The sequence below is a fragment of the Enterobacter sp. UCD-UG_FMILLET genome (assembly GCF_000762975.1).
GTDB lineage: Bacteria > Pseudomonadota > Gammaproteobacteria > Enterobacterales > Enterobacteriaceae > Enterobacter > Enterobacter dykesii.
On sequence record NZ_JRJC01000008.1, the window covers coordinates 115,344 to 478,788 of the forward strand.

Annotated in this window: 337 protein-coding genes, 13 tRNA genes, 1 other RNA gene, 8 pseudogenes, 1 riboswitch and 1 other annotated feature (1 of these 361 running past the window's edge); of the genes and pseudogenes, 184 read left to right on the top strand and 175 right to left on the bottom strand. The window is 56.5% G+C overall.

From position 1 onward, the window contains the following. A protein-coding gene (locus LA04_RS03110; RefSeq protein ID WP_023310568.1) for a lipoprotein crosses the window boundary here: on the bottom strand, window positions 1-179 show its 5' portion. 400 nt of this gene lie to the left of the window's left edge; the window shows 179 of its 579 coding nt (coding positions 1-179); it begins with the start codon at window positions 177-179; its stop codon lies off the left edge, out of view. A gap of 305 nt (window positions 180-484) precedes the next feature. Between LA04_RS03110 and bolA the strand changes: the two genes are divergently transcribed. From bolA to LA04_RS03155, 9 genes are all read left to right on the top strand, one after another. Next, entirely contained in the window at window positions 485-802 is a 318-nt protein-coding gene (gene bolA / locus LA04_RS03115; protein ID WP_021241655.1) for a transcriptional regulator BolA, read from the top strand. A gap of 330 nt (window positions 803-1,132) precedes the next feature. Then, on the top strand, window positions 1,133-2,431 hold the full coding sequence (tig, locus tag LA04_RS03120; protein ID WP_023310569.1) for a trigger factor: 1,299 nt from the start codon (window positions 1,133-1,135) through the stop codon (window positions 2,429-2,431). Window positions 2,432-2,691: 260 nt separating this feature from the next. Beyond that, window positions 2,692-3,315, top strand: coding sequence for an ATP-dependent Clp endopeptidase proteolytic subunit ClpP (clpP, locus tag LA04_RS03125; RefSeq protein WP_010428105.1), 624 nt, complete (start codon window positions 2,692-2,694; stop codon window positions 3,313-3,315). A 126-nt stretch (window positions 3,316-3,441) separates the two neighbouring features. Next, window positions 3,442-4,716, top strand: a complete 1,275-nt coding sequence (gene clpX / locus LA04_RS03130; RefSeq protein ID WP_023310570.1) for an ATP-dependent protease ATP-binding subunit ClpX — start codon at window positions 3,442-3,444, stop codon at window positions 4,714-4,716. A 182-nt stretch (window positions 4,717-4,898) separates the two neighbouring features. Then, on the top strand, window positions 4,899-7,253 hold the full coding sequence (gene lon, locus LA04_RS03135) for an endopeptidase La (RefSeq protein ID WP_047650432.1): 2,355 nt from the start codon (window positions 4,899-4,901) through the stop codon (window positions 7,251-7,253). 210 nt (window positions 7,254-7,463) lie between these two features. Beyond that, window positions 7,464-7,736 (top strand): nucleoid-associated protein HU-beta, encoded by a 273-nt coding sequence (gene hupB / locus LA04_RS03140; RefSeq protein ID WP_002444653.1) that lies wholly within the window; start codon window positions 7,464-7,466, stop codon window positions 7,734-7,736. Window positions 7,737-7,948: 212 nt separating this feature from the next. After that, entirely contained in the window at window positions 7,949-9,820 is a 1,872-nt protein-coding gene (gene ppiD, locus LA04_RS03145; protein WP_047650433.1) for a peptidylprolyl isomerase, read from the top strand. A gap of 147 nt (window positions 9,821-9,967) precedes the next feature. Next, on the top strand, window positions 9,968-10,348 hold the full coding sequence (locus LA04_RS03150; RefSeq protein WP_047650434.1) for a helix-hairpin-helix domain-containing protein: 381 nt from the start codon (window positions 9,968-9,970) through the stop codon (window positions 10,346-10,348). 99 nt (window positions 10,349-10,447) lie between these two features. Next, on the top strand, window positions 10,448-10,846 hold the full coding sequence (locus LA04_RS03155) for a YbgC/FadM family acyl-CoA thioesterase (RefSeq protein ID WP_047650435.1): 399 nt from the start codon (window positions 10,448-10,450) through the stop codon (window positions 10,844-10,846). A gap of 60 nt (window positions 10,847-10,906) precedes the next feature. Here the strand turns inward: LA04_RS03155 and queC are convergent, their stop codons facing one another. Together queC and LA04_RS03165 are read right to left on the bottom strand one after the other, a co-directional pair. Then, window positions 10,907-11,602 (bottom strand): 7-cyano-7-deazaguanine synthase QueC, encoded by a 696-nt coding sequence (gene queC, locus LA04_RS03160; RefSeq protein WP_047650436.1) that lies wholly within the window; start codon window positions 11,600-11,602, stop codon window positions 10,907-10,909. A gap of 66 nt (window positions 11,603-11,668) precedes the next feature. Next, window positions 11,669-13,369, bottom strand: coding sequence for an SgrR family transcriptional regulator (locus LA04_RS03165; RefSeq protein ID WP_047650437.1), 1,701 nt, complete (start codon window positions 13,367-13,369; stop codon window positions 11,669-11,671). Window positions 13,370-13,470: 101 nt separating this feature from the next. On the opposite strand from LA04_RS03165, the gene cof reads away from it, so the two are divergent. Further along, window positions 13,471-14,289 carry an HMP-PP phosphatase gene (cof, locus tag LA04_RS03170; RefSeq protein WP_047650438.1) on the top strand — a complete coding sequence of 273 codons (819 nt, stop codon included), beginning with the start codon at window positions 13,471-13,473 and terminating at the stop codon, window positions 14,287-14,289. A 40-nt stretch (window positions 14,290-14,329) separates the two neighbouring features. On the opposite strand, the gene LA04_RS03175 is transcribed toward cof, so the two are convergent. Then, window positions 14,330-15,379: a PLP-dependent cysteine synthase family protein gene (locus LA04_RS03175; RefSeq protein ID WP_235211312.1), complete on the bottom strand. Its 1,050-nt coding sequence runs from the start codon at window positions 15,377-15,379 to the stop codon at window positions 14,330-14,332. 112 nt (window positions 15,380-15,491) lie between these two features. Between LA04_RS03175 and LA04_RS03180 the strand changes: the two genes are divergently transcribed. The 5 genes from LA04_RS03180 to amtB all read left to right on the top strand — a co-directional run bounded on the left by LA04_RS03180 (window position 15,492) and on the right by amtB (window position 21,411). Further along, window positions 15,492-15,950: an Lrp/AsnC family transcriptional regulator gene (locus LA04_RS03180; RefSeq protein WP_023310581.1), complete on the top strand. Its 459-nt coding sequence runs from the start codon at window positions 15,492-15,494 to the stop codon at window positions 15,948-15,950. A 30-nt stretch (window positions 15,951-15,980) separates the two neighbouring features. Next, on the top strand, window positions 15,981-17,753 hold the full coding sequence (locus LA04_RS03185) for a SmdA family multidrug ABC transporter permease/ATP-binding protein (protein ID WP_047650440.1): 1,773 nt from the start codon (window positions 15,981-15,983) through the stop codon (window positions 17,751-17,753). Further along, entirely contained in the window at window positions 17,746-19,527 is a 1,782-nt protein-coding gene (locus tag LA04_RS03190; RefSeq protein WP_047650441.1) for a SmdB family multidrug efflux ABC transporter permease/ATP-binding protein, read from the top strand. Before LA04_RS03185 ends, LA04_RS03190 begins: the two co-directional genes overlap by 8 nt. Window positions 19,528-19,747: 220 nt before the next feature. Next, entirely contained in the window at window positions 19,748-20,086 is a 339-nt protein-coding gene (glnK, locus tag LA04_RS03195; protein WP_008503304.1) for a P-II family nitrogen regulator, read from the top strand. A 35-nt stretch (window positions 20,087-20,121) separates the two neighbouring features. Further along, window positions 20,122-21,411 carry an ammonium transporter AmtB gene (gene amtB, locus LA04_RS03200; protein ID WP_047650442.1) on the top strand — a complete coding sequence of 430 codons (1,290 nt, stop codon included), beginning with the start codon at window positions 20,122-20,124 and terminating at the stop codon, window positions 21,409-21,411. A gap of 95 nt (window positions 21,412-21,506) precedes the next feature. On the opposite strand, the gene tesB is transcribed toward amtB, so the two are convergent. Beyond that, a complete protein-coding gene (tesB, locus tag LA04_RS03205) occupies window positions 21,507-22,367 on the bottom strand; it encodes an acyl-CoA thioesterase II (RefSeq protein ID WP_023334719.1) in 861 nt (286 codons plus the stop codon). 200 nt (window positions 22,368-22,567) lie between these two features. Between tesB and LA04_RS03210 the strand changes: the two genes are divergently transcribed. After that, window positions 22,568-23,095 carry a YbaY family lipoprotein gene (locus LA04_RS03210; protein WP_047650443.1) on the top strand — a complete coding sequence of 176 codons (528 nt, stop codon included), beginning with the start codon at window positions 22,568-22,570 and terminating at the stop codon, window positions 23,093-23,095. Window positions 23,096-23,128: 33 nt separating this feature from the next. Here the strand turns inward: LA04_RS03210 and LA04_RS03215 are convergent, their stop codons facing one another. Further along, window positions 23,129-23,440, bottom strand: coding sequence for an MGMT family protein (locus tag LA04_RS03215; RefSeq protein ID WP_047650444.1), 312 nt, complete (start codon window positions 23,438-23,440; stop codon window positions 23,129-23,131). 170 nt (window positions 23,441-23,610) lie between these two features. Here LA04_RS03215 and ffs point away from each other — a divergent pair. The 3 genes from ffs to LA04_RS03225 all read left to right on the top strand — a co-directional run bounded on the left by ffs (window position 23,611) and on the right by LA04_RS03225 (window position 24,431). Next, an RNA gene (ffs, locus tag LA04_RS23300) (signal recognition particle sRNA small type) lies at window positions 23,611-23,707 on the top strand. 260 nt (window positions 23,708-23,967) lie between these two features. Beyond that, entirely contained in the window at window positions 23,968-24,219 is a 252-nt protein-coding gene (locus LA04_RS03220) for a hypothetical protein (RefSeq protein WP_047650445.1), read from the top strand. Beyond that, window positions 24,216-24,431 (top strand): hypothetical protein, encoded by a 216-nt coding sequence (locus LA04_RS03225; RefSeq protein WP_023310588.1) that lies wholly within the window; start codon window positions 24,216-24,218, stop codon window positions 24,429-24,431. Before LA04_RS03220 ends, LA04_RS03225 begins: the two co-directional genes overlap by 4 nt. A gap of 81 nt (window positions 24,432-24,512) precedes the next feature. Here the strand turns inward: LA04_RS03225 and yczR are convergent, their stop codons facing one another. Further along, window positions 24,513-25,934: a MocR-like transcription factor YczR gene (gene yczR / locus LA04_RS03230; RefSeq protein WP_047650446.1), complete on the bottom strand. Its 1,422-nt coding sequence runs from the start codon at window positions 25,932-25,934 to the stop codon at window positions 24,513-24,515. Between the two features lie 86 nt (window positions 25,935-26,020). On the opposite strand from yczR, the gene yczE reads away from it, so the two are divergent. The 3 genes from yczE to LA04_RS03245 all read left to right on the top strand — a co-directional run bounded on the left by yczE (window position 26,021) and on the right by LA04_RS03245 (window position 30,972). Beyond that, window positions 26,021-26,632 carry a membrane protein YczE gene (yczE, locus tag LA04_RS03235; RefSeq protein ID WP_023310590.1) on the top strand — a complete coding sequence of 204 codons (612 nt, stop codon included), beginning with the start codon at window positions 26,021-26,023 and terminating at the stop codon, window positions 26,630-26,632. Between the two features lie 77 nt (window positions 26,633-26,709). Then, complete coding sequence (locus LA04_RS03240) at window positions 26,710-27,780, top strand: LacI family DNA-binding transcriptional regulator (RefSeq protein ID WP_047650662.1); 1,071 nt, start codon at window positions 26,710-26,712, stop codon at window positions 27,778-27,780. A 102-nt stretch (window positions 27,781-27,882) separates the two neighbouring features. Continuing rightward, window positions 27,883-30,972 carry a beta-galactosidase gene (locus LA04_RS03245; RefSeq protein WP_047650447.1) on the top strand — a complete coding sequence of 1,030 codons (3,090 nt, stop codon included), beginning with the start codon at window positions 27,883-27,885 and terminating at the stop codon, window positions 30,970-30,972. Between the two features lie 39 nt (window positions 30,973-31,011). On the opposite strand, the gene LA04_RS03250 is transcribed toward LA04_RS03245, so the two are convergent. Further along, on the bottom strand, window positions 31,012-31,815 hold the full coding sequence (locus tag LA04_RS03250; protein ID WP_047650448.1) for a nickel/cobalt efflux protein RcnA: 804 nt from the start codon (window positions 31,813-31,815) through the stop codon (window positions 31,012-31,014). Window positions 31,816-31,949: 134 nt separating this feature from the next. Between LA04_RS03250 and LA04_RS03255 the strand changes: the two genes are divergently transcribed. After that, the gene (locus tag LA04_RS03255) at window positions 31,950-32,222 is read left to right on the top strand and encodes a metal-sensing transcriptional repressor (RefSeq protein WP_023310594.1); all 273 of its coding nucleotides are present in this window, start codon (window positions 31,950-31,952) and stop codon (window positions 32,220-32,222) included. Here the strand turns inward: LA04_RS03255 and LA04_RS03260 are convergent. After that, entirely contained in the window at window positions 32,215-33,780 is a 1,566-nt protein-coding gene (locus tag LA04_RS03260; protein ID WP_047650449.1) for an EAL domain-containing protein, read from the bottom strand. The two genes, LA04_RS03255 and LA04_RS03260, sit on opposite strands and share 8 nt — an antisense overlap. 220 nt (window positions 33,781-34,000) lie before the next feature. On the opposite strand from LA04_RS03260, the gene LA04_RS03265 reads away from it, so the two are divergent. Then, on the top strand, window positions 34,001-34,261 hold the full coding sequence (locus LA04_RS03265; RefSeq protein WP_006176933.1) for a type B 50S ribosomal protein L31: 261 nt from the start codon (window positions 34,001-34,003) through the stop codon (window positions 34,259-34,261). Window positions 34,262-34,263: 2 nt separating this feature from the next. Continuing rightward, complete coding sequence (ykgO, locus tag LA04_RS03270) at window positions 34,264-34,404, top strand: type B 50S ribosomal protein L36 (protein WP_003859006.1); 141 nt, start codon at window positions 34,264-34,266, stop codon at window positions 34,402-34,404. Here the strand turns inward: ykgO and LA04_RS03275 are convergent. Beyond that, window positions 34,401-35,111, bottom strand: a complete 711-nt coding sequence (locus LA04_RS03275) for a GNAT family N-acetyltransferase (protein WP_047650450.1) — start codon at window positions 35,109-35,111, stop codon at window positions 34,401-34,403. The genes ykgO and LA04_RS03275 overlap by 4 nt on opposite strands. 101 nt (window positions 35,112-35,212) lie before the next feature. Here LA04_RS03275 and pdxR point away from each other — a divergent pair, with 101 nt between their 5' ends. Further along, entirely contained in the window at window positions 35,213-36,673 is a 1,461-nt protein-coding gene (gene pdxR / locus LA04_RS03280; protein ID WP_047650451.1) for a MocR-like pyridoxine biosynthesis transcription factor PdxR, read from the top strand. On the opposite strand, the gene LA04_RS03285 is transcribed toward pdxR, so the two are convergent. The 6 genes and pseudogenes from LA04_RS03285 to acrA form a co-directional block, all read right to left on the bottom strand. Continuing rightward, window positions 36,645-37,112 (bottom strand): YlaC family protein, encoded by a 468-nt coding sequence (locus tag LA04_RS03285; protein ID WP_023310598.1) that lies wholly within the window; start codon window positions 37,110-37,112, stop codon window positions 36,645-36,647. The genes pdxR and LA04_RS03285 overlap by 29 nt on opposite strands. Before the next feature lie 117 nt (window positions 37,113-37,229). Next, a pseudogene (maa, locus tag LA04_RS03290) lies at window positions 37,230-37,782 on the bottom strand (maltose O-acetyltransferase). Window positions 37,783-37,987: 205 nt separating this feature from the next. Beyond that, window positions 37,988-38,206 carry an HHA domain-containing protein gene (locus tag LA04_RS03295; RefSeq protein WP_008499287.1) on the bottom strand — a complete coding sequence of 73 codons (219 nt, stop codon included), beginning with the start codon at window positions 38,204-38,206 and terminating at the stop codon, window positions 37,988-37,990. 27 nt (window positions 38,207-38,233) lie between these two features. Then, the gene (gene tomB, locus LA04_RS03300) at window positions 38,234-38,608 is read right to left on the bottom strand and encodes an Hha toxicity modulator TomB (protein ID WP_008499288.1); all 375 of its coding nucleotides are present in this window, start codon (window positions 38,606-38,608) and stop codon (window positions 38,234-38,236) included. A 511-nt stretch (window positions 38,609-39,119) separates the two neighbouring features. Further along, window positions 39,120-42,266, bottom strand: coding sequence for a multidrug efflux RND transporter permease subunit AcrB (gene acrB / locus LA04_RS03305; RefSeq protein ID WP_047650452.1), 3,147 nt, complete (start codon window positions 42,264-42,266; stop codon window positions 39,120-39,122). Window positions 42,267-42,288: 22 nt separating this feature from the next. Continuing rightward, on the bottom strand, window positions 42,289-43,482 hold the full coding sequence (gene acrA, locus LA04_RS03310) for a multidrug efflux RND transporter periplasmic adaptor subunit AcrA (RefSeq protein ID WP_029741963.1): 1,194 nt from the start codon (window positions 43,480-43,482) through the stop codon (window positions 42,289-42,291). Between the two features lie 141 nt (window positions 43,483-43,623). On the opposite strand from acrA, the gene acrR reads away from it, so the two are divergent. Beyond that, window positions 43,624-44,277, top strand: a complete 654-nt coding sequence (gene acrR, locus LA04_RS03315) for a multidrug efflux transporter transcriptional repressor AcrR (RefSeq protein ID WP_023310602.1) — start codon at window positions 43,624-43,626, stop codon at window positions 44,275-44,277. A 113-nt stretch (window positions 44,278-44,390) separates the two neighbouring features. Further along, entirely contained in the window at window positions 44,391-47,738 is a 3,348-nt protein-coding gene (mscK, locus tag LA04_RS03320; protein ID WP_047650453.1) for a mechanosensitive channel MscK, read from the top strand. Window position 47,739: 1 nt separating this feature from the next. On the opposite strand, the gene rsmS is transcribed toward mscK, so the two are convergent. Next, window positions 47,740-47,928 carry a pleiotropic regulatory protein RsmS gene (rsmS, locus tag LA04_RS03325; RefSeq protein WP_047650454.1) on the bottom strand — a complete coding sequence of 63 codons (189 nt, stop codon included), beginning with the start codon at window positions 47,926-47,928 and terminating at the stop codon, window positions 47,740-47,742. A gap of 14 nt (window positions 47,929-47,942) precedes the next feature. Then, a complete protein-coding gene (gene priC / locus LA04_RS03330; protein WP_047650455.1) occupies window positions 47,943-48,470 on the bottom strand; it encodes a primosomal replication protein N'' in 528 nt (175 codons plus the stop codon). A 50-nt stretch (window positions 48,471-48,520) separates the two neighbouring features. On the opposite strand from priC, the gene LA04_RS03335 reads away from it, so the two are divergent. From LA04_RS03335 to LA04_RS03375, 9 genes are all read left to right on the top strand, one after another. After that, the gene (locus tag LA04_RS03335; protein ID WP_047650456.1) at window positions 48,521-48,898 is read left to right on the top strand and encodes a DUF454 family protein; all 378 of its coding nucleotides are present in this window, start codon (window positions 48,521-48,523) and stop codon (window positions 48,896-48,898) included. A 150-nt stretch (window positions 48,899-49,048) separates the two neighbouring features. Next, a complete protein-coding gene (apt, locus tag LA04_RS03340) occupies window positions 49,049-49,600 on the top strand; it encodes an adenine phosphoribosyltransferase (RefSeq protein WP_047650457.1) in 552 nt (183 codons plus the stop codon). Between the two features lie 88 nt (window positions 49,601-49,688). Further along, window positions 49,689-51,617 carry a DNA polymerase III subunit gamma/tau gene (gene dnaX, locus LA04_RS03345; RefSeq protein ID WP_047650458.1) on the top strand — a complete coding sequence of 643 codons (1,929 nt, stop codon included), beginning with the start codon at window positions 49,689-49,691 and terminating at the stop codon, window positions 51,615-51,617. Further along, window positions 50,947-51,011 (top strand) — a sequence feature (DnaX frameshifting element). (Overlaps the previous gene by 65 nt.) 54 nt (window positions 51,618-51,671) lie before the next feature. Continuing rightward, window positions 51,672-52,004 (top strand): YbaB/EbfC family nucleoid-associated protein, encoded by a 333-nt coding sequence (locus LA04_RS03350; protein ID WP_003858972.1) that lies wholly within the window; start codon window positions 51,672-51,674, stop codon window positions 52,002-52,004. Beyond that, a complete protein-coding gene (recR, locus tag LA04_RS03355) occupies window positions 52,004-52,609 on the top strand; it encodes a recombination mediator RecR (protein ID WP_021241628.1) in 606 nt (201 codons plus the stop codon). Before LA04_RS03350 ends, recR begins: the two co-directional genes overlap by 1 nt. Window positions 52,610-52,719: 110 nt before the next feature. Then, the gene (gene htpG / locus LA04_RS03360; protein ID WP_047650459.1) at window positions 52,720-54,594 is read left to right on the top strand and encodes a molecular chaperone HtpG; all 1,875 of its coding nucleotides are present in this window, start codon (window positions 52,720-52,722) and stop codon (window positions 54,592-54,594) included. A gap of 194 nt (window positions 54,595-54,788) precedes the next feature. Further along, on the top strand, window positions 54,789-55,433 hold the full coding sequence (gene adk / locus LA04_RS03365; RefSeq protein WP_006809841.1) for an adenylate kinase: 645 nt from the start codon (window positions 54,789-54,791) through the stop codon (window positions 55,431-55,433). A 124-nt stretch (window positions 55,434-55,557) separates the two neighbouring features. Then, window positions 55,558-56,520 carry a ferrochelatase gene (gene hemH / locus LA04_RS03370; protein ID WP_047650460.1) on the top strand — a complete coding sequence of 321 codons (963 nt, stop codon included), beginning with the start codon at window positions 55,558-55,560 and terminating at the stop codon, window positions 56,518-56,520. 62 nt (window positions 56,521-56,582) lie between these two features. Further along, window positions 56,583-57,887 (top strand): inosine/guanosine kinase, encoded by a 1,305-nt coding sequence (locus tag LA04_RS03375; RefSeq protein ID WP_029741032.1) that lies wholly within the window; start codon window positions 56,583-56,585, stop codon window positions 57,885-57,887. Window positions 57,888-57,980: 93 nt separating this feature from the next. On the opposite strand, the gene ybaL is transcribed toward LA04_RS03375, so the two are convergent. Beyond that, on the bottom strand, window positions 57,981-59,657 hold the full coding sequence (gene ybaL / locus LA04_RS03380; RefSeq protein WP_047650461.1) for a YbaL family putative K(+) efflux transporter: 1,677 nt from the start codon (window positions 59,655-59,657) through the stop codon (window positions 57,981-57,983). 228 nt (window positions 59,658-59,885) lie between these two features. Next, window positions 59,886-61,094 carry an MFS transporter gene (locus LA04_RS03385; RefSeq protein WP_047650462.1) on the bottom strand — a complete coding sequence of 403 codons (1,209 nt, stop codon included), beginning with the start codon at window positions 61,092-61,094 and terminating at the stop codon, window positions 59,886-59,888. A 169-nt stretch (window positions 61,095-61,263) separates the two neighbouring features. On the opposite strand from LA04_RS03385, the gene ushA reads away from it, so the two are divergent. After that, window positions 61,264-62,916, top strand: a complete 1,653-nt coding sequence (gene ushA, locus LA04_RS03390; RefSeq protein ID WP_047650463.1) for a bifunctional UDP-sugar hydrolase/5'-nucleotidase UshA — start codon at window positions 61,264-61,266, stop codon at window positions 62,914-62,916. A 45-nt stretch (window positions 62,917-62,961) separates the two neighbouring features. On the opposite strand, the gene ybaK is transcribed toward ushA, so the two are convergent. From ybaK to copA, 3 genes are all read right to left on the bottom strand, one after another. After that, window positions 62,962-63,441 carry a Cys-tRNA(Pro)/Cys-tRNA(Cys) deacylase YbaK gene (ybaK, locus tag LA04_RS03395; protein ID WP_023310615.1) on the bottom strand — a complete coding sequence of 160 codons (480 nt, stop codon included), beginning with the start codon at window positions 63,439-63,441 and terminating at the stop codon, window positions 62,962-62,964. A 199-nt stretch (window positions 63,442-63,640) separates the two neighbouring features. Beyond that, a complete protein-coding gene (locus LA04_RS03400) occupies window positions 63,641-64,435 on the bottom strand; it encodes a TraB/GumN family protein (RefSeq protein WP_047650464.1) in 795 nt (264 codons plus the stop codon). A gap of 50 nt (window positions 64,436-64,485) precedes the next feature. Beyond that, window positions 64,486-66,984 (bottom strand): copper-exporting P-type ATPase CopA, encoded by a 2,499-nt coding sequence (gene copA / locus LA04_RS03405; protein WP_047650465.1) that lies wholly within the window; start codon window positions 66,982-66,984, stop codon window positions 64,486-64,488. Window positions 66,985-67,092: 108 nt separating this feature from the next. Here copA and cueR point away from each other — a divergent pair, with 108 nt between their 5' ends. Beyond that, window positions 67,093-67,503: a Cu(I)-responsive transcriptional regulator gene (cueR, locus tag LA04_RS03410; protein WP_047650466.1), complete on the top strand. Its 411-nt coding sequence runs from the start codon at window positions 67,093-67,095 to the stop codon at window positions 67,501-67,503. Here the strand turns inward: cueR and LA04_RS03415 are convergent. The 3 genes from LA04_RS03415 to LA04_RS03425 are packed head-to-tail and all read right to left on the bottom strand — an operon-like array spanning window position 67,500 to window position 69,759. Continuing rightward, window positions 67,500-67,952: an NfeD family protein gene (locus LA04_RS03415; RefSeq protein WP_047650467.1), complete on the bottom strand. Its 453-nt coding sequence runs from the start codon at window positions 67,950-67,952 to the stop codon at window positions 67,500-67,502. The two genes, cueR and LA04_RS03415, sit on opposite strands and share 4 nt — an antisense overlap. Continuing rightward, on the bottom strand, window positions 67,949-68,863 hold the full coding sequence (locus tag LA04_RS03420) for an SPFH domain-containing protein (RefSeq protein WP_032661456.1): 915 nt from the start codon (window positions 68,861-68,863) through the stop codon (window positions 67,949-67,951). Before LA04_RS03420 ends, LA04_RS03415 begins: the two co-directional genes overlap by 4 nt. Before the next feature lie 44 nt (window positions 68,864-68,907). Continuing rightward, window positions 68,908-69,759, bottom strand: coding sequence for a hypothetical protein (locus tag LA04_RS03425; RefSeq protein WP_047650468.1), 852 nt, complete (start codon window positions 69,757-69,759; stop codon window positions 68,908-68,910). Window positions 69,760-69,902: 143 nt separating this feature from the next. On the opposite strand from LA04_RS03425, the gene fetA reads away from it, so the two are divergent. Both fetA and fetB read left to right on the top strand, forming a co-directional pair. Continuing rightward, window positions 69,903-70,574 carry an iron efflux ABC transporter ATP-binding subunit FetA gene (gene fetA / locus LA04_RS03430; protein WP_047650469.1) on the top strand — a complete coding sequence of 224 codons (672 nt, stop codon included), beginning with the start codon at window positions 69,903-69,905 and terminating at the stop codon, window positions 70,572-70,574. After that, window positions 70,516-71,349: an iron efflux ABC transporter permease subunit FetB gene (fetB, locus tag LA04_RS03435; RefSeq protein ID WP_244997241.1), complete on the top strand. Its 834-nt coding sequence runs from the start codon at window positions 70,516-70,518 to the stop codon at window positions 71,347-71,349. Before fetA ends, fetB begins: the two co-directional genes overlap by 59 nt. A 51-nt stretch (window positions 71,350-71,400) precedes the next feature. On the opposite strand, the gene LA04_RS03440 is transcribed toward fetB, so the two are convergent. The 3 genes from LA04_RS03440 to tesA are packed head-to-tail and all read right to left on the bottom strand — an operon-like array spanning window position 71,401 to window position 73,736. After that, window positions 71,401-72,255: a co-chaperone YbbN gene (locus LA04_RS03440; RefSeq protein WP_047650471.1), complete on the bottom strand. Its 855-nt coding sequence runs from the start codon at window positions 72,253-72,255 to the stop codon at window positions 71,401-71,403. A 58-nt stretch (window positions 72,256-72,313) separates the two neighbouring features. Further along, window positions 72,314-73,084 (bottom strand): SDR family oxidoreductase, encoded by a 771-nt coding sequence (locus LA04_RS03445; protein ID WP_014882827.1) that lies wholly within the window; start codon window positions 73,082-73,084, stop codon window positions 72,314-72,316. 28 nt (window positions 73,085-73,112) lie between these two features. Further along, window positions 73,113-73,736 carry a multifunctional acyl-CoA thioesterase I/protease I/lysophospholipase L1 gene (tesA, locus tag LA04_RS03450; protein WP_047650472.1) on the bottom strand — a complete coding sequence of 208 codons (624 nt, stop codon included), beginning with the start codon at window positions 73,734-73,736 and terminating at the stop codon, window positions 73,113-73,115. On the opposite strand from tesA, the gene ybbA reads away from it, so the two are divergent. From ybbA to LA04_RS03465, 3 genes are all read left to right on the top strand, one after another. Next, window positions 73,707-74,393 (top strand): putative ABC transporter ATP-binding protein YbbA, encoded by a 687-nt coding sequence (gene ybbA, locus LA04_RS03455; protein ID WP_047650473.1) that lies wholly within the window; start codon window positions 73,707-73,709, stop codon window positions 74,391-74,393. The genes tesA and ybbA overlap by 30 nt on opposite strands. Continuing rightward, window positions 74,390-76,804 carry a putative ABC transporter permease subunit YbbP gene (gene ybbP, locus LA04_RS03460; protein ID WP_047650474.1) on the top strand — a complete coding sequence of 805 codons (2,415 nt, stop codon included), beginning with the start codon at window positions 74,390-74,392 and terminating at the stop codon, window positions 76,802-76,804. Before ybbA ends, ybbP begins: the two co-directional genes overlap by 4 nt. A gap of 183 nt (window positions 76,805-76,987) precedes the next feature. Further along, the gene (locus LA04_RS03465; RefSeq protein ID WP_047650475.1) at window positions 76,988-78,133 is read left to right on the top strand and encodes a porin; all 1,146 of its coding nucleotides are present in this window, start codon (window positions 76,988-76,990) and stop codon (window positions 78,131-78,133) included. Window positions 78,134-78,215: 82 nt separating this feature from the next. Here the strand turns inward: LA04_RS03465 and mnmH are convergent, their stop codons facing one another. From mnmH to ppiB, 6 genes are all read right to left on the bottom strand, one after another. Continuing rightward, the gene (gene mnmH / locus LA04_RS03470) at window positions 78,216-79,286 is read right to left on the bottom strand and encodes a tRNA 2-selenouridine(34) synthase MnmH (protein WP_047650476.1); all 1,071 of its coding nucleotides are present in this window, start codon (window positions 79,284-79,286) and stop codon (window positions 78,216-78,218) included. A gap of 84 nt (window positions 79,287-79,370) precedes the next feature. Then, on the bottom strand, window positions 79,371-80,438 hold the full coding sequence (gene purK / locus LA04_RS03475; protein WP_047650477.1) for a 5-(carboxyamino)imidazole ribonucleotide synthase: 1,068 nt from the start codon (window positions 80,436-80,438) through the stop codon (window positions 79,371-79,373). Then, window positions 80,435-80,944 carry a 5-(carboxyamino)imidazole ribonucleotide mutase gene (purE, locus tag LA04_RS03480; RefSeq protein ID WP_014882834.1) on the bottom strand — a complete coding sequence of 170 codons (510 nt, stop codon included), beginning with the start codon at window positions 80,942-80,944 and terminating at the stop codon, window positions 80,435-80,437. Before purE ends, purK begins: the two co-directional genes overlap by 4 nt. 171 nt (window positions 80,945-81,115) lie before the next feature. Further along, the gene (locus tag LA04_RS03485) at window positions 81,116-81,325 is read right to left on the bottom strand and encodes a YdgH/BhsA/McbA-like domain containing protein (RefSeq protein WP_008499325.1); all 210 of its coding nucleotides are present in this window, start codon (window positions 81,323-81,325) and stop codon (window positions 81,116-81,118) included. A 137-nt stretch (window positions 81,326-81,462) separates the two neighbouring features. Beyond that, on the bottom strand, window positions 81,463-82,185 hold the full coding sequence (lpxH, locus tag LA04_RS03490) for a UDP-2,3-diacylglucosamine diphosphatase (RefSeq protein WP_047650478.1): 723 nt from the start codon (window positions 82,183-82,185) through the stop codon (window positions 81,463-81,465). 3 nt (window positions 82,186-82,188) lie between these two features. Further along, the gene (gene ppiB, locus LA04_RS03495) at window positions 82,189-82,683 is read right to left on the bottom strand and encodes a peptidylprolyl isomerase B (protein ID WP_010428247.1); all 495 of its coding nucleotides are present in this window, start codon (window positions 82,681-82,683) and stop codon (window positions 82,189-82,191) included. A gap of 174 nt (window positions 82,684-82,857) precedes the next feature. On the opposite strand from ppiB, the gene cysS reads away from it, so the two are divergent. Then, window positions 82,858-84,243: a cysteine--tRNA ligase gene (gene cysS / locus LA04_RS03500; protein ID WP_047650479.1), complete on the top strand. Its 1,386-nt coding sequence runs from the start codon at window positions 82,858-82,860 to the stop codon at window positions 84,241-84,243. A gap of 90 nt (window positions 84,244-84,333) precedes the next feature. Here cysS and LA04_RS03505 read toward each other — a convergent pair whose 3' ends face one another. The 3 genes from LA04_RS03505 to LA04_RS03515 all read right to left on the bottom strand — a co-directional run bounded on the left by LA04_RS03505 (window position 84,334) and on the right by LA04_RS03515 (window position 87,532). Then, a complete protein-coding gene (locus LA04_RS03505; RefSeq protein WP_047650480.1) occupies window positions 84,334-84,855 on the bottom strand; it encodes a metal-dependent hydrolase in 522 nt (173 codons plus the stop codon). A gap of 74 nt (window positions 84,856-84,929) precedes the next feature. Next, window positions 84,930-85,946: a Mal regulon transcriptional regulator MalI gene (gene malI / locus LA04_RS03510; protein WP_047650481.1), complete on the bottom strand. Its 1,017-nt coding sequence runs from the start codon at window positions 85,944-85,946 to the stop codon at window positions 84,930-84,932. An 86-nt stretch (window positions 85,947-86,032) separates the two neighbouring features. Next, window positions 86,033-87,532: a PTS transporter subunit EIIC gene (locus LA04_RS03515; RefSeq protein ID WP_047650482.1), complete on the bottom strand. Its 1,500-nt coding sequence runs from the start codon at window positions 87,530-87,532 to the stop codon at window positions 86,033-86,035. 831 nt (window positions 87,533-88,363) lie between these two features. Here LA04_RS03515 and LA04_RS24285 point away from each other — a divergent pair. Both LA04_RS24285 and LA04_RS03520 read left to right on the top strand, forming a co-directional pair. Next, window positions 88,364-88,846: a hypothetical protein gene (locus LA04_RS24285; RefSeq protein WP_152594344.1), complete on the top strand. Its 483-nt coding sequence runs from the start codon at window positions 88,364-88,366 to the stop codon at window positions 88,844-88,846. Next, window positions 88,843-90,471 (top strand): FKBP-type peptidyl-prolyl cis-trans isomerase, encoded by a 1,629-nt coding sequence (locus LA04_RS03520; protein WP_047650483.1) that lies wholly within the window; start codon window positions 88,843-88,845, stop codon window positions 90,469-90,471. The genes LA04_RS24285 and LA04_RS03520 overlap by 4 nt, the downstream gene beginning before the upstream one ends. A 62-nt stretch (window positions 90,472-90,533) precedes the next feature. On the opposite strand, the gene ybcJ is transcribed toward LA04_RS03520, so the two are convergent. Beyond that, a complete protein-coding gene (ybcJ, locus tag LA04_RS03525; protein ID WP_047650484.1) occupies window positions 90,534-90,746 on the bottom strand; it encodes a ribosome-associated protein YbcJ in 213 nt (70 codons plus the stop codon). A 1-nt stretch (window position 90,747) separates the two neighbouring features. After that, a complete protein-coding gene (folD, locus tag LA04_RS03530; RefSeq protein ID WP_028012225.1) occupies window positions 90,748-91,614 on the bottom strand; it encodes a bifunctional methylenetetrahydrofolate dehydrogenase/methenyltetrahydrofolate cyclohydrolase FolD in 867 nt (288 codons plus the stop codon). Between the two features lie 310 nt (window positions 91,615-91,924). Here folD and fimA point away from each other — a divergent pair, with 310 nt between their 5' ends. The 6 genes from fimA (at window position 91,925) to sfmF (ending at window position 97,936) form a co-directional block, all read left to right on the top strand. After that, on the top strand, window positions 91,925-92,488 hold the full coding sequence (fimA, locus tag LA04_RS03535) for a type 1 fimbrial major subunit FimA (RefSeq protein WP_047650485.1): 564 nt from the start codon (window positions 91,925-91,927) through the stop codon (window positions 92,486-92,488). A gap of 68 nt (window positions 92,489-92,556) precedes the next feature. After that, window positions 92,557-93,102 carry a type 1 fimbrial protein subunit FimI gene (fimI, locus tag LA04_RS03540; protein WP_047650486.1) on the top strand — a complete coding sequence of 182 codons (546 nt, stop codon included), beginning with the start codon at window positions 92,557-92,559 and terminating at the stop codon, window positions 93,100-93,102. A gap of 34 nt (window positions 93,103-93,136) precedes the next feature. Continuing rightward, window positions 93,137-93,829, top strand: coding sequence for a type 1 fimbria chaperone FimC (gene fimC, locus LA04_RS03545; protein ID WP_047650487.1), 693 nt, complete (start codon window positions 93,137-93,139; stop codon window positions 93,827-93,829). Between the two features lie 14 nt (window positions 93,830-93,843). Next, window positions 93,844-96,405 (top strand): fimbrial biogenesis usher protein, encoded by a 2,562-nt coding sequence (locus LA04_RS03550; protein WP_047650488.1) that lies wholly within the window; start codon window positions 93,844-93,846, stop codon window positions 96,403-96,405. Beyond that, window positions 96,398-97,405: a type 1 fimbria D-mannose specific adhesin FimH gene (gene fimH, locus LA04_RS03555; protein WP_047650489.1), complete on the top strand. Its 1,008-nt coding sequence runs from the start codon at window positions 96,398-96,400 to the stop codon at window positions 97,403-97,405. Before LA04_RS03550 ends, fimH begins: the two co-directional genes overlap by 8 nt. A gap of 9 nt (window positions 97,406-97,414) precedes the next feature. After that, window positions 97,415-97,936, top strand: a complete 522-nt coding sequence (gene sfmF / locus LA04_RS03560; RefSeq protein ID WP_047650490.1) for a fimbria assembly protein — start codon at window positions 97,415-97,417, stop codon at window positions 97,934-97,936. Window positions 97,937-97,987: 51 nt separating this feature from the next. Here the strand turns inward: sfmF and fimZ are convergent, their stop codons facing one another. The 3 genes from fimZ to LA04_RS03575 all read right to left on the bottom strand — a co-directional run bounded on the left by fimZ (window position 97,988) and on the right by LA04_RS03575 (window position 100,872). After that, window positions 97,988-98,620 carry a fimbria biosynthesis transcriptional regulator FimZ gene (fimZ, locus tag LA04_RS03565; RefSeq protein WP_033144828.1) on the bottom strand — a complete coding sequence of 211 codons (633 nt, stop codon included), beginning with the start codon at window positions 98,618-98,620 and terminating at the stop codon, window positions 97,988-97,990. Between the two features lie 800 nt (window positions 98,621-99,420). Next, window positions 99,421-100,149 (bottom strand): helix-turn-helix transcriptional regulator, encoded by a 729-nt coding sequence (locus LA04_RS03570; protein WP_047650491.1) that lies wholly within the window; start codon window positions 100,147-100,149, stop codon window positions 99,421-99,423. Between the two features lie 24 nt (window positions 100,150-100,173). Continuing rightward, window positions 100,174-100,872, bottom strand: coding sequence for an EAL domain-containing protein (locus LA04_RS03575; RefSeq protein WP_047650492.1), 699 nt, complete (start codon window positions 100,870-100,872; stop codon window positions 100,174-100,176). 278 nt (window positions 100,873-101,150) lie between these two features. Between LA04_RS03575 and LA04_RS03580 the strand changes: the two genes are divergently transcribed. The 7 genes from LA04_RS03580 to pheP all read left to right on the top strand — a co-directional run bounded on the left by LA04_RS03580 (window position 101,151) and on the right by pheP (window position 110,006). Beyond that, window positions 101,151-101,227, top strand: a tRNA-Arg gene (locus LA04_RS03580). Between the two features lie 102 nt (window positions 101,228-101,329). Continuing rightward, window positions 101,330-102,160 (top strand): CPBP family intramembrane glutamic endopeptidase, encoded by an 831-nt coding sequence (locus LA04_RS03585; protein WP_047650663.1) that lies wholly within the window; start codon window positions 101,330-101,332, stop codon window positions 102,158-102,160. Between the two features lie 355 nt (window positions 102,161-102,515). Further along, window positions 102,516-103,532, top strand: a complete 1,017-nt coding sequence (locus LA04_RS03590) for an iron ABC transporter substrate-binding protein (RefSeq protein ID WP_047650493.1) — start codon at window positions 102,516-102,518, stop codon at window positions 103,530-103,532. A gap of 24 nt (window positions 103,533-103,556) precedes the next feature. Next, the gene (locus LA04_RS03595; protein ID WP_047650494.1) at window positions 103,557-105,131 is read left to right on the top strand and encodes an ABC transporter permease; all 1,575 of its coding nucleotides are present in this window, start codon (window positions 103,557-103,559) and stop codon (window positions 105,129-105,131) included. A gap of 1 nt (window position 105,132) precedes the next feature. Continuing rightward, a complete protein-coding gene (locus LA04_RS03600) occupies window positions 105,133-106,152 on the top strand; it encodes an ABC transporter ATP-binding protein (protein ID WP_047650495.1) in 1,020 nt (339 codons plus the stop codon). Window positions 106,153-106,330: 178 nt separating this feature from the next. Beyond that, the gene (locus tag LA04_RS03605) at window positions 106,331-108,514 is read left to right on the top strand and encodes a TonB-dependent receptor (protein WP_047650496.1); all 2,184 of its coding nucleotides are present in this window, start codon (window positions 106,331-106,333) and stop codon (window positions 108,512-108,514) included. A 103-nt stretch (window positions 108,515-108,617) separates the two neighbouring features. Then, on the top strand, window positions 108,618-110,006 hold the full coding sequence (gene pheP / locus LA04_RS03610; protein WP_047650497.1) for a phenylalanine transporter: 1,389 nt from the start codon (window positions 108,618-108,620) through the stop codon (window positions 110,004-110,006). An 86-nt stretch (window positions 110,007-110,092) separates the two neighbouring features. Here pheP and LA04_RS03615 read toward each other — a convergent pair whose 3' ends face one another. Both LA04_RS03615 and LA04_RS03620 read right to left on the bottom strand, forming a co-directional pair. Next, complete coding sequence (locus LA04_RS03615; RefSeq protein ID WP_047650498.1) at window positions 110,093-111,337, bottom strand: mechanosensitive ion channel family protein; 1,245 nt, start codon at window positions 111,335-111,337, stop codon at window positions 110,093-110,095. Window positions 111,338-111,402: 65 nt separating this feature from the next. Next, a complete protein-coding gene (locus LA04_RS03620) occupies window positions 111,403-112,839 on the bottom strand; it encodes an MFS transporter (protein WP_047650499.1) in 1,437 nt (478 codons plus the stop codon). A 107-nt stretch (window positions 112,840-112,946) separates the two neighbouring features. Between LA04_RS03620 and LA04_RS03625 the strand changes: the two genes are divergently transcribed. Further along, the gene (locus LA04_RS03625; RefSeq protein WP_047650500.1) at window positions 112,947-113,816 is read left to right on the top strand and encodes a helix-turn-helix transcriptional regulator; all 870 of its coding nucleotides are present in this window, start codon (window positions 112,947-112,949) and stop codon (window positions 113,814-113,816) included. A 152-nt stretch (window positions 113,817-113,968) separates the two neighbouring features. Beyond that, on the top strand, window positions 113,969-114,571 hold the full coding sequence (locus tag LA04_RS03630) for a hypothetical protein (RefSeq protein WP_023310660.1): 603 nt from the start codon (window positions 113,969-113,971) through the stop codon (window positions 114,569-114,571). A 27-nt stretch (window positions 114,572-114,598) separates the two neighbouring features. On the opposite strand, the gene nfsB is transcribed toward LA04_RS03630, so the two are convergent. The 3 genes from nfsB to LA04_RS03645 all read right to left on the bottom strand — a co-directional run bounded on the left by nfsB (window position 114,599) and on the right by LA04_RS03645 (window position 116,321). Next, window positions 114,599-115,252 carry an oxygen-insensitive NAD(P)H nitroreductase gene (gene nfsB / locus LA04_RS03635; protein ID WP_024906901.1) on the bottom strand — a complete coding sequence of 218 codons (654 nt, stop codon included), beginning with the start codon at window positions 115,250-115,252 and terminating at the stop codon, window positions 114,599-114,601. A 120-nt stretch (window positions 115,253-115,372) separates the two neighbouring features. Further along, window positions 115,373-115,741: an MmcQ/YjbR family DNA-binding protein gene (locus LA04_RS03640; RefSeq protein ID WP_023310662.1), complete on the bottom strand. Its 369-nt coding sequence runs from the start codon at window positions 115,739-115,741 to the stop codon at window positions 115,373-115,375. Continuing rightward, the gene (locus LA04_RS03645; protein WP_047650501.1) at window positions 115,731-116,321 is read right to left on the bottom strand and encodes a TetR/AcrR family transcriptional regulator; all 591 of its coding nucleotides are present in this window, start codon (window positions 116,319-116,321) and stop codon (window positions 115,731-115,733) included. The genes LA04_RS03640 and LA04_RS03645 overlap by 11 nt, the downstream gene beginning before the upstream one ends. A 189-nt stretch (window positions 116,322-116,510) precedes the next feature. Here LA04_RS03645 and LA04_RS03650 point away from each other — a divergent pair, with 189 nt between their 5' ends. After that, window positions 116,511-117,614, top strand: coding sequence for an MBL fold metallo-hydrolase (locus LA04_RS03650; protein WP_047650502.1), 1,104 nt, complete (start codon window positions 116,511-116,513; stop codon window positions 117,612-117,614). 32 nt (window positions 117,615-117,646) lie between these two features. Beyond that, window positions 117,647-117,988: a RamA family antibiotic efflux transcriptional regulator gene (locus tag LA04_RS03655; RefSeq protein ID WP_047650664.1), complete on the top strand. Its 342-nt coding sequence runs from the start codon at window positions 117,647-117,649 to the stop codon at window positions 117,986-117,988. 56 nt (window positions 117,989-118,044) lie between these two features. Here LA04_RS03655 and LA04_RS03660 read toward each other — a convergent pair whose 3' ends face one another. Further along, window positions 118,045-118,293 carry a DUF1158 domain-containing protein gene (locus LA04_RS03660; protein WP_013097677.1) on the bottom strand — a complete coding sequence of 83 codons (249 nt, stop codon included), beginning with the start codon at window positions 118,291-118,293 and terminating at the stop codon, window positions 118,045-118,047. Window positions 118,294-118,781: 488 nt separating this feature from the next. Between LA04_RS03660 and LA04_RS03665 the strand changes: the two genes are divergently transcribed. From LA04_RS03665 to LA04_RS03675, 3 genes are all read left to right on the top strand, one after another. Then, window positions 118,782-121,490 carry a cation-transporting P-type ATPase gene (locus LA04_RS03665; protein ID WP_047650503.1) on the top strand — a complete coding sequence of 903 codons (2,709 nt, stop codon included), beginning with the start codon at window positions 118,782-118,784 and terminating at the stop codon, window positions 121,488-121,490. 105 nt (window positions 121,491-121,595) lie between these two features. Then, complete coding sequence (locus LA04_RS03670; protein WP_047650504.1) at window positions 121,596-122,660, top strand: efflux RND transporter periplasmic adaptor subunit; 1,065 nt, start codon at window positions 121,596-121,598, stop codon at window positions 122,658-122,660. Between the two features lie 9 nt (window positions 122,661-122,669). Beyond that, on the top strand, window positions 122,670-125,804 hold the full coding sequence (locus LA04_RS03675) for an efflux RND transporter permease subunit (RefSeq protein ID WP_047650505.1): 3,135 nt from the start codon (window positions 122,670-122,672) through the stop codon (window positions 125,802-125,804). Here LA04_RS03675 and LA04_RS03680 read toward each other — a convergent pair. After that, on the bottom strand, window positions 125,755-126,876 hold the full coding sequence (locus LA04_RS03680; RefSeq protein WP_047650506.1) for a YbdK family carboxylate-amine ligase: 1,122 nt from the start codon (window positions 126,874-126,876) through the stop codon (window positions 125,755-125,757). The genes LA04_RS03675 and LA04_RS03680 overlap by 50 nt on opposite strands. 105 nt (window positions 126,877-126,981) lie before the next feature. Between LA04_RS03680 and LA04_RS03685 the strand changes: the two genes are divergently transcribed. After that, window positions 126,982-127,872 carry an oxidoreductase gene (locus tag LA04_RS03685; protein ID WP_047650507.1) on the top strand — a complete coding sequence of 297 codons (891 nt, stop codon included), beginning with the start codon at window positions 126,982-126,984 and terminating at the stop codon, window positions 127,870-127,872. Here LA04_RS03685 and LA04_RS03690 read toward each other — a convergent pair. Beyond that, the gene (locus LA04_RS03690) at window positions 127,869-128,663 is read right to left on the bottom strand and encodes an AraC family transcriptional regulator (RefSeq protein ID WP_047650508.1); all 795 of its coding nucleotides are present in this window, start codon (window positions 128,661-128,663) and stop codon (window positions 127,869-127,871) included. The two genes, LA04_RS03685 and LA04_RS03690, sit on opposite strands and share 4 nt — an antisense overlap. A 76-nt stretch (window positions 128,664-128,739) precedes the next feature. Between LA04_RS03690 and LA04_RS03695 the strand changes: the two genes are divergently transcribed. The 3 genes and pseudogenes from LA04_RS03695 (at window position 128,740) to LA04_RS03705 (ending at window position 131,590) form a co-directional block, all read left to right on the top strand. Continuing rightward, entirely contained in the window at window positions 128,740-130,722 is a 1,983-nt protein-coding gene (locus LA04_RS03695; RefSeq protein WP_052119514.1) for an FUSC family protein, read from the top strand. Then, complete coding sequence (locus LA04_RS03700) at window positions 130,715-130,930, top strand: DUF1656 domain-containing protein (RefSeq protein WP_047650509.1); 216 nt, start codon at window positions 130,715-130,717, stop codon at window positions 130,928-130,930. The genes LA04_RS03695 and LA04_RS03700 overlap by 8 nt, the downstream gene beginning before the upstream one ends. Beyond that, window positions 130,927-131,590 (top strand): annotated as a pseudogene (locus LA04_RS03705) (HlyD family secretion protein). Before LA04_RS03700 ends, LA04_RS03705 begins: the two are co-directional and overlap by 4 nt. Window positions 131,591-131,606: 16 nt before the next feature. On the opposite strand, the gene LA04_RS03710 reads toward LA04_RS03705, so the two are convergent. The 5 genes from LA04_RS03710 to LA04_RS03730 form a co-directional block, all read right to left on the bottom strand. Further along, on the bottom strand, window positions 131,607-132,032 hold the full coding sequence (locus LA04_RS03710) for a VOC family protein (RefSeq protein ID WP_047650510.1): 426 nt from the start codon (window positions 132,030-132,032) through the stop codon (window positions 131,607-131,609). A 1-nt stretch (window position 132,033) separates the two neighbouring features. Further along, window positions 132,034-132,627, bottom strand: a complete 594-nt coding sequence (locus LA04_RS03715; protein ID WP_047650511.1) for a hypothetical protein — start codon at window positions 132,625-132,627, stop codon at window positions 132,034-132,036. Window positions 132,628-132,756: 129 nt separating this feature from the next. Continuing rightward, window positions 132,757-133,149: an Imm63 family immunity protein gene (locus tag LA04_RS03720; RefSeq protein WP_047650666.1), complete on the bottom strand. Its 393-nt coding sequence runs from the start codon at window positions 133,147-133,149 to the stop codon at window positions 132,757-132,759. A 69-nt stretch (window positions 133,150-133,218) separates the two neighbouring features. Further along, the gene (locus LA04_RS03725; RefSeq protein WP_047650512.1) at window positions 133,219-133,638 is read right to left on the bottom strand and encodes a helix-turn-helix domain-containing protein; all 420 of its coding nucleotides are present in this window, start codon (window positions 133,636-133,638) and stop codon (window positions 133,219-133,221) included. Next, window positions 133,635-133,946: a type II toxin-antitoxin system HigB family toxin gene (locus LA04_RS03730; RefSeq protein WP_047650513.1), complete on the bottom strand. Its 312-nt coding sequence runs from the start codon at window positions 133,944-133,946 to the stop codon at window positions 133,635-133,637. The genes LA04_RS03725 and LA04_RS03730 overlap by 4 nt, the downstream gene beginning before the upstream one ends. Window positions 133,947-134,215: 269 nt before the next feature. Between LA04_RS03730 and leuE the strand changes: the two genes are divergently transcribed. Beyond that, window positions 134,216-134,860, top strand: coding sequence for a leucine efflux protein LeuE (gene leuE, locus LA04_RS03735; protein ID WP_047650514.1), 645 nt, complete (start codon window positions 134,216-134,218; stop codon window positions 134,858-134,860). Between the two features lie 164 nt (window positions 134,861-135,024). Here the strand turns inward: leuE and LA04_RS03740 are convergent, their stop codons facing one another. Together LA04_RS03740 and LA04_RS03745 are read right to left on the bottom strand one after the other, a co-directional pair. Further along, on the bottom strand, window positions 135,025-135,480 hold the full coding sequence (locus LA04_RS03740; RefSeq protein ID WP_047650515.1) for a hypothetical protein: 456 nt from the start codon (window positions 135,478-135,480) through the stop codon (window positions 135,025-135,027). Window positions 135,481-135,771: 291 nt separating this feature from the next. Continuing rightward, entirely contained in the window at window positions 135,772-136,656 is an 885-nt protein-coding gene (locus LA04_RS03745) for a LysR family transcriptional regulator (protein WP_047650516.1), read from the bottom strand. 109 nt (window positions 136,657-136,765) lie between these two features. On the opposite strand from LA04_RS03745, the gene gstA reads away from it, so the two are divergent. Further along, complete coding sequence (gstA, locus tag LA04_RS03750) at window positions 136,766-137,371, top strand: glutathione transferase GstA (RefSeq protein WP_047650517.1); 606 nt, start codon at window positions 136,766-136,768, stop codon at window positions 137,369-137,371. 81 nt (window positions 137,372-137,452) lie between these two features. Here the strand turns inward: gstA and LA04_RS23315 are convergent, their stop codons facing one another. Next, the gene (locus LA04_RS23315) at window positions 137,453-137,719 is read right to left on the bottom strand and encodes a hypothetical protein (protein ID WP_072015502.1); all 267 of its coding nucleotides are present in this window, start codon (window positions 137,717-137,719) and stop codon (window positions 137,453-137,455) included. A gap of 253 nt (window positions 137,720-137,972) precedes the next feature. Then, window positions 137,973-138,854: a LysR family transcriptional regulator gene (locus LA04_RS03755; protein ID WP_038417608.1), complete on the bottom strand. Its 882-nt coding sequence runs from the start codon at window positions 138,852-138,854 to the stop codon at window positions 137,973-137,975. Between the two features lie 105 nt (window positions 138,855-138,959). On the opposite strand from LA04_RS03755, the gene budA reads away from it, so the two are divergent. From budA to LA04_RS03780, 5 genes are all read left to right on the top strand, one after another. Further along, complete coding sequence (gene budA, locus LA04_RS03760; protein WP_047650518.1) at window positions 138,960-139,739, top strand: acetolactate decarboxylase; 780 nt, start codon at window positions 138,960-138,962, stop codon at window positions 139,737-139,739. Continuing rightward, the gene (gene alsS / locus LA04_RS03765; RefSeq protein ID WP_438286736.1) at window positions 139,711-141,432 is read left to right on the top strand and encodes an acetolactate synthase AlsS; all 1,722 of its coding nucleotides are present in this window, start codon (window positions 139,711-139,713) and stop codon (window positions 141,430-141,432) included. The genes budA and alsS overlap by 29 nt, the downstream gene beginning before the upstream one ends. 20 nt (window positions 141,433-141,452) lie before the next feature. Then, window positions 141,453-142,223 (top strand): (S)-acetoin forming diacetyl reductase, encoded by a 771-nt coding sequence (locus LA04_RS03770; protein ID WP_024906954.1) that lies wholly within the window; start codon window positions 141,453-141,455, stop codon window positions 142,221-142,223. Between the two features lie 131 nt (window positions 142,224-142,354). Further along, window positions 142,355-142,828, top strand: coding sequence for a cold-shock protein (locus tag LA04_RS03775; RefSeq protein WP_047650520.1), 474 nt, complete (start codon window positions 142,355-142,357; stop codon window positions 142,826-142,828). A gap of 108 nt (window positions 142,829-142,936) precedes the next feature. Continuing rightward, a complete protein-coding gene (locus tag LA04_RS03780) occupies window positions 142,937-143,635 on the top strand; it encodes a GNAT family N-acetyltransferase (RefSeq protein WP_047650667.1) in 699 nt (232 codons plus the stop codon). Window positions 143,636-143,668: 33 nt separating this feature from the next. Here LA04_RS03780 and LA04_RS03785 read toward each other — a convergent pair whose 3' ends face one another. The 5 genes from LA04_RS03785 to LA04_RS03805 all read right to left on the bottom strand — a co-directional run bounded on the left by LA04_RS03785 (window position 143,669) and on the right by LA04_RS03805 (window position 148,271). Beyond that, a complete protein-coding gene (locus LA04_RS03785) occupies window positions 143,669-145,363 on the bottom strand; it encodes a thiamine pyrophosphate-binding protein (protein WP_047650521.1) in 1,695 nt (564 codons plus the stop codon). 33 nt (window positions 145,364-145,396) lie between these two features. After that, window positions 145,397-146,137 carry an SDR family oxidoreductase gene (locus LA04_RS03790; RefSeq protein WP_047650522.1) on the bottom strand — a complete coding sequence of 247 codons (741 nt, stop codon included), beginning with the start codon at window positions 146,135-146,137 and terminating at the stop codon, window positions 145,397-145,399. Between the two features lie 328 nt (window positions 146,138-146,465). After that, entirely contained in the window at window positions 146,466-147,113 is a 648-nt protein-coding gene (locus LA04_RS03795; protein ID WP_047650523.1) for an anti-sigma factor, read from the bottom strand. Beyond that, the gene (locus tag LA04_RS03800) at window positions 147,110-147,664 is read right to left on the bottom strand and encodes an RNA polymerase sigma factor (RefSeq protein WP_047650524.1); all 555 of its coding nucleotides are present in this window, start codon (window positions 147,662-147,664) and stop codon (window positions 147,110-147,112) included. The genes LA04_RS03795 and LA04_RS03800 overlap by 4 nt, the downstream gene beginning before the upstream one ends. Before the next feature lie 43 nt (window positions 147,665-147,707). Continuing rightward, window positions 147,708-148,271: a fasciclin domain-containing protein gene (locus LA04_RS03805; RefSeq protein WP_047650525.1), complete on the bottom strand. Its 564-nt coding sequence runs from the start codon at window positions 148,269-148,271 to the stop codon at window positions 147,708-147,710. On the opposite strand from LA04_RS03805, the gene LA04_RS24680 reads away from it, so the two are divergent. The 4 genes from LA04_RS24680 to LA04_RS03815 all read left to right on the top strand — a co-directional run bounded on the left by LA04_RS24680 (window position 148,201) and on the right by LA04_RS03815 (window position 151,124). After that, window positions 148,201-148,398 (top strand): hypothetical protein, encoded by a 198-nt coding sequence (locus LA04_RS24680; RefSeq protein ID WP_200882516.1) that lies wholly within the window; start codon window positions 148,201-148,203, stop codon window positions 148,396-148,398. The genes LA04_RS03805 and LA04_RS24680 overlap by 71 nt on opposite strands. A gap of 73 nt (window positions 148,399-148,471) precedes the next feature. After that, window positions 148,472-148,846 (top strand): hypothetical protein, encoded by a 375-nt coding sequence (locus tag LA04_RS24035; protein ID WP_052119515.1) that lies wholly within the window; start codon window positions 148,472-148,474, stop codon window positions 148,844-148,846. Next, entirely contained in the window at window positions 148,843-150,000 is a 1,158-nt protein-coding gene (locus LA04_RS03810; RefSeq protein WP_052119516.1) for a lipase family alpha/beta hydrolase, read from the top strand. Before LA04_RS24035 ends, LA04_RS03810 begins: the two co-directional genes overlap by 4 nt. Further along, a complete protein-coding gene (locus tag LA04_RS03815) occupies window positions 149,997-151,124 on the top strand; it encodes a T6SS immunity protein Tli4 family protein (RefSeq protein ID WP_052119517.1) in 1,128 nt (375 codons plus the stop codon). The genes LA04_RS03810 and LA04_RS03815 overlap by 4 nt, the downstream gene beginning before the upstream one ends. Window positions 151,125-151,212: 88 nt before the next feature. On the opposite strand, the gene betA is transcribed toward LA04_RS03815, so the two are convergent. The 3 genes and pseudogenes from betA to betI form a co-directional block, all read right to left on the bottom strand. Next, window positions 151,213-152,877 carry a choline dehydrogenase gene (gene betA, locus LA04_RS03820; RefSeq protein WP_047650526.1) on the bottom strand — a complete coding sequence of 555 codons (1,665 nt, stop codon included), beginning with the start codon at window positions 152,875-152,877 and terminating at the stop codon, window positions 151,213-151,215. Window positions 152,878-152,890: 13 nt separating this feature from the next. Further along, window positions 152,891-154,193 (bottom strand): annotated as a pseudogene (gene betB, locus LA04_RS03825) (betaine-aldehyde dehydrogenase). 13 nt (window positions 154,194-154,206) lie between these two features. After that, complete coding sequence (gene betI, locus LA04_RS03830; protein ID WP_024906969.1) at window positions 154,207-154,794, bottom strand: transcriptional regulator BetI; 588 nt, start codon at window positions 154,792-154,794, stop codon at window positions 154,207-154,209. A gap of 128 nt (window positions 154,795-154,922) precedes the next feature. Here betI and betT point away from each other — a divergent pair, with 128 nt between their 5' ends. The 7 genes from betT to LA04_RS03865 all read left to right on the top strand — a co-directional run bounded on the left by betT (window position 154,923) and on the right by LA04_RS03865 (window position 163,623). Continuing rightward, on the top strand, window positions 154,923-156,956 hold the full coding sequence (gene betT / locus LA04_RS03835) for a choline BCCT transporter BetT (protein WP_047650527.1): 2,034 nt from the start codon (window positions 154,923-154,925) through the stop codon (window positions 156,954-156,956). A gap of 666 nt (window positions 156,957-157,622) precedes the next feature. Beyond that, complete coding sequence (locus tag LA04_RS03840) at window positions 157,623-158,003, top strand: hypothetical protein (protein WP_047650528.1); 381 nt, start codon at window positions 157,623-157,625, stop codon at window positions 158,001-158,003. Between the two features lie 33 nt (window positions 158,004-158,036). Continuing rightward, on the top strand, window positions 158,037-158,633 hold the full coding sequence (locus LA04_RS03845) for a hypothetical protein (RefSeq protein WP_235211313.1): 597 nt from the start codon (window positions 158,037-158,039) through the stop codon (window positions 158,631-158,633). A gap of 103 nt (window positions 158,634-158,736) precedes the next feature. Further along, on the top strand, window positions 158,737-159,291 hold the full coding sequence (locus LA04_RS03850; protein WP_047650529.1) for a fimbrial protein: 555 nt from the start codon (window positions 158,737-158,739) through the stop codon (window positions 159,289-159,291). A gap of 57 nt (window positions 159,292-159,348) precedes the next feature. Next, window positions 159,349-160,029 (top strand): fimbrial biogenesis chaperone, encoded by a 681-nt coding sequence (locus LA04_RS03855; protein ID WP_047650530.1) that lies wholly within the window; start codon window positions 159,349-159,351, stop codon window positions 160,027-160,029. Window positions 160,030-160,201: 172 nt separating this feature from the next. Further along, window positions 160,202-162,565 carry a fimbria/pilus outer membrane usher protein gene (locus LA04_RS03860; protein ID WP_047650531.1) on the top strand — a complete coding sequence of 788 codons (2,364 nt, stop codon included), beginning with the start codon at window positions 160,202-160,204 and terminating at the stop codon, window positions 162,563-162,565. Between the two features lie 77 nt (window positions 162,566-162,642). Beyond that, window positions 162,643-163,623, top strand: a complete 981-nt coding sequence (locus tag LA04_RS03865; RefSeq protein ID WP_235211314.1) for a fimbrial protein — start codon at window positions 162,643-162,645, stop codon at window positions 163,621-163,623. A 162-nt stretch (window positions 163,624-163,785) separates the two neighbouring features. Here the strand turns inward: LA04_RS03865 and entD are convergent, their stop codons facing one another. Both entD and LA04_RS03875 read right to left on the bottom strand, forming a co-directional pair. After that, window positions 163,786-164,436 carry an enterobactin synthase subunit EntD gene (gene entD, locus LA04_RS03870; RefSeq protein WP_047650533.1) on the bottom strand — a complete coding sequence of 217 codons (651 nt, stop codon included), beginning with the start codon at window positions 164,434-164,436 and terminating at the stop codon, window positions 163,786-163,788. An 80-nt stretch (window positions 164,437-164,516) separates the two neighbouring features. Further along, entirely contained in the window at window positions 164,517-166,757 is a 2,241-nt protein-coding gene (locus LA04_RS03875; RefSeq protein WP_047650534.1) for a TonB-dependent siderophore receptor, read from the bottom strand. Between the two features lie 146 nt (window positions 166,758-166,903). Here LA04_RS03875 and fes point away from each other — a divergent pair, with 146 nt between their 5' ends. The 3 genes from fes to entF are packed head-to-tail and all read left to right on the top strand — an operon-like array spanning window position 166,904 to window position 172,180. Further along, window positions 166,904-168,103: an enterochelin esterase gene (gene fes / locus LA04_RS03880; RefSeq protein ID WP_047650535.1), complete on the top strand. Its 1,200-nt coding sequence runs from the start codon at window positions 166,904-166,906 to the stop codon at window positions 168,101-168,103. A gap of 10 nt (window positions 168,104-168,113) precedes the next feature. Next, window positions 168,114-168,326, top strand: a complete 213-nt coding sequence (locus tag LA04_RS03885) for an MbtH family protein (RefSeq protein WP_047650536.1) — start codon at window positions 168,114-168,116, stop codon at window positions 168,324-168,326. Beyond that, window positions 168,323-172,180 (top strand): enterobactin non-ribosomal peptide synthetase EntF, encoded by a 3,858-nt coding sequence (gene entF / locus LA04_RS03890; protein WP_047650537.1) that lies wholly within the window; start codon window positions 168,323-168,325, stop codon window positions 172,178-172,180. Before LA04_RS03885 ends, entF begins: the two co-directional genes overlap by 4 nt. 108 nt (window positions 172,181-172,288) lie before the next feature. On the opposite strand, the gene fepC is transcribed toward entF, so the two are convergent. Genes fepC through fepD form a run of 3 tightly spaced genes read right to left on the bottom strand, consistent with a single transcriptional unit; the run spans window position 172,289 to window position 175,076 of the window. Beyond that, window positions 172,289-173,089 (bottom strand): iron-enterobactin ABC transporter ATP-binding protein, encoded by an 801-nt coding sequence (gene fepC, locus LA04_RS03895; RefSeq protein WP_047650538.1) that lies wholly within the window; start codon window positions 173,087-173,089, stop codon window positions 172,289-172,291. Beyond that, window positions 173,086-174,075, bottom strand: a complete 990-nt coding sequence (gene fepG, locus LA04_RS03900; RefSeq protein WP_047650539.1) for an iron-enterobactin ABC transporter permease — start codon at window positions 174,073-174,075, stop codon at window positions 173,086-173,088. Before fepG ends, fepC begins: the two co-directional genes overlap by 4 nt. Continuing rightward, on the bottom strand, window positions 174,072-175,076 hold the full coding sequence (fepD, locus tag LA04_RS03905; RefSeq protein ID WP_047650540.1) for a Fe(3+)-siderophore ABC transporter permease: 1,005 nt from the start codon (window positions 175,074-175,076) through the stop codon (window positions 174,072-174,074). The genes fepG and fepD overlap by 4 nt, the downstream gene beginning before the upstream one ends. A gap of 108 nt (window positions 175,077-175,184) precedes the next feature. On the opposite strand from fepD, the gene entS reads away from it, so the two are divergent. After that, window positions 175,185-176,432 (top strand): enterobactin transporter EntS, encoded by a 1,248-nt coding sequence (gene entS, locus LA04_RS03910; RefSeq protein WP_047650541.1) that lies wholly within the window; start codon window positions 175,185-175,187, stop codon window positions 176,430-176,432. Window positions 176,433-176,477: 45 nt separating this feature from the next. On the opposite strand, the gene fepB is transcribed toward entS, so the two are convergent. Then, window positions 176,478-177,437 (bottom strand): Fe2+-enterobactin ABC transporter substrate-binding protein, encoded by a 960-nt coding sequence (gene fepB, locus LA04_RS03915; RefSeq protein WP_047650542.1) that lies wholly within the window; start codon window positions 177,435-177,437, stop codon window positions 176,478-176,480. A 188-nt stretch (window positions 177,438-177,625) separates the two neighbouring features. On the opposite strand from fepB, the gene entC reads away from it, so the two are divergent. The 7 genes from entC (at window position 177,626) to LA04_RS03950 (ending at window position 185,002) form a co-directional block, all read left to right on the top strand. After that, the gene (gene entC, locus LA04_RS03920; RefSeq protein WP_047650543.1) at window positions 177,626-178,801 is read left to right on the top strand and encodes an isochorismate synthase EntC; all 1,176 of its coding nucleotides are present in this window, start codon (window positions 177,626-177,628) and stop codon (window positions 178,799-178,801) included. Window positions 178,802-178,810: 9 nt separating this feature from the next. After that, entirely contained in the window at window positions 178,811-180,421 is a 1,611-nt protein-coding gene (gene entE, locus LA04_RS03925) for a (2,3-dihydroxybenzoyl)adenylate synthase EntE (protein WP_047650544.1), read from the top strand. A 10-nt stretch (window positions 180,422-180,431) separates the two neighbouring features. Next, a complete protein-coding gene (locus LA04_RS03930) occupies window positions 180,432-181,286 on the top strand; it encodes an isochorismatase (protein ID WP_047650545.1) in 855 nt (284 codons plus the stop codon). Next, entirely contained in the window at window positions 181,283-182,038 is a 756-nt protein-coding gene (gene entA / locus LA04_RS03935) for a 2,3-dihydro-2,3-dihydroxybenzoate dehydrogenase EntA (RefSeq protein ID WP_152594345.1), read from the top strand. Before LA04_RS03930 ends, entA begins: the two co-directional genes overlap by 4 nt. A gap of 1 nt (window position 182,039) precedes the next feature. Continuing rightward, a complete protein-coding gene (gene entH, locus LA04_RS03940) occupies window positions 182,040-182,453 on the top strand; it encodes a proofreading thioesterase EntH (RefSeq protein ID WP_047650547.1) in 414 nt (137 codons plus the stop codon). A gap of 149 nt (window positions 182,454-182,602) precedes the next feature. Continuing rightward, entirely contained in the window at window positions 182,603-184,708 is a 2,106-nt protein-coding gene (gene cstA, locus LA04_RS03945; RefSeq protein ID WP_023310711.1) for a pyruvate/proton symporter CstA, read from the top strand. Between the two features lie 96 nt (window positions 184,709-184,804). Continuing rightward, window positions 184,805-185,002: a YbdD/YjiX family protein gene (locus tag LA04_RS03950; protein WP_006809671.1), complete on the top strand. Its 198-nt coding sequence runs from the start codon at window positions 184,805-184,807 to the stop codon at window positions 185,000-185,002. On the opposite strand, the gene LA04_RS03955 is transcribed toward LA04_RS03950, so the two are convergent. From LA04_RS03955 to LA04_RS03970, 4 genes are all read right to left on the bottom strand, one after another. Further along, a complete protein-coding gene (locus LA04_RS03955; RefSeq protein WP_047650548.1) occupies window positions 184,999-185,403 on the bottom strand; it encodes a helix-turn-helix domain-containing protein in 405 nt (134 codons plus the stop codon). The two genes, LA04_RS03950 and LA04_RS03955, sit on opposite strands and share 4 nt — an antisense overlap. Then, a complete protein-coding gene (locus tag LA04_RS03960) occupies window positions 185,375-185,680 on the bottom strand; it encodes a type II toxin-antitoxin system RelE family toxin (protein ID WP_047650549.1) in 306 nt (101 codons plus the stop codon). Before LA04_RS03960 ends, LA04_RS03955 begins: the two co-directional genes overlap by 29 nt. A 183-nt stretch (window positions 185,681-185,863) precedes the next feature. After that, the gene (locus LA04_RS03965; RefSeq protein ID WP_047650550.1) at window positions 185,864-186,607 is read right to left on the bottom strand and encodes an SDR family NAD(P)-dependent oxidoreductase; all 744 of its coding nucleotides are present in this window, start codon (window positions 186,605-186,607) and stop codon (window positions 185,864-185,866) included. A 57-nt stretch (window positions 186,608-186,664) separates the two neighbouring features. Beyond that, window positions 186,665-187,753 (bottom strand): oxidoreductase, encoded by a 1,089-nt coding sequence (locus LA04_RS03970; RefSeq protein ID WP_047650551.1) that lies wholly within the window; start codon window positions 187,751-187,753, stop codon window positions 186,665-186,667. Window positions 187,754-187,912: 159 nt separating this feature from the next. Here LA04_RS03970 and LA04_RS03975 point away from each other — a divergent pair, with 159 nt between their 5' ends. Genes LA04_RS03975 through LA04_RS03990 form a run of 4 tightly spaced genes read left to right on the top strand, consistent with a single transcriptional unit; the run spans window position 187,913 to window position 192,729 of the window. Further along, window positions 187,913-189,415 carry a sugar ABC transporter ATP-binding protein gene (locus tag LA04_RS03975; protein WP_047650552.1) on the top strand — a complete coding sequence of 501 codons (1,503 nt, stop codon included), beginning with the start codon at window positions 187,913-187,915 and terminating at the stop codon, window positions 189,413-189,415. Then, on the top strand, window positions 189,412-190,407 hold the full coding sequence (locus tag LA04_RS03980; protein WP_023334863.1) for an ABC transporter permease: 996 nt from the start codon (window positions 189,412-189,414) through the stop codon (window positions 190,405-190,407). Before LA04_RS03975 ends, LA04_RS03980 begins: the two co-directional genes overlap by 4 nt. 19 nt (window positions 190,408-190,426) lie before the next feature. Beyond that, window positions 190,427-191,491, top strand: coding sequence for a sugar ABC transporter substrate-binding protein (locus tag LA04_RS03985; RefSeq protein ID WP_047650553.1), 1,065 nt, complete (start codon window positions 190,427-190,429; stop codon window positions 191,489-191,491). Beyond that, the gene (locus LA04_RS03990) at window positions 191,488-192,729 is read left to right on the top strand and encodes an LVIVD repeat-containing protein (protein WP_047650554.1); all 1,242 of its coding nucleotides are present in this window, start codon (window positions 191,488-191,490) and stop codon (window positions 192,727-192,729) included. Before LA04_RS03985 ends, LA04_RS03990 begins: the two co-directional genes overlap by 4 nt. A 49-nt stretch (window positions 192,730-192,778) precedes the next feature. On the opposite strand, the gene mtnK is transcribed toward LA04_RS03990, so the two are convergent. Further along, window positions 192,779-193,978: an S-methyl-5-thioribose kinase gene (mtnK, locus tag LA04_RS03995; protein ID WP_047650555.1), complete on the bottom strand. Its 1,200-nt coding sequence runs from the start codon at window positions 193,976-193,978 to the stop codon at window positions 192,779-192,781. 104 nt (window positions 193,979-194,082) lie between these two features. Here mtnK and mtnA point away from each other — a divergent pair, with 104 nt between their 5' ends. Next, on the top strand, window positions 194,083-195,099 hold the full coding sequence (mtnA, locus tag LA04_RS04000; protein WP_047650556.1) for an S-methyl-5-thioribose-1-phosphate isomerase: 1,017 nt from the start codon (window positions 194,083-194,085) through the stop codon (window positions 195,097-195,099). 42 nt (window positions 195,100-195,141) lie between these two features. Then, a complete protein-coding gene (locus LA04_RS04005; protein WP_047650557.1) occupies window positions 195,142-195,612 on the top strand; it encodes an SRPBCC family protein in 471 nt (156 codons plus the stop codon). Between the two features lie 53 nt (window positions 195,613-195,665). Here the strand turns inward: LA04_RS04005 and LA04_RS04010 are convergent, their stop codons facing one another. The 3 genes from LA04_RS04010 to LA04_RS04020 are packed head-to-tail and all read right to left on the bottom strand — an operon-like array spanning window position 195,666 to window position 197,505. Then, a complete protein-coding gene (locus LA04_RS04010) occupies window positions 195,666-196,208 on the bottom strand; it encodes a 1,2-dihydroxy-3-keto-5-methylthiopentene dioxygenase (protein WP_047650558.1) in 543 nt (180 codons plus the stop codon). Beyond that, the gene (gene mtnC, locus LA04_RS04015) at window positions 196,205-196,894 is read right to left on the bottom strand and encodes an acireductone synthase (RefSeq protein WP_023334872.1); all 690 of its coding nucleotides are present in this window, start codon (window positions 196,892-196,894) and stop codon (window positions 196,205-196,207) included. Before mtnC ends, LA04_RS04010 begins: the two co-directional genes overlap by 4 nt. Beyond that, window positions 196,891-197,505, bottom strand: coding sequence for a methylthioribulose 1-phosphate dehydratase (locus LA04_RS04020; protein ID WP_047650559.1), 615 nt, complete (start codon window positions 197,503-197,505; stop codon window positions 196,891-196,893). Before LA04_RS04020 ends, mtnC begins: the two co-directional genes overlap by 4 nt. A gap of 122 nt (window positions 197,506-197,627) precedes the next feature. On the opposite strand from LA04_RS04020, the gene LA04_RS04025 reads away from it, so the two are divergent. After that, a complete protein-coding gene (locus LA04_RS04025) occupies window positions 197,628-198,788 on the top strand; it encodes a pyridoxal phosphate-dependent aminotransferase (protein WP_047650560.1) in 1,161 nt (386 codons plus the stop codon). Here the strand turns inward: LA04_RS04025 and LA04_RS04030 are convergent, their stop codons facing one another. From LA04_RS04030 to citR, 3 genes are all read right to left on the bottom strand, one after another. Next, complete coding sequence (locus LA04_RS04030) at window positions 198,789-199,415, bottom strand: IbrB-like domain-containing protein (RefSeq protein WP_047650561.1); 627 nt, start codon at window positions 199,413-199,415, stop codon at window positions 198,789-198,791. Next, on the bottom strand, window positions 199,400-200,623 hold the full coding sequence (locus LA04_RS04035; protein WP_047650562.1) for a phosphoadenosine phosphosulfate reductase: 1,224 nt from the start codon (window positions 200,621-200,623) through the stop codon (window positions 199,400-199,402). The genes LA04_RS04030 and LA04_RS04035 overlap by 16 nt, the downstream gene beginning before the upstream one ends. A 172-nt stretch (window positions 200,624-200,795) precedes the next feature. Beyond that, complete coding sequence (gene citR, locus LA04_RS04040; protein ID WP_047650563.1) at window positions 200,796-201,695, bottom strand: DNA-binding transcriptional repressor CitR; 900 nt, start codon at window positions 201,693-201,695, stop codon at window positions 200,796-200,798. Window positions 201,696-202,319: 624 nt separating this feature from the next. Here citR and ahpC point away from each other — a divergent pair. Beyond that, window positions 202,320-202,883 carry an alkyl hydroperoxide reductase subunit C gene (gene ahpC / locus LA04_RS04045; protein ID WP_008501015.1) on the top strand — a complete coding sequence of 188 codons (564 nt, stop codon included), beginning with the start codon at window positions 202,320-202,322 and terminating at the stop codon, window positions 202,881-202,883. 127 nt (window positions 202,884-203,010) lie between these two features. Then, window positions 203,011-204,576, top strand: coding sequence for an alkyl hydroperoxide reductase subunit F (gene ahpF / locus LA04_RS04050; protein WP_047650564.1), 1,566 nt, complete (start codon window positions 203,011-203,013; stop codon window positions 204,574-204,576). Between the two features lie 60 nt (window positions 204,577-204,636). On the opposite strand, the gene uspG is transcribed toward ahpF, so the two are convergent. Beyond that, on the bottom strand, window positions 204,637-205,065 hold the full coding sequence (uspG, locus tag LA04_RS04055; RefSeq protein ID WP_023310731.1) for a universal stress protein UspG: 429 nt from the start codon (window positions 205,063-205,065) through the stop codon (window positions 204,637-204,639). A gap of 180 nt (window positions 205,066-205,245) precedes the next feature. Here uspG and LA04_RS04060 point away from each other — a divergent pair, with 180 nt between their 5' ends. Then, on the top strand, window positions 205,246-206,484 hold the full coding sequence (locus LA04_RS04060; protein WP_047650565.1) for a zinc-dependent alcohol dehydrogenase: 1,239 nt from the start codon (window positions 205,246-205,248) through the stop codon (window positions 206,482-206,484). 8 nt (window positions 206,485-206,492) lie between these two features. On the opposite strand, the gene yldA is transcribed toward LA04_RS04060, so the two are convergent. Both yldA and rnk read right to left on the bottom strand, forming a co-directional pair. Next, window positions 206,493-206,582: a small membrane protein YldA gene (gene yldA, locus LA04_RS25135; RefSeq protein WP_274518173.1), complete on the bottom strand. Its 90-nt coding sequence runs from the start codon at window positions 206,580-206,582 to the stop codon at window positions 206,493-206,495. Between the two features lie 139 nt (window positions 206,583-206,721). Further along, a complete protein-coding gene (rnk, locus tag LA04_RS04065; protein WP_023310734.1) occupies window positions 206,722-207,132 on the bottom strand; it encodes a nucleoside diphosphate kinase regulator in 411 nt (136 codons plus the stop codon). Between the two features lie 245 nt (window positions 207,133-207,377). Here rnk and LA04_RS04070 point away from each other — a divergent pair, with 245 nt between their 5' ends. Further along, window positions 207,378-207,995, top strand: coding sequence for a flavin reductase family protein (locus tag LA04_RS04070; protein ID WP_047650566.1), 618 nt, complete (start codon window positions 207,378-207,380; stop codon window positions 207,993-207,995). Here the strand turns inward: LA04_RS04070 and rna are convergent. Both rna and dcuC read right to left on the bottom strand, forming a co-directional pair. Next, the gene (gene rna, locus LA04_RS04075) at window positions 207,989-208,762 is read right to left on the bottom strand and encodes a ribonuclease I (RefSeq protein WP_431606065.1); all 774 of its coding nucleotides are present in this window, start codon (window positions 208,760-208,762) and stop codon (window positions 207,989-207,991) included. The genes LA04_RS04070 and rna overlap by 7 nt on opposite strands. 130 nt (window positions 208,763-208,892) lie before the next feature. After that, entirely contained in the window at window positions 208,893-210,260 is a 1,368-nt protein-coding gene (dcuC, locus tag LA04_RS04080) for an anaerobic C4-dicarboxylate transporter DcuC (RefSeq protein ID WP_023310737.1), read from the bottom strand. Between the two features lie 436 nt (window positions 210,261-210,696). Between dcuC and pagP the strand changes: the two genes are divergently transcribed. Together pagP and LA04_RS04090 are read left to right on the top strand one after the other, a co-directional pair. Continuing rightward, window positions 210,697-211,272: a lipid IV(A) palmitoyltransferase PagP gene (gene pagP, locus LA04_RS04085; RefSeq protein WP_047650568.1), complete on the top strand. Its 576-nt coding sequence runs from the start codon at window positions 210,697-210,699 to the stop codon at window positions 211,270-211,272. Window positions 211,273-211,462: 190 nt separating this feature from the next. Then, window positions 211,463-211,615, top strand: a pseudogene (locus tag LA04_RS04090) (cold shock domain-containing protein); the annotation flags it as partial. Between the two features lie 196 nt (window positions 211,616-211,811). Here LA04_RS04090 and crcB read toward each other — a convergent pair. Next, window positions 211,812-212,195 (bottom strand): fluoride efflux transporter CrcB, encoded by a 384-nt coding sequence (gene crcB / locus LA04_RS04095; protein ID WP_047650569.1) that lies wholly within the window; start codon window positions 212,193-212,195, stop codon window positions 211,812-211,814. 67 nt (window positions 212,196-212,262) lie between these two features. Here crcB and LA04_RS04100 point away from each other — a divergent pair, with 67 nt between their 5' ends. Both LA04_RS04100 and tatE read left to right on the top strand, forming a co-directional pair. Then, a complete protein-coding gene (locus LA04_RS04100) occupies window positions 212,263-213,051 on the top strand; it encodes a deaminated glutathione amidase (protein WP_047650570.1) in 789 nt (262 codons plus the stop codon). 125 nt (window positions 213,052-213,176) lie between these two features. Continuing rightward, window positions 213,177-213,380, top strand: coding sequence for a twin-arginine translocase subunit TatE (tatE, locus tag LA04_RS04105; protein WP_023310742.1), 204 nt, complete (start codon window positions 213,177-213,179; stop codon window positions 213,378-213,380). Window positions 213,381-213,461: 81 nt separating this feature from the next. Here tatE and lipA read toward each other — a convergent pair whose 3' ends face one another. From lipA to leuS, 14 genes and pseudogenes are all read right to left on the bottom strand, one after another. Continuing rightward, window positions 213,462-214,427: a lipoyl synthase gene (gene lipA / locus LA04_RS04110; protein WP_023334887.1), complete on the bottom strand. Its 966-nt coding sequence runs from the start codon at window positions 214,425-214,427 to the stop codon at window positions 213,462-213,464. Window positions 214,428-214,634: 207 nt separating this feature from the next. Further along, the gene (locus LA04_RS04115) at window positions 214,635-215,588 is read right to left on the bottom strand and encodes a YbeF family transcriptional regulator (protein ID WP_047650571.1); all 954 of its coding nucleotides are present in this window, start codon (window positions 215,586-215,588) and stop codon (window positions 214,635-214,637) included. Between the two features lie 291 nt (window positions 215,589-215,879). Continuing rightward, a complete protein-coding gene (gene lipB / locus LA04_RS04120) occupies window positions 215,880-216,521 on the bottom strand; it encodes a lipoyl(octanoyl) transferase LipB (RefSeq protein ID WP_047650572.1) in 642 nt (213 codons plus the stop codon). Between the two features lie 95 nt (window positions 216,522-216,616). After that, complete coding sequence (gene ybeD, locus LA04_RS04125; protein ID WP_006177135.1) at window positions 216,617-216,880, bottom strand: DUF493 family protein YbeD; 264 nt, start codon at window positions 216,878-216,880, stop codon at window positions 216,617-216,619. A 106-nt stretch (window positions 216,881-216,986) separates the two neighbouring features. After that, window positions 216,987-218,199: pseudogene (gene dacA / locus LA04_RS04130) on the bottom strand (D-alanyl-D-alanine carboxypeptidase DacA). 139 nt (window positions 218,200-218,338) lie between these two features. Then, complete coding sequence (gene rlpA, locus LA04_RS04135; RefSeq protein ID WP_047650573.1) at window positions 218,339-219,451, bottom strand: endolytic peptidoglycan transglycosylase RlpA; 1,113 nt, start codon at window positions 219,449-219,451, stop codon at window positions 218,339-218,341. A gap of 16 nt (window positions 219,452-219,467) precedes the next feature. Next, window positions 219,468-220,580 (bottom strand): peptidoglycan glycosyltransferase MrdB, encoded by a 1,113-nt coding sequence (gene mrdB, locus LA04_RS04140; RefSeq protein WP_047650574.1) that lies wholly within the window; start codon window positions 220,578-220,580, stop codon window positions 219,468-219,470. A 2-nt stretch (window positions 220,581-220,582) separates the two neighbouring features. Then, window positions 220,583-222,484 (bottom strand): peptidoglycan DD-transpeptidase MrdA, encoded by a 1,902-nt coding sequence (mrdA, locus tag LA04_RS04145; RefSeq protein WP_023310747.1) that lies wholly within the window; start codon window positions 222,482-222,484, stop codon window positions 220,583-220,585. Between the two features lie 28 nt (window positions 222,485-222,512). After that, window positions 222,513-222,980 (bottom strand): 23S rRNA (pseudouridine(1915)-N(3))-methyltransferase RlmH, encoded by a 468-nt coding sequence (gene rlmH, locus LA04_RS04150; protein ID WP_023310748.1) that lies wholly within the window; start codon window positions 222,978-222,980, stop codon window positions 222,513-222,515. Between the two features lie 3 nt (window positions 222,981-222,983). Further along, on the bottom strand, window positions 222,984-223,301 hold the full coding sequence (gene rsfS, locus LA04_RS04155; protein ID WP_023334893.1) for a ribosome silencing factor: 318 nt from the start codon (window positions 223,299-223,301) through the stop codon (window positions 222,984-222,986). A 269-nt stretch (window positions 223,302-223,570) separates the two neighbouring features. Then, window positions 223,571-224,236 carry a nicotinate-nucleotide adenylyltransferase gene (gene nadD / locus LA04_RS04160; protein WP_047650575.1) on the bottom strand — a complete coding sequence of 222 codons (666 nt, stop codon included), beginning with the start codon at window positions 224,234-224,236 and terminating at the stop codon, window positions 223,571-223,573. Next, a complete protein-coding gene (gene holA, locus LA04_RS04165; protein WP_047650576.1) occupies window positions 224,229-225,260 on the bottom strand; it encodes a DNA polymerase III subunit delta in 1,032 nt (343 codons plus the stop codon). Before holA ends, nadD begins: the two co-directional genes overlap by 8 nt. After that, complete coding sequence (lptE, locus tag LA04_RS04170) at window positions 225,260-225,829, bottom strand: LPS assembly lipoprotein LptE (RefSeq protein ID WP_047650577.1); 570 nt, start codon at window positions 225,827-225,829, stop codon at window positions 225,260-225,262. The genes holA and lptE overlap by 1 nt, the downstream gene beginning before the upstream one ends. Before the next feature lie 14 nt (window positions 225,830-225,843). Continuing rightward, a complete protein-coding gene (gene leuS / locus LA04_RS04175; protein ID WP_047650578.1) occupies window positions 225,844-228,426 on the bottom strand; it encodes a leucine--tRNA ligase in 2,583 nt (860 codons plus the stop codon). 214 nt (window positions 228,427-228,640) lie between these two features. Between leuS and LA04_RS04180 the strand changes: the two genes are divergently transcribed. After that, window positions 228,641-229,123 carry a zinc ribbon-containing protein gene (locus LA04_RS04180; protein WP_047650671.1) on the top strand — a complete coding sequence of 161 codons (483 nt, stop codon included), beginning with the start codon at window positions 228,641-228,643 and terminating at the stop codon, window positions 229,121-229,123. A gap of 53 nt (window positions 229,124-229,176) precedes the next feature. On the opposite strand, the gene rihA is transcribed toward LA04_RS04180, so the two are convergent. The 10 genes from rihA to miaB form a co-directional block, all read right to left on the bottom strand. Beyond that, on the bottom strand, window positions 229,177-230,118 hold the full coding sequence (rihA, locus tag LA04_RS04185; protein WP_047650579.1) for a pyrimidine-specific ribonucleoside hydrolase RihA: 942 nt from the start codon (window positions 230,116-230,118) through the stop codon (window positions 229,177-229,179). Between the two features lie 120 nt (window positions 230,119-230,238). Continuing rightward, window positions 230,239-230,964, bottom strand: a complete 726-nt coding sequence (locus LA04_RS04190; protein WP_047650580.1) for an amino acid ABC transporter ATP-binding protein — start codon at window positions 230,962-230,964, stop codon at window positions 230,239-230,241. Then, window positions 230,964-231,638 carry a glutamate/aspartate ABC transporter permease GltK gene (gene gltK, locus LA04_RS04195; protein WP_032638859.1) on the bottom strand — a complete coding sequence of 225 codons (675 nt, stop codon included), beginning with the start codon at window positions 231,636-231,638 and terminating at the stop codon, window positions 230,964-230,966. The genes LA04_RS04190 and gltK overlap by 1 nt, the downstream gene beginning before the upstream one ends. Beyond that, on the bottom strand, window positions 231,638-232,378 hold the full coding sequence (gene gltJ, locus LA04_RS04200) for a glutamate/aspartate ABC transporter permease GltJ (RefSeq protein WP_028019467.1): 741 nt from the start codon (window positions 232,376-232,378) through the stop codon (window positions 231,638-231,640). The genes gltK and gltJ overlap by 1 nt, the downstream gene beginning before the upstream one ends. 155 nt (window positions 232,379-232,533) lie before the next feature. Next, window positions 232,534-233,439, bottom strand: coding sequence for an amino acid ABC transporter substrate-binding protein (locus LA04_RS04205; protein ID WP_008501049.1), 906 nt, complete (start codon window positions 233,437-233,439; stop codon window positions 232,534-232,536). 352 nt (window positions 233,440-233,791) lie between these two features. Further along, window positions 233,792-235,330, bottom strand: coding sequence for an apolipoprotein N-acyltransferase (lnt, locus tag LA04_RS04210; RefSeq protein ID WP_047650581.1), 1,539 nt, complete (start codon window positions 235,328-235,330; stop codon window positions 233,792-233,794). 5 nt (window positions 235,331-235,335) lie between these two features. Further along, window positions 235,336-236,214 (bottom strand): CNNM family magnesium/cobalt transport protein CorC, encoded by an 879-nt coding sequence (gene corC / locus LA04_RS04215; protein WP_021242574.1) that lies wholly within the window; start codon window positions 236,212-236,214, stop codon window positions 235,336-235,338. 89 nt (window positions 236,215-236,303) lie between these two features. Beyond that, window positions 236,304-236,771: an rRNA maturation RNase YbeY gene (ybeY, locus tag LA04_RS04220; RefSeq protein WP_008501052.1), complete on the bottom strand. Its 468-nt coding sequence runs from the start codon at window positions 236,769-236,771 to the stop codon at window positions 236,304-236,306. Beyond that, entirely contained in the window at window positions 236,768-237,814 is a 1,047-nt protein-coding gene (locus tag LA04_RS04225) for a PhoH family protein (RefSeq protein WP_047650582.1), read from the bottom strand. The genes ybeY and LA04_RS04225 overlap by 4 nt, the downstream gene beginning before the upstream one ends. Before the next feature lie 163 nt (window positions 237,815-237,977). Next, complete coding sequence (miaB, locus tag LA04_RS04230; protein WP_047650583.1) at window positions 237,978-239,402, bottom strand: tRNA (N6-isopentenyl adenosine(37)-C2)-methylthiotransferase MiaB; 1,425 nt, start codon at window positions 239,400-239,402, stop codon at window positions 237,978-237,980. 135 nt (window positions 239,403-239,537) lie between these two features. Here miaB and ubiF point away from each other — a divergent pair, with 135 nt between their 5' ends. Beyond that, window positions 239,538-240,713 carry a 3-demethoxyubiquinol 3-hydroxylase gene (gene ubiF / locus LA04_RS04235; protein ID WP_047650584.1) on the top strand — a complete coding sequence of 392 codons (1,176 nt, stop codon included), beginning with the start codon at window positions 239,538-239,540 and terminating at the stop codon, window positions 240,711-240,713. Window positions 240,714-240,817: 104 nt separating this feature from the next. Here ubiF and LA04_RS04240 read toward each other — a convergent pair. The 12 genes from LA04_RS04240 to nagB form a co-directional block, all read right to left on the bottom strand. Continuing rightward, window positions 240,818-240,892: transfer RNA gene (locus tag LA04_RS04240), tRNA-Gln, on the bottom strand. 36 nt (window positions 240,893-240,928) lie between these two features. After that, a tRNA-Gln gene (locus tag LA04_RS04245) sits at window positions 240,929-241,003 on the bottom strand. Between the two features lie 40 nt (window positions 241,004-241,043). Continuing rightward, window positions 241,044-241,120, bottom strand: a tRNA-Met gene (locus tag LA04_RS04250). 17 nt (window positions 241,121-241,137) lie between these two features. Then, window positions 241,138-241,212 (bottom strand) — tRNA-Gln (locus tag LA04_RS04255). Between the two features lie 32 nt (window positions 241,213-241,244). After that, a tRNA-Gln gene (locus LA04_RS04260) sits at window positions 241,245-241,319 on the bottom strand. A gap of 23 nt (window positions 241,320-241,342) precedes the next feature. Then, a tRNA-Leu gene (locus LA04_RS04265) sits at window positions 241,343-241,427 on the bottom strand. Window positions 241,428-241,435: 8 nt separating this feature from the next. Further along, window positions 241,436-241,512 (bottom strand) — tRNA-Met (locus LA04_RS04270). Between the two features lie 226 nt (window positions 241,513-241,738). Continuing rightward, entirely contained in the window at window positions 241,739-243,403 is a 1,665-nt protein-coding gene (asnB, locus tag LA04_RS04275; protein ID WP_023310762.1) for an asparagine synthase B, read from the bottom strand. 249 nt (window positions 243,404-243,652) lie between these two features. Further along, on the bottom strand, window positions 243,653-244,405 hold the full coding sequence (gene nagD, locus LA04_RS04280) for a ribonucleotide monophosphatase NagD (RefSeq protein ID WP_023310763.1): 753 nt from the start codon (window positions 244,403-244,405) through the stop codon (window positions 243,653-243,655). A 45-nt stretch (window positions 244,406-244,450) separates the two neighbouring features. Beyond that, window positions 244,451-245,671 (bottom strand): DNA-binding transcriptional regulator NagC, encoded by a 1,221-nt coding sequence (gene nagC, locus LA04_RS04285; RefSeq protein WP_047650585.1) that lies wholly within the window; start codon window positions 245,669-245,671, stop codon window positions 244,451-244,453. An 8-nt stretch (window positions 245,672-245,679) separates the two neighbouring features. Beyond that, on the bottom strand, window positions 245,680-246,828 hold the full coding sequence (gene nagA / locus LA04_RS04290; protein WP_047650586.1) for an N-acetylglucosamine-6-phosphate deacetylase: 1,149 nt from the start codon (window positions 246,826-246,828) through the stop codon (window positions 245,680-245,682). A gap of 55 nt (window positions 246,829-246,883) precedes the next feature. Continuing rightward, window positions 246,884-247,684: a glucosamine-6-phosphate deaminase gene (gene nagB, locus LA04_RS04295; RefSeq protein WP_023310765.1), complete on the bottom strand. Its 801-nt coding sequence runs from the start codon at window positions 247,682-247,684 to the stop codon at window positions 246,884-246,886. A 328-nt stretch (window positions 247,685-248,012) separates the two neighbouring features. Between nagB and nagE the strand changes: the two genes are divergently transcribed. The 4 genes from nagE to chiQ all read left to right on the top strand — a co-directional run bounded on the left by nagE (window position 248,013) and on the right by chiQ (window position 254,092). Next, the gene (nagE, locus tag LA04_RS04300; RefSeq protein WP_047650587.1) at window positions 248,013-250,034 is read left to right on the top strand and encodes an N-acetylglucosamine-specific PTS transporter subunit IIBC; all 2,022 of its coding nucleotides are present in this window, start codon (window positions 248,013-248,015) and stop codon (window positions 250,032-250,034) included. A 169-nt stretch (window positions 250,035-250,203) separates the two neighbouring features. Then, window positions 250,204-251,871, top strand: a complete 1,668-nt coding sequence (gene glnS / locus LA04_RS04305; protein ID WP_032649541.1) for a glutamine--tRNA ligase — start codon at window positions 250,204-250,206, stop codon at window positions 251,869-251,871. A gap of 446 nt (window positions 251,872-252,317) precedes the next feature. Beyond that, window positions 252,318-253,715, top strand: a complete 1,398-nt coding sequence (gene chiP, locus LA04_RS04310) for a chitoporin ChiP (protein WP_047650588.1) — start codon at window positions 252,318-252,320, stop codon at window positions 253,713-253,715. 47 nt (window positions 253,716-253,762) lie between these two features. Further along, window positions 253,763-254,092: a ChiQ/YbfN family lipoprotein gene (gene chiQ, locus LA04_RS04315; RefSeq protein ID WP_047650672.1), complete on the top strand. Its 330-nt coding sequence runs from the start codon at window positions 253,763-253,765 to the stop codon at window positions 254,090-254,092. Window positions 254,093-254,186: 94 nt separating this feature from the next. Here chiQ and fur read toward each other — a convergent pair whose 3' ends face one another. The 4 genes from fur to ybfF form a co-directional block, all read right to left on the bottom strand. Then, the gene (fur, locus tag LA04_RS04320) at window positions 254,187-254,633 is read right to left on the bottom strand and encodes a ferric iron uptake transcriptional regulator (RefSeq protein WP_014169146.1); all 447 of its coding nucleotides are present in this window, start codon (window positions 254,631-254,633) and stop codon (window positions 254,187-254,189) included. Between the two features lie 290 nt (window positions 254,634-254,923). Beyond that, a complete protein-coding gene (gene fldA / locus LA04_RS04325; protein WP_008501067.1) occupies window positions 254,924-255,454 on the bottom strand; it encodes a flavodoxin FldA in 531 nt (176 codons plus the stop codon). Window positions 255,455-255,609: 155 nt separating this feature from the next. Beyond that, window positions 255,610-255,897: a LexA regulated protein gene (gene ybfE / locus LA04_RS04330; RefSeq protein ID WP_028019455.1), complete on the bottom strand. Its 288-nt coding sequence runs from the start codon at window positions 255,895-255,897 to the stop codon at window positions 255,610-255,612. Between the two features lie 128 nt (window positions 255,898-256,025). After that, window positions 256,026-256,799: an esterase gene (ybfF, locus tag LA04_RS04335; RefSeq protein ID WP_047650589.1), complete on the bottom strand. Its 774-nt coding sequence runs from the start codon at window positions 256,797-256,799 to the stop codon at window positions 256,026-256,028. Between the two features lie 183 nt (window positions 256,800-256,982). Here ybfF and seqA point away from each other — a divergent pair, with 183 nt between their 5' ends. Together seqA and pgm are read left to right on the top strand one after the other, a co-directional pair. Further along, a complete protein-coding gene (gene seqA, locus LA04_RS04340) occupies window positions 256,983-257,531 on the top strand; it encodes a replication initiation negative regulator SeqA (protein WP_008501070.1) in 549 nt (182 codons plus the stop codon). 24 nt (window positions 257,532-257,555) lie between these two features. Next, complete coding sequence (gene pgm, locus LA04_RS04345) at window positions 257,556-259,196, top strand: phosphoglucomutase (alpha-D-glucose-1,6-bisphosphate-dependent) (protein WP_047650590.1); 1,641 nt, start codon at window positions 257,556-257,558, stop codon at window positions 259,194-259,196. Between the two features lie 34 nt (window positions 259,197-259,230). Here pgm and potE read toward each other — a convergent pair whose 3' ends face one another. From potE to kdpF, 10 genes are all read right to left on the bottom strand, one after another. Continuing rightward, window positions 259,231-260,544, bottom strand: a complete 1,314-nt coding sequence (gene potE, locus LA04_RS04350; RefSeq protein WP_014831099.1) for a putrescine-ornithine antiporter — start codon at window positions 260,542-260,544, stop codon at window positions 259,231-259,233. Continuing rightward, window positions 260,541-262,496 (bottom strand): ornithine decarboxylase, encoded by a 1,956-nt coding sequence (locus LA04_RS04355; protein WP_235211315.1) that lies wholly within the window; start codon window positions 262,494-262,496, stop codon window positions 260,541-260,543. The genes potE and LA04_RS04355 overlap by 4 nt, the downstream gene beginning before the upstream one ends. Then, a complete protein-coding gene (locus LA04_RS24915; protein ID WP_235211316.1) occupies window positions 262,429-262,740 on the bottom strand; it encodes an Orn/Lys/Arg decarboxylase N-terminal domain-containing protein in 312 nt (103 codons plus the stop codon). Before LA04_RS24915 ends, LA04_RS04355 begins: the two co-directional genes overlap by 68 nt. A 254-nt stretch (window positions 262,741-262,994) precedes the next feature. Further along, complete coding sequence (gene speFL / locus LA04_RS24040) at window positions 262,995-263,099, bottom strand: leader peptide SpeFL (protein ID WP_003858645.1); 105 nt, start codon at window positions 263,097-263,099, stop codon at window positions 262,995-262,997. Between the two features lie 278 nt (window positions 263,100-263,377). After that, window positions 263,378-264,055, bottom strand: coding sequence for a two-component system response regulator KdpE (kdpE, locus tag LA04_RS04360; RefSeq protein ID WP_047073924.1), 678 nt, complete (start codon window positions 264,053-264,055; stop codon window positions 263,378-263,380). Beyond that, window positions 264,052-266,739 (bottom strand): two-component system sensor histidine kinase KdpD, encoded by a 2,688-nt coding sequence (gene kdpD, locus LA04_RS04365; RefSeq protein WP_047650591.1) that lies wholly within the window; start codon window positions 266,737-266,739, stop codon window positions 264,052-264,054. The genes kdpE and kdpD overlap by 4 nt, the downstream gene beginning before the upstream one ends. Beyond that, complete coding sequence (gene kdpC / locus LA04_RS04370) at window positions 266,740-267,315, bottom strand: potassium-transporting ATPase subunit KdpC (protein WP_047650592.1); 576 nt, start codon at window positions 267,313-267,315, stop codon at window positions 266,740-266,742. Window positions 267,316-267,327: 12 nt separating this feature from the next. Further along, entirely contained in the window at window positions 267,328-269,376 is a 2,049-nt protein-coding gene (gene kdpB / locus LA04_RS04375) for a potassium-transporting ATPase subunit KdpB (RefSeq protein WP_047650593.1), read from the bottom strand. Between the two features lie 18 nt (window positions 269,377-269,394). Further along, a complete protein-coding gene (gene kdpA, locus LA04_RS04380) occupies window positions 269,395-271,074 on the bottom strand; it encodes a potassium-transporting ATPase subunit KdpA (protein WP_047650594.1) in 1,680 nt (559 codons plus the stop codon). Then, window positions 271,074-271,163, bottom strand: coding sequence for a K(+)-transporting ATPase subunit F (kdpF, locus tag LA04_RS23330; protein WP_014069365.1), 90 nt, complete (start codon window positions 271,161-271,163; stop codon window positions 271,074-271,076). Before kdpF ends, kdpA begins: the two co-directional genes overlap by 1 nt. A 309-nt stretch (window positions 271,164-271,472) precedes the next feature. Here kdpF and LA04_RS04390 point away from each other — a divergent pair, with 309 nt between their 5' ends. From LA04_RS04390 to nei, 7 genes are all read left to right on the top strand, one after another. Then, complete coding sequence (locus LA04_RS04390; RefSeq protein ID WP_023310781.1) at window positions 271,473-271,679, top strand: YbfA family protein; 207 nt, start codon at window positions 271,473-271,475, stop codon at window positions 271,677-271,679. A 599-nt stretch (window positions 271,680-272,278) separates the two neighbouring features. Beyond that, the gene (phrB, locus tag LA04_RS04395) at window positions 272,279-273,691 is read left to right on the top strand and encodes a deoxyribodipyrimidine photo-lyase (protein WP_047650595.1); all 1,413 of its coding nucleotides are present in this window, start codon (window positions 272,279-272,281) and stop codon (window positions 273,689-273,691) included. 10 nt (window positions 273,692-273,701) lie between these two features. After that, window positions 273,702-274,445 carry a type 2 GTP cyclohydrolase I gene (locus LA04_RS04400; protein WP_023310783.1) on the top strand — a complete coding sequence of 248 codons (744 nt, stop codon included), beginning with the start codon at window positions 273,702-273,704 and terminating at the stop codon, window positions 274,443-274,445. Between the two features lie 14 nt (window positions 274,446-274,459). Beyond that, complete coding sequence (gene pxpB, locus LA04_RS04405) at window positions 274,460-275,116, top strand: 5-oxoprolinase subunit PxpB (RefSeq protein ID WP_047650596.1); 657 nt, start codon at window positions 274,460-274,462, stop codon at window positions 275,114-275,116. Then, window positions 275,110-276,042: a 5-oxoprolinase subunit PxpC gene (gene pxpC / locus LA04_RS04410; protein ID WP_047650597.1), complete on the top strand. Its 933-nt coding sequence runs from the start codon at window positions 275,110-275,112 to the stop codon at window positions 276,040-276,042. Before pxpB ends, pxpC begins: the two co-directional genes overlap by 7 nt. Further along, window positions 276,029-276,769, top strand: coding sequence for a 5-oxoprolinase subunit PxpA (gene pxpA, locus LA04_RS04415; protein WP_047650598.1), 741 nt, complete (start codon window positions 276,029-276,031; stop codon window positions 276,767-276,769). Before pxpC ends, pxpA begins: the two co-directional genes overlap by 14 nt. 18 nt (window positions 276,770-276,787) lie before the next feature. After that, window positions 276,788-277,579 carry an endonuclease VIII gene (gene nei / locus LA04_RS04420; protein WP_047650599.1) on the top strand — a complete coding sequence of 264 codons (792 nt, stop codon included), beginning with the start codon at window positions 276,788-276,790 and terminating at the stop codon, window positions 277,577-277,579. 97 nt (window positions 277,580-277,676) lie between these two features. Here the strand turns inward: nei and LA04_RS04425 are convergent, their stop codons facing one another. Beyond that, window positions 277,677-278,933, bottom strand: coding sequence for a citrate synthase (locus LA04_RS04425; RefSeq protein WP_047650600.1), 1,257 nt, complete (start codon window positions 278,931-278,933; stop codon window positions 277,677-277,679). Between the two features lie 639 nt (window positions 278,934-279,572). Here LA04_RS04425 and sdhC point away from each other — a divergent pair. The 26 genes and pseudogenes from sdhC (at window position 279,573) to pnuC (ending at window position 301,455) form a co-directional block, all read left to right on the top strand. Next, window positions 279,573-279,977, top strand: a complete 405-nt coding sequence (gene sdhC, locus LA04_RS04430; RefSeq protein WP_020684965.1) for a succinate dehydrogenase cytochrome b556 subunit — start codon at window positions 279,573-279,575, stop codon at window positions 279,975-279,977. Beyond that, window positions 279,971-280,318, top strand: coding sequence for a succinate dehydrogenase membrane anchor subunit (gene sdhD / locus LA04_RS04435; RefSeq protein ID WP_008501088.1), 348 nt, complete (start codon window positions 279,971-279,973; stop codon window positions 280,316-280,318). Before sdhC ends, sdhD begins: the two co-directional genes overlap by 7 nt. Further along, window positions 280,318-282,084: a succinate dehydrogenase flavoprotein subunit gene (sdhA, locus tag LA04_RS04440; RefSeq protein WP_023310789.1), complete on the top strand. Its 1,767-nt coding sequence runs from the start codon at window positions 280,318-280,320 to the stop codon at window positions 282,082-282,084. The genes sdhD and sdhA overlap by 1 nt, the downstream gene beginning before the upstream one ends. Window positions 282,085-282,099: 15 nt before the next feature. Continuing rightward, window positions 282,100-282,816 carry a succinate dehydrogenase iron-sulfur subunit SdhB gene (sdhB, locus tag LA04_RS04445; RefSeq protein WP_008501090.1) on the top strand — a complete coding sequence of 239 codons (717 nt, stop codon included), beginning with the start codon at window positions 282,100-282,102 and terminating at the stop codon, window positions 282,814-282,816. 223 nt (window positions 282,817-283,039) lie between these two features. Next, window positions 283,040-285,847: a 2-oxoglutarate dehydrogenase E1 component gene (gene sucA, locus LA04_RS04450; RefSeq protein ID WP_047650601.1), complete on the top strand. Its 2,808-nt coding sequence runs from the start codon at window positions 283,040-283,042 to the stop codon at window positions 285,845-285,847. Window positions 285,848-285,861: 14 nt separating this feature from the next. Further along, window positions 285,862-287,082 carry a 2-oxoglutarate dehydrogenase complex dihydrolipoyllysine-residue succinyltransferase gene (gene odhB / locus LA04_RS04455; protein ID WP_008501093.1) on the top strand — a complete coding sequence of 407 codons (1,221 nt, stop codon included), beginning with the start codon at window positions 285,862-285,864 and terminating at the stop codon, window positions 287,080-287,082. A gap of 83 nt (window positions 287,083-287,165) precedes the next feature. Next, window positions 287,166-288,332: an ADP-forming succinate--CoA ligase subunit beta gene (gene sucC, locus LA04_RS04460; protein ID WP_023310791.1), complete on the top strand. Its 1,167-nt coding sequence runs from the start codon at window positions 287,166-287,168 to the stop codon at window positions 288,330-288,332. Continuing rightward, window positions 288,332-289,201 (top strand): succinate--CoA ligase subunit alpha, encoded by an 870-nt coding sequence (sucD, locus tag LA04_RS04465; protein ID WP_008501094.1) that lies wholly within the window; start codon window positions 288,332-288,334, stop codon window positions 289,199-289,201. The genes sucC and sucD overlap by 1 nt, the downstream gene beginning before the upstream one ends. Before the next feature lie 732 nt (window positions 289,202-289,933). After that, window positions 289,934-291,502 carry a cytochrome ubiquinol oxidase subunit I gene (gene cydA, locus LA04_RS04470; RefSeq protein ID WP_023310795.1) on the top strand — a complete coding sequence of 523 codons (1,569 nt, stop codon included), beginning with the start codon at window positions 289,934-289,936 and terminating at the stop codon, window positions 291,500-291,502. A gap of 15 nt (window positions 291,503-291,517) precedes the next feature. Further along, window positions 291,518-292,657 carry a cytochrome d ubiquinol oxidase subunit II gene (gene cydB, locus LA04_RS04475; protein ID WP_047061368.1) on the top strand — a complete coding sequence of 380 codons (1,140 nt, stop codon included), beginning with the start codon at window positions 291,518-291,520 and terminating at the stop codon, window positions 292,655-292,657. Window positions 292,658-292,671: 14 nt separating this feature from the next. Beyond that, on the top strand, window positions 292,672-292,785 hold the full coding sequence (gene cydX, locus LA04_RS04480) for a cytochrome bd-I oxidase subunit CydX (RefSeq protein ID WP_003858598.1): 114 nt from the start codon (window positions 292,672-292,674) through the stop codon (window positions 292,783-292,785). Further along, window positions 292,785-293,075, top strand: coding sequence for a cyd operon protein YbgE (gene ybgE, locus LA04_RS04485; protein ID WP_010428735.1), 291 nt, complete (start codon window positions 292,785-292,787; stop codon window positions 293,073-293,075). The genes cydX and ybgE overlap by 1 nt, the downstream gene beginning before the upstream one ends. A 148-nt stretch (window positions 293,076-293,223) precedes the next feature. Next, window positions 293,224-293,628: a tol-pal system-associated acyl-CoA thioesterase gene (ybgC, locus tag LA04_RS04490; protein WP_003858593.1), complete on the top strand. Its 405-nt coding sequence runs from the start codon at window positions 293,224-293,226 to the stop codon at window positions 293,626-293,628. After that, entirely contained in the window at window positions 293,625-294,317 is a 693-nt protein-coding gene (tolQ, locus tag LA04_RS04495) for a Tol-Pal system protein TolQ (RefSeq protein WP_008501101.1), read from the top strand. Before ybgC ends, tolQ begins: the two co-directional genes overlap by 4 nt. 3 nt (window positions 294,318-294,320) lie before the next feature. Further along, on the top strand, window positions 294,321-294,749 hold the full coding sequence (gene tolR / locus LA04_RS04500) for a colicin uptake protein TolR (protein ID WP_003858589.1): 429 nt from the start codon (window positions 294,321-294,323) through the stop codon (window positions 294,747-294,749). Window positions 294,750-294,777: 28 nt separating this feature from the next. Continuing rightward, entirely contained in the window at window positions 294,778-296,046 is a 1,269-nt protein-coding gene (tolA, locus tag LA04_RS04505) for a cell envelope integrity protein TolA (RefSeq protein ID WP_047650602.1), read from the top strand. Between the two features lie 134 nt (window positions 296,047-296,180). Continuing rightward, window positions 296,181-297,475: pseudogene (gene tolB, locus LA04_RS04510) on the top strand (Tol-Pal system beta propeller repeat protein TolB). A gap of 35 nt (window positions 297,476-297,510) precedes the next feature. Next, complete coding sequence (gene pal / locus LA04_RS04515; RefSeq protein WP_003858578.1) at window positions 297,511-298,032, top strand: peptidoglycan-associated lipoprotein Pal; 522 nt, start codon at window positions 297,511-297,513, stop codon at window positions 298,030-298,032. A 9-nt stretch (window positions 298,033-298,041) separates the two neighbouring features. Continuing rightward, a complete protein-coding gene (gene cpoB / locus LA04_RS04520) occupies window positions 298,042-298,836 on the top strand; it encodes a cell division protein CpoB (RefSeq protein WP_047650603.1) in 795 nt (264 codons plus the stop codon). A gap of 161 nt (window positions 298,837-298,997) precedes the next feature. Then, window positions 298,998-299,073 (top strand) — tRNA-Lys (locus LA04_RS04525). Window positions 299,074-299,099: 26 nt separating this feature from the next. Further along, window positions 299,100-299,175 (top strand) — tRNA-Val (locus LA04_RS04530). Between the two features lie 3 nt (window positions 299,176-299,178). Further along, window positions 299,179-299,254: transfer RNA gene (locus tag LA04_RS04535), tRNA-Lys, on the top strand. Window positions 299,255-299,295: 41 nt separating this feature from the next. Then, window positions 299,296-299,371, top strand: a tRNA-Lys gene (locus LA04_RS04540). 31 nt (window positions 299,372-299,402) lie between these two features. Beyond that, window positions 299,403-299,478 (top strand) — tRNA-Lys (locus LA04_RS04545). A gap of 191 nt (window positions 299,479-299,669) precedes the next feature. Then, window positions 299,670-300,713, top strand: coding sequence for a quinolinate synthase NadA (gene nadA, locus LA04_RS04550; RefSeq protein WP_047650604.1), 1,044 nt, complete (start codon window positions 299,670-299,672; stop codon window positions 300,711-300,713). Window positions 300,714-300,735: 22 nt separating this feature from the next. Continuing rightward, window positions 300,736-301,455, top strand: coding sequence for a nicotinamide riboside transporter PnuC (gene pnuC, locus LA04_RS04555; protein ID WP_047650605.1), 720 nt, complete (start codon window positions 300,736-300,738; stop codon window positions 301,453-301,455). Here pnuC and zitB read toward each other — a convergent pair. Together zitB and LA04_RS04565 are read right to left on the bottom strand one after the other, a co-directional pair. Beyond that, a complete protein-coding gene (gene zitB / locus LA04_RS04560) occupies window positions 301,452-302,390 on the bottom strand; it encodes a CDF family zinc transporter ZitB (protein WP_047650606.1) in 939 nt (312 codons plus the stop codon). The two genes, pnuC and zitB, sit on opposite strands and share 4 nt — an antisense overlap. A 105-nt stretch (window positions 302,391-302,495) precedes the next feature. Then, window positions 302,496-302,876, bottom strand: coding sequence for a protein YbgS (locus tag LA04_RS04565; RefSeq protein WP_047650607.1), 381 nt, complete (start codon window positions 302,874-302,876; stop codon window positions 302,496-302,498). A 304-nt stretch (window positions 302,877-303,180) separates the two neighbouring features. Here LA04_RS04565 and aroG point away from each other — a divergent pair, with 304 nt between their 5' ends. Further along, window positions 303,181-304,233: a 3-deoxy-7-phosphoheptulonate synthase AroG gene (aroG, locus tag LA04_RS04570; RefSeq protein ID WP_047650608.1), complete on the top strand. Its 1,053-nt coding sequence runs from the start codon at window positions 303,181-303,183 to the stop codon at window positions 304,231-304,233. A gap of 61 nt (window positions 304,234-304,294) precedes the next feature. Here aroG and gpmA read toward each other — a convergent pair whose 3' ends face one another. The 7 genes from gpmA to modE form a co-directional block, all read right to left on the bottom strand. Continuing rightward, on the bottom strand, window positions 304,295-305,047 hold the full coding sequence (gene gpmA, locus LA04_RS04575) for a 2,3-diphosphoglycerate-dependent phosphoglycerate mutase (protein ID WP_023310804.1): 753 nt from the start codon (window positions 305,045-305,047) through the stop codon (window positions 304,295-304,297). 206 nt (window positions 305,048-305,253) lie between these two features. Then, window positions 305,254-306,294: a galactose-1-epimerase gene (gene galM / locus LA04_RS04580; RefSeq protein WP_047650609.1), complete on the bottom strand. Its 1,041-nt coding sequence runs from the start codon at window positions 306,292-306,294 to the stop codon at window positions 305,254-305,256. Continuing rightward, window positions 306,288-307,436, bottom strand: coding sequence for a galactokinase (gene galK, locus LA04_RS04585; protein WP_047650610.1), 1,149 nt, complete (start codon window positions 307,434-307,436; stop codon window positions 306,288-306,290). Before galK ends, galM begins: the two co-directional genes overlap by 7 nt. Window positions 307,437-307,439: 3 nt before the next feature. Beyond that, entirely contained in the window at window positions 307,440-308,486 is a 1,047-nt protein-coding gene (gene galT, locus LA04_RS04590; protein ID WP_047650611.1) for a galactose-1-phosphate uridylyltransferase, read from the bottom strand. A gap of 9 nt (window positions 308,487-308,495) precedes the next feature. Continuing rightward, on the bottom strand, window positions 308,496-309,512 hold the full coding sequence (galE, locus tag LA04_RS04595) for a UDP-glucose 4-epimerase GalE (protein WP_047650612.1): 1,017 nt from the start codon (window positions 309,510-309,512) through the stop codon (window positions 308,496-308,498). A gap of 200 nt (window positions 309,513-309,712) precedes the next feature. Then, window positions 309,713-311,185, bottom strand: a complete 1,473-nt coding sequence (gene modF, locus LA04_RS04600) for a molybdate ABC transporter ATP-binding protein ModF (RefSeq protein ID WP_047650613.1) — start codon at window positions 311,183-311,185, stop codon at window positions 309,713-309,715. A 67-nt stretch (window positions 311,186-311,252) separates the two neighbouring features. After that, complete coding sequence (modE, locus tag LA04_RS04605) at window positions 311,253-312,041, bottom strand: molybdenum-dependent transcriptional regulator (RefSeq protein WP_047650614.1); 789 nt, start codon at window positions 312,039-312,041, stop codon at window positions 311,253-311,255. 127 nt (window positions 312,042-312,168) lie between these two features. On the opposite strand from modE, the gene LA04_RS04610 reads away from it, so the two are divergent. From LA04_RS04610 to modC, 4 genes and pseudogenes are all read left to right on the top strand, one after another. Continuing rightward, entirely contained in the window at window positions 312,169-312,318 is a 150-nt protein-coding gene (locus tag LA04_RS04610; RefSeq protein ID WP_023310811.1) for an AcrZ family multidrug efflux pump-associated protein, read from the top strand. Window positions 312,319-312,484: 166 nt separating this feature from the next. Continuing rightward, a complete protein-coding gene (gene modA, locus LA04_RS04615; RefSeq protein WP_047650615.1) occupies window positions 312,485-313,258 on the top strand; it encodes a molybdate ABC transporter substrate-binding protein in 774 nt (257 codons plus the stop codon). Then, a pseudogene (gene modB / locus LA04_RS04620) lies at window positions 313,258-313,940 on the top strand (molybdate ABC transporter permease subunit). Before modA ends, modB begins: the two are co-directional and overlap by 1 nt. A 2-nt stretch (window positions 313,941-313,942) precedes the next feature. Further along, on the top strand, window positions 313,943-315,001 hold the full coding sequence (modC, locus tag LA04_RS04625) for a molybdenum ABC transporter ATP-binding protein ModC (protein WP_047650616.1): 1,059 nt from the start codon (window positions 313,943-313,945) through the stop codon (window positions 314,999-315,001). Here the strand turns inward: modC and LA04_RS04630 are convergent, their stop codons facing one another. Further along, window positions 315,002-315,820 carry a pyridoxal phosphatase gene (locus LA04_RS04630; RefSeq protein WP_047650617.1) on the bottom strand — a complete coding sequence of 273 codons (819 nt, stop codon included), beginning with the start codon at window positions 315,818-315,820 and terminating at the stop codon, window positions 315,002-315,004. A gap of 140 nt (window positions 315,821-315,960) precedes the next feature. Between LA04_RS04630 and pgl the strand changes: the two genes are divergently transcribed. Then, entirely contained in the window at window positions 315,961-316,956 is a 996-nt protein-coding gene (pgl, locus tag LA04_RS04635; protein ID WP_023310837.1) for a 6-phosphogluconolactonase, read from the top strand. Window positions 316,957-317,033: 77 nt separating this feature from the next. Here the strand turns inward: pgl and LA04_RS04640 are convergent, their stop codons facing one another. Next, window positions 317,034-318,317, bottom strand: coding sequence for a putative acyl-CoA thioester hydrolase (locus LA04_RS04640; RefSeq protein WP_033144970.1), 1,284 nt, complete (start codon window positions 318,315-318,317; stop codon window positions 317,034-317,036). Between the two features lie 225 nt (window positions 318,318-318,542). Here LA04_RS04640 and hutI point away from each other — a divergent pair, with 225 nt between their 5' ends. The 5 genes from hutI to hutH all read left to right on the top strand — a co-directional run bounded on the left by hutI (window position 318,543) and on the right by hutH (window position 324,788). Further along, window positions 318,543-319,766, top strand: coding sequence for an imidazolonepropionase (hutI, locus tag LA04_RS04645; RefSeq protein ID WP_047650618.1), 1,224 nt, complete (start codon window positions 318,543-318,545; stop codon window positions 319,764-319,766). After that, a complete protein-coding gene (gene hutG, locus LA04_RS04650; protein WP_047650619.1) occupies window positions 319,763-320,701 on the top strand; it encodes a formimidoylglutamase in 939 nt (312 codons plus the stop codon). Before hutI ends, hutG begins: the two co-directional genes overlap by 4 nt. Window positions 320,702-320,720: 19 nt before the next feature. After that, a complete protein-coding gene (locus LA04_RS04655; RefSeq protein WP_047650620.1) occupies window positions 320,721-321,455 on the top strand; it encodes a histidine utilization repressor in 735 nt (244 codons plus the stop codon). A gap of 127 nt (window positions 321,456-321,582) precedes the next feature. After that, the gene (gene hutU / locus LA04_RS04660) at window positions 321,583-323,268 is read left to right on the top strand and encodes a urocanate hydratase (RefSeq protein WP_047650621.1); all 1,686 of its coding nucleotides are present in this window, start codon (window positions 321,583-321,585) and stop codon (window positions 323,266-323,268) included. Next, window positions 323,268-324,788 (top strand): histidine ammonia-lyase, encoded by a 1,521-nt coding sequence (gene hutH, locus LA04_RS04665; protein WP_047650622.1) that lies wholly within the window; start codon window positions 323,268-323,270, stop codon window positions 324,786-324,788. The genes hutU and hutH overlap by 1 nt, the downstream gene beginning before the upstream one ends. A 50-nt stretch (window positions 324,789-324,838) precedes the next feature. Here the strand turns inward: hutH and LA04_RS04670 are convergent, their stop codons facing one another. Both LA04_RS04670 and bioA read right to left on the bottom strand, forming a co-directional pair. Next, on the bottom strand, window positions 324,839-325,315 hold the full coding sequence (locus tag LA04_RS04670; protein ID WP_024908770.1) for a kinase inhibitor: 477 nt from the start codon (window positions 325,313-325,315) through the stop codon (window positions 324,839-324,841). Window positions 325,316-325,363: 48 nt separating this feature from the next. Next, window positions 325,364-326,653: an adenosylmethionine--8-amino-7-oxononanoate transaminase gene (gene bioA / locus LA04_RS04675; protein ID WP_047650623.1), complete on the bottom strand. Its 1,290-nt coding sequence runs from the start codon at window positions 326,651-326,653 to the stop codon at window positions 325,364-325,366. 86 nt (window positions 326,654-326,739) lie between these two features. On the opposite strand from bioA, the gene bioB reads away from it, so the two are divergent. Genes bioB through bioD form a run of 4 tightly spaced genes read left to right on the top strand, consistent with a single transcriptional unit; the run spans window position 326,740 to window position 330,367 of the window. After that, complete coding sequence (gene bioB, locus LA04_RS04680; protein WP_047650624.1) at window positions 326,740-327,780, top strand: biotin synthase BioB; 1,041 nt, start codon at window positions 326,740-326,742, stop codon at window positions 327,778-327,780. Continuing rightward, entirely contained in the window at window positions 327,777-328,934 is a 1,158-nt protein-coding gene (bioF, locus tag LA04_RS04685; RefSeq protein WP_047650625.1) for an 8-amino-7-oxononanoate synthase, read from the top strand. The genes bioB and bioF overlap by 4 nt, the downstream gene beginning before the upstream one ends. Further along, entirely contained in the window at window positions 328,918-329,673 is a 756-nt protein-coding gene (bioC, locus tag LA04_RS04690) for a malonyl-ACP O-methyltransferase BioC (RefSeq protein WP_047650626.1), read from the top strand. Before bioF ends, bioC begins: the two co-directional genes overlap by 17 nt. Then, window positions 329,666-330,367 (top strand): dethiobiotin synthase, encoded by a 702-nt coding sequence (bioD, locus tag LA04_RS04695; RefSeq protein ID WP_200882514.1) that lies wholly within the window; start codon window positions 329,666-329,668, stop codon window positions 330,365-330,367. Before bioC ends, bioD begins: the two co-directional genes overlap by 8 nt. On the opposite strand, the gene LA04_RS04700 is transcribed toward bioD, so the two are convergent. After that, window positions 330,330-331,052: an ABC transporter ATP-binding protein gene (locus tag LA04_RS04700; protein WP_047061409.1), complete on the bottom strand. Its 723-nt coding sequence runs from the start codon at window positions 331,050-331,052 to the stop codon at window positions 330,330-330,332. The two genes, bioD and LA04_RS04700, sit on opposite strands and share 38 nt — an antisense overlap. 39 nt (window positions 331,053-331,091) lie before the next feature. Between LA04_RS04700 and LA04_RS24300 the strand changes: the two genes are divergently transcribed. Continuing rightward, complete coding sequence (locus LA04_RS24300; protein WP_152594346.1) at window positions 331,092-331,280, top strand: hypothetical protein; 189 nt, start codon at window positions 331,092-331,094, stop codon at window positions 331,278-331,280. Between the two features lie 524 nt (window positions 331,281-331,804). After that, complete coding sequence (uvrB, locus tag LA04_RS04705; protein WP_047650628.1) at window positions 331,805-333,820, top strand: excinuclease ABC subunit UvrB; 2,016 nt, start codon at window positions 331,805-331,807, stop codon at window positions 333,818-333,820. Window positions 333,821-333,880: 60 nt separating this feature from the next. Here uvrB and yvcK read toward each other — a convergent pair whose 3' ends face one another. Then, window positions 333,881-334,789, bottom strand: a complete 909-nt coding sequence (gene yvcK, locus LA04_RS04710) for a uridine diphosphate-N-acetylglucosamine-binding protein YvcK (RefSeq protein WP_047650629.1) — start codon at window positions 334,787-334,789, stop codon at window positions 333,881-333,883. Between the two features lie 225 nt (window positions 334,790-335,014). Further along, window positions 335,015-335,148: riboswitch (molybdenum cofactor riboswitch) on the top strand. Between yvcK and moaA the strand changes: the two genes are divergently transcribed. The 6 genes from moaA to LA04_RS04740 all read left to right on the top strand — a co-directional run bounded on the left by moaA (window position 335,136) and on the right by LA04_RS04740 (window position 338,615). Continuing rightward, window positions 335,136-336,125 carry a GTP 3',8-cyclase MoaA gene (gene moaA, locus LA04_RS04715; protein WP_047650630.1) on the top strand — a complete coding sequence of 330 codons (990 nt, stop codon included), beginning with the start codon at window positions 335,136-335,138 and terminating at the stop codon, window positions 336,123-336,125. (Overlaps the previous riboswitch by 13 nt.) Window positions 336,126-336,149: 24 nt before the next feature. Further along, a complete protein-coding gene (gene moaB / locus LA04_RS04720; protein WP_047648328.1) occupies window positions 336,150-336,662 on the top strand; it encodes a molybdenum cofactor biosynthesis protein B in 513 nt (170 codons plus the stop codon). A gap of 3 nt (window positions 336,663-336,665) precedes the next feature. After that, complete coding sequence (gene moaC / locus LA04_RS04725; protein ID WP_047650631.1) at window positions 336,666-337,151, top strand: cyclic pyranopterin monophosphate synthase MoaC; 486 nt, start codon at window positions 336,666-336,668, stop codon at window positions 337,149-337,151. Then, on the top strand, window positions 337,144-337,389 hold the full coding sequence (moaD, locus tag LA04_RS04730; protein WP_047650632.1) for a molybdopterin synthase sulfur carrier subunit: 246 nt from the start codon (window positions 337,144-337,146) through the stop codon (window positions 337,387-337,389). Before moaC ends, moaD begins: the two co-directional genes overlap by 8 nt. A gap of 1 nt (window position 337,390) precedes the next feature. Beyond that, window positions 337,391-337,843, top strand: a complete 453-nt coding sequence (gene moaE / locus LA04_RS04735; RefSeq protein WP_047650633.1) for a molybdopterin synthase catalytic subunit MoaE — start codon at window positions 337,391-337,393, stop codon at window positions 337,841-337,843. 64 nt (window positions 337,844-337,907) lie between these two features. Further along, window positions 337,908-338,615 carry a Bax inhibitor-1/YccA family protein gene (locus LA04_RS04740; RefSeq protein ID WP_024908758.1) on the top strand — a complete coding sequence of 236 codons (708 nt, stop codon included), beginning with the start codon at window positions 337,908-337,910 and terminating at the stop codon, window positions 338,613-338,615. A gap of 104 nt (window positions 338,616-338,719) precedes the next feature. Here LA04_RS04740 and LA04_RS04745 read toward each other — a convergent pair whose 3' ends face one another. The 3 genes from LA04_RS04745 to LA04_RS04755 are packed head-to-tail and all read right to left on the bottom strand — an operon-like array spanning window position 338,720 to window position 341,678. Beyond that, complete coding sequence (locus tag LA04_RS04745) at window positions 338,720-339,682, bottom strand: lysylphosphatidylglycerol synthase domain-containing protein (protein WP_023310857.1); 963 nt, start codon at window positions 339,680-339,682, stop codon at window positions 338,720-338,722. Continuing rightward, on the bottom strand, window positions 339,682-340,920 hold the full coding sequence (gene clsB, locus LA04_RS04750) for a cardiolipin synthase ClsB (RefSeq protein WP_047650634.1): 1,239 nt from the start codon (window positions 340,918-340,920) through the stop codon (window positions 339,682-339,684). The genes LA04_RS04745 and clsB overlap by 1 nt, the downstream gene beginning before the upstream one ends. Beyond that, the gene (locus LA04_RS04755; RefSeq protein WP_047650635.1) at window positions 340,917-341,678 is read right to left on the bottom strand and encodes an endonuclease/exonuclease/phosphatase family protein; all 762 of its coding nucleotides are present in this window, start codon (window positions 341,676-341,678) and stop codon (window positions 340,917-340,919) included. The genes clsB and LA04_RS04755 overlap by 4 nt, the downstream gene beginning before the upstream one ends. Window positions 341,679-341,811: 133 nt before the next feature. Between LA04_RS04755 and LA04_RS04760 the strand changes: the two genes are divergently transcribed. Further along, entirely contained in the window at window positions 341,812-342,222 is a 411-nt protein-coding gene (locus tag LA04_RS04760) for a YbhQ family protein (RefSeq protein WP_014883088.1), read from the top strand. Here LA04_RS04760 and LA04_RS04765 read toward each other — a convergent pair. From LA04_RS04765 to cecR, 5 genes are read right to left on the bottom strand one after another with little or no spacing between them, the layout of a single operon-like run. Then, window positions 342,184-343,290, bottom strand: coding sequence for an ABC transporter permease (locus tag LA04_RS04765; RefSeq protein WP_023310860.1), 1,107 nt, complete (start codon window positions 343,288-343,290; stop codon window positions 342,184-342,186). The genes LA04_RS04760 and LA04_RS04765 overlap by 39 nt on opposite strands. 9 nt (window positions 343,291-343,299) lie before the next feature. Further along, entirely contained in the window at window positions 343,300-344,433 is a 1,134-nt protein-coding gene (locus tag LA04_RS04770) for an ABC transporter permease (protein ID WP_047650636.1), read from the bottom strand. Continuing rightward, window positions 344,423-346,162 (bottom strand): ATP-binding cassette domain-containing protein, encoded by a 1,740-nt coding sequence (locus LA04_RS04775; RefSeq protein WP_047650637.1) that lies wholly within the window; start codon window positions 346,160-346,162, stop codon window positions 344,423-344,425. Before LA04_RS04775 ends, LA04_RS04770 begins: the two co-directional genes overlap by 11 nt. After that, window positions 346,155-347,150 carry a secretion protein HlyD gene (hlyD, locus tag LA04_RS04780; protein WP_047650638.1) on the bottom strand — a complete coding sequence of 332 codons (996 nt, stop codon included), beginning with the start codon at window positions 347,148-347,150 and terminating at the stop codon, window positions 346,155-346,157. The genes LA04_RS04775 and hlyD overlap by 8 nt, the downstream gene beginning before the upstream one ends. Next, complete coding sequence (gene cecR, locus LA04_RS04785; protein WP_047650639.1) at window positions 347,147-347,824, bottom strand: transcriptional regulator CecR; 678 nt, start codon at window positions 347,822-347,824, stop codon at window positions 347,147-347,149. Before cecR ends, hlyD begins: the two co-directional genes overlap by 4 nt. A 207-nt stretch (window positions 347,825-348,031) precedes the next feature. Here cecR and rhlE point away from each other — a divergent pair, with 207 nt between their 5' ends. After that, complete coding sequence (rhlE, locus tag LA04_RS04790; RefSeq protein ID WP_047650640.1) at window positions 348,032-349,411, top strand: ATP-dependent RNA helicase RhlE; 1,380 nt, start codon at window positions 348,032-348,034, stop codon at window positions 349,409-349,411. 97 nt (window positions 349,412-349,508) lie between these two features. Then, a complete protein-coding gene (gene dinG / locus LA04_RS04795) occupies window positions 349,509-351,686 on the top strand; it encodes an ATP-dependent DNA helicase DinG (protein WP_047650641.1) in 2,178 nt (725 codons plus the stop codon). Here dinG and LA04_RS04800 read toward each other — a convergent pair. The 5 genes from LA04_RS04800 to LA04_RS04820 all read right to left on the bottom strand — a co-directional run bounded on the left by LA04_RS04800 (window position 351,673) and on the right by LA04_RS04820 (window position 357,034). Beyond that, window positions 351,673-352,176, bottom strand: a complete 504-nt coding sequence (locus LA04_RS04800; protein ID WP_047650642.1) for a fimbrial protein — start codon at window positions 352,174-352,176, stop codon at window positions 351,673-351,675. The genes dinG and LA04_RS04800 overlap by 14 nt on opposite strands. Then, window positions 352,173-353,165, bottom strand: a complete 993-nt coding sequence (locus LA04_RS04805) for a fimbrial protein (RefSeq protein ID WP_047650673.1) — start codon at window positions 353,163-353,165, stop codon at window positions 352,173-352,175. Before LA04_RS04805 ends, LA04_RS04800 begins: the two co-directional genes overlap by 4 nt. A gap of 20 nt (window positions 353,166-353,185) precedes the next feature. Beyond that, complete coding sequence (locus tag LA04_RS04810) at window positions 353,186-355,729, bottom strand: fimbria/pilus outer membrane usher protein (RefSeq protein ID WP_081957647.1); 2,544 nt, start codon at window positions 355,727-355,729, stop codon at window positions 353,186-353,188. Between the two features lie 25 nt (window positions 355,730-355,754). Further along, on the bottom strand, window positions 355,755-356,429 hold the full coding sequence (locus tag LA04_RS04815) for a fimbrial biogenesis chaperone (RefSeq protein WP_047650643.1): 675 nt from the start codon (window positions 356,427-356,429) through the stop codon (window positions 355,755-355,757). 68 nt (window positions 356,430-356,497) lie between these two features. Continuing rightward, entirely contained in the window at window positions 356,498-357,034 is a 537-nt protein-coding gene (locus LA04_RS04820) for a fimbrial protein (RefSeq protein ID WP_047650644.1), read from the bottom strand. A 269-nt stretch (window positions 357,035-357,303) separates the two neighbouring features. Here LA04_RS04820 and ybiB point away from each other — a divergent pair. Next, window positions 357,304-358,267, top strand: a pseudogene (gene ybiB / locus LA04_RS04825) (DNA-binding protein YbiB). A gap of 118 nt (window positions 358,268-358,385) precedes the next feature. On the opposite strand, the gene ybiJ reads toward ybiB, so the two are convergent. The 3 genes from ybiJ to mcbA all read right to left on the bottom strand — a co-directional run bounded on the left by ybiJ (window position 358,386) and on the right by mcbA (window position 359,592). Then, window positions 358,386-358,646 (bottom strand): DUF1471 family protein YbiJ, encoded by a 261-nt coding sequence (gene ybiJ, locus LA04_RS04830; RefSeq protein WP_023310874.1) that lies wholly within the window; start codon window positions 358,644-358,646, stop codon window positions 358,386-358,388. 285 nt (window positions 358,647-358,931) lie between these two features. Continuing rightward, window positions 358,932-359,198 (bottom strand): DksA/TraR family C4-type zinc finger protein, encoded by a 267-nt coding sequence (locus tag LA04_RS04835; protein ID WP_047650645.1) that lies wholly within the window; start codon window positions 359,196-359,198, stop codon window positions 358,932-358,934. Window positions 359,199-359,325: 127 nt separating this feature from the next. Beyond that, the gene (gene mcbA, locus LA04_RS04840; RefSeq protein ID WP_047650646.1) at window positions 359,326-359,592 is read right to left on the bottom strand and encodes a DUF1471 family periplasmic protein McbA; all 267 of its coding nucleotides are present in this window, start codon (window positions 359,590-359,592) and stop codon (window positions 359,326-359,328) included. 243 nt (window positions 359,593-359,835) lie between these two features. Between mcbA and rlmF the strand changes: the two genes are divergently transcribed. Then, the gene (gene rlmF, locus LA04_RS04850) at window positions 359,836-360,747 is read left to right on the top strand and encodes a 23S rRNA (adenine(1618)-N(6))-methyltransferase RlmF (RefSeq protein WP_047650648.1); all 912 of its coding nucleotides are present in this window, start codon (window positions 359,836-359,838) and stop codon (window positions 360,745-360,747) included. 45 nt (window positions 360,748-360,792) lie between these two features. Here the strand turns inward: rlmF and ybiO are convergent, their stop codons facing one another. Continuing rightward, a complete protein-coding gene (gene ybiO / locus LA04_RS04855; RefSeq protein ID WP_047650649.1) occupies window positions 360,793-363,006 on the bottom strand; it encodes a mechanosensitive channel protein in 2,214 nt (737 codons plus the stop codon). Window positions 363,007-363,130: 124 nt separating this feature from the next. Beyond that, a partial coding sequence (locus LA04_RS04860) for an ATP-binding cassette domain-containing protein (protein ID WP_047650650.1) occupies window positions 363,131-363,445 on the bottom strand: 315 nt, incomplete at its 5' end.

Genomic DNA, 363,445 nt, shown 5'->3' on the forward strand with positions numbered 1-363,445 from the left:
TTTGCCAGCGCCTGGTCCTGACGCTGATCGGCACCGTTAATGCTCACGGTGACGCCCATCAGGCTTGGGTCCTGCTGAGGCAGGGTGATTTTTGGTGAGACATCAATGGTGGTAGGCGGAGTAGCACAGCCTGCCAGCATAAAAAGGGCTACCAACGGAAAGAAGAGTTTTTTTAACATTTTCGGGTTCTCAACGAATCGTAAGCATATAAAGAGAAAAATTGCCGCCATCATAACATCGCCAACGGCGAGGGGAAGTGGTCAACGCATGTAAATTCATCGCCTTGTCCGAAAACTGACCAGTTCACCGTTTTTCCCAATCCGTGTATGACAAAACGTATGAGTCTCACAGTGAACTTCATTCGTTTGAATGAGAAAATCAGACGAAAGCTAAATATTTGTTGTCAAGGTGTAATGGAAACGGTAAAAGCGGCTAACATTTAAAGGGATGGGTGACATCCTGGCGTTGTCGGAGGAGTAATTTCATGATGATACGTGAGCATATAGAAGATAAATTAAGGGCAGCGTTCAACCCTGTGTTCCTCGAAGTCGTCGACGAAAGCTATCGTCATAACGTGCCGGCAGGTTCTGAAAGCCACTTTAAAGTGGTTCTGGTTAGCGATCGCTTCACGGGAGAACGTTTCCTGAATCGACACCGCTTGATCTACAGCACCTTGACGGAAGAACTCTCCACGACCGTGCATGCGCTGGCACTGCATACCTACACCATTAAGGAATGGGAAGGCCTGCAGGATACGGTCTTCGCATCGCCGCCCTGTCGCGGTGCAGGCACTATCGCCTGATAAATCGGATTTGCAACGGCTGGAGATTTTCCAGTATGTTGCTTACAGATTTCCTCAAAACGGCCTCCGGGCCGTTTTGTTTTGTTTGAGTTTTGAGCGGATGGTGCGATTTTAAGGCTAAAAATAGCCTTAAAGTGTGAAAAAAGCCGCAGCAACATGCCCCAACCGTTCTCGACTCACCTAAGTGATGCCGCTATAATGCCGCGTCTTATTGAATGTCTTCGGGATGATTCTGGCGACAGGGAATGTGAATCTGCACTAAGAGAGCATCCCGGTATAACAGACAGATTCAGAGTTGACCGAGCACTGTGATTTTTTTGAGGTAACAAGATGCAAGTTTCAGTTGAAACCACTCAAGGCCTTGGCCGCCGTGTAACGATTACTATCGCTGCTGACAGCATCGAAACTGCTGTGAAAAGCGAGCTGGTCAACGTAGCAAAAAAAGTACGTATTGACGGCTTCCGCAAGGGCAAAGTACCAATGAATGTTGTTGCTCAGCGTTATGGCGCTTCCGTGCGTCAGGATGTGCTGGGTGAACTGATGAGCCGCAACTTTATCGATGCGATCATCAAAGAAAAAATCAATCCAGCCGGCGCGCCGAACTATGTTCCAGGCGAATACAAACTGGGCGAAGACTTCACCTACTCCGTAGAGTTCGAAGTGTACCCGGAAGTTGAGCTGAAAGGTCTGGAATCTATCGAAGTTGAAAAACCAGTTGTTTCCGTGACTGACGAAGACGTTGACGGCATGCTGGATACCCTGCGCAAGCAGCAGGCGAACTGGAAAGAGAAAGAAGGCGCTGTTGACGCTGAAGACCGTGTCACCATCGACTTCACCGGTTCTGTAGACGGCGAAGAGTTCGAAGGCGGTAAAGCGTCTGACTTCGTACTGGCGATGGGCCAGGGTCGTATGATCCCAGGCTTCGAAGACGGTATCAAAGGCCACAAGGCTGGCGAAGAGTTCACCATCGACGTGACCTTCCCGGAAGAATATCACGCTGAAAACCTGAAAGGGAAAGCAGCGAAGTTCGCTATCAACCTGAAGAAAGTTGAAGAGCGCGAACTGCCAGAACTGACTGAAGAATTCATCAAGCGTTTCGGCGTGGAAGATGGTTCCGTAGCGGGTCTGCGCACCGAAGTGCGTAAGAACATGGAACGTGAACTGAACGGCGCGGTGCGTAACCGTGTGAAATCTCAGGCGATCGAAGGTCTGGTGAAAGCCAACGAAATCGACGTTCCAGCTGCCCTGATCGACAGCGAAATCGACGTTCTGCGCCGTCAGGCTGCACAGCGTTTCGGTGGCAACCAGCAGCAAGCGATGGAACTGCCACGCGAGCTGTTCGAAGAGCAAGCGAAACGCCGCGTTGTTGTTGGCCTGCTGCTGGGCGAAGTGATTCGTACCCACGAGCTGAAAGCTGACGAAGAGCGTGTGAAGGGCCTGATCGAAGAGATGGCTTCTGCATACGAAGATCCATCAGAAGTGATCGAGTTCTACGGTAAGAACAAAGAGCTGATGGACAACATGCGCAACGTTGCCCTGGAAGAGCAGGCTGTTGAAGCGGTACTGGCGAAAGCGAAAGTGACCGAAAAAGCGACCTCTTTCAACGAACTGATGAACCAGCAGGCGTAATTTCGCCCCAACGGTTTAAAGTTTGAACAGAAAACCCGTTGCCTTGCGGCAGCGGGTTTTTTTTATCGCAGCGATAGCCCAGGAAGAGTGCTAAAACGCCCTTTCGGTGTTAGCGTAACAACAAAAGGTTGTTATGCTTGAAATAGGGCACTGTGAACCCCATAAGTACGTAATCATGATGAATGAGACTGGCTGATAATCCGTCCGTAAGGTTACAATCAGTACAGCAGGTGTTTTCAATTTTGATCCAGGAGACGGAAATGTCATACAGTGGCGAACGAGATAACTTTGCACCCCATATGGCTCTGGTGCCAATGGTTATTGAACAGACCTCACGTGGTGAGCGTTCTTTTGATATCTATTCCCGTCTGCTCAAGGAACGCGTTATCTTTCTGACCGGCCAGGTGGAAGACCACATGGCTAACCTGATCGTGGCGCAGATGCTGTTTCTGGAAGCGGAAAACCCGGAAAAAGACATTTACCTGTACATTAACTCCCCGGGTGGCGTGATTACAGCAGGTATGTCCATTTATGACACCATGCAATTCATCAAGCCTGATGTAAGCACTATCTGTATGGGTCAGGCTGCATCTATGGGCGCGTTCCTGTTAACAGCAGGGGCGAAAGGTAAGCGTTTCTGCTTGCCAAATTCCCGCGTGATGATTCACCAGCCGCTGGGCGGTTACCAGGGGCAGGCGACGGATATCGAAATCCACGCCCGCGAAATTCTGAAAGTAAAAGCGCGCATGAATGAACTTATGGCGCAGCATACGGGTCAACCACTCGAGCAGATCGAGCGCGATACCGAGCGCGATCGCTTCCTCTCTGCTCCAGAGGCAGTTGAGTACGGCTTAGTCGACTCCGTGTTGACCCATCGTAATTGATGCCCGTGACGCGAGTGTGCCGCTATACTAAGGTAGGGCGGCACGCTGCTGATTGCAGCTTGCGTCTTAGAATGGCATTTGCGTCGTCATGTGCGGCACAAAGAACTTAAAAAGAGGTTTGGACTCATGACAGATAAACGCAAAGATGGTTCGGGCAAACTGCTGTACTGCTCTTTTTGCGGCAAAAGCCAGCATGAAGTGCGTAAACTGATTGCCGGGCCGTCCGTGTATATCTGCGACGAATGTGTCGATTTATGTAACGACATCATTCGCGAAGAGATTAAAGAAGTCGCACCGCACCGTGAGCGCAGCGCGCTGCCAACGCCGCATGAAATTCGTCATCACCTTGACGACTACGTCATCGGACAGGAGCAGGCCAAGAAAGTGCTGGCGGTAGCGGTCTATAACCACTACAAACGTCTGCGTAACGGTGACACCAGCAATGGCGTAGAACTGGGTAAAAGTAACATTCTGCTGATCGGCCCAACCGGTTCCGGTAAAACGCTGCTGGCTGAAACCCTGGCGCGTCTGCTTGATGTTCCGTTCACGATGGCGGATGCCACCACCCTGACCGAGGCCGGCTATGTGGGTGAGGACGTCGAAAACATCATTCAGAAACTGCTGCAGAAGTGCGATTACGACGTACAGAAAGCGCAGCGCGGGATTGTGTACATCGATGAGATCGACAAGATCTCCCGAAAATCAGACAACCCGTCCATTACCCGTGACGTATCGGGTGAAGGCGTACAGCAGGCACTGCTGAAACTGATTGAAGGTACGGTTGCCGCCGTTCCGCCACAGGGTGGTCGTAAACATCCGCAGCAGGAGTTCCTGCAGGTTGATACCTCCAAGATCCTGTTCATCTGTGGCGGTGCGTTTGCTGGTCTGGACAAAGTCATCTCCCACCGTGTTGAAACCGGCTCCGGCATTGGTTTTGGCGCAACGGTGAAATCGACGTCCGAAAAACCAAACGAAGGCGAACTGCTGTCTCAGGTTGAACCGGAAGATCTGATCAAATTCGGTCTGATCCCTGAATTTATCGGCCGTCTGCCGGTTGTCGCAACGCTGAATGAGCTGAGCGAAGACGCGCTGATCCAGATCCTGAAAGAGCCGAAAAATGCGCTGACCAAGCAGTACCAGGCGCTGTTCAATCTGGAAGGCGTTGATCTGGAATTCCGCGACGAAGCGCTGGATGCGATTGCCAAGAAAGCGATGGTTCGTAAAACCGGTGCCCGTGGTCTGCGTTCAATTGTTGAAGCGGCACTGCTCGACACCATGTACGATCTTCCGTCGATGGAAGACGTTGAGAAAGTGGTGATTGACGAGTCCGTCATTAGCGGTCAAACCAAGCCGCTGCTGATTTACGGCAAACCGGAAGCGCAGCAGGCATCTGGCGAATAATTAACCAAATCATACAAGCAGTTAATCAAAAAGGGGGGATTTTATCTCCCCTTTACTTTTTCCGTATTCATAGCGTTGAATGTGTGGGAAACATCCCCATATACTGGATACATGTTAATGGTTATGTGAAGCACAGTGACATGACCAGCTTACCTGGCGGACACTAACTAAGAGAGAGCTCTATGAATCCTGAGCGTTCTGAACGCATTGAAATCCCCGTATTGCCGTTGCGCGATGTGGTGGTTTATCCGCACATGGTCATACCCTTATTTGTAGGGCGGGAAAAATCTATCCGTTGCCTCGAAGCCGCCATGGATCATGATAAAAAAATCATGCTGGTGGCGCAGAAAGAAGCATCAACGGATGAGCCGGGTGTAAACGATCTTTTCACCGTCGGGACCGTGGCCTCTATTCTGCAGATGCTGAAGCTGCCTGACGGCACCGTGAAGGTGCTGGTAGAAGGCCTGCAGCGTGCGCGTATTACCACTCTGTCAGACGACGGCGAACACTTCTCTGCAAAGGCAGAGTACCTTGATTCGCCTGAGCTTGATGAGCGCGAGCAGGAAGTGCTGGTGCGCACCGCGATTAGCCAGTTTGAAGGCTATATCAAGCTGAACAAGAAAATTCCACCAGAAGTGCTGACGTCGCTGAACAGCATCGACGATCCTGCGCGTCTGGCGGACACCATCGCTGCACATATGCCGCTGAAGCTGGCTGACAAACAGTCCGTGCTGGAAATGTCCGACGTTAACGAACGTCTGGAATACCTGATGGCGATGATGGAGTCTGAAATCGATCTGCTGCAGGTTGAGAAGCGCATTCGCAACCGCGTCAAAAAGCAGATGGAGAAATCTCAGCGTGAGTACTATCTGAATGAGCAAATGAAGGCCATTCAGAAAGAACTGGGCGAGATGGACGACGCGCCGGACGAAAACGAAGCGCTAAAGCGTAAGATCGACGCGGCGAAGATGCCGAAAGAGGCGAAAGAGAAGGCCGAAGCAGAACTGCAGAAGCTGAAAATGATGTCTCCAATGTCGGCTGAAGCGACCGTTGTTCGCGGCTACATTGAGTGGATGGTACAGGTTCCGTGGAACGCCCGCAGCAAGGTCAAAAAAGACTTGCGTCAGGCGCAGGAAATCCTGGATACCGATCACTACGGCCTGGAACGCGTGAAAGACCGCATTCTTGAGTACCTCGCGGTACAAAGCCGTGTAAACAAAATCAAGGGCCCAATTCTGTGCCTGGTAGGACCGCCGGGGGTAGGTAAAACCTCTCTGGGCCAGTCCATCGCCAAAGCGACCGGACGTAAGTATATCCGTATGGCGCTGGGTGGCGTACGCGATGAAGCGGAAATCCGCGGTCACCGCCGTACCTACATCGGTTCTATGCCGGGTAAACTGATCCAGAAGATGGCGAAAGTGGGGGTTAAAAACCCGCTGTTCCTGCTCGATGAGATCGACAAGATGTCGTCGGACATGCGTGGCGACCCTGCGTCTGCGCTGCTGGAAGTGCTTGATCCAGAACAGAACGTGGCGTTCAGCGATCACTACCTGGAAGTGGACTACGACCTGAGCGACGTGATGTTCGTGGCGACCTCCAACTCCATGAACATTCCGGCCCCGCTGCTGGACCGTATGGAAGTGATCCGTCTCTCCGGCTATACCGAAGATGAGAAGCTGAACATCGCTAAGCAGCACCTGCTGCCGAAACAGATTGAGCGTAACGCGCTGAAAGCCAACGAGTTGACCGTCGAGGACAGCGCGATTATTGGCATCATCCGCTACTACACCCGTGAAGCGGGCGTGCGTAGCCTTGAGCGTGAAATCTCTAAACTGTGTCGTAAAGCGGTGAAACAGCTGCTGCTGGATAAGAGCCTGAAACACATTGTGATTAACGGCGACAATCTGCATGCCTATCTCGGCGTCCAGCGCTTCGACTACGGTCGTGCGGACAACGAAAACCGCGTTGGTCAGGTGACCGGCCTCGCATGGACGGAAGTGGGCGGCGATCTGCTGACCATCGAAACCGCCTGTGTGCCGGGCAAAGGCAAGCTGACCTACACCGGCTCGCTGGGAGAAGTGATGCAGGAATCCATCCAGGCGGCGCTGACCGTGGTGCGCGCGCGCGCGGAGAAACTGGGTATCAACTCTGATTTCTACGAAAAACGCGACATCCATGTGCACGTTCCGGAAGGGGCGACGCCGAAAGATGGTCCAAGCGCGGGTATTGCCATGTGTACCGCTCTGGTTTCCTGCCTGACAGGTAACCCGGTGCGTGCCGATGTGGCAATGACCGGTGAAATTACGCTGCGTGGTCAGGTTCTGCCGATTGGGGGTTTAAAAGAAAAACTGCTGGCGGCACACCGCGGTGGGATCAAAACCGTATTGATCCCTTACGAAAACAAACGCGATCTGGAAGAGATTCCGGACAATGTGATTGCCGACCTGCAGATCCATCCTGTGAAGCGAATTGAGGAAGTTCTCAGTCTCGCACTGCAGAATGAACCCTCCGGAATGCAGGTTGTAACCGCAAAATAGTGACCTCGCGCAAAGAGCGTCAATAAAAACAAGGCTGGTAAGTCATTTCGCACTTGCCAGCCTTTTTTTGTATAGCTAATTTAGATTGCTGATTAGGTCCGTCATCAACAACGGGTGTTGTAAGGTCATGGCAGGCCTGATATAACTGCTGCGCGGTCGCGTTGTGAAGGATTCAGGCGCGATATAAATTATAAAGAGAGGAAGAGAACAGTGAATAAATCTCAACTGATTGACAAAATTGCTGCGGGTGCTGATATTTCTAAAGCTGCAGCTGGACGTGCGTTAGATGCCTTAATTGCTTCTGTTACTGAATCTCTGCAGGCTGGGGACGACGTTGCACTGGTAGGTTTCGGTACTTTTGCTGTTAAAGAGCGTGCTGCCCGTACTGGCCGCAACCCTCAGACCGGTAAAGAGATCACCATTGCTGCTGCTAAAGTGCCGGGTTTCCGTGCAGGTAAAGCGCTGAAAGACGCAGTAAACTGATTGCTTTCCCGTTTCAGGGAAGCCGGAAAGTACAAGGGCGCATCATTTGATGTGCCTTTTTTGTTTGTCCAGACCTGATTTGTGCGAGTTTATGCGAGTTGTGGGCTGACAATCGCCCCGTTTTCTTGTCACAATACGCCTTCACGCGCGACGGGCAGGATTTTCCGTCAGCGTCAGGTAACCAGTCACCTACAGCGGAGTGTTGTTACACCATGATGGACAGCTTACGCACGGCTGCTAACAGTCTCGTGCTCAAGATTATTTTCGGTATCATTATCGTGTCGTTCATATTGACCGGCGTGAGCAGTTACCTTATTGGCGGTGGCGCAAACTACGCCGCAAAAGTGAATGGCCAGGAAATCAGCCGTGGTCAGTTCGAGAATGCTTTTGCCGGCGAACGTAACCGTATGCAGCAACAGCTGGGCGACCAATTCTCTGAACTGGCGGCGAACGAAGGGTACATGAAGACCCTGCGCCAACAGACACTGAACCGTCTTATCGACGAAGCGCTGCTCGATCAGTATGCCAAAAAACTGGGCCTTGGCATCAGCGATGAGCAGGTGAAAAAAGCCATCTTCTCCACGCAAGCCTTCCAGTCTAACGGTAAATTCGACAACGCGCGTTACAACAGCATCGTCAATCAGATGGGGATGACGGCCGATCAGTACGCTCAGGCGCTGCGTAACCAGCTGACCACCCAGCAACTCATCAATGCCGTCGTGGGCACCGATTTCATGCTCAAAGGTGAAACGGACGAACTGGCCGCGCTGGTGGCGCAGCAGCGTGTTGTTCGCGAAGCAACCATTGATGTGAACGCCCTGGCGGCGAAACAGCAGGTAAGCGATGCTGACGTTAACGCTTACTACGAGCAGAACAAGAATTCCTTTGTTTCTCCAGAGCAGTTCCGCGTGAGCTACATTAAGCTGGATGCGGCCGCGCTGCAGGAAACCGCGTCTGATGCTGAAATCCAGTCTTACTACGATCAGCATCAGGATCAGTTCACTCAGCCGCAGCGTAACCGCTACAGCGTGATTCAGACGAAAACCGAGGCTGATGCAAAAGCGGCGCTGGATGAGCTGAATAAAGGCGCTGATTTCGCGACCGTTGCGAAAGCGAAATCCACCGACATTATCTCTGCGAAAAACGGCGGTGATATGGGCTGGCTGGAAGATGCGACCACGCCTGACGAGCTGAAAAATGCCGGTCTGAAAGAGAAAGGTCAGCTTTCAGGCGTCATTAAGTCTTCCGTTGGTTTCCTGGTCGTGCGTCTGGACGATATAACCGCGGCGAAAACCAAGCCGCTGGCTGACGTTCGCGATGATATCGCGGCGAAAGTGAAACAGGAAAAAGCGCTGGATGCCTACTACGCGCTGCAGCAGAAGGTGAGCGATGCCGCCAGCAACGACAACGAATCTCTGGCAGGTGCAGAGCAGGCGGCCGGCGTGAAGGCGGTTGAGACGGGCTGGTTTGGTCGCGACAACCTGCCGGAAGAGCTGAACTTCAAACCGGTTTCCGATGCCATCTTCAACGGTGGTCTGGTGGGCGAGAACGGCACGCCGGGCAGTAACTCTGACATCATTACCGTCGACGGCGATCGTGCGTTTGTGCTGCGCGTCAGCGAACACAAGCCAGAAGCGGTCAAACCGCTGGCGGAAGTGAAGGATCAGGTTGTCGCTCAGGTTAAGCACAACAAAGCGGAACAGCAGGCGAAACTAGATGCTGAGAAGATTCTGTCCGATCTGAAAGCGGGTAAAGAAGACGCGCTGAAAGCGGCTGGCCTGAGCTTCGGTGAAGCGAAAACGCTGAGCCGTACCGGCCAGGACCCAATCAGCCAGGCCGCGTTTGGTCTGACGCTGCCTGCGAAGGACAAGCCAAGCTTCGGCACTACCACCGATGCTCAGGGTAACGTCGTTCTGCTGGCGCTGGATGAAGTAAAAGCCGGCACCCTGCCAGAAGCGCAGAAGAAAGCGATGGTTCAGGGAATTACCCAGAACAATGCCCAGATTGCCTTCGAAGCCATGATGAGTAACCTGCGTAAAGAAGCCAAAATCAAGCTGGGTGATGTCATGACTCAGCAGCAGTAATTACGTGTCTGCTCGCAGATTTTCGTAACGCTCTGCAAAAACTAAAGGCCGCTTTCGCGGCCTTTTCCATTTCTGCAATCTGCTGTTTGTGCCGGTTTTATCTGGTGGCTATTGTGACCTGGCTGTCAACAAACAAGGAGATACAGCATGAAATGTGGAATCAAAGCACTATTAATTACGCTGGCTATTGCCACCACCGGGATGAGTGCGGGTGCGATGGCCTCGGCCCCCGCCACCAAAACACAAGCTACCCAGAGCAAGTCCGACGCGGCAGCGCCGGCGCAAGGGCAAACCAAAGCGACAGACGCCGGTAAAAATGCGGATGATGACGGTACGCGGGTCAGTATCAATTCGGCCTCAGCGGAAGATCTCGCCCGCGCGATGAATGGCGTGGGCCTGAAAAAAGCACAGGCCATCGTTAGTTACCGCGAAGAGTATGGTCCTTTCAAAACGGTCGACGATCTCAAGCAGGTGCCGGGCATGGGCAGCGCGCTGGTTGAGCGCAACCTCTCACACCTGACGTTGTAATTACGCAATTTCTTGCACTGCGGCAAAATTTTGCCAGGATAGAGAGGTCATACCAGTTATGACCTCTCTTCCTACAATAACAGTAAAGGCTATTGCGCTATGCAGACAAAAATCAAAGTACGCGGTTTTCATCTCGACGTTTATCAGCATGTGAACAATGCTCGCTATCTTGAGTTTCTTGAAGAAGCGCGCTGGGACGGGCTGGAAAATAGCGAAAGCTTTCAGTGGCTGACCGCGCACAACATCGCGTTTGTGGTCGTAAATATCAATATCAACTACCGCCGTCCGGCCGTGCTGGGTGATGTGCTCACGGTCACCAGCCAGGTGCAACAGATCAATGGCAAAAGTGGGGTCTTAAGCCAGGTGGTGACGCTCGATCCAGAAGGGCAGGTGATCGCAGATGCGTTGATCACGTTCGTCTGTATCGATCTGAAAACGCAGAAAGCGCTGCCACTGGAAGGGGAATTGCGGGAAAAGCTGGAGTTGATGATCGCGTAAGACATGTTAAGGCGTACTCGTGCTGTCGATACCTGTTTGCGACAGCACGGTCAAGTAGCCCTATTTAAGTCCGGTTTTTTTCTGCATCACGGCCATCACGCCGGATTTATCGGCAAGATAGTGGTTTAGCCCGTTAGCGCGCAGATTACAGGCCGCACACTGGCCGCAACCGTCGCCTTTGATACCGTTATAGCAGGTGAGCGTTTCGCTGCGAACCAGGTCCAGCTTGCCCCAGTAGTCCGCCAGCGCCCAGGTTTCGGCTTTATCCAGCCACATGAGCGGAGTTTCAAAGCGCGTCTCTTTCGCCATCCCCAGATTGACGGCGTGGTTTAACGCTTTTACGAACTCATCACGACAGTCCGGGTAGCCGGAGAAGTCGGTCTCGCACACGCCCGTGATCACCGCTTCGGCTTTTACCTGGTAGGCGTAGATCGCCGTCAGGGTCAGGAAGAGGATATTACGGCCCGGCACGAAGGTATTAGGAATGCCGCTGGCATCGGGTTCGTAGTCTGGTACAGGAATACTGTCGCGGGTGAGGCTGCTCACGGCCAGTTCATTTAACAGCGTAACGTCCAGCACCTTGTGCGCGCGTGCGCCCAGTTTCAGGGCTAATTCACGAGCAACGTCGATTTCAGCGCGATGACGCTGACCATAATCGAAAGTGACACAGTGAACTTCATCGTACTGATGAAGGGCCTGGACCAGGCAGGTAGTAGAGTCTTGTCCTCCGCTGAACACGACGACGGCACGTTTCATAAATCATCTCGACTGTTACGGTAAAAACGTTATGTTACCGTCTGACCACGACGGCGACCAGCTTCTTCACGATTTGGGCGCGGGCAGCCAGGCTTCGGTAAAGTCAAACCAGCCGCGGGTGTTGAGACGTATACCATTCACGCCAGGCGGAGCACTGATTTGGTATTGATAATTAAAGAGTGGCGTCAGCACCGCACTCTCCATTAGCCGGTTAAAGATGGCTTGCAGTCCCGCGTGTCTATCCCGAGCCTGGGCCTGAGTCTGTACCGCATCCAGCGTCGCTTGCAGATGAGCGTAAGCCGGAGCGCTGAGAACGTGCGGCCAGAGGGCATCGCAGCGCAGCCACTGTTCAAGCGTATATTCTGGCGCTTCGCCAATCAGCCTGTCCCCCATCATGATGTCTGCATCGGCAAGCTCCAGGCATCCGTCCCACGTCTTGGCGTCGTGAAAGATGACGGTCAGTTCACACCCCTGCAGCGCCAGGTATGCCTTCAACTGGCTGGCCATGGTGTGAAGCTCAACAGGGAGATGGTAAACCAGCGTCAACGCTTCAGGGAGGGTGACGTCCGATAAATCAGGCCATTCGGGGATGGTCCACCCGGGAAGCAGTTCCTGGGTGGGCGTGATAAGCCCTTCGTTTAGCGGAAGTGTGTGGAGAAGCCTGGAGAGATGAATGATATTGATAAGCCGTTTTGCCTGGATCTCACTCAGACGCGCGCTCTGTTTTAGCGTGAGGTAACAGAACCCCAGGCTGGTGCTGCTGCTTACCAGCCGCAGACTTTCCAGCTCGTCAGCCTCGCCGATCGCGATTTGCACCGGGTGGCGACAGCTGGTACCCAGCCTGTAATCAAAAAGCTGGGGGGTGATCCAATATTCGATGGCTTTGAGCAACGGATGGCTCAGGTGATACTCCTCATGGCTTTCCAGACGAACCAGGTCGGACTCAAAGGCAGCCAGCCGAAACGGGCCACTGCCAACCGCAGGATGGTCGGGATGCGCCAGACGGCTACAGTAGGTTGCCAGCCTGTGCGGCAGCCAGTAGTCAGGTTGGTGCAGCGTAAACGTCAGACACTGTGGATGCGTTGTTTCAGTACATAAGACGCTCTGAAACAGAGTGCGCAGGGCGGGAAGCGTCAACAGCGCTGTCAGACTTCGCTGGAGTTGCGCCGTTTCTATTTTATCGCCGTTATGCCAGTGCAGGGTGGAGCGAATGTAGAAATGCCAGCGCAGGCCGTCATCAGAGACATCCCAGTGATGCGCCAGATCGCCCGCGGGTTCACTGTTGTTACCGTTAAAACGCGTCAGGCCTGAAAACACCTGTCCCGCCAGATGCTGCTCTGCCCGGCCCGGTAAAAACCCCGGCTGAAGCGGCTCCAGGGAGCGATAGTAGGGTATGCGCAGCGTCGGCGTGTCGTTTTGCCACTGCCCGCCCAAAAAAGGATGCAGTAATGACCGCAGCGCTTCAGGGGCAAGCTGGGCCAGTTCCAGCGCGTTATGCTGCTGCCCGCTTTTCAGCGCCTCTTCCATCATCGCATTGCGCAGCGACTCCGGGGCGACATGGAACGTTAGCTCACCGCGCTTACCGCGGCCAGACTGCGCGCGCCAGCTGAGCCACCCCGCCTCCTGGGCCTGGCGCAGCAACGTTCGGACATGCCGCTCGCTACAAAAACAGCGGGCGGCCAGCTCGCTGATGGTGACCTGTTGCGTTGCACCCTGAGAAGGCTGCCAGAGGCGGTGATACTGGTTGAGTCGATTGAGCTGGCGCATAAGAAACCCGGAACAATAATTTTCATCTATTCACTATTACTTCCGTATATCTCACACGATACTGTTGCACAAGTTAACCGCATCACATTTCGGGAGTAATCATGGCTCGGCTCGCTGCATTTGATATGGACGGTACGCTGTTAATGCCGGATCACCGTTTAGGGGAAAAAACCCTGAACACGCTGAAGCGCCTGCGCGAGCGTGATGTCACCCTGACGTTTGCCACTGGCCGCCATGTGCTGGAGATGCGCCATTTGCTGGGCGCGTTTTCCCTCGACGCCTTTCTCATCACCGGCAACGGGACGCGAATTCACTCCGTAGAAGGGGATGTGCTGTACCGCCAGGATCTCAATCCGGAAGTCGCGGATATCGTGCTGCACAGCACCTGGGACACGCAGGCCAGTATCCACGTCTTTAACGATCGGGGCTGGTTTACCGGACGTGAAATTCCTGAACTGCTGCACGCGCATGTATACAGCGGTTTCAAATATCAGCTTATCGATCTTCGTCGGATCCCCGCCCATGCGGTAACCAAGATCTGCTTCTGCGGCGATCATGACGATCTGTGCCGCTTAAGGATTCAGCTGAATGAGGCGCTGGGCGACCGGGCGCATCTGACCTTCTCGGCGGTGGATTGTCTGGAAGTGCTGCCGGTGGGCTGTAACAAAGGCTCCGCTCTGGCGGTGCTGAGCGACCACCTGGGCTTAACGCTGCAGGAGTGTATGGCGTTTGGTGACGCCATGAACGACCGCGAAATGCTGGGTAGCGTAGGTCGCGGTCTGATCATGGGGAATGCGATGGCGCAGCTGAAAGCAGAACTTCCCCATCTTCCGGTTATTGGCCACTGCCGCAATGAAGCAGTGTCCCATTTTTTGACGCATTGGCTGGACAACAACAATCTCCCGTATTCCCCCGAATAGTGAGACCCTTCCAGCAAGCCAGACTTCGGTCTGGCTTTTTTTATTTCACCAGGTCTGCAATCTGTGCTTTCCACGGGGCGATATCGCCGATGTTGGCCTGCACCCACTCCGCGTTATAGTAAGTTTCAAGGTAGCGCTCGCCGCTGTCGCACAGCAGCGTGACGATGGAACCGGTGCGCCCCTCTTCGCACATACGGGCGGCAAGCTGCAGTGCGCCCCACATATTTGTGCCCGTTGATGCGCCCACTTTGCGGCCCAGCTGCGTTTCCAGCCAGTGCGCCGTTGCCACGCTTGCGGCATCCGGCACGCGCATCATCTCATCCACAACGTCGGGGATAAAAGAGGGCTCCACGCGCGGGCGGCCAATCCCTTCAATTTTGCTGCCCACCGGGCTGCGCAGTTCCGCATCGCGATTTTGCCAGTACTCGAGGAACACGGAGTTCTGCGGGTCAACCACCATCAGCTGGGTATCGTAGCCCTGACAGCGAATGTAGCGTCCAATCGTGGCTGACGTGCCGCCGGTACCGGCGCTCATCACAATGTACGACGGAACCGGATGCGGTTCGTGGGTCATCTGGCGGAAAATACTGTCGGCAATGTTGTTATTGCCGCGCCAGTCCGTCGCGCGCTCGGCGAAGGTGAACTGGTCCATATAGTGGCCGTTCAGCTCGCGGGCCAGCATTTCGGAGGCTGCGTAGATTTCGCAGGCGCTTTCCACAAAGTGGCAGCGGCCGCCGTAAAATTCGATCTGTTCGATTTTGCGTTTTGCGGTGCAGGACGGCATCACCGCGATAAACGGCAGGCCCAGCAGGCGGGCGAAATAGGCTTCGGACACCGCCGTTGAACCGGATGAAGATTCAATAATAGTGGTGCCTTCTTTAATCCAGCCGTTACATAAACCGTATAAAAACAGCGAACGCGCCAGGCGATGCTTCAGGCTGCCGGTTGGATGGGTGCTTTCATCTTTCAGATAGAGCTGAATGCCGTCAAATCCCGGCAGGGAAAGGCGAATCAGGTGCGTATCCGCCGAGCGCTGATAGTCGGCATTGATTTCGCTGATCGCATGTTTAACCCAGGTGCTATTCATCATCGTTATCCGTTTGTCATTTTGTGCCTAGGATAGCGAAAAGCACAGAAAAAATTGTTGCTATCTGGCCTTTAAAATAGAATGAAGAGAGAAAAATTTTCTCTGTGAGGTGGGTATGCTAGATAAAATTGACCGCAAGCTCCTTTCATTGCTGCAAAATGACTGTACCCTCTCTTTGCAGGCGCTGGCAGATGCCGTTAATCTGACCACCACTCCGTGCTGGAAGCGCCTTAAGAAGCTGGAAGATGACGGCATTCTTCTGGGGCGCGTCGCGTTGTTAGATCCCGAAAAACTGGGGCTTGGGTTGACGGCATTTGTGCTGATAAAAACCCAGCATCATAGCAGCGAGTGGTATTGCCGCTTCGTTACTCAGGTGTCTGAGATGCCCGAGGTGCTCGGTTTCTGGCGTATGGCCGGAGAGTATGATTACCTGATGCGCGTCCAGGTGGCCGACATGAAGCGCTATGATGATTTCTACAAGCGGCTGGTGAACAGCGTACCGGGTTTGTCGGACGTCACCTCAAGCTTCGCCATGGAACAGATTAAATACACCACAGCATTACCCATTGAATAACTTCGTAAAATACCTTCAGGAACAAACCGCGTGCGATTATTTGCCCAATTAAGCTGGTACTTTCGTCGGGAGTGGCAACGCTACCTCGGTGCAGTCGCCCTGCTTATTATTATTGCCATCCTGCAGCTGATCCCGCCGAAAGTGGTGGGGTACGTCGTGGATGGCGTCACCGAAAAGCATTACACCACCGCACGGGTGTTGATGTGGGTCGGCACGCTGGTGCTGACGGCCGTCATTGTTTATCTGCTGCGCTACGTCTGGCGCGTGCTGCTGTTTGGTGCGTCCTATCAGCTGGCCGTTGAGCTGCGTGAAGATTTTTACCGCCAGCTGAGCCGACAGCATCCCGAATTTTATCTGCGTCATCGCACCGGGGATCTCATCGCCCGCGCGACAAACGACGTCGATCGCGTGGTCTTTGCCGCCGGGGAAGGGGTGCTGACGCTGGTGGACTCGCTGGTGATGGGCTGTGCGGTGCTGATCGTGATGTCCACGCAGATCAGCTGGCAGCTGACCCTGCTCGCCCTGCTGCCGATGCCGATCATGGCGCTGGCGATCAATCGCTATGGCGAACAGCTGCACGAGCGCTTCAAGCTGGCGCAGGCGGCGTTTTCGTCTCTGAACGATCGCACCCAGGAGAGCATGACCAGTATCCGCATGATCAAAGCGTTTGGCCTGGAAGACCGGCAGTCTGCGCTGTTTGCCGCCGATGCGGCAGACACCGGGGCGAAAAACATGCGCGTCGCGCGCATTGATGCGCGATTTGATCCGACGATTTATATCGCAATCGGCATGGCAAATATGCTGGCCATTGGTGGCGGAAGCTGGATGGTGGTGCAGGGCACGCTCACCCTGGGGCAATTGACCAGCTTTGCGATGTATCTGGGTCTCATGATCTGGCCGATGCTGGCGCTGGCCTGGATGTTTAACATCGTGGAGCGCGGGAGCGCCGCCTACAGCCGTATTCGCGCCATGCTGGCCGAAGCGCCGGTGGTCATCGACGGTAGCGAAGCGGTGCCGGAAGGGCGCGGCGTCATGACCGTCGACGTCCGCAAGTTTGTCTATCCGCATACGGAGCATCCGGTGCTGGAGAATGTCAGCTTTACCCTGCAGCCAGGGCAAATGCTGGGCATCTGCGGCCCGACGGGATCCGGCAAAAGTACCGTGCTCTCTCTGCTTCAGCGGCACTTTGACGTCACCGAGGGCGATATCCGCTTCCACGATATTCCCCTGACCAGACTGCTGCTGGACGAGTGGCGTGGCCGCCTGGCGGTCGTCAGCCAGACGCCGTTTTTATTTTCGGACACCGTGGCGAACAACATTGCCCTGGGACGCCCCGGGGCGACGCAGGACGAGATTGAACATGTGGCGCGTCTGGCCAGCGTACATGATGATATTTTGCGTCTGCCGCAGGGGTACGAAACGGAAGTCGGGGAACGCGGCGTCATGCTGTCCGGAGGACAAAAACAGCGCATCTCCATTGCCCGCGCGCTGCTGCTGAATGCTGAAATTCTGATCCTGGATGATGCGCTTTCCGCCGTGGACGGCCGTACCGAGCATCAGATCCTGCATAACCTTCGCCAGTGGGGTGACGGACGCACGGTGATTATCAGCGCCCACCGTTTGTCGGCGCTCACTGAAGCCAGCGAAATTGTGGTCTTACAGCACGGGCACATTGCCCAGCGCGGGCAGCATGAAATGCTTGCCGAGCAGCCGGGCTGGTATCGCGATATGTACCGCTATCAACAGCTTGAGGCGGCGCTGGACGATGCGCCGGAGCAGGATGAGGAGGCCGCCAATGCGTAAGCTTGGAACGATGTGGCCGACGCTCAAACGTCTGCTGGCCTACGGCTCGCCGTGGCGTAAACCGCTCTCCGTGGCCGTGCTTTTACTCTGGATAGCGGCGATTGCTGAAGTGAGCGGTCCGCTGCTCATCAGCTATTTTATCGACAACATGGTCGCCAAAAGCTACCTTCCGCTGGGGCTGGTGGCGGGCTTAGGTGTGGCCTACGTTGGCCTGCAGCTGGCGGCGGCTGGGTTGCACTATGCTCAGTCTCTGCTGTTTAACCGTGCAGCCGTGGGCGTCGTTCAGCAGCTGCGTACGGATGTGATGGACGCGGCGCTTCGCCAGCCGCTCAGCGAGTTTGATATCCAGCCGGTCGGGCAGGTGATTTCGCGCGTGACCAACGATACCGAGGTGATCCGCGATCTGTACGTTACCGTGGTTGCAACGGTGTTACGCAGCGCGGCGCTGATTGGCGCGATGCTGGTGGCGATGTTCAGCCTCGACTGGCGCATGGCGCTGGTGGCGATCACCATCTTCCCGGCGGTGCTGATTGTCATGGTCATTTACCAGCGCTACAGCACGCCAATCGTGCGTCGGGTCCGCGCTTATCTGGCCGACATCAACGATGGCTTCAACGAAGTGATCAACGGCATGAGCGTCATCCAGCAGTTCCGCCAGCAGGCGCGCTTTGGCGAACGCATGGGTGAAGCCAGCCGTTCGCACTACATGGCGCGTATGCAGACGCTGCGGCTTGATGGTTTCCTGCTGCGTCCGCTGCTGAGCCTTTTCTCGGCGCTGGTGCTTTGCGGGCTGCTGATGCTCTTTGGGCTGAGCTCAAACGGTACGATTGAAGTGGGCGTGCTGTACGCCTTTATCAGCTATCTCGGGCGCCTTAACGAGCCGCTGATAGAGCTCACCACCCAGCAATCGATGCTGCAGCAGGCAGTGGTCGCCGGGGAGCGCGTCTTTGAGCTGATGGACAGGCCGCGCCAGGCCTACGGCAATGATGAGCGGCCTCTGCAAAGCGGGACTATCACCTTTGATAACGTCTCGTTTGCCTATCGCGAAGACCGGCTTGTGCTGCAGGACATCACGCTTGACGTTCCGTCGCGCGGTTTCGTGGCCCTGGTAGGGCATACCGGCAGCGGTAAGAGCACGCTTGCCAGCCTGTTGATGGGCTATTACCCGGTCACGCACGGCGAAATCCGCCTCGACGGGCGCCCGCTCGCGTCTCTCAGCCACACCGTGTTGCGTAAAGGCGTCGCGATGGTGCAGCAGGATCCGGTCGTGCTGGCCGATACCTTCTACGCCAACGTGACCCTGGGGCGAGACTACTCCCAGGAGCAGGTCTGGGACGTGCTGGAAAAAGTGCAGCTGGCAGAGCTGGCGCGCGGGTTTAGCGATGGGATCAATACCAAACTGGGCGAGCAGGGGAACAATCTCTCCGTCGGGCAAAAGCAGCTCCTGGCGCTGGCGCGGGTGCTGATTGAAACGCCGCAGATTCTGATTCTTGATGAAGCTACGGCCAGTATTGACTCCGGTACCGAGCAGGCCATCCAGCAGGCGCTGGCCGCGGTACGCGACCATACGACGCTGGTAGTGATTGCCCACCGTCTTTCCACCATCGTTGATGCCGATACCATTCTGGTGCTACATCGCGGGCAGGCCGTTGAACGCGGTACGCACCGTGAACTGCTGGAAGCAAAAGGTCGCTACTGGCAGATGTACCAGCTGCAGCTGGCGGGCGAAGAGCTGGCGGCCAGCGTGCGCGATGAAGAGTCGCTTAGCGCCTGATGCACCAAAATGAGGCGGCGCGCTAACAGTCATTCCTGTTGGTGCAAAACTGAAACGCACCCTGCACCGGCATGGTGCGTTTTTTTTCACCTGTTTGTTTATTACGGCCGCGTAATGCTCTGTGCGCCGCCGTTCCCCCTCGTTTTCATTTCTGGCACACCCCTTGCAATACCTTCTGCGTAAGCTGCGGCCATTACCGAATTCTGACTGGAGGGGATCTATGAAGCTGGTTACGGTTGTAATCAAACCATTCAAACTCGAAGACGTGCGTGAAGCGTTGTCTTCAATGGGTATTCAGGGACTGACTGTCACCGAAGTGAAAGGCTTTGGTCGTCAGAAGGGTCATGCCGAGCTTTATCGCGGGGCGGAATACAGCGTTAACTTTCTGCCAAAAGTAAAAATTGATGTCGCGATTGCTGACGATCAGCTTGATGAAGTCATTGATGTCATTAGCAAAGCGGCCTATACCGGCAAAATTGGCGACGGCAAAATTTTCGTTGCCGAACTGCAGCGCGTCATTCGCATCCGTACCGGCGAATCTGACGAAGCGGCTCTGTAAGTAACTCCTGGCACACAGTGATAGGGATCGAGAAAATGAAGATAGCAACACTCAAAACGGGTCTGGGTTCGCTGGCGCTGCTGCCGGGCCTGGCGCTGGCTGCTACCCCAGCGGTGGTCGACAAAGCCGATAACGCCTTTATGATGATCAGCACCGCGCTGGTGCTGTTCATGTCAATTCCGGGCATTGCGCTGTTCTACGGCGGCCTGATCCGTGGCAAAAACGTTCTCTCCATGCTGACGCAGGTTGCCGTGACGTTTGCGCTGGTCTGCGTGCTGTGGGTGGTTTACGGTTACTCGCTGGCGTTCGGTACGGGCAACGCGTTCTTTGGTAACTTCGACTGGGTGATGCTGAAAAATATTGAGCTGACCGCGCTGATGGGCAGTTTCTATCAGTACATCCACGTTGCGTTCCAGGGCTCCTTCGCCTGTATTACCGTCGGGCTGATTGTGGGCGCGCTCGCCGAGCGTATCCGTTTCTCTGCCGTGCTGATCTTCGTGGTGGTCTGGATGACGCTCTCCTATGTGCCGATTGCGCACATGGTCTGGGGTGGCGGTCTGCTGGCAACGCACGGCGCGCTGGACTTCGCGGGCGGTACCGTTGTACACATCAACGCCGCGGTAGCGGGCCTGGTGGGTGCCTACCTGATTGGCAAACGCGTGGGCTTCGGTAAAGAAGCGTTCAAACCGCACAACCTGCCGATGGTGTTTACCGGTACGGCTATCCTCTACTTTGGCTGGTTTGGCTTCAACGCCGGCTCGGCAAGTGCAGCAAACGAAATCGCCGCGCTGGCCTTCGTGAACACCGTTGTGGCCACAGCGGGTGCAATCCTCTCCTGGGGGTTTGGCGAGTGGGCGGTACGCGGTAAACCTTCTCTGCTGGGTGCCTGTTCGGGTGCCATTGCCGGCCTGGTTGGCATTACGCCAGCGTGTGGTTATGTCGGCGTGGGCGGTGCGCTGCTGGTCGGCCTGGTGTCCGGTCTGGCGGGTCTGTGGGGCGTGACCGCATTGAAACGTGTGCTGCGCGTTGACGACCCATGCGATGTGTTTGGCGTGCACGGCGTGTGCGGCATCGTGGGTTGTATCATGACCGGTATCTTTGCCGCGAAATCGCTCGGTGGCGTGGGCTACGCAGAAGGCGTGACCATGGTTCATCAGGTGCTGGTGCAGCTGGAAAGTATCGCTATCACCGTTGTCTGGTCTGCCGTAGTCGCTTTCATTGGCTATAAGCTGGCGGATATGACGGTGGGTCTGCGCGTACCGGAAGAGCAGGAGCGCGAAGGTCTGGACGTCAACAGCCACGGCGAGAATGCGTATAACGCATAATTAACAGCAAAACGGCAACTTCGGTTGCCGTTTTTAATGTTTATTCCCTCTCCTCGCGGGAGATAGTCAGGGTGAGGGCATCAGGCCGTACACAATCACCCGCGATTACGCATCACCCCTTCCTGCACCGTAGACGCGACCAGCACGCCGTCCTGAGTATAAAACTCCCCACGCACAAACCCGCGCGCGCTTGACGCTGACGTACTCTCCACGCTGTAAAGCAGCCACTCATTCATGTTGAACGGACGGTGGAACCACATTGAGTGATCGATTGTCGCGACCTGCATTCCTTTTTCCAGGAAACCTACCCCGTGCGGCTGCAGCGCCACCGGCAGGAAGTTGAAATCTGACGCATAGCCGAGCAGATACTGATGCACGCGGAAATCTTCCGGCACGGTCCCGTTGGCACGGATCCAAACCTGGCGTTTCGGCTCGGCGGTATGGCCTTTCATCGGATTGTGGAATTCAACCGGGCGGATCTCCAGCGGCTTATCACAGAGAAACTTCTCTTTGACCTGCGGGGGAAGCAGATGCGCCAGCGCGCGGGCAATGTCCGTCTCTGATTTTAAAGAGTCGGGTGATGGAGCCGGGGGCATCACTTTTTGATGCTCGTAGCCGGGTTCCGGCGCCTGGAAAGAGGCGGTCATGTAAAAAATCGGCTTGCCGTTTTGAATGGCCGCTACGCGGCGCGCGCTAAAGCTGTTGCCGTCTCGCAGGACTTCAACGTCATACACAATCGGTTTTGCGCTATCGCCAGGGCGTAAGAAGTAGCTGTGGAATGAATGCACCAGGCGGTCTGCCGGGACGGTCTCCTTTGCTGCGTACAGAGCCTGTCCGACGACTTGCCCCCCGAAAACCTGACGTAAGCCGAGATCTTCGCTCTGTCCGCGAAAGAGTCCTTCCTCAATTTTTTCCAGATTCAGTAATGTCAGCAGATTGTTCAGTGCCTGACTCATAGTTGTCCTCAATAAACGCCGTAGCGAAAGATAGGCAGAGTATAACGCAGAAATGAAAGTGGTCCGATGGGTAGAATAATCTGAATATCGTGACGTTTTCAGGCATAAATCGGTGATCTGTGCCACACTTGAATACGTTATGTGATTGAAACGACATCGGATGGGATCGATCCCGCTGGTGCATTGATAAGGAGACTTCAATGAAACTCGTGCCTATGCTAAGTGGTGTAGCGATTGCGGTGGCGTTGTCCGCCTGTGCCGGTAAGAGCGCCCAGGTGCCGGTACCAGCTGCAGACCCGAACGGGATTAATACCCTTTCGCAGCAATCCATTCAGCAGCCTAACGTTTCCGGTACCATCTGGATTAAACAGAGAGTTGCGTTGCCGCCAGATGCGGTATTAACCGTAACACTGTCGGATGCTTCTCTGGCTGACGCGCCGTCGAAAGTTGTGGCCCAGCGTGCCGTTCGTACTGAAGGCAAGCAGGCGCCGTTTAGCTTCGTGTTGCCGTATAACCCGTCGGACGTGCAGCCTAACGCCCGCATCCTGCTGAGTGCTGCGGTAACGATTAACGGTAAGCTGGTCTTTATCACCGATACGGTCCAGGAAGCGATCAACCACGGTGGTACCAAAATTGATCTGAACCTGGTGCCGGTGCAGCAGACCGAAGTACCGGTCGCACCGCAGACCAATCAGCCGTCCCTGCCAACCCCACCGACTCAGATGTAATGTCTGCATTGCCCCTCTCCTTCAGGAGAGGGGTCAATACACCCAGCGAAACTTTTGCAAATCGATCTGACCCGACCCCGACACCTGCACTCCCTCTGCAAGTAACGCCTGACGCTGACGCTGAAGATCCGGCCCGGTGAGCGAAATGGCACCATGACGATTCACCACCCGATGCCAGGGCAGCGTACTGCCTTCCGGCAGTCGTTTCAGGACGCCTCCAACCTGCCGTGCCGCGCGCGGGGAACCGGCCAAACGCGCGACATCACCATAGGTGGTGACATAGCCTTCCGGGATTGAGGCCACGATTTGCCATACGCGCTGTGGAAAGGAGTCGTGTTCGTCCATACCTTTACCTGTGGGGAGTTTCTGGAAAGCTATGGTAAACGAAGATCGTCATGATTGCTGCGCCTGTTTGCGCAAGAAACCAGCATCCGGTTGCTGGTCGCTTGCAATTGGGCCTTAGCACAGGGATAATGCGCCAGCGCGTTGGTTATCAACGCTCTCAATGGGGGCTCTGTTGGTTCTCCCGCAACGCTACTCTGTTCACCAGGTCAGGTCCGGAAGGAAGCAGCCAGGGCAGACGACGTGTGTGCCGGGATGTAGCTGGCAGGGCCCCCACCCATTTGTGGCCTCATAAGAGTCTTCAGCTTCACCTCTCCATTAAATCATTATCCCACAATAAAAATGCGCCTATATCGTGTAATATATATTTCATTGTATTGAAATAATATTGTCATAAACATGTAATAATAGACTGTCATTTTATAATCGGACGGTTATTTTCTTCCATAACTCAAAAAAATATATATCTGGATAATATTGTTAACTTCGTGTATTAAATAAAGTACTTATTCCGAAGGGAAGTGACAAACATGGCTACAGCGGTATTAAACGTTAAGATTGATGACGCGCTAAAAGAAAGGCTTCGCCACTATGCGGAAAGCAATAACGAGAATTTAAGCGTGACGACAGAGAAACTGCTGCTGCTGGCATTCGAAGCAGTAGAAGAGGCGGGAGTATCGGAAGAGGATATTGATAATCAGCATACGGAAGAAGAGAGTGTTTCTCCTTTTACTCCTAAAGAAATCAAGGCTCTACGTAAAATTCTGAAGAAGAGAAAATGAAACAACAACTGTCAACCGCCAGTGACTACAACGAGGCCTGCGATCTGTTGCGTTCAGGCTACGTGAAGCATGTACGTCTTGGCTGGAATGTTGGAAGCGATGAGTTCTTTCGTATTGCGTCCGACTGGTGTGATACGGGTGCAAAAATAAAGAAAGACGGTGATAACTTCGTTATTTCACTAAAAGGCTTTCCTATTCCACCTCAGCATTAAACCCTGACCAGTGAAAACTGCTGACTGCATATGTTACAGTCAGCAGTTTTTATTTTATGATCTGCTTCAAATATTTTAATATTAGATCACGCTGCGTTTTAACGATGGCACGTTTTTATTCAGGGCGAGCCATAACGGTTTGATCCTCAGTAACGCCTGCTCAAGCTCTGTCGATTCCAGCGAGAAGGGCATACGTAAATAGCGGTCAAACGCCCCTGATAAACCAAATCGCGTCCCGGTTCCCAGGTTAATCCCGATTATTTCTGCCCGTGCGGCAAGCTGTGTCGCCAGCATGCCCGGGAGCTCTATCCAGTAAGAGAGCCCGCCTTCCGCCTCGTGGAATTTCCACTCCGGGAAATGTTCGCGCAGCAGGTCACCACAGCGATCGCGCCGTTCTGCCAGCATCTTCCGGCGTGCGGGCAGAAACGTCTCGCTGTTATTAATGAGCCATTGCATTGCCAGCTGTTCCAGCAGCGGCGAGCCTAAATCCAGGGTATCCCGCGTCTGGGCAAGCGTGGCGATGATGCGCGATGAGGCACGGATCCAGCCGAGACGCAGCCCGCCCCAGAAGCTTTTACCGGCAGAGCCTAAGGTGATGACGGTGGCCTGCGGGTTAAAGGCGGCCAGCGGTGGCGGGGGAGGCGCATCAAACCAGAGATCCACCATCGTTTCATCCACCACCAGCGCCGTGCGGGTTTGGGCTGCAATATCCGTGATGGCCCGACGGGTGGCGATATCCATACAGCGCCCGGTCGGATTATGAAAATCTGGCATCAGGTAGGCCAGGCGCGGCGCCGTCTGGGCAAGCGTTGCGGCAAAGCCATCCGTATCCCAGCCGGTTTCCGGCAGCGACACCCCGACTGGCCGACATTGCGCCCCCTGAATGGCGGCAATCGCCAGCGGATAGGTGGGATGATCGACCACGACGCGGTCCCCCGGCCCGGTCATCATCCGCAGTACCAGCGCAAAGCCGCTGACGGCACCATTGACCACCATCACTTCATCTGCGCGGGTGGGAAGACCCCGCGCGGTGTAGCGCGCAGCGATGGCCTCCCGCAGCGTCGGCAGCCCAAGCTGATCGTAGCCCGTCAGCGAGAGATGCGGGGTAATGGCCGTGAGCGCATGGGTATAAGCCTGATGGATCTCCGGCCCGGCATTCAGGGCGGCAGTGGAGAGATCCAGTGCGGCGCTCGCCGCTGAAAGGGTAGGAACGGCGCGCGTGTCAGGGAGAATGACCCGTGACCCGCTGCCGTGGCGGCTTTCAAGGTACCCTTCTTCACGCAGGTGGGCGAGGGCGCTGCTGACGGTGGTTCGGCTCACGTCCAGCGCGGAGGCCAGCTCGCGCTCACCCGGCAGCCGCGTATTCAAGGCCAGACGCCCATCAAGAATTAACAAACGCAGCGCGTCGGCCAGCTGTCGCCAGAGCGGGGTTCGGGATGAGGCTTGCTGCCAGTGGCCTAAAAGGCGTACCAGAGACTGACTTCCGAAGCGACGTGATGACATATGCAGTCCACTATTTGAAAACTGGACATTAATCATAGTGCCATTTTAGGTCAGGATGAAAGCCTGGTTCACTGGAGAAGATAAAAATGGTACGTCGTCTGCTACAACTTTATGTCGGTTTAGGACTGTATGGCCTTTCCACCGCGATGTTCATTCGTTCCGATTTGGGCGTCGACCCCTGGGATGTGTTTCACCTCGGGGTGGGGATGCAGCTGGGGATGACTATCGGGACGGTGATCATTGTGACCGGCGCTGCGGTGCTGCTGCTGTGGATCCCGCTGCGCCAGATGCCGGGCCTTGGCACGATAAGCAACGTGATTTGTATCGGTCTGGCGGCGGACGCCAGCATGGCGCTTATCCCGGAGCTGGATTCGTTACCCGTTCGAATTGCTTTCCTGGTGTCGGGCATCGTGATGAACGCGATTGCGACCAGCATGTACATCGGGGCCGGTTTCGGACCAGGCCCGCGCGACGGCCTGATGACCGGGATTCACGCCCGGCTGGGGTGGTCTATTCGCAGCGTGCGTACCTCAATTGAGGTGTCCGTCCTGCTGATTGGGTGCGTGCTTGGCGGCACGTTTGGGGTGGGAACCGTACTGTATGCCCTGACCATTGGCCCGCTTATCCAGCTCTGTCTGCCCTGGTTCCGCCAGAAGCCGCGCATTGCGGAAATCCCCCAGCCGGAGCGGGTGGTTTAATTTTGCGAAGCGCTCACATGTTTTAACGGCGTCGCTGTGCCAGAATAGGCGCTTCGAAAATCGCGATGCCAGAAAGCATGAAAGCAATCACTCTCTATGATGTCGCCCTCCTTGCGGGGGTTTCTTACCAGACCGTTTCGCGCGTCATTAACGATGCGGAACATGTGTCTGCCCGCACGCGAGAAAAGGTGCAGCAGGCGATGGCGGAGCTGCACTACGTTCCTAACCTACGGGCACAGCAGCTGGCGGGTAAACGCACCCGTTCGCTGGGCCTCATCACGACTGACCTGGCCCTGCACGCGCCTTCACAAATTGTGTCGGCGGTCAAATCGCGTGCGGCGGAACAGGGGGCGAGCGTCCTGATTTCCATGGTGGAGCAACCCCAGCAGTGTCAGGCCGCGCTTCAGGCGCTGTTGGCACAGCGGGTGGACGCGCTGCTGGTGAACGTGCCGCTTGACGATCCTGACGCCGAAGAGCTTGGGGCGCTGGCGTCGCCCGTCCCGGTGCTGTTCCTCGATGTGGCGCCCTCAGCGCGGGTAAACAGCCTCGTGTTTAACGCGGAGCAGGGGGCGCGTCTGGGCGTTGAGCATCTGCTGTCGCTGGAGCATCGGAATATTGCCCTGCTGAGCGGGCCGGAAAGCTCGGTCTCTGCGCGGGCGCGCCTGGCAGGGTGGAAAGCGACGCTGGCGCAGGCGGGTCTTAACGCGACGGCTGTGGCCTACGGTGACTGGAGCGCGGCCAGCGGTTACGAGAAGGGACACGTGCTGCTGTCGGGTGCGGCATTACCGGACGCGATTCTGGTGGCGAACGATCAGATGGCGCTCGGGGTGATGCGCGCCTGCGCGGAAAAAGGGATCGCGATCCCAGGCCAGCTTTCGGTGGTGGGGTTTGACGATACGGCCGACAGCGCATGGTTTTCCCCGCCGTTGACGACCATTCGTCAGGCGTTTCGCGAGGCGGGCGAACGCAGCGTGGAGTGGCTGCTGGCCCCTACCGGAGGCGAGACGTGCTGGCAGGTTCAACTGCCGGTGACGCTGGTTTCCCGTCATTCCAGCGCGCGCCGCAACCCGAAGCAGGCCGAGCGCGAGGATCTGGCGCAGCAGCTCAGAAGCCTGGCACTGCTTGCCGAGCAGATTGCCCGCAAATAAAACTTTGTGATCGGACTCGCTACCCCGCGATTGAACGCTTTACCGTTGCCCGGTGCCAGGGCATGTTAACCAAAATTGTGAGCGCTTCGCAAAGAGGTTACTATGTCCACCACTTCACCGCTGACCCTCAGCGCCATTCTGGCCCGTCGGGACTGGGAAAATCCTGGCGTCACCCAGTGGAACCGTCTGGCCGCACACGCGCCGTTGCACAGCTGGCGCAATGAGCCCTCTGCCAGAGAGGACGCTGGATCGACCAGCAGGCACTCTCTGAACGGAGTGTGGCGGTTTAGCTACTTTACTGCACCGGAACGGGTTCCTCAGGCATGGGTAACCGAAGATTGTGCAGATGCCGTTGCGATGCCCGTGCCGTCTAACTGGCAGATGCAGGGGTTCGACACGCCCATTTATACCAATGTCACCTATCCCATTCCCGTTAATCCGCCTTTTGTGCCGCAGGAAAACCCTACCGGTTGTTACTCGCTCACATTTGAGGTGGATGACGCCTGGCTTCATAGCGGGCAGACCCGCATCATCTTCGACGGCGTGAACTCGGCGTTCCATCTCTGGTGCAACGGTCAGTGGATGGGCTACTCCCAGGACAGCCGCTTGCCCGCCGAATTTGACCTCTCGGCGGCATTACGCCCCGGGCAAAACCGCCTGGCGGTGATGGTATTGCGCTGGTGCGACGGCAGCTATCTGGAAGATCAGGACATGTGGCGCATGAGCGGCATCTTCCGCGATGTGACCTTGCTGCATAAACCCGAGACGCAGATTGCCGACTATCACGTAGTGACGGATCTGAATGCGGAGCTGGACCGCGCGGTGCTGAAGGTTGATGTCGCGCTGGCAGGCGCCGGCTTTGCGGACTGCGAGGTGGTCATGACCCTGTGGCGCAGGGGTGAAAAATGCGCCAGCGTTTCCCGGCGTCCGGGGGCTGCCATCGTCGACGAGCGCGGCAGCTGGGCAGAGCGCTTAACGGCGTCGATCCCCGTTGACCAGCCCGCGCTCTGGAGTGCTGAAACGCCAGAACTGTACCGCCTGACGATTGCGCTTCTTGACCCGCAGGGTGAGGTTCTGGAGGTTGAGGCGTGCGACGTAGGCTTCCGCCGCGTTGAAATCAGCAATGGCCTGCTGAAGCTCAACGGTAAACCGCTGCTAGTCCGCGGGGTTAACCGGCACGAGCATCATCCGGAAAACGGCCAGGTGATGGACGAAGCGACCATGCGCCGCGATATCGAAATCATGAAGCAGCACAACTTCAACGCCGTGCGCTGCTCGCACTACCCGAACCATCCCCTATGGTACCGGCTTTGCGACCGCTACGGGCTGTACGTCGTTGACGAAGCCAATATCGAAACGCACGGCATGGTGCCGATGAGCCGCCTTGCTGACGATCCGCGCTGGCTGCCCGCGATGAGCGAGCGCGTGACCCGCATGGTGCAGCGCGATCGTAACCATCCCTCGGTTATCATCTGGTCTCTGGGCAATGAGTCGGGCCACGGCGCGAATCACGATGCGCTGTACCGCTGGCTGAAAACCACCGATCCTACGCGTCCGGTGCAGTATGAAGGCGGCGGCGCGAACACCGCGGCGACCGATATTGTCTGTCCGATGTACGCCCGGGTCGATTGGGATCAGCCTTTCCCGGCAGTGCCTAAATGGTCAATCAAGAAATGGATCGGCATGCCGGACGAAACGCGCCCGCTGATCCTCTGTGAATATGCCCACGCGATGGGAAATAGCTTTGGCGGGTTTGCGAAATACTGGGAAGCGTTTCGCAGCCATCCTCGCCTGCAGGGCGGGTTTGTCTGGGACTGGGTCGATCAGGCCCTGACGAAACGGGACGAAAAGGGCAATACGTTCTGGGCCTACGGCGGAGACTTCGGCGATAAGCCGAACGATCGGCAGTTCTGTCTTAACGGGCTGGTGTTCCCCGATCGCTCGCCGCACCCGGCGCTGTACGAGGCGCAGCGCGCCCAGCAGTTCTTTACCTTTACGCGAGTCAGCACCTCCCCGCTGGTGATTGAGGTGCAAAGCGGCTACCTGTTCCGCCATACCGATAACGAAGTGCTGAACTGGACGGTTGTCCGGGACGGGGACGTGCTGGCCGCGGGCGAGATGACGCTCTCGATGGCGCCTGAAGGCACCCAGCGTCTGGAGATTGACCTGCCGGCGCTGAAAGCCGGGCCGGGTGAGGTCTGGCTGAACGTTGAAGTGCGCCAGCCGCGGGCAACGCCGTGGTCACCTGCTGACCATCGGTGCGCGTGGGAGCAGTGGCCGCTGTCGGCTCCCCTCTTTATTGCTCCCCCAGCCCCGGCGGGCGAGCCTCCGGTGTTAACGCAAAACGATCGCATCCTGGAGATCTCCCATCATCAACAGCGCTGGCAATTCGAGCGCGCAACCGGAAATCTGACTCAATGGTGGCGAAATGGCGTTGAAACGCTGCTTTCAGCTCTGACGGACAACGTCAGCCGCGCGCCGCTGGACAACGACATTGGCGTGAGTGAAGCGACGAAGATCGATCCGAACGCCTGGGTTGAACGCTGGAAAGCGGCGGGCATGTACGATCTCACCTCGCGCGTTCTGCACTGTCAGGCAGAGCAGCATGCGGGTGAAGTGGTGGTCACAACCCAGCACGTCCTTGAGTATGGCGGCAAAGCCCTGTTCATGAGCCGTAAAGTCTGGCGGGTGGACGATCGGGGAGTTCTGCATGGCGATATTCAGATTGATGTTGCGTCTGATATCCCGGAGCCTGCGCGCATTGGCCTGAGCGTTCATCTTGCCGAAATGCCGGAAAACGTTCACTGGCTGGGGCTGGGGCCGCATGAAAACTATCCGGACAGAAAGCTGGCTGCACGGCAGGGGCGCTGGACATTACCTCTCGCAGACATGCACACGCCGTATATCTTCCCGACGGAAAATGGTTTGCGCTGCGATACCCGGGAACTTGTGGTGGGAACGCATCAGCTGAACGGCCGGTTCCACTTCTCGGTGAGTCGCTACGGTCAGCAGCAGCTGCGAGAGACAACCCATCATCATCTGCTGCGGGAAGAGCCGGGATGCTGGCTTAACCTCGATGCGTTCCATATGGGCGTGGGTGGCGACGACTCCTGGAGTCCCAGCGTTTCACCGGAATTCATTCTGCAGACACGTCAGCTTCGCTATACCTTCAGCTGGCAGCAGAACCCTTAACTAATCATGAAGTTGCGGCCACAGAGCGTGGCCGCACGCTTACTCCAGAATGCCGCTCAGTCCATGCAGGCTCATGTAAATCCCTACTACGGTAATCAGAGCAGCGGAGATCCACGGCGCTTTACGGGAGAATTCGCTAAACCCGGGCCAGCGTTTTGTCGCATGTTTGAGGCTTAAGGCGGCAATCGCGCCGGAAGCGACCAGCGTTAACGCCAGACCAATACTGAAGCTGAACACCAGCGTTGCGCCGAGGGCAAAATGCTTCAGCTGCAGGCAGATCAGCAGAACGGTGATTGACGCCGGGCAGGGGATAAGCCCACCGGTGAGGCCAAACATCACGATCTGTCCGGTAGTGACATTTTGACCGCTGAAGCGCCGGTTAATATCCTGCGCGTGAGCGCGCTGGTGAGCGTCCTGCCACTCTTCTTCAACCAGCGGGTGTTCGTGGTGGTGATGATCATGATGGTGGTCATGGTCATGGTGGTGATGACGATCGTGTGGCTGACTCTCTTTCCAGGTTCGCCACGCCATCCACAGGGCGATCGCAACGATCAGCACCCCGGAGAACAGCTGGAACCAGGGTTCGGACGTGTGCGCATCCCAGCCCCGACCAAACCATAGTCCCGCCATCGCAACGAGCCAGACCACCGCCGTATGGGAGAGCGTGGCCGCCAGGCCGAGCAGTACCGCCTGTTTCAGCGTGCCGCGGATGGCAACAATAAAGGCGGCCATCATTGTTTTTGAATGGCCCGGTTCCAGGCCATGCAGTGCACCGAGCAGGATAGCGCTGGGAACAAACAGCCAGGCGTTGCCCTGCTGAAGGAGTGAAGCAAAATCGGTCATGGGAAATTCCGGAGTGGAAAGCGTGCGGAGATACTACTCCCCCCCAGTAGTTTAATACTACCCCCCAGTAGAAAAATACTCAGGGGGAGTAGAGCGTGATATGCTTTAAAAGCCTAAAAACAAGGGATACAGAGATGTCACATACCGTTCGCGACAAGAAAATGTTACTGACTCGCCTGAAGAAAATTCAGGGGCAGAGCACCGCGCTGGAGAAAATGCTCAACAGCGATCACGAATGCGCCGAGGTGTTACAGCAGCTGGCGGCGATCCGCGGGGCGGTCAATGGCATGATGATGCAGGTGATCGAAGGGCATTTAACCGATCATGTGGTGAAAGAGCCTGAAGAAGCGCAGCGTGAAGCCGATCTTGGCGTGGTGTTGCGGGTGATGAAATCCTATCTCAAGTAGTGTGCGTTCCGAGGTTATTTTCTGCCCAAAGAATAAATTCCGTCTTTGGCAGCGCTTTACTGTAAAACCACCCCTGACCGTACTGCACGCCGTGGCGGTGTAGCCAGGCGAGCTGCCCTGCGGTTTCAACGCCCTCCGCCACCATCGCCAGCTTCAGCGACTTCGCTATTTCAATGATGTGCGGCGTCACGTTTTTATACTCCAGCGCATCCACGAACGATTTATCAATTTTTAGCGTGTCGACGTCCAGATCCTGCAGATAGCTCAGGCTGGAATAGCCCGTGCCAAAATCATCAATATAGACAGGGTGGCCCGAACGACGGAATGCGGCGATAGCCGGTGCGCTAATTTTGGGGTCGGCAAAGCCGCGCTCGGTGAGCTCAAGGGCGATCTGTCGGGGATGGATCTGCCACTTGTTCAGGAGCTGACTCAGCAGAGGCGGCAGGATGCCGGAGGTTAAATCGGCAGGGGCGAGGTTAATGGAGATATGCTGATCCGGATGACGCTGCAGCCAGTGTCCCATATCTTCAAACACCTTTTCGATGACTAACTGCGTCAGCTGCGAAATAAGCCCCGTTTGCTCGGCAAGGGGGACAAAAATATCCGGCGAGAGGCTACTTCCGTCCGGCTGGGGCCAGCGCGTCAGCGCCTCAGCGCCCACAATTTTTCCGCTACAGAGCGCCACTATAGGCTGATAGTGCACCACAAAATCCCGGCTGTGAATGGCGTCAAGCAGGCGATTGCGCGGCGACTGGATACGCCGCAGGATCCGCAGGACAAACAGTGCGGCGAGCAGGCTTATCAACATGCCGAACGGTAACCAGAAAAGAAGCTGCCGGTGCCAGGTTTCAGCGAGCGGTTTGAGCGTTGCCCATGCGACGACGGTAAACCCAAGCTCAGGTACAGACTTCATAACGTACATTGAACCGTTGTACTGCACGCTTTTCACACCCTGCTCCTGAACCATGTCGCGGATGTGAGAGTCGAGCTTGCTGCTGCTGGCGAATATGCGGTGCGTTGCGCTTCCTACCAGAGCGGCATCAATCGCAATCTCGCCGAAAGGGATCACGTCCACCAGCGAGGCAGGATCGACCATCACAAGGTAGTTGCCTTTTCCCAGCACCGTCATGTAGCGGTTAAACCCAAGATCGTTTTGCGTGGTCAGCCACGCGCTGTAACCATCTTCGGTAATGCGCATTGGAGGAGGGAAAGGGGACGCATGACTGGTTTGCTCCAGGGAGGAGCAGAGCGGTCGAAGGTTGTCGATATAAATCACTTCCTGGACATATCGCCACGAGAAAGCGACCCGGCGCATTTCCCGCAATTGCAAGGGGCTACACGGCACACCCTCAAAGGCCTGCAGGTGATCGAGCGCTTCTTTTGCCTGATCCACAACCCTGTCGGTGCGTACCAGCACGCGGGAAGCATAGTTATCCAGCGCATCGGCAAATTTATCTTCCGCCTGGCGGTGGGCCAGCCAGATGCTCAGGCAAATGGGGACCAGCACGGAAAAGATAAGTACGCCAGTCACCAGACTGACCAGATGTCGGGTTTTCATGCTGTCGTGTCCTTCCTCGTACACCCGTTCCTGGGCATTGAGTTCCCTGCCTGAAGAGAAAGATTTTACCGCGAAATGATATAGTTATAGCACGTGGTTGGCATGGTTTTCATTTTATCTCAGGCAAATGAGAAAATATCGCCAGGCGAGAGGGGGTTGTTTTTTCTAACTGGCCTGGATATTATTTTGTTATGTTATAACAAAACATAAAGGATTTACGATGAAACCCAATATCCACCCAGCCTATCGCACCGTGGTTTTCCACGACACCAGTGCCAATGAATACTTTAAAGTAGGCTCAACCATTAAAACCGACCGCGAAATTGAACTCGACGGTGAGACGTATCCGTACATCACCATCGAGGTTTCTTCAAAATCGCACCCGTTTTATACCGGTAAGCAGAAAACGTTCTCCACGGACGGCAGCGCAGCACGCTTCCGCAAGCGTTTTGGCGGTTTTCTCAATGCGAAGCGGGGCTAACCATGCAGGTACTTAACTCATTACGCAGTGCGAAGCAGCGTCACCCGGATTGCCAGATAGTCAAACGCAAGGGACGCTTATACGTGATTTGCAAATCTAATCCGCGCTTTAAGGCGGTTCAGGGACGTAAAAAAAGACGCTAAACGCGCGTTTCTCGCCAGCTTTCCAGGGATCTAATCTGTTTGCCATCGGCAGTAAAATTGTCGGTGGCAAGCCAGCTTTCAAAGGCGCTCGCCAGCGCAGGCCACTCTTTGTCGAGAATCGAAAACCAGTCGGTATCCCGGTTACGGCCTTTTATAACCAGCGCCTGACGAAAGCGACCTTCAAACTGAAAGCCCAGACGCAGCGCCGCTTTGCGGGAAGGCTCGTTCAGGCTATTGCACTTCCACTCATAACGCCGGTAGCCCAGGGTATCGAACACATACCGCATCAGCAGATACTGCGCTTCTGTCGACCCTGGCGTGCGGCTTAAAAGCGGTGAGAAGTGAACGTGCCCCACCTCCACGACCCCGTTTTTGGGATCGATCCGCATCAGGGACAGCGTCCCGACAGGGGACTGGGTCCGGTTATCGATAACGGTAAAGTGGATGGGGTCGGATAATTCACTTACGCTCGCCACCCATTCGGCAAACTCCTCTGCGGTGGCATCGGGTTCACGCAGCAGCCACGTCCAGCTGCGGGTATCCTCGGCCAGGGAATAGGCGGAGAACAACGCGTGGGCATGCTCCACGCGCAGCGGTTCAAGCCGACAATAGTGACCATGAAGGACCACCCGGGACGGGTGCGGACGAGGCTGCCAGTCGATAAGGGCTTCGCCTACGGGCTGTCCAAACGCATTGAATGTATTCATCTTTATTTCCATGACGTTGAAAAGATCTCCAGATTAGTGAATTGCTGGTTCCTTAAAAAGAACCACCAGGCTATGTTTTTCTGGTACCAAAAGGAGGGAAGATGAATATACCGGGTGATGAGCTTTACGCTTTGCTCCATGCTGCCCTGAAAAAGCGTGGGCAGGAGACGCTTCAGCGCGCGCTCTATCTTGCTTTGCGGGAGGCCATACTGGGCGGAAGGCTTCGGTCCGGCAGCCAGCTGCCCGGTTCGCGAACGCTGGCGCAGCAGATCTCGGTTTCCCGAAATACCGTCAATGCGGCGCTGGACCAGCTCACGCTCGAAGGCTATTTGCTGCGTAACCGTCAGGGTACGCGGGTGGGGCAATTCGCTCATCGTACGATTGCCCGGACATTGTCGGATCCTGACGTCAGGCTGACAAAACGGGTCGCCTTGCTGCCCGCCCCCGTGCCGCGCGACACCCCGGTGATGGCGTTTACGCCGGGAACGCCTGCCATTAACTATTTCCCCTTGCCGCTGTGGCGGCGATTGTACGATCGCGTCCTGCGCGAGGAGGGGAGTGCCCTGTTAGGCTATGGCGACCCGGCCGGCGAGCCGTCGCTGCGTGCCGCGATTGCCCGGCATCTCGCCCTGTCCCGCGGTATCGACTGCGACGCCAGCCAGATTGTGATAACCGAAGGAGCGCTGGAGGGCGTCAACCTCTGCACGATGCTGTTAAGCGAGCCTGGCGATGTCGCCTGGGTAGAAAACCCCGGTTATAGCGGGGCAAAGAGTGCGTTTGTTAAAACTGGCCTGGCAATGACGGGAATACCGGTTGATGACGAGGGAATGTGCTGGGAAGGGCTGGATGCGCCTGCGCCCTCAATGATTTTTACCTCACCTTCGCATCAGTTCCCTTACGGGAGCGTGCTCAGCGCGCGGCGGCGGTTGGCGCTGCTGGAGCTGGCACGGCAGCACAACGCGTGGATCATTGAAGACGATTACGACAGCGAGTTTCGCTATGCCGGTGAGCCCGTACCGGCGATGCTGGGAATGGTCGCTAACGCGCCCGTTGTGTATCTGGGGACGTTCAGTAAAACGCTGTTTCCGTCGCTCAGAGTGGGGTTCATGGTGTTACCGCCAGCGCTGGCGAAAGCTGCGCATCCGGCCATCGGCTCGCTGCTGCGCGGGGGGCATCGTGCGGAGCAGCGTACCCTGGCGCGGTTTATTGAGGAGGGGCACTATGCCCGTCATTTGGCTTCCATGCGTCGTCTTTATCGTAAGCGTTACCGACAGCTGCGGGAAGTGCTGGGCGCAGAGCTTAATACGCCGCACCGTATTCTCGCTGGCGAAGGCGGGATGCATCTGACGCTGGCAATAGACGGTATTGACGATCAGAGAATGGTGGAGCAGGCGAGGGCGTTTCAGCTGGCACCCGCTGCACTGAGCGGGTACTACCTGGAGGCGAAGCAGGGGCAAACCGGTCTGGTTTTAGGTTACGGCAATACCCCTGCTTCTCAGTTTGCGCCGGGGATCCGACGTCTGCAGACGTTAATTACGCAGCAGCAGGGCGGGAAAGGGTAAAGACATCATAGAAAGAGAGCTGACCTTTGGTAGAGACCATTTTCTGCAGCTTCTCTTTTTGCCCGGCTTCTACCGCCGGTGAATGCATGATGTTTTCGATCAGCTCCTCTGGCACGTAACGCGTGTTGTACCATTCGCCGTTATAGCAGACCCGGAAATCGAGCACGTCGATATCTTCGTAACGGTAGCGCGGATTCACGTCGAAAAAGAAAAAGGCGTTAAAGACGACAAACAGTACAACCAGCAGCCAGACGGAGTCCACCAGCGTTTCGGACTTCAGCATCACAATAAGCGTTGCCAGCCAGGCGGCATACATGGCGACAAACAGCCCGGGATGTTTGCGAATAAAGCTAATGCTAAAGCGCGGGCGATTATCGCGCTTTTCGCGGAGGTTAAGATCGTCGATGGTGGCGGTAAGCAGGCGCTGTATCTCGGTCATTTTTTGCCTTCATGAGAGTTGACAATACAGGGTGTCTGCCAATTTTAGGGGAGCCATCAGGCTGAAAAAAGTAACAGTCTGGCGCTAAAAGACCATAACAGTTGACTCCCCGCAACCTCACAGCGTTTTGATGATTTTTGCCGGATTGCCACCAACGACGACGTTAGCCGGGACGTCTTTCGTCACGACGGCGCCGGAGGCCACGACCACATTATCACCAATGGTGACGCCAGGGTTAATGACCGCCCCGGCCGCCAATCCAGACGTTATTGCCAATATTGACGGGTTTTCCAAACTCCACGCCGCTGTTTCGTTCTTCCGCGTCCAGGGGATGGGTAGCCGTATAAATATGAACACCCGGCGCGAGCATGCAGTTATCGCCAATATGAACAGGGCAGACATCCAGCATCACGCAGTCGAAGTTAGCGTAAAAGTTTTTGCCCAGATAAATGTTATATCCATAGTCGCAGCGGAAGCTCGGCTCAATATAAGCGCCTGCGCTTTGTCCCAGAAGTTCCGCCAGAATGTTCTGGCGTTCTGTTTTTTCATCAGGCGCGGTGTGGTTATAGCGGTAAACCAGATGGCGGGCCCGCAGTCGGTCAGCCCGTAACGTCTCATCGCCGGGGCGGTAATGTTCACCGGCAATCATTTTCTGTTTTTCTAAGCTCATTGGAAACCTCTCTGGATGTGATTACCGAAGGGTAATCGGAACAGGCCAGAAGGGGAACGTTCCCGAAAAGCCGATGTGACTGACGTCACAACATTGCTGCTGATGAACACGTTTTACACGGAGACCTGGCCTGGGCACAGGGAGCATAACGGGATAGGTAAATACTCAGAACGAGGCGTAGAACTCTACAGACACCCTTCAAAGATTAACGGACAAATTTCCACACAGAAGTAGGGATTTTGTCATACAGCTTATTCATTGTCAGCTCAGCAAGACGATGGTCAGCGGCTGAATAAAATACCGCCAGTTCATTATCAGAAAGCTCGTATTTATTCTTTTCGATGACGCGCTCAAGCGTGTCAATTGACTGACAACGTCGTAAGCGCATCAAATAATCGATCTTTGTGAGTGGTTTATCAGACATAAATTCACCTTAGTAATTGTAATAATTTTAACAGGAAAGACTAACCGGGTTAGCTCTGCTCACGTTGACGAAACAGCGGAATAGCCGATTTCCCGATTTACGCCATTTTTGCAAATCCTGAGCGTTAATGCCGTAACTGCTGAACAACATAAAGGTGTCGTCCAGGTATTCATCAATTTGCTCAATGAGCTTATTATCTTCATTGTACTTAATTTTATAATTAAGTGCGAAGGTTGCGATATGCTCTATCAGCTCGTTCAACTGTAAATTGATGGCAGACGTTGGATCGTTTACCCAGCCATGGTTACTTTCATCAAGATTGGCAAGGCAGTCATGGTACAAGGATTCGCAGAGAAATTTCAACTGCGCGATATCATGCCTTTTTGGCGAGTACTCGTCCATAGCGCATCCCCTTCTGAGTGATTTCTTACTCACCGAACATCATTGTCGGGATGGATACAACTGACTTAGCTACATGAGTGCTGTGTTCCTGATAACCTAACTATAAGCCACTCCTTCCTGGATTTCACCGCGCTATTACGAAAAATTACAAATAAAAACCGCAGGCTGGGAGCGTGTACGCAAATGGTCACCCTGGACTCAACGTTTTTATCCAAATTAACGACGGGGTTTTATCCCTTCCTTACGTTTCATCGGCTTAGCAAAAATGATGAGAAAAGTTCAGATTCAGACTTATCTATGTACGAACGTCTTATTAGGAATATTCCTAATACCTTAAGCGGGGAAATGAAATTAAAAAAATTCTGAATTCACCGATTAAGTTATCAGTTAATTATGATATGTCTATTTAAGATGACAGAAAATAAATAGAACTACAATAAGCGTAATTTATGATTTTTTCTGAAAAAGAAAAAGGCCGCTAATGCGGCCTTTTTATCATGTGGAACCGGTATCAGTGAGGTTCTACCGAATGACTGTGTTCAACATCTTCATTCTTGCGGCTAAAGCGGCGGCGAACCACCACGAAGAACACCGGTACGAAGAAGATAGCCAGTACGGTCGCGGTAACCATACCGCCCATCACGCCTGTACCTACCGCGTTCTGCGCGCCGGAGCCCGCACCGGAGCTGATAACCAGCGGCAGTACGCCGAGGATGAACGCCAGCGACGTCATCAGGATTGGGCGCAGACGCATACGAACCGCTTCAAGCGTCGCCTCAATAAGACCTTTACCTTCTTTCTCCATCAGATCTTTGGCGAATTCAACGATAAGTATCGCGTTCTTCGCCGACAAGCCAATGGTTGTCAGCAGGCCTACCTGGAAGTAAACGTCGTTGGTCAGTCCACGGAACGTTGCCGCAAGCAGCGCTCCGATAACCCCAAGTGGAACCACCAGCATAACGGAGAACGGAATCGACCAGCTCTCGTACAGCGCCGCCAGACACAGGAAGACCACTATCAGTGAAATGGCGTACAGAGCAGGGGCCTGGTTACCGGACAGACGTTCCTGATAGGACATACCGGTCCAGTCATAGCCGATACCCGAAGGCAGTTTGCTTGCCAGTTCTTCCATCAGGTTCATGGCTTCACCGGTGCTTCGGCCCGGTGCGGCCTGACCCAGGATTTCCATCGATGGCAGACCGTTATAGCGTTCCAGACGCGGCGAACCGTATTCCCAGCGTGAGGTTGAGAACGCCGAGAACGGGACCATCTGACCATTGCTGCCGCGCACGAACCAGTTGTTGATATCGTTAGGCAACATACGGTACTGCGCCTCTGACATCACGTACACTTTCTTCACGCGACCGCGGTCGATGAAGTCGTTAACGTAGCTACCGCCCCAGGCTGCGCCCAGCGTGGTATTGATGTCACTGATGGATACGCCCAGCGCCTGGGCTTTCTCCTGGTCGATATCGATCTTGTACTGCGGCGTATCTTCCAGGCCGTTTGGACGCACGCCGACCAGCAGGTCAGGGTGTTTAGCGACTTCACCAAACAGCTGGTTACGCGCCTGCGTCAGCTTCTCGTGACCCAGGCCACCCTGGTCAATCAGCTGGAAGTCGAAGCCGGTCGCGGTACCCAGTTCAACAATCGCTGGCAGGTTAAAGGCGAAGACCATCGCATCTTTAATCTGCGAGAAGGTGCCCATTGCACGGCCGGTGATGGCTTCAACCTTGTTCTTTTCGCCCGGACGTTCAGACCAGTCTTTCAGAGAAACGAAGGCAATACCGGTGTTCTGACCACGACCCGCAAAGCCAAAGCCGTTAACCGCAAATACGGACTCAACGTTGTCTTTCTCTTTGGTGAGATAGTAGTCCGTCACTTCATCCAGCACTTTCTGAGTACGCTCTTGCGAAGCACCCGCCGGAAGCTGTGCCATCGTCAGGAACACGCCCTGGTCTTCATCTGGCAGGAACGAGCTTGGCAGACGAACGAACAGGAAGGCCATGCCCACCACGATGATGATATAGAGCAGCAGGTAACGACCGGTGCTGCGCAGGATGTTGCCCACGCTGTCGGTGTAGTGATGCGTGCTCTTATCGAACATGCGGTTAAACCAGCCGAAGAACCCTTTGTGCTCGCCGTGACCGCCTTTCTGAATAGGCTTCAGCATGGTGGCACACAGCGCAGGCGTCAGGATCAACGCCACCAGCACCGACAGCGCCATCGCGGAAACGATGGTAATGGAGAACTGGCGGTAAATCGCACCGGTGGAGCCCCCGAAGAAGGCCATCGGGATAAATACCGCAGACAGCACCATCGCGATACCGACCAGCGCGCCCTGGATCTGACCCATTGATTTACGGGTCGCTTCCTTCGGCGGCAGACCTTCCTCCGCCATGACACGCTCGACGTTCTCGACCACGACGATGGCGTCATCAACCAGCAGGCCGATGGCGAGCACCATCCCGAACATTGTCAGGGTGTTTATCGAGTAGCCAAATATCGACAGGATCGCAAAGGTCCCGAGCAATACCACCGGCACGGCAATCGTTGGGATAAGCGTCGCGCGGAAGTTTTGCAGGAACAGGTACATGACCAGGAAGACGAGTATGATCGCTTCAACCAGCGTCTTAACCACTTCGTGAATCGAAATTTTAACGAACGGCGTGGTGTCGTACGGGTAAACGATTTTCAGACCTGACGGGAAGTAAGGTTCCATCTTCTTCAGCTCTGCGCGGATCGCCGTGGCGGTGTCCAGGGCGTTCGCGCCTGTCGCCAGTTTGATACCCAGACCGGAAGCCGGTTTACCGTTAAACTTCGCGATGATGTCGTAGTTCTCACCGCCCAGTTCAACTTTCGCCACGTCGCGCAGGCGAACCTGCGAACCGTCCTGATTCACTTTCAGCAGAATTTTGCTGAACTCATCGGCAGAGGTCAGACGGGTCTGCGCGATGATCGAGGCGTTAAGCTGCTGGCCTTTCACCGGCGGTGTACCGCCTAACTGACCGGCCGCTACCTGGGCGTTCTGCGCTTTAATTGCGCTGATCACGTCAACCGGGGTTAGCTGGAAGTTGTTCAGCTTGTTCGGATCCATCCAGATACGCATCGCGTATTGGGAACCGAACAGCTGCACGTCACCCACACCGGAAGTACGGCTGATGGCGTCCTTCATGTTGGCGCCCACGTAGTCGGAAATATCCTCCTGCGTCATGGTGCCGTTGGTGTTGATAACGCCGACAACCATCAGGAAGCTACTGGACGATTTCTCGACGCTCACACCCTGCTGTTGTACTTCCTGCGGCAGCAAAGGCATTGCCAGCTGCAGTTTGTTCTGCACCTGAACCTGCGCGATGTCAGCATCCGTACCTGACTGGAAGGTCAGGGTGATCTGCACCGTACCGGTGGAGTCACTGTTTGAGGACATGTACATCAGATTATCGATACCGTTCATGTTCTGTTCGATAACCTGGGTGACGGTGTCCTGCACCGTTTTCGCATCAGCCCCCGGGTAGGTTGCGGAAATTGTCACCGCCGGTGGCGCAATCGTTGGATATTGCGCGACAGGCAGCTTCAGGATCGCAAGTCCCCCGGCCAGCATGATGATTATGGCGATCACCCACGCAAATATGGGGCGATCGATAAAGAAATTAGGCATGTCTTAACGGCTCCTGTTTAAGTTAAGACTTGGTTTGTTCTGACTGGCCAGCGGCCGAAGCTTGTTGTTTATCGTCAGATTTCACTTCCTGTGCTTTAACCTGCGCGCCAGGACGAACTTTTTGCAAACCAGTAACAATCACGCGATCGCCATCTTTCAGACCTTCCGTCACCAGCCATTTATCGCCAATCGCCTGGGTGGCGGTGATATTGCGCGTTTCGACTTTGTCATCAGCCCCAACAACCAGCGCGCTCGCATCGCCGCGTGGCGTACGGGTCACACCCTGCTGTGGAACCAGAAGTGCGGTTGGATTCGTTCCTTCTTCCAGACGCGCGCGAACGAACATACCTGGCAGCAGATTTTTGTCAGGGTTCGGGAAAATCGCACGTAAGGTGATGGAACCGGTGGTCTGGTCGACCGTCACGTCAGAGAATTCCAGGGTACCTTCCTGCGGGAACTTAATACCGTCGTTGGTAATCAGCTCCACTTTGGCTTTGCCGTTTTCCTGTTTCAGGGTGCCGTTTGCCAGCTCCTGTTTCAGGCGCAGGAAATCGTTGCTGGACTGCGTCACGTCAACGTAGATCGGATCAAGCTGCTGCACGGTTGCCAGCGCATTGGTCTGACCGTTCTGCACCAGCGCCCCTTCCGTGACGGAAGATTTACCAATGCGACCGCTGATAGGGGAGGTCACTTTGGTATAGGCCAGGTTAATGCGCGCGGTTTCGACGGCCGCTTTGGCTGCCACCACGGCCGCGTTAGCCTGCTGTGCATCTGCCAGGGCGGTATCGTAATCCTGTTGGCTGATGTACTTGGTACCGAGCAGCTTTTGGTAGCGGTTCAACGTCAGCTGAGCAATTTTGGCCGCGGCCTGTGCTTTCGCCAGGTCACCTTTCGCACTTTCATAAGAGGCCTGATAGGTTGCTGGATCAATCTGATACAGAGACTCACCGGCTTTCACATCACCACCTTCGGTGAAGTTACGCTTCAGGATAATGCCGCTGACCTGAGGACGCACTTCCGCAATGCGGTAAGCATTGGTACGGCCTGGTAATTCGGTGGTAATTTGTAGAGGTTCAGATTTGAGCGTCACGACGCCTACTTCTGGCGCCTGCTGAGCTCCTTGTTGAGCTGGTTTGTCGTCACATCCTGTTAGCGCTAAGCTGCCTGAGAGCATCAGAACGACCGCCAGAGGCGTTAACCCTCTGTTTTTGTTCATATGTAAACCTCGAGTGTCCGATTTCAAATTGATCAAGGGTCCTGAGTCTAAAAACCCATTGCTGCGTTTATATTATCGTCATGCTATGGTACATACATTCACAAATGTATGTAAATCTGACTCCTGTAAATTCACCCACCTATGGCACGAAAAACTAAACAACAAGCGCTGGAAACCCGACAACACATTCTGGATGTGGCAATACGTTTGTTCTCGCAGCAGGGTGTTTCATCCACCTCGCTGGCGCAGATTGCTCAGGCTGCCGGTGTGACGCGAGGAGCGATTTACTGGCATTTTAAAGATAAGTCAGATCTGTTCAGTGAAATCTGGGAGCTTTCAGAGTCCAGCATTAGCGATCTCGAGAGTGAGTATCGGGCAAAATTCCCTGACGATCCACTCTCAGTATTGAGAGAAATATTAGTATATATCCTTGAAGCAACGGTAGTTGAAGAACGTCGCAGATTAATGATGGAGATTATATTTCATAAATGCGAGTTCGTGGGCGAGATGGCGGTGGTGCAGCAGGCGCAACGCAGCCTTAGCCTGGAGAGCTATGATCGTATTGAACAGAATCTGAACCTGTGTATGCAGGCAAAATTATTACCGGCCAATCTCTTGACCCGACGGGCGGCAATCCTGATGCGCAGCTACATTTCAGGTCTGATGGAAAACTGGCTTTTCGCGCCGCAATCCTTTGACCTTAAAGAGGAAGCCCGCAGCTACGTGGCGATTTTACTGGAAATGCTACAGCTCTGCCCCACGCTGCGCAGCGACGCGCCTTCGCTAACGGCCTGATCCCTCTCCAGGATTTATCTCAGAGGATAACGTTCGCGCTATTCTGCTTTCAGCGAGCGTGATATTCTTCACGCCGGACTATTTTCGGTCATCTTCTGACATCATTCACAACTATGCTGCCCATCAATCGCTCGCAACATCCTGTTTTTGCATTGCTCTTTGCGATGCTGTTTTTCTTCGCTACGGCGCCGCTGACCTGGGCCCGCGCCGATAACAGCAACGATATTCCCTCGCGCGGCGATGTTCAGTCGCAGCTCGACACGCTGAACAAACAAAAAGATCTCTCTCCTCAGGAGAAACTCGTCCAGCAGGATCTGACGGAAACGCTGGAAACGCTGGATAAAATTGAACGCATCAAAGCAGAAACCGTCCAGCTTCGTCAGAAGGTGGCGCAGGCGCCTGAAAACATGCGTAAGGCCACCGATGCGCTGAATGCCCTCAGCGATGTGGATAACGACGACGAGACGCGCAAGACGCTCTCGACGCTCTCCTTACGCCAGCTGGAGTCCCGCGTCGCGCAACTGCTCGACGATCTGCAAACCGCGCAGTCGGATCTCGCTACCTATAACAGCCAGCTTGTCTCGCTGCAGACCCAGCCCGAGCGCGTGCAAAACGCGATGTACGCCGCGTCTCAGCAGCTGCAGCAAATCCGCAACCGTCTGAACGGCACGACGGTCGGCGAAGGTACGCTGCGCCCGACGCAGCAAACCCTGCTGCTGGTTCAGCAGACCTTGCTCAATGCGCAGATCGAACAGCAGCGTAAAAGCCTGGAAGGGAACACGGTGCTGCAGGACACGCTGCAGAAACAGCGTGATTACGTGACGGCGAATATTAATCGCCTCGAACACCAGCTTCAGCTGCTGCAGGAAGCGGTTAACAGCAAACGCCTGACGTTAACGGAAAAAACCGCCCAGGAGGCCGTATCGCCGGACGAAACCGCCCGCATTCAGGCGAATCCGCTGGTGAAACAGGAGCTCGAGGCCAACCACCAGCTGAGCCAGCGCCTGATACTGGCGACGGAAAACGGCAACTCGCTGGTTCAGCAAAATATCAAAGTGAAGAACTGGCTGGATCGCGCGCTGCAGGCTGAGCGCAACATTAAAGAGCAGATTGCGGTCCTGAAGGGCAGCCTCCTGCTGTCGCGTATTCTCTACCAGCAGCAGCAGACGCTCCCGTCCGCCGATGAGCTGGAGGACATGACCAATCGCATCGCGGATTTACGTCTGGAACAGTTTGACGTCAACCAGCAGCGCGATGCCCTTTTCCAGAGCGATACCTTTGTCGCCAAAATTGAAGAGGGGCATTCCAGCGACGTGAACCCGGAAGTGCACGACGCGCTGCTCCAGGTCGTCGATATGCGTCGCGAGCTGCTGGACCAGCTCAACAAACAGCTGGGCAACCAGCTGATGATGGCCATTAACCTGCAAATCAACCAGCAGCAGCTGGTGAGCGTCTCGAAAAGTCTGCAGGAGATCCTGACCCAGCAGATTTTCTGGGTGAACAGCAACAAACCGATGGACTGGGACTGGGTCAAATCCTTCCCGGAGACGTTGAAAACACAGATTAAGAGCATGAAGATCACCGTAAACTGGGAGAAAGCCTGGCCTGCGGTAATGATTGCTTTCCTGGCCGGTTTACCGTTGCTGCTGATTGCCGGCCTGATCCGCTGGCGTCTGGGCTGGCTGAAAAAATATCAGGAGAAGTTGGCCTCCGAAGTGGGGCAGTTGCGCAACGATAGCCAGCTCCACACGCCAAAAGCGATTCTTATCGATCTCATCCGCGCCCTGCCGGTGTGCCTGATTATTCTGGCTGTGGGGCTGATTCTGCTCACCATGCAGCTCAACGTCAGCGATCTGCTGTGGGCGTTCAGTAAAAAACTGGCGCTATTCTGGCTGGTGTTTGGCGTGTGCTGGAAGGTACTGGAAAAAGACGGCGTGGCGGTGCGTCATTTCAACATGCCTGCGCAGCTGACCAGCCACTGGCGTCGTCAGATCGTGCGCATCAGCCTGGCGCTCCTGCCGCTGCACTTCTGGTCGGTTGTCTCTGAGCTTTCTCCGCTGCACCTGATGGATGACGTGCTGGGCCAGCTGGTCATCCTGCTGAACCTGCTGCTGATTGCGATCCTGATGTGGCCGATGTGCCGCGACAGCTGGCGTGATAAAGAGTCCCACAATATTCGTCTGGCCACCGTGACGGTGCTGGCGATCATTCCGCTGGCGCTGATGGTGCTGACGGCAACGGGCTACTTCTATACCACGCTGCGCCTTTCCGGGCGCTGGATTGAAACGGTCTATCTGGTGATCGTCTGGAACCTGCTCTATCAGACCGTGCTGCGCGGCTTAAGCGTCGCGGCCCGCCGCATTGCCTATCGCCGTGCCATCGCGCGTCGTCAGCATCAGGTGAAAGAGGGGGCCGAGGGCGCGGAGCCGCAGGAAGAGCCGACCATCGCCCTGGAGCAGGTTAACCAGCAGACGCTGCGTATCACCATGCTTGTGATGATCGCCCTGTTTGCGGTGGTGTTCTGGGCTATCTGGTCCGATCTTATTACCGTTTTCGCCTATCTCGACAGTATTACCCTCTGGCAATACAACGGTACCGAAGCGGGCGCGGCGGTCATGAAAAGCGTGACCATGGGCAGCCTGCTGTTTGCGCTGGTGTCGTCGGTGGTAGCCTGGGCGCTGATCCGCAACCTGCCAGGCCTGCTCGAAGTGCTGCTCCTGTCACGTCTGAATCTTCGCCAGGGAGCGTCCTACGCCATTACCACGATCCTCAACTACGTGATCATTATTGTTGGGGCGATGACGGTCTTTGGCTCGCTTGGCGTCTCATGGGATAAACTGCAGTGGCTGGCGGCGGCCCTCTCGGTCGGTCTTGGTTTTGGCCTGCAGGAGATCTTCGGTAACTTCGTGTCCGGCCTGATCATCCTGTTCGAACGTCCGGTACGTATCGGCGATACCGTCACCATCGGCACGTTCTCCGGTACGGTCAGCAAGATCCGTATTCGCGCCACCACCATCACCGACTTCGATCGCAAAGAGGTGATCATCCCGAACAAAGCGTTCGTGACCGAGCGTCTGATCAACTGGTCGCTCTCCGATACGGTGACGCGCGTGGTGATCCGCCTGGGCGTTGCCTATGGATCGGATCTGGAGAAGGTGAAAGAGGTGCTGCTGAAGGCGGCGTCAGAACATCCGAAAGTGATGCACGATCCGGCCCCTGCGGTCTTCTTCACCACCTTTGGGCCGAGCACGCTGGATCACGAGCTGCGTTTATACGTGCGCGAGCTGCGCGACCGCAGCTATACGGTGGATGAACTCAACCGTTCTATCGATCGTCTGTGTCGTGAAAACGATATTAATATCGCCTTCAACCAGCTCGAGGTTCACCTGCGTAACGAGAAAGGTGATGAGCATACGGAAGTGAAGCGCGACATTAAGGGTGACGATCCGACTCCGGCGTAATCTATTTTTTTCCCTCTCCCTGTGGGAGAGGGTTAGGGTGAGGGCAACAGGCCTTCACCTTTGCTTCAAAATCCCGCCGCACGATGTCCAGAGCTTTAAGCACCGTTTCGGCGGGGATCTCATGATTCTCCAGCAGCATAATCAAATCGACGGCCAGCTTGACCTCATCGGGTGCATTTTCCAGTGACATGGGTGTGGCTCCTGTTAACGGGTCAAACGTTCAATGACGCGCTCAATCTCATCCAGCGCCTGACGGCAGCGGACGATACGTCCTTCCAGCGCGCTAATCTCGCGCATCAATAGCTGCTGCTCTTCCAGCGTTTCACTGTTGTTCAGCCGCGTCTCGCGCTCGCGCTTCATCTCAAACAGCCTACGTTCAAACTCCTGGTTCTCCAGCCGCTTGCGCTGCCATTTACCGAGCCCCGGCGAGGCGCTGTCCCAGGCGCGCAGCGGCCAGGCGGCGATTTCGCGATGCAGAGCGGTGATCTGCTCTGTGAGATGCTCTGCGAGCCACGCCACCTGTTCCTGCTGTTCACTCTCAACCGCATGGCGAAGCTCGTCGAGGTTGGTCTGCGCTTCCGCCAGATAATCCTGAATGACGGTGCTGCGGGCACGAAAAAGCTGCCGGTCAAAGCGCGGTTTCAGCGTGGCGTGCCCCATCAGCGGTGTAGCCTGCTCCCGCAGAGCAATGAGCTGATTTTGCAGCCTCTCAAGAAGCAGTGCTGTTTTCAAGGCGCTCTCCAGTGGTAAAGTAGCCGTTCAGTTTGATAACGATTCGCATTATGAAGCGTACTATTTTAATCATCATTGGCTGGCTCGCGGTAGTGCTTGGCACGCTGGGTGTGTTTTTACCCTTGCTGCCGACCACCCCGTTTATCCTGCTTGCGGCCTGGTGCTTCGCCCGCTCGTCGCCGCGTTTTCACCACTGGCTGCTCTATCGCTCGTGGTTTGGCGGCTATCTGCGGCACTGGCAAAAACACCGGGCCATGCCGCCCGGCGCGAAGCCGCGCGCGATCGCGGTGATCCTTACCACCTTCGCTATTTCATTATGGCTGGTGAAAATGATGTGGGTACGCATTCTGCTGCTGGCGATCCTCTCCTGCCTGCTTATCTTCATGTGGCGGATCCCCGTGGTTGATGAAAAGCAACAAAAGCACTGAAGCCTTATCATGGCTGTTGCAATTATTGCGCACAGCCAGTAAATTCGACCGTTTTCGAGCACAGGTGCGCCTGGTCAAAGGTTAAACAATTGTTGCCTTGGCCGACTCGTTGCGCGCTGTGAGTAACACTGTTTCATTTAGGCAAAACCGATGACCGCAACTGCACAGCAGCTTGAATATCTGAAAAACAGCATCAAAAGCATCCAGGACTATCCAAAGCCTGGCATTCTTTTCCGTGATGTCACCAGCTTGCTGGAAGACCCGAAAGCGTACGCGCTCAGCATTCAACTGCTGGTCGAGCGTTATAAAAACGCCGGGATCACCAAAGTAGTAGGTACCGAAGCCCGTGGCTTCCTGTTTGGCGCACCGGTTGCGCTGGCAATGGGCGTGGGTTTTGTGCCGGTGCGTAAGCCGCGCAAGCTGCCGCGTGAAACCATTGCTGAGAGCTATGAGCTGGAGTACGGCACCGATCAGCTGGAGATCCACGTTGACGCGATCAAGCCTGGTGACAAGGTGCTGGTGGTCGACGATCTGCTGGCAACCGGCGGTACCATTGAAGCGACCGTGAAGCTGATCCGTCGTCTGGGTGGGGAAGTGACCGACGCGGCCTTCATCATCAACCTGTTCGATCTCGGCGGTGAACAGCGCCTGGAAAAACAGGGTATTACCAGCTACAGCCTGGTGCCTTTCCCGGGCCATTAATCCCGGTTTTCACAACCTCGCTCAATGGGTGAGGTTGTGATAGCATTCCCCTCCATAAATTCACCTTCCAGCGTTGCAGAGCCTGCCCATGAGTTATCAGGTGTTAGCCCGTAAATGGCGACCACAAACCTTTGCTGACGTTGTCGGTCAGGAACATGTGCTGACGGCCCTGGCGAACGGCTTGTCGCTAGGTCGCATCCATCACGCCTATCTTTTTTCCGGCACCCGCGGCGTCGGTAAGACCTCTATTGCCCGTTTGCTGGCAAAAGGTCTTAACTGCGAAACCGGGATCACCGCCACGCCGTGCGGCGTGTGTGATAACTGCCGGGAGATCGAGCAGGGGCGTTTTGTCGATCTGATCGAGATCGACGCCGCCTCGCGCACCAAAGTGGAAGATACCCGCGATCTGCTCGATAACGTGCAGTACGCCCCGGCGCGCGGTCGCTTCAAGGTCTACCTGATCGATGAAGTGCACATGCTGTCGCGCCACAGCTTTAACGCCCTGCTGAAGACTCTGGAAGAGCCGCCCGCGCACGTGAAGTTCCTGCTGGCGACCACCGATCCGCAAAAGCTGCCGGTCACGATTTTGTCACGCTGCCTGCAGTTCCACCTGAAGGCGCTGGACGTTGAGCAGATCCGCGCTCAGCTTGAGCACATTCTTGATGAAGAGAAAATTGTCCACGAACCGCGCGCCCTGCAGCTGCTGGCCCGCGCGGCGGACGGCAGCCTGCGTGATGCGCTCAGCCTGACCGACCAGGCGATTGCCAGCGGTGACGGCAAGCTCTCCACCGAGGCGGTCAGCACCATGCTCGGCACGCTGGATGACGATCAGGCGCTGTCGCTTATCGAAGCGATGATTGCCGCCAACGGCGAACGCGTGATGTCGCAGGTGAATGCGGCCGCTGCCCGGGGTATTGAATGGGAAGGGCTGCTGGTCGAGATGCTCAGCCTGCTGCACCGCGTGGCGATGCTGCAGCTTTCTCCGTCCGCCATCGGCGCGGATATGGCCGCTATCGAACAGCGGATGCGTGAGCTTGCCCGCACCGTGCCGCCTGCCGACGTGCAGCTGTACTACCAGACGCTGCTGATTGGCCGCAAAGAGCTACCGTTCGCGCCGGACCCCAGAATGGGCGTTGAAATGACGCTGCTGCGCGCGCTGGCGTTCCACCCGCGCATGCCATTGCCGGAGCCAGAAGTGCCGCGGCAGTCTTTCGCGCCGGTCGCCCCTACGGCGGTGATGTCGCCGCAGCAGGTGCCACCGCAGCCGACACCGCCGCCGCAGCAAAACGTGCCGCTGTCGGATGCCACCAGTTCGGTGCTTGCCGCACGCAGCCAGCTGCAGCGTGCCCAGGGAGTAACCAAACCAAAAAAGAGTGAACCGGCAGCGCCTGCAAGAGCGCGGCCGGTGAACAACGCCGCGCTTGAACGACTGGCCTCGGTAACGGAGCGCGTGCAGTCGCGTCCTGCACCGTCCGCGCTCGAGCAGAAAGCCCAGGTGAAAGAAGAGGCTTACCGCTGGAAGGCAACCACCATCACCGAAGAGGTGAAGGAAGTGGTCGCCACGCCGAAAGCGCTGAAAAAGGCACTGGAGCATGAGAAAACGCCGGAGCTTTCCGCGAAGCTTGCCGAAGAGTCTATTGCGCGCGACGCCTGGGCCGCCGAGGTCAGCAAACTCCAGCTGCCGAAGCTGGTTGAGCAGGTTGCGCTGAATGCCTGGAAAGAGCAGGACGGCAATCAGGTGCGTTTGCACCTGCGTCCGGGTCAGCGGCACCTCAATTCTCCTGGCGCGCAAAAGGCGCTGGCGGAGGCGCTCACCGCATTACAGGGGGCGCCGGTTGAATTGACTATCATTGAAGATGATAATCCGGCAGTGAAAACGCCGCTCGAGTGGCGCCAGGCTATTTATGAAGAAAAGCTCGCGCAGGCGCGCGAGGCGATTATTGCGGATAACAACATTCAGACCCTGCGCCGGTTCTTCGACGCCGATCTGGATGAAGAGAGTATTCGCCCCATTTGATCGTGAGTCTGACTTACGGTTGTAATCCTTAAACGTGAAAGAAGAGAGAAGCCTATGTTTGGTGGAAAAGGCGGTCTGGGTGGCCTGATGAAGCAGGCTCAGCAGATGCAGGAAAAAATGCAGAAGATGCAGGAAGAGATCGCTCAGCTGGAAGTCACGGGTGAGTCCGGTGCCGGTCTGGTCAAAGTGACCATCAACGGTGCGCACAACTGCCGTCGCGTGGAAATCGACCCGAGCCTGCTCGAAGACGACAAAGAGATGCTGGAAGATCTGGTTGCAGCCGCGTTTAACGATGCCGCTCGCCGTATCGACGAAACTCAGAAAGAGAAAATGGCCTCTGTTTCCAGCGGTATGCAGCTGCCGCCTGGCTTCAAGATGCCATTCTGATGCAAACCAGTCCGCTGCTCACGCAGTTAATGGAAGCACTGCGCTGCCTGCCGGGCGTTGGCCCGAAGTCGGCGCAGCGCATGGCGTTTACGCTATTGCAGCGCGACCGCAGCGGCGGGATGCGCCTGGCGCAGGCTTTAACCCGCGCCATGTCAGAAATTGGTCACTGTGCGGATTGCCGTACTTTTACCGAGCAGGACGTGTGTAACATCTGTATGAACCCGCGTCGTCAGGAGAACGGTCAGATTTGCGTGGTGGAGAGTCCGGCGGACATCTACGCCATCGAACAAACCGGGCAGTTTTCCGGCCGCTACTTCGTGCTGATGGGGCATCTCTCCCCGCTGGACGGTATTGGCCCGGATGATATCGGTCTTGACCGCCTTGAACAGCGTCTTGAGTCCGAAACCATCAAAGAGGTGATCCTCGCCACCAACCCAACGGTGGAAGGGGAAGCAACCGCCAACTACATCGCCGAACTGTGCTCGCAGTACGGCGTTGACGCCAGCCGCATCGCCCACGGCGTGCCGGTGGGTGGCGAGCTGGAGATGGTCGACGGCACTACGCTGTCGCACTCTCTGGCCGGGCGTCACAAGATTATTTTCTGACCAAACGGAGGCTGCGCGCGCGGCCTCCGCTTGAAAATCTCCCCCCTTATCCCCATCTCTCACTCAACGTTTTACAACCCCATTAAATGGCATTGTTGAGGTCGACATAGATGAAAGGACAAGAAACCCGTGGTTTCCAGTCAGAAGTAAAACAGCTTCTGCACCTGATGATCCATTCCCTGTATTCCAACAAAGAAATTTTCCTGCGTGAGCTGATTTCCAACGCCTCGGACGCGGCGGACAAGCTGCGCTTCCGCGCGCTGTCCAACCCGGACCTGTACGAAGGCGACGGCGAGCTGCGCGTGCGCGTCTCGTTTAATAAAGAGAACCGCACCCTGACCATCGCCGATAACGGCATCGGGATGAACCGCGACGAGGTGATCGACCACCTCGGCACCATCGCGAAATCAGGCACTAAGGCGTTCCTGGAGTCCATGGGCTCTGACCAGGCGAAAGACAGCCAGCTCATCGGCCAGTTCGGCGTCGGTTTCTACTCGGCGTTCATCGTGGCCGACAAAGTCACCGTGCGCACCCGCGCGGCGGGCGACAGCGCCGAGAACGGCGTGCTGTGGGAATCCAAAGGGGAAGGTGAATACACCGTTGATGACATCACCAAAGCGGATCGCGGCACCGAAATCACCCTGCACCTGCGTGAAGGGGAAGATGATTTCCTGAACGACTGGCGCGTGCGCTCCATCATCAGCAAATATTCCGATCACATCGCCCTGCCGGTAGAGATTGAAAAACAGGAAGAGAAAGACGGTGAAACCGTGATCTCCTGGGAGAAGATCAACAAGGCGCAGGCGCTGTGGACGCGCAATAAGTCTGAAATTAAAGACGACGAATACAACGAGTTCTATAAGCACATTGCCCACGACTTTACCGACCCGCTGACCTGGAGCCACAACCGCGTGGAAGGTAAGCAGGAGTACACCAGCCTGCTGTACATTCCGGCACAGGCGCCGTGGGACATGTGGAATCGCGATCACAAGCACGGCCTGAAGCTGTACGTGCAGCGCGTCTTCATCATGGACGACGCCGAGCAGTTCATGCCGAACTACCTGCGCTTCGTGCGCGGTCTGATAGATTCGAACGATCTGCCGCTGAACGTCTCCCGTGAGATCCTTCAGGACAGCACCGTCACCCGTAACCTGCGCAACGCCCTGACCAAACGTGCGCTGCAGATGCTGGAAAAACTGGCGAAAGACGATGCGGAAAAATATCAGACCTTCTGGAAACAGTTCGGCCTGGTGCTGAAAGAAGGCCCGGCAGAAGACACCGCGAACGTTGAAACGATCGCCAAACTGCTGCGCTTCGCCTCTACGCATACCGACTCCTCCGCGCAGACCGTGTCGCTGGAAGAGTACGTCTCCCGCATGAAAGAAGGGCAGGAGAAGATCTACTACATCACCGCCGACAGCTACGCGGCGGCGAAGAGCAGCCCGCACCTGGAGCTGCTGCGTAAGAAAGGCATCGAAGTGCTGCTGCTCTCTGACCGCATCGACGAGTGGATGATGAACTATCTGACCGAGTTCGACGGTAAGGCGTTCCAGTCCGTAGCCAAAGCCGACGAGTCCATCGACAAGCTGGCCGATGAAGTGGACGAAAGCGCGAAAGAAGCCGAGAAGGCGCTGGAGCCGTTCGTTGAGCGCGTGAAAAACCTGCTGGGCGAGCGCGTGAAAGAGGTGCGCTTCACGCACCGTCTGACCGACACCCCGGCGATTGTCACCACCGATGCGGACGAAATGAGCACCCAGATGGCGAAACTGTTCGCTGCGGCGGGCCAGGCGGTACCGGAAGTGAAATATATCTTTGAGCTTAATCCGGATCATCCTCTGGTGAAACGCGCGGCGGATACCCAGGACGACGCCCGATTTGCCGAGTGGGTTGAACTGCTGCTGGATCAGTCCCTGCTGGCCGAGCGCGGCACGCTGGAAGATCCTAACCTCTTCATTAAACGTGTGAATGCGCTGCTGCTGGCGTAATCGACCACGCCTCCCCTGGTCTTCTCCCTCTCCCGTGGGAGAGGGCCGGGGTGAGGGCTCCAGACCGCACTAACCCAAATAATCTCCCTCCGTTAACCGTTTCAGCCTTCCCGCCTTCCTTGAGCGATGTCCGTTCTGGTGGTATTGTTTAGCGCTTTTGAAAAATTGAAACGACTTTTGAGGGGATTTTCGCAATGCGTATTATTCTGCTTGGCGCTCCGGGCGCGGGTAAAGGAACTCAGGCTCAGTTCATCATGGAGAAATACGGTATTCCGCAAATCTCCACCGGTGACATGCTGCGCGCCGCTGTAAAATCTGGCTCCGAGCTGGGTAAACAAGCGAAAGACATCATGGACGCAGGCAAGCTGGTGACCGACGAGCTGGTGATTGCTCTGGTCAAAGAGCGCATTGCGCAGGAAGACTGCCGTAATGGTTTCCTGCTGGACGGCTTCCCACGCACCATTCCTCAGGCTGACGCCATGAAAGAAGCGGGCATCAACGTGGACTACGTTCTGGAGTTCGACGTACCGGACGAGCTGATCGTTGACCGCATCGTTGGCCGTCGCGTACACGCTGCTTCTGGCCGCGTTTACCACATCAAATTCAACCCACCTAAGGTTGAAGGCAAAGACGACGTGACCGGCGAAGAGCTGACCACCCGTAAAGACGATCAGGAAGAGACCGTGCGTAAACGCCTGGTGGAATACCATCAGATGACCGCGCCGCTGATCGGCTACTACACCAAAGAAGCGCAGGCGGGTAACACCAAATACGCCAAAGTTGACGGCACCAAAGCCGTGGCTGACGTACGTGCAGAGCTGGAAAAAATCCTCGGCTAATCGCGCGCCTCTCACCCGGTCTTCCGGGTGAGAAATATTCTCATCTTACCTATTACAGCAATGGGTTTCGTTTAAACGCATTTCCGCTACAATTGACAACCTATCAAATGGTTAAGAGGCGTGAATGAGTCAGGCGAAAACCGGCATCCTGCTTGCCAATCTGGGCACTCCAGAAGCACCTACATCAGACGCGGTAAAACGCTACCTGCGACAATTTTTAAGCGACACGCGCGTCGTGGATTTCCCGCGACTGCTGTGGTGGCCGCTGCTGCGTGGCGTCATTCTGCCGATTCGTTCCCCGCGCGTCGCCAAACTCTATCAGTCCGTCTGGATGGAAGAGGGCTCGCCGCTGATGGTCTACAGCCGTCGCCAGGAAAAAGCGCTGGCCGCCCGCCTGCCGGATATGCCCGTCGCGCTCGGCATGAGCTATGGAAAACCGTCCCTGGAAAGCGCGGTGGAATCCCTGCTGGCGCAGGGCGTGGACCATATCGTGGTGCTGGCGCTCTACCCGCAGTACTCCTGCTCGACGGTGGCCGCCGTCTGGGACGAGCTGGCGCGCATACTGGCGACCCGCCGCCGCATTCCGGGCGTGACCTTTATTCGCGACTACGCGGATAACGAGCTCTACATCAAGGCGCTTGCTAACAGCGCGCGCGCGTCGTTTGAAAAACACGGCGAGCCGGATCTGCTGCTGCTCTCCTATCACGGGATCCCGCAGCGCTTCGCCAATGAAGGGGATGATTACCCGCAGCGCTGCCGCGATACCACCCGCGAGCTGGTCTCCGCCCTTGGCCTGCCGCCTGAGAAGGTGATGATGACCTTCCAGTCGCGCTTCGGCCGCGAGCCGTGGCTGACGCCATACACCGATGAAACCCTCAAAATGCTGGGTGAGAAAGGCGTGAAGCACATCCAGGTAATGTCGCCGGGCTTCTCGGCTGACTGTCTGGAAACGCTGGAGGAGATCGCGGTGCAAAACCAGGAATTTTTCCTGGAGGCTGGTGGCGAAAAGTACGAGTACATTCCGGCGCTTAACGACTCGCCTGAGCATATCGACATGATGGTCTCGCTGGTAACGAACGGTCGTTAATCGCACTTCGGGCCGGGTTTGTGCTACCATTCCCGGCCCATATTCTTCGTACAGTTCAGACCATGAAATTTCCCGGTAAACGCAAATCCAAACACTACTTCCCCGTCGATGCCCGCGATCCGCTCCTGCAGCAAATCCAGCCAGAAAATGAAACCAGCGCGGCCTGGGTCGTCGGTATCGACCAGACGCTGGTGGACATTGAAGCGAAAGTGGATGATGCGTTTGTCGCCCGTTATGGTCTGAGTGCCGGCCACTCGCTGGTCATTGAAGACGACGTTGCCGAAGCGTTGTATCAGGAGCTGGTGCGCGAAAACCTGATTACCCATCAGTTCGCCGGTGGAACCATCGGCAATACCATGCATAACTACTCCGTGCTGGCCGACGACCGCTCGGTGCTGCTCGGCGTGATGTGCAGCAATATCGAAATCGGTGGCTATGCCTACCGCTATCTCTGCAACACCTCCAGCCGTACCGATCTCAACTACCTTCAGGGCGTCGACGGGCCTATTGGCCGCTGCTTTACGCTAATTAGCGATTCCGGCGAGCGTACCTTTGCCATTAGCCCGGGTCACATGAACAAGCTGCGCGCCGAGAGTATTCCGGAAGAGGTGATCGCGGGCGCCTCGGCGCTGGTGTTGACCTCCTACCTGGTGCGCTGCAAGCCGGGCGAGCCGATGCCGGAAGCGACCATGAAAGCGATTGAGTACGCGAAGAAATACAACGTGCCTGTCGTTCTGACGCTGGGTACTAAATTCGTTATCGCCGATAACCCCGAGTGGTGGCAGGCGTTCCTGAAAGAGCACGTCTCGATTCTGGCGATGAACGAAGAAGAGGCCGAAGCGCTGACCGGCGAAAGCGATCCGCTGCTGGCGTCTGACAAAGCGCTGGACTGGGTGGATCTGGTGCTCTGCACCGCCGGCCCGGTTGGTCTGTACATGGCGGGCTTCACGGAAGAAGAGAGCAAACGCAAAACCCAGCACCCGCTGTTGCCCGGTGCGATTGCCGAGTTCAACCAGTACGAGTTCAGCCGCGGCATGCGCTACAAAGACTGCGTGAATCCGCTGCGAATCTACTCTCATATCGCGCCATACATGGGCGGGCCGGAGAAGATCATGAACACCAACGGTGCGGGCGACGGCGCGCTGGCCGCACTGCTGCACGACATCACCGCTAACGCCTACCACAAAACCAACGTGCCGAACTCCAGCAAGCACAAGTTCAGCTGGCTGACCTATTCCTCGCTGGCGCAGGTGTGTAAATATGCCAACCGCGTGAGCTATCAGGTACTGAACCAGCACTCCCCGCGCTTAACGCGTGGGCTGCCGGAACGGGAAGACAGCCTCGAAGAGGCTTACTGGGACAGGTAAAAGCAAAACGGCAACCTGGGGTTGCCGTTTTTAGTGTTTATTCCCTCTCCCTGTGGGAGAGGGTCAGGGTAAGGGCATCAGACCGCTTAAAACTTAACTCGTCACAGCCTCTTCAACCGGCGGATTCTCCAGCAGCGTCAGCATCGTGTTCGCAATTTCGCGCTCGCCCATCACCACCTTATTAGCACCGCGCTCGGTAATGTACTCCACCTCGTCGTCATAGTGCGCCCGGGCGATAATCTCAATCGTTGGGCACTTCTCGCGTGCGGAAGCCACAATCTCACCCGCTTCATAGCCGTTAGGTATGGTCAGCAGCAGCCAGCGCGCGCAGTCAAGATGCGCCAGATTCATGATCTCTTCGTTTGCCGCATTGCCCAGCACCGCACGAATACCGCGCTCGCGCAGCTCGTCGACGCGGGTGCGTGAGGTCTCAATCACCACCAGCGGAATGCCCTGTGCCATCAGCTTCTCACCGAGCAGGCTGCCCACGCGGCCAAAGCCGACCAGCAGGGCGTGATTGCAAATATCCACCGGGATCTGCTTCTCTTCTTCGATGGCCTCTTCGAGCGTCTGTTCTTCCAGCGTTTCGGTTTTATCGAGGTATTTTTCGAGCAGGGCAAACAGCACCGGGTTCAGCATAATCGACAGAATCGCCCCCGCCAGCACCAGGTTTTGCCCCGCCTGCGGCAGCAGGTTCAGGGCCATGCCCAGACCGGCCAGAATAAAGGCGAACTCACCTATCTGCGCCAGGCTGGCGGCGATGGTCAACGCCGTCCGCGGGGAGTGGCCGAACATCCGCACCAGGAAGAAGGCGGCAAGCGACTTGCCAAAAATAATGATCGCCAGCGTGCCCAGCACGGCCAACGGCTGCTGGATCAGCACCAGCGGGTCAAACAGCATCCCGACGGAGACGAAGAACAGCACGGCAAACGCATCGCGCAGCGGCAGCGTGTCGTGCGCCGCACGGTGGCTCAGCTCGGATTCGTTCAGCACCATCCCGGCGAAGAACGCGCCCAGAGCAAAGGAGACATCAAACAGCTCTACGGCACCAAAAGCGATTCCCAGCGCCAGCGCCAGCACGGAGAGGGTGAACAGCTCGCGGGAGCCGGTCGCCGCGCTGCGGGACATGATCCACGGTACCAGACGGCGGCCCACCAGCATCATGATGGCGATAAACGCCACAACCTTACCGATGGTGATGCTCATATCCAGCGCCAGCGAGGCGAAGCCGACGTTGTCTTTTTCCATCATTCCGGCGACGGCGGGCAGCAGCACCAGCGTCAGAACCATGACCAGATCTTCAACAATCAGCCAGCCAATCGCGATTTGCCCGCGCTGGCTGTCAATCAGCTGTCTCTCCTCAAGCGCGCGCAGCAGCACCACGGTGCTGGCGGTGGAGAGACACAGCCCAAATACGATGCCGGTCATTAACGACCAGCCCAGTACCGCCGAAAGCGCCATCCCCAGCAGCGTCGCCACCCCAATCTGGGCGATCGCTCCCGGTATGGCGATCGACTTTACCGCCATCAGATCCTTCAGGGAGAAGTGCAGGCCGACGCCAAACATCAGCAGAATCACGCCCAATTCCGCCAGCTCAGGAGCCAGTTTGGTATCCGCCACGAAGCCTGGCGTAAACGGTCCCGCCAGTACACCCGCTAACAGATAGCCGACAAGAGGAGAAATACGCAGCTTATTGGCAATCATGCCGAGGATAAAAGCGAGCACAAGTCCACCAACAATGGTGGTGATAAGCGGTGTGGCGTGGTGCATTCCGTCTCCTTTCGTTGTGGGTGTTCCTTTTTGGCGAAAACCAAAAACCGAGTAATAGTTTATGACAATTTTTACCCTTATGTTTATGAATTATTGTTGAAGTTTGAATAAAACAGCAATATGCACGTAAAAAAGCGCGTTTTGATAAATTCAGTGAGGTGAGGAAGAAGAAACCCTTATGGCATGAGGGTATCAGATAGCCAAAGTTTAACTTTGGCTACCCGTAATTTACGCTTTGTGACGGTTATCAGGCAGGAATATGGTTAACATCCCAAGAAGTGGCAGGAAAGCGCAGATTTTATAGACCAGGAAGATGCTGGTGTGATCCGCCACCATCCCCAACACCGCCGCGCCCAGCCCGCCCATGCCGAAGGCGAAACCAAAAAAGAGTCCGGAAACCATACCGATACGGCCAGGCAGCAGCTCCTGGGCATAGACCAGAATGGCGGAAAAGGCGGAAGCGAGGATAAAACCAATGATCACGGTTAAAATCCCCGTCCATTCAAGGCTGGCGTACGGCAAAATAAGGGTAAACGGCGCCACGCCGAGGATAGAGCCCCAAATAACATATTTACGCCCAATCTTATCCCCCACAGGCCCGCCAATGACCGTACCGGCCGCGACGGCAAACAGGAAGGCAAACAGGTGGAACTGCGCGTTTTGTACCGATAATCCGAATTTTTGCATCAGATAAAAGGTGTAATAGCTGCTGATGCTCGCCATATAGAAGTATTTCGAGAAAATCAGTACCAGCAGCACGGAAACCGCCAGGATAACCTTATTACGCGGAAGGGGATTGATAATCTTCGCTTTAGGTTTACCTTTATTCACGCGATGCTGAGCGGCATACCAGCGGCTGATCTGAGCGAGTACGATAATGGCCAGCAGTGCGGCCAGGACAAACCAGGCCACGTTGCCTTTGCCATACGGAGCGATGATCACCGCGGCCAGCAGCGGGCCCAGAGAGCTACCGAAGTTACCGCCTACCTGGAACAGCGACTGCGCCAGGCCGTGACGTCCCCCGGAGGCCATGCGCGCCACGCGTGAAGACTCCGGATGGAAAACGGACGAGCCGGTGCCCACCAGCGCGGCGGCAATCAGAACGGCTTCAAAACTCCCGGCCATGGCCAGCAGCACCAGCCCGCTTAGGGTAAAGCACATGCCGATCGGCAGCGACCACGGCATCGGGTATTTATCCGTCCAGTAGCCCACCACGGGCTGCAGAAGCGAGGAAGCCAGCTGGAAGGTCAGGGTGATCATCCCTATCTGCACGAAGGTTAACGAAAACTCGGACTGAAGTAGCGGATAAATGGCCAGAATCAACGACTGGATCATGTCGTTGAGCAGGTGCGAGAGACTGATTGCGCCTAATACCTTAAAGGAGGTGCGCGACGCCGGTGCGCCCGGAACGGGCTGGGTTGATTCACTGATTGCCATAGAGAGAAGTACCACGTCTTTAGTTATTAGTTATGCAGGGTGTAATTATTATCCGACTAACATACCCGCCCGGGACATTTGAAGAAAGTCGCAATTCTGAAAACTTATTTGTCTATTCTTGTTAGTCACTGTAATTTTTGCCTTTGTCTATTGGTCAGGGAGAGAGAAGATGAAGTTAATGAAGCGGGGCGTCGCGCTGGCGCTCATCGCCGCATGGGGCCTGGTAAGCCTGCCCGCGCAGGCGTATGAAAAAGACAAAACCTATAAAATCACCATTCTGCATACCAACGATCACCACGGTCATTTCTGGCGCAGCGAATACGGCGAATATGGACTGTCGGCACAAAAAACGCTGGTGGACGGCATTCGTAAAGAGGTGGCAGCCCAGGGCGGCAGCGTGCTGCTGCTGTCGGGGGGCGATATCAATACCGGCGTGCCGGAATCCGATTTACAGGACGCGGAACCTGATTTTCGCGGCATGAACCTGATTGGCTACGACGCGATGGCCGTGGGTAACCACGAATTCGATAATCCGCTGACCGTGCTGCGTCAGCAGGAAAAGTGGTCAAAATTCCCGTTCCTCTCCGCCAATATTTACCAGAAAAGCACCGGCGAGCGTCTGTTTAAGCCGTGGGCGCTGTTTAAGCGTCAGGATCTGAAGATTGCGGTCATCGGCTTAACCACCGACGACACGGCAAAAATTGGCAACCCGGAGTTCTTCACCGATATCGAATTCCGTAAACCGGCAGACGAAGCGAAGCTGGTGATTCAGGAGCTGCAGCAAAACGAAAAGCCGGACGTGATTATCGCCACCACGCACATGGGGCACTACGACAACGGCGAGCACGGCTCTAACGCGCCCGGCGACGTGGAGATGGCGCGCAGCCTGCCTGCGGGCTCGCTGGCAATGATTGTGGGCGGTCACTCACAGGATCCGGTGTGCATGGCCTCGGAGAACAAAAAGCAGGTGGACTACGTCCCGGGCACGCCGTGCGCGCCGGACCGTCAGAACGGTATCTGGATTGTTCAGGCGCACGAGTGGGGCAAATACGTTGGCCGGGCGGATTTCGAGTTCCGTAACGGCGAGATGAAGCTGGTCCATTATCAGCTCATCCCGGTCAACCTGAAGAAGAAAGTCACCTACCCGGACGGGAAAAGTGAGCGCGTACTCTACACGCCAGAGATCGCTGAAAACCAGCAGATGCTCTCCCTGCTGACGCCGTTCCAGAACAAAGGCAAGGCGCAGCTGGACGTGAAAATCGGCACGCTAAACGGTCGTCTGGAGGGAGACCGCAGTAAAGTACGCTTCGTGCAGACCAATATGGGGCACCTGGTGCTGGCGGCGCAAATCGCGCGCACCGGCGCTGATTTTGGCGTGATGAGCGGCGGCGGTATTCGTGATTCCATCGAGGGTGGAAACATTACCTATAAGGACGTCCTGAAGGTGCAGCCGTTCGGCAACGTGGTGGTCTATGCCGACATGAGCGGGAAAGAGGTGATTGACTACCTGACCGCCGTGGCGCAGATGAAGCCGGATTCCGGGGCCTATCCGCAGTTTGCCAACGTCAGCTTTGTGGCGAAAGACGGCAAGCTTAACGACCTGAAGATCAAAGGCGAGCCGATTGATCCCGCCAAAACGTACCGTCTGGCAACGTTAAGCTTTAACGCCACGGGCGGCGACGGCTATCCGCACATCGATAACAAACCGGGCTACGTGAATACCGGCTTTATTGATGCGGAAGTGCTGAAGCAGTTCATCGAGAAGAATTCGCCGATTGACGTGAATGCCTACGAGCCGAAAGGTGAGGTGAGCTGGCAGTAGTGGGGTTGTGTTGCCCGGCGGCGCTGCGCTTGCCGGGCACATTCATCAATCCCTGCGCGCAATATCCGCAAACTTCGCGTCCAGCATTTTTGCCAGATCGCCCGCGGCAAGCTCGATATCCAGCCCGCGTTTGCCGCCGGATATAAAGATGGTTTCAAATTCCTGTGAAGGGGCATCAATCAGCGTCGGCAGGCGTTTTTTCTGCCCGAGCGGACTGATCCCGCCCACCAGATAGCCCGTGGTGCGTTGCGCAACCATCGGGTCCGCCATATCCACCTTCTTCGCCCCCAGCGCTTTGGCGACTTTCTTCAGATCCAGCTGCCCCGCCACCGGAGTGACCGCGACGGCGAGGTGTTTCATATCGCCATTCACCGCCACCAGCAGCGTTTTATAAACCTGGTCGGCATTCAGCCCCAGTTTGCGCACCACTTCATCACCAAAGTTAGTTTCATTCGGATCGTGATCGTAAGTGTGGATCCGGAAAGAAATGTTGTTTTTTTCGAGTAATTTAACGGCGGGAGTCATAGCTATCCTTCTTACGACAGACAAATCATGCACACAGCATACGCCTGACGTTTGTCTAAAAAATAGCACCATCTTGCGCAATAGTATTGGCAGTGATGGTTACTTTGAGCGACAATCGGCTCAACCGAAGGTCTCCTTCGGCATAATAAAAACGATGAAATTCCTCTTTGACGGGCCAATAGAAATATTGGCCATTTTTTTATTTCAATAGTGACGGTAAATTCCCTTCTCCGTACAAATGTAACGCCCCAACCGCCACCACGTAATGCCCCGCAGGTAACGCATGTAGCGTCTGCCGCCAGGCTTTGTTACGCGCATTCATCAACACATCGTATAACGATTCGCTGAACGTCGACGGTAACGCCAGCTTGCCGTCCGCTGGCGGCGCGTCCAGCCACCAGCCAATCATGGTCTGCAGAAGGCGCGCGTTGGTGTGCCAGTGGGTCAACGTATCATCCAGCAGCATCAGGCCGTCGTCGGGAAGCTGCCGCAGAAGCGCAATCTGGCTGTCCGTCCCTTCCAGCTCGATGATGGGCATACTGCGCGCCCTTGCCACGTTCAGCAGCTGGTAATCAATGCCGTAGTCACCGCGAAGTCCCAGACGCTGCGCCTGCGTAGCCTGAAGCACCATCGCAATTTGCCAGAGCGGCAGGGTGTCAATCATGGAGAGCGACACGCCGGTTTCATCCGCGACGCGCGTCAGCTCCGCAAGCTGGGTTTCATTCAGGCGCTCCGCCAGGGTGAGATCGCTCTCAAGTCCGGCAAACGGCGACTCCTGACCCGAAATGTCCGCCTCAACGATCAGCGCATCAGCGTGTTTCAGCAGTTTAATCAGGCCGGGTGGCAGGGGAGACATATCCTGCGTACCCATATGAATACTGCCGACCAGATGCAGGTGCTGCCCGCCGGGGAGAGAGATATCCAGACCGGGCCAGGCATAACGGCGAGGAAAGAGGGCGCGAAACGATGCTTTTATACGATTAAACAGACCCATACGCGCTCCATGAACGGAAAGGTTCATGCTAGCGCGTACGGGTACAACGTTCAATCCTTCGGTTTAAACCGCAACAGACGGTTGGCGTTACTCACCACGGTGATGGAGGAGAGCGCCATCGCCGCACCCGCGACCACCGGATTAAGCAGCGTGCCGGTCAGCGGCCACAAAATACCGGCCGCGATTGGGATACCGAGGGTGTTATAGACGAACGCTCCCAGTAAGTTCTGCTTCATGTTGCGCAGCGTGGCTTTTGAAATGGCCAGCGCGTCGGCAACGCCCATCAGGCTATGGCGCATCAGCGTAATGGCCGCGGTTTCGATGGCGACATCGCTGCCGCCGCCCATGGCAATCCCCACGTCCGCCTGGGCCAGCGCCGGGGCATCGTTGATGCCGTCGCCGACCATCGCTACCTGACGACCCTGACTTTGCAGTTTCTTGATGGCGTCCGCTTTACCGTCCGGCAGCACGCCTGCAATGACCTCATCAATTCCGGCTTCTTTCGCGATGGCGTTGGCCGTTGTCGGATTGTCCCCGGTCAGCATCACCAGACGGTAGCCCGCACGATGCAGGCGCTGCAGGGCGTCCACGCTGTCCTGGCGAAGCGGATCGCGCACGGCCAGCAGCGCGGCGGCTTTGCCATCCACCGCCAGCAGAACCGGGGTGGCGCCCTGAGACGCCTGCGCCTTCAGCTCGCTTTCCAGGGCGGCGGTATCAATACCGTTTTCATTGAGCAATGCCTGGTTGCCCAGCAGCAGCGTATGGCCTTCTGCTTCACCGCTGACGCCGAGCCCGCGCAGGGTGCGGAAATTGCTGACCTGCGCCACGGCAGAAGCATTCGCTTTATCGAGAATGGCGCGCGCCAGCGGATGGCTGGAGCCTTGCTCCAGCGCGGCGGCGAGGCGTAGCGCCTCCTCTTGCGTAATGCCAGCGGTAGTGACGGCCACCACCTGCGGTTTGCCTTCGGTCAGCGTACCGGTTTTATCAAACACCAGCGTATCGAGGGTGCTGGCCCGCTGCAGCGCGTCCGCGTCCCGCACCAGTACGCCAAATTCGGCCGCGCGGCCTACGCCGGAGATAATCGACATCGGGGTCGCCAGGCCAAGGGCGCAAGGACAGGCGATGATCAGCACCGTGGTGGCGATCACCAGGGTGTAAACAATCTGCGGTGCCGGGCCGAAGAAATACCAGATCGCCGCGCTCAGCAGGGCAATGCCGACCACCACCGGCACAAAAATGGCCGAGATTTTGTCAGCAAGCTGGCCAATTTCCGGCTTGCTGCTCTGCGCCTGGCGCACCATGCGGATAATACGCGACAGCGTCGTGTGGCTGCCGACGGCGCTGGCGGTAAACAGCACGCTGCCGTCCTGCACCACCGTACCGGCGTGAACGGCGTCGCCGTCTGATTTCTGCTGGGGGATAGGCTCGCCGGTCAGCATCGCTTCATCCAGCCAGGCTTCGCCCTGGGTTATCTTGCCGTCAACGGGAACGCGATCGCCCGTCGTCAGGCGCAGCGTCATGCCGGGCTGAACTTCCGCCAGCGGGACGCTTTTTTCCCCTTCGTCCGTGACCACGCGGGCCGTCGGCGGGGTTAAATCAAGCAATCTTTCCAGCGCTTTCGAGGAGCGCTGGCGGGCGCAGGCTTCCAGCATGTGGCCCAGGTTAATCAGGCCGATAATCATCGCGCTGGCTTCATAGTAGAGATGGCGCGCCTCCATCGGGAACCACTGGGGCCAGACGTTCACGCTCATTGAATAGAGCCACGCCGCGCCGGTACCGAGCGCCACCAGCGTATCCATGGTCGCGGTGCGGTTTTTCATGCTCTTCCAGGCGCTGGTGTAAAAATGCCCGCCTGCAAACACCATCACCGCAAGGGTAATCAGGCCAATCACCAGCCACAGCGTGCGGTTGTCAGCGGTGACTATCATGTTGTCACCCATCATGCCCCACACCATCACCGGAATACCCACCAGCAGGGCGACGATCGCCTGCCAGCGGAAGCGCTTCATTGTGGCGATAGCCGTTTCCTGCTGGCGCTCGCGGCGCTCGGCATCATCTTCGATGGCCTCTGCGCCATAGCCCGCTTTCTCAACGGCCTGCACTAACTCTGCGGCGGAGGCGCTGCCCATTACCAGCGCAGTGCGCTCCGCGAGGTTTACCCGTGCCTGCGCGACGCCCGGAACGGCCTGCAAGGCGTTTTGTACCCGGGAGACGCAGCTGGCGCAGCTCATGCCGTTGATCAGCAGCTGTTGGCTGTCATCAATATCATCCGCTGCCGGAAGCTCAGGAGTGGCCGCTGTCAGCGCTTCCGACGGGGATGATGACTCTGCCAGCGGTTTAGCCTTTGGGTGGCTTAACTCCGCCCCGTAACCGGCCTGCTTGATGGTATCGATCAGCGCATCCGCGCTGGCGCTGCCGGTCACGGCGGCATGATCGATAGTCACGTCAGCGCTTTCAACGTCAGGGCGCTGTTCCAGGCTTTCTTTAACGCGTTTGACGCAGTGGCCGCAGGAGAGGCCGTCCAGCGTCAGGTCGATAGTGTGAGACATAACAAAACTCCCGTATAATGATCTGGTCAGTTGTTGACCGATACAGTGCTTTTCACTGACTGTTATAAAGGTTAAACCTTCCATCAAGGGGAAGGTCAAGGGGGAAATGTGAATATCAGTGACGTGGCAAAAAAAACCGGCTTAACCAGCAAAGCGATTCGCTTTTATGAAGAGAAGGGGCTGGTGACGCCGCCGCTGCGCAGTGAAAACGGCTACCGCAGCTACACGCAGCTGCATCTGGATGAGCTGACGCTGCTGCGCCAGGCAAGACAGGTCGGTTTTAATCTGGAAGAGTGCGGCGAGCTGGTAAATCTGTTCAACGATCCGAAGCGTCACAGCGCCGACGTGAAAAAACGCACGCTGGAAAAGGTGGCCGAGATCGAACGCCATATTCTCGAGCTGCAGGCGATGCGCGAACAGCTGCTGCAGCTCGCGGAATCCTGTCCGGGGGATGACAGCGCCGACTGCCCTATTATCGACAATCTTGCCGGCTGCTGTCATCGTAAAGCCTCTGTCTAACAGGCCTTCACCCGCAGGGTAATACCTTCCACCGCAATGACCTCAACCCGCGTGCCGGCGCTGAGGTCGTCGTCGGCGACCACCGGCCACGAGCTGTCGCCCACCCGCATGTGCCCGCGTCCGTTCACCAGCGCGGTGTCGAGCGTAAAACGCTTGCCGACAATCTGCTGTCCGCGCTGGTTGAGATGCGCGTCCACCGGTTTCTGCTCGTTAACCCGCCGGCTGAGCCAGCGCCACCACAGCCACGCGGCCACCAGCGTGAGCACGGCAAACAGTGCGCCCTGCCACGCCCAGTCCAGGGGAAGGATCCAGACCAGAAGGCCCGTAATGACGGCGGCAACACCGCTCCAGAGCAGGTAGCCGTTGCCGCCCAGCATCTCCGCCGCCAGCAATAAGCCACCGAGGCTTAGCCAGAAGGCGTGAGGATGTGCAACAATCAGCTCAATCATTTTTTACGCTCGTTTCCGCTGTCTTTAATCAGCTCGGCAATACCGGCGATAGAGCCCATCAGGCTGCTGGCTTCCAGCGGCATCATCACCACTTTGCTGTTGTTCGCGGAGCCTATCTCTTTCAGCGCATCGGTATATTTTTGCGCGACAAAGTAGTTCACGGCCTGGATATCCCCTGCGGCAATCGCCTCAGACACCATCTGAGTGGCGCGGGCTTCCGCTTCGGCTGAACGTTCACGCGCTTCTGCCTGTAAGAACGCGGACTGACGATCGCCTTCCGCTTTCAGGATCTGCGACTGCTTTTCCCCTTCCGCTTTGAGGATCTCGGCCTGACGCACCCCTTCGGCTTCCAGGATGTAGGCGCGCTTGGTTCGCTCGGCTTTCATCTGGGCGTTCATGGAGGCGATCAGCTCCGCCGGCGGACGCACGTCGCGGATCTCGATGCGGGTGACCTTGATCCCCCACGGGTTGGTGGCCTCATCGACAATGTGCAACAGGCGGGTGTTAATGCTGTCGCGCTGGGAAAGCATCTCGTCCAGCTCCATCGAGCCGAGTACGGTACGGATGTTGGTCATCGTCAGGTTGACGATCGCCAGCTCCAGGTTGCTGACCTCATAGGCCGCTTTCGGCGCGTCAATCACCTGAATAAAGCAGACGGCGTCGATGGTGACGTTGGCGTTATCCTTGGAGATGATCTCCTGAGACGGAATGTCCAGCACCTGTTCCATCATGTTGATCTTACGACCAATCCGATCCATGAAAGGAACAATCAGGCTCAGGCCTGGCTGGAGGGTGTTGGTGTAGCGACCGAAACGCTCAACGGTCCACTGATAACCCTGGGGAACAATTTTGACGCCTGCGCCCACAATAACCAGCGCAACGAAAATAAGGACAGGAACAACGATAAGCATAAAAACCTCCTGTTTTGCATGCTGTGATGAGTGAAAGTGTGTGTTTATTGCTCGTAAGTATAGGTAAAGTCAGAGATGAATCCATCACCCGCTTCGGCAATGGCTTTGGATAATCCCTGGTAGTACTTCTCCAGCCCCAGCGCTTCGATACGCTGGATCTGTTCGCGGACAGGGGCGCAGAACAGAACGGCATTTCCCGCTTCAACGCGCTTGTTATTGGGGGGAAGGTCGCCCGCGATGGCTTTAAACCAGGTTCTGATACCCTGCTTTAAATTATGCGGCGCTTTAGTCAGATTATCCATGCCCGTCAGGACCTGCAGGGTGGGGAACTCATCGGCCAGCACGGCGGTTTTCATGCGCGCAAAGAACTGGCTGAATAGCTCAAACGATCCCAGATCGGTCACGCGCGGTTTGGTGGTTTTACCGTTTTTATTGCCGATTTTCCCTGCGGCTGACGCTGCGGCCGGAACCGCATTCACCTTTTCCAGCTCCAGCCCGAATAACAAATTACAGTGCGCACGGCGCTCTTTCAGAGGGTAGGACATCAGCACGTCAATGAACCGGGTGGCTTTTACATCCGCAAGATCGTGGTTGATAAGCCACTGGGTACGAGAAAATTCAGCGGGAGAGATGAACCAGTCGGGTACTTCACTGAAACGTTTTGATTTTCCCTTGCCGTCAAATTCCAGGAAGTGTGTCCCGTTGTCGAAGGCGAAATAGCAATTTTTGAAGCTGCCGATCGTGGTGTTCACGATGAGCGCCTTCTTAATAAAATCCACCACCTCTGCACCAATCACAAAACGCGTGAGTTCCGACGATTTGATGACTTCCATTAATGTTTCGACATCAGGAACACCAGGCTTCAGGGAAGGAAACTCATAAAAGATATGTGCCATGCTGTTTACTTCCTGTAGTGATGGTGGAGACAAATGACAAACAAAAAGTTTAACACTTGCTTCTGCGTGAGGCTATTCGCGCTGTGCGCACGAAAGGATTATGCTACAGGCGGTTATTACACGAAGCGGTTAACGGAAGCGTAATGAACGATAAAAAAGAACTATTACAACTCAGGGATATTGGATTTCGTGTTGGAGAAAACATTATTCTTCAGCACGTCGGGTTTAGCCTGTCGCCGGGCGAGTTTAAATTAATCACGGGCCCCTCAGGCTGCGGTAAAAGCACGCTGCTGAAAATTGTGGCTTCACTCCTCAGCCCGACGGAGGGAACCATTCTGTTTGAAGGAAAGGATATCGCAACGCTGTCCCCGGAAAGCTACCGCCAGCAGGTCTCCTACTGCGTGCAAACCCCCGCGCTTTTTGGCGACACGGTTTATGACAACCTGATTTTCCCGTGGCAAATCCGCAATAAAACGCCGGAGCCGGAAAAGTTTCTCCACGATCTGGCCCGCTTTGGCCTGGCGCAGGAGACGCTGACCAAATCCATCACTTCGCTGTCGGGCGGAGAAAAGCAGCGGGTCTCGCTGATCCGCAACCTGCAGTTTTTACCCAAGGTGTTGTTGCTGGACGAAATCACCAGCGCGCTCGATGACGTCAACAAGCGCAACGTCAACGAGATTATTCATCGCTATGCCCGGGTGCAAAATATTGCCGTGCTGTGGGTGACGCACGACGCTAACGAAATAACCCATGCGGATGACGTTATTACGCTCCAGCCGCACGGCGGGAAAATGCAGGAGGCAAACCGTGGGTGAACATAACATTACCAACGAATCGCTGGCCTTTTCGATGGTGCTGGTGCTGATTGCGATTGTGGTCAGCTACCGGGAAAAGCTGGGGCTGGAAAAAGATATTGTGTGGAGTATCTGCCGCGCGGTGATTCAGCTCATCATCGTCGGCTATGTCCTGAAGTATATCTTCAACGTTAACCACGCGGTGCTGACGCTGCTGATGGTGCTCTTTATTTGCTTTAACGCGGCGTGGAATGCGAAAAAGCGCAGTAAATACATTGATAAGGCGTTTATCTCGTCGTTTATCGCCATTACCACCGGGACGGCGCTCACGCTGGCGGTGCTGGTGCTCTCCGGCTCGATTGCGTTTACGCCGATGCAGGTTATCCCTATCTCCGGGATGATTGCGGGGAACGCCATGGTGGCCGTTGGGCTCTGTTATAACAATCTCGGCCAGCGCTTCAGCAGTGAACAGCAGCAGCTCCAGGAGAAACTAAGCCTGGGGGCGACGCCAAAAGTGGCCTCGGCGCGGCTGATCCGTGAGAGCATTCGTTCATCGCTGATCCCAACGGTAGATTCAGCCAAAACGGTGGGGCTGGTGAGCCTGCCTGGCATGATGTCGGGGCTGATTTTTGCCGGTATCGATCCGGTAAAAGCGATTAAGTATCAGATCATGGTGACGTTTATGCTGCTCTCCACGGCAAGCCTGTCAACCATCATTGCCTGCTACCTGACCTATCGGAAGTTCTACAACGCGCGCCACCAGCTGGTGGTGACGCAGTTGAAAAAGACGGGGTAATATCGGCTTTTGTCGGCCCGGTAAGGCGAAGCCGCCACTGGGCTTTTTTTATCAGTACAGCAGGGCGTACAGCTGACGACGATACTTCGACGCCAGCGCGTCTCCGGTGCCCAGCGCGGCCAGGATCTCCTGAAACATCTTACGCGCCTGACCGTCTGCGGCGGCTAAATCTTTTTGCAGATGGCTGAAGAGCAGCTCAAGCGCCTCTTCGTTACGCCCCACCTGATGCAGCTGCAGCGCCAGCTGGCTTGCCAGCGCGGCATCGGCCGGGTTGTTGGCAACCTGCTGCTGCAGCTGCTGAATTTCCGGGGTGTCCGCCGCCTGTTTCAGTAGCTCAATTTGTGCGACCAGCCCCTGATAGCGGGTGTCCTGATCCTGGAGCGGAACCGTCTTGAGAACGGCTTCCGCGTCTTCTGAGCGGTGCAGGGCAATCTGCGTTTCCGCCAGCAGCAGGCCAATCTGGCTGTTCTGATTCGACAGCTGCCACGCCTCTTTGAGCAGCGGCAGCGCCTCGTCGTATTTACCTTCCTGCATCAGCGCCATGCCTTCCTGCGCTTTCAGCTCTTCTTCACGAGGCAGCACTTTATCCAGCAGGGCGCGGATCGCCTCTTCCGGCTGCGGCCCCTGGAAACCGTCAACGGGCTGGCCGTTCTGGAAGAGATAGACGGTAGGAATGGCGCGCAGACCAAACTGGGACGCCACCATCGGCTCGGCGTCACAGTCCAGCTTCGCGAGGATGAACTGACCGTTGTACTGCGCAGCAAGGCTTTCCAGCACCGGCGTCAGCTGCAGGCAGTGTTGGCTGCGTTCAGACCAGAAGTAGAACAGGACCGGTTTGGTCATCGACTGTTCAAGGGTCTGTTGCAGGTTAGCTTCTGTAATATTGACGATATTCTGTACGGACATGCGGCTTTCTCTTTTGTCGGTTTGTTCTTTACATGGGGATGAGCGTCGTCGCTTCAACTCAACCGTGCAAAATTTTGTCCATCATCCGGCCCGGTAGCAGGCGCTTTAACCAGCCTACGGCGTGGGTGACCAGCGTTACCGGATAGCGCATTTTGGGATGTTCACTCTCAAAAGCATGGCGCACTTTGGCCACTACCGCCTCTGGCCCGAGGGTAAAACGTGCGGCAATGCCGGGGTTTTCGACCGGCTTATCTGCCTGCGTCTGGTTCACGTTTTCGGTAAAGCGGGTGCGGATCGGGCCGGGCTCAATCAGGCTGACCTTGATGCCGCTGTGGCGCAGCTCCATGCGCAGGGCGTCGGACCAGGCCTCCAGCGCATATTTGCTGGCGGCGTAGGCGCCGCGGCCCGGGGTTGAAATCAGCCCCATCACTGACGACGTCATCACGATGCGCCCTTCACCGTGGGGCAGCATCGCGGGGAGCAGACGCATGGTGAGCTGATGCACGCCGAAGAAATTGGTCGAAAACTGTTTCTCCAGCGTTTCGCGGGAGAGCGTATCCAGCGGGCCATACACGCCGTAGCCGGCGTTGTTAAAGAGCCCGTACAGACGATTGTCGGTCAGCGCGATCACTTCATCGGCGGCGCGTTCAACGCTCTCCGGCGAGTCCATATCCAGCAGCACGCCGGTAAAGCCCAGCCCGTTCATGCGTTCGACATCGTCGGGTTTGCGACAGGCCGCCAGCACCCGAAACCCCTGGCGCTTCAGTTCGAGCGCGCTTTCCAGGCCGATTCCACTGGAACATCCTGTAATTAAGACCGATTTTTGCATAACTTTACCTGTCAGGATCTCCGCTTAATCAGGAGTCATGTTTAACTAAAGGAGCCAGCCGCGTTGCCATCCAGTCGGCAATAAACGGCTGAGCATCGCGATTGGGGTGGATCCCGTCGTCTTGCATCCACTGGGGTTTGAGATAGACCTCTTCCATGAAAAATGGCAGCAGCGGAATATCAAACTCTTTGGCAAGCTTAGGATAGATCGCGCTAAAGGCTTCATTATACCGACGACCGTAGTTGGCGGGCAGGCGAATTTGCATCAGCAGCGGCTGGGCGTTTGCCGCTTTGATATCCTGCAAAATGGTGCGCAGCGTTTGCTCGGTTTGCTGAGGCTGGAAACCGCGCAATCCATCGTTACCGCCAAGCTCTACCAGCACCCAACGCGGCTGATGCTGTTTGAGCAGCGCAGGCAGGCGCGACAGGCCCTGCTGCGAGGTATCGCCGCTGATGCTGGCGTTGATTACAGCGGTCTTGCTCTGCCATTTGTCGTTGAGCAGAGCGGGCCAGGCCGCGCTGGCCGCCATGCGATAGCCTGCGCTGAGACTGTCGCCGAGAACCAGTAACGTGTCCGCTGCCGCCGCGCGGAAGGTCATCAGAATCAAAAACAGGAAGGGCAAATGCCAGCGGAAAACAGTGTTGAAGTTCATCATCTTAAGAAGTCCGTCGGTCAGGGGGAACACGAGCTTTCCATCCTTACCGGAGTTGAACTCGTTGTCAAACGCGCTGAAACCATCGCGCTGATTGGCGAATCCGGCTCCGGCAAGTCCACGCTGCTGGCGATTTTGGCCGGTCTGGACGACGGCAGCAGCGGCGAGGTCCACCTTGTCGGGCAACCGCTGCATCAGCTTGATGAAGAGGCGCGGGCCGCGCTGCGCGCGCGTCACGTTGGTTTTGTCTTTCAGTCCTTTATGCTGATCCCAACCCTGAACGCGCTGGAAAACGTCGAACTCCCGGCGCTGTTGCGCGGTGAAAACAGCCGTGAAAGCCGGGCGCACGCGAAGGCGCTGCTGGAGCAGCTCGGTCTGGGCAAGCGTCTCGACCATCTTCCCGCCCAGCTCTCCGGCGGCGAGCAGCAGCGCGTGGCGCTGGCGCGGGCGTTCAACGGCCGTCCCGAAGTCCTGTTTGCCGATGAGCCCACCGGTAACCTTGACCGTAAAACCGGCGACAAAATTGCCGACCTGCTGTTTTCGCTCAACCGCGAGCACGGCACCACGCTGATCCTCGTAACCCACGATCCGCAGCTCGCCGCCCGCTGCGACCGCCGCCTGCGGCTGGTGAACGGTATTCTTCAGGAGGAGGCATGATTACCCGCTGGTTCTGGCGCGAGTGGCGCTCGCCCTCGCTGCTGATTGTCTGGCTGGCGCTAAGCCTGGCGGTGGCCTGCGTGCTGGCGCTCGGCAGCGTCAGCGACCGCATGGAAAAAGGGCTCAGCCAGCAGAGCCGGGAGTTTATGGCGGGGGACCGGGCGCTGGAAAGCTCCCGCCCGGTGCCGTCGGGCTGGATTGCAGAGGCACGTAAAGAAGGGCTGAAGGTGGGAGAGCAGATAAGCTTCCAGACCATGACCTTCGCGGGCGACACGCCGCAGCTCGCCAGCGTTAAAGCCGTCGATGATATCTATCCGATGTACGGCGAACTGCAGACCAACCCGCCAGGGCTGAAGCCCAAGCCCGGTACGGTGCTGCTGGCATCACGTCTGATGGCGCTTCTGAACCTGAAACCCGGCGATAGCATCGACGTCGGCGACGCCCCCCTCAACATTGCCGGGGAAGTGGTGCAGGAGCCCGATTCCGGCTTTAACCCCTTCCAGCTCGCGCCGCGCCTGCTGATGAACACCGTGGATGTCGCGGCAACCCATGCTGTACAGCCGGGCAGCCGCGTCACCTGGCGCTATAAGTTTGGCGGCACGCCTGCCCAGCTTGAGGCGTACGAAAAATGGCTTCTGCCGCAGCTCAAACCAGAGCACCGCTGGTACGGGCTGGAGCAGGACGAAGGGGCGCTGGGTAAATCTCTTGAACGTTCTCAGCAGTTCCTGCTGCTGTCGGCCCTGTTGACCCTGCTGCTGGCGGTGGCGGCGGTTGCCGTGGCGATGGGGCATTACTGCCGCAGCCGTTACGACCTGGTGGCGATCCTCAAAACCCTGGGGGCGGGCAGGGCGCAGCTGCGCAAGCTGATTGTTGGCCAGTGGCTGATGCTGCTGATTCTGTCCGCGCTGACCGGCGGAATAATGGGGCTGCTGTTTGAAAAACTGCTGATGGTGATGCTGAAACCGGTGCTCCCGGCCGCCTTGCCGCCGGCCAGCCTCTGGCCGTGGCTGTGGGCAATCGGCGCGATGACGGTGATTTCGCTGCTGGTGGGGCTACGCCCCTACCGCCTGCTGCTCGCGACGCAGCCGCTGCGCGTGCTTCGCAACGATGTGGTGGCGAACGTCTGGCCGCTGAAGTTCTACCTTCCGGTGATTATTGCCGTGGCGGTGGGGCTGCTGGCGTGGCTGATGGGGGGCAGCACGCTGCTGTGGGCGGTACTGGCCGGGGCGGTTGTGCTGGCGCTGCTGTGCGGCGTGCTGGGCTGGATACTGCTTAACGTCCTGAAGCGGCTCACGGTGAAATCGCTGCCCGTGCGCCTGGCGGTCAACCGCCTGCTGCATCAGCCGTGGTCAACGCTCAGCCAGCTGTCGGCGTTTTCGCTGTCGTTTATGCTGCTGGCGCTGCTGCTGGTGCTGCGCGGCGATCTGCTGGATCGCTGGCAGCAGCAGCTTCCACCGGAAAGCCCGAACTATTTCCTGATCAACATTGCCCCTGAGCAGGTCACGCCGCTGAAGGGCTTCCTGGCGGAGCATCACATCATTCCCGAGTCGTTCTATCCCATCGTTCGCGCGCGTCTGACCCAGATCAACGGTCAGCCAGCGGAGGGGAACAAGGACGAGTCGCTGAACCGCGAGCTGAACCTGACCTGGCAGGAGAAACGCCCTGACCACAACCCGCTTACCGCAGGCACATGGCCGCCGAAAGCGGGGGAAGTGTCGATGGAAGAGGGGCTGGCGACGCGGCTGAACGTGAAGCTGGGGGACAGCGTCACCTTTACCGGTGATACCCAGGATTTTACTGCGAAAGTCACCAGCCTGCGTAAAGTGGACTGGGAAAGCCTGCGGCCAAACTTCTTCTTTATCTTCCCGCCGGGCGCGCTGGACGGACAGCCGCAGAGCTGGCTCACCAGCTTCCGCTGGGAAAACGGCAACGGCATGCTGACCCAGCTTAACCGGGAGTTTCCGACGGTCAGCCTGCTGGATATTGGGGCGATCCTGAAGCAGGTGGGGCAGGTGCTGGAGCAGGTGAGCCGCGCGCTGGAGGTCATGGTGGTGCTGGTGACGATCTGCGGCGTACTGTTGCTGCTGGCCCAGGTGCAGGTGGGCATGCGCCAGCGTCATCAGGAGCTGGTGGTCTACCGGACGCTGGGAGCCGGTAAGCGGCTGCTGCGCAAGACGCTCTGGAGCGAATTTGCGCTGTTGGGGCTGGTGGCGGGTCTGGTTGCGGCCATTGGCGCAGAAACGGCGCTGGCGGTGCTGCAGACAAAGGTCTTCGACTTCCCGTGGGAGCCTGACTGGCGTCTCTGGTTGATCCTGCCTCTCAGCGGCGCGGTGCTGCTTTCTCTTTGCGGAGGCTGGCTCGGCACGCGGCTGTTAAAGGGGAAAGCCCTGTTCCGTCAGTTTGCGAGTTGATTTAGCACGGTGATAGTTGCGCGCCGGGTTTTAATGCCGGCGCGAAGCGTTTAAATAGCACAAAGTGATAATACCATCTCAATTAGTAGCACAAAACATTAAAAACCCGACCCCACGGCCCGATTATTTCCAGTTAATATTCACCCGCTAAATATTTAGCAGCGTGTCTATTAAGGAAAAATAATGACTATAAAAAAATCAGCGCTGGCGGCAACGATCGGCGCGGCAGTGGCATTGACGTCCTTCGCTTCTCAGGCGGAAATCACCGTTCTTAAGCAGGATCCTCAGGCGGGTAACCCGCTGAGCCGCCTGAACTTCACCGTCGGCGGCAGTATTCGTCCTCAGTTCCAGAACATGACCGGCGACGACGGTAAAAACAGCTACAAGCGTAACGGCTTTGACGGCGGCACCCGTTTCCGTTTCGCGGCTGATTACTACCTGTTTGATGACATCAGCTGGATCAGCTACTACGAGCTGGGTGTCAATATTCCTGCGCAGTTTAACTGGGATCACCACTACGCCGACGGCGCACACGACACCACGCGTCGTATGCTCTACACCGGTCTGAAGAGCGACACCTGGGGTACGCTGACCTTCGGTCAACAGAACAGCGTTTACTATGATGTAGTTGGCGCGAAAACCGATATCTGGGACTACGACATGATCGGTCAGGCGCCAGGTAACGGGATCAACGGCGATTACGACGGTTCTTACCGTTCACGCCAGATGCTGAAATATAAGAAAACCGTCGGTGATGCCGACATTTATGCATCCTACCTGTTTGAAGACAGCGAATACCTGCCGGGCAACGGCCTGCGCTACAAGCGTAAAGGCGGCGGTTCACTGGGTCTGGATTACCACCTGACCACCGACCTGACCTGGGGCGCGGCGTGGAACTATACCCGCGCGGACATGCGTAACCCGGACAACGGCGACAGCAAAACCTACGACCAGAACATCCTCGGTACCGCGCTGAGCTGGACGCCGGACAACTGGACCTTCTCCGCAGGCGGCGGCTGGTACCAGAACTTCCTGACCACCAAAAAAGTGTCTGTTAACGACTACTTCGCCGGTGATGCATGGGGTATTGAATACTTTGCGGGCTACAAGTTCCCAATCGGTCAGTACGCGGTTAAATCCATCCAGCCTTACTTCATGGGTGACCGTATTGAATACGTGAACGGCCGTAACTACCAGCGCATCGACAACGGCGTGGGTATCAGCTTCCAGCTGGATTACGGTTTCCGCGTGGATTACGAACACGTGTTCACATCCAGCACCGACAACCTGGGCGATATGAACCTGGTGCGTCTGCGTTACGACTTCTAAGTCGTCTTGTTGGGTGCGGTCTGATGCCCTCACCCTGACCCTCTCCCACGGGGAGAGGGAACAAACCACCCGGCTTTATTTTTCAGCGATCAAGCCACTCAGCAATTTCTTCAAACGTCCCGCGATAGACAATCTTCTCCGCTTTCTTCTCCAGCTGATAGCCGTACATCGGGTCGTAATAGTCCTTCAGCAGCGGCGCAAGCCAGCTGAAGTGCACGTCAGTGCTGCCAGTACGTTGTTGTTCGACAAGCGCGGCGTCCAGTAAGGCGGTGAATTCCGCAAAGCGCTGCAGCCCCAGACGGCGGCGAATGGCGAACAGGCCGTGGTGCAGATACTCGCTGTACTCCTTCCAGCCTGCTTCCTCGCCGTATGCGGCAGAAAAATCCGCCCACATGTGGTCAAAATACTCTTCGCGCAGACGTTCAAGACGAATTTCAAACGGGTCTTCGACAACAACGATAGGGGCTTCAACCATGCGGTCGCGCAGGCACTCCGGCAGGTGGTTGGAGCCAATCATCCGGCCCTCGTCTTCCAGCACCCAGCGCGCGGCGTCTTTTTTCAGGAGCTCAACCGCAAGGTGGTTTTCAAAGCTGGCCTGGGAAAGCTGCGGCGTCAGCGTGCGGCCAAACGACGAACCGCGATGGTGCGCCAGCCCTTCCAGATCGATACCCTGCGCGTGCTGCTTCACCAGCAGGGTTTTACCGTTTCCGGTGCAGCCGCCAATCAGCACCATCGGCTTTTGTGACTGCTCGATGGTCACCTGAATCGCCGTCTGGCGCAGGGCTTTGTAGCCGCCGCGGATAAGCGGGTAGTCGATGCCCGCCTCTTTCAGCCAGGCCTGCGAGATATGCGAACGCTGGCCGCCGCGCGCGCAGCAGAGATAGCCCTCAGGATGGGCAAGGCTTGCTTCCCGCCAGGCGTTGATGCGTGCCTCACGCGTCTCGCCGCTCACCAGCTGATGGCCGAGCGCCAGAGCGGCCTCGGGGCCCTGGCGTTTATAGCAGGTGCCGACGGCAGCGCGCTCGTCGTCGTTCATTAAGGGCAGGTTGACCGCCGCAGGCATCGCGCCCTGGGCAAATTCGATCGGCGCGCGAACGTCGATTAAAGGGGTATCAGACGCGAGGATCGCGCGATAGTCCGTTCCATCGTTCATGGTTATTCCAGAAGAAAACTCAGCAGCAATGGGCGGGAATTGTACGCCGGGGAAGGGGAAGATCAACTCCCCGGCGCAGATGTCTTACTTGAGCTTTGACTGTGCCCAGACAATACCGCTCGCATATTCCGGCGGCAGGAGCGGGATCATCGCTTCCAGGGTAGCACTCAGGCGGCTCGTGTCGCTGTCGTTCAGGTTCAGGTGACCGACCTTACGACCTCCGCGAACCTCTTTGTCATACCAGTGCAGATGCACGAGCGGCAGCTTCAGCCAGTCGTAGTTCAGATCGGTGCCGATCAGGTTGATCATCACCGACGGGCTGTTGACCACCGGCTGCGGCAGCGGCAGGTCGGTAATCGCGCGCAGGTGCAGCTCGAACTGGCTGATGGACGCGCCGTTTTGCGTCCAGTGGCCGCTGTTGTGCACGCGCGGCGCAAGTTCGTTGATCAGCAGACCGGACGGGGTGATAAAGCACTCCATCGCCATGACGCCCACATACCCGAGTTCGTGCATGATGGCAGAGAGCATATCTTCCGCCTGCGCCTGCTGGTCAGCATTGGCGTGCGGGAAGGCGACGCTGGTGCGCAGAATGCCGTCCTGATGCAGATTATGCGTCAGCGGATAAAAGACGGTATGCCCGTCGTGCCCGCGGGCGCCAACCAGCGACACTTCACCGCTGAAGTTAATGCCCTGCTCAACGATGCACTCGCCGTAGCAATCGTCCGGCAGTTCTGCCGTTTCATCTGCACGCAGGCGCCACTGGCCGCGGCCGTCATAGCCGCCCACGCGGCGCTTCACGATTGCCAGCTCGCCCAGCATCGCGAAAACGTCATTCCACTCGCTTTTATCAGACAGGAGCTGCCAAGGCGCGGTTGGCAGACCGAGCTTGTCGAACAGCTGCTTTTGCGTCAGACGGTCGGCAATGATCGGGAACACGTCGCGGTTAACGAAGGCGTTATGACGCGCCAGCTCGCGGGTCAGAGCCGTTTCCGGCCAGCGTTCGATCTCGGCGGTGATCACGCTCTGGTGGAACGGTACGGCTTCAGGTTCAGCATCCAGCCCGACGGGCCAGACGGCAATACCCAGCGGCTCACCGGCCTGACGCAGCATGCGGCCTAGCTGGCCGTTACCGAGGACGCAAACCTGCTTCATGCCGCACCCCGCGGGTCCGGATTGTCCAGCACCTCGTCGGTCTGGGCTTTACGCCACTCCGCCAGACGCTGGTGTAATGCTTTATCGTGCGTCGCAAGAATTTGCGCCGCCAGCAGGGCGGCATTGGCAGCACCCGCTTTACCAATCGCCAGCGTGCCGACAGGAATACCGCGCGGCATCTGGACGATGGAGTAGAGGCTATCCACACCGCTTAACGCGGCGCTTTGGACCGGAACGCCCAGTACCGGCACCAGGGTTTTGGCGGCAATCATGCCCGGCAGGTGTGCTGCGCCGCCCGCACCGGCGATGATCACCTCATAACCGTTCTCTTCGGCGCTTTCGGCGAAGCTGAACAGTTTGTCCGGTGTACGGTGCGCGGAGACCACTTCAACGTGGTGCGGAACATTCAGGATTTCAAAGATTTCGGCGGCGAACTGCATGGTAGCCCAGTCGCTTTTGGACCCCATCACGATGGCGACACGCGCCGGATTATTGCGGGAAGACATGCGTCTTAAAACTCCTGTGGTGCGAAACACACTGCTTTCGAGGGCACAGAGAATAGCATGTTATACGGTCAAGGAAAACGGTTGCGCGGTTAAATCTTGAGCCGTTGTTGCCATCAATTCATAACAAAACAGACCGCATTCTGGCGGTCTGCTTTTGCCGATGGGCAATCATTATTTCGTCAGTTCTGCGGTCATATACACGCGGTTGTCGACCTTCGCGCTGGTGATTTTGTAAGACGCGCCCTGTTCAGCAGCCTGCGCGGCAATTTTCGCTTCTGCGCGGTCAAGGGTAGAGGCGGTTGCGCTCACGCTTTGAGCGAAAGAACCGAAAGAAACCAGAGAAAGAGCGGCAACTGCAACGAAAGTTTTGATGGATTTCATGGTCGTATTCCTTAAGTATTTTATCTGGGATAGGGCGTGTTGCCCTGATGTGATAAATAATAGGCCGACCACAGGCTGATTAAAATCGAAACAATTTGCCGATATTGTTCAAAAAAATAGAATGATAGTGCGAGGGGTTAAAACGGAAACGCGATCAGCTCCACGCCCTCTGGCGTGACTTTGACCATGGAGCCTTCGGTGTGCCAGGCACCTAATACCACGCGATGGGCCGGTTCGCCGTTGGCGAGAAGGGAATGGACGTCAGGACGATGGGTGTGACCGTGGATCAACCACTGAACGCCATGCTTTTCCATCACGCTCACCACGGCCTGCGGGTTCACGTCCATGATGGTCATGGATTTGCTGCTGTTGGCGGCTTTACTGTCCGCGCGCATTCTGGCGGCGATGCGGTTGCGGATAAACAGCGGTAGCGCAAGGAACACCTTCTGGATCCACGGGGTGTGGACTTTGGCGCGAAACGCCAGGTAGCCGGTATCGTCGGTGCAGAGCGTGTCGCCGTGCATGATCAGAACCTTGCGGCCATAGAGGTCGAGCACCTGCTCTTCCGGGAGCAGCGTCATGCCGCTTTCGCGGGCGTAGCGCTTGCCGATCAGGAAATCACGGTTGCCGTGAATGAAGTAGCAGGGGACGCCGGAATCTACCAGCGCGTGAATGGCGGCGGCCATTTCACGGTGCAGCGGATTAGGGTCGTCGTCGCCAATCCAGGCTTCAAAGAGGTCGCCCAGGATGTACAGCGCATCGGCGCTTTTCGCTTCACCGCGTAAAAAACGCAGAAAACCGGCGGTAATCGCCGGTTCTTCTGTTTGCAGATGCAGATCCGCAATAAAGAGTGTCGCCACGAATTACTCGCTGACGGTCACGCTTGTAATCACAACGTCTTCTTTTGGAACGTCCTGGTGCATACCGCTGCGGCCAGTAGAGACGGCTTTGATCTTGTCAACCACGTCCATACCTTCAACCACTTCTGCGAATACGCAGTAGCCCCAACCCTGCAGGCTTTCGCCGGAGAAGTTCAGGAAGTCGTTGTCAGCCACGTTGATGAAGAACTGTGCGGTGGCAGAGTGCGGAGCCTGAGTACGGGCCATTGCCAGCGTACCGCGGGTGTTTTTCAGACCGTTGTTCGCTTCGTTTTTGATCGCTTCTTTGGTCTCTTTCTGGTTCATGCCAGGTTCGAAACCGCCGCCCTGGATCATAAAGCCGTTGATCACGCGGTGGAAAATGGTGTTGTTGTAGAAACCTTCGCGGCAGTAGTCCAGGAAGTTTTTAACTGTTTCAGGCGCTTTGTCATCAAAGGTTTTGATTACGATATCGCCATGATTAGTGTGGAAAGTAACCATTTTTGCATCCTGTTCCGTTATTGTGGTACGTCGACCCGCCTTCGGGTCATCTATAGGGGCTTGTTATAGCATAACCACAGGATGCGATCACCTTGCATTGTGTGCTGCTTCGGGTTTGAATTACGGGTAGAATAGCCGGTTTTCAACCACACACGTGTTTACATGGAATCTTCGATGTTAAAAATCTTTAATACAATGACGCGCCAGAAAGAGGAATTTAAACCTATCCATGCCGGGGAAGTCGGCATGTACGTGTGTGGTATTACGGTTTACGATCTCTGTCATATTGGCCATGGCCGTACCTTTGTCGCCTTCGACGTGGTGTCACGCTACCTGCGTTTTCTGGGCTACACCCTGAAATACGTGCGTAATATCACCGACATCGACGACAAAATCATCAAGCGCGCTAATGAAAACGGCGAAAGCTTCGTTGCGCTGGTCGATCGCATGATCGTCGAAATGCACAAAGACTTCGACGCCCTGAATATTCAGCGCCCGGACAGCGAGCCGCGCGCGACCCACCATATTCACGAAATCATCGAGATCACCGAAAAGCTGATCGCCCGCGGTCATGCCTACGTTGCGGACAACGGCGACGTGATGTTCTCCGTACCGACGGATCCAACCTACGGTTCGCTTTCCCGTCAGGATCTGGACCAGCTGCAGGCGGGCGCACGCGTTGACGTGGTTGACGTGAAGCGTAACCCGATGGACTTTGTGCTGTGGAAAATGTCCAAAGAGGGTGAGCCAAGCTGGCCATCCCCGTGGGGCGAAGGTCGTCCGGGCTGGCACATTGAATGTTCCGCGATGAACTGCAAGCAGCTGGGCAAGCACTTCGATATTCACGGCGGCGGTTCAGACCTGATGTTCCCGCACCACGAAAACGAAATCGCGCAGTCCACCTGTGCCCACGGCGGCGAGTATGTGAACTACTGGATGCACTCCGGGATGGTCATGGTTGACCGCGAGAAGATGTCTAAATCGCTGGGTAACTTCTTCACCGTGCGTGACGTGCTGAAGTATTACGATGCGGAAACCGTGCGCTACTTCCTGATGTCCGGCCACTATCGCAGCCAGCTGAACTATAGCGAAGAGAACCTGAAACAGGCGCGCTCTGCGCTGGAGCGCCTGTATACCGCCCTGCGTGGTACCGACAGGTCCGTTCCTGCAGCCGGCGGCGAAGCGTTCGAAGCCCGCTTTGTTGAGGTGATGAACGACGACTTCAACACCCCGGAAGCGTACTCCGTGCTGTTCGACATGGCGCGCGAAGTGAACCGCCTGAAGTCAGAAGATATGGCTGCGGCGAATGCCCTGGCGTCCCATCTGCGTAAGCTCTCCTCCGTGCTCGGCCTGCTGGAGCAGGATCCGGACGTGTTCCTGCAGAGCGGTGCGCAGGCGGACGACGGTGAAGTGGCGGAGATTGAAGCGTTGATCAAAGCGCGTCTGGAAGCGCGTCAGGCAAAAGACTGGGCGGCGGCAGATACGGCGCGTAATCGTCTGACCGAGATGGGCATCATTCTGGAAGATGGCCCGCAGGGCACCACCTGGCGCCGTAAGTAAGTCTGGTGCGCGCTGATGCCCTCACCCCAGCCCTCTCCCACAGGGAGAGGGTGTAAACACTAAAACGGCAACTGAGTTGCCGTTTTGCTTTTATCTCCGCCTCCACCACAGCAACCCCATCAGCACGACTCCCGGCAGCCACACCCACAGCAGCTCTGAGATAATCACCTGATGCCCGTACGGCGTGGTGTAGCGCGACAGCGCAAACGGCGCGACCTTAATCACCTGCCACGGCGCGAAGAAGCGTTCATCTGACCACGGCCACAGCCAGCCGACGCCTTTCCCGCCCGTGGTAATCGAATCCAGCAGGCTGTGCGACAGCAATGACACGGTTAAAAACAGCCAGCACCGCGTCAGGCTGGCCCGGAACCATCGTCGTCCAGTCAGCACGCAAAGTATCGGCACCACAAAGGCGAACAGCAGGGAGTGGGTAAAGCCGCGATGGCCGAAAACATTGCCGTACGCGACGCCGAACTTGAACGCCAGCACGTCGGCATCCGGCAGCATGGCGAGGACAATCCCGGCAAACAGCAGGCGGGGAGGAATCACTTTGGTTCCGAGGCCTAAGCCCAGACAAAGCGGAACAGCAGCGTGTGTAATAACGGTAGGCATTGCGATTATCCATGGCAAATCACGGAAATATAGCAGCAATCCCGCGCCGGCAGACCCGCGTCAAATTCTTATTTTTACGCCGACTCGCGCGCGATTAGCTGCCCGGAAAGCGTAATGCGCTGGGTTTGCAGCGTCGGCTCCTTCAGCGTGCGAATAATCAGCCCGGCAGCCTGACGCCCGGTCTCTTCGCTGGCGGATGAGACGTAGGTAAAGGACGGTGAGGTGAGGTTAACGTGGAGCATATCTTCGAAACCGACCAGCGCGACCTGCTGCGTCAGAAACACATCTTTACCCACCGTTCGTCCGACCTGATGAATACCGGAGATGGAGCCGATCATCGCATCCGGAGAGTGGCAGAGCAGGGCGGTGATGGTGTTGTTTTTTTCCAGCAACTGGCGGGTGGCGAAACCCGCTGCCAGGGTGTCATCGCTGCAGGCCGGAGAGTATTCATCTCGCCAGACCAGCCCGTTCTGCGTCATCGCGCTGCGAAAACCGAGCAGGCGCTGCTCGCGGATAAGGCAGCCTTCACGCCCGCCAATGTAGGCGATATTGCGATGGCCGCGCTCGATAAGATAACGCACCGCCAGGTTTGCCGCCTGGCGGTTATCGCGCATCACCAGATTGCATTTTTCATCCAGCAGCGACTGAGAGACCACCACCAGCGGCAGCGGGCAGCGGCGAATCTGCTCCGGCAGGGTGGAGGTACGGGTATCCGAGGCCAGATAGATCACCCCGGCGACGCCCTGCTGCTTAAACGACAGCAGGCAGCGCTCAAGATGGTCATGGTCGTTCTGGGGCTGGCCGAGAAACACCATATATCCCTGTTTCTCAAGATCCTGGACGATGCTCGCCATCACCTTGATGGAGAAACTGTCGCTAAAGTCACGGAGGATCAGGCCAATCAGATTGGACGTATTGGCGCGGAGGTTGGCAGCGGCGACATTATGAACATAGCCCAGCGCATTGATGGCGGCGTTGACCTTCTCGATCGTTGCCTCTGAGATTTTCCCTTTCTGGCGCAAAACCAGCGAGACGGTTGAGACCGACACGCCCGCGTGCTTTGCGACATCAATAATGCTGACTTTCTTCAAAACCGCTCCCTGAAATTCACCGATTATCAGTCAGATACGACAATGCGTCTCCCAGACTACAGGAGACGCGTCGTTCAGGCATCTTATTATTTGCCGATCATAGTGGACATGGTCTGGGCGATAAACTGTGCTCTCGCACCGAAAATCACCTGAATACCGTTGTCGCCGACGAAGACCACGCCGCGCGCGCCGAGTCCGTTCAGGCCGTCCTTATCGACCACCTCGCTTTTTGCCACTTCCAGGCGAAGGCGGGTGATACAGGCGCCGACGGAGTCGATGTTGTGCGCCCCGCCCAGCAGGGTGATGATCTCGGTCGCGAGTTCTGAATCAGACTTATCATCCGCGTTGGCGGTCACTTCAGTGCGGCCCGGCGTTTTCACGTCGAAACGACGGATCACAAAGCGGAACGTGAAGTAATAAATCAGGCCCATTGGAATGCCGATGATAATGGCATTAAGGAAGTTGGTCTGGTAACCGTTAAATGACGGCAGGATCCCGAATGACAGATAGTCTATAAAGCCCGCGGAGAACGACTTGGCGATATGCGCATGCAGCAGGTACATGGTCATGTAGGCCAGACCCGCCATGATGGCGTTAAAGACGTACAGGATCGGCGCCACGAAGATAAAGGTAAACTCGACCGGTTCGGTGATCCCCGTCAGGAAGCAGGTCAGCGCCGCAGAGAACAGAATACCGGCCGCGATTTTCTTATTCTTCGTATGGGCTTCGTGATACATCGCCAGGCACGCTGCGGGCAGCGCGAACAGCATCAGCGGGAATTCGCCCTGCATGAATTTACCGGCATTCTGGTAGGTGTCGCTGCTGAAGGACTTCACCCCTTCTTCCAGCATCTTGAACCAGATGGTCTGGTCGCCGTGGATCACCTGTCCCGCCTGGGTGGTGTAATCCCCGAACGAATACCAGAACGACGGATACCAGATGTGGTGCAGGCCGAGCGGGATCAGCGCGCGCTCTACCAGACCGAAGATAAAGGTCGACGCCGCCTGATTATCGCCGTTAACCACGACGGAGAGCGCGTCGATACCGGCCTGGATATGCTGCCACACGTACGGCAGCAGCAGCCCCATCAGGAACGACAGAAACGCCGTTGCAATGGCCACGAAGCGCTTGCCGGAGAAGAAGCCCAGGAATTCTGGCAGCTGCATGGTGTGGAAGCGGTTATAGCACCAGGCCGCGAGAATACCGCAGATCAGGCCGCCGAAGACGCCCATCTGCAGCGTCGGAATACCCACTACCATGGCGTACTTCCCGCCCTGGGAGGCCATTTCCGGCGTGATGCTCAGCACGGTGCTGATGGTGATATTGGTGACAAACACCGACACCGCCGCAGACAGCGCCGCGATGCCGGATTCTGACGCCAGACCCACGGCGGAGCCAATGGCAAACAGCATCGGCAGGTTATCAAAGATCACCCCGCCCGCGTTCATCATCAGCGGCAGATGGAACTTATCGCCGAAGGCCAGCAGCAGGCCCGCAGCGGGAAGCAGTGAAATTGGCAGCATTAAGGCGCGACCAATCATCGATAACTTAGACAGCGATTTAACAAACCCTGATATCAGACTCATGCTGATTTCCCCCGAGTAGCGCTTTTTTGGCGCTGTTATTGTAAGTAGAACGTTTTAGTAGAACGTTCTACTTATCGTGGGCAAAGAGTGAAAAACGCGCAACAGAATTTTCATGTTTCAACAGATGAAATAGTGATTATTTGAAGTTGATCGATAAATAACCGCGATGGGTATGAGGAGATGCTGAAAGAAATTGCCGGGTGGCGGCTTCGCCTTGCCCGGCCTGCAAACGGCGTTCGGACTGTACAGCGCCGGGGTGAGGGCATCAGCGCGCACGTTTTCTCCACCACAGCACTCCCATCAGCACCACACCCACAGCAGTTCTGACACGATCCGTGGAGGAATGACTTTCAGTCCCAGACCCAGGCAAATGGCACGGCAACATGTGTAATAACCGTAGTCCTACATCCGCTATCCATGTAAAACAGATAATCACACCCATCGTCTTTGAATATGCAGGTGGGCTTCCTTCACTCGCCCGAATTAATTACCTAAGTAAGTTCATCGGGACTTGTTCAGTTGCCGCCTTCCTGTAACTCGAATTATTTAGTTTATGAATTATTAATAGTATTACATGAAGTCATAATATTATCTTTAGGATTGTGAAGACACCGCCATTATTTCATGAGGAGCTCTACTTTTTGCAGATAGATTTTGAATCGTCTAATTTTGGACAAGAATAATTTCTTTTCATCATTATTTTGTGAAAATTTCAATGTAACATATATGGATGATATGTCGCGTCCCTACCATGTTCAGCTATGAGGCGGTCTTTTGGTTCATATGTAAAAGATTTCTATAAATGGTTTCGTTATATTAAGGATAAATATTGTGATCGTCATTAGTAGATTGCGCGAAAAACATACTATAAATCATTTGGTTACTTTGCTCTTTATTTCACATCTCTTGATGTTGACGGGTTGTCAACATTCTCAATCCAATGAAGTTCGCGCAGGATCGGAAATACCAGCATCACTCTCTTACGTACCAGCACCTGTGATAACACCGAAAGCTCCTGCGCCTAAGATAGCCCGGCCAGAGTTAACATCGTCCGAATCGGGGGCGGCTTCAACCTGTCAGCGAGAGCTGATAGTGTTATCGAAAGTTAACCAAAGACTTTACGCACAGAAAAAAGCAGCCTTTGATGAGTTAATCTCAAGTGTGTCTGTTTACACGGCTGTACGCGAAGATATCAATCCACAAACGAAAGATACCATGGACGCTTTCTATAAATTTAAAACGCAAAAAATCTGCAGTGATATTGAGCAGGCTGTAAGGCAGGCGCTCATTAATCGCGTGGAGAACTTTAAATGAGTGCATTCAGAATGAAGCCGTTGATCATCGCTCTGCCGATGGTATTTGGCTGTTCGATTGCTCTGCAGGTTCAGGCGAGTGATACAACGGCTGCGGTAAAGTCTCTCGATTCGATAGCTTCGCAATCTAGTGAAATACCTTCCTTATTACTGGAGAAAAATGTCACGCTTCCTGAACCTGTTGTTTCTGCACAGGAGTCACGAGCAACATCTGTACCTAAAAGTGCCCGCTATCGTTTGCAGACCTCGCAGGCACAGGCGGATGCGTTGAATGCCCAGATAGCGACGATGAAGGCAGCGCAAGAGAAAAAGATAGCAGAGTTGACCCGACAAATTTTGCAGGCTCAGGAGAGCGCGTCTAAATCGGGCGAAGCCCAGCAGCAATTAAAAGAGATGCAGAAGCAGCTTGCTGATATGCAGACGAAGTGGCAAAACGCTACACAGCAACTGGAAAACGCTAATAAACGGATTGCTGAGCTGTCAGCGGGGCGTCTGGATGATGGGCAGGAAGTCGAGCAGTTGAAACAGTCTTTGACAGACACTCAGAGTCAAAATGTTGAGCTAACGAAGAAGATTACTGCACTGTCAGCGTTGCAGGATACTAAAGCAGTGGAACTTGCCACGGCGAAAAAAGCATTAGCGGACAGTGATGTAAAGCGTGCTGATGCGGAGAAAAAGTGGCAAAGCGCTTCTCAACAACTTGAAATGGCGAACAAGCGAGTGGTGGAAATGAATGCCAGCCACCTTGAGGACAGCCAGCAAGTCATAAATCTGAAGCAATCATTAACAGAGACTCAGAAGCAGGCTGTGGAACTAACCAAAAAAATGACCGCGCTTAACGAACAACAGAATGCTAAAACCACTGAACTCGCGGCGGCAAATAAAGCGTTAACCGAGAATGAGGCGAAGCGAGCGGCGTTAGAGAAAAAATGGCAAGAAGCAAATAGCAAACTGGAAAGTCAGAGCAAGCAACTCGCTTCTCTGCATACGGAGCCTGAGACTCCCGTCCCCACCAGTAAAGACGATATCCGCGCTTACGCCCTCGGTGCATTTTGGGGCCACGACGTGCTGAGTGCGATGAAAAAAGTGGAAAGTGACGGCTTTACCCTTTCTCAGCCACAGGTCATCAGTGGTGTCATGGATATGATGCGAGGGAAATTTAAAATCCCTCAGGAACAAATGTTGGCCGAATTGAAAGATATGGATACCAGCGTTATGGCCAAATCATCGCAACCTTCCACCTCTGAAGATGAGGGCAAAAAGCTCATCGCCGCCTACAGTAAGAAACCAGGCGTGAAGCGTGCTGATATGGGATATTACTACCGTATAACAGAAAAGGGGCGCGGGGAAATTAAGAATTCTGATATCGTTGCCATTGCGGTAACAGAGAGCTTGTCGAATGGTAAGGTCATTAAAGATATGAATAAATTAGGCAAAGTGCTGGTGCTTCCGCTGGAAAAGTTCCCGCCTCTGTTTAAAACTGCAATTAGCAAATTGAACAATAAAGGCACACTACAAATGGTTGTGCCACCCGAGCTGGCTTATGGCAACGCTGGCAGCCCGCCGAATATTCCGCCTAATTCTACGATGATCTATGACGTGAAAATTGTTAACGTTACCCACTAACAACTGCGGCGCCAGACATGTACTGGCGCCCTTTTTTTTAGGCCGATTTCCGTGCGACAAGTTCAGGCGGTGATTGTAATGCTCTTTCCTTCAAAGCTCACGGTCTGACCCGCGACAATCTTGCAGCGCTTGCGGGTTTCCACCGCACCGTCGACTTTCACTCGCCCGTCGGCGATAACGATTTTGGCCTGCGCACCGCTTTCGCTCCAGCCTTCCAGCTTGAGCAGATCGCACAGCTCAACGTGCGGGTGTTTGCCTAATGAAAATGTGGCCATCTTATGCTTCCTCTACGTCGTGATACTCTTCGCACGCCTGCAAAGTATTCTGAATCAGTGTTGCAACGGTCATCGGGCCAACGCCGCCCGGTACGGGGGTAATGTAAGACGCGCGGGCAGCGGCATCTTCATACACCACGTCGCCGACCACTTTGCCGTTTTCCAGACGGTTAATCCCGACGTCCACGACAATCGCGCCCTCTTTGATCCACTCGCCCGGAATAAAGCCCGGCTTGCCGACCGCGACGATCAGCAGATCGGCGTTCTCGACGTGGTGACGCAGGTTTTTGGTGAAACGGTGGGTCACGGTGGTGGTGCAGCCCGCCAGCAGCAGCTCCATGCTCATCGGGCGGCCCACGATGTTGGACGCACCGATAACCACGGCGTTCAGACCGTAGGTGTCGATGTTATAGCGCTCCAGCAGCGTCACAATGCCGCGCGGCGTGCACGGGCGCAGACGCGGCGCGCGCTGGCACAGGCGGCCAACGTTGTACGGATGGAAACCGTCCACGTCTTTATCCGGTGCGATACGCTCCAGCACCTTCACGTTGTCGATACCCGCCGGCAGCGGCAGCTGAACCAGAATACCGTCGATCTCTTTGTCGGCATTCAGGGTGTCAATAAGTTCCAGCAGCTCTGCTTCGCTGGTGGTTTCCGGCAAATCGTAAGAGCGGGAGACGAAGCCCACCTCTTCACACGCTTTGCGCTTGCTGCCGACATAAATTTGCGATGCCGGGTTGCTGCCAACCAGCACAACGGCCAGCCCGGGGGCGCGTTTTCCGGCAGCTTTACGCGCCTTCACTTTTTCCGCGACCTCAGAGCGCACCTGCTGCGCAATCGTTTTACCGTCAATAATCTTTGCTGCCATCAGAGAGAAGATTCCGTCTGTAACGTTTGAAAGGGGGGATGGCGTGTATTTTGTCAGAAGCGAGCGTCGCTGTCAGTCACCCTTTACGCGTTTTTATCAGTGAGACGTAAAAACCCTTCGTAGGGGATGGTCAATTTCTTAGGCGGTATTAGGATGTGACCTGGCGAAATGGCAGCGTTTTGACATATTTAAAAAACGCGTCCTGAGCTACTTTGTCTCCTCCGAAATAAGCTTTCAATTAATCAATTGAACGTATTTCTTATTCCCGATTATTCGCGGGAAGGGTTATTTACATTTTAAAGGAATAGACATGAAACTCAGCAACATTGCTTCTACTGTTATTGCTACTTTGGCCCTGGTTGCAGGTGCCGCAAATGCAGCAGATCCTGCTGCGCCGGTTTCCGTTAATGGCGGTACCGTACATTTTAAAGGTGAGCTGGTTAATGCGGCTTGTTCAGTAAATACGGATTCTTCCGAGCAGACCGTTAATCTGGGTCAGTATCGCACCGCGAAATTTACCAAAGTGGGCGACACCACCTCTAATATTCCATTCAACATTGAACTGAATGATTGCGATCCGCTGGTGGCCAAAACCGCAGCCGTTGCGTTCACCGGTCAGATCGACCCAACCGACAAAACCCTGCTGGCCGTGACCTCCGGTAACAACGACAACACCGCGAAAGGCGTGGGTATCGAAATCCTCGACAGCAAATCCAGCGTTCTGACCCCAGACGGCGCGACCTTCTCTGCTGCGCAGACGCTGATCGAAGGGACCAACACCCTGAAGTTCACCGCGCGTTACAAGTCAACGGCTGCCACCACTGAGCCAGGCAAGGCGAACGCTGACGCCACCTTCGTAATGAAATACGAGTAATTCCTCCGCACAGGGATGTTCAGGCCTCACGGACGAGGCCCGTCATACGCAAATGCCAGGAACGAAGGATGACAAGGACTGGAACACTACTGCTGTTAACCCTTGCGATGGCTTGCCCGGCATCGGCGCATACCGTGGTGATCGAAGGTGGCAAGGTTCATCTCAGAGGTGAACTGGTGAACGGCGGCTGCGCCGTGGCGCCCGACAGCCAGAATATGCGCATCGACATGGGGCAGTACCGAACCAATTCATTTTCCGGCGTGGGTAGTTTTTCCACGGTTAACGTGCCTTTTACCGTGCGACTGCTGGACTGCAGCGTTGATGTTTCGCGCACCGTGGGGATCCAGTTTCAGGGCGTGACGCCCGCAGAAGATCCGCAGGTCTTTCTGGCGACATCGCGGCCGGGTGAAACGCCCGTCAGCAGCGGCGTGGGGCTGGCGCTCTTTGACGAACAGCAGCGTCAGGTTATCCCAAACGCCACGGCCGTCAGCTGGCTGCCGATCGATACCCGCGAGCTCGCGTTCCATTTTAGCGCCCGCTATCGGGCTATTTCCGAACACCTCGAGCCAGGCAAAATTCAGTCGGATGTCTGGTTTACGTTGATTTATCCATAACACCTGCGAACACATTATTAAAGGTACGGTTGTGATGAATACCCTAATTAAACCAGGACTTTTTTTATCGTTTATTTTGATGATGGTTTCTGCCTGCGCAAATGCTTCCGGCGGTATTGCTCTGGGGGCCACGCGCGTTATTTATCCCGCAGAGGCAAAGCAAACGTCGCTGGCGATCACCAACAGCAACAAACAGGAACGCTATTTAATTAACGCGTGGATCGAAAATGCGAGCGGGCAAAAAGAAAAAACCTTTGCCGTCACTCCGCCCCTGTTTGTCAGCGAGCCGAACAGTGAAAACACGCTGCGTATTATTTATGCCGGACCGGCACTGCCTGTCGATCGCGAATCGCTCTTTTACATGAACGTGAAGGCGATCCCGTCGGTGAACAAAGCGAAAACGGAAAACAATAACGTGCTGCAGCTGGCGATCCTCTCGCGCATCAAGCTGTTTGTGCGCCCGAACAACCTGGCGATGCAGCCGGAAGAGGCGCTTTCCCAGCTGCGGTTTGAGCGCGCGGGCAACCATCTCAAAGTCAGCAACGCTTCCCCGTATTACATCACCCTCGTCAATCTGAAGCTGGGCGGGCAGCAGCTGGATAACCTGATGGTTGCGCCGAAAAGCTCTGCTCAGCAGGTGCTGCCAGCCGGTGCCAGCGGCACGCTTTCCTGGCAGAGCGTGAATGACTACGGTGCCATTACTCCGGCGCGTAGCGTCAACCTGTGAGCAGAGTCAGGGCGATGAAAAACCACCAGAGACGTTACTGCCCGGTTGCGCTGGCGCTGATGGCTGCGCTCTGGCCGCAGGCTGGCTGGAGCGAAAGTTATTTCAACCCGGCCTTCTTGTCCGACGACACCGCCAGCGTGGCGGATTTGTCGCGTTTTGAACAAGGACACCAGCAGGCACCCGGCGTTTATCGCGTGGATATCTGGCGTAACGATGAGTTTATCGGTACCCAGGACGTGCGTTTTGAGCAGGCCGAGAACACGCCGCCGGTGGCGGGCGGTTTGTCGGCGTGCATTACGCGCGCGATGCTGGATCGCTTTGGCGTCAACGTCGCGGCGTTTCCCGAGCTGGCTAAGGTGCAGGGCGATACCTGCGTTCCGTTGACCACGGCCATACCCGGCAGCGAAACGGTATTCAACTTTGCCTCTCAGCGTCTGGACGTCAGCCTGCCGCAGGTGGCGTTGCAAAACAGCGCCCGGGGCTACATTCCGCCTGAACAGTGGGATGAAGGCATTCCCGCCGCGCTGGTGAACTACAGCTTCACCGGTAACCGGGGAAGCGAAGACGACAGCTATTATCTGAACCTGCAGAGCGGGCTGAACTATGGCGCCTGGCGTTTACGTAACAACGGCGCATGGCGGTACACGCAGAATAACGGGCAGCGGCACAGCGAGTGGCAGAATATTGGCACCTGGGCTCAGCGCACCGTCATCCCGCTTAAAAGCGAACTGGTGCTGGGCGACAGCAATACCGGGAATGACGTCTTCGACAGCATGGGGTTCCGCGGCGGGCGGCTCTTCTCGTCTGACAGCATGTACCCGGACAGCCTGCAGGGCTACGCGCCGACCGTGCGCGGGATCGCCCGTACGCCTGCCAAAGTGGTGGTTCGCCAGAACGGCTACGTTATCTATCAAAGCTATGTCCAGCCGGGCGCATTTGCGATTACCGATCTTAACCCGACCTCCTCAAGCGGTGACCTTGAAGTCACGGTCGAAGAGAAAGACGGCACCCAGCAGCGCTATACCGTGCCGTACTCCACCGTCCCGCTTCTGCAGCGTGAAGGGCGCTGGAAGTATGACCTCGTTGCGGGGGATTACCGCAGCGGTAACAGCGATCAGGATACGCCGTTCTTCACCCAGGGCACCCTGATTACCGGCCTTGCCAACGGCTTTACGCTCTACGGCGGGACGCAGCTGGCGTCACGCTATACCGCGGTGGCCGTCGGGGCCGGGAAAAACCTGGGCGACTGGGGCGCGGTCTCGCTCGATATCACCCACGCCCGCAGCCAGCTCGCGGACGACAGCAAGCATGAAGGGCAGTCTTTGCGCTTCCTCTACGCAAAATCCCTTAACGGCTTCGGCACCAACTTCCAGCTGCTGGGCTACCGCTACTCCACAAAAGGGTTTTACACCCTCGACGATGTCGCCTGGCGCTCAATGGAGGGCTATCAGTATGCCGATAGCCAGAACGATAACGATGTGCCGGACGTGCAGAGTTATCACAACCTGACGTGGAATAAAAAAGGCCGCTTCCAGCTCAACGTTTCTCAGTCGCTGGGGGACTACGGCTCGGTCTATATCTCCGGTAGCGAGCAAACCTACTGGGGAACGGACGAGACTAACCTCTGGTACCAGCTGGGCTACGCGGGGGGCGTGAAGGGGATCAACTACTCCGTCTCGTGGTCGTGGAATAAATCCGTGGGGATAGACGGCACCGATCGGATCGCGTCGTTTAACGTCTCCGTGCCGTTCAGCCTCTTTACCCGTCAGGGCTATCGCCGGGACAGCGCGATTGACCGCGCCTACGCTACGGCATCCGCCAGTCGAAACAGCGATGGCGACACAAGCTGGCAAACCGGCGTCAGCGGAACGCTGCTGGAGGATCGCAACCTGAACTACAGCGTGACCCAGGGACACGCCAGCACCAACGGCGCAAGCGGAAGCGCTAGCGCCAACTGGCAGGCGACCTACGGCACGCTGGGGGTGGGCTACAACTATTCCCGCGACCAGCACGATCTCAACTGGCAGCTCTCCGGCGGGGTGGTCGGCCACGCCGACGGCGTGACCTTCAGCCAGCCGCTGGGCGACACCAACGTGCTGATCAAAGCGCCGGGGGCATCGGGCGTCAGTATTGAAAACCAGACCGGCGTGAAAACCGACTGGCGAGGCTACGCGGTGATGCCGTATGCCACCGTCTATCGCTACAACCGCGTGGCGCTGGATACCAACACCATGAGCAACAACACCGATATCGAAAACAACGTGAGCAGCGTGGTGCCGACCAAAGGCGCGCTGGTACGCGCCAGCTTTGATACCCGCATTGGCGTGCGCGCCCTGCTGACGGTAACGCGCGGCAACCAGCCCGTGCCGTTCGGCGCGGTGGTGCGTGAGACCAAAAGCGGCGTCACCAGCATGGTGGGGGATGACGGGCAAATTTACCTGAGTGGGCTGCCGCTGGAAGGTGAACTGCTGATCCAGTGGGGTGACGGGGCGCAGTCCCAGTGTCGCGCACCTTACAGCTTGTCTGAACAGAGCCTGCAACAGGCAATCACACTGAAGGGGATTCGCTGTGAATAAAACCCATATCTTTGCCTTGTCGCTTCTGGCGTTACTGCCCGCGACAAACGCGTTAGCCACCGTGTGCGTCAATGAAAAAGGCGTACCGACGGAGGTGCATTACGACCTGACGGATAAATTCAACAGCTCGAACAATCACATTGGGCAAGTGGTGACGCTCAACGAGAAGACGCAGTGGGTCGGGGTGAATGCCGTCTGCCCGAAGGGGACGACCGGAAATACCACCAAGCGCAGCTATGTCACCGATTATCCGGTAACGGGAACGAGCGATGGCTATCAATATCTGAAGCTTAACGACTATCTGGACGGGGCGATGAAAATCACGGACAGCTATGCTGGCGCGTTTTATCCGCCCAAAAGCTATATCCAGATGGGGAGCCATCCTAACGTTTCCAAAAACAAACCGTTTGGCGTTCAGGACTCCAGCCTGGTCTTCCGTCTTAAGGTTACCCGGCGTTTTATCAACATGGTGGTGATCCCGCGTGCCACCATGTTCCGCGTTTACGTCACCACGACTTCTTCCGATCCGCTCACCACGCCGGTCTATACCATTAGCTACAGCGGAACCATTCAGGTGCCGCAAAGCTGCGCCATTAATGCCGGTAACGTGGTGGAGTTTGATTTCGGCGACATCGGCGCCTCTTTGTTCAGCAAGGCGGGCGTGGGTAACAAGCCGGAAGGCGTCTCATCGCAAAGCAAAACCATCGCCATCAAATGCACCAACGTGGAGGCGAACGCCATGCTGACGATGCGCGTCGAGGCGGAAAAAGTCTCTGATAATGTGCTGGTGTCGGATAACCCGGACGTGGGATTCATCATTGCCAACGAGAGCGGGGCGCCGCTGACGCCCAACAACCTGACGAGCAAAATTCCGTTCCGCCTTGACGACAGCGCGCAGGCGCAGGTGGGGATCCGGGTCTGGCCGGTGAGCGTGACGGGCAATAAGCCAGCGGAAGGGCGCTTCACCTCGCGCGGGTATTTGCGCGTGGATTACGACTAAGGAGCCGATATGCGAAACGGGATCCGTTTTATCACCGTGGCGCTCTTTGCGCTTTGCACACAGGCTCAGGCGGACACCGCCCTGGGCGAGATTAACATTCGGCTTTACGGCAATATCGTCGATTTTACCTGCGTTGCCGAGGGCAGCGACAGCGAAAAAGCCGTCCCGCTGGGCACCTGGCCCACGAAACAGCTCAGCACCACCGGGAGCCGCACGCAGCCTATGCCGTTTACGCTGAAGCTGACCGGCTGCCCGCCGGGCGCGGCGTCCATTACGTTTTCGGGTAAAGCTGACGGGAGCAATAGCGGCCTGCTGGCGCTGAACGACGCCAGTACAGCAAGCCATGTCGCCGTTGAGATCAGGGATGCGGATAAAACGCGGCTGGCGCTTCAGCAGGCCAGCCGGCCGGTCTCGGTTGATGCGCAGGGAAATGCGATTCTGTCATTTTATGCCAATTATATTGCCACTGCCGATAACCCTCAGCCCGGACGGGCCGATGCGGATGCCACCTTCATGATTAATTATAATTAGCACTGACCGCACTCCCTGCAGCTCAGATAAGCTGCGGGGAGTGAATTCAGGTTATAGCAGCTCGTGGGCTTTAGCGTAATCAATTAATTCCACGATGCTTTGCACACCCAGCTTGGAATAAATATTGGATTTGTGCGCGCTAATGGTTTTGTTGCTTAATAGCAGCTGTTCAGCAATTTCCTTGTTGGATAATCCATTCGCCAGATACCGTAATACCGTGACCTCGCGATTCGATAATGGCATATCGACTGCCATCCCTTTCCCTGACCCCAAATGGTTTATAAAGTTCAGGGTTTCCGACGGGAAAAAGGAATAGCCCATCAGGATCATTTCTACGGCGTTGTAGATCTCACCCAAATCTTTTCGTTTACTTACGAAGCCATTTGCCCCGGCGCGAATAGCGCGACCCGCATAAAATAACTCTGATTTAGACGAGAGGAACAGAACCTTAATGTTTTTGTTTAAGTTTCTGATTCTCTTAAGTAAAGCGAAAGCATCCGTGCCCGTGAGTTCAATGTCAAGGATCACCAGATCGATAGGGTGATTGCGGATACAGTCAAGGACTTCATGGCTATCGCCAGACTTGAGCTTGACTGTGATATTCTTATTTTTCTGTAGCAGGACTTCTATCGACATTCTGACGATAGGATGTTCGTCCATAATGATAACGGATGCCGGTTTCATTTTTAATGCCTCAGATTGTTAAAAGCGTTATGCAGAGTTTGGTAAAACTCTCGAAATGCCGGAAGGATATAATGTGCAGATCCCTATACCGTAGTATTTCCCTGGAAAGAGCGAAAGCATCCTTGTTTACGTAATGAAAAGAACTATGCCTCAGCGCGGTCATCTCATTAGGCTGGTGTTGGCAAAAAGGTTTTTCTTATTCATATTTGATACGCATCTTATTATACAGGGTAAGTTTTTTCCGAAAACCCTGTAAATTAATATGAGGGTATTGGTTTGTATTATCTTCTGGATCTGAATCGCTATTTTTTTAAAATTAGCGGAAATATCCTGTTATCTCATTTACCGCATATTTTCATCTTTATGTAATAACAAAAAATAACAGATATCTCTGTATGTTGATTAATTGTTAACAAAAATACACCTCTTTTAAAGGGACAAACCCACAGAGGTGAGGTTGAAAATTGCCCTCGCAGGCCGTCAGACCTTCATCTGAAAGCGCCCAGGTTTACCCGAAGGCCCGCATCTCCTGTACAGGAGAACATGCTATCCGCTTCGCTTTTTCCTCCTGGCAGTTGTCGCTAAGTTGCTTGTTTTTACATCATTATCATCCTGTTAACGCCTTCTTCATTCACTTAACGGATGGAGGAAAGTGCTGCCGTTTCGTTAATCTGTGGCATTTCACAAGGTTCACACCCATAAATTAGGAATAGTTATAAATTCGATTTTATTGTTAAAAATTAACATTTTTGCAACGATGGTGGTAAGTAAATTCTTAAACCGCTTTAGGAAATAAGGGGTTAGGACGTGAGTGAAAACGTGCAGTCTGAGAGGTTATTAAGAAGATGCAGTAATTCCTGGCGATGGCTTAGCCCCAGCTTCAGCAGGATGCAGCTGAGACGATAGATAATGCGGCTATAGGGGCGATTTTGCATAAGGGCAATCTGACGCAATGTCTTGCCCCGGGAAAGTTCCTGCAGGATGGGCCATTCGTTGCGCGAGAACCAGTCTTTCTCGGTACCCGGCGGAGGGAGGGTATCCAGCAGGCTGTGCTGGAGCGCAGCGGCGTTCAGCTGACGTTCGAGCACATGAAAGGGACCTGCCGCTTTGCAGAAGAGGCGGGTGTCGTAATTATCGGCCCGGACCAACAGCCATGGCGTCAGGAACGGAGGAAACAGGCTATGCCGTCTCAACTGATCCAGTTTCTCCAGAAGCCCCGTGGATCGGCTTTCAATATCCACGACCAGACGGGCTGAAGGCCACTGCGTTTGAGCGATAAGGGCGTCGTCCAGCGTGGCGTAGTCGCAGCAGCTGCTCAGGGGAAACTGCCCGTTGAGAAAACCGGTGCGCAGGTAGTGATCCTCCGTCACCAGAAGGATAAACGGGGCGTCGGTTTTGCGGGGCTGGCTGATAGACTGGCTCAAGAATTCGAGCCGGTCGAAAAAGGGGGGAGCAAAAGGTGAGCGCGTAAATCCCAGTGCATCACTTCCTGTACGCCGCCGCCGGTAACGGCGCACTGTCATTCGCATGGTCTCCCTCCTGGAAATGGCTTTTTAATCCTCCGGCCATGTCCAGGACGGCCAGTAATATCCCTGGCCGAGGTCTGCGCCTGCCTGCAGTGCCCAGGTACGATCGCGTTCAGTCTCAATACCTTCAATAAGCACTTTCCCGGCAAGCTGAAAGCAAAGGGAAACCAGTTGCCTCAGCGCAGGGGTGTCGCGTAAACGCCAGAATGCTTCCTTATCTATTTTGATGCCGCTTAACGGGAGTCGGTAGGATAAAAACGACTGCACAGTGACGTCATCCACGTCATCAAGCCAGATAGCGTGTCCCTGTTTGCTAAGTTGCCGCAAATTTTGAACCACATGCTGCTTCTGTACGAGGGACAGCGCCAAAAATGACGCGAGGTCGACAATCTCAATATTGAGCGGCACGCCTGGCAACCGGATAAGTCGCTGAAATGACGCGGGCTCTGTCAGGACGGTTATCGGCAAATTAATAAAAAGATTATGACCGTGCGGCGTATTTTTTAACGCGGCAAGCTGCGCTTCAAGCAGCGTTATCGACCACTCTGCGGACCGATCGCAAAAAAAGTCCTCGCTGTTCCGCGTGTCGGCCAGGACGCTAAGTACCTCCACGCCAACCTGGCGCAGGGAGGAAAGGGCGACGATGGGCTCAAGCTTAATGCCGACGATGTCCTGAGAAATGTACTGTAACCGGGGGGGCGTATCGATCGGGTTTTGCGCTGTCACTCCATTGTCCTGTTGTCTGTCAGCCTCCAGGCGGCCGGGATACCTGACTCTAGTGTGACGAGCTGACGTTCAGGAAAACAGCAGGCGTTACTTAAATGCAACTAAGCCTTTTCGCAGCGCTAAATTTTACGGTGAAACAGGACGAAATGTTGAGAAAATAGCCGTATTTACAATCGGCTAGCGGTAATTGCCGTAGAAAACGGAAAAGGCATTGACTCACCTGCCATTGACCGTATAATTCTTCGCGTTTCACCACCGCGAAGTACACGCATATCAGTGCGCCCTTAGCTCAGTTGGATAGAGCAACGGCCTTCTAAGCCGTAGGTCGTAGGTTCGAATCCTACAGGGCGTGCCATTTCATTTCATAGAGTTACGCCTCCTTCACATCCTCCTGATTTTCGTTGTGGGACATATTTGGGACATCGCCCCTAAAATTTACCGGTCAAGAAGGACATTTATGTGGTATCTACTCGCAACTTCGCTTGCCGCACTCTCCCTTAATAGAAGCCTGGCTTACCTGATGCTGGGATTAACGGCATTTCTCGGCTGGAAACAGAGTATTCTTGACGCCCCGGCGCTGCTGGTTATTGCATCCATCGTTGTTGGCTGGTCTGTTGTTGAATGGCTACGTAATAAAAATAATAAATATACATATCTGGTCGAAGGCCTGTGCGTGGCCATCGCCGTTGCCCTGGTTTTGCATTTGATTCCGGGTTTTCATAACCCCAGGGTGCTGGATGCTGTCGTCGTTGGTCCGCAAAGCATACCGTTCAGTATGTACTTTAATATGGACAAGGCAGTGGTGCCGTTCTTTTTAATCACGTGCATGTCAACGTTATTCGTAGCAAAACCCCTCTATAAAGCGGGTAAGGTTGGATGGGGAATATTGATTCTTGCGATACCCGCGCTGTTACTTCTGGCTGTTGCATTAGGTGGGCTGAGAATTGAGCCGCATGCGCCAGAATGGTTCGCTCAATTTGCCCTTGCGAATATTTTCTTCGTCTCTTTGGCCGAGGAAGCCTTGTTCAGAGGCTACCTGCAGCAACGCTTGTCCCGGATTATTCATCCTGTTGTCGCGCTGTTGATTGCCTCAGTCATCTTTGGACTGATGCATTATAGCGGCGGTTTACTACTGATTATTTTTGCCAGCCTCTCCGGCATTATTTACGGCCTGGCGTGGATGTGGAGCGGCAGGCTTTGGGTTGCGACGTTATTCCATTTTGGGCTGAACTGCGTGCATTTATTGTTCTTCACCTATCCGATGTATGCCCCTCATGCGGTTATGTGATGCTTTTTAAATTAGTCGCCTTATAAATTTAGCGACCTCCGGATAAGCATAAAAAGCTCCGCAAAATCGGGGCTTTTATATCTTCCGGGCGCAGGAATAACAGATTTACCTTCGCGTCATAATGAATAGAAGGCTAATCAATTTCATTTTAAGCAAGCTTAAGGTTTTCTTAATCTAAAAATTATCTCTCATTAAAATTTGGATTTTTATCATTCTAAAATCTTCTAAAAAGAAATTTTACACTTTTACGCGTAAACTGGATTGATACTAATTATCATTAGCGTTGTTGTATGCTTTAATCCTGTCCCACAAAGCTATGAGTCGTTAATCACGTTGGTCTATTAAGGATATGTTCATGAATTCTCGCCTGCTGTCCTGCTTCTCGCTTGCCTTGTTGTCTTCATCACTTTTCCTTTCTACACAATCGGTTGCGGCCGATAACAGCGAAGGTATCGTTGTTTATAACGCGCAGCACGAAAACCTGGTGAAGTCGTGGGTGGACGGTTTTACTAAAGAAACCGGCATTAAAGTCACTCTGCGTAATGGCGATGACAGCGAGCTGGGTAACCAGCTGGTTCAGGAAGGCAGCGCGTCACCGGCAGACGTGTTCCTGACGGAGAACTCGCCTTCAATGGTGCTGGTGGATAACGCCAACCTGTTTGCGCCGCTGGATGCAGACACCCTGAAGCAGGTACCGGCAGAATATCGTCCGGCGCACGGCCGCTGGATTGGCATCGCGGCCCGCAGCACGGTGTTTGTGTATAACCCGGAAAAACTGAACGAACAGCAGCTGCCTGAATCGCTGATGGATCTGGCAAAGCCCGAGTGGAAAGGCCGCTGGGCGGCATCACCGTCAGGCGCGGATTTCCAGGCCATCGTGAGCGCGATGCTGGCGCTGAAAGGCGAGAAGGCCACGCTGGAATGGCTCAAGGCGATGAAAGCCAATTTCGTTGCCTATAAAGGCAACAGCACCGTGATGAAAGCGGTCAATGCCGGTCAGATTGATGGCGGCGTGATTTATCACTACTACCGTTTTGTCGATCAGTCCAAAACCGGTGAGAACAGCAAAAACACCCAGCTCTACTACTTCAAACACCAGGATCCGGGCGCGTTTGTGAGCCTATCCGGCGGCGGCGTGCTGGCATCCAGCAAGCATAAAGCGCAGGCGCAGGCCTTCATCAAATACATTACCGGTAAAGAAGGTCAGGAAAGCCTGCGTACCAATAATGCCTTTGAATACGCAGTGGGCGTGAACGCGGCCTCCAACCCGAAACTGGTTCCGCTGAAAGATCTTGATGCACCGAAAGTTGAACCCTCAACGCTCAACAGTAAAAAAGTTATCGAGCTGATGACGCAAGCCGGTCTGCTGTGATCCTGAGAGTGAAGTGAACGCCTTATGTCTGGTCTGAGTCTCGACATCGGAAAAAACAGAGTGCAGGAGACTGCCCGCAAGCGTCCTGCACTGCCGATGGTTGCGTTAGCTGTTTTGTTTTCATTAATGGCGCTTCTGCCTTTGGGTTTTATCATTGCCATTGGCATTGAGACCGGCTGGGAAACCATTAAGGCGCTGGTGTTTCGCCCGCGTGTTGCAGAGCTGCTCAGCAACACGCTGTGGCTGACGGCTTTAGCGGTTCCGCTGTGTATCGTGACGGGCGTGGCGATAGCCTGGCTCACGGAGCGCACGCAGCTTGCCGGGCGAGGGATCTGGTCCGCACTGGCGGTCGCCCCGCTGGCGATCCCCGCGTTTGTGCAAAGCTATGCCTGGGTGAGCGCTGTCCCGTCTATGCATGGGCTCTCCGCGGGCGTGTTCCTTTCCGTTCTTGCCTACTATCCGTTTATCTATATGCCGGTTGCGGCGGTGCTGCGTCGCCTTGACCCGACGCTTGAAGATGTCGCCGCTTCGCTGGGTACGCCGCCGTGGCGGGTCTTTTTCCGCGTGGTGCTGCCCCAGCTCAAGCTGGCTATCTGCGGCGGCGCGCTGCTGGTGGCGCTGCACCTGCTGGCGGAATATGGCCTGTACGTGATGATCCGCTTTGATACCTTCACCACGGCAATTTATGACCAGTTCCAGTCTACCTTCAGCGGCCCGGCGGCGAACATGCTGGCAGGCGTGCTGGCGTTATGCTGCCTGGCTATCTTAGTGCTGGAAGGCGTGACGCGCGGAAAAGCACGCTACGCGCGCATTGGCGCCGGGGCCGCGCGCGAGCAGAAACGCTGGCCGCTGAAGCCTGTGGCCGCCGCGCTGGGCCAGCTGTTTTTCATCGTGCTGATCGTACTGGCGCTGGGCGTACCGTTAGTTGTTCTGTGTCGCTGGATTTGGCTCGGCGGCGTGCAGAACTGGATGAGTGCCGATCTCTGGCACTCCCTGCGCCAGACGCTGATGCTCGGCGTGGGCGGTGCGCTTCTGACGACGGCGTGCGTGATCCCCATCGCGTGGCTGGGTATTCGCTATCCGCACCGCATCTTCCGGATGCTGGAAGGGTGCATCTATATCACCAGTTCGCTGCCGGGCATCGTCACGGCGCTGGCGCTGGTCACCGTCACCATTCATTACGCCCGTCCCATTTACCAGACGGAAATTACCCTGTTCCTGGCCTACCTGCTGATGTTTATGCCCCGCGCGCTCATCAACCTGCGGGCGGGGATTGCGCAGGCGCCGGTTGAGCTGGAAAACGTGGCGCGCAGCCTGGGCAGCACGCCCGCGAAGGCGCTCTGGAGCGTCACGATGCGGCTGGCCGCGCCGGGTGCGGCAGCGGGGGCCGCGCTGGTTTTCCTCGGCGTCAGCAACGAGTTGACCGCCACGCTGTTGCTCTCTCCGCTGGGCACGCGCACGCTCTCCACCGGATTCTGGGCGCTGACCAGTGAAATTGACTATGTTGCCGCCGCGCCTTACGCGATGCTGATGATCCTGATTTCACTCCCGCTGACCGCCATTCTCTATATGCAGTCGAAAAAAATTGCAGGGCTATGACATGCTTGAATTAACCGCCATTTCTAAATCGTTTTCTGATGTGCAGGTGCTCGAGAGCTTAAACCTGAGCGTGGCGCCGGGGAGCAGGACGGCGATTGTCGGGCCGTCCGGGTCGGGGAAAACCACGCTGCTGCGTATTCTTGCCGGGTTCGAAACGCCTGACACCGGGCGCATTGTCATGCAGGGGAGAACGCTGTTCGATGAAAACAGTTTTGTTCCCGCCCACCTGCGCCGGATTGGTTTTGTGCCTCAGGAGGGTGCGCTGTTCCCGCACCTCAATGTGGCAGACAACATCGCCTGGGGGCTGGACGGCACCCGCCACGAGAAACGCCAGCGCGTTGAGGCGCTGATGGAGATGGTTTCTCTGGACAGGCAGCTCGCAACGCACTGGCCCCACGAGATTTCCGGCGGACAGCAGCAGCGCGTGGCCCTTGCCCGTGCGCTGGCCCAGCGGCCTTCACTGATGCTGCTGGATGAACCGTTCTCGGCTCTGGATACCGGCCTGCGCGCCACGACGCGTAAGGCAACGGCCGATCTGCTGGCCGAAGCGGGCGTGGCCTCGATTCTGGTCACCCACGATCAGAACGAAGCGTTGTCCTTTGCCACGCAGGTTGCCGTCATGCGCTCAGGGCGCTTCACGCAGGTCGGTACGCCTTATGATGTTTACACCCGTCCGGTTGACGAAGAGACGGCGCTGTTTCTTGGCGATGCCGTGATCCTGCCTGCTCAGCTTGCGGCCGGGTATGCCGTGTGCGCGCTGGGTGAAGTGCCGACGGACAACGCGCGTGCGACAGGACAGGGCAGGGTAATGATGCGCCCTGAACAATTACGCGTGACGGTATGTGCAGCGCATGAAAGTCCGATCTCAATTCTCGACGTGGACTTCACCGGCCAGCTGTCGACGCTCACCCTGGGATTAGCCGGGCAGCAGTCCGTGACCCTGAAGACCGTCAGCCAGCCAGGATGGACCCCGGGTGCGGCGGTACGCATTGATGTTGCAGGTATCGCGCGCGTTTTGTGATATTCACCGCCCCGAAACGGGGTGGTTGTTCCCCTCTTTTCTCGGCAAACCTCCTCATGAACGCGGTTACACTTGCTAACGCATAGATAATACGTATAGTTCTCATTTGCATTGTGTTCAACATATTCTAAGGCCCGACAACGGGTCATTTTTGCGCGCACTTTAAAATGAGTTAACGATGAACAACACCATCATGCACAAAACGCTGCTGGCGCTCGCCGTTGGCGCGGCGACACATTCCGCCTTCGCGGCGGACAATCAAAAAGAGGACACCCTCGTTGTCCAGGCTAAACCTGCCAGCGATTTCAAACCCGGTGGCGACCAATTGGTACCGGCCTTCCTTGACGGACAGGTGGCGAACGGCGGGCGCATGGGGATGCTGGGCCAGCAGAACGCCATGGACGTGCCGTTCAACATCATCAGCTACACCTCGAAGCTGGTGGAAGATCAGCAGGCGAAAACCATTGCCGATGTCGTCGCGAACGACGCGGGCGTGCAGTTCGTTCAGGGGTACGGCAACAGCGCGGAGACCTACCGCATCCGTGGCCTGAAGTTCGACGGCGACGACATGACCTTTGGCGGGCTGTCCGGCGTGCTGCCGCGCCAGGTTGTGGATACCCAGATGGTTGACCGCATAGAGATCTTCAAAGGGGCCAACTCGCTAATGAACGGCGCGGCAAGCTCCGGCGTGGGCGGAATGATCAACCTTGAGCCCAAACACGCGGGGGCACTCCCGCAGGCGAAAGTCGGCGTCGACTACACCTCGGACTCCCAGATTGGCACTACGCTGGATGCGGGCCGTCGCTACGGCGACAGCGACCAGTTCGGCGCGCGCGTGAACCTGGTCCATCGCGAAGGGGAAACCGGCATACCGAATGACCGCCGCCGCACCACGCTGCTCTCAACCGGTCTCGATTACACGGGCGACCGCTTCCGCACCTCGCTGGATCTGGGCTATCAGAAGAAAACCTTCCACGGCAGCCCGACCAGCGTCAATATTTCTGCGGTTGATTTCGTGCCCGAGCCGCCGAAAAACGATCGCAACTTCTCGCAGAAGTGGGCCTACAGCAACATCGAAAACGAATTTGGGATGTGGCGCAGCGAGTACGACATCACCGACGGCTGGACGGCCTATACCGGTCTGGGCGCGCAGCACGCACATGAGGAAGGCATCTACAGCGCGCCGAAGCTGGTGGATAAAAGCGGCAAGGCAACGGTCAGCCGCCTTGATACCAACCGCATCAGCGATTCCGTCAGCGGCATGGCGGGCGTTCGCGGTAACTTCAATACTGGCTTCGTCTCGCACAAGGTCAACGTCGGCTATTCAGCGATGACCAAAAACGAAAAAATCGCGTGGAAAATGTCGGCGACGAAAGATAACCCGACCACCAACATCTACCACAACACCGGCGTCGATATGCCGGACAGCACCAACCTGAACGGCTCTGGCGGGAAGTACAGCGATCCGCTGACCAGCGGGCGCACCCGTACCCAGGGCTGGCTGCTAAGCGATACGCTGGGCGTGCTGGACGACAGGCTGCTGTTCACCGCAGGCGCCCGCCATCAGAAAGTGGTCGTTCGCGGATATAACAAAGTTACCGGTGCGGAAAACGCGGCGGACGGCTTCGACGGCAGCCGCTGGATGCCCACCTACGGCGTGGTCTACAAGCCGTGGGAGGAACTCTCCCTCTATGCTAACCATACCGAAGCGCTGCAGCCGGGCAAAACCGCGCCTAACACCGCCACCAACTACGGCCAGAGCACCGGTATCGTTCACTCTAAGCAGAACGAAGTGGGCGTGAAGGTGGACTTTGGCCGCGTGGGCGGATCGCTTGCGCTGTTTGAAATTAAGATGCCGTCGGCGATCCTCGACGACAGCGGCCACTATGGCCTGGATGCCGAGCAGCGTAACCGTGGGGTCGAGCTGAACGTCTTCGGCGAGCCAGTGCTGGGGATGCGTCTGAACGCCAGCGCCACCTGGCTGCAGGCCGAGCTGAGTAAAACCAAAAATGGCGTGAATCAGGGTAACGATGCGATCGGTATTCCGAACTTTTACGCCGTGCTGGGCGCAGAGTACGACATCAAGCCGATTGACGGCCTCACCGCCACCGCCCGCGTGAACCACTCCGGCGCGCAGTACGCTGACCTGGCAAACACCAAAAAGCTCGACAGCTATACGACGCTGGATCTGGGGATGCGCTATCGCTTCGCGGTGAACCACAATGAAAACCAGATGACGGTTCGTGCGGGCATCGACAACGTGACCAATGAAAACTACTGGGCCAGCGTGGACGATTCCGGTACCTATATCACGCAGGGAGAACCGCGCACCTTTAAGGTCTCGGTTGGCTACGAATTCTAAGCGTTCCATCTCGTTATCCGGGGCAGGGATGCCCCAATCCCTTGCTACCTCCAGCATGAAGTGTTAAAACGTGCCCCTTCTAAAAAAGAGACAGGGGTAGGACGTGAAAGACGCGTCATCCGCTTCAGGCCATGGTAGCGCTGAAGCCTCGTCGGATCAGAATCCGACGCTGCAACGTGGTTTGCAAAATCGACATATTCAGTTAATTGCCCTTGGCGGCGCGATCGGTACCGGGCTGTTTCTCGGCATCGGCCCCGCTATTCAGATGGCTGGCCCGGCGGTGCTGCTGGGTTACGGTATCGCCGGGATTATCGCCTTCCTGATCATGCGCCAGCTTGGCGAGATGGTTGTTGAAGAGCCGGTTTCAGGCTCCTTCGCGCACTTTGCTTATAAATACTGGGGCCCGTTTGCAGGCTTCCTGTCCGGCTGGAACTACTGGGTGATGTTCGTGCTGGTGGGGATGGCGGAGCTGACCGCCGCAGGCATTTACATGCAGTACTGGCTGCCGGATGTCCCGACGTGGATCTGGGCGGCCGCCTTCTTCATCATTATTAATGCCGTTAACCTCGTCAACGTGCGCCTGTATGGCGAAACTGAGTTTTGGTTTGCGCTGATCAAGGTGCTGGCGATTATCGGGATGATCGGCTTTGGCCTGTGGCTGCTGTTCTCCGGCCACGGCGGCGAGCGCGCCACGATCGACAACCTGTGGCAGCACGGCGGCTTCCTCGCCACCGGCTGGAAAGGGCTGATTCTCTCCCTGGCAGTGATCATGTTCTCCTTCGGTGGATTAGAGCTGATTGGCATTACCGCCGCGGAAGCGCGCGACCCGCATAAAAGCATTCCAAAAGCGGTCAACCAGGTGGTGTACCGGATTCTGCTGTTCTACATCGGCTCGCTGGTGGTGCTGCTGGCGCTGTATCCGTGGGTGGAAGTGAAGTCCGACAGCAGCCCGTTCGTGATGATTTTCCACGATCTGAACAGCAACGTGGTGGCCTCGGCGCTGAACTTCGTCATTCTGGTGGCGTCGCTGTCTGTCTATAACAGCGGCGTTTACTCCAACAGCCGTATGCTGTTTGGCCTCTCCGTTCAGGGCAACGCACCGCGCTTCTTAACCCGCGTCAGCCGTCGCGGCGTGCCGGTGAACTCATTATTACTTTCTGGTGCCATTACGTCGCTGGTGGTGCTGATCAACTATCTCCTGCCGAAAGAGGCCTTTGGCCTGCTGATGGCGCTGGTTGTTGCCACGCTGCTGCTGAACTGGATCATGATTTGCCTGGCGCACCTGCGCTTTCGCGCCGCGATGCGCCGCAAGGGACGCGAGACGCAGTTCAAAGCGCTGCTCTATCCGGCGGGGAACTACATCTGTATCGCTTTCCTGGGGCTGATTCTGGTGCTGATGTGCACCATGGATGAGATGCGTCTTTCGGCGATGCTGCTGCCGGTGTGGGTTATCTTCCTGTTTGTGGCGTTTAAGCTTTCCCGCAAAAAGTAGCGCGGTTTTCTCCATCTCCCTGTGGGAGAGAGCCGGAGTGAGGGCACCAGACTGCATCTGCCTTCACGCCCGGCGGCGCAAGCTGATTATCTGGCGATAACGCCCGCCAGGGAGCGAATATCGTTCCCTGTCGGAGACTGGTGAATACGCAGCCCAAATTCATCCACCACCGCGAAAATATGGTCGAAGATGTCGGCCTGAATCTCCTCATATTCTGCCCAGATCACCGTGTTGGTGAAGGCATATATTTCAATCGGCAAACCATTCGCGTCAGGCGCTAGCTGGCGCACCATCAGCGTCATATCTTTGCGAATGCGCGGGTGGTTGCGCAGATATTCGTTCAGGTAGGCGCGGAAGGTACCAATATTGGTCATCTTGCGCAGGTTTAATACCGATTCCCCTTCACCGTTCTGCTGATTCCACAGATTAATTTCCTCATGTCGCGCGGCCAGATAGGGCTTCAGCAGCTTCGCCTGAATAAGTTTCTGCTGTTCCTGCTCGTCGAGAAAATGAATGCTGGTGGTATCAATGTTCAGGCTGCGCTTAATGCGTCGCCCGCCGGAGGCCGACATGCCGCTCCAGTTGATAAAGGCGTCGGAGACCAGCGCCCACGTCGGAATGGTCGTAATTGTATTATCGAAATTGCGCACCTTAACAGTGGTCAGACCGATGTCCGTCACCGTGCCGTTGGCACCGTATTTCGGCATCTCCAGCCAGTCGCCGAGCTTGAGCATGTCGTTGGCGGAAAGCTGAATACCCGCCACAAGTCCGAGTATCGGGTCTTTAAACACCAGCATCAGGACGGCAGCCATGGCGCCCAGACCGCTTATCAGAATCGCCGGAGACTGGCCGATGAGCAGGGAGATAATCAATATCCCCACCAGGATGGCGCTCACCAGCTTGATGCCCTGGAAGATCCCCTTCAGCGGCAGCTGTGATGCGGTGGCCATTTTCTGCGACAGATTAAAAATCACGTCCAGCAGCGAGAAGAAGGAGAGCAGGGCATACACCATGACCCACAGCTTTGCGCATGTCGTGAGAATTTCCGCCGCTTCGCTGCCCTTTTGCAGCCACAGTACCGCCTGGACGTTGACGATTATCCCCTGAAGGGTGAAGGCCAGACGGTGAAATAATTTATTCTGGGTAATGATCTGCAGCCATAAATGGCTGCTGGCCTGCGCGCGTTTTTCGAAAGCGCGAAGCACCCCTTTGTGCAGAATAAAATGAACGATGATGGCGGTAAGAAAAATAATACCAAAGATAATCACTAAAGAGGTGGTCTGATTAATTTCAATGCCTAACTCTTCAACCTGAGCAATTAATTCCTGCATAACGTCTCCTGTATTGATGCAGCCCCATAATGGCGGCTGCGGATCTATTATGCAAATTCACGGGCTTATTTGGTGGCCTGACAGACCTTCACCACCGGCAGGCACAGTCTATGGCGGATGCGCAGCGTTGCCAGGGAAAGCACCACCATCATCGCCGTTTCCACCATCAGGAAGACGTTCACCGCCTGGGTGTAATCCCCGTGATGGTTCTGCAGCGCGTGCAGCAAAATCGCGCCGAAAATGGCCGGGCCAAGCCCCAGCGCGGCCTGCTGCAGCGTGCTGAGAATGGCGCTCGCGGCCCCCGCGTCGTCAGGCTGAATATCGCGCATCCCGATGCGGTAGAAGCTGTTCACAATCAGCGCCTGCCCGTAGCCGACCAGCCCGGTCGCGGGCGCCAGCGTCAGGGCGGTATTCTCCGTTCCCCAGACGCGGAACGTGGCGATCAGCGCCAGCAGGCCGGCAATCTGGATCGTCAGACCCGTCAGCAGAATGGTACTGGTGCTGTAGCGAGCAATCAGTCGCGGCGCGAACCACGCCGAAATAAAGTAGGTTACGCCCAGCGCGATAAAACTGTTTCCGGACTGCCACGGCGCCATCCCCAGACCGGTTTGCATGGTCAGCGCCATACAGAACATAAACCCGGACCAGACGCTGAAAAAGAGCATCGCAATCAGAATGCCAAAGCGAACGCTGCGAAGCTGCAGCAGGCGCGGCGGGATCAGCGGGTGGGCATTTTCACGCTCCTTTTTGCGCGCATTCAGCGCCGTCAGCCAGGCCAGCGGGATAATGGCGAGAAGCATCGCCTTCAGCGGCCACGACCAGTTCCACTGGGGGCCGAGCGCCATCGGGAACAGCAGGCAGCAAAGAATGATCGCCAGCAGCAGGGTTCCGGTCCAGTCGATGCGTGACGGCGTCTCGCGACGCGTTTCGGGTACGAAACGGCGACTCAGCGCCAGCACCACCAGACAGATCGGCACGTTGATGAAGAAGGCGTTACGCCAGCCCAGCCCGGCGATATCCGCCGACACCAGCCAGCCGCCGCCCATTTGCCCGACGATAAACGCAATCCCACCGATGCCGCCAAACAGGCTGATGGCCTTAGCGTGCGCCGTACCTTTCAGCGTCACGTGCAGGGTGGCAAGAATTTGCGGCATGATGAGTGCGGCACCCGCCCCCTGAACGATGCGCGCGGCCAGCAGCTGTTCAATGTTCCCCGCCATCCCGCACAGCAGCGAGGCCAGGCCAAAGCTCGCCACACCCCACATAAACAGACGCCGACGGCCAAGGTTATCCCCCAGCTTGCTGCCGAGCGCGAGGCAGACGGCGAAGGCCACGCCGTAGAGTGCGACAATCAGCTCCAGCTCGGTGGCGGTCGCGTGCAGCGAATGGGTGATGGCGTCCAGCGCCACGTTGGTGATTGAGGTATCAATCATCGGCAGCATCTGGCCGGTTAGCAGCAATATCAGGCCAGCGCGGCCCGGTGAAACAACTGACGTATTCATGGTAACTCCATTGCGTCATTCAACAGATGGTCGTAGCATCAACCATCTAATAAACGGGTACCAGTTCTTGCTTATACTGGTACTGGCACTACCATGCAGGGGGATTTATGGCCTTGATGTCTGAACCCGTCGTCTCTCTTCAGGATGACACCCGAAAACAGCTGGGGGCATTTCTACGCGCACGACGCGAAAGCCTCGATCCGCAGCGTCTCGGCCTGCCGCGCAGCGGTCGTCGCCGCACGCCGGGTCTGCGCCGGGAAGAGGTGGCGATGCTCGCGGACGTGGGCGTGACCTGGTACACCTGGCTTGAGCAGGGCAGGGACGTTAATCCGTCCAGCACGGTGATGGCCGCTGTGGCAAAAGCGCTGCAGTGCACCCCTACCGAGGCCCGACACCTGTTTCTGTTAGCGGGTTTACCGCCGGGCGAAGCGCCGCAGGCGGTCTGCTGCGAGGGCATCAGCGAGGGTACGCGTCGCCTGCTGGATACGCTAATGCCAAAACCCGCCAGCATTCAGAAGCCGAATTTCGATATCGTGGCGTGGAACGACAGCTTCGGGCACCTGATGGGCGTCGACTTCAATGAAATTCCCCCGGAAGACCGCAACTGTATTTACCTGTTCCTCACCCATCCGGCGTGGCGAGCGCGTCTCGGCAGACGCGACGATGTGCTGCCGATTTTCGTCTCGTACTTCCGCGCGGCGATGGCCGAACACCGGGGCGACCCGCTGTGGGAAGCCAAACTGGCGCGCTTCTTTGCGGTTTCGGAAGAGTTTAAAATCCTGTGGCACCAGCGCAACGACGTGCGCGGCGTGGAGAACCAGCTCAAGCTGTTTACCCATCCCGAACTGGGAGATTTTACGCTGCAACAGATGTACTGGTACTCTGCGCCGCGAAACGGCTCGCGGCTGCTGGTGTATCTGCCGGTGGATGAAGCCGGAGAGAGGGCGATGGCGTGGCTGGCGGAGCAGGGGAAATAAGTATTTTGCGAGGGGCTTTCAGGGAGTAAGAGCCGAGTCTGCTGAATGGATGAAACAGGTGTAAGTTGGGGTTTAACGTAAACCCCTCGAATGAATCGACATCATTTCGATGGGGTGTTAAGTCGTCTATACTCACGCCATGAGAAACCACCATGTCGCCACTGATGATTGATTCCGCAGATTTCAGCCAAAAATTAGGCCTTATCTCCCGAAACGTCGAACATACTGAAGCGTTTCTTGCGCGAGGCACGGTGGATTTTCACCTGCCCGGATTTATGCTGCCTGTGGGATATCGCCTGTTAAAATCGCGTTACGGCGATGAATATCGTCTCGTGACTACCGACGACGGAAAACCTTATACGGCGTATGCCGTTAAGTTGACGTTTCATAAAGAAATTACTTTTCCCCACGGGGCTGCGACACAGGTTATGGTCTGGCGTACGCCACGCGCGGTTCATCAGCGTGTCATCAGTGGTTTACCACAATCCTTCTTCCAGTGGGTGCTAAGCGAATACGACATTGTGGTTTCTGACAGCGAGCAAACCGGAGACGGGCAGCGGTTTTGGTTACGTATGATCGACTGGGCGTTCAGTATGAATTATCAGATAAGCGTGGCGGACGGTACGGTAGGCGAAGAGTGGCACTTAACACCGGTGAGTTCATACGCCGAGCTGGAAGAGCGCTGGATTGCGTTTGCCTGGGGATACGATCGCGATGTCCATCCACATCGCAGGTTAGTCATCAGTAAAGCGTAACGGGCCGCATTGCGCGGCCCGTTTTGTTCAGCACTCAGTTACAATCGTGCTCAGCGGCAGGCGAGACTTCGGCAGCGTGGCGTTGAAATCTTCCACGCTGTGGTGCCCAACCGGTACCACCACCAGGCTGGTAAAGCCTTTCTCTTTCAGGCCAAATTCTTCGTCGAGAATGGCGGCATCGAAACCTTCAATCGGTACCGCGTCCAGACCCATCGCGCCTACGCCCAGCAGGAAGTTACCGACGTTCAGGTAAACCTGCTTCGCCATCCACTGGTCGTCATCTTTCAGATCCACGCGGTGCATATCGGCGAAATAGGTGCGGCCCTTGTGGTTTGCGGCTTTGGCTTCCGGCGTGTTGAAGCGACCGTCGGCCTCTTCCTGATCGACAACGCGTTCCAGCCAGGCGTCATCCATCGCGGTTTTCGCGCAGAACACCACCACGTGAGAAGCATCCAGCATTTTGCGTTCGTTGAACACGTAGGTACCCGCGGCAGATTTCGCCACGCGCGCTTTACCTTCCTCGGTGCTGGCCACAATGAAGTGCCACGGCTGGGAGTTGGTGCTGGACGGGCTGTACTGCAGCAGGGTTTTGATTTTTTCCGCTTCTTCCGCGGTCAGTTTTTTGCTTGCGTCGAACGCCTTGGTAGAGTGGCGTTTCAGGGCGACAGAAATGATATCCATAACAACTCCTGGTGATGAAATTCGCCCGCTCTCGGGCGCGAAAGGAATGCAGATTACAGCGGGACGCGGAAAAAGATAAGTGCAATTCGAGCGCTTAATCTGTTCGTCTCAGACGAACAATCAGACCGGCCGGATCCACTTCTGGTCTTTTTTCGGCAGCTTATCGACCACCAGATTCCACGAATCCGCGATCAGGTCGGCGACCAGTTCAGGCGTGATGTCGTCAGTGCCGTAAAGCGAAATCCAGTGTTTTTTATTGAGGTGATAGCCCGGCTCAACGCCGCGATAAATTTGCTGATTTAACAGGGATTTTTCTGGGTCTGACTTCAGGCTGACGTGCGGTCGTCCGCGTACGGTGGCCATCAGCATAAAAATTTTCCCGCCCACCTTAAACACGTCGTACTCGGGACCGAACGGCCAGCAGTGTTCGGTGAACGGCAGCTCCAGCGCCACGCGTTTTGCATGCTCCTGCAATGCCTTACTGTCCATCGTTCTCTTCCTGGGCAAGCCCGCGCCACATCACCTCAAAGCCGAGTGCTTTAAAGTCAACGGCGCGGGAAGGGTCGCGAGTGGCAAATTCCATCGTAGATTCGGCCAGCGATAAGAAAAGCGCATCGCCAAACGTTTTAAATTCATCTGACATAAACACCTGACGCACCGAGCGGCGGCACAGCTCATGGAGTTCCGGGAACATCTCTTTCACCGCCTGTTCCGTTTCGGCGCTCAGCTTTTCACTGACGCCGATCTGGCGGATCGCCGCATGAGCAACGGGGTTACGAATCCCCCAGTCCACATAGCTGTTCCAGATATTGCGGGTATGTTCTTTTGGCAGCGTAATGGTGCGATCGAGGTTTGCCAGCATGGTCTGGCAGAGATCCTGCTTCAGATGGAGATAAAGGGCATTCAGCAGATCGTCTTTGGTAGCAAAGTAGCGGAACAGGGTGCCTTCGGCGACACCCGCCTTGCGGGCAATTAACGCCGTTGAGGCGGCAATACCTGACTGTGCAAACGCCACCGTTGCGGCTTCCAGTAAGGCCTGTTTTTTATCTTCACTCTTCGGACGTGCCACTAAATTTTCCCCCTGTCAATTATAAAAACCCTGATTGAAACACGTGCTTTGACACGCTGCAACGCGGAATGTCAAAGATCGAAAACGTCTTGACGACTTTATCATCATATCTATAATGAGTGCTTACTCACTCATAATCAAGTTTACCCCGCGCAAACTATCGGATGGGGCGCGTTTTCGGGTCTGGATATGAAAAAACCTCTCTTCATCTGCGTGGTGTTAATCATGATCATAGCTTCAGCTGCGAGTTTACCGTTTGTTCTGAATGCCGGATTCGGCCAGCCACCGCAGGGTGAGCAGCTCACTGAAGTGGAGGCCTCACCCCAGTATCGCGAGGGAAAATTCCACAATACGCTGCCGACGCCGGGCTATAACGGCGACAAAAATATGCTGGTCGCGACGTGGGATTTTCTGACCAAAAAAACCGAAAACGCGCGCCCGGCCCAGCCGCTGCCGCTGGTGAAAACCGATCTTGCGAGCCTGCCGCTGGAGCAGGACACCCTAGTGTGGCTAGGCCACTCCTCGTGGTACCTGCAGCTCGCGGGCAAACGCATTCTGATCGACCCGGTGCTCGGCAACTACGCTGCGCCGTTCTCGTTTCTGAATAAAGCCTTTGCCGGGGAGTACCCGTGGCGCGCTGAAAGCATGCCGGACATCGACCTGCTGATTATCTCGCACGATCACTACGATCATCTGGATTACGCCACCATCAGAGCGCTACTGCCGAAGGTAAAGCACGTGGTGACCCCGCTGGGCGTGGGATCCCATCTGCGCTACTGGGGGATGAAGCCTGAGATTATTGACGAACGCGACTGGAACCAGTCGGTACGCATCAGCGATGAACTGACGGTGCACGTTCTGCCGGCGCGCCACTTCTCCGGGCGCGGCATCAAGCGCGATCGGACGTTGTGGGGCAGCTTTATGTTCGTCACGCCGGAGCAGAAGGTCTATTACAGCGGGGATTCCGGTTACGGCCCGCACCTTAAGGCCATCGGCGAACAGTTTGGCGAGGTGGACTTAGCCATCATGGAAAACGGCCAGTACGACCAGGACTGGAAGTACATTCACATGCTTCCGGAGGAAACGGCGCAGGCCTCGGCGGATCTCAACGCCAAAGCCGTGGTGCCGGGGCACAACGGACGCTTCGTGCTGGCGAAACACGCCTGGAACGATCCGCTGATCCAGCTGGCGCGCGCCAGCAAGGACAAAAATTATCGGCTGCTGACGCCGGAGCTGGGTGAGCCCGTGCGGGTAAGCGACACCGCGCAAACCTTTCGTGCGTGGTGGGAATAATGTTTAAGCGAGAAGCAGAGGGGGACAGCAGTATGACCATTTCCGCTCAAGTCATCGACACTATCGTCGAATGGATCGACGACAATCTGCACCAGCCATTACGTATAGAAGAGATTGCCCGCCACGCGGGTTACTCGAAGTGGCACCTGCAGCGTCTGTTTATGCAGTACAAAGGGGAGAGTCTGGGGCGTTATATCCGTGAACGCAAGCTGCTGCTGGCGGCGCGCGATCTGCGTGAATCCGACGCCCGGGTGTACGACATCTGCCTGCGTTACGGGTTTGACTCGCAGCAGACGTTTACCCGTATCTTTACCCGAACGTTTAACCAGCCGCCTGGGGCGTACCGCAAGGAGAACCACAGTCGGACGCATTGAACGCAAACCAAAACAAGCCGGGTCAGGCGAAGCCGCCACCCGGCTTTTTTATGGGCTTACGACGCCAGTGAAAACCAGCGTCGCCAGACGAAACGCAGCACGAAGAATTCGATGGCACCCAGCAGTAAAAACCACACGCAGAACAGAATGGTATAGAGCTGGTTAAGATCGACCATGTGAAAGGTCTGAACCAGCTTCTGCGCCAGCACCAGGCCCAGCGACGGCGCGGGTAACAGCAGGCAGGAGAGCAGGGCCAGCAATAAAATGCCGCCTGCCGTAAGCAGCGATTCTAACGGGTGTTTCATCGTAATGTTAATCGTCAGTTAAAAATGTCATTGTCCGGCATCCCGGAACGTAAAGCAATATAAACCCGCCCATCCGATTTCAGGAAAATAAACGCCGTTATCTGCGCGTTAATCGTAGAAATAAAATAATATTCTGCAGGCAATTAAATTAATATCGTGTTGTGTCAATAAATGTCTGCGTTACGAAAATAATTTTACAAATGTATAAGTGCTATAACCAATTAACGTGGCAATAACAATGGCTACGACAATGTATAACGCCAGGCGACGCCCGCGATAAATACCAAACATGGATCCTCCTCGTTTAGATTTGGTTTAGAAATATTTTGTAAAAATTGGCTTATCAAAATAGTTTTAAGCAGTTTTGAATAACCGAGAAGTCATTATATTGCGGTAGATCAATTTTACCCGCAAGACTTTAAAATGAATTTATTTATGCCCGAAAGGAATTCAGGCTTCTTTTCACCGGATATTGAAGGAAAAATACGATGACCGAGAAAAAATTATCTCCAAACGTGCCGCCTTCCGGCGGGCTGGCATATCAGCAGACCACAGAGCAGGTGCTTGCTCATATGAAGAGCCAGGCCAGTGGTCTGGACCGTGCAGAGGCGCAGGCGCGTCTGCAAAGAAATGGCCCCAATGCGCTGCCGGAGAAAAAAGGCAAGCCTGCCTGGCTGCGTTTTTTGGCCCATTTTAATGATGTCCTGATTTATGTCCTGCTGGCCGCCGCCGTATTAACGGCAATCATGGGCCACTGGGTTGATACGCTGGTTATTCTGGGCGTGGCGGTAATCAATGCTTTAATTGGTCATATTCAGGAAAGCAACGCGGAAAAATCCCTGAAGAGTATTCGCAATATGCTCTCCAGCGAGGCGCGCGTTATTCGTAACGGCAACCACGAAACGATACCCACAACTGAAATAGTCCCGGGCGATATTATTGTTTTACGCGCGGGAGATCGTATTCCGGCGGATATGCGTTTAATTGAAGCGCATAATCTACGCGTGGAAGAGGCAATTCTGACCGGTGAATCCACCGTGGTGGATAAACACGTTAATCCGCTGAGCGGTGAACTGCCGCTGGGCGACCGCACCAATATGGTCTTCTCCGGGACGACCGTAAGCGCGGGCGGCGGCGTCGGCGTGGTCACCGCCACCGGTCAGGATACGGAACTCGGCCATATTAACCAGATGATGGCGGGCATCGAAAAGCACCGCACGCCGCTGCTGGTGCAGATGGACAAGCTGGGTAAAGCGATCTTCGCCATTATTCTGGCGATGATGGCCGCGCTGTTTGTCTTCAGCCTGGCGTTCCGCGAGATCCCGATGGGCGAGCTGCTGCTCTCCCTGATTAGCCTGGCGGTGGCGTCCGTACCGGAAGGTCTGCCGGCGATTATCTCCATCATACTCTCCCTGGGCGTGCAGGCGATGGCGCGCAAGCGGGCGATTATTCGCAAGCTGCCGACGGTTGAAACCCTGGGCGCGATGACCGTGGTCTGCTCGGATAAAACCGGCACCCTGACCATGAACGAGATGACGGTCAAAGCCATCATCACCGCCGACGCCTGCTACCGCGTGGACGGCAACAGCTACGAGCCGGTAGGCAACCTCTACCTGGAAGGCAGCGACGAGCCGGTCCACATCCAGCCGGGCACCGTGCTGGAGCAGTACCTGCGCACCATCGACCTGTGTAACGACAGCCAGCTGATTCAGGACGAGCACGGCCTGTGGGGCATCACCGGTGGCCCGACCGAGGGCGCGCTGAAGGTGCTGGCGGCGAAGGCCAGCCTTGAGCCGGTCATGACCACGCTGGTTAACAAGATCCCGTTCGACTCGCAGTACAAGTACATGAGCACCCACTACCAGATTGGCGGTGAGGAGCAGATCCTGATCACCGGCGCGCCGGACGTCATTTTCGCTCTGTGCGCCGAGCAGCAGACCCGCAACGGTGCGGAAGCCTTCAACCGCGCGTACTGGGAAAGCGAGATGGAGCGCTATGCGCGTCAGGGGCTGCGCATGGTCGCCGCGGCGTTTAAACCGGCGAACGGTGAGCAGGAACTGACGCACGACGACCTGAGCCACGGCCTGATCTTCCTCGGCATCGCCGGGATGATGGATCCGCCGCGTCCGGAAGCCATAGACGCGATTAACGCCTGCCAGCAGGCGGGGATCCGCGTGAAGATGATCACCGGGGATCACCCGCAGACGGCGATGAGCATCGGCCAGATGCTGGGGATCACCAACAGCGAGCAGGCCATCACCGGCTACGAGCTGGAGAAGATGGACGACGCCGCGCTGGCGGAAGCGGCGGTGAAGTATGACGTCTTCGCCCGTACCAGCCCGGAGCATAAGCTGCGCCTGGTGAAAGCGCTGCAGGACAAAGGCGAAATCGTCGGCATGACCGGTGACGGCGTGAACGATGCCCCGGCGCTGCGTCAGGCTGACGTCGGCATCGCGATGGGCATCAAGGGCACGGAAGTGACCAAAGAGGCGGCGGACATGGTCCTGACGGACGATAACTTCGCCACCATCGCCAGCGCGGTGAAAGAGGGGCGTCGCGTTTACGACAACCTGAAGAAGACCATCCTGTTCATCATGCCGACCAACCTCGCGCAGGGGCTGCTGATTGTGATTGCGCTGCTGGCGGGGAACATCATTCCGCTGACGCCGGTGCTGATCCTGTGGATGAACATGGCCACCTCCGCCACGCTCTCCTTCGGCCTGGCCTTCGAAGCCGCCGAGCGCAATATCATGCGCCGTCCGCCGCGTCAGACCGGGCAGCACGTGATGGACGCCTACGCCGTGTGGCGCGTGGCCTTCGTCGGCACCATGATTGCTATCGCCGCCTTTGCGCTGGAAGCCTGGCTGGCCCCGCGCGGCCACAGCGCGGAGTTCATCCGCACCGTGCTGCTGCAGATGCTGGTCTGCGCCCAGTGGGTGTACATGATTAACTGCCGCAACACCGAAGGGTTCTCCCTGAACCGCGGCCTGCTGGCGAACAAAGGGATCTGGCTGGTGACGGGCGTGCTGTTCCTGCTCCAGGCGGCGATTATCTACCTGCCGTTTATGCAGATGCTGTTCGGCACCGAAGCCCTGCCGCTGCGCTACTGGTTTGTGACTCTGACGGTGGCGGGCGTGATGTTCTTCGTCGTCGAAATCGAGAAGCGACTGACCCGCAGGTTCCGTAAGTCTGCATAACCTTTTGCCCTCACCCTAACCCTCTCCCACGGGAAGAGGGGACTCTGACCTCCCTCTCCCTGTGGGAGAGGGCCGGGGTGAGGGCAACAACCCTGAGGTACTCCCATGAAGCTCCCACTCCTGTTCGCACTTCTCGCCTGTACCCTGCAACCCGTATTCGCTGCCGCCATTCCCGTTCGCGTCGCCACCGTGGAGCAGACCGCCCACGCCTCCGAGCGCCAGATCCCGGGCCGCATCGAAGCTATCCACATCGTTGAGCTGCGCGCGCGTACGGAAGGCGTCATCACCAAAATCAACTTTCGCGACGGGCAGTACGTGAAGAAAGGCGACGTGCTGTTTGAGCTCGACGACGCCGAGCCGCGCGCCGCCCTGCGGCTGGCGCAGGCCGAAGTGAGAAGCGCCGAAGCCACGCTGCGCCAGGCACAGCAGCAGCTTTCCCGCTTTGAAAGCCTGGGCAGCAGCAACGCCATCAGCCGTCACGACGTGGACAACGCCCGCATGCAAAGGGACGTGGCGAGTGCCGCGCTGGAGCAGGCCAAAGCCCGGCTAGAAACCCGTAATGTCACCCTGAACTACACCCGCATCACCTCGCCGATTGACGGTCGCGTAGGACACAGCCGGTTCCACATGGGCAGCCTGGTCAACCCTGCCAGCGGCGTGCTGGTGGAGGTGGTGCAGCTCGATCCCATCCGCATCGCCTTTGCGCTGGAAGAGGGGGCGTTTGCCACCAAAGCCGGACAGCATGCGGATATCAACGCCATGAAGCAGGCCTGGCAGGCGTTAATTGACAGCAACGGCCAGCGCGTCAGCGGAGAGCTTACGTCGGTGGACAACCGTATCGATCCGCGCACCGCCAGCGTGATGCTGCGCGCCGAGTTCGCCAATCCGCGCCATCAGCTCCTGCCCGGGGGCAACGTGAATGTCATTCTGCGCCCTGCCAGCGAGCAGCCCGCGCTAACTCTGCCTGTCGCCGCGGTCCAGCAGAACGGCGACGGCTTCTTTGCCTGGGTGGTTAACGCCGACGGCAAGGCAGAAATGCGCCCGCTCAAGATCGACGGACAGATCGGACAGCAGTTCCGGATTACCTCCGGGGTGAAGAACGGTGAGCGAGCAATCACTGACGGCGCGCAGCGTGTGCAGCCGGGCGCTGCCGTCCAGATACTGAATTAAGGAGCCATCATGCTGACGTTTTTCATCAAACGCCCGCGCTTCGCGATGGTGATTGCGCTGGTCATTACCCTGCTGGGGGCCATCGCGCTGAGGATTATCCCGGTGGAGCAGTATCCGCAGATTACGCCGCCGGTGGTGAATGTTTCTGCCAGCTGGCCGGGCGCCAGTTCGGCCGACGTGGCGGAGGCCATCGCCACGCCGCTGGAGACCCAGCTGAACGGCGTGGATCACATGCTCTACATGGAGTCCACCAGCTCGGATGAAGGCTCGTACAGCCTGAACATCACCTTCGCGGCGGGCACCGATCCGGACCTCGCCGCCATCGACGTGCAAAACCGCGTGGCGCAGGCCGTGGCGCAGCTGCCGACTGAGGCGCAGCAAAACGGCGTACAGGTGCGCAAGCGCGCCACCAACCTGATGATGGGGGTAAGTCTTTACTCACCGAACAACACCCACACGCCGCTGTTCGTCAGCAACTATGCCAGCACCCAGGTGCGCGAGGCGCTGTCCCGCCTGCCGGGCGTCGGGCAGGTTCAGATGTTTGGCGCGCGCGACTACAGCATGCGCATCTGGCTGCGTCCGGACCGCATGAACGCCCTGAACGTCACCACCGACGACGTGGCGCAGGCGCTGCGCGAGCAGAACGTGCAGGGGGCGGCAGGCCAGGTCGGCACGCCGCCGGTGTTTAACGGCCAGCAGCAGACCCTGACCATCAACGGCCTGGGGCGCTTAAGCCAGGCTGAAGACTTTGCCGACATCATCATCCGCGCGGGCGAGATGGGCCAGCTGGTGCGCCTGAAGGACGTCGCCACCATCGAGCTCGGCTCGCGCAGCTACAGCTCCGGCGCGCAGCTGAACGGGCACGACTCCGCCTATCTCGGCATCTACCCGACGCCGTCCGCCAACGCCCTGCGCGTGGCCGACGCGGTGCGCGCGGAGCTGGATCGCCTCTCGACGCGCTTCCCGGACGACCTGGTCTACGAGGTAAAATTCGACACCACCTCCTTTGTGGCCGCCACCATTAAGGAGATCGGCGTCTCGCTGGCGCTTACGATGCTGGCGGTGGTGGTCGTGGTGTCCCTGTTCCTGCAAAGCTGGCGCGCGACGCTGATTGTCGCGCTCGCCATTCCGGTGTCGCTGGTGGGCACCTTCGCGGTGCTCTATACGCTGGGCTACTCCGCCAACACGCTCAGCCTGTTCGCCATTATTCTGGCGCTGACCATGGTGGTGGATGACGCCATCGTGGTGGTGGAGAGCGTCGAAACGCTGATGGCGGAAGGGCAGAGCCGCACGGCGGCGACCGCGCTGGCCCTGCGCCAGATCGCCGGTCCGGTCATCGCCACGACGCTGGTGCTGCTGGCGGTGTTTGTGCCGGTGGCGCTCCTGCCGGGGATTGTCGGCGAGCTGTACCGCCAGTTTGCGGTGACGCTCTCAACCGCCGTCACGCTCTCAAGCCTGGTGGCGCTAACCCTGACTCCCGCCCTGTGCGCGATGCTGCTGCGTCCGCGCCCGGCGCAGCCCGCGGCGATTTTCCGTGGGTTCAACCGGGGGCTGGAGGCCACGCGTGGCGTCTACACCCGCATCGTGACTATCTTCAACCTTCGCCCGTGGCTGGCGCTGCTGGCCACCGCAGGCGCGGCGGCCGTGGTGGCGTTCAGCTTTACGTCGATGCCTAAAGGCTTCCTGCCGCAGGAGGATCAGGGCTACTTCTTTGCCAGCGTTCAGCTGCCGGAGGCGGCCTCGCTGGAGCGCACCGAAGCGGTGATGACCACGGCACGCGAACTCATCGCTAAAAATCCGGCGGTGGAGGACGTGATTCAGGTCTCCGGGTTTAACATTCTCAACGGCACCAGCGCCTCCAACGGCGGGTTTATCTCCATCATGCTGAAGGACTGGAGCGAGCGGCCGCCGCTGGACGAGGTGATGGGGAGCCTGCAGCGCCAGCTGCTGGCCCTGCCGGAAGCGACCATTATGACCTTCGCGCCGCCAACGCTGCCGGGGCTGGGCAACGCCTCCGGCTTCGATCTGCGCATTCAGGCGCAGGCGGGGCAGAGCCCGGCGGATCTGGAGCGCGTGACGCGTGAGGTGCTGGCGAAAGCCAACCAGCACCCGCAGCTGAGCCGCGTGTTCACCACCTGGAGCAGCAACGTGCCGCAGCTGACGCTGACCGTTGACCGCGAGCGCGCCGCCCGTCTCGACGTGCCGGTGTCGCGCATCTTCAGCAGCCTGCAGACCGCCTTTGGCGGTACGCGCGCCGGGGATTTCAGCGTGAATAACCGCGTTTACCACGTCGTCATGCAGAACGAGATGCAGTGGCGCGAGCGCGCCGAGCAGATTAGCGAACTGTTCGTGCGCAGCAACAGCGGCGAGCGGGTGCGCCTGAGCAACCTGGTCACCATCACGCCGACCGTCGGCGCGCCGTTCCTGCAGCAGTACAACCAGTTCCCGTCGGTGTCGGTGAGCGGCTCGGCGGCGGACGGTGTGAGCAGCAGCACCGCGATGGCGGCGATGGCCGAGATCCTGGCGGAGAATTTGCCTGCCGGGTACGACTACGCCTGGAGCGGCATGTCGTATCAGGAGCAGCAGACCGGCAATCAGGCGATATGGATTGTGCTGGCGGCGGTGGTGATGGCGTGGCTGTTCCTCGTCGCCCAGTACGAGAGCTGGACGCTCCCGGCGAGCGTGATGCTCTCGGTGCTGTTCGCCATCGGCGGGGCGCTGGTCTGGCTGTGGATGGCGGGCTACGCCAACGACGTGTACGTGCAGATTGGTCTGGTGCTATTGATAGCCCTTGCCGCCAAGAACGCAATTCTTATCGTGGAGTTCGCCCGCGCGCGGCGCATGGACGGGATGGCGATTGTCGATGCCGCGCGGGAAGGGGCCTCGCGCCGCTTCCGCGCGGTGATGATGACCGCCGTGTCGTTCATTATCGGCGTCCTGCCGATGATGCTGGCGACCGGGGCGGGTGCCCAGAGCCGCCGCATCATCGGCACCACGGTCTTCAGCGGCATGCTGGTGGCGACCGTGGTAGGGATCCTGTTTATCCCGGCGCTGTTCGTACTGTTTCAGCGCCTGCGCGAGTGGGGCCACGGGCTTACGGACTCGTCGCCCACAGCTCGCAGTGCTTCTGAACCAGAGAAATAAGCGAGCCGCCGTCGGCGATAAACTCCCGCATGCGCTGCGCCTCGCTCTTGCCCTGCTTTAACAGCAGGGCAATTTCATTGACTGCGCTCGTCGCGCCGAGCTTCTCGGCCGACGGCGCAACCTGCTCAAGCAGCCAGGCGATATCCTCCGCCACGGTTTTATGCTCGCCGGTGTGCACGTCCGTCAATATTCCCTCCAGCCCGTAGCGACAGGCCTGAAAGCGGTTAAAACGGTACAGCAGAAAATCTTTTTCCTGATGCTTATACGGCCGCGCGGTCAGCAGCCAGTGGGACGTCGCCTGGATCAGCCCGGCGATGTTAATCGCGTGGCCGAGCGTCAACGGCGTATCCATCACCCGCACCTCCACGGTACCGAAGTGCGGGCTGGGGCGGATGTCCCAGTGCAGATCCTTAATGCTGTCGATCATGCTGGTGGAACTCAGGCGGCGGAACAGCCCCTCGAATTCCTGCCAGCTGTTGACCCACGGCATCTGGCCGTTATCCGGAAATCCCGAGAAGATGTTGAGCCGCGACGAGGCGAATTTCGTGTCCGTACCCTGCATATACGGCGAGGCGGCCGCCAGGGCGATAAAGTGCGGCACGAAGCGCGACAGGCCGTGCAGCAGGTAAATCGCGTCGTCCCCGGTCCGGCAGCCGACGTGCACGTGCTGGCCAAATACCGTCGCCTGCAAAATCAGGTAGCCAAAGCGCTCCAGCGTGACGTTATAGCGCTCGTCGTCGCACACCTCCTGCCGCTGCCACTTCTGGAACGGGTGAGTCCCGCCGCCGCAGATCTGGATATGCTGCTCCGCCGCCGCGCGCAGGATGCTCTGCTGCATCACCGAGAACTGCGCCGCCGCCTGGTCGATGTTCTGGCATACGCCGGTGGCGATTTCGAGCATGCTTTCGGTGATATCGTGTTTGACTTCGCCGCCTTTAATGTCGTCTTTGACGGCGGCGATGAGCGCGGAGGAGTCCTGGCTCAGATCGTAGCCCGGCGGGTTAACCACCTGCAGTTCGAGTTCGATGCCGAGGGTGAAAGGTTCAGAGGACTTAAAATCGGGTAAAGGCATGGCGCACTCCGTTGTCTGTTGTGTGTTGAGTATAGACAACGACGTGGCGCTCACTTTTCAGGGTGGTATAACTGTTAGCAGGCTTAGCGAAAAGGGGAGTTAACCATGTCTGACAATCCAGTGATTGCGCTGATTGGGCCTGGCGCAATTGGGACCACCATTGCTGCGGTGTTGCATGACGCGGGCCGTACGCTGCTATTGTGCGGACGCACCGCGCATCCGGAATTACGCCTGCGCCACGACGAGGGTGAAACGGTGGTGCCGGGTCCGGTATTAACCGATCCGGCCGTCATCACGCGCCCCGTCGATCTGGTTTTTGTGGCGGTAAAAACGACGCAAAATGCCGACAGCGCCGGATGGCTGCGGGCCCTGTGCGATGAACACACGGTGGTCTGCGCCCTGCAAAACGGCGTGGAGCAAAAAGCCCAGCTTGAGCCGTGGGTTAACGGCGCGGCGGTGCTGCCGTCGGTGGTCTGGTTCCCGGCCCAGCGCGAGCCGGATGCCTCCGTCTGGCTGCGCGCCAAACCGCGCCTGACGTTGCCGGACGTGCCGCAGGCGCAGCGGGTGGTGGAGGCGCTTCGCGGTACGCGATGTGCGGTTGAGCTTTCGGCTGATTTCGCCAACGTCGCGTGGCGCAAGCTGCTGCAAAACGCGGTCGCCGGGCTGATGGTGCTTTCTAACCGCCGCGCCGGGATGTTCAGGCGCGAGGATATCAGCGAGCTTGCGCTGGCCTACCTGCGCGAGGGGCTTACCGTCGCCCGCGCCGAAGGGGCGAAGCTGGACGATGACGTAGCGCAGGAAATTCTGGCGAACTTCCAGCGTGCGCCTGAGGACCTGGGCACCTCGATCCTGGCCGACCGTCAGGCCGATCGCCCGATGGAGTGGGATATCCGCAACGGGGTGATCCAACGCTACGGCCGCAAGCACGGGATTGCGGTGCCCATCAGCGACGTGGTGGTGCCTCTGCTGGCGGCGGGGAGCGAGGGGCCGGGCTAACGGCCGCTGTTTTTCCGTTCGGCAAAGTAATGGGCGGGCGTGCTGCCCATCGATTTTCGGAACATGGTGATAAACGCATTCACGGATTCGTATCCGAGCGTTGTCGCCACGTTCTGGACGGGCACGCCGCTTGCCAGCTCACGCAGGGCAATAATCAAATGCAGCTGCTGACGCCAGCGCCCGAAGCTCAGCCCGGTCTCGCCCTGCATCAGGCGGGCAAACGAGCGCTCGCTGAGGGCGAGCCGTTTCGCCCACTCCTTCAGGGTGCTTCTGTCCTCAGGGCGGCTGACCAGCGCGTCGGCCATGGCGCGAATTTTCGGATCGGTTGAGACCGGCAGGCTCAGCTTCTGCTGCGGCATGCTGGCGAGCTCGTCAAGCGTGACCCGGGTCAGCCTGGCGACGTGGCCGTCGGAGGGATAATCCACGCCTTCGCGCGTCAGACGATCGACCAGTTCCTTAATCAGCGGCGAGATCGCCAGCGTGCAGCATCTCTCCGGCAGCGCCACCGCGCCGGGCTCAATAAACAGATAATTAAGATGCGCGTTCCAGGTCGCTTTGGCGCTGTGTGGGATCCCGCCGGGGATCCAGACGGCGCAGTCCGGCGGCACGATCCAGATATCATTCTCCGCGTAACAGCTAACCGCACCGTATCGGGCAATAATCAGCTGGCCCTTGCGGTGGGTATGTACCGGCACTTCCGCGGCGTAGTCCACGAAGTCCAGATGACGCGCCACTGCCGGACTGGCGGTAGAGTCGGGGTCATACAGCGTAGTAGCAAGTTGAGGCTTCACGATTCTGGCAACATTTAGGTATTTTTTGACAGAATAGAGTATTTAAGCGGGTCTGCAAGCCGGTAATAATCCCGGCATGAAAAACATCCTATCTCATTCCGTTCGTCTCCCCGCCGCGCTGCGAAACGATGCGGGCGCGCTGATCTACTCTGCGAAGAGTTTTGCCGCGGCGATGCTGGCTTATTACATTGCGCTGTCGATCGGCCTCGAACGCCCCTCGTGGGCGATTATTACGGTTTACATCGTGTCGCAGACGTCGGTCGGAGCATCGCTGAGCAGAAGCCTCTACCGTCTGGCCGGAACCGTGGCGGGTGCCAGCGCGACCGTTGTGATTGTGCCCGCCTTCGCGAATACGCCAGTCCTGTGCAGCGTGGTGCTGACGGGCTGGATCGTATTCTGCCTGTGGCTCTCCCTGCTGGAACGCACGCCCCGGGCTTACGCGTTTGTGCTGGCAGGCTACACCGCGAGCCTGATTGGTTTTCCTGCGGTGTCCGATCCCGGCGGCATCTTTAACGTCGCCATTGTCCGCGTGCAGGAGATCGCGATTGGGATTTTCTGCGCGGCGCTGATCCACCGCTACGTGCTGCCCGCGCGGGTATCGGGCCAGTTCAACGCTAAGCTATCCCAGACGCTACGGGCCGCGCGCGGGCGGGTGGCGGATACCTTAGCAGGCAAACCCGACGCGGCTTCCGGCCCCCTGCATCTGGCCCTGGCGCTGCAGTTCCTGCAGGGCATCAGCCACCATATTCCCTATGATTTTGCCCTCTCAGCCCCGGTGCGGCAGGCCAGAAAAGCGATTCACGACCGGCTGGCGCGGCTGGTTATCGTCAACTGTGAACTGCACGATCGCCTGCCAGCGATCGGAAACCTGCCCGCCGACGCGCAGGCGTTGATGGAGGACGTTCAGGCCTGGCTTGCCGCTGAAGGCGCTGGTGCCAGCAGCACGGCAGACGCGCTGCGGCTCCGCTGTGCGCTTCTCATCGAACGTTATGCCGCGCAGGCGCAGACGTTTGACGACGCGCTGCAGGTCAGCTTTATCCGCTACCTCTCGGAGGCGATCGCGCTTCTGCAGCAGGGCGAGCGTCTTTCCGGGGCTATCCACCATGCAAAACCTGGTTTTGGGGAGATGCAAACCCGCGCGGCAAAAGGCTACGTTTTCCACCGCGATCCTCTTACTGCCGCCCGCACGGCGCTGGGGGCTTTCGCCATCATCCTGAGCGGCTGTATGGTCTGGATCTTCTCGGCGTGGCCGGATGGCGGTACGGCGGTTTCGATACTCGGCGTCTGCTGCACGCTGTTTGGCAGCTTCGACACCCCGGCGCCGCACATCGTGAAATACATCATTGGCTCATTCTGGGGCGTGGTCATTAGCCTGTTCTACAGCTTTGCGCTGCTGCCGCTGGTGAGCGATTTCCCGGTGCTGGTGGCGGTGCTTGCCCCGGCGTATCTGCTGGCCGGGTCGCTTCAGGCGCGTCCGCCCACCACGTTTATGGCGATGGGCATCACCCTGACCCTGCCCATTCTGTGCGAGCTGGGGGCGCACTACAGCGGAGACTTCGCCGTTGCGGCTAACACGGCCATTGCGCTCTTTGCCGCGACCGGCTTTGCCGTCATCAGCATGAGCCTGCTGCAAACCGTGCAGGCGGATGGCGCCATCACGCGTCTGCTGAACCTCTGCCAGCGCGACATTCGCCGCAGCGTGAAGGGCTCGCTGCGGATTGATGAAACGCACTGGATCAACCTGATGATGGACCGAACCGCCCTGTTGCTGCCGCGCCTGCAGCGCAGCGCGCGCGCGCCGGAGCAGGCGCTCGATCGACTGTTACACGCGCTACGTCTGGGGCTGTCGGTCATGCATTTACGCCGCAGTGACGCGCCGTCCGGCAGGGAGGTTGACGCGCTTTTTCATCGGATAAACGCCGCGGACCGCCACGCCTTGCGCGAACGCATCGCTGCACTTATCGAACGTCATCTGCCAGCAGCAGATGAACATACGCGCCAGTTGGTCTTCAGGCTGGTGGATCTGCACTGTGCACTACGGGGTCCCGATCATGGTTAACGATCTCAATATCGGCGGGGTTTTTATTCCGGGGCTGCTGACGGTCGCCCTCGCGGCGCTGGTCTGCACGCTGGGCCTCGTCGCGCTTTTCTCGCTCAGCAGGCTCTACCGGCGCTTGCCGTTTCGCCCGCTGATGGATGTTTCAACCTGGATTGTCACCTTTTTCCTGCTGATGCAGGGTCTGACCGCGTTGGGGTTATTGTCATGAAATCACTGCTCTCTTTACTGGCTCGCTATGCGCTGACCTTAAGCGCCGTCGCGGCGGCCACGCTTCTGGCCTTTATGATGTGGAAACACTACGCACAAACGCCGTGGACCCGCGACGGCCGCGTGCGGGCGGACGTGGTGCAGATTGCGCCGGACGTCTCCGGGCCGGTCATCAGCGTGGCCGTGCGGGATAATCAGTGGGTGAACCGGGGCGATGTGCTTTACACCATCGATCCGCGCTGGCTAAAGCTGGCGGTGACCAGCGCGCAGGCGGACGTCGAGTCAAAACGCCATGAGATGCTGATGCGCCAGGACGCGGCCCATCGCCGTACGCTGATTAAAAACGCCATCTCCAGCGAGGATTTACAGCAAACCGGCAGCGCGGCGAACGTCGCGGCGGCCAATTATCACGGTGCGCTGGCCCGCGCAGGTGGTGCTGATGGGTTACGAGTCTGTCATCACGGGTCACGTGGAGAGTATCGGGCATGGGATCGGGGACAGTAACGACGAAACGGGCGGGCTGGGTCTGCCCGACGTCGAGCCCACCTTTAGCTGGGTGCGGCTGGCGCAGCGCGTGCCGGTGCGCATTCATATCGACAGATTGCCGGAGGGGGTTGAGCTGGTGGCGGGGCTGTCGGCGAGCGTGGAGGTGGGGCGGTAGATAAGGATTGAAGCGACTATTCCTCGCCTACAAACTTATCGGCTTCAGGAGAGTAATGCTGATAAACGCATGCGAGCTTATGCCCGTCAGGATCGCGCAGATAGGCAACATAAAAGTCGGGGCCGTAAGCGCTTCGCGTACCAGGCTCGCCTTCATTCGTTCCACCCGCAAGGAGGCCAGCTGCGTGGAACCGTCTGACAAGATCCGCGTTATCTGCACTGAATGCGAACATTGTCCCGTTTCCCGCCGTCGCGGGCTGCTGGTCAAAAGGAGGACAAATACAGAAGCTGAACCCCTCGCCGGAATTATTTTCATCTCCCCACATTGCCCAGCTTTCAGTCCACGCCGGCAGACGCGAGTAGCCAAGAACGTTAAAAACAGCGTCATAAAAATTCACGGAGCGCTGAAAGTCGTTTGTACCTATAGTGATATAAGCCAGCATCTTATGACTCCCATCCTTCAATATTCGATTTAACAGCCTTCAGCGTCCTTTTACGGATCCAGCCGCTTCCCGCCCGTATTACCAGCCAGTAAGCCGACATTTTTAGCCGAGTGCGTCTGTCCGGACAATAGATAAATGTTTCCGTAGCGAGCTCATGCTTGCCGGGCGTCAGCTCCGTTATCTTGTAGCGCAGCAACAGTTTCGCGCTGCCCGGCGCGGCTGGGGTCTGAAAAGCACTGGCATCCGGCACGTTTTCCAGACCGAAATCCGAACGCCAGAATTGTCCTCTTAAGCCGTAACAGATTTCTGATACTGAATTTTTCAAAAGGGTAAAACTGTGCAAACCAAAGTTTCCGATCGACTGTGCCTTCTGGTTGCGCAGAAATTTTTGCGGTATTTGACGCAATGACATTAACCGCCGAATCACGGCATCTTGCCGGACGTCAAAGCTGGCAATCATTGGCAGAATATTTTCAGGGCGGCTAGTGTGAATGACCGTTAGGTGTTTCTCATGAAACTGGAACTGGGGGAGAAAAGCGGGAACATCCTGCCACTGAGCAAGCGCTTTGCGGGTAACGAATCCAGGGTTTAGCATCTCTCTTCCTTGTCTTCCCTTGCGTCCTGCCAGAGTAACAGATGGTGTGTCGCAGGCAATTATCAGGAAAAGAGAGGGGAACAGGGAAGTAAATGAAACGAGCCGGTTGGGTTAATAACGTTCGCTTATTCACGAATGGAGAAGCTCAGCGATTTCTTTGCGCTTTCTTGTTGCCCATTCAGGTTTGATAGAGAGCATTAAACTGTATTGTCTTCTGAAGTAAACCTCTCTAAATTCTCGTTCAGAAGAATGGCTTGCTGCATACGTTGAGGCCATCCCAGCCACGGCACTCTCCACAAACCAATACAGAATTTCATCGTCACTGAGCGTTACTTTTCGCTGTATCTCAAGGCCTCTTTCACTGACGATAAAATGATATTCTTTGCCATGGATTTCAAGATAGGGAGTTGCAACCCCATCGGGTTGGTCGGGGATAAAGAAGTAATGGTTTGGCCTTGTCCCTCCGCCTAACTGCTCACCTATTTTTAGAAGCTCGTTTCGTAGTTCTTCAATGGTTTTCATAAACAGCTCTTTGTTCTTGAATATAAACGACTCATCATCGCGGATTGGGTACAAAGCACCTGCTCTCGATCACTTCCCCACAAACGCACTCACCGGCAAACCAAAACGTTTCGCCAGCGCACGCATATGATCCAGCGTTAACGTGCGCTGTCCGTTGAGGATTCGACTCACCAGAGACTTCTTGCCAATTTCGTTCTCGAAGTCGCTCTGAGTGAGTTGGTACTGATCCATCAGCGTTCGCAATAACGCAACGCCTGACGGAATGCTGGCAACACGCGCGTTAAATTCCGCAAACTCCGGAGACTCGTTTTCGTATTTATCGATTTTGGTGGTGAGCATCTCTACCAGCGGGCTATCGGGTTCATGTTCGATCAGATACTCCACCAGCGCCAGCGCATCTTCGTAATCTTCTCGCGACGGGCTTGAGCCCAGGAAAGGGAGCGCGTTTGTCAGATCGTTTGCCGCTTTGATGGCTGCTGCATAATTCATTCTTTCATTCTCCGGTAGAGGTCCGTGAGCTTGTCATACTCTGCGTGAGTGCTGATGTGTTTGATGAAAATTGTTCCTCGCTCAAAATCAGTAAAAAACATCACTCTTAAATGCCCGCCACCCACATTAATGACCCACCATTTCTCCCGGTACTTCATCCTGTCCAGGCTGGGGAAGCGCTTTCGCATGTCGTCTGGTGACAGGTAATGCTCCTTTTTTAGTACCCGGTAAAGATCGTCCAGGGCGAGTGCTTGATTAGGAAATTGTCTGGTGGCTGCGTCGAAAGGTGCTCTTGAGACTACGTGCATCCTTGCCCCTTGTTTCCAGACTGGAAACATTATGGGTGACGGTTGGTGGGTTGACAATGTGGAAACTTTGATGGAGTACAGTGTTCATATGCTCGTGATGATGGCGGTCATTTAATTAGTGTGAACACTGTATGAGGTGGCTGTGAAAAAAATGTCCGCTTTGTGCCAACAGCAGACATTGGCTTACCAGGAAAGTTGCCGTGATGTGTTTTCATCTACGCTGGTTACATTAGAATAGCTTCGTTGAAAACGAGAGAACCGGAGTGAAAATGTTTGCTGATTTTGGTGTCGTGAATTTCTGGACGTACCTGCTTGGTGCAACGCTGATAGTCCTTGTACCTGGCCCTGAAACCATGTTCGTGATTAAAACGAGCATTACCAGCGGCATCAAGCGGGGCTTTGCTGCAATATTTTCCATTCTGCTGAGCGACGTTATTCTGGTTCTGCTGGCATGGTGTGGGCTGGCGGCGGTCATAAGCTCAACTCCTGCCTTGTTTAACGCCATCAAGTACGCAGGCGCTGCTTATCTTTTCTATCTCGGTGTCCAGACAATACGCGCTATCTTCAAGCCAGCTGTCGAAACGAGTGAGGAAAAGAAAGCTTCAGCTGATGCCGGGGGGATCATCGGACGCGGAATGTTGGTTACGCTATTGAATCCAAAGACGCTGCTGTTCTATATCTCTTTCTTCGCCCAGTTCATTAATGTTCAGGCTGAACACTCCTGGATGGCTTTTATCATTCTGGCAGCAGTAATGTTCGCAATTACTCTCGTTTATTTCGGCTTTCTCGTTTTCTGCGGCTCTTATCTGCTCAGCCGTCTTAAAGGCAACCGTAGGTTATCTGCCATAGGAAATGCGCTGGTAGGGATGTTCTTCATTGGATTTGCAGCACGTCTCGCAAGCGCAACTTCTTGACTTGATAGCTTAACCGCCGTGAGGCGGTTTTTTTTTATGTTCTTTTGATGGATAGGCCGTCTGCTATTCGCTCTTAACGGACATTCCACAAACAACTCTGTACTTTGAGTAAGGCCGAAATCCTGCTTCTTACCTCGCAGAATTCCGGCCTTCAGTCACCCGCCTCAGTGCGCCTGGATATAAGGCTCCTTCACAAACTCCGCCAATAACCAGACCATATCATGCAGCAGCCCGGTGAGTTCTTTCGCCACGCTCGCAGGCAACGTCCCGCCCATCACTGCCAACGTTAACGCTACGGCATAGTCCACCTGCAACGTCGTCTCTTGCCAGCAGTCGAGCACGCAGGAAGCAATCTTTTCCCCCGCAATCAGTTGTTCAACCAGATGCGAAGGCAGCTCGGCATCGCAGCACTCCCGCAGTCGCTTCAGCGCAGCCAGCAATCGCGTACAGAGCGTGGCAAACGTCACCGCGTCGTCAGTTTCCACCAGCACGCTTACATACGCAGTGCAGGCGTCAGCCAGTTCGAAGAGATCCGCGGAATCGGAAATTGAAGTGCTGATGAGGTGATGAACTGCGCTTTCCTCAGAGAGCGCGTAAGAAAATCCAGGGGTAGTCGCCATTTAGCATCCTCTTTGTCCAAAAAAACGTCATGTTATGCTAACGGGTTCCTACGCCCGGTTACGGATGTGCCGCAACGCAGGCACTTTACGACCACGGGGAAGGGATGAAAAGGGATAACCCTGAATTACATAAGGTTGCTTGAAAGTTTGCGAGGCGGCTTCCAGAAGGGCACTGCCGGATGGCGGCTACGCCTTACCCGGCCTACAAAACCGTCAACCTACCCGCAACACGAACCGTAGGCCCGCGCAAGCGCAGCACCGCCGGGCACAGTTTGCACCACGGTTACTCCTTCACGCAGACCTTTTCATTTTGAGCAACCCTTCTAATAACGCCTGCGTCGCGCGGGAATATTTGCCCACCTGCGAACATACCAGCCCAAATTCCCGGCACAGCGAAGGCGTCACGGGTACGACGCACAAACCGCGTAATTCATCCGGCAGGGCGGATTCAGGTATCAGCGCGACGCCCATGCCTTCGCGCACCAGCAGGCAGGCGCTGATCCAGTCGCGGACGGTCACCCGCACGTCAGGCAGCTGCAGGCCAGCCTGTTCCATCAGGCTTTTTCCATTGACGGCGCAACCGCCGGTTGCGAGCACGAAGGGCTGGTCTGCCAGTTCCTCAAGGGTGATGCCGCGCGTACGTGTATAACGAGCCTGACGGTGACTGGCTGGCAACACCACGACCCATGCATCCTGCCCTAAGATCGCTTCAGCACGCCCGGGAACAGGGTTCATGACCACGCCCAGATCAACCGTATCTGCCGCCAGCCACTCTTCGACCTCCTGGTCCGTGCCTTCGAGGACGACCACCTCGATTTCAGGATGCAGGCGCTTTAAGTCGCGCAGCAGCCCGGGCAAAAACGTGGATGTCACCGAAGGAAAACTGGCAAGACGAATGCGTCCGCCGCTCAGCCCCCGGCTCTCATCCGCCAGTGCACGGATGGCATCCAGCCGCGCCAGCATACTCCTTGCTTCTTTGACAACCCGCTCGCCCAGGGCAGTCACGCCGATGTGGCGTCGCTCTCGCGTGAATACCGCAAATCCTAATGAGGCCTCTAACTGAGCGATCGCCTGGCTGGCACCTGACTGCGTCATACCGACCTCTTCAGCGGCACGGGAAATATTACTGGCATCGGCCACGGCAACCAGCAAGCGCCAGTGTAAAAGATTCATCATGGATATCAGTAGCTCAGCTAATAGCTATTTTATGAATCATTAATTTTACAGTGAGAATGGCTTTAAGCACAGTGTATGTAAATCACACAACCGCTTTAACGGAGAGATCATGAAACTCTATTACGCCCCGGACACTTGCTCACTCTCACCTCATATCGTGCTGCGCGAACTGGCGATTGAGTTTGATCTGGTAAAAGTGGACAACAGGAGCAAGATTACCGCTGACGGGCGCGACTTCCTGACCATCAACCCTAAAGGTTATGTCGCTGCGCTTGAACTGGATGACGGAAAAATCCTGACCGAGGGGCCAGCCATTTTGCAGTACCTGGCAGACATCAAGCCAGAAAGTGGGCTGGCACCGCGAGCAGACAGCTGGGAGCGAGTGCGGCTTCAGGAATGTCTAAACTTTATCACCAGCGAAATACACGCGGGATCGGCACCTCTTTTCAACCGCGTGCTGCCCGAAGAGGCCAAATCGATTTTTCGTGAGAAGCTGTTCAGGCGGTTCGATTTTCTTCAGGAAACGCTCTCCACAAGCGCTTATCTGGCGGGAGCGTCATTCAGCGTGGCGGATGCCTATCTTTTCACCGTGCTGGGATGGTGCTCGTTCTTCTCAATTGAACTCAACGACTGGCCCGCGCTAGTGGCGTACAGGGAAAAAATCAGCGCCCGTCCCGCGGTGCAGGCGGCATTACGTGCGGAGGCGAAAGACTAGGTCTGCGTATTCCGCCGCAGGTATTCATGCCTGAAGCAGGAGGCAAATGAGGATGAGGAGCCAGGATGCGTTAGCATACTGTCACTCTGCATCTGATTGCCTGGCGCTTTTCACGGCATCCTGCTTCCCCGGATTGCATTGCTGTTTTGTTCCTGGAAGATAAAATTTTCCCGACGCGTCCGGATCTGTTCCGCCCGGACAACCTGCGCGGCCCGGAGCTGAGACGGTGCCATCCGAACCGTTTCCTCCATCAGAACCGTTTCCGCCATCCCCACCATTACCGCCATCGGCAGCATTTACAGCGAATGCGCCGAGTATGAGCAAAAATGCAATAACTCGTGTAGTCATCAAAACCTCCATTGTTCAGGGTATTTCAAGGCATCTTGCCAGCATGGATTCAGCATCTCTCTTCCTTGTCATCCCTTGAGTGCAGCCAGAGTAACAGATGGTTTGCGGCAGACAATTACCAGGAAAACGTAGTACCGAAGCGTGCATCAGTAAGACCTTTACCGTTCCAGGATCCCGTGATTTGACAACAAAGGCTGACTTGCCGGGTGGCGGCAACGCCTTACCCGGCCTACAAACCAGCAGCGCTGCGCCGTCACCCCTCGCTCATCATCATCAAAAACCGCTTCACCGTCCGCGAGCGTTCAAAGCGTCGCCAGCAGAGCGCGATATCGGTATAAAGCTCCGGCGAGCTCAGCGCATGATAGGTCACATTCGGCGGTGAAATGGCCGCCATGGATTTCGGCACCAGCGCAAACCCGCCGCCAGCGGAAACCATGCTCAGGGAGGAGGAAAGCTGCGACGACTGCAGCGCGTGCTGCACGTCAATTCCGGCCCGCTCGCAGCAGCCGTGAACCCGTTCGTACAGTCCCGGCGCGACCTCCTGCGGGAACAGCACCACCGGCGTATCCCGAAGCTGCTCTAACGCCAGCGAATCGCACGCCGCCAGCGGATGATCGCGATGCAGCGCCACCACCATCGGCTCCCGGTCGAGGATTTTTAACTCGAACGCCTTGCTGCTCTCGCACGGCAGACGCACGAAGGCAATATCCAGTTCACCCTCCGCCAGCATCGTCGTCAGCGACGACATATTGGCTTCCACCTGGTGAACCTGCACCGCCATGTTCTGCACCTGAAACTGGCGAATCAGCGCGAAAATTTTGGGATGAAAAGCGTCGGAGCTGGTGATGCCAATCGACAGGTTGCCGTTCAGCCCGCGCGCGATGCCGCGGGCTTTTTCCAGCGCGGCGTCGCTCAGCGCCAGAATTTTGCAGGCGTCCTCGTAGAAGGCTTCTCCCGCCTCGGTCAGCTCCACGCCCCGCGTCAGGCGTCTGAACAGCGGCGTGCCGACTTCCTCTTCGAGCCGTTTGATCTGCTGACTCAAAGGAGGCTGTGAAATACCCAGCGCTTCGGCCGCCCTGGTGAAGTGTCGCTCGCGTGCAACCGCGACAAAATACCGCAGATAACGAAGTTCCATATCTAAAACGTCTCAAACCAGCATGGTTTCTATATTGGAACTCTCTGCTGAATCGGGTCAACATTTATTTAACCTTTCTAAATAAAGTTGAAGAGGACGAGCACGATGATGCATTCATCTGCCTGCGACTGTGAGGCCAGCCTGTGCGAGACCCTGCGTGGGTTCTCCGCCCAGCATCCTGACAGCGTGATCTATCAGACATCGCTAATGAGCGCCCTGCTAAGCGGCGTGTACGAAGGAGAGACCACCATCGCCGATCTGCTGGCACACGGTGATTTTGGTCTGGGCACCTTCAACGAGCTGGACGGCGAAATGATTGCTTTCAGCAGCCAGGTCTACCAGCTGCGCGCCGACGGCAGCGCCCGCGCCGCGAAGCCAGAGCAGAAAACGCCGTTTGCGGTGATGACCTGGTTCCAGCCGCAGTACCGCAAAACCTTCGATGCGCCGGTCAGCCGTCAGCAGATCCACGACGTCATCGACCAGCAGATCCCCTCCGACAACCTGTTCTGCGCGCTGCGCATCGACGGCAATTTCCGCCACGCCCACACCCGCACCGTACCGCGCCAGAAGCCGCCGTACCGCGCGATGACCGACGTGCTGGACGACCAGCCGGTGTTCCGCTTTAACCAGCGCGAAGGGGTGCTGGTCGGGTTCCGCACGCCGCAGCACATGCAGGGCATTAACGTGGCCGGCTATCACGAGCATTTCATCACGGACGACCGTCAGGGCGGGGGCCATCTGCTCGACTACCAGCTGGAGAGCGGCGTGCTCACCTTTGGGGAAATCCACAAGCTGATGATTGACCTGCCCGCCGACAGCGCGTTTTTACGGGCCAACCTTCACCCCAGCAATCTTGATGCAGCGATCCGTTCCGTCGAAAACTAACAGGAGAACTACCGTGAACAGTGAGAAACAGTCACGTCAGTGGGCGCACGGCGCCGATATGGTTGTCGGCCAGCTGGAAGCGCAGGGCGTGAAGCAGGTGTTCGGGATCCCGGGTGCGAAAATCGACAAGGTCTTTGACTCCCTGCTGGACTCCTCCATCGAGATTATTCCGGTGCGCCACGAAGCCAACGCGGCGTTTATGGCGGCGGCGGTAGGGCGGCTGACCGGCAAGGCCGGGGTAGCTTTGGTGACCTCCGGGCCGGGCTGTTCCAACCTGATCACCGGTATCGCCACCGCCAACAGCGAAGGCGACCCGGTCGTGGCGCTGGGCGGGGCGGTGAAGCGGGCGGATAAAGCCAAGCTGGTGCACCAGAGCATGGACACCGTTGCCATGTTCAGCCCTGTCACCAAATACGCCGTGGAGGTCAGTTCGCCGGACGCGATTGCCGAGGTGGTATCGAACGCGTTTCGCGCCGCCGAGCACGGCAGGCCGGGGGGCGCATTCGTCAGCCTGCCGCAGGATATTGTCGACCAGCCCGCGACGGGGGCGATTTTACCCGCCAGCGGTCCTGCGCTGATGGGCCCGGCACCGGAGTCGGCCATAAACGACGTGGCGAAGCTTATCGAAAAGGCCAAAAACCCGGTCATCCTGCTGGGGTTGATGGCCAGCCAGCCCGCGAACAGCGCCGCGCTGCGCAAGCTGCTGGAGAAAAGCCGTATTCCGGTCACCAGCACCTATCAGGCCGCCGGGGCGGTGAACCAGGAGCACTTCACCCGCTTCGCCGGACGCGTCGGCCTGTTCAATAACCAGGCTGGCGACCGGCTGCTGCATCTGGCGGACCTGATTATCTGCATCGGCTACAGTCCGGTGGAATACGAGCCGTCCATGTGGAACAGCGGCGACGCGACGCTGGTGCATATCGATGTGCTGCCCGCCTATGAAGAGCGTAACTACGTCCCGGATCTGGAGCTGGTGGGGGACATCGCCGAAACGCTGAACCTGCTCGCTAACCGCATCGATCGTAAACTCGAACTGAGCCAGCGGGCCTCCGAAATTCTGGTCGATCGCCAGCACCAGCGCGATCTGCTCGATCGCCGCGGCGCCTCGCTTAACCAGTTTGCCCTGCACCCGCTGCGCATCGTGCGCGCCATGCAGGACATCGTGAATAACGACGTGACGCTCACCGTTGATATGGGCAGCTTCCACATCTGGATCGCCCGCTACCTCTACAGCTTCCGGGCGCGTCAGGTGATGATCTCCAACGGTCAGCAGACCATGGGCGTCGCGCTGCCGTGGGCGATTGGCGCGTGGCTGGTGAACCCGGGCCGCAAGGTGGTTTCGGTCTCCGGTGACGGCGGCTTCCTGCAGTCGAGCATGGAGCTGGAAACCGCGGTGCGCCTCAATGCCAACGTGCTGCACATCATCTGGGTGGATAACGGCTACAACATGGTGGCGATTCAGGAAGAGAAAAAATACCAGCGGCTTTCCGGCGTCGAGTTCGGCCCGGTCGATTTCAAAGTCTATGCCGACGCCTTTGGCGCGAAAGGCTTTGCCGTGGAGAGCGCCGACGCGCTGGAACCCACGCTGCGTGCTGCGATGGACGTTGATGGCCCTGCCGTGGTGGCCATTCCCGTCGACTACAGCGATAACCCGCTGCTGATGGGCCAGCTCCATCTCAGCCAGATTTTGTGACTCAATATAAGGACAGAGAAATGCAAAAAGTTGCTCTCGTAACCGGCTCAGGCCAGGGGATTGGTAAAGCGATCGCGCTTCGCCTGGTGAAAGACGGCTTTGCCGTCGCCATCGCCGACTATAACGTTGAGACGGCAAGAGCCGTCGCCGATGAAATCATCCGTAACGGCGGCAACGCCGTCGCCGTGAAGGTCGATGTCTCTGACCGCGAACAGGTGTTTGCGGCGGTGGAGAAAGCGCGCACCGCGCTGGGCGGCTTTAACGTGATCGTGAATAACGCCGGGATTGCGCCGTCCACCCCCATCGAATCCATCACGCCGGACATTGTCGACAAGGTCTACAACATCAACGTGAAAGGGGTGATCTGGGGGATCCAGGCCGCGATTGACGCGTTTCGCAAAGAGGGGCACGGCGGCAAGATCATCAACGCCTGCTCCCAGGCGGGCCACACCGGCAACCCGGAGCTGGCGGTCTACAGTTCCAGCAAGTTCGCGGTGCGCGGCTTAACCCAGACCGCCGCGCGGGATCTCGCGCCGCTGGGGATCACCGTTAACGCCTACTGCCCGGGCATCGTTAAAACGCCAATGTGGGCGGAAATCGACCGTCAGGTCTCCGAGGCGGCGGGTAAACCGCTCGGCTACGGGACCGAAACCTTTGCCAAACGCATCACGCTTGGCCGTTTGTCCGAGCCGGAAGATGTGGCCGCCTGCGTTTCATACCTGGCAGGCCCGGATTCCGACTACATGACCGGTCAGTCGCTCTTAATCGATGGTGGAATGGTGTTTAATTAAATTCTAATAAGCTCTGACATGAGTTTTCCCCTGCACCCGTGCAGGGGCTTTTTTTTGTCTCCTCATCCATTGTGCATTACACTGCGCGCTGCAAAACTTTAGTCATTACGATCTGACAGGCGGTAACAGCGATGAACGGTACAATCACAACGTGGTTTAAAGATAAAGGCTTTGGATTTATCAAAGATGAAAACGGTGACAACCGCTATTTTCATGTGATTAAGGTCGCGAACCCCGATCTGATTAAGAAAGATGCCGCGGTGACCTTCGAGCCGACCACCAACAACAAAGGCCTTTCCGCCTATGCGGTGAAGGTGATCCCTGAAAGCAAACATCTCTTTATTGCGGGCGAGCGCGTGAAGCTCACCTCGATCAAATCCTTCGTGGTGTTTAACGAAGAAGAGCCGGTTGATACCAAAATCGACAAAGAGAACGCGGTGCTGTCGGTGGGGCTGCTGATGAACAGCATCAAGCCGAAATCCGAGAAAAAGCCGGGCGAAATGCGCACGGTGAAGAAGCTGGCGATTACCACCTTCCAGAACACGACGCTGATCTTCACCGAAGATGAGATCGACATCGACGCCACGGTGAAGCTGCTGAAGTAATCTTTTTGCCGGGTGGCGGTTCCGCTTTACCCGGCCTGCAAATCCTCTCTTTTCGCACGCTTTTTAACCTGCTATAACAAACTCCTTACCTTTCAGGGAGTCACCGCCGTGCCCGAAATCAATCAACATGGTCAAACCGTTAACGATATCGTTCCCGACTGGAGAGGCGCGCGCGTATTAACCCGCACGCCGCTGTTCGGCCAGTATTGTCGCCTGGAGCCGCTGGATGCCGATCGCCACGCGGCCGATCTCTATGAGGCCTACGCGCTGGGCGACGACAGCGACTGGACGTGGCTTGCCAGCACGCAGCCAGCGAGCGTGGAAGCCACCGCCCACTGGATCGTGGGTAAGGTTATGGACGATGAGCTGGTGCCGTTTGCCGTCATTGATTTACGCACCGAACGCGCGGTGGGGCTGGTGAGCTATATGGCTAACGAGCGGCTGCTGGGGTCGGTGGAGATCGGGCACGTGACCTGGTCGCGCAGGATGAAAGGAACCCGGATGGGCACCGAAACGGTATGGCTGCTGCTGAAAAATGCGTTTGAGCACGGCTACCGGCGCGTCGAGTGGAAGTGCGATTCCATGAATGTTGCGTCGCGCAGCGCGGCGGAGCGGCTGGGGTTTGTCTGGGAAGGTCGCCTGCGCCAGAAGCTGGTGCGCAAAGGGCGCAACCGCGACAGCGATATGCTTTCTGTTATTGACGGCGAGTGGCCGCAAAGAGACGCCGAGCTGCGCGCCTGGCTGGCGGCGGAGAATTTTGACGGGGAAGGGCGGCAGATTAAGCGGCTTGAGGCGTTTCGGTTATAAGTGTTTTATGTAGGGTACATCTGAAACGGTCGATCAATCTGCGGAAATGGCAATTTCGATCAAATTGGTTTTTCCGGACTGTAGCCCCTGCGTCACCGCCGTGGCGATATCCGCGGCCTGGGTCACCCGGCAGCAGCGGATACCCATCGCGGCGCCCAGCGACTGGAAATCAATTCGCGGGTTAATCAGATCCATCCCGATAAAGCGACCCAGCTTTGTCGAACTGTAGCCCGGCTGTCCTTTCATGAAGTTTTTCAGGATGTTGTACTCCAGGTTATTCATCACGATAAAGGTGACGGGCAGATTTTCGTGCGCCGCCGTCCAGAGCGCCTGCGGCGAGTACAGGGAGGCGCCGTCGCCAACCAGACACACTACCGGCTCGCGCCCCAGCCCCAGCGAGTGCCCTACTGCTGCAGGCATTCCCCAGCCCAGACCGCCACCGCGCATAAAGTAGTAGCGCGGGTGCTGCTGGTCGGAAGTAAACCGGCGAACGTGTCTGGCCGTTGCTATCGCCTCGTCGACAATCGTGGTGCCCGGCGGAACGGACTTTATCACCTCGTAGGCCGCGACCATCGGCGAAATCGCCGGGCGCAGCCGCTCGGCTGCCAGACGCTCTTCCTGCAGTTGCCACTCTTTTTCTCGTTCAGCGCGTGCCGCTTTGAGCAGCCGCTGATGCGTCAATTTGCTTGCCACCCGGCGCTGCTCAAGCTTCGGCAACAGTTCCTTCAGGGAGAGTTTTATATCCCCCATCACCGAGAGGCGGGTGGCGTAGGTGCGGCCAAGTTCGTTCATATCCGCCGAGAGCTGATACACCGCGCAGGTTTCCGGAATGGCCTCGCCCTCGCTATACAAAATGGTAATCAGGCTTCTGCCGCCGATGATAAACACCGCATCGTAGGCATTAACGACGCTGGCGATTTCATTTGCGGTGGTGGGCATATTGCCGCGCCAGAGCGCGTGCTGCGTGGGAAAGGGGAGGTTCAACGGCCAGGAGGAGCCGTAGACGTGGGCGCCGAGCGCTTCAGCAAGCTGGACAATCTCCTGCGTCGAGCCGCTGGAGTGAACTTCATCCCCCGCCACAATCATGATCCTGCCGGGGGTAACCTGGCTCAACTCTTCGGCCAGTTCGTCCAGCGAGCCCGCCACGGTGTGGTAGTTCACTTTAGAGGCCGTTTGTATCCCGGCGTCACTCAGCTCTTCCATCACGTTCATTGGCAGGGAAAGTAGCACCGGACCCGCGGGAGGATAGCTGGCGGCGTGAAATGCCCGACGCACCAGCACCGGGAGCTGATCGGCGCTGGTGACCTCCTGCGCCCATTTCACCACCGGCGATCCAATGGAGACAATGTCATCGTACAGGAGCGGGTCACGCACGTAGTGCCGCGTGTCCTGCTGCCCGACGGTGACAACCAGCGGCGTTTTCATGATCCGCGAATTAATGAGATTCCCCATCCCGTGTCCGAGACCGCTGGCGGTATGCAAATTGATAAAACCGGTCTTGCCGGAGGCTTTCGCGTAGCCGTCGGCAATGGCGACCACGCTGCTTTCCTGGAGTGCCAGAATATAGTGAATATTTTCATGGCGAAGAAGGGCATCAATGAGCGGAAGTTCGGTGGTGCCGGGGTTGCCAAAAATATATTCCACACCTTCACTCTCCAGCACTCCAAGGAGAATGTCGGCACCCGATCGCATATTTAAATCTGACAGGGACGTTAATGATTTAATCATAATGACACCTCATTCAGCGTTATTTAACTCATGCTAAAATTCTTCCTGCGTTGGACGGACAATTATTTCATTTACATCAACGTCGCCAGGCTGTTCGATAGCAAATAATACGGCTCTGGCAATCGACTCTGCCGGAATAGCCTGCTTATAAAATTCATGCAGGAACTGTTTGCTCGGGGCATCAGAGCTGCCAAACTGCAGCTCGCTTTCGACGGCACCGGGTGAAATAAGCGTCGTGCGGATGGTTTTACCTGCCTCCTGACGTAAGCCTTCGCTCAGGGCGCGGACGGCGAATTTCGTGGCGCTGTACACCACGCCGCCGGGGGCAAGGACCTTGATACCCGCCACGGAGGCCACGTTAATAAAGTGTCCGCTCCCCTGACGCTGGAATACCGGGAATACAGCGGCGATGCCGTACAGCACGCCTTTGATATTGGTATCGATCATCCGGTCCCACTCGTCGGTTTTCAGCTCGCTGAGGGGGGCAATCGCCATAAAGCCCGCGTTGTTGATCAGAACATCCACGCGCTGGTAGGCGGCAACGGCAGCGTCAATCGCGCGCTGAACCTCCTCCTGTTGGGTCACGTCCGCCTTCACGGCAATCGCCCGGCCGCCCTGCTGAATAATGCGATCCACCAGGGCGTTAATTCTCTCCAGACGACGGGCAACCAGCACCAGGGAAAAAGGTTTATTTGCCAGATGAAGGGCAATGGCCTCACCAATACCGCTGCTGGCACCGGTGATAACAACAACTTTGTTTGCACTATTATTCATGATCTTATCTCACTGTTGTGTGATTCAAAAAAATAAAATGCAGAGAAGGATTAAAGAATGATGACGAATTCTTTAATCCTTTTTAAAATATATTGTATATATCGAATTAAATAGCATTCGATTTAAACTTAATGGAGTTGCAGGGAGAGTGTCAATAAAGTTTCAAATAATAAAATTCATTGCGGTGCTAATATTTAATTCTTATATGTAACAGTCAATATTATGTACAGGATTGAGTATTGAAAAATCTCTCTTTTCTTATCGTTCGGGCGTAAATCCGTAGAAGGCAGATTAAGATGCTCGCGGCCCTGCGAACAAGGCCGGAGGATTAAATCTTGCCGCTGTACAGCACGGGGCCGGTGGGTTGACCGGTGGGTGATCCCCCTTTAGGTTCAAGGCTTATGGCTATCATCGCGTCAGGGGTAAGGGTGTTGTTCCTGAGGGCAACATCAGTCGGTATATCACTTTGCAGCAGCCCAAGGGATATCGGGGCCTTACCGGCAGGAATAAGCCAAAGCTGCAGGCTGTTTTGCGCCGCGACAGCGTTCGGTCTGAGAGGGGTGATGCTCAGAAACTGGCGGCGGCTGTCCGCACTGACGATCCATTGCCCGTGCTGTTGGGCATCGTTGAGCACCATCAGCGGTGCGAGTTCCGGCGTGCGGGTGGAATACCAGGTCACGACGGTAACGGCGGCGAGGCCAGCAGCGACCATCCAGCCGAGATAGGGCCGGCTTTGGCGCAAGGGCTTCCTGGGCGGCAGATCGAGGGCGATCCTCTTCCACACCGTCTCGGGTGGGTTAACGGGCGCGAGATGACTGTCGAGCGTGCTGAACGTCTCCTGCCAGTACGCCACGCGGGCGGCCAGACCGGGCTCCGCGGCAAGCCTTTTCTGGAACTGAAGCCGCGCCCCTCCGCGCAGGGTACCGAGGGCATATTCTGCAGCCAGCATGTCATCGCGTTTTTCGCTGTCATTCATAGGCCCACGCACTCCCGAAGATGATCCATCGCGCGGCGGATCCAGCTTTTTACCGAGCCCACGGGCTGCTGGAGCCAGTCGGCAATGTCGCTGTGGGACATGCCCTGATAGTAGGCGAGCGTAATGCTCTGACGCTGTTCATGACTCAGATGATCCAGACAATGCCTGAGCCGTGCTGCCTGCGCGTCGTCGTGCCAGTTGTTTTGCTCATCGCTTTCGCTCAGCAGAATATCTTCCGAATACGACTCCTCGCGGGCGGCAGCCCGGGTTTGCCCGCTGCGCAGCCAGTCAATACAGCGGTTGCGAACAATATGCGTAAGCCAGGTCATCGGAGAGCTCAGGGCGGCGTTATAGGTTTCGGCTTTACTCCAGACGGTGACAAAACAGTCGTGAAGGATCTCTTCTGCCCAGGCGCGATGGCGTAGCATGCGCAGCGCGACGGCAAACAGGTGAGGCGATGTGAGTCGGTAAAGTTGTTCAAATGCGCGGCGATCGCCGTTTGCGACCGCCTGCATTAATTTCAACTGCTGTTCAGCTAACGCGTTATCCATGTTTTTCCCGGAAGGCAACGTCACACTTCCGAAGTATAGACAACTACTTAGGCATCAGGACGGTATCAATCACATCGATCACGCCATTTTTCTGATGGACGTCATAGGTGCTGATGTTCGCCACGTTACCTTTACCATCCTTGAGCTGAATATTGTGCGGGCCGTTACTCATGATCCACAGCGGTTGACCGTTAACGGTTTTCAGCTCCGCGTGGCCGCCTCCCTGTTTAATTTTCTGCTCCAGCGCTTTCACATCGTAATTACCGGCGATCACGTGATAGGTCAGGATACTGGTGAGCAGCGCTTTATTTTCCGGCTTCACCAGATTGTCGACCGTACCCGCAGGCAATTTCGCAAACGCCGCATCGGTGGGCGCAAAGACGGTGAATGGCCCTTTACTCTGGAGCGTATCCACCAGTCCGGCCGCTTTAACCGCCGCCACCAGCGTGGTGTGATCTTTTGAGTTCACAGCGTTTTCAACAATGTTTTTGCTCGGGAACATTTCCGCTCCGCCCACCATCACGGAGCCTGACGTCATGGCAGCTGATGTGCCTGCACAGAAGAGTAAAGCGCTGGATACGAATGCAATACTGAGTAGCTTTTTCATCATTTATCCTCGGATTAAGGAGCAAAGGCGTTGCTCACATATTCACATACGAGGGCTGGTGGGAAACTGGATGCAGGAGGATGAAAATATTTTGGGAAGGGAGTGGCAAAGTGAATTTGAAAGTTGATTTTGGTTAAGTTCTGTTCGCGGCTTTTATGCGCTAATGCCCTTCTGAATCTACAATATCAGGAACTTAACTCATGGATGACTCTGAAAATCGTGCTTATCATCGGCCCATCTGGGACGACAATGGACGGTTTCATTATGAATTGACCTCCCAGCCAAAAGAAAATAATTACGTGGCGGTTTGCCTTGTGCCGCCGCACAAAATCATTCCGGTTATTTTCATTCCAGGAGTGATGGGATCTAATCTAAAGAACAAAGAGAACAAAGTCTGGCAGTACAGCTTTGAATCACTAAAAAAATGGCCGTTGGCAGGCCCGGAGAAAAGAAAACAGCTTCTTGACCCAAAAACAACATTTGTTGATGACAGCGGGAATATCTTCAATGAGGGGGCTGACGGTAAAAAGTTCCCATCCCGGTGTGTGCGGGGCTGGGAAGTGCGTTTTACATGAGCTACGGCGAGGCGCTTGACCGGTTACAGTACCTGCTCAGTGACGACGATATCCTGTTAGATAATTATTTCCGTGAAGCGCAATTACAAACGGCGCGGCAGCGTTTTACCGGGGTCAGGATCGGTGACGAACCTGCAGAGCAGGTGCTGACGGAAGAAGAAGCGGCGCACGGGCACCACTTTTTATACCCGCTTCATGTTTTTGGCTATAACTGGCTACAGTCGAATGCTGATTCGGCGGCGTTGCTTGGCCAATATATCAGCAAGGTTCTGGGGTTATATCACGGTCGTCTGGCGGTGGACAAAGTCATTCTGGTCACCCATTCGATGGGAGGCCTGGTTGCCCGACATTATTCAGAAAACATGAACGGTCAGAGCAAGATTCTGGGGATTGTCCACGGGGTGATGCCGGACCTTGGCTCGCCAGCAGCTTATCGACGGATGAAAATCGGCGAACGGGGAATTACCGGGATAATTATCGGGGACAGTGCCGAGAAGCTGATGCCGGTGTTGGCCCAGTCTCCCGGCCCGTTACAACTGCTGCCGGGCAAGGCTTACGGTCCTGGCTGGCTGAAAATCGAGAGCGGCGATACGCAACAGTCTCTACCAAAGAGCGATCCGTACACGGAAATATACCTGAACAAAACGGACTGGTGGCGGCTATGTGATAAGGATTTGCTGCTGGGGGATACGAATAGTGAGTGGCAAGATTTTGTTTACCGGATAAAGAATCCAGTTAAAGAATTCATTGAGAAACTGAATGGCAAATACCACCCGCAGACCTGGCTGTTTTATGGTGCGAGTGCAGACAATAAGTCTGATGCTTTTCTGACGTGGAAAGAACGGCCTGCTCTGCGGCCTGTGCCGGTGATGGGCTATCCAGAGCCATCGTCACCGACATATCGGTATGATGCAGGAACAACCTTTGAGTTGATTTCCGCAGGAACGCCCGGCGATGGCACGGTGCCAGTAAAGGCGATCCGGACCAGGTCCCCCAGAATTTTTGGGGTGCTGGCGACCAATGTTGACCATGAAGGGGCCTATGCCGTTGATCCTGTGGATCGCTCCCGTTCAGTTTACAGCGACCTGTCCGACGCCCTGATGTTCACGGTCCGCTCGGTGGTAAAAATCGTGCAGCAGGTGCCGGCACCATGAAAAAATTCCCGTTTCCCCTGCTTATTCCGCTGGCGATGCTGTTGCTGGCGGCAGGATTCTATATTCACAACTTTGTGACGTTTGTTCATACGCCACCAGAATTGACCGCTAAGGAAAAACGTATGGTTGATACCCTGTTTGCCTCCACTAAAGCCCAGTGCGTGGGGCGCTATGTGTTTGAGGTTCCGACCTCTTTTGAAAACACCCGGACCGAAGATGCCAAAATCAATGAGATCAGCATCAGCAGCAAGCGACTTTATCGCCCGGCATTTGAACAACGTATCAGGCTACGAGAGCAGGAGTTGCTGAACGGGCATACAGTGAGGAAAGTGGATCAGCCTTTCTTAAAGCAGGTGTACCGGATCAATGAGAATGCGGTGATCTTTGACAGGAATAGAAATGGGAGTGAAGGAGGATATGGCCGCACTCTGGAAGGGCACCTGTATATAGATGGGGTAGCGTTTATCCTCAGTCAGGATATTATCGATTTATCAGATCCTAAATATCAACAAGATAAGGAGGATTTTATCAATGCTGGTGTCAGTCCTGGCCATATTAATAACAAACCTCAGAAACTAGCAGAGTTACAGGACTTAATGTCCCGTCTGAGCGGGCGAAAAAATGATGAAATCCCGACACAGCCGGGCACCTGTATTTCAGAAGGGTTTATCCGCGACGGGAACGGTAAACCAAAGGAAGACATCACCTTTATTTATCCGCACAGTTCGGTATTTTCTTTTATCGTCTGGAGCAATAATGCTCTGAAAGAAAGCACCACCATGCTGGAGCGAACCGGGGAAATTCAGTCTTATATCAACAGCATTAATGGACGCACATTACGTAAGGGTGAAGCGCAGATTGCCGGTTTCACGGGCAATGAATGGCTGATTACCGCCCCACCAAAAAGATCATCCGATAATCCCTCAGCGCAGCTCATGTTTACAGCCGTAGCGAATGAGACAAATGCAGACTTCATGCATCCCAGTCTTGATCTGACACTCAGCAACGAAATCCCACCCGAAGGAAGCGACACTGCTCCCCCATCAGCCTATAGCGAAGCTGAGCTTGTGGCGATCTGGGATCGCATTACCCGTTCATTTCGTCTCAGGGACAATGCGTTCTGACTGGTACAAATCCCCGGCGGCGACGTCCGGGGATTTTTGTCTATGAAACTGAGGTTTTAATCATCGTTGAAACGTAGGCGGGCGAAACTTAGCGTTTTACCGGTGCCCCGTTCGCCACATAATACGCCGCCGTGCTCTTCGCCAGCGGCTCGCGCCCGCGGATCGCGTCGGCAATTTTTTCGCCAATCATAATAGTGGTGGCGTTCAGGTTGCCGGTGATGATCTGCGGCATGATCGACGCATCCACCACGCGCAGCCCTTCCAGCCCGTGAACGCGGCCTTCGCCATCGACCACCGCCATCTCGTCGTAACCCATCTTGCAGGTGCCGCACGGGTGGAAGGCGGTTTCCGCGTGGTTACGCACGAACTCGTCCAGCTGCTCGTCGGTCTGGCATTCGATACCCGGGCTGATTTCGCGACCGCGATACTTGTCCAGCGCGGGCTGGTGCATGATCTCGCGGGTGATGCGGATAGCGTCGCGGAACTCCTGCCAGTCCTGCTCGTGAGACATATAGTTGAACAGGATCGCCGGATGCTGGTGCGGATCGCGGGACTTGATGCGCACGTGGCCGCGGCTCGGGGAGCGCATGGAGCCAACGTGGCACTGGAAGCCGTGCTCTTTAACCGCGTTCGAACCGTTATAGTTAATCGCTACCGGCAGGAAGTGGTACTGAATGTTGGGCCATTCGAACTCTTCACGGCTGCGGATAAAACCGCCCGCTTCGAAGTGGTTGCTCGCGCCCACGCCGGTGCCGCCAAACAGCCACTCGGCGCCAATCTTCGGCTGGTTCCACCACTGCAGGGCAGGGTAGAGGGAGACCGGCTCTTTGCATTCGTACTGGAGGTACATCTCCAGGTGATCCTGCAGGTTTTCGCCCACGCCGGGCAGGTCGTGCACCAGCGGAATATCGAACTGCTTCAGCAGCTCCGCGCTGCCCACGCCGGAGCGCTGGAGGATCTGCGGGGAGGCAATGGCACCTGCGCACAGCAGCACCTCTTTATTCGCCGTCGCTCTGGACGGGATAGTGCTTTCGCCCTCCAGCCACTCGACGCCCACCGCGCGCTTGCCGTCAAAAATAATATGATCGGTCATGGCGTGAGTGCGGATGGTCAGGTTCGGGCGCTTTTTAGCCTGGTCCAGATAGCCGCGCGCGGTGCTGGCGCGTCGGCCCTGTGGCGTGACCGTGCGGTCCATCGGGCCGAAGCCTTCCTGCTGATAGCCGTTGAGATCGTCCGTGCGCGGGTAGCCCGCCTGCACGCCTGCATCCACCATCGCCTCAAACAGCGGGTTCACGCCCGGTTTCGAGGTGGTAACGCTCACCGGACCGTCGCCGCCGTGATAGTCGTTCGGCCCTACGTCGCGCGTCTCTGCCTTGCGGTAGTAGGGCAGACAGTTGAGGTAGCTCCAGTGCTCAAGGCCAGATTCTTTGGCCCAGTTGTCGAGATCCATCGCGTTACCGCGGATGTAGCACATGCCGTTGATCAGCGACGAGCCGCCCAGCCCTTTGCCGCGTCCGCACTCCATGCGGCGGTTGTTCATGTAAGGCTCTGGCTCGGTTTCATACGCCCAGTTGTAGCGCTTGCCCTGCAGCGGAAACGCCAGCGCGGCGGGCATTTGGGTGCGGAAGTCAAAGCGGTAGTCCGGCCCGCCCGCTTCAAGCAGCAGGACGGTGGTGTTCGGATCTTCAGTCAGTCGCGTTGCCAGCACGTTGCCGGCAGAGCCGGCCCCGATAATGATGTAGTCAAATTGCAAATAAACCTCCCGGTTAAAATATGGACTGGAATTTACCCATCTCAACCTGGATGGACTTCACCTGGGTGTAGCTCTGCAGCGTCATGACGCCGTTCTCGCGGCCAATGCCGGAGTGTTTGTAGCCGCCGACCGGCATCTCTGCGGCGGATTCACCCCAGGTGTTGATCCAGCAGATGCCCGCTTCGAGCTGATGAATGGCGCCGTGCGCGCGGTTCAGGTCGGCAGTAACGATGCCCGCCGCCAGACCGTAGTCGGTATCGTTGGCGCGGCGGATCGCTTCTTCTTCGCTTTCATAGGTGAGGATGGACATCACCGGGCCGAAGATCTCTTCGCGCACGATGGTCATCTCGTCGGTGCAGTCGGTGAACACGGTCGGGGCCACCCACGCGCCGTTGTCGAAGCCTTCGCCCTTCAGCACGTCGCCGCCGCACAGCACGCGCGCGCCTTCCTCTTTGCCTTTGGCGATGTAGCGCATCACGCTGTCGCGGTGCGGGAAGCTGACCATCGGACCAAAGTTGGTGTTTTCATCGAACAGATCGCCCGCGCGGATGCGGCCCACGCGCTCGACGATTTTCTGCTCAAACGCGGCCTTGAATTTCGCGGGTACGAACACGCGGGTGCCGTTGGTGCACACCTGGCCGGAGCTGAAGAAGTTCGCCATCATGGCGATGTCTGCCGCGAGATCGAGATCCGCGTCGTCGAAAATAATGAGCGGGGATTTGCCGCCCAGCTCCATCGTTACCTCTTTCAGGGACGAGGCCGCCGAGTTGGCCATCACCTTCTTGCCGCTGGCGACGCCGCCGGTGAAGGAGACTTTGGCGATGCCCGGATGCTCGGTGAGGTACTGGCCGGTCTCCGCGCCCACGCCCGGCAGGACGTTAAACACGCCGTCCGGCAGGCCCGCTTCGGTGTAGATCTCCGCAAGCTTCAGGGCGGTGAGCGGCGTCACTTCGCTTGGCTTGAAGATCATTGCGTTGCCCGCCGCCAGCGCCGGGGCGGATTTCCACAGGGCGATCTGGATCGGGTAGTTCCACGCGCCGATGCCCGCCACCACGCCCAGCGGCTCGCGGCGGGTGTAGACGAACGAGGTCTCACGCAGCGGGATCTGGCTGCCTTCCAGCGCCGGGATCAGCCCGGCGTAGTACTCCAGCACGTCCGCGCCGGTGACGATGTCGACGGTTGAGGTTTCGGAATACGATTTACCGGTGTCGAGGGTTTCCAGCTTTGCGAGCTCATCGTTGCGCTCGCGCACGACCGCTGGTGGCGGAGGTATAACCACCATTGATATAAAGCTGCTGTTCTGCCATTCGGGACATAAATTCTCCTCGGTTATTCGGTCGGTAAATGCTGGCTGATGAAGTGGCTGGTGAGCGACTGCGCCAGGGTCTTATCCAGCGGCTTGCCGCTCAGCGCGGCGCGTAGCCACAGCCCGTCGATCAGCGCCGCCAGGCCATAGCCCGCCTCTTCGGCCTGCTCGCGCGGCAGCTCACGGCGGAACTCGTACACCAGGTTTGACAATAAACGACGGCTGCTCACCTGCTGCAGGCGGTAGAGCATCGGCTGGTGCATGCTGCTCGCCCAGAAGGCCAGCCAGGCCTTCATTGCCGCTCCGCTGGTCTGGGTTTCATCAAAATTGCCGCCCACAATTGCCTGCAGGCGCTGCTCCGCGCTGGCGTCCGGCAGGGCGCGTAAGCGGCTCAAAACCGCGTCGCGCAGCTGGCCAGTGATGTCGCGCATGGTTGCTTCCAGCAGACCGTTTTTGTCTTTGAAGTAGTGACTGATGATCCCCGTGGAAACGCCCGCCCGACGGGCGATCTGCGCGATCGTCGCGTCATGCATTCCCACTTCATTTATTGCTTCCAGCGTGGCGTCGATAAGCTGCCTGCGCCGGATCGGCTGCATCCCCACTTTGGGCATTGTTGCCACTCCATTCATCAGCGTTGGTTATACATTAAAGCGGTTTTTGATTGGACGTTCAATATAAAATGTGTCTTAATTGTTGCGGATTTGGATTTTAATAGTTAGAAAAACAGTGGGGATACTGGATGACAGACCTTTCACAAGACAGAGAAAAAGACAAAATCAACCCGGTCGTTTTTTATACCTCCGCCGGGCTGATTTTGTTGTTTTCCCTGACGACGATCTTCTTTCGTGATTTTTCTGCCGAGTGGATTGGGCGCACCCTGAACTGGGTGTCGAAGACCTTCGGCTGGTACTATCTGCTGGCCGCGACGCTCTATATTGTCTTCGTGGTCTGCATTGCCTGCTCGCGCTTCGGGTCGGTAAAGCTCGGGCCTGAGCAGTCCAAGCCCGAGTTCAGCCTGCTGAGCTGGGCCGCGATGCTGTTTGCCGCAGGCATCGGCATCGACCTGATGTTCTTCTCCGTGGCGGAACCGGTCACGCAGTATATGCAGCCGCCGGAAGGGGCAGGGCAGACGATGGAGGCCGCGCGCCAGGCGATGGTCTGGACGCTGTTCCACTACGGCCTGACGGGCTGGTCGATGTACGCCCTGATGGGCATGGCGCTCGGATACTTTAGCTATCGTTATAATTTGCCCCTCACCATCCGCTCCGCCCTGTATCCGATCTTCGGTAAAAAGATTAACGGCCCGATTGGCCACAGCGTCGATATCGCGGCGGTGATCGGCACCATTTTCGGCATCGCGACGACGCTCGGGATTGGCGTGGTGCAGCTCAACTACGGGCTGAGCGTGCTGTTTGATATCCCGGATTCGATGGCGGCGAAAGCGGCGCTGATTGCGCTCTCCGTCATTATCGCCACTATCTCGGTGACGTCGGGCGTCGATAAAGGCATCCGCGTGCTCTCCGAGCTGAACGTGGCGCTGGCGCTGGGCCTGATCCTGTTCGTGCTGTTTATGGGCGATACCTCGTTCCTGCTCAATGCCTTAGTGCTCAACGTGGGCGACTACGTGAACCGCTTTATGGGCATGACGCTGAACAGCTTCGCCTTCGATCGCCCGGTGGAGTGGATGAACAACTGGACGCTGTTCTTCTGGGCGTGGTGGGTGGCGTGGTCGCCGTTTGTCGGCCTGTTCCTGACGCGTATTTCGCGTGGCCGCACCATCCGCCAGTTCGTGATGGGCACGCTGATTATTCCGTTCACCTTTACCCTGCTGTGGCTGTCGATTTTCGGCAACAGCGCGCTGCATGAGATCATCCACGGCAATGCAACCTTCGCGCAGGAAGCGATGGCGCACCCGGAGCGCGGCTTCTACAGCCTGCTGGCGCAGTACCCGGCGTTTACCTTTAGCGCCTCCGTGGCGACTATCACCGGCCTGCTGTTCTACGTCACCTCGGCGGATTCCGGTGCGCTGGTGCTGGGCAACTTCACTTCGAAGCTGAAGGACATCAACAGCGATGCGCCGAACTGGCTGCGCATCTTCTGGTCCGTCGCCATCGGCCTGCTGACGCTCGGCATGCTGATGACCAACGGCATTTCGGCGCTGCAGAACACCACGGTGATCATGGGCCTGCCGTTCAGCTTCGTCATCTTCTTCGTGATGGCCGGGCTGTATAAATCCCTCAAAGTGGAAGACTACCGCCGCGTCAGCGCGAGTCGCGATACCGCGCCGCGTCCGATGGGCGCGCAGGACAGGCTGAGCTGGAAAAAACGGCTCTCGCGCCTGATGAACTACCCGGGCACGCGCTACACCAAACAGATGATGGAGACGGTCTGCTTCCCGGCAATGGAAGAGGTTGCGCAGGAGCTGAAGCTGCGTGGCGCCTACGTGGAGCTGAAAAACCTGCCGCCGGAGGAGGGCGAGACCCTGGGGCACCTGGATCTGCTGGTGCACATGGGCGACGAGCAGAACTTTGTCTACCAGATCTGGCCGCAACAGTACTCGGTGCCTGGCTTTACCTACCGGGCACGCAGCGGTAAGTCGACCTACTACCGGCTGGAGACCTTCCTGCTGGAAGGAAGCCAGGGGAATGATTTGATGGATTACAGCAAAGAGCAGGTGATTACGGACATTCTGGACCAGTATGAACGGCATCTGAACTTTATCCATCTGCACAGGGAAGCGCCGGGGAATAGCGTGATGTTCCCTGATACGTAAGTTACTTTTTACAAACGCGCAATCTAAGGCAAGTGTCTATCGGCACTTGCCTTTTTTTATCACTTGTGTTTGCTGGCAGAACTCATCAGGGGAAGGGAAAAAGGAATAATGTTAATTTTCATCAGAAAAATTGATCTGAGTATGTTTTTCCACAATCTGCATGATTCTTAATGGTTTTTTTATTTTCCACACGAGCCGGTGTTAGGTCTTTGTAAGGAAACTTCAGGTTTTGTAATAGGTTTTTTACTAAAACTCAAAATTTTGTCATGAATAATCTTAAATTAACCCTATTAAGAAAAGGTTTAATTCCCTTTCTTTACTCTACTAACTTATTGATTTGAATTGCTCACTGTCTCTTGTTTGGGGTTTTGTTCTATTTTGTTAAATAAAATGGATGAATATTCTAGTGTAATGGTTTTGTTAAAAAATAGTGCTAGCTCTATACATTTTTTTAGCAAAAAGATTTTTATACTTAATAATGTAACTTTGGTGGTTGAATGTTTCTGCTGGTGTCGAGAGCGTATTTTTTTATCTTGATAAATTTGTCTCATTGTCCCCTTTTCTTCATTCAAATACCATCTTCTACAAATCAGGCGAACGCTGATTTACCCAGTGCGAGGAGTAGATGTCATAGAAATGAGAACGATAAGCCCCTAAGGAGTGGTTGTGCCTTTTGTCTCTGACGAACTTCTGTATGGATACACCATTTTCCAGCATCTGGAATACAGGCCAACAACGCGCACGCTAATTAATATCAAAAATGGCCGAATCAAAAGATTTGGTACGACGAAAGCCAGATTGTTTGAGTATTTATTGTCAGGAATGGATGAAGGAATTGTCTACGATAATGACATCATCGTACATGTTTTTGAAGACCATGGGTTGCGGTGCTCCAGATCTTATCTGCTGTCCATGATTAAAAAAATTCAAAATGCGTTTAATACCGTCGGCTTTGAGCGGTATCCCTTTGCAAGGGTTGATGGAAAAGCTTATGTAATCGCTCGGTCTTCTTTAGAACGTATATATGTTGTCAAAACTTCATCTTAATCATGTTATGTGAATTAAAAAAAGGAATGAACGTTGACGACGCTACTGGTGTTCACTCGGAATTTTGCGATGAGGCAGGCCATTCAGGGCTTATCCTCAGCGGACAAAGCGGTATTCTTTTTTGATAACCGTCTTGAGTTTATTGTCTGTGCAACGATCCTGGATAAGCCTTGCATAATGATTGATGCAATAGATGAAACAACAGATAACATAAGGTGGTTATATTCTCGGCTTGCGGCCAGAGGTTTATCGCGACGAATTTATTTTATTTCGCCGGAAGAAAATACAAGCAATAGCTATTTAAAACTCTTCTGGCTGGTTACGTCGATCAAAGAGTTGAAGGCGCTTTGCGATCGCGCAGCGAAACTCCCCACAACGGAAAAAACCTGGGAAGTAGCCGATGTTATTTACGACAGGTTATCGGTAAAGTTATCGCCAGAACATCTGGACTTTCTGATGATGCTATACGATGCGTCGACCGGAGAATATCGTTGTAATGACCGCGATGACATAAATAAAAACTACTATTTAAGAAAGCGACTTGCATTAGGAAGCAGCTCAGAGATGAAACAGCTTATCGTTATTTTATCCACTCAGGCTTATCACCATCCTTCTTTAAAATCAGCCTGATTGGGCAGTAAATAATACATTAACTGGTTTAGCGGACTTATTCCGCTGTTCCTGCATTGACATGACGTCAATGCAGATAATGTTCAATCCTAAGGATAAAGCTATGCAAACTAAAGTTACCCGTGTAATTCGTAATGTACTGACGGCTGCTGCCGTGAGCGGAATCACCTTTGCCGCTCAGGCGGCCGATGGAAAAATTAATTTCACCGGCACAATCCTTGATTCAGCATGTACGATTGATACCAGTACGGCGAATCAGACAGTTAACCTTGGGAAAATCCCTAAAAGCTCGTTTAGCGCGGCTGGAGCTGTTGCTGCTGCAACCCGCTTCAGCATTATGTTGAACAATTGCCCCGCGGCCGTTACCTCTGCATCCATTAAGTTTGATGGTACTGCGGACAGCTCTGACACCAGTATTCTTGCGCTGAACAGCGATCAAACGGCGAAAGGTGTAGGCGTTGCGTTTTATGAAGAGGACGGCATTACCGCGATCCCTCTGGCAACCCAGTCGAAGAGCGTCACCCTTGACACCAGCGCAGGCGAAGATGCCACAAACAGCAATAAGATGACCTTCGTGGCGAAATATAAGGCAACGCAGGCTGCCGTGGTGGCGGGTACGGCAAACGCGGCGTCAGATTTTACCATTACCTATCAGTAATATCCCGGGCGTACCTAAGGTACGCCCCGTTGTCTCTTGCTGAAATATTAGGAACGTATGATCAGTCAACTTATTCGAACGATTGCGTTATCAGGCGTTTGCCTGTTCTCTCTGCCGGTTCAGGCCAGCATAACCGTCGGGGGGACGCGCTTAATTTATAATGGAAACGAAAGCGAAGCCTCACTTCCAGTGAGTAACAGTCGGAATGCCGTTCCCTATTTAATTCAGTCATGGGTTGAGTTAGGTGAAAATGCGAAGGAGAAGGTTCCTTTTATCGTTACGCCGCCCTTGTTCCGCCTCGACGGAGGCCATGAAAATACGCTGCGGATCATTTATACCGGTGAAAAAACACTGCCTGATAATCGTGAATCTGTTTTTTGGCTAAACGTTAAGTCTATTCCCTCAATGACCCGGTCAGATGAAAATCGGCTGCTTATTGCCGTTAAGACGCGTATGAAGATTTTCTATCGCCCTGCGGCGCTGGCGTCTGAAAAATCCGGTGAAGCATGGACGAAATTAAAGTTTGAGACGCGCGGTGAACATCTGGTGATTAATAACCCAACGCCGTTCTACGTTTCTCTTTATTCATTAACGATTGGCAATAAAACGATTGCGCAGCCGCCGATGATTTCACCCTTTAGTTCCGCAACGGTGGCCGGCAGTGGAACGCAGGTGGCCTGGAAAGCCATAAATGATTTTGGTGGCGTAACGACAGAAAAGCGCCAGATGCTGAAATAAAAAATATTAACAATACGCTATGTCACTCGCGCAGGTAAGCAAAGTGAATACTGTTCCTTTATCTCGATATGGTTTTTTCTCTGGCTCGTGGCCTAACCGCGTAAGTCGACTCTCGACGATAGCGCTTTTTATTTCGGGCATTTTTCCCGCAGCTGCGGGCGAACTCTATTTTATGGCCGATGCACTTGAAAAAACACATTCGACTTCTCAGGGCATCGATCTGGGTCGCTTCGAGCGGGGAGAGCAGTTACCCGGCACCTACAGGGTGGAAATATGGCTTAATGAAAATTATATCCGAACGGAAAATATCTCTTTTGTTTCTGTTAACGGCGTCGGGTTGGCGCCAGAGCTTAACCGGGGCATGCTTGAATCACTCGGTGTCAGGGTCAAGGCATTTCCTGAATTATCTATGCTGCCTGCCGAGGCGATAATTACCGATCCCGGCGCATTTATACCGAATGCCTCCACCCGGCTGGATTTTGACAGGCAGAGACTGGATATCTCTATCCCTCAATCGGCGCTTAACGCGCGGGCACGCGGCACCGTTGACCCGTCACGCTGGAACCAGGGCATTTCTGCACTGCTGGTAAATTACAGCATCAACGGCTCGCACAGCTGGAGCAGGGACGGCGAGACGCAGGATCAGCTTTACACCAATCTGCAAAGCGGTATTAATGCGGGGCCGTGGCGCCTGCGTAACTACAGCACCGTGACGAAGAACAACGGAAAACTGTTGTTTTCGTCGTTGAATACTACCCTGAGCCGCGATGTCCAGTTTTTGAGAGGGCAGTTTCAGGTGGGTGAAAGCAGCACCCCCGGCGACGTGTTTGATAGCGTGATGTTTCGCGGCGCCCAAATTTTTTCCGATGACACCATGTTGCCGGAAAGCATGCGCGGCTTCGCCCCCATCATTCGGGGGATCGCCCGCACCAACGCCACGGTTACCGTGAAGCAAAACGGCTACACGGTTTATCAAACCTACGTGGCGCCTGGCAGCTTTATCATTCGCGATCTTTATCCTACGTCAGCGAGCGGCGATCTGGACATTGTCGTCACCGAAGCCGACGGCAGCGTCCAGCATTTCGTGCAGCCTTTCTCCGCGGTTCCCGTCATGCTGCGGGAAGGCCGCGTGAAGTATGCGCTGAGCACAGGGGAGTTTCGAACGACGAAGCATGGGGCACATACGCCCACATTTAGCCTGGGCACGTTGGCTTATGGTCTCTCCAATAATCTCACGCTGTACGGTGGCGTCCTGGGGGCAAGTAACTATGCGTCCGGCGTGCTTGGTTCCGGCCTCAGCTTTGGCGATATAGGCTCACTATCGGCGGACGTTACCCTTGCCGATAGTCAGCTCGTTGAGGAAAAAAAACGCCGCAGTCGGGGGCAGTCCTATCGGGTGCAGTATTCAAAAACGGTGGCCACGACTGATACCACCGTGACGCTCGCAAGCTATCGCTACTCCACGGAAGGGTTTTATACCTTTCAGGAAGTGAATGAATTCAGCAGCCAGCGCTACAACAAGCGAAGCCGATTGCAGCTCAACCTTAGCCAGTCGCTGCAAAGCTGGGGTAATTTTTATATTTCAGCATACCAGCAGGACTACTGGAGCAGACAGGGCTATGAGCGCAACGTCAGCACCGGCTTTAACACCAGTATCCGTGACATCAATTACTCGCTCGGCTACACCTACAGCGAAACGCCGGGCAAAGACCGTAAGGACCAGATTGTAGCCTTTAACCTCCAGGTGCCGCTGAGCAAATGGCTGCCGCAAAGCTGGGCCAGTTATAGCGTGAATATGCAAAAGAACGGTCCTGAGACGCACCTTGTGGGTCTGAGCGGCACCGCACTCGCCGATAATAACCTAAGCTACCTTGTCCAGCAGGGCTATACCTCGTCTGGCGGAGAATCAAGAAGCTCCCTAAGCGGAACCTATAAAGGCGGCTACGGCACCGTAAATGCAGGCTACAACTACAGCCGACAGAACAGTCAGCTGAACTTCGGCCTGCTGGGAGGGATCGTCGGCCACGAGCATGGCGTGACGTTCTCTCAGCCGCTGGGGGATACCATTGTGCTGCTGGAAGCGCAGGGCGCGTCAGGCGTGAGCGTGCGCAATAACCCTGGCGTTAAAACTGACTGGCGCGGATATGCGGTAGTGCCCTATGCCAGCGCCTATCAGGAAAACCGGATTGCGATAGACATCGGTTCGCTGGGGCCGGACGTGGATGTGGACGAATCCGTAGTCAATGTCGTACCTACGCGCGGTGCCGTGGTGCGCGCGACGTTCAAAGCGAGAACGGGGTTCCGGGCCCTGATAACGCTGCTGTATCAGAACTCGCCGGTGCCCTTTGGGGCCATGGTAAAGCTCAACGGAAGCGATGCGATGAGCATTGTCGGGAGTGATGGAGAGGTCTATATGAGCGGCCTGAACGACGGTGACAGCATAACAGTACAGTGGGGAGCGAAAACCTGTCGCGCCAAAATAAACTTGAACGCCTTACCGGGTAAAATTCAGCGTACCGCTGCGACGTGTCGTTAAATTTCTCATTGCGTTAATACGTATTATTACTTTTACGAGAGAAGGCCTACGCCTCGCCTGAAATGAAGGAACATATCATGTCCACCGTATTTAAAATCGCGACGGCAGCCGTGGGGTGCGCTGTCTCTCTGAATGCCTTTGCGTTGTGTTCTGCAAACGACGTAGCGGTCAACTTCGATCACAATATTATCGTTCAGCGGGATGCGCCGGTTGGAACGGTATTAGCAACGATAATCACCAGTAACCCCATAAAATGTGACGCTGAGGGTCAGCAAATTGGATACGATGGCTCGTGGTTTATTCAGCTCTCCGGGGTGAATACGGATTACGGCGCCTCGCCGCTGGCAAACGTGCGGGCGACAGAGATTCCGGGCATTGGCATCCGGTGGAAAAACTTTTCCAGCACCACGCAAAGCAGCGAATTTGTCACCAGAATGGACCTCAATAACCCGAGCTGGAGGCGAGGGATCCTCCAAAATGGTGTATCAACGTTCACGGATACGTTTGAGCTGATCAAAACCAGCACTACCCCTGAGACGGGCTCTATACCCGCTCTGACGCTAAATATGGAATACAGTACACCGAGAAGTAATAACATTATGCGCCTGCCGCTTTTTAAATATATATTTTCGCCGATGAATATAAGCACCGCTTCCTGTCAGATTGAAGATAAAAATTTGAATATTAATATGGGGATTACGCTATTACCGAAGTTTAACGGCGTCGGCAGCACCCAGAATCAGGTGATGTTTTCCATACCGCTTATCTGTAGTGCACAGACCGCAGTGAATGTGACGTTGGATAACGTCAGCCCGCTTGCCGATCCTGTTAACGGAGTATTGGGGTTAAACAGCAGTTCGACGGCTACAGGTTTGGGCATTCAGCTAAAATATAACGATTCGCCCGTACAGTTCGGCAAGCTTATTAAATACGGCACGACGACCTCGGCAGGGGAAATCGTCAATATTCCCTTTAAGGCCGCGTATTATATGACTTCTGCGAATGCTCGATCAGGCTCGGTGAGTGCCACGGCATCGTTTACTATGACCTATCGTTAACGTTTTATTTGAAATACCCTCGCATCCGGTCTGTTCTGCGCGTTTTCCACCGAATGCCTGAAAGATAACAGCCGAATCAAGCAGATTGGTATTATGGGGATCATTTTTTCCGGCATGTTTGGTGTCGCGTTGAGCCTCTGCATTCCCGTCGGCAGGAGAGACTTACAGCAGGGTGATCGCCTGTTCGCCATGCTGTCGCCAGTGAACGGTGAAGGCGGTGGCTTTGGCATAGCCCGCTCGTTGAAGGGTTAATGCCAGGGTAAGCGCTTTATCGTCGAGGTGTGTGACGCGAGTGCTGTCAAAACCCATCCAGGACTGTACCTTCGGAAAGAGGGCTTTGAACAGGCTCTCTTTGGCGCTAAACGCCAGCGTCAGGGCGAGGGGGAACGGATAACCTGAGCGGGAAAGGATGATCTCTTCCTGGACATCAATGACGCCGTCTTTTATTTCCTGAGCTTCATTCTCGGAGAGGATCGTTTCGCAATCGATGCCGATAATCACCGGATGGTGGCATGTCACAACCGCCATCGCCTGCGTGCCGCTGTGGGTGATGCTCCCCGAAACCCCTTTCGGCCAGAGCGGTTCGCCGCTGGGGCCGATGCCGGGGATCGCGCGTTCATTTATCACGCCGAGCGCATGCGCGGCGGCAATGCGGCCAGCCAGATGCTCGGCTTTGCGTTTGCGCCCGGCGTTTGCAAGCTCTGCGTGGTGGGGGAGCCAGAGAAGGTCGGCGTCGGTGAAGGTGGTGGGGTCGAAGGTGACGTGGTGGACGGTGTGGCCGGCAAGAGAAAATGTGCTGTGGGTAGTGTGCATGGTTTTCCTTCAGAATTGTGCGGCCTGATGCCCTCACCCCGGCCCTCTCCCATAGGGAGAGGGAGGAGTTACTGCCTGAATCAGAATCGCGTATTCACGCTCATGTACCAGGTTCGGCCCGGTTCATTATACGTGTACGCTCCCGCACCGTACATATACGCACCGGTGGTGGCATTTCCGGTCGTCTGGGCATTACCCGCGCGCCACTGACGCTTGTCGAAGACGTTATCCACGCCGCCGGTCAGGCTGACGTTTTTGGTCATGTCCCAGGTCGCACTCAGGCCAACGATGCTGTACGGGCTGACTTCGTCTTTCTCAGATCCTGTCACCGGCTGACCTTTGTAGTTGTACTTCTTCGGCTGCTGCTTGCCGTACCAGGTAAAGGTCGACTGGAGCGACACGTCCTGATGCACCTGCCAGCTCAGGGTCGAGTTCAGCGTGTACTCCGGAATGATCGACAGACGGTCGCCGGTCTCCTTGTTCTTGCTCTGCAGCATATAGGTGATGTTGTTGGTCCAGTTGATCGTGTCGCTAACCGGCACGTTCAGGGAGCCTTCCAGCCCTTCGACAACCGCTTTCGGAACGTTTTCCCACTGGTAAATATCCGTCTGCACTTTGCCGGAAGAGGTATGGCCAATCGGCGCGTAGCCCGCTTCAATCTTGTCGCGATAGTCGTTGCGGAACCAGGTCACGCCAGCCAGCCAGCCGTCGCGCTTCCACTCCAGACCAATCTCTTTGTTGATGCTGGTCTCCGCTTTCAGGTCGTCGTTGCCCATCATGTAGCAGCCCACGCCGTCCGAGCTGGCGTAGCAGCCCTGGCCTTTGCTGTAGAGCAGGTAGTTCGGGTTGGTCTGGTACAGGCTCGGCGCTTTATAGGCGCGCGCGATCCCCATCTTCAGCGTGAAATCATCCCCCAGACCTTGCGACAGGTTCAGGGACGGGCTCCAGTTGTTGCCGACGATGGTGTGGTGATCGAAGCGCAGGGCTGGGGTCAGCATGGTGCTGTCGGTCAGCTCTATGTTGTTTTCGGCGAACAGGGAGAAAATCTCCGCCGAGGTGTACGGGCTGCGGTCGTTTGTCATGCCCGGAATGGTGCCGCCCTGCTGGGTTTGCGTAAAGGAGGTGGAGTCCTTCATGCGCTGCTGGTTCCACTCGGTGCCCAGCGTCAGGTTCTGGTTGACGAGGAAATCAATCGGCAGGTTGATCTCGCTGTGCAGCATCACGTCGGCCAGGTCGGTGTCGGTGAATTTATTGCTGTTGAATAACCCTTCCGTCCCGCCCGCCAGCCCTTCGCCCAGGCGGGAGTTGCGGGTGTGCTCGTACTGCGCCCAGCTGCTGGTGGTGATGCCGTTATCCCAGCCGCCGTTCCAGGTCACCGCGAAGTTCTGGCGGTAGATACGGTTAGTCTCTTTGCCGTAATTCTTCTTCACCAGCGCGCTGTCGTTGTTGGTGTTCTGCGTGTCGCCCGCGTAGAGGTTGTTCTGGCGGCTGTAGCCCGCTTCGAACTCCAGGGACTGCATGGGCGCGAAGTCCCAGCGCACCACGCCGTTGATGTCTTTGTTTTCCACGCCCTCGCGGCCAGCAGGCAGGGTGTTGGCGTAGGCACCGGTACGATCGGACTGATGACCCTGGTTGATATCCCACGCGTCGGCCTGGGTTTTATCGAGGTTACCGAACATGCGGAAGCTGAAGTCGCCGCCCAGCGGGCCGCTCAGGCTGAAGTTGGTGCGTTTGGTGGAACCTTCGTCCTTGTGCTCTGGCGCGTTCAGATAGGTGTTCCAGGAGCCGTGCCACTGGTCGTCGAATTTTTTGGTAATGATGTTCACCACGCCGCCTGCCGCACCGTTGCCGTAGCGCGCGGCTGCCGGACCGCGGATCACTTCGATGCGCTCGATCATCTCCGGCGGCACCCAGCCGGTATCGCCGCGGGTGTCGCGCTCGCCGCGCCAGCCCAGACGGATAGAGTTACGGCTGGTCACCGGCTTGCCGTCGATCAGAATCAGCGTGTTTTCCGGACCCATGCCGCGAATGTCAATCTGACGGTTATTACCGCGCTGGCCGCTGGTTGAGTTCCCGGTGAGGTTAACGCCCGGCATGGTGCGGATGATTTCCGCCACATCGCGCGCGGGCGGGTTTTTGCGGATCTCGTCGGCGGTGATGGTCGATACGCCCGGCGCCTGTAAATTCTGCTCGGCGGCGGTGATTACCATGGTGTCTTCGTGCTGCGCAGAGGCGGTGTTGTCGTCTGCCATGGCGGGCAACGCGACACCATAAATCCCTAAATTGACCAGCAAGGCCAGAGAGTGAATCTTCTTATTCATTGTACGTCCCGCTTTTATGGTTATTTAATGAACGCGCTTCCCACAGCGCGGGCATTACGCTATTGCAAATGCAAATAGTTATCAATAATATTATCAATAAAATTTGCGCTGAAACAAAAAAGACTGTGAAACATGGGGTTATAAGGGTGACGACGTTAACAACCGGAAGTGAAGCGTGGTGGCAGTCGAAAAATGGGCCTGAATGGAAGCTGGAAAAGGGAAAATATCGCGTCACGTTCTGGTGGCGTGACCCGGCAGGAACGCAAAGAACGTCATCGATCAAACGCGTCTGGCTCTACGTCACCGGCGTGACCGATCACCACCAAAATGCCCGCCCGCAGTCTCTCGAACGCATCCCGGATACCGACGTCTGGCAGTGGCAGGGTGAGTTCAGCCCCGAGTGGCGCGGAAGCTACTGTTTTATCCCATCCGTGAACGAAAACGATTTTACCGATACCGTCTTTGAAGGCGAGCAGCCGGACCGCATGGCGCTGCGCGAAGGCTGGCGTAAACTGCTGCCGCACGCGGTTTCCGACCCGCTGAATCCGCAAAGCTGGCGCGGCGGGCGCGGGCATGCCGTCTCCGCGCTGGAGATGCCGGAAGCGCCGGTTCAGCCGGGCTGGAATCATCCCGATACGCCACATCAACCTCCGATTTGCATTGAGTGGGAAAGCGCGCGCCTGGAAAATCGCCGTCGCGTCTGGATTTTCACCACCGGGGGGGACGACCGGGAGCGTCCGCTGGCGGTGCTGCTCGACGGGCAGTTCTGGGCCGAAAGTATGCCCGTCTGGCCTGCGATGGCGTCGCTCACCGCCCAGCGCAAATTACCGCCCGCGGTCTACGTCTTAATCGATGTTATCGACATGGAGCATCGCAACCGCGAGCTGCCGTGCAATCCCGATTTCTGGCTGGCGGTGCAGGAAGAACTTCTCCCTCTTGTAAAAAATATCGCCCCCTTCAGCGACCGCGCCGACCGTACCGTGGTGGCGGGCCAGAGCTTTGGCGGACTCTCTTCGCTTTATGCTGGCCTCAACTGGCCGCAGCGGTTTGGCTGCGTGCTCAGCCAGTCCGGCTCGTACTGGTGGCCTCACCGCGGTGGGCAGCAGGAAGGGCGCCTCATCGAACAGCTCCGAGCCGGTGAGCTAACCGCGAGCGGGCTGCGTATCGTCCTCGAGGCCGGACGTAACGAGCCGCTGATTTTCAATGCCAATCAGGCGATTTACGCCGAACTACACGCGCAGCAGCAGGTTACCTGGCGTCAGGTTGACGGCGGACACGACGCGCTTTGCTGGCGCGGTGGGCTGACGCAGGGGCTGATGACCCTCTGGCAGCCGCTTATTCAATAACGGAGTCTGTATGGAATTCAGCAATCCTTTCGATAATCCGCAGGGACAGTTCGCCATTTTGCAAAACGACCATGAGCAGTACAGCCTGTGGCCGCAGCAGTGCGAACTGCCGGCGGGGTGGCGCGTGGTGTGCGAAGCGCAGTCTCAGGAGGCATGCCAGCAGTGGCTGGCCGAACGCTGGGAAACGCTTGAGCCGTCTTATTTTGCGGGGGATAACGCATGAACCGTCTTCCTCTCGTCGCCGCCCAGCCGGGGATCTGGATGGCGGAACAGCTGTCCACGCTGCCAAACGCCTGGAGCGTAGCGCACTACACCGAGCTGAAAGGCGATATCGATGCGCCACTGCTGGCAAAAGCCATTGCCGCGGGCATGATGCAGGCAGACACCCTGCGCATGCGCTTTGCCGAAGAAAACGGCGAGGTGTGGCAGTGGGTGGATGAGAGCTTCGTTCTGCCGGAGCCGTCCGTTATTCGCGTTGATTCCCACGCCGCCGCCGTGGCGCTGATGGAATCCGATCTTAACCAGAACCTGCGCGTCGACAGCGGCCAGCCGCTGGCGTTTCACCAGCTGATTCAGGTCGGTGAAAATCACTGGTACTGGTATCAGCGCTATCACCATCTGGTGGTGGATGGCTTCAGCTTCCCGGCCATTACCCGCCAGATCGCCGCGATTTATGCCGCGTGGAAAAAGGGTGAACCGACGCCCGCATCTCCGTTTACGCCATTTGCCGAAGTGGTGGAGGAGTATCAGCGCTATCGCGACAGCGAGGCATACGCGCGCGACGGCGCCTTCTGGGCGGAGCAGCGCAGGCAGCTTCCTTCTCCGGTCTCGCTCTCTTCCGCGCCGCTGCCGGGGCGCGCCGCCACAACCGATATTCTTCGCCTGAAGGTTGATGCCGACGGTCGCGCCTTTAGCCAGCTTGCGCAGGCGGCAGGGCAGACGCAGCGTACCGATCTGGCCCTTGCGCTGGTGGCGCTGTGGCTGGGCCGTTTGACCGGACGGCTGGACTACGCCGCCGGGTTTATCTTTATGCGCCGCATGGGCTCCGCCGCGCTGACCGCGACCGGGCCGGTGCTCAACGTCCTGCCGCTGGCGGTGAATATAAACCCTCATGAGTGCCTGCCGGAACTGGCGCTGCGCCTGGCTAACCAGCTGAAAAAAATGCGCCGCCATCAGCGCTACGACGCCGAGCAGATCGTGCGCGATAGCGGGCGTACCGCAGGCGGTGAAGCCCTGTTTGGTCCGGTGCTGAACGTGAAGGTGTTTGATTATCAGCTGGATATCGACGGCGTGGAGGCCATCACCCACACGCTCGCAACCGGCCCGGTGAACGATCTGGAGCTGGCGCTGTTCCCCGACGAGCAGGGCGGATTGAGCATTGAGATCCTCGCCAGTAAGCAGCGTTACGATGAAGCGACTCTTTCCCGTCACGTGGCGCGTCTGAACGCGATGCTGATGCAGTTTGCGGCTAACCCGGACCTGCGCTGCGGCGAAGTGGAAACCGTTTCAGAACAGGAATACGCGCAGCTTGCGCGCATCAACAATACCGGACTGGCGCTGCCGGCCACCACGCTGGCGGAGCTGGTGGCGGAGCAGGCGAGCAAAACGCCGGACGCCCCCGCGCTTGCGGACGCGCGTATTGAGCTCAGCTACCGCCAGATGCGCGAGCAGGTGGTCGCGCTGGCAAACCTGCTGCGCGCGCGCGGCGTGAATCCGGGCGACAGCGTGGCGGTGGCCCTGCCGCGCTCGGTGTTCCTTACCCTGGCGCTGCACGGCATCGTCGAGGCGGGGGCAGCATGGCTGCCGCTCGACACCGGCTACCCGGACGACCGCCTGCGGATGATGCTCGAGGACGCGAAGCCGTCCCTGCTCATTACCACTGACGAACAGCTTCCGCGCTTTAGCGATCTGCCGATTAGTGCATTTAGTTACAACACCCTTTTACCGGCTGCGGATGCAAAACCGCTGCGGCTGGCGAAGCCGGAGCAAACGGCGTACATCATCTTTACCTCCGGTTCGACGGGACGTCCGAAGGGCGTCATGGTCGGGCATACCGCCATCGTTAACCGCCTCAAGTGGATGCAGGACCACTACCCGCTGGACGCGACGGACGTGGTGGCGCAGAAAACGCCGTGCAGCTTTGACGTGTCGGTGTGGGAGTTCTGGTGGCCGTTTATCGCCGGGGCGAAGCTGGTGATGGCCGAGCCGGATGCGCACCGCGACCCGCAGGCGATGCAGAGCTTCTTCGCGCGGTACGGCGTGACCACTACCCACTTCGTGCCGTCGATGCTGGCGGCGTTTGTCGCCTCGCTGGCGCCGGAAAACGTCGACTGCTGCAAAACGCTTAGGCAGGTGTTCTGCAGCGGCGAAGCGCTGCCGACCGAACTGTGCCGCGAGTGGGAGCAGCTCACCCGTGCGCCGCTGCACAACCTCTATGGCCCAACCGAAGCGGCGGTAGACGTGAGCTGGTATCCGGCGTTTGGCCCCGAGCTGGCGGCGGTGGAAGGCAACAGCGTGCCGATCGGCTTCCCGGTATGGAACACCGGGCTGCGCATTCTTGACGCCATGATGCGCCCGGTGCCGTTTGGCGTGGCGGGGGATCTTTATCTCACCGGCATTCAGCTGGCGCAGGGGTATCTTGGCCGTCCGGATCTCACCGCCAGCCGCTTTATTGCCGACCCGTTCGCTCCCGGCGAGCGTATGTACCGCACCGGCGACGTTGCCCGCTGGCTGGACAACGGCGCGGTGGAATATCTCGGCCGCAGCGATGACCAGTTAAAAATTCGCGGCCAGCGCATCGAGCTGGGCGAAATCGACCGGGCGATGCTGTCGCTGCCGGACGTGGCCCAGGCCGTGGCGCACGCCTGCGTCTTCAACCAGGCGGCGGCAACGGGCGGCGATGCCCGCCAGCTGGTGGGGTACGTGGTTTCCGAATCCGGCTTACCGCTGGATCGCGACGCGCTGTTGGCATCGCTCAAAGCGCAGCTGCCGCCGCATATGGTGCCGGTGGTGCTGCTGCAAATCAGCGCGCTGCCGCTCAGCGCGAACGGCAAGCTGGATCGCAAGGCGCTGCCGCTGCCGGAGTTGACGAGTAAAACCTCTGGCCGCGTGCCGGAAAGCGAATCCGAAATCGTCGTCGCGCAGGCATTTTCCGCGCTGCTCGGCTGCGAGGTCAACGACATTGAGACCGACTTCTTTGCCCTCGGCGGACACTCGCTGCTGGCGATGCGCCTGGCGGCGCAGCTTAGCCGCGCGTTCGAGCGCAAGGTTACGCCGGGGCAGATTATGGTCGCCTCCTCGGTGAGCAAGCTCAGCGCGCTGCTGGACTCGCAGATGAGCGACGAGCAGGCGCAGCGTCTGGGGTATGAAACCCTTCTGCCGCTGCGCGAAAGCGACGGGCCGACGCTGTTCTGCTTCCACCCGGCGTCCGGCTTTGCCTGGCAGTTTAGCGTCCTGGCGCGCTACCTCAGCCCGCGCTGGTCCATTGTCGGCATTCAGTCGCCGCGTCCGGACGGTCCGATGCAGCAGTGCGCTGATCTGGATGGGGTCATTGAGCATCACCTGGCTACGCTGCGTAACCAGCAGCCGCAGGGGCCGTATTATCTGTTCGGCTATTCCCTCGGCGGCACGCTGGCGCAGGGCATTGCGGCCCGTCTGCGCGAGCAGGGAGAAGCGGTGGCCTTCCTCGGCCTGCTGGACACCTGGCCGCCGGAAACCCAGAACTGGTCGGAGAAAGAGGCCAACGGCCTTGACCCGGAAGTGCTGGCGGAGATCGAGCGCGAGCGTCAGGCGTTTATTGCTGCCCAGCAGGGACAGGGCTCCAGCGAGCTGTTTAACGCTATAGAGGGCAACTACGCCGACGCGGTGCGTCTGCTCACCACTGCGCACAGCGCGCGCTTTGACGGCAAAGCGACGCTGTTTGTCGCCGAGCGGACGCGAACGATGGATCCGCAGGTCGCCTGGGCGCCGTGGGTGGCGGAGCTTGAGGTGTACAGCCAGGACTGCGCCCACGTGGATATCATTTCACCGCAGGCGTTTGAGAAGATAGGGCCGGTGTTGAGGGAGATACTGGGATAACGTCAAAAGCGCCGGGTGGCGGCTGCGCCTTACCCGGCCTACGGATCCGTGGTTGATGTTTGTTGGGTTTGCTCCCTCTCCCTGTGGGAGAGGGCCGGGGTGAGGGCATCAGACCGAACGCTTTCCAAGCGGCACCACCAGCGGCGTACCCGCCACCGGATCGTCAATAATCATGCAGCGCATGCCGTAGATCCGCTCGATCAGCTCCGGCGTCACAATCTCTTTCGGCGCGCCCTGCGCCACAATCTCACCGTCGCGAAGCGCAATCAAATGCGTGGCGTAGCGGCACGCCTGGTTTAAGTCGTGCAGCACCGCCGCCAGGGTATACCCCTGCGTGCGGTTCAGCTCGCTCAGCAGTTCCAGAAGATCAATCTGATGGCTGATGTCGAGCCAGGTCGTCGGCTCGTCCAGCAGCATGATGGAGGTCTCCTGCGCCAGCACCATCGCGATCCACGCGCGCTGACGCTGCCCGCCGGAGAGGGTGTCCACGCTCTGCTGGGCGAGCCCGGTAATACCCGTCGCCTGCATCGCGCGGTTCACCGCCTCGTCATCCTCTTTACGCCAGCGGGTAAACAGCGGCTGGTGCGGATAGCGTCCGCGCGAGACCAGCTCCTGCACCGTGATGTCTCCCGGCGTGGTGGCGTTTTGCGCCAGCAGACCGATGCGTCTGGCCACCTCCTTGCTGGCGAAGCGCTGGATCTGCTCCCCGTCGAGGAACACGCTGCCCTCAGCCGGCGTCATCAGGCGACTCAGCGTGCGCAGCAGGGTCGATTTTCCGCAGCCGTTCGGGCCGATAATGGCCGTGAAGTGGCCGTCCGGAATGGCAACGGATAAGTCACAGGCAATGATTTTTTTGCCGTAGCCGAGGGTGAGGTTTTCGCCGCGCAAGCGGGTGGTTGTGTCTGTCATTTCCTGCGTGACTCCTGAACGAGCAAGACGATGAGGTAAATCCCGCCGAGGCTGACGGTCACCACGCCCACCGGCAGTTGATAAGGCATAAATAGCCGCTGGGCGCAGAGATCGGCGGCCAGTAGCAGCAGCGCGCCGCACAGCGCCGCCTGGGTTAATCCCCAGCGCGCCGTCCCGCTAAGGCGCCGCGCGATGTGCGGTGCCACGAGGGCGATAAACGAGATTGGCCCGGCAATCGCGGTGGAGGCGGCGGTCAGCAGTACGGCGACCAGCATCAGCATCAGGCGCGAGCGTTCGACGCCCACGCCCAGCGCGCAGGCGCTATCGTCGCCCATCTCCAGCAGACGCATACGGCGCACCAGCAGTAGCGCGCCGATAAACATCAGCAAAATCAGCGGCGCGGCGGGCCAGATTTTGCCCCACGTCAGGCCGTTGAGGGAGCCTGCATACCACAGCCCGGCGGAGAGTGCGGTTTCCAGAGAAGCCTGCAACAAAAGCCAGGTGTTAAACGCCATCAGCATCGCGCGGATGCCGATCCCGATAATGATCAGCCGGAAGGTGTCAATGCCGTTGCGCCAGGCCAGGGCCCAGATAAGCAGCGAGGTCAGAATGCCGCCCGCCATCGCCGTAAAGGTAATGGCCGTCAGATGTTGCCCGAACAGCACCATCGCCACCAGCACGCCGCTCCAGGCGCCGGTGTTGAGGCCCATCACGTCCGGGCTGCCCAGCGGGTTGCGCATCAGCGACTGGAATATTGCGCCGCTCACGCCGAGCGCCGCACCGACCAGAATCGCCATCGCCACGCGCGGAAGACGCCACTCCGTCACCACCATGGTGATGTTACGCGGCGCGCTGCCGAGCAGGGTGTTGAAGACCTGAGTAAAGTCGAGCGTCACCGCGCCGCTGCGCAGGCTCCAGACCGCCAGCAGCAGAATGGCGATAAGCAGCAAGACGCTGGTCAGTAAACGACGGGACGGGGCCATCATGCGCCACCTCCGCGTTTACGACGAACCAGGAAGATCAGCACCGGCGCGCCGATAAAGGCGCTGACCACCGAGACGCGCAGCTCGCCGGGCACCAGCAGGCGGCCCAGCACGTCGGCAAACAGCAGCAGGGCAGGGGTGGCAAGCAGCGTCACCGGCAGCGACCAGCGGTGATCTGCTCCCACCAGCCAGCGCGCCATGTGCGGCATCATCAGGCCAATAAAAGCGATCGGGCCGACCACGGCGGTCGCGCTGCCGGACAGTACGGTGATGGCGAACAGACCAATCAGCTGCGTGCGCGCCACGCGGTTGCCGAGGGCGGTCGCGGTGTCGCTGCCGAGGCTCAGGCTGTTGAGCGACCGGCTTAAAAACAGCGCCACGGCGGCAGCGATAATGACCGGGATCGCCACCACTTTAAGCGTGTCGAGGGTGCGGATATCCAGCGAACCGGCCTGCCAGAAGCGCAGCTGGTCGTAGACGTCCGGGTTGAGCAGGGCGATGCCGTTGGACAAGCCTTCCAGCACCGCCGCGAGCGCTACGCCCGCAAGCGTCAGGCGTACCGGGCTCAGCTGCCCGCCGCCCTGGCTGCCGGTAAAGGCGACGACCAGCGAGGCGGCCAGCGCGCCGCAGAAGGCCATCACCAGCTGTTCAGAGGGCGAGGTCAACCCGAACAGCGCCGCGCCGAGCACGATAGCAAAGCTGGCGCCGGAGTTAACACCGAGGATACCGGGGTCCGCCAGCGGATTGCGGGTAAGGGTTTGCATCAGGGCACCGGCAAGGCCGAGCGCGCCACCGGCCAGCAGTCCGGCAAGGGTGCGGGGCAGCCGGGCGTCGAGCACGATGACGCAGTCGGCGCTCTGGCAGGTGCCGGAGAGCGCATCAACGATAACGGACGCGGGCAGCGGCTTCGCGCCAACCAGCAGACTGAGTGCAATTGCAAGGCTCAGGAGCAGCAATAAAACGGGCACGGCAACGGCGCGCACCGAAGAAGAGGAAAACGACATAGCAACATCCATGATTTGATAATGATAGTGATTATCGTTATCTATCTTATTTGGCTATGTTAGCATGTGCGCCCATGGAATGGGTAGAAATAGACTCAAGGCTTTGTCATGAATCAAAAATCCTGGCTGCTCAACCTCAGCCTGCTTAAAACGCATCCGGCGTATCGCGCCGTTTTTATCGCTCGCTTTATCTCCATTTTGTCCCTCGGGCTGCTTGGCGTGGCCGTGCCGGTACAGATCCAGACCATGACGCACTCCAGCTGGCTGGTGGGGTTATCCGTCACCTTAACCGGCGGGGCGATGTTCATCGGCCTGATGGTCGGCGGCGTTCTGGCGGACCGCTACGAGCGCAAGAAGCTGATTCTGTTGGCGCGCGGCACCTGCGGCGTGGGCTTTATCGGGCTGTGTCTGAACGCGATGCTGCCGGAGCCGTCGCTGATCGCGATTTATGCCCTGGGACTGTGGGACGGCTTTTTTGCCTCGCTGGGCGTGACGGCGCTGCTGGCGGCGACGCCCGCGCTGGTCGGGCGCGAGAACCTGATGCAGGCGGGGGCGATTACCATGCTCACCGTGCGTCTGGGCTCGGTGATTTCGCCAATGGTGGGTGGCCTGCTGCTGGCGACCGGCAACGTGGCCTGGAACTATGGGCTTGCGGCGGCGGGAACCTTTATCACCACGCTGACGCTGCTGCGCCTGCCGCTTCTGCCCCCTCCGCCGCAGCCGCGCGAGCATCCGCTGAAATCGCTGATGGCCGCTATTCGTTTCCTGTTCAGCAACCCGCTGATTGGCGGCATTGCGCTGCTCGGCGGCCTGCTGACGATGGCGAGCGCCGTGCGCGTGCTCTACCCGGCATTAGCGGGAGAGTGGCAGATGAGCGCCTCGGAGATTGGCCTGCTGTACGCCGCCATTCCGCTCGGCGCGGCGTGCGGAGCGCTGACCAGCGGCAACCTGGCGCAGAGCGCGCGTCCGGGGTTGATTATGCTGCTTGCCACGCTGGCCTCGTTTATCGCCATCGGCTTCTTCAGCCTGATGCCGGTGTGGGCGCTGGGCGTGTTGTGCCTGGTGATTTTCGGCTGGCTGAGCGCCATCAGCTCGCTTTTGCAGTACACCCTGATCCAGACCCAGACGCCGGAAGGGATGCTCGGTCGCATCAACGGCCTGTGGACGGCGCAGAACGTCACGGGGGATGCGATTGGCGCGGCGATCCTCGGCGGGCTGGGGGCGATAATGACCCCGGTGGCCTCGGCGAGCTGCGGCGGGTTTGTACTGGCAATTATTGGCGTGATTTTATTCATGTCGTTGGCAGAATTGCGCCGATTCAGGCAGGAGAGTGTGTTGAACGACGGGGCGGCCTGATGCCCTCAACCCGGCCCTCTCCCACAGGGAGAGGGAGGAAAAGGCCTACTTAAATAACGTATTCAATCTGTCTAACACCAACATCGCGCTGTAATAATCCAGGCGGAACGTCTCGGTTCCCAATGCCCAGACCCGTTTGTTTTTCACCGACGGCAAATGCGCCAGCAGCGGGTTGGCGTAAATCGCATCCACGTCTTTCTGATCGCCGGCAAACACAAACAGCCCTTCGCCGTTCAGCCCCGTCGCCAGGTTTTCCCCACCCAGCTGAATGATGTCGTGGCGTTTACCTTGGCTTTTTGATGTGTGCAGCCCGGCGGGCAGATCGGCCAGCGTAAAGCCCAACTGGTGCAGCAGCTGGCCCTGCGCGGATTCCGCAGTCCACAGGTTGGCGCTGTGCGCGGCGGCAGTGTAGACGATGGCGTTTACCGGCTGCGGCGGCAGCTTCATCTGCTCTTTAACCTGCGCGAGCTGTTTATCAAACGCGGCAATGCGCTCTGCGGCCTGTTTTTCCTGCCCGGTAATGGTGCCCAGCTGCGTCAGCAGTTCCTGCCAGCTCTTGTCGTCGTAGTTGATGATAAGCGTTGGGGCGATGGCGGAGAGCTGATCGTACAGCGCCAGCGCGGAATCCCCGCCGGTGGCGCCGATCAAAATCAGATCCGGCATTTGCGCGGCGACCGCTTCGGCGCTTGGTTCGCCAATGTACAGTCGCGCAACCTTGCGCTGTTTCGCAATATCGCCCCACTGGCGTAAAAAGCCCTGCGCATCCGCCACGCGGTTGTTCGGCGTGGTCGCGCCGCTGGCGACGACCGGTGCGTCAATCGCCAGCAGGGAGCCGGTTAAGGTCACGCTGGTAGAGACAATGCGCGTCGGTTTGCTCTCAAGCGTGTGAACGCCGCGGCTGTCGGTCACCTGACGCGGCCAGTCGGCGGCAACGGCTGAGGCAAGTCCTAAAACAAAAAGTCCAGGTAAAAGCAGGGTATTACGGAATAGGGCAGGGAATTTCACAGCGCGACATCCTGTTTTCGTTGAGGATAATGCTTCTCATTTTCATGGTTGATGCGAAGGGATGCAAGCTTTTGTCGCATAAGTTATTTGCCCGACGGTTGACAGCGAAGCGATGTGGGATTAGGTTAGCCGACGAAAATATAAATGATAATCATTATTGCTTCTTTTATCATTTTGAGGAGGATGATATGGACACGTCCCTGGCTGAGGAAGTTCAGCACACCGCGACCACGCTGCAATCAGACAGCTTTTTCTTTATGTCGCCTTACCGCAGTTTCACTACCTCAGGCTGTTTTGCCCGCTTCTCTGAACCCGCCGTCGGCGGCGACGATCCGGCCGGGCACTTCCAGCAAAAATTAGCCCAGGCCTTCCGGAATGCAAAAGCCAGCGGCATCGCCCATCCGGTGATGGTTGGGGCTATTCCGTTCGATACCCGCAAGCCATCTTCTCTGTTTATTCCACAACGCTGGCAGACCTTTTCCCGTCCGGCTCGTCAGCAGTCCGCACGCTATTTTTCCGGCTCGCAGGCGCTGAAGGTGGAAAAACGCACCGAGATCCCGCCGCAGCCCGTGTTCGAAGAGATGGTCGCGCGCGCCGCGTCGCTCACCGCCACGCCGCAGGTGAACAAGGTGGTGCTGTCGCGCCTGATCGACATTGCGACCGATAAACACATTGATAGCGGTGCGCTGATGGAGCGCCTGATTGCCCAGAACCCGGCGAGCTTCAACTTTCACGTGCCGCTGGAAGACGGCGGGGTGCTGCTGGGGGCAAGTCCGGAACTGCTGCTGCGTAAAGAGGGCGTTCACTTTAGTTCGCTCCCGCTGGCAGGCTCCGCGCGTCGTCAGCCTGATGACGTATTAGATCGCGAAGCGGGCAATAAGCTGCTGGCCTCCGAAAAGGACCGTCACGAGCACGACCTCGTGACCCAGGCGATGAAGGCCATTCTGGCACCGCGCAGCCACCACCTGAGCATGCCGTCTTCCCCGCAGCTCATCACCACGCCGACCCTGTGGCATCTGGCGACGCCGGTTGAAGGCGAGGCGCGTGAAAATGAAAACGCCCTGACGCTGGCCTGTCTGCTGCACCCGACCCCGGCGCTGAGCGGCTTCCCGCATGAGGCGGCAAAAGAGCTGATTGCCGAGCTGGAGCCGTTCGACCGCGAGCTGTTCGGCGGCATCGTCGGCTGGTGCGACAGCGAAGGTAACGGCGAGTGGGTGGTGACCATCCGCTGCGCGCGTCTTCGTGAAAATACCGTTCGCCTGTTTGCCGGTGCGGGCATTGTGCCTGCCTCTTCGCCGGTGGGTGAGTGGCGCGAAACGGGCGTGAAGCTCTCCACCATGCTCAACGTTTTTGGCCTGCACTAAGGATCGCTCATGACCATTCCCTTTACCCGCTGGCCTGAGGAATTCGCCCACCGCTACCGCGAAAAAGGCTACTGGCAGGATCTGCCGCTGACCCACATCCTGACGGATCGCGCGGACAGCGATGCCGTGGCGATCATCGACGGCGAGCGGCACATCACCTACCGCGCGTTTAATCAGGCGGTGAATAACCTGGCGTCCGCTCTTCAGGCGCAGGGACTTCACCGCGGTGAGACCGCGCTGGTACAGCTCGGCAACGTGGCCGAGTTCTACATCACCTTCTTCGCGCTGCTGCAAATTGGCGTCGCGCCGGTTAACGCGCTCTTTAGCCATCAGCGCAGCGAGCTGAACGCCTACGCGGAGCAGATCAAACCCGCCGTGCTGATTGCCGATCGCGAGCACGCGCTGTTTGCGGGTGACGATTTTCTCAACACCTTTGTGGATGCGCACCGCTCGGTTCGCGTCGTGCTCCTGCGCGGCGATAAGGGTGAACATGTCCTGGAAGCGGCGATTGCGCGTCCGGCGGACAACTTCATCCCGAACCCGACGCCCGCCGACGAAGTGGCATTTTTCCAGCTCTCCGGCGGCAGCACCGGCACGCCGAAGCTGATCCCGCGCACGCATAACGATTACGACTACAGCATTCGCCGCAGCAACGAAATCTGCGGAATCAATGCACACACCCGTTATCTGAACGCGCTCCCAGCGGCGCATAACTACGCCATGAGCTCGCCGGGATCGTTAGGCGTCTTCACCGCGGGCGGATGCGTGGTGCTGGCGAACGATCCGAGCGCCACGCTCTGCTTCCCGCTGATTGAACGGCATCAGATTAACGTCACCTCGCTGGTTCCTCCGGCTGTGAGCCTCTGGCTACAGGCGATTGCCGACGGCGCAGGAAACGCGCAGCTCAAATCCCTGAAGCTGCTGCAGGTGGGGGGCGCACGCCTTTCCGCCACGCTCGCGGCGCGCATTCCGGCGGAAATCGGCTGCCAGCTTCAGCAGGTGTTCGGCATGGCGGAAGGGCTGGTGAACTACACCGCGCTCGACGACGCCCCGGAACGCATCATCAACACCCAGGGCCGCCCGATGTGCCCGGACGACGAAGTGTGGGTGGCGGACGAATACGGCAACCCGCTGCCGCGCGGGGAGGTCGGGCGTCTGATGACGCGCGGACCGTATACCTTCCGCGGCTATTTCAACAGCCCTGAACACAACGCCAGCGCCTTTGACGCCGACGGCTTTTACTGCTCTGGCGATCTGATCGCCATCGACGAGCAGGGCTACATCACCGTGCAGGGGCGCGAAAAGGATCAGATCAACCGCGGCGGGGAGAAGATCGCCGCCGAAGAGATTGAAAACCTGCTGCTGCGCCATGAGGCGGTGATCCACGCCGCGCTGGTGAGCATGGAGGACAGCCTGCTGGGCGAAAAAAGCTGCGCGTATCTGGTGGTGAAACAGCCCCTGCGCGCGGTTGAAGTGCGCCGCTTCCTGCGCGAGCAGGGCGTTGCCGAATTCAAGCTGCCGGACCGCGTGGAGAGCGTGGATGCGCTCCCGCTGACGCCGGTCGGCAAAGTCGATAAGAAACAGTTGCGCCTGTGGCTTGCTGAACGCGCCCGGGGCTGAGGAACAGATTATGGCCATTCCAAAATTAACCGCTTATGCGCTGCCGACCGCCGCAGAGCTGCCGACCAACAAGGTGAACTGGGCGTTTGAGCCTGAACGTGCCGCGCTGTTGATTCACGATATGCAGGAGTATTTCCTGAACTTCTGGGGCGAAAACAGCGCGATGATGCAGCAGGTGGTGGCGAATATCGCCAGACTGCGCGCTTACTGCAAAGCGCACAATATTCCCGTCTACTACACCGCTCAGCCGAAAGAGCAGAGCGACGAGGACCGCGCCCTGCTGAACGACATGTGGGGGCCGGGCCTGACCCGCTCGCCGGAGCAGCAGCGCATTGTCCGCGAACTGACCCCGGACGAAGCGGACACGGTGCTGGTGAAGTGGCGCTACAGCGCGTTTCACCGCTCGCCGCTGGAGCAGATGCTGAAAGAAACCGGCCGCAACCAGCTGCTGATTACCGGCGTTTACGCCCACATCGGCTGTATGACCACTGCCACCGATGCCTTTATGCGCGACATCAAGCCGTTCTTTATCGCCGACGCGCTGGCGGATTTTACCCGCGACGAGCACCTGATGTCGCTGAACTACGTGGCCGGACGCTCGGGCCGCGTGGTGATGACCGACGAGCTGCTGCCGTCCCTTCCGGCGACCAAAGCCGCGCTGCGTGAGCTGATCCTGCCGATGCTGGACGAGTCCGACGAGCCGATGGATGACGAAAACCTGATCGACTACGGTCTGGACTCGGTGCGCATGATGGCGCTGGCCGCCCGCTGGCGCAAAGTGCACGGCGATATTGACTTCGTGATGCTGGCCAAAAATCCAACCATCGACGCCTGGTGGGCGCTGCTGTCCCGCGAGGTGAAGTGATGGTGCTGGATTTCACCGGTAAAACCGTCTGGGTGACGGGCGCGGGTAAGGGGATTGGCTACGCGACGGCGCTGGCGTTTGTGGAGGCGGGCGCGCAGGTGACCGGCTTCGATCTGGCGTTTCCGCTGGGTGATTATCCGTTCGCCACTGAAACCCTGGACGTGGCGGATGCCGCGCAGGTGCATGAGGTGTGCGGGCGCGCGCTGGCGTCGCTTGAACGGCTGGACGTGCTGGTCAACGCGGCGGGCATTCTGCGCATGGGGGCGACGGACCAGCTTTCGCAGGAGGATTGGCAGCAGACCTTCGCGGTCAACGTCGGCGGCGCGTTCAACCTGTTCCAGCAGACGATGGGCCAGTTCCGCCGTCAGCAGGGCGGGGCGATAGTCACCGTGGCGTCCGACGCGGCGCACACGTCGCGCATCGGCATGAGCGCCTACGGCGCGTCGAAAGCGGCGCTGAAAAGCCTGGCCCTGACCGTCGGGCTGGAGCTGGCGAGCAGCGGCGTGCGCTGTAACCTGGTGTCGCCGGGCTCAACGGACACCGACATGCAGCGCACCCTGTGGAAAAGCGACGACGCGGAGCAGCAGCGTATTCGCGGCTTCGGCGAGCAGTTCAAGCTCGGCATTCCGCTGGGCAAAATCGCACGTCCGCAGGAGATTGCCAGCACGGTACTGTTTCTTGCATCCGATGCCGCCAGCCATATCACCCTGCAGGATATCGTGGTGGACGGCGGCTCCACGCTGGGGGCGTAAGATGATCTGGAAACGTCATTTACCGCTCGAGGAGCTGAACGCGACCAGCCTGAATACGCTGGTGGCGCATCTCGGTATCGTCTATACCCGCCTCGGCGACGACACGCTGGAAGCGGAGATGCCGGTGGATGCGCGCACCCATCAGCCGTTTGGCCTGCTGCACGGCGGCGCGTCGGCGGCGCTGGCGGAAACCCTGGGGTCGATGGCCAGCTTTCTGATGATCCGCGACGGTCAGAGCGTGGTGGGGACGGAGCTTAACGCCACGCACCATCGTGCGGTCTCTCACGGCAAAGTGCGCGGGGTATGCCAGCCGCTGCATCTGGGGCGTTCAAGCCAGAGCTGGGAGATTGTGGTATTCGACGAGCAGGGGCGGCGGTGCTGCACCTGTCGGTTGAGTACGATGGTGTTGGGCTAAGCCAGGCAGATCAAAGTGATCGGCTTAACACTGTGGTGTAAATCTCTGGTTTGACCACGCATTATTGCGTTTCAAAGTTGTTAAAATTTTCCGGTTGTTCTAGAAACAAAATGTAACATCTCACTGTTTCACAACAACGGACAACAACTATGAACAACTCAGGGAAATACCTTATATGGGCAGGGCTCTCCGTTGTGGGAGCCTTTGCCCTGGGCTATATCGCCCTCAACCGGGGGGAACAGATCAATGCGCTCTGGATCGTCGTCGCCTCCGTCTGCATTTATCTGATCGCGTACCGTTTTTATGGCCGCTATATCGCGAAGAACGTTCTGGCCGTTGACGCGACGCGCATGACGCCTGCCGTCCGCCATAACGACGGGCTGGACTACGTGCCGACCGACAAAAAAGTGCTGTTCGGTCACCATTTTGCGGCGATTGCCGGGGCGGGCCCGCTGGTGGGACCGGTGCTGGCGGCGCAGATGGGCTACCTGCCGGGGATGATCTGGATCCTCGCGGGCGTGGTGCTGGCGGGCGCGGTGCAGGACTTTATGGTGCTGTTCGTCTCGACCCGCCGCGACGGGCGTTCGCTGGGTGAGCTGGTGAAAGAGGAGATGGGGGCAACCGCCGGGGTGATTGCGCTGGTGGCGACCTTTATGATCATGGTGATCATCCTCGCGGTGCTGGCGATGATCGTGGTGAAAGCGCTGACCCACAGCCCGTGGGGGACCTATACCGTTGCCTTCACCATTCCGCTGGCGCTGTTTATGGGGATCTATATTCGCTACCTGCGCCCGGGCCGCATTGGTGAGGTGTCGGTAATTGGCCTGGTGTTCCTGGTGTTCGCCATTATCTCCGGCGGCTGGGTGGCGGAAAGCCCGACCTGGGCGCCGTTCTTCGACTTTACCGGCGTTCAGCTGACCTGGATGCTGGTGGGCTACGGCTTTGTGGCGGCGGTGCTGCCGGTATGGCTGCTGCTGGCCCCGCGTGACTATCTCTCAACGTTCCTGAAAATCGGCACCATCGTCGGGCTGGCGATCGGCATTCTGATTATGCGCCCGACCCTGACCATGCCTGCGTTAACCAAATTCATCGACGGTACCGGCCCGGTCTGGACCGGAAATCTGTTCCCGTTCCTGTTTATCACCATCGCCTGCGGCGCGGTGTCGGGCTTCCACGCGCTGATCGCCTCCGGGACCACGCCGAAGATGCTGGCGAATGAAAATCAGGCCTGCCTGATCGGCTACGGCGGCATGCTGATGGAATCCTTTGTCGCCATCATGGCGCTGGTCTCTGCCTGTATCATTGACCCGGGCGTGTATTTCGCGATGAACAGCCCGATGGCGGTGCTGGCACCGGCTGGCACCGTTGACGTGGTGGCGTCCGCCGCGCAGGTGGTGAGCGGCTGGGGCTTTGCGATTACTCCTGATACGTTGACGAGCATCGCCAGTGAAGTGGGCGAGCAGTCGATTATCTCCCGTGCGGGCGGGGCGCCGACGCTGGCGGTCGGCATGGCGTATATTCTTCACGGCGCGCTGGGCGGGCTGATGGACGTGTCGTTCTGGTATCACTTCGCCATCCTGTTCGAGGCGCTGTTTATCCTGACGGCGGTGGATGCGGGAACCCGTGCGGCGCGCTTTATGCTGCAGGACCTGCTGGGGGTGATCTCCCCGAACCTGAAGCGTACCGATTCGCTCCCGGCTAACCTGCTGGCGACGGCGCTGTGCGTGCTGGCGTGGGGCTATTTCCTGCACCAGGGCGTGGTCGATCCGCTGGGCGGAATTAACACCCTGTGGCCGCTGTTTGGTATCGCCAACCAGATGCTGGCGGGCATGGCGCTGATGCTCTGCGCGGTGGTGCTGTTCAAGATGAAGCGCCAGCGTTACGCCTGGGTGGCACTGGTGCCAACCGCGTGGCTGCTGATCTGTACCCTGACGGCGGGCTGGCAGAAAGCCTTCAGCCCGGACAACAAGGTGGGCTTCCTGGCGATCGCCAACAAGTTCCAGGCGATGATCGACAGCGGTAAGATCCCGGCGCAGTACACCGAGTCGCAGCTGTCGCAGCTGGTGTTTAACAACCGTCTGGATGCCGGGCTGACCATCTTCTTTATGGTGGTGGTCGTGGTGCTGGCGTTGTATTCTCTCAAGACCGCGCTGGCGGCGTTGAAAAACGATAAGCCAACGGCGAAAGAGACGCCGTACGAGCCGATGCCTGAAAACCTGGAAGAGATTGTGACCCAGGCGAAAGGGGCGCATTAACCTGTGTGCCGGGTGGCGGCTTCGCCTTACCCGGCCTGCATTTCTTCTCGGCCCTCTCCCTCCGGGAGAGGGCCGGAAACAAAAGAGAAACTGATTATGTTCGACACCCTTTCCAAAGCAGGTAAGTACCTGGGCCAGGCCGCCAAAATGATGATTGGCGTGCCGGACTACGACAACTACGTCGAGCATATGCGCGTCAATCATCCGGACCAGACGCCCATGACCTACGAAGAATTTTTCCGTGACCGCCAGGATGCCCGCTACGGCGGCAAGGGCGGAGCGAAGTGCTGTTAACCCTCTTTCGGTAAATAGAGGCTGATCTGCTCCTGCTTGCAGCCGTAGATAGCCGCCAGCTTTTCACGGGTGCGCTTTTGCGGACGGGAGTCCAGCGCTTCCAGCTGTGACACGGCGGACTGGGTGATGCCGAGTTTTTCAGCTACCTCCTGCTGGGATAATCCGCGCAGGATACGCCACGCGGCCTGCAGGCTGACGTTCTGCCATGTCATGATGCTGCATACTTCTCCCGGCAATTCCACGTCATCCAGACTATCGTGTTCGACTTCAATATCCTCCAGATCGTCGTCGGTTTCGTCGTCAATTTCTGCCATCTGTAAGAGCATACGAAAATATTCGTGATAGGGAATAACGACGTACTGCGTTTTCCCGTTATCGTCCTTGATTAGCTGTACAGCCATAGTTGGCACTCTCCTCATGCAGGTAAGTCGTTGAAGTTCTGCGCTTGACGGCCAAAACATAACAATGGTCATCGGGATCGTCCCGAAGCGTATAGACGATGCGGTAATCGCCTACGCGAAGCCGGAAATGATTTTCTGTCGTCGATATTTTTTTGATATCGGGAAGGGGAGCCGAGCGGTCATCCAGCTCAGCAAGCTTTACCTCAATGCGACGCTGATACCGCTCGTCAATCTTTGAAAACGCCTTCTTTGCACCATTTGACCAGACAATCTTCATCCGTACCTCCACTGTACGCCCACACAAAGTATAAGGAAATAATAAGGCTATTAGATAAATTCCGAATTTCTAATGAGTTACTATAGAGCGGAGAAAAAACAGGAGAAAGCGGCAAAACGCGAACCGTCGAGGGCGCTCGGAAACGCCTCTGCCGGGCGACAGAGGCTTGCAGTGAGATTGCGATCAGGCGTTCAAACCGCCGTCCACGTCCAGACCGGTACCGGAGATCTGCCCGGCCGCCGGGCTGGCAAGGAAGGTTACCGCCGCCGCGATGTCTTCCGGCTGACCGTAATGACCCAAAGCAATAAGCTGACGCTGAGAGTCAGCCTGTTCCCCGTCTTCCGGGTTCATATCGCTGTTGGTGGGCCCGGGATGTACCAGGTTAACGGTAATGCCGCGCGGCCCTAAATCACGGGCCAGCCCGCGGGTGAGGGAGTTCAGCGCCGATTTGGTCATCGAGTAAACGGCAATGCCCGGCTGCGCCACGCGGTTTGCCAGGCAGCTGCCGATATTGATGATGCGCCCGCCGTCGGACATGTGCACCAGCGCTTCCTGAATGGCGATCACCACGCCGCGAATGTTGACGTTGATCAGGGCGTCAATGTCCGCCAGCGTCATGGACTCCAGCGGGCCGCTGCGCGCGATCCCGGCGTTGTTGACCAGAATGTCCAGCCCGCCAAGGGAACGCGCCGCATGGGTGACGGCATCCTGAATCGCCTGCGCGCTGGCGCTGTCGGCCTGCACGGCTTCGCCGTGTCGCCCCAGCGCCTTAATCTCATCGGCGACCGCCTGGGCTTTATCGGCAGATTTTTCATACGTAATAATCACATCCGCACCGGCGCGCGCCAGCGACAGGGCAATCGCACGACCCAACCCGCGGCTGGCGCCGGTAACCAGCGCCTTTTTACCTGTTAAATCGATCTGCATGATGACCTCGTTACGAGAGTGGTAAGAATCATCATTAGGTATAGTCGGTCAGGGCGATTAACGGCTGAAGGATTCCACCTTCTCAAACGCGGCGCGCAGAACGTCAGGCGTTAACGTAATCGGCAGATAGTGAATCGACTCCACCGGGCGCAGGGTGTGGGCGATGACCCGATCCAGCTCGTCGCGGTTATTGATATCGACGTCCAGCTCGCGAAGCGTGGTCGGCAGGTTAAAACGCTGGTAAGCCGCGACCAGCTGCGCCAGCACGTCGTCCTGACCGAGCAGGGCGCTTTGCACCAGAATGCCGTAGGCCACCTTGGTGCCGTGCAGGTATTTTTCCGTCTGCGGCAGCACGGTTAAGCCGTTGTGCACCGCATGCGCCGCCGCCACGCGGGTATAGCGTTCGCCCAGACCACCGACCATCCCGCCGCCGGCGATAATCGCATCGACCACGTCCCGGAACGCCTGCGTCTGTTTGCCGCGCTGCTGGTCGGCCAGCGCCTCTTCGCTGCGCGCCAGCAGCACGTCGCGGATCGCCAGCGCGCCGTTGATGCCCAGCCGCACGGTCAGCGGCAGGTTCTCCGGCTCAGGAGCCAATACCACGGCTTCGTACCACTTCGCCAGCGTATCGCCGATGCCCGCCAGCAGATATTCCGCCGGGGCGTTAAGGACGATCTGCGGCTCCACCAGCACCAGGAAATTGGCGTCGTCGAAGATCTCAAAATGCAGCGCCTGACCGGCATCGTTGTACCAGACGGAGAGCGGGGTCCACGCCGCACAGGTGGCGGCAATAGTGGGGATGCCCACGAACGGCACCCCTAAGCGGCGCGCCACGGCCTTGACGGTATCCATCACCGCGCCGCCGCCGACGCCAATCACCAGGCTGGCGTCGCTGCCGGATTCATTCACCAGATGGGTGACGTCGCGCTCGCTGCAGTGGCCTTTAAACAGCAGGCGTTTCGCCCCCGGCGCGTTAAAGCTCTCGGGCAGGAAAGGGCGCGCGCCTTCGATAGCGCGCTCGCCGTAAATCCACACCGCGCGGGAAAGCTGCTCCGGGGTAAAGAAGTTATCCAGCTGCACAAGGCTTCCGGGATGAGAGAAGTAGTTCGCCGGGCCGGGCACGACGCGGATATCGGTGTTGCTCATAATGGTGTCCTTTTTGCGGAAGCGCTAACCCGATGTTATGTCTGGACATCCGGATGGCTAATAATATTTCGCTTTAACTTATGCCTTTTCCGTCGTTGTCAGTCAACCGGAGCTGTGAAAAATTCGATAAATCAGAGGAGTAATGAAGGATTTACGCGGATGGTTTCCAGTCGCCTTGAGATGCGCGGTATCAGCCTGGCCTTTTCCGGCTTTCAGGCGCTGTCGCGCGTGAATTTCACCTTAACCGGCGGGTCCGTACACGCGCTGACCGGCGCCAACGGCGCGGGGAAATCGACCCTGATGGCGGTGCTGTGCGGCACGCACGACCACTATGAGGGCGAGATCAGCATTAACAACCAGCCGGTGAGCATCCGTGAACCGCTCGATGCCAAACGGCTGGGGATCCACCTTGTGCAACAGGAAGTGGACGTAGCGCTGATCCCGGGGTTAAGCATCGCTGAGAACATCATGCTCGACCAGCTGGCGCAGCCGGGGCATCGCTTCAGCTGGCGCGCGATCCGCCAGCAGGCGAGACAGGCGCTGGCGCAGCTCGACGTGACGCTGGACGTTCGCCGTTCCATCGACGGCTGTTCGCTGGCCGAAAAGCAGCAGATTTTGCTGGCACGCGCCTTGTCCCACCACTGCCGTTTTTTGATTCTTGATGAGCCCACCGCGCCGCTGGACGCGCATGAGAGCGAGCGCCTGTTTGCGGTAGTGAGACGTTTAAAGCAGCAGGGCATCGGCGTGGTGTTTATCTCCCACCGCATTCACGAGCTGAAGGCCATCTGCGACACCCTGACGGTGCTGCGCGACGGCAAGCTGATCGAGTCCGGCCCGATGGCCGATCTCAGCGGCGAAGCGATCGTCGAGAAGATGCTCGGACACGTGCTGAGCGATATCTATCCGCCCGCGCGTCCGCCGCACGGCGACGAGACGCTGCTGCGGGTGGAAGGTCTGCACGACGACGCGCTGCTGAAAGATATTTCCCTGCACCTGCGCAAAGGCGAAATCCTCGGGATTGCCGGGCTGGCGGGGGCGGGAAAAACCGAACTCTGCAAGGCGCTTTTTGGCGCCACAAAAAGCCGCGTGGCGCGCGGTGAGCTGAATCTTCAATCCTGGCAGCCGCGCGATCCGGCCGACTCCGTGCTGCGCGGTCTGGCGCTGGTGCCGGAGGAACGGCGCAAAGAGGGCATTTTTATCGACGAGCCGGTGAGCATGAACCTGGCGGTCACGGCAGATAACAGCTTTTCGCGCTGGAGCCTGTTTGGCCATCGTCAGGCGTGGCGCTGGGCGGAAGAGGTGATTGCCCGCGTCGGCGTGCGTACGCGCGGGCCAGGGCAGGTGCTGCGCCGTCTTTCCGGCGGCAACCAGCAGAAGGTCGCCATCGGCAAATGGCTGCGCAATGACGCCAGCGTGCTGATATTCGACGAGCCGACCAAAGGCGTGGACGTGAAGGCCAAAACCGATCTGTTCCAGCTGATTGACGGCCTGGCGCGCGAGGGCAAAGGGGTGATTTACGCCTCGGGCGAGTTTGCCGAGCTGGTCGGGCTATGCGACCGCATCTGCGTGCTGTGGGACGGGCGCATCGTGGCGGAAATCGCCGGGGCCGAGGCCCGCGAAGAGACACTACTTTATTATTCAACCGGAGGAACGGCGTCGTGAGTAAGGCCCTTTCAGTGAACGCGGCGGCGTCTGGCCGCCAGCAGATTTTCGATTTTCTCTACAGGTGGGGCATGCTGTTGACCGTCGTCGCGCTGGTGGCCGTCTTTGGCCTGGCGTCGGACAGCTTCCTCGATCCGAACAACATCATCAATATTCTGCGCTCGATTGCCATCGTGACGGTGATTGCCATTGGCGTGTCGATATCGTTGACCATCGGCGGGTTCGATCTGTCGGTCGGATCGACCGCCTCGCTGGCGAACGCGCTGGTGATTTCACTTTTCGTCTGGCACGGCTTTGGTACCACCGAGTCGATTCTGATCACCCTCGCGCTCTGCACCCTGGTGGGGCTGTTTAACGCTTTTCTGATCGTCATCCTGCGTATTCCGGACATGCTCGCGACGCTTGCCAGCCTGTTCGTCATTCAGGGCGTGGCGATGACCTACAGCTACGGCGGGTCGATTACCGAGAACATGGTGCTGCCGAGCGGCGACATGGCGGAAGGGACCATTCCGGCGGCGTTCAGCCTGCTGGGGCAGGTGCCGACCATCGTGATCGTCATGCTGGTGGTGACCGTTCTGGCGCAGTTGGGCCTCTCGTTGACCACTCACGGGCGCCGGATGTACGCCATCGGCGGCAACCCCGAAGCCGCGCGTCTCTCCGGCATTCGCACCACGCGCTACAAGGTGGCGGCCTACGTGATTGCCTCGCTGCTGGCGGGACTGGGCGGGATTTTGCTGGCTTCGCGCATCGGTTCGTCGCAGGTGAATGCGGGCGGCGGCTACCTGATGGATGCGGTGGCGGCGGCGTGGATTGGCTTCTCGCTGGCCGGATCCGGCAAGCCGAATGCCCTGGGGACGCTGGTGGGGGCGGTGATTCTCGGCGTGCTGTCGAACGGGCTGGTGATGCTCTCCGTGCCGTATTACGCCATGGACATTATAAAAGGGCTGGTGCTCGCGGTAGCGCTGGCGATTACCTACATACAAAAACGCTGACAACACAACGGGATAAAAAATGAAAAAGATTGCACTCTCTTTGGTGGCATTAGGGTTATTCACTGCTCTGCCTGGCTTCGCGGCTACGCCCGCGCCGCTTCCGGCAGCCATTGCGAACCATGACGGCCCCATCCGCATCGCGGTGATCCGTAACCTCGGCTCAGACGACAACACCACGCAGTTTATTGCCGGGGCAATTCAGGAAGGGAAAAAGCTCGGCTTTAAGGTCAGCACCTTTTTAAGCAACGGGGACGACGCCAAATTCCAGGACTTTGTGAACCAGGCGATCAGCCAGAAGTATGACGGGATTATCCTGTCCCAGGGGCGCGATCCTTACTCTACCGCGCTGGTAAAGAAAGCGGTGGATGCCGGGATCAAAGTTTCAGTATTCGATACCGCGGTTAACGGCGAGATCCCGGGCGTGACCGTCACGCAGCAGGACGATGCCTCCCTGACGAACCTCTCCTTCGGCCAGCTGGCGAAAGATTTCAACGGCAAGGCCAATATCGTCAAGCTGTGGGTGGCGGGCTTCCCGCCGATGGAGCGTCGTCAGGCGGCCTATAAAGAGCTGCAAAAACAGTATCCGGACATCAAAGAGCTGGAGTCTATCGGCGCCGTCTCCTCTGACGTGCAGGGCGATACCGCCAACAAGGTGGGCGCGATCCTGGCGAAATACCCAAAAGGCAAAATCGACGCCATCTGGGGAACCTGGGACGCCTTCAGCCAGGGCGCGTATAAGGCGCTGAAAGAGAACGGCCGCACCGAAATTAAGCTCTACAGCATCGACATCTCCAACCAGGATCTGCAGCTGATGCGCGAGCCGGGCAGCGCGTGGAAGGTAAGCGTGGCGGTGGATCCGAAGCTGATTGGCGCGACGAACGTGCGTCTGGTGGCGAACAAGATTGCCGGGGAAGCGACGCCTGCGACCTACGATTTTAAGGCGGCGGCTATTCCTCAGGCGCTGCTGACCGCCCAGCCGGGCCCGGTGAACGTGGCGTCGCTGGGGAAAATCATTCCGGGCTGGGGCCAGACGGAAGATTTTATCGCGCCGTGGTTTGCGACGCTGGAAGCGAAAAATAAATGAGCGTGCTCCCTACGCCTGAATACAGCCGCAACATGCGGCTGATTGGCCATAGCGATCAGGGCGGTCGCCCGGATGGCGTGCAGTTGATGGTGCACCGCGGTTTCGCCTGGATCGGCCATATGGTGTCGCAGGGCTTTTCGATTGTGGACGTGCGCGACCCGAAAAACCCGAAAGCGGCGGGCTACGTGCCCGCGCCGCCCGGCACCTGGAACGTGCACCTGCAGGCGCATGACGACCTGCTGCTGGTAATTAACGCCCGGGATCTGTTTGCCGATGCCCGCTTTGCCGACGAGAAGGTCTATTACACCCGCCAGGTGGGGGAGACCGTCAGCGACGTGCAGGACAAAGGCTGGAGCGCCGGACTTCGCGTGTTTGATATTTCCACGCCCGACAGGCCGCGCGAAATCGGCTTTCTGTCGCTGAGCGGCATCGGCATTCACCGCATCTGGTACGTCGGCGGACGCTGGGCCTACGTTTCAGCGCTGATTGACGGCTTTACCGACTACATCTTCCTGACCATCGATCTGGCCGATCCGCGTAAGCCCGAAGTGGCGGGGCGCTGGTGGCTGCCGGGGATGAACCAGGCCGAAGGGGAGAAGCCGAACTGGCCGGAAGGGAAACGCTACGCGCTGCACCACGCGATTATCGCGGGCGATACCGCCTACGGCAGCTGGCGCGACGGCGGCCTGACGCTGCTGGACGTGAAGGACCGCACCCGGCCGAAGCTGATTAGCCACCGCAACTGGAGCCCGCCGTTTGGCGGCGGGACGCACACCGCGCTGCCGCTGCCGGACCGCGATCTTCTGGTGGTGCTGGACGAAGCGGTGCTGGATAACCAGGAGGACGGCGAAAAGCTGATCTGGCTGTTTGATATCCGCGAGCCGTCGAACCCGGTCAGCATCTCGACCTTCCCGCAGCCGGATGAAACCGACTACGTGGCGAAAGGGGCGCATTTTGGCCCGCATAACCTGCACGAGAACCGGCCGGGGAGCTTTGTCAGCTCGACGCTGATTTTTGCGACGTATCAGAACGCGGGCGTGCGCGCGTACGACATTTCCAATCCGTATCGACCGGTGGAAACCGGGGCACTGGTGCCCGCCGCGCCGGAGAGAATGATGGACACGCGGCCGAATCGCCCGCAGGTGATCCAGTCGTGCGACGTGTTTGTGGATGCGCAGGGGATTATTTACAGCACGGATTATAACGGCGGGCTGTCGGTGATTGAGTATCTGGGGTGAGTGCGGTTTTCTCCCTCTCCCACGGGGAGAGGGAGAAAACCAAATGCACTCAGCTGTACTGACGCACCCGTGCCACCAGATCTTCGGCGCTGTCGATGCGGTCGGCAATGACAATCAGCGCTTTGCCGAGCGTTATTGCGTGGCGCAGGCACTCGTGGCGCATCGCCTCGTCCTGAATGGCGTCGATATCCGCAACGTGGGAAAGCCCGACGCTACGGCGAATGAGCTCGGTGCCGCAGAAGCCGATGGCGTCATGCCAGACCTTTTTCAGGAACGCGGAGGCATAGCCCGGCGCGCCGAGCGCGGCGTCGCGCGTTTTCTCGTTTGCCAGCGCCTGGAAGCGTTCCGCGAAGGTGTTCCATAGCTCCTGAATATCGGTCAGGCGCTGCTCGCGCGCGGCAGCGGCATCGCGAATGCCCAGGTGCCCCGGCAGGCCGCAGAAGTTCAGCAGCAGGTTGCCGATGGCGGTGCCGACGTCAAAGCCAATCGGGCCATAGTAGCCGAACTCGGCGTCGATGGCCTTCAGGCTACCGTCGGCCACAAAAATCGAGCCGCTGTGAATATCGCCGTGCAGGAGCGCTTCGGCGTGCGAGAAGAAGCGGTGCTTCAGGGAGGCCACGGCAATTTTTAGCTGGGCGTCGTCGCGCAGGGCCGCGACGTCATTTTCCAGCTCGGCCGGGTAGCTGTTGCGCTCGTGGATCTGGTATGGATCGTTGAAGAACAGATCTTCGGTGATCTCGCACATCTCCGGGTTGATGAATTTCGCTACCTGCGATTTTTTGGCGTGCGGGTGTAGATAGAAATCGCTGGTGTGGAACAGCGCGTGCGCGAGGTATTCGCCCAGCTGCTGCGCCGCCTGCGGGTAGTAGATGTTGTTGATCAGCTCGCCGCGCCAGATGCGATGGCTGGAGAGATCTTCCATCACCATCACCGCCAGCTCCGGGTCAAAGTGGTGGATTTTCACGGTGTGCTGCGGGCTGTGCTGGTAGTGCTCGACCAGCGTTTGCGCTTCAAGGCGGGCGCGGTCCAGCGTCAGCGGCCAGGATTCGCCGACGCAGCGGACGTAGGGCAGCGCCTGCTTAACGACGATGCGGCTCACGCCCGCGCCGTCGAAAATTTTAAATACCAGATTGAGGTTGCCGTCGCCTACTTCCTGCGCCTCTACCAGCGATGAAGGATCGTCAAGTCCGCCAAACTGCCTGGCATACTCCACGGCGTCCTGAGCGGTAAAGGTACGGTATTGCGACATGGCCTGCTCCTCACGAGTTTTCTAATTAAGACATGTAGACGTCTATACATCTGGATTTCATCCTGACACAATGTGCTACAACAACGCAACAGGGAATTAACGACATGCAGACATTACAGACGACCAGCCTGCGGGTGGCGGATAATCAGCTCTTTATTCTCGACCAGCAGGCCCTTCCGCAGGAGAAACGCTGGCTGGATGCCTCGACGGTCGAGGCGCTGGTCGGGCATATCCATGCCCTGCGCGTGCGCGGCGCGCCGCTGATTGGTCTCTCTGCAAGCCTGCTGCTGGCGCTGCTGGCGGAAAACGGCAAAAGCCGCGACGAGCTGGCGGCGGCGCTGGAAACCCTGCGCGCCTCCCGCCCGACGGCGGTGAACCTGATGAACAATCTCGACCGCATGAAGACTGCGCTGTGGCAGGAAGAGTATGTTCCGGCGCTGGTGGCCGAAGCGCTGCGCCTGATTGACGAAGACAAACGGCTTTGCGACGCGATTGCCAAAGCCGGCAGCGCGCTGGTGAAGCCCGGCAGCCGCCTGCTGACCCACTGCAATACCGGCGGGCTGGCAACGGCGGGCGTTGGCACCGCATTGGGCGTGATTGCCCGCGCGCATCAGGAGGGTAACGTCAGCAACGTCTGGGTGGATGAAACCCGTCCGCTGCTGCAGGGCGGCAGATTGACCGCGTGGGAGCTTGGCGAGCTGGGCGTGCCGTATCAGCTGATTACCGATTCCATGGCCGCCAGCCTGATGGCGAAAGGGCTGGTAGACGCCGTGTGGGTGGGTGCAGACCGTATTGCCGCCAACGGCGACGTGGCGAACAAAATAGGCACCTATTCCCTGGCGGTGCTGGCGAAATTCCACGGCATTCCGTTCTACGTGGCCGCGCCGCAAACGACCCTCGATCCGGACTGCCCGAACGGGGACGCGATCCCGATTGAGCAGCGCGCCGCCAGCGAGGTGACGGGCGTGGCCGGAAGCTTTGGCGCGGTGCAGTGGGCGCCGGAAAACGCGCAGGTTTATAACCCGGCGTTTGACGTTACGCCTGCCTCACTCATTAGCGGCTGGGTGCTGGACAGCGGTGTGGTCACGCCGGAAGCGGTGGCAAACGGGAAATTCGCCTGAGTCCGGCTATCCTTTAAGGGGTTCCCTTAAGAGGACAATATCGTGACGCTGGATCCTGAAACTGACTTAAAACTGGAGCGCGTGGTGGATGCCCCGCGCGACCTGCTGTGGCTGTGCTGGACCACGCCGGAACACATCAAAAACTTCTTCATTCCTGCTCCCCACAAGGTGACCGAATGCGACCTCGACCTGCGCGTGGGCGGGCGGTTCAACACCGTGTTTGAGGTGGACGGTCAGCGGATGGATAACCGGGGCGTATTTCTTGAAATCGATCCCGGTAAAAAGCTGGTCTTTACCGACGGCTATACCGAAGGCTGGAAACCGGCCGAGAAGCCGTTTATGACGGCGATCCTGCTGCTGGAAGGTGTGGGTGAGGGCAAGACCCGCTACACGGCGATTGCGCGTCATCCGACGAAGGAAATCCGCGAGCAGCATGAACAGATGGGCTTCCACGAAGGGTGGGGGATTGTGCTGGATCAGCTGGTGGGGTACGCAAAAGGGCTTAACGCGTAGCGCGCGCTGATGCCCTCACCCTGACCCTCTCCCACAGGGAGAGGGAGAAAAGATTATGCTAACCGTGGATACGCATCCGCGATGGCATCGCCCGTAAACTGCGCCACCCAGCCTTCCGGGTTATCGAAAATACGGATCGCCGTAAAGTTCGGTTCCGAGCCCATATCAAACCAGTGCGGCGTGCCCGCGGGAACGGAAATCAGGTCGTTTTTCTCGCACAGTACCTGATACACCTCATCGCCAATGTGCAGGCAGAACAGCCCCGCGCCTTCCACGAAGAAGCGCACTTCGTCTTCGCCGTGGGTGTGTTCGTTCAGGAACTTCGCGCGCAGCGCCTCTTTCTGCGGGTTGTCGGCGCGCAGGCTGATCACGTCCCAGCTCTGATAGCCTTTCTCTGCCACCAGCTTGTCGATCGCATGCTGATACGCCTCGATCACGGCTTCAGGTGCGGGATCGTGTCCTAAATCGCGATCCGCAGCCCAGCGTTCAAACCGCACGCCTTTAGCGTTGAGCTGCTGGGCGATCTCGGCGGCATTGGTGCTGTGCCACTGGGGTTGACTGGCGTCTTTATCGGAATAAATGGTCAATGCGCTCATGAAGGGATCTGCTCCGGATTAATCTCGTCAAACTGGTGGACCTGATGGTGATGGCTTGCGCCGTCATCATCACCGCGAATCAGCTGCAGGGTGCGAAAACCTGCCTGTTCAGCCGCGTCCAGCTCCTGATGAATATCGGACAGGAACAGGATCTGCGACGGGGCAATGCCCGTTTGTGCCGCAATGTTCTGATAGGACTGCACCTCGCGCTTGGCGCCGATGTGGGTATCAAAATAGCCGCTGAACAGATGAGTAATATCACCTTCGTCGCTGTAGCCAAATAACAGTTTCTGCGCGGCGACGGAGCCAGAGGAATAAACATAGAGATCAATCCCTTGCGCTTTCCACTTTTCCAGCGCAGGCAGTACGTCCGGATAGAGGTGGCCGGTAAAGTCGCCGTTCACGTAGCCGTCATGCCAGATGATCCCCTGCAGGGCTTTTAGCGCCGTGGATTTGCGGTCCTCATCCATAAAGGCAAACAGCGCGTCGATAAGCTCGCTAACGCTGGCGTGCGGGTGACCGATTTCATCACGCAGGTTGTCCAGAATGGATTTGACCGGCTCGGCGTACTGCTGCGCGGTCACGAAGGCCGCCAGCCGCTCACGCGCGTAGGGGAACAAAACATCATGGACAAAACGGATATCGCTGGTGGTCCCTTCAATATCCGTCACAATCGCGCGAATCATACTCTCTCCAGTTTTCGTAAACGCATTTCGCATTCAAATAAGAATTCTAATCCTTCCAGATGACGGCGGGCCTCGGCCACGTCGCGTCCCCAGCAGGTTAAGCCATGACCGCGCAGAAGAAAACCATAATTAAGCGGGCGCTCCTGCGCGTAATGGGCGATTCGGGAGGCGAGGGCGTCGATATCCTGCTCGTTATCAAAGACCGGGATAGCCACCGTATCCAGATGCGTGGTCTGCCCGGTGAGGGATTTTTGCATCTCAAAGCCGCTGATGTTGAGCTCGGCTTCTTTGACCAGACGCGACAGCACCGTGGCGTTGACGGTATGAACGTGCAGGACGGCGTTGGCGTCCGGGAACAGGCGATAAATCAGCGTGTGAAGACCGGTTTCCGCCGACGGCCTGCGGCCAGACGGCGCGCGGTTGGTGGCAATTTCAACCTGCAGAAAGTCCGCCGTTGTCAGGCTGCCTTTATCTTTGCCGGATTCGCTGAGCCAGCAGAGGCGTTCGTCCTGACGCACCGACATATTGCCGCCGGTGGCGGGCGCCCAGCCTTTGGCGCCAATCCAGCGGCAGGCGTCGACCAGATGTGTGAGTTGCAGGTTGTCTGTCATTTCCTTTTACCCTCGCGGCCAGGAATATTCATATGGTTTAGACGTCTAAGCGTCTTGATTGCCAAAGACTAACATCGTGTTATAGTGGCAGCAACATAAGTATTACAAGCAGGCACAACACAATGAGCAATAACGCATTGATTCCGAAGAGTAAACTTCCCAATCTTGGTACTACCATCTTTACGCAGATGAGCGCTCTGGCGCAGCAGCACAACGCCATTAACCTTTCTCAGGGCTTTCCGGATTTCGACGGCCCGACCTATCTGCAGGAGCGCCTGGCGTACCACGTGGCGCAGGGGGCAAATCAGTATGCGCCGATGACGGGCGTGCAGGCGCTGCGGGAAGCCATTGCGGATAAAACGGCGGAGCTGTACGGCCATAAGCCCGATGCGAACAGCGACATTACGGTGACGGCAGGGGCGACCGAAGCGCTGTATGCGGCCATCACCGCGCTGGTGCGTACGGGCGATGAAGTCATCTGCTTTGATCCGAGCTACGACAGCTATGCGCCTGCGGTTGAACTCTCCGGCGGCGTGGTGAAGCGCGTGGCGCTTCAGCCGCCGCATTTTCGCCCTGACTGGCAGGCGTTTGCTGCGCTGCTGAGCGATAAAACCCGCCTGGTGATCCTGAATACTCCGCACAACCCGTCGGCGACGGTGTGGCAAAAGGCCGATTTCGCCGCGCTGTGGCAGGCGATTGCGGAACGTGAAATATACGTGTTAAGCGATGAAGTCTACGAGCACATCTGCTTTGCAGAAGAGGGACACGCCAGCGTGCTGGCCCACCCGCAGCTTCGCGAGCGCGCCGTCGCCGTCTCGTCATTCGGTAAGACTTACCATATGACCGGCTGGAAAGTGGGCTACTGCGTCGCACCGGCGGCTATCAGCGCCGAGCTGCGCAAGGTGCACCAGTACCTGACCTTTGCCGTGAACACGCCGGCTCAGCTGGCGCTGGCGGATATGCTGCGCGCCGAGCCGGAGCACTATCGCGAGCTGCCGCACTTCTATCGTGAACGTCGGGATCTGTTTGTGACGGCGCTAAGCAAAAGCCGTCTGGAAATTTTGCCCTCAGAAGGGACCTATTTCCTGCTCGCCGACTACAGCGCGATATCGGATCTGGACGACGTGAGTTTCTGCCAGTGGCTGACGAAAGAGGTGGGCGTGGCCGCCATTCCGCTGTCGGTATTCTGCGCCGATCCCTTCCCGCATAAGCTGATTCGTCTTTGCTTTGCGAAGCAGGAATCGACGCTGCTGGCGGCGGCAGAGCGTCTTAACACGCTCTGATTATTTCACCGTCCAGGCTTCTGAGTAACGGCGGTCTGCAAACAGCTCCAGCAGACCGTTGATTTGCTTGAGGCGCAAGACTTCATCGCCGTCCATTCCCAGCTCCTTGCTTATTCTCTCGTCATTCCAGCCGAGCTGCACCAGCTCGCGAACGATCTCCGACATGGCGTTAATTTGGTGTCGACCCCGCGCCCGGTTGTGACGAATAGTGGCAGCCATACGGTCATGTTTATCCTGTCGGTCCTGGCGCAGGAAGGTGACGGGGAGATACCCCTTGAGCTGATGCTTCAACGCCGCCCGATTTTTACCGATTTCATGGCGATGAAAACCATCCACAATTTCGTAGTGTTGCGGTTTACTTTCTGTCACAACGATAGGTTGGGTGAATCCATCGAGCTCCAGCGACTTACTGAGCAGCCGTTTTTCTGGTGGCGCAACGTTATTGGGGTTGTAGTCGTTAGCGGTAATAGCGTCTTGTTTGATCCAGAGGACGCAGTCTATCGGTTGCTCACGAAACGGACTGTGTTGATGGATCGCCTCACGAAAAGCATTTATGGCGTTAATGCGATCCTCTTCGGGAAGTGACTGAAGGTACGTTTCTATCTCGTTGATTAGTCTTTGTCGCATAATATGCCCCACTCCTTGCGTTTCGCCTTCACTCTGTCGCTGTAGCGCTGATAATGTTTGGGTTTGTTTGGGCTAAACGATAGCGCCCTGCACCAGTAGTCGTTATTAAGGAGAACCTTACAAATACGGCGCCATGAGGGAATATCTTTGGCACCAATATCACCGTCCTGGGTATCGGGAATATCCTCCAGGCCTCTCTTCTGATACCAGTGCAGATAAATGGCGATTTTATTGCGGTAATGCTCAGCCGTATGTTGCGGCATGCTGTCGAGGAGCAGCATGGCATATTCCCGCCAGCACAGATGTTCGGGTTTCAGAATTTTTCGGTGACCATAAAAATGGTTATCGTGTCCGGCGTACATCCCCCCGCTGCGCGCACCGCTCACGCGCTCACACATGGCCGCCCAGCGATCGGGTTCAACAACGTGGTAGAGCCATAAGCCCTGGCGCTGCTCCGGGCCAAAAGGTTCACAAATACGCATGTAGCGTAGCGGCACGCCAGCCTGAAACATCAGGTCATAGAGCGGGTTATAGCAACATCCCGATTTGGCGAACCAGGTCCATATATCGGCGGTTTTCCAGTCGTAGAGAGGGTAGATATACCAGGCATGTCCTCCCGGAGCGACGGTGGTCCAGGGCTTATCGTCGGCAAACCGCTGCTTGCGCGCCGACGCGATAGCCAGAAAACGGTTGTAAGACTCATCGGCGCGGATGCCAATCAGAACTGCTGCCGGGCGATTGCGAGAGAACCAGTCGGAGAAACTGCGGACAAAGGTTTCAAACGTCATGCCTGGCTGGTAGAAGGGAAAAAAAGCGGGATCGGTTATCGCATCGTCAGGTGGCTGGCGGACCCATCGGGTGCCGGGTTCCCAGCATTGCCATTCCGGCTGGAATTGCGACAGTGAATTTTGCGTTGTCAGGGGAAGCGCGATCCACCAGAAATGGTCGATGACATCGCTGTACAGCTCGCGCATATGTTCCACATGGGTAATGGTATGGGAAAACTGCGCTTCCCAGTCGATAAAGAGCACATCTATTTTAATGTTCATCAGTCGCGCCTGTCGGGCAACCAGATGCAGCATGACGGTGGAGTCTTTACCTCCTGAAAAAGAGACACAGGTTCTGGGTAAATTTTCGAGAGTCCATTTTATTCGCTCCCGGGCAGCAGTAAGTACATCCTGATTTATAGGGTATTTATAAAGTGACATGCTTATTCTCATCCTGAGGGATAAATACCTGACTGTAGCGTCAATACTAGAGAGCGGATTATAACAGTCAATCATTAATTGGATATGTAACGGATATGTCGCGTAATTTTATAACGGTGATGAATGTTTTAACGGTGTGGTTCCCATTTTTTGCGAGAACCACAGAAATATCTCACGGTAAGGATATTTCTTCAATAAAGCTCGCGAATGCCGAGCTATTGAGCGCGGAACGATTGTACATCATGTAAATATCAATGCTGGGTAATTGAATATCTGTTTCCACTTTGCGCAGGTTGAGGGCTGGCCCATATTGTTCGAAGGCCGGTGCGGGCACTAATCCTATGAGGTCGGACGAACCGATCGCCGACAGAAGGGATATAAAAGAGTCGCTACGATAGACGATATTTCTTTCGAATAACAGGTTATCGGCCTTTTCCTGATAGCCTTTGAAGCTGTTCTCATCGTTCAGCCAGGCGGTGAAGTTTTCATTCAGAATCTCTTCACGCGTAGGATTTTCGCTGAGACGGGGATGACCCTCCCGACAAACGAGAACGAAAGGAAGCTTATGGTAGAGGCTACAGGCGATAGAGTGACTGTTCGAAGAAGAAAACGAAAATATCAGGTCGGCTCTTCGGTAGGCTAAGAGATCTTCCGCAGAATCATGAGAAAGAAAAACATCATGCAATTCAATTGAATAGTTATGGTTGTCCATGAGCAGTTTTATAGGGTCAAGCGTTGCTTTCGTACTCATAAAATGCGGGCAATAAATGACAAAGTTCTTCTTCAACCCGCTGCTGTGCATGATATTGATAGTCTGCTCCAGCTGGTTCAGGTTTTGTTCCAGATGATGATGCAAATTGACGCCGACGGTCGTGGGCGTGATCCCTTTACCGGAACGAATAAACAGAGGATCGTTGAGTTGTCCTCTCAGACGTTGCAGTGACTGGCTTACGGCAGAGGGGGTGATATACAGCGTCTCGGCGGCTTTACTGATACTAAGGTGTTGGTAAATGCACTCGAAAATGACTAACAGATTAAGATCGAATTTTTTAAGGTCATAGAGGTTTGCCATGTTTCGTCCTGAAGGTACTGCGTTTGCTGTGGTTATCATATATCTGATAACAATAGTTTGAGGCTAACCATTTATAACTCTTTTGGTTAGCTCTCTTAGTTTTAAATTAAAATCATCTTAATATATCACGGTGGCACATTATTGAAATGGCGCGTCAAAAGCGATTGAGATGATTTTATCTTAGAAAAAGGGTGCGATCATTTTAAATGACAATTGTCATTTATATATTGCGATAGTTTTATAATGAAAATCAATTGATAGCGCTCCGGAATGATGTTCGACACAACCTATCACAGCCATAGGCAGGAATGCCTCTCTTATGGATTGCTCAATCCCTGCGCGGGTGGTGTAATCAAACGGCTGTTACCGCCTTGATATAAAGGGTTGTAGAGCGCAACGCAACGCCAGTTTCGGCTGGCACTGAATGTACCTGCGGGGAATTCAGGTATCAGGGCCGCCCGTTGAGGCGGCCTTTTTACTTTCAGGCTTTCCTGTAAAAGGTTCACCTTGTTGTCTTGTCGACGTTGTAAGGTTTGGCTGATTGATTTGATAAAGCATACGCATTAGCCCCGATGAATAAAGTTGGTTACCTTACATCTCAACGAAAACACGGAGGAAGTACAGATGTCTTTGATTAATACCAAAATTAAACCTTTCAAAAACCAGGCGTTCAAAAACGGTGAGTTCATCGAAGTTACCGAGAAAGATACCGAAGGCCGCTGGAGCGTCTTCTTCTTCTATCCGGCTGACTTTACCTTCGTTTGCCCGACTGAACTGGGTGACGTTGCAGACCATTACGACGAACTGCAGAAGCTGGGCGTAGACGTTTACTCTGTCTCTACCGATACCCACTTCACCCACAAAGCATGGCACAGCAGCTCTGAAACCATCGCGAAAATCAAATACGCGATGATCGGCGACCCGACTGGCGCCCTGACCCGTAACTTCGACAACATGCGTGAAGATGAAGGCCTGGCTGACCGCGCCACCTTCGTTGTTGACCCGCAGGGCATTATCCAGGCTATCGAAGTTACCGCTGAAGGTATCGGCCGTGATGCTTCTGACCTGCTGCGTAAAGTGAAAGCCGCTCAGTACGTGGCTTCTCACCCAGGCGAAGTGTGCCCGGCGAAATGGAAAGAAGGCGAAGCAACGCTGGCTCCATCCTTAGATCTGGTTGGTAAAATCTAAGTTTTGCCCATCCGGCAATCAATGGGCGCACCCGCGCCCATTTCATTCCAGCACCATGATGCAAGTTGCATTCAGGCCGCCCGTATAAGGCAGCTTGCATGATGACGTCTTAAGAGAGGGAAGAACAATGCTCGACACTAACATGAAAACCCAGCTCAAGGCCTACCTTGAGAAACTGACCAAACCCGTTGAGCTGATTGCCACGCTGGACGACAGCGCAAAATCGGCAGAGATCAAGGAACTGCTGGCGGAGATCGCCGAGCTGTCGCCGAAAGTGACCTTCAAAGAAGACAACGCGCTGCCGGTCCGTAAGCCCTCTTTCCTGATTACCAATCCAGGCTCCGATCAGGGACCGCGATTTGCCGGTTCGCCGCTGGGCCACGAATTTACTTCACTGGTGCTGGCGCTGCTGTGGACCGGTGGTCATCCGTCAAAAGAAGCGCAGGCGCTGCTGGAGCAGATCCGCGATATCGACGGCGATTTTGAGTTTGAAACCTATTACTCGCTCTCCTGCCACAACTGCCCGGACGTGGTGCAGGCGCTGAACCTGATGTCGGTCCTGAACCCGCGCATCAAGCACACGGCAATTGACGGCGGTACCTTTCAGAATGAAATCACCGATCGCAACGTGATGGGCGTTCCGGCGGTCTACATGAACGGCAAAGAGTTCGGCCAGGGCCGTATGACGCTGACCGAAATCGTTGCCAAAGTGGATACCGGTGCTGAAAAACGTGCGGCGGAAGCGCTGAACAAACGCGATGCCTACGACGTGCTGATCGTCGGTTCCGGCCCTGCGGGTGCGGCGGCAGCGGTGTACTCCGCGCGTAAAGGTATTCGTACCGGCCTGATGGGCGAACGCTTTGGTGGCCAGGTGCTCGATACCGTGGACATCGAAAACTACATCTCCGTACCGAAGACCGAAGGCCAGAAGCTGGCGGGGGCGCTGAAGGCGCACGTCAGCGACTATGACGTAGACGTGATCGACAGCCAGAGCGCCAGCAAGCTGGTTCCGGCCGCAGTAGAGGGTGGTTTACACCAGATTGAAACCGCGTCCGGCGCGGTGCTGAAAGCGCGCAGCATTATCATTGCCACCGGTGCGAAATGGCGCAACATGAACGTCCCGGGCGAAGATCAGTACCGCACCAAAGGCGTGACCTACTGTCCGCACTGCGACGGCCCGCTGTTTAAAGGTAAACGCGTGGCGGTGATCGGCGGCGGTAACTCCGGCGTGGAAGCGGCTATCGACCTGGCGGGGATTGTTGAGCACGTTACCCTTCTGGAGTTCGCTCCAGAGATGAAGGCCGACCAGGTTCTGCAGGATAAAGTTCGCAGCCTGAAAAACGTCGATATCGTACTGAACGCGCAGACCACGGAAGTGAAGGGCGACGGCAGCAAAGTGACGGGCCTGGAATACCGCGACCGCGTGAGCGGCGACGTGCACAGCGTTCAGCTGTCAGGGATCTTCGTGCAGATTGGTCTGCTGCCAAATACCACCTGGCTGGAAGGGGCGATTGAGCGCAACCGCATGGGCGAAATCATCATCGATGCGAAGTGTGAAACCAGCGTGAAAGGCGTGTTTGCGGCGGGCGACTGCACCACCGTGCCGTACAAACAGATCATTATCGCCACGGGCGAAGGGGCGAAGGCGTCTCTGAGTTCCTTTGACTATCTGATTCGCACCAAAACCGCATAATAGAAGAAAGTAAGGCTACACCTGCAATAGCGAGAGGCCACCGAAAGGTGGCCTCTTTTTTTATCTTACGACCATCACCGGTATGTGGGTGTGGCGGATCACGCTGGAGGCGTTAGAGCCCAGCAGATGCGTGGTAATGGAAGGGTTGCGCGAACCGATGACCACCACGTCTGCTTTCAGTTCGTTCGCCAGTTCGTTTACCGCATCGCGTACGCTGCCGAATCTGACGTGCGTTTTGATGCGAGAAGGGTCGATGCTGAAGTGGCTGACCATGGTTTGCAGGCGCGTTTCCGCTTCATGCTGCAAATGCTCCTCGAAGCGGCGTACATCGGCGGCAAAGCGGTGCAGGCTCAGGCTGGCGGAGCCCGGCAGTACGTGCAAAAGATGGATAACACCGTCCTGCTGCGCCAGGAACTCCGCATGGCGAACGGCCTTGTCGCTCAGCTCCATCTCAAAAACATCAACCGGCATAATGATTCTCTGATACATACCCGTTTCTCCTTGTTTATAAACGCTGTACTCATTCAACCATAAAAAATAAATGGTTTCTGTAAGCGCTCCGTCAGTTTTCCTATCTCACCAGGATAAATCTCAAAAGCCCCGTATTCCGGGGCAGACCTTCAGGGATAGCTACCCTTATACACTTACCTGGAACCTTTCGGAGGTCGCATGAAAGCACTTACGTATCACGGTCCGCACCATGTTCGCGTCGAGAATGTCCCCGATCCCATTATCGAACAGCCCGACGATATCATTCTGCGCGTCACGGCCACGGCTATCTGCGGCTCCGATTTGCATCTCTATCGCGGAAAGATCCCGAAGGTGCAGCACGGCGACATTTTTGGCCATGAGTTTATGGGGGAAATCGTCGAGTGCGGCGCAGAGGTGAAGAATTTGCAAAAAGGCGATCGCGTGGTGATCCCCTTTGTCATCGCCTGCGGAGACTGTTTCTTCTGTCGTCTGCAGCAATACGCAGCCTGTGAGAATACCAATGCCGGGCAGGGCGCCGCGCTTAACAAAAAGCAAATTCCCGCGCCGGCCGCGCTGTTTGGCTACAGTCATCTCTACGGCGGCGTGCCGGGGGGACAGGCTGAGTATGTCCGCGTGCCAAAAGGCAACGTCGGGCCGTTTAAGGTCCCGCAGCTTCTTTCCGATGATAAGGCGCTGTTCCTGTCCGATATTTTGCCCACGGCCTGGCAGGCGGCAAAAAATGCGCAGATTGAAAAAGGCTCAAGCGTTGCGGTTTTCGGCGCCGGGCCGGTGGGGCTACTGACTATTGCCTGCGCGCGGCTGTTAGGGGCTGAGCAGATTTTTGTTATCGATCACCACCCGTACCGTTTGCGATTTGCCGAGGCGCGTTACGGCGCAATTCCCATCAACTTTGATGCTGATAACGACGCGGCGGAAAAAATCATCGAACAGACCGCTGGCCAGCGCGGCGTTGACGCCGTGATTGATGCGGTAGGGTTCGAAGCGAAAGGTAGCACCACCGAAACGATCCTCAGCAATCTTAAAATTGAAGGCAGTAGCGGCAAAGCGTTGCGGCAGTGCATTGCTGCCGTTCGACGCGGTGGCGTAGTTAGCGTACCCGGCGTGTACGCCGGGTTTATTCATGGCTTCCTGTTTGGCGATGCCTTTGATAAGGGGCTGACGTTCAAAATGGGCCAGACGCACGTCCATGCCTGGCTGGGTGAACTGCTGCCGCTGATCGAAAAAGGGCTGCTTACCCCGGAAGAGATCGTGACCCATTATCTCCCCCTGGCTGATGCGGAACGCGCCTATAAGGTATTCGAAAAACGGGAGGAGGAGTGCCGGAAGGTGATTCTGGTCCCTGGTGCAGAAACACCCGAGGCCGCAGAGCAGAAAGTTAAGGGCCTGGTAAATGCTTTCCCCGGTGGCGTTGCATGAATACTCGCCTAGCTGTGGCGTTCAAGATAAAGCACGGCCATGACGATAATCGCCGCAATAATCAGAAAAATAAGTGTGATAGCCAGTATCTCACTCATGACCGTCCCCACGGCACCAAAACAGATTAAGCGTGGATTAAGGGCTTTTTGCGCGATATAAGAAAATGGGGTGAATTTACGGAAAGAGGATGCGGCTGCATCCTCTGTGCAAAGCGGGTGGGCGCTTGGTCAGAAGTGGTTAACGCAGGTAATCGCCCGCGGCTTCTGGCTGGTAGAGCAACGCCAGCACTTCAAGATGAGCAGAGGCGCCGCCCGGCAATTCCCAGTGGATGGTATCGCCCGTGCGCAGGCCCAGCAGTGCGGCACCCACAGGCGCAAGAACAGAAAGCTGTGCGCTGCTGTCGGTCATCTGAGCCGGGTAAACCAGCGTGCGGGTCAGCTCTTCACCGGTGGTCAGGTTGCGGAATTTTACCTGGCTGTTCATGGTGACCACGTCATGCGGCATCGTCTCAGGCGTGCACATCTGCGCCCGGTCGAGCTCCTCATTCAGGGCGTCGGCCACGGGAAGTGAGGCAAACTCTGCTTTTTCCAGCAGCCTGTCGATACGTTCTGCGTCGAGCTCATTGATGATAATTGTAGGTCTGGACATTTTTACTCCATGTCGTTAATGCTGCGTGTAACGCAGAAACCAATCCAAAAGAAAACCCTCGCCGTCTGGCAGCGAGGGTTTAACTCTCCCGATGATACTGGCTGAGCGCGCAAGTTTGAAGTGATGAAGGTCACATTCATGGTCCATATGAATTTTCGCTGAAATTTATTCAGTCTTCATTCCGGGCGGAATACGTTACGCTGAGTGTCCTGAACCCGGGCGTTGCCCACCAACGAGAGAGAATTATGTACTTCTACCAACCGTCTCAGGGTCACGGCCTGCCGCACGATCCGCTGAACGCCATTATTGGACCGCGTCCGATCGGCTGGATCTCGTCATGCGATAAGGCAGGTCAGCTCAACCTCGCTCCGTACAGCTTCTTTAACTGCTTTAACTATCGCCCGCCGATCATCGGTTATTCCAGCAACGGCTGGAAGGACAGCGTGCGTAATATTAACGAAACAAAAGAGTTTGTCTGGAACCTCGCAACCCGCGATCTTGCCGAAGCCATGAACCAAACCTCTGCCATGCTTCCTCACGATCGGGATGAATTTAGCTTTGCCGGACTCACGCCTGCAGCCAGCCAGCTGGTTAGCGCGCCGCGCGTCGCGGAAAGCCCGGTAAACTTTGAGTGCCGCCTGTCGCAGTGCATTCAGCTTACCGGTGCCGACGGGACGCCGGTCGATACCTGGCTGGTGCTGGGGGAGGTGGTCGGTATCCATATTGCCGAAACGCTGCTGGAAGAGGGGATTTACCAGACGGCTAAGGCGCAGCCCATCCTGCGTGCGGGTGGGCCGACGGCGTACTATGGCATCAGCGATGAAAACCGGTTTGATATGGTGCGCCCGGGCGCGGCTCAGTAGCCGGCTTTATCAATCACAAACTGTTTTCCGCAGTTACCCGGATGTGGCTGCGGGGCAAATGACGCCGCAGAAAGCGGGTTGTTAATGGTGTCCGCCTTAAGCGAAACCTGCATCTCGGTCAGATACGCCGGATTGCCGTTGCAGGTCAGCTTGATCGCTTTGATGTTTTCTTTGCCCCAGCTTTTGGCAACGGCAATGTCAAAGTCGCTGCGATTGACGGTTTTCCCGTAATTATCGGCGAGGAATTTACCAACCGCGCTGTTTTTAACTTCCTGATTCATCCGCACCATCGTGCCGAAATAGGCATCCGGATCGAAACCAAAGCAGACGCCATGTTTGGCATATTCATAACGTTCCAGGCAGGAATTACCGCCCGCGCCCGGCATCACGTCGTTGAGCTTTGCGGCCGCGGAAAGCGACAGTCCGGTTTCGGCTGCATTGCATTTGCGGCTGGCCTTCACTTCCGGCATGTTCGGGATAGGGCGCGTGGCGCAGCCAAAACGCATCCATCGACGCTCATCCACGCCGCGTGCGGCAATAGATTTCGGCAGGCCAGGCCATAGACCGTGAACGGTCAGAAAATCGGCTTTATTATCGCGCTCTTTTTGCAGGCGACATTCGTCAGGTTCATTGCGGTTGCGCTCGACCATGCTCTGGCAAAACCCGGTTTGCCAGGACAGCGCCAGCACATAGCGATCGAAATCGCCATACTGTGTTGCCTTCAGCGGTTCCGCCTGAGCGGAGAAGATATAGAGAGCAAGCGCCATTGCGCCAGACGGGATGACGATATCCTTCCTGAACATATGATTTCCTGATCGAATGAGCACGATTTATTTCTGGAAGTTATTAAAGCACAAAAAGCGCCCGCAGGCGCTTTTTGGATATCCATAATTTAGCTTAGGCCGCGCCGGGAACCAGCACTTCGGTGGCGATAATCACGATAATCAGACCAACTATAACGGGCACTGAGGTGCGTTTGACCACTTCGAATGGCGAGATCTTTGCCATCCCGGCAACGGCGACGACCACGCCCGACACCGGCGAAATGGTACGACCCAGGTTTGACGCCTGCAGCATGGGAATGGAGAGGTAGGCCGGGTTAATACCGGAGGAGTGAGCCAGTTTCGGGATCATCTCAACGAAAGCGTAGAAAGGCGCATTACCGGAACCGGTGGTCATGGCTGCCAGCATGGTGAGCACCACCAGAACCAGCATCAGGATAATACTGGCCGAGCCGAACGAGGTGGCGATAGAAATCAGGCTCTGGATAAAGCCGATCGTGCTCAGACCCTGGGCAAAAACGCCCGCTGCAACCAGCAGGATCACCACGCCAGCGAAGGCATCCGCCATACCGCGATACGCAACTTCCAGACCCGAGAAGACTTTTTGCGTGTTAAAACCGCGTACAAACTCCAGCACGGCGGCCAGCAGCATACAGATGACCAGAATGGTGATGATGTGCAGCTGTGGACCCCATTTGCCGTCAAAAATCAGCACTCCGACGATCGGGGTGAACGGCAGAATGGCGTAGAACGCGGGAGCCGTCGTGGTGATCTCACTCACGTCCATCATTTCATGGCTGATGTTTTCTTTCTTATCGAGATAGCGCTGCCAGAAGAAATGCGCGATCCCCATGCCCACGATGGCAACAATCGAGATTGGTAACGTGGTTTTAAAGGCGAAGTCGATGAGTGACATCTCCGCCGCCTTTGCCGCCAGCACGACGTCGCCGGAGGTCGGGGAGAGAATAATCGCTGCCGGAGACGCGCAAATTGCCGCGGCCGCGCCACGGCTGATACCGACGTTCACCATAACCGGGAACAGCGTCGCCATGAGCAGTACGCCAAGTCCGGTAGCTGACGAAACGGCCAGCGACATGAGGCAGGCGAGGAAATAGGCGGCGACCATCAGCAGATACGGCGAGTTGATGTATTGCAGGGGTTTGGAGGCAAGCTTAACGACCATGTCGTTGGCGCCGATGTGGGTCATGTAGGCTGCAAAACCGCACAGCATCATGATCATCATACCCAGGTCACCGCCGCGGCTCATGAGCAATATTTTAATGTATTCAACAATATCTGTAGCAGTGTAACCGGTACTGGTCGCGCTGGCAGGTAACACCTGGTGCCCCATTATTGCGCTGATAATCAGCAGCGTTAAACCGCCGACAAATAATACGCCCGTGGCCGAGTAGCCTTTAATGATGTAGCGTGCGACGCCGACAATGACGACGACTCCAATAAGGAGTTCGAATAACGTAAGCATGATTTCCCCTGTATCTCTGCTGCAATGGAGCACAAAAAATCAATAAAAAAAGAAGGATGAAAATGTGCCGAATAAATGTTCTGTTCTTGCTGATTAAAATCAATAAACTGACGACTAAAGAACAGAACAACCGTGTTTTTGCCATGGTCCATACATTTATGTCATGAGGTCCTTGACCGTCAGAAACCGCGCAACATGTCATTAATAATGATAACAAATTGTTAATGCTTTGTGTGGTTTTACAAGTTGCTGTTTAACAATGCAAAATGGTAAAAGTCACACACCTTGTGGGCTTATTTGAACGTATCGTCGGCTTTCTTTAAGAATATTCCCGGGAAGTGGCCGAATAATTAGGAATAACGCCGATGCCGTTAAGCCTTTATTCAACTATGTTGTGGTAAACTTTGCCTCGAATACTAAGAATGGTAATTGCATTGTGATTGTACGTAATACATTTTTCTCTATTTTGTTGTTTATTTTTGGGCAGTTAACGTTTTCTTCTGTTGCACAGGCAGAAGAAAACGCGACGGATAAAGGCTGGTTTTCAACCTTTACGGATAATGTTTCCCAGACCTGGACGGCACCTGAACATTATGATCTCTATGTCCCGGCAATAACGTGGCATGCGCGTTTTGCTTATGACAAAGAGAAAACCGATAAATACAACGAGCGTCCGTGGGGCGCAGGTTTTGGCCAGTCCCGCTGGGATGAAAAGGGAAACTGGCATGGTATCTATCTGATGGCCTTCAAAGACTCGTTTAATAAATGGGAGCCGATTGGGGGATATGGCTGGGAGAAAACCTGGCGCCCGCTAGCGGACGAGAACTTCCACGTCGGTTTGGGCTATACCGCCGGGGTCACTGCACGTGACAACTGGAAATACATTCCAATCCCGGTGCTGCTGCCTTTGGCCTCTATTGGCTATGGTCCCGCAACGTTCCAGATGACCTACATTCCGGGTACGTATAACAACGGTAACGTTTACTTCGCCTGGATGCGTTTTCAGTTTTAACTGACAAAACGTTACATACTGGTGAAAAAACGCGCAGGCGCTGATTCATAAGCGATAAAAATCTGTCAGTGAAAATTAACGCGACTTTAGTCACTTTTTATCAAAGATCCGCTGGACAAAAGGTCCCACAATTGATGTACTGATAACCGACACAGCATTTGTGTCGTTTTTTAATGTAAAGGTAATTTTGATGTCTAAGATTAAAGGTAACGTTAAGTGGTTTAATGAGTCCAAAGGATTCGGTTTCATTACTCCTGAAGATGGCAGCAAAGACGTGTTCGTACACTTCTCTGCAATCCAGTCTAATGGTTTCAAAACTCTGGCTGAAGGTCAGCGTGTAGAGTAAAACCCGCTCACTGAGCGGGTTTTTTTCGTTTTAAATCAGCCTAGCAGATACATTTTCAGGAAGCTGGCAACGATCAGCACGCTCAACAACACCATTCCTGCGCTCATCAGACTCTGTTTCATTCTGTCACCCTCGTTCAGTACTGCATGCAGAGTGACAGAGAAAAATTAAGCCAACATTAACGGTTCGGTTGTTAATGCGCGCTTGCGGAAGAAAAGAGCCAAAATGCGATCCCCGTCATCGCAAAGGATCCGAGCATGTTAATCGCGATATTCATCAGTGCCCACCCGATACGGCCTTCCTGAAAGAGAAAAACCGTTTCCGCAGAAAAGGTTGAGAAGGTGGTCAAACCGCCGCAGAATCCGGTGGTAATCAATACTTTCCACATTGGGTCGATGTGCGTCATTCGATTAAACCAGGCCAGCCCCATACCAATGATGAAAGCACCAATCAGGTTTGCGGCAAGTGTTCCCATAGGAATCGCCTGATGCAGGGGATTAAACCGCATACTCAGAAACCATCGCGCAACGCTACCCGTTCCCCCACCAATAAAAACGGCTAAAAGTAGTTGTAACACGCTTAATACCTGCTATTTGATGTGTAAGAGTAGCGAGTTTAACGCCGTTTATGATGAGGGGACAAATATGTATGTAGCGGTAGGGCAGTTTGCCGTCACGCCTGACTGGCATGTGAATGCGAAAACATGCGTCAACCTGATGAAGCAGGCCCGGCAGAAAGGCGCGTCGCTGTTGGTTCTCCCCGAGGCGCTGCTGGCCAGAGCAGATAACGACCCGGATTTATCCGTAAAGTCCGCGCAGCCGCTGGACGGCGAATTCTTACAGCAATTGCTCGCCCAAAGCGCAGGCAATACGATGACGACGATCTTAACGATCCATGTTCCCTCCACGCCGGGCCGGGCGGTGAATACGCTGGTGGCGATTCGTGACGGGACCATAGTCGCACGCTACGCCAAGCTTCACCTCTATGATGCGTTCAGCATCCAGGAGTCGCGACGCGTTGACCCCGGAGACAATATCCCACCGCTGCTGGAGATTGACGGATTCAGGATCGGGCTGATGACCTGCTATGACCTGCGTTTTCCCGAGCTGGCGCTGCATCTGGCGCTGCAGGGGGCGGACGTACTGGTGCTGCCTGCCGCGTGGGTCAGAGGGCCGTTAAAAGAGCACCACTGGGCAACGCTGCTTGCGGCGCGCGCGCTGGATACCACCTGCTATGTCGTTGCCGCAGGAGAATGTGGCACGAAAAACATTGGGCAAAGTAGGGTGGTTGATCCGCTGGGGGTGACGATCGCCGCTGCCGCTGAAGCCCCGGATTTGCTGGTGGCGGAGATAAACTCAGAAAGAATTGCGCTTGCGCGTCAGCAATTACCCGTTCTTCGCAATCGTCGGTTTGCGCCACCGCAATTATTGTGATGTTTTTTTCAACAATGCTTGATTCACCTTGTTACAGATTGCTATTGTGTGCACGCGCTAAATGACCGTTAATACAGTCAGGTTTTGGCGCTGAATGCAGCCTGTTTTAAGTAAAGAAGGTATCTATGGGTGAGATTAGTATTACCAAACTGCTGGTGGTTGCCGCACTGGTCGTCCTGCTGTTTGGTACCAAGAAGTTACGCACGCTGGGTGGTGACCTGGGGGCTGCCATCAAAGGCTTTAAGAAAGCGATGAACGATGATGATGCAGCGGCGAAGAAAAGCGCCGAGGATGACGTCCCGGCAGACAAGCTTTCTCACAAAGAGTGACGGCAACGCCTGAGGGCTTGCGAAAAAAAACCGGCTCATGAGGCCGGTTTTTTTGTATTACTGTAAATGAATATTACAGCATTATTTAACTTCTTCGCCTTTAGCCTGCATATCGGCATGGTATGAGGAGCGCACGAATGGGCCGCAGGCTGCGTGGGTGAAGCCCATCGCCATCGCTTCGGCTTTCATTTCATCGAACTCGTCCGGACTCACGTAGCGCTGTACCGGCAGGTGGTGGCGGCTTGGCTGCAGATACTGGCCCAGGGTCAACATGGTCACACCGTGGCGGCGAAGATCGCGCATCACCTCGATGATTTCCTCATTGGTTTCACCCAGGCCCACCATCAGACCAGACTTGGTTGGAATATGCGGATGCGCTTCTTTGAAACGCTCCAGCAGTTTCAGGGACCAGTTATAGTCAGCGCCCGGACGCACCTGACGGTAGATACGCGGCACGTTCTCCAGGTTGTGGTTAAACACATCTGGCGGCGTTGCGGTGAGGATATCCAGCGCGCGGTCCATACGGCCGCGGAAATCAGGCACCAGCGTCTCGATTTTGATGTTAGGGCTTTTCTCGCGAATGGCCGTAATACAGTCGGCGAAGTGCTGAGCACCACCATCACGCAGGTCGTCACGGTCAACGGATGTGATAACCACATAACGCAGCGCCATGTCGGCGATGGTCTGCGCCAGTTTCTGGGGTTCGTTAGCATCAGGAGCGACTGGACGGCCATGAGCAACATCGCAGAACGGGCAGCGGCGGGTACAGATAGCACCCAGAATCATAAACGTCGCTGTACCGTGATTGAAACATTCAGCAAGGTTCGGGCAAGAGGCTTCTTCACAGACGGAGTGAAGGCCATTCTTGCGCATCGCCGCTTTGATCCCCTGGATACGCGAAGAGTCGGCCGGAAGTTTGATTTTCATCCATTCCGGTTTTCTTAACAGCGCCTCGCGCTCTGTAGCCACGTTTTTAACCGGGATAAGGGCCATTTTATCGGCATCGCGGTATTTAACACCGCGTTCCATCACAATGGGTTTACTCATAGCGTGCGTGTTCCAGTTGCGAATATCGAAGGAAAGCGTTTCAATTCAAGGGAATGTTGTATTTATCAACTATTTTTGAACGAACGACAGGCAGTATATCATTGAAACGGTCGTTAAAGCAGCCTGCCAGATCGCCAATTTGTAAAATAGTTGTTGTTTTGTGCCTTTTGCCCTGCGGGTTGCAGGGACTTGTGCTGGCTAAACCTGTCAGAAGGCCTGACGGATAATGCGGATGACGTTTTCCAGGACCGGATCGCGCAAACTCAGCTTGTTGTAATGCAGTGAAATCTCGATAGATTCCGCATTAAGCTGACTGAGCGGGATGCTTTCCAGCGGCCAGCATTTTTGTAGCAGGCTGTACAGGCGTGATGGCATAACGCACAGCATGTCGCTGCTGCCGATCAGGGATGCGGTGGTAAACATATTGTAACTGCTGAAGCTGATCTGACGTTCCGGGAAAATTTCATCAATACGCTGACGAAGTGCATGATTAGATTGCCCTTCGGTCATGAAAGATGAGTGGTCGTAGTTGCGCAGGTTTTCGATGGTTAACGGCTCGCTAAGAGCAGGATGCTGCTGGCGGCAAACCAATACCAGGTTATCCGCATAAAGCACATTTTGCCCCAGAGCTCTGGCACTGAAGCTGCCGCTTTCAATAATCAGGTCCGTCTGGAACTGGGCAAGCTGAATGTCAGGTTCTTTGAGAGGCACGTTGCGTAACAGAAGCTGCGGCGCATGCTCTTTCACGGCCTGAAAGATCGCAGGCATGACCAGCACCCCTACAGAAGGGGAACAGCCGATGGTGATGGTTCGCTGCTTATCATAGCTTCCGGTTAAATCAAGTGCGCCCAGAATCGACTCAAGCCCCTGGCTGATGTACTCATGAAGATGGGTAGCGTAAGCCGTCGGCGTTACCCCCTGGCCCTTACGGATAAATAACGGGTCAGGAAATATAGCGCGAAGCTTTTGGATTGACTGACTTATTGCTGATGGCGTGAGATTAAGAATTTTCGCAGCGTTAACGATACCCTTATGGACATATACTGCCTCAAAAATAGTCAGTAAATTGAGATCAATATTACGTAAAGTCCGAAAAATTTGCGGCTTGTCTTCGCCACCGGGTTCATTCAGTCGTTTGGCCGGTAAATTATTATACTCCACGCTTTCACTCCGTATACATTCACAATATGAATGATAGTTGAATTTATTTATTATGCTTGTAGAGATTCGTAAAGTGTTGGTTTTGTTTCACTTGTTTATCAAAAACAAACAGTTGTGTGATAATTGCTCACATTACTTATGCCGTGTTTGCCATGCTTGCTGGAGGCTAAATAATATGTAGCGATAATATTCGGGCGCTTCGAAAATATAGAATCCGCGGATTATTGTAAAGCGCAAAAGCGGTAAATAAACAGCGGCCCGTCAAATTAGCGAGCCCTGTAGTATGATATATTAAGCAGGGATATATTCGTGCGGGGGATTGTTAAGTAGTGCTAACATATGCTTTAAAAGCACGGGACGAATATGTTCTGGCGTAGCGGTTTCAACCCACTGACACATTTGCGTCATTTCCATGCCGGCGTAGCCGCAGGGGTTTATGCGCTGGAAAGGCGCGAGATCCATATTAATATTCAAGGCCAGGCCATGGAATGAGCAGCCTTTACGAATACGCAGCCCCAGAGAACAAATCTTCATTTCCCCAACGTAGACGCCCGGCGCATCGGCGCGCGGATGCGCGTCAATACCATATTCTGCCAGGGTGTTGACGACAGTGTTTTCAAGTAAGGTCACCAGTTCACGCACGCCCAGCTTTCTACGCTTCAGATTGAGCAGGACGTACATCACCTGCTGCCCGGGCCCATGATACGTGACCTGACCGCCGCGATCGCTCTGAATAACCGGGATATCTCCCGTCACTAGCAAATGCTCTGCTTTACCCGCCTGGCCCTGCGTAAATACCGGCAGGTGTTCGACCAGCCAGATTTCATCTGGGGTGCTGTCATCGCGTGAATCGGTGAAGTCATGCATGGCCTGGGAGACAGGCTCATAAGGTTGCAGCCCGAGGTGACGGACCAGAATTTTATCCTGATACAAAACTGCGTCTCCGAAGACGAGGGACAAAAGGTGTGGGGGAGTATATCACAGCGGGGGAGAGGGGTTACCCGGCAAACCGGGTAACCGCAAAGGGACTACAGCACCATACGAACAATTTCGATATTGCCGAGCTCTTCGTACAGCGTTTCCACCTGCTCAATGTGTGTCGCAGTGATGGTAATAGAAACCGAGTGGTAGTTGCCCTTGCTGCTTGGTTTTACTGACGGAGAGTAGTCACCCGGCGCATGGCGCTGTACCACTTCAACCACCTGATCAACCAGCTCAGGTTTCGCCAGACCCATTACTTTGTAGGTAAATGAGGTAGGGAATTCAAGCAGTTCGTTAAGTTTGGTTTTCATGTCAGCTCCGGCGTAACGTCAAAAAATAATAACTCCCACGTCAGGTGGGAGTTATCAGGATACTTAGTATATGGGGATCAAAATCACGCTTTCAAGTGTTCAATTTTTAACCAAACCAGTGATGGAACATCAATTTAATGTAATCAATGATTTTGCCGAAGAAATTGCCTTCAGGAATTTCCTGCAGGACAACCAGCGGACGCTGATCGATCGTTTTGCCATCCAGCTGGAAGTTGATCGTGCCCACAACCTGGTTTTTCTGCAGCGGGGCGTGCAGTTCGGTGCTGTTCAGCACGTAGCTGGCTTTCAGATCCTTTCATACGACCGCGTGGAATGGTCAGGTAGAGGTCTTTATCAACGCCGAGTGAAGCACGGTCGTTGTCGCCGAACCAGACGGGTTCAGACGCAAACTCTTTGCCTGCTTTCAGTGGGTTCACGGTTTCGAAGAAGCGGAAGCCCCAGGTCAGCAGTTTCTTGCTTTCGGTTTCACGACCTTTAAAGGTGCGGCCGCCCATCACGGCAGAGATCAGACGCATCTGACCTTCAGTGGCAGAAGCCACCAGGTTGTAGCCCGCTTTGTCGGTGTGGCCAGTTTTGATGCCGTCAACGTTCAGGCTGTTATCCCACAGCAGGCCGTTACGGTTGGTCTGACGAATACCGTTGAAGGTGAACTCTTTCTCTTTATAAATAGAGTATTCATTAGGGACATCGCGGATCAGCGCCTGACCAATCAGGGCCATATCACGTGCGGAGCTGTACTGACCGTCTGCGTCCAGGCCGTGTACGGTCTGGAAATGGCTGTTTTTCAGACCCAGCGCATTAACGTAGCTGTTCATCAGGCCCACGAATGCGTCCTGGCTACCGGCGGCGAAATCGGCCATTGCCACGCAGGCATCGTTACCCGACTGCAGGTTGATACCGCGAATCAGCTGGGAAACAGGAACCTGCATACCCGGCTTCAGGAACATCAGAGAGGAACCTTTGAATACAGGGTTTCCGGTTGCCCACGCATCGTTACCGATGGTGACCAGATCCGATTCTTTGAATTTACCAGCCTTCATCGCCTGGCCGATAACATAGCTGGTCATCATTTTGGTCAGGCTGGCCGGGTCACGGCGGGCATCGGCATTCTGTTCTGCCAGCACTTTGCCAGAGTTGTAATCGATCAGGATGTAGGATTCCGCGTCGATTTGCGGAACGCCAGGGATCATGGTCTTGATATTCAGGTCATCGGCGTGAGCTGCAGAGAGCGCAGCCGCGCAAAGGGCCGTGGTCAGCGCCATGCGCTGCACAAAACGAGCAGAAAAAGTGGTCTTCATGGTCAGAACTACGACATCCGTGATGGAATTAAAAAAAGTGCCTTACTATAGCAAATGCTATTCAGGCAGGCATCCGACTTTAAGCATGAGTTTGTGAATGTGTTTTACACAAACTGACAATTCGGATACCGCCGGTTAATTATTTCGCAACAGCGATAAATGACTGAAGTTGAGCTTCATTCTGCAGACGCTGCTGCAGGGACGCGGCCTGCGATTTGCTGGCAAACGGTCCCATCTGAATGCGCCAGACCGCGCCGTTCTGTTCAACGCGTCCCGGTACGCCAAACTGCTGGCTCAGACGCTGTTGATACTGTTTGGCCCGGGCCTGATCGCTCACTGCGCCTACCTGAACCATATAGCTGCCGCTGGCCGCTGTTGGAGCCGCCACCGCCGCACTTTGCGTGGCCGCTGGCGCCGTTACGGGAGCCGGCTGAGTTGCTGGTGCCGCAACGGGAGCAGGGGCTGGAGTCGGCTCACTGCCTTCCAGCACGCCTGAGGCTAAGGTCGTCGGTGCGCCAAGAAAACCGCTACTCTTTACCGGCGCGCCGGTAGAATCCTCGCTTTGCAGCGTGTCATTGCTGATCGGACGTATTTCTCCCCCCGGCTGAGCAGGCTCTGCCGGAGACGAGACGCTTCCCATCCCGCCGTCAAGATTTGGGCGGTCAGGAAGGGCATAGGTCTGTTTTGCCACCGTCGTACACGCGGTTCCCGGCCCGGAGAGCGAACCATCCTGCGCGACGATAATCGGATCAATACGGACCTTGGTGTTGTTTGAGGTGTTCAGGCGATCGGCAGACGCGCGCGACAGGGAAATCACACGGTCATTCCCGTACGGGCCGCGGTCGTTGATACGCACGACGATCATGCGGCCATTCGCCAGGTTGGTGATACGGGCGTAGCTCGGGATCGGCAGCGTCGGATGTGCTGCCGTCAGCTGCATTGGGTCGAACGCTTCCCCGGAAGCCGTCAGGTTACTGCCTGGCTCGGCATCATAAATGGCGGCAAAACCCGCCTGACTAAAACGGGAAGGATCCTGAACAATTTTATAGCTTTTGCCGTCGCGCTCGTAATCCTGATTGGCACTGGCATTCAGCGGTTCATAAACGGGATCGGCACCGCTGATTTCAACGATCGGGCCATTACACACCGCAGGCTGCGGCGGCGCGACGGTTGCCTGTTGCTGACCATCATCACTTGTGCAGGCCGCAAGTAAACTTGCCGCGATGCAGATCCCCAGCCACTGCTTACGCATTCCGATCCCCTTATTTTTATACGCTTTTTGACAACATTTTTCTGTGGGTATGGATCGACATCACGATACCAAACCCAGCCATCAACACGATCAGTGCCGAGCCTCCGTAACTCACCAGCGGCAGCGGTACGCCTACCACCGGCAGAATACCACTCACCATACCAATATTTACGAAGACATAAACGAATAAAATCAGCATCAACCCGCCGGCCATGACGCGACCAAAGGTGGTTTGCGCGCGTGCTGCAATCCACAATCCCCGCATGATCAGCAGGACGTACAGCGCCAGCAATATTAAGATGCCAACCAGCCCCAGCTCTTCCGCCAGTACCGCAAAGATAAAGTCGGTGTGACGTTCAGGTAAAAACTCCAGCTGCGACTGCGTGCCGTGCAGCCAGCCTTTACCGCGCAGGCCGCCGGAGCCAATTGCAATCTTGGACTGAATAATATGATAGCCCGCGCCCAGCGGATCGGTTTCCGGATCGAGCAGCATCATGACGCGCTGGCGCTGGTAATCATGCATCAGGAAGAACCAGAGGATAGGAATGAACGCCGCAACCAGCACCACCGCGATACCAATCAGGCGCCAGCTCAGTCCCGACAGGAAAAGGACAAACAGGCCGGAAAGGGCGATAAGAATTGAGGTGCCAAGGTCAGGCTGCGCCGCAACCAGCAGCGTCGGCAGGAAAATAAGCACCAGCGCGATGGCGGTATTTTTCAGAGACGGTGGACAGACGTCGCGGTTGATAAAGCGTGCCACCATCAACGGAACGGCGATTTTGGCAATTTCCGAGGGCTGGAAGCGGACAACGCCCAGATCCAGCCAGCGCTGCGCGCCTTTTGAAATGGCGCCAAACGCATCTACCGCAACCAGCAAAATAATACAGAAGATGTAGAGATAGGGGGCCCAGCCTTCGTATACGCGCGGCGGGATTTGCGCCATCACTACCATAATGATCAGGCCCATGGCGATCTGGCCGATTTTGCGCTCCATCATGCCGATGTCCTGGCCGCTGGCGCTCCAGATAACCAGGGCGCTGTAAACCAGCAGAGCCAGCAGGATCAGCAGCATGGCTGGGTCGATGTGGATTTTGTCCCACAGCGATTTTTTATTTGGATTATCCGTCATGATTATTGGTCCTCCGCCGCAGCGGCGGCCGGGTTTTCAGCCGGCAGTTCGGTGTTGTTATCACCCAGCATAATGTGGTCAAGGATCTGGCGCATGATGGTCCCTACTGCTGGTCCGGCACCGCCGTTCTCCAGAATCATCGCTACCGCGACCTGCGGGTTATCATAAGGGGCAAACGCCGTCATCAGCTTATGGTCACGCAGACGTTCAGCAATGCGGTGCGCGTTATAGGTTTCGTTGGCTTTCAGACCAAACACCTGCGCAGTACCCGATTTTGCGGCTACTTTATACGGCGTACCGGCGAAGTACTTATGCGCGGTACCGTTCGGGCGATTTGCCACGCCGTACATACCGTCTTTCGCAATTTCCCAGAAGCCGGAATGAATGTCTCCCACCGGGGCCTCGTGCGGCTGATTCCACGGCACTTTTTTGCCGTCTTCAACCGTGCTCTGCAGCAGATGAGGCACTTTTACCACGCCGTCATTGATGAGGATCATCATGGCTTTGTTCATCTGAATCGGCGTCGCTGTCCAGTAACCCTGGCCGATACCCACCGGAATGGTGTCACCCTGATACCACGGTTTTTTAAAGCGCTTCAGCTTCCATTCACGCGTTGGCATGTTGCCAGAACGTTCTTCTGAAAGGTCAACGCCGGTGTAATGCCCGTAGCCGAATTTGCTCATCCACTCAGACAGGCGGTCGATACCCATGTCATACGCCACCTGATAGAAGAAGGTATCCGCGGATTCCTCCAGCGATTTGGTGACGTTCAGATGACCGTGGCCCCATTTTTTCCAGTCACGATAGCGCTTATCTGAACCCGGCAGCTGCCACCAGCCCGGGTCAAACAGGCTGGTATTACGGTTGATGACGCCGGCACTTAGCGCAGAGACCGCCACGTACGGTTTAACCGTTGATGCTGGCGGGTAAACCCCTTGCGTCGCGCGGTTCACCAGCGGCGTGTTCGGGTCATTCAGCAGACCGGAATAGTCTTTACTGGAAATACCGTCCACGAAGAGGTTCGGGTCATAGCTAGGCATGGAGACCATCGCCAGGATGCCGCCGGTACGAGGATCGGTGACCACAACGGCTGCACGGCTGCCCGCCAGCAGGGTTTCGATGTACTGCTGAAGTTTAAGATCGAGCGTCAGATAGACGTCATGCCCCGCCTGAGGCGGCACTTCTTTCAGCTGGCGGATCACGCGGCCGCGGTTGTTAACTTCAACCTCTTCATAGCCGGTTTGCCCGTGCAGAACGTCTTCGTAGTAACGTTCGATCCCCAGCTTACCGATATCGTGCGTTGCAGCGTAGTTGGCCAGCTTGCCGTCTTTATCAAGGCGGTCAACGTCTTTGTCGTTAATCTTGGAAACGTAGCCAATCACATGCGTCAGCGCGGAGCCGTAGGGATAGTAGCGACGCTTATATCCCTTCACTTCCACGCCGGGGAAACGGTACTGATTTACCGCAAAGCGGGCCACCTGGACTTCCGTCAGATTGGTTTTAACCGGAATAGATGTGAAGCGGTGAGAGCGGGCGCGCTCTTTTTTGAAGGCCGCAATATCGTCATCGTTAAGGTCGACAACGCTTTTTAGCGCTTCCAGCGTATCCTGAACATTATCGACTTTTTCCGGCATCATCTCGATTTGATAGATGGTGCGGTTCAACGCCAGCGGAGTGCCGTTACGATCGTAAATAATGCCGCGGCTGGGTGCGATAGGCACCAGCTTAATGCGGTTTTCGTTTGAACGCGTCTGGTAGTCGGTAAAGCGGACAATTTGCAGATTATAGAGGTTGGCGATCAGCACGCCGGTAAGCAGCAAAATCCCGGTAAAGGCGACCAGCGCCCGGCGCACAAACAGCGCGGACTCAGCCGTATAGTCGCGAAAAGAATTCTGTAGTTTCATCCGCTGCTTAATCTACCCTGGTCAGTCATTACTCGCGGTGATAGGGGTGGTTGGTAGTAATGCTCCACGCGCGATACAGGCTTTCTGCCACCAGTACCCGAACGAGCGGGTGGGGAAGCGTCAGCGCGGAGAGAGACCAACTTTGTTCAGCCGCCGCTTTGCAGGCAGGGGATAACCCTTCTGGTCCGCCAATCAACAGACTGACGTCACGACCATCCTGCTTCCAGCGCTCCAGTTCTTGCGCCAGCTGCGGCGTATCCCAGGGTTTACCTGGAATATCGAGGGTGACGATGCGGTTTTTGCCTGCGGCAGCCAGCATCAGTTCGCCCTCTTTATCGAGAATACGTTTGATATCAGCGTTCTTGCCGCGCTTACCGGCGGGAATTTCCACCAGCTCGAACGGCATGTCTTTTGGAAAACGACGCAGATATTCAGTAAAACCGGTTTGTACCCAGTCCGGCATTTTGGTGCCGACGGCGACCAGCTGTAACTTCACGCATTAACCCCAGAGTTTTTCCAGCTCATACAGGCGACGGCTCTCGTCCTGCATGACGTGGACAATCACATCGCCGAGGTCGACAACCACCCAGTCAGCCGTCGCTTCACCTTCAACACCCAGCGGCAACAGCCCTGCTGCACGCGATTCCTGAACCACGTGATCGGCAATTGAAACAACATGACGCGTCGATGTACCGGTGCAGATAATCATGCAGTCGGTAATACTGGATTTACCCTTAACGTCGATAGCGATGATGTCCTGACCTTTCAGGTCATCAATTTTGTCAATAACAAAATCCTGGAGTGCTTTACCCTGCAAGTTTTCCCCCTGGGGTGAATGAGATTGTAAAACTTTGAATTCGTAGCCAGACAGTATACCTGAACTCACGCCTGCGTCGGGACAAATGTCTCCGGCCGGGCTTTTGAAGGCGGGTATCATCCCACCCTCCGCCTGAGATTGCATTGCCATTTTTGTAAAACAATTTCTGTAAAGCAATGATCGGCGGGAAAGTCTGGCAGCGGAGAATAACAGTATGGCTTACCCTGTCAAGGCAGGATAAACAATAAGCCGCTTTTTATGCTCTCCGGCTATTCATCTGCGCTTTTCTGATACAAACCGTGCGCATGGATATAGGCCAGCACCGGGGTTGGCAGCAGATCGTCACACGCTAAACCCTGCTGTAAACGCTCGCGAATGAGGGTCGCAGAGATATCGAACCACGGCGTTTCCGCCAGATAGATCTTCCCGGCAGGCTGGTTGTGAAGATCTTCGACATTATCGGTGAGGTGATCTTCCAGCCACTGCTGGTACTGCTCTTCGCGCATGGTCAGCGGATAGCCGGGACGGCGGCAGACGAGCAGGTGGCTGTTCTCCAGGATGGTTTCATACTGATGCCACGTGGGGAAGTTCAGCAGGGAATCCTGGCCGATGATAAAAGCCAGAGGCTGGTCTGGCCCTTGTTCGGCGCGCCACTCCTGAAGCGTCTGCGAGGTCCAGGAGGGCGTGTCGCGACGCAGCTCACGCTCGTCAAGTCGGAACAGCGGTTTATCTGAGATGGCAAGGGCAAGCATCTCTTTTCGCTGCTCGCTGGTCGCCTCGGGCTGTGGACGATGGGGCGGGACATTGTTGGGCATGATGGTGACGCGCTGAAGCCCGATCAGATTCGCCAGAATTTCAACCGGCTTCAGGTGCCCGTAATGGACCGGGTCGAAGGTGCCGCCATATAAGGCCTGTAAAGAATGCATGCTATCCATCAATAAAAACGTCTGCCAGCGCCTTGTGGCAGAGCAGCAGAGAAAGGCTTTCCAGCTCCGCCCAGACCGACTGGCCATAATCTTGTTTTAACGTGAGCTCAGCGCGCATCAGAAGCTGCACAGCCTGACGAAGCTGTTCATGACTCAGGCGGTTGACGGCCTCGGTGATCAAAGCCCGGCGATTTTGCCACACGCGGTGTTTATCAAAGAGCGAACGCAGCGGCGTATGGGCAGACTGACGCTTGAGCGTAATCAGCAGCAGCAATTCGCGCTGCAGCGTACGCAGCAGAATAACCGGTTCGCTCCCTTCGAGACGCAGCTGTTGCAGAATATGCAGGGCGCGTTTGCTCTTCGCCGACAGCAGCGCGTCCACCCAGTGGAACGGCGTGAAGTGCGCCGCGTCGTTAACGGCCTGCTCGACGCGCGGTAAGGTCAGCTTGCCATCCGGCCAGAGCAGGGAGAGTCTGTCCAGCGCCTGCGTCAGGGCCAGCAGGTTACCTTCATAGCAGTAGCAGAGCAGTTGGTTCGCCGCATCATCTAACTGAAGGTTGTTCTGCTTCGCTCTCGCTGCCACCCATTTTGGCAGATGCGCCTGTTCAGGCGTCTGACAGGTGACCTGCACCGCGTGGGCTGCGAGTTGGGTGAACCACGCCGCATTTTCCTGCGCTTTGGTGAGCTTGTTGCCGCGCACAATCAGCAGCAGATCGCTGTGAAGCAGGCTGACCAGCGTGGCCAGCTGTTCATTGATGGCCGCGTTAGGACCGTTCTCCGGCAGCAGGATCTGAATAGTCTGGCGTGACGCAAAAAGGCTCATCGCCTGACAGAGTGAGAAGAGGGCATTCCAGTCGGTGTTGTTATCCAGCTGGACGGTGTGGTGTTCATCGAAGCCCTGAGAGGTGGCCTCATGCCGCACGGCATCCAGGCTTTCCTGAAGTAATAACGGATCGTTTCCAAGAAGCAGATACGCCGCGCGCAGCCCTTCTTTGAGCTGCGCGCGGAGTTGTTCAGGATACAGCCTGATCATCATTTACCCAGAGAGTTAGCAGCAGGAAGCGTGCCAGCAACCGGTTTTTCAACAATGTCAGAACCTTGTCGGGTAGACGCTGCAATGCCTGGCAGTTTACGAATCAGCTGTTCCGCCGCCTTGTCGTACATTTCGTTGATGATAATCTGCTGTTCGGCATCTTTTGCCAGCGCCGTCTGCGGGTTGTCGAAGAACGAACGGTACACTTTCGCGCTGATCGGGTAGATGTCTTTACCCGGGATCAGGACCGCTGCGTTGACCGTCAGCACCATCTGATACTCTGCGGTACGGCCATCCTGGAAGATAGAGGCTGTATCTCTCGACAGACCTCCTCCGAGGATACGCAGAGACGGTACATCCTGGCGCAGCGTTTGTTTCTCAACAAGCTCAACGCCATTCAGACGCAGCTGATTACGAACTGCCCGGCTGAGTGGACCATTCGGATCTGATGAGTCGAAAATCATCGTTTTCATCTCAGCAGGCACCGCCGTGGTATTGCGCAGGTGCCAGCCACAGCCAGCGGTGACAAGCACCGCCAGTGATAAGAGTATTGTTGCCAGTTGTCGCACGTTTCCTCCCGCGCTTAGCCAACGACCAGATTGAGCAGTTTACCCGGTACGTAGATCACTTTACGTACGGTAACGCCCTCAAGATATTTTGCGACCAGAGGTTCCTGGCCCGCGCGCTCGCGAACCTGTTCTTCGGTTGCATCGACCGCCACGGTAATTTTACCGCGGACTTTGCCGTTTACCTGGACCACAACCAGCGTCGTGTTTTCCACCATCGCGGCTTCGTCAGCCTGCGGCCACGGTGCGTTGTCGATATCGCCTTCGCCTTTCAGCTCCTGCCACAGGGTAAAGCTAACGTGTGGAGTGAACGGGTTCAGCATGCGAACGACGGCCAGCAGCGCTTCACGCATGAGGGCACGATCCTGCTCACCGTCCTGCGGAGCCTTCGCCAGCTTGTTCATCAGTTCCATAATAGCCGCAATTGCGGTATTGAAGGTCTGACGACGACCAATATCATCGGTCACTTTCGCAATCGTTTTATGAACATCGCGACGCAGCGCCTGCTGATCTTCAGTCAGTGCGGCGGCGTTCAGCGCCGGGGCATCGCCCAGTGCAGTGTGTTCGTAAACCAGTTTCCAGACGCGTTTCAGGAAGCGGTTCGCCCCTTCCACGCCGGACTCCTGCCATTCCAGGGTCATGTCCGCCGGAGAGGCAAACATCATGAACAGACGCACGGTATCCGCACCGTAACGCTCAACCATCACCTGCGGATCGATACCGTTGTTTTTCGACTTGGACATCTTGCTCATGCCGGTGTAGACCAGTTCATGACCTTCGGCGTCTTTCGCCTTAACGATACGGCCCTTCTCGTCACGCTCGACGATCGCATCAACCGGTGAAACCCAGTTACGCTCGCCGTTGGCACCAACATAATAGAACGCATCTGCCAGCACCATGCCCTGACACAGCAGCTGTTTTGCTGGTTCGTCAGAGTTCACCATGCCTGCATCGCGCATCAATTTGTGGAAGAAGCGGAAGTAGAGCAGGTGCATGATGGCGTGTTCGATGCCGCCGATGTAGATGTCTACCGGCAGCCAGTAGTTCGCTGCTTTGGAATCCAGCATGCCGTCCTGATACTGCGGGCAGGTGTAGCGGGCATAGTACCAGGATGACTCCATAAAGGTGTCAAAAGTGTCGGTTTCACGCAGCGCAGGCTGACCGTTGACGGTGGTTTTTGCCCACTCAGGATCGGCTTTGATCGGGCTGGTGATACCGTCCATGACCACGTCTTCCGGCAGGATCACCGGGAGCTGATCTTCCGGCGTTGGCATCACGGTGCCATCTTCCAGCGTCACCATTGGAATTGGCGCACCCCAGTAACGCTGACGGGACACGCCCCAGTCGCGCAGACGGAAGTTAACTTTACGCTCGCCCACGCCCAGAGAGGCCAGCTTATCGGCGATGGCGTTGAAGCCCTCTTCGAAGCTCAGGCCGCTGAATTCACCGGAGTTAAACAGGGTGCCTTTTTCAGTCAGCGCTTGTTCGGACAGATCGGGTTCAGAACCATCGGCGGCCAGAATAACGGCTTTGATCGGCAGGCTGTATTTGGTGGCAAACTCGTAGTCGCGCTGGTCGTGTCCCGGTACGGCCATTACCGCGCCTGTACCGTACTCCATCAGCACGAAGTTCGCTGCCCAGACTGGAATCGCTTCGCCAGTCAGTGGATGCTTCGCATAGAAGCCTGTCGCGACGCCTTTTTTCTCCATCGTCGCCATGTCGGCTTCGGCCACTTTGGTGTTGCGGCACTCGTCGATGAAGGTTGCCAGCTCCGGGTTGTTTTCTGCCGCTTTCTGCGCCAGCGGGTGACCTGCGGCCACGGCCAGGTAGGTCGCGCCCATGAAGGTGTCCGGACGGGTGGTGTAGACGGTCAGGGTCTGGTCGTAGTTCTCAACGTTGAAGGTAATCTCCACGCCTTCAGAACGGCCGATCCAGTTGCGCTGCATGGTCTTAACGGTATCTGGCCAGTGGTCGAGGTTATCCAGATCGTTCAGCAGCTCATCAGCGTAAGCGGTGATTTTGATAAACCACTGTGGGATCTCTTTACGCTCAACTTTAGTGTCACAGCGCCAGCAGCAGCCGTCGATAACCTGTTCGTTCGCGAGAACGGTCTGGTCATTCGGACACCAGTTAACGGCAGAGGTCTTCTTATACACCAAGCCTTTTTTATACAGCTCGGTGAAGAACTTCTGCTCCCAGCGATAGTATTCCGGGGTACAGGTTGCCAGCTCGCGGCTCCAGTCATAGCCAAAGCCCAGCATTTTGAGCTGGTTTTTCATGTACGCGATGTTGTCGTACGTCCACGGCGCCGGCGCGGTGTTGTTTTTGACCGCCGCGCCTTCCGCAGGCAGACCGAACGCATCCCAGCCGATAGGCTGCAGAACGTTTTTACCCAGCATGCGCTGGTAGCGTGCAATCACATCGCCGATGGTGTAGTTACGCACATGGCCCATGTGTAGTCGACCAGAAGGATAGGGAAGCATCGACAGGCAGTAATACTTCTCTTTGCTCTCGTCTTCGGTTACTTCAAAGGTGCGCTTCTCGTCCCAGTGTTGCTGGACTTTTGATTCTATCTCTTCCGGGCGGTATTGCTCTTGCATGGCAGCCAGTGGTCCTGTTTTCAATACAGCTACAAATGTAGCCAATGGATGTGGTAATTCAGATCCGCATAGCATAGCCCAAACGCCCGCGTCAAAACAGCCTTTCGCACAAATGCGCTTTGCAGGAATTTACCGGGTCTGTGCTTCACCTGACAAAGCGGCGCTGAAATAAGGTCTATTATTAGAAATAGTTACTTACCCGGGAGGCAAAATGATGAACAAGGTTGCTCAATTTTACCGCGAACTGGTGGCGACGCTGACGGAACGGCTGCGTAACGGCGAGCGAGATATCGACGCGCTGGTGGAGCAAGCGCGTGCCCGCGTGACGCAAACGGGTGAGTTAACGTTAACCGAAGTGGAAGAGGTGACGCGCGCCGTGCGTCGCGATCTGGAAGAGTTTGCGCGCAGCTACCAGGAGAGTCAGGAGGAGGTCACGGACAGCGTTTTTATGCGGGTGATTAAAGAGAGCCTGTGGCAAGAGCTGGCCGACATCACGGATAAAACGCAGCTGGAGTGGCGCGAGGTTTTTCAGGATTTGAACCATCACGGTGTTTATCACAGTGGTGAGGTGGTCGGCTTGGGAAATCTGGTGTGCGAGAATTGCCACCACCATATTGCGGTATATACGCCGGATGTCCTGCCGCTGTGTCCGAAATGCGGCCACGATCAGTTCCAGCGTCGTCCTTTTGAGCCCTAAATAAAAGCGCAGGTTTGCTCCCTCTCCCCGTGGGAGAGGGCCGGGTGAGGGCATCAGGCCGCACTATAGTAAGCAAGTCTCTCCGCCAGTAAATCCACAAACGCCTCCCGGTCGATGTCTACCATCACCGTGGTATTCGGCTTATTCCCCGTCAGCGAGTAGTAATCCACAACAGTCATTCCCTGGGTGTATTTTCCCTGTGTCTCAACACCAACCCATCTGTCCACCGTGGTGAACATCTCCGGCTTCAGTAGCCAGGCAATGGTGCACGGGTCGTGCAGCGGCGCGCCGTGGAAGCCCCACTTCTCGGCTTTGTGATATTCCATAAAGAAGTCGAGCAGTTCGGCCACGGTTGTCGCAACCGGGTTGCCCACCGAGCGGAAGCGCTCAATATCGTCCGCCATAATCTGCGCGCGGTGGGTAACGTCCAGTCCCGCCATTACAATCGGTAAGCCGGACTGGAAGACAATTTCCGCGGCTTCCGGGTCGACAAAGATGTTGAACTCCGCCGCAGGCGTCCAGTTCCCCAGCCCCATGGCCCCGCCCATAATCACAATACGGGCAATTTTATTATGCAGCTCAGGATGACTGTTCAGCAGCAGCGCAACGTTGGTTTGCGGTCCGGTTGCCACCAGCGTTACCGGTTCTGCACTCTCACGTAGAACCTTCGCCATCAGCTCCACGGCGGTACAGTTTTGCGGCGTGAAACCCGGCTCCGGCAGTGCCGGACCATCCAGCCCGCTTTCACCATGAACGTTGTCGGCAATAATTAGCTCGCGCATCAGCGGCTTCACGGCCCCGCCGGCGACAGGAATGTCGGTGCGTTTGAGCAGCGTGAGCATACGCAGCACGTTGCGCAGGGTTTTGTCAGGCGTCTGATTTCCGGCGGATGAGGTGACGGCTTTTACCTCGAGTTCAGGGGAGGCAAGAGCGAGGACGAGCGCGATCGCGTCGTCATGACCCGGATCGCAATCGAGAATAATAGGCTGTGCCATAGCGTTCTCCACACGTAGCGTTATTTTGTGACAAGGTTAACGCTGCAATGTGACGCCGACGAGAGGAACTGAGTGAAAGCGTGAAGCAGTGCGCAATCCGCAGATTGCGCACCGGGAAGGTTAGTGCAGGATTTTCGCAAGGAAATCTTTCGCACGCTCGGATTTCGGGTTAGCGAAGAACTCTTCTTTCGGTGAGTCTTCGACAATTTTCCCTTCGTCCATAAAGATTACGCGGTTGGCCACTTTACGGGCAAAGCCCATTTCGTGGGTCACCACCATCATGGTCATCCCTTCGTGCGCCAGCTCGACCATCACGTCCAGCACTTCATTGATCATCTCTGGATCGAGCGCCGACGTTGGCTCATCAAACAGCATTGCCACCGGATCCATACACAGCGCGCGGGCGATCGCCACGCGCTGCTGTTGGCCGCCGGAAAGCTGTGCCGGGAACTTATCGGCATGCGCCGAGAGCCCAACGCGTTCCAGGAGCTTCAGACCTTTCTCGCGCGACGCTTTTTTATCACGCTTAAGCACTTTTACCTGCGCCAGCGTCAGGTTCTCAATAATGGAGAGGTGAGGGAACAGCTCAAAGTGCTGGAACACCATGCCAACGTGAGAGCGAAGCTGGGCGAGATTAGTTTTCTTATCGTTGACTTTGGTGCCGTTGACGACGATCTCACCCTGCTGCACCGGCTCCAGTCCGTTGACGGTTTTGATCAGCGTTGATTTACCGGAGCCGGACGGCCCGCATACCACCACCACGTCGCCTTTTTTGACTTCGGTGGAGCAGTCGGTCAGCACCTGAAAGTGCCCATACCATTTAGAAACATTTTTCAGGTAAATCATTATACCGTCCTTTTCTTCAGCCAGCTGACCAACAGCGACGCGCTTAAACTAATCACAAAATAGACCGCACCCGCAAAGAGCACCATCTCGACCTGCGTACCATCACGTTCACCGATGGTTGACGCGGTACGGAAGAAGTCTGCCAGACTCAGAACGTAGACCAGCGAGGTATCCTGGAACAGCACGATGCCCTGGGTCAGCAGGAGCGGAACCATGGCGCGAAACGCCTGCGGCAGAATAATGAGCTGCATGGACTGCCAGTGCGTCATCCCCAGCGCCAGCGCGGCGCTGGATTGCCCGCGGGAGATACTCTGAATGCCCGCTCGGATAATCTCCGAGTAGTAAGCGGCCTCGAACATTGAGAACGCCACCATGGCGGAGATCAGACGGATATCGGTTTTCGGCGACAGCCCCAGCACGTTCTGCAGGAAGCCGGGCACAATCAGGTAAAACCACAGCAGCACCATCACCAGCGGGATGGAGCGGAACACGTTAACGTAGGCGGTCGCAAACCAGGCGAGCGGCTTAAAGCTCGACAGGCGCATGACGGCCAGCAGGGTGCCCCAGACGATACCGACGATGATGGCAATGACGGTGATTTTTAAGGTAATCACCAGGCCATCAAGCAGGTAAGGCATGGATGGAACGATAGAACTCCAGTCAAATTCGTACATTATTTGCCCCCCAGATTGCCCGGCAGGCGGATTTTGCGTTCAACCAGGTTCATCACCAGCATGATGAAAGCGTTAATCAGAACATACGCGAGCGTGATCGCGGTGAAGGATTCCCACGCGTGAGCGGAGTAATCCAGCAGCTTACCCGCCTGCGCAGCCATGTCGACCAGGCCGATAGTCGAGGCGATGGCCGAGTTTTTCACCAGGTTCATCATCTCGGAGGTCATCGGTGGAACGATAACGCGGTAGGCGTTAGGCAACAGCACGTAGCGGTAAGTTTGGGGCAGCGTCAGGCCCATTGCCAGGCCCGCGTTTTTTTGTCCGCGCGGCAATGACTGAATGGCGGCACGCACCTGCTCGCAAACGCGCGCAGCGGTAAACAGCCCCAGACACAACATGGAGGAGACAAAGAACTGCACGTTCGGATCCAGTTCCGACTTGAACCACATGCCAATATTTTCCGGCAGCAGTTCCGGGATAACCAGATACCAGGTAAAGAACTGCACGATCAGCGGAACGTTACGGAACAGTTCCACATAGAGGGTGCCAAGCGTTGATAGAAAACGGTTAGGGACGGTGCGCAGAATACCGAACAAAGAACCGACAAGAAACGCGATAATCCACGCCGTTATCGATAGTGCCACGGTAACCTGAAAGCCGCTCCACAGCCAGCCAAGATAGGTGGTGTTGCCGAACGGGGCTTGTTGCAGGAATATGCCCCAGTTCCAGTCTATTGACATAATAAACTCCAGAAAAAAAAGGGTAGCAGCGCTACCCTCGAAGATTGGTGAGAAGCTCATTTTTCGCGCTGAGTGGGGAACGACCACTCAACGTATAGTCTGTCCATGCTTCCCGACAATCGAGAGGGCAGGAGATCCCGCCCCTGTAGTTCTAATTAGTTAAGAGCCTTGTCATTTGGAGATTTGAACAGCGCTTTCATGTCGTCAGACAGTTCAAAATTCATGTTCAGGTTTTTTGGCGGAATCGGGTTCTTGAACCACTTGTCGAACCATTTCTCCGCTTCGCCGGAGGTCTGCACCTGAGCGATGGTGTCATCGATCAGCTTTTTGAACTGCGGATCGTCTTTACGCAGCATACAGCCGTAGGCTTCTTTGGACTGCGCGGTACCGACGATATCCCAGTTGTCTGGTTTTTTCGCTTTCGCACGCTCGCCCGCCAGCAGGGCATCATCCATCATAAACGCGACGGCACGACCGCTTTCCAGGGTACGGAAGGAGTCGCCATGGTCTTTAGCGCTGATGATGCGCATATCCATTTTCTTCTCGTCGTTCAGCTTGTGCAGCAGCACTTCTGACGTGGTACCGGAGGTCACAACAACCGCTTTCCCTTTCAGGTCAGCGAAGTCTTTGATCTCACCGCCTTTCTTCGTCAGCAGACGGGTGCCCACGACAAAGATGGTGTCCGAGAAGGCAGCCTGTTTCTGACGCTCGAGGTTGTTGGTGGTGGAGCCACACTCGAAGTCAAAGGTGCCGTTTTGCAGCAGTGGAATACGGTTCTGTGAAGTGATTGGGATCAGCTTCACCTGCAGGTCAGGTTTGTTCAGCTTTTTCTTCACAGCTTCAACGATGGCGTTGGAGTAATCCTGTGAATAGCCCACGACTTTTTGCGTGTTGTCGTAGTAAGAGAACGGGACTGAAGATTCACGGTGGCCGACCACGATCACGCCGTTTTTGGCAATCTTGTCGAGAGTGCTGCCTGCTGCCGGAGCATCTTCAGCGTGAACCACGCCTGCAGACATTCCCATTACCAGCATTGCTGTGGCCAGTTTACGTAATTGCATACCCAACTCCTTTTTTATCAGCGCCAGCGACGCATTGATACCCATTGTGATGTTGTTATATCTCGCGCAGTGCGAGTGCAGTGTTATGCAAGCTTGTTAACATTTAGTCTGGCTTAATGTAAAGATTTTGCTGCGTTATTGTTTATTTTTGCGAAGCGCGCCGCACCAATCAGAGGCAAATATCTCCCGTTGCACCGTTTCGGTGCTACCGATGATCTACGCTGGTGCGACAAAGTTGCACGTTAAGCCAAACTGCGTTTACCTGAATAAACAAAGCAATAGGCGTGCCAATATGGGTGTCTGGAGAGAATTGTCGGGTGGCGGCTACGCCACCCGACAACAGAAGGGAAGATTATTTCCGACGCTGACGCAGGCTCATCAGCACTGCGCCAAAGCCGAACAGCGCGGTCAGTATCCACAGCGGCCAGTTGCCGGTGCGCGCGTATGGCGTCAGCCCCGTGGTTGGCGTGACTTTAGTGGTCAGCACCTCGCGGGTAAACTGCGGGATCATCGCCTGGATTTCACCCTGCGGTCCAATCACGGCGGTGATGCCGTTGTTGGTGCTGCGCAGCAGCGGACGCGCCAGCTCCAGGGAGCGCATACGTGCCATCTGGAAGTGCTGCCACGGCCCGATTGACTTACCAAACCAGGCATCGTTGGAGATGGTCAGCAGATAGTCAGTATTCGGGCGGAAGTTATCGCGCACCTGCTCGCCGAGAATGATTTCGTAGCAGATGGCCGCCGTCAGGGCAACGCCGTGCGCGTGCAGCTGAGGCTGTACGTACGGGCCGCGGCTGAAAGAGGACATCGGCAGGTCAAAGAACGGAGCCAGCGGGCGCAGAATCGACTCCAGCGGAACAAATTCACCAAACGGCACCAGGTGGTTCTTGTTGTACCGGTCAGTGGAGTGGTAGCTGTACTCGCTATCTTTCCCGAGCGTAATGATGCTGTTGTAGGTGTCGTAGCGGTTGTGCTGATTCAGACGCGCATCGACAATCCCGGTGATCAGCGTGCTGCCGCGCGCCAGCAGCAGGTCGTTCATCATGTTGAGGAACGGCTGCTGATTGAGCTCCAGATCGGGAATGGCAGACTCCGGCCAGATAATCAGCTGTGATTTTCCCATCACCTCTTCGGTGGCGTTGGCGTAGATCTTCAGCGTATTCAGCAGCTCCTTCTCGTCCCACTTCATGGACTGCGGAATATTTCCCTGCACCATGGAAACCTGCATGGCGCGATCGGGCTCGGGCGTGAACCACTGGATATAGCGCAGCGGGAAGGGCAGGGCGAACAGCACCAGCGCCACGGCAAGCGGCTTCCAGCAGCGCGTGACCAGCGCCAGTACCAGCAGGCCGCTCACCACCATCAGAAGGAAGTTAATAGCCTCAACGCCCATGACCGGCGCCAGACCCTTCAGGGGGCCGTCAATCTGGCTGTAGCCGAACTGCAGCCACGGGAAGCCCGTCAGCACCCAGCCGCGCAGGAACTCGGTTATCTGCCAGACTACCGGCGCGGCAATGGCGAGGCGCAGCCAGGTGGTTTTTGGCCACAGGCGAGAAAGGATGCCGGCGAACAGACCGGTATAGAGCGAGAGATACGCGGCGAGCAATACCACCAGGAAGACGTTAACCGGGCCTGGCATACCGCCAAACTGGGCGATGCTGACATAAACCCAGTTGATGCCTGAGCCAAACAGCCCCATCCCCCAGAAGTAACCGATGGCCGCGGCCTGTACCGGACGACGATTCAGGGTCAGGCCCTGAATCCCCATCAGGGAGAGAATGGCCGCAGGCCAGATATCGTAAGGAGAGAAAGCCAGCGTACCGCTGGCTCCAAGTAACAGCGCCAGCAGCAAACGGACGCGCTGGCGTTCAAGCAATGGGGCAAATGCCATTTACATTAATCTTCCAGTTTTGGCACCGGTGAGTCGTCCGGCGTTCTGACGTGAACCTGTATAATACGTCGGCTGTCGGCCATGGCTACTTTGAACTGGTAACCGTCGATGTCAACGGTCTCACCGCGCGCCGGGAGGTGCCCAAAGGCCTGCATCACCAGCCCGCCAATGGTATCGACCTCTTCATCGCTGAAGTGGGTCCCGAAGGCGTCGTTAAAGTCCTCAATGGAGGCCAGCGCGCGCACGGTCCAGGTGTGGCGGCTAAGCTGACGGAAGTCGATATCTTCTTCTTCGTCGTACTCGTCTTCGATTTCGCCCACGATCAGCTCAAGAATATCCTCGATCGTGACCAGACCGGAAACGCCACCAAATTCATCAATAACAATCGCCATGTGGTAACGCTGAGAGCGAAACTCTTTCAGCATCCGATCCACACGTTTACTTTCCGGCACAACCACGGCCTGGCGTAACACTTTTTCCATGCTGAAGGCTTCGGCATCGCTGCGCATAAACGGCAGCAGATCTTTGGCCATCAAAATCCCTTCGATGTGATCTTTATCTTCGCTGATGACCGGGAAACGCGAGTGGGCGGATTCGATGATCACATCGAGGCACTCGTCCAGGGTCTGGTTACGTTTCAGGGTGATCATCTGCGAGCGGGGGATCATGATATCGCGAACGCGCTGGTCGGCGATGTCCATAACCCCTTCGAGCATTTCGCGCGTATCTTCGTCGATAAGGTCGTTCTGCCCGGAATCACGAATCAGCTCCAGCAGTTCATCACGGTTTTTGGGTTCGCCGTGGAAAAGCTGGTTCAGAATGAGGGAGAAAAATCCCTTTTTACTGGTTGTCGTGTCGCTACTGTGTGAATTGTCGTCGCTCATGGCGTTTGTTAAGGGTTCTCTTGTTAGTTCAACGTTTACCGCCACGCGATATCCTTTCGTGGCGGCATGTGAGTCAGTCAGATGACGGACTATTCTTTCTCGGCAATGTACGGATCCTCATAGCCCAGAGCAAGCATTATCTCTGTCTCGAGGGACTCCATCTCTTCCGCTTCGTCATCTTCAATGTGATCGTAGCCAAGCAGATGCAGGCTGCCGTGTACCACCATATGCGCCCAGTGGGCCTCAAGCGGCTTTTGCTGCTCTTTGGCTTCCTGTTCAACTACCTGACGGCAGATGATCAGATCGCCCAGCAGCGGCATCTCAATGCCCGGAGGCGCTTCGAACGGGAAAGAGAGCACGTTGGTCGGCTTATCTTTCCCGCGATAGGTCAGGTTAAGCTCATGGCTTTCTGCTTCATCCACCAGGCGAATCGTAACTTCTGATTCTTCCTGAAACTGAGGAATAACGGCATCCAGCCATTTCTGAAACTGTGCCTCATCTGGCATGCCGGAATTGTCTTCACAGGCCAGCTGTAAATCGAGGATCACCTGACTCATTTCTGTTCTTGCTCCTGCGCTTCGCGCTTACGTTCTGCGGCCAGTTCGGCCTTACGCTTCTGATCCGCCTCTTCCCAGGCTTCATAGGCGTTAACGATACGCGCGACCACCGGGTGGCGTACCACGTCTTCACTGTGGAAGAAGTTAAAGCTGATTTCGTCGACCTCGGCCAGCACCTCAATGGCGTGGCGCAGGCCTGATTTGGTGCTGCGCGGCAGGTCGATCTGGGTGACGTCACCGGTAATGACCGCTTTCGAGTTAAAGCCGATACGCGTCAGGAACATCTTCATCTGTTCGATGGTGGTGTTCTGGCTCTCATCAAGAATGATGAACGCGTCGTTCAGCGTACGACCGCGCATGTAGGCAAGCGGAGCAACTTCGATTACGTTACGCTCAATGAGCTTCTCGACCTTCTCAAAGCCGAGCATCTCGAACAGCGCATCGTATAAAGGGCGCAGATACGGGTCGACCTTCTGGCTCAGATCGCCCGGCAGGAAGCCCAGTTTTTCACCGGCCTCAACGGCAGGACGGGTCAGCAGAATACGGCGGATCTCCTGGCGTTCCAGCGCATCGACCGCAGCGGCAACGGCCAGATAGGTTTTACCCGTACCCGCCGGACCCACCCCGAAGGTGATGTCGTGGTCGAGGATGTTGGCGATGTACTGCGCCTGGTTTGGCGTACGCGGCTTAATGGCGCCACGTTTGGTCTTGATATTGATTGCCTTACCGTAGTCCGGCACGCTTTCCGCGCTCTGCTCAAGCACACGCGCCTCTTTAATGGCGAGGTGAATTTGTTCCGGTTCGATATCCTGAATTTCGCCGCGCATCGGGGAGGTATCGACATACAGGCTACGCAGAATGTCCGCAGCGGCGTTGACGCAGATAGGGCGTCCGGTAAGTTTGAAATGATTATCGCGACGATTGATTTCGATACCCAGACGTCGCTCCAGTTGTTTGATGTTGTCATCAAACGGCCCGCACAGGCTCAGCAGGCGAGCGTTGTCTGCTGGCTCAAGGCTAATTTCACGCGTATCTATATTCAAACTGTTCCTCTTTAATTGGTTAACTGACCCATTGCGATAGGACGTAATAAAACGGTCATTACCGAAATTATTCACGCCACAGAATAAAGGCGCAAGCGTTGCGGAAGATATTGGGGACGATGAGAGGAAATACAAGGCCTGCCGGAAAGGCAGGCCAGGAGGATTAAGGCTGGTAAATCCCCACGCCAGAATCGTTTTCTTTACGGGTACGAGAGATCACGGATTCCGGTGACTCGGCAATACGCAGGCCCATTTCGTCCTCGGTGCGTACCAGCTTCGCGCGCAGCGAGTTGGTCAGCACTTCGACAATCTCGACGTCCACGAATTTACCGATCATATCCGGGGTGCCTTCAAAGTTCACCACGCGGTTGTTTTCGGTACGACCGGAGAGTTCCATAATGCTCTTGCGGGAGGTGCCTTCCACCAGAATGCGCTGAACGGTGCCGAGCATACGGCGGCTCCACGCGTTGGCCTGCTGGTTAATACGCTCCTGCAGAATATACAGACGCTGCTTTTTCTCTTCTTCCGGCACATCGTCAACCATATCGGCCGCAGGTGTTCCAGGACGCGCAGAGAAGATGAAGCTGTAGCTGACGTCAAAATTTACTTCACCGATGAGCTTCATGGTGCGCTCGAAGTCATCAGCGGTTTCGCCAGGGAAGCCGACGATAAAGTCGGAGATGATCTGGATATCCGGACGCGCTTCACGCAGCTTGCGAATGGTGGACTTGTACTCCAGCACCGTATGCGGGCGGCCCATCAGGTTCAGCACGCGGTCAGAGCCGCACTGAATCGGCAGGTGCAGGAAGCTCACCAGCTCTGGCGTATCGCGATACACGTCGATGATGTCGTCGGTAAACTCCATCGGATGGCTGGTGGTAAAGCGAATGCGGTCGATGCCGTCAATCGCGGCGACCAGACGCAGCAGCTCGGCAAAGCTGCCGGTGGTGCCGTCGTAGTTTTCCCCGCGCCAGGCGTTCACGTTCTGGCCCAGCAGGTTCACTTCGCGAACGCCCTGTGCGGCAAGCTGCGCGATTTCAAACAGAATATCGTCTGCCGGACGGCTGACTTCTTCACCACGGGTGTAAGGTACCACGCAGTAAGTGCAGTATTTGTTGCAGCCTTCCATGATGGAGACGAAGGCGGTCGGGCCATCGGCGCGCGGCTCTGGCAGACGGTCAAACTTTTCGATCTCCGGGAAGCTCACGTCAACGACCGGACTACGGTTGCCGCGAACCTGATTGATCATCTCCGGCAGGCGGTGCAGGGTCTGAGGGCCAAAGACAATATCCACATACGGGGCTCTCTGGCGGATCAGCTTACCTTCCTGCGACGCGACGCAGCCACCCACCCCGATGATCAGGTCCGGATTTTTTCGTTTGAGAAGCTTCCAGCGGCCTAACACGTGAAAGACTTTTTCCTGCGCTTTTTCACGAATCGAACAGGTGTTCAGCAGCAGCACGTCCGCTTCTTTCACATTTTCTGTCAGCTGGTATCCGTGGGTTGAATCCAGCAGATCGGCCATCTTGGATGAATCGTATTCGTTCATCTGACAGCCCCAGGTTTTTATATGGAGTTTTTTAGTCATCGACTTGCTCAGCTCAGGATTGCAAGCCGCGTATTGTAATGCTTTGGTGGGGTTGTGACCAGTATGAAGGTTATGTGTCTCAGGACCGCAAAAATCCGGTAAACTTAAGGGATTCTCCAATAAGGAAAATTGACCATGACACTCCTACACACCGAAGCTGCCGTTGTCGGCGGCGGTATGGTCGGCGGCGCGCTGGCGCTGGGGCTGGCGCAGCAGGGATTTGAGGTAACGGTAATCGAACAGGCTGCTCCGCCGGCCTTCGATCCCGTCAGCAAACCGGACGTGCGCATTTCCGCTATCAGCGCGGCATCCGTCGATCTGCTGCGCGGGCTGGGCGTCTGGGAGGCGGTGCTGGCGATGCGCGCCCATCCTTACAGCCGTCTTGAAACCTGGGAGTGGGAAAATGCCCACGTCGCGTTTGATGCCGCTGAGCTGAAGCTGCCGCGCCTGGGTTATATGGTGGAAAACAACGTGCTTCAGCAGGCGCTCTGGCTGGCGCTGGAGGCGCACCCGAAGGTAACGCTGCGTGTTCCGGCGTCGATTAAGGCTCTGCATCCTCACGAGAGCGGGTATTTGCTGACGCTCGACAGCGGCGATGAACTGGCCGTGAAGCTCGTCGTCGGAGCGGACGGCGCTAACTCGCAGGTCAGACCGATGGCGGGAATTGGCGTTCATGCCTGGCAGTATGAGCAGTCCTGCATGCTGATTACCGTCGAGTGCGAGAATGCGCCGGGAGAAAGCACGTGGCAGCACTTTACCCCGAATGGCCCGCATGCGTTTTTACCGCTGTTTGATAACTGGGCATCGCTGGTCTGGTACGACAAACCGGCGCGCATTCGCCAGCTGCAGGGGCTTTCAATGGAACAATTGCAGCGGGAAATCCGCCTGCATTTTCCGAGCCGTCTGGGCAACGTTACGCCGGTGGCTGCCGGGGCGTTTCCCCTCACGCGACGTCACGCTTTGCAGTATGTCCGTGCAGGGCTGGCGCTGGTGGGCGATGCGGCACACACCATTCATCCGCTGGCCGGGCAGGGTGTCAACCTGGGGTACCGTGATGTCGATGCGTTACTGGAAGTGCTGAGCAGCGCCCGCGGGCACGCGGAAAACTGGGCCAGCCATCAGGTCCTGAAGCGTTACCAGACGCGGCGCATGGCGGACAATTTCATCATGCAGTCGGGGATGGACCTGTTCTATGCCGGATTCAGCAATGACTTAGCCCCGGTGCGCATTCTGCGCAATATTGGATTAATGGCAGCGGAGCGTGCCGGTGGTCTGAAGCGTCAGGCGCTGAAGTACGCCCTTGGCCTGTAATCTTTTTTCCCTCTCCCTGTGGGAGAGGGTCAGGGCATCAGGTCGCAAAATGTCGAACAACAAAAACAAAAAAGCCCGCAGAGCGGGCTTTTTTGTTACTTAAGTGGCTGGGGTGCAGGGATTCGAACCCCGGAATGCTGGTATCAGAAACCAGAGCCTTACCGCTTGGCGACACCCCAATTGCGTTAAACAAACTGCTTAACGACTTTTTAAATTGGCTGGGGTACGAGGATTCGAACCTCGGAATGCCGGAATCAGAATCCGGTGCCTTACCGCTTGGCGATACCCCAACAATTTGTCTTGATTACCGAAAAATCGACAATCTGAATTTGGTGGCTACGACGGGATTCGAACCTGTGACCCCATCATTATGAGTGATGTGCTCTAACCAACTGAGCTACGTAGCCAGTACTGCAATCTTCGATGGCTGGGGTACCTGGATTCGAACCAGGGAATGCCGGTATCAAAAACCGGTGCCTTACCGCTTGGCGATACCCCAATACCGCGGAGAACCGCAAAATCGAAGAAATATGGCTGGGGTACCTGGATTCGAACCAGGGAATGCCGGTATCAAAAACCGGTGCCTTACCGCTTGGCGATACCCCATCCGTGCAACGCTTACCTGGGAATGGTGCGGGAGGCGAGACTTGAACTCGCACACCTTGCGGCGCCAGAACCTAAATCTGGTGCGTCTACCAATTTCGCCACTCCCGCAAAAAAGATGGTGGCTACGACGGGATTCGAACCTGTGACCCCATCATTATGAGTGATGTGCTCTAACCAACTGAGCTACGTAGCCATCTTTTTTCGCGTTACCTTATCGGCGTTGCGGGGCGCATTATGCGTATAGACCCTTGCAGCGTCAACACCTTTTTCAACGAAAATAGCCGGAATGTGACTGTTTGGTTAGGTTGCGAACAGCGTGACCGAATATTCGGCAATTATTGGTTATTAATCAGATTTAGACGGTGAAATGTGAGGCAAAAAAATCAGGCCCCTGAGGGGCCCGATTGCGATCTGAGTGATTATTTGTAGGCTGACTGGTGAACGCCTACCGCGCGTCCTGACGGATCGTTCATGGATTTGAACGATTCATCCCATTCAATCGCTTTGGCAGAAGAGCAGGCGACGGAAGGGCCACCCGGTACGCACTCCGCAGCGCTCGGCACCGGGAACAATTCTTCAAAAATTTCACGATACAGATAGGCCTCTTTCGAGCCCGGCGTGTTGTACGGGAAGCGGAAGCTCGCGGTTTCCAGCTGTTGGTCAGAAACCTGTTTTGCCGCGACCTCTTTCAGGGTGTCGATCCAGCTATAGCCTACGCCATCAGAGAACTGCTCTTTCTGACGCCATGCCACGCTCGCCGGCAGGTAGGATTCAAAACATTCGCGCAGGATATGTTTTTCCATTTTGCCGTTGCCGCACATCTTGTCCTGCGGGTTGATGCGCATCGCCACGTCGAGGAATTTCTTATCCAGGAACGGCACGCGCGCTTCCACGCCCCATGCGGACATCGCTTTGTTGGCACGCGCACAGTCAAACATATGCAGGGCCTGCAGCTTACGCACGGTCTCTTCGTGCAGCTCTTTAGCGTTTGGCGCTTTGTGGAAGTACAGGTAGCCGCCAAACACTTCGTCAGAACCTTCACCGGAAAGCACCATCTTGATGCCCATCGCTTTGATCTTACGCGACATCAGGTACATCGGGGTTGAGGCACGGATGGTGGTCACGTCATAGGTTTCAATGTGATAGATCACATCGCGGATCGCATCCAGACCTTCCTGCACGGTGAAGTGAATCTCATGGTGCACGGTGCCGAGGTGGTTCGCCACTTCCTGTGCGGCTTTCAGATCCGGTGCCCCTTCCAGGCCAACGGCAAAAGAGTGCAGCTGTGGCCACCAGGCTTCTGAGCGCTCCTGATCTTCCACGCGACGGGCCGCGAATTTCTTGGTGATCGCGGAGATCACGGAGGAGTCCAGACCGCCGGAGAGCAGCACGCCGTACGGCACATCTGACATCAGGTGGCTTTTCACGGAATCTTCAAGGGCCTGACGCAGCTCGGCTTTGTCCGTGACGTTGTCTTTTACCGCATCATAGTCGAACCAGTCACGCTGGTAATAGGAGCGGATCTCGCCGTCTTTGCTCCACAGATAGCTGCCTGCCGGGAACTCTTTAATGGTGCGGCAGACCGGCACCAGGGCTTTCATTTCAGAGGCGACGTAGAAGTTGCCGTGCTCATCGTGGCCCATGTACAGCGGGATAATGCCGATATGGTCGCGGCCAATCAGGTAAGCGTCTTTTTCGCTGTCGTACAGGGCGAAGGCAAACATGCCCTGCAGATCGTCCAGGAACTCGGGCCCTTTCTCCTGATACAGTGCCAGGATCACTTCACAGTCAGAACCGGTCTGGAACGCGTAGCGGTCGCCGTATTCAGCGCGCAGCGCCTGGTGGTTGTAGATCTCACCGTTGACAGCCAGTGCGTGCGTTTTTTTCTCGTTATACAGCGGCTGTGCACCGGCGTTGACGTCAACAATAGACAGACGTTCGTGAGCCAGAATCGCTTTATCGCTGGCGTAAACGCCTGACCAGTCCGGACCGCGGTGGCGCATCAGGCGGGACAGTTCGAGTGCCTTTTTACGCAGTTCGCCCGCGTCAGTTTTAATATCCAGTACGCCAAAAATTGAACACATAACCTTCTCCGTTAACCCTGTTGCTTTGTAATGTTGCTTGCTTATGAAAATGCCGCAAAGGGGCTGGGCGCGCAAGCGTTTTACGGGTGAAAACGGAAATAGTGCAATCGTGATTGCGGAATAGTGAAAAAAGAGTACGTCATGAATTATTTTATTGATGATTATGCAATGAAACGTGCTTTTTATTAGATGGGGTTTTGTTTGTGCAGGCTGTAAATGAAAAACCACGCCCTGAGGCGTGGTTCGGTATCAGATAATGTCGATTTCATCGACGGAGGGGTAAATCCAGCTTGGACGGAACGGCATTGAGTCAATGTCATCAAGCTGAGAGACGCCGGAGAGGACCAGAATCGTCTCCAGACCCGCCTGGAATCCGGCCAGAATATCGGTGCGCAGGTTGTCGCCGACAATAACCGTTTCTTCAGAGTGGGCCTGCATCTTGTTAAGCGCGGCACGAATTATCCACGGGCTCGGTTTACCGACCACAAACGGCTGACGACCAGAGATTTTCTCGATACCGGCGCACAGCGCGCCGCAGGCCGGATAAAAACCACGGCCGTGCGTATCCGGGTTGGTGGCGATAAAGCGTGCGCCGCTGGCGACAAAGTATGCTGCTTTATGCATCATCTCCCAGTTAAAGGAGCGCGTTTCGCCGACAATCACAAAGTCCGGGTTCACGTCAGTGATGGTAAAGCCAGCTTTGTACAGCTCGTGTATCAGCGCACCTTCACCCACCACGTAGGCTTTTTTCCCTTCCTGACGCTTCAGAAAATCCGCCGTGGCCATTGCCGAGGTATAAAACACGCTGTCCGGAACGTCGACGCCCGCCGTGGCAAAGCGGTTAGCCAGGTCCTGACCGGTTTGGGAAGGGTAGTTCGTGAGCAGAACCAGAGGCATTCCTTTGTCGATGATGCGGTGTAGAAACTCCGCAGCACCCGGCACGGCAACGTTGTCGTGCATCAGCACGCCGTCGATATCACAAATTACATTCTTAATGGTCATGGACAGTCCGACATCAAAAAAAGAAGGCGTTACTATAAGGTCCGATCAACTTTCCAGCAAATGCTGCAGCAGAATTCCGTTGAGCATGGCGCGTTTGACCAGCGCGAACGCGCCAATCGCCGAGCGATGATCAAGCTTTGAACGAACCACCGGGAGGTTCTGGCGGAATGCTTTCAGCGCCTGGGTGTTAATACAGCCTTCAATGGCGGGGAGCAGCACCTTTTCCGCTTCCACAATTTCACCGGCGATAACCACTTTCTGGGGGTTAAACAGGTTAATGGCGATGGCGATGGTTTTCCCCAGGTGGCGTCCTACCTGCTCAATCACTTCACAGGCCAGCGCGTCGCCCTTATTGGCGGCTTTGCAGATGGTGCCTATCTTGCATTCGTCCAGCGTGACGCGGCTTTGATAACCCTGCTCAAGGAGATGGCGAACGCGCTGCTCGATAGCGGTATTAGCCGCGATGGTTTCAAGGCAGCCGAAGTTGCCGCAGTGGCAGCGCTCCCCGAGAGGCTCAACCTGAATGTGGCCGATCTCGCCGACGTTACCGTTTCGACCAATAAAAATACGGCCGTTAGAGATAATACCGGCGCCCGTTCCGCGGTGAACGCGCACCAGAATAGAGTCTTCACAGTCCTGGCTCGCACCAAAGTAGTGCTCTGCCAGCGCCAGAGAGCGAATGTCGTGGCCCACGAAGCAGGTCACCTTAAAACGCTTTTCCAGCGCGTCGACCAGCCCCCAGTTTTCAACCTGAATGTGCGGCATATAGCGGATCACGCCGCTTTCCGGGTCGACCAGGCCGGGCAGAATCACGGAGATGGCAATGAGTTCGCGGATCTTGCGCTGACAGCTTTCAATAAACTGCGCGATGGTATTCAGCAACGCATGCTCCAGCGTTTCCTGAGTGCGCTCCGGAAGAGGGTAGTGCTCTTCCGCAATCGCTTTACTGCTCAGATCGTACAGCGTGAGCGTGGTGTCATGACGGCCCAGACGGACGCCAATGGCCTGAAAATTGCGGGTTTCGGTAATAATGGAGATGGCGCGGCGGCCCCCGGTGGAGGCCTGCTGATCGACTTCTTTGATCAGACCGCGCTCAATGAGCTGGCGGGTAATTTTTGTCACGCTGGCGGGAGCAAGCTGGCTCTGTTCGGCTATCTGAATTCGCGAGATGGGTCCGTGCTGGTCAATCAGGCGGTATACCGCCGCACTGTTAAGTTGTTTAACGAGATCGACATTACCGATTTGAGCTTGTCCGCCAGGTGTCATACTTTTACTTACTCAGTGACGACCTCGTTACCATTAACGATGGTCTTAATAATTTTATAATCGTGTGTGAATGCCGTCAGGTTTGCAACCATACCTGGTGCAATTCCGCCGAGCTGTTTATCCACGCCCATTGCGCGCGCCGGATAAAGGGTTGCCATACGCAGGACTTCATCAAGCGCAATCCCGCAATGTTCAACCAGGTTACGCACCCCTTCAATCATGGTTAAAGAGGAACCACTCAGCGTACCGTTTTCATCCACACACAGTCCATTGCGGTAGTATATTGTTTTACCGGCAAAAATGAACTGCTCAATATTTGCACCTGCCGGTGCGGTGGCATCCGTCACCAGACAAAGCTTGTCACCTTTCAGCCGCTTAGCGTTGCGGATGTTGGTGTAATCGACGTGTAAGCCGTCAGCAATAATGCCGCAGTAGACGTCTGGTTCATCCAGAATCGCCCCGACCAGACCCGGTTCACGGCCTGTGATATAAGGCATGGCGTTGTAAAGGTGCGTTGCGAAGGTAATGCCCGCGCGGAAACCGGCTTTCGCTTCTTTCAGCGTCGCGTTTGAGTGGCCTGCTGAAACGATAATCCCGGCACCAGCCAGTTTGCTGATCACATCCGTACCCGCCATTTCGGGCGCCAGCGTCACTTTGGTAATGACGTCGGCGTTTGCACACAGGTAGTCAACCAGCTCCGCATCCGGTTTACGCACGTAATTCGGGTTATGCGTCCCTTTTTTGACCATATTCAGCCATGGCCCTTCAAGGTGCAGACCCAGCGCCTGGTTAGGATGTTTGGCCAGGTATTCGCGCATCACGCGGATACCCTGCTTCATGAGGTCATCACTGCTGGTGATGAGCGTTGGCAAATAGCTGGTGCAGCCCGATTTCTCGTTGGCTTTCTGCATGATCTCCAGCGTTTCGACCGTCACCGCATCCGCGGTGTCATTGAATTGCACACCGCCGCAGCCGTTGAGCTGTACGTCGATGAAACCGGGGGAGATTACTGCTCCATTGAGTGAGCGCTGTTCAATCTCCGGCGGCAGTTCTGCCAGCGGGCAAACACGTTCAATCAGGCCATCAGCGATAACAATCGCATGGTCATCCAGAATGTCATGGCCGGTATAAATCCGACCGTGGGTTAAAGCGTACATAACGACCCCCGGTTAAAAAAAGCGGCCGCCTCTTGATGAAGAGGCGGTTATTCAATTACAGACCTTTGATGTTCTCGGCTTCTAACTCGTTAAAGTATTTCAGCGTTTTTACCTTCAGCTCCATCGTGGACGGTTCGTCGCAGACGATGACTGATTTCGGATGCAGCTGCAGGCAGCTGATGGTCCACATGTGGTTTACGTTGCCTTCAACGGCAGCCTGGAGCGCTTGCGCTTTCACGCCACCCAGCACCAGAATCATCACTTCTTCGGCATCCAGCAGGGTGCCCACGCCAACGGTCAGGGCGTATTTTGGAACCTGGTTAACATCGCCATCAAAGAAGCGGGAGTTTGCCACGCGCGTGTCATGGGTCAGCGTTTTAATACGGGTGCGGGAAGCCAGAGATGACGCCGGTTCGTTAAACGCGATATGACCATCATTGCCTACACCCCCCATGAACAGGTGGATCTTACCGTAAGAACGGATTTTTTCTTCATACTGACGGCATTCTGCGTCAATATCAGGCGCGTTTCCATTCAGCAGGTTAATATTTTCAGATGGAATATCAACGTGATCAAAGAAATTGCGGTGCATAAAGCTATGGTAGCTTTCCGGATGGTCTTTAGGTAAGCCAACGTATTCATCCATATTGAAGGTCACAACATGTTTGAAGCTAACCTGGCCTGCTTTATGCATCTCAACCAGCGCCTTATAGGCTGTCAGCGGCGTGCCGCCTGTCGGAAGTCCAAGAACGAAAGGACGATCGGCGGTCGGTTTAAAGGCGTTAATACGGTTAACGATATGGCGAGCGGCCCATTTACCGACTTGTTCAGCAGTTGCCAGGGGAATCAGTCTCATTGTTCACCTCAAGAGTTAAAGTAGAAGAGTGGGCGGATGGCTATCGGAACCTGATACTTAAGCGTAACCTGGAAACTTTCAGGCCGGATCAATCCGTCTTGATTTTTTGAATGATAAAATAAGTTTTCGCTGTTAGCCAGTATAAGGGAGGATGAATAACGATATTTGGTGACAAAAATCACAAAAAGTACGCGTTTAATTTGCGATACGAATTAATTTTTCACACACTCACAATGCCAGTGAAGCATCAACTGTATCTATAGTTCGTGACACAATAAAAAACAGAGCTGAGAACATGCCTTAAACGGGGTCTCATAGGGGGAAGAAAGTGAGTATTCTAGGTTATTTACAAAAGGTTGGTCGCGCACTTATGGTGCCGGTCGCCACGCTGCCTGCCGCAGCCATCCTGATGGGTGTCGGCTACTGGATCGACCCCAACGGCTGGGGTAATACCAGCGCGCTGGCGGCGTTCTTTATCAAGTCAGGTTCCGCCATTATCGACAACATGTCCGTGTTGTTCGCGATTGGTGTGGCTTACGGTATGTCTAAAGACAAAGACGGTGCCGCTGCGCTGACCGGTTTTGTCGGTTTCCTCGTGTTAACCACCCTCTGCTCGCCAGCAGCGGTGGCCATGATCCAAAAAATTCCGGCGGACCAGGTTCCGGCGGCATTCGGGAAGATCAGCAACCAGTTTGTCGGTATCCTTGTGGGTATCATCTCCGCCGAACTGTATAACCGCTTCAGCAGCGTAGAGCTGCCAAAAGCGCTCTCCTTCTTTAGCGGTCGCCGCCTGGTTCCTATCCTGACCTCGTTTGTGATGATCGTTGTCGCGTTCATCATGATGTACGTCTGGCCAATGATCTTCGACGGTCTGGTGAACTTCGGTGAGCACATCCAGAAACTGGGCTCCGTCGGTGCGGGCGTGTACGCGTTCTTCAACCGTCTGTTGATCCCGGTCGGTCTGCACCACGCGCTGAACTCCGTATTCTGGTTCGACGTTGCCGGTATTAACGATATCCCTAACTTCCTGGGTGGCGCACAGTCCATCGAAGCAGGTAAAGCGGTTGTCGGTATCACCGGTCGTTACCAGGCGGGCTTCTTCCCGATCATGATGTTTGGTCTGCCGGGTGCTGCGCTGGCTATCTACCACTGCGCACGTCCAGAGAATAAAGCGAAAGTGCTGGGTATCATGATGGCGGGGGCGTTTGCGGCCTTCTTCACCGGTATCACCGAGCCGCTGGAGTTCTCCTTCATGTTCGTGGCGCCGGTTCTGTATGTGATCCACGCCGTGCTGACCGGTATCTCCGTGTTCATCGCTGCCAGCATGCACTGGATTGCTGGTTTCGGCTTCAGCGCCGGTCTGGTGGATATGGTGCTTTCGTCCCGTAACCCGCTGGCGACCCACTGGTGGATGCTGATCCCGCAAGGTCTGGTGTTCTTCGCGATCTACTACGTAGTGTTCCGTTTCACTATCACCAAATTCAACCTGATGACCCCGGGTCGTGAACTGGCCGTGGCCGGTAGCGAAGCGGATGGTCAGGATGTGAACGTGAGCGGTGCTCAGGATCAGGACGTATCAGGTCTGGCGCGTCAGTACATCGCCGCTATCGGCGGTTCTGATAACCTGACCGGTATCGACGCCTGTATCACTCGTCTGCGTCTGAACGTCAAAGACTCTTCTCTGGTTGACGAAGCGCTGGCCAAACGTCTGGGTGCTTCCGGCGTTATCCGCCTGAACAAAACCAGCGTGCAGATTATCGTTGGCTTCGTGGCAGAGAAAATTGCTAACGCCATGAAAACCACTGGTCCGGTAGCCGCAGCAGAAGCTTCTGCCGCACCTGCCGCCGCGCCAGCGGCCGCAAAACCGCAGGCGGTACCGAACGCCAAAACGGTAGCCGCGCTGGTTTCACCGGTAACCGGTGAAGTCGTTGCGATTGAGCAGGTGCCTGACGAAGCCTTCGCCAGCAAAGCGGTTGGTGACGGTGTGGCGGTGAAGCCAACGGACAAAACCGTTGTGTCTCCGGCGGCCGGTACCATCGTGAAAATCTTCAACACCAACCACGCGTTCTGCCTCGAAACCGAAAATGGCGCGGAGATCGTTGTCCACATGGGTATCGATACCGTTGCGCTGAACGGTCAGGGCTTTACTCGCCTGGTGGAAGAGGGCGCTGAAGTGGTGGCCGGGCAGCCGATTCTGGAAATGGATCTGGACTTCCTGAACGCCAACGCGCGCTCCATGATAAGCCCGGTCGTTTGCAGCAACATCGACGACTTCAGTGGCCTGGTCATTCAGGCGAAAGGTCAGGTTGTTGCGGGTCAAACACCGCTGTACGAGATTAAAGGCAAGTAATCGCTCCTGAGTAGAGTCATGCCTTAAGCGGCGGGGGATATCCTCCGCCGCTTTTTTTTGCAGCAATAGCCCCCATTATTTTCTTCAGAGACGTTTTAAGGGTTGTCACTACGTCCGGCTTATAAGATCATATGCCGTTATACGTTGTTTACGCTTTGAGGAATCCACGATGAGTGAGGCAGAAGCCCGCCCGAGTAACTTTATTCGTCAGATCATCGATGAAGATCTGGCCAGTGGTAAGCACACCACAATTCATACCCGTTTCCCGCCGGAGCCGAACGGCTACCTGCATATCGGGCATGCGAAGTCCATCTGCCTGAACTTTGGCATTGCGCAAGACTACCAGGGACAGTGCAACCTGCGTTTCGATGACACCAACCCAGTAAAAGAAGACATCGAATACGTTGAGTCCATCAAGAACGACGTGCAATGGTTGGGCTTCAACTGGTCTGGCGATATCTGCTACTCCTCTGACTATTTTGATCAGCTGTACGCCTACGCGGTTGAACTGATCAATAAAGGTCTGGCGTACGTTGACGAACTGTCTGCTGATGAAATCCGTGAATATCGCGGTACGCTGACCGCGCCGGGCAAAAACAGCCCGTTCCGCGATCGCAGCGTGGAAGAGAACCTGGCGCTGTTTGAAAAAATGCGTGCCGGTGGCTTCGAAGAAGGCAAAGCGTGCCTGCGTGCCAAAATCGACATGGCGTCTCCGTTCATCGTGATGCGCGATCCGGTGCTGTACCGCATTAAGTTTGCGGAACACCACCAGACCGGCAACAAGTGGTGCATCTACCCGATGTACGACTTTACCCACTGCATCAGCGATGCGCTGGAAGGCATTACGCATTCCCTGTGTACGCTGGAGTTCCAGGACAACCGTCGTCTGTACGACTGGGTGCTGGATAACATCACCATTCCTGTGCATCCACGCCAGTACGAGTTCTCTCGTCTGAATCTGGAATACACCGTGATGTCCAAGCGTAAGCTGAACCTGCTGGTGACCGACAAGCACGTTGAAGGCTGGGATGACCCACGTATGCCGACCATATCCGGTCTGCGCCGCCGTGGTTACACTGCTGCCTCTATTCGTGAGTTCTGCAAACGCATCGGCGTGACCAAGCAGGACAACACCATCGAGATGGCTTCCCTTGAATCCTGCATTCGCGAAGACCTCAACGAAAACGCCCCGCGCGCGATGGCCGTTATCGACCCGGTGAAACTGGTTATCGAAAACTATCCGCAGGGTGAAAGCGAGCTGGTCTCCATGCCTAACCATCCGAACAAACCGGAAATGGGTAGCCGTGACGTGCCGTTCAGCGGTGAGATCTGGATTGACCGCGCTGACTTCCGCGAAGAAGCCAACAAGCAGTACAAGCGTCTGGTGCTGGGAAAAGAAGTGCGTCTGCGTAATGCCTACGTCATCAAAGCCGAGCGCGTAGAGAAAGATGCGGAAGGGAATATCACCACCATCTTCTGTTCCTATGACGCTGAAACGCTGAGCAAAGATCCGGCGGATGGCCGCAAGGTGAAAGGCGTTATTCACTGGGTGAGCGCTTCCCACGCGCTGCCGGTAGAAATTCGTCTGTACGATCGTCTGTTCAGCGTGCCTAACCCAGGTGCAGCGGAAGACTTCCTGGCGACCATCAACCCGGAATCTCTGGTGATCAAGCAGGGTTATGCGGAGCCTTCTCTTAAAGCCGCTGAAGCGGGCAAAGCGTTCCAGTTCGAACGTGAAGGTTACTTCTGCCTGGACAGTCGTTACAGCACGGCGGAAAAACCGGTATTCAACCGTACCGTAGGTCTGCGTGATACCTGGACGAAGATCGGCGAATAATATTGCTGGTCTGGTCAATGAGAGACAAACGCCGCACTATGCGGCGTTTTTTTATTTAGCGATCAGGGTATTAAGACAGGACCTAAAAAGGCGTGATAAAAATATCAGGTCAATGAGGTGCTACTTATTTTTCAAAAAAAAGTTTGTATCATTACGGAAATTAAAAAGGTTATAAAAAAAGGAGAATGTTCCACGTCTAGCTACTGAAATACCTGATAATTCCCCGCCATTTCTCGCCTCTCCATAAATGTTACAAAGCACTACCAATTATGTGCACTTCGTCATAATCCTGACTTTTGTCAGCTAAAAAGCATTGATAATTCGCGTCGCGAAAAATAACCTAAGGACGGTAGTTAATTCGAGGGTATTTAAAGCTACCCCTGACCATTTGGTCTTTTTTATTTACGCCGCTTCAGGCGTTTTAATTCGTCAAAGAGGAATAATCTATGCGTACGTTCAGTGGCAAACGTAGTGCGCTGGCGCTGGCTATTGCCGGTGTGACAGCAATGTCGGGCCTGGTGATGACACCAGAGGCGAAAGCGGCGGGCTTCATCGATGATTCTACCCTCACGGGCGGTATTTATTACTGGCAGCGTGAACGTGACCGTAAAGACGTCACTGAAGATAAATACAAAACCAACCTTTCTCACTCCACCTGGAACGCCAACCTCGACTTCCAGTCAGGCTATGCCGCAGATATGTTCGGTCTGGATATTGCTGCGTTCACCGCGATTGAAATGGCGGAAAACGGCGACAGCGCCCACCCGAACGAAATTGCCTTCTCCTCCAGTAATAAAGCCTATAAAGAAGACTGGTCCGGGGATAAGAGCGGCATCAGCCTTTACAAAGCCGCCGCAAAATTTAAATACGGTCCGGTTTGGGCGCGCGGTGGCTATATTCAGCCAACTGGCCAGACCCTGTTAGCACCGCACTGGAGCTTTATGCCGGGTACCTATCAGGGTGCAGAAGCCGGGGCGAACTTTGACTACGGTGATGCGGGTGCGTTGAGCTTCTCCTACATGTGGACCAACGAGTACAAAGCACCGTGGCACATCGAAATGGACAAGTTCTACCAGAACGATAAAAAAACCAAAGTCGATTACCTGCACTCGTTGGGCGCGAAGTACGACTTCAAAAACGATCTGGTGCTGGAAGCGGCATTTGGTCAGGCGCAGGGCTATATCGATCAGTACTTTGCCAAGGCCAGCTATAAATTCGATGTCGCGGGTAGCCCGCTGAGCACCAGCTACCAGTTCTACGGTACGCGCGATAAAGTCAGCAACGGTGGCGTCAACGACATTTATGACGGCACCGCGTGGCTGCAGGCGTTAACCTTCGGCTACAAGGTTGGTCAGGTTGATTTGCGTCTGGAAGGCACATGGGTGAAGGCGGAAGGGCAGCAGGGCTACTTCCTGCAGCGTATGACCCCGACCTACGCCTCATCCAACGGTCGTCTTGATATCTGGTGGGATAACCGCTCAGACTTCAACGCCGACGGCGAGAAAGCGGTCTTCTTTGGCGCAATGTACGATCTGAAAAACTGGAACTTGCCTGGCTGGGCGGTGGGCGCTTCTTACGCTTACGCCTGGGACGCAAAACCTGCCGATATGGCCACGCCGGATGCATACTACGATCCCAACTATCGCCTGAAAGAGTCTGCGTACAGCCTCGATGCTATCTATACCCTACAGGATGGCCGCGCGAAAGGCACAATGTTCAAACTGCACTTCACTCAGTATGACAACCACTCCGATATCCCGAGCTATGCAGGCGGTTACGGCAACATCTTCCAGGATGAACGTGACGTGAAATTCATGGTTATCGCCCCATTCACCATCTTCTGATGAACGTCCCGGCGGGCCGAGTCCCGCCGGTATGGAGACTGCATATGATGAAAAAAATCGTAATCGTCGCGTTGCTGGCATCAGGGCTGGTGGCGTGTGCTCAGAGTGAGGCGCCGAAAGAGGACTCCCGTCTGAAGGAGGCGTACAGCGCCTGCATAAATACTGCGGAAGGATCGCCGGAGAAAATTCAAGCCTGTCAGAGCGTGCTGAACGTGCTGAAGAAAGAGAAAGCGCACGAGCAGTTCGCGACGCAGGAGAACGTCCGCGTAATGGATTATCAGGCCTGTATCCAGGCGCGTAAAACCGGTAACGATCAGGAAGTTGCGAAGCGTTGCGACCAGATTTGGAAAGAAATACGAAGCAATAACAGTAACTAATTCGCTGTTATCATGCCCGGTGGCGCTGCGCCACCGGGCATTTTTTTAGGCAAAAAAAAGCCAACCTTGCGGCTGGCTCAGAGTATGAATCTTATTATTTCGCGTCGTGCGCGTGGTCGTCTTCGCGGCAGTCGCCTTCAGCGCAGTGACCGTAAAGGTACAGGCTGTGGTTGGTCAGGCGGATGCCATGACGCGCCGCGATTTCACGCTGGCGCGCTTCGATGGAATCATCGCTGAATTCAATGACCTTGCCGCAATCGAGGCAGATCAGGTGATCGTGGTGCTGCTGCTGGGTCAGTTCGAAAACAGATTTACCGCCTTCGAAATTATGACGGGTAACAATGCCCGCGTCATCAAACTGGTTCAGCACGCGATAGACGGTAGCCAGCCCAATCTCTTCACCCATGTCGATAAGACGTTTATAAAGGTCTTCCGCACTGACATGGTGATTGTCTGGACCCTGAAGCACTTCAAGGATTTTTAACCGAGGAAGCGTAACTTTCAGGCCAGCCTTCTTTAATGCGGTATTGTTGTCAGTCATGCGGAATCTGTCCTGTTGCTAAACGATTCACTTCTGTGGGAAGTGACAGAAAATGCACCCGGGATAATGCGTCTCATTATAGAACTGCCATGGCTAAATGAAAACTGCAAGTCTCAGGCAAAATATGCTTATAAAAACGTGGTATCACCAACAAACTTGCTCAATGGAAAACCACGTTTTATCAGGGAGACATTGTACAGGTCTGGGCGAAAAAGTTAAAAGATTGTAGCGATTAATTTAATCGGTTTGACCTGGGGCATGGGCGCAACCGCAGTTGCGCCGCGATAAAATCAGGCGTTCAGAATATCATCCAGGTGCAGTTCTTCACGGATCTGCTTCACCCATTTCTCAACGCGCTCTGCTGTGAGCTCTGGCTGACGGTCTTCGTCAATGGCCAGACCTACGAAGTGATCGTCATCGGCCAGGCCTTTGGACGCTTCGAAGTGGTAACCGGCGGTCGGCCAGTGGCCTACGATCACTGCACCGTTCGGCTCAATGATATCGCGGATGGTACCCAGCGCGTCACAGAAGTATTCGGCGTAGTCTTCCTGGTCACCACAACCGAACAGCGCGACCAGCTTACCGTTGAAGTCCACTTCTTCCAGCGTCGGGAAGAAATCATCCCAGTCGCACTGGGCTTCACCGTAGTACCAGGTTGGGATACCCAGCAGCAGAATGTCATAGCCTTCCAGATCTTCTTTGCTGCTCTTGGCGATGTCATGCACATCAGCAACGTCTTTACCGAGCTGTTTTTGAATGTTTTTTGCGATATTTTCGGTATTGCCGGTATCACTGCCAAAGAAAATGCCGATGATTGCCATGAGTAAAATAACCTCTTGAAACTTAATAGTATGGTGGCGCATTTCGGCCACGGATAAGGGCAATAATAGCAGAACTGGCAACCCTGCGGAAACAGCTATCGCGCAGGACTGCACTCTGTGCTACATGAAAAGGGCGTTAAAGGGGATTTTCAGACTTATGCCTGGCTGCGTAACGTCTCAAGCTGGACGAGCAACATCTCTTCAATGAGCTCGCTGCGGCTGATATTACGCGCGTCAGCCAGCTCGTTCAGCGCATCGACGGCGTCGGCGTTAAGCTTCAGTTCGACACGCTTAAGCCCACGATTTTTATCGCGTTTAAGCTGGTTGCGTTTATTGATACGCAGCTGTTCATCGCGCGAGAGCGGATTCGTTTTCGGTCGTCCCGGTCGACGCTCATTCGCGAACAGATCTAGTGTCGTACGGTCCGTTTGTTCTTTGGCCATGATTCTGAGACTTCGGGGGAAATACGCCGCCCTGCTAATGCCTGGGCGATAAGCGCGCCATCATACATCACCGAAAACGGCACGCCAACGACTGGAAGCCCGCAGCCTTCCAGTCGCTTTCTTTTTAATCAATTTGCAGTATCAGCGAGATAGCGGCGAATGGCGCGCAGCACAGCATCCGGTTTTTCCGCATGCACCCAGTGCCCGGCACCGGCAATCACGTGGGCGCGTGCCTGCGGGAATTGGGCCAGCAGCGTGTCGCGGTACGCGTCGGTAACGTAAGGCGAGTTTCCGCCGCGAATGAAGAGGGTAGGGTGTGGCCAGGCCGGGACGGTTTCCCAGCCCACGATGTTGTTGTACTGGTCCCAGAGCACCGGCACGTTAAAACGCCATTGTCCGTCAACAAACGACTTCAGCAAGAACTGGACGACGCCTTCTTCATCAAGATGCTCACGCATGACGGCGGCGGCCTGTTGGCGCGTCGCGACACCCGCTTCTGTGACCGCATTAATGGCGGCAAAAATCTCGTCGTGACGGCGAACGTCATAATCCACGGGCGCGACGTCAATCACCACCAGACCGTCAATACGCTCCGGGACCAGCGCCGTCAGGGCCATCACCGCTTTGCCACCCATTGAATGCCCGATGAGGGTCACCTTTTGCAGGTCGTGGGCATCCAGCGTATCCAATAGATCCTGCGCCATTGCCGCGTAGGTCATCTCGTCGGAACGCCCGGAAAGACCGTGATTGCGCATATCGACCTGTAAAATATCGTGGTCGGTAACCAGATCGCGCGCCAGCACGCCCAGGTTATCCAGACTGCCAAAAAGCCCGTGAACCAGTACGATGGGAGAATTATTGTTCGGCGATTGTGCAGTTTGCGCTCGGGTATTCAATTTCATGGCAAAGTTCTTTTTTTACGTATGTCAGGTTAGGGTATCATGTTGACCATTCTGCCGCCCGGCTGCAAGGTTCCAGTTTAATCTGACTTTTGCTGCCAACCTGGTTTGACGCTATCCGCTGTTGGGATTTGACCTTATAATCCCAATGACTTGTATTCAGATAAGATATCGCACTGGATTAAGATGAAAACAATCGAAGTTGATGACGAACTCTATCAGTATATTGCCAGCCAGACGCGGCATATCGGGGAGAGCGCGTCCGACATTTTACGGCGCATGCTTAAAATTTCCGCCGCTTCACAGCCTGCTACCCCAGTCACCAAAGATGTCGTGTCTCAGCCGAGCGTAGTTGCGCAAGCAAAACCTGCCGTGACGCCGGCAAAAGATAAAGTGCGCGCGATGCGCGAGCTGCTGCTCTCCGATGAATACGCGGAGCAGAAAAAGGCGGTTAACCGCTTTATGCTGGTGCTATCTACACTTTACTCACTGGATAACAAAGCGTTTGCTGAAGCGACCGAGTCGCTGCACGGTCGTACTCGCGTCTATTTCGCGGGCGACGAACAGACGCTGCTGCAAAATGGCAACCAAACCAAACCTAAACATGTCCCTGGCACCCCGTACTGGGTGATCACCAATACCAATACGGGCCGCAAGTGCAGCATGATTGAACACATCATGCAGTCCATGCAGTTCCCGGCGGAATTGATTGAAAAGGTTTGCGGTACAATTTAACCCTTGCATCAGAAGGACCCGGTAATGGCAAATCACAGCCGTGCAGGCCAACCTGCACAACAAAGCGATTTGATTAACGTCGCTCAGCTGACCGCGCAGTATTACGTGCTGAAACCGGTCGTGGGCAACGCAGAACACGCAGTGAAGTTTGGTACATCTGGTCACCGCGGTAGCGCGGCGCGCCACAGCTTTAACGAACCGCACATTCTGGCCATTGCTCAGGCCATTGCGGAAGAGCGCGCTAAAAACGGCGTTACCGGTCCGTGCTACGTGGGGAAAGATACCCATGCCCTGTCTGAACCGGCGTTCATCTCTGTTGTGGAAGTGCTGGCGGCAAACGGTGTCGATGTGATTGTTCAGGAGAACAACGGCTTCACCCCAACGCCTGCGGTCTCTAACGCCATCCTGGTGCACAACAAAAAAGGTGGCGCGCTTGCTGACGGTATCGTTATCACGCCATCCCACAACCCGCCGGAAGACGGCGGTATCAAATACAACCCGCCTAACGGTGGCCCGGCTGACACCAACGTCACCAAAGTGGTGGAAGATCGTGCGAACGCCTTGCTGGCGGATGGTCTGAAAGGCGTGAAGCGCATTTCTCTGGATGCTGCCATGGCGTCCGGTCACGTGAAAGAGCAGGATCTGGTTCAGCCGTTCGTGGAAGGGCTGGCGGATATCGTCGATATGGCGGCCATCCAGAAAGCCGGCCTGAAGCTGGGCGTGGATCCGCTGGGCGGCTCCGGTATCGAATACTGGAAACGTATCGCCGAGCATTACAAGCTTGATCTGACCATCGTGAACGATCACGTCGATCAGACCTTCCGCTTTATGCACCTGGACAAAGACGGCGCGATCCGTATGGACTGCTCCTCCGAGTGCGCGATGGCGGGCCTGCTGGCGCTGCGTGACAAATTCGATCTGGCGTTTGCTAACGATCCGGATTATGACCGTCACGGTATCGTCACGCCTGCCGGGCTGATGAACCCGAACCACTATCTGGCTGTTGCAATTAACTATCTGTTCCAGCACCGCCCGCAGTGGGGCAAAGAGGTGGCCGTCGGTAAAACGCTGGTTTCCTCCGCGATGATCGACCGCGTGGTCGAGGCGCTGGGCCGCAAGCTGGTGGAAGTGCCGGTGGGCTTCAAATGGTTCGTTGACGGTCTGCACGACGGCAGCTTCGGCTTCGGCGGTGAAGAGAGCGCGGGCGCATCTTTCCTGCGTTTCGACGGCACGCCATGGTCAACCGATAAAGACGGCATCATCATGTGCCTACTGGCGGCGGAGATCACCGCGGTCACCGGTAAGAACCCGCAGGAACATTACAACGACCTGGCGGCACGCTTTGGTGCACCAAGCTATAACCGTATTCAGGCTAGCGCGACGTCAGCCCAGAAAGCGGCCCTGTCCAGGCTCTCTCCGGAGATGGTCAGCGCAAGTACCCTGGCAGGCGATCCTATCACCGCGCGTCTGACGGCGGCACCGGGCAACGGCGCATCCATTGGTGGTCTGAAAGTGATGACCGACAACGGCTGGTTCGCCGCGCGTCCGTCCGGTACGGAAGATGCGTATAAAATCTATTGCGAAAGCTTCCTCGGCGCTGAGCACCGTCAGCAGATTGAGAAAGAAGCGGTAGAGATTGTCAGCGAAGTGCTGAAAAACGCGTAAGAATGAAAAAAGGGAGCCGAATGGCTCCCTTTTTTTAACTATGCTTATTCTTCAATTCAAATCTCGGCGATACCAGACCGTACAGCGTCCAGCCCATAAAGGTCACCATCGCGCCATACAGCATCGCTTCCTGGCCGGATGAGTAGAGCGCGTAGAAGCTGTAGATTGCCCCAATCAGCGCCACGATATTGGCCGCACGCGCTTTGCGTGGATCCACCTTCGCCACCTTCTGAATGATCACCAGCGCTGCCATCGACAGGATATACGGAATGATGTTCGTCACCACCGCCAGGTTGACCAGCACGTTGAACTGGCTGTTCAGCGACGGGCTAATGGTCATCAGCGACAATCCGCTCTGGAAGATAACAATCGCCAGCATGCCCTGCACCGGCGCATCCGCTTTGGTCACGCGGGAAAAGATTTTTGGGAAGTAACCTTCATCAGCCGAGGATTTAAACACCTGAGCGATGGTGAACTGCCAGCCGAGCAGCGAGCCGCAGCAGGACATCACCATCAGACCCATGATTACTTTCCCGACTTCCGGAGTGAACATCTGCGCGAAGGCCAGCCCGAACGGCGCCGTGGAGTTGGCCAGATCCATGTTTGGCACAATCCCGGCAATCACGTTAGTCGAGACGATATAGATCACCGCCGCGCCCAGCGTGCCGCCGAGGACCGCAATCGGCACGTTCTTTTCCGGATTCTCTACCACTTCCGCGTTCGCGCAGGCAGATTCCAGACCCAGGAAGGCCCAGAGCGTCATGGCGATAGAAGAGCCTACTGCGGTAAAGAACGGCACGTGGTGCGGGTTCCAGGAGTTGGCGTACAGGGTCGGGCTAAACCAGAACCAGCCGATGATACACAGGCCGACAACCGGGATAATCACGCCCCAGACGGTGATGCTGGAGAGCTGCCCGGTGATACGCGCGCCGCCAAAGTTAGCCACGGTGCAGATCCACAGTACCCCGATGGTCGCCAGCCCAATTTGCACCGGGCTGAGCGTCGCGCCAAACAGCTCCGTACCGTAACCCACGGCGGAGATGGCAATCGCCACGTTGGCGATCAGCAGCGACACGCCGTAGGTATAGTTGGCCATAAAGTTGCCCGACTTGCCAAAAGCGTATTCTGCATAGCCGCCCATGCCGCCTGACTTACGGCTGAACATTCCGCACTTGGCAAACGCCCACGCCAGCGCCATTGAACCGACTGCCGTCACCAGCCAGGAGATGATAGAGATTGTGCCCACCTCTGCCAGTTTGGTGGGCAGCATGATAATCCCGGAGCCCATCATGTTCACCATGGTGAGGATGGTCAGCTGAACCACGCCCATCTTATTGGACTTACTCATAATTTCTCTCCTTTCAGCAGCGCGGGCTGAGCGGCGGGTTGTTTGATGACGTTACAGCGAACCTGTTTGCGACCCTCGCACTCCTCGACGTACACACCCTGCAGCTCCGGCGCGAAGCCCGGCAGCAGATTGATGCCTTCTTCCAGCGCGGCAAAGTAGCGCAGCACGGAACCGCCCCAGACTTCCCCTGGAACCACGCACAGTACCCCCGGTGGATAAGGAAGGGCGCCTTCGGCGGCGATGCGACCTTCCGCGTCGCGCAGTGAGACCAGCTCAACCTCACCGCGCAGATAGGCGTAGTTCGCGTCCTGCGGGTTCATCATCACGCGCGGGAAGTGAGACTTGCGGAACATCTCTTTCTGCAGCTGTTTCACATTGTGGCGGGCGTACAGGTCATGCATCTCCTGGCAGATCTGGCGCAGGGTGTAATCCGCGTAACGTTCCGGATGCTGTTTGTAGAGAGATGGCAGGACGTCTTTCAGCGGAACATCGCTCTCGAGCAGTTTTTCGAAGCGCACCAGCTGCGCCACAAGCTGCTGCAGTTTTCCCATATCTTCCGCAGGCGTGAGCAGGAACAGGATCGAGTTGAGATCGCATTTTTCCGGCACGATGCCGTTTTCACGCAGGAAGTTGGCGAGGATAGTGGCGGGCACGCCGAAGTCGTCATACTCCCCGGTGCGGGCGTTAATACCCGGCGTGGTCAGCAGGAGCTTGCACGGGTCGATAAAGTACTGATGTTCAGCGTAACCTTCAAAAGCGTGCCAGTTTTCACCCGGTACGAAGTGGAAGAAGCGCAGATCGGTCGCAATTTCCGCCGTGTCCCAGCTTTCCCACGGACGGCCATCTACCGTCTCCGGCACGAAGGGGCGCAGATACCGGCAGTTCTCCAGAATCAGCTTGCGCGCTTCGATACCGTTCACCACGCAGTCCATCCACATGTTGCGGCCGCTCTGGCCTTCATGCATACGGGCGTTAATGTCCAGCGCGGCGAACAGCGGATAAAACGGGCTGGTGGAGGCGTGCATCATAAAGGCATTGTTCAGCCGCTTGTGCGGGACATAGCGCTGTTGCCCTTTGATGTGGCTGTCTTTCTTATGGATTTGCGAGGTCTGCGAGAAGCCGGCCTGCTGTTTATGCACGGACTGGGTGACCAGGATCCCCGGATCGTTTTCGTTCAGCTCCAGCAGCAGCGGAGAGCAGTCGGCCATCATCGGAATAAACTGCTCGTAACCCACCCAGGCGGAGTCAAAGAGGATGTAATCACAGAGGTGCCCAATCTTATCCACCACCTGACGGGCGTTATAGATGGTGCCATCGTAGGTGCCCAGCTGGATCACCGCCAGACGGAACGGACGCGCATCGCGTGCACGGCCAGGCGCCACCTCTGCCACCAGCTCGCGCAGATAACTTTCTTCAAAACAGTGGGCGTCAATGCCGCCAATAAAGCCGTACGGGTTGCGCGCGGTTTCCAGATAGACCGGCGTTGCGCCAGCCTGGAGGAGGGCACCGTGATGGTTAGATTTGTGGTTGTTACGGTCAAACAGCACCAGGTCGCCCGGGGTGAGCAGGGCGTTAAGCACCACTTTGTTGGATGACGAGGTGCCATTCAGCACGAAGTAGGTCTTATCGGCATTAAAAACTTTAGCCGCATGCTGCTGGGCGATGCACGGCGCGCCTTCGTGGATCAGCAGATCGCCCATCGCCACGTCGGCGTTACACAGGTCGGAGCGGAAAAGCGTCTCACCAAAGAAATCGACAAACTGATTACCGGCAGGATGACGGCGGAAGAACTGGCCACCCTGATGCCCCGGGCAGTCAAACGCGCTGTTGCCCTGCTTCACATAGTCGACAAGGGCGCGGAAAAACGGCGGGCGCAGCTGGGTTTCATACTTCTGGGCTGCCGCTTTCCAGCTGGCGTCCATAAAATTCGTTGCTGGTGTCTGAATACTCAAATACGCCGTGAATGCGCGATAAATAATCTGCCGGAATGAATTCCTCTTTGTGCGTCGCGACAAAAACAGGAATGCCAAAACCAGTGGCTTCTATTTCGTCCAGAATACCGCTGGCAATATCCGTGACCGCCAGAACAATGGCGGCAACATCAATATAATCAGAGGCGCGGACATCTATCAGTTCACGCTGGGTAGTAAAGCAATCCGGACATGCACGGCTGGCTGCGATTTTTAAATTTTTCATCTTTCTCTCTTTATTTTAGGTAATAAGCGTCCCTCGATTTCTTGCAAGAAAGAAATCGATAATTTTCCGGAAAAAAAGCAAAGGGTGACCGCTGATTAAAATCAGTAAATTGCTTTTTTGATGATTGAAATTCAGTCCGCCCGGTGCGGATGAGTCTGAATTAAAATGAATGAGCGCACGAGTTCACAGGCAATAGCCTGTAAAATAAGGTGTTTCAGGATAACCTGTAAGCGAGTGCGCCAGAAGTCGAAGGACTACCGGGCATTAAAGAGATGAAAGTCAAAGCAGTTTCGGTGGGCAAACATCATGATATGTGTTGTCCGCCTTATATGGGGCATTAAGCGATTGTTGTTTTCCATGTTTCATTTTCCTTTCAGTAATTGAAAGCATGGTCATTTTATCCAGGAAAAGGCGATTAACCGTGAGGTAGATCACCGTTAACCGATCAAATCAGAAATAAATATTCGTTTTAGATGAATATCGCAGATCAAAATTCTGGTTTGTTGGTGTTACGTTAATGGAATGTGTTAACAATGTTTTAAATGAGCAAAAATAACCCGTAAAAATAATGTATGGATTATTTATGAAATATTTCTGAGGTATTTCGATTTTATTTAAAAATAAAATGAATAGTTATTCAAAGCATAAACCGATAACCGATACCGGTTTCAGTTAATAAATGGCGAGGGCGAGCGGGGTCAACTTCGAGTTTCTGACGAAGATGTCCCATATATATGCGTAAATAATGACTATGTTCCACCGCGTTGGGCCCCCACACCTGGCTTAACAGCTGGCGTTGGGTGAGAACCTTGCCGTGGTTGTTGAGCAGAACGGCGAGCAGGCGAAATTCTATTGGCGTCAGATGGATTTCTTCTTCACCGCGCACAATACGCCGCGCGGCCAGGTCAACCCGGATATCACCAAACGCGTAGGTCGGGTCAGCAGGCGTGGTTGCGCTGTGGCGACGCAGCGCCACGCGAAGGCGAGCCTGTAGTTCGCCGATACCAAAAGGTTTAATCAGATAGTCATCCGCCCCGGCATCCAGCGCCGCGATTTTATCCGTCTCTTCCGTACGGGCGGAGAGCACGAGGATGGGCATCTGGCTCCACTGACGAACTTCCCGGATAAAATCGATGCCGTCGCCGTCCGGCAGCCCAAGATCGAGGATCACCAGGTCCGGCTTGCGGGTGGCGGCTTCAATTAAGCCCCGTTGAAGCGTGCCCGCATCGTGAACGCGCAGACCGTCCCCTTCCAGCGCAGCGCGCAGAAAACGGCTAATGGCGATCTCATCTTCAACAATCAGAACGTTGATCACAAATCCTCTGGTAATTCATTAAGTTCTGGCGGGGTTTCAAGAGGAAGTGTAACACAAAACCGCGCGCCGCCTTCGGGACGATTCTCGGCGGAGATGGACCCACCGTGGACGTCAATGATTGCCTGGCAAATCGCCAGCCCCAGCCCCACGCCCGGAATGGCCGACTCCTTATTGCCGCGTGCGAATTTTTCGAAAATAGCCAGCTCCTGCCCGGCGGGAATGCCGGGTCCGGTATCCCAGACGTTAAGGCGAAGCGTGCCATCGTCCACCGTCGCATCCACGCCTATTTGCGCGCTGGCGCCCGCATATTTGCCGGCATTTTCCAGCAGGTTGATCAGCACCCGTTCAAACAGCGGACCATCAACGTGAATTAAGGTCAGAGGCTCGGGCATGTTCAGCGCGATATGTCGCCCACCCAGACCGGGTTCGAGCATTTTCAGGGCGCTGCCCACCACCTCTTCAAGCGTGAGCCACTCTTTTTTGAGGTTAAAACCGCCTGACTGGATACGCGCCATATCAAGCAGGTTATTCACCAGACGCGTGGTATTCAGCACATGCTGGCGGATCTCGCTGGCCTGAAGCGCGTGTTTAGAGCCTTCCGCCGCCAGGTCCAGCGTCAGGATTTCTGACTGACCAAACAGGACGGTGAGCGGGGTTCGCAGATCGTGAGAGAGCGCCGCCAGCAGCGAGTTACGAATGCTTTCCCGCTCGCTCGCCAGCCGGGCCTGTTCTTCGCTGGCGGTGAGGGCCAGCCGCTCCAGCGCGCTGGCAACCAGCAGCGTAAAGGTCTCCAGCAGCCGCTGCTGTTCGGGGATCATCAGCTGGCGCAGGTTTGAGGGCTCAACAATCACCAGCCCCTGATTTTTATCGGCGCTGCGCAGGGGCAGAATTTGATAGGGCACGCCGGGCAGGGTGTCGGTCCCTGCACCTGCAGGTAACCCTTTATCAAAGCTCCAGCGCGCGATGGCTTCGTCCCAGGGCGTCATGCCTGTGGCGGATGTCAGCGGGCGCAGCTTGCCGTGTTCGTCCGGGAGCAAAATCAGGTTGCTGGCATGAAACGTCGAGCGAATAAACTGCTCGCTGGTCTGCACGATATCCAGCGGCGTGCGTCCCACCGCCAGCGATTTCGACATCTCATAGAGATGGCGCGTGCGCTGCTCGCGATAGCGGGCAATACGCGCCTGGTAGCGCACGCCCGCCGTCAGATTCCCGATCACCAGCCCGACGGTGAGCATCACCGCGAAGGTAAGAATGTACTGTACGTCCGACACCGCGAGCGTCCCGCGCGGGGCAATAAAGAACAGATCGAAGCTGATGACGTTGATCACCGTCGCCAGGACCGACGGCCAGCGTCCGTAAAAGAGCGCCACCACCACTACGCCAAGAAGATAAATCATTACCAGGTTGGCGGCGTCGAAGGCGATCAGCCACTGGCTGGCAATAACCGTAATCAGGGCGCAGAGCACGACGGCGACAAGACAGCCGCGCAGCTGAATGCGCCATTTATCGCTGAAGGCACGGCTGTCCGGCGCGCGGCTGGGTAACGGCGTGGGCTTATCATCCAGCGCCACGATCACCAGGTCCAGATCCGGCGCGCGACGGGCCAGCTTGTCGGCAAACGATTCGCGGCTAAACCAGCGGCGATGCTGGCGACGGCCAATCACGATTTTCCCCAGGTTGTGCTCACGGGCGTAGCGCAGGATGGCTTTATCTTCCTGAGGATCGGAAAGGGTGGCGGTTTCGGCACCCAGCTCCTGCGCCAGGCGCAGCGAGCTCAGAATAGCGCGACGCTGGTTTTCGGGCAGAGCGTGCAGCTGCGGCGTTTCGACATACACCGCATGCCAGACGCTGCCAAATTTAGCCGCCAGGCGAGCGGCGGTGCGGACTAGCTTTTCATTGCCGCTGCCGTGCCCTACGCACAGCAGGATGGCATCTCGCGTATGCCAGACGCGCTCCTGGCCCTGCAGGTCACGCCAGGCGCGCATCTGATCGTCGACGCGATCGGCAGTACGACGCAGTGCCAGCTCGCGCAGGGCAATCAGGTTACCTTTACGGAAGAAATGTTCGATGGCGCGCTCGGCCTGGCCGGCGATATAGACCTTGCCTTCATGCAGGCGCTGGCGCAAATCGTCAGGGGGCAGGTCGACCAGCACCACCTCGTCCGCGGAATCAAAGAAGGGGTCGGGCACCGTCTCGCGCACCTGAATGCCGGTCACGCCGCTCACCACGTCGTTCAGGCTTTCCAGATGCTGAACGTTTACCGTCGTGAATACATCGATGCCGGCTTCGAGCAGCTCTTCAACGTCTTGCCAGCGTTTTGGATGGCGTGAGCCTGGCGCATTGCTGTGCGCCAGCTCGTCCATCAGGATAAGGGCGGGACGGCGGGCGAGGGCGGCATCAAGATCGAATTCGGTAACTAACCGACCGCGATGGCTGATGCGGCGGGGCGGCTGGGTAGCCAGCCCCTTCAGCAGCGATGCGGTCTCTTTGCGTCCGTGGGTTTCGACCACGCCGATCAGAATATCGAGCCCCTGCGCCCGTAGCCGCTGGGCTTCCGTCAGCATGGCGAAGGTTTTCCCGACGCCTGCGCAGGCGCCAAAGAAAATTTTCAGTTTGCCGCGATGGGCTTCAGCCGTCTGTTCAAGCAGCCTGTCCGGATCCGGGCGCATGGGCTCGTCGGTCATTTAGTTTTTCCTTAGCGCGTCCAGCGCCAGATTCAACTCAACAATATTCACCACGGGCATGCCGATGAAGCTGACCAGCGGCTTTTGCGTGTGCTGTGCAACCAGCTGGCTCACCTGTTCGACGGTCAGCTGACGGGCGGCGGCAACGCGCGGGATCTGCCATGCCACCGCTGCCGGCGTCAGGCTGTAGTCCAGCCCGCTGGCCGAGGCGGTCACCAGCTCCACGGGCACCTCACGGCTGGCCTGCGGATTCGCGGCGCGCAGGGCTGCCACGCGCTCAGCAACGGCTTTGTCCAGCTCGGGGTTGCTGCCCGCCAGGTTACTGCCGCCGGATGCCATCGGATTATACGGGCTTTCGGCAGTGGCGGAAGGGCGTCCCTGGAAGTAACGGGCATCCGTAAAGTTCTGACCAATCAGGCGCGAACCGCGGTTTTCACCGTTTTGCAGTATCAGCGAGCCGTTAGCCTGATCCTTAAACCACCACTGGCCCAGCGCGGTGGTCACCAGCGGGTACAGCCCGCCGGTAATGAGAGACAGCAGAATAAACAGAAGTATAGCGGGGCGTAACATCGTCATTTGATTCACCTTTTAAACCAGGCCGAACAGCGTCAACAGCAGGTCGATAACCTTGATACCGATGAAGGGCACCACCAGCCCGCCCAGGCCGTAAATCCACAGGTTGCGGCGCAGCATGGCGGCGGCCGTGAGCGGCTTATAGCTCACGCCTTTCAGCGCCAGCGGGATCAGGAAGACAATAATCAGGGCGTTAAAGATCACTGCGCTCAGAATGGCCGAGGCCGGAGAGTGCAGGTGCATCACGTTCAACGCGTTTAATTGCGGGTAGGTCGCAGCAAACGCGGCCGGAATGATGGCGAAATATTTCGCCACGTCGTTGGCGATACTGAACGTGGTCAGCGACCCGCGCGTCATCAGCATCTGCTTGCCAATGTGCACCACTTCAATCAGCTTGGTCGGGTTAGAGTCGAGGTCGACCATGTTGCCCGCCTCTTTTGCCGCCTGGGTACCGGAGTTCATCGCCACCGCCACGTCGGCCTGCGCCAGGGCAGGGGCATCGTTGGTACCGTCGCCCGTCATCGCCACCAGACGGCCTTCCGCCTGATACTGACGAATCAGCGCCAGCTTGGCTTCCGGTGTGGCTTCGGAAAGAAAATCATCCACGCCCGCTTCGGCGGCAATCGCCGCGGCGGTAAGACGGTTATCCCCGGTGATCATCACCGTTTTGATCCCCATTTTACGCAGCTGGGCAAAGCGCTCCTTGATGCCGCCTTTGACGATGTCCTTCAGGGCTATTACCCCGAGCACGCGCGCGCCTTCGGCCACCACCAGCGGGGTCGCCCCCTGACGGGCCACGCTTTCGACCAGACTGTCCACTTCCGGCGGGAAGTGGCCGTTGTTGGCCTCAATGTGGCGACGGATGGCGTCAACAGAGCCTTTACGGATCATGCGATCCTGAATGTTAATTCCGCTCATGCGGGTTTGGGCCGTGAAGGGCACGAAAGTGGCGTGCAGGCTCTGAACGTCGCGCTGGCGCAGGTTAAAGCGCTGCTTGGCGAGGATTACAATACTGCGGCCTTCCGGGGTTTCATCGGCAAGCGAAGAGAGCTGTGCGGCATCCGCCAGCGTTTTTTCATCCACGCCCGGTGCGGGTAAGAAATCTGACGCCTGGCGGTTGCCGAGGGTAATGGTCCCGGTTTTATCCAGCAGTAAGACGTCCACGTCACCGGCGGCTTCAACCGCACGCCCGCTGGTGGCGATGACGTTGGCACCGAGCATACGGCTCATGCCGGCTACGCCGATGGCTGACAGCAGGCCACCAATGGTGGTGGGAATCAGGCAGACCAGCAGCGCCACCAGTACCGTGATGGTGACCGCGGTACCGCCGTAGGCGGAGAAGGGCCACAGTGTCGCGGTTGCCAGCAGGAAGACGATGGTCAGGGCCACCAGCAGGATGGTCAGGGCAATTTCGTTTGGCGTTTTACGGCGCTGGGCGCCTTCCACCATGGCGATCATCCGGTCGAGGAAGGTTTCACCCGGGTTAACGCTGCACTGGATCACCAGCCAGTCGGAGAGAATGCGCGTCCCGCCCGTCACGGAGGCGAAATCACCGCCGGATTCGCGGATCACTGGCGCGGATTCGCCGGTGATGGCGCTTTCATCCACCGAGGCTCCCCCTTCGATGACTTCACCGTCGCAAGGGATAATGTCACCGGCTTCCACCAGCACCACATCGCCTTTGCGCAGTTCATCAGCCGGAACGTGGTCCATCTGCGCGCCATATTTCGGTTCACGTAGCTTGCGCGCGAAGGCGGTTTTCTTCACCCCTTTCAGGCTGTTGGCCTGGGCTTTACTCCGGCCTTCCGCCAGCGCTTCCGCAAAGTTGGCGAACAGCACGGTAAACCACAGCCACAGGCTGATGGCGCCGGTAAACATCGCATTCCCCGGCATGTGGCCCGTTCCCATGGCAATCGCCAGGGCGGTGGTCAGGACGCTTCCCGCCCAGACAATAAACATCACCGGGTTGTGCCACTGCACGCGCGGGCTCAGCTTTTTCACCGAATCCATGAGCGCCTGGCGAACTAATGACGGTTCGAACAGGGCCAGTTGTTTACGACTCATGACAATTTCTCCGCAAAATCAGCGTAAAGAGAGGTATTCCGCGACCGGGCCTAACGCGAGGGCGGGGATAAAGGTCAGGGCGCCGACCAGCAACACGGTGCCCGTCAGCAGGCCGATAAACAGCGCGCCGTGGGTCGGTAATGTCCCGGTAGTGGTCGGTTGGATTTTTTTGTTCACCAGCGATCCGGCTATCGCCAAGACCGGCACAATGATCCCGAAGCGACCCACAAACATGCAGAACGCCAGCAGACAGTTCCAGAACGGAGAGTTGGCGCTTAAGCCCGCAAAGGCGCTGCCGTTGTTGTTAGCGGCAGAGGAGACGGCATACAGCACTTCACTAAAACCGTGAATGCCAGGGTTAAAGATGCCGCTGCGTCCGGCTTCGGTCATCAGCGCCAGCGCGGTGCCGAGCAGCACGAGAGCCGGGGTGACCAGAATCGCCAGCGCGGTTAATTTCATCTCGCGAACATCGATTTTTTTACCGAGGTATTCCGGGGTGCGGCCAATCATCAGACCGGCAATAAACACCGCCAGCAGCACGAACAGCAGCATGCCGTAAAGACCCGAACCCACGCCGCCAAACACCACTTCGCCAATCTGCATCAGCCACATCGGGATCATGCCACCCAGCGCCGTAAAGGAATCGTGCATAGCGTTGACTGCCCCGCACGAGGCCGCGGTGGTGACCACCGCATACAGGCTGCTGGCGAGAATGCCAAAGCGGCTCTCTTTACCTTCCATGTTGATATTGCTGTTAGCCCCAAGCTGCATGAAATGGCTGTTGCCGCTCCATTCAGCCCACATCACCAGCGCCACGCAGACCACAAAGATTAGCGACATGGTCCAGAGCAGGGTGCGGCCCTGACGGCGATCGTTAACCACATCACCAAAGGCAAAGCAGAGCGCGGCGGGGATCAGGAAAATCGCCAGCATCTGCACAAAATTGGTCAAGGCGGTAGGGTTTTCAAACGGATGCGACGAGTTGGCGTTGAAGAAACCACCCCCGTTCGTTCCGAGCATTTTGATGGCTTCCTGTGACGCTACTGGCCCCATCGGCAGGAGCTGTTTTGCACCTTCCAGCGAGGTATAGGGCGCGTAAGGCATCAGGTTTTGCAGGGTGCCCTGCTGGATAAAGAACAGCGCGATCAGCAGCGCAATCGGCAGAAGGATCCACAGCGTGATGCGGGTCAGATCCACCCACGCGTTACCCAGGGTATTGATTTTCTGACGCGCAAACGCACGGGTCAGCGCGAAGATCACCGCGATACCGCTGGCGGCCGAGAGGAAGTTTTGCACGGTTAACCCGACCATCTGGCTGAAGTAGCTGAGCGTGGTTTCACCGGAATAGGACTGCCAGTTAGTGTTGGTGACAAAGCTCACCGCCGTGTTCAGCGCAAGATGCCAGGACAGGCCCGGTAACTGTTGCGGATTCAGCGGCAGGATGCCCTGCAACATCAGCATGGCAAAAAGCGCAATGAGCCCAACGATATTCAGCAGCAGAATGGCGATCAGATACTGACGCCAGTTCATCTCCCGATCGTCTATTCCCAGTACGCGCCAGATCCCTTTTTCAACGCTTCCCGTGCCGGGCAAAGGGACATTGTTGATCAATCGTGCCAGTCCCGATCCCAGTGGTCTTGCCAGAATGAACAGTACCACTAAGAAGCTGGCAATAAGCAGAAACGCCTGAGCAGCCATCAGAAGGCCTCCGCATTTATCAGGGCATAGACCAGATAACCCAATAACAGGAACACCAGCACGATGCCGGCAATAAGACCTGCACTCACAATCCACCTCCGGGTGACTTTTGTTGTTGTGCTAACGGTAGGATTTCCGGCGCAAAGATTTCGCAAAAATGGGGAGGGCGGGTGTAAAAAAAGTATAAAAATGGCAAAGCCCACAATTTAACTATTGATAAGTAAACTGTTAACTTTTTTGTAACTTAATTACGGCGTGAGTGTAAATTTTTGCTAAACGGACGAAAATAAGTGGTCGGATGAGTAGTAAAATTACAAACAAAGCGATATTATTTTAGCCAGGTCACAGATTTTGAATTTTCCGGATGACGTTTCCGGCCAACTATAGGGGAGAAAAATATGGATCTTTATAAAGAGTATCCGGCTCATATCGTGTTCTTGCGCCGCGCTTTCGCCGTAGTGGCTGGCGTGCTGGCTCTGCCGGTGATGCTGTTCTGGAAAGATCGTGCACGTTTTTATAGCTATCTGCACCGCGTCTGGGCGAAAACCAGCGAGAAGCCGGTGTGGATGGATCAGGCCGAGAAAGCGACCTGCGATTTCTACTGATACTAAGACTACACATAGCAATAAAAAAACCGCCACATTACTGTTGGCGGTTTTTTTGTCCCTCGGGATTCGCGGTCCGTTGGGTGGTTTTCAAGCCCTCGTCAGAGCGTTACAAGAATATCTCGGGTTCTTAAGTAATCAAACTGCAACTCCCTAAATATATTCTTAAAAATCATTTCAGTGGATTACCTTTTACGCGAGGGCCAACTACTATGCAGCGTCCCTTTCCGCCATCTCGCACATGGGCACCGGTCCCGGGGAAGGCGTCACCACAACCGTAAGTCAGGCTCTCGTCAGGGCTTGTGTCCACCGACTTATCACCGGTGGTGAACGGTGGAGCGGTTAGCTGCAGGGACCGCATAATGAAACGCTATTTTTGCATCGCGTTCATTGTCGCCAGCGTACTCGTTGTAAAGAGCGATGAACCTAATGGGTTTGTCGCGTTAACCACGATAGCGCAGGACAAGTAGCGCTAAGGCCGCCTCGGGCGGCCTTTTTTATTTCATCCCGTCTACACTTCATGGCAAAGTAGTTCAATGCATGCTTTTTCCTTTTACGGCATGCCCTTACGGACATAATGGATAATTGCCTGGAGTTTTATGCCCACCCATCTGGTTTGGTTTCGCGCGGACCTGCGCGTACATGACAACATCGCCCTTGCGGCAGCATGCCGCGCCAAAGACGCTAACGTACTGGCACTGTTTATGGGCACGCCCGAGCAGTGGCGGCAGCACGATATGGCCCCCCGGCAGGCGGCCTTGCTCCGGGCGTATCTGAACGATCTGCAGCACTCGCTTGCCGGAAAAGGCATACCGCTGATTTATAAAGAGGTGAATGATTTTGCCGCACAGCTTCAGACGGTGCAGGAGATCTGTAAGCAGCACGAGGTTACGCATCTTTTCTACAACTACCAGTACGAATTCAACGAGCAGCAGCGCGACCGTCAGCTGGAGAAGATGCTGGAAGGGGTGGTCTGCGAAGGGTTTGATGACAGCGTGATGCTGGCGCCGGGCAGCGTGATGACCGGCAACCACGAGATGTATAAAGTTTTTACGCCGTTCAAAAATGCCTTTATCAAACGTCTGAAAGAGGCGCTGCCGGAGTGCGTTGCCGCGCCTGCCGTGCGAGGCGAAGCCATAAAAGAGCTGTCTGAGCTGACGTTTGATTACCCTCAGCAGCCGTTTGATGAAGCGCTGTTCCCTGCCGATGAAAAAGCGGCCATCGCTCAACTGCGCCAGTTCTGCAAGCAGGACGCGGGCTATTACGACGCGCGTCGGGATTTTCCCGCCATCGAGGGCACCAGCCGCCTGTCGGCCTGTCTGGCGCTGGGCGCGATCTCACCGCGCCAGTGTTTGCACCGTCTGCTGGCGGAGCAGCCGCAGGCGCTGGAGGGCGGCGCAGGGTCTGTCTGGCTGAATGAACTTGTCTGGCGCGAGTTTTATCGCCATCTGATGACGTATCATCCCGCTCTCTGTAAACATCGTCCGTTCATTCCCTGGACCGATAACGTAAAGTGGCAATCGAATGATAAGCAGCTGAAAGCCTGGCAAAGTGGGCAGACAGGCTATCCGATAGTCGATGCCGCCATGCGTCAGCTTAATGAGACGGGGTGGATGCACAACCGCCTGCGGATGATTACCGCCAGCTTTCTGGTGAAGGATCTGCTTATCGACTGGCGTATCGGAGAGCGCTATTTTATCTCTCAGCTGATCGATGGCGATCTCGCGGCGAATAACGGCGGCTGGCAGTGGGCGGCCTCTACCGGCACCGATGCCGCACCCTATTTCCGGATTTTTAATCCGACCACCCAGGGGCAAAAATTTGATGCGGACGGCGAGTTTATCCGCCGCTGGGTTCCCGAGCTTAACGGAATACCTGCTAAAACGATCCACGAACCGTGGGCATGGGCGGATAAACAGCGTGTAAAGCTGGATTACCCTCGTCCGATTGTCGACCATAAACAGGCGCGTGTCGCCACGCTGGCGGCGTACGAAGCTGCCCGCAAAGCATAAGAGAGTGATGATGAAAAACAGCGAACTGGAAAGCCTGATTAACGAAAAACTGAACAGTACCTCTTTCAGCGATTACGGCCCGAACGGGCTCCAGGTTGAAGGCCGTGAGACGGTGCAAAAAATTATCACCGGCGTGACGGCAAGCCAGGCGCTGCTGGACGAGGCCGTTCGTCAGAACGCCGACGCGGTGATTGTTCATCACGGTTACTTCTGGAAAAACGAATCGCCGATTATTCGCGGGATGAAGCGCAATCGTCTGAAAACGCTGCTGGCTAATGACATCAACCTGTACGGCTACCATCTGCCGCTGGATGCACACCCGGAGCTCGGCAACAACGTCCAGCTGGCGCAGCTACTGGGGATTACCGTGATGGGTGAAATTGAACCGCTGGTGCCGTGGGGCGAGCTGGCGATGCCGGTTCCGGGGCTGGAGCTGGCGTCGTGGATTGAAGCGCGCCTGGGCCGTCGCCCGCTGTGGAGCGGTGATACCGGTCCGGATACGGTGAAGCGTGTCGCATGGTGTACCGGCGGTGGTCAGGGCTTTATCGACAGCGCCGCGCGTTTTGGCGTTGATGCTTTTATCACCGGCGAGGTTTCCGAGCAGACCATTCATTCGGCGCGTGAACAGGGGCTGCATTTTTATGCGGCTGGCCATCACGCCACCGAGCGCGGCGGTATTCGCGCCCTCAGCGAGTGGCTGACGGAAAATACCGATCTGGATGTGACCTTTATTGATATCCCTAACCCGGCCTGACGAGAGGTAGTTAAGTGCAGCGAGCGCGTTGTTATCTTCTGGGTGAGACCGCCGTGGTTCTGGAGCTTGAACCACCGGTGACGCTTGCCACGCAAAAGCGTATCTGGCGGCTGACCCAGCGTCTGGCCGACATGCCCGACGTGGTTGAAGCCATTCCGGGGATGAATAACATCACGGTGGTGCTACGTAGCCCGCACACGCTGGCCCTCGATGCCATTGAACGTTTGCAGCGCTGGTGGGAAGAGAGCGAGGCGCTGGAGCCGGAATCGCGTGCCATTGAGATCCCGGTCGTTTATGGCGGTACGGGTGGGCCGGATCTGGGCGTGGTGGCAGACCACTGCGGATTAACTGAAAAGCAGGTAGTTGAGCTGCACAGCTCGGTTGACTACGTGGTCTGGTTCCTGGGATTTCAGCCCGGATTCCCGTATCTGGGCGGGTTATCTCCCCGGCTGCATACGCCACGCCGTGCCGAGCCGCGCCTGAGCGTGCCGGCGGGGACGGTGGCTATCGGCGGCGAGCAGACCGGCGTTTATCCGCTGACATCGCCTGGCGGCTGGCAGCTTATTGGGCATACCGCGACACCGTTATTTGAACCCGGGCTGGAGACGCCAATACTCCTGCGTCCCGGCGATACCCTTCGCTTTATCCCGCAGAAGGAGGGGGTATGTTAACGCTTATTCGCGCCGGGCTTTACACCTCCGTACAGGATGCCGGCCGCTTTGGTCTGCGCCAGTCGGGCGTGAGCTACTGCGGTGCGCTTGACCGTCCTTCGCTGGAGATTGCCAACCTGCTTGTGGGCAACCCAGGCAGCACGGCGGCGCTAGAAATTACGCTGGGTCAGTGTGTGATTGAGTTTGGTCAGGAAACCTGGTTTGCCTTAACCGGCGCAGGGTGTGATGCAACGTTGGATGGCAAAGCGGTGTGGACCGGCTGGCGGCTAAGAGCGAAAGCCGGGCAGCGCCTGACGCTCAAACGTCCGCTGCACGGCGTGCGTAGCTATCTCGCGGTGGCGGGGGGCATCGACGTGTCGGAGGTGCTGGGCTCGTCCAGTACCGATCAGAAGGCCGGGATCGGCGGTCACGAAGGACGTTTGTTGCGCGACGGCGATCGGCTGGCAATCAAACCCTCCGCGCGCCATTTCTCGACCACACAGGGCGTAAAACAGCTGCTGTGGGGAAACCAGATCCGCGCCTTACCGGGGCCCGAATATCATGAGTTTGACGAGGCGTCTAAAGAGTCCTTCTGGCGCGCGCCGTGGAAGATCAGCCCGCAAAGTAACCGCATGGGCTACCGCCTGCAGGGTCAGCCGCTGACCCGCACGACGGACCGGGAACTGCTCTCCCACGGTTTATTGCCGGGGGTTATTCAGGTGCCGGGGAACGGTCAGCCCATCGTGTTAATGAACGATGCGCAAACGACCGGCGGCTATCCACGCATTGCCTGCATCATTGAAGCGGATCGCTACCATCTGGCGCAAATACCTCTCGGCCAGCCGATTCACTTCGTGCAGTGTTCGCTGGAGGAGGCGCTGAAGGCCCGGCAGGATCAGCAGCGTTATCTCGAACAGCTGGCGTGGAGGCTTGATGGCAAAGATTGATTTAAACGCCGATCTGGGCGAGGGAAGCTGCGCTGATGCGGAACTGATGACCCTGGTCACCTCGGTCAATATCGCCTGCGGCTTTCACGCGGGCGATGCCCAAACCATGTTGGAGAGCGTGCGTAATGCCATTAAAAACGGCGTCGCGATTGGGGCTCACCCCAGCTTTCCCGATCGGGAAAACTTTGGCCGTACGGCGATGGATCTGCCCCCTGAGACGGTCTACGCTCAGGTGCTCTACCAGATCGGCGCGCTGGATGGGATGGTGCGCGCCCAGAACGATGTGATGCGCCACGTGAAGCCGCACGGCATGCTCTACAACCAGGCAGCGAAAGATGCCGATCTGGCGGACGCCATTGCCCGCGCGGTGCGGGACTGCAACCCGCAGCTGATCCTTGTGGGTCTGGCGGGCAGCGAGCTGATTCGCGCCGGACAACGGCTGGGGCTGACCACGCGTCAGGAAGTGTTTGCCGATCGGGGATATCAGCCGGACGGCAGCCTGGTGCCGCGGACGCAGGCCGGCGCGCTGATTACCGACGAAGGTAAAGCGCTGGCGCAGACGCTCGAGATGGTGCGCGCCGGGCGGGTGATTGCCGTGGATGGAACACCGGCACACGTTCAGGCCGATACGGTATGTTTACACGGCGATGGCGAGCATGCGCTCCAGTTCGCGCGCCGCTTGCGGGCAGCGTTCTCTGAAGAGGGCATTCTTGTCAGCGCAGACTAATCATTAAAGGACACAAAAATGCCAGAAGGCCCAGAGATCCGCCGCGCGGCGGATAGCCTCGAGACGGCGATAAAGGGCAAACCCCTGACGGATGCCTGGTTTGCTTTTCCTCAGCTAAAACCGTTTGAATCACAGCTGGTGGGCCAGACGGTGACTCATATTGAAACGCGCGGCAAGGCCCTGCTTACGCACTTTTCCCATAACCTGACGTTATATAGCCATAATCAGCTTTACGGCGTCTGGCGCGTGGTGGAGGCGGGCGAGCAGCCGCAAACCACCCGCGTGCTCCGCGTCAGGCTGCAAACGGCGGATAAAGCGATCCTGCTCTATAGCGCGTCGGATATCGAAATGTTAACGCCGGAGCAGTTGCTGACGCACCCGTTTCTGCAGCGGGTTGGGCCGGACGTGCTGGACATGCGCCTGACGGCAAGCGACGTGAAGGCCCGGCTGCTATCCCCCAAATTCCGCAACCGGCAGTTTTCCGGCCTGTTCCTCGACCAGGCCTTTCTGGCCGGGCTTGGCAACTACCTGCGGGTAGAGATCCTCTGGGAAGTCGGACTGGCGCCGCAGCATAAAGCGTCTCAGCTGAGCGATGAACAGCTGGAGGCGTTATCCCACGCGCTGCTGGATATTCCGCGGCTGTCGTACAACACGCGCGGCGTGGTGGATGAGAATACCCATCACGGGGCCCTGTTCCGGTTCAAGGTGTTTCATCGGGCGGGGAAAAAGTGTGAGCGATGCGGCGGGATTATTGACAGGATTATGCTCTCTTCAAGACCTTTTTACTGGTGCCCACACTGCCAGAAATAAAAGTAAAACGGCAACGAAAGTTGCCGTTTTTAAGGTTTTCACCCTCTCCCTGTGGGGGAGGGTCGGGGTGAGGGGATCAGGCCGCACCCAACTTCTGTTAGCGCTTAATATCAGACTTAAAATCACGCTGCTCGTAGCCGGTATACAGCTGACGAGGACGGGCGATTTTCATGCCTTCGCTGTGCATTTCGTTCCAGTGCGCAATCCAGCCCACGGTACGCGCCATGGCGAAGATCACGGTGAACATGGAAGACGGAATGCCCATCGCTTTCAGAATAATGCCAGAGTAGAAATCGACGTTCGGGTAGAGTTTCTTCTCGATGAAGTACGGGTCGTTCAGCGCGATGTGTTCCAGCTCCATCGCCACTTCCAGCAGGTCATCTTTGGTGCCCAGCTCTTTCAGCACTTCGTGGCAGGTCTCACGCATGACGGTGGCGCGCGGGTCGTAGTTTTTGTAAACACGGTGACCGAAGCCCATCAGGCGGAAGGAGTCATTCTTGTCTTTCGCGCGACGCACGAACTCAGGAATGTGCTCAACGGTGCTGATCTCTTCCAGCATCTTCAGTGCCGCTTCGTTCGCGCCGCCGTGCGCCGGTCCCCACAGGGAGGCGATGCCCGCAGCGATACAGGCGAACGGGTTCGCGCCTGAAGAGCCCGCGGTACGGACGGTAGAGGTAGAGGCGTTCTGTTCGTGGTCAGCGTGCAGGATCAGAATACGGTCCATCGCGCGTTCCAGCACCGGGTTCACTTCGTACTCTTCGCACGGCGTGGAGAACATCATGCGCAGGAAGTTACCCGCGTAGGAGAGGTCGTTGCGCGGATACACAAACGGCTGACCGATGGAATATTTGTAGCACATCGCCGCCATGGTAGGCATTTTGGACAGCAGGCGGAACGCCGCGATATCGCGGTGACGCGGGTTATTTACGTCAAGGGAGTCGTGGTAGAACGCCGCCAGCGCACCGGTAATCCCGCACATCACCGCCATTGGGTGAGAGTCACGGCGGAACTGGATCATGGTGTGACGGGTCACGGTGGTTTTGAATTCATCGTACTGTGCCTGCGTTGGTTTTTCGCCGTTCAGCAGGATGTAGCACACTTCCAGATAGTTGGATTCGGTGGCTAACTGATCGATGGGGAAGCCGCGATGGAGCAGGATACCTTCGTCACCGTCAATGTAGGTGATTTTGGATTCGCAAGATGCGGTAGAGGTAAATCCAGGGTCAAAGGTGAATACACCTTTAGAGCCCAGCGTACGGATATCAATAACATCCTGACCGAGCGTGCCTTTTAGCACATCCAGTTCAATAGCAGTGTCACCATTTAGGGTGAGCGTTGCCTTTGTATCAGCCATTTACGGTCTCCTTAGCGCCTTATGCTTAAGACTGCGCTTTACCGGATTTGCTTTCAGCTGTTAATCACCGTTACCAGATTGTTATTTGGCTTTCCGCTCAGCTCACGAGGACAAACCAGGGTACAGAGCTATGGCGCCTTGCAGGTAAACGAATGAAATATCAGTGAAACAACAGCAAATCAGCGTTTTTGCAGTCCGAATTATTCAAACCTGTATATCACTAATAACTGTCCTGATAACTTCGGTCAATACCATCACACTGTTACATAACTATTTGTCAGGTGAAAGAGAGACCTCATAACTTTTGCGCATTATATGCCTTTTCTGATGACGTTTGTAACAATATTGTTTAACATTTGTCAAATCAGATGATTAAAAATTAAAAAGATGTTGTTATCGTGACCCTGATCACTGTTCCAGAGAAAACCCGACAAACTGTATGTAGGTTAATTGTAATGATTTTGTGAACGGCCTATACTGCCGCCAGGTCTCCGGAACACCCTGCAATCCCGAGCCACCCAGCGTTGTAACGTGTCGTTTAAGCATCTGGAAGCAATGTTTTGCATGACGCGCAGTTATAGAAAAGGAACGCTGCTTGACCCGCATCGCAGTCCGGAGGAAGGAAACAATAAGAACAGCATGTGGGCGTTATTCATGATAAGAAATGTGAAAAAACAAAGACCTGTCAATCTGGATCTCAAAACGATCCGGTTCCCTGTAACAGCAATAGCGTCCATTCTGCACCGTGTTTCAGGTGTGATTACGTTTGTGGCGGTCGGTATTTTACTGTGGTTACTGGGCACCAGCCTCTCTTCCCCTGAAGGATTCCTCCAGGCCTCTGCCATCATGAACAGCTTCTTCGTGAAATTCATCATGTGGGGCATTCTGACCGCACTGGCGTACCACGTCGTCGTCGGTGTTCGCCATATGCTGATGGACTTTGGCTACCTGGAAGAGACTTTCGAAGCCGGGAAACGCTCCGCTAACATTTCATTTGTGATTACTGTCGTGCTTTCACTTCTCGCAGGAGTTCTCGTATGGTAAGCAACGCCTCCGCATTAGGACGCAACGGCGTACATGACTTCATCCTGGTTCGTGCTACCGCCATCGTTCTCACTCTTTACATCATCTATATGATCGGTTTCTTCGCGACCAGCGGCACGCTGACGTGGGAAATCTGGAGTGGGTTCTTCGGATCCGCCTTCACCAAAGTGTTCACCCTGCTGGCTCTGTTCTCCATCCTTATTCATGCCTGGATTGGCATGTGGCAGGTGTTGACCGATTACGTTAAACCGCTGGCGATTCGCCTCCCACTGCAGCTGGCCATTGTTGTTGCACTGGTGGTTTACGTTATTTATGGATTCGTTGTGGTGTGGGGTGTGTAATGAAACTGCCAGTCAGAGAATTTGATGCTGTTGTAATTGGTGCCGGTGGCGCAGGTATGCGTGCCGCACTGCAAATTTCCCAGAGCGGCCAGACCTGTGCGCTGCTCTCTAAAGTTTTCCCGACCCGTTCCCACACTGTGTCTGCGCAGGGCGGTATCACCGTTGCGCTGGGTAACTCCCATGAAGATAACTGGGAATGGCACATGTACGACACGGTAAAAGGTTCCGACTACATCGGCGACCAGGATGCCATCGAATATATGTGTAAAACCGGCCCGGAAGCGATTCTGGAACTGGACCATATGGGTCTGCCGTTCTCCCGTCTGGAAAATGGCACTATCTATCAGCGTCCGTTTGGCGGCCAGTCGAAAAACTTCGGCGGCGAGCAGGCGGCGCGCACCGCGGCGGCGGCTGACCGTACCGGTCACGCACTGCTGCACACCCTGTATCAGCAGAACCTGAAAAACCATACCACCATCTTCTCCGAGTGGTACGCGCTGGATCTGGTGAAAAATGCCGATGGCGCAATCGTCGGCTGTACCGCGCTGTGCATCGAAACCGGTGAAGTGGTTTACTTCAAAGCCCGCGCTACCGTGCTGGCTACCGGCGGCGCAGGCCGTATCTATCAGTCCACCACCAACGCCCACATCAACACCGGTGACGGCGTCGGTATGGCTATCCGCGCGGGCGTGCCGGTTCAGGATATGGAGATGTGGCAGTTCCACCCAACCGGTATCGCCGGTGCGGGCGTTCTGGTGACGGAAGGCTGCCGCGGTGAAGGTGGCTATCTGCTGAACAAACACGGCGAACGCTTCATGGAGCGTTATGCCCCGAATGCGAAAGACCTGGCGGGTCGTGACGTGGTGGCGCGTTCCATCATGATCGAAATCCGTGAAGGCCGCGGCTGTGACGGCCCATGGGGTCCACACGCCAAGCTGAAGCTCGACCATCTGGGTAAAGAGGTTCTGGAGTCCCGTCTGCCGGGCATCCTGGAACTGTCCCGCACCTTCGCACACGTCGACCCGGTGAAAGAGCCGATTCCGGTTATCCCAACCTGCCACTACATGATGGGCGGTATTCCGACCAAAGTGACCGGTCAGGCGCTGACAGTGAACGAGCAGGGCGAAGACGTGGTGATTCCTGGCCTGTTCGCGGTGGGTGAAATTGCCTGCGTATCCGTACACGGTGCAAACCGCCTGGGCGGCAACTCCCTGCTGGACCTGGTGGTGTTTGGTCGTGCAGTCGGTCTGCATCTGCAGGAATCCATTGCCGAGCAGGGCGCGCTGCGTGACGCGACCGACGACGAAATTGATGCCTCTCTTGAGCGCCTCAACCGCTGGAACGGTAACCGTAACGGCGAAGATCCGGTGGAAATCCGTAAAGCGCTGCAGGAATGTATGCAGCACAACTTCTCGGTATTCCGCGAAGGCGACGCGATGGCCAAAGGTCTTGAGCAGCTGAAAGCGATCCGCGAGCGTCTGAAAAATGCCCGTCTGGACGACACCTCCAGCGAATTCAACACCCAGCGCGTTGAGTGCCTGGAGCTGGATAACCTGATGGAAACCGCGTTCGCGACGGCGATGTCGGCAAACTTCCGTACCGAAAGCCGTGGCGCGCATAGCCGCTTCGACTTCCCGGATCGTGATGACGAAAACTGGCTGTGCCATTCCCTGTATCTGCCAGAGTCGGAATCCATGACGCGTCGTAGCGTCAACATGGAACCGAAACTGCGTCCGGCGTTCCCGCCGAAGATTCGTACTTACTAATGCGGAGACAGGATAATGAAACTCGAATTCTCAGTTTATCGTTATAACCCGGATGTTGATGACGCTCCGCGTATGCAGGACTACACCCTGGAAGCGGAAGAAGGTCGCGACATGATGCTGCTGGATGCGTTAATCCAGCTGAAAGAAAAAGATCCTACGCTGTCGTTCCGCCGCTCCTGCCGTGAAGGAGTTTGCGGCTCTGACGGTGTGAACATGAACGGCAAAAATGGCCTGGCCTGCATCACGCCAATTTCAGCACTGCAGCGTCCTGGTCAGAAAATTGTTATCCGTCCTCTGCCAGGCCTGCCGGTCGTGCGTGATTTGGTGGTAGACATGGGGCAATTCTATGCACAATATGAGAAGATTAAGCCTTACTTATTGAATAATGGGCAAAATCCACCCGCTCGCGAGCACTTACAGTCTCCTGAGCAGCGTGAAAAACTCGATGGGTTGTACGAGTGTATTCTCTGCGCATGCTGTTCAACGTCCTGCCCGTCGTTCTGGTGGAACCCGGACAAGTTTATCGGCCCGGCCGGTCTGCTGGCTGCCTATCGCTTCCTGATCGATAGCCGCGACACCGAAACCGACAGCCGTCTGGAAGGGCTGAGTGACGCTTTCAGCGTATTCCGCTGCCATAGCATCATGAACTGCGTCAGTGTGTGTCCGAAGGGGCTGAACCCGACGCGCGCCATCGGCCATATTAAGTCGATGCTGCTGCAGCGCAGTGCGTAAGTAGTGAGAGGGGAGCGCTGTTCCCCTCACCCTAACCCTCTCCCAAAGGGAGAGGGAACAGATTGCAGAAACCTTTAAAAACTGCCCTGAAGTTTAGACAGTTTCTAAAGGTTCCTTCGCGGGCCAAATGAAAAGAGCTCGCAGGTGAACCCCGGCACGTACACGTGGTGTGCGTGGTAGTTTCTACGGCGAAAGTAAGCATAAAAATGCTTAAGGGATCACGATGCAGAACGGCGCAATGAAAGCCTGGCTGGACTCTTCTTTCCTTTCTGGTGCGAACCAGAGCTGGATTGAACAGCTCTATGAAGACTTCTTAACCGATCCTGACTCAGTGGACGCTAACTGGCGTTCCATGTTCCAGCAGTTGCCTGGCACAGGGGTCAAACCGGATCAATTCCATTCCAAAACACGTGATTATTTCCGTCGTCTGGCGAAGGATGCCTCACGTTACTCTTCTGCGATTTCCGACCCTGACACCAATGCGAAGCAGGTAAAAGTCCTGCAGCTCATCAACGCTTATCGCTTCCGCGGTCACCAGCATGCGAATCTCGATCCGCTGGGACTGTGGCAGCAAGACCGTGTGGCCGATCTCGATCCGGCGTATCACGATCTGACCGAGGCCGATTTCCAGGAAAGCTTTAACGTAGGTTCCTTTGCCATCGGCAAAGACACGATGAAGCTGGGCGATCTGATTGACGCGCTCAAGCAAACCTACTGCGGCTCCATCGGCGCGGAATACATGCACATTACCTCTACCGAAGAGAAACGCTGGATCCAGCAGCGTATCGAATCCGTAGCGGGCCACGCGACCTTCTCGGCTGACGAGAAAAAACGCTTCCTGAACGAACTGACCGCAGCGGAAGGGCTTGAGCGCTATCTGGGCGCGAAATTCCCGGGCGCAAAACGCTTCTCGCTGGAAGGCGGCGACGCGCTGGTGCCGATGCTGAAAGAGCTGATTCGTCACGCAGGCAAGAGCGGCACCCGTGAAGTGGTACTGGGCATGGCGCACCGTGGTCGTCTGAACGTGCTGGTCAACGTGCTGGGTAAAAAACCGCAGGACCTGTTCGACGAGTTCGCGGGCAAACATAAAGAACACCTCGGCACTGGCGACGTGAAGTACCACATGGGCTTCTCGTCGGATATCGAAACCGAAGGCGGTCTGGTTCACCTGGCGCTGGCGTTTAACCCGTCACACCTGGAAATCGTTAGCCCGGTGGTTATCGGTTCCGTGCGTGCGCGTCTGGATCGTCTGGACGAGCCGAGCAGCAACAAAGTTCTGCCAATTACCATCCACGGCGATGCGGCGGTAACAGGGCAGGGCGTGGTTCAGGAAACCCTGAACATGTCGAAAGCGCGTGGTTATGAAGTGGGCGGTACCGTTCGCATCGTGATCAACAACCAGGTGGGCTTCACCACCTCTAACCCATTGGACGCGCGTTCTACCCCATACTGCACCGACATCGGTAAGATGGTGCAGGCGCCAATCTTCCACGTTAACGCGGATGACCCGGAAGCCGTTGCTTTCGTTACCCGTCTGGCGCTGGACTTCCGTAATACCTTTAAACGCGATGTGTTCATTGACCTCTTCTGCTACCGCCGTCACGGCCACAACGAAGCGGACGAGCCAAGTGCAACCCAGCCGTTGATGTATCAGAAAATCAAAAAACACCCGACCCCGCGCAAAATCTATGCTGACAAGCTGGAGAGCGACAAAGTGACGACGCTGGAAGATGCGACCGAAATGGTCAACCTCTACCGCGACGCGCTGGATGCGGGTGAATGCGTGGTGAAAGAGCTGCGCCCGATGAACATGCACTCCTTTACCTGGTCGCCGTACCTCAACCACGAGTGGGATGAGAGCTACCCGAACAAGGTTGAGATGAAGCGCCTGCAGGAGCTGGCTAAACGCATCAGCACCGTACCGGACGCTATCGAGATGCAGTCTCGCGTGGCGAAAATCTACGCTGACCGTCAGTCCATGGCGGCAGGCGAGAAGCTGTTCGACTGGGGCGGCGCGGAAACGCTGGCTTACGCAACGCTGGTTGACGAAGGCATTCCTGTTCGTCTGTCCGGTGAAGATGCGGGCCGCGGGACCTTCTTCCACCGTCACGCGGTGGTTCACAACCAGTCCAACGGTTCAACCTACACCCCGCTGCAGCACGTGCACAACGGTCAGGGCCAGTTCAAGGTCTGGGACTCCGTGCTGTCTGAAGAAGCGGTTCTGGCCTTCGAATACGGTTACGCCACCGCTGAACCACGTACCCTGACCATCTGGGAAGCGCAGTTCGGTGACTTCGCCAACGGTGCGCAGGTGGTTATCGACCAGTTCATCTCTTCCGGCGAGCAGAAGTGGGGCCGCATGTGTGGCCTGGTGATGCTGCTGCCGCACGGTTATGAAGGTCAGGGTCCGGAGCACTCCTCCGCGCGTCTGGAACGTTATCTGCAGCTCTGCGCCGAGCAGAATATGCAGGTCTGCGTGCCGTCCACCCCGGCTCAGGTCTACCACATGCTGCGTCGTCAGGCGCTGCGCGGTATGCGCCGTCCGCTGGTGGTGATGTCGCCGAAATCCCTGCTGCGTCATCCGCTGGCGGTGTCCAGCCTGGAAGAACTGGCGAACGGTACTTTCCAGCCGGCCATCGGTGAAATTGACGAGCTGGATCCGCAGGGCGTGAAGCGCGTGGTGATGTGTTCTGGTAAGGTTTATTACGACCTGCTGGAACAGCGCCGCAAGAACGATCAGAAAGATGTCGCCATCGTGCGTATCGAACAGCTTTATCCGTTCCCGCATCAGGCGATGCAGGAAGTGCTGAAACAATATGCTCACGTACATGATTTTGTCTGGTGCCAGGAAGAGCCGCTCAACCAGGGCGCATGGTACTGCAGCCAGCATCATTTCCGTGAAGTGATTCCATTTGGGTCAGCCCTGCGTTATGCAGGTCGCCCGGCCTCCGCCTCTCCGGCGGTAGGGTATATGTCCGTTCACCAGAAGCAGCAACAAGATCTGGTCAATGACGCGCTGAACGTCGATTAATTAAAGGATACAAAATGAGTAGCGTAGATATTCTTGTTCCCGACCTGCCTGAATCCGTAGCAGATGCGACCGTCGCTACCTGGCACAAAAAACCAGGCGATGCCGTTAAGCGCGATGAAGTGCTGGTAGAAATCGAAACTGACAAAGTGGTACTGGAAGTACCGGCTTCGGCGGATGGCGTTCTGGACGCGGTGCTGGAAGATGAAGGTACCACCGTCACCTCTCGTCAGATCCTGGGTCGCCTGCGTGAAGGCAACAGCGCGGGCAAAGAGTCCAGCGCGAAATCTGAAGAGAAAGCCTCTACGCCGGCTCAGCGCCAGCAGGCTTCTTTGGAAGAACAGTCTAACGACGCTCTCAGCCCGGCGATCCGTCGCCTGCTGGCTGAACACAGCCTCGACCCGGCTGCCATCAAAGGCACCGGTGTGGGCGGTCGTCTGACCCGCGAAGACATAGACAAACACCTGGCGAAAGCGCCTGCTCAGGCGGAAGCGAAAGCTCCTGCGGCAGCACCAGCAGCACAGCCTGCTCTGGGTGCCCGCAGCGAAAAACGCGTGCCGATGACCCGCCTGCGTAAGCGCGTGGCCGAGCGTCTGCTGGAAGCGAAAAACTCCACCGCGATGCTGACCACCTTCAACGAAGTGAACATGAAGCCAATCATGGACCTGCGCAAGCAGTACGGTGACGCGTTTGAAAAACGTCACGGTATCCGTCTGGGCTTTATGTCCTTCTATGTGAAGGCGGTAGTTGAAGCGCTGAAACGCTACCCGGAAGTGAACGCGTCTATCGATGGCGATGACGTGGTTTACCACAACTATTTCGACGTCAGCATGGCGGTTTCTACTCCACGCGGCCTGGTCACCCCGGTTCTGCGTGATGTGGATACCCTGGGTATGGCTGACATCGAGAAAAACATTAAAGAGCTGGCTGTTAAAGGCCGCGACGGCAAGCTGACCGTAGACGACCTGACCGGCGGTAACTTCACCATTACCAACGGCGGCGTATTCGGCTCGCTGATGTCTACCCCGATCATTAACCCGCCGCAGAGCGCGATCCTGGGTATGCATGCCATTAAAGATCGCCCTATGGCGGTAGACGGTAAAGTTGAGATCCTGCCAATGATGTACCTGGCGCTCTCTTACGATCACCGCCTGATCGACGGCCGCGAGTCCGTGGGCTTCCTGGTCGCGATTAAAGAGCTGCTGGAAGATCCAACCCGTCTGCTGCTGGACGTCTAGTTTTGCAGTCTTGCCCGGCGGCGTATGGCTGCCGGGCCAATAAAAGCACGACCTAACGATTACCTGAAGGATGGATAGAACACATGAACTTACATGAATATCAGGCCAAACAGCTGTTTGCCCGGTATGGCTTACCGGCTCCGGTGGGTTATGCCTGTACTACCCCGCGTGAAGCAGAAGAAGCCGCATCTAAAATCGGTTCCGGCCCTTGGGTAGTTAAGTGTCAGGTTCACGCTGGTGGCCGTGGTAAAGCGGGCGGTGTGAAGGTTGTTAAGAGCAAAGAAGAGATTCGTGCGTTTGCTGAACATTGGCTCGGCAAGCGTCTGGTAACCTACCAGACAGATGCGAACGGCCAGCCGGTTAACCAGATCCTGGTTGAAGCGGCGACCGACATCGCAAAAGAACTGTACCTGGGCGCGGTTGTTGACCGTAGTTCCCGTCGCGTGGTGTTCATGGCGTCTACCGAAGGCGGCGTGGAAATCGAAAAAGTGGCGGAAGAAACCCCTCACCTGATCCACAAAGTGGCTATCGATCCGCTGGCAGGCCCAATGCCTTACCAGGGTCGCGAGCTGGCGTTCAAACTGGGCCTGGAAGGCAAGCTGGTTCAGCAGTTCACCAAGATCTTCATGGGCCTGGCGAACATTTTCCTGGAGCGCGACCTGGCGCTGATCGAGATCAACCCGCTGGTGATCACCACCCAGGGCGATCTGATCTGCCTCGACGGCAAGCTGGGCGCTGACGGCAACGCGCTGTTCCGCCAGTCCGATCTGCGCGAAATGCGCGACCAGTCTCAGGAAGATCCACGTGAAGCACAGGCTGCACAGTGGGAGCTGAACTACGTGGCGCTCGACGGCAACATCGGCTGCATGGTTAACGGTGCGGGCCTGGCAATGGGCACCATGGACATCGTTAAGCTGCACGGCGGTGAGCCAGCAAACTTCCTCGACGTAGGCGGTGGCGCAACCAAAGAGCGCGTAACCGAAGCGTTCAAAATCATCCTCTCTGACGATAACGTGAAGGCGGTTCTGGTTAACATCTTCGGCGGCATCGTGCGTTGCGACCTGATTGCCGACGGCATCATCGGTGCGGTAGAAGAAGTGGGTGTTAACGTACCGGTGGTTGTGCGTCTGGAAGGTAACAACGCTGAACTCGGCGCGAAAAAACTGGCTGACAGCGGCCTGAATATTATTGCAGCGAAAAGTCTGACGGATGCAGCTCAGCAGGTTGTTGCCGCAGTGGAGGGGAAATAATGTCAGTTTTAATTAATAAAGATACCAAGGTTATCTGCCAGGGCTTCACCGGTAGCCAGGGGACTTTCCACTCCGAACAGGCGATTGCTTACGGCACGCAGATGGTTGGCGGCGTAACGCCGGGTAAAGGCGGCACCACGCATCTGGGTCTGCCGGTGTTCAACACCGTGCGTGAAGCCGTCGAAGCGACGGGCGCAACCGCGACCGTGATCTACGTTCCGGCACCGTTCTGCAAAGACTCCATTCTGGAAGCGATCGACGCAGGCATCAAACTGATCATCACCATCACCGAAGGCATCCCGACACTGGATATGCTGACCGTGAAGGTGAAGCTGGATGAAGCTGGCGTGCGTATGATCGGCCCGAACTGCCCAGGCGTTATCACTCCGGGCGAATGCAAAATCGGCATCATGCCGGGCCACATTCACAAGCCAGGTAAAGTGGGCATCGTGTCCCGTTCCGGTACCCTGACCTATGAAGCGGTTAAGCAGACCACCGACTACGGTTTCGGCCAGTCCACCTGTGTGGGCATCGGCGGTGACCCAATCCCAGGCTCTAACTTCATCGACATCCTGAAGCTGTTCCAGGAAGATCCACAGACCGAAGCGATCGTGATGATCGGTGAGATCGGTGGTAGCGCGGAAGAAGAAGCCGCTGCTTACATCAAAGAGCACGTGACCAAGCCAGTTGTCGGCTACATCGCGGGTGTGACCGCGCCGAAAGGCAAGCGTATGGGTCACGCAGGCGCGATCATCGCCGGTGGTAAAGGTACGGCTGATGAGAAATTCGCAGCGCTGGAAGCCGCAGGCGTGAAAACCGTTCGCAGCCTGGCGGATATCGGCGAAGCACTGAAATCCATCATTAAGTAAGTCCTCTCTGCTCCCCGAAAGGGGGGCGTTGAAGTATAAAAATGTCCGTTTCGACATGGTTGGCCGCTGTAAAGCGGCCTTTTTTATTGTCTGCCGGGCGACATGCAATAGTCACTAAATGGTGTTAATTAGAGAGGGGGATAAAAGTAAAATAATTGTTATTTATTTACCTTAAAGAGAGCGGATGGAAAAAAACGAAAAACGCACTAAAATTTATGTCCTGAATAAATTAGGTATTCGGGCTTCTGAGTTAATAAAAATCACTTCTGTTTATATGCATCAATCGACCTGATAACCTTAATTGTATTTTATATACATATCTTTAACATGGTTTTTACTATGTTCACCGCATCAAAACACATTTAACACAACGGATTGTTTTTGATTTAAATCAATGTTTAATCCTTGGAAAAACCCATCAAAAGGCGGTAAATTGTCCCCGATCAAAATGGCTGAAAAGTGGTAATTTTGCTATAAATTGATCGCCGTCGAAAAACGTAAATGTGATTCAATAAAAACCTGTTTATTGTAAGGGTTTTGCAGCGTATTATATTTGCGGGATCAATTTGAGTTTTTTATTAACGTATTTGTAACCTCACGTCATCGTTTTTATCCTCCTTCAGGGTAATAACGACGACAAGGATGCGAATAATTTGTATTGGGGCATGCGTGTGGATCTCTCTCTGACGGGGTTCACTCTCGGAGTCTTCATGCGATGAGCAAGGAGTCATGATGTTAGATATAGTCGAACTGTCGCGCTTACAGTTTGCCTTGACCGCGATGTACCACTTCCTGTTTGTGCCACTGACGCTCGGTATGGCGTTCCTGCTGGCCATTATGGAAACGGTATACGTTCTCTCCGGCAAACAGATTTATAAAGATATGACCAAGTTCTGGGGCAAGTTGTTTGGTATCAACTTCGCGCTGGGCGTGGCAACCGGTTTGACCATGGAGTTCCAGTTCGGGACTAACTGGTCTTACTATTCCCACTATGTCGGGGATATCTTCGGTGCGCCGCTGGCCATTGAAGGTCTGATGGCATTCTTCCTCGAATCCACCTTTGTAGGTCTGTTCTTCTTCGGTTGGGACCGTCTGGGTAAAGTCCAGCATATGGCGGTGACCTGGCTGGTGGCATTAGGTTCGAACCTCTCCGCGCTGTGGATCCTGGTGGCGAACGGCTGGATGCAGAACCCAATCGCGTCTGATTTCAACTTCGAAACCATGCGTATGGAGATGGTCAGCTTTGCCGAGCTGGTCCTGAACCCGGTGGCACAGGTTAAATTCGTTCACACCGTAGCATCTGGCTACGTGTGCGGCGCAATGTTCGTACTGGGTATCAGCTCCTACTACATGCTGCGCGGTCGTGACTTCGCGTTTGCTAAGCGCTCCTTTGCTATCGCTGCAAGCTTCGGTATGGCTGCAATCCTCTCTGTTATCGTTCTGGGTGATGAATCCGGTTACGAAATGGGTGACGTGCAGAAAACCAAACTGGCCGCTATCGAAGCCGAATGGGAAACCCAGCCGGCACCTGCTGCCTTTACGCTGTTCGGTATCCCCGATCAGGACGCGCAGGAAAACCGCTTCGCTATTCAAATCCCTTACGCGCTGGGTATTATCGCCACCCGTTCTGTTGATAAGCAGGTGACGGGCCTGAAAGAGCTGATGGTTCAGCACGAAGAGCGTATCCGTAACGGTATGAAAGCCTACTCGCTGCTGGAACAGCTGCGTGCCGGTTCTACCGACCAGGCCGTTCGCGACCAGTTCAACAACGTGAAGAAAGATCTGGGTTACGGTCTGCTGTTGAAGCGTTATACCCCGAACGTTTCTGATGCGACAGAAGCGCAGATCCAGATGGCAACCAAAGACTCGATTCCACGCGTTGCGCCACTGTACTTCGCATTCCGTATCATGGTGGGCTGCGGCATCATCATGCTGCTGATCATCGCGGCGTCCTTCTGGTCCGTGATTCGCAACCGCATCGGCGAGAAAAAATGGCTGCTGCGCACCGCGCTGTACGGTATTCCACTGCCGTGGATCGCTATCGAATCCGGCTGGTTTGTTGCGGAGTACGGCCGTCAGCCATGGGCGATTGGTGAGGTACTGCCAACGGCGGTAGCGAACTCGTCCCTGACAGCGGGCGACCTGATCTTCTCCATGCTGCTGATTTGTGGTCTGTACACCCTGTTCCTGGTGGCTGAACTGTTCCTGATGTTCAAGTTCGCGCGCCTTGGCCCAAGCAGCCTGAAAACCGGTCGCTATCACTACGAGCAGTCCACCGCGACTACTCAGCCGGCACGCTAAGACAGGAGTCATCAAATGATCGATTATGAAGTATTGCGTTTTATCTGGTGGCTGCTGGTTGGCGTTCTGCTGATCGGTTTCGCCGTCACGGATGGTTTCGACATGGGGGTGGGGATGCTCACCCGTTTCCTCGGTCGTAATGACACCGAGCGTCGAATCATGATCAACTCCATCGCCCCTCACTGGGACGGTAACCAGGTGTGGCTGATCACCGCTGGCGGCGCGCTGTTCGCTGCCTGGCCGATGGTCTACGCGGCTGCGTTCTCCGGCTTCTACGTGGCGATGATTCTGGTGCTGGCCTCTTTATTCTTCCGTCCGGTCGGTTTCGACTACCGTTCCAAGATTGAAGACACCCGCTGGCGCAACATGTGGGACTGGGGCATCTTTATCGGTAGCTTCGTTCCACCGCTGGTGATCGGCGTGGCGTTCGGTAACCTGCTTCAGGGCGTACCGTTTCACCTGGACGAATATATGCGTCTTTACTACACCGGTAACTTCTTCCAGTTGCTGAATCCGTTTGGTCTGCTGGCCGGCGTGGTGAGCGTGGCGATGATCATCACTCAGGGCGCAACCTATCTGCAGATGCGTACGGTTGGTGAACTGCACCTGCGTTCTCGCGCGACGGCTCAGGTCGCTGCGCTGGTGACGCTGGTCTGCTTCGCACTGGCCGGTGTGTGGGTGGTGTACGGGATTGATGGTTATGTGGTGACCTCTGCAATTAACCACTCGGCACCGTCTAACCCGCTGACCAAAGAAGTGGCGCGTCAGGCTGGCGCATGGCTGGTGAACTTCAACAATACCCCTGCGCTGTGGGCGATCCCGGCTCTGGGCGTATTGCTGCCGCTGCTGACCGTGTTGACGTCTCGTCTGGAGAAAGGCGCACTGGCGTTCGTGTTCTCTTCGCTGACCCTGGCGTGCATCATCCTGACGGCGGGTATTGCGATGTTCCCATTCGTCATGCCATCCAGCACCATGCTGAATGCTAGCCTGACCATGTGGGACGCAACGTCCAGCCAGCTGACGCTGAACCTGATGACGTATGTTGCTTGCGTGTTCGTACCGATTATCCTGCTCTACACCACCTGGTGTTACTGGAAAATGTTCGGTCGTATCACTAAAGAACATATCGAAAGCAACACCCACTCTATGTATTAAGTAAGGAGCTGAATATGTGGTATTTCGCATGGATTTTAGGGACGCTTCTTGCCTGTGCATTTGGTGTCATCACTGCCCTGGCGCTTGAGCACGTCGAAGCGACCAAAGCGGGTGAAGAAAAACACTGATGAATATTATCGCAACGTTATATGCGGTAATGGATAAGCGCCCGTTACGGGCGCTTTCTTTAGTGATGGCATTACTGCTGGCAGGTTGTATCTTCTGGGACCCTTCGCGCTTTGCAGCGAAAACCAGCGAGCTTGAAATCTGGCACGGCTTCCTCATTATGTGGGCGGTGTGCGCAGGTGTGATCCACGGCGTGGGCTTTCGTCCGAAAGCCGTTCACTGGCAGGGAATTTTTTGCCCGCTGATTGCCGATCTGGTGCTTCTCGCCGGTTTGATTTTCTTCTTCTTCTGAATAAGAAATGTCCGTTAACGTTATGGGCTTACCCGAGCCCATAAAAATTTACTCTCCGTTTACTTTCCCCCATTCCCAACCCTCTTTCCCGCGCGTATAGTAGCGAAGTTTAAAAGCTCTAACTTTTGTTGCATTACCGGGATGTAAAGTGAATACAACGCTGTTTCGATGGCCGGTTCGTGTCTATTACGAAGATACCGATGCCGGTGGTGTGGTTTACCACGCCAGCTACGTTGCTTTTTATGAACGGGCACGCACAGAGATGCTGCGCCATCATCACTTTAGTCAACAGGTGCTGTTGGCTGAGCGAGTTGCCTTCGTGGTACGCAAGATGACGCTTGAGTATTTTGCGCCTGCCAGACTCGACGATATGCTCGAAGTCCAAACTGAAATTACATCAATGCGCGGGACCTCACTGGTTTTCACGCAGCGGATAGTCAACGCAGAGAATACTGTACTGAACTCAGCTGAAGTGCTGATTGTTTGTGTTGATCCAACCATAATGAAGCCTCGTGCGCTTCCTAAGTCTATTGTCGCGGAGTTTAAGCAGTGACTGACATGAATATCCTTGATTTGTTCCTGAAGGCAAGCCTTCTGGTTAAACTTATCATGTTGATTTTGATTGGTTTTTCAATCGCATCCTGGGCCATCATCATCCAGAGAACGCGTATCCTCAATGCCGCTGGCCGTGAAGCTGAAGCGTTTGAAGATAAGTTCTGGTCGGGTATTGAGCTTTCTCGTCTGTATCAGGAAAGCCAGGGACGCCGTGAAAACCTTACAGGCTCCGAGCAAATTTTTTATAGCGGTTTCAAAGAGTTTGCTCGTCTGCATCGTGCAAACAATCATGCGCCGGAAGCGGTTGTAGAAGGTGCCTCGCGTGCGATGCGTATCTCTATGAACCGTGAGCTGGAAAATCTCGAAACCCATATTCCATTCCTCGGCACTGTCGGCTCCATCAGCCCGTATATCGGCCTGTTTGGTACCGTGTGGGGGATTATGCACGCCTTTATCGCGCTGGGCGCGGTGAAGCAGGCGACGTTGCAGATGGTTGCACCGGGTATCGCTGAAGCACTGATTGCGACCGCTATCGGTCTGTTTGCGGCAATTCCTGCGGTTATGGCTTACAACCGTCTGAACCAGCGCGTGAACAAACTGGAACTGAACTACGACAACTTTATGGAAGAGTTCACTGCGATTCTGCACCGTCAGGCGTTTACCAGCACCGAGAGCAACAAGGGGTAAACCATGGCCAGATCGCGTGGACGAGGTCGTCGCGAGCTCAAGTCCGAAATTAATATCGTTCCACTGCTGGACGTCCTGCTGGTACTGCTGCTGATCTTCATGGCGACAGCGCCAATCATTACCCAGAGCGTGGAAGTGGATCTGCCGGATGCGACAGAATCACAGGCGGTGAGCACCAATGACGATCCTCCGGTTATCATTGAGGTTTCCGGCGTAGGGCAATACAGCGTCGTGGTAGAGAAAGATCGTATGGATCAGCTGCCGCCTGAGCAGGTTATTGCTGAAGCGCAGCGTCGTCTGGAGTCAAATCCGAAAACGGTCTTCTTAATCGGTGGCGCGAAAGACGTACCCTACGATGAAATTATTAAAGCGCTGAACTTGCTACATAGTGCGGGTGTTAAGTCAGTTGGCTTAATGACCCAACCTATTTGATCATCCGCGTAGTTTTTGGGAACCGATAGTGTCAAAGGCAACCGAACAGAACGACAAGCTTAAGCGAGCGATAATCGTCTCCGCAGTGCTGCACGTGATTCTCTTTGCAGCGCTGATCTGGAGTTCGTTCGACGAGCATATTGATGCATCAGCCGGCGGCGGTGGAGGGTCTTCCATTGACGCCGTGATGGTGGATCCCGGTGCGGTAGTACAGAACTATAATCGCGAACAGCAGCAGAAGGCGAGTGCCAAACGGGCTGAAGAGCAGCGTGAAAAACAGTCGCAACAGCAGGCGGAAGAACTGCGTGAAAAGCAGGCCGCAGAGCAGGAGCGTCTGAAGCAGCTTGAGAAAGAGCGTTTGCAGGCGCAGGAAGCTGCGAAAGAGCAGGCGGAACAGCAGAAGCAAGCCGAAGAGGCCGCGAAGAAAGCACAGGAACAGCAAAAGCAGGCGGAAGAGGCGGCAGCAAAAGCCGCAGCGGACGCGAAAGCGCAGGCTGATGCCCAGGCGAAATTAGCGGCAGAAGCGGCGAAGAAAGCCGCTGCAGATGCTCAGAAGAAAGCTGAAGCGGAAGCCGCGAAGAAAGCCGCTGCTGATGCCCAGAAGAAAGCTGAAGCGGAAGCCGCGAAGAAAGCCGCTGCAGATGCTCAGAAGAAAGCCGAAGCGGAAGCCGCGAAAAAAGCCGCTCAGGAAGCAGAGAAGAAAGCTGCTGCCGAGGCCGCGAAGAAAGCGGCTGCTGCTGAGAAAGCGGCTGCAGAAAAAGCTGCCGCCGCTGAAAAAGCCGCTGCTGAGAAGGCTGCTGCCGATAAGAAAGCTGCAGCTGAGAAGGCCGCTGCCGATAAGAAAGCAGCTGCTGATAAAGCGGCTGCCAAAAAGGCCGCTGCTGCTGAAAAAGCTGCTGCTGCCGCAGGGGTTGACGATCTGCTGGGCGATTTGAGCTCCGGTAAGAATGCACCGAAAACGGGCGGTGGGGCGAAAGGAAACAACGCAGCGCCGACGGGAAGTGGTAACACTAAGAGTAACGGTGCGACAGGGGCTGAAATCAACGGTTATGCCGCGCAGATTAAATCCGCTATTGAAAGCCGATTCTATGATGCGTCTTCCTATACCGGTAAAACGTGTACGTTGCGTATAAAACTGGCTCCGGACGGCATGCTGCTGGATATTAAGTCTGAAGGTGGCGACCCGGCTTTATGTACTGCGGCCCTGGCTGCAGCGCGTCAGGCGAAGATGCCTAAACCGCCGTCTCAGGCAGTTTACGAAGTCTTCAAAAATGCGCCGCTGGACTTCAAACCTTAAGTTACATTTTCCCCGTGCAAACGGGGAAAAATAGACCAGGTTTAGTCACAGGGTTCTGGTAGTTTTGTCTATTTGAGTTTGTTAACATTCTGCTAAATTATCGTGGGTAAGGTTACCCGGATAAGGGAGATATGATGAAGCAGGCATTACGTGTAGCATTTAGTTTTTTAATGCTGTGGGCAGCAGTACTGCACGCAGAAGTACGTATCGAGATCACCCAGGGGGTGGACTCGGCACGCCCAATCGGTGTTGTTCCGTTCCAGTGGGCCGGTCCTGGCGCTGCACCTGAAGATGCCGGTGGCATCGTGGCGGCTGACCTGCGTAACAGCGGTAAATTCAACCCGTTAGATCGTTCTCGTCTGCCGCAGCAGCCGGGCAGCGCGCAGGAAGTACAGCCTGCAGCATGGTCTGCACTGGGTATTGATGCCGTGGTTGTGGGGCAGGTTACGCCTAACCCGGACGGCTCTTACAACGTGGCCTGGCAGCTGGTCGATACCGGCGGTGCACCGGGTACCGTTCTGGCACAGAACTCTTACAAGGTCACTAAGCAGTACCTGCGCTACGCGGCACATGCTGCCAGCGATGCGGTATTTGAAAAACTGACCGGCATTAAAGGGGCGTTCCGTACCCGTATTGCTTATGTGGTGCAGACCAACGGTGGTCAGTTCCCGTATGAGCTGCGCGTATCTGACTACGACGGCTACAACCAGTTCCTGGTGAAACGTTCTTCTCAGCCGCTCTGATGTCTCCAGCCTGGTCTCCGGACGGTTCTAAACTGGCCTATGTAACCTTCGAAAGCGGCCGTTCAGCGCTGGTTATCCAGACGCTGGCAAACGGTGCTGTTCGTCAGGTGGCCTCTTTCCCACGTCACAACGGTGCGCCTTCCTTCTCTCCGGACGGGTCTAAACTGGCGTTTGCGCTGTCAAAAACCGGTAGCCTGAACCTGTACGTGATGGACATTGGCTCTGGCCAGATTCGTCAGGTGACCGACGGTCGCAGCAACAACACCGAACCTTCATGGTTCCCGGACAGTCAAAACCTGGCGTTTACCTCTGACCAGGCTGGCCGTCCACAAATTTACAAAGTCAACATCAACGGCGGTGCTCCGCAGCGTATTACCTGGGAAGGTTCGCAGAACCAGAACGCAGACGTGAGCAGCGACGGTAAATTTATGGTAATGGTGAGCTCCAACGGTGGGCAGCAGCACATTGCCAAACAAGATCTGGTAGCGGGTGGCGTTCAAGTTCTGTCGTCAACGTTCCTGGATGAAACGCCAAGTCTGGCACCTAACGGCACGATGGTAATCTACAGCTCTTCTCAGGGGATGGGATCTGTGCTGAATCTGGTTTCTACAGATGGGCGTTTCAAAGCGCGTATTCCGGCAACTGATGGACAGGTAAAATCACCTGCCTGGTCGCCGTATCTGTAAATAATAATTAATTGATTACTAAAGGAATCATAGAAATGCAACTGAACAAAGTGCTGAAGGGGCTGATGATCGCTCTGCCTGTAATGGCAATCGCAGCGTGTTCTTCTAACAAGAACGCCAGCAATGACCAGAGCGGCGAAGGCATGATGGGTGCCGGCACCGGTATGGACGCGAACGGCAATGGCAACATGTCTTCTGAAGAGCAGGCGCGTCTTCAGATGCAGCAGCTGCAGCAGAACAACATCGTTTACTTCGATCTGGATAAATACGACATCCGTTCTGACTTCGCTGCGATGCTGGATGCGCACGCTAACTTCCTGCGTAGCAACCCATCTTACAAAGTCACCGTAGAAGGTCACGCGGACGAACGTGGTACTCCAGAGTACAACATCTCCCTGGGTGAACGTCGTGCTAACGCTGTTAAAATGTACCTGCAGGGTAAAGGCGTTTCTGCTGACCAGATCTCCATCGTTTCTTACGGTAAAGAAAAACCTGCAGTACTGGGTCACGACGAAGCGGCTTACTCCAAAAACCGTCGTGCCGTACTGGTTTACTAAGAGAATTGCATGAGCAGTAACTTCAGACATCATCTGTTGAGTCTGTCGTTACTGGTTGGAATAGCGGCCCCTTGGGCCGCTTTTGCTCAGGCACCAATCAGTAGTGTCGGCTCAGGCTCGGTAGAAGACCGGGTCACTCAACTCGAGCGTATTTCTAACGCTCACAGCCAGCTTTTAACCCAACTCCAGCAACAACTTTCCGATAATCAAAACGATATTGACTCTCTCCGCGGCCAGATTCAGGAAAGCCAGTATCAGTTGAACCAGGTTGTGGAACGTCAGAAGCAGATTTTGCTGCAGATGGATAGCCTGAGCAGTGGTGGTGCAGCAGCACAAGCACAGCCAGCCGCGGGCGAGCAGACCGGTGCGGCGACATCAGCACCGGCTGCAGATGCTTCTGCTTCAACAGGTGCGCCTGTACAGAGCGGTGACGCGAATACGGACTACAACGCGGCCATTGCCCTGGTGCAGGATCAATCTCGTCAGGATGACGCGCTTGCTGCGTTTCAGAACTTTGTGAAGAAATACCCTGATTCCACTTATCAGCCAAATGCGAATTACTGGCTCGGTCAGCTGAATTACAACAAGGGTAAAAAGGACGATGCGGCGTTTTATTTTGCCTCAGTGGTGAAAAATTACCCGAAATCGCCAAAAGCGCCTGATGCGATGTATAAAGTGGGCGTCATCATGCAGGACAAAGGCGACACTGCGAAAGCCAAAGCGGTTTATCAGCAGGTGGTCTCCAAATTCCCGGGTACCGAAGGTGCTAAGCAGGCGCAAAAACGTCTGAATTCGATGGGATGATTATCGCATGACCAGAAATCGCGTTATTTCTGGTCGTGCAGCATGATTCGTAAGCAGTTAAGTGATCTTCATCGAAATTTTTGTTGCGCTGAATTCTTAAATCAGTAATATATGCCGCCGTTGCCACGGGATATCAAACAACGTGAAAACAGCGTAAAAGTGGGTCGTTAGCTCAGTTGGTAGAGCAGTTGACTTTTAATCAATTGGTCGCAGGTTCGAATCCTGCACGACCCACCACTTAACGCACACAAGCAGTATAGAGTGGGTGATTAGCTCAGTTGGTAGAGCATCTCCTTTACACGGAGGGGGTCGGCGGTTCGAGCCCGTCATCACCCACCACTCGGGTCGTTAGCTCAGTTGGTAGAGCAGTTGACTTTTAATCAATTGGTCGCAGGTTCGAATCCTGCACGACCCACCAATTTTATTGGTTCCGAGTGATAATTCAGGCAACACCCAAAAGGGTCGTTAGCTCAGTTGGTAGAGCAGTTGACTTTTAATCAATTGGTCGCAGGTTCGAATCCTGCACGACCCACCAGCCTGAATAAATTTGAAGTACATCCCGCAAAGGGTCGTTAGCTCAGTTGGTAGAGCAGTTGACTTTTAATCAATTGGTCGCAGGTTCGAATCCTGCACGACCCACCAATGTTAAAAAGCGCCCTAAAGGCGCTTTTTTGCTATCTGCGATACAACAAATGCTCCGCACATCTATTCCCGGTGACTTTTCACTCCAGATTCGCTATCTTGTTTAGTATACAAAACACAATTGCCACGCGTTTTGCTATGTCAGGCAAAAGAAAGGCAATATTGTTAAGCCCGTAAAACGAGAAGCCATAATGAGCGTGATGTTTGATCCTGAAGCCGCAATCTATCCGTTTCCGCCAAAGCCTGTCCCGCTGAGCCAGGACGAAAAGCAGTTCTACCGTGAGAAGATCAAACGTCTTCTCAAAGAACGAGATGCGGTGATGGTGGCCCATTACTACACCGACCCGGAAATTCAGCAGCTGGCGGAAGAGACCGGGGGCTGTATTTCTGACTCACTGGAGATGGCACGCTTCGGTGCAAAACATCCTGCTTCCACGCTGCTGGTTGCTGGCGTGCGTTTTATGGGCGAAACGGCAAAGATCCTGAGCCCTGAAAAAACCATTCTGATGCCGACGCTTAATGCAGAGTGTTCCCTGGATCTCGGCTGCCCGATTGACGAGTTCACGGCCTTCTGTGATGCCCATCCTGACCGGACCGTGGTGGTTTACGCCAATACCTCCGCGGCGGTAAAAGCGAGCGCAGACTGGGTGGTCACGTCGAGCATAGCTGTGGAATTGATTGAACACCTGGACAGCCTGGGTGAGAAAATTATCTGGGCGCCTGACCGCCATCTTGGAAATTATGTCCAGAAGCAGACGGGGGCTGACGTTCTCTGCTGGCAGGGCGCCTGCATTGTGCACGACGAATTCAAAACCCAGGCGCTGGCGCGCATGAAGGCACTTTATCCTGATGCCGCGATTCTTGTTCACCCTGAATCACCGCAGTCTATTGTCGACATGGCGGACGCCGTGGGCTCAACCAGCCAGCTTATCAACGCGGGCAGAACGCTGCCTAACAGGCAGCTCATCGTGGCGACCGATCGCGGTATCTTCTACAAGATGCAGCAGGCCGTGCCGGAGAAAGAGCTCCTTGAAGCGCCAACGGCGGGTGAGGGCGCAACGTGTCGCAGCTGTGCGCATTGCCCATGGATGGCGATGAACGGCCTGAAGGCCATTGCCGACGGGCTCGAGACGGGCGGTGCAGCACATGAAATCCATGTGGATGCTGCTCTGCGTGAAGGTGCATTAATTCCGCTTAACCGCATGCTGGATTTTGCGGCTACACTACGTACTTAATTCAAAACGCCCCGGGGAAAAGATGGATTTTTTTAGCACGCAGAACATTCTGGTTCATATACCGATTGGTGCAGGTGGCTATGACCTGTCATGGATTGAGGCCGTTGGCACGCTGGCGGGATTACTCTGTATCTGGCTGGCAAGCCTGGAGAAGATCAGCAACTACGCGTTCGGGCTGATTAACGTTACGCTGTTTGCGATTATCTGCTTCCAGATCCAGCTGTACGCCAGCCTGCTTTTACAGCTGTTCTTCTTCGCCGCCAATATTTACGGCTGGTACGCGTGGTCGCGTCAGAACAGCCAGCAGGAGGCAGAGCTGCAGATCCGCTGGCTGCCCTTGCCGAAAGCCATCGCCTGGTTTGTCGCCTGTCTGCTCGCCATTGGCTTAATGACCGTCTATATCAACCCGGTGTTTGCGTTCCTGACCCGCGTTGCCGTTTCGGTCATGTCAGGTTTCGGCCTGAACGTGACGATGCCCGAGCTCCAGCCGGATGCCTTCCCATTCTGGGATTCCTGCATGATGGTGCTGTCGATTGCGGCGATGATCCTGATGACCCGTAAATACGTTGAGAACTGGCTGCTGTGGGTCATCATCAACGTGATCAGCGTGGCGATCTTCGCCCTGCAGGGCGTCTATGCGATGTCGCTGGAATATCTGCTGCTGACCTTCATTGCGCTGAACGGCAGCCGGATGTGGATCAATAGCGCGCGTGAGCGAGGTTCTCACGCGCTTTCCAGCTAGTGGTGATGCTGATGTGAATGTCCGGACTGCGCCTCGTTAAGGTGGCAGTCCGGCCCGTTACAGGGCTGATACTCCATCTGGATGGTGGCGTGGCCAATTTCGTAGTGATGTTCAAGAAAATGCTGGATGCGCTCAAGCAGCGCATCGTGGTCGTGAGGCGGGATCACCTGGACGTGCAGCGTCATGACCGGTTTTTCCCCCACCAGCCAGACGTGCACGTGATGAACATTACGGACTTCCGGGACCGAACGGCGCAGGTTGCGCTTCAGCTCGTCAATATCCATCGATGACGGTGCCCCTTCAAGCAGTTCATTCACGCTCTCCTTCAGCAGCCGCCAGGCGCTGCGCAAGACCAGACACGACACCAGCACGGACAGAATAGGATCGACAGGCGTCCAGCCGGTGTAGAGGATCACCAGCGCGGCGACAATCGCCCCGACTGAGCCGAGTAAATCACCCAGAACATGCAGAGCCGCAGCGCGTACGTTGAGGTTCTTTTCCCCGCTGCCGCGGTGCAAAATCCAGAAGGCCAGTATATTCGCCAGCAGCCCCGCCACGGCAATCACCATCATGGTTGCCCCGGCGATCGGCTGCGGGTGTCTGAAGCGCTGTACGGCCTCCCAGACGATGAGAACGGTAATGACCACCAGCGCAATGGCGTTAACAAACGCGGCGAGGGTTGTCAGCCTCAGCCAGCCGAAGGTATGGCGCGCATTGGGAGGACGACGCGCAAACTGTACCGCCAGCAGGGCGAAGAGCAGCGCTGCGGCATCGGTCAGCATATGTCCGGCATCAGCCAGTAGCGCCAGAGAGCCGGAAATCAGGCCGCCAATGACCTCGATAATCATAAACGTTGCGGTAACGCCAAAGGCCAGCATCAGTCGTTTAGCGTTGTCGTTGCCGTGAGAGGGTGAGTGGGAATGGGAGTGCGCCATGTCTGCTTTCCTGATGTGTTATTGTTTTTAGTGTAGCGTTTTTAATAGGTTACTCCAAAAAGAAAGGAGAGCCAGAGCTCTCCTTTTTCTTACCGAACATCCCCATTACTGGGTGGTGCCATCGGTTTTGGTATTCGCGTCGTTTCCTACTTTGTCATTAGGGTCAGGGCATTTGCCGTCCTTACACATTGAGTTCTTATGAACCTCATCCGAACTCATATTGTCATGATTCATGGTGTCGGAACCGCTGCCGTTGGGATGCAGCATGGTGCCGCCGGTGTTGGTATTACCGGTATTGATCTGGCTGTTGTCGACATTATTCGGGGCGATATTCTGTTTCGCATCAGGTGCGGGCTGGCCTGCTGCCGCAGCGGCATTCGCATCGCCGTTGCTGTCTGATGTGCCCGTTTCCGCGGCCAGGACGCTGCCGCTGGCCAGAGTGAGTGTTGCGGTCAGGAAGAGGGTTGCCAGTTTTGTCATTTTCATCATGGTGCTCCTGTTCTTGTCGTTACGCTGGATAACATTCTCCAACAGTGCATCTTTTTCAGAGGCGAAAGATTCCGCCTTACGGACTTACGCCAGTAGGGAATCGCGTTTAAGCGTGTAAAATTGGTTGTTACAGTTAAAAAGCTTAGGTTAGATCTCGTTTTTCGCTATTTTGTGGCGATTTTTAGGCGAATTCCAGGAATTATCTGCGTGAAGTGTAAAACCGTGTTTACACTTCCTGGTCGACAAGATAGATTGAAAGGATTGCTTTCATTACTAAAGATATGGCAGAGCTGGAACGAAGATGAATTATCAGAACGACGATTTACGCATTAAAGAGATCAATGAGTTATTACCTCCTGTAGCGCTCCTTGAGAAATTCCCCGCCACTGAAAATGCCGCAAACACGGTTTCTCATGCTCGTAAAGCGATCCATAAGATCCTGAAAGGTAATGACGATCGTCTTCTGGTGGTGATTGGTCCGTGCTCCATTCACGATCCTGCAGCTGCGAAAGAGTACGCAGCCCGTCTGCTCACCCTCCGTGAAGAGCTGAAGGATGAGCTGGAAATCGTAATGCGCGTTTATTTTGAAAAACCGCGCACCACCGTGGGCTGGAAAGGGCTGATTAACGATCCGCATATGGACAACAGCTTCCAGATCAACGACGGCCTGCGCATTGCGCGCAAGCTGCTGCTGGAGATCAACGACAGCGGCCTGCCTGCAGCCGGTGAATTCCTGGATATGATTACGCCACAATACCTGGCAGACCTGATGAGCTGGGGCGCAATTGGTGCGCGCACAACCGAATCTCAGGTGCACCGCGAGCTGGCGTCCGGTCTTTCTTGCCCGGTGGGTTTCAAAAACGGCACTGACGGCACCATTAAGGTGGCTATCGACGCCATCAACGCAGCGGGTGCGCCGCACTGCTTCCTGTCCGTAACCAAATGGGGCCATTCCGCCATCGTTAACACCAGCGGGAACGGTGACTGCCATATCATTCTGCGCGGCGGCAAAGAGCCGAACTACAGCGCGAAACACGTGGCAGAAGTGAAGGTCGGGCTGGAAAAAGCCGGGCTGCCACCGCAGGTGATGATCGATTTCAGCCATGCCAACTCCAGCAAGCAGTTTAAAAAGCAGATGGAAGTGGGTGCAGACGTCTGCCAGCAGATTGCCGGCGGTGAGAAGGCGGTGATTGGGGTAATGATCGAAAGCCATCTGGTTGAAGGTAACCAGAACCTGGAAGGCACCGAACCGCTGGTGTACGGCAAAAGCGTCACCGATGCCTGCATTGGCTGGGACGATACCGACACGATCCTGCGTCAGCTGGCGAATGCGGTAAAAGCGCGTCGCGGCTGAATTCTCAGGCACAAATAAAAAAGCGCGGAAGGCTCCGCGCTTTTTTTATATCTGGCGAAAATTACTTCGCTTTACCCTGGTTCGCGACAGCCGCAGCTTTCGCCGCGATCTCTTCTGCGTTACCCAGATAGTAGTGTTTGATTGGCTTGAAGTTTTCGTCGAACTCATACACCAGCGGTACGCCAGTTGGGATGTTCAGTTCGAGGATTTCGTCTTCACCCATGTTGTCCAGGTATTTCACCAGCGCACGCAGGGAGTTACCGTGAGCCGCGATGATCACGCGCTCGCCGCTTTTCAGGCGTGGCAGAATGGTTTCGTTCCAGTAAGGCACAACGCGGTCGATGGTCAGCGCCAGGCTTTCGGTGGTTGGCAGCTCAGCGTCGGTCAGCTTCGCGTAACGCGGATCGTGGCCCGGGTAGCGCTCGTCATCTTTGGTCAGCTCTGGTGGGGTGATTGCGAAGCCGCGACGCCACTGTTTAACCTGCTCGTCGCCATATTTCTCAGCGGTTTCCGCTTTGTTCAGGCCCTGCAGCGCACCGTAGTGACGTTCGTTCAGTTTCCAGGACTTCTCAACCGGCAGCCAGGCCTGATCCAGTTCGTCCAGCACGTTCCACAGGGTGTGGATGGCACGTTTCAGCACAGAGGTGTAAGCAAAATCAAAGCTGAAGCCTTCTTCCTTCAGCAGTTTACCCGCTGCTTTTGCTTCGCTTACGCCTTTCTCAGACAGATCAACGTCGTACCAACCGGTAAAGCGGTTTTCGTTGTTCCACTGGCTTTCGCCGTGACGCACCAGGACCAGCTTAGTTATAGCCATCTCTTACTCCTCAAGCATTTTTAGAATGATAACAATTCTCATTATATTGCCGTGGCCGTGCCACCAGCAACGCTTAACCCTAACCATAGCGAAAATAGTCTCTGAGTGTAAGATGCTTGTGAATCCAGGGTTATGATTTTGTCTGCGATCGGCGCTATTTTCAGCAAGGCGCGCAGAAAAAAGCCCTCCGGAGGGAGGGCTGGATATTAATCTGGAATAAAATGATATTCCGTCACGCTCACGTACTCTTCACCCGGGCGCAGTACGCAGTCCGGCTGTGGCCATTCAGGATGGTTCGGGCTGTCCGGCAGGAACTCGCTCTCCAGCGCCAGGCCTTGCCAGTCGCTGTACTCATCGTGTTCGCGCGCCGTCGTGCCGCCGAGGTAGTTGCCTGAATAGAACTGCAGGGCAGGGGCAGAGGTGTAAACCGTCATCTGCAGTTTCTCATCCGCAGACCAGACCTGTGCTGCGGGCTGTGTCACATCGCCTTTGGCCTGCAGCAGGAAAGCGTGGTCGTAGCCTTTTACCTTACGCTGATCGTCATCGCTCATGAAATCCTGGGCGATGGACTTCGCGCTGCGGAAGTCAAAGCTGGTGCCGCTCACGTCTTTGAGGCCCTGATACGGAATGCCCATCTCATCAACCGGCAGATACGCATCCGCCAGGATCTGCAGCTTGTGGTTGCGAACGTCGCACTGGCTACCGTCCAGGTTGAAATACGCGTGATTGGTCAGGTTGACCGGACACGGCTTGTCGACCGTCGCACGGTATTCGATGGCGATACGGTTGTCGTCGGTCAGCATAAAGCGCGCGGACGCAGTAAGGTTCCCCGGGAAGCCCTGATCGCCATCAGGCGAATCCAGCGAGAACAGCACTTCGCCATCGTTTTGACGAACAATCTTCCAGCGGCGTTTATCAAACCCGTCCGGTCCGCCGTGCAGCTGGTTCTCACCCTGACTTGGAAGCAGGGTGTACTGCACGCCGTCGAGTTCAAAACGGCTCTTCGCGATGCGGTTAGCATAGCGCCCAACGGACGCGCCCAGATAGGCGGACTGATTGACGTACTGCTCAGGCGAGGCGCAGCCGAGCAGAGTCTCGCGCACGCTGCCGTCCGGCATCGGTACGCGGGCAGAAAGAAGGGTTGCCCCCCAGTCCATCACCGTAACGACCATCCCCGCGCTGTTGCGCAGGGTTAACAGGCGATACGGCAGACCATCCGGTGCAAGGGTAGGTGTTTCGTTTAGCACTGTCCGGCTCCTTGTGATGCTTTGCAAACATAGAAGGTTTCTTTGATGCCTGTTTTGGCTTCGTACTGCTTCGCCACGGCATCCTGTACGGCAGGGACCAGCTCTTCTGGCACCAGCGCAACGATGCAGCCGCCAAAACCGCCGCCCGTCATGCGCACGCCGCCTTTGTCGCCAATGGTGGCTTTAACGATGTCCACCAGGGTGTCGATCTGCGGAACGGTGATTTCAAAATCATCGCGCATGGAGGCGTGAGATTCCGCCATCAGCTCACCCATGCGTTTCAGGTCACCTTTCGCCAGCGCGGACGCGGCTTCAACGGTACGGGCATTTTCCGTCAGCACGTGACGAACGCGTTTGGCGACAACCGGATCCAGCTCGTGCGCCACTTTGTTAAATTCATTGAGCGTCACGTCGCGCAGGGCAGGCTGCTGGAAGAAGCGGGCGCCGGTTTCGCATTGCTCGCGGCGGGTATTGTATTCGCTGCCCACCAGCGTGCGCTTAAAGTTGCTGTTAATGATGACGACAGCCGCGCCTTTTGGCAGGGGAACGGCTTTGGTACCCAGCGAGCGGCAATCAATTAACAGGGCATGCTCTTTTTTGCCGAGCGCGGAGATCAGCTGGTCCATAATGCCGCAGTTACAGCCCACGAACTGGTTTTCTGCTTCCTGACCATTCAGGGCTACTTGCGCGCCGTCCAGCGACAGATGATAAAGCTGCTGGAACACGGTGCCCACGGCGACTTCCAGCGAAGCAGAGGAGCTTAAGCCCGCACCCTGCGGCACGTTGCCGCTGATAACTAAATCGGCACCGCCGAAGTTCTTGTTGCGCTTCTGAAGGTGTTTCACCACCCCGCGTACGTAGTTAGACCACTGCTGGCTGTCGTGCGTCACAATCGGAGCATCGAGGGAAAACTCGTCCGTCTCATTACCGTAATCCGCCGCAATCACGCGAACTTTACGGTCGTCGCGCTTCGCACAGCTGATGACAGTCTGGTAATCGATAGCGCACGGCAGCACGAAACCGTCGTTATAGTCGGTGTGTTCACCGATCAGGTTGACGCGGCCTGGCGCCTGGATAACGTGGGTGGCAGGGTAGCCAAATTTCTCAGCAAACAGGGATTGTGTTTTATCTTTCAGACTCATTTTTTAGACTCCTGATTCGCGATAGTGGACGTCGCTAACGGCACGCAGACGTTCTGCCGCCTGTTCCGCCGTCAGGTCACGCTGGGTTTCCGCCAGCATTTCGTAGCCCACCATAAATTTACGTACCGTCGCAGAGCGCAGCAGCGGCGGATAGAAATGGGCGTGCAGCTGCCAGTGTTGATTCTCTTCGCCGTTAAACGGGGCGCCGTGCCAGCCCATGGAGTACGGGAAGGAGCACTGGAACAGGTTGTCGTAACGGCTGGTGAGCTTTTTCAGCGCCAGGGCAAGGTCGTCGCGCTGCGCGTCGCTGAGATCGGTGATGCGCTGCACGTGCGCTTTCGGCAGCAGCAGCGTTTCAAACGGCCAGGCGGCCCAGTAAGGGACAACGGCCAGCCAGTGTTCGGTTTCCACCACGGTGCGGCTGCCGTCGGCCAGCTCGCGCTGGGTGTAATCCACCAGCATCGGCGAACCGTTTTCCGCGTAATACGCTTTCTGCAGACGGTCTTCACGCTCGGCTTCGTTAGGCAGGAAGCTGTTCGCCCAGATCTGGCCGTGCGGGTGCGGGTTAGAGCAGCCCATAGCCGCGCCTTTGTTTTCGAACACCTGCACCCACGGATAGCTCTGCCCCAGCTCTGCGGTTTGCGCCTGCCAGGTGCTGACGACCTCTTTCAGCGCGTCCACGCTCAGCTCCGGCAGCGTTTTGCTGTGATCGGGCGAGAAGCAGATCACGCGGCTGGTTCCGCGCGCGCTTTCGCAGCGCATCAGCGGATCGTGGCTTTCCGGCGCGTCCGGCGTGTCGGTCATCAGGGCGGCAAAATCGTTGGTGAACACGAAGGTGCCTTTGTAGTCCGGGTTTTTGTCCCCGGTGACGCGCGTGTTGCCCGGACAGAGGAAGCAGTCCGGGTCGTGCTGTGGCAGCGTCTGTTTTGCAGGCGTCTCCTGCGCCCCCTGCCAGGGGCGCTTGGCGCGATGCGGAGAAACCAAAATCCATTGCCCGCTTAACGGGTTAAAACGACGATGCGGATGATCGACGGGATTAAATTGCGTCATGACGGATCCTTAGTCCGGATAGCCTTGCGGGTGGCGTGACTGCCAGTGCCAGGTATCCTGTGCCATTTCATCAAGCGTGCGCGTTACACGCCAGTTGAGCTCTTTATCAGCTTTGGTGGCATCGGCCCAGTAAGCAGGCAGGTCGCCATCACGACGCGGAGCGAAGTGGTAGTTCACCGGCTTGCCGCAGGCTTTGCTGAAGGCGTTAACCACGTCCAGCACGCTGCTGCCGACACCGGCGCCGAGGTTGTAAATATGCACGCCCGGTTTGTTGGCCAGGTGCTGCATGGCCGCAACGTGGCCGTCGGCCAGATCCATCACGTGGATGTAGTCGCGCACGCCGGTGCCGTCTTCGGTCGGATAGTCATTGCCAAAAATCGCCAGCGAGTCGCGGCGACCCACGGCAACCTGGGCGATATACGGCATCAGGTTGTTCGGGATGCCCTGCGGATCTTCACCCATGTCGCCAGACGGATGCGCGCCGACCGGGTTGAAGTAGCGCAGTAAGGCGATGCTCCACTCCGGCTGCGCTTTTTGCAGGTCGGTCAGGATCTGCTCCACCATCAGCTTGCTTTTGCCGTACGGGCTTTGCGGCGTACCGGTCGGGAAGCTTTCAACGTAAGGAATTTTGGGCTGATCGCCGTAGACGGTGGCGGAGGAGCTAAAGATGAAGTTTTTGACGTTGGCCGCGCGCATGGCGGAGATGAGACGCAGGGTACCGTTGACGTTGTTGTCGTAATACTCGAGCGGCTTCGCCACGGATTCACCGACCGCTTTCAGACCCGCGAAGTGGATCACCGCTTCGATGGCGTGGTCGTGAAGGATCTCGGTCATCAGCGCTTCGTTGCGGATGTCGCCTTCCACGAAAGTCGGTTGTTTACCGCCAAGGCGTTCAATCACCGGCAGCACGCTGCGCTTACTGTTGCACAGGTTATCGAGGATGATGACGTCGTGACCGTTTTGCAGCAGTTGCACGCAGGTATGACTACCTATGTAACCGCTACCACCTGTTACCAGAACTCGCATATTTCGCTCCATTGGGCTTATGGTATGTAATAACCATAGCATAACAGAGACGCGAAAAGTGTGACATGGGATAAAATAGTGGAATCGTTTACACTCGTTTTCATACTCACTTTTTCAATGACTGAGAGCATTCTAGATCAAAGAGATAGCGATGTATTGATGCAAGTTATCTGAAAAGAGGAGGGCAGAGCCCTCCACGGTTAATCGACGTTGCTGAGAAGGTAGCGATAGCCCTCACCGTCGGGAACAAACTCCAGGCGATGCGTGATGCAGGCAGGGGCATCTTCGGCATGGTGTGAGACGAAAAGCAGCTGCGTTTCACCTTCGCTAATCAGCACGTCCACAAAGCGGCGGATAAGCTGTCGATTCAGCGGATCGAGTCCCTGCAGCGGTTCGTCGAGGATCAGAAGCGTAGGGTGTTTCACCAGCGCGCGAACGATCAGGGCCAGGCGCTGCTGCCCCCACGACAGACTATGAAACGGCGCGTCAGCGACCCGGTTGTCCATGCCCAGGATATCCAGCCACTGCTGGGCCAGCTTGTGCTGTTTGTCCGACACAGCCTGATAAATGCCGATGGAATCAAAATACCCGGAAAGGATCACGTTGCGTACCGTGGTACTGACCCGATAGTCCAGATGCAGGCTGCTGCTGACGTAGCCGATATGTTTTTTAATATCCCAGATGGTTTCGCCGCTGCCGCGACGCCGACCAAACAGCGTCAGATCGTTGCTGTAGCCCTGAGGATGATCGCCGGTGATCAGGCTCAGCAGCGTGGATTTCCCCGCGCCGTTAGGGCCGACAATCTGCCAGTGTTCGCCGGGATTGACCGTCCAGCTTAGACGGTTAAGGATCGGGCGATCGTCATAAGAGACGATCCCATCCCGCAGCACGATGCGCGGCTGGTGGGGATCGAGCGCATGGCGGGCCGAAGGGGCGTCAGGTTCCGGTAGGGTTATACCGTCGAGTTGTTCACTGTGCGCGAGTTGGGCAATGAGCGCCTGCTTGAGCAGCGCTGTTTTTTCACCGGTCTCGGTCAGGTTACAGTCGGCCAGTACGCCCGCGTGCTGAATAAAGTCCGGAATTTCATCGAAGCGGTTAAGCACCAAAACCAGGGTATATCCCTGCTGATTAAGCGACTCCAGCAGGGCCGCCAGCTGCGCACGGGACTGCACGTCAAGGCCGTCAAACGGCTCGTCGAGGATAAGCAGCTCGGGCTCGCTCATCAGCGCCTGGCAAAGCAGCGTTTTTCGCGTCTCGCCGGTAGAAAGGTATTTAAAGCGTCGGTTCAGCAGGGCGGTGATACCGAACCGTTCTGCCAGGCGCAGACAGCGGGCGGGATCTTTCACCTCATCCTGAATAATTTCCGCCGTCGTACGGCCGGTATCTTCTTCGCCAGGGCTGAGTAAATCGGTGTTGTTGCGCTGCCACTCGTCGCTGACCAGCTTTTGCAGTTGTTCAAATGACAGGCGCGTCAGGCGAGTAAAGTCCCTCTGGTATTCGCCCTTGAGGAGGGGGAGCTCGCCGGCCAGCGCGCGGGCCAGCGCGGATTTACCGCTGCCGTTAGTGCCGACAAACGCCCAGCTTTCACCCGCGCGTATCGTCAAATCAGCAATCGTCAGCGTTCGGGTATCGCTAAGACGAAACGTGCCTTGCGAAATATGCAATGATGACATGATTTATCCCTGTTTTTGCAGCACCAGATATCAGGGATACGCACTGTCGGCGCGATTGTCAATGCGCTCAGCACAATGTGGCGATAATGACCCGGTCCGCGTTGAAATAAGCGGTGACGACAGTACCTTCTTCTAAACTGTCCGCTTCGCTAAGCGGTATCGTCGCGCAAAGCGGTTGCCCGTCTGCCAGGGTCATCAGCACTTCGCACTGCGCCTGGCCGCGTTCGATATGGCTAATTGCGCCCTGGAGCTGGTTATCGGCCGCCTTTGCTGCGTTGGGATCGCGCGTGATATTGACCCACGGCGCTTTCAGCAGCACCAGCACCTCTTTACCTTCATACAGCTCGAGGCGCTCTGCGCTCTGCGCCGTTATGGCGGCTTTCAGACGGGTGGTGCCATCGGCAAGCAGGATCTCAATATGCTGCTGTACCTGAAGATTGTCGCGCGCCGTCACCGTTCCAAACCACTGGTTGCGGGCGCTGGTTTGTAACGAGAAGCGGGAAATGGCGGCCAGCAAGCTGTCCAGCGGAACGTTATCGTCGTCGCTCAACGCATCAAACGCCTTTTGCTGAATCTGGGCCAGCAGATCGTAAAGCTGAATAAGGCGCTGGCCATAGCGCGTCACGATCGCACCGCCGCCGCCTTTGCCGCCTGTGGCTCTGTCCACCAGCGGTTGTTCGCTCAGGGTGTTCATTTCGTTGATGGCGTCCCAGGCGCTTTTGTAGCTGATGCCCGCGTTTTTCGCCCCCTGGCTAATTGAGCCCGTTTGTTCTATTTGTTTAAGCAGGGCGATACGTCGCGGATTGGCGAAAAGTTTTTGCTGAAGTCGTAAAGTGAGGAGAATTTCGGCCTGCATAACAGTGTCCTGGCAAAAAGAGCATTGTGACCCAAATGGTGCGGGGCGCAAAGGGTACCGCACAAAAGGGGATGTTTTTCTCACTTTTCAAGGTAGAATGAGCCATTCACAATATCTGGAGAAAACCATGTTAGAGTTGTTGAAAAGTCTGGTATTCGCCGTGATCATGGTACCAGTAGTGATGGCCATCATCCTCGGTGCCATCTACGGCCTGGGTGAAGTGTTCAACGTCTTTTCGAACATTGGTCACAAAGACCAGGCTAAAAAGCAGCATTGATTCCCCACAAAACGCCCGGCGAGTCCGGGCGTTTTGCTCTCAAGATTTCCCCGTTTTCGCCGATATTATTTAAGTTTACCCCTTCAGCGGTACGATTAAACGCTGGGATCTCCATGACGTTACCGTTATATTAAGATGTATATAACGCTACTCACAGGAGTTACAAATGGCACGTTCATGGGTACGCCTTTTCGCAGGGGCAACGCTGACGCTTTCTCTTACCGGACACGCGCTGGCGGACGAGGGTAAAATCACGGTCTTTGCCGCGGCGTCGCTGACCAACGCGCTGCAGGACATCGCGGCGGCGTATAAAAAAGAGAAAAACGTCGAGGTGGTCTCCTCATTTGCCTCTTCCTCTACGCTGGCTCGCCAGATAGAAGCGGGCGCACCGGCGGATCTGTTCATCTCGGCTGACCAGAAGTGGATGGATTACGCGGCGGAGAAGAAATCAATTGATGCGACAACCCGCGAAACGCTGCTGGGGAATAGCCTGGTTGTCGTGGCGCCAAAAGCCAGCGCGCAGGCGGACATCACCATCAACAAAGAGACCCACTGGACGAGCCTGCTGAACGGTGGCCGTCTGGCGGTGGGCGACCCGGAGCACGTTCCGGCCGGGATTTATGCCAAAGAGGCGCTGCAAAAGCTGGGCGCATGGGAGACATTGTCACCGAAGCTGGCCCCGGCGGAAGACGTGCGCGGCGCGCTGGCGTTGGTAGAGCGCAACGAAGCCCCGCTGGGCATTGTGTATGGCTCTGATGCCGTTGCCAGTAAAGGGGTAAAAGTGGTCGCAACGTTCCCGGAAGACTCCCACAAGAAAGTGGAATATCCTGTTGCGATTGTTGATGGACATAAAAATGCGGCCGTGACGGCCTTCCGCGATTATCTGAAGGGGCCGGAAGCGTCCGCAATCTTTAAACGTTACGGATTTACGACTCACTGATGATATTGACCGATCCTGAATGGCAGGCTGTTGTGCTGAGCCTTAAAGTCTCTTCCCTGGCGGTTGCGCTGAGTTTGCCCTTTGGGATCTTCTTTGCCTGGTTACTGGTTCGCTGTCAGTTTCCCGGCAAAACGCTGCTCGACAGCGTGCTTCATCTTCCGCTCGTTTTGCCACCCGTGGTGGTCGGTTACCTGCTGCTGATTTCGATGGGGCGACGCGGTTTTATCGGCGAGAAGCTCTACGACTGGTTTGGGCTGACGTTTGCATTTAGCTGGCGCGGTGCGGTACTGGCGGCCGCAGTGATGTCATTCCCGCTGATGGTCAGAGCGATAGGCCTCGCGCTGGAAGGCGTGGACATGAAGCTCGAACAGGCGGCCCGCACGCTGGGCGCCGGCGCGTCTTTTTCACCATCACGCTTCCGCTAACGCTGCCTGGCATTATTGTCGGGACGGTGCTCGCCTTCGCCCGCTCGCTGGGCGAGTTTGGCGCGACGATCACGTTTGTGTCGAACATTCCCGGCGAGACGCGAACGATTCCGTCGGCCATGTATACCTTGATTCAAACGCCGGGCGGAGAAGGCGCGGCGGCGCGTCTATGCATAATTTCAATTGTGCTGGCGCTGGTGTCGCTAATGGTGTCTGAATGGCTGGCGCGGCTCAGCCGCGAGCGGATGGGGAAATAAGCATGCTGGAACTCCATTTCACCCAGACGCTGGGAAACCATACCCTGACGCTTAACGAGACGCTGCCGGCAAGCGGAATCACCGCCATCTTTGGCGTGTCGGGGGCGGGAAAAACGTCGCTGATTAATGCCATCAGCGGTCTGACCCGCCCGCAGTCAGGACGGATTGTATTGAATAACCGCGTCTTAAATGACGTGGAAAATAAGGTGTATCTTTCGCCTGATAAACGCCGCATCGGCTATGTTTTCCAGGACGCGCGCTTATTCCCGCACTACAACGTGCGCGGCAACCTGCGTTACGGCATGGCGAAAAGCATGGCCGGGCAGTTTGATAAGCTGGTGACGCTTTTAGGGATTGAGCCTCTGCTCGACAGGCTGCCATCCTCGCTCTCCGGCGGAGAAAAACAGCGGGTGGCCATTGGCCGCGCGTTGCTGACCGCACCCGAACTGCTGCTGCTCGACGAGCCGCTGGCCTCGCTCGATATTCCGCGTAAACGCGAACTTCTGCCTTATCTACAGCGCCTGGCGCGCGAAATTAATATTCCGATGCTCTACGTCAGCCATTCGCTGGATGAGATCCTCCATCTGGCCGACAAGGTGCTGGTGCTGGAAGAGGGCAGCGTGAAGGCCTTTGGCAACCTGGAAGAGGTGTGGGGCAGCAGCGTAATGCACCCCTGGTTACCCAGGGAACAGCAGAGCAGCATTCTTAAAGTGAGCGTTCTGGAACACCATCCGCACTACGCGATGACCGCCCTGGCGCTGGGCGACCAGCATCTGTGGGTCAATAAGATCGACAAACCACTACAGTCCGCGCTGCGAATTCGCATCCAGGCGTCGGACGTCTCGCTGGTGCTGCAGCCGCCGCTGCAAACCAGTATCCGAAATATTCTGCGCGCCAAAGTCGCGGAGTGTTTTGATGATAACGGGCAGGTGGAAGTGAAGCTTGAAGTCGGCAGCAGGACGCTCTGGGCGCGCATCAGCCCGTGGGCCAGGGATGAGTTAGGGATCAAACCCGGCCTGTGGCTTTACGCGCAAATTAAGAGCGTCTCGATTACCGCCTGATTACAGCAGGTGGGTATAAATGTACTGCGCGATGCTGTCGGTGGTGTTGTCGCCAATCACCACGTTGGCGCGGGCTTTGACCGCGTCGTCGGCATTGCCCATCGCCACGCCGGTACCGGCGGCTTCCAGCATGCTGATGTCGTTGTAGTTGTCGCCGAAGGCGATCACGTCACGCATCGACCCGCCCTGAGATTCCACATACTGCGTCAGGCGCTTGCCTTTGCTGTTGCCTTTGCGGGCAATGTCCACCTGGTCATGCCAGGACCATTCGCACTCCAGACCCAGCGTCTGCTCCACGTGTTTTGCGAAGGTATTCAGTTTGGTGGTGTCTTCATCGGTCAGGGCAAATTTCCAGATAGCCTCAACGTCCTGGGCGGCCTGACGCAGGGAGGAGACCTGGGTAAAGACCGGACGCTGCGCTTCAGGCAGGGACAACGCCCAGTTGCTGGTGCGCACCACGTGGCCAGTAGGGCGCTCGTACAGCATCGCGTTATCCACATACATCAGGCCGTGAACGGCATGCTCATCCAGCAGATCGATCAGCTGCAGCGCCTGGGGAACCGGCAGCGGGTCGGAGGCTAAAACCTTTTTTGCCTGATAATCATACAAATAAGTGCCATTACAACAAATTGCAGGTGTATCTAACGCCAGTGCCTGATAAAAAGGGTGAATGGCAACGTGATGTCGACCCGTTACGATAAGGAGTTGATATCCCACTTCCTGCGCGCGTTTTAGCGCCTCAAGGGAGGAGGGGAGAAGGGTTTTTTGCGGCGTCAGTAAGGTACCGTCTAAATCCAGAGCAATCACACGCGAGGTCATCTGTTTTCCCGGGTTAATATTGAATTTACGTTTTGATGGGATGGTACACCGAGAGGCGAACGCTTCAAAACTCCTGTCGACAATTCAGCATTCACCGTCAAAAGTTAACTACTTTCATGCGCAGTGAGGAGTGAATATTCATGAAACAAACCGTTTATACCGCCAGTCCTGAAAGCCAGCAGATCCACGTCTGGCGTTTAAATACCGAAGGGACACTCACGCTGGTTCAGGTTGTTGATGTACCAGGCCAGGTGCAACCGATGGTCATCAGCCCGGATAAACGTTTCTTGTACGTGGGTGTGCGCCCGGAGTTCCGCGTGCTGGCCTATCGCATTTCTCCGGACGATGGCGCGCTGACGTACACTGCCGAAGCCCCGTTGCCGGGCAGCCCAACCCATATCTCGACCGATCGTAAAGGCAACTTTGTCTTCAGCGGCTCTTATAACGCGGGCTGCGTCAGCGTAACGCGTCTGGAAGAGGGCATTCCGGTCGAAACCGTGGATGTGGTGGAAGGGCTTGAAGGCTGCCACTCGGCGAATATTTCTCCGGATAACCGCACGCTGTGGGTGCCTGCGCTGAAGCAGGATCGTATCTGCCTGTTCACCCTGAGCGATGATGGTCACCTGGTGGCGCAGAATCCTGCCGAAGTGACTACCGTTGAAGGCGCCGGCCCGCGCCATATGGTCTTCCATCCGAACCAGCAGTACGCCTATGTGGTTAATGAGCTGAACAGCTCGGTGGACGTATGGGAGCTGAAAGATCCTAACGGCCAGATTGAGTGCGTGCAGACGCTGGACATGATGCCGTCCGACTTCTCCGACACCCGCTGGGCAGCGGATATCCACATTACGCCAAATGGCCGCCATCTGTACGCCTGTGACCGTACTTCCAGCCTGATTACCGTGTTTAGCGTCTCTGAAGACGGCAGCGTGCTGGCGATTGAAGGGTTCCAGCCAACGGAAACCCAGCCGCGCGGCTTTAATATCGATCACAGCGGTAAATACCTGATTGCGGCGGGGCAGAAATCCCACCACATCGCGCTGTATGAAATTAAAGGCGAGCAGGGGCTGCTGGAAGAGAAAGGGCGTTATGCCGTCGGCCAGGGGCCAATGTGGGTGGTGGTCAACGCTCACTAAGCGGCTAAAAACAAAAAACCTCGCGAATGCGAGGTTTTTTTATGCCCGGTAAACGCAGCGCCACCGGGCAAAACAGCTTACTGCTTCGGCTCAGCAACCACTTTGCTACCCAGACCGCGGTTGTTGTATTCCCACATGCGGTTGAAGTTAGCGTCGTTCAGGTTGCGCTGCACGTTCCCTTTATCATCCACCGCGCCGGTATTGCCGGAGAATGGACGTTTGGATATCGCGGCATCAGCCCACGGCTTCGCCATGTTGAAGCCTTCGTTGATCACGCTGTCGCGGATCACAACCTGGCCGTTGGTCGCAGAGTCCACGTCCAGGGAGCGTCCCAGCTGCGCCACGCCGTCACCGGCAGCGTTAAAGCGGCTGTTCACGGCCAGGAAGCCGTAGAAGAGGTTAGACTGGGTTGCCGGAGCAAACACGTAACCTTCCTGCTGAGTGCGTGAGTTCACCACGCGGAAATCGGTATTATCAAACACCACCGCGCCGCGACCGGACACCAGATCCACGTCACCTTCAACGTAGCTGTTGGTCACCAGAGTACGGGTCAGGCGGTTATTCTGCAGGGTGTTCTGCACGCCGCTGTTGGTCACGAAGAAGGTGTTCTGACGGCCCAGAATGTTGACGTTGTTAATCTGCACCTTATCGCCATCGCTACGCAGCGCAACGGCCTGGTGGCTGCCTGCATCAACGCTGTCGCCCAGGGTATTCTGAATGGTCAGGTTCTGCAGCTGCAGACCGTTATTCTGAGACCAGAATACCGCCGAGCACATCACGCCAATGGTGGCGGAACGCTTACTCTGACAGTTATCAAACATGTACCACGCCGGTTTACCCGGCATATATTTACCGGCCGGGTTCACCAGGTGACGCCAGGTGTTGCTGTCGATTTCGGAATCAATCGCCAGGCCAATTTTTACGTCGATCGCTTTTTCGCCCAGACCGTAAAGCGTAATGCTGCCTGGTGCCGCCGGAACATACACGGTGCCTTCATATTCACCCGGCAGGATCGCGATGTACTGGCGAGACGCGCTGTGTTTAGTGATGGCAGCATCAACCGCAGCCTGAATAGAAGTATGCGTTACGCCCTGCGCACCGGCCGGGCCAACCACGAAGTCAGGCTGTTTAGGCAGGTTAATAGAAGAAGGTGTCCACGGCGCAGCGTTAGGATCCATCGCCGAGAAGTAGTGCGCACGATCGAAGTTCTTCGCTTCATCAGCGGACAAAATCGGGCGGGAGGCGGTACCGGGCGCAACCTGCTCAGAAGGGCGCTGATCCGGTGGTGTTGAACTGCATGCGGATAAGGTCACGCCAAAGGCGAGTGCTAACGCCAGACGGGAAATCCTGGAAATGTTCAAGGTGAAGCTCCTGGGTATGCAAGTCTTTACGGGATAGACGAAATAGCCTGCTTTTTTATACTAAGTTGAGCGAAACGGGAAGATAAAAAGGGTAAAAGTTGCATTTTTAGCCCTGGGGCGGCAGGTAAGTGATCACAAATAAATAACATTTTCCGTTAAGGCGGTTGACAGTAGACGGTGGATGCAAATAAATGTCTATACAACCTAAGACAAGTGGAATGCCCCATGCAGCAGATTCATCCCGACGATGTTATATGGCGAAATGCGCGACTGGCTACGATGGCGCCGGACGTACCTGCGCCTTATGGACTGAAAGAGCAACACGCCCTGGTCGTGCGCGGCCAGATTATTCTGGCCGTGATCCCTGAATCTGAAATTCCTTCCGGACACCGTCACTGTGTCGATCTTCAGGGACGTCTTGTCACGCCGGGCCTGATCGACTGCCACACCCACCTGGTATTTGGCGGCGACCGCGCGGCGGAGTGGGAGCAGCGTCTGAACGGCGTCTCTTATCAAACCATCAGCGCCCGGGGGGGCGGGATTAACGCTACCGTGACGGCGACGCGCAGCAGCTCAGCCGAAACCCTGCTTAAGCTGGCGCAGCAGCGGCTCCAGCGTCTGATGAATGAAGGTGTCACCACGGTTGAAATCAAATCCGGATACGGGCTCAACGCCGAGGCCGAAGAGAAGATGCTGCAGGTTGCCCGCCAGCTGGGCCTCAATAATCCGATTGATATCAGCCCAACGCTGCTGGCGGCCCATGCGGTTCCGCCGGAATACCGGCAGGATCCGGATGCCTACCTCACGCTGGTCTGTGAGCAGATACTGCCCACGCTGTGGCAAAAAGAGTTATATGAAGCAGTCGACGTGTTTTGCGAAAACGTCGGCTTTACCCCGTCGCAAACCGAGCGCCTTTTCCGGACTGCCGCCGCGCTGGGTATCCCGGTGAAAGGGCATGTCGAACAGCTGTCGAACCAGGGCGGCGCGGCGTTGGTCAGCCAGTATAAGGGCCTTTCCGCCGATCATATTGAATATCTCGACGACGCAGGCGTTCAGGCGATGGCGGAAAGCGGCACGGTTGCCGTCCTGTTGCCGGGGGCGTTCTATTTTCTGCAGGAGCGCCAGCGTCCGCCGGTTGAACAGCTCAGAAAACGCGGTGTTCCGATGGCCGTCGCCACCGACTATAACCCCGGCACCAGCCCGTTTGCGAGCCTGCACCTGGCGATGAATATGGCCTGCGTCCAGTTTGGCCTGACCCCGGAAGAAGCCTGGGCAGGCGTCACGCGCCATGCCGCGCAGGCGCTGGGCCGCGGTGAAACCCACGGACAGCTGCGGGCGGGGTTTGTCGCCGATTTTATCGTCTGGGATGCACACCATCCGGTTGAGATGGTCTACGAGCCGGGACGCAATCCGCTGTATCAACGTATTTTCCGTGGGGAGGCAGTATGAGGTTATGGCGGCCCGTAGCCGAAACCGTCTGGCAGGGGCGCGATGACAGCGCCGAGGCCAGCAGCGCAAAGCGCATTTTTCAGACGATAAAGCAGCAGGGCCAGTTCATGCCGCTTTCATCCGGCATCGCGCTGATAGGTTTTGAATGTGATGAAGGGGTAAAACGCAATCAGGGCAGGCCAGGCGCCGTGCAGGCACCGGATATGCTGCGAAAAGCGCTGGCAAATATGGCAAGCCATCAGGGGCATGACCGGCTGGCGGATATGGGCTCGGTGTACGTTGAAGGCCACGAGCTGGAAGCGGCACAGCAGGCGTTGAGCGATGCCGTCACGGCCTGTCAGCAGTCCGGGATGCGCACGCTGGTCTTTGGCGGCGGGCACGAAACCGCCTGGGCGCACGGTCGCGGAGTGCTGGACGCCTTCCCGAACGAGCGGGTTGTCATTATCAACCTTGATGCCCATCTCGATCTGCGCAAGGCCGACCATGCGACGTCCGGCACCCCGTTTCGCCAGCTGGCGCGCTACTGCGATGAGCGCGGGCGGGAATTTCATTACGCCTGCCTTGGCGTGAGCCGGGCGGCGAACACGCAGGCTTTGTGGGATGAGGCCGAACGCCTGAACGTCACGCTGGTGGAAGATCTGCATTTCAGGCGCGATGCGCTATCCGTCCTGGAAAGGGTGCTGGCGCAGGCCGATCGTATCTATCTGACAATCGACCTGGACGTCCTGCCCGCCAGCGAAATGCCTGCCGTGTCCGCACCGGCTGCGTTAGGCATACCGGCGCTGGATCTTCTCCCGGTTATCGAACAAATCTGCCGTAGCGGTAAGCTACAGGCCGCCGATCTGGTAGAGTTTAACCCGCAGTACGATCGGGACGGGCAGGGCGCAAAGCTTGCCGCCCGCCTGGCCTGGCAAATTGCTCACTGGTGGGCATAACACTATTCAAGGAGTCACGATGTTTTCACGCTCACCTCTGCCGCAGTCGAGCCCTCCCGCGCCTTTCTATGAAAAGGTGAAGCAGGCAATTAGCGAAAAAATCGCCGCCGGCGTCTGGCGCCCGCACGACCGCATACCTTCGGAGGCCGAGCTGGTGGCGCAGTTTGGTTTTAGCCGGATGACCGTCAACCGGGCGCTGCGCGAGCTGACCGACGAAGGGCTTCTGGTGCGTCTGCAGGGCGTGGGGACGTTTGTGGCGGAACCGAAAGGACAGTCGGCCCTGTTTGAAATCCGCAGCATTGCGGACGAGATAGCCGCGCGTAATCATCAGCACCGCTGTGAGGTGCTGGTGCTCGAAGAGACCCAGGCCAGCGCCGAGCAGGCGGTAGAGCTTAACGTCAAGGAGGGAAGCCGAATCTTCCACTCCGTGATGGTGCATTTCGAAAACGACATTCCGGTGCAGATTGAAGATCGCTGCGTTAACGCTGAGCGGATACCGGACTATCTGAGCCAGGATTACACCCAGACTACGCCGCATGCCTATCTCTCGCTCGTCGCACCGCTGACGGAAGGGGAGCACATTGTAGAGGCCGTGCGCGCCACGCCGCAGGAGTGCGAAAGGCTACGCATTAAAGAGCACGATCCGTGCCTGTTGATCCGCCGTCGAACCTGGTCCTCGTCGCACATTGTGTCGCATGCCCGGCTGCTTTTCCCGGGGAATCGCTACCGGCTGCAGGGCCACTTCATGTCATAAGTTTTATAAGCGTGATCGCTAACGCAATATAACAAAATTGTATCTTTTTTGTTAAATCCGGCCTTGTGTGTGCTTGTCTATACAAGTATATCTAAATGCATCATCTGTCCCCTATGAGGAGCACACAATGTCGTCAGGTAAATACCGCCAGCAGGACGTCCGCGCCGCGCGCGGCACCACGCTTACCGCCAAAAGCTGGCTCACCGAAGCCCCGCTGCGCATGTTGATGAACAACCTCGACCCTGAGGTGGCGGAAAACCCCCACGAGCTGGTGGTCTACGGCGGCATTGGCCGCGCCGCGCGCAACTGGGAATGCTATGACGCAATTGTAAAATCCCTGACCGAACTCGAACACGACGAAACCCTGCTGGTGCAGTCCGGCAAGCCGGTTGGCGTATTTAAAACGCACAAAAACGCCCCGCGCGTGCTGATCGCCAACTCTAACCTCGTGCCGCACTGGGCCACCTGGGAACACTTCAACGAACTGGACGCGAAAGGGCTGGCGATGTACGGCCAGATGACAGCGGGCAGTTGGATCTACATCGGCAGCCAGGGGATCGTGCAGGGCACCTACGAAACCTTCGTGGAAGCCGGCCGCCAGCACTATAACGGCTCGCTCAAATGCCGCTGGGTATTGACCGCGGGTCTTGGCGGCATGGGCGGCGCGCAGCCGCTGGCCGCCACGCTTGCCGGCGCGTGCTCGCTGAACATTGAGTGCCAGCAGAGCCGCATTGATTTCCGTCTGCGCACCCGCTACGTCGATGAGCAGGCAACCGATCTGGACGATGCGCTGGCGCGCATCAAAAAATACACCTCCGAAGGCAAAGCCGTGTCGATTGCCCTGTGCGGCAACGCGGCGGACATTCTCCCGCAGCTCGTCGCCCGCGGCGTGCGTCCGGATCTGGTCACCGACCAGACCAGCGCCCATGACCCGCTGCATGGTTACCTGCCAAAAGGCTGGACGTGGGAAGAATATCAGCAAAAAGCGGAAACCGACCCGGAAGGCACGGTGCTTGCGGCGAAACGCTCCATGGCTGAGCACGTCTCCGCCATGCTGGCCTTCAGCCAGATGGGCATTCCGACCTTTGACTACGGCAACAACATTCGCCAGATGGCGAAAGAGATGGGCGTGAATAACGCCTTTGACTTCCCGGGATTCGTTCCTGCCTATATCCGCCCGCTGTTCTGCCGCGGCATCGGTCCGTTCCGCTGGGTTGCCCTCTCCGGCGACCCGGAGGACATCTACAAAACCGACGCCAAAGTGAAGGAGATCGTCGCCGATGACGAGCATCTTCACCACTGGCTGGACATGGCCCGCGAGCGCATTAATTTCCAGGGCCTGCCGGCGCGTATCTGCTGGGTTGGGCTGGAGTGGCGTCAAAAACTCGGCCTCGCCTTCAACGAAATGGTGCGCAGCGGTGAAGTCTCCGCGCCGATCGTCATCGGCCGCGATCATCTGGACTCCGGCTCCGTCGCCAGCCCGAACCGCGAAACCGAAGCCATGCGCGACGGCTCGGATGCGGTCTCCGACTGGCCGCTGCTGAACGCTCTGTTGAATACCGCCAGCGGCGCGACCTGGGTGTCGCTGCACCACGGCGGCGGCGTGGGGATGGGCTTCTCCCAGCATTCCGGGATGGTCATCGTCTGCGACGGAACCGATGAAGCCGCCGCGCGTATCGCTCGCGTGCTGCACAACGACCCGGCCACCGGCGTGATGCGTCACGCGGATGCGGGTTACGAAATTGCCATTGACTGTGCCAAAGAGCAGGGCCTTAACCTGCCGATGATCCCTGCCACACAAGGAAAGCATTGATGAACGCATTAACACTCACTCCCGGATCGCTGACGCTCAAGCAGCTGCGTAACGTCTGGCGCAAGCCGGTCACCCTGTCGCTGGATGCAAGCGCTCACGCCGCCATTAACGACAGCGTCGCCTGCGTCGAAGCCATCGTTGCCGAAGGGCGCACCGCCTACGGGATTAACACCGGCTTTGGCCTGCTGGCGCAGACCCGCATCGCCACACACGATCTGGAAAACCTGCAGCGTTCGCTGGTGCTGTCACATGCGGCGGGCGTGGGTCAGCCGCTGGAGGATGAGATTGTCCGTCTGATGATGGTTCTCAAAATCAACAGCCTGGCCCGCGGCTTCTCCGGCATTCGCCTGAGCGTGATTCAGGCGCTGATGGCGCTGGTCAATGCGGAAGTCTATCCGTGGATCCCGGCGAAAGGTTCCGTCGGCGCATCCGGCGATCTTGCGCCGCTGGCGCACATGTCGCTGCTGCTGCTGGGCGAAGGCAAAGCGCGCTGGCAGGGCGAGTGGCTTCCTGCGAAAGAGGCGCTGAAAAAAGCCGGGTTAAACCCGATCACCCTGGCGGCGAAAGAGGGGCTGGCGCTGCTGAACGGTACGCAGGCATCGACGGCCTTCGCGCTGCGCGGCCTGTTTGAAGCGGAAGATCTGTTTGCCTCGGCGGTGGTGTGCGGTGCCCTGACCACCGAAGCCGTGCTGGGCTCGCGTCGCCCGTTCGATGCCCGCATCCACGAGGTGCGCGGTCAGCGCGGGCAGATTGATGCCGCCGCGATGTACCGTCACGTGCTTACCGACACCAGCGAGATTGCCGATTCACACCACAACTGCGAGAAGGTGCAGGATCCGTATTCCCTGCGCTGCCAGCCGCAGGTGATGGGCGCGTGCCTGACGCAGCTGCGCCAGGCGGCAGAAGTGCTGCTGGTCGAAGCCAACGCGGTGTCCGACAACCCGCTGGTGTTCGCCCAGGAAAACGAGGTGGTCTCAGGCGGTAACTTCCACGCCGAGCCGGTGGCAATGGCTGCGGATAATATCGCCCTGGCGATTGCCGAAGTCGGCGCGTTGTCCGAGCGCCGCATCGCGCTGATGATGGATAAACATATGTCCCAGCTGCCGCCATTCCTGGTGCGTAACGGCGGGGTCAACTCGGGCTTTATGATTGCCCAGGTGACCGCGGCGGCGCTGGCGAGCGAGAACAAAGCCCTGTCGCACCCGCACAGCGTGGACAGCCTGCCAACGTCAGCGAACCAGGAAGATCACGTTTCGATGGCACCGGCTGCCGGGCGTCGTCTCTGGGAAATGGCCTCCAATACCCGCGGCGTGCTGGCGGTGGAATGGCTGGCGGCAAGTCAGGGTATCGATCTGCGTGAAGGACTAAAATCGAGCCCGCTGCTGGAGCAGGCGCGTCATGCGCTGCGCGAGCACGTATCGCACTACGATGATGACCGCTTCTTTGCGCCGGATATTGATAAGGCGATGCAGCTTCTGGAAGAGGGGCGGCTGGTGGGGTTGTTGCCGCCGGTGCTGTGATTTTTTTGCCCTAACCCTCTCCCTGTGGGAGAGGGCATTAGCCCGCACTATTATGAATACATCGCCGTAATCGACGCGCTCCCCAGCGTATGGAAATGCACGTTAAACCCTACCATCGCGCCGCTCGCGCCTTCATCGACCTCAATCTTCTCCACATCCAGCGCGTGCACCGTGAAGATATAGCGGTGGGTTTCCCCTTTTGGTGGCGCCGCGCCGCCGTAGCCCGCTTTACCAAAATCGGTGCGCGTCTGAATGGCGCCTTCAGGCAGAGCAACCAGATCTGAACCGGAGCCCTGCGGCAGGACGCGCGTGTCGGCAGGCAGGTTCGCCACAATCCAGTGCCACCAGCCGGAGCCGGTAGGCGCATCCGGGTCGTAGCAGGTCACGACAAAGCTTTTGGTTCCGGCCGGAACCTCGTCCCACGCCAGGTGCGGGGAGATATTGTCTCCCTGATACCCCATGCCGTTGAATACGTGGCGTTCCGGCAGTTTTTCACCGTCGCGCAGATCTTTACTGATGATTTTCATACGGTTTACCCTCGTTGATCGCTCGTTCAGCAAGTGTAATGCATAGGGTTACATCGTGAAATGCGCGGGAATGTTAACGGCTGTTACAACCGCGTCGGTTAATTTACGCAGCTGCTCCTGCGTAATGCTGTACGGCGGCATCAGGTAGATAAGCTTGCCGAAAGGCCGCACCCAGACGCCCTGCTCAACGAAGAAGCGCTGCAGGGCCGCCATATTCACCGGATGGGTGGTTTCAATCACGCCGATGGCACCCAGCACGCGCACGTCTGCCACGAAATTCGCGCCCGAGGCGGCGCTCAGCTCGTCTTTCAGCTGCGCTTCAATCTCCGCAACCTGCGTCTGCCACTCGCCGCTTTCCAGAATGGCGAGGCTTTCGCTTGCGACGGCGCAGGCCAGCGGGTTACCCATAAACGTCGGGCCGTGCATAAAGCAGCCCGCCTCGCCGTCGCTGATGGTGTCGGCCACCTGGCGGGTCGTGAGCGTGGCGGAGAGCGTCATGGTGCCGCCGGTCAGCGCTTTACCCAGACACAGAATATCCGGCGCAATGCCCGCATGCTCGCAGGCAAACAGCTTGCCGGTGCGGCCAAAGCCGGTGGCGATCTCATCGGCAATCAGCAGAATGCCCTCGCGGTCGCACATCTTGCGAATACGCCTCAGCCATTCCGGATGGTACATCCGCATTCCGCCAGCGCCCTGCACAATCGGCTCCAGGATCACGGCGGCGATTTCATGGCGATGTGCCGCCATCAGCCGGGCGAAACCGACCATGTCCATCTCGTTCCACTCGCCGTCGAAGCGGCTCTGCGGGGCAGGGGCGAACAGGTTTTCCGGCAGATAGCCCTTCCACAGGCTGTGCATGGAGTTGTCCGGATCGCACACCGACATCGCCCCGAAGGTATCCCCGTGATAGCCGTTGCGGAAGGTGAGGAACCGCTGGCGCGTTTCGCCCTTCGCGTGCCAGTACTGCAGCGCCATTTTCATCGCCACTTCAACCGCCACGGAGCCGGAATCCGCCAGGAACACACACTCCAGCGAGTCAGGCGTCATCGCCACCAGACGGCGGCATAAATCCACCGCGGGCCGATGGGTGATTCCGCCAAACATCACGTGCGACATCTGGTCAATCTGGGCCTTCATCGCCGCATTCAGGCGCGGGTGGTTGTACCCGTGAATGGCCGCCCACCACGAAGACATCCCATCAACCAGCCGTTCGCCGCTGGCGAGGTGCAGCTCGCAGCCGTGGGCGGAGGCCACCGGATAGACGGGAAGAGGGCGGGTGGTGGAGGTGTAAGGGTGCCAGATATGCTGCTTGTCGAAGGCGAGATCGTCCTGGGTCATAATCGACTTGTAAACCATTTTGAAAAGTTTTAGGTTTACGAGTATAAACCGAACCGAAAATTAACAAAACCCTTTGGAGAAGCCCCATGGCTCACCACGCACGCTGGACGATGTCGCAAGTCACTGAATTATTCAACAAACCTTTCCTTGAGCTGATGTTCGAAGCCCAACAGGTGCATCGTCAGCACTTCGATCCGCGCCACGTTCAGGTCAGCACGCTGCTGTCGATCAAAACCGGTGCCTGTCCTGAAGACTGCAAATATTGCCCGCAGAGCGCGCGCTACAAAACCGGCCTGGAATCCGAACGGCTTATGGAGGTGGAGCAGGTGCTCGACTCCGCCCGCAAGGCGAAAAACGCCGGTTCAACCCGCTTCTGCATGGGCGCGGCGTGGAAGAACCCGCACGATCGCGACATGCCGTATCTGGAGCAGATGGTGAAGGGCGTGAAGGAGATGGGCCTCGAAGCCTGTATGACGCTCGGCACGCTCAACGACGAGCAGGCGCAGCGCCTCTCCGCCGCGGGGCTGGACTACTACAACCACAACCTCGACACCTCGCCGGAGTTTTACGGCAACATCATCACCACGCGGACCTATCAGGAGCGTCTGGACACGCTGGATAAAGTGCGCGACGCGGGGATCAAGGTCTGCTCCGGCGGTATCGTGGGTTTAGGCGAAACGGTGAAAGACCGCGCGGGCCTGCTGCTGCAGCTGGCGAACCTGCCGACTCCGCCGGAAAGCGTACCGATCAACATGCTGGTGAAGGTTAAAGGGACGCCGCTGGCGGATAACGAGGACGTGGATGCGTTTGATTTTATTCGCACCATTGCGGTGGCGCGCATCATGATGCCGACCTCTTTCGTGCGCCTCTCTGCCGGTCGCGAGCAGATGAACGAGCAGACCCAGGCGATGTGCTTTATGGCCGGAGCCAACTCCATCTTCTACGGCTGCAAGCTGCTGACCACGCCGAACCCGGAAGAGGACAAAGACGTTCAGCTGTTCCGCAAGCTGGGGCTTAACCCGCATCAGACCGAAGTGCTGACGGGCGATAACGAGCAACAGCAGCAGCTGGAGCAGCAGATTTTCAACGCCGACACCGATCAGTTCTACAACGCGGCAGCCGTATGACCTGGCAGGCACGCATTAATACCGCGCTGGACGAACGCCGGGCGGCAGAGGCGTTTCGCGTTCGCAGGGTGGTGGAAAACGGCGCGGGCCGTTTTCTTACCCGTGAAGGCCAGCGGTTCTGCAATTTCTCCAGCAACGACTATCTCGGGCTGAGCCAGCATCCGGCCATTATCCGCGCCTGGCAGCAGGGGGCGGAGCGGTTTGGCGTGGGCAGCGGCGGCTCGGGACACGTCAGCGGATACACCACCGCGCATCAGGCGCTGGAAGAGGCGCTTGCCGACTGGCTCGGCTACCCGCGCGCGCTGCTGTTCATCTCCGGCTTTGCCGCCAACCAGGCGGTCATTACCGCGCTGATGGGAAAAGAGGACCGGATTGTCGCCGATCGCCTGAGCCACGCCTCGCTGCTGGAGGCGGCAAATTTAAGCCCGGCTCAGCTGCGCCGCTTTGCCCATAACGATGCGGGGCAGCTCGCCGCACTGCTGGATAAACCCTGCGACGGACAGCAGCTGGCGGTCACCGAAGGGGTGTTCAGCATGGACGGCGACAGCGCGCCGCTTGCCGCGCTGCACGAGGCCGCAAAACGGCAAAACGCCTGGCTGCTGGTCGACGATGCCCACGGCATTGGCGTAATGGGCGACGAAGGTCGCGGCAGCGCGCATCAGCAAAACGTAAAGCCGGAGCTGCTGATCGTCACCTTCGGTAAGGGCTTTGGCGTCAGCGGTGCCGCCGTGCTGTGCAGCGAGTCCGTCGCCGACTATCTGCTGCAGTTTGCCCGACATTTGATTTACAGCACCAGCATGCCCCCCGCGCAGGCCGTGGCGCTGTCTGCGTCGCTGGCGGTAATACGCAGCGCGGAAGGGGACGAACGTCGCCAGCGGCTGGCAGAACATATTGCCCGCTTCCGTCAGGGATTAGCGGCGCTGCCCTTCCACAGCCCCGATTCGCAGAGCGCCATCCAGCCGGTGATTGTCGGCGAAAACGGCCGCGCGCTGGCGCTGGCACAGGCGCTGCGCGAGCGCGGCATGTGGGTGACCGCCATCCGCCCGCCAACGGTCCCGCCGGGTACCGCGCGGCTGCGCTTAACCCTGACGGCGGCACATGAACGACAGGATATTGAGACGTTGCTGGAGGCGCTCCATGACGCCGGTGAATAAGCAGGCCGTTGCGGCGGCATTTGGTCGGGCCGCGCAGAGCTATTCGCAGCACGATGAGCTGCAGCGTCTGAGCGCGCAGGGGCTTCTGGCCGCCCTTGGCGACAACCGTTTTCCGCAGGTGCTGGACGCGGGCTGTGGTCCCGGCAGCAACAGCCGCTACTGGCGCGGGGCGGGAAGCCAGGTTACGGCTATTGACCTTTCAGAGCAGATGCTCGACGAGGCGCGTCAGCGGCAGGCAGCGGATCGCTATCTGCTGGCGGATATCGAGGCGATCCCGCTGGCGGATGCGCAGTTCGATCTGGTCTGGAGCCATCTGGCGGTTCAGTGGTGCAGCAGTCTGGCGCAGGCCCTGCGCGAGCTTTATCGCGTTGCGCGACCGGGCGGGAAGGTAGCCTTTACCACCCTGCTGGAAAGTTCGCTGCCGGAGCTGAATCAGGCGTGGAAAGCGGTGGATGAGCAGCCGCACGCTAACCGTTTTTTATCGCATGAGCAGGTGACGCAGGCGCTGGCAGGCTGGCGCTACCGCAGCGTGGTGCAGACCATCACGCTTAATTTTAGCGATGCGTTCAGCGCCATGCGTTCGCTGAAGGGCATCGGCGCCACGCACCTGCATACCGGACGCGAGAAAAAACCGCTCACCCGCGGTCAGCTGCAGCGCCTTGAGCTGGCTTGGCCGCAGCAGCCGGGTCACTTCCCGCTCTCTTATCAACTTTTTCATGGGATTATCGAACGTGAGTGAACGTTATTTTGTCACCGGAACGGATACGGAAGTGGGCAAAACGGTGGCCAGCTCGGCGCTGCTGCAGGCGGCGCGAAAGCTTGGGAAAAACACCGCCGGGTATAAGCCTGTAGCTTCCGGCAGTGAGATGACGGCGGAAGGATTACGCAATACCGACGCGCTGGCGCTTCAGCGTAACAGCACGCGTGAGCTTGCCTATTCCGCGGTGAATCCGTACACCTTTGCCGAGCCGACCTCGCCGCACATCATCAGCGCTGACGAAGGTCGTCCGATTGATTTCACCGTGCTGTCAGCGGGGTTACGGACGCTGGAAAGCCAGGCCGACTGGGTGCTGGTGGAAGGCGCAGGCGGCTGGTTTACGCCGCTTTCGGACGTGCAGACGTTTGCTGACTGGGTGCAGGCCGAGCAGCTTCCGGTCATTCTGGTCGTCGGCGTCAGGCTGGGATGCATCAATCACGCCATGTTGACCGCGCAGGCCGTACAGCAGGCCGGGCTGACGCTGGCGGGCTGGATAGCCAACGACGTGGTTGCGCCGGGGAAACGACACCAGGAGTATCTGGCGACGCTCAGGCGCGTACTTCCCGCCCCGTGCCTCGGGGAAATTCCCTGGCTTGCTGACGGCGCGGAAAATGCCGACACCGGGCGTTATCTCGATCTCAGCGTCTTGCTTCCCGCGACATCCAGTGCGCGATAAGCTCGTCATCCAGCTCGTTAACGTGGCCCTGCGCCACGTTACGCCCGCGATAGAGCATGCAGAAACGGTCCGCCACCCGGCGGATAAACGACAGCTGCTGCTCCGCTAATAGCACCGTCATACCTAACTCCCGGTTTAAGCGCACCAGCAGCTGCCCCAGCTTCTGGGCGAAGCTGTGTCCTGCGCCGTGCAGGGGCTCATCGAGGATCAGCAGGTGCGGACGGTTAACCAGCGCATTAGCCAGCGCCAGCTGATACTGATCGTCCGGAGAGAGCGTATTGGCGCGGGCCTGTCGCAATGCGTAGAGCGCCGGAAACAGGTCGTAAACGTCACTTTTCGCCTCCGGGTTGGGTTTCCCCATCGCCCGCATGGCGATATGCAGATTCTCCTCAATCGTTAACTGGGAGAAGATCCGCCTGTCCTGCGGGACATAGCCTATCCCCGGTCCTGAGCGCTGTTCTGGCGGCAGGTTAAGCAAGTCGCGCGGCGGTGCGCCCGCCTCATGCCAGATGATGCTGCCGCTTTCAACGGGCACTCTCCCGGCGATGCAATTCATGAGGGTGGTTTTCCCCATCCCCGGCAGGCCAACGACGCCTGTACACATCCCTTGCGGAAAATCCAAATTCACGTTCCATAGCGTATGTTGGCTTCCGTAAAACTGATTCACAGCACGCAGACTCAACATCTTTCTCTCCTTAAAAATGTGTGTAGGTGAGGCTCGGGTTTGAATCTGCAAAACCCCTGCCAGAAACCGAAAAGTGTTCAAAAAAATGGCTTTTTTAGGAATAAATCACCGGAAAGTGGTTTATTAAAAACCGGATTGCACATCGACGGTGCTGGCGGTGGTGAGTTGTGGTGCAGAACTCAAAATGATGAAAATGTGAGCAAGATCTCGTCGATTGGTTATGAATGACGCAATTGTTAATCAGCAAAAAATAGCTATAAAAATTTTTTCCCGCCGTCTCGTGGGAAAATCCGGGAATTTGCCGAGCGCCAGTCTGCATGGGCTGGAAGCAGTTATCCACTATTCCTGTGGATAACCATGTGCATTAGAGTTAGAAAACACGCGATAAGCGAGAGAAGACGCGGCTTACGCCCAAATTGACGCGAAACGCGGCTTTAGAAAATATCGTTTATTATTTAATTGCTTAGATAAAAGCAATTCCCGTCATGAAAGTGTCACCCGTTGCCACAAAACTATCATTACCTGGCTTGACAAATGTTAAAAAAGAAAAAGTTCTGGGGATAACCTGACCTGACTGGTGTTTTATATTGTCACAGTCTAAATTTTGGCCGTTATACCACTCATCATTCAGGCGCTATGCTAAATATCCTGACATGCCACTGGTTTTTCATCCAGTGTTTTTTACTGGCATTCCTGGCAACAACGAGTAAAATTACTCACCTGCCGCTTATAACGTCATCAGGTCGTCGCCCATGAGTAAACCGTTCAAATTGAATTCTGCTTTCCGTCCATCTGGCGATCAGCCTGAGGCGATCCGTCGTCTGGAAGAGGGGCTGGAAGACGGGCTGGCGCACCAGACGCTGCTGGGGGTAACCGGCTCGGGTAAAACGTTCACCATCGCCAACGTGATTGCGGATCTCCAGCGCCCAACGATGGTGCTGGCACCCAACAAAACCCTGGCCGCACAGCTTTACGGCGAGATGAAAGAGTTCTTCCCGGAAAATGCGGTGGAGTATTTCGTTTCCTACTACGACTACTACCAGCCTGAAGCCTACGTGCCGAGTTCTGACACCTTCATCGAGAAGGATGCCTCGGTGAACGAACATATCGAGCAGATGCGTCTGTCGGCCACGAAGGCGCTTCTGGAGCGTCGCGATGTGGTCGTCGTCGCGTCGGTTTCCGCAATCTACGGTCTGGGCGATCCGGATCTCTATCTCAAGATGATGCTGCACCTGACGCAGGGGATGATTATTGACCAGCGGGCGATTTTGCGTCGTCTGGCGGAGCTGCAGTACACCCGCAACGATCAGGCGTTCCAGCGCGGCACCTTCCGCGTGCGCGGAGAAGTGATCGACATCTTCCCGGCGGAATCGGACGATATGGCGCTGCGCGTCGAGCTGTTTGACGAAGAGGTTGAACGCCTGTCGCTCTTCGACCCGCTGACCGGACACGTTGAGTCGGTGATCCAGCGCTTCACCATCTACCCGAAAACGCACTACGTGACGCCTCGGGAGCGAATCGTGCAGGCGATGGAAGAGATCAAAGTGGAGCTGGCCGAGCGCCGTAAGGTGCTGCTGGCCAACAATAAGCTGCTGGAAGAGCAGCGCCTCAGCCAGCGTACCCAGTTCGACCTTGAGATGATGAACGAGTTGGGCTACTGCTCCGGCATTGAAAACTACTCGCGCTTCCTCTCCGGGCGCGGGCCGGGCGAGCCGCCGCCGACGCTGTTTGATTACCTGCCGGCAGACGGTTTGCTGGTGATCGACGAATCCCACGTCACGATCCCGCAGATCGGCGGGATGTACCGCGGTGACCGGGCGCGTAAAGAGACGCTGGTGGAGTACGGCTTCCGCCTGCCGTCAGCGCTGGATAACCGTCCGATGAAGTTTGAAGAATTTGAGGCATTGGCGCCGCAAACCATCTACGTCTCGGCCACGCCGGGCAACTACGAGCTGGAGAAATCCGGTGAAGACGTTGTCGATCAGGTTGTACGTCCGACCGGATTGCTGGACCCGATTATCGAGGTGCGTCCGGTGGCGACGCAGGTGGACGACCTGCTCTCAGAGATCCGCGCCCGTTCCGCCATCAACGAGCGCGTGCTGGTGACCACGCTCACCAAGCGTATGGCGGAAGACCTCACCGAGTATCTCGAAGAGCACGGCGAGAAGGTGCGCTATCTGCACTCGGATATCGACACCGTGGAGCGCATGGAGATTATCCGCGACCTGCGTCTGGGCGAGTTTGACGTGCTGGTGGGGATCAACCTGTTGCGAGAAGGTCTGGACATGCCGGAAGTCTCGCTGGTGGCGATTCTGGATGCGGACAAAGAGGGCTTCCTGCGTTCTGAACGCTCCCTGATCCAGACCATCGGTCGCGCCGCGCGTAACGTCAACGGTAAAGCGATTCTGTACGGTGACAAAATTACCCCGTCGATGGCGAAAGCGATTGGCGAAACGGAGCGCCGCCGCGAGAAACAGCAGCGCTACAACGAAGAGCACGGCATTACCCCGCAGGGGCTGAACAAGAAGGTCGTGGATATTCTGGCGCTGGGTCAGAACATTGCCAAAACCAAAGCGAAAGGTCGCGGCAAGGCGCGTTCAGTGGTGGAAGAGGATACCGTCGTGCTGACGCCGAAAGCGCTGCAGCAGAAAATCCACGAGCTGGAAGGGCAGATGATGCAGCACGCGCAGAACCTGGAGTTCGAAGAGGCGGCGCAGATCCGCGACCAGCTTCATCAGCTGCGGGATCTTTTCATCGCGGCATCGTGAGTAAAGCGTTGTTTTCTCCCTCTCCCTGTGGGAGAGGGCATCAGGCCGCACAAAACGAACCTAACCCAGCGCCTGAATCGCCTTCTCCAGCGCCTCGCGCAGCAGGTGACGGTCATGGCGATATTTAATATCACTCGCTTCCAGTGGCTCCTGCACCACCACGCGGTCGCCAATACCCGACACATCCACCTTCGGCCCGACCACGACGCCGTCGATTATTTTTTTACCGACGTACTGCTCCATTAATTCAAGTTTGTCTGCCAGCGACAGGCTCGCTGCCGCCGGGCTCAGCTCACGTCCCAGGTTACCGATGTAAACCATCGGGGCAGGGGTGCGGCGCAGCGCCTGCGCCAGTTCTTTCACCAGCAGAATCGGCATCAGGCTGGTGTAAAAACTGCCCGGACCGATCAGGATAAGATCCGCTTCCCCAATGGCCTCCACCGCTTCTCGCGTGGCGGGCACGCTCGGATAGGTCATTAACTCCGCTGGCGGCATGAGGAGCTGATCAATATTCACCTCGCCGTAAACTTCATGCCCTTCGGCATCGATTGCCATCAGGTCAACCGGTTGTTCAGACATGGGGATCAGGAATGCGTCCACTTTGAGCAGGTTACGGATTAAGTTAATGGCTTCCAGAGGCCGTACGCTCAGGTGATCCAGCGCCTTTAACATCAGGTTTCCGAGGTTATGCCCGGAAAGTTCGCCATTGCCGCCAAAACGGTACTCAAACATCGCCGACGCGACGCTTGGCTCGGTAATTAACTGGTTCAGACAGTTGCGCATGTCTCCCCAGGCAATACCGCCTTCGGCACGACGGATGCGCCCGGTTGAGCCGCCGTTGTCGGTGGTGGTCACTATCCCTGTCAGCCTTGAGCCGAGTGACGATAAAGAGGACATAACCCGGCCTAAGCCGTGTCCTCCGCCAAGAGCGACCACTCGGTCAAGATCCGCAAAAGTGCGATTGCGCATACGTATTCCTTATCACGTTCGATCGCGTAACAGTAACCTAACTACCCCTAAAAGACGATGCCTCACCCGATGCAAAATGACGTATATCAATGTGAAAATGCGGTTTTTAGGTATTCTGTAGCGAAAATGCAGGATCGATTCGCTATATAGATAATTATATAGCGTGAAGCGATAATGGCGTCGTCAGAATTTCCGCGCTACTATCGCCCTAACCACGTTTTCAAAATTGAAAACATACACTCTAGCCCTTGTGCCTGTGTCGAAAGATATGGCGCTCTGGCCGTGGCGAATTTGCCACCAGGGTACAGAAAGAAATGACTGTGCCTCCCGATCTGGAAAGGTGTACATGGCTTCACAACTTACTGATGCTTTCGCGCGTAAGTTTTATTACTTACGTCTGTCGATTACCGATGTGTGCAACTTCCGTTGCACCTACTGCCTGCCCGATGGCTACAAACCGGGCAGCGTCACCAATAACGGCTTTCTCTCCGTGGATGAAGTGCGCCGCGTCACGCGCGCCTTCTCTGAGCTCGGCACCGAAAAAGTGCGTCTGACCGGCGGCGAACCCTCGCTGCGCCGCGATTTCCCCGACATCATTGCCGCCGTGCGTGAAAACGAACGTATCCGCCAGATTGCGGTGACCACCAACGGTTACCGCATGGCGCGTGACGTGGCGAACTGGCGCGATGCGGGGCTGACGGCGATCAACGTCAGCGTCGATAGCCTGGACGCCCGTCAGTTCCACGCCATTACCGGCCAGGATAAATTTCAGCAGGTCATGGACGGCATCGACGCGGCGTTCACGGCGGGCTTCGAAAAAGTCAAAGTCAACACGGTACTGATGCGTGATGTGAACCATCATCAGCTCGATACCTTCCTGGCGTGGATCCAGTCCCGCCCCATTCAGCTGCGTTTTATCGAGCTGATGGAAACCGGTGAGGGCAGCGAACTGTTCCGTCGCCATCACATCTCCGGCATGGTGCTGCGCGACGAGCTGCTGAAACGCGGCTGGATCCACCAAATCCGCCAGCGCAGCGACGGCCCGGCGCAGGTCTTCTGTCACCCGGATTATGAGGGTGAGATTGGGCTTATCATGCCCTATGAGAAAGACTTCTGCGCCAGCTGCAACCGCCTGCGCGTCTCCTCCGTTGGCAAGCTCCATCTTTGCCTGTTCGGCGACGGCGGCGTGGATCTTCGCGATCTGCTGGAAGACGATGCGCAGCAGGACGCGCTTGAAGCGCGCATTTCTGACGCGCTGACGCATAAAAAACAGACCCACTTCCTGCATCAGGGCAATACCGGCATTACTCAGAACCTGTCCTACATCGGCGGGTAATCAGGCTTAAGAAGGAATCAGAAGATGAGTCAGGTAAGCGCAGAATTTATCCCGACACGCATTGCTATCCTTACCGTTTCCGACCGCCGTGGCGAAGAGGATGATACCTCTGGCCACTGGCTGCGCGAGGCGGCCCATGACGCGGGGCATCACATCGTCGATAAAGCGATCGTGAAGGAGAACCGCTACGCCATTCGCGCTCAGGTTTCGCAGTGGATTGCCAGCGATGAGGTGCAGGTGGTGCTGATTACCGGCGGCACCGGCTTTACCACAGGCGATCAGGCCCCCGAAGCGCTGATCCCGCTGTTCGACCGCGAGGTAGAAGGCTTCGGCGAAGTGTTCCGCATGCTCTCCTTTGAAGAGATTGGTACTTCCACGCTGCAGTCGCGCGCCGTTGCCGGGGTGGCTAACAAAACCCTGATTTTCGCTATGCCGGGCTCGACCAAAGCCTGCCGCACCGCGTGGGAAAACATCATTGCCCCGCAGCTGGACGCCCGTACCCGTCCGTGTAATTTCCATCCCCATTTAAAGAAATAAGCTATGTCACAACTGACCCACATCAACGCCGCCGGCGAAGCGCATATGGTGGACGTCTCCGCCAAAGCGGAAACGGTGCGCGAGGCGCGCGCGGAAGCGTTCGTCACCATGCTGCCGGAGACGCTGGCGATGATTATCGACGGCAGCCACCACAAGGGCGACGTCTTTGCCACCGCCCGCATCGCCGGTATTCAGGCCGCCAAGCGGACCTGGGAACTCATTCCGCTGTGTCATCCACTGATGCTGAGCAAGGTGGAAGTGAACCTGCAGGCGCAGCCGGAGCATAATCGCGTGCGAATTGAGTCACTCTGCCGCTTAACCGGCAAAACCGGCGTGGAGATGGAGGCGCTGACGGCGGCCTCAGTCGCCGCGCTGACCATCTACGACATGTGCAAAGCGGTGCAGAAAGATATGGTGATTGGCCCGGTTCGCCTGCTGGCAAAAAGCGGCGGCAAATCCGGTGATTTTAAGGTGGACAGCCATGATTAGGGTGCTCTTTTTTGCCCAGGTGCGCGAGCTGGTGAATACCGACAGCCTGACGCTGGACGCGTCCTTCGAAAACGTCGCCGCACTGCGCGCGCATCTCGCGGCACAAAGCGAGCGCTGGGCGCTGGCGCTCGACGAAGGCAAGCTGTTGGCCGCCGTTAACCAGACGCTGGTGGAATTCAATCACCCGCTGGCTGAAGGGGATGAGGTGGCCTTCTTCCCGCCGGTTACGGGGGGCTAAGATGGCTGAAACCCGAATTCTGGTGAGTCCCGAGCGTTTTAACGTAGGGACCGAATACAGCTGGCTGGCGGAGCGTGATGAAGACGGCGCGGTCGTGACCTTCACCGGCAAGGTGCGCAACCACAACCTCGGTGACAGCGTGAAGGCACTGACGCTGGAGCACTATCCGGGGATGACCGAGAAATCGCTGACGGAGATTGTTGACGAGGCACGAAGCCGCTGGCCGCTTGGCCGCGTCACTGTGATTCACCGCATCGGCGAGATGTGGCCTGGCGAGGAGATTGTCTTCGTCGGGGTGACCAGCGCGCACCGCAGCAGCGCGTTTGCGGCAGGGGAGTTCATTATGGATTACCTCAAAACCAAAGCGCCGTTCTGGAAGCGCGAGGCCACGCCGGAAGGTGACCGCTGGGTAGAATCTCGCGACAGCGATAAACAAGCCGCCAGCCGTTGGTAGTCGGTTTACGTGGATGTGTTAATCTTAACGTGTGTGTTTACTTAAACTTAATCAGGAGTGAATCATGGACCGATTTCCGCGTTCCGATTCAATAGTACAGCAGACCCGTAGCGGCCTGCAGACGTATATGGCTCAGGTGTACGGCTGGATGACGGTTGGCCTGCTGCTTACCGCATTTATCGCGTGGTATGCGGCGAACACGCCTGAACTGATGATGTTTATCTTCTCGAGCAAAATCACCTTCTTTGGGCTGATTATTGCGCAGCTGGCGCTGGTGTTTGTGCTGTCCGGTCTGGTGCAAAAGCTGAGTGCCGGAATGGCGACCACGCTGTTTATGCTCTATTCGGCGCTAACCGGGCTGACGCTTTCCAGCATTTTCATCGTTTACACCTACTCCTCCATCGCCAGCACCTTCGTGGTGACCGGCGGGATGTTCGGTGCGATGAGTCTCTACGGTTATACCACCAAACGCGATCTGAGCGGCTTCGGCAGCATGCTGTTTATGGGGCTGATTGGGATTGTGCTGGCGTCGCTGGTGAACCTGTGGCTGAAGAGCGAAGCGCTGATGTGGGCCGTGACCTACATCGGGGTGGTGATCTTTGTTGGGTTGACGGCGTATGACACCCAGAAGCTGAAAAACATCGGCGAGCAGATCGACGTACGCGACAGTTCAAACCTGCGCAAATACGCGATCCTGGGCGCGCTGACGCTGTATCTGGACTTCATCAACCTGTTCCTGATGCTGCTGCGTATTTTCGGCAACCGTCGCTAAGGTTGTTTTGCCGGGTGGCGGTGCGGTCTGGTGCCCTCACCCTGACCCTCTCCCACGGGAAGGGAACAAACACTAAAAACGGCAACAAGGTTGCCGTTTTGCTTTTATTTCGCTAACGCCTTCTCGTTCTTCGCCCTCAGCTTTTTCGCCCGACTCTCCAGCACCAGATAACACACCGTTGCCAGCGCCAGCGGCAGGAAGTAATACAGCATGCGGTACGCCAGCAGGGCCGCGATAATCGTTCCCTGAGAGACATGCTCCCCGGCCAGCAGGGCGATAAATACCGCCTCCAGCACGCCGATCCCCGCCGGAATATGCACAATTACGCCCGCAATACTGCTCACCAGCAGCACGCCCAGCACGAAGAAGTAATTGACGTCCTCGCCAATCAGCAGCCAGATAATCGCCCCCATCGCCATCCAGTTGGCGCTGGAGACCGCCATCTGCAGCACTGCAAACTTCCATGAGGGCAATACCAGCTTTTGCCCTTTGATGGTCATATGGCGGCGTTTAGCAAAGGCGCAGGCCCATAGATACACGGCGATGATGAGCAGCAGCACGATGCCCAGAATGCGCAGCGTGGCCTCATCGATATACCAGTGCGCGGGTAGCTGCACCACGCCGATAGTGAAGATCACGCCGCCGAGCAGAATATAGCCCAGCCAGTTGGTGGTGATGCTTAACGAGAAAATGCGCGTGATGGTCCCGCCCGGCAGGCCGAGCCGCGAATATAGGCGATAGCGCATGCCAATGCCGCCGACCCAGGTGCTCAGCGTCAGGTTAAAGGCGTAGCAGATAAACGACACCAGCATTACCTGACGTTTGGCCAGCTTGTGGCCGCAGTAGGCGCGGCCCAGCAGGTCATAGCAGCCGTACATCAGGTAGCTGACAATAACCAGCCCCACAGCGCCCAGCAGCACCATCCGGTTATAGTTGCGGATGACCTTCCACACCTCTTCCCAGTCTACTTTCTGCGCGTAGACCACCAGCAGAACCGCGACCGCAATAAAAAACAGCCAGGTGAGGATTTTTTTTGCCAGCCGCCAGCGCGGATGCGATTTCGACATCAGGGTTTGCCTCCATCTTCCGCTTCAACGCGGTCCTGGGTTTCCATTTCGGGTTGTACCGGCGGATCCACCTGCGCTAGCTTCGGCGTATGCGCCGGCAGCCAGCCGACCATCGCCGGGAAGTGGCGCAGGAAGTGGAACACCACCACGCCGATGCCAACGTTCCACCAGCTGCGTTTCGGCACCATGGATTCATCGACACGCACGCAGTCTTTGTCGATAAGCCCCTGAAGGTTATCGCGCAGGGTCTGATTAAACTGACGATCGTGGATGATCAGGTTCGCTTCCAGATTAAGCGATAAGCTCAGCGGATCGAGGTTGCTGGAACCGACGGTTGCCCAGTGGTCATCCATTACAGCGACTTTGCCGTGCAGCGGACGGCGGCGATATTCATATATCTGCACGCCGCTTTTAACCAGATAGCGATAGAGTAAACGCGCGCCAACCTTCACAATCGGCATATCCGGCTCGCCCTGCACAATCAGCTTCACGCGCACGCCGCGTCGGGCCGCATTGCGCATGGCGTGCAGCAGACGATAGCCCGGGAAAAAGTAGGCGTTAGCAATAATCACTTCGCGCTTCGCGTTGGCGAGCATCTTGAGATAATGACGTTCAATGTCGTCCCGGTGCTCGCCGTTATCCCGCCAGACGAAAAGGGCCTGCGCTTCGCCGGGCTTACGGTTCTCTTCCGGGCGATGGCGGCGTTTCCACCAGCGGCGAACGGCCTCTTTACCCGGCAGGTTCTCCAGCTCAAACAGCAGGATGTCCTGCACCACGGGGCCTTCAATACGGATCGCGTAATCCTGCTTTGCTTCCGGACCGTAGTCGGACATATGCTCAGCGGAGTAGTTAATGCCGCCGACAAACGCCACCGTCTCATCCACCACCACAATTTTGCGGTGCATCCGACGGAAAAGGTTGGTGCGCATACCGAACAGGCGAGGGCCGGGATCGTAGTAACGGAACACCACGCCTGCGGAGGTCAGTTCATTGACGAACGCATCGCTGAGGTCCGGCGAGCCATAGCCATCAAGCAATACTTCAATTTTGACGCCGCGCCGGGCAGCGCGCAGCAGCACGCTGTGCAGCTGTTTGCCGACGTTATCTTCGAACCAGATAAAGGTTTCAAGGATCACCTTCTGCTGAGCGTTATCAATCGCCTTAAACACGGCCGGGTAGTACTCGTCCCCATTGACCAGCAGCGTGATCCGGTTGCCTTCCTGCCAGGAACATTTCATAGGTGGATCTCCGCGCTGAGCGGGGCGTGGTCGGAAAGATGTCGCCAGTTAAGGAGCGCCAGGGCGGTCGGGCTGCTGGCGTGGGCATTTTTCACGTAGATGCGGTCAAGCCGAAGCAGCGGGAAACGGACCGGGAAGGTGCGCGCAGGCCTGCCGTTGGCACGCGTAAAAATCTCCTCCAGCCCGGCATCTACCTTCAGCGGATGGTTTGCCCGCTGTCGCCAGTCGTTGAAATCGCCCGCCACCACCACCGGTTCACCTTCGGGAAGCGCATTGGTCCATTCGGCCAGCATTTTCAGCTGCGCCTGTCGATGGGCTTCGCGAAGGCCCAGATGAACGCAGCCGACATGGACAGGTCGCTCGAGGTCGGGCGGCGTAATGCGGCAGTAAAGCAGGCCGCGTTTTTCGCTTTCCCCGACGGAAACGTCGCGGTTTTCGTAATGTTCAATGGGATAACGGGACAGTACCGCGTTTCCGTGATGCCCTTCCGGGTAGACCGCGTTGCGGCCGTAGGCGTAATCACTCCACATGGTGTCGGCCAGAAATTCATAGTGCGGCGTGTCGGGCCAGTTCTCAAAGTGGAGCGGATGCACTTCGTGTGCGCCCATCACCTCCTGCAGGCAGACAATATCCGCGCTGACGGTGCGAACCGCGTCGCGCAGCTCCGGTAAAATGAAGCGGCGATTAAATGCTGTGAAGCCCTTATGAATGTTTATCGTCAGCACCTTAAGCGAGAAATGCTGCATTTTTTGAGTCATAAGCTCCTTCCTGAGTGACTATCCCAATGAAAATAAAGTGTAGTCGGCGTCACAAAAAGATGCGGCGTTACGGAATTTTCCGTAAAGTGCGGTAGTCTGATTAAGCAGAGAAAAATCCTTCAGGAGAGAAGCCATGAAGTGGCAACAACGTGTTCGTGTCGCAACTGGCCTGAGTTGCTGGCAGATAATGTTGCATTTACTGGTCGTGGCCGTACTGGTGATGGGCTGGATGAGCGGCACGCTGGTGCGTGTTGGCCTGGGGCTATGCGTCCTTTATGGCGTCACCGTGCTGTCGATGCTGTTCTTACAGCGCCACCATGAAGCGCGCTGGCGCGAGGTAGGTGACGTGCTCGAAGAGCTCACCACCACCTGGTATTTTGGCGCGGCGATGATTGTGCTTTGGCTGCTGTCGCGCGTGCTGCAAAACAACCTGCTGCTGGCCCTGGCGGGTCTGGCTATCCTCGCAGGGCCTGCGGTGGTCTCGCTGCTGACCAAAGAGAAAAAGCTACGCAATGTTGCGTCTAAACATCGCGTACGCCACTGAGCCCGTCGTGGCCGCTATGACCAGTAGCGGCCACAAACTTCCCCAGACAATATCCAGACTCGCATCCTTCAGATAGATTTGCTTGGTGATGTCCGTAAAGTGCCGAATCGGGTTTACCCACGTCAGATCCTGTAGCCATACCGGCATGTTCTCGACGGGCGAAACATAACCCGAGAGCAAAATTGCGGGCATCATAAAGACGAAGACCCCAATAAACGCCTGCTGCTGCGTCGAGCAGAGCGCCGAGATCAGCAGTCCAAACCCCACCAGCGACAGCCCGTAAATCACCATCGTGAAGTAAAACAGCGCCAGCGAACCGGCGAACGGGATCTGATAGGCCCAAATCCCCACTCCCAGCACGATGGTGGCCTGGAACGTCGCGACGATCAGCGCCGGGACCGCTTTGCCGACGAAAATTTGCCAGGTGGCGAGCGGGGAGACCAGCAGCTGGTCCAGCGTGCCCTGTTCGCGCTCGCGGGCGACGGACAGGGAAGTCACGATCATCACCCCAATAGTGGTAATCATGGCGATCAGCGACGGCACCACGAACCACTTGTAGTCCAGGTTCGGGTTGTACCAGTTACGCACCACCAGCTCGCTGTTGTTGGGCTTCGGTTTGCCCTCCATCAACTCCTGCTGGTAATCCTTCACCACCTGCTGTAGGTAGTTGGCGGCAATCTGGGCGCTGTTGGAGTTACGCCCGTCGAGGATCAGCTGCATCGGCGCGGTCTGGAAGGTATCCAGATTGCGGGAGAAATCCGCCGGGAACCGCACCAGCAGTAGCGCTTTTTGCGTGTCGATGGTGGGCTGGATCTCCTGCGGGCTTTTCAGCAGCAGGATGTGGGTAAAGGCTTTCGCACGGGCAAAGCGCTGCGTCAGCTCGACGGAATGTTTGCCGTTATCTTCGTTGTAAATGGCAATGGTGGCGTTGGTCACCTCAAGGGTGGCGGCAAACGGGAACAGTAAAACCTGGATCAGTACCGGCAAGACCAGAATGGCGCGGGTTTGCGGCTCGCGCAGCAGGGATTGCAGCTCTTTGCGTATCAACGTCCATAATCGGTGAAACATGTTCGCTCCTTAATCCAGTCGCCGTTTGGTTTTCATCCACGTCAACCCAATAAACATCAATGCTGATGCCATTAAAAACAGCGTGTTGACGATCAGCACCACCGGAATATTCCCCGCCAGGAACAGGCTTTGCAGCGTGCTCACAAAGTAGCGTGCCGGGATGATGTAGGTCACGGCGCGGATCACCGCAGGCATACTGTCTATCTGGAATATAAACCCGGACAGCATAATCGACGGTAAAAAGGCGGCGTTGAGGGCCACCTGCGCGGCGTTGAACTGGTTGCGGGTGATGGTGGAGATGAGCAGCCCCATGCCCAGCGTGCTGAGTAAAAACAGGCTGGTGATAAAAAACAGCACCACCAGCGAGCCGCGATACGGCACGCCGAGGATAAAGACTGACACCAGCATACAGAGCAGCATCGCCAGCATGCCGAGGAAGTAGTAGGGAATAAGCTTGCACAGCAGCAGCTCGACGCGCGTCACTTCGGTAGAAAGCAGCGCCTCCATGGTCCCGCGCTCCCACTCGCGGGCGATGACCAGCGAGGTCAGGATCGCGCCGATTACCGTCATGATGATGGTCACCGCGCCCGGAATGATAAAGTGCTGGCTGATGGCGGCGGGGTTAAACCAGTAGCGCGTCTGCACGTCGATGAGCGGTTCAAACGTCTCGCCCCGGTCTTCCGCGCGCTGCATCTGCCAGAGCTGCCAGATCCCCTCCGCGTAGCCCTGCACGAAGTTGGCGGTGTTCGGCTCGCTGCCGTCGGTAATCACCTGGATCGGCGCATCGGTTTCAGCGCGCGCCATATTGGCGGCAAAATCCACCGGAATGACGATCAGACCGCGAATTTTCCCGGCCTGCATTTTCTGGATCAACTCCTGCCGGTTGTCGCTGATGGTGGCGTCAATGTAGGGCGATCCGGTCATGGCGTGAGTAAAGTCCAGCGCATCCTCACTCTGCTGCTCCAGCAAAATCCCGACCCGCAGCTTGCTGGAGTCCAGGTTAATGCCGTAGCCAAAGATAAACAGCAGCAGCAGGGGGATGACTACCGCAATCAGCCAGCTGCTGGGGTCACGCACGATCTGCCGCGTCTCTTTAATGCACAGCGCGCGCACCCGGCGCCAGGAAATGGCGTTACTGCGCATGGTCATTCTCCTTATCCCAGTCGTGGATGAGGGTGATAAACGCCTGCTCCATGGTCGGATCCGGAACCTCAGCGTCGGCGGCCTGGTTTTTCAGGTCGTCCGGGGTACCGTGGGCAATCAGCTTGCCGCGATACACCAGCCCGATGCGGTCGCAGTACTCCGCCTCGTCCATGAAGTGGGTGGTCACCATCACGGTCACCCCTTTTTCCACCATGCTGTTGATATGCAGCCAGAACTCGCGGCGAGTGAGGGGATCAACGCCGGAAGTGGGTTCATCCAGAAACAGAATATCCGGCTCGTGCATCAGCGAGCAGGCCAGCGCCAGCCGCTGCTTAAAGCCGAGCGGCAGCTCGTCGGTCGCGTGGGAGGCAATATTCGTTAACCCGAAGGCGTCACTCATACGGCGGATTTTCTCGTTCTGCGCCCGCCCGCGCAGGCCGTACACGCCGGAGAAAAAGCGCAGATTCTGCTCGACCGTCAGGTTGCCATACAGGGAAAACTTCTGCGCCATATAGCCCAGATGCTGGCGCGCCTTGCCGGAGCTGACCTTCAGGTCCATATCCAGCACCAGCGCTTTGCCGGACGTTGGCACCAGCAGGCCGCACATCATCTTAAAGGTGGTCGATTTTCCCGCGCCGTTAGGCCCGAGCAGGCCAAAAATCTCCCCGCGCTTCACCGCGAAATTGACGTTATCGGTGGCGGCGAAATCCCCGAACTTTTTGGTGAGGGATTTGGCTTCGATCACCGTTTCGCCCGGCGTGCCTTCCACCGTATGCAAAATGGCGGCAAGCGGCGACTCTGAGGTACCCGCGCCGCCCAGCAGGTCGATAAACGCGTCCTCAAAGCGCGGGGCGGTCTCTTCCATCTCGATCTCAGGCATGTCGGGCGCCTGGCGAATATCGTCGACAGTGGCCTCTTTTTTGAGGATCACCCGTACCGAGCGGCCCTGGATCATCCCGTCGCTGACCTGCGGCAGCCTGAGCACCCGCTGGAGCAGCCTGCGGTTAGACTCCTGCGGGCTGTGCAGCAGGAAGCTGCGCCCGGCCATGCTCTGCGTCAGCGTCGTCGGCTCGCCCTGATACAGCAGTTCGCCTTCGTTCATCAGCAGCACGTCCCGACACTGCTCCGCTTCGTCGAGGTAAGAGGTGCTCCAGAGGATCAGCATCCCGTCGCCCGCCAGCTCGTGCACCATCTGCCACAGCTCGCGGCGCGAAATCGGGTCAACGCCGACGCCGGGTTCGTCCAGCAGCAGCACCTTTGGCTCGCCGACCAGCGTGCAGGCCAGCCCCAGCTTCTGCTTCATCCCGCCGGAGAGCTTGCCCGCCAGCCGGTCGGTAAACGGGCCGAGGGAGGTAAACTCCAGCAGTCGGGCGAAGGTTTTCTCCCGGGTTTCACCGGTGACGCTGCGCAGGTCGGCGTACAGGTTCAGGTTTTCCATCACCGTCAGGTCTTCATACAGACCAAACTTCTGCGGCATATAGCCGAGCATGGCGTGAAGGGCTCCGTCATCCTCGATCGGGTCAAGGCCGAGCACGCGGGCGTTGCCTTCATCCGGCTTCAGCAGCCCGGCCAGCATCCGCATCAGCGTGGTTTTCCCGGCGCCGTCCGGGCCGACCAGCCCGGTCACATAGCCTTTCCGGATGGTGCAGTTCAGCGGAGCAACCGCGGGCTTATCCATCCCCTTAAAGCGTTTAACCAGATTGTTGAGCTGAATAACCGCGTCATTCATGTCGTTCCCCGTTGTTCACTTTTACGGTGACGGGCATGCCCTGACGCAGCGCGTCGTCCGCATCGGTCACGATGATGCGCAGGCGATACACGAGGTCGGTGCGCAGGTCCGGTGTTTCAACGGTTTTCGGCGTGAATTCGGCAGTAGGGGAGACAAAGCCCACCTTGCCGTGATACGGCTTGTCCGGGCGGCCGTCGGTATAGAGCAGCAGCTCGCGGCCCGGCTGCATCTGGCCGAGGTTCGGCTCGTCAACGTAGGCGCGCACCCACACCGGGCGGGTCAGGGAGAGCGTTAAGACGGTGCTGCCGGCGCTGAGCATGCTGCCAGGCTCCACGGCGCGGGTCATCAGCATGCCGTCAGACGGCGCGATCAAGGTGGTGTCGTGCAGATCCAGCTCTGCCTGCGCCAGCTGCGCCTGCGCCTGTTCAAGGCTGGCCTTCGCCTGGGCGATATCCTGCGGGCGGTTACCGGTGTGGTACTGGCTTAATTTATCCTGCGCGGACTTCAGCGTGGCCTGCGCCTGGTCGCGGGACGAGCGCGCATTTTCCAGATCGTTGGCGGAAATGGTGCGGCTTTTCCACAGCCCCTGCTGGCGCGCGTAGAAGTTCTGCGCGTAGTCAAAGGCGGCTTGCGCCTGCTTAACGGCAGCGGCGGCCTGGGCGATCTCTTCGTCGCGATAGCCTGCCAGCATCAGGTCATACTGCGCCTGAGCGACGGACACGCCCGCTTTGGCCTGCAGCAGCGCATTCTCATAGGGCGCTTTATCCAGCATCCCCAGCGTCTGCCCGGTTTTAATGGCATCGCCTTCGTCCACGCTCAGCGAGGCGAGACGTCCGCCCACGCGGAAGCTCATGTTCACCGTGCGAATATCCACGTTACCGTACAGCGTCAGGCCTTTATCCTGATGGCTCTGATACCACAGCCATCCACCGACTCCGGCGGCAAGCAAAACAACAACCACCAGAATGATGGCGACAGGTTTTTTCATGACTTCAGGCTCCTTTGCGTTAAGCCTTGCAGGATCAGATCGACGTGACAGGCGATGACCTTGCTAATCTGCGCGGCTTTATCCTCATCAAATTGTGTCCAGCCGGTGCGTAACAGGATGGTTTCCCTGCCCAGACGGAAGGCAAGAATTTCACCCAGCAGGGCGTGGGTATGCAAAATTGTCTCGGTATCACTGGCGTCCCGCCCGGTATAGGCGGCGATCAGCCGGGTCAGATGGGTATGCATTGGGGCAATCACCCGATCGTGTACCCGCTGGTAGGCGACGGTCGGGGAGAGCTGCTCGCGGGAGATAAACTTGCTCAGGTTGAGCGTATCGTCGTGCGTCAGCAGGCGGATCATGTTGTGGCAGGCATTGAGAATAAGCTGGCGGACGGCGGCGCGATCGGGCGACGGCTGGCCGAGCAGCGCGGTGGCTTCCTCAACGTGCGGGTGAAACTGCGTGCCGATAAAATCGGCGATCCACTCGGCGCAGGCGAGGTACAAATCCTCTTTTGAGCCAAAATAGTAGGTAATCGCCGCAATGTTCTGCCCGGCCAGCGCGGCAATATCGCGCGTGGTCGCATGCAGCCCGTACTCACCAAACTGCGCCAGCGCGGCGGCGATAAGCTGATTTTTGGCCTGTTCACCTTTGGTTGTTGTGGGTGTCGTATTCATGGCGGCATTAAGAATTAATCAATCGATTGATTAAGATTATGCCTGAATCACGCTAACGTCGAGGGAACGCGGAGGGATATTTTATGCGCTACGTCACAAAAGCTGCTACACTCCGCCCCTTCGCGACATTGTGGTTTTTGTCCTCCCCTATTCGTTATATCTCCCTGAAAACTACACCTGTGATGGTCGGGGCGGTTCGGAGTTTTTATGTCTTTTGATTCCCTTGGCCTGAACCCGGAAATTCTGCGCGCGATCGCAGAGCAGGGCTACGTTGAGCCAACCCCAATCCAGCAGCAGGCGATCCCCGCCGTTCTTCAGGGCCGTGACCTGATGGCGAGCGCCCAGACCGGTACCGGCAAAACCGCGGGCTTTACCCTGCCGCTGCTGGAACTGCTGGTAAAAAACCAGCCGCATGCCAAAGGCCGTCGTCCTGTCCGTGCGCTGATCCTCACCCCAACCCGCGAGCTGGCGGCGCAGATTGGCGAGAACGTGCGTGACTATAGCCGCTATCTCAACATTCGCTCTCTGGTCGTTTTCGGTGGCGTCAGCATTAACCCGCAGATGATGAAGCTGCGCGGCGGCGTGGACGTGCTGATAGCAACGCCGGGCCGTCTGCTTGATCTGGAACACCAGAACGCGGTGAAGCTTGATAGCATCGAAATTCTGGTACTGGACGAAGCCGACCGCATGCTCGACATGGGCTTTATTCATGATATTCGTCGCGTGCTGGCCAAGCTGCCTGCGCGTCGTCAGAACCTGCTCTTCTCCGCGACCTTCTCCGACGAGATCAAGGCGCTGGCGGAAAAGCTGCTGCATAACCCGCTGGAAGTGGAAGTGGCGCGCCGCAACACCGCCTCCGAACAGGTGACGCAGCACGTTCACTTTGTGGATAAAAAGCGCAAGCGGGAACTGCTCTCCCAGATGATCGGCCAGGGCAACTGGCAGCAGGTGCTGGTCTTTACCCGCACCAAGCACGGCGCGAACCACCTGGCGGAACAGCTGAATAAAGACGGCATCCGCAGCGCCGCCATTCACGGTAACAAGAGCCAGGGCGCGCGTACCCGTGCGCTGGCGGACTTCAAATCCGGCGACATCCGCGTGCTGGTGGCGACCGACATCGCCGCCCGTGGCCTCGACATTGAAGAGCTGCCGCACGTGGTGAACTACGAGCTGCCAAACGTGCCGGAAGATTACGTTCACCGTATCGGTCGTACTGGCCGCGCGGCGGCAACCGGTGAAGCGCTCTCTCTGGTCTGCGTGGACGAGCACAAGCTGCTGCGCGACATCGAGCGCCTGCTGAAGAAAGAGATCCCGCGCATCGAAACCCCGGGTTACGAAGTAGACCCGTCGATCAAAGCCGAGCCGATTCAGAACGGTCGTCAGGGCGGTCGCGGTCAGGGCGGCGGCGGTCGCGGTCAGCAGCCGCGTCGTAGCGAAGGTGGCGCGCCGAAATCATCCGGCAAACCGCCGCGTCGTAACAACGACAGCAAACCAGCGGGTGAAAACCCGTGGCGCAGCGGCGAAGGGAAACCGGCAGGAGAAGGGCAGCGTCGACGCCGCCCGCGCAAGCCTGCTAACCCGCAGTAATCTGGAAGCCCGGTCGTAAAGCCGGGCTTTTCTTTTTGCGGCAGCGAAGAGAAAGTGCCACAATAGTGGCTGTTTATACAGTATTTCAGGTTTTCCAATGGCTTTAACCGCTGCGCTCAAGGCGCAAATTGGCGCATGGTATAAGGCGCTACAACAGCAGATCCCCGATTTTATCCCCCGAGCGCCGCAGCGGCAGATGATTGCTGACGTGGCAAAAACGCTCGCCGGGGACGACGGGCGACATCTGGCGATTGAAGCCCCGACCGGCGTCGGGAAAACCCTGTCGTATCTCATTCCCGGCATCGCGATTGCGCGGGAAGAGGATAAAACGCTGGTGGTCAGCACCGCCAACGTGGCCTTGCAGGACCAGATTTTCAGCAAAGATTTGCCCCTGCTGCGCAAAATCATCCCTGACCTGCGGTTTACGGCCGCCTTTGGTCGCGGGCGTTACGTGTGCCCGCGTAACCTGGCGGCGCTGGCCAGCAGCGAGACGAATCAGCAGGATCTGCTTGCGTTTCTGGACGACGAGCTGACGCCAAACAATAAGGCCGAGCAGGAGCAGTGTGCAAAACTCAAAGCCGAGCTCGACGGCTATAAGTGGGACGGCCTGCGGGATCACACCAGCCAGGCCATCAGCGACGACCTGTGGCGCAGGCTCAGCACCGACAAAGCCAGCTGCCTGAACCGCAACTGTCACTACTACCGCGAATGCCCGTTCTTTGTCGCCCGGCGTGAGATCCAGGAGGCGGAGGTAGTGGTCGCGAATCACGCGCTGGTGATGGCGGCGCTGGAGAGCGAAGCGGTGCTGCCGGAGCCTAAAAACCTGCTGCTGGTGCTCGACGAAGGACACCATCTGCCGGACGTGGCGCGGGACGCGCTGGAGATGAGCGCCGAAATAACCGATCCGTGGTTCCGCCTGCAGCTGGATCTCTTCTGCAAGCTGGTGGCGACCTGCATGGAGCAGTTCCGTCCGAAAACCACGCCGCCGCTGGCGGTGCCGGAGCGGCTGAGCGACCACTGTGAAGAGGTCTATAGCCTCATTTCATCGCTGAACAACATCCTGAATCTTTATCTTCCGGCAACCCAGGAAGCTGAGCACCGCTTTGCGATGGGTGAGCTACCGGAAGAGGTGATGGAGATCTGCCAGCAGCTGGCGAAGCATCTGGAAAAGCTGCGCGGGCTGGCGGAGATGTTCTTAAACGATCTCAGCGAGAAAACGGGCTCGCATGACGTGGTGCGTCTGCACCGCGTTCTGCTGCAGATGAACCGCGCGCTGGGCATGTTCGAAGCGCAGAGCAAGCTCTGGCGGCTGGCCTCGATGGCGCAGGCGTCCGGCGCACCGGTCACCAAATGGGCCACCCGCGAAGTGCGGGACGGGCAGGTCCATCTCTTTTTCCACTGCGTGGGCATCCGCGTGGCCGATCAGCTGGAAAAGCTGATCTGGCGCAGCGTGCCGCACGTGGTTGTCACCTCTGCCACGCTGCGCTCCCTGAACAGTTTTTCTCGTTTGCAGGAGATGAGCGGGCTAAAAGAGAAAGCGGGGGACCGTTTCGTGGCGCTGGACTCGCCGTTTAACCACTGCGAGCAGGGCAAGCTGGTCATTCCGCGCATGAAATTCGAGCCGCTTATCGACAACGAAGAGCAGCACATTGCGGAGATGGCGGCCTACTTCCGCGAGCAGGTCGAGAGTAAAAAGTACCCCGGTATGCTGGTGCTGTTTGCCAGCGGGCGGGCGATGCAGCGCTTTCTGGAACACGTCACCGATTTGCGTTTACTCCTGCTGGTGCAGGGGGATCAGCCGCGCTACCGGCTGGTGGAAACCCACCGTAAACGCATTGATAGCGGCGAGCGCAGCGTGCTGGTGGGTTTGCAGTCCTTTGCTGAAGGTCTGGATCTGAAAGGGGACTACCTGACGCAGGTGCATATCCATAAAATCGCCTTCCCGCCTATCGACAGCCCGGTGGTGATCACCGAAGGCGAATGGCTGAAAAGCCTCAACCGCTATCCGTTTGAGGTGCAGAGTTTACCTGCGGCGTCGTTTAACCTGATTCAGCAGGTCGGGCGTCTGATTCGTAGCCACGGCTGCTGGGGGGAGGTGGTGATTTATGACAAACGCCTGCTCACCAAAAATTACGGCCAACGGCTTCTGAACGCGCTGCCGATCTTCCCGATCGAACAGCCGGAGGTGCCTGAGGTAAAAAAACAGCCGGTCAAACTCACCGCCGTGCGTAAGAAAAGCGTCCGTGCTAAGGGGCGCAGACCTACTGATAAATAAAAGTTACCTGCACCACGCTGCTGAAGGTTCCTGCCGTGACCGGCAATGAGGTAGCGTAATAGCGGGCGGCCAGCGGGAAATCCGCCGTATGATCGTCCTGGTTGATCAACACGCTGAAGCTGGCGTCCGGGGCTAGCGAGATCTGATCCTGCGGGTCGGCAAGTTCCAGCGCCAGTCCTTTCGCGGTTCCGCTGCTGGCGAATTTAGTCGGATGAATGCTGTCTGGCTGACCGTGAAAGGTGGCCGTGGCCAGCACGGCAGTGGTTGGGCATTTCGACAGGGTTAAGTCGAATGATCTCCATTGCCCGGTATCGCCCACATCCTTAAAATCGCCGGTGTTCGCTTTGCCCAGATTGACCGTCAGGTTCTGGCTGGCGCTGTCCACCTGGCAGGCGTTGGCGTAAATGTTTCCGCGAATATCGAGTTGAATCTCTTCCGCCAGGCTCTGGCTCGCCACTCCAAGCAGTAAAAAGGCTAAAAACGTTTTCATTTGTAGGCCACCGTAATGGTTGCGACGGCATTCGCCGTTCCGGGGGTCACCTCCGCGCTGGTTTGTTCGTAAGAGACGCTGAAGGGATATTGCGACTGGATATTGGCGTAGGTGGTAAAGGTATTCATATATTGCCCGAAAGCAGGTATCTGACCGTTAAAGAGCATTTTCACCCCGACGCCGGTCGCCACGCCGCTTTCCGGCGTTAATTTGATCACGCCGGGAAAATTCGTTTCATAGCCATTGGCGCTGGCGATCATCATTTCCGGCTGAACATCCCGATCGCAGAGCATGCCGATATTGAATACCGACTGGGAGACCACGGTTCCTGCCCCGGTAAAACGGCTCACCGGAAAATCACCCAGTATGATAGTCAGGGATTTGGGTGACACAGTGCAGGTCACAGCTTTTACCTGGACATTGCCTGAGTAAGAGATGGTGTTAGGGTCACCCAGGGCCTCAATGCGTGCAACAGCAAGGTTGAATTGCGTATTGCTCATCGTCAGTGCGCCCGAAGCCACGGTTTCGCTGGTTTTTACCAGTTCCAGCGTCACGTCAAAGCTAAAGGGGATGGTAGAGTCGCTGTTTATCGTACCGGAGACCTGGCCTACGGGCATGTTCGCCGAACAAACCTGGTCCGCCGCGCCGGTCACGCGCTGTCCTTTATCATTTCTTAGCGAGATGCCGACACCAGCAACGCCTGTTTCATAGACGCCGGGGATCCCGGGTATCTCTTTGCCGAAGCCGTTGTAGCACGCGATGATTGGCTGACCCGCATCCGGCGCGGAGTAACAGTTTCCCGCTATGTGGACACTGCGTTCAGTTCCCGGAATGGTCGACCCCACGGGCAGGCTGGTGGGCACTGAAATAGACGCTAACGATAGCAGCGCGGGCAGGCTCGGCGATTGGCAAGAAGCCTTCGCGTGCGGCATAAAAAGTGCTGCCGTCGTCAGAACGACAAGTAAGAAAAACGATTTTGCTATCTGCATTATGATCGGTCCGGTGTTAATCAGTGGCACTGCGCGGCAGCGTTAATAATGTTGGTGTCATCCTTCTCCTGCATCAGGGCGTAATCGGCGACACAATGCTCGCTCGCCTCCTTGCCCCAGGAAACGAAAAGGCGTCCGTGCTGCGGCAGGCCGGTGAGATACACCAGGCCGTCGTTGCCGACGATAAATTCACTGCTCTTATCTTCCGTGGTGACCGTTGCGCCGAAGGGCAGCGGTTTGTCTTTCCAGGCCAGCGTCATTAAGACGCGTTTGCCCACGCGGGTATCAAAGCTGGCGCGAACTATCGCGCCGCGTGACGGTGTGACCGTCTGCGAGGCGTGCGTGACGTCGGCATCTTCTGGCAGTGTCTCCGTGTCCAGTGAAATGGGGTTGTGACGCCACGGCGTGACAAACGGCACCAGCGTATAGCCGCGAGAGTCCGTTTCCACGCCCGTCTGGTTGGCAACGTGCGTGCCATGTGTGCCCGGCGCTTTAATCAGCACCACGGTTTCGCCCAGGGTCTGGCCGAAGGTGACGCCGTCAGAGTGGGCGACGATGCCGCCCTGGATCCCGGCGTTCATTGTGTGCTGATGGCTGTCCTGACTTACGCCGCCGCGCACTTCACCGTAGGTGCCTTTGTAATCCGCATTCATACTGGTGGAAGTGTTGTTATTGGCGCTGTCCAGCCCCTGCTGAACGTTCCAGCTCAGCTTGTCCCCCTCAAGCGCGGTACCATTCAGGCCCAGGTTGTGGGTGGTGCCGTCTTCACTGTTGTTCAGGCTGTAGTTTGCCCAGGTGTCAGGCAGCCAGCGGTCGAGCGGAACCGACACGTTGAGGCCGATTTGTCGGTCATAGCTGATGGATTTACCGTCCTCGTCCGTGTCGTCGCTGTTTTTATTGACGCTGTAGCTCAGGCTATAGCTCACGCCGTGCCAGCTGTTGTTGTAGTTAACGCTCAGGGAGGTCATATCCTGACTCTGGCTCCAGTAACTCTCTTTCACCAGGCTTAGCGTCACCGAACCCCACTTATCGCCCAGCGTCTGGTCGATGGTGGCCTCCGCCCGCGCGCGGCGCTGCTGTGGAGCGGACCAGTCGTTTGCACGGGTCCAGGACTCCATAGTGTCCTGCAGGGTGTAAAAGCCTTTGCTGTTGTAGCGATAACCCGCCAGCGAGAAGCTAGTGCAGGTCGCGGTAAAATTTTTGCTGTAGCGCAGACGAAGGGATTGCCCTTTGCTGGTTTTGCGCTTTTTCAGTAACGCTTTGGCGCGGGTAACGTCTACGGAGAACGCGCCGAGGTCACCAAAGTTTTTCCCCGCCCCGAGCGCGGTGGAGTGGTAATGCGAACTCTGCTGTGTACCGCCATAAACGGTGACGCCATGTGACAGGCCATAGATGGCGCTGCCCTGGGCGAAAGGGGTCTTCTCAACCTCTTTATCGTATGAACGGTAACGCCCTGCCGCGACGCTGTACTTCAGGTGTTTTTCCCGCTGCAGAACCGGCACGGAGGCAAACGGCACCACGAAATGACTCTCGCTGCCGTCGGTCTCTTTTACCGTGACGTTCAGATCGCCGCTGCTGCCGGTGGGGTAGAGATCGTTAATCTCAAACGCACCGGGGGCCACGGTGTTTTGATAGATAACGTAGCCATTCTGGCGAACCACCACCTGGGCGTTACTGTGCGCCGTGCCGCGAACCACCGGGGCATACCCGCGCTCGCTGTCCGGCAGCATGTCGCTTTCGGTAGCCAGCTGTGCACCAGTGTAAGAGACGCTGTCGAAAACGTCGGCCTGGGTGCTGCTCTGACCCACGGTCATCTCGCTCTTCAGCCCCACGATATCGCGCTGGGCATAGGTATAGACCGGGGTCAGCTTGCCGTCGTCCTGACCGCCGTCCGAATTGTGGTTCCAGGTGCTGTAATTACGCACGCGCCAGGCACCGGTGTTAAAGCCGGGGCGCAGGTTAATAAACTGGCTGCTTTTGTCCGCTTCCCCTTGCTGGCGGGCGTGGCTTTGGCTGGCGTTAACGCTATAGTTCAGGATGCCCGCGGTGATCCCTTCGTCATACTCTTTCGGATCGATATAGCCGCGAGGCACCTGGCCCAGCGCCGACTGGGGAATACTCAGCAATAGCTGCTGGTTTTTGATGCGGAAAGTCGCCGAGGCCGAAGGGATAGCGCTCAGATCCGCGCATTCCCCTTTTGCCGCCAGCTTTGGATAATCTTTGGTTTTGATACCCAGATGCGTTAATTCATCCAGGCTCAGGCAAGGCTGCAGAGAATTATCTCCCTGCGCATCTTTTTGTAATGTAAAAAGGACGTCACGTGTGTCGATTTTATTGTTATTGACGAACATCGTGACCTGATATTTACCCGGCGCCTGACCGGGACCGTTTTCATAAACAGAGAGATCGGTCTTTGCCTGCTCTGGATTATCAATATCCAGCAGGGCAGGGTTAAAATAATCATCAGCGTGGGCCTGCAGCGCGCAGCATGTCACCGCTATCCCACAAAAAGTGGGCAGCATTTCACTCAGTCGACGGAATAGCGGCTTAGTTGTGCTGTACATGATTATCCAGGCGTCAAATAGAGTATTAACGAACGGATGCAGACCAGGTTTTACTGATGCTTCCGTAATCGTTAATGACCGACCAGTTTACGGTGTTACCGTTCATATTTGCCGGAAGGGCAAAGCGGGTAGAGGTATCAGGCACAGCCCAGGTCGCTTTTGCCACTTTTTGGCCGTTCAGCGTTACGCTCTGGAAATTCATATAGAAAGGCGTGGGGTTGTTTACCACCAGATCGTTTCCTTCGCGGTGCCATTCCAGTTTATCTGCCACTTCTTCGGGTTTGCCTTTAATCGATGCAGGGCGATACAGCAATTTAATACGGGTATTGATGGCTATTTGTAATGTATTAACGCCCTGTTCATGGCTTGAAGAAGGAATGGCTTTAATATTTAACCAGTATAACGACTCGCGATCTTCTGGCATATTTCCGCCGGTGCGCACCACGCGCAGCACGTTATCTTCTTTAGCGTTCAGACGGAACAGAGGCGGGGTAATCAGAAACGGTGCTTTACCGCCTTTTTTCAAACCGGTATCCACCCAGGACTGTACCAGATAGTTAATATCATCCGGATTGGAAATCCCAATCGAAGACTCTTTTTTCTCTCCCTGATAAACCAGTCGGGTGCCATTAATTATTACACCTGCATGGGCTGTTACTGCGGTCAGTAAAAGTGCGCTTAATAAATAACTGTGTCGCATAAATCTGTCTCAAAGAAAGAGGAGATATTCGCCTTCGCGTGAAGGCGAATATCTCCTTATTGATCGTATCAGTTATAAATAACGGTAAAAGTAGACGCTGAGTTAGCCTGCCCGGCAGTGATCGATGCCTGAGTCTGAATATAACGTGCGCCAAACTCCAGATTATTTACCGTCGTGCCAGCAGCTAAAGGATACTGCTTCGAAGGCGTATATAAACTGACGGGCTGTTCGGAAGAATCAACCAGCTGAATCGCCACGCCGGTTGCCGTCGTCGCACCCGGGGTCAAGGCCAGCGTGGTATTATTATCCGCGTCGGGCGTACCACCGAAATTGATGGCTGCAGACGTGACCGTTTCCGGGCAGTCTTTTAACTGAATATCAAATTTCGTTAAGGTGCTGGTAGAGCCTGCGCCGGTAAACGTTGTTTTGGAGACTTTGCCCAGCGCAACATTCAGCGGACTGCTTAAGCCGTTAACCACCTGACAGGCGGAATCGATAATTTCACCTGTGAAGTTAATTTGCCCTTCACCGGTGGATGCTGCGAAAGAAGATGCAGAGCATCCCAAAGCGGCAGCAATGAATAAACCTAAAGTCACTTTTTTCATATTTAAACCTGTATGTTTCTCCTTTCGACCTCTGCATCCCGCATTATTCGAAGTTATGTCTCAACTACTCACCGCTGAGTATTTAATCAGAAAATTCAGGCCGGGAAAGGTCCCGCGCGGCTTCCAAATAATTCAATTAATTCTTGCAAAATAATTTTTCTTAATAAAACAATTGATTATAAAAAACCACAGGGTGGGCAAAAAAACTAACAGCGGCGACATCATCAGGGCTATATTGTTAACAAGATAAGGCTGTCAGGAGGAATGTCGTGGATTATCGCAAAATTATCAAAGAGGTAGGGCGCGGGAAAAACCATGCCCGCGACCTGGACCATGAAACCGCGCGTGCGCTTTATACCCGCATGCTTAACGGCGAGGTACCTGAGCTGGAGCTGGGCGGTATCCTTATTGCGCTGCGTATTAAAGGCGAAGGTGAAGCGGAGATGCGCGGCTTCTATGATGCCATGCAGGCGCAAACGCTGCGCTTAACGCCGCCGGTGGCTAAACCGATGCCAATCGTCATCCCGAGCTACAACGGCGCGCGCAAGCAGGCAAATTTAACCCCGCTGCTCGCTATCTTATTACACAAGCTGGGGTTCCCGGTGGTGGTGCACGGCGTCAGCGAAGATCCCACCCGCGTGCTGACGGAGACCATTTTTGGGATGCTGGGCGTTGAGCCCACGCGTCATGCAGGTCAGGCGCAGGCGAAGCTGGATGGCCATCAGCCTGTTTATATCCCGGTCGGCACACTCTGCCCGCCGCTGGAAAAGCAGCTCGATATGCGCTGGCGCATGGGCGTGCGCAACAGCGCGCACACGCTGGCGAAACTGGCCACGCCGTTTGGCGAAGATGCCGCTCTGCGTCTTTCCAGCGTCTCGCACCCGGAATACGTGGCGCGCGTGGGGCAGTTCTTTGAGGCAATTGGCGGAAGAGCGTTGCTGATGCACGGCACGGAAGGCGAGGTTTATGCCAACCCGCAGCGCTGCCCGCAGGTGATGCTGATTGATTCTGCAGGTACGCGCGCCATTCTTGGAACGCGGGGAAGAGAATACCGGTGTGATACTGCCTGAGGCAAAAGATCCCCATACTACAGCCCACTGGATTGAGCAGTGTCTTGCCGGAAATGTTCCTGTTCCGCATTCAATCAAGCTGCAGATGGCCTGCTGTTTGCTGGCAACCGGAGAAGTGGAATCCATTCAGGCCGGGCTTGAACGCGTGGCGCAGGCGTTTTAGACAAAAAAAAGCCCGTCCAGTGGCGGACGGGCAAGCAAGGGTAACAAACAACAGGGTCAATGAGGGTTGGAGCAGCTCACCAGAGGGTTTGGCGAGGGAACAGCATTCGTTCAGGCGATTATTTGTAGATAACCGCGGTACCGCTCAGCTTGTTATTGCCGTTAGCGGAAGTAATGGTGTATCCGCTTGCACCGGCAGCAGCGGCTTTCTCAGCCAGTTTGGCTTCCAGACCGTCCAGCGTGGTGGCGCCATCAGCACTCACCACACCAACTTTGTTCATGTTCTGTGCCTGAGTAGAAGAGACAGGCTCTACGGCAAAAGCGCCGAAAGACAGAGCGGACAGGGCAACAGCAGCTACAGCATATTTGATGGTTTTCATAATTAATCTCTCGCAGGTGTTTCTGTTAAGGGGACGATGTTCCGTCGATGTGATAAGTATCACGGTTTTTTGCGAGTGATAAAATCGAAGAGAATTGACGTGGTTACTCAAAAAAATTGAATGACAAATAACTTATTGAATATTAATAAATTCAAAGCACCCCTTTACACTTCTTGCGGTGGCGCTTTACAGAAGCGCTACGAAGGGCACGTTTTGCTACGCGTCTGGCTAAAAACCGTGAGCGTAAAGGAACGCATGCGCTCGGTTAGCTTCGGTAAAGCAAAGTCAACGTAACTGGCTGTCTTTCGAACCTCTGCGATTATATCCCGAGTGTGATGCGTTTTTTGAATCTTTATGCTGCTGGCAGGCAATGCAAAGCCGTACGCCGGGAATGGCTTTTCGGCGCGCCTCCGGAATGGGGTCTCCGCATTCTTCGCATTCCGTTAAGCTTTCGCCGCGCGGAATTTCACCGCGGGCACGTGCAACCGCATCTTCAATTGTACTGTTGATCTGTTCGTTAACAGCGTCGTCATTTGCCCAGCCGGAAGCCATAGCGTCCTCTTGAAATAGGTTTAGGCCATACGTTTACTATGGGGTTAAAAAATGAACAATCAAGGCGAAGGGAGAAGAGAACTGCATCCGTTGGGCAGATGCAGTCTTATATTATAGAAGAGGCCGGTTATTTATAAATGGTCGCAGTGCCGTACATATGGTTATCTCCGCCAGCGGAGTTTACTACGAATCCTTTTGCGCCTTCCTGACGGGCTTTTTCTGCGAGCTTAGCCTGTAGATCGTCAAGGTTACTGGCACGGCTTACCGAAACGGTGCCTGCTGGACGCAGCTGGCTGGTATCGTTACTCTCGGTCAGCGACTGAACGGACATGGCAGAAAATGAAGCGGTCGCCATAACGCCGGCGATAACAGCAAGGGTCAGGTACTTTTTCATAATCACATCCTCATGAGGAAACAACAGGTGATTCCCTTTAAGTTTAGAAGCCTGACGAGTGTGACTTAGCGCAAATATTTGATGATGATCTGCTTATTTTTTGAACGATATAAATTGACAATTCGCTGACGGATCATAGACATAAAGGTGTTTGATTTGTGGCGAGTTTTTGAGCGCTGCAGAGAAAGATTTACCGTTGGGCCAGCAAAGGGTATCTTACGCCGCTGTTTAAAGGAGAATGCCATGACTGCCCAAAAGCCGGGATTGCACCCGCGAAATCGCCACCGCAGCCGCTACGACATGAACGCGTTATGCCTGAACTGCCCGCCGCTGCAGGACTATCTTGTTCAGACCCCAGCGGGTGAGCCTTCGGTCAACTTTGCTGACCCGCAGGCGGTTAAAATGCTGAACAAAGCCCTGCTGGCGCATTTCTACGGTGTGGCTCACTGGGATATTCCGGAAGGCTTTCTCTGTCCCCCTGTGCCGGGCCGCGCGGATTACGTTCATCACCTTGCCGACCTTCTTGCCGAAGGCAATGAGGGTGTTGTTCCGCCGCAGGCCACCATTCTGGATATTGGCACCGGGGCGAATCTGATTTACCCGCTGATCGGGGCGCATGAATATCAGTGGCGCTTTACCGGAAGCGAAATCGGTGACGAGGCCTTTGCCAGCGCCCAGGCGATTATCAGCGCTAACCCGGGAATGAGCCGCGCCATTCGCCTGCGTCGTCAGAAAGATGCAGGGTCGATCTTCAACGGCATTATTCACAAAAACGAAAGCTATGACGCCACGATGTGCAACCCGCCGTTCCATGATTCGGCGGCATCGGCCCGTGCGGGCAGCGAGCGCAAGCGCCGTAACCTGGGTCAGGCTGAAGATGCTGCGCTGAACTTCGGTGGTCAGCAGCAGGAGCTCTGGTGTGAAGGGGGCGAAGTGGCGTTTATCCTTCGCATGATTGCGGAAAGCAAACAGTTTGGCCGTCAGGTGAAGTGGTTTACTACGCTGGTTTCCCGCGGTGATAACCTGCCGCCGCTCTACCACGCGCTGACCGAAGCGGGCGCCGTAAAAGTGGTGAAAAAAGAGATGGCGCAGGGCCAGAAACAGAGCCGCTTTATCGCCTGGTCGTTTATGGACAATAACAAACGTCGCAAATAGCACCCTGTCGTAGGCCGGGTAAGGCGAAGCCGCCACCCGGCTCGGTTACAGCGTCGGCTCCTGCGGCGGGAGCGGCGATGCGGGTGGCGGCAATACCTGATACGTCTGCACGGGCATCCGCACGTTCGCCAGATCGAAGTGTTTCTTCACCATGCTGTCGAGCGCAAAGCGTACCGTCCACTGCTTCAGCGGCTGGGTGGTGAACGACACGCGCAGGGTAAACGCCGTGTTCGTCAGCCCGACGATGCCGGCAAATGACGGCTCTCCGATCACCAGCCCGCGAATATCTTCCATCAGCATCAGTTCTTCTACCGCATCGCGCAGCGCCTGCTTCGCTTTGTCCGCATCCTCGTGGCGATCCACATCATAGTTCGCCACAACGGAACCAATCCCGCGCACAAAGTTGGCAAAGGTGGTGATCGAAGACCAGGGGATGATGTGGTAGGCCCCGGTGTCCTGACGCACGCCAACCGAACGGATGGACATCCTCTCCACGGTGCCGGTTAACGGTCCGATGGTCACCAGATCGCCCGTATTCATCCCGTTCTCAAACTGGATAAAGATGCCGGTAATAATATCCTTCACCAGCGTTTGCGACCCGAAGGAGATCGCCAGCCCCAGAGCACCGGCACCCGCCAGCAGTGGGGCGATATTCACGCCGATTTCCGACAGCACGATCATGATGGTGATGGTGCTGATAATCACCGCCAGCGCGTTGCGGAACAGGGTTAACAGCGTTCTTGCCCGGGCGCTGGGCAGCGGCCTGCCGTGAATATCCGATACCAGACGGTTCTCAATAAGGCTCGCCAGCAGCGTCCAGCCGACGGCGGAGAAGAACAAAATCAGCGCGATGCGAATCAGGATGTCGACCGTTTTTTCACCCGCACCGTTGTGCAGCCAGTTCCAGAAATCAAACAGGCTCCAGGCATTCAGAAGCAGCATAATCGCCACGCAGACGGTGAGAATGCGCGCCACTTTGAGCGATACCGACATCCAGCCGTTTACCCGCTTTTGCAGTTCCGGGTAATTACGCTGGACCTGCGGCGACAGGGTGATGGTTTTCGAGATCCAGCGCGACAGCAGCCCCGACACAAACGCCGCGATGCCGATAATAGCCAGGCTTTTGAACGTCGCCCCCATCATAAATTTCAGGCTATTGCCCGGGTCGAACAGCGAGAAGAAGCACAGCACGATGAAGTAAGCGCTTGCCAGCCAGTGCCACACCAGGGCGAACGCGCGAATAAAGAGGCTAAAGAACGAGAGGGAGCGATCGGCCAGATTCAGCAGGCTTTGGGTAATGGTTTTTTTATTGTGGAAGATCAGATACAGCGACCAGACGGTAATGCAGATCATGATTAGCACGTTTGCCAGCGCGCCAAACTGGACGTTCACCTGGTTGGAGATGATCGGCACGGCAACCAGCAGGCCGTAGCCAATCAGCCCGCTGAGCACGCTCAGACGCAGCGCCCAGTACTTCGCGCTCGCATCCCGAATGGAGAAAGGCCGCAGCTCCGGCACGTGCGGACAAAAGAGTAACCGCAGCAGCGCCTTGAAGAATTCAATCAGGGCAAAGGCATTCAGGAAAAGCGACTGCTGGAAGGCGATGGTTTTGTTGCCTGCATTCAGCCTGTCGGCCAGCATCTGGCCTAAAAACAGCGTCAACGCCAGCAGCAGTAAATCGATGATAAACGCTGAGGCTATCATCAACGGCAGGTGCAGCCAGCTGCTTTTATGCTGATTTTTCCAGCGTCCCCATTGCCCCATTTTGCGGTACAGCGGCCACGCGCACAGGCGCACCAGCCAGTAAAAAAGAAATACCGCACCCGCCAGCATCAGGAACTGCGTGGCGGCGGCGGTAAACGTTTGCGGATTAAATGCCTTATGCGGTGAGCCAATCAGGTTGCGGTAAAGCTGAGCGAAGCGCGAGGAGAGCGCTTCCCCATAGTAGCGGCTCACGTCGGTGACGTTTTCCAGCACCGTTTTTTGCTCCTCAACCTGAGGAGGGGTTAGGGTTGGCACCGACTCCTGCGGCGGCGTGGCGGCGGCTTTGCGCAGCTGGCCAATAAGCTCCTGCCGGGAGGTGTCGTTTTCAAGGACGTCGGCAAGCGCACCGTAGGCGGCTTTTTTCTGTTCAACATCGGGTTCCGGAGGTGGCGTACTTTGCTGGGCGGCAGGGGCGCCGGTGGTCACTCCGGGGATCGCGACGGCGAACGATGGCGCACTAAACAGGCTAATCAACAGCAACAGGATCCACGGCACGGCGTCCTCCGGTGAAAATGTCGAACAAAATGATAAGTATAGAAGTCGGGGCGAGGAGGGGGATTTTTGGGAACAATCTGGCGTAAAAAAGCCGGGCATGCCCGGCTTAGCGTAAAGCGATGGATCAGGAGACGTGCTGCAGGAACTCCTGCAAACGCTGGCTCGGCGGGTTCGCAATCAATTCCTGCGGGTTACCGTCTTCCGCGATACGGCCTTTATCAATAAAGATCAGGCGGGACGCCACTTTTTCAGCAAAGCCGATTTCGTGGGTTACGATCACCATCGTCATCCCTTCTTCCGCCAGATCCTGCATGACTTTCAGCACCTCGTGGCGCAGCTCCGGGTCAAGCGCAGAGGTTGGCTCATCAAACAGCATCATTTTCGGTTTGACCGCCAGGGCGCGGGCAATCGCCACGCGCTGCTGTTGACCGCCAGACAG

Coding starts and splice junctions, on each gene's coding strand:
- nagB (WP_023310765.1), bottom strand. CDS start 247,684: ATGAGACTGATTCCCCTGGCAACTGCTGAACAAGTCGGTAAATGGGCC.
- pxpA (WP_047650598.1), top strand. CDS start 276,029: ATGGCAAAGATTGATTTAAACGCCGATCTGGGCGAGGGAAGCTGCGCT.
- copA (WP_047650465.1), bottom strand. CDS start 66,984: ATGTCTCACACTATCGACCTGACGCTGGACGGCCTCTCCTGCGGCCAC.
- nagD (WP_023310763.1), bottom strand. CDS start 244,405: ATGACCATTAAGAATGTAATTTGTGATATCGACGGCGTGCTGATGCAC.
- yczE (WP_023310590.1), top strand. CDS start 26,021: ATGGTACGTCGTCTGCTACAACTTTATGTCGGTTTAGGACTGTATGGC.
- tatE (WP_023310742.1), top strand. CDS start 213,177: ATGGGTGAGATTAGTATTACCAAACTGCTGGTGGTTGCCGCACTGGTC.
- clsB (WP_047650634.1), bottom strand. CDS start 340,920: ATGAAATGTTCCTGGCAGGAAGGCAACCGGATCACGCTGCTGGTCAAT.
- LA04_RS04630 (WP_047650617.1), bottom strand. CDS start 315,820: ATGACCTCGCGTGTGATTGCTCTGGATTTAGACGGTACCTTACTGACG.
- LA04_RS04205 (WP_008501049.1), bottom strand. CDS start 233,439: ATGCAATTACGTAAACTGGCCACAGCAATGCTGGTAATGGGAATGTCT.
- LA04_RS03865 (WP_235211314.1), top strand. CDS start 162,643: ATGTCCACCGTATTTAAAATCGCGACGGCAGCCGTGGGGTGCGCTGTC.
- LA04_RS03885 (WP_047650536.1), top strand. CDS start 168,114: ATGGAATTCAGCAATCCTTTCGATAATCCGCAGGGACAGTTCGCCATT.
- fur (WP_014169146.1), bottom strand. CDS start 254,633: ATGACTGACAACAATACCGCATTAAAGAAGGCTGGCCTGAAAGTTACG.
- sucC (WP_023310791.1), top strand. CDS start 287,166: ATGAACTTACATGAATATCAGGCCAAACAGCTGTTTGCCCGGTATGGC.
- LA04_RS03520 (WP_047650483.1), top strand. CDS start 88,843: ATGAGTGCATTCAGAATGAAGCCGTTGATCATCGCTCTGCCGATGGTA.
- LA04_RS03465 (WP_047650475.1), top strand. CDS start 76,988: ATGACTATAAAAAAATCAGCGCTGGCGGCAACGATCGGCGCGGCAGTG.
- bioB (WP_047650624.1), top strand. CDS start 326,740: ATGGCTCACCACGCACGCTGGACGATGTCGCAAGTCACTGAATTATTC.
- apt (WP_047650457.1), top strand. CDS start 49,049: ATGACCGCAACTGCACAGCAGCTTGAATATCTGAAAAACAGCATCAAA.
- queC (WP_047650436.1), bottom strand. CDS start 11,602: ATGAAACGTGCCGTCGTCGTGTTCAGCGGAGGACAAGACTCTACTACC.
- fimZ (WP_033144828.1), bottom strand. CDS start 98,620: ATGAAACCGGCATCCGTTATCATTATGGACGAACATCCTATCGTCAGA.
- rihA (WP_047650579.1), bottom strand. CDS start 230,118: ATGGCACAGCCTATTATTCTCGATTGCGATCCGGGTCATGACGACGCG.
- modF (WP_047650613.1), bottom strand. CDS start 311,185: ATGTCATCATTGCATATTTCGCAAGGCACGTTTCGTCTTAGCGATACC.
- LA04_RS03180 (WP_023310581.1), top strand. CDS start 15,492: ATGCTAGATAAAATTGACCGCAAGCTCCTTTCATTGCTGCAAAATGAC.
- LA04_RS03220 (WP_047650445.1), top strand. CDS start 23,968: ATGGCTACAGCGGTATTAAACGTTAAGATTGATGACGCGCTAAAAGAA.
- LA04_RS03615 (WP_047650498.1), bottom strand. CDS start 111,337: ATGCAGGAATTAATTGCTCAGGTTGAAGAGTTAGGCATTGAAATTAAT.
- LA04_RS04740 (WP_024908758.1), top strand. CDS start 337,908: ATGGACCGATTTCCGCGTTCCGATTCAATAGTACAGCAGACCCGTAGC.
- sdhC (WP_020684965.1), top strand. CDS start 279,573: ATGTGGGCGTTATTCATGATAAGAAATGTGAAAAAACAAAGACCTGTC.
- lipA (WP_023334887.1), bottom strand. CDS start 214,427: ATGAGTAAACCCATTGTGATGGAACGCGGTGTTAAATACCGCGATGCC.
- ybbP (WP_047650474.1), top strand. CDS start 74,390: ATGATTACCCGCTGGTTCTGGCGCGAGTGGCGCTCGCCCTCGCTGCTG.
- LA04_RS03665 (WP_047650503.1), top strand. CDS start 118,782: ATGACCGAGAAAAAATTATCTCCAAACGTGCCGCCTTCCGGCGGGCTG.
- LA04_RS03850 (WP_047650529.1), top strand. CDS start 158,737: ATGCAAACTAAAGTTACCCGTGTAATTCGTAATGTACTGACGGCTGCT.
- fepD (WP_047650540.1), bottom strand. CDS start 175,076: ATGTCGTTTTCCTCTTCTTCGGTGCGCGCCGTTGCCGTGCCCGTTTTA.
- LA04_RS04400 (WP_023310783.1), top strand. CDS start 273,702: ATGAAAAACAGCGAACTGGAAAGCCTGATTAACGAAAAACTGAACAGT.
- sucD (WP_008501094.1), top strand. CDS start 288,332: ATGTCAGTTTTAATTAATAAAGATACCAAGGTTATCTGCCAGGGCTTC.
- LA04_RS04100 (WP_047650570.1), top strand. CDS start 212,263: ATGTATGTAGCGGTAGGGCAGTTTGCCGTCACGCCTGACTGGCATGTG.
- chiQ (WP_047650672.1), top strand. CDS start 253,763: ATGAAAAAAATCGTAATCGTCGCGTTGCTGGCATCAGGGCTGGTGGCG.
- LA04_RS03725 (WP_047650512.1), bottom strand. CDS start 133,638: ATGAATTATGCAGCAGCCATCAAAGCGGCAAACGATCTGACAAACGCG.
- LA04_RS24680 (WP_200882516.1), top strand. CDS start 148,201: ATGGCAGCTGATGTGCCTGCACAGAAGAGTAAAGCGCTGGATACGAAT.
- LA04_RS03930 (WP_047650545.1), top strand. CDS start 180,432: ATGGCCATTCCAAAATTAACCGCTTATGCGCTGCCGACCGCCGCAGAG.
- acrB (WP_047650452.1), bottom strand. CDS start 42,266: ATGCCTAATTTCTTTATCGATCGCCCCATATTTGCGTGGGTGATCGCC.
- ybgE (WP_010428735.1), top strand. CDS start 292,785: ATGAATATTATCGCAACGTTATATGCGGTAATGGATAAGCGCCCGTTA.
- LA04_RS03950 (WP_006809671.1), top strand. CDS start 184,805: ATGTTCGACACCCTTTCCAAAGCAGGTAAGTACCTGGGCCAGGCCGCC.
- LA04_RS04700 (WP_047061409.1), bottom strand. CDS start 331,052: ATGTTGAGTCTGCGTGCTGTGAATCAGTTTTACGGAAGCCAACATACG.
- fimA (WP_047650485.1), top strand. CDS start 91,925: ATGAAACTCAGCAACATTGCTTCTACTGTTATTGCTACTTTGGCCCTG.
- fetB (WP_244997241.1), top strand. CDS start 70,516: ATGACGTTATTACGCTCCAGCCGCACGGCGGGAAAATGCAGGAGGCAA.
- bioC (WP_047650626.1), top strand. CDS start 328,918: ATGACGCCGGTGAATAAGCAGGCCGTTGCGGCGGCATTTGGTCGGGCC.
- LA04_RS03985 (WP_047650553.1), top strand. CDS start 190,427: ATGAAAAAGATTGCACTCTCTTTGGTGGCATTAGGGTTATTCACTGCT.
- fimC (WP_047650487.1), top strand. CDS start 93,137: ATGAATACCCTAATTAAACCAGGACTTTTTTTATCGTTTATTTTGATG.
- cydX (WP_003858598.1), top strand. CDS start 292,672: ATGTGGTATTTCGCATGGATTTTAGGGACGCTTCTTGCCTGTGCATTT.
- hutU (WP_047650621.1), top strand. CDS start 321,583: ATGTCGTCAGGTAAATACCGCCAGCAGGACGTCCGCGCCGCGCGCGGC.
- clpX (WP_023310570.1), top strand. CDS start 3,442: ATGACAGATAAACGCAAAGATGGTTCGGGCAAACTGCTGTACTGCTCT.
- LA04_RS03715 (WP_047650511.1), bottom strand. CDS start 132,627: ATGCTAAACCCTGGATTCGTTACCCGCAAAGCGCTTGCTCAGTGGCAG.
- entC (WP_047650543.1), top strand. CDS start 177,626: ATGGACACGTCCCTGGCTGAGGAAGTTCAGCACACCGCGACCACGCTG.
- odhB (WP_008501093.1), top strand. CDS start 285,862: ATGAGTAGCGTAGATATTCTTGTTCCCGACCTGCCTGAATCCGTAGCA.
- LA04_RS03710 (WP_047650510.1), bottom strand. CDS start 132,032: ATGCTGGCTTATATCACTATAGGTACAAACGACTTTCAGCGCTCCGTG.
- LA04_RS03620 (WP_047650499.1), bottom strand. CDS start 112,839: ATGAATACGTCAGTTGTTTCACCGGGCCGCGCTGGCCTGATATTGCTG.
- LA04_RS03795 (WP_047650523.1), bottom strand. CDS start 147,113: ATGAATGACAGCGAAAAACGCGATGACATGCTGGCTGCAGAATATGCC.
- LA04_RS03755 (WP_038417608.1), bottom strand. CDS start 138,854: ATGGAACTTCGTTATCTGCGGTATTTTGTCGCGGTTGCACGCGAGCGA.
- uvrB (WP_047650628.1), top strand. CDS start 331,805: ATGAGTAAACCGTTCAAATTGAATTCTGCTTTCCGTCCATCTGGCGAT.
- modC (WP_047650616.1), top strand. CDS start 313,943: ATGCTGGAACTCCATTTCACCCAGACGCTGGGAAACCATACCCTGACG.
- gltK (WP_032638859.1), bottom strand. CDS start 231,638: ATGTACGAATTTGACTGGAGTTCTATCGTTCCATCCATGCCTTACCTG.
- LA04_RS03810 (WP_052119516.1), top strand. CDS start 148,843: ATGAGCTACGGCGAGGCGCTTGACCGGTTACAGTACCTGCTCAGTGAC.
- betT (WP_047650527.1), top strand. CDS start 154,923: ATGACAGACCTTTCACAAGACAGAGAAAAAGACAAAATCAACCCGGTC.
- LA04_RS03960 (WP_047650549.1), bottom strand. CDS start 185,680: ATGAAGATTGTCTGGTCAAATGGTGCAAAGAAGGCGTTTTCAAAGATT.
- LA04_RS03425 (WP_047650468.1), bottom strand. CDS start 69,759: ATGGCACATATCTTTTATGAGTTTCCTTCCCTGAAGCCTGGTGTTCCT.
- moaB (WP_047648328.1), top strand. CDS start 336,150: ATGAGTCAGGTAAGCGCAGAATTTATCCCGACACGCATTGCTATCCTT.
- glnS (WP_032649541.1), top strand. CDS start 250,204: ATGAGTGAGGCAGAAGCCCGCCCGAGTAACTTTATTCGTCAGATCATC.
- uspG (WP_023310731.1), bottom strand. CDS start 205,065: ATGTATCAGAGAATCATTATGCCGGTTGATGTTTTTGAGATGGAGCTG.
- bioF (WP_047650625.1), top strand. CDS start 327,777: ATGACCTGGCAGGCACGCATTAATACCGCGCTGGACGAACGCCGGGCG.
- LA04_RS04815 (WP_047650643.1), bottom strand. CDS start 356,429: ATGCGACACAGTTATTTATTAAGCGCACTTTTACTGACCGCAGTAACA.
- LA04_RS03595 (WP_047650494.1), top strand. CDS start 103,557: ATGTCTGGTCTGAGTCTCGACATCGGAAAAAACAGAGTGCAGGAGACT.
- LA04_RS03250 (WP_047650448.1), bottom strand. CDS start 31,815: ATGACCGATTTTGCTTCACTCCTTCAGCAGGGCAACGCCTGGCTGTTT.
- LA04_RS04805 (WP_047650673.1), bottom strand. CDS start 353,165: ATGCAGATAGCAAAATCGTTTTTCTTACTTGTCGTTCTGACGACGGCA.
- LA04_RS03150 (WP_047650434.1), top strand. CDS start 9,968: ATGAAATGTGGAATCAAAGCACTATTAATTACGCTGGCTATTGCCACC.
- LA04_RS04020 (WP_047650559.1), bottom strand. CDS start 197,505: ATGACAGACAACCTGCAACTCACACATCTGGTCGACGCCTGCCGCTGG.
- LA04_RS03605 (WP_047650496.1), top strand. CDS start 106,331: ATGAACAACACCATCATGCACAAAACGCTGCTGGCGCTCGCCGTTGGC.
- nadA (WP_047650604.1), top strand. CDS start 299,670: ATGAGCGTGATGTTTGATCCTGAAGCCGCAATCTATCCGTTTCCGCCA.
- LA04_RS03445 (WP_014882827.1), bottom strand. CDS start 73,084: ATGCAAAAATCGGTCTTAATTACAGGATGTTCCAGTGGAATCGGCCTG.
- LA04_RS03625 (WP_047650500.1), top strand. CDS start 112,947: ATGGCCTTGATGTCTGAACCCGTCGTCTCTCTTCAGGATGACACCCGA.
- hutG (WP_047650619.1), top strand. CDS start 319,763: ATGAGGTTATGGCGGCCCGTAGCCGAAACCGTCTGGCAGGGGCGCGAT.
- LA04_RS03260 (WP_047650449.1), bottom strand. CDS start 33,780: ATGAAAACCCGACATCTGGTCAGTCTGGTGACTGGCGTACTTATCTTT.
- ybeY (WP_008501052.1), bottom strand. CDS start 236,771: ATGAGTCAGGTGATCCTCGATTTACAGCTGGCCTGTGAAGACAATTCC.
- LA04_RS03375 (WP_029741032.1), top strand. CDS start 56,583: ATGAAATTTCCCGGTAAACGCAAATCCAAACACTACTTCCCCGTCGAT.
- kdpC (WP_047650592.1), bottom strand. CDS start 267,315: ATGACGATGTTACGCCCCGCTATACTTCTGTTTATTCTGCTGTCTCTC.
- cydA (WP_023310795.1), top strand. CDS start 289,934: ATGTTAGATATAGTCGAACTGTCGCGCTTACAGTTTGCCTTGACCGCG.
- rhlE (WP_047650640.1), top strand. CDS start 348,032: ATGTCTTTTGATTCCCTTGGCCTGAACCCGGAAATTCTGCGCGCGATC.
- ybiJ (WP_023310874.1), bottom strand. CDS start 358,646: ATGAAAACCATCAAATATGCTGTAGCTGCTGTTGCCCTGTCCGCTCTG.
- asnB (WP_023310762.1), bottom strand. CDS start 243,403: ATGTGTTCAATTTTTGGCGTACTGGATATTAAAACTGACGCGGGCGAA.
- moaE (WP_047650633.1), top strand. CDS start 337,391: ATGGCTGAAACCCGAATTCTGGTGAGTCCCGAGCGTTTTAACGTAGGG.
- LA04_RS03695 (WP_052119514.1), top strand. CDS start 128,740: ATGAAAAACATCCTATCTCATTCCGTTCGTCTCCCCGCCGCGCTGCGA.
- aroG (WP_047650608.1), top strand. CDS start 303,181: ATGAATTATCAGAACGACGATTTACGCATTAAAGAGATCAATGAGTTA.
- adk (WP_006809841.1), top strand. CDS start 54,789: ATGCGTATTATTCTGCTTGGCGCTCCGGGCGCGGGTAAAGGAACTCAG.
- LA04_RS03815 (WP_052119517.1), top strand. CDS start 149,997: ATGAAAAAATTCCCGTTTCCCCTGCTTATTCCGCTGGCGATGCTGTTG.
- mscK (WP_047650453.1), top strand. CDS start 44,391: ATGCTGCCCATCAATCGCTCGCAACATCCTGTTTTTGCATTGCTCTTT.
- mtnC (WP_023334872.1), bottom strand. CDS start 196,894: ATGATTCGCGCGATTGTGACGGATATTGAAGGGACCACCAGCGATATC.
- kdpA (WP_047650594.1), bottom strand. CDS start 271,074: ATGGCTGCTCAGGCGTTTCTGCTTATTGCCAGCTTCTTAGTGGTACTG.
- LA04_RS03225 (WP_023310588.1), top strand. CDS start 24,216: ATGAAACAACAACTGTCAACCGCCAGTGACTACAACGAGGCCTGCGAT.
- LA04_RS04035 (WP_047650562.1), bottom strand. CDS start 200,623: ATGTCACTTTATAAATACCCTATAAATCAGGATGTACTTACTGCTGCC.
- rsmS (WP_047650454.1), bottom strand. CDS start 47,928: ATGTCACTGGAAAATGCACCCGATGAGGTCAAGCTGGCCGTCGATTTG.
- galT (WP_047650611.1), bottom strand. CDS start 308,486: ATGACGCAATTTAATCCCGTCGATCATCCGCATCGTCGTTTTAACCCG.
- ybaK (WP_023310615.1), bottom strand. CDS start 63,441: ATGACTCCCGCCGTTAAATTACTCGAAAAAAACAACATTTCTTTCCGG.
- LA04_RS24035 (WP_052119515.1), top strand. CDS start 148,472: ATGGATGACTCTGAAAATCGTGCTTATCATCGGCCCATCTGGGACGAC.
- fepC (WP_047650538.1), bottom strand. CDS start 173,089: ATGACAGACACAACCACCCGCTTGCGCGGCGAAAACCTCACCCTCGGC.
- LA04_RS03790 (WP_047650522.1), bottom strand. CDS start 146,137: ATGAATAATAGTGCAAACAAAGTTGTTGTTATCACCGGTGCCAGCAGC.
- entS (WP_047650541.1), top strand. CDS start 175,185: ATGAATCAAAAATCCTGGCTGCTCAACCTCAGCCTGCTTAAAACGCAT.
- pdxR (WP_047650451.1), top strand. CDS start 35,213: ATGAATATACCGGGTGATGAGCTTTACGCTTTGCTCCATGCTGCCCTG.
- ushA (WP_047650463.1), top strand. CDS start 61,264: ATGAAGTTAATGAAGCGGGGCGTCGCGCTGGCGCTCATCGCCGCATGG.
- gpmA (WP_023310804.1), bottom strand. CDS start 305,047: ATGGCTATAACTAAGCTGGTCCTGGTGCGTCACGGCGAAAGCCAGTGG.
- gltJ (WP_028019467.1), bottom strand. CDS start 232,378: ATGTCAATAGACTGGAACTGGGGCATATTCCTGCAACAAGCCCCGTTC.
- hemH (WP_047650460.1), top strand. CDS start 55,558: ATGAGTCAGGCGAAAACCGGCATCCTGCTTGCCAATCTGGGCACTCCA.
- rlpA (WP_047650573.1), bottom strand. CDS start 219,451: ATGCGTAAGCAGTGGCTGGGGATCTGCATCGCGGCAAGTTTACTTGCG.
- leuE (WP_047650514.1), top strand. CDS start 134,216: ATGTTTGCTGATTTTGGTGTCGTGAATTTCTGGACGTACCTGCTTGGT.
- LA04_RS03740 (WP_047650515.1), bottom strand. CDS start 135,480: ATGGCGACTACCCCTGGATTTTCTTACGCGCTCTCTGAGGAAAGCGCA.
- bioA (WP_047650623.1), bottom strand. CDS start 326,653: ATGACCCAGGACGATCTCGCCTTCGACAAGCAGCATATCTGGCACCCT.
- LA04_RS04060 (WP_047650565.1), top strand. CDS start 205,246: ATGAAAGCACTTACGTATCACGGTCCGCACCATGTTCGCGTCGAGAAT.
- LA04_RS03800 (WP_047650524.1), bottom strand. CDS start 147,664: ATGGATAACGCGTTAGCTGAACAGCAGTTGAAATTAATGCAGGCGGTC.
- lon (WP_047650432.1), top strand. CDS start 4,899: ATGAATCCTGAGCGTTCTGAACGCATTGAAATCCCCGTATTGCCGTTG.
- LA04_RS03670 (WP_047650504.1), top strand. CDS start 121,596: ATGAAGCTCCCACTCCTGTTCGCACTTCTCGCCTGTACCCTGCAACCC.
- yczR (WP_047650446.1), bottom strand. CDS start 25,934: ATGTCATCACGTCGCTTCGGAAGTCAGTCTCTGGTACGCCTTTTAGGC.
- hlyD (WP_047650638.1), bottom strand. CDS start 347,150: ATGAAAAAACCTGTCGCCATCATTCTGGTGGTTGTTGTTTTGCTTGCC.
- acrA (WP_029741963.1), bottom strand. CDS start 43,482: ATGAACAAAAACAGAGGGTTAACGCCTCTGGCGGTCGTTCTGATGCTC.
- LA04_RS04180 (WP_047650671.1), top strand. CDS start 228,641: ATGAACAAGGTTGCTCAATTTTACCGCGAACTGGTGGCGACGCTGACG.
- LA04_RS03970 (WP_047650551.1), bottom strand. CDS start 187,753: ATGAGCAACACCGATATCCGCGTCGTGCCCGGCCCGGCGAACTACTTC.
- ppiB (WP_010428247.1), bottom strand. CDS start 82,683: ATGGTTACTTTCCACACTAATCATGGCGATATCGTAATCAAAACCTTT.
- LA04_RS24915 (WP_235211316.1), bottom strand. CDS start 262,740: ATGAAAAATTTAAAAATCGCAGCCAGCCGTGCATGTCCGGATTGCTTT.
- LA04_RS03265 (WP_006176933.1), top strand. CDS start 34,001: ATGAAACCCAATATCCACCCAGCCTATCGCACCGTGGTTTTCCACGAC.
- moaA (WP_047650630.1), top strand. CDS start 335,136: ATGGCTTCACAACTTACTGATGCTTTCGCGCGTAAGTTTTATTACTTA.
- LA04_RS03650 (WP_047650502.1), top strand. CDS start 116,511: ATGAAAAAACCTCTCTTCATCTGCGTGGTGTTAATCATGATCATAGCT.
- LA04_RS03190 (WP_047650441.1), top strand. CDS start 17,746: ATGCGTAAGCTTGGAACGATGTGGCCGACGCTCAAACGTCTGCTGGCC.
- corC (WP_021242574.1), bottom strand. CDS start 236,214: ATGAGCGACGACAATTCACACAGTAGCGACACGACAACCAGTAAAAAG.
- holA (WP_047650576.1), bottom strand. CDS start 225,260: ATGATCAGGCTGTATCCTGAACAACTCCGCGCGCAGCTCAAAGAAGGG.
- pgm (WP_047650590.1), top strand. CDS start 257,556: ATGGCAAATCACAGCCGTGCAGGCCAACCTGCACAACAAAGCGATTTG.
- modA (WP_047650615.1), top strand. CDS start 312,485: ATGGCACGTTCATGGGTACGCCTTTTCGCAGGGGCAACGCTGACGCTT.
- ubiF (WP_047650584.1), top strand. CDS start 239,538: ATGACACTCCTACACACCGAAGCTGCCGTTGTCGGCGGCGGTATGGTC.
- nadD (WP_047650575.1), bottom strand. CDS start 224,236: ATGGATAGCATGCATTCTTTACAGGCCTTATATGGCGGCACCTTCGAC.
- kdpD (WP_047650591.1), bottom strand. CDS start 266,739: ATGACCGACGAGCCCATGCGCCCGGATCCGGACAGGCTGCTTGAACAG.
- bolA (WP_021241655.1), top strand. CDS start 485: ATGATGATACGTGAGCATATAGAAGATAAATTAAGGGCAGCGTTCAAC.
- nei (WP_047650599.1), top strand. CDS start 276,788: ATGCCAGAAGGCCCAGAGATCCGCCGCGCGGCGGATAGCCTCGAGACG.
- LA04_RS03515 (WP_047650482.1), bottom strand. CDS start 87,532: ATGAGTCTGATATCAGGGTTTGTTAAATCGCTGTCTAAGTTATCGATG.
- hutH (WP_047650622.1), top strand. CDS start 323,268: ATGAACGCATTAACACTCACTCCCGGATCGCTGACGCTCAAGCAGCTG.
- LA04_RS03385 (WP_047650462.1), bottom strand. CDS start 61,094: ATGGCAATCAGTGAATCAACCCAGCCCGTTCCGGGCGCACCGGCGTCG.
- cstA (WP_023310711.1), top strand. CDS start 182,603: ATGAACAACTCAGGGAAATACCTTATATGGGCAGGGCTCTCCGTTGTG.
- moaC (WP_047650631.1), top strand. CDS start 336,666: ATGTCACAACTGACCCACATCAACGCCGCCGGCGAAGCGCATATGGTG.
- mrdA (WP_023310747.1), bottom strand. CDS start 222,484: ATGAAACTACAGAATTCTTTTCGCGACTATACGGCTGAGTCCGCGCTG.
- LA04_RS04655 (WP_047650620.1), top strand. CDS start 320,721: ATGTTTTCACGCTCACCTCTGCCGCAGTCGAGCCCTCCCGCGCCTTTC.
- ybfF (WP_047650589.1), bottom strand. CDS start 256,799: ATGAAATTGAATACCCGAGCGCAAACTGCACAATCGCCGAACAATAAT.
- cecR (WP_047650639.1), bottom strand. CDS start 347,824: ATGAATACGACACCCACAACAACCAAAGGTGAACAGGCCAAAAATCAG.
- galE (WP_047650612.1), bottom strand. CDS start 309,512: ATGCGAGTTCTGGTAACAGGTGGTAGCGGTTACATAGGTAGTCATACC.
- LA04_RS03245 (WP_047650447.1), top strand. CDS start 27,883: ATGTCCACCACTTCACCGCTGACCCTCAGCGCCATTCTGGCCCGTCGG.
- chiP (WP_047650588.1), top strand. CDS start 252,318: ATGCGTACGTTCAGTGGCAAACGTAGTGCGCTGGCGCTGGCTATTGCC.
- LA04_RS03860 (WP_047650531.1), top strand. CDS start 160,202: ATGGCCGATGCACTTGAAAAAACACATTCGACTTCTCAGGGCATCGAT.
- ybbA (WP_047650473.1), top strand. CDS start 73,707: ATGCCAGCGGAAAACAGTGTTGAAGTTCATCATCTTAAGAAGTCCGTC.
- LA04_RS03240 (WP_047650662.1), top strand. CDS start 26,710: ATGAAAGCAATCACTCTCTATGATGTCGCCCTCCTTGCGGGGGTTTCT.
- sdhB (WP_008501090.1), top strand. CDS start 282,100: ATGAAACTCGAATTCTCAGTTTATCGTTATAACCCGGATGTTGATGAC.
- nagC (WP_047650585.1), bottom strand. CDS start 245,671: ATGACACCTGGCGGACAAGCTCAAATCGGTAATGTCGATCTCGTTAAA.
- mtnK (WP_047650555.1), bottom strand. CDS start 193,978: ATGTCGCAATACCGTACCTTTACCGCTCAGGACGCCGTGGAGTATGCC.
- LA04_RS03255 (WP_023310594.1), top strand. CDS start 31,950: ATGTCACATACCGTTCGCGACAAGAAAATGTTACTGACTCGCCTGAAG.
- LA04_RS04820 (WP_047650644.1), bottom strand. CDS start 357,034: ATGAAAAAAGTGACTTTAGGTTTATTCATTGCTGCCGCTTTGGGATGC.
- ahpC (WP_008501015.1), top strand. CDS start 202,320: ATGTCTTTGATTAATACCAAAATTAAACCTTTCAAAAACCAGGCGTTC.
- LA04_RS03700 (WP_047650509.1), top strand. CDS start 130,715: ATGGTTAACGATCTCAATATCGGCGGGGTTTTTATTCCGGGGCTGCTG.
- pxpC (WP_047650597.1), top strand. CDS start 275,110: ATGTTAACGCTTATTCGCGCCGGGCTTTACACCTCCGTACAGGATGCC.
- tesA (WP_047650472.1), bottom strand. CDS start 73,736: ATGAACTTCAACACTGTTTTCCGCTGGCATTTGCCCTTCCTGTTTTTG.
- entH (WP_047650547.1), top strand. CDS start 182,040: ATGATCTGGAAACGTCATTTACCGCTCGAGGAGCTGAACGCGACCAGC.
- kdpB (WP_047650593.1), bottom strand. CDS start 269,376: ATGAGTCGTAAACAACTGGCCCTGTTCGAACCGTCATTAGTTCGCCAG.
- LA04_RS04765 (WP_023310860.1), bottom strand. CDS start 343,290: ATGTTTCACCGATTATGGACGTTGATACGCAAAGAGCTGCAATCCCTG.
- LA04_RS03165 (WP_047650437.1), bottom strand. CDS start 13,369: ATGCGCCAGCTCAATCGACTCAACCAGTATCACCGCCTCTGGCAGCCT.
- LA04_RS03505 (WP_047650480.1), bottom strand. CDS start 84,855: ATGCCTACCGTTATTACACACGCTGCTGTTCCGCTTTGTCTGGGCTTA.
- LA04_RS04070 (WP_047650566.1), top strand. CDS start 207,378: ATGTACTTCTACCAACCGTCTCAGGGTCACGGCCTGCCGCACGATCCG.
- yvcK (WP_047650629.1), bottom strand. CDS start 334,789: ATGCGCAATCGCACTTTTGCGGATCTTGACCGAGTGGTCGCTCTTGGC.
- mtnA (WP_047650556.1), top strand. CDS start 194,083: ATGCAGACATTACAGACGACCAGCCTGCGGGTGGCGGATAATCAGCTC.
- modE (WP_047650614.1), bottom strand. CDS start 312,041: ATGCAGGCCGAAATTCTCCTCACTTTACGACTTCAGCAAAAACTTTTC.
- nfsB (WP_024906901.1), bottom strand. CDS start 115,252: ATGGATATCATTTCTGTCGCCCTGAAACGCCACTCTACCAAGGCGTTC.
- rnk (WP_023310734.1), bottom strand. CDS start 207,132: ATGTCCAGACCTACAATTATCATCAATGAGCTCGACGCAGAACGTATC.
- gstA (WP_047650517.1), top strand. CDS start 136,766: ATGAAACTCTATTACGCCCCGGACACTTGCTCACTCTCACCTCATATC.
- citR (WP_047650563.1), bottom strand. CDS start 201,695: ATGGCAAACCTCTATGACCTTAAAAAATTCGATCTTAATCTGTTAGTC.
- LA04_RS03680 (WP_047650506.1), bottom strand. CDS start 126,876: ATGCCTTTACCCGATTTTAAGTCCTCTGAACCTTTCACCCTCGGCATC.
- ybeD (WP_006177135.1), bottom strand. CDS start 216,880: ATGAAAACCAAACTTAACGAACTGCTTGAATTCCCTACCTCATTTACC.
- pgl (WP_023310837.1), top strand. CDS start 315,961: ATGAAACAAACCGTTTATACCGCCAGTCCTGAAAGCCAGCAGATCCAC.
- phrB (WP_047650595.1), top strand. CDS start 272,279: ATGCCCACCCATCTGGTTTGGTTTCGCGCGGACCTGCGCGTACATGAC.
- galK (WP_047650610.1), bottom strand. CDS start 307,436: ATGAGTCTGAAAGATAAAACACAATCCCTGTTTGCTGAGAAATTTGGC.
- entF (WP_047650537.1), top strand. CDS start 168,323: ATGAACCGTCTTCCTCTCGTCGCCGCCCAGCCGGGGATCTGGATGGCG.
- cysS (WP_047650479.1), top strand. CDS start 82,858: ATGTTAAAAATCTTTAATACAATGACGCGCCAGAAAGAGGAATTTAAA.
- ykgO (WP_003859006.1), top strand. CDS start 34,264: ATGCAGGTACTTAACTCATTACGCAGTGCGAAGCAGCGTCACCCGGAT.
- pnuC (WP_047650605.1), top strand. CDS start 300,736: ATGGATTTTTTTAGCACGCAGAACATTCTGGTTCATATACCGATTGGT.
- entD (WP_047650533.1), bottom strand. CDS start 164,436: ATGCACACTACCCACAGCACATTTTCTCTTGCCGGCCACACCGTCCAC.
- lnt (WP_047650581.1), bottom strand. CDS start 235,330: ATGGCATTTGCCCCATTGCTTGAACGCCAGCGCGTCCGTTTGCTGCTG.
- LA04_RS04810 (WP_081957647.1), bottom strand. CDS start 355,729: ATGTACAGCACAACTAAGCCGCTATTCCGTCGACTGAGTGAAATGCTG.
- purK (WP_047650477.1), bottom strand. CDS start 80,438: ATGAAGCAGGTTTGCGTCCTCGGTAACGGCCAGCTAGGCCGCATGCTG.
- LA04_RS03875 (WP_047650534.1), bottom strand. CDS start 166,757: ATGAATAAGAAGATTCACTCTCTGGCCTTGCTGGTCAATTTAGGGATT.
- seqA (WP_008501070.1), top strand. CDS start 256,983: ATGAAAACAATCGAAGTTGATGACGAACTCTATCAGTATATTGCCAGC.
- LA04_RS03335 (WP_047650456.1), top strand. CDS start 48,521: ATGAAGCGTACTATTTTAATCATCATTGGCTGGCTCGCGGTAGTGCTT.
- entE (WP_047650544.1), top strand. CDS start 178,811: ATGACCATTCCCTTTACCCGCTGGCCTGAGGAATTCGCCCACCGCTAC.
- LA04_RS03415 (WP_047650467.1), bottom strand. CDS start 67,952: ATGATTGAGCTGATTGTTGCACATCCTCACGCCTTCTGGCTAAGCCTC.
- LA04_RS03975 (WP_047650552.1), top strand. CDS start 187,913: ATGGTTTCCAGTCGCCTTGAGATGCGCGGTATCAGCCTGGCCTTTTCC.
- cof (WP_047650438.1), top strand. CDS start 13,471: ATGGCTCGGCTCGCTGCATTTGATATGGACGGTACGCTGTTAATGCCG.
- cpoB (WP_047650603.1), top strand. CDS start 298,042: ATGAGCAGTAACTTCAGACATCATCTGTTGAGTCTGTCGTTACTGGTT.
- cydB (WP_047061368.1), top strand. CDS start 291,518: ATGATCGATTATGAAGTATTGCGTTTTATCTGGTGGCTGCTGGTTGGC.
- LA04_RS04030 (WP_047650561.1), bottom strand. CDS start 199,415: ATGCGACAAAGACTAATCAACGAGATAGAAACGTACCTTCAGTCACTT.
- ybaL (WP_047650461.1), bottom strand. CDS start 59,657: ATGCACCACGCCACACCGCTTATCACCACCATTGTTGGTGGACTTGTG.
- budA (WP_047650518.1), top strand. CDS start 138,960: ATGATGCATTCATCTGCCTGCGACTGTGAGGCCAGCCTGTGCGAGACC.
- LA04_RS03590 (WP_047650493.1), top strand. CDS start 102,516: ATGAATTCTCGCCTGCTGTCCTGCTTCTCGCTTGCCTTGTTGTCTTCA.
- LA04_RS03440 (WP_047650471.1), bottom strand. CDS start 72,255: ATGTCCGTACAGAATATCGTCAATATTACAGAAGCTAACCTGCAACAG.
- LA04_RS03805 (WP_047650525.1), bottom strand. CDS start 148,271: ATGAAAAAGCTACTCAGTATTGCATTCGTATCCAGCGCTTTACTCTTC.
- LA04_RS03285 (WP_023310598.1), bottom strand. CDS start 37,112: ATGACCGAGATACAGCGCCTGCTTACCGCCACCATCGACGATCTTAAC.
- moaD (WP_047650632.1), top strand. CDS start 337,144: ATGATTAGGGTGCTCTTTTTTGCCCAGGTGCGCGAGCTGGTGAATACC.
- LA04_RS03400 (WP_047650464.1), bottom strand. CDS start 64,435: ATGGGTCTGTTTAATCGTATAAAAGCATCGTTTCGCGCCCTCTTTCCT.
- fimI (WP_047650486.1), top strand. CDS start 92,557: ATGACAAGGACTGGAACACTACTGCTGTTAACCCTTGCGATGGCTTGC.
- ybcJ (WP_047650484.1), bottom strand. CDS start 90,746: ATGGCCACATTTTCATTAGGCAAACACCCGCACGTTGAGCTGTGCGAT.
- rlmF (WP_047650648.1), top strand. CDS start 359,836: ATGACTGCCCAAAAGCCGGGATTGCACCCGCGAAATCGCCACCGCAGC.
- LA04_RS04565 (WP_047650607.1), bottom strand. CDS start 302,876: ATGAAAATGACAAAACTGGCAACCCTCTTCCTGACCGCAACACTCACT.
- dnaX (WP_047650458.1), top strand. CDS start 49,689: ATGAGTTATCAGGTGTTAGCCCGTAAATGGCGACCACAAACCTTTGCT.
- LA04_RS04770 (WP_047650636.1), bottom strand. CDS start 344,433: ATGCGCAGTAACGCCATTTCCTGGCGCCGGGTGCGCGCGCTGTGCATT.
- fepG (WP_047650539.1), bottom strand. CDS start 174,075: ATGATGGCCCCGTCCCGTCGTTTACTGACCAGCGTCTTGCTGCTTATC.
- sdhD (WP_008501088.1), top strand. CDS start 279,971: ATGGTAAGCAACGCCTCCGCATTAGGACGCAACGGCGTACATGACTTC.
- LA04_RS03720 (WP_047650666.1), bottom strand. CDS start 133,149: ATGAAAACCATTGAAGAACTACGAAACGAGCTTCTAAAAATAGGTGAG.
- dinG (WP_047650641.1), top strand. CDS start 349,509: ATGGCTTTAACCGCTGCGCTCAAGGCGCAAATTGGCGCATGGTATAAG.
- LA04_RS03855 (WP_047650530.1), top strand. CDS start 159,349: ATGATCAGTCAACTTATTCGAACGATTGCGTTATCAGGCGTTTGCCTG.
- leuS (WP_047650578.1), bottom strand. CDS start 228,426: ATGCAAGAGCAATACCGCCCGGAAGAGATAGAATCAAAAGTCCAGCAA.
- tomB (WP_008499288.1), bottom strand. CDS start 38,608: ATGGACGAGTACTCGCCAAAAAGGCATGATATCGCGCAGTTGAAATTT.
- sucA (WP_047650601.1), top strand. CDS start 283,040: ATGCAGAACGGCGCAATGAAAGCCTGGCTGGACTCTTCTTTCCTTTCT.
- mrdB (WP_047650574.1), bottom strand. CDS start 220,580: ATGACGGATAATCCAAATAAAAAATCGCTGTGGGACAAAATCCACATC.
- zitB (WP_047650606.1), bottom strand. CDS start 302,390: ATGGCGCACTCCCATTCCCACTCACCCTCTCACGGCAACGACAACGCT.
- tig (WP_023310569.1), top strand. CDS start 1,133: ATGCAAGTTTCAGTTGAAACCACTCAAGGCCTTGGCCGCCGTGTAACG.
- LA04_RS04755 (WP_047650635.1), bottom strand. CDS start 341,678: ATGACTCAAAAAATGCAGCATTTCTCGCTTAAGGTGCTGACGATAAAC.
- LA04_RS03215 (WP_047650444.1), bottom strand. CDS start 23,440: ATGGACGAACACGACTCCTTTCCACAGCGCGTATGGCAAATCGTGGCC.
- miaB (WP_047650583.1), bottom strand. CDS start 239,402: ATGACTAAAAAACTCCATATAAAAACCTGGGGCTGTCAGATGAACGAA.
- LA04_RS03600 (WP_047650495.1), top strand. CDS start 105,133: ATGCTTGAATTAACCGCCATTTCTAAATCGTTTTCTGATGTGCAGGTG.
- purE (WP_014882834.1), bottom strand. CDS start 80,944: ATGTCTTCCCGCAATAATCCGGCGCGTGTCGCCATCGTGATGGGGTCC.
- betI (WP_024906969.1), bottom strand. CDS start 154,794: ATGCCCAAAGTGGGGATGCAGCCGATCCGGCGCAGGCAGCTTATCGAC.
- LA04_RS04745 (WP_023310857.1), bottom strand. CDS start 339,682: ATGTCGAAATCGCATCCGCGCTGGCGGCTGGCAAAAAAAATCCTCACC.
- potE (WP_014831099.1), bottom strand. CDS start 260,544: ATGAGTAAGTCCAATAAGATGGGCGTGGTTCAGCTGACCATCCTCACC.
- LA04_RS04390 (WP_023310781.1), top strand. CDS start 271,473: ATGGATCTTTATAAAGAGTATCCGGCTCATATCGTGTTCTTGCGCCGC.
- LA04_RS03585 (WP_047650663.1), top strand. CDS start 101,330: ATGTGGTATCTACTCGCAACTTCGCTTGCCGCACTCTCCCTTAATAGA.
- LA04_RS03770 (WP_024906954.1), top strand. CDS start 141,453: ATGCAAAAAGTTGCTCTCGTAACCGGCTCAGGCCAGGGGATTGGTAAA.
- LA04_RS03660 (WP_013097677.1), bottom strand. CDS start 118,293: ATGAAACACCCGTTAGAATCGCTGCTTACGGCAGGCGGCATTTTATTG.
- rna (WP_431606065.1), bottom strand. CDS start 208,762: ATGGCGCTTGCTCTCTATATCTTCTCCGCTCAGGCGGAACCGCTGAAG.
- fldA (WP_008501067.1), bottom strand. CDS start 255,454: ATGGCAATCATCGGCATTTTCTTTGGCAGTGATACCGGCAATACCGAA.
- yldA (WP_274518173.1), bottom strand. CDS start 206,582: ATGAGTGAGATACTGGCTATCACACTTATTTTTCTGATTATTGCGGCG.
- LA04_RS03210 (WP_047650443.1), top strand. CDS start 22,568: ATGAAACTCGTGCCTATGCTAAGTGGTGTAGCGATTGCGGTGGCGTTG.
- LA04_RS03655 (WP_047650664.1), top strand. CDS start 117,647: ATGACCATTTCCGCTCAAGTCATCGACACTATCGTCGAATGGATCGAC.
- LA04_RS04425 (WP_047650600.1), bottom strand. CDS start 278,933: ATGGCTGATACAAAGGCAACGCTCACCCTAAATGGTGACACTGCTATT.
- mnmH (WP_047650476.1), bottom strand. CDS start 79,286: ATGAACGATGGAACGGACTATCGCGCGATCCTCGCGTCTGATACCCCT.
- LA04_RS04025 (WP_047650560.1), top strand. CDS start 197,628: ATGAGCAATAACGCATTGATTCCGAAGAGTAAACTTCCCAATCTTGGT.
- LA04_RS04190 (WP_047650580.1), bottom strand. CDS start 230,964: ATGATTTACCTGAAAAATGTTTCTAAATGGTATGGGCACTTTCAGGTG.
- LA04_RS04835 (WP_047650645.1), bottom strand. CDS start 359,198: ATGGCTTCCGGCTGGGCAAATGACGACGCTGTTAACGAACAGATCAAC.
- LA04_RS03350 (WP_003858972.1), top strand. CDS start 51,672: ATGTTTGGTGGAAAAGGCGGTCTGGGTGGCCTGATGAAGCAGGCTCAG.
- LA04_RS03175 (WP_235211312.1), bottom strand. CDS start 15,379: ATGATGAATAGCACCTGGGTTAAACATGCGATCAGCGAAATCAATGCC.
- LA04_RS04670 (WP_024908770.1), bottom strand. CDS start 325,315: ATGAAAATCATCAGTAAAGATCTGCGCGACGGTGAAAAACTGCCGGAA.
- speFL (WP_003858645.1), bottom strand. CDS start 263,099: ATGGAAAACAACAATCGCTTAATGCCCCATATAAGGCGGACAACACAT.
- mcbA (WP_047650646.1), bottom strand. CDS start 359,592: ATGAAAAAGTACCTGACCCTTGCTGTTATCGCCGGCGTTATGGCGACC.
- sdhA (WP_023310789.1), top strand. CDS start 280,318: ATGAAACTGCCAGTCAGAGAATTTGATGCTGTTGTAATTGGTGCCGGT.
- LA04_RS03745 (WP_047650516.1), bottom strand. CDS start 136,656: ATGATGAATCTTTTACACTGGCGCTTGCTGGTTGCCGTGGCCGATGCC.
- LA04_RS03630 (WP_023310660.1), top strand. CDS start 113,969: ATGTCGCCACTGATGATTGATTCCGCAGATTTCAGCCAAAAATTAGGC.
- amtB (WP_047650442.1), top strand. CDS start 20,122: ATGAAGATAGCAACACTCAAAACGGGTCTGGGTTCGCTGGCGCTGCTG.
- dcuC (WP_023310737.1), bottom strand. CDS start 210,260: ATGCTTACGTTATTCGAACTCCTTATTGGAGTCGTCGTCATTGTCGGC.
- sfmF (WP_047650490.1), top strand. CDS start 97,415: ATGCGAAACGGGATCCGTTTTATCACCGTGGCGCTCTTTGCGCTTTGC.
- LA04_RS04010 (WP_047650558.1), bottom strand. CDS start 196,208: ATGAGCGCATTGACCATTTATTCCGATAAAGACGCCAGTCAACCCCAG.
- LA04_RS03275 (WP_047650450.1), bottom strand. CDS start 35,111: ATGAATACATTCAATGCGTTTGGACAGCCCGTAGGCGAAGCCCTTATC.
- glnK (WP_008503304.1), top strand. CDS start 19,748: ATGAAGCTGGTTACGGTTGTAATCAAACCATTCAAACTCGAAGACGTG.
- LA04_RS03485 (WP_008499325.1), bottom strand. CDS start 81,325: ATGAAATCCATCAAAACTTTCGTTGCAGTTGCCGCTCTTTCTCTGGTT.
- ppiD (WP_047650433.1), top strand. CDS start 7,949: ATGATGGACAGCTTACGCACGGCTGCTAACAGTCTCGTGCTCAAGATT.
- LA04_RS04610 (WP_023310811.1), top strand. CDS start 312,169: ATGTTAGAGTTGTTGAAAAGTCTGGTATTCGCCGTGATCATGGTACCA.
- LA04_RS03730 (WP_047650513.1), bottom strand. CDS start 133,946: ATGCACGTAGTCTCAAGAGCACCTTTCGACGCAGCCACCAGACAATTT.
- LA04_RS03675 (WP_047650505.1), top strand. CDS start 122,670: ATGCTGACGTTTTTCATCAAACGCCCGCGCTTCGCGATGGTGATTGCG.
- fetA (WP_047650469.1), top strand. CDS start 69,903: ATGAACGATAAAAAAGAACTATTACAACTCAGGGATATTGGATTTCGT.
- folD (WP_028012225.1), bottom strand. CDS start 91,614: ATGGCAGCAAAGATTATTGACGGTAAAACGATTGCGCAGCAGGTGCGC.
- tesB (WP_023334719.1), bottom strand. CDS start 22,367: ATGAGTCAGGCACTGAACAATCTGCTGACATTACTGAATCTGGAAAAA.
- hutI (WP_047650618.1), top strand. CDS start 318,543: ATGCAGCAGATTCATCCCGACGATGTTATATGGCGAAATGCGCGACTG.
- LA04_RS03640 (WP_023310662.1), bottom strand. CDS start 115,741: ATGGACAGTAAGGCATTGCAGGAGCATGCAAAACGCGTGGCGCTGGAG.
- LA04_RS03965 (WP_047650550.1), bottom strand. CDS start 186,607: ATGCAGATCGATTTAACAGGTAAAAAGGCGCTGGTTACCGGCGCCAGC.
- LA04_RS03295 (WP_008499287.1), bottom strand. CDS start 38,206: ATGTCTGATAAACCACTCACAAAGATCGATTATTTGATGCGCTTACGA.
- LA04_RS04760 (WP_014883088.1), top strand. CDS start 341,812: ATGAAGTGGCAACAACGTGTTCGTGTCGCAACTGGCCTGAGTTGCTGG.
- LA04_RS03155 (WP_047650435.1), top strand. CDS start 10,448: ATGCAGACAAAAATCAAAGTACGCGGTTTTCATCTCGACGTTTATCAG.
- LA04_RS04800 (WP_047650642.1), bottom strand. CDS start 352,176: ATGAAAACGTTTTTAGCCTTTTTACTGCTTGGAGTGGCGAGCCAGAGC.
- LA04_RS03955 (WP_047650548.1), bottom strand. CDS start 185,403: ATGGCTGTACAGCTAATCAAGGACGATAACGGGAAAACGCAGTACGTC.
- LA04_RS03685 (WP_047650507.1), top strand. CDS start 126,982: ATGTCTGACAATCCAGTGATTGCGCTGATTGGGCCTGGCGCAATTGGG.
- ahpF (WP_047650564.1), top strand. CDS start 203,011: ATGCTCGACACTAACATGAAAACCCAGCTCAAGGCCTACCTTGAGAAA.
- LA04_RS03785 (WP_047650521.1), bottom strand. CDS start 145,363: ATGATTAAATCATTAACGTCCCTGTCAGATTTAAATATGCGATCGGGT.
- recR (WP_021241628.1), top strand. CDS start 52,004: ATGCAAACCAGTCCGCTGCTCACGCAGTTAATGGAAGCACTGCGCTGC.
- ybfE (WP_028019455.1), bottom strand. CDS start 255,897: ATGGCCAAAGAACAAACGGACCGTACGACACTAGATCTGTTCGCGAAT.
- pal (WP_003858578.1), top strand. CDS start 297,511: ATGCAACTGAACAAAGTGCTGAAGGGGCTGATGATCGCTCTGCCTGTA.
- alsS (WP_438286736.1), top strand. CDS start 139,711: ATGCAGCGATCCGTTCCGTCGAAAACTAACAGGAGAACTACCGTGAAC.
- LA04_RS04775 (WP_047650637.1), bottom strand. CDS start 346,162: ATGAATGACGCGGTTATTCAGCTCAACAATCTGGTTAAACGCTTTAAG.
- acrR (WP_023310602.1), top strand. CDS start 43,624: ATGGCACGAAAAACTAAACAACAAGCGCTGGAAACCCGACAACACATT.
- clpP (WP_010428105.1), top strand. CDS start 2,692: ATGTCATACAGTGGCGAACGAGATAACTTTGCACCCCATATGGCTCTG.
- LA04_RS03990 (WP_047650554.1), top strand. CDS start 191,488: ATGAGCGTGCTCCCTACGCCTGAATACAGCCGCAACATGCGGCTGATT.
- LA04_RS23315 (WP_072015502.1), bottom strand. CDS start 137,719: ATGACTACACGAGTTATTGCATTTTTGCTCATACTCGGCGCATTCGCT.
- nagA (WP_047650586.1), bottom strand. CDS start 246,828: ATGTACGCTTTAACCCACGGTCGGATTTATACCGGCCATGACATTCTG.
- LA04_RS03775 (WP_047650520.1), top strand. CDS start 142,355: ATGAACGGTACAATCACAACGTGGTTTAAAGATAAAGGCTTTGGATTT.
- LA04_RS03550 (WP_047650488.1), top strand. CDS start 93,844: ATGAAAAACCACCAGAGACGTTACTGCCCGGTTGCGCTGGCGCTGATG.
- tolR (WP_003858589.1), top strand. CDS start 294,321: ATGGCCAGATCGCGTGGACGAGGTCGTCGCGAGCTCAAGTCCGAAATT.
- LA04_RS03570 (WP_047650491.1), bottom strand. CDS start 100,149: ATGCGAATGACAGTGCGCCGTTACCGGCGGCGGCGTACAGGAAGTGAT.
- LA04_RS03420 (WP_032661456.1), bottom strand. CDS start 68,863: ATGCTTATCGTTGTTCCTGTCCTTATTTTCGTTGCGCTGGTTATTGTG.
- htpG (WP_047650459.1), top strand. CDS start 52,720: ATGAAAGGACAAGAAACCCGTGGTTTCCAGTCAGAAGTAAAACAGCTT.